Source organism: Micromonospora mirobrigensis (assembly GCF_900091555.1).
GTDB classification, from domain to species: domain Bacteria; phylum Actinomycetota; class Actinomycetes; order Mycobacteriales; family Micromonosporaceae; genus Micromonospora; species Micromonospora mirobrigensis.
In genome coordinates this window covers 565,997-1,022,406 of the sequence record NZ_FMCX01000001.1, presented here as the reverse complement: position 1 = coordinate 1,022,406, position 456,410 = coordinate 565,997, and the positions used below count along the sequence as shown (strand labels likewise).

Annotated in this window: 415 protein-coding genes, 4 tRNA genes, 5 pseudogenes and 1 riboswitch (2 of these 425 running past the window's edge); of the genes and pseudogenes, 252 read left to right on the top strand and 172 right to left on the bottom strand. The window is 73.4% G+C overall.

The features are described 5' to 3' along the window. From eccCa to GA0070564_RS30155, 6 genes are all read left to right on the top strand, one after another. Positions 1-83, top strand: the end of a protein-coding gene (eccCa, locus tag GA0070564_RS04800) for a type VII secretion protein EccCa (RefSeq protein ID WP_091602990.1). Its footprint begins 3,880 nt before the window's first position; 83 of the gene's 3,963 nt are visible here — the last part of the coding sequence; its start codon lies off the left edge, out of view; its stop codon occupies positions 81-83. A gap of 257 nt (positions 84-340) precedes the next feature. Then, positions 341-649 (top strand): WXG100 family type VII secretion target, encoded by a 309-nt coding sequence (locus tag GA0070564_RS04795; protein ID WP_088969525.1) that lies wholly within the window; start codon positions 341-343, stop codon positions 647-649. Positions 650-680: 31 nt separating this feature from the next. Then, on the top strand, positions 681-959 hold the full coding sequence (locus GA0070564_RS04790; RefSeq protein ID WP_091602987.1) for a WXG100 family type VII secretion target: 279 nt from the start codon (positions 681-683) through the stop codon (positions 957-959). Between the two features lie 107 nt (positions 960-1,066). Continuing rightward, complete coding sequence (locus GA0070564_RS04785) at positions 1,067-2,455, top strand: S8 family serine peptidase (RefSeq protein ID WP_176730543.1); 1,389 nt, start codon at positions 1,067-1,069, stop codon at positions 2,453-2,455. Positions 2,456-2,492: 37 nt separating this feature from the next. Continuing rightward, positions 2,493-3,029: a hypothetical protein gene (locus tag GA0070564_RS04780; RefSeq protein ID WP_091602980.1), complete on the top strand. Its 537-nt coding sequence runs from the start codon at positions 2,493-2,495 to the stop codon at positions 3,027-3,029. After that, complete coding sequence (locus tag GA0070564_RS30155) at positions 3,026-4,612, top strand: WXG100 family type VII secretion target (protein WP_091602977.1); 1,587 nt, start codon at positions 3,026-3,028, stop codon at positions 4,610-4,612. The genes GA0070564_RS04780 and GA0070564_RS30155 overlap by 4 nt, the downstream gene beginning before the upstream one ends. Before the next feature lie 75 nt (positions 4,613-4,687). Here the strand turns inward: GA0070564_RS30155 and mycP are convergent, their stop codons facing one another. Both mycP and GA0070564_RS04765 read right to left on the bottom strand, forming a co-directional pair. Next, positions 4,688-5,971 (bottom strand): type VII secretion-associated serine protease mycosin, encoded by a 1,284-nt coding sequence (mycP, locus tag GA0070564_RS04770; protein WP_091602974.1) that lies wholly within the window; start codon positions 5,969-5,971, stop codon positions 4,688-4,690. A gap of 76 nt (positions 5,972-6,047) precedes the next feature. Further along, the gene (locus tag GA0070564_RS04765; protein WP_091602970.1) at positions 6,048-6,380 is read right to left on the bottom strand and encodes a helix-turn-helix transcriptional regulator; all 333 of its coding nucleotides are present in this window, start codon (positions 6,378-6,380) and stop codon (positions 6,048-6,050) included. Positions 6,381-6,563: 183 nt separating this feature from the next. Here GA0070564_RS04765 and GA0070564_RS04760 point away from each other — a divergent pair, with 183 nt between their 5' ends. Next, the gene (locus GA0070564_RS04760; RefSeq protein WP_091602967.1) at positions 6,564-7,226 is read left to right on the top strand and encodes a carbonic anhydrase; all 663 of its coding nucleotides are present in this window, start codon (positions 6,564-6,566) and stop codon (positions 7,224-7,226) included. A 71-nt stretch (positions 7,227-7,297) separates the two neighbouring features. Here GA0070564_RS04760 and GA0070564_RS04755 read toward each other — a convergent pair whose 3' ends face one another. The 4 genes from GA0070564_RS04755 to GA0070564_RS04740 form a co-directional block, all read right to left on the bottom strand. Then, positions 7,298-8,317 carry a coiled-coil domain-containing protein gene (locus GA0070564_RS04755; protein ID WP_091602964.1) on the bottom strand — a complete coding sequence of 340 codons (1,020 nt, stop codon included), beginning with the start codon at positions 8,315-8,317 and terminating at the stop codon, positions 7,298-7,300. A gap of 4 nt (positions 8,318-8,321) precedes the next feature. Next, positions 8,322-8,452, bottom strand: a riboswitch (cyclic di-AMP (ydaO/yuaA leader). A 166-nt stretch (positions 8,453-8,618) separates the two neighbouring features. Next, a complete protein-coding gene (locus tag GA0070564_RS04750) occupies positions 8,619-9,953 on the bottom strand; it encodes a YibE/F family protein (RefSeq protein ID WP_091602961.1) in 1,335 nt (444 codons plus the stop codon). A gap of 188 nt (positions 9,954-10,141) precedes the next feature. After that, complete coding sequence (locus GA0070564_RS04745) at positions 10,142-10,327, bottom strand: SHOCT domain-containing protein (RefSeq protein ID WP_245669806.1); 186 nt, start codon at positions 10,325-10,327, stop codon at positions 10,142-10,144. A gap of 172 nt (positions 10,328-10,499) precedes the next feature. Further along, entirely contained in the window at positions 10,500-10,799 is a 300-nt protein-coding gene (locus GA0070564_RS04740; RefSeq protein ID WP_046568942.1) for a metal-sensitive transcriptional regulator, read from the bottom strand. 153 nt (positions 10,800-10,952) lie between these two features. Here GA0070564_RS04740 and GA0070564_RS04735 point away from each other — a divergent pair, with 153 nt between their 5' ends. The 5 genes from GA0070564_RS04735 (at position 10,953) to GA0070564_RS04715 (ending at position 15,500) form a co-directional block, all read left to right on the top strand. Further along, positions 10,953-11,162, top strand: coding sequence for a heavy-metal-associated domain-containing protein (locus tag GA0070564_RS04735; protein WP_091602955.1), 210 nt, complete (start codon positions 10,953-10,955; stop codon positions 11,160-11,162). Between the two features lie 14 nt (positions 11,163-11,176). Further along, entirely contained in the window at positions 11,177-12,145 is a 969-nt protein-coding gene (locus GA0070564_RS04730) for a hypothetical protein (RefSeq protein ID WP_091602952.1), read from the top strand. Positions 12,146-12,163: 18 nt separating this feature from the next. After that, positions 12,164-14,431: a heavy metal translocating P-type ATPase gene (locus GA0070564_RS04725; RefSeq protein WP_091602949.1), complete on the top strand. Its 2,268-nt coding sequence runs from the start codon at positions 12,164-12,166 to the stop codon at positions 14,429-14,431. 84 nt (positions 14,432-14,515) lie between these two features. Continuing rightward, complete coding sequence (locus GA0070564_RS04720; RefSeq protein ID WP_091602947.1) at positions 14,516-14,689, top strand: CsbD family protein; 174 nt, start codon at positions 14,516-14,518, stop codon at positions 14,687-14,689. 298 nt (positions 14,690-14,987) lie between these two features. Beyond that, positions 14,988-15,500, top strand: a complete 513-nt coding sequence (locus GA0070564_RS04715) for a hypothetical protein (RefSeq protein ID WP_091602944.1) — start codon at positions 14,988-14,990, stop codon at positions 15,498-15,500. 2 nt (positions 15,501-15,502) lie between these two features. Here GA0070564_RS04715 and GA0070564_RS04710 read toward each other — a convergent pair whose 3' ends face one another. From GA0070564_RS04710 to GA0070564_RS04695, 4 genes are all read right to left on the bottom strand, one after another. Continuing rightward, positions 15,503-16,120 carry a dihydrofolate reductase family protein gene (locus GA0070564_RS04710; protein WP_091602941.1) on the bottom strand — a complete coding sequence of 206 codons (618 nt, stop codon included), beginning with the start codon at positions 16,118-16,120 and terminating at the stop codon, positions 15,503-15,505. A gap of 29 nt (positions 16,121-16,149) precedes the next feature. Then, complete coding sequence (locus GA0070564_RS04705; RefSeq protein ID WP_091602938.1) at positions 16,150-17,397, bottom strand: RNA polymerase sigma factor; 1,248 nt, start codon at positions 17,395-17,397, stop codon at positions 16,150-16,152. After that, a complete protein-coding gene (locus tag GA0070564_RS04700) occupies positions 17,394-17,753 on the bottom strand; it encodes a YciI family protein (protein WP_245669845.1) in 360 nt (119 codons plus the stop codon). The genes GA0070564_RS04705 and GA0070564_RS04700 overlap by 4 nt, the downstream gene beginning before the upstream one ends. A 143-nt stretch (positions 17,754-17,896) precedes the next feature. Next, positions 17,897-19,102, bottom strand: a complete 1,206-nt coding sequence (locus GA0070564_RS04695) for a DUF2786 domain-containing protein (RefSeq protein ID WP_091602932.1) — start codon at positions 19,100-19,102, stop codon at positions 17,897-17,899. Between the two features lie 174 nt (positions 19,103-19,276). On the opposite strand from GA0070564_RS04695, the gene GA0070564_RS04690 reads away from it, so the two are divergent. The 3 genes from GA0070564_RS04690 to GA0070564_RS04680 all read left to right on the top strand — a co-directional run bounded on the left by GA0070564_RS04690 (position 19,277) and on the right by GA0070564_RS04680 (position 21,751). After that, positions 19,277-19,942, top strand: a complete 666-nt coding sequence (locus GA0070564_RS04690; RefSeq protein WP_091602929.1) for a response regulator transcription factor — start codon at positions 19,277-19,279, stop codon at positions 19,940-19,942. Positions 19,943-19,955: 13 nt separating this feature from the next. After that, the gene (locus GA0070564_RS04685; RefSeq protein WP_091602926.1) at positions 19,956-21,149 is read left to right on the top strand and encodes a sensor histidine kinase; all 1,194 of its coding nucleotides are present in this window, start codon (positions 19,956-19,958) and stop codon (positions 21,147-21,149) included. Positions 21,150-21,256: 107 nt separating this feature from the next. Further along, the gene (locus tag GA0070564_RS04680) at positions 21,257-21,751 is read left to right on the top strand and encodes a DUF2231 domain-containing protein (protein WP_141714699.1); all 495 of its coding nucleotides are present in this window, start codon (positions 21,257-21,259) and stop codon (positions 21,749-21,751) included. A 91-nt stretch (positions 21,752-21,842) separates the two neighbouring features. On the opposite strand, the gene GA0070564_RS04675 is transcribed toward GA0070564_RS04680, so the two are convergent. The 5 genes from GA0070564_RS04675 to GA0070564_RS04655 form a co-directional block, all read right to left on the bottom strand. Continuing rightward, on the bottom strand, positions 21,843-22,274 hold the full coding sequence (locus GA0070564_RS04675; RefSeq protein WP_091602920.1) for an ATP-binding protein: 432 nt from the start codon (positions 22,272-22,274) through the stop codon (positions 21,843-21,845). A gap of 58 nt (positions 22,275-22,332) precedes the next feature. Next, positions 22,333-23,400 carry an ABC transporter ATP-binding protein gene (locus tag GA0070564_RS04670; protein ID WP_091604563.1) on the bottom strand — a complete coding sequence of 356 codons (1,068 nt, stop codon included), beginning with the start codon at positions 23,398-23,400 and terminating at the stop codon, positions 22,333-22,335. A gap of 116 nt (positions 23,401-23,516) precedes the next feature. Then, a complete protein-coding gene (locus GA0070564_RS04665; protein ID WP_091604560.1) occupies positions 23,517-24,287 on the bottom strand; it encodes an ABC transporter permease in 771 nt (256 codons plus the stop codon). 89 nt (positions 24,288-24,376) lie between these two features. Next, complete coding sequence (gene modA, locus GA0070564_RS04660; RefSeq protein WP_091602917.1) at positions 24,377-25,153, bottom strand: molybdate ABC transporter substrate-binding protein; 777 nt, start codon at positions 25,151-25,153, stop codon at positions 24,377-24,379. Continuing rightward, positions 25,153-25,563 carry a TOBE domain-containing protein gene (locus GA0070564_RS04655; RefSeq protein WP_091602914.1) on the bottom strand — a complete coding sequence of 137 codons (411 nt, stop codon included), beginning with the start codon at positions 25,561-25,563 and terminating at the stop codon, positions 25,153-25,155. The genes modA and GA0070564_RS04655 overlap by 1 nt, the downstream gene beginning before the upstream one ends. A gap of 179 nt (positions 25,564-25,742) precedes the next feature. On the opposite strand from GA0070564_RS04655, the gene GA0070564_RS29180 reads away from it, so the two are divergent. The 4 genes from GA0070564_RS29180 to GA0070564_RS04640 all read left to right on the top strand — a co-directional run bounded on the left by GA0070564_RS29180 (position 25,743) and on the right by GA0070564_RS04640 (position 28,896). After that, the gene (locus GA0070564_RS29180; RefSeq protein WP_176730542.1) at positions 25,743-25,883 is read left to right on the top strand and encodes a hypothetical protein; all 141 of its coding nucleotides are present in this window, start codon (positions 25,743-25,745) and stop codon (positions 25,881-25,883) included. A gap of 110 nt (positions 25,884-25,993) precedes the next feature. Next, entirely contained in the window at positions 25,994-27,388 is a 1,395-nt protein-coding gene (gene leuC / locus GA0070564_RS04650; RefSeq protein WP_091602911.1) for a 3-isopropylmalate dehydratase large subunit, read from the top strand. A 13-nt stretch (positions 27,389-27,401) separates the two neighbouring features. Further along, on the top strand, positions 27,402-28,040 hold the full coding sequence (gene leuD / locus GA0070564_RS04645) for a 3-isopropylmalate dehydratase small subunit (protein ID WP_091602908.1): 639 nt from the start codon (positions 27,402-27,404) through the stop codon (positions 28,038-28,040). Positions 28,041-28,113: 73 nt separating this feature from the next. Continuing rightward, positions 28,114-28,896 carry an L-threonylcarbamoyladenylate synthase gene (locus tag GA0070564_RS04640; RefSeq protein ID WP_091602905.1) on the top strand — a complete coding sequence of 261 codons (783 nt, stop codon included), beginning with the start codon at positions 28,114-28,116 and terminating at the stop codon, positions 28,894-28,896. A gap of 75 nt (positions 28,897-28,971) precedes the next feature. Here GA0070564_RS04640 and GA0070564_RS04635 read toward each other — a convergent pair whose 3' ends face one another. Next, entirely contained in the window at positions 28,972-29,715 is a 744-nt protein-coding gene (locus GA0070564_RS04635; protein ID WP_091602902.1) for an SAM-dependent methyltransferase, read from the bottom strand. 286 nt (positions 29,716-30,001) lie between these two features. Here GA0070564_RS04635 and GA0070564_RS04630 point away from each other — a divergent pair, with 286 nt between their 5' ends. Continuing rightward, the gene (locus GA0070564_RS04630) at positions 30,002-31,039 is read left to right on the top strand and encodes an extracellular catalytic domain type 2 short-chain-length polyhydroxyalkanoate depolymerase (RefSeq protein WP_091602899.1); all 1,038 of its coding nucleotides are present in this window, start codon (positions 30,002-30,004) and stop codon (positions 31,037-31,039) included. A gap of 64 nt (positions 31,040-31,103) precedes the next feature. Further along, positions 31,104-31,373 (top strand): metal-sensitive transcriptional regulator, encoded by a 270-nt coding sequence (locus GA0070564_RS04625; RefSeq protein ID WP_091604558.1) that lies wholly within the window; start codon positions 31,104-31,106, stop codon positions 31,371-31,373. A 111-nt stretch (positions 31,374-31,484) separates the two neighbouring features. Here the strand turns inward: GA0070564_RS04625 and GA0070564_RS04620 are convergent, their stop codons facing one another. Continuing rightward, on the bottom strand, positions 31,485-32,087 hold the full coding sequence (locus GA0070564_RS04620) for a TetR/AcrR family transcriptional regulator (RefSeq protein WP_091602896.1): 603 nt from the start codon (positions 32,085-32,087) through the stop codon (positions 31,485-31,487). A gap of 70 nt (positions 32,088-32,157) precedes the next feature. Here GA0070564_RS04620 and GA0070564_RS04615 point away from each other — a divergent pair, with 70 nt between their 5' ends. The 9 genes from GA0070564_RS04615 to GA0070564_RS04575 all read left to right on the top strand — a co-directional run bounded on the left by GA0070564_RS04615 (position 32,158) and on the right by GA0070564_RS04575 (position 44,123). Continuing rightward, a complete protein-coding gene (locus GA0070564_RS04615) occupies positions 32,158-32,712 on the top strand; it encodes a hypothetical protein (protein ID WP_091602893.1) in 555 nt (184 codons plus the stop codon). Between the two features lie 289 nt (positions 32,713-33,001). Continuing rightward, positions 33,002-33,091: a K(+)-transporting ATPase subunit F gene (kdpF, locus tag GA0070564_RS04610; protein ID WP_018785775.1), complete on the top strand. Its 90-nt coding sequence runs from the start codon at positions 33,002-33,004 to the stop codon at positions 33,089-33,091. After that, a complete protein-coding gene (kdpA, locus tag GA0070564_RS04605) occupies positions 33,091-34,746 on the top strand; it encodes a potassium-transporting ATPase subunit KdpA (RefSeq protein WP_091602890.1) in 1,656 nt (551 codons plus the stop codon). The genes kdpF and kdpA overlap by 1 nt, the downstream gene beginning before the upstream one ends. Positions 34,747-34,766: 20 nt before the next feature. Continuing rightward, a complete protein-coding gene (gene kdpB, locus GA0070564_RS04600; RefSeq protein ID WP_091602887.1) occupies positions 34,767-36,959 on the top strand; it encodes a potassium-transporting ATPase subunit KdpB in 2,193 nt (730 codons plus the stop codon). Beyond that, entirely contained in the window at positions 36,959-37,834 is an 876-nt protein-coding gene (locus tag GA0070564_RS04595; protein ID WP_091602884.1) for a potassium-transporting ATPase subunit C, read from the top strand. Before kdpB ends, GA0070564_RS04595 begins: the two co-directional genes overlap by 1 nt. 74 nt (positions 37,835-37,908) lie before the next feature. Beyond that, positions 37,909-40,449, top strand: coding sequence for a DUF4118 domain-containing protein (locus GA0070564_RS04590; RefSeq protein ID WP_091602881.1), 2,541 nt, complete (start codon positions 37,909-37,911; stop codon positions 40,447-40,449). Next, positions 40,446-41,123 (top strand): response regulator, encoded by a 678-nt coding sequence (locus tag GA0070564_RS04585; RefSeq protein ID WP_091602878.1) that lies wholly within the window; start codon positions 40,446-40,448, stop codon positions 41,121-41,123. Before GA0070564_RS04590 ends, GA0070564_RS04585 begins: the two co-directional genes overlap by 4 nt. A 198-nt stretch (positions 41,124-41,321) precedes the next feature. Next, entirely contained in the window at positions 41,322-42,035 is a 714-nt protein-coding gene (locus GA0070564_RS04580) for a GAF and ANTAR domain-containing protein (protein ID WP_091602875.1), read from the top strand. A gap of 102 nt (positions 42,036-42,137) precedes the next feature. Beyond that, a complete protein-coding gene (locus GA0070564_RS04575) occupies positions 42,138-44,123 on the top strand; it encodes a SpoIIE family protein phosphatase (protein WP_141714698.1) in 1,986 nt (661 codons plus the stop codon). Here GA0070564_RS04575 and GA0070564_RS04570 read toward each other — a convergent pair. Then, positions 44,120-44,860 (bottom strand): GAF and ANTAR domain-containing protein, encoded by a 741-nt coding sequence (locus tag GA0070564_RS04570; RefSeq protein WP_091602869.1) that lies wholly within the window; start codon positions 44,858-44,860, stop codon positions 44,120-44,122. The genes GA0070564_RS04575 and GA0070564_RS04570 overlap by 4 nt on opposite strands. Before the next feature lie 222 nt (positions 44,861-45,082). Further along, positions 45,083-45,583 carry an STAS domain-containing protein gene (locus tag GA0070564_RS04565; RefSeq protein ID WP_091602865.1) on the bottom strand — a complete coding sequence of 167 codons (501 nt, stop codon included), beginning with the start codon at positions 45,581-45,583 and terminating at the stop codon, positions 45,083-45,085. A 574-nt stretch (positions 45,584-46,157) separates the two neighbouring features. Between GA0070564_RS04565 and GA0070564_RS04555 the strand changes: the two genes are divergently transcribed. The 15 genes and pseudogenes from GA0070564_RS04555 to GA0070564_RS04500 all read left to right on the top strand — a co-directional run bounded on the left by GA0070564_RS04555 (position 46,158) and on the right by GA0070564_RS04500 (position 78,191). After that, positions 46,158-46,871, top strand: a complete 714-nt coding sequence (locus GA0070564_RS04555) for a GAF and ANTAR domain-containing protein (RefSeq protein ID WP_091602858.1) — start codon at positions 46,158-46,160, stop codon at positions 46,869-46,871. Between the two features lie 160 nt (positions 46,872-47,031). Further along, positions 47,032-47,157, top strand: a complete 126-nt coding sequence (locus tag GA0070564_RS30150; RefSeq protein ID WP_281182049.1) for a hypothetical protein — start codon at positions 47,032-47,034, stop codon at positions 47,155-47,157. A gap of 190 nt (positions 47,158-47,347) precedes the next feature. Next, on the top strand, positions 47,348-58,012 hold the full coding sequence (locus tag GA0070564_RS04550; RefSeq protein ID WP_091602855.1) for a non-ribosomal peptide synthetase: 10,665 nt from the start codon (positions 47,348-47,350) through the stop codon (positions 58,010-58,012). Further along, positions 58,005-62,630, top strand: a pseudogene (locus GA0070564_RS30440) (amino acid adenylation domain-containing protein); the annotation flags it as partial. The gene GA0070564_RS04550 and the pseudogene GA0070564_RS30440, both read left to right, overlap by 8 nt. A gap of 105 nt (positions 62,631-62,735) precedes the next feature. Continuing rightward, positions 62,736-64,145 (top strand): annotated as a pseudogene (locus GA0070564_RS30435) (non-ribosomal peptide synthetase); the annotation flags it as partial. Next, a complete protein-coding gene (locus GA0070564_RS30430; protein ID WP_425412424.1) occupies positions 64,125-67,703 on the top strand; it encodes an amino acid adenylation domain-containing protein in 3,579 nt (1,192 codons plus the stop codon). The pseudogene GA0070564_RS30435 and the gene GA0070564_RS30430, both read left to right, overlap by 21 nt. Positions 67,704-67,763: 60 nt before the next feature. Then, complete coding sequence (gene fes, locus GA0070564_RS04540; protein ID WP_091602849.1) at positions 67,764-69,011, top strand: enterochelin esterase; 1,248 nt, start codon at positions 67,764-67,766, stop codon at positions 69,009-69,011. Between the two features lie 6 nt (positions 69,012-69,017). Further along, a complete protein-coding gene (leuB, locus tag GA0070564_RS04535; protein ID WP_091602846.1) occupies positions 69,018-70,142 on the top strand; it encodes a 3-isopropylmalate dehydrogenase in 1,125 nt (374 codons plus the stop codon). Between the two features lie 53 nt (positions 70,143-70,195). Continuing rightward, a complete protein-coding gene (locus GA0070564_RS04530) occupies positions 70,196-71,638 on the top strand; it encodes a pyridoxal phosphate-dependent aminotransferase (RefSeq protein WP_091602843.1) in 1,443 nt (480 codons plus the stop codon). 52 nt (positions 71,639-71,690) lie between these two features. Further along, positions 71,691-73,058: a hypothetical protein gene (locus GA0070564_RS04525; protein ID WP_091602841.1), complete on the top strand. Its 1,368-nt coding sequence runs from the start codon at positions 71,691-71,693 to the stop codon at positions 73,056-73,058. 52 nt (positions 73,059-73,110) lie between these two features. Further along, entirely contained in the window at positions 73,111-74,517 is a 1,407-nt protein-coding gene (gene leuC / locus GA0070564_RS04520) for a 3-isopropylmalate dehydratase large subunit (RefSeq protein WP_091602838.1), read from the top strand. Positions 74,518-74,535: 18 nt separating this feature from the next. Next, positions 74,536-75,192, top strand: a complete 657-nt coding sequence (gene leuD / locus GA0070564_RS04515) for a 3-isopropylmalate dehydratase small subunit (RefSeq protein ID WP_091602835.1) — start codon at positions 74,536-74,538, stop codon at positions 75,190-75,192. A 51-nt stretch (positions 75,193-75,243) separates the two neighbouring features. After that, positions 75,244-75,453 carry an MbtH family protein gene (locus GA0070564_RS04510; RefSeq protein WP_091602833.1) on the top strand — a complete coding sequence of 70 codons (210 nt, stop codon included), beginning with the start codon at positions 75,244-75,246 and terminating at the stop codon, positions 75,451-75,453. 81 nt (positions 75,454-75,534) lie between these two features. Further along, entirely contained in the window at positions 75,535-77,832 is a 2,298-nt protein-coding gene (locus tag GA0070564_RS04505) for an MMPL family transporter (RefSeq protein WP_091602831.1), read from the top strand. A gap of 20 nt (positions 77,833-77,852) precedes the next feature. Continuing rightward, on the top strand, positions 77,853-78,191 hold the full coding sequence (locus GA0070564_RS04500; RefSeq protein WP_091602827.1) for a hypothetical protein: 339 nt from the start codon (positions 77,853-77,855) through the stop codon (positions 78,189-78,191). A 68-nt stretch (positions 78,192-78,259) separates the two neighbouring features. On the opposite strand, the gene GA0070564_RS04495 is transcribed toward GA0070564_RS04500, so the two are convergent. After that, the gene (locus GA0070564_RS04495) at positions 78,260-78,988 is read right to left on the bottom strand and encodes a M23 family metallopeptidase (RefSeq protein ID WP_091602824.1); all 729 of its coding nucleotides are present in this window, start codon (positions 78,986-78,988) and stop codon (positions 78,260-78,262) included. A 429-nt stretch (positions 78,989-79,417) separates the two neighbouring features. Here GA0070564_RS04495 and GA0070564_RS04490 point away from each other — a divergent pair, with 429 nt between their 5' ends. After that, positions 79,418-80,095, top strand: coding sequence for a response regulator transcription factor (locus tag GA0070564_RS04490; protein WP_176730540.1), 678 nt, complete (start codon positions 79,418-79,420; stop codon positions 80,093-80,095). A gap of 408 nt (positions 80,096-80,503) precedes the next feature. On the opposite strand, the gene GA0070564_RS04485 is transcribed toward GA0070564_RS04490, so the two are convergent. Both GA0070564_RS04485 and GA0070564_RS04480 read right to left on the bottom strand, forming a co-directional pair. Beyond that, a complete protein-coding gene (locus tag GA0070564_RS04485; protein ID WP_091604555.1) occupies positions 80,504-81,307 on the bottom strand; it encodes a SigB/SigF/SigG family RNA polymerase sigma factor in 804 nt (267 codons plus the stop codon). A 259-nt stretch (positions 81,308-81,566) separates the two neighbouring features. Next, positions 81,567-81,764, bottom strand: a complete 198-nt coding sequence (locus tag GA0070564_RS04480; protein WP_091602818.1) for a hypothetical protein — start codon at positions 81,762-81,764, stop codon at positions 81,567-81,569. Positions 81,765-81,990: 226 nt separating this feature from the next. Between GA0070564_RS04480 and GA0070564_RS04475 the strand changes: the two genes are divergently transcribed. After that, positions 81,991-82,836 carry a DUF6671 family protein gene (locus GA0070564_RS04475; protein ID WP_091602815.1) on the top strand — a complete coding sequence of 282 codons (846 nt, stop codon included), beginning with the start codon at positions 81,991-81,993 and terminating at the stop codon, positions 82,834-82,836. Positions 82,837-82,848: 12 nt separating this feature from the next. Here GA0070564_RS04475 and GA0070564_RS04470 read toward each other — a convergent pair whose 3' ends face one another. Next, positions 82,849-83,382 carry a carbonic anhydrase gene (locus GA0070564_RS04470; RefSeq protein ID WP_091602812.1) on the bottom strand — a complete coding sequence of 178 codons (534 nt, stop codon included), beginning with the start codon at positions 83,380-83,382 and terminating at the stop codon, positions 82,849-82,851. A gap of 95 nt (positions 83,383-83,477) precedes the next feature. On the opposite strand from GA0070564_RS04470, the gene GA0070564_RS04465 reads away from it, so the two are divergent. Beyond that, on the top strand, positions 83,478-87,692 hold the full coding sequence (locus tag GA0070564_RS04465) for a putative inorganic carbon transporter subunit DabA (protein WP_091602809.1): 4,215 nt from the start codon (positions 83,478-83,480) through the stop codon (positions 87,690-87,692). Next, on the top strand, positions 87,689-88,027 hold the full coding sequence (locus tag GA0070564_RS04460; RefSeq protein WP_091602806.1) for a DUF190 domain-containing protein: 339 nt from the start codon (positions 87,689-87,691) through the stop codon (positions 88,025-88,027). The genes GA0070564_RS04465 and GA0070564_RS04460 overlap by 4 nt, the downstream gene beginning before the upstream one ends. Before the next feature lie 45 nt (positions 88,028-88,072). Here the strand turns inward: GA0070564_RS04460 and GA0070564_RS04455 are convergent, their stop codons facing one another. Then, a complete protein-coding gene (locus GA0070564_RS04455) occupies positions 88,073-88,624 on the bottom strand; it encodes a hypothetical protein (RefSeq protein ID WP_091602803.1) in 552 nt (183 codons plus the stop codon). 156 nt (positions 88,625-88,780) lie between these two features. Here GA0070564_RS04455 and GA0070564_RS04450 point away from each other — a divergent pair, with 156 nt between their 5' ends. Continuing rightward, positions 88,781-89,335, top strand: coding sequence for a hypothetical protein (locus GA0070564_RS04450; protein ID WP_091602800.1), 555 nt, complete (start codon positions 88,781-88,783; stop codon positions 89,333-89,335). A gap of 51 nt (positions 89,336-89,386) precedes the next feature. On the opposite strand, the gene GA0070564_RS04445 is transcribed toward GA0070564_RS04450, so the two are convergent. Continuing rightward, entirely contained in the window at positions 89,387-90,526 is a 1,140-nt protein-coding gene (locus GA0070564_RS04445; protein WP_091602797.1) for a PucR family transcriptional regulator, read from the bottom strand. Between the two features lie 213 nt (positions 90,527-90,739). On the opposite strand from GA0070564_RS04445, the gene GA0070564_RS04440 reads away from it, so the two are divergent. Beyond that, the gene (locus GA0070564_RS04440) at positions 90,740-92,821 is read left to right on the top strand and encodes an AfsR/SARP family transcriptional regulator (RefSeq protein WP_176730539.1); all 2,082 of its coding nucleotides are present in this window, start codon (positions 90,740-90,742) and stop codon (positions 92,819-92,821) included. A gap of 46 nt (positions 92,822-92,867) precedes the next feature. Here GA0070564_RS04440 and GA0070564_RS04435 read toward each other — a convergent pair whose 3' ends face one another. Next, positions 92,868-94,160, bottom strand: a complete 1,293-nt coding sequence (locus GA0070564_RS04435) for a GAF domain-containing protein (protein ID WP_091602791.1) — start codon at positions 94,158-94,160, stop codon at positions 92,868-92,870. Positions 94,161-94,311: 151 nt separating this feature from the next. On the opposite strand from GA0070564_RS04435, the gene GA0070564_RS04430 reads away from it, so the two are divergent. From GA0070564_RS04430 to GA0070564_RS04415, 4 genes are all read left to right on the top strand, one after another. After that, positions 94,312-94,713, top strand: a complete 402-nt coding sequence (locus GA0070564_RS04430) for a hypothetical protein (RefSeq protein WP_091602788.1) — start codon at positions 94,312-94,314, stop codon at positions 94,711-94,713. A 578-nt stretch (positions 94,714-95,291) separates the two neighbouring features. Continuing rightward, a complete protein-coding gene (locus GA0070564_RS04425; RefSeq protein WP_091602784.1) occupies positions 95,292-95,618 on the top strand; it encodes a helix-turn-helix domain-containing protein in 327 nt (108 codons plus the stop codon). 268 nt (positions 95,619-95,886) lie between these two features. Further along, a complete protein-coding gene (locus tag GA0070564_RS04420) occupies positions 95,887-96,090 on the top strand; it encodes a cold-shock protein (protein ID WP_091602780.1) in 204 nt (67 codons plus the stop codon). Positions 96,091-96,387: 297 nt separating this feature from the next. After that, positions 96,388-96,669, top strand: a complete 282-nt coding sequence (locus GA0070564_RS04415; protein WP_091602777.1) for a hypothetical protein — start codon at positions 96,388-96,390, stop codon at positions 96,667-96,669. 193 nt (positions 96,670-96,862) lie between these two features. Here GA0070564_RS04415 and GA0070564_RS04410 read toward each other — a convergent pair whose 3' ends face one another. Continuing rightward, a complete protein-coding gene (locus tag GA0070564_RS04410; protein WP_091602774.1) occupies positions 96,863-98,125 on the bottom strand; it encodes an ATP-binding protein in 1,263 nt (420 codons plus the stop codon). A 351-nt stretch (positions 98,126-98,476) separates the two neighbouring features. Then, complete coding sequence (locus tag GA0070564_RS04405; protein WP_091602771.1) at positions 98,477-99,088, bottom strand: TetR/AcrR family transcriptional regulator; 612 nt, start codon at positions 99,086-99,088, stop codon at positions 98,477-98,479. Between the two features lie 163 nt (positions 99,089-99,251). Here GA0070564_RS04405 and GA0070564_RS04400 point away from each other — a divergent pair, with 163 nt between their 5' ends. From GA0070564_RS04400 to GA0070564_RS04390, 3 genes are all read left to right on the top strand, one after another. Further along, the gene (locus GA0070564_RS04400; protein WP_091602768.1) at positions 99,252-99,713 is read left to right on the top strand and encodes a nuclear transport factor 2 family protein; all 462 of its coding nucleotides are present in this window, start codon (positions 99,252-99,254) and stop codon (positions 99,711-99,713) included. Positions 99,714-99,765: 52 nt separating this feature from the next. Beyond that, positions 99,766-100,974, top strand: coding sequence for an epoxide hydrolase family protein (locus tag GA0070564_RS04395; protein ID WP_091602764.1), 1,209 nt, complete (start codon positions 99,766-99,768; stop codon positions 100,972-100,974). Positions 100,975-101,057: 83 nt separating this feature from the next. After that, positions 101,058-101,435, top strand: a complete 378-nt coding sequence (locus GA0070564_RS04390) for a nuclear transport factor 2 family protein (protein ID WP_218104872.1) — start codon at positions 101,058-101,060, stop codon at positions 101,433-101,435. Between the two features lie 566 nt (positions 101,436-102,001). On the opposite strand, the gene GA0070564_RS04385 is transcribed toward GA0070564_RS04390, so the two are convergent. From GA0070564_RS04385 to GA0070564_RS30555, 4 genes are all read right to left on the bottom strand, one after another. Continuing rightward, on the bottom strand, positions 102,002-102,649 hold the full coding sequence (locus GA0070564_RS04385; protein ID WP_091602758.1) for a nucleotidyl transferase AbiEii/AbiGii toxin family protein: 648 nt from the start codon (positions 102,647-102,649) through the stop codon (positions 102,002-102,004). 2 nt (positions 102,650-102,651) lie between these two features. After that, positions 102,652-103,218 carry a hypothetical protein gene (locus GA0070564_RS04380; protein WP_091602756.1) on the bottom strand — a complete coding sequence of 189 codons (567 nt, stop codon included), beginning with the start codon at positions 103,216-103,218 and terminating at the stop codon, positions 102,652-102,654. 96 nt (positions 103,219-103,314) lie between these two features. Then, complete coding sequence (locus GA0070564_RS29750; protein ID WP_245669844.1) at positions 103,315-103,713, bottom strand: DEAD/DEAH box helicase; 399 nt, start codon at positions 103,711-103,713, stop codon at positions 103,315-103,317. A gap of 29 nt (positions 103,714-103,742) precedes the next feature. Further along, positions 103,743-104,096, bottom strand: coding sequence for a DEAD/DEAH box helicase family protein (locus tag GA0070564_RS30555; RefSeq protein ID WP_245669843.1), 354 nt, complete (start codon positions 104,094-104,096; stop codon positions 103,743-103,745). A 42-nt stretch (positions 104,097-104,138) separates the two neighbouring features. Between GA0070564_RS30555 and GA0070564_RS29740 the strand changes: the two genes are divergently transcribed. The 5 genes from GA0070564_RS29740 (at position 104,139) to GA0070564_RS04345 (ending at position 111,634) form a co-directional block, all read left to right on the top strand. Beyond that, positions 104,139-108,110 carry an RHS repeat-associated core domain-containing protein gene (locus tag GA0070564_RS29740; RefSeq protein WP_281182066.1) on the top strand — a complete coding sequence of 1,324 codons (3,972 nt, stop codon included), beginning with the start codon at positions 104,139-104,141 and terminating at the stop codon, positions 108,108-108,110. Continuing rightward, positions 108,107-108,364 (top strand): hypothetical protein, encoded by a 258-nt coding sequence (locus GA0070564_RS04365; RefSeq protein WP_141714696.1) that lies wholly within the window; start codon positions 108,107-108,109, stop codon positions 108,362-108,364. The genes GA0070564_RS29740 and GA0070564_RS04365 overlap by 4 nt, the downstream gene beginning before the upstream one ends. A gap of 627 nt (positions 108,365-108,991) precedes the next feature. Next, positions 108,992-110,182 (top strand): IS110 family RNA-guided transposase, encoded by a 1,191-nt coding sequence (locus GA0070564_RS04360; protein WP_091602747.1) that lies wholly within the window; start codon positions 108,992-108,994, stop codon positions 110,180-110,182. A gap of 194 nt (positions 110,183-110,376) precedes the next feature. Further along, a tRNA-Arg gene (locus tag GA0070564_RS04355) sits at positions 110,377-110,452 on the top strand. Between the two features lie 450 nt (positions 110,453-110,902). Continuing rightward, complete coding sequence (locus GA0070564_RS04345) at positions 110,903-111,634, top strand: phosphotransferase enzyme family protein (protein WP_091604552.1); 732 nt, start codon at positions 110,903-110,905, stop codon at positions 111,632-111,634. Positions 111,635-111,677: 43 nt separating this feature from the next. On the opposite strand, the gene GA0070564_RS04340 is transcribed toward GA0070564_RS04345, so the two are convergent. From GA0070564_RS04340 to GA0070564_RS04300, 9 genes are all read right to left on the bottom strand, one after another. Beyond that, on the bottom strand, positions 111,678-112,760 hold the full coding sequence (locus GA0070564_RS04340; protein ID WP_091602744.1) for a GNAT family N-acetyltransferase: 1,083 nt from the start codon (positions 112,758-112,760) through the stop codon (positions 111,678-111,680). Beyond that, positions 112,757-113,989 carry an MFS transporter gene (locus GA0070564_RS04335; RefSeq protein WP_091602740.1) on the bottom strand — a complete coding sequence of 411 codons (1,233 nt, stop codon included), beginning with the start codon at positions 113,987-113,989 and terminating at the stop codon, positions 112,757-112,759. Before GA0070564_RS04335 ends, GA0070564_RS04340 begins: the two co-directional genes overlap by 4 nt. Next, positions 113,986-114,393: a thioesterase family protein gene (locus GA0070564_RS04330; protein ID WP_091602737.1), complete on the bottom strand. Its 408-nt coding sequence runs from the start codon at positions 114,391-114,393 to the stop codon at positions 113,986-113,988. The genes GA0070564_RS04335 and GA0070564_RS04330 overlap by 4 nt, the downstream gene beginning before the upstream one ends. Before the next feature lie 3 nt (positions 114,394-114,396). Continuing rightward, positions 114,397-115,575 (bottom strand): acyl-CoA dehydrogenase family protein, encoded by a 1,179-nt coding sequence (locus GA0070564_RS04325; RefSeq protein ID WP_091602734.1) that lies wholly within the window; start codon positions 115,573-115,575, stop codon positions 114,397-114,399. 26 nt (positions 115,576-115,601) lie between these two features. Next, positions 115,602-116,585 (bottom strand): 3-oxoacyl-ACP synthase III family protein, encoded by a 984-nt coding sequence (locus GA0070564_RS04320; protein WP_091602732.1) that lies wholly within the window; start codon positions 116,583-116,585, stop codon positions 115,602-115,604. 10 nt (positions 116,586-116,595) lie between these two features. Beyond that, positions 116,596-117,936: an aminotransferase gene (locus tag GA0070564_RS04315; protein WP_218104871.1), complete on the bottom strand. Its 1,341-nt coding sequence runs from the start codon at positions 117,934-117,936 to the stop codon at positions 116,596-116,598. 38 nt (positions 117,937-117,974) lie between these two features. Beyond that, entirely contained in the window at positions 117,975-118,712 is a 738-nt protein-coding gene (locus GA0070564_RS04310; protein ID WP_091604545.1) for an SDR family NAD(P)-dependent oxidoreductase, read from the bottom strand. 12 nt (positions 118,713-118,724) lie between these two features. Continuing rightward, the gene (locus GA0070564_RS04305; RefSeq protein ID WP_091602729.1) at positions 118,725-119,729 is read right to left on the bottom strand and encodes a Fe(II)-2OG oxygenase family protein; all 1,005 of its coding nucleotides are present in this window, start codon (positions 119,727-119,729) and stop codon (positions 118,725-118,727) included. 62 nt (positions 119,730-119,791) lie between these two features. Further along, positions 119,792-121,039, bottom strand: a complete 1,248-nt coding sequence (locus GA0070564_RS04300) for an ATP-grasp domain-containing protein (RefSeq protein WP_091602726.1) — start codon at positions 121,037-121,039, stop codon at positions 119,792-119,794. A 268-nt stretch (positions 121,040-121,307) separates the two neighbouring features. Between GA0070564_RS04300 and GA0070564_RS29150 the strand changes: the two genes are divergently transcribed. From GA0070564_RS29150 to GA0070564_RS04285, 4 genes are all read left to right on the top strand, one after another. Further along, a complete protein-coding gene (locus GA0070564_RS29150; protein ID WP_176730538.1) occupies positions 121,308-121,475 on the top strand; it encodes a hypothetical protein in 168 nt (55 codons plus the stop codon). A gap of 160 nt (positions 121,476-121,635) precedes the next feature. Then, positions 121,636-122,841, top strand: a complete 1,206-nt coding sequence (locus GA0070564_RS04295; protein ID WP_176730537.1) for a helix-turn-helix domain-containing protein — start codon at positions 121,636-121,638, stop codon at positions 122,839-122,841. A 125-nt stretch (positions 122,842-122,966) separates the two neighbouring features. Then, positions 122,967-123,833, top strand: a complete 867-nt coding sequence (locus GA0070564_RS04290) for an AraC family transcriptional regulator (RefSeq protein ID WP_091602720.1) — start codon at positions 122,967-122,969, stop codon at positions 123,831-123,833. A gap of 250 nt (positions 123,834-124,083) precedes the next feature. Further along, entirely contained in the window at positions 124,084-125,862 is a 1,779-nt protein-coding gene (locus GA0070564_RS04285; RefSeq protein WP_091602718.1) for an adenylyl cyclase, read from the top strand. A 69-nt stretch (positions 125,863-125,931) separates the two neighbouring features. Here GA0070564_RS04285 and GA0070564_RS04280 read toward each other — a convergent pair whose 3' ends face one another. Continuing rightward, the gene (locus tag GA0070564_RS04280) at positions 125,932-126,528 is read right to left on the bottom strand and encodes a ClpP family protease (protein ID WP_091604542.1); all 597 of its coding nucleotides are present in this window, start codon (positions 126,526-126,528) and stop codon (positions 125,932-125,934) included. A gap of 132 nt (positions 126,529-126,660) precedes the next feature. Further along, positions 126,661-127,266 (bottom strand): helix-turn-helix domain-containing protein, encoded by a 606-nt coding sequence (locus tag GA0070564_RS30145; protein ID WP_091602715.1) that lies wholly within the window; start codon positions 127,264-127,266, stop codon positions 126,661-126,663. A gap of 166 nt (positions 127,267-127,432) precedes the next feature. Between GA0070564_RS30145 and GA0070564_RS04270 the strand changes: the two genes are divergently transcribed. Beyond that, positions 127,433-128,449, top strand: a complete 1,017-nt coding sequence (locus GA0070564_RS04270) for a potassium channel family protein (RefSeq protein WP_091602712.1) — start codon at positions 127,433-127,435, stop codon at positions 128,447-128,449. Positions 128,450-128,477: 28 nt separating this feature from the next. On the opposite strand, the gene GA0070564_RS04265 is transcribed toward GA0070564_RS04270, so the two are convergent. Beyond that, positions 128,478-128,999, bottom strand: a complete 522-nt coding sequence (locus tag GA0070564_RS04265; protein ID WP_091602709.1) for a MarR family winged helix-turn-helix transcriptional regulator — start codon at positions 128,997-128,999, stop codon at positions 128,478-128,480. Positions 129,000-129,083: 84 nt separating this feature from the next. On the opposite strand from GA0070564_RS04265, the gene GA0070564_RS04260 reads away from it, so the two are divergent. Then, entirely contained in the window at positions 129,084-129,731 is a 648-nt protein-coding gene (locus GA0070564_RS04260; RefSeq protein ID WP_091602706.1) for an FMN-dependent NADH-azoreductase, read from the top strand. Positions 129,732-129,803: 72 nt separating this feature from the next. Here GA0070564_RS04260 and GA0070564_RS04255 read toward each other — a convergent pair whose 3' ends face one another. The 3 genes from GA0070564_RS04255 to GA0070564_RS28750 all read right to left on the bottom strand — a co-directional run bounded on the left by GA0070564_RS04255 (position 129,804) and on the right by GA0070564_RS28750 (position 134,473). Further along, complete coding sequence (locus tag GA0070564_RS04255; RefSeq protein WP_091602703.1) at positions 129,804-130,838, bottom strand: 2-oxoacid:ferredoxin oxidoreductase subunit beta; 1,035 nt, start codon at positions 130,836-130,838, stop codon at positions 129,804-129,806. Next, positions 130,831-132,678 (bottom strand): 2-oxoacid:acceptor oxidoreductase subunit alpha, encoded by a 1,848-nt coding sequence (locus GA0070564_RS04250; RefSeq protein ID WP_091602700.1) that lies wholly within the window; start codon positions 132,676-132,678, stop codon positions 130,831-130,833. Before GA0070564_RS04250 ends, GA0070564_RS04255 begins: the two co-directional genes overlap by 8 nt. 247 nt (positions 132,679-132,925) lie before the next feature. Beyond that, on the bottom strand, positions 132,926-134,473 hold the full coding sequence (locus tag GA0070564_RS28750; protein ID WP_141714695.1) for a hypothetical protein: 1,548 nt from the start codon (positions 134,471-134,473) through the stop codon (positions 132,926-132,928). 131 nt (positions 134,474-134,604) lie between these two features. Between GA0070564_RS28750 and GA0070564_RS04235 the strand changes: the two genes are divergently transcribed. Then, on the top strand, positions 134,605-134,982 hold the full coding sequence (locus GA0070564_RS04235; protein ID WP_088969640.1) for an NADH-quinone oxidoreductase subunit A: 378 nt from the start codon (positions 134,605-134,607) through the stop codon (positions 134,980-134,982). Positions 134,983-135,003: 21 nt separating this feature from the next. Here the strand turns inward: GA0070564_RS04235 and folP are convergent, their stop codons facing one another. Continuing rightward, positions 135,004-135,873, bottom strand: coding sequence for a dihydropteroate synthase (folP, locus tag GA0070564_RS04230; protein ID WP_091602694.1), 870 nt, complete (start codon positions 135,871-135,873; stop codon positions 135,004-135,006). Between the two features lie 164 nt (positions 135,874-136,037). Here folP and GA0070564_RS04225 point away from each other — a divergent pair, with 164 nt between their 5' ends. The 5 genes from GA0070564_RS04225 (at position 136,038) to GA0070564_RS04205 (ending at position 139,462) form a co-directional block, all read left to right on the top strand. Further along, positions 136,038-136,793 (top strand): DivIVA domain-containing protein, encoded by a 756-nt coding sequence (locus tag GA0070564_RS04225; protein WP_091602691.1) that lies wholly within the window; start codon positions 136,038-136,040, stop codon positions 136,791-136,793. After that, on the top strand, positions 136,790-137,287 hold the full coding sequence (locus GA0070564_RS04220) for an SRPBCC family protein (protein WP_091602688.1): 498 nt from the start codon (positions 136,790-136,792) through the stop codon (positions 137,285-137,287). The genes GA0070564_RS04225 and GA0070564_RS04220 overlap by 4 nt, the downstream gene beginning before the upstream one ends. 67 nt (positions 137,288-137,354) lie before the next feature. After that, positions 137,355-137,939, top strand: coding sequence for a DNA-3-methyladenine glycosylase I (locus GA0070564_RS04215; protein WP_091604539.1), 585 nt, complete (start codon positions 137,355-137,357; stop codon positions 137,937-137,939). A 64-nt stretch (positions 137,940-138,003) separates the two neighbouring features. After that, complete coding sequence (locus GA0070564_RS04210; RefSeq protein ID WP_091602686.1) at positions 138,004-138,639, top strand: hypothetical protein; 636 nt, start codon at positions 138,004-138,006, stop codon at positions 138,637-138,639. 70 nt (positions 138,640-138,709) lie between these two features. Further along, complete coding sequence (locus tag GA0070564_RS04205) at positions 138,710-139,462, top strand: SDR family NAD(P)-dependent oxidoreductase (protein WP_091602683.1); 753 nt, start codon at positions 138,710-138,712, stop codon at positions 139,460-139,462. Positions 139,463-139,557: 95 nt separating this feature from the next. Here GA0070564_RS04205 and GA0070564_RS04200 read toward each other — a convergent pair whose 3' ends face one another. Continuing rightward, on the bottom strand, positions 139,558-140,349 hold the full coding sequence (locus tag GA0070564_RS04200) for an enoyl-CoA hydratase/isomerase family protein (protein WP_091602680.1): 792 nt from the start codon (positions 140,347-140,349) through the stop codon (positions 139,558-139,560). Beyond that, positions 140,346-141,170, bottom strand: coding sequence for a PaaX family transcriptional regulator (locus GA0070564_RS04195; RefSeq protein WP_091602677.1), 825 nt, complete (start codon positions 141,168-141,170; stop codon positions 140,346-140,348). The genes GA0070564_RS04200 and GA0070564_RS04195 overlap by 4 nt, the downstream gene beginning before the upstream one ends. 189 nt (positions 141,171-141,359) lie before the next feature. On the opposite strand from GA0070564_RS04195, the gene GA0070564_RS04190 reads away from it, so the two are divergent. Further along, positions 141,360-141,527, top strand: coding sequence for a DUF3117 domain-containing protein (locus GA0070564_RS04190; protein ID WP_007455245.1), 168 nt, complete (start codon positions 141,360-141,362; stop codon positions 141,525-141,527). A gap of 148 nt (positions 141,528-141,675) precedes the next feature. After that, a complete protein-coding gene (locus GA0070564_RS04185; RefSeq protein WP_091602674.1) occupies positions 141,676-143,145 on the top strand; it encodes a leucyl aminopeptidase family protein in 1,470 nt (489 codons plus the stop codon). Between the two features lie 31 nt (positions 143,146-143,176). Here the strand turns inward: GA0070564_RS04185 and GA0070564_RS04180 are convergent, their stop codons facing one another. Continuing rightward, entirely contained in the window at positions 143,177-143,797 is a 621-nt protein-coding gene (locus GA0070564_RS04180; RefSeq protein WP_091602671.1) for an O-methyltransferase, read from the bottom strand. 326 nt (positions 143,798-144,123) lie between these two features. Here GA0070564_RS04180 and GA0070564_RS04175 point away from each other — a divergent pair, with 326 nt between their 5' ends. Continuing rightward, positions 144,124-145,383, top strand: coding sequence for a S1C family serine protease (locus GA0070564_RS04175; protein ID WP_425412403.1), 1,260 nt, complete (start codon positions 144,124-144,126; stop codon positions 145,381-145,383). Positions 145,384-145,455: 72 nt separating this feature from the next. Beyond that, positions 145,456-145,899 (top strand): twin-arginine translocase TatA/TatE family subunit, encoded by a 444-nt coding sequence (locus GA0070564_RS04170; RefSeq protein ID WP_091602665.1) that lies wholly within the window; start codon positions 145,456-145,458, stop codon positions 145,897-145,899. A gap of 184 nt (positions 145,900-146,083) precedes the next feature. Here the strand turns inward: GA0070564_RS04170 and GA0070564_RS04165 are convergent, their stop codons facing one another. The 3 genes from GA0070564_RS04165 to GA0070564_RS04155 form a co-directional block, all read right to left on the bottom strand. Next, on the bottom strand, positions 146,084-147,235 hold the full coding sequence (locus GA0070564_RS04165; protein WP_091602662.1) for an Mrp/NBP35 family ATP-binding protein: 1,152 nt from the start codon (positions 147,233-147,235) through the stop codon (positions 146,084-146,086). A gap of 102 nt (positions 147,236-147,337) precedes the next feature. Beyond that, on the bottom strand, positions 147,338-147,937 hold the full coding sequence (locus tag GA0070564_RS04160; protein ID WP_091602659.1) for a DUF1003 domain-containing protein: 600 nt from the start codon (positions 147,935-147,937) through the stop codon (positions 147,338-147,340). Next, positions 147,930-149,216, bottom strand: coding sequence for a magnesium transporter MgtE N-terminal domain-containing protein (locus tag GA0070564_RS04155; RefSeq protein ID WP_091604536.1), 1,287 nt, complete (start codon positions 149,214-149,216; stop codon positions 147,930-147,932). Before GA0070564_RS04155 ends, GA0070564_RS04160 begins: the two co-directional genes overlap by 8 nt. Positions 149,217-149,249: 33 nt before the next feature. Here GA0070564_RS04155 and GA0070564_RS04150 point away from each other — a divergent pair, with 33 nt between their 5' ends. Continuing rightward, a complete protein-coding gene (locus GA0070564_RS04150) occupies positions 149,250-150,119 on the top strand; it encodes a PhzF family phenazine biosynthesis protein (RefSeq protein ID WP_091602656.1) in 870 nt (289 codons plus the stop codon). A 272-nt stretch (positions 150,120-150,391) separates the two neighbouring features. Then, entirely contained in the window at positions 150,392-150,856 is a 465-nt protein-coding gene (locus tag GA0070564_RS04145) for a hypothetical protein (RefSeq protein WP_176730582.1), read from the top strand. Between the two features lie 2 nt (positions 150,857-150,858). Here GA0070564_RS04145 and GA0070564_RS04140 read toward each other — a convergent pair whose 3' ends face one another. Next, positions 150,859-151,572, bottom strand: coding sequence for an HAD family hydrolase (locus GA0070564_RS04140; protein WP_091602653.1), 714 nt, complete (start codon positions 151,570-151,572; stop codon positions 150,859-150,861). Positions 151,573-151,672: 100 nt separating this feature from the next. Here GA0070564_RS04140 and GA0070564_RS04135 point away from each other — a divergent pair, with 100 nt between their 5' ends. Beyond that, positions 151,673-152,638: a DMT family transporter gene (locus GA0070564_RS04135; protein WP_425412402.1), complete on the top strand. Its 966-nt coding sequence runs from the start codon at positions 151,673-151,675 to the stop codon at positions 152,636-152,638. A gap of 51 nt (positions 152,639-152,689) precedes the next feature. Continuing rightward, a complete protein-coding gene (locus GA0070564_RS04130; protein ID WP_091602647.1) occupies positions 152,690-154,855 on the top strand; it encodes an APC family permease in 2,166 nt (721 codons plus the stop codon). On the opposite strand, the gene GA0070564_RS29730 is transcribed toward GA0070564_RS04130, so the two are convergent. The 3 genes from GA0070564_RS29730 to GA0070564_RS04115 form a co-directional block, all read right to left on the bottom strand. Beyond that, entirely contained in the window at positions 154,845-155,495 is a 651-nt protein-coding gene (locus GA0070564_RS29730) for a hypothetical protein (RefSeq protein WP_091602644.1), read from the bottom strand. The genes GA0070564_RS04130 and GA0070564_RS29730 overlap by 11 nt on opposite strands. Before the next feature lie 80 nt (positions 155,496-155,575). Continuing rightward, entirely contained in the window at positions 155,576-155,881 is a 306-nt protein-coding gene (locus tag GA0070564_RS04120) for a hypothetical protein (RefSeq protein WP_091602641.1), read from the bottom strand. A 48-nt stretch (positions 155,882-155,929) separates the two neighbouring features. Further along, on the bottom strand, positions 155,930-156,754 hold the full coding sequence (locus tag GA0070564_RS04115) for an SDR family NAD(P)-dependent oxidoreductase (protein WP_091602638.1): 825 nt from the start codon (positions 156,752-156,754) through the stop codon (positions 155,930-155,932). A 126-nt stretch (positions 156,755-156,880) separates the two neighbouring features. Here GA0070564_RS04115 and GA0070564_RS04110 point away from each other — a divergent pair, with 126 nt between their 5' ends. Continuing rightward, on the top strand, positions 156,881-157,837 hold the full coding sequence (locus tag GA0070564_RS04110) for an HpcH/HpaI aldolase/citrate lyase family protein (RefSeq protein WP_091602636.1): 957 nt from the start codon (positions 156,881-156,883) through the stop codon (positions 157,835-157,837). A 52-nt stretch (positions 157,838-157,889) separates the two neighbouring features. Here the strand turns inward: GA0070564_RS04110 and GA0070564_RS04105 are convergent, their stop codons facing one another. After that, positions 157,890-158,384: a DUF4190 domain-containing protein gene (locus GA0070564_RS04105; RefSeq protein ID WP_091602633.1), complete on the bottom strand. Its 495-nt coding sequence runs from the start codon at positions 158,382-158,384 to the stop codon at positions 157,890-157,892. Between the two features lie 191 nt (positions 158,385-158,575). On the opposite strand from GA0070564_RS04105, the gene GA0070564_RS04100 reads away from it, so the two are divergent. Continuing rightward, positions 158,576-159,403 carry an SDR family NAD(P)-dependent oxidoreductase gene (locus tag GA0070564_RS04100; RefSeq protein ID WP_245669841.1) on the top strand — a complete coding sequence of 276 codons (828 nt, stop codon included), beginning with the start codon at positions 158,576-158,578 and terminating at the stop codon, positions 159,401-159,403. Positions 159,404-159,432: 29 nt separating this feature from the next. Here GA0070564_RS04100 and GA0070564_RS04095 read toward each other — a convergent pair whose 3' ends face one another. Further along, positions 159,433-159,936 carry a DUF4190 domain-containing protein gene (locus GA0070564_RS04095; protein ID WP_091602628.1) on the bottom strand — a complete coding sequence of 168 codons (504 nt, stop codon included), beginning with the start codon at positions 159,934-159,936 and terminating at the stop codon, positions 159,433-159,435. Between the two features lie 204 nt (positions 159,937-160,140). Between GA0070564_RS04095 and GA0070564_RS04090 the strand changes: the two genes are divergently transcribed. Beyond that, positions 160,141-161,337: an acyl-CoA dehydrogenase family protein gene (locus tag GA0070564_RS04090; protein ID WP_091602625.1), complete on the top strand. Its 1,197-nt coding sequence runs from the start codon at positions 160,141-160,143 to the stop codon at positions 161,335-161,337. Between the two features lie 73 nt (positions 161,338-161,410). On the opposite strand, the gene GA0070564_RS04085 is transcribed toward GA0070564_RS04090, so the two are convergent. Then, positions 161,411-162,190: a hypothetical protein gene (locus GA0070564_RS04085; protein WP_091602622.1), complete on the bottom strand. Its 780-nt coding sequence runs from the start codon at positions 162,188-162,190 to the stop codon at positions 161,411-161,413. A gap of 81 nt (positions 162,191-162,271) precedes the next feature. Continuing rightward, the gene (locus GA0070564_RS04080; RefSeq protein WP_091602619.1) at positions 162,272-162,886 is read right to left on the bottom strand and encodes a hypothetical protein; all 615 of its coding nucleotides are present in this window, start codon (positions 162,884-162,886) and stop codon (positions 162,272-162,274) included. Positions 162,887-163,030: 144 nt separating this feature from the next. Between GA0070564_RS04080 and GA0070564_RS04075 the strand changes: the two genes are divergently transcribed. Beyond that, positions 163,031-163,636, top strand: coding sequence for a TetR/AcrR family transcriptional regulator (locus tag GA0070564_RS04075; protein ID WP_091602616.1), 606 nt, complete (start codon positions 163,031-163,033; stop codon positions 163,634-163,636). 16 nt (positions 163,637-163,652) lie between these two features. Here the strand turns inward: GA0070564_RS04075 and GA0070564_RS04070 are convergent, their stop codons facing one another. Genes GA0070564_RS04070 through GA0070564_RS04060 form a run of 3 tightly spaced genes read right to left on the bottom strand, consistent with a single transcriptional unit; the run spans position 163,653 to position 165,915 of the window. Then, positions 163,653-164,060 (bottom strand): CoA-binding protein, encoded by a 408-nt coding sequence (locus tag GA0070564_RS04070; RefSeq protein WP_091602613.1) that lies wholly within the window; start codon positions 164,058-164,060, stop codon positions 163,653-163,655. Positions 164,061-164,100: 40 nt separating this feature from the next. Next, positions 164,101-164,838 carry a hypothetical protein gene (locus GA0070564_RS04065; protein WP_091602611.1) on the bottom strand — a complete coding sequence of 246 codons (738 nt, stop codon included), beginning with the start codon at positions 164,836-164,838 and terminating at the stop codon, positions 164,101-164,103. Between the two features lie 27 nt (positions 164,839-164,865). Beyond that, positions 164,866-165,915 (bottom strand): Rv2578c family radical SAM protein, encoded by a 1,050-nt coding sequence (locus GA0070564_RS04060; RefSeq protein WP_091602608.1) that lies wholly within the window; start codon positions 165,913-165,915, stop codon positions 164,866-164,868. Positions 165,916-166,007: 92 nt separating this feature from the next. On the opposite strand from GA0070564_RS04060, the gene GA0070564_RS04055 reads away from it, so the two are divergent. Continuing rightward, entirely contained in the window at positions 166,008-166,424 is a 417-nt protein-coding gene (locus tag GA0070564_RS04055; RefSeq protein ID WP_091602605.1) for a thiol-disulfide oxidoreductase DCC family protein, read from the top strand. Positions 166,425-166,428: 4 nt separating this feature from the next. Here the strand turns inward: GA0070564_RS04055 and GA0070564_RS04050 are convergent, their stop codons facing one another. The 3 genes from GA0070564_RS04050 to trxA form a co-directional block, all read right to left on the bottom strand. Then, positions 166,429-167,343: an HTTM domain-containing protein gene (locus GA0070564_RS04050; protein WP_141714714.1), complete on the bottom strand. Its 915-nt coding sequence runs from the start codon at positions 167,341-167,343 to the stop codon at positions 166,429-166,431. Positions 167,344-167,348: 5 nt separating this feature from the next. Then, a complete protein-coding gene (locus tag GA0070564_RS04045; RefSeq protein ID WP_091602602.1) occupies positions 167,349-167,786 on the bottom strand; it encodes a hypothetical protein in 438 nt (145 codons plus the stop codon). 158 nt (positions 167,787-167,944) lie between these two features. Beyond that, positions 167,945-168,307, bottom strand: coding sequence for a thioredoxin (trxA, locus tag GA0070564_RS04040; RefSeq protein WP_091602599.1), 363 nt, complete (start codon positions 168,305-168,307; stop codon positions 167,945-167,947). 548 nt (positions 168,308-168,855) lie between these two features. Between trxA and GA0070564_RS04035 the strand changes: the two genes are divergently transcribed. From GA0070564_RS04035 to GA0070564_RS03990, 11 genes are all read left to right on the top strand, one after another. Then, complete coding sequence (locus tag GA0070564_RS04035; protein ID WP_088969668.1) at positions 168,856-169,371, top strand: MaoC family dehydratase; 516 nt, start codon at positions 168,856-168,858, stop codon at positions 169,369-169,371. A 79-nt stretch (positions 169,372-169,450) separates the two neighbouring features. Beyond that, on the top strand, positions 169,451-169,963 hold the full coding sequence (locus GA0070564_RS04030) for a hypothetical protein (RefSeq protein ID WP_176730536.1): 513 nt from the start codon (positions 169,451-169,453) through the stop codon (positions 169,961-169,963). A gap of 46 nt (positions 169,964-170,009) precedes the next feature. Beyond that, the gene (locus tag GA0070564_RS04025) at positions 170,010-170,633 is read left to right on the top strand and encodes a TrmH family RNA methyltransferase (RefSeq protein ID WP_091602594.1); all 624 of its coding nucleotides are present in this window, start codon (positions 170,010-170,012) and stop codon (positions 170,631-170,633) included. A 39-nt stretch (positions 170,634-170,672) separates the two neighbouring features. Next, on the top strand, positions 170,673-171,395 hold the full coding sequence (locus GA0070564_RS04020) for a DUF6758 family protein (RefSeq protein WP_342672528.1): 723 nt from the start codon (positions 170,673-170,675) through the stop codon (positions 171,393-171,395). Between the two features lie 118 nt (positions 171,396-171,513). Beyond that, entirely contained in the window at positions 171,514-171,672 is a 159-nt protein-coding gene (locus GA0070564_RS29145; protein ID WP_007455302.1) for a hypothetical protein, read from the top strand. Between the two features lie 6 nt (positions 171,673-171,678). After that, positions 171,679-172,536, top strand: a complete 858-nt coding sequence (locus GA0070564_RS04015; protein ID WP_091602588.1) for a PH domain-containing protein — start codon at positions 171,679-171,681, stop codon at positions 172,534-172,536. Between the two features lie 102 nt (positions 172,537-172,638). Further along, positions 172,639-173,352, top strand: coding sequence for a SigE family RNA polymerase sigma factor (locus tag GA0070564_RS04010; RefSeq protein WP_245669805.1), 714 nt, complete (start codon positions 172,639-172,641; stop codon positions 173,350-173,352). Further along, positions 173,349-174,620, top strand: coding sequence for a hypothetical protein (locus tag GA0070564_RS04005; RefSeq protein WP_091602585.1), 1,272 nt, complete (start codon positions 173,349-173,351; stop codon positions 174,618-174,620). The genes GA0070564_RS04010 and GA0070564_RS04005 overlap by 4 nt, the downstream gene beginning before the upstream one ends. 43 nt (positions 174,621-174,663) lie before the next feature. Beyond that, the gene (locus GA0070564_RS04000) at positions 174,664-175,545 is read left to right on the top strand and encodes a PHP domain-containing protein (protein WP_091602582.1); all 882 of its coding nucleotides are present in this window, start codon (positions 174,664-174,666) and stop codon (positions 175,543-175,545) included. Between the two features lie 32 nt (positions 175,546-175,577). After that, positions 175,578-176,192: a MarC family protein gene (locus GA0070564_RS03995; RefSeq protein WP_091602579.1), complete on the top strand. Its 615-nt coding sequence runs from the start codon at positions 175,578-175,580 to the stop codon at positions 176,190-176,192. 148 nt (positions 176,193-176,340) lie between these two features. Continuing rightward, on the top strand, positions 176,341-177,165 hold the full coding sequence (locus GA0070564_RS03990) for a RecB family exonuclease (RefSeq protein WP_425412421.1): 825 nt from the start codon (positions 176,341-176,343) through the stop codon (positions 177,163-177,165). 19 nt (positions 177,166-177,184) lie between these two features. On the opposite strand, the gene GA0070564_RS03985 is transcribed toward GA0070564_RS03990, so the two are convergent. After that, positions 177,185-178,036, bottom strand: a complete 852-nt coding sequence (locus tag GA0070564_RS03985; RefSeq protein ID WP_091602573.1) for an oxygenase MpaB family protein — start codon at positions 178,034-178,036, stop codon at positions 177,185-177,187. 39 nt (positions 178,037-178,075) lie between these two features. Next, positions 178,076-178,504 (bottom strand): Fur family transcriptional regulator, encoded by a 429-nt coding sequence (locus tag GA0070564_RS03980; RefSeq protein ID WP_091602570.1) that lies wholly within the window; start codon positions 178,502-178,504, stop codon positions 178,076-178,078. Between the two features lie 190 nt (positions 178,505-178,694). On the opposite strand from GA0070564_RS03980, the gene GA0070564_RS03975 reads away from it, so the two are divergent. After that, positions 178,695-179,177 (top strand): DUF2231 domain-containing protein, encoded by a 483-nt coding sequence (locus tag GA0070564_RS03975; RefSeq protein WP_091604530.1) that lies wholly within the window; start codon positions 178,695-178,697, stop codon positions 179,175-179,177. A gap of 52 nt (positions 179,178-179,229) precedes the next feature. Here the strand turns inward: GA0070564_RS03975 and GA0070564_RS03970 are convergent, their stop codons facing one another. Further along, positions 179,230-179,613 (bottom strand): hypothetical protein, encoded by a 384-nt coding sequence (locus tag GA0070564_RS03970; protein WP_091602567.1) that lies wholly within the window; start codon positions 179,611-179,613, stop codon positions 179,230-179,232. An 83-nt stretch (positions 179,614-179,696) separates the two neighbouring features. Here GA0070564_RS03970 and GA0070564_RS03965 point away from each other — a divergent pair, with 83 nt between their 5' ends. Continuing rightward, positions 179,697-179,876: a hypothetical protein gene (locus GA0070564_RS03965; RefSeq protein ID WP_091602564.1), complete on the top strand. Its 180-nt coding sequence runs from the start codon at positions 179,697-179,699 to the stop codon at positions 179,874-179,876. 16 nt (positions 179,877-179,892) lie between these two features. Here the strand turns inward: GA0070564_RS03965 and GA0070564_RS29725 are convergent, their stop codons facing one another. The 3 genes from GA0070564_RS29725 to GA0070564_RS03950 form a co-directional block, all read right to left on the bottom strand. After that, positions 179,893-180,507, bottom strand: coding sequence for a flagellar biosynthesis protein FlgA (locus GA0070564_RS29725; protein WP_245669804.1), 615 nt, complete (start codon positions 180,505-180,507; stop codon positions 179,893-179,895). Between the two features lie 302 nt (positions 180,508-180,809). After that, complete coding sequence (locus GA0070564_RS03955; RefSeq protein WP_091602561.1) at positions 180,810-181,190, bottom strand: FmdB family zinc ribbon protein; 381 nt, start codon at positions 181,188-181,190, stop codon at positions 180,810-180,812. A 61-nt stretch (positions 181,191-181,251) separates the two neighbouring features. Further along, on the bottom strand, positions 181,252-181,917 hold the full coding sequence (locus GA0070564_RS03950; protein WP_091602558.1) for a 5-formyltetrahydrofolate cyclo-ligase: 666 nt from the start codon (positions 181,915-181,917) through the stop codon (positions 181,252-181,254). A gap of 82 nt (positions 181,918-181,999) precedes the next feature. Between GA0070564_RS03950 and GA0070564_RS03945 the strand changes: the two genes are divergently transcribed. The 6 genes from GA0070564_RS03945 (at position 182,000) to GA0070564_RS03920 (ending at position 188,336) form a co-directional block, all read left to right on the top strand. After that, the gene (locus tag GA0070564_RS03945; protein ID WP_176730535.1) at positions 182,000-184,231 is read left to right on the top strand and encodes a GGDEF domain-containing protein; all 2,232 of its coding nucleotides are present in this window, start codon (positions 182,000-182,002) and stop codon (positions 184,229-184,231) included. A gap of 9 nt (positions 184,232-184,240) precedes the next feature. Further along, the gene (locus GA0070564_RS03940) at positions 184,241-185,194 is read left to right on the top strand and encodes a UTP--glucose-1-phosphate uridylyltransferase (protein ID WP_091602555.1); all 954 of its coding nucleotides are present in this window, start codon (positions 184,241-184,243) and stop codon (positions 185,192-185,194) included. Next, positions 185,191-186,504: a molybdopterin molybdotransferase MoeA gene (locus GA0070564_RS03935; protein ID WP_091602552.1), complete on the top strand. Its 1,314-nt coding sequence runs from the start codon at positions 185,191-185,193 to the stop codon at positions 186,502-186,504. The genes GA0070564_RS03940 and GA0070564_RS03935 overlap by 4 nt, the downstream gene beginning before the upstream one ends. Next, positions 186,501-187,145, top strand: coding sequence for a GNAT family N-acetyltransferase (locus GA0070564_RS03930; protein ID WP_091602549.1), 645 nt, complete (start codon positions 186,501-186,503; stop codon positions 187,143-187,145). Before GA0070564_RS03935 ends, GA0070564_RS03930 begins: the two co-directional genes overlap by 4 nt. Positions 187,146-187,324: 179 nt before the next feature. Then, positions 187,325-188,119, top strand: coding sequence for a divisome protein SepX/GlpR (sepX, locus tag GA0070564_RS03925; RefSeq protein ID WP_176730534.1), 795 nt, complete (start codon positions 187,325-187,327; stop codon positions 188,117-188,119). Positions 188,120-188,262: 143 nt separating this feature from the next. Then, positions 188,263-188,336, top strand: a tRNA-Ala gene (locus GA0070564_RS03920). Between the two features lie 119 nt (positions 188,337-188,455). Here GA0070564_RS03920 and GA0070564_RS03915 read toward each other — a convergent pair. Next, entirely contained in the window at positions 188,456-188,650 is a 195-nt protein-coding gene (locus tag GA0070564_RS03915) for a general stress protein CsbD (protein WP_091602543.1), read from the bottom strand. A gap of 278 nt (positions 188,651-188,928) precedes the next feature. Here GA0070564_RS03915 and GA0070564_RS03910 point away from each other — a divergent pair, with 278 nt between their 5' ends. The 5 genes from GA0070564_RS03910 (at position 188,929) to GA0070564_RS03890 (ending at position 192,817) form a co-directional block, all read left to right on the top strand. Next, positions 188,929-189,498, top strand: coding sequence for a hypothetical protein (locus tag GA0070564_RS03910; protein ID WP_141714694.1), 570 nt, complete (start codon positions 188,929-188,931; stop codon positions 189,496-189,498). Positions 189,499-189,554: 56 nt separating this feature from the next. Then, positions 189,555-190,448, top strand: coding sequence for an aminoglycoside phosphotransferase family protein (locus tag GA0070564_RS03905; protein WP_091604525.1), 894 nt, complete (start codon positions 189,555-189,557; stop codon positions 190,446-190,448). Positions 190,449-190,519: 71 nt separating this feature from the next. Beyond that, positions 190,520-191,620, top strand: coding sequence for a sensor histidine kinase (locus GA0070564_RS03900; RefSeq protein WP_091602537.1), 1,101 nt, complete (start codon positions 190,520-190,522; stop codon positions 191,618-191,620). Next, a complete protein-coding gene (locus GA0070564_RS03895) occupies positions 191,617-192,279 on the top strand; it encodes a response regulator (protein WP_091602534.1) in 663 nt (220 codons plus the stop codon). Before GA0070564_RS03900 ends, GA0070564_RS03895 begins: the two co-directional genes overlap by 4 nt. A 115-nt stretch (positions 192,280-192,394) precedes the next feature. Continuing rightward, positions 192,395-192,817 carry a hypothetical protein gene (locus tag GA0070564_RS03890; protein ID WP_091602531.1) on the top strand — a complete coding sequence of 141 codons (423 nt, stop codon included), beginning with the start codon at positions 192,395-192,397 and terminating at the stop codon, positions 192,815-192,817. Between the two features lie 37 nt (positions 192,818-192,854). Here GA0070564_RS03890 and GA0070564_RS03885 read toward each other — a convergent pair whose 3' ends face one another. Continuing rightward, complete coding sequence (locus GA0070564_RS03885) at positions 192,855-193,319, bottom strand: hypothetical protein (RefSeq protein ID WP_141714693.1); 465 nt, start codon at positions 193,317-193,319, stop codon at positions 192,855-192,857. Between the two features lie 121 nt (positions 193,320-193,440). Here GA0070564_RS03885 and GA0070564_RS03880 point away from each other — a divergent pair, with 121 nt between their 5' ends. After that, positions 193,441-194,025, top strand: coding sequence for a hypothetical protein (locus GA0070564_RS03880; protein ID WP_091602524.1), 585 nt, complete (start codon positions 193,441-193,443; stop codon positions 194,023-194,025). A 7-nt stretch (positions 194,026-194,032) separates the two neighbouring features. Here the strand turns inward: GA0070564_RS03880 and GA0070564_RS03875 are convergent, their stop codons facing one another. The 4 genes from GA0070564_RS03875 to GA0070564_RS03860 form a co-directional block, all read right to left on the bottom strand. Further along, positions 194,033-194,689 (bottom strand): 4'-phosphopantetheinyl transferase family protein, encoded by a 657-nt coding sequence (locus GA0070564_RS03875; RefSeq protein WP_091602521.1) that lies wholly within the window; start codon positions 194,687-194,689, stop codon positions 194,033-194,035. Between the two features lie 144 nt (positions 194,690-194,833). Then, positions 194,834-195,601, bottom strand: coding sequence for a peptidase (locus GA0070564_RS03870; protein ID WP_091602518.1), 768 nt, complete (start codon positions 195,599-195,601; stop codon positions 194,834-194,836). A 1-nt stretch (position 195,602) separates the two neighbouring features. Then, a complete protein-coding gene (locus GA0070564_RS03865) occupies positions 195,603-196,883 on the bottom strand; it encodes a VWA domain-containing protein (RefSeq protein WP_091602515.1) in 1,281 nt (426 codons plus the stop codon). 223 nt (positions 196,884-197,106) lie between these two features. Further along, a complete protein-coding gene (locus GA0070564_RS03860; RefSeq protein ID WP_245669840.1) occupies positions 197,107-198,717 on the bottom strand; it encodes a dolichyl-phosphate-mannose--protein mannosyltransferase in 1,611 nt (536 codons plus the stop codon). Between the two features lie 149 nt (positions 198,718-198,866). Here GA0070564_RS03860 and rsmI point away from each other — a divergent pair, with 149 nt between their 5' ends. Beyond that, positions 198,867-199,706, top strand: a complete 840-nt coding sequence (rsmI, locus tag GA0070564_RS03855; protein ID WP_425412420.1) for a 16S rRNA (cytidine(1402)-2'-O)-methyltransferase — start codon at positions 198,867-198,869, stop codon at positions 199,704-199,706. Positions 199,707-199,765: 59 nt separating this feature from the next. Here rsmI and GA0070564_RS03850 read toward each other — a convergent pair whose 3' ends face one another. After that, positions 199,766-200,677 carry a hypothetical protein gene (locus tag GA0070564_RS03850; RefSeq protein ID WP_245669803.1) on the bottom strand — a complete coding sequence of 304 codons (912 nt, stop codon included), beginning with the start codon at positions 200,675-200,677 and terminating at the stop codon, positions 199,766-199,768. Between the two features lie 148 nt (positions 200,678-200,825). Between GA0070564_RS03850 and metG the strand changes: the two genes are divergently transcribed. Then, on the top strand, positions 200,826-202,628 hold the full coding sequence (gene metG / locus GA0070564_RS03845; RefSeq protein WP_091602506.1) for a methionine--tRNA ligase: 1,803 nt from the start codon (positions 200,826-200,828) through the stop codon (positions 202,626-202,628). Between the two features lie 61 nt (positions 202,629-202,689). On the opposite strand, the gene GA0070564_RS03840 is transcribed toward metG, so the two are convergent. Both GA0070564_RS03840 and GA0070564_RS03835 read right to left on the bottom strand, forming a co-directional pair. Then, positions 202,690-203,541, bottom strand: coding sequence for an alpha/beta fold hydrolase (locus tag GA0070564_RS03840; protein ID WP_091602503.1), 852 nt, complete (start codon positions 203,539-203,541; stop codon positions 202,690-202,692). A 58-nt stretch (positions 203,542-203,599) separates the two neighbouring features. Further along, positions 203,600-204,850, bottom strand: a complete 1,251-nt coding sequence (locus GA0070564_RS03835) for a hypothetical protein (protein WP_091602500.1) — start codon at positions 204,848-204,850, stop codon at positions 203,600-203,602. An 83-nt stretch (positions 204,851-204,933) separates the two neighbouring features. On the opposite strand from GA0070564_RS03835, the gene GA0070564_RS03830 reads away from it, so the two are divergent. From GA0070564_RS03830 to GA0070564_RS03820, 3 genes are all read left to right on the top strand, one after another. Beyond that, complete coding sequence (locus GA0070564_RS03830) at positions 204,934-205,839, top strand: TatD family hydrolase (RefSeq protein WP_091604519.1); 906 nt, start codon at positions 204,934-204,936, stop codon at positions 205,837-205,839. Positions 205,840-205,871: 32 nt separating this feature from the next. Next, positions 205,872-206,741 carry a 16S rRNA (adenine(1518)-N(6)/adenine(1519)-N(6))-dimethyltransferase RsmA gene (gene rsmA, locus GA0070564_RS03825; protein ID WP_091602497.1) on the top strand — a complete coding sequence of 290 codons (870 nt, stop codon included), beginning with the start codon at positions 205,872-205,874 and terminating at the stop codon, positions 206,739-206,741. A 77-nt stretch (positions 206,742-206,818) separates the two neighbouring features. Beyond that, entirely contained in the window at positions 206,819-207,775 is a 957-nt protein-coding gene (locus GA0070564_RS03820; protein ID WP_091602491.1) for a 4-(cytidine 5'-diphospho)-2-C-methyl-D-erythritol kinase, read from the top strand. Positions 207,776-207,862: 87 nt separating this feature from the next. Here the strand turns inward: GA0070564_RS03820 and GA0070564_RS03815 are convergent, their stop codons facing one another. After that, complete coding sequence (locus GA0070564_RS03815) at positions 207,863-208,534, bottom strand: DUF6518 family protein (RefSeq protein WP_091602488.1); 672 nt, start codon at positions 208,532-208,534, stop codon at positions 207,863-207,865. Between the two features lie 171 nt (positions 208,535-208,705). On the opposite strand from GA0070564_RS03815, the gene GA0070564_RS03810 reads away from it, so the two are divergent. The 3 genes from GA0070564_RS03810 to GA0070564_RS03800 all read left to right on the top strand — a co-directional run bounded on the left by GA0070564_RS03810 (position 208,706) and on the right by GA0070564_RS03800 (position 211,675). Further along, complete coding sequence (locus GA0070564_RS03810) at positions 208,706-210,505, top strand: ABC-F family ATP-binding cassette domain-containing protein (protein ID WP_091604516.1); 1,800 nt, start codon at positions 208,706-208,708, stop codon at positions 210,503-210,505. A gap of 93 nt (positions 210,506-210,598) precedes the next feature. Then, positions 210,599-211,054 carry a DUF4383 domain-containing protein gene (locus GA0070564_RS03805; RefSeq protein WP_091602485.1) on the top strand — a complete coding sequence of 152 codons (456 nt, stop codon included), beginning with the start codon at positions 210,599-210,601 and terminating at the stop codon, positions 211,052-211,054. 150 nt (positions 211,055-211,204) lie between these two features. Continuing rightward, positions 211,205-211,675 carry a DUF4383 domain-containing protein gene (locus GA0070564_RS03800; RefSeq protein WP_091602482.1) on the top strand — a complete coding sequence of 157 codons (471 nt, stop codon included), beginning with the start codon at positions 211,205-211,207 and terminating at the stop codon, positions 211,673-211,675. A gap of 7 nt (positions 211,676-211,682) precedes the next feature. Here GA0070564_RS03800 and GA0070564_RS03795 read toward each other — a convergent pair whose 3' ends face one another. Further along, complete coding sequence (locus GA0070564_RS03795; RefSeq protein ID WP_091602479.1) at positions 211,683-212,381, bottom strand: TetR/AcrR family transcriptional regulator; 699 nt, start codon at positions 212,379-212,381, stop codon at positions 211,683-211,685. A 72-nt stretch (positions 212,382-212,453) separates the two neighbouring features. On the opposite strand from GA0070564_RS03795, the gene GA0070564_RS03790 reads away from it, so the two are divergent. The 9 genes and pseudogenes from GA0070564_RS03790 to cysN all read left to right on the top strand — a co-directional run bounded on the left by GA0070564_RS03790 (position 212,454) and on the right by cysN (position 220,569). Next, complete coding sequence (locus GA0070564_RS03790) at positions 212,454-212,870, top strand: helix-turn-helix domain-containing protein (RefSeq protein ID WP_091602476.1); 417 nt, start codon at positions 212,454-212,456, stop codon at positions 212,868-212,870. A gap of 38 nt (positions 212,871-212,908) precedes the next feature. Continuing rightward, positions 212,909-212,979: transfer RNA gene (locus GA0070564_RS03785), tRNA-Gln, on the top strand. 33 nt (positions 212,980-213,012) lie between these two features. After that, positions 213,013-214,581: pseudogene (glmU, locus tag GA0070564_RS03780) on the top strand (bifunctional UDP-N-acetylglucosamine diphosphorylase/glucosamine-1-phosphate N-acetyltransferase GlmU). Positions 214,582-214,634: 53 nt separating this feature from the next. Next, a complete protein-coding gene (locus GA0070564_RS03775) occupies positions 214,635-215,615 on the top strand; it encodes a ribose-phosphate diphosphokinase (protein WP_091602470.1) in 981 nt (326 codons plus the stop codon). 319 nt (positions 215,616-215,934) lie between these two features. Next, positions 215,935-216,642, top strand: coding sequence for a 50S ribosomal protein L25/general stress protein Ctc (locus GA0070564_RS03770; RefSeq protein WP_091602467.1), 708 nt, complete (start codon positions 215,935-215,937; stop codon positions 216,640-216,642). Between the two features lie 113 nt (positions 216,643-216,755). Beyond that, positions 216,756-217,346 (top strand): aminoacyl-tRNA hydrolase, encoded by a 591-nt coding sequence (gene pth / locus GA0070564_RS03765; RefSeq protein WP_091602464.1) that lies wholly within the window; start codon positions 216,756-216,758, stop codon positions 217,344-217,346. Between the two features lie 90 nt (positions 217,347-217,436). Next, on the top strand, positions 217,437-218,270 hold the full coding sequence (locus GA0070564_RS03760; protein WP_091602461.1) for an inositol monophosphatase family protein: 834 nt from the start codon (positions 217,437-217,439) through the stop codon (positions 218,268-218,270). A gap of 80 nt (positions 218,271-218,350) precedes the next feature. Continuing rightward, entirely contained in the window at positions 218,351-219,262 is a 912-nt protein-coding gene (gene cysD / locus GA0070564_RS03755) for a sulfate adenylyltransferase subunit CysD (RefSeq protein ID WP_091602458.1), read from the top strand. After that, a complete protein-coding gene (cysN, locus tag GA0070564_RS03750; protein ID WP_091602455.1) occupies positions 219,262-220,569 on the top strand; it encodes a sulfate adenylyltransferase subunit CysN in 1,308 nt (435 codons plus the stop codon). Before cysD ends, cysN begins: the two co-directional genes overlap by 1 nt. A 64-nt stretch (positions 220,570-220,633) precedes the next feature. Here cysN and galK read toward each other — a convergent pair whose 3' ends face one another. Beyond that, positions 220,634-221,809, bottom strand: coding sequence for a galactokinase (gene galK, locus GA0070564_RS03745; RefSeq protein ID WP_091602452.1), 1,176 nt, complete (start codon positions 221,807-221,809; stop codon positions 220,634-220,636). After that, complete coding sequence (galE, locus tag GA0070564_RS03740) at positions 221,806-222,789, bottom strand: UDP-glucose 4-epimerase GalE (RefSeq protein ID WP_091602449.1); 984 nt, start codon at positions 222,787-222,789, stop codon at positions 221,806-221,808. Before galE ends, galK begins: the two co-directional genes overlap by 4 nt. Positions 222,790-222,974: 185 nt before the next feature. Here galE and GA0070564_RS03735 point away from each other — a divergent pair, with 185 nt between their 5' ends. The 6 genes from GA0070564_RS03735 (at position 222,975) to GA0070564_RS03710 (ending at position 227,584) form a co-directional block, all read left to right on the top strand. Next, positions 222,975-224,015 carry a hemolysin family protein gene (locus tag GA0070564_RS03735; RefSeq protein ID WP_091602446.1) on the top strand — a complete coding sequence of 347 codons (1,041 nt, stop codon included), beginning with the start codon at positions 222,975-222,977 and terminating at the stop codon, positions 224,013-224,015. A gap of 33 nt (positions 224,016-224,048) precedes the next feature. Beyond that, on the top strand, positions 224,049-225,074 hold the full coding sequence (gene trpS, locus GA0070564_RS03730) for a tryptophan--tRNA ligase (RefSeq protein ID WP_091602443.1): 1,026 nt from the start codon (positions 224,049-224,051) through the stop codon (positions 225,072-225,074). Positions 225,075-225,095: 21 nt separating this feature from the next. Then, a complete protein-coding gene (locus GA0070564_RS03725; protein WP_091602440.1) occupies positions 225,096-225,677 on the top strand; it encodes a 2'-5' RNA ligase family protein in 582 nt (193 codons plus the stop codon). 51 nt (positions 225,678-225,728) lie between these two features. Then, positions 225,729-226,664, top strand: a complete 936-nt coding sequence (locus GA0070564_RS03720; protein ID WP_091602437.1) for a YhjD/YihY/BrkB family envelope integrity protein — start codon at positions 225,729-225,731, stop codon at positions 226,662-226,664. Between the two features lies 1 nt (position 226,665). Then, positions 226,666-227,034: a GntR family transcriptional regulator gene (locus GA0070564_RS03715; RefSeq protein WP_091602434.1), complete on the top strand. Its 369-nt coding sequence runs from the start codon at positions 226,666-226,668 to the stop codon at positions 227,032-227,034. A 106-nt stretch (positions 227,035-227,140) separates the two neighbouring features. Continuing rightward, complete coding sequence (locus tag GA0070564_RS03710; RefSeq protein ID WP_091602432.1) at positions 227,141-227,584, top strand: hypothetical protein; 444 nt, start codon at positions 227,141-227,143, stop codon at positions 227,582-227,584. A gap of 563 nt (positions 227,585-228,147) precedes the next feature. Here GA0070564_RS03710 and GA0070564_RS03705 read toward each other — a convergent pair. Together GA0070564_RS03705 and GA0070564_RS03700 are read right to left on the bottom strand one after the other, a co-directional pair. Continuing rightward, positions 228,148-229,782 (bottom strand): glycoside hydrolase family 13 protein, encoded by a 1,635-nt coding sequence (locus GA0070564_RS03705; protein WP_091602429.1) that lies wholly within the window; start codon positions 229,780-229,782, stop codon positions 228,148-228,150. 142 nt (positions 229,783-229,924) lie between these two features. Next, positions 229,925-231,010: a LacI family DNA-binding transcriptional regulator gene (locus GA0070564_RS03700; RefSeq protein ID WP_091602426.1), complete on the bottom strand. Its 1,086-nt coding sequence runs from the start codon at positions 231,008-231,010 to the stop codon at positions 229,925-229,927. Between the two features lie 199 nt (positions 231,011-231,209). On the opposite strand from GA0070564_RS03700, the gene GA0070564_RS03695 reads away from it, so the two are divergent. The 12 genes from GA0070564_RS03695 (at position 231,210) to GA0070564_RS03640 (ending at position 246,361) form a co-directional block, all read left to right on the top strand. Then, the gene (locus tag GA0070564_RS03695) at positions 231,210-232,472 is read left to right on the top strand and encodes a sugar ABC transporter substrate-binding protein (protein ID WP_091602423.1); all 1,263 of its coding nucleotides are present in this window, start codon (positions 231,210-231,212) and stop codon (positions 232,470-232,472) included. After that, positions 232,472-234,115, top strand: a complete 1,644-nt coding sequence (locus tag GA0070564_RS03690) for an ABC transporter permease subunit (protein ID WP_091602419.1) — start codon at positions 232,472-232,474, stop codon at positions 234,113-234,115. The genes GA0070564_RS03695 and GA0070564_RS03690 overlap by 1 nt, the downstream gene beginning before the upstream one ends. Positions 234,116-234,120: 5 nt before the next feature. Further along, the gene (locus GA0070564_RS03685) at positions 234,121-235,020 is read left to right on the top strand and encodes a sugar ABC transporter permease (protein WP_091604513.1); all 900 of its coding nucleotides are present in this window, start codon (positions 234,121-234,123) and stop codon (positions 235,018-235,020) included. Between the two features lie 179 nt (positions 235,021-235,199). After that, a complete protein-coding gene (locus tag GA0070564_RS03680) occupies positions 235,200-237,005 on the top strand; it encodes an alpha-amylase family glycosyl hydrolase (protein WP_091602416.1) in 1,806 nt (601 codons plus the stop codon). 154 nt (positions 237,006-237,159) lie between these two features. Next, entirely contained in the window at positions 237,160-237,501 is a 342-nt protein-coding gene (locus GA0070564_RS03675) for a hypothetical protein (protein ID WP_091602413.1), read from the top strand. Positions 237,502-237,777: 276 nt separating this feature from the next. Then, on the top strand, positions 237,778-238,848 hold the full coding sequence (locus GA0070564_RS03670; RefSeq protein ID WP_091602410.1) for a BMP family lipoprotein: 1,071 nt from the start codon (positions 237,778-237,780) through the stop codon (positions 238,846-238,848). A 155-nt stretch (positions 238,849-239,003) separates the two neighbouring features. Then, positions 239,004-240,641 (top strand): ABC transporter ATP-binding protein, encoded by a 1,638-nt coding sequence (locus tag GA0070564_RS03665; protein ID WP_342672525.1) that lies wholly within the window; start codon positions 239,004-239,006, stop codon positions 240,639-240,641. After that, positions 240,638-241,996, top strand: a complete 1,359-nt coding sequence (locus GA0070564_RS03660; RefSeq protein WP_091602403.1) for an ABC transporter permease — start codon at positions 240,638-240,640, stop codon at positions 241,994-241,996. The genes GA0070564_RS03665 and GA0070564_RS03660 overlap by 4 nt, the downstream gene beginning before the upstream one ends. A gap of 2 nt (positions 241,997-241,998) precedes the next feature. After that, a complete protein-coding gene (locus tag GA0070564_RS03655; RefSeq protein ID WP_091602400.1) occupies positions 241,999-243,279 on the top strand; it encodes an ABC transporter permease in 1,281 nt (426 codons plus the stop codon). Between the two features lie 148 nt (positions 243,280-243,427). Next, positions 243,428-244,132, top strand: coding sequence for a cytidine deaminase (locus GA0070564_RS03650; protein ID WP_091602397.1), 705 nt, complete (start codon positions 243,428-243,430; stop codon positions 244,130-244,132). Between the two features lie 156 nt (positions 244,133-244,288). Continuing rightward, positions 244,289-245,569 carry a thymidine phosphorylase gene (locus GA0070564_RS03645; protein WP_091602394.1) on the top strand — a complete coding sequence of 427 codons (1,281 nt, stop codon included), beginning with the start codon at positions 244,289-244,291 and terminating at the stop codon, positions 245,567-245,569. A 111-nt stretch (positions 245,570-245,680) separates the two neighbouring features. Beyond that, complete coding sequence (locus GA0070564_RS03640) at positions 245,681-246,361, top strand: DUF4272 domain-containing protein (protein WP_091602391.1); 681 nt, start codon at positions 245,681-245,683, stop codon at positions 246,359-246,361. Between the two features lie 7 nt (positions 246,362-246,368). Here the strand turns inward: GA0070564_RS03640 and GA0070564_RS03635 are convergent, their stop codons facing one another. Further along, on the bottom strand, positions 246,369-247,241 hold the full coding sequence (locus GA0070564_RS03635; RefSeq protein ID WP_091602388.1) for a putative RNA methyltransferase: 873 nt from the start codon (positions 247,239-247,241) through the stop codon (positions 246,369-246,371). Positions 247,242-247,244: 3 nt separating this feature from the next. After that, positions 247,245-247,748, bottom strand: a complete 504-nt coding sequence (locus tag GA0070564_RS03630; protein WP_091602385.1) for a MarR family winged helix-turn-helix transcriptional regulator — start codon at positions 247,746-247,748, stop codon at positions 247,245-247,247. A gap of 58 nt (positions 247,749-247,806) precedes the next feature. Here GA0070564_RS03630 and GA0070564_RS03625 point away from each other — a divergent pair, with 58 nt between their 5' ends. Both GA0070564_RS03625 and GA0070564_RS03620 read left to right on the top strand, forming a co-directional pair. Further along, positions 247,807-248,220: a PPOX class F420-dependent oxidoreductase gene (locus GA0070564_RS03625; protein ID WP_091602380.1), complete on the top strand. Its 414-nt coding sequence runs from the start codon at positions 247,807-247,809 to the stop codon at positions 248,218-248,220. 58 nt (positions 248,221-248,278) lie between these two features. After that, the gene (locus GA0070564_RS03620; protein WP_091602377.1) at positions 248,279-249,355 is read left to right on the top strand and encodes an adenosine deaminase; all 1,077 of its coding nucleotides are present in this window, start codon (positions 248,279-248,281) and stop codon (positions 249,353-249,355) included. Here GA0070564_RS03620 and GA0070564_RS03615 read toward each other — a convergent pair whose 3' ends face one another. Beyond that, complete coding sequence (locus GA0070564_RS03615) at positions 249,356-249,811, bottom strand: ATP-binding protein (protein WP_245669801.1); 456 nt, start codon at positions 249,809-249,811, stop codon at positions 249,356-249,358. Positions 249,812-250,154: 343 nt separating this feature from the next. On the opposite strand from GA0070564_RS03615, the gene GA0070564_RS03610 reads away from it, so the two are divergent. The 4 genes from GA0070564_RS03610 (at position 250,155) to GA0070564_RS03595 (ending at position 255,220) form a co-directional block, all read left to right on the top strand. Further along, complete coding sequence (locus GA0070564_RS03610; RefSeq protein WP_091602371.1) at positions 250,155-253,745, top strand: sensor histidine kinase; 3,591 nt, start codon at positions 250,155-250,157, stop codon at positions 253,743-253,745. Beyond that, entirely contained in the window at positions 253,742-254,146 is a 405-nt protein-coding gene (locus GA0070564_RS03605; protein ID WP_091338268.1) for a roadblock/LC7 domain-containing protein, read from the top strand. Before GA0070564_RS03610 ends, GA0070564_RS03605 begins: the two co-directional genes overlap by 4 nt. A gap of 98 nt (positions 254,147-254,244) precedes the next feature. Then, positions 254,245-254,625: a DUF742 domain-containing protein gene (locus tag GA0070564_RS03600; protein WP_091604510.1), complete on the top strand. Its 381-nt coding sequence runs from the start codon at positions 254,245-254,247 to the stop codon at positions 254,623-254,625. 1 nt (position 254,626) lies between these two features. Continuing rightward, entirely contained in the window at positions 254,627-255,220 is a 594-nt protein-coding gene (locus tag GA0070564_RS03595; RefSeq protein ID WP_088969745.1) for a GTP-binding protein, read from the top strand. A 100-nt stretch (positions 255,221-255,320) separates the two neighbouring features. Here the strand turns inward: GA0070564_RS03595 and GA0070564_RS03590 are convergent, their stop codons facing one another. The 3 genes from GA0070564_RS03590 to GA0070564_RS03580 form a co-directional block, all read right to left on the bottom strand. Then, positions 255,321-256,544 carry an ABC transporter substrate-binding protein gene (locus GA0070564_RS03590; protein ID WP_091602368.1) on the bottom strand — a complete coding sequence of 408 codons (1,224 nt, stop codon included), beginning with the start codon at positions 256,542-256,544 and terminating at the stop codon, positions 255,321-255,323. Between the two features lie 131 nt (positions 256,545-256,675). After that, positions 256,676-259,252, bottom strand: coding sequence for a transposase (locus tag GA0070564_RS03585; RefSeq protein ID WP_091602365.1), 2,577 nt, complete (start codon positions 259,250-259,252; stop codon positions 256,676-256,678). 40 nt (positions 259,253-259,292) lie between these two features. Next, entirely contained in the window at positions 259,293-260,234 is a 942-nt protein-coding gene (locus GA0070564_RS03580; RefSeq protein ID WP_091602362.1) for a DNA primase, read from the bottom strand. A 118-nt stretch (positions 260,235-260,352) separates the two neighbouring features. On the opposite strand from GA0070564_RS03580, the gene GA0070564_RS03575 reads away from it, so the two are divergent. After that, positions 260,353-260,694, top strand: a complete 342-nt coding sequence (locus tag GA0070564_RS03575; protein ID WP_091602359.1) for a PadR family transcriptional regulator — start codon at positions 260,353-260,355, stop codon at positions 260,692-260,694. A gap of 32 nt (positions 260,695-260,726) precedes the next feature. On the opposite strand, the gene GA0070564_RS03570 is transcribed toward GA0070564_RS03575, so the two are convergent. The 10 genes from GA0070564_RS03570 to deoC form a co-directional block, all read right to left on the bottom strand. Then, the gene (locus GA0070564_RS03570) at positions 260,727-261,398 is read right to left on the bottom strand and encodes a permease prefix domain 1-containing protein (RefSeq protein WP_091602356.1); all 672 of its coding nucleotides are present in this window, start codon (positions 261,396-261,398) and stop codon (positions 260,727-260,729) included. 70 nt (positions 261,399-261,468) lie between these two features. Then, entirely contained in the window at positions 261,469-263,247 is a 1,779-nt protein-coding gene (gene cydC, locus GA0070564_RS03565) for a thiol reductant ABC exporter subunit CydC (RefSeq protein ID WP_091602354.1), read from the bottom strand. Further along, entirely contained in the window at positions 263,244-264,917 is a 1,674-nt protein-coding gene (gene cydD / locus GA0070564_RS03560) for a thiol reductant ABC exporter subunit CydD (RefSeq protein ID WP_091602351.1), read from the bottom strand. The genes cydC and cydD overlap by 4 nt, the downstream gene beginning before the upstream one ends. After that, positions 264,914-265,921 (bottom strand): cytochrome d ubiquinol oxidase subunit II, encoded by a 1,008-nt coding sequence (locus GA0070564_RS03555; RefSeq protein WP_091602348.1) that lies wholly within the window; start codon positions 265,919-265,921, stop codon positions 264,914-264,916. The genes cydD and GA0070564_RS03555 overlap by 4 nt, the downstream gene beginning before the upstream one ends. Positions 265,922-265,932: 11 nt before the next feature. Beyond that, positions 265,933-267,183, bottom strand: coding sequence for a cytochrome ubiquinol oxidase subunit I (locus tag GA0070564_RS03550; protein WP_091602345.1), 1,251 nt, complete (start codon positions 267,181-267,183; stop codon positions 265,933-265,935). A 100-nt stretch (positions 267,184-267,283) separates the two neighbouring features. After that, entirely contained in the window at positions 267,284-268,189 is a 906-nt protein-coding gene (locus GA0070564_RS03545; RefSeq protein WP_091602342.1) for a M56 family metallopeptidase, read from the bottom strand. A gap of 10 nt (positions 268,190-268,199) precedes the next feature. Continuing rightward, positions 268,200-268,646: a BlaI/MecI/CopY family transcriptional regulator gene (locus tag GA0070564_RS03540; RefSeq protein WP_091602338.1), complete on the bottom strand. Its 447-nt coding sequence runs from the start codon at positions 268,644-268,646 to the stop codon at positions 268,200-268,202. Between the two features lie 174 nt (positions 268,647-268,820). After that, a complete protein-coding gene (locus tag GA0070564_RS03535) occupies positions 268,821-269,645 on the bottom strand; it encodes an aldehyde dehydrogenase family protein (RefSeq protein ID WP_091602335.1) in 825 nt (274 codons plus the stop codon). Beyond that, entirely contained in the window at positions 269,638-271,068 is a 1,431-nt protein-coding gene (locus GA0070564_RS03530; RefSeq protein ID WP_091604507.1) for an aldehyde dehydrogenase family protein, read from the bottom strand. Before GA0070564_RS03530 ends, GA0070564_RS03535 begins: the two co-directional genes overlap by 8 nt. A 5-nt stretch (positions 271,069-271,073) precedes the next feature. After that, a complete protein-coding gene (gene deoC / locus GA0070564_RS03525; protein ID WP_091602333.1) occupies positions 271,074-272,033 on the bottom strand; it encodes a deoxyribose-phosphate aldolase in 960 nt (319 codons plus the stop codon). 136 nt (positions 272,034-272,169) lie between these two features. On the opposite strand from deoC, the gene upp reads away from it, so the two are divergent. Together upp and GA0070564_RS03515 are read left to right on the top strand one after the other, a co-directional pair. Further along, positions 272,170-272,802 (top strand): uracil phosphoribosyltransferase, encoded by a 633-nt coding sequence (gene upp / locus GA0070564_RS03520; RefSeq protein WP_091602330.1) that lies wholly within the window; start codon positions 272,170-272,172, stop codon positions 272,800-272,802. 63 nt (positions 272,803-272,865) lie between these two features. Continuing rightward, on the top strand, positions 272,866-273,543 hold the full coding sequence (locus GA0070564_RS03515; protein ID WP_091602327.1) for a GOLPH3/VPS74 family protein: 678 nt from the start codon (positions 272,866-272,868) through the stop codon (positions 273,541-273,543). Between the two features lie 328 nt (positions 273,544-273,871). Here the strand turns inward: GA0070564_RS03515 and GA0070564_RS03510 are convergent, their stop codons facing one another. Both GA0070564_RS03510 and GA0070564_RS03505 read right to left on the bottom strand, forming a co-directional pair. Continuing rightward, positions 273,872-275,536 carry a phospho-sugar mutase gene (locus tag GA0070564_RS03510; RefSeq protein ID WP_091602325.1) on the bottom strand — a complete coding sequence of 555 codons (1,665 nt, stop codon included), beginning with the start codon at positions 275,534-275,536 and terminating at the stop codon, positions 273,872-273,874. Positions 275,537-275,583: 47 nt separating this feature from the next. Then, complete coding sequence (locus tag GA0070564_RS03505; RefSeq protein WP_091602323.1) at positions 275,584-277,713, bottom strand: serine/threonine-protein kinase; 2,130 nt, start codon at positions 277,711-277,713, stop codon at positions 275,584-275,586. Between the two features lie 201 nt (positions 277,714-277,914). On the opposite strand from GA0070564_RS03505, the gene GA0070564_RS03500 reads away from it, so the two are divergent. The 6 genes from GA0070564_RS03500 (at position 277,915) to GA0070564_RS03475 (ending at position 284,848) form a co-directional block, all read left to right on the top strand. After that, positions 277,915-279,495, top strand: a complete 1,581-nt coding sequence (locus tag GA0070564_RS03500) for an acyl-CoA mutase large subunit family protein (protein WP_091602321.1) — start codon at positions 277,915-277,917, stop codon at positions 279,493-279,495. 510 nt (positions 279,496-280,005) lie between these two features. Then, positions 280,006-281,265: an amidohydrolase gene (locus tag GA0070564_RS03495; RefSeq protein ID WP_091602318.1), complete on the top strand. Its 1,260-nt coding sequence runs from the start codon at positions 280,006-280,008 to the stop codon at positions 281,263-281,265. Positions 281,266-281,343: 78 nt separating this feature from the next. Continuing rightward, positions 281,344-281,973, top strand: a complete 630-nt coding sequence (locus tag GA0070564_RS03490; RefSeq protein WP_091602315.1) for an MBL fold metallo-hydrolase — start codon at positions 281,344-281,346, stop codon at positions 281,971-281,973. A 4-nt stretch (positions 281,974-281,977) separates the two neighbouring features. Continuing rightward, entirely contained in the window at positions 281,978-283,051 is a 1,074-nt protein-coding gene (locus GA0070564_RS03485) for a hypothetical protein (protein WP_091602311.1), read from the top strand. A 34-nt stretch (positions 283,052-283,085) separates the two neighbouring features. After that, positions 283,086-283,838 (top strand): SCO6745 family protein, encoded by a 753-nt coding sequence (locus GA0070564_RS03480; RefSeq protein WP_091604505.1) that lies wholly within the window; start codon positions 283,086-283,088, stop codon positions 283,836-283,838. Positions 283,839-283,897: 59 nt separating this feature from the next. Further along, a complete protein-coding gene (locus GA0070564_RS03475) occupies positions 283,898-284,848 on the top strand; it encodes a GNAT family N-acetyltransferase (RefSeq protein WP_091602309.1) in 951 nt (316 codons plus the stop codon). Between the two features lie 72 nt (positions 284,849-284,920). Here GA0070564_RS03475 and GA0070564_RS03470 read toward each other — a convergent pair whose 3' ends face one another. Next, positions 284,921-285,376, bottom strand: coding sequence for a gamma-glutamylcyclotransferase (locus GA0070564_RS03470; RefSeq protein WP_091602307.1), 456 nt, complete (start codon positions 285,374-285,376; stop codon positions 284,921-284,923). A gap of 106 nt (positions 285,377-285,482) precedes the next feature. Here GA0070564_RS03470 and GA0070564_RS03465 point away from each other — a divergent pair, with 106 nt between their 5' ends. Beyond that, the gene (locus tag GA0070564_RS03465) at positions 285,483-286,886 is read left to right on the top strand and encodes an NAD(P)H-quinone dehydrogenase (protein WP_091602304.1); all 1,404 of its coding nucleotides are present in this window, start codon (positions 285,483-285,485) and stop codon (positions 286,884-286,886) included. 21 nt (positions 286,887-286,907) lie between these two features. On the opposite strand, the gene GA0070564_RS03460 is transcribed toward GA0070564_RS03465, so the two are convergent. Together GA0070564_RS03460 and GA0070564_RS03455 are read right to left on the bottom strand one after the other, a co-directional pair. Continuing rightward, positions 286,908-287,741, bottom strand: a complete 834-nt coding sequence (locus GA0070564_RS03460) for an SDR family oxidoreductase (protein ID WP_091604502.1) — start codon at positions 287,739-287,741, stop codon at positions 286,908-286,910. 265 nt (positions 287,742-288,006) lie between these two features. After that, positions 288,007-288,615 (bottom strand): DedA family protein, encoded by a 609-nt coding sequence (locus tag GA0070564_RS03455; protein ID WP_091602301.1) that lies wholly within the window; start codon positions 288,613-288,615, stop codon positions 288,007-288,009. Positions 288,616-289,105: 490 nt separating this feature from the next. Between GA0070564_RS03455 and thrS the strand changes: the two genes are divergently transcribed. Continuing rightward, the gene (thrS, locus tag GA0070564_RS03450) at positions 289,106-290,332 is read left to right on the top strand and encodes a threonine--tRNA ligase (protein WP_281182065.1); all 1,227 of its coding nucleotides are present in this window, start codon (positions 289,106-289,108) and stop codon (positions 290,330-290,332) included. Here the strand turns inward: thrS and GA0070564_RS03445 are convergent. From GA0070564_RS03445 to GA0070564_RS03430, 4 genes are all read right to left on the bottom strand, one after another. Beyond that, positions 290,329-292,242, bottom strand: a complete 1,914-nt coding sequence (locus GA0070564_RS03445) for an ABC transporter ATP-binding protein (RefSeq protein ID WP_091604480.1) — start codon at positions 292,240-292,242, stop codon at positions 290,329-290,331. The genes thrS and GA0070564_RS03445 overlap by 4 nt on opposite strands. A gap of 339 nt (positions 292,243-292,581) precedes the next feature. Continuing rightward, a complete protein-coding gene (locus GA0070564_RS03440) occupies positions 292,582-294,315 on the bottom strand; it encodes an ABC transporter ATP-binding protein (protein WP_091602294.1) in 1,734 nt (577 codons plus the stop codon). Further along, positions 294,309-294,830 carry a MarR family winged helix-turn-helix transcriptional regulator gene (locus GA0070564_RS03435; RefSeq protein ID WP_091604478.1) on the bottom strand — a complete coding sequence of 174 codons (522 nt, stop codon included), beginning with the start codon at positions 294,828-294,830 and terminating at the stop codon, positions 294,309-294,311. The genes GA0070564_RS03440 and GA0070564_RS03435 overlap by 7 nt, the downstream gene beginning before the upstream one ends. Before the next feature lie 62 nt (positions 294,831-294,892). Continuing rightward, a complete protein-coding gene (locus tag GA0070564_RS03430; protein ID WP_091602291.1) occupies positions 294,893-295,441 on the bottom strand; it encodes a MarR family winged helix-turn-helix transcriptional regulator in 549 nt (182 codons plus the stop codon). Between the two features lie 57 nt (positions 295,442-295,498). Between GA0070564_RS03430 and GA0070564_RS03425 the strand changes: the two genes are divergently transcribed. Further along, the gene (locus GA0070564_RS03425) at positions 295,499-297,109 is read left to right on the top strand and encodes a DHA2 family efflux MFS transporter permease subunit (protein ID WP_091602288.1); all 1,611 of its coding nucleotides are present in this window, start codon (positions 295,499-295,501) and stop codon (positions 297,107-297,109) included. Between the two features lie 132 nt (positions 297,110-297,241). On the opposite strand, the gene GA0070564_RS03420 is transcribed toward GA0070564_RS03425, so the two are convergent. Continuing rightward, complete coding sequence (locus GA0070564_RS03420) at positions 297,242-298,681, bottom strand: GuaB1 family IMP dehydrogenase-related protein (RefSeq protein ID WP_091602285.1); 1,440 nt, start codon at positions 298,679-298,681, stop codon at positions 297,242-297,244. 138 nt (positions 298,682-298,819) lie between these two features. Continuing rightward, positions 298,820-300,571 (bottom strand): acetyl/propionyl/methylcrotonyl-CoA carboxylase subunit alpha, encoded by a 1,752-nt coding sequence (locus GA0070564_RS03415; RefSeq protein WP_091602282.1) that lies wholly within the window; start codon positions 300,569-300,571, stop codon positions 298,820-298,822. 131 nt (positions 300,572-300,702) lie between these two features. Between GA0070564_RS03415 and GA0070564_RS03410 the strand changes: the two genes are divergently transcribed. From GA0070564_RS03410 to GA0070564_RS03390, 5 genes are all read left to right on the top strand, one after another. Next, a complete protein-coding gene (locus GA0070564_RS03410; protein WP_425412400.1) occupies positions 300,703-301,308 on the top strand; it encodes a PadR family transcriptional regulator in 606 nt (201 codons plus the stop codon). Between the two features lie 131 nt (positions 301,309-301,439). Then, positions 301,440-302,399 carry an ATP-binding cassette domain-containing protein gene (locus GA0070564_RS03405; RefSeq protein WP_091602277.1) on the top strand — a complete coding sequence of 320 codons (960 nt, stop codon included), beginning with the start codon at positions 301,440-301,442 and terminating at the stop codon, positions 302,397-302,399. A 17-nt stretch (positions 302,400-302,416) separates the two neighbouring features. Next, on the top strand, positions 302,417-303,172 hold the full coding sequence (locus GA0070564_RS03400; RefSeq protein ID WP_091602275.1) for an ABC transporter permease: 756 nt from the start codon (positions 302,417-302,419) through the stop codon (positions 303,170-303,172). 64 nt (positions 303,173-303,236) lie between these two features. Continuing rightward, positions 303,237-304,463: an MFS transporter gene (locus tag GA0070564_RS03395; protein ID WP_091602272.1), complete on the top strand. Its 1,227-nt coding sequence runs from the start codon at positions 303,237-303,239 to the stop codon at positions 304,461-304,463. An 89-nt stretch (positions 304,464-304,552) separates the two neighbouring features. After that, on the top strand, positions 304,553-304,930 hold the full coding sequence (locus GA0070564_RS03390) for a hypothetical protein (protein WP_141714692.1): 378 nt from the start codon (positions 304,553-304,555) through the stop codon (positions 304,928-304,930). On the opposite strand, the gene GA0070564_RS03385 is transcribed toward GA0070564_RS03390, so the two are convergent. From GA0070564_RS03385 to GA0070564_RS03360, 6 genes are all read right to left on the bottom strand, one after another. Further along, positions 304,908-305,561: an O-methyltransferase gene (locus GA0070564_RS03385; RefSeq protein WP_091602266.1), complete on the bottom strand. Its 654-nt coding sequence runs from the start codon at positions 305,559-305,561 to the stop codon at positions 304,908-304,910. The genes GA0070564_RS03390 and GA0070564_RS03385 overlap by 23 nt on opposite strands. Positions 305,562-305,570: 9 nt before the next feature. Next, entirely contained in the window at positions 305,571-306,224 is a 654-nt protein-coding gene (locus tag GA0070564_RS03380; protein ID WP_091602263.1) for a Maf family protein, read from the bottom strand. A gap of 10 nt (positions 306,225-306,234) precedes the next feature. Then, complete coding sequence (locus tag GA0070564_RS03375; RefSeq protein ID WP_091604475.1) at positions 306,235-307,383, bottom strand: S8 family serine peptidase; 1,149 nt, start codon at positions 307,381-307,383, stop codon at positions 306,235-306,237. Positions 307,384-307,415: 32 nt separating this feature from the next. After that, the gene (locus tag GA0070564_RS03370; RefSeq protein WP_342672524.1) at positions 307,416-308,939 is read right to left on the bottom strand and encodes a hypothetical protein; all 1,524 of its coding nucleotides are present in this window, start codon (positions 308,937-308,939) and stop codon (positions 307,416-307,418) included. After that, positions 308,939-309,388 (bottom strand): hypothetical protein, encoded by a 450-nt coding sequence (locus tag GA0070564_RS03365; protein ID WP_091604469.1) that lies wholly within the window; start codon positions 309,386-309,388, stop codon positions 308,939-308,941. The genes GA0070564_RS03370 and GA0070564_RS03365 overlap by 1 nt, the downstream gene beginning before the upstream one ends. Positions 309,389-309,494: 106 nt before the next feature. Continuing rightward, a complete protein-coding gene (locus tag GA0070564_RS03360) occupies positions 309,495-309,707 on the bottom strand; it encodes an acyl-CoA carboxylase subunit epsilon (RefSeq protein ID WP_091602260.1) in 213 nt (70 codons plus the stop codon). A gap of 91 nt (positions 309,708-309,798) precedes the next feature. On the opposite strand from GA0070564_RS03360, the gene GA0070564_RS03355 reads away from it, so the two are divergent. Together GA0070564_RS03355 and GA0070564_RS03350 are read left to right on the top strand one after the other, a co-directional pair. Then, positions 309,799-311,778 carry a serine/threonine-protein kinase gene (locus GA0070564_RS03355; protein WP_091604465.1) on the top strand — a complete coding sequence of 660 codons (1,980 nt, stop codon included), beginning with the start codon at positions 309,799-309,801 and terminating at the stop codon, positions 311,776-311,778. Between the two features lie 77 nt (positions 311,779-311,855). After that, entirely contained in the window at positions 311,856-312,083 is a 228-nt protein-coding gene (locus GA0070564_RS03350) for a hypothetical protein (protein ID WP_091602257.1), read from the top strand. 89 nt (positions 312,084-312,172) lie between these two features. On the opposite strand, the gene GA0070564_RS03345 is transcribed toward GA0070564_RS03350, so the two are convergent. Then, a complete protein-coding gene (locus GA0070564_RS03345) occupies positions 312,173-312,925 on the bottom strand; it encodes a GH25 family lysozyme (protein WP_091602254.1) in 753 nt (250 codons plus the stop codon). Between the two features lie 350 nt (positions 312,926-313,275). Between GA0070564_RS03345 and GA0070564_RS03340 the strand changes: the two genes are divergently transcribed. From GA0070564_RS03340 to GA0070564_RS03325, 4 genes are all read left to right on the top strand, one after another. Then, complete coding sequence (locus GA0070564_RS03340; protein ID WP_091602251.1) at positions 313,276-314,019, top strand: M50 family metallopeptidase; 744 nt, start codon at positions 313,276-313,278, stop codon at positions 314,017-314,019. An 87-nt stretch (positions 314,020-314,106) separates the two neighbouring features. Continuing rightward, positions 314,107-315,102, top strand: a complete 996-nt coding sequence (locus tag GA0070564_RS03335; protein ID WP_091602249.1) for a ketopantoate reductase family protein — start codon at positions 314,107-314,109, stop codon at positions 315,100-315,102. Positions 315,103-315,149: 47 nt separating this feature from the next. Then, a complete protein-coding gene (locus GA0070564_RS03330; RefSeq protein ID WP_091602246.1) occupies positions 315,150-315,650 on the top strand; it encodes a SigE family RNA polymerase sigma factor in 501 nt (166 codons plus the stop codon). Then, on the top strand, positions 315,643-316,539 hold the full coding sequence (locus tag GA0070564_RS03325) for a hypothetical protein (protein WP_091602243.1): 897 nt from the start codon (positions 315,643-315,645) through the stop codon (positions 316,537-316,539). Before GA0070564_RS03330 ends, GA0070564_RS03325 begins: the two co-directional genes overlap by 8 nt. Before the next feature lie 64 nt (positions 316,540-316,603). On the opposite strand, the gene GA0070564_RS03320 is transcribed toward GA0070564_RS03325, so the two are convergent. Beyond that, positions 316,604-318,187, bottom strand: coding sequence for an acyl-CoA carboxylase subunit beta (locus GA0070564_RS03320; protein ID WP_091602240.1), 1,584 nt, complete (start codon positions 318,185-318,187; stop codon positions 316,604-316,606). 85 nt (positions 318,188-318,272) lie between these two features. On the opposite strand from GA0070564_RS03320, the gene GA0070564_RS03315 reads away from it, so the two are divergent. Together GA0070564_RS03315 and GA0070564_RS03310 are read left to right on the top strand one after the other, a co-directional pair. Beyond that, entirely contained in the window at positions 318,273-319,148 is an 876-nt protein-coding gene (locus GA0070564_RS03315) for a biotin--[acetyl-CoA-carboxylase] ligase (RefSeq protein WP_091602237.1), read from the top strand. A gap of 142 nt (positions 319,149-319,290) precedes the next feature. Then, positions 319,291-319,863, top strand: a complete 573-nt coding sequence (locus GA0070564_RS03310; protein ID WP_091604463.1) for a PH domain-containing protein — start codon at positions 319,291-319,293, stop codon at positions 319,861-319,863. A gap of 42 nt (positions 319,864-319,905) precedes the next feature. Here GA0070564_RS03310 and GA0070564_RS03305 read toward each other — a convergent pair whose 3' ends face one another. Continuing rightward, positions 319,906-320,604, bottom strand: coding sequence for a GtrA family protein (locus GA0070564_RS03305; RefSeq protein WP_091602234.1), 699 nt, complete (start codon positions 320,602-320,604; stop codon positions 319,906-319,908). A 63-nt stretch (positions 320,605-320,667) separates the two neighbouring features. After that, positions 320,668-321,216, bottom strand: coding sequence for a GtrA family protein (locus GA0070564_RS03300; protein WP_091602232.1), 549 nt, complete (start codon positions 321,214-321,216; stop codon positions 320,668-320,670). Between the two features lie 446 nt (positions 321,217-321,662). Here GA0070564_RS03300 and GA0070564_RS03295 point away from each other — a divergent pair, with 446 nt between their 5' ends. The 4 genes from GA0070564_RS03295 to GA0070564_RS03280 all read left to right on the top strand — a co-directional run bounded on the left by GA0070564_RS03295 (position 321,663) and on the right by GA0070564_RS03280 (position 326,535). Then, positions 321,663-323,507 carry a phosphoenolpyruvate carboxykinase (GTP) gene (locus GA0070564_RS03295; protein WP_091602229.1) on the top strand — a complete coding sequence of 615 codons (1,845 nt, stop codon included), beginning with the start codon at positions 321,663-321,665 and terminating at the stop codon, positions 323,505-323,507. A 37-nt stretch (positions 323,508-323,544) separates the two neighbouring features. Further along, positions 323,545-324,402, top strand: coding sequence for a hypothetical protein (locus GA0070564_RS03290; protein ID WP_091602226.1), 858 nt, complete (start codon positions 323,545-323,547; stop codon positions 324,400-324,402). A 120-nt stretch (positions 324,403-324,522) separates the two neighbouring features. After that, positions 324,523-325,683, top strand: a complete 1,161-nt coding sequence (locus GA0070564_RS03285) for a geranylgeranyl reductase family protein (protein ID WP_245669799.1) — start codon at positions 324,523-324,525, stop codon at positions 325,681-325,683. An 81-nt stretch (positions 325,684-325,764) separates the two neighbouring features. Continuing rightward, on the top strand, positions 325,765-326,535 hold the full coding sequence (locus tag GA0070564_RS03280) for an isoprenyl transferase (protein ID WP_091602223.1): 771 nt from the start codon (positions 325,765-325,767) through the stop codon (positions 326,533-326,535). A 16-nt stretch (positions 326,536-326,551) separates the two neighbouring features. Here the strand turns inward: GA0070564_RS03280 and otsB are convergent, their stop codons facing one another. The 3 genes from otsB to GA0070564_RS03265 all read right to left on the bottom strand — a co-directional run bounded on the left by otsB (position 326,552) and on the right by GA0070564_RS03265 (position 328,400). Next, positions 326,552-327,373, bottom strand: a complete 822-nt coding sequence (otsB, locus tag GA0070564_RS03275) for a trehalose-phosphatase (protein ID WP_091602220.1) — start codon at positions 327,371-327,373, stop codon at positions 326,552-326,554. A gap of 70 nt (positions 327,374-327,443) precedes the next feature. Next, complete coding sequence (locus GA0070564_RS03270; protein WP_091602216.1) at positions 327,444-327,797, bottom strand: hypothetical protein; 354 nt, start codon at positions 327,795-327,797, stop codon at positions 327,444-327,446. A 162-nt stretch (positions 327,798-327,959) separates the two neighbouring features. After that, on the bottom strand, positions 327,960-328,400 hold the full coding sequence (locus GA0070564_RS03265; protein WP_091602213.1) for a helix-turn-helix domain-containing protein: 441 nt from the start codon (positions 328,398-328,400) through the stop codon (positions 327,960-327,962). Between the two features lie 264 nt (positions 328,401-328,664). Here GA0070564_RS03265 and GA0070564_RS03260 point away from each other — a divergent pair, with 264 nt between their 5' ends. The 7 genes from GA0070564_RS03260 to GA0070564_RS30140 all read left to right on the top strand — a co-directional run bounded on the left by GA0070564_RS03260 (position 328,665) and on the right by GA0070564_RS30140 (position 335,871). Then, positions 328,665-329,009, top strand: a complete 345-nt coding sequence (locus tag GA0070564_RS03260) for a hypothetical protein (RefSeq protein WP_091602210.1) — start codon at positions 328,665-328,667, stop codon at positions 329,007-329,009. Between the two features lie 58 nt (positions 329,010-329,067). Next, positions 329,068-329,406, top strand: a complete 339-nt coding sequence (locus GA0070564_RS03255; RefSeq protein WP_091602207.1) for a hypothetical protein — start codon at positions 329,068-329,070, stop codon at positions 329,404-329,406. Positions 329,407-329,751: 345 nt separating this feature from the next. Then, on the top strand, positions 329,752-331,164 hold the full coding sequence (gene phoH2, locus GA0070564_RS03250) for an RNA 5'-3' helicase PhoH2 (protein ID WP_091602204.1): 1,413 nt from the start codon (positions 329,752-329,754) through the stop codon (positions 331,162-331,164). 287 nt (positions 331,165-331,451) lie between these two features. Further along, entirely contained in the window at positions 331,452-332,174 is a 723-nt protein-coding gene (locus GA0070564_RS03245; RefSeq protein ID WP_091602201.1) for an aggregation-promoting factor C-terminal-like domain-containing protein, read from the top strand. A 112-nt stretch (positions 332,175-332,286) separates the two neighbouring features. After that, positions 332,287-332,943 carry a rhomboid family intramembrane serine protease gene (locus tag GA0070564_RS03240; RefSeq protein ID WP_245669798.1) on the top strand — a complete coding sequence of 219 codons (657 nt, stop codon included), beginning with the start codon at positions 332,287-332,289 and terminating at the stop codon, positions 332,941-332,943. Positions 332,944-333,053: 110 nt separating this feature from the next. After that, a complete protein-coding gene (locus GA0070564_RS03235; RefSeq protein WP_091602198.1) occupies positions 333,054-334,022 on the top strand; it encodes an NAD(P)/FAD-dependent oxidoreductase in 969 nt (322 codons plus the stop codon). 58 nt (positions 334,023-334,080) lie between these two features. Then, entirely contained in the window at positions 334,081-335,871 is a 1,791-nt protein-coding gene (locus tag GA0070564_RS30140) for a hypothetical protein (RefSeq protein ID WP_091602195.1), read from the top strand. Positions 335,872-335,884: 13 nt separating this feature from the next. Here GA0070564_RS30140 and GA0070564_RS03225 read toward each other — a convergent pair whose 3' ends face one another. Further along, entirely contained in the window at positions 335,885-336,571 is a 687-nt protein-coding gene (locus GA0070564_RS03225) for a TetR/AcrR family transcriptional regulator (RefSeq protein WP_091602192.1), read from the bottom strand. A gap of 141 nt (positions 336,572-336,712) precedes the next feature. On the opposite strand from GA0070564_RS03225, the gene GA0070564_RS03220 reads away from it, so the two are divergent. Continuing rightward, complete coding sequence (locus GA0070564_RS03220) at positions 336,713-337,663, top strand: NAD-dependent epimerase/dehydratase family protein (RefSeq protein WP_091602188.1); 951 nt, start codon at positions 336,713-336,715, stop codon at positions 337,661-337,663. A gap of 84 nt (positions 337,664-337,747) precedes the next feature. Here GA0070564_RS03220 and GA0070564_RS03215 read toward each other — a convergent pair whose 3' ends face one another. Then, positions 337,748-338,701 (bottom strand): DMT family transporter, encoded by a 954-nt coding sequence (locus tag GA0070564_RS03215; protein WP_091604454.1) that lies wholly within the window; start codon positions 338,699-338,701, stop codon positions 337,748-337,750. A 14-nt stretch (positions 338,702-338,715) separates the two neighbouring features. After that, a complete protein-coding gene (glpX, locus tag GA0070564_RS03210; protein WP_091602185.1) occupies positions 338,716-339,747 on the bottom strand; it encodes a class II fructose-bisphosphatase in 1,032 nt (343 codons plus the stop codon). Between the two features lie 157 nt (positions 339,748-339,904). Between glpX and GA0070564_RS03205 the strand changes: the two genes are divergently transcribed. The 3 genes from GA0070564_RS03205 to GA0070564_RS03195 all read left to right on the top strand — a co-directional run bounded on the left by GA0070564_RS03205 (position 339,905) and on the right by GA0070564_RS03195 (position 342,683). Then, on the top strand, positions 339,905-340,663 hold the full coding sequence (locus GA0070564_RS03205; RefSeq protein ID WP_091602182.1) for a DUF4245 domain-containing protein: 759 nt from the start codon (positions 339,905-339,907) through the stop codon (positions 340,661-340,663). Between the two features lie 106 nt (positions 340,664-340,769). After that, on the top strand, positions 340,770-341,585 hold the full coding sequence (locus tag GA0070564_RS03200; RefSeq protein WP_091602179.1) for a hypothetical protein: 816 nt from the start codon (positions 340,770-340,772) through the stop codon (positions 341,583-341,585). A 222-nt stretch (positions 341,586-341,807) separates the two neighbouring features. After that, complete coding sequence (locus tag GA0070564_RS03195; RefSeq protein WP_091602176.1) at positions 341,808-342,683, top strand: hypothetical protein; 876 nt, start codon at positions 341,808-341,810, stop codon at positions 342,681-342,683. Positions 342,684-342,737: 54 nt separating this feature from the next. Here GA0070564_RS03195 and GA0070564_RS03190 read toward each other — a convergent pair whose 3' ends face one another. The 3 genes from GA0070564_RS03190 to xseA are packed head-to-tail and all read right to left on the bottom strand — an operon-like array spanning position 342,738 to position 344,752. Continuing rightward, a complete protein-coding gene (locus tag GA0070564_RS03190; RefSeq protein WP_091604451.1) occupies positions 342,738-342,962 on the bottom strand; it encodes an exodeoxyribonuclease VII small subunit in 225 nt (74 codons plus the stop codon). Positions 342,963-342,996: 34 nt separating this feature from the next. Beyond that, on the bottom strand, positions 342,997-343,485 hold the full coding sequence (locus GA0070564_RS03185; protein ID WP_091602173.1) for a GNAT family N-acetyltransferase: 489 nt from the start codon (positions 343,483-343,485) through the stop codon (positions 342,997-342,999). 40 nt (positions 343,486-343,525) lie between these two features. Then, positions 343,526-344,752, bottom strand: a complete 1,227-nt coding sequence (xseA, locus tag GA0070564_RS03180; RefSeq protein WP_091602170.1) for an exodeoxyribonuclease VII large subunit — start codon at positions 344,750-344,752, stop codon at positions 343,526-343,528. A 130-nt stretch (positions 344,753-344,882) separates the two neighbouring features. Between xseA and GA0070564_RS03175 the strand changes: the two genes are divergently transcribed. Together GA0070564_RS03175 and GA0070564_RS03170 are read left to right on the top strand one after the other, a co-directional pair. Then, entirely contained in the window at positions 344,883-345,869 is a 987-nt protein-coding gene (locus GA0070564_RS03175) for a 4-hydroxy-3-methylbut-2-enyl diphosphate reductase (RefSeq protein ID WP_091602167.1), read from the top strand. 45 nt (positions 345,870-345,914) lie between these two features. Further along, positions 345,915-346,331 carry a hypothetical protein gene (locus GA0070564_RS03170; protein ID WP_091602164.1) on the top strand — a complete coding sequence of 139 codons (417 nt, stop codon included), beginning with the start codon at positions 345,915-345,917 and terminating at the stop codon, positions 346,329-346,331. 99 nt (positions 346,332-346,430) lie between these two features. Here GA0070564_RS03170 and GA0070564_RS03165 read toward each other — a convergent pair whose 3' ends face one another. Continuing rightward, positions 346,431-349,727, bottom strand: a complete 3,297-nt coding sequence (locus GA0070564_RS03165) for a S8 family serine peptidase (RefSeq protein WP_091602161.1) — start codon at positions 349,725-349,727, stop codon at positions 346,431-346,433. Between the two features lie 151 nt (positions 349,728-349,878). Continuing rightward, complete coding sequence (locus tag GA0070564_RS03160; protein ID WP_091602158.1) at positions 349,879-351,057, bottom strand: DNA recombination protein RmuC; 1,179 nt, start codon at positions 351,055-351,057, stop codon at positions 349,879-349,881. Positions 351,058-351,111: 54 nt separating this feature from the next. Between GA0070564_RS03160 and GA0070564_RS03155 the strand changes: the two genes are divergently transcribed. Further along, positions 351,112-351,966 (top strand): hypothetical protein, encoded by an 855-nt coding sequence (locus GA0070564_RS03155; protein WP_091604448.1) that lies wholly within the window; start codon positions 351,112-351,114, stop codon positions 351,964-351,966. 13 nt (positions 351,967-351,979) lie between these two features. Here the strand turns inward: GA0070564_RS03155 and GA0070564_RS03150 are convergent, their stop codons facing one another. Together GA0070564_RS03150 and GA0070564_RS03145 are read right to left on the bottom strand one after the other, a co-directional pair. Further along, positions 351,980-352,906, bottom strand: coding sequence for an alpha/beta hydrolase (locus tag GA0070564_RS03150; protein WP_091602155.1), 927 nt, complete (start codon positions 352,904-352,906; stop codon positions 351,980-351,982). After that, on the bottom strand, positions 352,903-353,241 hold the full coding sequence (locus GA0070564_RS03145) for a hypothetical protein (protein WP_091602152.1): 339 nt from the start codon (positions 353,239-353,241) through the stop codon (positions 352,903-352,905). Before GA0070564_RS03145 ends, GA0070564_RS03150 begins: the two co-directional genes overlap by 4 nt. A 66-nt stretch (positions 353,242-353,307) precedes the next feature. Between GA0070564_RS03145 and GA0070564_RS03140 the strand changes: the two genes are divergently transcribed. Beyond that, positions 353,308-353,853 carry a helix-turn-helix domain-containing protein gene (locus GA0070564_RS03140; RefSeq protein ID WP_245669795.1) on the top strand — a complete coding sequence of 182 codons (546 nt, stop codon included), beginning with the start codon at positions 353,308-353,310 and terminating at the stop codon, positions 353,851-353,853. 76 nt (positions 353,854-353,929) lie between these two features. Here the strand turns inward: GA0070564_RS03140 and ppc are convergent, their stop codons facing one another. Next, positions 353,930-356,716, bottom strand: a complete 2,787-nt coding sequence (gene ppc / locus GA0070564_RS03135) for a phosphoenolpyruvate carboxylase (RefSeq protein ID WP_091602148.1) — start codon at positions 356,714-356,716, stop codon at positions 353,930-353,932. A 128-nt stretch (positions 356,717-356,844) separates the two neighbouring features. Continuing rightward, positions 356,845-357,876 (bottom strand): ABC-2 transporter permease, encoded by a 1,032-nt coding sequence (locus tag GA0070564_RS03130; RefSeq protein ID WP_091602145.1) that lies wholly within the window; start codon positions 357,874-357,876, stop codon positions 356,845-356,847. 98 nt (positions 357,877-357,974) lie between these two features. On the opposite strand from GA0070564_RS03130, the gene GA0070564_RS03125 reads away from it, so the two are divergent. Then, positions 357,975-359,015, top strand: coding sequence for a S66 family peptidase (locus GA0070564_RS03125; RefSeq protein ID WP_091602142.1), 1,041 nt, complete (start codon positions 357,975-357,977; stop codon positions 359,013-359,015). A gap of 239 nt (positions 359,016-359,254) precedes the next feature. Here the strand turns inward: GA0070564_RS03125 and GA0070564_RS03120 are convergent, their stop codons facing one another. Together GA0070564_RS03120 and GA0070564_RS03115 are read right to left on the bottom strand one after the other, a co-directional pair. Further along, on the bottom strand, positions 359,255-360,166 hold the full coding sequence (locus GA0070564_RS03120) for a helix-turn-helix domain-containing protein (RefSeq protein ID WP_091602139.1): 912 nt from the start codon (positions 360,164-360,166) through the stop codon (positions 359,255-359,257). Between the two features lie 145 nt (positions 360,167-360,311). After that, positions 360,312-361,223 carry a cyclase family protein gene (locus GA0070564_RS03115; RefSeq protein WP_091602136.1) on the bottom strand — a complete coding sequence of 304 codons (912 nt, stop codon included), beginning with the start codon at positions 361,221-361,223 and terminating at the stop codon, positions 360,312-360,314. A gap of 361 nt (positions 361,224-361,584) precedes the next feature. On the opposite strand from GA0070564_RS03115, the gene mfd reads away from it, so the two are divergent. The 4 genes from mfd to GA0070564_RS03095 are packed head-to-tail and all read left to right on the top strand — an operon-like array spanning position 361,585 to position 368,628. Further along, positions 361,585-365,232 carry a transcription-repair coupling factor gene (mfd, locus tag GA0070564_RS03110; protein WP_091602133.1) on the top strand — a complete coding sequence of 1,216 codons (3,648 nt, stop codon included), beginning with the start codon at positions 361,585-361,587 and terminating at the stop codon, positions 365,230-365,232. A gap of 55 nt (positions 365,233-365,287) precedes the next feature. Continuing rightward, positions 365,288-366,007 (top strand): hypothetical protein, encoded by a 720-nt coding sequence (locus GA0070564_RS03105; RefSeq protein WP_091602130.1) that lies wholly within the window; start codon positions 365,288-365,290, stop codon positions 366,005-366,007. Next, a complete protein-coding gene (locus GA0070564_RS03100; protein ID WP_091602127.1) occupies positions 366,004-366,999 on the top strand; it encodes a nucleoside triphosphate pyrophosphohydrolase in 996 nt (331 codons plus the stop codon). Before GA0070564_RS03105 ends, GA0070564_RS03100 begins: the two co-directional genes overlap by 4 nt. A gap of 9 nt (positions 367,000-367,008) precedes the next feature. Next, on the top strand, positions 367,009-368,628 hold the full coding sequence (locus GA0070564_RS03095; protein ID WP_091602123.1) for a DUF885 domain-containing protein: 1,620 nt from the start codon (positions 367,009-367,011) through the stop codon (positions 368,626-368,628). Between the two features lie 84 nt (positions 368,629-368,712). Here the strand turns inward: GA0070564_RS03095 and GA0070564_RS03090 are convergent, their stop codons facing one another. After that, on the bottom strand, positions 368,713-369,612 hold the full coding sequence (locus GA0070564_RS03090) for an NAD(+) diphosphatase (RefSeq protein ID WP_091602120.1): 900 nt from the start codon (positions 369,610-369,612) through the stop codon (positions 368,713-368,715). Next, positions 369,609-370,301 carry a hypothetical protein gene (locus tag GA0070564_RS03085; RefSeq protein ID WP_091602117.1) on the bottom strand — a complete coding sequence of 231 codons (693 nt, stop codon included), beginning with the start codon at positions 370,299-370,301 and terminating at the stop codon, positions 369,609-369,611. The genes GA0070564_RS03090 and GA0070564_RS03085 overlap by 4 nt, the downstream gene beginning before the upstream one ends. Positions 370,302-370,517: 216 nt before the next feature. On the opposite strand from GA0070564_RS03085, the gene eno reads away from it, so the two are divergent. The 4 genes from eno to GA0070564_RS03065 are packed head-to-tail and all read left to right on the top strand — an operon-like array spanning position 370,518 to position 373,564. Beyond that, the gene (eno, locus tag GA0070564_RS03080; protein ID WP_091602114.1) at positions 370,518-371,801 is read left to right on the top strand and encodes a phosphopyruvate hydratase; all 1,284 of its coding nucleotides are present in this window, start codon (positions 370,518-370,520) and stop codon (positions 371,799-371,801) included. A 32-nt stretch (positions 371,802-371,833) separates the two neighbouring features. After that, positions 371,834-372,463: an FtsB family cell division protein gene (locus GA0070564_RS03075; protein WP_091602111.1), complete on the top strand. Its 630-nt coding sequence runs from the start codon at positions 371,834-371,836 to the stop codon at positions 372,461-372,463. A 37-nt stretch (positions 372,464-372,500) separates the two neighbouring features. Continuing rightward, positions 372,501-373,058: a DUF501 domain-containing protein gene (locus GA0070564_RS03070; protein ID WP_091604442.1), complete on the top strand. Its 558-nt coding sequence runs from the start codon at positions 372,501-372,503 to the stop codon at positions 373,056-373,058. After that, positions 373,055-373,564, top strand: a complete 510-nt coding sequence (locus tag GA0070564_RS03065) for an amino-acid N-acetyltransferase (RefSeq protein ID WP_091602108.1) — start codon at positions 373,055-373,057, stop codon at positions 373,562-373,564. Before GA0070564_RS03070 ends, GA0070564_RS03065 begins: the two co-directional genes overlap by 4 nt. 4 nt (positions 373,565-373,568) lie before the next feature. Here the strand turns inward: GA0070564_RS03065 and GA0070564_RS03060 are convergent, their stop codons facing one another. Further along, positions 373,569-374,981, bottom strand: coding sequence for a DUF6297 family protein (locus GA0070564_RS03060; protein WP_091602105.1), 1,413 nt, complete (start codon positions 374,979-374,981; stop codon positions 373,569-373,571). Between the two features lies 1 nt (position 374,982). Next, complete coding sequence (locus GA0070564_RS03055) at positions 374,983-375,600, bottom strand: ABC transporter ATP-binding protein (protein WP_245669794.1); 618 nt, start codon at positions 375,598-375,600, stop codon at positions 374,983-374,985. Positions 375,601-376,099: 499 nt separating this feature from the next. On the opposite strand from GA0070564_RS03055, the gene GA0070564_RS03050 reads away from it, so the two are divergent. Next, a complete protein-coding gene (locus GA0070564_RS03050) occupies positions 376,100-377,032 on the top strand; it encodes a Ppx/GppA phosphatase family protein (protein WP_091602099.1) in 933 nt (310 codons plus the stop codon). A 9-nt stretch (positions 377,033-377,041) separates the two neighbouring features. Here the strand turns inward: GA0070564_RS03050 and GA0070564_RS29140 are convergent, their stop codons facing one another. Next, positions 377,042-377,185, bottom strand: coding sequence for a hypothetical protein (locus GA0070564_RS29140; protein WP_342672532.1), 144 nt, complete (start codon positions 377,183-377,185; stop codon positions 377,042-377,044). Between the two features lie 133 nt (positions 377,186-377,318). Here GA0070564_RS29140 and GA0070564_RS03045 point away from each other — a divergent pair, with 133 nt between their 5' ends. The 5 genes and pseudogenes from GA0070564_RS03045 to GA0070564_RS03025 all read left to right on the top strand — a co-directional run bounded on the left by GA0070564_RS03045 (position 377,319) and on the right by GA0070564_RS03025 (position 379,846). Then, positions 377,319-377,606, top strand: a complete 288-nt coding sequence (locus GA0070564_RS03045; protein ID WP_091602096.1) for a hypothetical protein — start codon at positions 377,319-377,321, stop codon at positions 377,604-377,606. A gap of 33 nt (positions 377,607-377,639) precedes the next feature. Beyond that, complete coding sequence (locus tag GA0070564_RS03040) at positions 377,640-378,350, top strand: MerR family transcriptional regulator (protein ID WP_091602093.1); 711 nt, start codon at positions 377,640-377,642, stop codon at positions 378,348-378,350. An 89-nt stretch (positions 378,351-378,439) separates the two neighbouring features. Further along, positions 378,440-378,835 (top strand): annotated as a pseudogene (locus GA0070564_RS03035) (hypothetical protein); the annotation flags it as partial. A gap of 71 nt (positions 378,836-378,906) precedes the next feature. Continuing rightward, positions 378,907-379,257, top strand: coding sequence for a VOC family protein (locus GA0070564_RS03030; RefSeq protein ID WP_091602090.1), 351 nt, complete (start codon positions 378,907-378,909; stop codon positions 379,255-379,257). 124 nt (positions 379,258-379,381) lie between these two features. Further along, positions 379,382-379,846, top strand: a complete 465-nt coding sequence (locus tag GA0070564_RS03025) for an LppU/SCO3897 family protein (RefSeq protein ID WP_091602087.1) — start codon at positions 379,382-379,384, stop codon at positions 379,844-379,846. A 55-nt stretch (positions 379,847-379,901) separates the two neighbouring features. On the opposite strand, the gene GA0070564_RS03020 is transcribed toward GA0070564_RS03025, so the two are convergent. Then, a complete protein-coding gene (locus tag GA0070564_RS03020; protein WP_091602084.1) occupies positions 379,902-380,531 on the bottom strand; it encodes a LysE family translocator in 630 nt (209 codons plus the stop codon). A gap of 78 nt (positions 380,532-380,609) precedes the next feature. Here GA0070564_RS03020 and GA0070564_RS03015 point away from each other — a divergent pair, with 78 nt between their 5' ends. The 10 genes from GA0070564_RS03015 (at position 380,610) to GA0070564_RS02970 (ending at position 389,313) form a co-directional block, all read left to right on the top strand. Further along, positions 380,610-380,942 carry a PadR family transcriptional regulator gene (locus tag GA0070564_RS03015; RefSeq protein WP_091602081.1) on the top strand — a complete coding sequence of 111 codons (333 nt, stop codon included), beginning with the start codon at positions 380,610-380,612 and terminating at the stop codon, positions 380,940-380,942. Beyond that, positions 380,939-381,895 (top strand): HAAS signaling domain-containing protein, encoded by a 957-nt coding sequence (locus tag GA0070564_RS03010; RefSeq protein WP_091602078.1) that lies wholly within the window; start codon positions 380,939-380,941, stop codon positions 381,893-381,895. Before GA0070564_RS03015 ends, GA0070564_RS03010 begins: the two co-directional genes overlap by 4 nt. Before the next feature lie 183 nt (positions 381,896-382,078). Continuing rightward, entirely contained in the window at positions 382,079-382,765 is a 687-nt protein-coding gene (locus GA0070564_RS03005) for a dienelactone hydrolase family protein (RefSeq protein ID WP_091602075.1), read from the top strand. A gap of 19 nt (positions 382,766-382,784) precedes the next feature. Further along, positions 382,785-383,498, top strand: coding sequence for a uracil-DNA glycosylase (locus GA0070564_RS03000; protein WP_091602072.1), 714 nt, complete (start codon positions 382,785-382,787; stop codon positions 383,496-383,498). An 18-nt stretch (positions 383,499-383,516) separates the two neighbouring features. Then, on the top strand, positions 383,517-384,293 hold the full coding sequence (locus tag GA0070564_RS02995) for a DUF4129 domain-containing protein (RefSeq protein WP_091604440.1): 777 nt from the start codon (positions 383,517-383,519) through the stop codon (positions 384,291-384,293). 34 nt (positions 384,294-384,327) lie between these two features. Then, complete coding sequence (locus tag GA0070564_RS02990) at positions 384,328-384,909, top strand: hypothetical protein (protein WP_091602069.1); 582 nt, start codon at positions 384,328-384,330, stop codon at positions 384,907-384,909. Continuing rightward, positions 384,909-385,916 (top strand): AAA family ATPase, encoded by a 1,008-nt coding sequence (locus tag GA0070564_RS02985; protein WP_091602066.1) that lies wholly within the window; start codon positions 384,909-384,911, stop codon positions 385,914-385,916. Before GA0070564_RS02990 ends, GA0070564_RS02985 begins: the two co-directional genes overlap by 1 nt. Next, positions 385,916-387,298 carry a DUF58 domain-containing protein gene (locus GA0070564_RS02980; protein WP_091602063.1) on the top strand — a complete coding sequence of 461 codons (1,383 nt, stop codon included), beginning with the start codon at positions 385,916-385,918 and terminating at the stop codon, positions 387,296-387,298. Before GA0070564_RS02985 ends, GA0070564_RS02980 begins: the two co-directional genes overlap by 1 nt. Continuing rightward, positions 387,295-387,879, top strand: coding sequence for a hypothetical protein (locus GA0070564_RS02975; protein WP_425412399.1), 585 nt, complete (start codon positions 387,295-387,297; stop codon positions 387,877-387,879). Before GA0070564_RS02980 ends, GA0070564_RS02975 begins: the two co-directional genes overlap by 4 nt. Before the next feature lie 102 nt (positions 387,880-387,981). Next, positions 387,982-389,313, top strand: a complete 1,332-nt coding sequence (locus GA0070564_RS02970) for an NAD(P)/FAD-dependent oxidoreductase (protein WP_091602060.1) — start codon at positions 387,982-387,984, stop codon at positions 389,311-389,313. A gap of 56 nt (positions 389,314-389,369) precedes the next feature. Here GA0070564_RS02970 and GA0070564_RS02965 read toward each other — a convergent pair whose 3' ends face one another. After that, complete coding sequence (locus GA0070564_RS02965) at positions 389,370-391,241, bottom strand: DUF6311 domain-containing protein (protein WP_245669793.1); 1,872 nt, start codon at positions 391,239-391,241, stop codon at positions 389,370-389,372. Positions 391,242-391,343: 102 nt separating this feature from the next. Between GA0070564_RS02965 and GA0070564_RS02960 the strand changes: the two genes are divergently transcribed. The 3 genes from GA0070564_RS02960 (at position 391,344) to GA0070564_RS02950 (ending at position 392,879) form a co-directional block, all read left to right on the top strand. Next, positions 391,344-391,424: transfer RNA gene (locus tag GA0070564_RS02960), tRNA-Leu, on the top strand. Positions 391,425-391,535: 111 nt separating this feature from the next. After that, positions 391,536-392,369, top strand: coding sequence for a Bax inhibitor-1/YccA family protein (locus tag GA0070564_RS02955; RefSeq protein WP_091602057.1), 834 nt, complete (start codon positions 391,536-391,538; stop codon positions 392,367-392,369). Between the two features lie 189 nt (positions 392,370-392,558). Then, a complete protein-coding gene (locus tag GA0070564_RS02950; RefSeq protein ID WP_091602054.1) occupies positions 392,559-392,879 on the top strand; it encodes a hypothetical protein in 321 nt (106 codons plus the stop codon). Between the two features lie 51 nt (positions 392,880-392,930). Here GA0070564_RS02950 and GA0070564_RS02945 read toward each other — a convergent pair whose 3' ends face one another. The 3 genes and pseudogenes from GA0070564_RS02945 to GA0070564_RS02935 form a co-directional block, all read right to left on the bottom strand. Then, positions 392,931-394,193 (bottom strand): acetyl-CoA C-acetyltransferase, encoded by a 1,263-nt coding sequence (locus GA0070564_RS02945; protein WP_091602051.1) that lies wholly within the window; start codon positions 394,191-394,193, stop codon positions 392,931-392,933. Positions 394,194-394,277: 84 nt separating this feature from the next. Beyond that, positions 394,278-395,081, bottom strand: a complete 804-nt coding sequence (locus GA0070564_RS02940) for an SGNH/GDSL hydrolase family protein (protein ID WP_091602048.1) — start codon at positions 395,079-395,081, stop codon at positions 394,278-394,280. Then, positions 395,078-396,201, bottom strand: a pseudogene (locus GA0070564_RS02935) (SGNH/GDSL hydrolase family protein). Before GA0070564_RS02935 ends, GA0070564_RS02940 begins: the two are co-directional and overlap by 4 nt. A gap of 184 nt (positions 396,202-396,385) precedes the next feature. Between GA0070564_RS02935 and GA0070564_RS02930 the strand changes: the two are divergent. Then, on the top strand, positions 396,386-396,742 hold the full coding sequence (locus tag GA0070564_RS02930; RefSeq protein WP_091602042.1) for a YkvA family protein: 357 nt from the start codon (positions 396,386-396,388) through the stop codon (positions 396,740-396,742). Between the two features lie 79 nt (positions 396,743-396,821). Further along, complete coding sequence (locus GA0070564_RS02925) at positions 396,822-398,192, top strand: cystathionine beta-synthase (protein ID WP_091602039.1); 1,371 nt, start codon at positions 396,822-396,824, stop codon at positions 398,190-398,192. A 53-nt stretch (positions 398,193-398,245) separates the two neighbouring features. Here the strand turns inward: GA0070564_RS02925 and GA0070564_RS02920 are convergent, their stop codons facing one another. The 5 genes from GA0070564_RS02920 to GA0070564_RS02900 all read right to left on the bottom strand — a co-directional run bounded on the left by GA0070564_RS02920 (position 398,246) and on the right by GA0070564_RS02900 (position 404,862). Further along, entirely contained in the window at positions 398,246-398,755 is a 510-nt protein-coding gene (locus GA0070564_RS02920) for a GNAT family N-acetyltransferase (RefSeq protein WP_091602036.1), read from the bottom strand. Next, on the bottom strand, positions 398,752-399,681 hold the full coding sequence (locus GA0070564_RS02915) for a ribonuclease Z (RefSeq protein ID WP_091602033.1): 930 nt from the start codon (positions 399,679-399,681) through the stop codon (positions 398,752-398,754). The genes GA0070564_RS02920 and GA0070564_RS02915 overlap by 4 nt, the downstream gene beginning before the upstream one ends. 323 nt (positions 399,682-400,004) lie before the next feature. Then, complete coding sequence (locus tag GA0070564_RS02910) at positions 400,005-401,189, bottom strand: osmoprotectant NAGGN system M42 family peptidase (protein WP_091602030.1); 1,185 nt, start codon at positions 401,187-401,189, stop codon at positions 400,005-400,007. Continuing rightward, entirely contained in the window at positions 401,186-403,069 is a 1,884-nt protein-coding gene (ngg, locus tag GA0070564_RS02905; protein WP_091602027.1) for an N-acetylglutaminylglutamine synthetase, read from the bottom strand. The genes GA0070564_RS02910 and ngg overlap by 4 nt, the downstream gene beginning before the upstream one ends. Before the next feature lie 2 nt (positions 403,070-403,071). Beyond that, on the bottom strand, positions 403,072-404,862 hold the full coding sequence (locus tag GA0070564_RS02900) for an N-acetylglutaminylglutamine amidotransferase (protein WP_091602024.1): 1,791 nt from the start codon (positions 404,860-404,862) through the stop codon (positions 403,072-403,074). A gap of 477 nt (positions 404,863-405,339) precedes the next feature. Between GA0070564_RS02900 and GA0070564_RS02895 the strand changes: the two genes are divergently transcribed. Further along, positions 405,340-411,453, top strand: coding sequence for a DNRLRE domain-containing protein (locus GA0070564_RS02895; RefSeq protein WP_141714691.1), 6,114 nt, complete (start codon positions 405,340-405,342; stop codon positions 411,451-411,453). 38 nt (positions 411,454-411,491) lie between these two features. Then, on the top strand, positions 411,492-412,373 hold the full coding sequence (locus tag GA0070564_RS02890; protein ID WP_141714690.1) for a hypothetical protein: 882 nt from the start codon (positions 411,492-411,494) through the stop codon (positions 412,371-412,373). Between the two features lie 75 nt (positions 412,374-412,448). Here GA0070564_RS02890 and msrA read toward each other — a convergent pair whose 3' ends face one another. After that, on the bottom strand, positions 412,449-413,108 hold the full coding sequence (gene msrA, locus GA0070564_RS02885) for a peptide-methionine (S)-S-oxide reductase MsrA (protein WP_091602015.1): 660 nt from the start codon (positions 413,106-413,108) through the stop codon (positions 412,449-412,451). A gap of 134 nt (positions 413,109-413,242) precedes the next feature. After that, positions 413,243-413,653 (bottom strand): HIT family protein, encoded by a 411-nt coding sequence (locus tag GA0070564_RS02880; RefSeq protein ID WP_091602011.1) that lies wholly within the window; start codon positions 413,651-413,653, stop codon positions 413,243-413,245. 179 nt (positions 413,654-413,832) lie between these two features. On the opposite strand from GA0070564_RS02880, the gene GA0070564_RS02875 reads away from it, so the two are divergent. The 3 genes from GA0070564_RS02875 (at position 413,833) to ilvA (ending at position 417,723) form a co-directional block, all read left to right on the top strand. Beyond that, positions 413,833-414,972: a cystathionine gamma-synthase gene (locus tag GA0070564_RS02875; protein WP_091602008.1), complete on the top strand. Its 1,140-nt coding sequence runs from the start codon at positions 413,833-413,835 to the stop codon at positions 414,970-414,972. Between the two features lie 18 nt (positions 414,973-414,990). Further along, positions 414,991-416,400: an amidase gene (locus GA0070564_RS02870; protein WP_091602005.1), complete on the top strand. Its 1,410-nt coding sequence runs from the start codon at positions 414,991-414,993 to the stop codon at positions 416,398-416,400. 105 nt (positions 416,401-416,505) lie between these two features. After that, the gene (gene ilvA, locus GA0070564_RS02865) at positions 416,506-417,723 is read left to right on the top strand and encodes a threonine ammonia-lyase (protein WP_091602002.1); all 1,218 of its coding nucleotides are present in this window, start codon (positions 416,506-416,508) and stop codon (positions 417,721-417,723) included. Between the two features lie 226 nt (positions 417,724-417,949). Here ilvA and greA read toward each other — a convergent pair whose 3' ends face one another. Next, positions 417,950-418,450 (bottom strand): transcription elongation factor GreA, encoded by a 501-nt coding sequence (gene greA, locus GA0070564_RS02860; RefSeq protein WP_091601999.1) that lies wholly within the window; start codon positions 418,448-418,450, stop codon positions 417,950-417,952. A 116-nt stretch (positions 418,451-418,566) separates the two neighbouring features. Further along, positions 418,567-419,001, bottom strand: a complete 435-nt coding sequence (locus GA0070564_RS02855) for a DUF4307 domain-containing protein (protein ID WP_091601996.1) — start codon at positions 418,999-419,001, stop codon at positions 418,567-418,569. 209 nt (positions 419,002-419,210) lie between these two features. Here GA0070564_RS02855 and mca point away from each other — a divergent pair, with 209 nt between their 5' ends. The 6 genes from mca (at position 419,211) to purE (ending at position 426,996) form a co-directional block, all read left to right on the top strand. Next, on the top strand, positions 419,211-420,092 hold the full coding sequence (gene mca / locus GA0070564_RS02850; protein ID WP_088969878.1) for a mycothiol conjugate amidase Mca: 882 nt from the start codon (positions 419,211-419,213) through the stop codon (positions 420,090-420,092). A gap of 48 nt (positions 420,093-420,140) precedes the next feature. After that, positions 420,141-420,434, top strand: coding sequence for a hypothetical protein (locus GA0070564_RS02845; RefSeq protein WP_091601993.1), 294 nt, complete (start codon positions 420,141-420,143; stop codon positions 420,432-420,434). A gap of 242 nt (positions 420,435-420,676) precedes the next feature. Further along, positions 420,677-423,145, top strand: coding sequence for a putative bifunctional diguanylate cyclase/phosphodiesterase (locus GA0070564_RS02840; protein WP_425412419.1), 2,469 nt, complete (start codon positions 420,677-420,679; stop codon positions 423,143-423,145). 52 nt (positions 423,146-423,197) lie between these two features. Beyond that, entirely contained in the window at positions 423,198-425,234 is a 2,037-nt protein-coding gene (locus GA0070564_RS02835) for a thioredoxin domain-containing protein (protein WP_091601987.1), read from the top strand. A 74-nt stretch (positions 425,235-425,308) separates the two neighbouring features. After that, positions 425,309-426,469, top strand: coding sequence for a 5-(carboxyamino)imidazole ribonucleotide synthase (locus GA0070564_RS02830; protein WP_091601984.1), 1,161 nt, complete (start codon positions 425,309-425,311; stop codon positions 426,467-426,469). A 56-nt stretch (positions 426,470-426,525) separates the two neighbouring features. Beyond that, positions 426,526-426,996: a 5-(carboxyamino)imidazole ribonucleotide mutase gene (gene purE / locus GA0070564_RS02825; RefSeq protein WP_088973530.1), complete on the top strand. Its 471-nt coding sequence runs from the start codon at positions 426,526-426,528 to the stop codon at positions 426,994-426,996. Between the two features lie 433 nt (positions 426,997-427,429). On the opposite strand, the gene GA0070564_RS02820 is transcribed toward purE, so the two are convergent. Beyond that, positions 427,430-432,349: an SCO7613 C-terminal domain-containing membrane protein gene (locus GA0070564_RS02820; protein ID WP_091601981.1), complete on the bottom strand. Its 4,920-nt coding sequence runs from the start codon at positions 432,347-432,349 to the stop codon at positions 427,430-427,432. A 166-nt stretch (positions 432,350-432,515) separates the two neighbouring features. Continuing rightward, positions 432,516-433,943, bottom strand: coding sequence for a UDP-glucose dehydrogenase family protein (locus GA0070564_RS02815; RefSeq protein WP_091601978.1), 1,428 nt, complete (start codon positions 433,941-433,943; stop codon positions 432,516-432,518). A gap of 244 nt (positions 433,944-434,187) precedes the next feature. On the opposite strand from GA0070564_RS02815, the gene GA0070564_RS02810 reads away from it, so the two are divergent. After that, positions 434,188-435,351 (top strand): acyl-CoA dehydrogenase family protein, encoded by a 1,164-nt coding sequence (locus GA0070564_RS02810; protein ID WP_091601975.1) that lies wholly within the window; start codon positions 434,188-434,190, stop codon positions 435,349-435,351. A gap of 54 nt (positions 435,352-435,405) precedes the next feature. Here GA0070564_RS02810 and GA0070564_RS02805 read toward each other — a convergent pair whose 3' ends face one another. After that, the gene (locus GA0070564_RS02805) at positions 435,406-436,461 is read right to left on the bottom strand and encodes a chitinase (protein WP_245669792.1); all 1,056 of its coding nucleotides are present in this window, start codon (positions 436,459-436,461) and stop codon (positions 435,406-435,408) included. Positions 436,462-436,702: 241 nt separating this feature from the next. Continuing rightward, positions 436,703-437,377 carry a hypothetical protein gene (locus GA0070564_RS02800; RefSeq protein WP_091601969.1) on the bottom strand — a complete coding sequence of 225 codons (675 nt, stop codon included), beginning with the start codon at positions 437,375-437,377 and terminating at the stop codon, positions 436,703-436,705. A 23-nt stretch (positions 437,378-437,400) separates the two neighbouring features. Here GA0070564_RS02800 and GA0070564_RS02795 point away from each other — a divergent pair, with 23 nt between their 5' ends. Beyond that, positions 437,401-437,919: an acyl-CoA thioesterase gene (locus GA0070564_RS02795; protein WP_091601966.1), complete on the top strand. Its 519-nt coding sequence runs from the start codon at positions 437,401-437,403 to the stop codon at positions 437,917-437,919. A 150-nt stretch (positions 437,920-438,069) separates the two neighbouring features. Beyond that, a complete protein-coding gene (locus tag GA0070564_RS02790) occupies positions 438,070-440,058 on the top strand; it encodes an acetoacetate--CoA ligase (protein ID WP_091601964.1) in 1,989 nt (662 codons plus the stop codon). Positions 440,059-440,105: 47 nt separating this feature from the next. Here the strand turns inward: GA0070564_RS02790 and GA0070564_RS02785 are convergent, their stop codons facing one another. Beyond that, positions 440,106-440,795: a TIGR03089 family protein gene (locus GA0070564_RS02785; protein WP_091601961.1), complete on the bottom strand. Its 690-nt coding sequence runs from the start codon at positions 440,793-440,795 to the stop codon at positions 440,106-440,108. A 156-nt stretch (positions 440,796-440,951) separates the two neighbouring features. On the opposite strand from GA0070564_RS02785, the gene GA0070564_RS02780 reads away from it, so the two are divergent. Together GA0070564_RS02780 and GA0070564_RS02775 are read left to right on the top strand one after the other, a co-directional pair. Next, entirely contained in the window at positions 440,952-442,097 is a 1,146-nt protein-coding gene (locus tag GA0070564_RS02780) for a glycosyltransferase family 4 protein (RefSeq protein WP_091601959.1), read from the top strand. Positions 442,098-442,150: 53 nt separating this feature from the next. Continuing rightward, positions 442,151-443,239, top strand: coding sequence for a mannose-1-phosphate guanylyltransferase (locus tag GA0070564_RS02775; protein WP_091604429.1), 1,089 nt, complete (start codon positions 442,151-442,153; stop codon positions 443,237-443,239). Here GA0070564_RS02775 and GA0070564_RS02770 read toward each other — a convergent pair. Then, complete coding sequence (locus tag GA0070564_RS02770; RefSeq protein ID WP_245669838.1) at positions 443,208-443,762, bottom strand: NUDIX hydrolase; 555 nt, start codon at positions 443,760-443,762, stop codon at positions 443,208-443,210. The two genes, GA0070564_RS02775 and GA0070564_RS02770, sit on opposite strands and share 32 nt — an antisense overlap. 385 nt (positions 443,763-444,147) lie before the next feature. Between GA0070564_RS02770 and GA0070564_RS02765 the strand changes: the two genes are divergently transcribed. Then, on the top strand, positions 444,148-445,146 hold the full coding sequence (locus GA0070564_RS02765; RefSeq protein WP_091601956.1) for an ArsR/SmtB family transcription factor: 999 nt from the start codon (positions 444,148-444,150) through the stop codon (positions 445,144-445,146). Between the two features lie 85 nt (positions 445,147-445,231). On the opposite strand, the gene GA0070564_RS02760 is transcribed toward GA0070564_RS02765, so the two are convergent. Then, complete coding sequence (locus tag GA0070564_RS02760) at positions 445,232-446,320, bottom strand: coenzyme F420-0:L-glutamate ligase (protein WP_091601953.1); 1,089 nt, start codon at positions 446,318-446,320, stop codon at positions 445,232-445,234. Beyond that, positions 446,317-447,264 carry a 2-phospho-L-lactate transferase gene (gene cofD / locus GA0070564_RS02755; RefSeq protein WP_091601950.1) on the bottom strand — a complete coding sequence of 316 codons (948 nt, stop codon included), beginning with the start codon at positions 447,262-447,264 and terminating at the stop codon, positions 446,317-446,319. The genes GA0070564_RS02760 and cofD overlap by 4 nt, the downstream gene beginning before the upstream one ends. Before the next feature lie 96 nt (positions 447,265-447,360). Here cofD and GA0070564_RS02750 point away from each other — a divergent pair, with 96 nt between their 5' ends. From GA0070564_RS02750 to GA0070564_RS02725, 6 genes are all read left to right on the top strand, one after another. After that, positions 447,361-448,179 carry a hypothetical protein gene (locus tag GA0070564_RS02750; protein WP_091601949.1) on the top strand — a complete coding sequence of 273 codons (819 nt, stop codon included), beginning with the start codon at positions 447,361-447,363 and terminating at the stop codon, positions 448,177-448,179. Positions 448,180-448,305: 126 nt separating this feature from the next. Further along, the gene (locus GA0070564_RS02745) at positions 448,306-450,849 is read left to right on the top strand and encodes a bifunctional FO biosynthesis protein CofGH (protein WP_091601946.1); all 2,544 of its coding nucleotides are present in this window, start codon (positions 448,306-448,308) and stop codon (positions 450,847-450,849) included. A 154-nt stretch (positions 450,850-451,003) separates the two neighbouring features. Next, positions 451,004-451,282, top strand: coding sequence for a hypothetical protein (locus tag GA0070564_RS02740; protein ID WP_091601943.1), 279 nt, complete (start codon positions 451,004-451,006; stop codon positions 451,280-451,282). A gap of 9 nt (positions 451,283-451,291) precedes the next feature. Beyond that, on the top strand, positions 451,292-452,689 hold the full coding sequence (locus GA0070564_RS02735; protein WP_091601941.1) for a DUF4331 domain-containing protein: 1,398 nt from the start codon (positions 451,292-451,294) through the stop codon (positions 452,687-452,689). 11 nt (positions 452,690-452,700) lie between these two features. Further along, positions 452,701-453,045, top strand: a complete 345-nt coding sequence (locus GA0070564_RS02730; protein WP_091604426.1) for a phospholipase — start codon at positions 452,701-452,703, stop codon at positions 453,043-453,045. Between the two features lie 494 nt (positions 453,046-453,539). Next, complete coding sequence (locus tag GA0070564_RS02725; RefSeq protein WP_007074725.1) at positions 453,540-453,797, top strand: WhiB family transcriptional regulator; 258 nt, start codon at positions 453,540-453,542, stop codon at positions 453,795-453,797. A gap of 137 nt (positions 453,798-453,934) precedes the next feature. Here GA0070564_RS02725 and GA0070564_RS02720 read toward each other — a convergent pair whose 3' ends face one another. Then, positions 453,935-454,384, bottom strand: a complete 450-nt coding sequence (locus GA0070564_RS02720) for a metallopeptidase family protein (RefSeq protein ID WP_091601939.1) — start codon at positions 454,382-454,384, stop codon at positions 453,935-453,937. 153 nt (positions 454,385-454,537) lie between these two features. Between GA0070564_RS02720 and GA0070564_RS02715 the strand changes: the two genes are divergently transcribed. After that, the gene (locus GA0070564_RS02715; protein WP_091601936.1) at positions 454,538-454,912 is read left to right on the top strand and encodes a DUF3499 domain-containing protein; all 375 of its coding nucleotides are present in this window, start codon (positions 454,538-454,540) and stop codon (positions 454,910-454,912) included. A 146-nt stretch (positions 454,913-455,058) separates the two neighbouring features. Here GA0070564_RS02715 and GA0070564_RS02710 read toward each other — a convergent pair whose 3' ends face one another. Then, positions 455,059-456,410: the 3' portion of an NAD(P)/FAD-dependent oxidoreductase gene (locus tag GA0070564_RS02710; protein WP_176730531.1), read on the bottom strand. The gene runs 25 nt beyond the window's last position; 1,352 of the gene's 1,377 nt are visible here — the last part of the coding sequence; its start codon lies off the right edge, out of view — the gene reads right to left on this strand; the stop codon is at positions 455,059-455,061.

The window sequence follows — 456,410 nt, the reverse complement described above, 5'->3', positions numbered from 1 at the left end:
CGCAGCCGCCGGGGCGCGGGGTGCTGGTCCGCCGTCGGGACGGTCAGCAGCTGATCCAGACCGCCTGGGTGGACCCGGGCTGAGGCGGTCCCGCCGGTCGCCGGGAGTGGTCCCGGCGACCGGCGTACGCCTTGCCGCACAAAGGTTCCGGTCGCGTCCTATGTGCCCGGTTAGAGCCGGCTGGTCAACCGTCCGGACGGGACCGGACAGGGCTGCGCGGCGTGGACACGGTGGGCTACCGTCTGCATGAGAATTGTCCGTCGGTGGGGTGGCTTGCCTTGCCGCGGGGGAGGGCGCGGCAGTTTTCCGCCGCCACAACGATGACGGAAGGGTGTGAAGCATGGCGTTCGAGGTCGAAGCATCGACTCTGCATCAAGCCGCGAGTGACGTGCGCTCCACGCGCAGCGAGGTCGACGGCGAGCTGAAGAAGCTGTGGAACGTGGTCGACGACCTGGCCATCGCCTGGAAGGGCCAGGCGTCCACTGGCTTCCAGTCGCTGATGACGCGCTGGAGCGAGGACACGACCAAGCTGCTGACGGCGATGGACAGCATCGCCGACCTGCTCGACAAGTCGGGTACGACGCACCAGGTCAACGACGAGGAGCAGCAGCAGATGCTGGACAAGTTCCACTCTGCTCTCAACCCGTGATCCGCAGCCAGGAGCAGAGGGAGGTAAAGCCATGATCAAGGTTGACTACGCGGTCCTCGAGAGCAGCAACCAGCAGATGCTGGCCATCTCGCGGACCATCGACGAGAAGCTGGACACGCTCCGGTCGATGCTCAGCAAGCTTCAGTGGGACGGCCAGGACCGGGCCGCCTACGAGCAGCACCAGGCGCAGTGGGACGCCGCCGTCCGGGACATCAACAAGATCCTGAACGAGATCGGTGGCGCTGTCGGTGTGGCGCGCGAGAACTACGTCAGCACCGAGATGAGCAACGCCAAGGTCTGGGGCAACTGAGATAATCGCCCGCGCGGCTCCGGTCCGGTCTGACCGGGCCGGAGCCGCGGTGCGTTGTCGGCCAGCCAGGTGGGAGAGCCATGGTCACGGGGAAGCGTCCACGAGGGGTGTCGCGGTCGGTCGCGGCCCTGGTCGCGGCGGTGCTGGCCGGGGCGTCCGCGCTGCTGGTGGCCCCCGCCCCCGCCCAGGCCTATCCGGTCCGCGACCAGCAGTGGTATCTGGACGCCCTGCGGGTGCCCGCCGCCCACGAGCTGACCCGCGGCCAGGGGGTCGTCGTGGCCGTGGTGGACAGCGGCGTGTACGCCGGCCACCCCGACCTGAAGGGCCAGCTGCTGCCGGGGCGCAGCTTCTATCCCGGTGGCCCGGCGAACGGCTGGTCCGACCCGGACAGGGAGAAGGGGCACGGCACCGCCGTCGCCGGGATCATCGCCGGCCGGGGCGGCGGTGACGGGACCCGGGAGCTGGGCATCGCCCCGCAGGCGCGGATCCTGCCGGTGGCGCTCGGCCCGAAGACCAGCCAGTGGGACGTGCTGGCCGGCGTCCGCTGGGCGGTGGACCAGGGCGCCGACGTGGTCAACCTCTCGCTCGGCGGTTTCGGCTCGAACGTCGACTCCACCCGCGCGGTGGAGTACGCGCAGAGCAGGAACGTGGTCGTGGTGGCCGGGACCGGCAACCGCAGCCAGGGCTTCGACGAGGTGGCGACCCCGGCGAACGTGCCGGGCGTGATCGCGGTGAGCGGCACGGACCGCTCGGGGAAGGTCTGGTCCGGTTCGGCGACCGGTCCGGAGACCGTCCTGGCGGCTCCCGCGGTGAGCATCATGGCCCCGCTCCCGCCGGGCGTGAACGGCAGCGCCTACGGCCTGAGCCAGGGCACCAGCTTCGCCACCGCGATCGTCTCCGGCGCCGCCGCGCTGGTGCGGGCCCGCTATCCGAAGCTGGACGCGGCCAACGTGGTGAACCGGCTGGTCGGCACCGCCCGGGACCAGGGCGCTGCGGGCCGCGACCCGGAGTACGGCTTCGGCTCCCTCGACCTGGTGCGCGCGTTGACCGCGACGGTGCCCACCGTCGAGGGCAACCCGCTGCTCGGCGCGTCGAAGAGCGGCACACAACCGTCGGCCGGCTCCCCGAGCCGCGCCGCGGACCGGCGGGACGACGGGCCGGCCCTGTCGTTCGGGGTGGCCGACGGCTGGGGGGCCGCCGTGCAGGTGGGGCTCTGCCTGCTCGGCGTGCTGGTGGCGGTCGCCGTGGTGGTGGCCCTGGTCGTGGCCAACCGCCGGGCGAGGCGACGGAAGGCGGCCGGTGCCGCGCCGGGCCACCATCCGCCGGCCGGGGTGCCGCCGGGCGTCGGCGGGGCACCCGGCCCCGGCCGGCCCACCGGCCCACCGGGTGGCTGGCATCCGTACCAGCACCGGCCGGTCGGTCAGCCGGCGCCACCGCGGCCGTACCCGCCGGGTGGGCCGGTGCCGCCCGCGCCACCGGCGGACCAGCAGCGTTGACAGGCACGTCGAGCACCGGGTTCGGGGGAGGAATCGGATGAGCGATCAGAACAACGGCGGTCCGGATCGGGTGGACGTGGAGCTGCCCGTCCCGCTGCCGGTCAGCCCGGTGCTGCCCGGGGCGCAGATCCGCGGGATCAGCTTCGACCGGATCACCGCCGACCAGGCGCAGGTCTCGGGCGAGCTGTCCGGTGGTCCGGGTGTCCGGACGGAGTGGGACGCGGCCAGCTTCGACTCGGCGGCCACCTGGCTGGAGTCGCACGGCGAGTACGTGCGGGGCCTCTCCACCAAGATGCACGTGATCGCCGAGCGGTTGGGCGGCGACGGCAAGGGCGGCGGACCGCTCGGCGGCTATCCGGCGGCGACCGAACTCCTCGGGCAGCACCGGGCCGTCCACGAGGGCACCAGGCGGAGCCTGGGCAAACTGGCCGACGACCTCTACGCGGCCGCGGAGGCGCTGCGCGCGGTCAAGCGCAACTACGAGACCGCGGAGGAGGCCAACGCCATGTCGGCCCAGCGGATGAACGAGCTCCTGCGCGGCACCGGGGGCCAGGGCGGGGGAGTCGACCGATGAGCGGTAAGAGCTGGGAGGAGATGGCCCGGGAGGTCCTCGTCGAGGGCAACCCGGCCGAGGTGCGCGGCGCCGCACTGGACTGGGAGGAGATCCTCCGTAACGTCGGGCAGGTGCGGGCCAGCCTGACGCAGAACGTCGGCGATCTGGGGCGGACGTGGAAGGGCCCGGCGTACGACGCGTTCAAGGGCCACGTCGACGGCCTGGTCAAGCAGATCGACGGCATGGTCGAGGCGGTGAGCGACCCGGGCGCCGGTCGGGTCGGGATCGTGCCCACGCTGGAGACGGCCGCCGCGCAGATCGAGAAGGCGCAGGCGGACATGCCGATCCCGGCGGCCTGCGTGGGTGACGTGCTGGCCGCCCGCAACGGCGAACTCACCCTGGGGGTGGGGTTCTTCGAGACGAAGGTTCGGGCCGACGTGCTGGGCAGTGCGCCGGTGGAGATGCTCGGCCAGCTGGGCGACTGGGTGACCGGCTGGTTCTCCGACCAGGAGGCCGACGCGCGCCGGGTCTACCAGGCGCTGGACGGTGGAGTCCGGGAGACGGCGGGCAGCGCCCCCCGGGGCGGGATCGACAGCATCGGCGACACGCCGCCGGCCCTGCCGCCGCCGCCGAGCCTGGGCGGTGGCGGCGGCGGTTCCGGGGTCGGTCCGATGCCGTCGGGCGGTCTCGGTTCGCCGGGCACCGGAGGCATCTCCGGCGGCGGCGTGCCGGGCGGGGTGGGTTCGGTGCCGGGCCTCGGCTCGGCCGACGGCTACGGCGGCGGGTCCGGGCTCACCGGGGTCGGCTCGGGTACCCACCCCGACCTCGGCGTCGGCGGTGGCGGGTACCCGTCGGGCGACCTCGGCGGGTTCGACCCGGGCACGGTCGGCGGCCACGTCCCGGCGGCCGGTGGCGGCGTCGGCACGGGTGGCGGCTACAGCACCGGGCTGGCCGGGGCCGCTCCGCTGCCCACCGGCTCGGCCGGTGGATTGGGCGGCGGCCTCGGTGGCGGTGTCGGCCTGGGCGGCGGCGCCGGTGCCGGCGCGGGCCTGAGCGGCGGGGGCGGCCTGGGCGGTGGCGCCGGCGCGGGCCTGCTGGCCGGGGGGATCGGTAGGCCGGTGAATCCGGGCCTGCCGCCGATGATGGGCGGTGGCGCGGCCGGCGCCGGTCGTGGCGGCGGTGGCCGGGGCGCGGGCGGACGGTTGGGCGCCGGCCGGGTCGGTGCGGGTGGCATGGGCGGCGGGATGGCGCCGGGCATGGGTGGCGCGGCCGGCGCCGGTGGCCGGGGCGCGGGGCGTGGCGCCGGTGCCGGGCGGGGCGTGATCGGCGGCGCCGGCGCGGGTACCGGCCGCGGTGGCACCGGCGCGGCCGGTGTCGGACCGGGCGCGGCCGGAGCGGGCGCCGGGCGTGGTGGCGGCGCGGCGGGACGCGGTGCCGGCGGAACGGGTGCCCGGGGTGCCGGCGGCCGGGGCGGCATGGCCGGCATGGGTGCCGGCGGTGGCGCCGGCTACGGCGAGGAGGAGCTGCCGCGCAACTCCTGGCTGGAGGAGGACGAGGACGTGTGGGGCGCGGACGGTGGCGGGGCACCCGGGGTGCTGCGCTGAGCCCTGTCCGGGCTCCGCTGCGGGCCACCGGTCACGCCGACCGGTGGCCCGTCGCCGTTCGCGGTTCCGGCGGGGTCAGCCGGTCGGGGCGGTGGGCCGGCGTCCGGGCCGCCAGCCGCGCCGCCGGCCGTGCGCCAGGACCGGACGGGAGACCAGCAGGAGCGCGGCGAGGAGCAGCCCGGCCAGGGCCACCCACAGGGCGACCGTGCGCTGCCAGGCCGTCGGGTCCTCCCGGGCGGCCGGCGCCGGCATCGCCCCGGGCGGCGGGTCGGCGCGTACGCCGAGCAGGCTGGTGACGGCCCGGTACGGGTCGACCACGCCGTACCCGATCTCGGTGTTCCTCCCCTCGGGCGGGCTGTCGGCGGTGCCGGTCAGCCGGGCGGTGACCTGGTCGGGGGTGAGGTCGGGCTGGGCGGCGCGGAGCAGCGCGACGACGCCCGAGACGTACGCGGCGGCGAAGCTGGTGCCGCCGTCGGGCTCGGGGAGGTAGCCGGCGCCCCGGGGGGCGGGGCCGATCAGGTTCAGCCCGGGCGCGGCGACGTCGACGTACTCGCCGCTGATCGAGGAGCCGACGTGTGCGCCCTCTTCGTCGACCCCGGCCACCGCGATCACCCCGGGATAGCTCGCCGGGTACGCCGGCAGGTCCCGCCGCTGCTGTTCGTTCGTGTTGCCGGCGGCGGCCACCACGACGACCTTCCGGCTCAGCGCGTAGCCGATGGCCTGCTCCAGCTCGGGCGTCGGCTCGGTCATCAGGGACAGGTTGATCACGTCGGCGTCGTGGTCGGCGGCCCAGCGGATCGCCTGCGCGATCTGACCGGGCAGCCCGGGGTCGCGGGTCTCGCCGGTGTCGGGGAGCACCCGCAGCGGCAGGATCGCGGCGTCCGGCGCGACGCCGGTGAACGGCGAGTCGGTGTCGTCCCGACCGGCGATGATCCCGGCCACGACGGTGCCGTGGCCGGCCTGGTCGCAGCGGCCCTGCCGTTGCGGGAGACCGCTGAAGTCGCGTCCCTCGCGGACCCGGCCCTGCAACGTGGGGTGGCTCGCCGACACCCCGGAGTCGATCACCGCGACGGTGACACCGGCGCCGCGGGTGATCGGCCAGACCGCCTCCGGCTTCAGTCGGCCCAGCGCCCACGGCCGTTCGGTGGGGGCGGGACCACCGGTGGGCCCGCAGGTGGGCGCCGGGGCGGCGAGGACCGGCGCGGCGAGGGCCGGGGTGGCGAGAGCGGGCGCGGCGAGGGCCGGGGTCGGGGTGGCGCAGAGCGCGCCGAGCAGGACCGCGGCGGCTCCACACAGGACGGACCAGGGGCGGACGTCCCGGTTCGACGGAAGCCGGGCCGGTGGGGAGCTCTCGCGCACGAGGTGAGGTTACCGCCGACGGGCCGGCGCCGGGGTCACGGGCGGGGTGTGCCGGCCATCGTGGAGGGTGGGCAGGTCAGCCGGCGTCGGGCCGCTCGACGGCCGGCACCGGGGTGAAGAGGGCGAGCAGGTCACCCACCTGGCGGTCGTTCTCGGCGGGGTGGCGGAAGTGGCCGCTCGGGTTGACGGTGTACTCGTTGCGCCGGCCCACCCGGGTGCGCTGGAGGTAGCCCTCGGCCTCCAGGTCGGCGACGATCGCCTGGGCGGCCCGCTCGGTGACCCCGACCTCGTCGGCCACGTCGCGCAGCCGGGCGGTGGGGTTGCGGGCGATGGCCAGCAGCACGTGCCCGTGGTTGGTGAGGAACGTCCAGTTCCGGGCGCTTCCGTTCTCGCCAGCTGTCGTCGCCATCCCGCCATGGTAGGGCCTACCGACGGAAGAGGTCGGGGTGCCGCCGCCGGGGCCGGGCGACGGCGACACCTGAAATCCGTATCACGAAATCTTGACGGGCTTTGCGCTGCGTGTGACGGTGGATGCTGGCCGCCTCCGTCGCCGGCCGAGTGACCCGCGTACGTGAGGGACGAGGTGAGGCGAATGCCGTGGAGCAGCCCGGAGCGCGCGCTCGACGAACTGCGGGCCGGTAACCGCCGGTTCGTCGCCGGTGCGCCGTACCACCCGAATCAGGACGCCGACCGGCGGGCCGCCGTGGCGGGGGGCCAGGACCCGTTCGCGGTGATCCTCGGCTGCTCCGACTCCCGGCTGGCCGCCGAGATCATCTTCGACCGCGGCCTGGGTGATCTCTTCGTGGTCCGCACCGCCGGGCACACCGCCGGTCCCGAGGTGCTGGGCAGCGTCGAGTACGCGGTCTCGGTCCTGCACACGCCGCTGGTCGTGGTCCTCGGTCACGACTCCTGCGGGGCGGTGCAGGCCGCCCGGCAGGCCGTCGCCACCGGCACCCAGCCGCCCGGGCACCTGGGCGCCGTGGTGGACGCCGTGCTGCCCAGCCTGCGCCGGGCCGCGGAGGCGGGCGTCGAGGAGATCGACGAGATCGTCGACATCCACATCGCGCAGACCGTGCAGGCCCTGCTCACGAACTCCGCCACCCTGGCCGAGGCGGTGGCCGCCGGCCGGTGCGCGGTGGTCGGCATGTCGTACCGGCTGAGCGCCGGCGAGGCGCGCACGGTGGCCGAGGTGGGGACCGGCGGGACGGCCGCGGTGCCCGCCCAGGCCGGCCCGGTCGGCCAGCCGACGGCCTGAGGCCGACCCGCCGACGACGCGGGCCGCCCCGCCGGACGGCGGGACGGCCCGGTGGTACGCGGGCACACGCGCTACAGCAGCGACACGTGCACGTGGTCGGTGTGGTTGGACGGGCCGCTGTACGACTTCCAACCGGTCGCCGGGAACCAGATCTGCCGGTTCCAGATCACGTAGTAGATGCCGAGCCGGTCCGCGTTGCGTAGCAGGAACGCGGCGAGGTTGTTGCCGTACGTGCGGGTGTCGTCGTTGTGCCACGGGCTGAACCCGCTGTCCTGCAACGACCAGTCGCAGGCCCGGCCCTTCGGGTGCTCCCACGGCCCGCCGGGGCGGTAGCAGCCGACGAAGCGGTCGAAGCCGGCCCGCTTGACCTCCTTGTACATGTGCAGCGTCCGGGGCGTGATGCAGCCGGAGGTGGTGGGGTCGTCCTCGCTGCACGACTCGCGCCGCCACTCCCCGTCGGAGCTGCGGCCGGGCGCGACCCGGGCGACCGGTGAGGTCTCGGCGACCAGGCCGCCGGTGAAGCCCTCGCCGCCGACCAGCTCCAGCGACTTCTCCGCCTCGCTGCGGCGCTTGGCGATGATGTTCGTCTGCCGCTGCTGCTCGCGTACCTCGGCGTCGAGGCGCAGCTTGGCCTCCTCGGCCTTGCGCTTGGCCTCGGTCACCTCGGCGAGCTTCTGCTCGTTGACCATGTTGATCTCGTCGAGCACGGCGGCCCGCTTGACGAACGAGTCGGGGGTGTTGCTCTCCAGCAGCACGGCCACCGCGCCGATCCGGCCGGTCTTGTACGACGCGGCGGCGATCTGACCCACCTGCGGGGTGAGCCGGTCCAGCTCGTTCTGCGCCCGGCGTACCTCCAGGGAGAGCGCGAGCTGCTTCTTCTTGGACTTCGCCAGCTGGGCCTTGGCCTTGAAGTAGCCCCGGTTGGTCTGCTCCAGCACGTCGTTGAGCAGCGGCGGGTCGTCGTCCTCCTCGTGCCCCGATGGCTTGGGGGTGGACGGTGCGGCCGTAGCCGGCAGCGGGCCGGTGACGATGCTGAGCGCGGTGAGCACGGCCACCACCGGTGTCAGCCAGCGGCGCAGGGGTGCCGTCACAGTGTTCCCTTCCCTCGACCGCCGACCGGGTTAGCTGACGGATTCGGGACGGAAGTTGCCCCGGCCGCTCGCGCGGCTTCACCCCAGATACCTGGTTCCCCGGTTCGCCGTACGGCGATTTGGCGGTGGCACCGCAGGCGCCGCAGCGCGCCTTCGTCGGTGACCGGCAGCGAGGTTACCCGAGAGCCGGGCATGCGAGCTACGTCCGGAACCCGACCAAAACCGTTATTTCGCAGTAGCGATCGGTAACCAGTGACACGTTTATCAACGGTGGTGGCGTAATCGGTCACGCTGCGCAGTGTCACCATGTGTCGTCCGTACTCCTCTCCGGATCGTGCCACCGGGCGGGGGCCGGGGCGGTGGGGGTGCGCGGCGCGCTCAGCGCCTCCAGCGCGACCGCGCGGTCGGCGGCCGGCCGGCGGGCCTCGGATGTGGTGTCGGCGGGGTCGCCGGCGCCCCGGCCGGCGGTGGTCACCAGGGCGGCCAGGCCGGTGGTGAGCGGGACCGCCGCGATCAGGCCCAGCGTCGCCACCGCGCTGCGGACGATCTCCTGGGCCATGAACTCGCTGGTGAGGATCTGGCCGACCGGGCGGGAGTCGGCGACCAGCAGGAGCAGCAGCGGCAGCGAGGCGCCCGCGTACGCCAGCACGATCGTGTTGACCGTGGAGGCGATGTGCGCCCGACCGACCCGGGTGGCCGCCCGGTAGAGCTGCCGGCGGGACAGGCCAGGGTTGGCCTTCGCCAGCTCGGTGACGGTCGCCGCCTGGGTGACCGTCACGTCGTCGAGCACACCGAGCGAGCCGATCACGATGCCGGCCAGCAGCAGGCCGTGCAGGTCGACGTCCTGCTGGAACATCGACAGCGTGGTGGCGTCCTCGCTGCCGTACCCGGTGAGGTGGGTGGCGGCGGTGGCCAGCGTGCCGAGCACGCCGGTGAGCACCAGGCTGCCCAGGGTGCCCAGGACGGCCACCGAGGTCTGCGCGGTGATCCCGTGGGTGAGGTACAGCACCACGAACATGATCAGGGCGGAGCCGGTGACGGCGATCAGCAGCGGCGACCCACCGGCGGCGATCCCGGGGAGCACGAAGCCGAGCAGGACGGCGAAGCTCGCGGCCAGGCCACCGAGCGCCGCCAGCCCGCGCCACCGGCCGAACGCGACGATGGCGGCGGCGAAGACCACCACCAGCCAGACCAGCGGCGCCCCACGCTGGTGCTCGGCGATCTGGTAGCTGCTCGCCGTCGGGTCGGCCGGGTCGGCGAGCTTCACCAGGACGATCTCGTCGCCCGCGGTCACCCGCGGGGCGCCCGGCCCGGCCGGCAGCGGGGCCTCGACCTCGCGTCCGGCGTCCGGGCCCTGCTCCACGCGTACGGTGACCGTGCCGCACGGTCCGTCCCGCCCGGTCGGACCGCCCGCCGGGGTCTCCGGGCCCGGCGGGCACTCCTGGGAGACCACCCGGGACACCGTGCCGTGGTGGCGGGGCACGTCGGAGCCGGGGTCGCGGTCCGGGGTGGCCCGGGGCCAGAGCGCCACCGCGGCGACCACGGTGAGCACGAGGAGCGGCACCACGGTCGCGACGAGGATCCGCCGCACCCGGGGTGGGGCGGGCGGCGCGGGATGACCGTGGTCGGCGCCCATGGCGAAGTCTCCTGACGTTCTCCAGCGGGGTACGGCTCAGCGGCCGGGTCGGTTCACCGCGGACCGCGGAGCATCGCTGGGAATGGTAGCCAGGCCCCCTCCGGTCGCAGGTCACTCAGCCGTCCGGCGGCACGTCGGGGTGACGCGCCGCCGGTTGTCGGGCCGACGCCGCCCGGCGGGGTCGACGCTCAGGCGAGGCTGCCGCGCCGCCGGCGGTACTCCTCGTCGTCGATCTCACCCCGGGCGTACCGCTCGTCGAGGATCCGTCGGGCCGAGGCGGAAGCGGCCGGACCGCGCTCGCGGTCGGTTAGCCGGAACATCGCCCAGATCAGCCCGACCAGCACCACCAGCCCCAGCAGGGACCAGATCCACATCCAGCCCATCATCGGGCCGTTCCACATCATGTGGCCGCCCTCCCGTCCGTGCCCTGGGATCGGTCGGTCCGGCGCCGGGTGGCGCGGGACCCCGTCGCCACCTCGACCGTACGACGAGCCGGCCCGTCCGGGCCGGGTCGGGCGACCCGGTCGACGGGGTCGGAGGTCCCGGTCAGCCGCGCTTCATCAGCCGGCCGACGGCGGCCATCATCTCGGTGGCCATCTCGTCGGCGCGCCCCTCGGCGGCGCCCTCGTGCATGCAGTGCCGCGCGTGCCCGTCGAGCAGGCCCAGGCCGACCTTGTCCAGGGCGGCCTGGATGGCGGAGATCTGGGTGAGCACGTCGATGCAGTAGCGGTCGTCCTCGACCATCTTCTCGATGCCGCGGACCTGGCCCTCGATGCGGCGCAGCCGCGCGAGCAGTTGGTCCTTGCTGGCGGTGTAGCCCCGGGTCGGGGTGGTCGGTGCGGTCATGACGACGAGGATAGCGTACCCCTGAGGGGTATGTTACGGTCCTTCTCGCCGGCTGATACCCCCACCGGGTAACGGTACGGAACACGTGACGGCGATCTCCCGTCCGGCTACCCCTGGGGGGTATAGGATGGGAGCGACGGAAGGGGAGCGACCATGGTCACCACCACGTACCAGGTGCAGGGCATGACCTGCGGGCACTGCGTCAACTCGGTCAGCACGGAGGTCCGCGCGATTCCGGGCGTCGACGACGTCCAGGTCGACCTGGCCTCCGGCCGGGTCACCGTCACCAGCGATCAGCCGGTGGACCCGGAGGCCGTCCGCGCCGCCGTCGACGAGGCCGGGTACGACCTCGTCGGGGCGTGACGGGAGACGCCACGATGAACACGGCGACGAAGCTGAGCGGCTTCGCCCTCGGCCTCGCGGCGATGTTCGGCGCGGCGTACGGGGTCGGTCACCTGACCGGCCCCGTCACCACCGCCGCCGAGACCCGCCAGGATCCCGCCACCGGCCACGACGCCGGCGGCCACGACACCGGTGCCGGCCCGGAGTCGACCGACGACGAGCGGTTCCCCGGCGGGCTGCTCGTCTCCGAGCGGGGCTACACCCTGCAACCGGTCACCGCGCCGGCCGGCGACTTCGCCTTCCGGATCACCGGCCCCGACGGCCGCCCGGTCACCCGCTACGACGTGGCCCACGACAGGCGCATGCACCTGATCGTCGCCCGGCGCGACCTCTCCGGCTTCCGGCACGTCCACCCCGAGATGTCGACCGACGGCACCTGGCGGGTCGCCTCGCCGCTGGCCGGACCCGGCGCCTGGCGGGCCTTCGCTGACTTCACCCCGATCGGGGCGCGGCCGCTGACCCTCGGCGTCGACGTGACCGTCCCCGGCGCGGTCGAGGCGCGGCCGCTGCCCGCCCCGGCCACCAGCACCACCGTCGACGGCTACACCGTCACGCTGGCCGGCACGCCGGAGCCCGGGCGCACCGGAAAGCTGACGTTCACCGTGCGGCGCGACGGCCGGCCGGTCACCGACCTCCAGCCCCACCTCGGCGCGTACGGCCACCTGGTCGCGCTGCGCCAGGGCGACCTGGCGTACCTGCACGTGCACCCGGAGGGCACGCCCGACGACGGGCGGACCCCCGCCGGACCCGCGGTGACCTTCTCCGCCGAGGTGCCCTCGGCCGGCAGCTACCGCCTCTACCTGGACTTCCGGCACGGCGACGCCGTACACACGGCGGAGTTCACCGTGCTGGCCGGCACCCCGGCCAGCGGTGCGCCGGCCGCCCCCACCACCACACCCACCCCGGAGGCCGGACACGGCGAACCGGGGCACGGGCACAGCTGACACCGAGGAGGTGCCGCGATGGACACCACGGCGAAGTCCCTGCCGGTCGCCGCGAACCGGATCGAGCTGGCCATCGGCGGGATGACCTGCGCCTCCTGCGCCGCCCGGATCGAGAAGAAGCTCAACCGGATGGAAGGCGTGCAGGCCACCGTCAACTACGCCACCGAGAAGGCCACCGTCTCGTACGCCGACCAGGTCACCCCGGACGACCTGATCGCCACGGTGGAGAAGACCGGCTACACGGCCGTGCTGCCGCCCCCGCCCACCCCGGCCGGGACCGAACCGGCCGGCGAGCCGGTGGACGAGCTGCGCGGCCTGCGTAACCGGCTCTGGACGTCGGTGGCGCTGAGCGTGCCGGTGGTCCTGCTGGCCATGGTGCCGGCCTGGCAGTTCACCTACTGGCAGTGGCTGTCGCTGACGCTGGCCGCCCCGGTGGTGGTCTACGGCGGGTTGCCGTTCCACCGGGCCGCCTGGATCAACCTGCGGCACGGCGCGGCCACCATGGACACCCTGGTCTCACTCGGCACCCTCGCCGCCTTCGGCTGGTCGCTCTGGGCGCTCTTCCTCGGCGACGCCGGGATGCCCGGGATGACCCACCCGTTCAGCCTCGACATCGTCCGGGGCGGCGGCGCCGGCAACATCTACCTGGAGGCCGCCGCCGGGGTGACCACGTTCATCCTGGCCGGACGCTACTTCGAGGCGCGCTCCAAGCGCACCGCCGGCGCGGCCCTGCGGGCCCTGCTGGAGCTCGGCGCCAAGGACGTCGCGGTGCTGCGCGGCGGCGTGGAGACCCGGATCCCGGTCGACCGGTTGGCCGTCGGCGACCGGTTCGTGGTCCGGCCCGGCGAGAAGATCGCCACCGACGGCACGGTCGACGAGGGCACCTCCGCCGTCGACGCCAGCATGCTCACCGGCGAGTCGGTGCCGGTCGAGGTCGGCCCGGGCGACCCGGTGGTCGGCGCCACCGTCAACGCGGGCGGCCGGCTGGTGGTCACCGCCACCCGGGTCGGCGCGGACACCCAGCTCGCCCAGATGGCGAAGCTGGTGGAGGAGGCGCAGACCGGCAAGGCCGCCGTGCAGCGGCTGGCCGACCGGATCTCCGGCGTCTTCGTGCCGATCGTCATCGCGCTGGCCGTCGGCACCCTCGGCTGGTGGCTCGGCGCCGACGCCGGACCGACCGCCGCCTTCACCGCCGCGGTCGCCGTGCTGATCATCGCCTGCCCGTGCGCGCTGGGCCTGGCCACGCCGACCGCGCTGCTGGTCGGCACCGGCCGGGGCGCCCAGCTCGGCATCCTGATCAAGGGACCGGAGGTGCTGGAGTCGACCCGCCAGGTCGACACCGTCGTGCTGGACAAGACCGGCACGGTCACCACCGGCCGGATGACCCTGGTCGACGTGCTCCCCGCGCCCGGCGAGGAGCGGGCCGACCTGCTCCGGCTGGCCGGGGCGCTGGAGGCCGGCTCCGAGCACCCGATCGCCCGGGCGATCGCCGTGGCCGCCGCCGAGGCGGGCGCGCTGCCGCCGGTCACCGGCTTCGCCAACGTCGAGGGGCTCGGCGTCACCGGCACGGTCGACGGGCACGAGGTGGTCGTCGGCCGGCTCCGGCTGCTGCGGGAGCGGGGACTCGACGTACCCGAGGCGGCCGAGCGGGCGGTGACCGACGCGGAGGCCGCCGGCCGGACGGCCGTGCTGGCCGGATGGGACGGTCGGGCCCGCGGCGCCCTCGCGGTCGCCGACGTGGTGAAGCCGACCAGTCGGGCCGCCGTCGCCGGGCTGCGTGCCCTCGGCCTCACCCCGGTGCTGCTCACCGGGGACAACGCCACCGTCGCCCACGCGGTCGCCGCCCAGGTGGGCATCGACCGGGTGATCGCCGGGGTGCTGCCCGCCGACAAGGTGGCCGAGGTCGAACGGCTCCAAGCCGAGGGGCGGACGGTCGCCATGGTCGGCGACGGGATCAACGACGCCGCCGCGCTGGCCCGGGCCGACCTCGGGCTGGCCATGGGCACCGGCACCGACGTGGCGATCGAGGCGTCCGACCTGACCCTGGTCCGGGGCGACCTCACCGCGGCGGTCGACGCCATCCGGCTCTCCCGCCGCACCCTCGCCGTCATCAAGGGCAACCTGTTCTGGGCGTTCGCCTACAACGTGGCCGCCCTGCCGCTGGCCGCCGCCGGGCTGCTCAACCCGATGGTCGCCGGCGCGGCGATGGCCTTCTCGTCGGTCTTCGTGGTGGCCAACAGCCTCCGGCTGCGCCGCTTCCGGAGCGCTGTCGATCACGCTGGGTGATTCGGTAAGACCCGGCTGGTTTCCCGAATCGGACGTCGGGGTACCTCAGGTGCGTTGGACGAATTGCTGACGAGGAGGCTCGACATGGGTTACGACGAGAAGATCGGCAACGCCACCGAGAACACCGCCGGCAAGGTCAAGGAGGGCGTGGGGCGCGCCACCGACAACGAGAGCCTCGAGGCCGAGGGCCGCAACGACCAGGCCAGCGCCAACCTCAAGCAGGCCGGCGAGAAGATCAAGGACGCCTTCAAGAGCTGACCGTACGACCGCAGGACGCCGGACCGACCACTGGTCGGTCCGGCGTCGTGTGCGCGGCCCGACGGCCCCGCCCGACGTCCCGCTCCCGCCCGACGGGCACCCGGCCCACCCGGCTGCGGAGCGTGACCGGGTTACCGTCGTCCGGGCGGCGTTTCCCGCCCGGCGGCCGGCTCGTTGCCTCCGACGACGCCCCGCCGAGACCCTGCGCCAGCGCGGCGGCGGGTGGGGTGAGCGGACCCCGACCCGCGCCGACCCGCGCCGCCCGACCGGGGTGGCCGACGACCGAACGGGGAAGCCGATGACCCGCACCACCGCCACCACCGCCGCCCTCGCCCTGGCGGCGGTCGCCGCCCTCACCGCCGGCTGCCAGGGCGACGACGACCCGGCCGGTACGCCGCAGGCCGCCCCGACCAGCCCCGCCGCCACCGCCACCACGCCCGCCGCGACCACCGAGCCGACCCCCAGCGCCTCCCCGTCCCCGCTGACCGCGGCCAACACCGCCTCGGTCTGCCGGGCCGTCGACGAGCTGATCCTCAAGGGCAGCCGGGAGATCGCCGCCGACTCGGCCGCCGCCACCCGGCAGGAACTCACCCCCGAACAGGTCGAGGCGCAGCTGCGGGAGAACCTCGCCGACCTGGCCGACGACGTACGGCGGCAGGCCGCCCGGGCCGATGATCCGCAGATCCGGGCGCTGGTCGCCGACGCGGCGAAGAAGATCGACGCCGGGGCCGGGTCGAGCGCCCCGGTGAAGTGGCTCAACTCCACCTTCGTGGCCATCCCGCCGCGGCTCGCCCGGGACTGCCGGGCCTGATCTCAGCGCCGGACCCGGTAGGTGACGTGGGTGACCGTCGGCCCGGCCACCACCGACTCCTGCACCAGCCGCACGTCGCCGAGCCCGGCGAAGAGCGGCTCACCGGCGCCCAGCACGATCGGCACCACGTGCAGCTGGAGCGTGTCCAGCAGCCCGGCCGCCAGGAACTGGCGTACCGTCTCCGCCCCGCCGGCCACCGAGACGTTCCGCTCCCCGGCCGCCTCCCGGGCCCGGGCCAGCGCCGCCCGCGGCCCCTCGGTGACGAAGTGGAACTCGGTGCCGCCCTTCATCGGCAACGGCTCGCGCACCTGGTGGGTCAGCACGAAGACCGGCACCCCCCAGGGCGGCTCGTCGCCCCACCAGCCCTGCCACTGCGGGTCCCACCGCCCGCCGTCGCCGAACATCCGGCGGCCCATCACGTACGCCCCGACGTCCCGGGTCATCTCCTCGACCACCGCGACGTCGACCGCCCGGGGGTCCCCCTCCGGCAGCTCGGAGAGGCCGAAGAACCACTCGTGCAGGCGCAGCCCGCCCCGGCCCAGCGGGTCCCGCCGGCTCTGCTCCGGCCCGGCCACGTACCCGTCCAGCGACACGGAGATCTGACAGCTCAGGTTTCCCATCCCGGGTGGACTCCCGTCGGCCGGCGAACTCATCGGTCCCCGCCCGCCCGGGCCGCCCGCAACTCCAGATAGCGCCGCTCCGCGACGCTGGTGGTGCCCCGCGCCGCCGCCAGGTACGCCGCCCGCGCCGCCGGCCGGTCCCCGGCCAGCTCCAGCAGGTGCCCCCGGACGGCGGCCAGCCGGTGGTGCCCGGCGGTCCGCTCGTCACCGGCCAGCGGCGCCAGCAGGGCCAGTCCGGCCTCCGGTCCGTCCACCATGGCCACCGCCACCGCCCGGTTCAGGTCGACGATCGGGCTCGGTGCCACGGCGGCGAGCACCCCGTACAGCGCCACGACCTGCGGCCAGTCGGTCTCCGCCGCCGACGGCGCCTCCGCGTGCACCGCCGCGATCGCCGCCTGCACCTGGTACGGCCCGGGCGCCGACCAGGTCAGCGCCTCGGTCACCAGCGCCACCCCCTCGGCGATCGCCGCCCGGTCCCAGCGGCCGCGGTCCTGCTCGGCCAGCGGCACCAGCTCACCGGCCGGCCCGGTCCGGGCCGGCCGGTGCGCGTCGGTGAGCAGCATCAGCGCCAGCAGCCCGGTCACCTCGCCGTCGTCGGGCAGCAGCCGGTGCAGCTCCCGGGTCAGCCGGATCGCCTCCGCGGTCAGCTCGGTCCGGTGCAGGTCCGGGCCGCTGGAGGCGGTGTACCCCTCGTTGAAGATCAGATAGAGCACCTGGCGGACCGCCCGCAGCCGCTCGTCCCGCTCGGCCGGCGCGGGCAGCGTGAACCGGGCCCCGGCCGCCTCGATCCGCTGCTTGGCCCGGCGGATCCGCTGGCTCATCGTCGGCTCCGGCAGCAGGTGGGCGCGGGCGATCTCGGCGGTGCTCAGCCCGCCCACCGCGCGCAGCGTCAACGCCACCTGCGCGGGCCGGTTCAGGGCCGGATGACAGCAGAGGAAGAGCAGCCGCAGGGTGTCGTCGTCGGCAGGCGCCACCTCGTCCGGCGGCGGGGCGAGCGCCGCGTACGCCGGCTCCCGGACCGCCACCGCGACCTCCCGCTCCCGGCGGGCCCGCTCGCTGCGCCACTCGTCGGTCAGCCGCCGCCCCGCCACCGTCAACAGCCAGCCGCGGGGATGCTCCGGCACCCCCTCGGCCGGCCACCGGGTGGCGGCGGCCAGCAGCGCCTCCTGCACCGCGTCCTCGCAGGCGTGGAACTGGCCGTGCCGGCGGACGAGGATGCCGAGGACCTGCGGCGCGAGACCGCGCAGCAGCTCCTCGACCGCCCCGGGTCCGCTCACATCTCCGTCCCGCCGTCACCCATCACCGGCCGCACCTCCAGCACGCCCAGGCCGCGTCGCACGTCCGGCCAGCCGGCCGCGATCTCGGCGGCCCGCTCCGGGCTGTCGCAGTCGACCGTCAGGTAGCCGGCGAACTGCTCCTTGCTCTCCAGGAACGGTCCGTCGGTGATCTCCGCCCGGTCACCGGCGAGCCGGACCGTCCGGGTCTGCGACGGGTCGGCCAGCGCCTGGCCACCGACCAGCTCACCGGAGGCGGTCAGCTCCTTCATGATCTCGTCGACCGCACCGAAGATCTCGTTGCGTTCCTGCTCGGTGAGCGCCTCGACGAAGCCGGGACGGTTCCAGATCAGCAGCATGTACTTCACGGCGGGACTCCTCGACTGACCGGGCCACGTGGTCGTGGCGCCTCTCGGTACGGGGTCGGAGCCGACCCGACGGATCCGACAACCCGAGGCGGAGGAAATCACGATCCGGCCGTCGAGCGGGCGCGCCGGGCCGGTCAGCGGCCGCGTACCTGCCGGGCGGGCGGGCCGGGACGCAGCGAGGCGCGGTCGGCGGCGGAGGTGCCCGAGGACCAGCCGTCGGCGTCCCGGACGGTCAACCGGGCCCGGGTCACCCCCGGGAAGAGGGTGTCCAGCCGCTCCTTCACCGCGCCCGTACGGGCGGCCAGCACCGGCAGCAGCCGGTCGTCGCCGTCGGCGGCCGCCGCCCGGTCGACCGCCTCGGCGGACTCCCGCAGCCGCTCGCCGATCCGCAGGGCGAAGGCGTTCAGGAAGCTCTCGTCGTACGCCTTGGTGCGGCGGCTGCCCGACGGCCGCCGTTCGGCCCGGCCGCGCAGCATCGCCGCGGTGGCCTGCACCAGCAGCGAGGTGTAGAGCAGCTCCACCGCGGCCAGGTCGGTGGGGAACCCGAGCACGGTGGCGAAGCCCAGGTCGTCGGACCAGACCGACTCGCACCGGTTCGCCGCCGCCACCTCCTGCACCAGCAGGGCCTTCGCCCCCGGGTACGGCGCCTCGGTGCCGAGCCGGACCCCGCCCGGCCGGTCGGGGCGTTCGGCGGTGGCGTCCAGCAGCGCCACGTCGATGCTGTGCCGGGCCATCAGCTCCTGCGCCTTGCCGGTCAGCGCCTCCGCCTCGGCCGGGAACGTCGTCGACTCGGCCTTGGCCAGCAGCGCGCGTACCCGGTCCAGCATGGGCGACCCGGAGGAGCGGGCGGTGTCCCGGGTGGCGGTGGCCGGGCCGCCGGGCGGCGGGCGCAGCACCGCGATCGGCGGCAACGACTCCACCAGCACCAGGACGTCGACGGCGTCGCGCAGGGCGCTGATCCGGTCGACGCCCTGCCGGCCGGCCCACCGCTCCAGCCAGCCGCCGTCGCCGTCCCACCGGCCGTCGAGGGCGGCCAGCTGCTCGTCGAACCAGGCCGGCACCGCCCCGGTCAGCTCGGCCCGCTGGGCGACGGCCAGGTCGGCGACCAGCCGGGCCGCGCGCGGGTCCAGCCGCCGGCCGGTGATCCGGGCCAGGTCCACCGGCTGCCAGCCCCGCGACCAGAGCCCGCCGACCCGGCGGGCCAGCCGGGCGCGCAGCGCCGCCGCCACCGCGTCGGGCGCGCCGACCACCAGCCGGTCCAGGGCCCGCTCCGCCCGGCGTACGTCGGTGCCGCGGGCAGCCGCGACGGCCTCGCTGATCAGGTCGTCGGCGTCGGTCACGGACTGCTCCCCGGTGCTCCTCGGCCGGCCCGGCGGCCGGTCGTCCGGGCGGAACGGTACCGCCGCCGGCCCCCGGCGCAGCGGCGTCCGGGGCGCGTACCGCCCGGGAGGTGGCGCAACTCTCCCCGCGGTCGGTGGCCCGGGGCCGGTCGGGGCGGGGTGAATACTGGGCCGATGGAGAGCACCCGGCCCCGCCTGCTGCTGGTCGAGGACGACCGCGAGCTGACCGGGCTGCTCGCCGACCTGCTCACCGAGGAGGGGTACGACGTCGACGTCGCCCCCGACGGGCACCGCGGCCTGCACCACGCGCTGACCCGCGACTACCAGGTGATGGTGGTGGACCGGGGGCTGCCCGCCCTGGACGGGCTGGAGCTGGTGGCCCGGCTGCGCGGGCGCGGGGTGGCCTGCCCGGTGCTGCTGCTCACCGCCCGCGGCTCGGTCGCCGACCGGGTCGACGGGCTGGACGCCGGCGCGGAGGACTACCTGGTCAAGCCCTTCGAGGTGGCCGAGCTGCTGGCCCGGCTGCGGGCGCTGCTCCGCCGGCACCCGGAGGCCGCCGGCTGGCTGCCGGTCGGGCGGCGCCGGCTGGACGTGGCGAACCGGCGGGTGGTCGAAGGGACGGCCGAGTTCCCGCTCTCGGCCCGCGAGTTCGCCGTGCTGCACGCCCTGGCCGGCCGCCCCAGCAAGGTCTTCACCCGGGCCGAGCTGCTCAGCGCCGCCTTCGGCCGGGCCGACGCACCGGGCACCGTCGACGCCTGCGTCCACCACCTGCGCCGCAAGCTCGGCCGGGACGTGGTGCGTACGGTGCACGGGCTCGGCTACCGGCTCGGCGGGCAGTGAGGACGGGCGGGACGTGGACGAGGGCCGGCTGACCCGCGCCCGCCGGCGCAGCGTCTGGCAGACGGCCGCCGCTATCGGGGCGGTGCTGCTGCTGGCCGGTGGGCTGATGTTCGCCCTCACCGTGCGGGAGCAGTCCCGGACGCTCGACGCGCAGCTGCGGCAGGTCCTGGTGCAGGCCGAGGACGTGGACGACCCGCCGCCCGGGCAGTACCTCGCCCGCTGGCCGGCCGGTGGGTCCGGCCCGGCCGAGGTCACCCCGGCTGCCTCGCCGGAGCTGGTCCGGGTGCTCGGCGACGCGGCCGGGCGGCGGGACGGCCGGTTCGAGGCCGACGCGGGCGACGACCACCCGGTCCGGGTGCTGGTCGACCGGCGGGGCGACGGCAGCCGCTGGGCCGTGGCGGCCGACCTGCGTCCGCTGGGCGACGAGCGCCGGCGGCTGGCCGGTGCGCTGCTGCTGGCGGAGCTGGCCGGACTGGCCGGCGCGCTGGTGGCGGCCACCCTGCTGGCCCGGCGCGCGGTGGCGCCCCTGGCCACCGCGCTGACCCTGCAACGCCGGTTCGTCGCGGACGCCTCGCACGAGCTGCGCACCCCGCTGACCGTCCTGCACACCCGGGCCCAGCTGCTCGCCCGGCGGGCCCGCCGGCGGCCGGCGGCCGAACTCGCCGACGACCTGGACCGGCTGGTCGCGGACACCCGGGTGCTCGGCGAGGTGGTGGAGGACCTGCTGGTCTCGGCCGCCGCCGAGCAGCAGCCGCTGCCGGAGACGGTGGTGGACCTGGCCGAGCTGGCCCGCGCGGTGGTGGCCAGCATGGCGCCGTACGCCGCGCAGCGGCAGGTCGAGCTGAGCGTCGGGGCCGACCCCACGGCCCCGGTACGCGGGGCGGCCACCGCGCTGCGGCGGGCGCTGACCGCGCTGGTCGACAACGCCGTCGGTCACGTGCCACCCGGCGGCTCGGTACGGGTGTCGGTGACCCGGGACGACGGCCGGGTGCTCGCCCGGGTGGCCGACGACGGGGTGGGCCTCGATCCGGCCGACGCGGACCGGCTCTTCGCCCGGTTCGCCCATGGCGAGGGTGGCGCGGGGCGACGGTTCGGGCTCGGCCTGGCGCTGGTGCAGCACGTGGCGAGCGCGCACCGGGGCACGGTGGAGGTGGCCGGGGCGCCCGGCGATGGGGCCACCTTCACCCTGGTGCTGCCGGCCGCCTGAGCAGGTCGGCCGGGGGCGGGCGGGAACTGCCCGGGCCGGGCGGGCAAGGAATTCGCAAGAAACGGCGGCCAGGGTGGGACCGACAACCACCCGACCGAGGAGTGACCGTGCCCGACACCGTCAACGGACTGCCCGTGCACCCGCTCGTGGTGCACGCCGTCGTCGTCCTGCTGCCGCTCGCCGCGTTGGGCGTACTGGCCCTCGGCCTTCGGCCGGCCTGGCGGGGCCGCTTCGGCGTGCTGGTGGTGGTGATCGCCGCGCTGGCCACGGCCGCGATCCCGGTGGCCACGCAGAGCGGGGAGAGCCTGGAGCACCGGGTCGGCGACCCGGGCCGGCACGCCGAACTCGGCGACACCCTGCTCTGGTTCGCCCTGCCGCTGCTGGTCGTCGCGGTGGGCCTGGTGCTGCTGCACCGGCGGGCCACCCGCACCGGCACCGACCGGCCGGCGTCCGGCTCGACCGCGCTGAACGTGGTGGCCGCCGTGCTGGCCGTGGTGGTCGCGGCGGCGAACCTGGTGCAGGTCTACCGGGTGGGCGAGTCGGGCGCCAAGGCGGTGTGGGGAGACACCCCGGCGGCCCAGCAGGCCGGCGGCGACGACTGACCGTCGCTCAGCCCGGTTCCAGGTCCTCCTCGACGCAGCCGCCCCGGCGGGCTGGTCCAGCTCGGCCAGCACCCCGGTGATCCCTCTCGATTCAGGCCCCGAGCGGGAACGACGCCCAGATGTGCTTGGTGTCCTCGGTGGCGTACCAGCCCACGTCGAGGGAGAAGGCCCGGGCGAGTTGCAGGCCGCGCCCGCCGGCACCCAGCGGGCGGGTGTCGGCGAGTTCGGGGACCGTGGTCAGGTCGCGGTCGGCCACGTCCAGGATGAAGCACCTGTCGGTGCGCAGCAGCCGGACGGTGGTCGGCGGCAGGCCGTGCACCAGGGCGTTGGTGGCCAGTTCGGTGGCGACCAGGACGACCGATTCCGGGATGTCGTCCAGCTTCGCACCCTCGGCGAGCACCTCTCCGGTCAGCGCCCGGTGCAGGGAGGCGCGCAACGTGCGGAGCTCCGCGGCACTCGTCAGCTCCCAGCGTTGGATCTCGGTGGCCTGCGGCGTCGGCGGCGAGGTGCGGAGCTGTCCCATGATCTCTCTTTTACCCTCGGTAGTCGCCGGCCACACTGACCTGAGGGTGTCCGGGTGGTCACTCTGGGCGCGCCGGTCCCGCCGGGTATGCCCGGGTCTCCGCCGCCTTGACCGCCGCCCAGACCAGCTGGCCGGGGACCAGCCGTAGCTGGGCGGCGGCGGCCGGGGTGACGTCGGCGGCCACCCCGACCGGGCCGTCGAGCTGGATCCGCAGGTTGTCGCCGTGCCGCTGGACGCCCACGATGGTGGCCGGCCAGGTGTTGCGAGGGCTGCCGTCGGGCCGCTGCCGGTGCAGGGCGACCGCCGACGGCGGGAAGGCGACGAAGGCGTCCCCGTCGACCCGGTCGGCGGCGGTCAGGGTCAGCTCCGGGGCGACCCGGACGGTGTGCCCGTCGCCCCGCCCGCGGTGCAGGTTCAGGCCGACCAGATGGGCGACGTAGTCGGTGCGCGGCCGGGCGGTGACGGTGGCGGCGTCGCCCTCCTGCACCACCCGCCCGTCCTCGACGATCACCAGCCGGTCGGCGAGCACCAGCGCGTCGAGCGGGTCGTGGGTGACCAGCAGCGCGGCGTGCCGGTGGGCGGTGAGGTGCCGGTGCAGCTCGGTACGGGTCGCCAGCCGGGTCCGGGCGTCCAGCGCGGCCAGCGGCTCGTCGAGCAGCAGCAGGGTCGGGTCGACGGCGAGCGCCCGGGCCAGCGCCACCCGCTGCGCCTGCCCGCCGGAGAGCTGCCGGGGGCGCTGTCGGGCGTACCCGGCGAGCCCCACCCGGTCGAGCCACTCCTCGGCGCGGGCCCGGGCGGCCCGCCGGTCCAGCCCGTGCCGGCGCGGCCCGAACGCCACGTTGTCCCGGGCGGTGAGGTGCGGGAAGAGCAGGTGGTCCTGGAAGACCACGCCGATCCGGCGCCGCTCCGCCGGGGTGAAGACGCGCCGGTCGGGTCGGTCCAGGTCGACGCCGTCGAGGGTGACGTGGCCGGCGGTGAGCGGGTGCAGCCCGGCGAGCGCCCGCAGCGCGGTGCTCTTGCCGGCGCCGTTCGGCCCGAGCAGCGCGACCACCTCACCGGCGGCGATCCGCAGCCGGACGTCCAGCCGGAAGCCGCGGTGGTCGGCGACCAGGTGGGCGTCGAGCAGCGGCCGGCGAGCGGCGGAGTCCGGCGCCGGTCCGGCCCGCCGGCCGGTCGCGCCTTCGGGCTGGTCGGTGGCGCTCACCGGTTGGCCGGTGGCGCTCACGGGCCGGCCGGTGGCGCTCACGGGCCGGTCACCCAGCGGTCGCGGAGCGCGGCCAGGATGCCGACGGAGACGGTGAGCAGGATCAGGCTCAGCACCACGGCGGACTCCAGGTCGGTCTCCAGGGCCAGGTAGACGGCGAGCGGCATGGTCTGGGTCCGGCCCGGATAGTTGCCGGCGAAGGTGATGGTCGCGCCGAACTCGCCGAGCGCCCGGGCCCAGCAGAGCACCGCGCCGGCGGTCACCCCGGGGGCGACCAGGGGGAGCGTGACGTGGGTGAAGGTGGTCCAGCGGCCGGCGCCCAGGGTGGCGGCGGCCTCCTCGTACCGTCGGTCGGCGCCGCGCAGCGCCCCCTCCACCGCGATGATCAGGAACGGCATCGCCACGAACGCCTCGGCCAGCACCACCCCGGCGGTGCTGAACGGCAGGGTGACGCCGAAGGTGTCGTCCAGCCAGCCGCCGAGCAGCCCCCGGCGGCCGAAGACCAGCAGCAGCGCCACCCCGCCCACCACCGGTGGCAGCACCAGCGGGACGGTGACCAGCGCGCGGACCAGCCGGCGGCCCGGGAACTCGACCCGGGCCAGCAGCCAGGCGAGCGGCACGCCGAGCAGCAGGCAGAGCAGGGTGGCCAGGGTGGCGGTCTGCACCGACAGTCGCAGCGCGGTGAGCACCCCGGGTGCGGTCAGCCGCTGCGGCAGCGTCGTCCAGGGCGCCCGGGCCAGCAGCCCGACCAGCGGCAGGACCAGGAAGAGCAGGCCCAGGCCGGCCGGCACCAACAGGGCCGCCGGCACCCGGCCGGCCGCCGCCCGCCGCCGGGCCGCCCCGCCCCGCTGCGGCCCGGCCGTCGCGGACCCGGTCGGTGCGGCGTCGTGGGTGGCGGTCACGCCGGTGGCGGCTGGAAGCCGGCCTCGGTGAGGACGGCCCGGCCGGCCGGCGACCGGACGTACGCGACGAAGGCCGCCGCCCCGGTCGGGTGGCCGGCGCTCTTCAGCGCGACGATCGGGTAGTCGTTGACCGCCCGCGCGGACTCGGGGAACTCCACCCCGGTCAGCTCCGGGGCGGTCCGGACGTCGGTGCGGTAGACCAGGGCGGCGTCCACCTCGCCCAGCTTCACCTTGGCCAGCGCGCCCTTGACGTCCTGCTCCAGGGTGACCGGTGTGAGGCGTACGCCGGCGGCGTCGAGGGCCTTGCGGGCCGCCTCGCCGCAGGGAACCTGCGGGGCGCAGAGGGCGACCTTGGTGCCCGGCCGGGCCAGGTCCGCCAGGCCGCGTACGCCCTTCGGGTCGCCGGTCGGCACGGCGATCACCAGCTGGTTGCGGGCGAAGACCGCCGGCTCGCCGACGGCGTCCCCGGCGTCGGTGACCGTACGCATCGGGCCGGGCGCGGCGGAGGCGAACACGTCGGCGGGCGCACCCTGGGTGATCTGGGTGGCCAGCGCCGAGCTGCCGGCGAAGTTGAAGGTGACCCGGGTGCCCGGGTGGTCGGCCTCGAAGCGCCGGCCGAGCGCGGTGAACGGCTCGGTGAGCGAGGCGGCGGCGAAGACGGTGACCGGCCCGGTGGTGCCGTCGCCGGGCGGGTCGTCGGCGCTGCCGCAGCCGGTCAGGGTGAGCGCGGCCAGGGCGACCGCCCCGGCCAGCAGCGTGCGTGGGCGCCTCATCAGCCGCTCCTCTGCTGTCCGCCGGCCGCCCGCTCCACCACCACGGTCGTCGACTTGATCACCGCGACGGCCACCGAGCCGACCCGTAGGTCCAGCTCGTCGACCGCCTCCCGGCTCATCAGCGACACCAGCCGGAACGGCCCGGCCTGGATGTCGACCTGCGCCATCACGGTGTCCTTGACGACGGCGGTGACGATGCCGCGCAGCCGGTTGCGGGCCGAGGAGCGTTCGCCGCCCTCCTGGTCGGCCGCGCCGGCCCGGACGAACGCGGCCAGGTCGGCGCCGTCGATCGCCCGGTGTCCGTGGTCGTCGCGGCCGGCGGGGAGGCGCCCGGCGTCGACCCAGCGCCGCACCGTGTCGGCGCTGACGCCGAGGAGTTCGGCGGCCTCGCCGATCCGGAACCCGGGCACCCGCCCACCTTAGCCCTGGTGGCTGCGGCGTGAAAGCACGTACAACCATCGCATCAGCGGCCGCATCTGATGAGGAACCCTGGCAGATGCGGTCACGTCGACTCCGGTGGGCGGGTGTTAACAGGGGGCCCCTGCTATACCGGAGGCGTTAACAGGGGGCCCGTGCTTACCTGCTGGCGGTGCGGGTGCCGGCACCCTCGATGGAGCTGCTGGGCCGGCTCAACTGGTGGCTGCCCGGCTGGCTGGCCCGGGTGCTGCCGGAGGTTCGGCTGGAGGGCGCGGCGGCGCCCCGTCCGGCGGCGGCGGAGCGGGTGGGTTGAGTGGGGCCGGGCCCCATCTCACCTGGTGGTCGGCTTTTGACCCCGGCCTGGGCCTGGGCCAATATTGGTCCAGAATATAGACACCTACTCCACATTGTGAGACGAGGACCGTGGCCGAGAGAACGCTTGTCGAACGCATCTGGGCGGAACACGTCATCGAGGGCACCGGTGAGGAGCTCATCTTCATCGACATGCACCTCGTGCACGAGATCACCTCTCCCCAGGCGTTCGAGGGGCTTCGGGACACTGGCCGGCGGGTCCGCCGGCCGGACCTGACGATCGCCACCGCGGACCACGACGTGCCGACCAGCAGCCGGCAGGTCCCGCTGGCCGACGAGATCGGCCGGCGGCAGCTGATGCTCCAGATCCGCAACTGTCGCGAGTTCGGCGTCGAGCTGCACCCGATGAACAGCCTCGGCCAGGGCATCGTGCACGTCATCGGCCCGCAGATGGGGCTCACCCTGCCGGGCATGACGATCGTCTGCGGCGACAGCCACACCGCCACCCACGGTGCCTTCGGCGCGGTGGCCTTCGGCATCGGCACCAGCCAGGTCGAGCACGTGCTCGCCACCCAGACCCTGCGGATGGCCAAGCCGAAGAGCATGCTGGTCCGGCTGGACGGCACGATCTCCCCGCAGGCCACCGCCAAGGACGTCGCGCTGGCGGTGATCCGGGCGATCGGCACCGACGGCGGCACCGGCCACCTGATCGAGTTCCAGGGGCCGGTCATCGACCGGATGAGCATGGAGGGCCGGATGACCCTCTGCAACATGGCCATCGAGGCCGGCGCCCGCAGCGGCCTGATCGCCCCGGACGAGACCACCTTCGCCTACCTTGAGGGGCGCGAGCGGGCGCCGCAGGGCGCCGACTGGGAGCGGGCCAGGGCGGAGTGGTCGACGTACCGCAGCGCCCCCGACGCGGTCTTCGACACCGTGGTGGAGCTGGACCTGGACGGGTTGGGGCCGCAGGTCACCTGGGGCACCAACCCCGGCCAGACCACCGACATCGACGGTGCGGTGCCCGACCCGGCCGCGCTGGCCGACCCGGTGGCCCGGGAGGCCGCCGTCCGGGCGCTGGACTACATGGGCCTGCGTCCCGGCCAGCGGATCGCCGAGATCCCGATCCGGACGGTCTTCATCGGCTCCTGCACCAACGGCCGGCTGGAGGACCTCCGGGCCGCCGCCGAGGTGGTCAAGGGGCACACGGTGGCCGACGGGATCACCGCCCTGGTGGTGCCCGGCTCGGAGAAGATCAAGCGCCAGGCCGAGGCCGAGGGGCTGCACGAGGTGTTCACCGCCGCCGGCTTCCAGTGGCGCAACCCGGGCTGCTCGATGTGCATCGCGATGAACGGCGACGTGGTCGAGCCCGGCACCCACGCCGCCTCCACCTCCAACCGCAACTTCGAGGGGCGGCAGGGCCCCGGCGCCCGTACCCACCTCGTCTCGCCGCGCAGCGCCGCCGCGACCGCCATCTCCGGCCGCCTCGCCGCCAGCCTGGCCGACTGACAAGGACGTCACCATGGACAAGATCGACAGCATCACCGGCACCGCCGTGCCGATCGACGCCTCCGACGTGGACACCGACCAGATCATCCCCGCGGTGTGGATGAAGCGGGTCGAGCGCACCGGTTTCCAGGACGGCCTCTTCGCCAAGTGGCGCCGCGACCCGGGTTTCGTGCTCAACCAGCCGGAACGCCGGGGCGCGACGATCCTGGTGGCCGGCCCGAACTTCGGCTGCGGCTCGTCCCGCGAGCACGCCCCGTGGGCGCTGCGCGACTACGGCTTCAAGGCGATCATCGCGCCCAGCTTCGCCGACATCTTCCGCAACAACCTGCCGAACATCGGCCTGGTCCCGGTCACCCTGGACGAGGCGTCCTGCCGGAAGGTGATGGCCGCGGTGACGGCGGACGCCGCCACGCCGGTCACGGTCGACCTGGTCGCCCGTACCGTCACCTGTACGGCCGCCGGGGTGGTCGACGTCCCGTTCGTGATCGAGGAGAACGCGCGCTACCGGTTGATCAACGGCAAGGACCTGATCGACCTGGCGCTCGACTTCGACGAGCAGATCCGCCGGCACGAGGAGCGTCGCCCGTTCTGGATGCCCCGCACCAACGGGCAGGTCGAGCCGGCGTTCGAGCTCTCCGGCGTCGAGCAGTAGGCATCCGGTCCCCGGCCTCGACCGCCCCGGCGGGCGGCCGGACGAGCAGAACCAGAAGCGAGGTTGATCCTTCATGACCACCACCGTGACGCGCGTGCAGTGGCCGGGCTCCGCCCCGGACGAGGCCGTGCACGCGCTGGCCGCCGAGGGCGGGCTGGTCGTGGCCGCCACCAAGGTCGGCTACATCCTGATGACCACCGACGGCGCGGGTCTGGAGCGCAAGTTCGACGCCAAGCGGCGGCGGCGCGACAAGCCCGGCGTGGTGCTCTGCGCCGACCTGGCGCAGCTTCAGGAGCTGGCCGTGCTCAACGACGAGATCCTCCGCTTCTACCAGGCCCACTGGGAGCAGGACGTCCTGCTCGGCTGCATCCTGCCCTGGCGGGAGGAGGCCAAGGCGCTGATCCCCGACCCGACCGCCCACGAGCTGGCGATGGACTCCCGGGGCACCAGCTGCTTCGTGATCCGGTTCGGGCGGCCGGCGGAGCAGCTGGTGGAGAAGATGTGGCAGTCGCGGACGCTGACCTTCGCCAGCTCCGCCAACCCGTCCGGGGTGGGCAACAAGGGCCGGGTCGACGGGATCGGCGAGCGGATCGAGCGGGAGGCCGACTTCATCCTCGCCGCCGACGACTACGTCGCCTCGATCCAGCCGGGCAAGGACGAGGGCAGCCGCCACGAGCAGGGCGTGATGGTGTCCATGGTGGACGAGGCCGGTCGGCTCGTACCGGAGCAGCACGGTCAGCGGTCGGTCACCCCGTGTCCCACCCTGATCCGCCGTGGCCTCGACTGCGACCGGATCATGGAGAACCTGGCGGTGGCGTTCCCGTCCTGGGACTACCGGCACGGCCAGTACTACTGATCCCGGACCGACGGCCGGGGCCCCGGGACGCCGCATGTCGCGGCCGCCCGGCCGCCCCGGCCGCGACCGGCCCGGTCAGCGGGGGATCAGGGCGAAGACTCCCCAGCCCAGGTACTCCCGCCGCCGGACGTGACGCAGTGGCTCCCCGGTCAGCTCCCGGCGCAGCTCCCCGGCGAGTTCGTCGCCCGGGTTGGCGTCCAGCCAGCGGCGCAGGTTCAGCCAGTGCGCGGCGGCGTACCGGTCCCAGCTGTCCTGGTCGGCGAGGACCATCTCGACCAGGTCCCAGCCGAGGTCGCCGAAGAGCGTGACCAGGCCGGCCAGGTCGTGGAAGTCCTCCCTGGCGCTCGCGTGGCAGGCGCGGACCGTCTCCTCGTCGGGCGGGTCCAGCCGCCAGTAGGGCTCGCCGACCAGCACCATGCCGCCGGGGCGCAGGGCGCGGGCCAGGATCCCCAGCGTGCCGGGGACACCCCCGCCGATCCAGGTGGCGCCGAGGCAGGCGGCCACGTCGACCGGCCCCTCGGGTACGAAGGCGGCGGCGTCGCCGTGCACGAACCGGACCCGGTCGGCGACCCCGAGTTCGGCGGCCCGGTCCCGGGCGGCGGCGGTGAAGGCGGTGCTGACGTCGACTCCGGTGCCGGCGATCCCGTGGTCGCGGGCCCAGGTGCAGAGCAGTTCGCCCTTGCCACTGCCCAGGTCGAGCAGCGTGTCACCCGGCCGGAGTCTGATCGCCTGGCCGAGGGTGGCCAGCTTGCCGGGGTCGTACGGGTTGAGGATGCGCAGGTCACCCTCGCGGATGACGTGGTGGCGGGGCAGATCCATGGCGGTGTCTCCTGACGGTGGCGCTCGAGCGGGTCGACGGCGGACGCCGGTCGGTACGGACCGGCACGCTCGGCAGCGGCACCAGAACACCCTCTTCGATCTTCGTCGGAGTGACGGCCGTCAGGCTAGGCGAGGGCGTCCGGGGCGGGCAACGGATTTGCGGGGGTGCCCGGGCCACATGACCGCCCTTCCGGGGGTGTCGGTCGGACGGATATCCGCTGTGGTCTATGTCACGTTACCGTCGGCGCACGCCGGTCCCGTCCCGGCCGGCGCGACGGAGGACGCCATGACCACCACGCCGAGAAGGGTCGCCGCCGCCCTGGTCGCGGCCCTGCTCCTGCTCCTGTCGACGGGCGTGCCCGCCAGGGCCGCCACCACCCCGTACACGAAGGCGCCGGTCGCCGGCGCGCTCGGCACCTACCGGATCTCCGGTGTCTACGTCGCCGGGGTCTCCTCCGGCGGCTACCTGGCCACCCAGCTCCAGGTCGCGTACTCGGCGCGGGTCCGGGGCGCGGCGATCTTCGCGGCCGGGCCGTACTACTGCGCCCGGAACACCGTCGCCCAGGCGCTCTACGGCTGTGGCGACAACGTCCATCCGACCTACCTGTCCACCCTGGAGGGCTACACCCGCAGCTGGGCGTCGTACGGCTGGATCGACAGCGCGAGCAACCTCGCCGGCCAGCCGGTCTTCGTCTACCACGGCGGCAGCGACGGCACGGTGAAGAAGTCGGTCACCGACGACCTGGTCCGGTACTACCAGGACTTCGGGGCCAACGTCCGGTACGACAGCGGCAGCGCCGCCGGGCACGCCTGGGTCACCCCGTACGGCACGGTCGGCTGCACCTCGACCGCCTCGCCGTACCTGAACGACTGCGGGACCGACCCGCAGGGCGCCTTCCTCGGCAAGCTGTTCGGTTCGGTCGCGTCGTCGAACACCGGCCCGCTGGGCGGCACGCTCGTCCGGTTCGGTCAGGACGCGTTCGCGGTCAACGGTTGGGCCAACGGCCTGAGCATGGACTCGAGCGGTTTCGCGTACGTGCCGGCGGCCTGCGCCGCGGGGGAGAGCTGCCGGCTGCTGGTGGCCCTGCACGGCTGCGCCCAGGGGTACGCCCGGGTCGGCACCGCCTTCGTCGACCGGGCGAACCTCAACCAGTACGCGGACACCAACCGGATGGTCGTCCTCTATCCGCAGGCGATCTCGACCGGGGTGAACCCGAACGGCTGCTGGGACTGGTGGGGATACCTGGGCGCGACCAACTACCCGATCAAGGGTGGGGCGCAGGTGGAGACCGTGATGAACATGGTGCGGCGGCTGGGCGGCTGAGCGGGTCGCCGCAGGCTGGGTTGCGGCGTACCCCCGTGGGTACGCTGGCCCCAGGAGGTGCGTGGTGAAGCTTCGACCCGAGATGACCGGCGAGGCGCTGACCCGGCTCAAGCGGGCTCGGGGTCAGCTCAACGCGGTGATCGAGATGATGGAGAGCGGTGAGGACTGCCGGGCGACGCTGACCCAGCTGGCCGCGGTCTCCAAGGCCATCGACCGCGCCGGCTTCAAGATCATCGCCTCCGGGATGCGGCACTGCGGCGCCGCGCGGGAGGCCGGTGAGGAGCCGGAGATGACCGAGGCGGAGCTGGAGAAACTCTTCCTCGCCCTCGCCTGACGTGCAAGGAGAGGCCCGTTCCTGACGCCTGCGGCATGGGAAGGGCCCCCTTTCGACACCTCGCGCCCCCGCGCGCCTCGCGCGGCGTGAGGCGGGGCCGCCATGGCCGGTTCAGTCCGGCCGCTCGTGCCGCAGGCCGTCGAGGTGGTCGGCCAGCACCGCGCGGGCCCGCTCCGGCGGCATCAGGTCGGGGTGCAGCAGGGCGTGCAGGGTGAGGCCGTCGAGCAGGGCGTGCAGCCGCGCGGTCTCCAGCGCGGGATCCCGCCCGGGGGCGACCGACCCGTGGGCGGCCAGCGCCCGGACGGCCAGGTCGCTGGCCCGACGGACCCCGTCGTCGGCGCGGCGCATCAGCGTCCCGGCCGCCGGGTCGGTCCGGGTACGCGCGGCCAGCAGCAGCCACACCTCGGCCTCCCGGGCCCGCTGCCGGTCCAGCGGGAGCACCTCCTCCAGCATCTGCCGCACCACCTCGGGGACGGGGCCGGTCCAGGTGCGGGCCTCGAACCGGGCGGTGGCCTGGTCGATGACGTGCTCCATGGCGAAGGCGAGCAGTTCGGTCTGGGTGGTGAAGTAGTGCCGCAGCGCGCCGGGTGACCAGCCCGCCTCGGCGGCGACGCTGCGCACGGTGGCCGCCGCGGCGCCGTCCCGGTAGACGACCCGCCACAGCGCCCCGGCCAGTTCGGCGCGGCGGGCGTCCCGGTCGACGATCTTGGGCACGGGGTTCTCCGTTCGGTGACGGGACGACGGCTGCTACGGTTATCGCACAGCGTACTAAAAAGGGGGACGCATGCTGGTGGGACTGATCGTGGCCTGTGAGGCGGCCTTCTGGGTGCTGCTCCTGGCCGGCCTGGTGGTCCGCTACCCGCTGCGCCGGCCCCGGCTCGGCGGCGCGCTGCTGCTCGCCGTACCCCTGGTCGACCTGGTGCTGCTCGCCGCCACGGTCGCCGACCTGCGCGGCGGCGCCACCGCCACCTTCGCGCACGGCCTGGCCGCCGCGTACCTCGGCTTCTCGGTGGCCTTCGGGCACTCGATGGTGCGCTGGGCCGACGAACGGTTCGCCCACCGGTTCGCCGGCGGCCCACCGCCCCGCCGGGCCCCGCGCTACGGGATGGCCCGCGCCCGGCACGAGTGGCGGGAGTGGGGCAGGGGGATGGCCGGCGCGGCCGTCGCCTGCGCGCTGCTGCTCGCCGCCGTCGTGCTGGTCGGCGACCCGGAGCGGACCCGGGAGCTTGAGGCCTGGATCGGTCGGCTCGGCGTGGTGATGGCCGGGTGGCTGATCTTCTGGCCGGTCGCCTACACCGTCTTCCCGAAGCGGGCGCCGCGCGACACGATCATCGGCTGACCCCGCCCGGCCCACGACCGGGAACGGTGCCCCGGTGCGTGACCGCCCTCACCCGCACGGCCGGCCGGCGTGAAAGGCGCGTCAAGAAACCGCCGACCGGCGTGATGGCCGCGTTATGGCCCCTGTCGGCCCTCACCACCTGGCGATTTGATTGGCCCGCGCGACCGGGAGGCGGTCGCGAGGACATCTTCCGCTAGGAGAGGTCAGCCGTGTCTGACGTGCTGTTCGTGTTGCTGACCGTGGGGCTGTTCGCGGCTCTCACCCTGCTGGTGAGGGGTGTGGAGAAGCTGTGAGCGCCGTCAACGCCGTCGGCCTGGTGCTGGCGATCGGCCTGGGCGTGTTCCTGGTCGCCGCGCTGCTGTTCCCGGAGCGCTTCTGATGAGCACGACAACAGCCGGGGTGCTCTTCGTGCTGTCGCTGGTGGTGGCGCTGGTCGGCGTCCACCGGCCGTTCGGCGACCACATGTTCCGCGCGGTGTCGGGCGCCAGGCAGTCCCGCGTCGAGCGGGGCGTGTACCGCCTGGTCGGGGTGAACCCGGCCGCCGAGCAGTCCTGGGGCGTGTACACCCGCAGTGTGCTGGCCTTCTCGGCCGTCTCGATCCTGTTCCTCTACGCGTTCCAGCGCCTCCAGAACCACCTCTGGCTCTCACTGGGCCTCGACCCGGTGGTGCCGCACGGCGCGTGGAACACAGCGGTGTCGTTCGTGACCAACACGAACTGGCAGTGGTACTCGGGTGAGTCGACCATGGGTCACCTGGTGCAGATGGCCGGCCTGGCGGTGCAGAACTTCGTCTCCGCCGCCGTGGGCATCGCCGTCGCGGTGGCGCTGGTCCGGGGCTTCGCCCGCAGTCGCACCGGCGAGCTGGGCAACTTCTGGGTCGACCTGACCCGGATCACGTTGCGGATCCTGCTGCCGATCGCCGTGCTCGGCGCGATCGCGCTGATGATCGGCGGGGCGGTGCAGAACCTCTCCGGCGGCGCCGACGTGACCACGCTGACCGGCGGCAGCCAGACGATCACCGGCGGGCCGGTCGCCAGCCAGGAGGCCATCAAGGAGCTGGGCACCAACGGCGGCGGCTTCTACAACGTCAACAGTGCCCACCCGTTCGAGAACCCGACCACCTGGACGAACTGGATCGAGATCTTCCTGATCCTGCTGATCCCGTTCAGCCTGCCCCGGGTCTTCGGCCGAATGGTCGGGCAGAACCGGCAGGGCTACGCGATCGCCGCGGTGATGGCGATCCTCGCCCTGGCCAGCATCACCCTGACCAACGTGTTCGAGCTGACCGGGCACGGCACGGTGCCGCAGGCGGTCGGTGCGGCGCTGGAGGGCAAGGAGGTGCGGTTCGACGTGTCGAACTCGGCCACCTTCGCCGCCGCCACCACGCTCACCTCGACCGGCGCGGTCAACTCGTTCCACGACTCGTACACCGCGCTGGGCGGGATGATGACGCTGGGCAACATGATGCTCGGCGAGGTCGCCCCCGGCGGGGTCGGCTCCGGCCTGTACGGACTGCTGATCCTCGCGGTGATCACGGTCTTCGTCGCCGGGCTGATGGTCGGCCGCACGCCGGAGTACCTGGGCAAGAAGATCGGCTCGCGCGAGATCAAGTTCGCCTCGATGTACTTCCTGATCACTCCGGCCCTGGTGCTCACCGGCACGGCCGCCGCCTTCGCCACCGGCAACAACTCGACCGCCCTCAACGTCGGCCCGCACGGGCTCTCCGAGGTGCTCTACGCCTTCACCTCGGCGAGCAACAACAACGGCTCGGCCTTCGCGGGCATCACGGTGAACACGCCGTGGTGGAACACCGCGCTGGGGCTCTGCATGCTGCTCGGCCGGTTCCTGCCGATCATCTTCGCGCTGGCGCTGGCCGGCTCGCTGGCCCGCCAGCAGCCCACGCCCGCGTCCGAGGGCACCCTGCCCACCCACCGGCCGCTCTTCGTCGGCATGGTGGTCGGCGTCACGGTGATTCTCGTCGCGCTCACGTTCCTGCCCGCGCTCGCGCTCGGCCCGCTGGCCGAAGGGCTGTGACCCCCATGAGAGAGAAGGACATGACCACGTCTACGCCGGCGCCGCACGGCGCGGCGGACGCCGCCACCCCCGGCACACCGGCCACCCAGGGCAGCCGGGTCGGCGGTGGCCTGCTCGACCCCGAGCAGCTGTTCCGGTCGCTGCCGGACGCGCTGCGCAAGCTCGACCCGCGCACCCTGTGGCACAACCCGGTGATGCTGATCGTCGAGATCGGCGCGCTCTTCACCACCGTGCTCGCGGTCGCCGACCCGTCGATGTTCGCCTGGGCCATCACCGTCTGGCTCTGGCTGACCGTGGTCTTCGCCAACCTGGCCGAGGCGGTCGCCGAGGGGCGGGGCAAGGCACAGGCCGACACGCTGCGCCGGGCCAAGCAGGATCTCATCGCCACCCGTCTGCTCGGCTGGACTCCGGGCGCGGCGGCCAACGGCTACCGGGACGAGGCGGTGCCCGCACCGCAGCTGCGACAGGGCGACATCGTCCTGGTCGAGGCCGGCCAGATCATCCCGGGCGACGGCGACGTCGTCGAGGGCATCGCGAGCGTCGACGAGTCGGCCATCACCGGCGAGTCCGCCCCGGTGATCCGGGAGTCCGGCGGCGACCGCAGCGCGGTCACCGGCGGCACCCGGGTGCTGTCCGACCGGATCGTCGTGCGGATCACGCAGAAGCCCGGGGAGAGCTTCATCGACCGGATGATCGCGCTGGTCGAGGGGGCCAACCGGCAGAAGACGCCGAACGAGATCGCGCTGAACATCCTGCTGGCCGCACTGACGATCATCTTCCTGCTCGCGGTGGTGACGCTCCAGCCGCTGGCGATCTTCTCGAAGGGTTACCAGGCGGCCGCACCGGACTCCGGCGCCGTCACCGACGGCGGGGTCACCGGCATCGTGCTGGTCTCGCTGCTGGTCTGCCTCATCCCGACCACCATCGGCGCGCTGCTGTCCGCCATCGGCATCGCCGGCATGGACCGCCTCGTCCAGCGCAACGTGCTCGCCATGAGCGGGCGGGCGGTCGAGGCGGCCGGCGACGTCAACACACTGCTGCTGGACAAGACCGGAACCATCACCCTGGGCAACCGGCAGGCCGCCGAGTTCCTGCCGGTGGCCGGCGTGGACGTGGCCACCGTCGCCGACGCGGCGCAGCTGTCCAGCCTGGCCGACGAGACGCCCGAGGGACGCTCGGTGGTGGTGCTCGCAAAGAACGAGTTCGGACTGCGCGAGCGCCATCCCGGCCTCATCCCGCACGCCACCTTCGTGCCGTTCACCGCGCAGACCCGGATGAGCGGCGTCGACCTGGCCGGCGAAGGCGCCGCCGGCGACCGGCAGATCCGCAAGGGCGCCGCCGCCGCGGTGATGAAGTGGGTACGCGAGAACGGCGGTCACCCGACCGAGCAGGTCGGTGAGCTGGTCGACGCGATCAGCGGCACCGGTGGCACCCCGCTGGTGGTCGCCGAGCACGTGGCCGGGGAACCGGCCCGGGCGCTCGGGGTCATCCACCTCAAGGACGTCGTGAAGGCCGGCATGCGGGAGCGCTTCGACGAGATGCGCCGGATGGGCATCCGGACCGTGATGATCACCGGCGACAACCCGCGTACCGCGAAGGCCATCGCCGACGAGGCCGGCGTGGACGACTTCCTCGCCGAGGCCACGCCGGAGGACAAGCTCGCCCTGATCAGGAAGGAGCAGGAGGGCGGTCGGCTGGTGGCGATGACCGGTGACGGCACGAACGACGCGCCGGCGCTGGCCCAGGCGGACGTCGGCGTGGCCATGAACACCGGCACGTCGGCCGCGAAGGAGGCCGGCAATATGGTCGACCTCGACTCCGACCCGACCAAGCTGATCGAGATCGTGGAGATCGGCAAGCAGCTGCTGATCACCCGGGGCGCGTTGACGACGTTCAGCATCGCCAACGACATCGCGAAGTACTTCGCGATCATCCCGGCCATGTTCGCCGGCATCTACCCCTCGCTGGACCGGCTGAACGTCATGCGGCTGGCCAGCCCCGAGTCGGCGATCCTCGCCGCCATCGTCTTCAACGCCATCGTCATCGTCGCGCTGATCCCGCTGGCCCTGCGCGGCGTCCGCTACCGACCGGCCAGCGCCTCGAAGCTGCTCGGTCGCAACCTGCTCGTGTACGGCCTCGGCGGCATCGTGGTGCCGTTCGTCGGCATCAAGCTCATCGACCTGCTCGTCCAGTTCATCCCGGGGATCTCGTGATGCGCCTTCCAAGTTGGCTCTCCCAGCACCTGGCCGCCCTGCGTGCGGTGCTCGTCCTCACCGTGCTGCTCGGCCTGGCCTACCCGCTCGCCCTGGTCGCCGTCGGCCGGCTCCCCGGCCTCGACGGCCGGGCCGACGGCTCGCTCGTGACCGTCGGCGGGAGGACCGTCGGCAGCTCCCTGATCGGGCAGTCCTTCACCGACGCGGCCGGCGACCCCGTCCCGCGCTACTTCCAGTCCCGCCCGTCCGCCGCCGGCTATGACCCGACCGCCACCGCCGCCAGCAACCTCGGCCCGGAGAGCGTGGTGGACACCATCACCAGCGACGAGGAGACCTCCACGCAGAGCCTGCTCACCCAGGTCTGCGCGCGCAGCAGGGCGGTCGGTGAACTCGACGGGGTGGACGGCCGGCGGCCGTACTGCACGCCGGACGGGGTCGGTGCCGTGCTGGCCGTGTTCCGCGCCGACGGCCTGACCGGCAGGATCACCCGTGTGGTCAGCGTCAACCAGGTCGCGCCGGCGACGCCGTTCGTGTCGACGTGGCAGGGTGTCCCGGTCGAGCTGGCCCGACCCAACCAGGACTACGTCGCCGAGGGCGGGGTGATCACCCCGGTCCGGGGCGACGCCCCGCAACGACCCGCGGTTCCGGCCGACGCGGTCACCGCCAGCGGCAGCGGCCTCGACCCGCACATCTCCCCGGCGTACGCGGAGATCCAGGTGGCCCGGGTGGCGCGGGAGCGCGGCGCGGAACCGGCGGCGATCCGCCGGCTGGTCGCGGAGCACACCACCGGCCGGGCGCTCGGCTTCCTGGGCGCGCCCGGGGTGAACGTCCTGGACCTCAACCTCGCCCTCGACGAGCGGTTCCCGGTTCGCTGACCTGTTAACAGGGGCCCCCTGCTATACAAAAAGCGTTAAGAGGGGGCCCTTCCTTGCCCCGAAGGGAGGGGTTGATGGGGCGCGGTGAGCTGCGCATCTATCTCGGAGCCGCCCCGGGGGTCGGCAAGACCTACGCGATGCTCGAGGAGGCCCAGCGGCGGGCCGAGCGCGGCACCGACGTGGTGGTCGGGCTGGTCGAGACGCACGGCCGGCCGCACACCGCGGGAATGATCGGCGACCTCGAGGTGCTGCCGCGCCGGACGATGACCTACCGCGGTGCCGAGTTCACCGAGATGGACCTCGACGCGGTGCTGGCCCGCCGGCCGGAGGTGGTCGTGGTCGACGAACTGGCGCACACCAACGTGCCCGGTTCGCGGCACGAGAAGCGCTGGCAGGACGTCCAGGAGCTGCTCGACTCCGGGATCAGCGTGCTGTCGACGGTCAACGTGCAGCACCTGGAGTCACTCAACGACGTCGTCGCGCAGATCACCGGCACCACCCAGCGGGAGACCGTGCCGGACCAGGTCGTCAGGGCCGCCGAGCAGGTCGAGCTGGTCGACATGACACCGGAGGCGCTGCGCCGCCGGATGGCACACGGCAACATCTACCGGCCCGACAAGATCGACGCGGCGCTCGGCAACTACTTCCGGGTCGGCAACCTGACCGCGCTGCGGGAGCTGGCGCTGCTCTGGCTGGCCGACAAGGTCGACGAACAGCTCGACGCGTACCGTGCGCAGCAGGGGATCTCCGCCACCTGGGAGGCGCGGGAACGGGTGGTCGTGGCGCTCACCGGCGGCCCCGAGGGGGAGACGCTGATCCGGCGGGCGGCCCGGATCGCCGCCCGCAGCAAGGGCGCCGACCTGCTCGCCCTGCACGTGGCCCGCAGCGACGGGCTCGCCGACGCGGATCCGGCTCAGCTGGCCCGGCAGCGGGTCCTGGTGGAGAGCCTCGGCGGCACGTACCACCAGGTGCTCGGCACCGACATCCCGGCGGCGCTGCTGGACTTCGCACGTGGCGTCAACGCCACCCAACTGGTGCTCGGGGCGAGCCGGCGGGGGCGGTTCGCACAGCTGCTCTCGCGCGGGGTCGGCGTCACCACCACCGCGCTGTCCGGCGCCATCGACGTGCACCTCGTGACCCACGCCCAGGCAGGACGGGGTCGCCGAGGCGCGACGGTGCCCGCAGCCCTGTCCCGCCGTCGCCGGCTGCTCGGCTTCGCGCTCGCCGGGCTGGGGATGCCGCTGCTCACCGTGGCGCTGCGGACGCTGCCCGACCTCACCCTGACCAACGACATCCTGCTCTTCCTCGCCGGGGTGGTCGGGGTGGCCCTGGTCGGCGGGCTCTGGCCGGCGCTGGTCGCCGCGCTCGGCGGCTCGCTCCTGCTGAACTGGTTCTTCACCCCGCCGTTCCACACCCTGACCATCGCCGAGGCGGACAACCTGCTCGCCCTCGGCGTCTTCGTCGGGGTGGCGGTGGCGGTCAGCTGGGTGGTGGACGTCGCCGCCCGGCGTACCCGGGAGGCCGCCCGGGCCTCCGCCGACGCGCAGACCCTGGCCACCGTCGCCGGTGGGGTGCTGCGCGGCGAACGACCGCTGTCCGCCCTGCTGGACCGGCTCCGGGAAACGTTCGGGGTACGGGCGGTCAGCGTCCTGGAGTTGGCGGCCGAGGGGGAGGGACGGCCGGCCCGGGCCCGGGAGGCGACGGCCTGGCGGGTCGTGGCCAGCGTCGGCGACGCCCCACCGGTCAGCCCGAGCGCCGGGGAGACCGTGGTTCCGGTGGACGACCGGCTCACCGTCGTGCTCGCCGGTCGCCGGCTGGAGGCCGCCGACCGGCGTGTCGTCGAGGCGTTCGCCGCCCAGGCCGCCGTCGCGCTGCGCCAGGAGCGGCTCGCCGAGGAGGCGGCCACCGCCCGGCCGCTGGCCGAGGCCGACCGGATGCGGACCGCGCTGCTCGCCGCGGTCAGCCACGACCTGCGTACGCCGCTTGCGTCGGCGAAGGCGGCGGTGAGCAGCCTGCGCAGCCCGGACGTCGAGTTCGACGCCGAGGACCGGGCGGAACTGCTCGCCACCGCCGACGAGTCGCTGGACCGGCTGGGCCGGCTGGTCGCCAACCTGCTCGACATGAGCCGGTTGCAGGCCGGCGCACTGGGCCTGACCGCCACCGCGATCGGCCTGGAGGACGTCGTACCCCGGGCCCTGGACGAGCTGGGACCCGACGCGGCGAACGTGACCACCGACATCCCCGCCGACCTGCCGGCGGCCACCGCCGACCCGGGCCTGCTGGAGCGGGTGCTGGTCAACGTCGTGGCGAACGCGCTGCGGCACAGCCCACCCGGCCGGCCGCCCACCATCACCGCCAGCGCCCACGCCGGGCGGGTCGAGCTGCGGGTCATCGACACCGGCCCGGGCATCCCCGAGGACCAGTGGGAGCACGTCTTCCTGCCGTTCCAGCGCCTCGGCGACCGGGACAACCAGACCGGGGTGGGCCTCGGCCTGGCCCTGTCCCGCGGACTCGTCGAGGCGATGGGTGGCAGCATCACCCCGGAGACCACGCCGGGCGGTGGCCTGACCATGGTGGTACGGCTGCCGGCCGCGGCCGACGGAGGTGCCCGGTGACCCGGATCCTGGTCGTCGACGACGAGCCGCAGATCCTGCGGGCCCTCCGGATCAACCTGCGCGCCCGCGGCTACGACGTGGAGGTCGCCGCCACCGGCGCCGCCGCGCTGAAGGCCGCCGCCGGTCACCCGCCGGACCTGGTGGTGCTCGACCTCGGCCTGCCGGACCTGGACGGCGGCGAGGTGATCCGGGGGCTGCGCGGCTGGAGCAGTGTGCCGATCATCGTGCTCTCCGGCCGGGCCGGCAGCGAGGACAAGGTCGCCGCGCTGGACGCCGGGGCGGACGACTACGTCACCAAGCCGTTCGGCGTCGACGAGCTGCTGGCCCGGATCCGGGCGGTGACCCGTCGCCTCGCCCCGACCGCCACCGGGCCCGTCCTGCGGGTGGGCCGGCACAGCGTCGACCTCGCCGACCGGACGGTGACCCGGGACGACGGCGTCGAGGTGCGGCTCACCCCGACCCAGTGGGCGATGCTGGAGAAGCTGCTGCGCAACCCGGGCAAGCTGGTCAGCCAGCGGCAGCTGTTGCAGGACGTGTGGGGGCCGGAGTACCGCGACGAGACCAACTACCTGCGGCAGTACATGGCCCAGCTGCGGCGCAAGCTGGAGGACGACCCGGCCCGGCCCCGGCATCTGATCACCGAACCGGGCATGGGCTACCGCTACCGCCCCTGACCGGCCCGACGTCCGGTTGTCGGCCCGGATCGGGCCGGTGCCGCCGGGCCGGATTCGACGCCGCCGTCGGTGGGTACCGTCCGGGTGCGTCCATCCGGCGCCGCCCCGCCAGGGCGGCCCACCCGATCGACCGGAGGGGTCACCGACGCACCCTCCCCGAGGGCCGTGCCACCCGAACCGAACCGGCGAGGAGCGACCGTGAGCCGATCACCGAGCGCCGCCGACCTGGCCCTGGCCGAGCTCGGTCGGATCAGGCTCGACGAGGTCACCCTGCCCGACGTGCTGGGCCGGGTCGCCGAGCTGGCGCGGAACACCGTCAACGGCGCCTGCGAGGTCTCCGTCACCCTGATCCAGGGCGAGTCGAAGCGGACGATGGCGCACACCGGCGAGCCGGCCCTCGCCCTCGACCTGGTCCAGTACGAGGACGGCAGCGGGCCGTGCCTCGCCGCCTCGGCCAGCGGCTCCTCCGTCTCGGTGCCCGACACCGCGGCCGACGAGCGGTGGCCCGACTGGAGTCGCCGGGCCCGGGAGCACGGGGTGGGCAGTTCGCTGTCGATCGGGCTGCCGATCCAGGAGGCGGTGGTGGGCGCGCTGAACGTCTACGGCGGGCCCCCGCACTCCTTCGACGCCGAGGCGGTCACCGTGGCGGAGAGCTTCGCCGCGTACGCCGCCGTGGCGCTGGCCAACGCCCACCTGTACGACAGCACCAGCACGCTCGCCGAGCAGATGCGCGAGGCGATGCGGAGCCGGGCGGTGATCGAGCAGGCCAAGGGCATCATCATGGGCTCGCGGCGCTGCTCGCCGGACGAGGCCTTCGCCGTGCTGGCCCGGATCTCCCAGGACAGCAACCGGAAGGTCCGCGAGGTCGCCGAGGCGCTGGTCGCCGGCGCGGTCAGGCAGACCTCCTCCTGACCCGGCCGGCCGACACCGGGCGGAGCCGTCCCGGTAACGTCCGGCACGACGGGCGCCGGTCTGGCCGGCGCCGTGGAGAGCCCGGCGAGGGGTGACGATCTGGTGGAGCCGCACGAGCAGTGGTCCTCCGGCGACGCGCAGGCGGTGCTCGACGCCTTCGAGCAGCTGCCCGGATTCGTGTGGGTCTTCGATGGCCCCGAGCTGCGGGTGGTGGCCGCGAACCCGGCGGTCCGGGCCGCGGTCGGCGACCGCAGCCACCTGCTCGGCGAACCGTTCCGGCGGGCGGTGCCGGAACTGGCCGGCCAGCACATCTTCGAACTCCTCGACCAGGCGCTCGCCGGGATCCGGTCGTACGGCTACGAGCAGCGCGTCCTGACCGACCGGTACGGCGACGGACGGTTGACCGAGGCGTTCTACACCTTCGACATGGCGCCCTGGCGCAACCCGGACGGCTCGGTCCGCGGGGTGATCGTGCAGGCCGTCGACGCCACCGGCGTGGTGGCCGCCCGCCGGGCGGCCGAGGCGGCCGCCGCGCACGCCGAGAGCCGCTACCAGCAGGCCGCCGGCCTGATCCTGGAGCTGCAACGCAGCCTCCTGCCGGATGCGTTGCCGGTCCTGCCCCGGGTCCAGGTCGCCGCCCGCTACCTCGTCGCCGGCAGTGAACTCGTCGCCGGCGGGGACTGGTTCGACGCTGTTCCGCTGCCCGACGGGCGGCTGGCGCTGACCGTCGGCGACGTCGTGGGGCACGGCGCCGCCGCGGCGGCGGCGATGGGCCAGCTGCGGACCGTCGTCCGGCAGGCGCTCCAGTCCGGTGGCGACCTGTCGCAGACGCTCGACGCGTTGAACCGGTTCGCGGCGTACTCGGCCGCGACCCGGGCGGCGACCAGCTGCCTCGCCGTCCTCGACGCGCGCACCGGAGTGCTCGAGGTGGCCAGTCACGGGCACCCGGCGCCGCTGGTGCTGGGCCCGGACGGCGACTCCCGCTTCCTGCCCCTGGTGCCGGCCCGGCCGCTGGGCACCGGCCCGGACCCCGCTCCGGTGCACACCTGCCGCCTGACCGGTGGTGACGTCCTGCTGATGTTCACCGACGGCCTGATCGAGCGGCCACGGCAGAGCCTGGACGAGAGCACCGGGGCGCTGGCGAGCGCCGCCGGGGCGGCCCGGCGCGGTCTGCTGGCCGAGGGCAGCACACTGCCCGACCGGCTGCCCGATCTGCTCTGCACCCTGGTCACCGAGCGGCTCGCCATGGCCGAGGGCGGCTTCAACGACGACTGCACGCTGCTCGCCGCCCATCTGCTGCCCGAGCCGGTCGCGCCGCTGCGGCTCACCCTGCCCGCCGACCCGGCCGCGTTGCGCCCGATGCGTCGGCAGGTCACCGGCTGGCTGGAGCACGCCGGCGTCGACCCGGAGGACACGGTGGACCTGGTGCACGCGGTGGGCGAGGCGGCCACCAACGCGATCGACCACGCCTATCCGGAGGGCGGGCCGGCGGACTTCACGGTGGAGGCCGACCTGGACGACCAGGGCGTCGTCCGGCTCGCCTGCGCCGACCGGGGCCGGTGGCGGCCCCCGGTGCACGACCCGGGTGGCCGCGGCCGGGGTCTGACGATGATCCGCGGGCTGGTCGACCGGGCCGAGGTGCGCCACACCGACGCCGGTACGACCGTCCGGATGTGGCATCGGATCGAGCGGGCCACCAGCGTCACCGCCGCCGCCGCCGGCCAGCTCTCCGGCCCGCACAAGCGGGACGTCGGGGCGGACGAGTTCGGCCTGACCTTCGTGCACGCCCCGGCGGGCCGGACCCTGTACGTGCAGGGGCCGGTGGATCTGGCCACCGGCGGGCAGATGCGGGCCGCCATCCTCCAGGGTGGCCGGGGCGGCACCCTGCCGTTGACCGTCGACCTGACCGCCGTCACCCACCTGACCAGCACCGGGGTGCAGATCCTGCACGAGCTCTCCGGTGTGGTCACCGGCCTGCGCGTCGCCGCCGCCCCGGGTGCCCCGGCCCGGGCGGTCCTGCGCCTGACGGCGTTGGACCACCTGCTGTCCGACACCGACGACCCGGCGGCCGGAGCGGACGTGAACTAGCCGCGCTGCTCGTGGTCGCCGGCGCGCTGCGCCGGCGTACCGCTGGTGGCCCGGTCGACCAGGGCCTCGGCGACCTCGCGCAGCTTGCGGTTGGAGTCCTGGGAGACCTTGGCCAGGATGGCGAACGCCTCCTCGGCGGTGCACCGTCGCTGGCCCATGATGATGCCCTTGGCCTGCTCGATCACCGCCCGGCTCTGCATCGCCACCTGCATCTGCTGGGCGAGGGTCGCGGTGCTCTCGTAGAGGTGGGCGTTGGCCAGCGCGATCGCGGCGTAACCGGCGAGCTTCTGGGCCAGCGAGGTGACCTCGTCGAAGGCGTGCGGGGTGGCGCCGTAGATGTTGAGCGCGCCGACGAACGCCTCCTGGATCGGCAGGCCGATCGAGAGCGAGCTGGCCGCGCCGGCCCGGTGCGCCCGGGTCGCCCACTCCGGCCAGCGACTCTCCGTGGCCATGTCGGCCACGATCATCGCCGTGCCGGTGGTCGCGGCGTCCAGGCACGGGCCGCGCCCGTGCTCGTACTGCCACAGGTCCAGCATCAGGGCCAGCTCGCCGGTGAAGGCGGCGGTGTGTGCCTCGGCGCCCTGGATCAGGGTGACCGACACCTCGTGGGTGCCGGGGATCGCCTGCTTGGCCACGTCGGCGATCCTGGTCAGGACGTCGTTCAGGTCGGCCTCGCCGTGCCTGATCGTCCCCAACTGGATGAATGCCTCGGTGAGGTCGAGAGGTGCCTGCGACATGGGCGTCTGACGTCCTTGTGCGAACCGGCGCGGTCGGTGTCGGCTGAGCCGGACAGCGCGTACGGGCGATCCGCGGGTCACGGACCGCTGGGCCGGCCCTCAGGTACGGGCCAGTGGCCGGCGCCGCTGCTTGACGCTGATTGCCGACACCCCGGTGGGATGTCGGCTACCGGGTCAGTTTACGGTGCTGCCCCGGGCACTGCTGAGTGGGCTTGCCGCCGGTCAGCGGCCTCCGCGTGACCGCCGGTGCCCGCCGTTGCTGCCGGCGAGCCAGGTGTGGCGGCTGCGTGGCCCGGCGGCCCGGTCGCTTCCGGCCTCGACGGTGGGCGGGGTGGGCTCCCGGATGGTCTGCCGGATGAACTGGTCGTGGGTGCCGGTCACCGACAGGACGAACCGGACGACCGTCGACATGGCCCGGACGGAGAGGCTCCCGCCCGCCCCGCTCACCAGCCGGTCCGCCTCCTCCAACGCCCGGACGCCGTCGGCGCCGAAGAAGCTGACGCTGGAGAGGTCCAGCAGCACCTCCGTGGGCCGCTCGCGGGCGTGGCGGGCGATGAACTCGACGAGGACCGCGGCGGTGCTCATGTCGATCTCACCGCTGATCGTGATCAGGATCGCCGGCCCGTCGCCCGTGAGCAGGGCGTCCCGGGCCAGCGAGAGGGGCGCCGGGGCGTCCGGTGCGGGCCGGGTCGATCGCCGGTGGCGCAGGCGCGTGAGCCGCATCAGCGCTGCTCCCGCCGGCGGTGCGGGTCGGTGGCCTCGGGTGACGGGGGTCGCCGTCGGGTCGGTGGCCGGGCGGGGCGTCGGTCGGAGTCGGGCGACCGGTCGCGATCCGGGTCGGGCCGACCGGAGGCGGACGGACCGGAGGCGGACGGACCGGCGGCGGTGCCGGCGTCCGGCCCGGTCGGCGGGGCGGCCGTCGTGGTGGAAGCGCCGCAGGACGACGCCGGGGACAGCACGTGTCCTCCGGACGTCGGACGACGTCGGGCGTGGGTGATCAGGGCGGGTGACAAGGCACCTCCGACGGGGATCGGCTGTCGGGGCTCGGCGTCGATCGGTGATCGACGCGGCAGGCGCATGTCTTGACCCGTGGCAGATACTACCGCCGGATCCGGTGCAACGCATCTGGATCTTGGCAGCCGGCGGTGCACCGGGCGGGTCCTCCCGTACGCGGTTCGTACCCCGTACGGGGTCAACAGGCCGTTGTACCTCGAAATCGTGGCGGACCCGGTGTCATCATCCGGGAGCAGGGTAGGGCCCATGGTGGGACCAGTGGCCGGATGACAGGGAGACCGTGATGTCGCAGCCGTCGACGAGCGCGGAGAGCGCCTTCGCCGAGCTGGGCCGGATCCGGCTGGACGAGGTCACCCTCGAGGAGATGCTGGGCAAGGTGGCGGAGCTGGCGAGCCGCGCGGTTCCCGGCGCCCGGGAGGTGTCGGTGACCCTGGTCCGCGACGTGACGGCCCGCACCGTCGTGGCCACCGGCGAGATCGCCCGGGACCTGGACGAGTGGCAGTACCGCAAGGGCTTCGGACCGTGCCTGGACGCCTCGCCGAGCGGGGACTCGGTCAGCGTGCCGGACATGGCGGCCGAGTCGCGCTGGCCGGGCTGGGCCGAGCACGCCCGCGGCTCGGGCGTCGGCAGCTCGCTCTCGATCGGCCTGCCGATCCAGGAGTCCGTCACGGGCGCGCTCAACATCTACGGCGGGGCCCCGAACAGCTTCGACCCCGGGGCGATCGCGACGGCCGAGACCTTCGCCGCCTTCGCGGCGGTCGCCCTGGCCAACGCCAACCTGTACGGCGCCACCGCCACCCTGGCAGAGCAGATGCAGGAGGCGATGCGGGGTCGGGCGGTGATCGAGCAGGCCAAGGGCATCATCATGGGGGAGCGGCACTGCTCGCCGCAGGAGGCGTTCGCCCTGCTGTCCAGGATCTCCCAGGACACCAACCGCAAGGTCCGCGACGTCGCCGCGGCGCTGGTCGACCGGGCCGCCGGCCCCGGTCGCCGCTGACCCGCCGACAGCCCCCGGCCGGCCATTACGCATCGAGGACGGCCAACGGGTGTAGCCATGTGGATACCCCCGCGCCGACCACCTGGGCACCCGCGCGCCGATCGGGTATGGCCACAGGAGCCGTGCCGCTTCTCCCAGGTAGCGCCATAGAGTTGCCGTCATGGCGCAGGACGTGACTCATCTCGCAGGACGACCGGCTGTCGCCACCGCCGGTCGACGCGGTATGGGCGTCAATGCGAAAACGTCGGACTGCGGCGCGGGTGAACTGCCGGTGGCGCCGACGTGAACCTGATTCCGTGATGTAGCACCAGCTGCGTCCTGGGGAGAAGGCTGCGGAATTCAATACGGAAGAAGTCTGTGCACCGCCCGGAATGCGTTCGGGGCGGCGGCACTCCTGCGGCTCGAGCGTGATGACTCACTGGTCTGTACCTGTGATTCCAGGTAGAAACTCGGCAGCAAAGGGCATCTGATTCGCAATGGGTGAGGAAATCGTCGAAGCGTGTTACCCGATGACCCCCACGCAACAGGGCGTCATGTTCGGAAGCGATTTCGGGGGGAAGCCCGGGCTGTTCCACGTGCAGGTGGAACTGCGCATCGAGCACGAGCTGCGGGTCGATGCCTTCCGCGAGAGCTGGCGGCTCGTCGCCGACCGGCACAGCGCGCTCCGGACCGGCTTCCGCGACCTGCGCGGCCGGCGCCCGTCGCAGGTCGTCCGACCGGGCGTCGACGTCCCCCTCGTCCTCGCCGACTGGCGCGGGCTGACCGCCGAGGAACAGCGGGACCGGCTGGCGGCGCACCGCCGGCAGGACCTCGCCGACGGCTTCGACCTCACCGACGCCCCACTGTGGCGGCTGCACGTCGCCCGGCTGGACGAGAACCTCTACCAGGTCCTCTGGAGCCTGCACTACATCGTCCTGGACGAGCCGAGCCAGGCGATCGTGCTGCGCGAGGTCGAGGCGTACTACGCGCAGCTGACCGGCGGCGACCCGGCCCGGCTGCCCGAGCCGACGCCCTTCGAGGAACACGTACGCCGGCTGGACGGCCTCGACCTGGCCGAGGCCGAGCGGTTCTGGTCCGCCGAGCTGGCGGAGGTCGCCGCGGCCGTGCCGCTGCCGGTGGAGCGAAAGGCCGGCGCCCCCGCCGACCAGGCCGCGGACAGTGGTTACGACCAGCGCGTCCTGCTCCTCGACGAGGAGCGGACCGACCGGCTGCGGCAGGTCGCCGAGCGGTACGGCCTGTCGCTCGCCACGGTGGCCCGCGGCTGCTGGGCCCTGCTGCTGAGCCGGTACGCCGGCACCGACGACGTGGTCGTCGGCGTCACCGTGCCGGGGCGCTCCGGGGACCTGCCCGGGGTCGAGCGGATGGTGGGCCTGCTCATCAACACGCTGCCGCTGCGGGTACGGGTGCCCGGCGCGTCGCCGTGGGCGGAGTGGATGCGCGGGCTCCAGGACCGGTACGCCGAGTTGCACCGCCACGAGCACACCCCGCTGCTGTCGATCCAGCAGTGGAGCCGGGTCGGCTCGGGCAACCCGCTGTTCGAGACGGTCCTCTCCGTCGACGAGGCCGAGCCGGCTCCGGGCGGCGCGCTGACCATGACCCGGGTGCGCGAGGAGACCCGGGCGCCCTATCCGTTGCGGGTGGTGGTCGCCCCGGGCAACCAGGTGACGATCACCGTCCACTTCGACACCGCGCGGTTCGGCGGCGCGACGGTCGAGGCGATGCTGGCGCACCTGGACCGGCTCCACGCCGACCTGGTACGCCTGCCCGACGCCCGGCTGGGGCAGCTGTCGATGCTCACCGACGTCGAGCACACCCGCCTCGTCCGCGAGTGGAACGACACCGACCGGCCGTACTCCCGGGAAACCCTCATCCACCAGCTCTTCGAGCAGCAGGTACGGCGTACCCCGGACGCGACGGCGCTGCTCTTCGGCGACCGGAGCTGGACCTACGCGGAGCTGAACCGGCAGGCCAACCGGATCGCCCACCACCTCGTCGAGCTGGGCGTCGGGCCGGGCAGCCACGTGGCGATCCTGATGGAACGCGCCGCCGAGATGGTGCCCGCCCTGCTGGGCATCCTCAAGGCCGGCGGGATCTACGTCCCGCTCCAGGCCAGCGCCCCGGTGAAGCGCTGGCACTGGATCCTGGACTCGCTGGACATCGGTTGTGTGCTCACCCAGCGGGAGCTGGTGCCGGCGCTGCTGCGGGCCGACCCGCTGCCCCGGCTCGCCCACCTGGTCTGCCTGGACGACGCCGGCGCGGACGACGAGCCGCTGCCCGCGCACCCGTACCGGCTGCACGGGCCGGCCGACCTGGCCGAGCGGTCGCCGGCCGACCTGCCGCCGCGGGGGACGTCGCAGGACCTGGCGTACATCATCTTCACCTCGGGGTCGACCGGCACCCCGAAGGGCGTGATGGTCGCCCACCACGCGGCGGTCAACCTGATCGAGTGGGTCAACCAGACCTTCGCGGTCGGCCCCGACGACCGGATGCTCTTCATCACCTCGCTCAGCTTCGACCTCTCGGTCTACGACGTGTTCGGCATCCTCGCCGCCGGTGGTTCGATCCGGCTGGCGTCCGGGCCGGACATCCAGGAGCCGACCCGGCTGTTGACGATGATGGCGACCGAGCCGATCACCTTCTGGGACTCGGCGCCGGCCGCGCTGATGCAGCTCGTGCCGTTCCTGCCCCCGAGCGGCGCCGGGGCGGACGCCGTCGTCTCCACCTCGCTGCGGCTGATCTTCATGAGCGGGGACTGGATCCCGGTGAACTCGCCGGAGATCATGAAGGCGGCGTTCCCGAACGTCCAGGTCGTGGGCCTGGGCGGCGCGACCGAGGCGACCGTCTGGTCGAACTTCTTCCCGATCCACCAGGTCGATCCCGGCTGGACCAGCATCCCGTACGGCAGGCCGATCCAGAACGCCCGCTACTACATCCTGGACCGCAACCTCCAGCCCTGCCCGGTCGACGTGCCCGGCGACCTCTACATCGCCGGCGACTGCCTGAGCCTCGGCTACGCCGGCGATCCCGGGCTCACCGCCGGCAAGTACCTCGCCTCGCCCTTCGACCACGAACCCGGCCTGCGGATCTACCGCACCGGTGACATGGCCCGGTGGCGGGCCGACGGGAACATGGAGTTCCTCGGCCGCACCGACTCGCAGGTCAAGATCCGGGGCTACCGGATCGAGCTCGGCGAGATCGACACCGTGCTGAGCCGGCACCCGGTGGTGCAGACCGCGGCCACCCTGGTCCGCCAGGACCAGCCCGGCGGCGCCTCGCTCATCTCCTACCTGGTCCTTGACCCGCTGAACGCGCAGGCCGCCGTGCGGGGCGAGGAGACCGCCCTGCTCGACGACCGGCTGAGCCACTGGCAGCAGGTCTACGACAGCTTCGACCAGCTGGAGGTGGCGCCCACCGAGGACGGCGCCGACTACTCCGGCTGGACCAGCAGCTACACCGGCCAGGCCATCCCGCTGGACGAGATGGAGGCCTGGCGGCAGGACACCCTGGCCCTGGTCCGGTCGTACCGGCCGCAGGAGCTGCTGGAGATCGGCTGCGGCACCGGCCTGCTGCTCTTCCCGCTCGCCGAGGGCTGCCGCCGCTACCACGGCACCGACTTCTCCGGCGCGGTGCTGGACTCCGTACGCCGGCGGCTGGACACCATGCCGCAGCTGCGTGACTCGGTCACCCTGTCGCAGCGCACCGCCGACGAGCTCGCCGACCTGCCCGCCGCGGCGGTCGACACGGTGCTGGTCAACTCGGTCGTCCAGTACTTCCCCGACGTCAACTACCTGCTGCGGGTGCTGGACGGCGCGCTGGACCGGGTCGCCCCCGGCGGCCGGATCATCGTCGGTGACGTCCGCAGCCTGCCGCTGCTGGAGGCGTTCCACGCCGACATCGAGCTGAGCCGGGCGGTGGACGGGACCACCCGCCAGCAGATCTGGCAGCGGGTGCGGCAGCGGGTGCAGCAGGAGAAGGAGCTGACCCTCGACCCGGACCTGTTCCGCCGCTGGGCGGCGCGGACCGGCCGGATCAGCCGGGTGGAGATCCGGCCCAAGCGGGGCCACCACCGCAACGAGCTGACCCTGTTCCGCTACCAGGTGGTGCTGCACGTCGGCGAGCCGCTCCCCACCGACGACCCACCGGTCACCCGCACCGAGGACTGGACGGCCGCCGGCCTGACCCTGCCCGCCCTGCGGGAAACCCTGGAGCGGGAGCGGCCCGACCGGCTGCGGCTGCGCGAGGTGCCGAACGCCCGGGTCGCCGGCGCCGTTCACGGGCTGCGCTGGCTCAAGGGCGAGTCCAGCGTGGACACCGTCGACGAGTGGCGGGCGCAGGACCCGGCCGGCGCCGGGGTGGACCCGGAGGACGTCCGGGAGCTGGCCGAGCAGGCCGGCTACACCGCGACCGTCAGCTGGGCCGGCCACGGCCCCGACGGCGGCTACACCGTCCTGCTGGAGCGGGCGGGCGTCGAGCCGGTCGGCTTCGACCCCGAGGAGCGCGTCGAGCCCCGGGCCGTCGACGACGGCGACTGGCAGCGCTGGGCCAACCACCCGCTCCGGGCCGAGATCGAGGAGCTGCTCGTCCCGCAGGTCAAGGCGTACCTGCGGGAACGGCTGCCGGACTACATGGTGCCGGCCGACTTCGTGGTGCTGGACGCGCTGCCGGTCACCTCCAGCGGCAAGCTCGACCGGCGGGCCCTGCCGCTGCCCGGCGCCGCCCCGGCCACCGGTTCCGCCGGCTACCTGCCGACCCGCAGCACCACCGAGGCGCTGCTGGTCTCCATCTACGAGCAGGTGCTCTCGCGCAGCCCGATCGGGATCCGGGACGACTTCTTCAGCCTCGGCGGGCACTCCCTGCTGGCGGTCCAGCTCTCCGCGCGGATCCGCCAGGTCTTCTCGGTCGACCTGCCGGTGCACAGCTTCTTCGACCTGCCGACCATCGCCCGGCTCGCCCCCGAGCTCCAGCGGCTCCAGGACGAGCAACAGCCACTGCGGCTGCCGGCGCTGGTGCCGGTGCCCCGGGACGCCCCGCTGCCGGCGAGCTTCGACCAGCAGCGGCTCTGGTTCCTCGACCGGCTCAACCCGGGCAGCAACTTCTACACCGTCAACTGGCTCATCCCCTGGTCGGCGGCGATCCCGCGCAGCGTCCTCGAGGCGGGGCTGGACGAGATGCTCCGCCGCCACGAGACCCTGCGGACCACCTTCCGGGAGGAGGACGGCCAGGTCTGGCAGGTCGTACCGGACCGGTGGCGGGTCGAGGTGCCGGTGGTCGACCTCACCACGGTCCCCGCCGAGGAGCGCGAGGCGCGGGCGCAGGAGGAGATCCGGCGCCGGTGGGCCGAGCCGTTCGACCTGGTCACCGGCCCGCTGCTGCGGACCGTGCTGATCAGCCTCTCCGACACCGAGCAGGTGCTGGTGCTCAGCGCCCACCACACGGTCTTCGACGGCTACTCCATCGGCCTGTTCGGCCAGGAGTTCCTCCGGATCTGCCAGGCGCTGACCGAGGACGCCCCCGGGCCGCTGCCGGAGCTGGCCGTCCAGTACGCCGACTACGCCGTCTGGCAGCAGAACTGGCTGCGCGAGGAGTGGTTGGAGTTCCACCTGGCCTACTGGAAGGAGCAGCTGGCCGAGGCCCCCGAGCTGCTCGCCCTGCCGACCGACTTCCCCCGCCCCGAGGTGCAGCGCTACCGGGGTTCCTTCCTGCGCCGGCAGTTGCCCGCCGAGCTGACCGACGGGATCAAGCGGCTCAGCGGCGAGTCCCAGGTGACCAACTACATCACCATGCTCGCCGGGGCGGCCGTGCTGCTCTCCCGCTACAGCGGGCAGGACGTGGTGGTGATCGGCGTGCCGATCGCCAACCGGCACCGGGCCGAGTTGGAGCCGATCATCGGTTTCCTGGTCAACACGGTGGCCCTGCGGGTGGACCTGCGCGGCAACCCGCGCTTCTCCGACGTGCTGCTCCAGGTCCGCCGGCAGCTCTTCGACGCCCAGGCCCATCAGGAGATTCCCTTCGACCGGGTGGTCGAGGCGCTCTGCCCGGAACGGAACCTCGGCTACAACCCGATCTTCCAGGTGATGGTCGCCGACGAGAGCCTGCCCCTGCTGGAGCACGTGTCGGACCAGGTGCGCGCCGAGCCGTGGATGCACCGGCTGGTCGAGGAGGGGATGAGCCTGCGGGTCTCCCGCTTCGACCTCGTCCTCATGGTCCAGGAGGACCCCGAGGGGCTCCGGCTGGGCTTCGAGTACAGCACCGACCTGTTCCGGGACCGCACCATCGCCCGGATGGCCGACCAGTTCGAGGTGCTGCTGGAGTCGGCGCTGGCCCGGCCGGACGAACGGGTCCAGGACCTGGTGATGCTCCCGGAGGCGGAGCGTACGCGGATCCTGGGCGACTGGAACGTCGCCTCCCGCTCCGGCGGCGAGCCGGCGTACCTGCACGAGCTGTTCGCCGCGCAGGCCGCCCGTACGCCGGACGCGGTGGCGCTGGTCCACTCCGACGAGCAGGTCAGCTACCGCGAGCTGGACGCCCGGGCGAACCAGTTGGCGCACGCGCTGCGGGCCCGGGGCGTCGGGCCGGACGTGCTGGTCGGGCTCTGCCTGGACCGGTCGGTGGAGGTGCTGGTCGGCCTGCTGGGCATCCTGAAGGCCGGCGGCGGCTACGTGCCGATGGACCCGCGCAACCCCCGGGACCGGCTGGCCTTCCTGGTCGAGGACGCCGGCCTGCGGCTGGTGCTGACCCGGTCGCACCTGAACGACAGGGCGGCCGCGGCGGGCGCGCCGACGATCTGCCTGGACACCGGGTGGTCGGCCATCGCCGCCGAACCGACCGAGGCGCCCGCGACGCCCGGCCTCACCCTGGACAACCTGGCCTACATCATCTACACCTCCGGCTCGACGGGGCGCCCGAAGGGCGTGATGGTGGCGCACCGCTGCCTGAACCACGTGGTGCCCTGGGTGCGGGAGCACGAGTGCCTGAGCCGGCCGCAGCGGGTGCTCCAGGTGGCGTCGTACAGCTTCGACTTCTCGGTGTGGGAGATCCAGCTCCCGCTGCTCACCGGCGGCACGCTGGTCGTACCGAAGCCGGGCGTGCACATGATCGGCCAGGACCTGCACGACACGCTGGTCGAGCAGGCCATCGAGAGCCTCAACTTCACCCCGGGCGCGCTGGCCACCCTGCCGCCCGGCGGAGTGCCGCACCTGCGCACGCTGATGGTCGGTGGCGAGGCGTACCCGGCGGACCTGATCCGCACCTGGGCGCCGGGCCGGACCTTCTTCAACGTGTACGGCCCGACCGAGACCACGATCTACACCACCGGCACCCTGATCGACGAGCACCTCGACGTGCTGCACATGGGCCGGCCGATCACCAACGTCGAGACGTACGTCCTCGACCGGCACCTCCAGCCGGTCCCGGTCGGTGTGCCCGGGGAGCTGTACATCGGCGGCGCCGGCGTCACCCGGGGCTACCTCAACCGGCCGGAGCTGACCGCCGAGTACTTCGTGGCGAACCCGTACGGCGAGCCGGGCAGTCGGCTCTACCGCAGCGGTGACCTGGTGCGCTGGCTGCCGGACGGGAACATCGAGTTCGTCGGCCGGGTCGACCAGCAGGTCAAGATCCGGGGTTTCCGGATCGAGCTGGGCGAGATCGAGGCCGCCCTGATCCAGCACCCCGGGGTGCAGGGCGCCGCCGTGCTGGTGAGGTCGGAGGGGAACGTCAAGCGGCTGGTCGCCTACGTCGGGTCGGCCGACGGCGTCTGCGTGGACGCGCTCCAGGCGTTCCTGGGCGAGCGGCTGCCCGGCTACATGGTGCCGAGCATCTTCGTGCCGCTGGACGCCGTGCCGCTGAACTCCAACGGCAAGGTGGACCGGCGGGCCCTGGCCGCGCTGCCCTGGCAGGAGCACGCCACCACCGTCAAGGGCGAGTACGCGGCCCCGCGCAACCCGGTCGAGGAGCAGCTGGCCGAGGTGTGGCGGTCGGTGCTGGGCACGCCCGACCCGGTGAGCGTGCACGACAACTTCTTCGCCCTCGGCGGCGACTCGATCCTCAGCCTCCAGGTGATCTTCCGGGCCAAGCAGCTCGGCCTGCACCTCACCGTCCGGCAGCTCTTCCAGCACCAGACCATCGCCGAGCTGGGCCCGGTGGTCACCCGGCAGGACGCGACGGTCGTGCACGCCGAACAGGGCGTGGTGACCGGCCCGGTGGAGCTGACCCCGATCCAGCGCTGGTTCTTCGACCAGCGGTTCGCCCAGGCGCACTGGTTCAACCAGAGCCTGCTGCTGGCGGTGCCGGTGGAGCTGTCGCCGGACCGGTGGCGGCGGGTCCTGTCCCGCCTCCTGGAGCACCACGACGGGCTCCGGGCGCGGTACGCCCCCGACGACGCCGGCTGGCACGCCGAGCTGGCCGACCCACCGCGCACCCTGCCGTGGCAGGTGCACGACCTGTCGTCGGTGCCCGCCGGGCAGCGGGCGGACCGGCTCGCCGAGCTGGCGGAGCGGGCCCAGTCCGAGTTGGACCTCGCCGAGGCGCCGCTGTTGCGGGCGGTGCTCTTCACCGGCCTGGGCGACGGCCCGGACCGGCTGCTGCTCGCCGTGCACCACCTGGTGGTGGACGTGGTCTCCTGGCGGATCCTGCTGGAGGACGTCACCACGCTGGCCGAGCAGGCCCGGCAGGGAGCGGAGCTGAACCTCCCGGCCAAGTCCAGCTCGTGGCGGCAGTGGGCGCAGCGGCTGGAGCAGGAGGCGCGCAGCGACACCACCGTGGCCGAGCTGCCGTACTGGCGGGAGCAGGTGGCGGCCGTCCGGCCGCTGCCGTCGGACGGGCCGGCCGGCGACGACACCACCGGCCGGGCCCGGACGCACGAGGCGGTGCTGGGCCGGGAGCGGACCCGGGCGCTGCTGCGGGACGTGCCCGCGGCCTTCGACACCCGGGTCAACGACGTGCTGCTCACCGCGGTGGCCGCCGCGGTCGGCGGCTGGACCGGCGACGGTCACGTCCGGGTCGACCTGGAGGGGCACGGCCGGGAGGACCTCTTCGACGACGTGGACCTGTCCCGCACGGTCGGCTGGTTCACCACCATCTCCCCGGTGCGGCTGCCGGTGCCCGCCGGCGACGACCTGGCCGCCGGGCTCAAGGAGACCAAGGAGCTGCTGCGCCGCCGACCCCGGCACGGCATCGGGTACGGGCTGCTGCTCGGCACCGAGGCCGGCGCCGAGCTGCGCGCCGCCCCCGCCGCCCAGCTCAGCTTCAACCACCTGGGCGCCTTCGACGGGGCCGGCAGCTTCGCCGCCGCGTACGAGGCGGTCGGCTCGGACATCGGGCCGGAGAACCACCGCCCGTACCCGGTCGAGGTGGTCAGCCGGGTGCAGGACGGCGAGCTGCGGATGCGGTGGACGTACAGCCCGACGGCCCACCGGCCGGAGACCGTCGAGCGGGTCGCCGGGGAGGTGCTGGCCGCCCTGGACCGGCTCGCCGACGAGGCCCGCCGGCCCGACGTCAGCGGCTACAGCCCGTCCGACCTGCCGGCCGCCGGCCTGGACCAGGCCGCGATCGACGCCCTGGTGGGCCAGCTCCGGGAGCTGCCGCAGTGGCGGGACAGCGACCGGCCCCGCCCGCTGGAGGACGTCTACCCGCAGACGCCGTTGCAGCAGGGCCTGTGGTTCCAGAGCCAGTACGCCCAGGGTCAGGGCCTCTACCACGTCCAGCTGATCCACGACATCGAGCAGGACCTCGACGTGGAGCTGTTCCGGCGGGCCTGGGCGGAGGTGATGCGCCGGCACCCGATCCTGCGGACCAGCTTCTGGGCGATCGAGGACCACGAGCCGTCGCAGCTGGTCTGGCGGCAGCTCCCGGTGCCGCTGGAGGTGCGGGACTGGCGTACCGAGCCGGCCGACGCGTCGCTCGCGGCGTACCTGGCGCACGACCGGGTCCGCGGCTTCGAGCCGCAGGAGGTGCCGCAGTGGCGGATGCTGCTCGCCCGGACCGGCGAGCAGAGCCACCAGTTCGTGCTGAGCATGCACCACGCCATCCTCGACGGCTGGAGCTACGCGCTGCTCCTGGCCGAGCTGGTACGCAGCTACGAGGCGCTGCGGGACGGCCGCTCGGAGGCGTCGGCCCCGGCCCGCCCCTACCGCGACTACGTGGCCTGGTTCCGCGAGCAGGACATGGCGCAGGCCGAGCGGTACTGGCGGGAGACGCTGCGCGGGATCGAGGCGGCCACCCCGTCGAGCATCGAACGCCACGACCCGGCCGGCGCGACGGTGACCGGCACGGTCAGCCACGCCGAGGCGGAGCTGCTCTTCGACGTCGAGGAGAGCGCCCGGCTCCAGGAGCTCGCCCAGCGGTACCGGCTCACCCTGAACACCGTCCTGCAGGGCTGCTGGGCCCTGCTGCTCGGCCGGTACGAGGACACCGACGACGTGGTCTTCGGGGTGGTGGTCTCCGGCCGGCCCGCCGAGATCCCGGACGTCGAGCGGATGACCGGCCTGTTCATCAACACGCTGCCGCTGCGGATCCGGATGCCCGCCGGCACGTCGTGGGTGGACTGGATGCGCGGCCTCCAGGAGCAGAACCTCCAGATGCGGCAGTACGAGTACAGCCCATTGGACCGGGTGCGGCGCTGGAGCGGGCTGCCGTCCGGGGCCGAGCTGTTCAACAGCCTCTTCGTCTTCGAGAACTATCCGGTGGAGGAGGCGTCCGAGACCGCGCTGCGGCTGACGAAGCCGCGGTCCGAGGAGCGGATCCACTATCCGCTGGGTGTGGTGGCGACGCTGCGCGACGGGCGACTGCACGTCACCGTCCAGTACGACCCGAGGCGCTTCGAGCGGGACACCGTGCGGCGGCTGCTGGCGCACCTGCGGCACCTCTGCGCGCAGGCCGTCGAGTCGCCCGACGCCCCGCTGGCCCGGTTCTCCATCCTCAGCCGGTCGGAGCACCAGCAGGTGCTCCAGCAGTGGAGCGGCGCACCGGACGACCCGCCCGGCGCCGACCCGGACCTGGCCGACCTCGACCTCGCCGACCTGGACGTGGCCGACCTGGACCTGGCCGACCTGGTCGCCGAGATCCAGCAGCTCTCGTCGGCCGACCTCCTTGCAGAGATCAACAATTCTTCGCCTGCTGCAGAGAAGAGTGAAGTAAATGAATGAGCGTCTCCCTCAGCACCTCGCAGAGCTCTCCGCCGAGCAGCAGAAGCTGCTGCGCCTGCGGCTGGCGCAGCGGAAGCAGCAGACGGAGCGCCCGGCATGTTTCCACGAGCTGTTCGAGGCGCAGGCCCGCCGGTTCCCGGACCGGGTGGCGCTGGTCGCGGGTCAGGTCCAGCTCAGCTACGCCGCCCTGGACGAGCAGGCGAACCGGCTGGCCCACCTGCTGCGGGCCCACGGCGTGGGCCCGGAGACCCTGGTCGGGCTCTGCCTGCCCCGGTCGCCGGAGATGGTGGTCGGTCTGCTGGCGGTGATGAAGGCCGGCGGCGCGTACGTCCCGCTGGACGCCGGTTACCCGCGGGAGCGGCTGGCGTACATGGCCGCCGACGCCGGGCTGGCCGTCCTGCTGACCCGGCGGTCCCTGGTCGACCTGCTGCCCGGTGGCGCCGCCACCGTGCTGGACGTCGAGACGGTCTGGCCGCGGCTGGCCGAGCAGCCGGCCACCGCCCCGGCGAGCGGGGTCACCGCGGAGAACCTGGCCTACGTGATCTACACGTCCGGCTCCACCGGGCGGCCCAAGGGGGTCCAGGTCCCGCACCGGGGGATCCGCTCCCTGGTGGCGTGGCAGCGCGAGAACTACGGCCTGGACACCCCGCAGCGGGTCCTCCAGAGCACCTCGCTCAGCTTCGACATCTCGGTCTGGGAGCTGTCCACCGCCCTGCTTTCCGGCAGCACCCTGGTGCTCGCGCCGCCGGAGCTGAAGATGATCGGCACCGACCTCGCCGACTTCCTCACCGAGCAGGCGATCGAGAACATCGGCCTCACCCCGTCCGCGCTGGCCACCCTGCCGGCGGCCGAGCTGCCCGCGCTGCGCTGGATCGGCGTCGGCGGCGAGGCCTGCCCGCTGGACCTGGTCCAGCTCTGGGCCGCCGACCGGGGCTTCTTCAACGGGTACGGCCCGACCGAGACCACGGTCGCGGTCAGCCTCGCCCGGTTCGGCCCCGACCTGGAGCGGGTCCACATCGGACGTCCGGTCCCCGGGGCGCAGCTCTACATCCTCGACTCGCGCCTGCAACCGGTCCCGGTGGGCGTCGCCGGTGAGCTGTACGTCGGCGGCAACGGGGTGGCCCGCGGCTACCTGGGCCGGCCGGAGCTGACCGCCGAGGTCTTCGTCGCCGACCCGTTCGGCCGGCAGCCCGGTGGCCGCCTCTACCGCACCGGTGACCGGGTCCGCCACCTCGCCGACGGCACGATCGAGTTCCTGGGCCGGATCGACGCCCAGGTGAAGATCCGTGGTCACCGGGTCGAGCTGGGCGAGATCGAGAGCGCGCTCACCGGCCATCCCCGGGTACGCGCCGCCGCCGTGCTGGTGCACGGCGAGGCCGACGGCAAGCGGCTGGTCGCGTACGTCGTCTCCGACGACCCGCTGCCCGTCGAGGACCTCCAGGCCCACCTGGCCGACCGGCTCCCCGGCCACATGGTGCCGAGCATCTTCGTCGCGCTGGACGGCCTGCCCCTGGACCCGAACGGCAAGCTGGACCGGCGGGCCCTGGCCGCCGTCGACTGGCAGGCGCACGCCGACACCGCCAAGGGCGAGTACGTCGCCCCGCGTACCCGGGTCGAGGAGCAGCTGGCCGAGATCTGGCGGGCGGTGCTGGGCGTGGCCCACCCGGTCGGCGTGCACGACAACTTCTTCGCCCTCGGCGGCGACTCGATCCTCAGCCTCCAGGTCATCTTCCGGGCCAAGCAGCTCGGCCTCCAGCTGACCGTCAAGCAGCTCTTCGAGCACCAGACCGTCGCCGAGCTGGGCGCGGTGGTGGTGCAGCAGGACGCGGCGGTCGTGCACGCCGAGCAGGGCCCGGTGACCGGGCCGGTGGAGCTGACCCCGGTGCAGCGCTGGTTCTTCACCCAGCGGTTCGCCCAGCCGCACTGGTTCAACCAGGCGCTCCTGCTGACCGTGCCGACCGACCTGACCCCGGCGCGGTGGTCGGAGATCCTGCGGCGCCTGGTGGAGCACCACGACGGGCTGCGGGCGCGATACCTGCCGGCCGGCGACGACCGGCGGGCGGAGCTGGTGGCACCCGGCGTCGAGCTGCCCTGGGCGGTGCACGACCTGTCGTCGGTGCCCGCCGGGCAGCGGGCCGACCGGCTCGCCGAGCTGGCGGAGCAGGCGCAGCGCGGCTTCGACCTCGCCGAGGCGCCGCTGTTGCGGGCGGCGCTCTTCACCGGCCTGGACGACGGGAAGCACCGGCTCCTGCTGGTGGCGCACCACCTGGTGGTGGACGTGGTCTCCTGGCGGATCCTGCTGGACGACCTGGCCACGCTGGCGGCCCAGCTCCGCGACGGCCGGGATCTCGCCCTGCCGCCGAAGTCCAGCTCCTGGCAGCAGTGGGCGCAGCGGCTCCGGCAGGAGGCGGCCGGCCCGGCCACCGCCGGGGAGCTGTCGTACTGGCTGGAGCAGACCGGGGCGACCCGGCCGCTGCCGCTGGACGGGCCGGCCGACGACAACACCGCGGCCCGCGCCCGGGTGCACGAGGTGAGCCTGAGCCGGGAGGAGACGCAGGCCCTCCTCCAGGAGGTGCCGGCGGCGTTCAACACCCGCGCCAACGACGTCCTGCTCACGGCGGTGGCCGCCGCGCTGGGCGCCTGGACCGGGGACGGTCACGTCCGGGTCGACCTGGAGGGGCACGGTCGGGAGGACCTCTTCGACGACGTGGACCTGTCCCGCACGGTCGGCTGGTTCACCTCCATCTCCCCGGTGCGGCTGCCGGTCCCGGCGCCGGACGCGCTCGCCGCCGGGCTCAAGGAGATCAAGGAGCTGCTGCGCCGCCGGCCCCGGCACGGGATCGGCTACGGCCTGCTGCGCGACGCTGGCACCGAGGCCGGCGCCCGGCTCCGGGCGGCTCCGGCCGCGCAGGTCAGCTTCAACCACCTGGGCGAGTTCGACGGAACCTTCGCCGGTGACCTCGCCGCCGCGCCGGAGTCGGCGGGCGCCGACGTCGGGCCGGAGAACCAGCGGCTCTACCTGATCGACGTGGTGAGCCGGATCCAGGACGGCCGGCTGCGGATGCAGTGGTCGCACCACGAGACGGCCCACCGGCCGGAGACCGTCGACCGGGTCGCCCGGCACACCCTGGACGTCCTGCGGCAGCTCACCGCCGAGGCCCGCAACGCCGAGCTGAGCAGCTACAGCCCGTCCGACCTGCCGACCAGCGGCCTGGACCAGGCCGAGATCGACGGCCTGGTCGGCCAGCTCCGGGAGCTGCCGGTCTGGCGGGACAGCGGGCGGCCCCGGCCGCTGGAGGACGTCTACCCGCAGACGCCGTTGCAGCAGGGCCTGTGGTTCCAGAGCCAGTACGCCCAGGGCCAGGGCCTCTACCACGTGCAGGTGGTGCTCCGCATCGAGCGGGAGCTCCAGGTCGACCTCTTCCGGCAGGCCTGGGCGGAGGTGATGCGCCGGCACCCGATCCTGCGGACCAGCTTCTGGGCGGTGCCCGACCACGAGCCGCTGCAACTGGTCTGGCGGCACATCCCGGTGCCGTTGGAGGAGCGGGACTGGCGCGCCGAGCCGGCCGACCGGCAGCAGGAGCACCTGGACGCCTACCTGCGCCGGGAGCGGGTGCAGGGCTTCGAGCCGCACGAGATCCCGCAGTGGCGGATGCTGCTGGCCCGGACCGGCGACGACGACTACCGCTTCGTGCTGAGCGCGCACCACACCATCCTGGACGGCTGGAGCAACAGCCTGCTCCTGGCCGAGGTGGTGCAGAGCTACGAGGCGCTGGTCCACGGGCGGGCCAACGCCCCGGCGCCGACCCGCCCCTACCGGGACTACGTCGCCTGGCTGGGTGAGCAGGACATGCGGCAGGCGGAGGCGTACTGGCGGGAGACGCTGCACGGGATCGACCAGGCCGCCCCGCTGAGCGTGGAGCGCAGGCGGGAGGAGCCGGCGGAGGGCGCGCCCGAGCCGGACCGGTCCGCGGCGGTCGGGGTCTTCCTCGACGAGGACGAGACCGTGGAGCTCCAGGAGCTGGCGCAGCGCCACCACCTGACCCTCAACACGGTGTTGCAGGGCTGCTGGGCGCTGCTGATGAGCCGCTACAGCCGCAGCGACGACGTGATCTTCGGTTCGGTGGTCTCCGGGCGTCCGCCGGAGTTCGAGGGCGCCGAGCGGATGATCGGCCTGTTCATCAACACCCTGCCGATCCGGGTCCGGGTCGCCGGCGACAAGCGCTGGCTGGACTGGCTCAAGGAGATCCAGGAGCAGAACACCCGGCTGCGGCAGTACGAGTACAGCCCGCTGATCCAGGTGCAGCAGTGGAGCGGGATCCCGGCCGACGGGCAGCTCTTCGAGAGCCTCTTCGTCTTCGAGAACTACCCGCTGGAGTCGGACGACGAGAGCGCGCTGCGGTTCACCGTCCTCGACGCGGAGGAGCGGACCAACTTCCCGCTCAACGTCGTGGTCAACCCCGGTGAACGGCTCGGCATCAGCATCCTCTACGACACCCGGCGCTTCGACCGCCGGACCGTCGACGGGATGCTCGCCCACCTGCTCCAGGCGTGCCGGTCGCTGATCAGCTCGCCGCAGGCCCGGGTCGCCGAGCTCAGCCTCCTCGACGAGGTCGAGCGGGGGCGGATCCTGCACCGCTGGAACGTCGCCTCGCTCAGCCACGACGCGCCCGGCTACCTGCACGAGCTCTTCGCCGCGCAGGCGGCGCGGACGCCGGACGCGGTGGCGCTGGTGCACGCCGAGGAGCAGCTCAGCTACCGCGAGCTGGACGCCCGGGCCAACCAGGTGGCACAGCACCTGCGCTCGCACGGGGTGGGGCCGGACGTGCTGGTCGGGCTCTGCCTGGAACGGTCGGTGGAGGTGCTGGTCGGCCTGCTCGGCATCCTCAAGGCCGGTGGCGCGTACGTGCCGCTGGACCCGGGCTATCCGGCGGACCGGCTGGCGTTCCTGGTGGAGGACGCCGGGCTGCGGCTGGTGCTGACCCAGTCGCACCTGGCCGGGAAGTTCGCCGACATCTCACCGACGCTGCGGCTGGACGCCGACTGGTCGTCGGTGTTCGCCGGCGAGCCGACGCGGGCGCCGGCGACGCCCGACCTGACCCCGGAGAACCTGGCCTACATCATCTACACCTCCGGCTCGACCGGCCGCCCGAAGGGCGTGATGGTGGCGCACCGCTGCGTCAACCACGTGGTGCCGTGGCAGCAGGAGCACGACTGTCTGGCCCGGCCGCAGCGGGTGTTGCAGGTGGCGTCGTACTCCTTCGACTTCTCGGTCTGGGAGATCCTGATGCCGCTGCTCGTCGGTGGCACCCTGCACATCCCTCGGCCGGGGGTGCACATGATCGGCCAGGACCTGCACGACGTGCTGGTCGAGCGGGCGATCGAGAACCTGAGCTTCACCCCGGGCGCGCTGGCCACCCTGCCGCCGCAGGGGGTGCCGCACCTGCGGACCCTGGTGGTCGGTGGCGAGGCGTACCCGGCGGACCTGATCCGCACGTGGGCGCCGGGCCGCACGTTCTTCAACGTGTACGGCCCGACGGAGACCACCATCTTCGCCACCGGCACGCCGGTCGACGAGCACCTCGACGTGCTGCACATGGGCCGGCCGATCACCAACGTCGAGACGTACGTGCTGGACGAGCACCTCCAGCCGGTGCCGGTGGGGGTGCCGGGGGAGCTGTACATCGGCGGGGTCGGGGTGACCCGGGGTTACCTCAACCGGCCGGAGCTGACCGCCGAGTACTTCGTGGCGAACCCGTACGGCGAGCCGGGCAGTCGGCTCTACCGCAGCGGTGACCTGGTGCGCTGGCTGCCGGACGGGAACATCGAGTTCGTCGGCCGGGTCGACCACCAGGTGAAGATCCGGGGTTTCCGGATCGAGCTGGGCGAGATCGAGGCGGCCCTGGTCCGGCACCCGCGGGTGCACACCTGCGCCGTGCTGGTCCTGCCGGACGGCTCCGGCCAGCGACTGGTCGCGTACGTCGAGCCGGAGCCGGAGTCCCGGCCGGAGGCGGAGCAGTCGGAGGGGGAGGCCGCCGACCTGGCCGACGAGCTGCGCGGCTACCTGGGCGAGACGCTGCCCCGGCACATGGTGCCGTCCGCCTTCGTCTGCCTGGACCAGCTGCCGCTCAACCGCAACGGCAAGCTGAACCGGCGGGCCCTGCCGCTGCCCGAGGAGGCGGCGGCCGCGCCGCTGGCCGAGGGCGCCCTGCCGCGTACCCGGACCGAGGCCCTGCTGGCCACGATCTTCGAGCAGGTGCTGGGCCGCGCGCCGATCGGCATCTTCGACGACTTCTTCACCCTCGGCGGTCACTCGCTGCTCGCCGTCCAGGTGGTCGCCCGCATCCGGCACACCTTCGGCGTCGAGGTGCCGGTCCGGGTGATCTTCGAGAAGCCGACCATCGCCCAGGTGGCGGTGGAGCTGGAGGGCGTCCAGCAGGGCCAGCAGGCCCACCCGGTGGCGCCGCTGGTGCCGGTGCCCCGGGACGGGGCGCTGCCGGCCACCTTCGACCAGCAGCGGCTCTGGTTCATGGACCGGCTCAACCCGAACAGCGCCTTCTACACCGTCGGCTGGCTGCTGCACTGGCCGGCGGAGCTGGACCGGTCGGCCCTGGAGCGGGCCCTGCACGCTCTGATCGTCCGGCACGAGACCCTGCGCACCACGTTCCACCACCGGGACAACCGGGTCTGGCAGGTCGTCGCCGACGAGCCGGAGGTGGCGCTGACCGAGACCGACCTCTCGGCCACCCCGCCGGAGCAGCGGCAGGAGGCGGCGAAGCGGCTGGTTTTCGACTGGTGGGGCCAGCCGCTGGACCTTGGCGCCGGCCCGCTGCTGCGTACGCTGCTGATCCGCTTCTCCGACACCGAGGCGGTGCTGGCGTTCGGCGCCCACCACACCGTGGTCGACGGGTACTCGATCCGGCTGTTCAACCGGGAGCTGCGCCAGCTCTACCGGGCCACCGTGGCTGGCGAGCCGTCGCCGCTGCCCGAGCTGGCCGTGCAGTACGCCGACTACGCCGTCTGGCAGCAGCAGTGGCTGGAGGAGGAGCGGCTGCGCCCGCACCTCGACTACTGGAAGGAGCAGCTGGCCGACGCGCCGGGGCTGATCACGCTGCCGCTGGACAAGCCACGGCCGGCGGTGCAGACGTTCCGGGGCAGCACCCACACCGGCACGCTCTCGCCCGAGGTGACCCACCAGGTACGCCAGGTCAGCGTGGACAACCGGACCACCCAGTTCATCACCGTGCTGAGCGCCTTCGCCGCGCTGCTGGCGCACTACAGCGGGCAGCAGCAGGTGGTCATCGGCGTGCCGATCGCCAACCGGAACCGGATCGAGACCGAACCGCTGATCGGCTTCCTGGTCAACACGGTGGCGCTCTGCGTCGACTTCACCGGCAACCCGGAGTTCGGCGAGGTGCTGCGGCAGGTCCGCTGGAAGCTGCTGGAGGCCCAGAGCCACCAGGAGATCCCCTTCGAGCGGATCGTCGAGGAGCTGAAGCCGGAGCGCAGCTCCAGCCACAGCCCGATCTTCCAGGTGATGTTCACCGGCCTGGACAAGATCTTCGAGAAGCTCCCCGAGGAGCAGGAGCCGGGCTGGATCCAGGACGTCACCAACGACGGCATGGGGGTCGCCAAGTTCGACGTGGGGCTCAGCCTCCAGGAGAAGGACGGCGCGCTCCAGTACACCTTCGAGTACAGCACCGACCTGTTCGAGGCGCCGACGATCGCCCGGATGGCCGGGCACTTCGAGACCCTGATCGCCGGGGCGCTCACCGCCCCCGCCACCCCGGTCGCCGAACTGCCGCTGCTCGGCGCGGCGGAGCGCGGCCGGCGGATCGAGGAGTGGAACGCCACCCGCGACGAGCGGCTGCTGGAGCCGGGCACCCTGCACGAGCTCTTCGAGGAGCAGGCCCGGCAGCACCCCGACCGGATCGTGCTGTCCTACGAAGACCAGCAGGTCAGCTACGCGGAGCTGGACCGGCGGACGAACCAGCTCGCCCGGGCCCTGCGCGCGGCCGGGGTGGGGCCGGAGTCCCGGGTCGGCATCTGCGCCGAGCGGTCCCTGGAACTGGTCGTCGGTCTGGTCGCCATCCTCAAGGCCGGCGGCGCGTACGTGCCGCTGGACCCGGAGCACCCGGCCGACCGGATGGGCTTCATGGTCGCCGACGCGCGGATCCAGGCGATTCTGGTGCAGCCGACGACCCGGGACCGGGTCGAGGCCACCGACAGCGGCGTGCCGCTGCTCGACCTGGCCGGCCCGGGCGTCACCTGGCTCGGTGAGAGCACCGAGCCGGTGACCGGCGGGGTACGCGCGGACAACCTGGCGTACGTCATCTACACCTCCGGCTCGACCGGCAAGCCCAAGGGCGCGATGCTGTCGCACCGGGGCATCCGCAACCGGCTGCTCTGGATGCAGGACCAATACGACCTGCGCGACGGCGACCGGGTGCTCCAGAAGACGCCGTTCAGCTTCGACGTCTCGGTGTGGGAGTTCTTCTGGCCGCTGATCGTCGGCGCCCAGCTGCACGTGGCCCGCCCCGAGGGGCACCGCGACCCCGGCTACCTGGCCGAGACGATCGACCGGCAGGGGATCGGCGTCCTGCACTTCGTGCCGTCGATGCTCCAGGCGTTCCTGGAGCAGCCGGGGGTCGCCGAGCACTGCCACGGGGTCCGGCACGTGGTGTGCAGCGGCGAGGCGCTGCCGCTGGACCTCCAGGACCGGTTCCTGCGCCAGCTGCCCGGCGTACGCCTGCACAACCTGTACGGGCCGACGGAGGCCTCGGTGGACGTCAGCTTCTGGGAGTGCCGGACTGTCGAGGGCGCGACCACCGTGCCGATCGGCCGGCCGGTCGCCAACACCCAGCTCTACGTCCTCAACCCGGCGATGGCGCCGGTGCCCGACGGGGTGGTCGGTGAGCTGTTCATCGGCGGCGTCCAGCTGGCCCGCGGCTACCTGGGCCGGCCGGAGCTGACCGCGGAGCACTTCGTGGCGAACCCGTTCGGCCCCGGCCGGCTCTACGCCACCGGCGACCTGGCCCGGCAGCGGCCGGACGGGGTGATCGAGTACGCCGGCCGCAAGGACCACCAGATCAAGATCCGTGGTCACCGGATCGAGGTCGGCGAGATCGAGGCGGTGCTCGCCCAGCACCCGGCGGTCCAGTCCTGCCTGCTGACCGTGCACGAGGTCGCCGCCGCCGACAAGCGGCTGGCCGCCTTCTACACCCTCGACGAGGGCGGCTCGGCCACCGTCGACGAGCTGCGGGACCACCTCGGGCAGCAGCTTCCCGAGTACATGATCCCGACGTACTTCGTGCCGCTGGCGGAGTTCCCGCTCAGCCCCAACGGCAAGGTGGACCGCAAGGCGCTGCCGTCGCTGGACTCGATCGTGCGTCAGGCGCAGGAACGGTTCGTCGCCCCGCGCACCGAGACCGAGCGGCAGCTCGCCGAGATCTGGATGCGGCTGCTGAACGTCGAGCGGATCGGCGTCCACGACGACTTCTTCGCCCTCGGCGGCCACTCGCTGCTGGTGGCGTCGCTGGCCACCGAGGTGCAGAACACCTGGGACGTCTCGCTGATGCTCCCGATGGTCTTCCAGAACCGGACGCTGGCCGCCCTCGCGCAGGTCATCGACGACACCCTGGCCGACGAGGAGGGGGAGGAGCTGGATGCCGACGAACTGTTCCTGCTCTGACCGGGTCCCGGCCCACCGTCCGACCCCGACCACCCGCCCGACCGGCGTGAGGAGAACCCGATGATCGTTCCCACCAGGTCCCACACCGACCAGCGGATCGTGCAGCTCGCCGCGGCGGTCGAGGCGGGCGACGACACCGCGTTGGAGACCTTCTGGAAGACCGTCGCCGCCGACGGCGCCCCGCTGATGGAGCCGATGCCGGACGACGAGTCGAAGACGCTGGTCACCTTCCTGTGGCGCGATCCCGGCGACACCCGCAACGTCCTGGTGCTCTTCTACAGCGCGCCGACGCAGAACGGGTTCGACGAGATCCTGATGGAGCGGCTGCCGGGGACGGACCTCTGGTTCAAGACCTACGTCCTCCCGTCCGACCTGCGGACCACCTACCTGCTCTCGGTCAACGACTCGCTGGAGCCGTACGGGACGTACGCCGAGGTGCTGGCCCGGATCCCCGGCTACCGGCCGGACCCGCTCAACCCGCGCGAGGTCACCATCCTGGACGACCTGGTGGTGTCGGTGCTGGAACTGCCGCAGGCGCCGAAGCAGCCGTGGAACATCGCCCGGCGCGGGGTGCCCAAGGGCAGGAACCACATGCACCTGCTGGACAGCGAGATCCTCGGCACCCAGCACCACCTCACCGTGCACACGCCGCCCGGCTACGACCCGGAGAGCGCCGAGGAGTACCCGCTCTTCGTCCTCTTCGACGGGTGGGCGTACTTCAACTTCGCGGCCACCCCGACGGTGTTGGACAACCTCCTCTACGCCAAGCGGATCCCGCCGTTCGTGCTGGTCATGCACAGCAACACCGACCAGGCGGTACGCGCCCGGGAGCTGACCTGCCACGAGCCGTTCGCGGACTTCCTGGCCCGGGAGCTGATCCCGTTCCTGCGGGAGAACTACCGGGTCACCGACGACCCGGCGCAGACGTACGTGGGCGGCTCCTGCTTCGGCGGGCTGGCGGCGGCGTACGTGGCCTACAAGCTGCCGGGGATCTTCGGCAACGTGATCTCGCAGTCCGGCTCGTTCTGGTGGCCGGAGCGGGAGACGCCGGAGACCGAGATGGAGTGGCTGACCCGGCAGTTCGCGCAGAGCCCGAAGCTGCCCATCCGGTTCTCGATGGAGGTCGGCTCGCTGGAGGCCGCGATCGTCGAGTTCGACCAGCTCGCCACCAACCGGAAGCTGCGCGACGTGCTGCTGGAGAAGGGCTACGAGGTCGACTACTCGGAGTACTCCGGCGGTCACGACATGATCACCTGGCGCGGAACCCTGGTCAACCGCCTGCTCGCCCTCGCCGCCCGGAAAGGCTGACATCACATGGCACACCGCACGATCACCGTACTGCCCGGCGACGGCGTCGGCCCCGAGGTCACCGAGCAGGCCCTCGAGGTGCTGCTCACGGTCGCGGACCTGTACCGGCACGACTTCACCGTGCACCGCCGGCTGGCCGGGCTCGCCGCCATCGCCGAGGAGGGGGTGGCCATCTCCGACGAGACCTTCGACCTCTGCGCCGGCAGCGACGCCATCCTCTTCGGCGCCATCGGCAGCCTCCCGGCCGAGCAGCGGAAGAACGCCACGGTACGCCCCGAGCAGGCGCTGTTCCGGCTGCGCAAGGACTTCCAGTTCTTCGCCAACCTGCGCCCGATCCGGCCGTCGCGCAGCCTCTACCACGCCTCGCCGCTGAAGCCGGAGTACCTGGACGGCACCGACCTGATCTTCGTCCGGGAGCTGTCGGCCGGCCTCTACTACGGGCACCTGGACGCGGCGATCCCCGGCAAGCCCAGCGAGATCCGCCGCACCGAACGCGGCGAGGAGGCGGTCGACACCCTGCTCTACACCGAGCAGGAGATCGAGCGGGTGGTCCGGGCCGCCTTCGACATCGCCGCCGCCCGCCGCGGAAAGATCACCTCGGTCGACAAGGCGAACGTGCTCAGCTCCTCGATCCTCTGGCGGCGGATCGTCGACCGGATCGCCCCCGACTACCCGGGCGTCGAGTACGAGCACATCCTGGTCGACGCCGCCGCCATGTTCCTGCTGCGCGACCCGGCCCGGTTCGACGTCGTGGTGACCGAGAACCTGTTCGGCGACATCCTCACCGACGAGGCGGCGATGCTGACCGGCTCGATCGGCATGATCCCCTCGGCCAGCCTCGGCGTACGCCGGACCGAGGCCGGGGTCTTCGGCCTCTACGAGCCGATCCACGGCTCCGCGCCGGACATCGAGGGGCAGGACCGGGCCAACCCGATCGGGGCCGTCCTCTCCGCCGCCATGCTGCTGCGCCACTCGCTGGGCCTGCCCGAGGAGGCCGCCGCGGTGGAGGCCGCGGTCGAGGAGGTGCTCGCCGACGGCTTCCGCACGGTCGACATCTCCGAGGACGGGGCGAAGCTCGTCGGCACCCGCGAGCTGGGCAAGCGGATCGCCACCGCCGTACGCCGGCCATGAGGTCGGCCGGTCCCGGTCGTGCGCTCCCGATCCGCGATGGAGGTTCCTTCCCGATGGTGCTGCAGAGAGAGATGACGGGTTCGACCCGGCTGGCCGACCAGCGGCGGCTCGTCCGCGAGGTCCGCCAAGAGCTGGTGGCCCGGTACCGGGCCCGGTTGCAGACCACCAACGAGCCGCCGATCCGGCTGATGGCCTCCATCGTGCAGGCGCTGGAGCACGAGTGCGCCGACCGTCGGCTGGACCCGGCCGCCGTCCGGCTGGAGATCGTCAACCGGACCATCGGCGACGTCAACGTCCGGCTGGTCACCGAGTGCGAGGGCGAGCCGGGCGGCCCCGGCGACTACCGCCGGCTCGCCGACGAGCTGGGGGTGGCGCTGCCGGGCGAGGAGCTGTCGGGGCACGTGGCGACCGGAGCGGTGTACCGCTGGCTGCGCGAGGAGATGCTGACGGCCGAGCGGGAGGTGATGCGGGCCGGGTTCGACGCCCGCAGCTACGACCTGGCCAGCATCGGCAACCCGGTGCTGCGCGGCTGGCTCGCCGAGGACATGCGGCAGTGGGGCCTGCCGGTCACCGCCGACAACGTCGCGCTCGGGCTGGGCGCCACCGACTGCATGGACAAGGTCCTGCGCGGCCTGGGCGCGCTCGCCCGGCTGGACGGCCGGCCGGTCGGGGCGGTGCTGATGTCGACGCCCGGCTTCAACGTGCTGGAGGGGCAGGCCGTGGCCAACGGGTACCGGGTGCACCGGGTGCCCACCGGCCCCGAGGACCGGTTCAACCTGACCGCGGCGCAGCTGGCCGAGGCGCTCGACGCCGACCCGGGGATCGGCGTGGTCTACCTGATGGTCACCAACAACCCGGCGACCTTCGCCTACCGGCCGGACGAGCTGCTCGACCTGCTGGAGGTGCTGCGCCGGCACCGGCGGCAGGGCCGGGTGGTGCGCCTGATGGCCGACCTGGCGTACGTCGGCACCGGCGACCCGGCCGCCGACGACGCCCGGATGCGGGCGCTGGCCTCCGCCACCGACCTGAGTGACCAGCTCATCCTGATCAGCAGCCTGTCCAAGACGCACACCCTCACCGGTGAGCGCTTCGGCTGGGTCACCTTCGGCAGCGCCGCGTTCGCCGCCGGCATGGTCGGCAGCTGGATCAACAGCATCGCGTCGATGCCCGGCGAGTGGCAGCTGCGCTTCATGGCGTACCACCGGCTCTTCCGGGACAACCCGCACCTGGTCGACAAGATCCGCCGGCTGTACGCGCTGCGCCGCACGCAACTGCGGGCCCAGCTGCACCGGCTGGACGACGAGTTCCACCTCTTCGAGCACATCTATCTCGACGACGACGCCACGATCTACACCTGGTGCCGGCTGCGGGCGGGGGAGGACTGCTTCTCCGTACTCGAGAAGACCGGCATCGCGGGGATCCCCGGGTCGACGTTCGGCTACTCCGACGACTACGTCCGCTTCTCCGTCGGCATCCTGCCGGTCGCCTCCGACTGATCCCGCCCTTCCTCGAAAAGCCAAGCGAATCGCTTCACTACAGGAGGTTCCAATGACAACTGGAACGACGTCCAACGGTGCCGCGGCGACGCGGACGGGCGACACCGACGTCCCGGTCGACTTCAACTGGAACAGCGAGCCGGACCCGCTCTCCCCGCTGCCGCGTACCCTGCCCGCCGAGCCGACCCCGGAGCAGGCCGCGAACGCGGAGGTGCTCTCCGAGTGCCTGCGCGACGGCCTCCAGGGCGTCAGCCGGTACCCGGACATCGACGCCATGCTGAAGTACGTCGAGCTGCTGGACGCCTTCGGCGTCCGGTCCGCCACGGTCGGCATCCACACCGGCGCCGGCACCCTCGACGCGACGATGAAGGAGCTGCTCGCCGGCATGGCCGAGCACTTCCCGAACATCGTCCCCTCGGTGCTCTCGGTCTGCACGCCCGCGTCGCTGAAGTGGACCGCCGAGTGCCGGGAGATCCACCCGGCGCTGGAGTCGGTGGTCTTCATGGGCAGCTCCCCGGTCCGCCGGATGGTGCAGGGCTGGGACATGGACTTCATCCTGCGCCGGATGGAGGCCACCATCTCCGAGACCGTCGCCCTGGGCATCCCGGTCATCGGCGGCACCGAGCACACCACCCAGACCGCCCCGGCGGACGTCCGCGCCATCACCCGGGTCCAGGTGGAGAACGGCGCCTACCGGGTGGCGGTCGCCGACACCATCGGCATCGCCCGGCCGGTCGGCGCGTACCGGCTGTGCAGCTTCATCCGGCAGCTCCTCGACGAGCTCGGCACCCCGGACATGAAGCTGGACTGGCACGGGCACCGCGACACCGGCAACGCCCTGGGCAACGCGATGATGGCGATCGCCGCCGGCGCCAACCGGATCCACGTGGTGTCCCGCGGGGTCGGTGAGCGGTCGGGCAACGCCTCGCTGGAGGAGGTGGTGCTCAACCTGGCCGCCATCCAGGCCGAGGGCGGCCACCCGGTCTCCTGGAACATGACCGAGCTGCTCGGCCTGATCTCGTTCTACCAGGAGATGGTCGACGTCCCGACCGCCGACCACGGCGTGCTCGGCAAGCGGTACAGCTACACCAGCTCCGGCATCCACACCGACGCCATCCTCAAGGCCAACGCCCTGGCCGACAACGCGCGCAAGGCCGGGGACTTCCCGCTGGAGCAGAAGCTGCGCGAGATGGCCCGGGTCGTCTACTCGGCCGTCGACCCGGCCGCCGTCGGCGGCACCTACTCGGTCGGGGTCAGCCAGTGGAGCGGCACCAGCTCGGTGAAGCTCGCCTGCCTGCAGAGCGGCCGGGACCCGGAGAAGCTCACCGCCGAGCGGGTCGAGCAGATCCTCGCGTACGCCAAGAGCGAGGGCCGCGAGCTCGAGGGCGAGGAGCTGGAGGCCTGGTTTGCCCAGTCCTGAGTCGTACCCCGCGCAGGAATGCCCCTGCCGTCCCCCCGATTGGAGAGGCGCCATGAGTCCACGCACCATGTTCGACAAGATCTGGGACGCGCACGTGGTCCGCGACGAGCCGGGCGAGGTTCCGGTGATCTACATCGACCGGCATCTCACCCACGAGGCGACGTCACCGCAGGCCTTCGCCGGTCTGCGGGCCCGGGAGCTGCCGGTGCACCGCACCGACGCCACGATCGCCGTGCTCGACCACAACGTGCCCACCACGCCCGGCCGGCGGATGCTCGACGTGGTCGACGCCGCCAGCGTGACCTGCATCGAGACGATGGAGGACAACGCCCGCGACTTCGGCGTGACGCTGTTCGACATGACCGACCAGTTCCAGGGCATCGTCCACGTCATCGGCCCGGAGCTGGGTCTCTCGCTGCCCGGCATGACGGTGGTCTGCGGTGACTCGCACACCTCCACGCACGGCGCGCTGGGCATCTTCGCCATCGGCATCGGCACCAGCGAGGTGGAGCACGTGCTGGCCACCCAGTGCCTGCTCCAGCAGAAGCCGAAGACGATGAACGTCCGGATCGAGGGGACCCTGGCGCCGGGCGTCACCGCCAAGGACGTCGCGCTGGCGGTGATCCGAAAGTTCGGCACCAACGTCGGCTCGCACCACGTCATCGAGTTCAGCGGCTCCGCCGTCCGGTCCCTGACGGTCGAGGGTCGGATGACGCTGTGCAACATGGCCATCGAGGCCGGGGCCCGCGCCGGCATGGTCGCCCCCGACGAGGTGACCATCGAGTACGTCAGGGGCCGCAGGTACGCCCCGCAGGGCGAGCTGTTCGAGCTGGCCGCGGCGCAGTGGCGGGAACTGGCCAGCGACCCGGGCGCGCACTTCGACGCGGTCCTGGACATCACCGTCGACGACCTCGTCCCGCAGATCACCTGGGGCACCGACCCGGGCATGGTGGCCGACATCAACGGGGTGGTGCCCGACCCGGCCGCGCAGAGCGACGACGTCACCCGGGACGCCTACCAGCGGGCGCTGGACTACATGGGTCTCACCCCCGGTCAGAAGATCGAGGACATCGAGGTGCAGACCGTCTTCATCGGCTCCTGCACCAACTCCCGGGTGGAGGACCTGCGGGAGGCCGCCGCGGTCGCCTCCGGCCGACAGGTCGCGCCGAACGTGCGGGCCATCGTCGTACCGGGCTCGATGTCGGTGAGCCGGCAGGCCGAGGCGGAGGGACTGGCCGAGGTGTTCCGGACGGCCGGCTTCGAGTGGCGCGAGGCGGGTTGCAGCATGTGCATCGCCATGAACGGCGACCGGCTCGCCCCGGGGGAGCGGTGCGCCTCGACGAGCAACCGCAACTTCGAGGGCCGGCAGGGGCGCGGTGGGCGTACCCACCTGGTCAGCCCGGCCATGGCCGCCGGCGCCGCGATCGCGGGCCACTTCGTCGACGTCCGCAACCTCTGAGGAAGGTGACCGCTCCCCATGGAGAAGTTCGTAACGCACACCGGCGTCGCCGCACCGCTGCCCCGCTCCAACGTCAACACCGATGACATCGTCCCGGCGCGGTTCCTGAAGACCATCCGGCGGACCGGCTTCGCCGACGCCCTCTTCGCCAACTGGCGCTACCTGGGCGACGGCCAGGGTCCGAACCCGGAGTTCGAGCTGAACCAGCCGGCATACGCCGGTGCGACGATCCTGGTCGCCGGCCCGAACTTCGGCTGCGGCTCCTCCCGGGAGCACGCGCCCTGGTCGCTGCGCGAGTTCGGCTTCCGCTGCATCATCGCGCCCAGCTTCGCCGACATCTTCTACAACAACTGCTTCAACAGCAGCATCCTGCCGGTCGTGCTGGAGCCGTCCATCGTGGACGACATCCTGGCCACCGTCAGCGCCCAGGAGCAGTGCCGGCTGCACGTCGACCTGCCGGCCCAGACGATCACCCTGCCGGACGGTCGGGCGTTCCGCTTCGAGGTGGACGCCTTCAAGAAGGAGGCCCTGCTCCAGGGCCTGGACAGCATCGACTGGACGCTGTCGCACCGCGCCGAGATCCAGGCGTACGAGCAGCGGCGCCGCCAGGAGGCGCCCTGGCTCTTCGCCGACGAGGGCGCGGACCGCCGCGGCGCCGCCGTACCCACCGCCTGACGCCGTACCGGCGGCCGACAACCCGAGACGCACGAGACAGGAGCGATTCCGATGGACGACGCGAGCGTGAAGGTCCTCGTCAACCACGAGGAGCAGTACTCCCTGTGGCCGGACTTCCTGGCCGTACCGGCCGGATGGAAGGAGACCGGGGTGTCCGGCAGCAAGGAGGAGTGCCTCTCCTACGTCAGGGAGGTCTGGACCGACATGCGCCCGTTGAGCCTGCGCCGGCAGATGGAGGAGTCCGCCGCTGCGGGGGCGTAGGGCCGCCGAAGTGGAGGGGAAACCCTGAGGCGCCCGGCGGACGAAGGCCCGCCGGGCGCACGAGACAGGAGAGAGAAGACGTTGTTCCTGAAGGCTAGCCGCGCCATCATCGCCGGCCGCTGGCTGTCGGTCGTGTTCTGGATCATCCTTGCCGCGGTCCTCGTGCAGGTCGCTCCCAACCTCCAGGAGGAAGCGAACACCAGCCAGCAGGAATCCCGGTCCCGGTCGAGCCTGGAGGCGTTCAAGGCCAGCGAGCTGATCGCCGAGAAGTTCCCGGACGTGCAGGAGGTGATGAACAACCAGGTCACCGTGACGCTGTTCCGGGACAGCGGCCTGACCACCGCGGACCAGGAGTACGGAAAGGCGCTGGAGCAGTTCCTCAGCACCCGGCGGGACGACATCCGGCTGGAGTCGACGGTCTCCCCGTTCTCGGATCCGCAGAACGGTCGGGCGCTGCTCAGCACGGACGGGAAGGCGGCGCTGGTCGAGTTGAACCTCGACATGACGTACGCCACCGACGACAACAACGAGTGGCTGAACCAGACCAAGGAGGTCATCCCGCGGATCCGGAACCACCTCTCCGCGGACACGGCCGAGCGGGACGGCGCCCCGGCCGCCCCGGCGGGACTCGACGTGCACCTCACCGGCGGCAACGCCATCTGGGGTGACGTGATCACCCTCCAGGAGGAGAGCCTCAACCGGACGCTGGTGATGACCCTGGTCTTCATCCTGGTGGTCCTGCTGGTCATCTACCGGTCACCGGTCGCCGCGATCTTCCCGCTGATCTCCGTGGTGCTCGCCCTGACCATCTCGCAGGGGGTGCTCGGCATCGCCGCGGACGCGGGGCTGCCGGTCTCACCCAACGCGCTGGTCTTCCTGATCATCGTGCTCTTCGGGCTCGGCACCGACCACTCGCTGCTGATGTTCTCCCGCTTCCGGGACAACCTGCTCGACGGCCGGGACAAGCTGGACGCGCTGCGCAGCGCCGTCACCAACGGCGGTGAGGCGATCTTCTCCAGCGCCTGCGCGGTGATCGTGGCCTTCGGGGCGATGTTCTTCGCGACCGACGCCAACTTCAAGGGCATCGGCCCGCCGCTGGCCATCGCGGTGGCCATCGAGTTCCTGGTGATCATGACGCTGATCCCGGCCGCGATGGCGATCCTCGGGGAGAAGGTGTTCTGGCCGTTCCAGCCGGCGAAGGTGCGCGCGAAGCGGCTGCGGCAGGGCGCCGACGGCCGGGCCGCGAGGGTGGGGATCTGGGAGCGGATCGCCGGCGCGGTCACCAGCCGACCCAACCGGTTCATCGCGATCACCCTGATCGCGCTGATCCCGTTCATCGGCCTGCTGGCGGGCTTCCGGTTCGACAACAACGAGCTGCGGGCGCTGCTGCCCACCTCGACCGACTCGTACCAGGGCCTCACCGTGCAGCGGGAGCACTACGGCGAGGCGGCCGGCGCGGAGAACGCGGTGTCGATCATCATCGAGTCCGAGCGGCCCGGCTGGGACGACGCCAGGCTCGCCACCCTGCGGAAGGTGGGCGGCGACCTCGACGCGCTGCCCGGGGTGAGCTCGGTGACCACGCCCGACCGGTCGACCGGCCCCGGCTTCTCCGCCGACGGGACCAGCGTCAGCCTCAGCGCCATGCTGGCCGACGACCCGTACTCGCAGCGGGCGATGGACACGGTGACCGAGATGCGGGAGACCCTGCGGCAGTCGCTGCGCGGCACGGACCTGGCGGGCTCGACGGCGTACGTCGGCGGCGTCACCGCGGAGGTGCGGGACAACCTGGCGACCCAGAAGCGTGACTTCCTGCTCATCGCCACCGTCGTGCTGATCGGCATCCTGCTCATCCTGGCGCTGCTGCTGCGCAGCCTGGTGGCGCCGCTCTACATGGCGGCGACGATCGTGGTGGCGTACGCGGCGACGATGGGCCTGACCGTGGCGACCTTCCAGTACGGCTTCGGCTACTCGGGGCTCTGGATCGACGCCCCGGTGGCAGCGTTCGTCATCCTGGTTGCGCTCGGCATCGACTACAGCATCTTCCTGATGACCCGGGTCAAGGAGGAGTACCGCAACGGCCGGCAGCCGACCCGGGAGGCGGTCCGCAAGGCCCTCGCCAGCACCGGCTCGGTGATCACGTCGTGCGGCATCATCCTGGCCGGCACGTTCACGCCGCTGCTCTTCTCCGGCATCAAGTCGTACGTCGAGATGGGCTTCGCCATCGTCGTCGGCCTGCTGCTGGACACCTTCGTGATCCGGACCCTGCTGGTGCCGGCCATCGCGGTGAAGGTCGGCGAGCGCAACTGGTGGCCGCGCAGGCCGCAGCCGGTCGCCGACGAGGTGACCACCGCGTCCGACGAAGTCGTCCCCGTCCCGTAGCTGATCTGGAGGAACATCCCATGAACGATCTCGTGCAGCGGCTCTCCGCCGAGGACCGGCCCGTCGTCGTCGGCGGCCCCGACCCGTCCCTGTCCGAGCTGCACCGACGGCTCACCGACATCGGGTACGTCTTCGTCAGGTTCCCGGACACCCGGGGCGGCACCGACCTGGGCGTCCGGGTGGACGAGGCGGCCACCGACCTCGGCCGGGCCGACTTCGCCGCCGGCACCGGCACCGTGCACGTCGAGGGGACGCTCACCCTGGACTTCGTGCCGGTCCGCTGTGTCGCCGACATCGACCTGGCCTCGCTGAGCGGGACCGGCCGACTGGTCGCCCGCGAGGAGGTGTCGGCCGGCTAGTGCCCCACCGGTCCCGCCCCGGTGCCGCCCGTCGATTCGGGTGGCGCCGGGGCGGCTCCGCGTCCGGGTCAGGGGGCGGCGTCGCCGGCGCCGACCGGCAGCGGCTCGACGACGGCCTCCTCGGCCGGGATGCCGGCCTGCCTGACCTGCGGCTCGCGGGCGCCCCGTGGCCATTCCCGGTAGCTGCGGAACGCCATCGGCAGGCCCTGCGCCACGGAGAGGTCGCGGCTGTCCATCACCTGGATGTGCACGTGCGGCTGGGTGGAGTTGCCGGAGTTGCCGCACTCCGCGATCGGCTGGCCGGTGGTGACCCGGTCGCCGACCGCCACCCGCATCGAGCCGGCCCGCAGGTGGGCGAGGGCGACGAACGTGGCGCCGCCGGGCAGCTCGATGACGATGTGGTTGCCGGCGACGGCGCCGACCCCCTGCCGGAGCCGCCCGGCCTGGCCGAGCACGTACGGCACCAGGGCGAGCTGCGACCGTCGTCCCTCGTGGTCGACCTCGCCGTCGTGCACGTCCACCACGACCCCGTCGGCCGGCGCCAGCAGGGACCGGCCGAAGGCGATGAAGCGCTCGGGGGGCTCGGTGGCCAGGAAGGTCCGCCAGTCCCGGCGGTCGGCGGTCCGCCGCCGGTCGTCCACGCCGATGAAGTCGATGGCGTAGCGCTCGCCCAGCAGGTCGACACCGTGGCTGGGAACCCGCCGGGCCGGACTGTTCCGGGCCAGCCACCGGCCGGTGAAGGGCAGTGCGAGGAGGGTTTCCGGGGCGGTCGAACTCCGCAACGGTTTCTCGGCCATCGATGCAGTATAGGTGGGAACGAGGGGCCGGCCCGCTTCGTGCGGGGCCTGCGGGCCTGCCCGGGTGCCCTGGTCCACCCGTGGGGAGGCGGCCGAGGAACGGATCATGAATACTTTTCCTGAACCTCTCCGGCGGTAGTACGCGGACCTCGGTATGCGATTCCCGTCAACACCGGCATGAGGCTTCGAAACGGACGCAATTCGCGAGTCGCGAGATGTGCTGCCATGTACTGACGTCGCTGGCTGACCGCTCGGGATCGGCCGAGCGCGAACGCAGCGAGGCTGTGCTGGACCTTTCCTGCACGGGAGCGATGCAGGACGAATTTTTTTTGCATGGGATTTGGTCCCATGTGGATTCCTGTCGTACTCTGTCACGGGCAAGACACACTTCGTACTTCACGTGGCTGCGACTGGGGAGAGCTGATCGACGTGGAGCGATACGACAACCCCTTCGACCAGCATCGACCCGGCTATGACGTGCTCGTGTTCGCTGATAACGAGTTGGCGCGGCGTGGCCTCAGCGACATGTTAACTTCACTTGCAACAGTGAAGGAAGTAAATAGTTTCGAGATTCCGCACTCCGCAAGTGTCTACTGCGGACGGTCTTTCGACCTGTTGGTCATCGCCTCCGACGACCTCGCCTCCAAGGGGCTGAACCAGCTCGCCCAGGCGGCGCTCAGCGAGGACACCAAGGTCCTGCTCCTGATGGGGCGCAGCTCGGAGAACCTCGACGCCGTGACCCGGTTCCCGTGTAACGGCTACCTGATCCAGGACGACGTCACCGAGGAAACGCTGGCGCAGGCGATCAACCGGATCGTCCTCGGCGAGGTGCCGATGCCCGCCGTGCTGGCCAACCGGTTGCTGGAGCGGGCCCGGGGGGTCACCACGCAGGAGCGTCCACACTGCCCGAAGCTGACCCCGCGGGAGCGCGAGACGCTGGTCCTGCTCGCCGAAGGGCTCAGCAACAAGCAGATCGCCCGCCGGATGCTGATCAGCCAGCACGGGGTCAAGCGCCTGGTGGCCAACGTGCTGTCCAAGCTGAACTGCTCGAACCGTACGCTCGCCGCGGCGGTGGCCATCAAGCACGGCCTGCTCGAGGAGATCTGACCCCTCGCCCACCCGGGCGCCGTACGCCGAGGTGGCCGGCGTTGCCGAGCGCCGCCGACCAGGGCGATCGTGTCACCCCGACCGACGGCGCGCCCGGACCGGTTCGGCCGGATCGCCCGGGCCGGCGAGCCGGTGGGCCGCCCTGCCCGGGCGGCGTCGCGCGGTTCCATCCGGTGCGGGGATCGCCGCCGTCCCCGCTCCGAGGCATCGATCGTCGCGCGGTCGACCGGCCGGATCAACCGGACCAATCGGGGCGCTCCGATCGGGTCGCCCCATTCGGGTACGGGTCACCGCACGCCACCGCCCGGTCGCGAAGGCGACCGGGCGGCGGGACGGTACGGGGATGTCCTGGCTGCTGCGCTCTGCGGGCCCGGCCACGGCGAACCCGTGGCCGGCCGGCGGCCGGGCTCAGGCGTAGTCGTCGGCGAGGTGGCCGCGCAGGGTGGCCAGCGCCCGGGTGATCAGCCGGGAGACGTGCATCTGGGAGACGCCGATCCGCTCGGCGATCTGGGCCTGGGTGAGGTTGCCGTGGAACCGCAGGCTGAGGATCTTCCGTTCGCGCTCCGGCAGGGCGGCGAGCGCCGGGCCGAGGGCGATCCGCGTCTCGGCGAGGGCCAGCTCGTGGTCCTCGGCGCCGAGGGTGTCGCCGAGCTCCATGCTGCCGTCGGCGCCGGTCGGGGTGGAGAGCGAGGTCGCCCGGTACGCGCGGGCCCCCTCCAGTCCCTCCAGGACGGTCTCCTCGGTCAGGTCGAGGTGGGCCGCGATGTCGGCCACCGTGGGCGCACGGCCCAGGCTGTGGGTCAGGGTGCCGTTCGCCTCGGTGATGGTCAGGCGCAGCTCCTGCAACCGGCGCGGCACCCGCACCGCCCAGGTGCGGTCGCGGAAGTACCGCTTGATCTCACCGATCACGGTCGGGATGGCGTACCCGGTGAAGTCGATGCCCCGGTCGGGGTCGAAGTGGTCGACGGCCTTGATCAGCCCGACCGCCGCGGTCTGGACCAGGTCGTCGTCGGCCGCGCCGCGCCCGGAGTAGCGGCGGGCCAGGTGCCGGGCGAGCGGCAGCCAGGCCTCGATGGTGCGGTCCCGCAGGGCGGCGCGGTGCGGGGCGTCGGCCGGGGTGGCGGCCAGTTCGGCCAGCAGGTCGTCGGCGGCGGTCGGGGCGGTACGTCGTGCCGGGCGGGCGTCGGTCGTGGGTGCATGGGTGGTGACCATGGGATGGTCCTTCCCGATGGGCCCGTCGAGCAGTTCGACCGGAAGGATCTCCGAATCCGGCTCACCACCGGAGCGCACGTGCGGGCGGGCGCGCTGTCGCAGGTCCACGGCCCGGGCTTGGTCACCGGGCCATGTCGTTGTTCTGACCCCACGAACGCTACGCCGAAGGTCCACCGAAAGCCAACCGAAAGTATGAACCGATGCAGCCGGGGTGGGCTGATGGGTGATGGGTCACGCTCCGCGCGGCGGCGGATCCTCCTCACCGACGGGGGCTGCCACCGAGGGTCGTGGGGCTGTTGCCCGTCGCGGTCGGGCCGGCCGGGTGCACGGCGAACGGGTCGCGGAGTCGCCGCATCCCCTCCGCGCTGCGGTCGAAGGCGATCTCGGGGCCGTCGGGCCCGTCGACGGTCGGCGTCGCGAGGAACAGTGCCGGTCGGACGATGCCGGGTGCGGTCATGCGGAATCCTGTCTCTGGTTCTGGCGTACGCGGGACCGCGGGGCGGTCCCTGCCGTGCCGGGAGGTCGCCGCTCCGATGTCGGCGACCGAGTGCGGCGCCGACGGCGGGCGAACGGCCCGGCGGCACCTATGACCGAACCATACCCGCCATCGCGTCCCGTCATGCGTCCGCGCGACAGCCGATGGTGTTCCCGCGCCCGGATCGCCGCCGGCCTACGCTTCGAGCGTGTACCGGGGTGTGGTCGGCAGCCTCGCCACCAGGCACGGCAAGCGGGTGGCGATCGGGCCTCCGCTGCGCCGCCGGCTGGGGCTGCGGCTGCGCGTCGCGGACGTGGACACCGACGTCCTGGGCACCTTCACCGGGGAGGTTCCCCGCCCGGGACCGGCCGACGAGGTGGTGGTGACCAAGGCGCGGCTCGGGATGGCGGAGACCGGCTGCCCGGTCGGCGTGGCCAGCGAGGGCAGTTTCGGCCCGCACCCCGCCCTGCCCTGGTGCACCCTCCAGGTCGAGCACGTCGTCCTGGTCGACGACCGGATCGGTCTGGTGCTGGTCGAGCGGGCCACCAGCACCGCCAGCAACCACGGCGAGCTGGTCACCGACGGCGTCGACCGGGACGCGCTGCTCCGCTTCGCCCGCGAGGTCGGGCTGCCCGGGCACGCGGTGACGGTCCGCCCGGCGGTCCCGCCCGCCGGTGCCGCGTACCCGGTGGTGAAGGGCATCGTCCGGGTGCCGGCGCTGCTGGCGGCGGTGGCCGGGGCGGTCGGGGCCAGCGCGGACGGGCGGGCCCGGGTGGCGGCCGACCTGCGGGCCCACCACAACCCGCGCCGGATGGCGGTGATCGCGCAGGCCGCCGCCCGGCTGGCCGGCCGGCTGGCCACCCCGTGCCCGGCCTGCGGCACCCCCGGGTTCGGGGTGGTCGGGACCGAGCCGGGGTTGCCGTGCGCCGACTGCCGCACCCCGACCGAGCTCCCCGCCGGTCGGATCCTCGGCTGCGCGCGCTGCCCCCACCGGTCGACCCGGTCGGCGGAGGCGCCGGCGGACCCCCGGTGGTGTCCGCGCTGCAACCCCTGACCCGACCGCCGGTCAGCTGATCCCCGCGACCCGCCGGCCCGGCGGGCGGGACCGGGCCGGCCGGCGTACGGGCGGCGGCTCGACCCGCCGGACCGACCTGACCAGCTGACGGGTGTCGTCCCAGGTCATGCCGTGGATCGCGGACCGGCCGGAGCGGACGGCCTCGTCGAGCAGCGGGGAGCGGTGGCGCAGGGCGGCGACCACCGTGCGGATCCGGCCGTCGCCGCTGCCGGGGGTCAGTCGGCAGCACCGGTGACCGAGGACCACCACCAGCGGCAGGCGCAGCTGCGCGACCGCGTACTCCAGGCTGCCGAGCACGGCCGGGCCGATGCTCAGGCCGGCCGTCCGCACGGTGAACAGCTCGCTGCCGCCGAAGAGGACCCCGGGCTCGGGCTGCGGTTCGGCGCAGCCGAGGACCGCCGCGAGCGGTCCCGCCCCGGCTGCCGGCGCCGGGGGCTCACCGGAACGGAAGCGGGCGTGGCCCGCGCGCAGGGCGGCGAGGGCGGCGCCGGGATCGGGACGGTGCGCGTGGTCGGGGACGTTCATCGCCGCTCCTGGGTCTTCGTCCGATCTGTTGTGCGCCTCACGATACAGGAATTATAAATCGTGTTCTACAGTGCGTGTATCAGAGGGAGGTGGCGATGTCCGTCGCACTGGCCACAGGAGTTCTTCTCGCGACCGCGTCCGCAGCGGTCTGCGCACTTGTCGCACCGGATCCGCGGCGGGCCGCCCGCGCGACCGGGCTGCTGCTCGCCCTGGCCGCGGTCGGGGCCGCCGGACTGCTGGCCGGCGTCGCCGCCGGCGGCGACGTGGCCGGGGTGGCGGCCCGCCCGGAGGTCGCCGGGGTGCCGTTCGGCATCGGGGTACGGGTCGACCGCTTCGACGCGCTCTTCATGCTGCTGGTCAGCGGGATCGCCGCCGTGGTCGCCGGTTACGCCCGGCGCTACCTCGACGGCGAGCCGGGGATGGCCGGCTTCCAGGCCCGGGTCGCCGGCGCCGCGGCGGCCACCCTGGTGATGGCCACCGCGCCCAGCCTGGTGCAGTTCGCCGTCGGCTGGATCGTCGCCGGCCGGCTGCTGGTCGGGCTGATCGGCTACCACCGCGACCAGCAGCGCGTCCGGGCCGCCGTCCGCCGGATCGGGCGCCTGTTCCTCCTCGGCGACCTGGCCCTGCTGGCCGGCTTCGCCCTGCTGGCCACCGCCGCCGGCAGCGCCGACCTGGCCGACGTGCGCGCCGCCGCCGGCGACGCCCCGGGCTGGCTGCTCGCCACCGCCGGCGGGTCGCTGCTGGTGGCCGGCATGGTGCGTTCCGCCCAGGTGCCGGTGCACGGCTGGCTGCCGAGCACCCTGGACGCGCCCACCCCGGTCTCGGCCTTCCTGCACGCCGGGATGGTCAACGTGGCCGGCTTCCTGATGATCACGTTCGCCCCGGTCGTCGTGGCCGCGCCGGGGGTGCTCACCGCGACCCTCCTGGTGGGGCTGGTCACCGCCGCCGCCGGCACCCTGTTCGCCGCCGTACGCACCGACGTCAAGGGCGCCCTGGCCCGCTCCACCGTGGCGCAGATGGGCTTCATGCTCGCCCAGTGCGGGCTGGGCGCCTTCGGGCTGGCCGCGGTGCACCTGGTCGGGCACGGCGTCTACAAGGCGTACGCGTTCCTCTCCGCCGGTGGCACCGTGCAGACCCGGTCGCAGGCGGCCGAGGCGCCCCAGCCGGTGGGGCCCGCCCCGCGCCGCCGGCTCGTCGTGGCGACCGCCGTCCTGCTCGGTGTCCTCGGGCTCGCCGAGGCGCTGCTCGGCGCCACCGCCACCGGGCTGCTCACCGCGGCCCTGGCGGGGGCCGCCGGGTTCGCCGCCCTGCGGGCCGCCCTCGCCGACCGCCGGCTGCCGGCCGGGGCGGCGGCGGCCGTCACCGGGGCGGTGGCCGCCCTCGCCGGTGGCTACCTGGTCGCCGGTCACCTCGCCACCGACTGGCTGGCCCTGCCCTCGTCCGGGACGCCGCTCGCGGTGGCCGGTGCGGCGGCGGTGCTGGCCGCCCTCACCGTGCTCCGCCTGGTCGTGACCCGCCGCCGCGCGGCCGGCCTGTGGTGGTGGGCGTGGCGCGACGGCCGGCTGCCGGCCCGTCGTACGGCGGCGCCGACCCGGGCGCCCGACGCGCCGGGCGGACCGGGGCTGACCGAGGCCGGCCCGGCCGACGCCGCCCGCGCCGCCGCCGCGGTGACCGCCGCCGCCGACCACGTCGCGGCGACCTGGCCGCTGGACAGCTTCGTGGCGGTCAACCCGCTGGCCGGCCTGGAGCGCACGCCGTTCCGGCAGGCCACCACCCGGCTGCGCGAGCTGGGCGGGGTACGCACCCACCTGCCCGCCGCGCGGTGGCGGCAGCGGCTGCGCGACGGTGAGATCGACGAGGCGGACCTGACGGCGGCCCTGGCCGGCCTGCCGGCGGCGACCGGCCCGGTCCCGCTCGGCGGCCGGCTGCTCGACGGCACCCAGCTGCGGATGCTGGTGCTGCGCCACCCGGTGCCGGACGGGCCGCCGCCGGCGTCCGACCTGCTCGACGCGGTACGCCGCCGCCTCGCCGCCCGACCCGCCGGCACTCCCGCCACCCCCGACCTGGTGGGCGAGCGCACCCTCGCCGAGCTGCTCGACGACGCCCTGGGCACCCGGATCGGCGCCCGCGTCGACGACCTGCTGGCCGGCTGGTGCGCCGCGCACTGCGGTCGCCCGGCCGCGTCCTGGCCGGTGCCCGGCGACGGGACGCAGGGTTGCTGGTCGCGGTGGCGGGAGGTCGCCGCCGCCGACCCGGCCGGCGGCACCGGCCTGGCCGAGCTCGTCGACGCCCTCCCCGCCGCACCGGAGCGGGCCCTGGCCGTTCTGCTGCGCACCCTCGGCGTGCCGCGGGACCGGTGGGCGGCATACCTGTCCCGCTCGCTGCTGCGGCTGCCCGGCTGGGCCGGCTACGCCCGCTGGTCCCAGGGGCACCCGGGGCAGCGGCCGGCGCTGACCGTCACCGACCTGCTCGCCGTGCGCCTCGCCTACGAGCTGGCGCTGGGCGCCGACCTCGCCCGCCGGCGCCTCGGGATCGGCCCCGCCGTCGACCTGGTCGCCGCGGCGACGCGTACCCCGGTGGCGGTGGCGCCGGCCGGTCCGGACGCCGCCGCGCTGGCCCGGCTGGCGGCGCTGCTCGACCTGGACGCCGCCGCCGTGGCCGCCCTCCCCGAGGAGGCCCTGTCGGCGCTGTACGACACGGTGGCCGAGCTGTCGCCGCAGCGGCAGGCGGAGGTGTGGCTGGCCGCCGCCGAACACGCCTACCGGCGGCGGCTGCGGCACCGCCTCGACCAGGCCCCGCCCGCCCGACGCTCGCCGGGCGCGCCGCTGGCCCAGGCGGTGTTCTGCATCGACGTGCGCAGCGAGGGGCTGCGCCGGCACCTGGAGGCGGCCGGGCCGGTACGAACCTTCGGCTTCGCCGGCTTCTTCGGCCTGCCGGTCCGCACCCAGGCCGACGGCGCCCGCCGCGGCCGGGACCGCTGCCCGGTGCTGATGGCGCCGGTCGCCACGGTCGGCGAACCGCCGGCCGCCACCGAACCCCGCCGGGCACGGCAGGCCTGGCGGCGGGCGTTCGCCGGAGCCAAGGCCAGCCCGGCCGGCGCGTTCGCCTTCGTCGAGGTGGCCGGGGTGCTCGCCACGGCCACCCTGCTGCTGCGGCTGGCGGCGCCCCGCCGGCTCACCCCGACCGTCGACGGCACGGCGGCCACGACCGTCGAGCTGGACGCCGCGCTGACCCTCGACGAGCAGGTCTACTACGCCGAGGCGACGCTGCGCACGATCGGGCTCACCACCGACTTCGCCCCGCTGGTGCTGCTCTGCGGCCACGGCGCGACCAGCAGCAACAACCCGTACGCCGCCGCCCTCGACTGCGGGGCCTGCGGCGGCAACCGGGGCGGGGTCAGCGCCCACCTGGCCGCCGCGATGCTCAACAACCCGCGGGTACGCCAGGCGCTCGCCGCCCGGGGCATCGAGATCCCGGACCACACGCTGGTCCTGGCCGGCGAGCACGACACGGTCACCGACCGGGTACGCCTGCTCGACGTGGCCGCCACCCCGGCCACCCACCGGCCGGTCGTCGAGGCGCTGTCGGCGTACCTCGACGGCGCGAGCGCCGGGCTGCGGGCCGAACGGGCCACCCGGCTGCCGGACCGGCCCACCCCGGGCCGGCTGCCCGCCCGGGCGGCGGACTGGGCCCAGGTGCGGCCGGAGTGGGCGCTCGCCGGCAACGCCGCCTTCGTCGCCGGGCCGCGGGACCGGACCACCGGACTCGACCTCGGCTGCCGCACCTTCCTGCACTCGTACGACTGGTCCACCGACCCGGAGGCCGCCGCGCTGGAGGCGATCATGACCGGGCCGCTGGTGGTGGCCGCCTGGATCAACCTCCAGTACTACTTCTCCAGCGTGGACCCGCACCGGCTCGGTGCCGGCACCAAGACCGTGCACACCGTGCTCGGCGACGGGCTGGGCGTCCTGGCCGGCACCGGCGGGGACCTGCGTACCGGCCTGCCCTGGCAGTCCGTCGGTGTGGGCGGGGACCTGGTCCACGAGCCGCTGCGCCTGCTCGGCGTGCTGCACGCGCCGACCGCCCTGGTCGACGCGGTGCTGCACCGCAACCCCGCCCTGCGCCAGCTGGTCGACGGCGGCTGGATGGCGCTGACCGTCCGCGACCCGCACGGCGACCGCTGGTGGGAACCCGCCCCGGCGGGGGGCTGGCAGGTCGTACCCGCACCCGCTGCGAGCCGTCCCCGGACCGTCGAGTCGGTCCAGGTCCGATCCACGTCCCCCGTCGCAGAGAAGGAGCCGACCGCATGAACGAGCTGGGACTGACCCGCATGGTCAAGGTCGAGGTGGTGACCCGCGCCGACGACGTCGACGCCGTCCGGACGTTGCTGCACGCCTCCGGCGTCAGCGGCTGGACCAGCCTCAGCGGTGTCTCCGGCTTCGGCCACCACGGCACCCACGAGGGCCGGTTGCTCTTCAACGACCGCGCCGGCCTGGTGATGCTCATCGTCGTGCTGCCGTACGACCGGACCGAGGCCGTGGTCACCGGCCTGCGGGACATCCTCGCGCACCGGCCGGGCGTCATGTTCGTCAGCGAGGCGTGGGTCAGCCGGCCCGACTACTTCGGCGCCGGCTCGGCGGACTGAACCCGGTCGCCCGGCCCGGTGGCGGTGGTCCCGCCGCCGGGCCGGTCAGCGCCGGTCGAGTTCGGACTGGAGCCGCTGGATCAGCGTCTTGCGCCCCTTGCCGGCGCGCTCGGCGCGCAGGGCCACCTTCAGCTGGGCGGTGTCCAGGTCGCGGACGTGCCGGGTGGCCTCGGCGACGGGCAGGTCGGTGAGCGACACGGCCGCGGCGGCGTCCCGGCGGGCCCGGCTGGCCGGCCCGGTGTTGGGGACGTACTGCTTGCCGGATTTCGACTCCCGGCGCTTGCGGGCGTCGGTGGCGCGCCGCTGCTCCGGGGTGAGCTCCTGCCACGCCTGCTCGGGGAGGTAACGGTCGGTCTCGCCACCGTGCCGGGCCCGGGTGGTGCCCTTGCGGGTCTGCCACTTCTGCTCGCCCCACTGCCGCAGGGACTGCTGGCGCTCGTCCCGCGGCCCCTGGTAACCGCCACCGCGCTTCTGGTACTCGTTGGTGAGCAGCTGGGACTTGCGGGCCGACCACTGGCCGGGCCGGCCGCCCCGGTCGGACGCCTTGATCTCTTCCTTGAGCTCTTCCCTCAGCTCGGGCTTCGTGTAGCGCGCCATGTCCGGTGGGATACCCGCCGCCGCCGCGCGTACGCACCGGGCGTGCTGTCCGGGTGGGCAGTGGCCCCGGTCCAGCTGTGCCCATCTGCGCACTGCGGTCCGGCGCCGGCGGGGCAGAGACTCGGGGCGTCCCGTTCCCGTCCCGAAAGGGGTGCCATGTCCGTCTCACTCCGTGCCCGCCGGACGATCACCGGCCTCCTGGCCGCCCTGCTCGCCGCGCTGACCATCGCCACCACGGCGTCTCCCGCCGCCGCGGCCGTCACCATCCAGGGCGACCGGATGATCATGAACTACACGGACTTCTGGGGGACCCACGAGGTCGGCTGGTACGACTACAAGCTGAACCTGGACTTCGTCAACAACCGGCCCAGCGTCTACGGCGCGATCCTGGCGATCCAGCCGTACAACGGGTGGAACGCGGTCGGCTACGGCAGCCAGACCCTGGTCCAGTGCACCAACGGCCTGTGGAGCGGCTCGTACTACTTCTCCCGCTGCTACGTGAAGGCCAAGATGGAGAAGCCGGGCAACGTGGTCGGCAGCATCAGCGGCAGCTACAAGGGCGTCACCTTCAGCGGCGGGTACGACTCGGGCAGCGGCCGGTCGTACATGTTCTTCACCGGTGAGGTCACCGTCCGCCGGGACGGCTGGGGTTCCCCGTACACGGTCTGCTACGTGTACGGCAACGCCAGGTGCGTGAACTACCTCGGCTGAGCGTGCCCGGATGCCGGGTCGGACCGTGGGGTCCGGCCCGGCGCCGGTGTGTCAGCCGATGCCCCGGCGCAGCCGTCGGGCGCAGAGCGCGGCGTTGAGGACCAGGGAACCCCGGGCGGTGGTGGGCGAGTGGCCGGTCAGCTCGGAGATCCGGTGCAGGCGCAGTTGCAGGGTCCGCCGGTGCAGGAAGAGCGCCTGCGCCGACCGGGTCCGGTCGAAGTCGTTGGCGAAGAAGGTCTCCAGCGTCTCGATCAGGTCCGGGCGGCCGTCGAGTCCGTCGAGCACGCCGGCCAGCCGTTCGGCGGCGGCGCCGGCACCCACCACGGTGGACTCCAGCAGCACGTCGGTCGACGCGTGCACCCGGGCGTAGGCGCCGGTGGCCACCGCCAGCCGGGCCACCCGACCGGCCTCGGCGCGGGCCCGCGGCACCTCCGCCCGGGTCGCGGCGAAGGCCCGCCCGGCGGTCACCTCGGCGGCGTCGCGGGCCAACGCCGCCACCAGTTCCTGCGCGGCGGCCTCCACGGTCCGCCGTCGTGCCCCGGGGTTCCCGGTGGCCGGGACACCGAACAGGAACACCTGCTCGTCCGCCGTGCCGACGTGCAGCACCCCGTCGGGCAGCGGGCCGTCGGCCGGCCCGCCCCGCACGGCCAGCACCAGGAAGGCGGCGGGCAGCGCGAAGCCGGCGGTGGCGGCGAGCGTGCCGACGTCGGCGCCGGTGAGCAGCCCCTCGGCCACCAGGCGTCGGATCCGTACGGAGCCGAACTGCTGGCGCAGCTCGGCGCAGTAGCCCCGGCTCACCGCCGCCAGGGTGGCGGGCAGGTGCTGGTGCAGCCAGCTGCTGAGACGGAGCAGTTCCTCGGTGCCGTTCTCGTCGATCACCGACCAGAGGGTCTGGAGGCCGACGTTGACGCAGACGCGTACCCCGAGTTCCAGCGCGCCGGCTCCGGCGCCGTACGTCGCCGCCCGGGCGCCCTGCCGGGCGATCAGGTCGAGGTCGGCCGCTGTCCACGGGGCGCCGGCCGCGGCCCGGCGCAGTGCCCGGCGCAGCAGCGCCCGCAGCAGCCGGCGGGAGGCGTCGCGGGACGGCTGCGGTGGGCCGAGGAGTGCCGGGAGGTCACGGGCCAGGACGCGGTCCACCGCGGACGCGACCGGCCCGACGTGTCGGAGCAGGGACGAGTGGGAGCGGCGCATGTCCGACGGGACCCCCTTCTTCGCCCAGGTTCGTCACCGCTGGTGACTTGGAGCGTTCAAATCCGCACCGTGCGTGTCGCCTTGCAGTTTCCGAACGACGAACGCCGGGGGCAACGTTTAGCGTCCCGACGTAAGCGCGGTGAAAGCCGCCGGTTGCGGGTGCCCCACCGAGCGGTCAGCATGATTCACATGCATCGATCCGGGTGCCCGCCCGTGGAGGGTCGCCGTGAACGTGGCCACCTCCTCGGTGACCTCGGTTGGGAGGTGGACGGCTCCGCTGCGGTGATCACCGGGCGGCAGCGCCGGCTGCTGCTCGGCCTGCTCATGCTGCACGCCCCCGGGATCGTGCCGGTGGCCCGGATCACCACCGCGCTCTGGCCGGGCCGCGACCCCGAACAGGCCCGACCGGCGGTCCAGGTGCAGATCCACCGACTCCGCCGGGCGCTGCCGGCCCTGGACCTCCCCGGCGGCCGGATCCACGCGGAGCCGACCGGGTACGCGCTGCGCCTGCTCGCGCTCGACCTCGACGTGCTGGTCTTCCGCCACCGCCACCACGACGCCCTCCGGGCGGCGGCCGAGGGCCGGGTCGACCGGGCGGCGCGGCTGCTCCACCGGGCCCTCGACCTGTGGCACGGCCCCCCGTTCGGCGGCCTCCACCCGTGGGTCCGCGACTGGCCCGAGGTCACGGCGCTCGGCGAGCTCCGCGAGCACGCCGTGGCGACCCTGGTCGACCTGGAACTCGGCCTCGACCGGCCGGCCGCGGCGCTGCCGGCGCTGCGCCGGGTGCTCGCCGACCAGCCGGACCACGACGGGCTCCGGGAGCGGCTGGCGATCGTCATCGACAGGTGTGACCGCTCCGCCGCGGTGGTCGCGCACCGGCCGTACCCGGCCCGGCCGCTCGGGACGGCCGCCGCGCCACCCGGAGCGGCGCCCCGCGACCCGCACCGGACGCCGCGGTACCGGGGTGCGGACCCTCGCCTGGCCGGACGGCCGCAGCCACCGGCGCACGCCGACGGGGACCTGTCGGCCCGGCGGGCGCTGCTGCGCGCCGCCGACTTCGCCGAGCGGATGGGTGGGCACGGACAGGCGCGAGACTGCCTGGCCGCCGTCCTCGCGGCGACCGCGCCCGACCACCCCGACCGTGCCCGGCTCCTGGTACGGCTGGCCGACCAGCGCGCCCGGGACAGCGGCGCCGGAGCGGCCGAGGCCCGGGAGGCGGCCCGGCTCTTCACCCAGCGGGGCGACCTGCTCGGCACGGTCGAGGCCGAGCTGACCGTCGCCCGGATCGCCTGGTGCCGCAGCGACCGGGCGACGACGCTCGGCGCCCTCACGGCCGCCCGACGGCTGTTGGCGTCCCGCCCCCGGGCCGGCTGGCCGGTGCCGCTGGTCGCCTCGCTGGCCGGCCTGCTCGCGGTGACCCGGCAGCCGGAGGCGGCCGTCGACCAGGCCGACGCGGTGCTGCGGCACGGGGAGCGGACGCCCGACGACGCGGACCGCAACCGCCTGCTCAGCAACCGGGGCATCGCCCGGCTGGACCTCGGCGACCCCGGCGGGCTGGACGACTGCCTCGTCGCCACGGCCGAGCACGAACGTCTCGCCGGTTGGGTGCCCGTCGTCTTCGCAGTGAACGCCATGGACGCCGCAGCCTGCCTCGGTGACCTCCCCCGGTACGGCCGGCTGCTCGACCGCGCCCACGCCACCGCCGGCACCCGCGGCTGCCCGCAGGACCTGCGGTACCTGGCCGCCGCCGGCGCGTGGTGGGCGTTCTGGTCCGGTGACCGGGCCGACGCGCAGCGCCGGGTACGCCGCTGGCTGGCCCACGACGACGGGCACTTCCTGACCGACCAGTGCCTCCATCTCGAGGGGCGGCTGCAACTGTGGCGGGGCGACCGGGGTGGGGCGGCGCAGACCCTGGAACGGTTGACCGAGCAGAGCCGCCGGGGGAGCCGCTGGCACGGCCGGGCGTACGCCCCGATGCTCGCCGCGGCGCTGGCCGCCGGCCGGAGCGGGACCACCCGACGGGTGCCGGCACTGGTCGAGGAGGCGATCGACGTCATCGGCGCCAGCTTCCTACCGCCCGAGATCGGCGTGGAGCTGCCGATCCTGATGCGGGCCGCCGGCGTACCCGCGACCGCCCTGTCCCGGATCGCGTCGAGCCCCTGGCGGGAGGGCGCCGAGGCGTACCTGCGCGGCTACCACCACCAGGCGACGAAGCTCTACCGGACGATCGGCTCCCGCGCCGACGTGGCGCTCTGCCGGCGGCGGATGCCGGCCGGCTCGTCCCGGGGCGGCTGAACCGCGTCGCCGCACCCCGGTTCCCGCCCACCGCCGGCGAACGGGGTCACCGGTCGAGGTAGGCGGCCAGGCCGCCGAGCTCCTCGCTGGCGATGAAGACCGACCGCACGTTGAGGATGGCCTCCTCGACGTGGTCGTCGCAGCCCCACGCCGAGTCGCCCCAGGAGTCGGCCACCTTGATCCGGGCCGGCGCCGGGCACCCCTGGGCGCCACCGAGCTGGCAGTGCTCGGGGTGCGGTCGGGCGGCCTGGTTGGCCGCCGCGGCGCGCATCCGGTCGGCGAGTTCCGCCGCGGCGGCGGCGCGCCGCTCGGCCTCGGCACGGAGCTGCCGCTCCGCGCGTACCGCCCTGGCCAGCTCGTCGTGCGCCGCCGCCGCGCGCGCCTCGGCGGCGGTCTTCGCCTCCTCGACGTGGTGGCGTTCGATGGCCAGGGCCGCGGTGCCGGCGAAGACCCGGGAGAGGGCGAGGTCGCTGTCCTGCGGGACGCGCGGGGTGCGGTGGTACATGGCGAAGGTGCCGAGCAGGCTGCCGTCCCGGGCCAGGATCGGGGTCGACCAGCAGGCGGCCAGCCCCGCCCGGCCGGCGAGCTCCCGGAAGTCGGCCCAGAACGGGTCGGTGACGATGTCGATGACGACGACCGGTTCCCGCCGGTGGGCGGCGGTACCGCAGGAACCGACGCCCTCACCGGTGGCGATCCCGTCGATGGCCTCGTTGTAGAACCCGGGCAGGCTCGGCGCCGCGCCGTGGCGCAGGTGCCGGCCGTCCGGGTCGGCGAGCAGTACCGAAACCAGCACCTCCTGCGGCGCCAGGTTCTCGATGCAGCGCGCCATCCCGTCGAGCACCTCGGTCAGCGGCGCCTGCCGGGCGATCTGCTCCAGCATGGCCCGGTGCTCGGCCATCAGCCGTTGGGCGTGCTTGACCTGGGTGGTCTCCACCCCGATCACCCGGATCCCGGTCACGGCGCCGGTGGCGTCGCGGCGGGGCTCGTAGGTGAAGTCGAAGAACGCCTCCCGCGCGTGCGGGCCGCTGCCCAGCACCACCCGGGCGTCCCGGCCGGTGTACGGCTCACCCGTGCGGTAGACCTCGTCCAGCAGCGCGATGAAGCCCTGACCGGTCAGCTCGGGCAGCAGCTCGGCGACGGGGACCCCGACCCGCGCCCGGTCCTCCCCGACAGTGGCGAGGAACGCCGGGTTCGCCGCCTCCACCACGTGGGTCGGCCCCGCGAGCGCGGCGAACACGGCGATCGACTGCCCGAACAGCGCCCGCAGGTCCTCCGCCGCCGCCTGCTCGGCAGCCGACGACTCCGCGGCATCCGTCCGCTGGTCCGGTACCGCCGTCATGTTGTGGTCCCCCTCGGGTAGGGCATCGTCGACGGGTCGCTGGGTCGCCCGCCGGACCGTCGCCAGCGTACGGGGAAGGCCGTGCGACCGCTGTGCGGGTCAGTGCTGGGCGCGGAACAACAGTGCTGCTTCTCGACGGCTCTACGCCGACATGGGGCTGCGGCAGGAGCAGTCCACCGAGGACCGGCGTGCCGCCCGACGTCGGGCCGTCGACTGGCTGCTCGACACCACCGTCGTGGCGCTCTCCGCCGTCGCCGCCGACCGGCTCGGCGGCGACGACCAGCTTTGCGCGGTGGGCGGCGCTGAAGTACCTCCTGGACGATGCCCTGGAGCTGATCGAGAGACCCGGGCCCGAGCGGATGACGGCCCGGGCGCGCCGGCCGACCGCGCCGCTGCGTTCCTCGGCCTGGGTGACCCGACCGCCGCCGTAACCGGCCTGCGTCGCGCGATGGTCACCTACGAGGAGATCGACGACGAGGAGCCGGCCCGGCAGGTGCGGGAACGGCTCAACCGGCTCGGCGCGGGACCGGCCCCGGGCCGCCAGCCATCCTGATGGACGGCGCCCAGAAAATCTAGGCTGGAACGACTAGACATCTTCTTCAGGCTGGCATACTCTTCTTCAAGTCGAGAGGAAAGATCCGTCAGAACGCAGACGGGCCGGCCGGCCGTGAGGTCACGACGGGCGGCGACGGGAGGAACAGGCTTCAGCGCCTCCTCCCGAGAAGCATGAGGAGCACGTCACCCGGCGTCATGCGAGCCGGGGTGCAGGTGGGGCCAAGGCTCTTTCAGGGCTCCAGCTGATGTTCGCCGTACGTGTGGGGGCCGTGAAGTCGCGTGGGCTCCCGCGCCGGCGGACCGTACGTCAGCCAGGGAAGAAGTAGCAGAGGAAAGGGAGGGCCGTACACCGTTGGATCGCCCGCCGTCGGCCGTCATTTCAGGCCGGGCGGACACCGCAGTTCCCATCGAACGAGAGGTGGTCTCCGGTCACGCATATGCGATCCCCGCACCCGAAGCCGTCAGTTGTGGCCGGTGCGGATCTGACAAGCCGACGTTCCCGTCGGCAGATGGTGTTCTGACCCGTAACCCTGGGCCCCGGCGCTTACGCGCCGGGGCCCTCGACGTGGAGGTGACATGGGGCAGAACCCCGATGACATGTTCGGCGATGAGAACTACCCGGCCTACACGATCGGCCAGGCTGCGGAGATGCTCGGCACCACGCAGGACTTCCTGCGCCGCCTGGACGAGGCGAAATTGATCAACCCGCACCGCTCCACCGGTGGGCACCGCCGCTACTCCCGCTACCAGCTGCGCCTGGCGGCCCGGGCCCGGGAGATGGTCGATCAGGGCACCGCCCTGGAGGCCGCCTGCCGGATCATCATCCTCGAAGACCAGCTCGAGGAAGCTCTGCGGCAGAACCAGGACCAGAACCAGCAGCACGGGACAGGACACCGCGGCTGACCGGACCACTGACCGTTAGGTCGCCGGCCGGCCCACCGGTGCGAACCACCTCGGGGCAGCCCCTGCGCCGATGGGGTCGGCGGCCGATCACGTGCTACGGTAGCCGTGTTGCAGTTTTGATTTCCTTAGACGTTTTCCGGCGCCTGATGGGGCATCTGAGACCCATCCAGGCGCCTTTCGTTTTTCGTGTCGTTTCGACGCGGGTGATCAACGCGGCGGCGTAGGGGTCCGCACAGTGCGGTCTCTGACAGCCTGCGAAGGAGCAGACATGACTACAGGCACCGTGAAGTGGTTCAATGCCGACAAGGGCTTCGGCTTCATCAGCCCGGACGGCGGCGGCGCTGACGTCTTCGCCCACTTCTCCGCGATCTCGGCGAGCGGCTTCCGCAGCCTCGACGAGAACCAGAAGGTGGAGTTCGACATCACCCAGGGCCAGAAGGGTCCGCAGGCGGAGAACATCCGCCCGATCTGATCCACACACTGCCAACGGCGGCCCGACTGGTTCAGCGGGCCGCCGTTCGGCGTTTCATGCACTCACCAGGGCAGCGCGAAACTCGTCTGAGCGGCAGAAGGTCGGTCATCTCGGTGTGAAGCCGGCTCCGTATTGTCCCGTGTCTCCTCCTGGATAGACCCGGACCTCGGGCGCTAATCTTGAGCATCGACTTTTACCCCTGACGGCGGAATGCCGCCTCGCGGCCGCCCTGACGGTAGAGGCACGTACGGTCGCGACCCGGGGTGTACCACGTTGCATCGTGAAAGGTTGGTGACAATGACGACGACCTACTCGGGTCCAGCCAAGCTGATCCTGGTCGACGGCGCCTGCATCTCCGGCATGGCTTCCCTCAGTACCAACCAGCGCGGAGGGCTCAACGGCTGGGGCGGTTCGTTCCGGCCGGACGAGATCACGACAGACCTTCGCAACGCAGTCGAAGGGCTGCAACTGGAGCTGCCCTACGATCGGGTGGGGACAGTCGCCGTCACCGGCATTCGCAAGCTACTCGCCACGCAGGTGTTGATGTCGTTGGCAGGGCGCGGACCCGCACCATTCTGATCGTGCGCCGTACCGCCGCCAGGAAGTGCCCGCCGACGAGACCTCGGTTCCGCCGGCCACTCCACCCCGTTCACCAAGATCACCCGGAGTCACATCGAGACCCCGGGTGTGGTCCTGGGCTGGCTGCTGAAGATCAGCAGACCACGCCCTTCGGTCCTCGGCGGCCCGGCTGAGGAGCGACCTGCGGGCGAGGTCAGTCTGCTGTCGGGGCGGGAGCCTGCCACAGGGTGCTCACCGGCATGGCGCGGAGTCTGTCGCCGAACGGCAGTGTGGAGGTTCCGGTATAGAGGACGATGCCGGCGACGAAGTCATTGCCGAGGCGCTCGGCGAGCCGGCGTAGCCCGCGGAAGTCGTCGGGTCCGACGGTGGTGGCTGCTTTGACTTCGATCCCGACCACCTGACCGGCTCGGTTCTCGAGCACCGCGTCGACTTCGTACCTGCTCTGGTCGCGGTAGTGGGACAGGTCGACGAACTGCTCGGACCAGGTGAGCTGCCGGGAAAGCTCGGACAGGACGAATGATTCGAGTAGTGGCCCGAACGGTGCGCCGGGCCGGAGTAGTGCCCGGGCGTCGGTCGCGATCTCGTTGGCGGCGATGCCGGAGTCGACGAAGATCAGTTTCGGCGCTGCGGTGGCGCGGGTGCCCAGGTTGCGGGACCAGCCAGGGATCCGTTTGATCAGGAAGATCTCTTCCAGGGCCTGGAGGTAGCGGGCGATCGTCGGTCGACTGAGCCCGAGTGCAGACTCGAGGGAGTTGGCGGCGATGATGGTCGCGGATCTGGCCGCGAGCAGGCGTACCAGCTTGCGTAGTTCGCCCTTGTGCTGGATGTTGGACAGCTGCCGGACATCACGGTCGATGAGCGCCTGGACGTAGGCGTCGAGGAAACGTTGGCGGCGGCGTGGGTCGGTGCGGGTGGTCGCCTCGGGTAGGCCGCCGCGCACGATTCGGGCCGCGTAGTCAGCGCGGGTCACGTCCGACTCGTGTCGCAGGTCCGGGCCGAGCGCGAAGACGGCGTCGATGAATCCGTCCGGCGCCGCGTCGAGTTCGCCCTGGGAGAACGGCCAGAGTTCGACGGTTTCCATCCTGCCGGGCAGCGCGTCCGGGGCAGCCACCATGCCGAAGAGGCGAGACGAGCCGGTGAGCAGGTACCGGCCAGGACGGGGATCCTCGTCGACGGCGGCCTTGATGGCCAACAGGAGTTCCGGAGCGCGCTGGATCTCGTCGATGACCAGGAGTTCGGAGGAGTCCACGAACCCGGCCGGGTCGGCGATCGCCGCCGCCCGGTCCTGAGCCCGATCAAGATCGCGGCGCTCGGCCAGGCGATCGCCGGCAACGAGGCGGACCAGGGTGCTCTTGCCTGCTTGGCGTGCTCCGCTGATCAAGACGACGCGGGTGTCCGCCAGGGCAGCGTTGACCTGCGCGGCGGCGCGGCGGGGGATCAGGTGCGAGGTGGGCACGGCGTCATCATAGCGGGCACATTTTCGATCTGCGGGGACCTTGGCTTTCGATTTGCGGCACCAGGTGCGTTCAGTGCGCGGTCATTTGGTGTTCGATCTGCGGGCCATGTGGGCGAGGCGGTTCGCGGAAGGGGTCCACCGCTACGCCGTGTTGTGGCGAGTTCGGGGAAGGCTTCTTCCGCGTGCCCGGACCAGTCGAGGTGACGCGGAAGCGTCACCGTGCCTTCGGTCGGGCCGTGCAGTGCGGCGAGGGTTTCGGCTACCACGTAGGGCTTCCGGTCGCCGTAGGTCCGGTAGTCCGCCGGCGGCTGGGGTGAGGTCCTGCGCCGGCTGATGTTGGTCGCCCGGCGCCTACGCCGCGCTGGTCTCGGGGACGGATCGGCGCAGTCCGGCGATGGCCTCGTCCAGGCTGATCTCGAGGTAGCTGATGCGGTCGGTGGCCTGGAGCATCGCGGCGCCGCCCGAGATCGCGGTGAGGATGCCGGTGGCTGCGGCATCGACGTCGATGCCGGCGTCGACCGCTCCGCTGTCCCGCAGCGCCCGGACGCCGGCGGCGATGTGTGCGTGCCACCGGTCGTAGAGGTCGGCGATGATCTCGCGGGTGGCCGGATTGGCCAGGCTGAGCTGGGCGGTGAGCGCGGTCAGTGGGCACTTCTCGCGCTGCGCGTCGTACCGCTCGATCACGCGCTGTCGCCAGGCTTCCCAATTGGGCCAGGTCGTCAGGTCGCCGAGCATCGGTTGCTGCTCGGCGAGCACCTGCTCGGCCTCGTACCTCGCAACCGCCAGCAGCAGGTCGGTCTTGCCGTCGGGAAAGTAGTGGAACAGCTGGCTCTTGCTGGTCGACGTGGCCGCCCTGATGTCGTCCAGCCCCACGCTGGCCGGTCCGTGTTCGCGGATCAGATGCGCCGCGCCGGTGACGATCCGGTCGCGGGTGGCGGCTCCTCTCGCTGTCAACGCGGGCATGCCGGGACCCCTTCCTGGACGCCCGCCGTGCGGCGCATTCCACAGCATCCGTCGCTGAGACTAGCACCACTGGACTTGACGGTCCAGTTCCTGGCGTGGACAGTTGGACCCGTTGGTCCAGTCGAGCGGTGACTGGAGCGTAAGCGAATGGGGAGGATGCAGCGTGAAAGACATCGAGACGCTCACGGCTCTCGAGGAGATCCGTCTCCTGGAGGCCCGGTATGCGAGGTACGCGGACGAGAAGCGGTGGATGGACCTGGCCGGACTCTTCACGGTCGACGGCACGTTCACACCTCAGGACGCCGAGGGTAGGCCGTTGCTGGTCATGTCCGGCCGGCAGGAGATCGCGGAGACCCTGACCAGTGTGAACGGCGGCGACGTCACCGCGATCCACATGCTCTTCACGCCGGAGATCGAGATCCTCTCCCCGACCACGGCGCGCGGCATCTGGGCCATGGCCGACCTGCTCTTCCGCGGCGCGGACGCCCCGCCCGCGGCCGAGGGCCTGCCCCCGTTCCGGACGATGCGCGGCTGGGGGCACTACCACGTCAGCTACGAGAAGGTCGACGGCCGGTGGCTCATCGCCGAGCGGGTGCAGACCCGGACTCGGCTGGAATTCGAGTGAACCCGGGCATCCCGCCCGTTCCGTCTGTCAACCTCAATTTGAATGGAAGATCATGACCAACAAGCAGTTGGAGCCGTTCGTCGTCAACGTCAGCGAGGCCGACCTCACCGACCTGCGCCGTCGGCTGAAGGACACCCGCTGGGCCAGTGACCCCGGCAACGAGAACCAGTACTACGGCATCAGCACCAGCTACCTGCGCGACCTGGTCGACTACTGGATCGACGGATTCGACTGGCGGGCCGCCGAACGCCGGATCAACGAGTTCACCCAGTACCGGGTGGAGGTCGACGGGGTTCCCGTGCATTTCATCCGGGAGCCGGGCAAGGGACCGGCCCCGATCCCGCTGATCCTGTCGCACGGCTGGCCGTGGACGTTCTGGGACTACAGCAAGGTCATCCGGCCGCTGGCCGACCCGGCGTCGTACGGGGGCGACCCCGCCGACGCGTTCGACGTCATCGTCCCGTCCCTGGCCGGCTTCGGGTTCTCGACGCCGACCGCCGGTGACATGAACTTCTGGAAGATCGCCGACCGGTGGAACACCCTGATGACAGACATCCTCGGCTACCGGAAATACGCCGCCGGCGGATCGGACTACGGCGCCCTCGTGACCAGCACGCTCGGCCACAAGTACGCCCAGAACCTGTACGGCATCCACCTCGGCCACGACCTGCCGCTGAACATGTTCAACGGCGACGCCTACTGGAGCCTCGGCGCGATGCCGGAGGGCGTTTCGGGCGAGCTGAAAGACGAGCTGGTCACCTTCTACGAGACCTACGCCTCCCATGTCGCGGTGCACATGCTCGATGCACAGACGCTGACCCACGGGCTCAACGACTCGCCCGCCGGGATGCTCGCCTGGCTGCTGCAGCGCTGGCGTAAGTGGAGCGACAAGAACGGCGTGTTCGAGGAGGCGTACCCGCGTGACCACATCCTGACCAACGCCACCATCTACTGGGTGACCCGGTCGATCGGGTCCTCCATCCGGTCGTACCGCAACGCGGTGCGCTACCCGTGGCAGCCGTCGCACGACCGCACCCCGGCCATCGAGGCGCCGGCCGGGTTCACGTTCCTCAGCGGCGACGTCTACCCGCCGGGCACGACCGTGGACACCCGGGTCACCGCCTTCGAGAACGGCCCCACCCGGCAGTGGTTCAACCCGGTGTACGCCAAGGCCCACCCTCGCGGCGGCCACTTCGTCCCGTGGGAGAACCCCGAAGCCGTCATCGAGGACGTCCGCGCGACCTTCCGCGGCCTGCGCTGACGACCACCGTCGTGGTCGCCGGGGACACCGCTCCCGGCGACCACGACCAGCTGATCCCAACCCGAGAACCGAGGAGTGCCATGATGTCCGACAACGACGCGCTGGTCCGCGGCTTCGTCGACGCGTTCGAGCGCAAGGACGCGAGCCTGCTCGTCCCGTTCCTCCACCCTGACGTGGTGTTCCGCAACTACGGCGACGACGAGATCCGCGGCCGCGAGGCGCTGACGCGGATGTGGGACGGGGTGTTCCAGCAGTTTGAGGTCGTCCGGTTCGAGACCCTGCACCAGGCGGTCGACGGCGACGTCGTGCTCGCCGAGCAGATCCACCACCTCGGCCTTCCTGGCGGACCGGTGGCGCCCGTGATGAACCTCGCCGTGTACGAGATCACGGACGGGCGGATCGCGGCCTGGCGCGACTACACCAATCCCATCGTCGCCCGCGACCTGCTCACCGGCAGGTGACACCAGGGGACCCGGCGTCACGCCGGGTCCCCACCACCGCCGTACACCACTGGCGAGTTCCGTGCCCTCCCGCCCGGTGCGTGGTCAGCGGGCTGCGGCGCGCTGATCGCGGTACGCGCGTGGGCGAGTGGCCGGTGGTCCGCTTGAACACGACGCTCAGGGCGCTCTCGGAGCTGTAGCCGACGACGCGGGCGACGGCGGCGACGGTGTCGCCCTGCGCCGAGGACGTAGATCCCCCGGAGGTTTTCCTCATGCGTGTGTGGTCCTGGGCTGGGCGAACAGGGGTCCGGGTGACGTGGGTGAACGTGGGCCACTCCCTGCCACCCCAGGTGAACCCCCAGGTCGCGAGACTGTGCCCTCGCGCCCCCGTAGCTCAGGGGATAGAGCATCGGTTTCCTAACCCGACGGTCTGCCGGTTTCCACGAGCCGATGACCTGCCGCTTTCTATCCTCTGCCGTTGCGTGCCGGTCGCTTCGCGGGCTCGCTGCGATCGCTTGCCGAAGATCAGCTGGACCGTTGTGGGTCCTGCGGGTGCGGGCTTGACGTTGCCGCGAGTCGGGATCGAGTCACCCTTCCTCGTCGTCGAGCAGTTCGCGGCGCCACTGGGCGAATCGGCTTCGGAGATCGTCCAGCGCTGGGCCGGTGACGCCGTACTGGGCGAAGTCGTCGGGATCGAGCTGGGTGGCTTGTCCGAGGGCGTCGGCGAAGATGCGCGGGTCGAAGCCACGGTCGGCGCGCTGCGCGAGGGCGAGGAGGTTTTCGCGGGTGTAGCGGCCGGATCGGAGTGTGGCGTCGATGTCGATGAAGTCCCGGGCGAACGCTCGTCCGTAGAGGGCGCTCATCTTGTTCGCTACCGCGTCGTCGGGGTGTAGTACCGGTCCGATCGCCATGAGGATCGGTTCGTTGGCACGCCAGTCCACGCCGAGTTCGACCTTGGAGACCCGCACGCCGTCGGTGACCGCCAGCCGGGCGAAGGTGTCGTACTGGCGCTCGGTCTCGACGGTCAGGCCGTCGTCTCGGTAGGCGTGCACGACGGCGGTGACCGCGGCGGTGAACTCGTTGCGGCGGTCCCAGGCGGTGAACAGGTCGACGTCCTCGCTGGGCCGCTCGACAAGCCCGGCGGCCTGCACCGCGTAACCGCCGGCCAGAGCGAAGCCGTATCGATCGGCCGCGCCGAGCCCGGTACGGGCGAGGCGTTCGTGGAAGGGGTCCATCGCTATGCCGCGTTGCTGCGGGTCGCGGCGAGTTCGGGGAAGGCTTCCTCCCAGCGCTGGCGGAGTTGAGGTGGCAGCCAGAGGGTGGGCCACAGCCGCCGGAGGAGGTCGGCATCGAGCCAGGTGTGCAGATCCTCGGCCGTGCTGGCTTCGGTGAGCACCACCTTGTACATGCTGGCCAGGCGTGCGGGCCGGTCAAGGTCGTACTCGGCCTGCCCGGACCAGTCGAGATGACGCGGAAGCGTCACCGTGCCCTCGGTCGGGCCGTGCAGCGCGGTAAGGGTTTCGGCCACTACGTAGGGCCTCCGGTCACCGTAGGGTCGGTAGTCCGCCGGTGGCTGGGGTGATGTCCTGCGTCGGCTGATGTTGGTCGCCCGTCGGACTTCCGGTCGTAGCGCCTGACGGATCGTCTCCCGGCTGTACCCGGTGACCCGCTGCAGATCCACCGGTCGCCAGCCGGCCGCGTGAAACGCCCGCAGCTGCTCATCTCGTTCGATCAACGCGGCCGCGCGCGTCGCCTCGTACCGGGAGACAACCGCGCGTAGCTCATCCTCGGAGAACCGACCCATGCAGTCAGCCTACTACGCTAGGCCCAGCACGCTTGGCTCCTTGTCATACCCGGGCAACTGGGCGGGACCAGGCATGGTGATCGCGTTGGGATTTACTCATGTTCGGGTGAAGCCGAGTGCTCGGTATCCGGGCATGCGGCGGGGGAGTGAGGCGGCGAGGATGGGGGTGGCCGGGTCGTGGTAGTCGTGGACCTCGGCGAGGTCCTTGCCGGGTGCGGCGCGGATGACGCGGCCGGCGCATTGGACGAGTAGGCCGTCGTAGGAGATCGGGCCGGCGAGGAAGAGTGTGTCGAGGGCTGGGGCGTCGAAGCCTTCACCGATGAACGGTGTGGTGCCGATGACGAGCAAACCCTCACCGGCTTTGGCGCCGTCGAGCCGGTCAACGATGGTCCGCCGTTCGCTGGTGCTCATCGCGCCTTGAAGCACGAGCGCCTGGTGTCCGCGTGCGGCGAGCAGAGCGGTGAGAGCTTCGACCTGGGCGACCCGTCGGGTCAGGACGAGACAGTTGCGACCGCGGGTTAGGGCTACGGCGACATCGTCGGCGATCTGGGTGTTGCGTGACTCGTCGACGGCGAGTCTTCGGTGGACCTCGGCGAGCGCGCCGGGGCGTCGAGGTCGATGTTGCCGGGCTGGAAGGTGGTCTCGTGGATGAACAGCGCTCGTCGGGGGCCGGCGTCGGTGTGCATCGCGGCTGCGAGGGTGCCTTGTTCTTCGTCGGTGAGGGTGTGGCGGACGGGTCCGAGTTGCCAGGTGACGAGTTGGCCGAGGCCGTCGCGTCGGGTGGGGGTGGCGGTGAGGCCGAGCCAGAACTGTGCGGCGATCCGTTTGACCGAGTGCTCGTAGGCTGCGGCGCCGAGGTGGTGGCATTCGTCGACGATGACGTGGCCGTACCCCAGGGTCAGGGTGGCGACGTCGTCGTGATGCAGGCCACCTACGACTCGTCCGGCAAGGTGATAGAGCAGACCGACGCGACGGGCTCCACCGTTCGGCCCACCTGGGGCAGTTCGGTCGCCAACTTCCCCGACAACAACGGTGGGATCTGGACTGACGTCTACACCGGCAGCGTGTTGACGAAGCAGATCGACCCGTACGGCAAGGTCACCAGCTATAAATACGACTACAACAAAGCATTCGTAACCCTGCGGCCGGTTGAAATCGCCGATCCGAACGGCAACGTCACCACGATGACGTATGACGACCGGGGCAACATGCTCACCCGCACCGGGCCAGCGACTGTCGGCATCGTCGAGACGTGGACCTACGACGGCGCGAACAACGTCACGTCCTACACGGATGGCCGGGGTAAGAAGACCACCTACACGTACGACGAGCAGAAACGGCTCGCCACCGAGACCGATCCCGCTGGCGGCAAGACCAGCTACACCTACACGACGACGGGTGAAGTGGCCACGGTGACCAGCCCGGCAGGGCGGATCACCAGCTACGGGTACGACGCCGCGGGCAACCGCACCTCGATGACCACCCCGGGCGGCCGCAGAAGCACCTACACCTACGACGCGGCCGGTCGGATGCTCACCAGCACCGATCCGCGCGGCAACCGCACCGGTGCCGACCCCGCGAAGTACACGACCCGGTACACCTATGACGCGGCGGGCAGAGTGCTGACCGTCACCGACCCCGCCGGCAAGGTGGTCACGTACGGGTACGACGCCAACGGCAACCGGACCAGCGTGACGGACCCGGCCAACGGCGTCACCCGCTACACCTACGACGCCGCCAACCGGCTCACCGGGCGGACCGACCCCGCCGGGCACACCACGACCACCGGCTACGACCGGGCGGGAAACGTCACCTCCGTCACCGACGCCATGGGTGACAAGACGACCTACGTCTACGACGCCGCTGGGCGGCTGACCTCCAGCGTCGGTCCCCGTGGCAACGCGGCGGGCGGCAACCCGGCGAGCGATACCGTCAGCTACGGCTATGACGCGGTCGGCAACCAGACAACGGTGACCGACCAGGCCGGCGCTCTGACGAGCACCGCCTTCGACGCGACCAGTCGGCCCACCGCGGTCACCGATCCGCTGGGCCGCGTCACCCGCTACGGCTACGACAAGTCCGGTAACCAGACCTCGGTCACCGACCCCACCGGTGCGGTCACGACCCGGACGTTCGATGCCCGCGGCTGGTTGACCGGCGTCACCGATCCATTGACCCACACCACCGTCTACGGGTACGACGCTGACGGTTTGCTCACCGAGCAGATCAGTCCGCTCGGCAACAAGACAGTCCGGGGCTACGACGCCGACGGCCGACTCACCTCGACCATCGAACCGCGAGGCAACGCCACGGGGGTCGCACCGGCGGACTTCACCACACGCATCGAGTACGACGCCGCGGGCAACCGCACCAAGCTGACCGACCCGCTGGGCCGCTCGGTGACCTCCGAGTACGACGCCACCAACCGGCTCAGTAGGAGCGTCGACCCGAACGGTCGAGCGACCAGCTACGGCTACGACGCGACCGGCCGGATCACCTCGGTAGCCACGCCCAACGGCGCCACCACCGGCTTCGCCTATGACGCGGCCGGCAACCTGAAAACGGTCACCACGCCGCTCGGCAGGAACTACGGCTACAGCTACGACGCCGCCAACCGCACCACCGCCGCCACCACCCCGACCGGCCGCATCACCAGCTACACCTACAGCCCGGACAGCCGCGTCGCGGCCGTCACGCTGCCCAGCGGTTCGATGACCTACTCGTACGACGCGGCCGGTCGTACCACCGGCGTGAACTATAGCGACAGCACCCCCGACCTCACCTATGCCTATGACGGGGCTGGCCAGACCACCGCGGCGAGTAGGGGCACCAGCACGGCCACCTACGGCTACGACACCGCCGGTCGGGTCACCAGCGTCAAGCGCGGCGCTCAGACCTTCGGCTACGCCTGGAACAAGGCGGGCCAGCTCACCGGGCGCACCCTGCCGGACGGACGGGTTCAGGCGTACACCTGGCAGGACGACTCCCGGCTGGCCGGTACCACCCTCACCCGCGGATCCACGAGTTGGCAGGTCAGTTACGGCTACGACGCGGCAGGCAACCGCACCAGCGTTACCCGGCAGGGTGGACCCAGCAGCAGCTACACCTACGACCGGGCCGGGTCACTGACTCGGGTGGCACACGCGATCGACGCCACCACCCTGGTCGCCCAGGACATCACCCGCACCGCGACCGGCAGCCCGTCCTCGGTCATCACCACGCAGGGCGCCACCACGACCCGGGCCGTCTACTCCTACGACGCGGCCGACCAGTTGACCCAGGTGTGCCGCCCTGCCGCTGGAACGACCTGCTCAGCAGCCGATCCGCGAACCACCTACGCGTATGACCCGAACGGCAACCGGACCGGCAAGGTCACCGCCAACACCAGCGGCGCCGGCACCACCACGTACGCCTACGACGCCGATGACCGCCCGACCGCCCGCACCACCAACGGCGCCACCACCACCCTGGCCTACACCGCCAACGGAACCCTGGGCAGCGAGACCGGATCGGGCGGCACCACCACCTACGACTACGGCCTCGACGCCAACCTCCGGCGAGTGCAACGCCCGGGCGGTACCGCCGTCGGTTACGAGTACGACGAGGACGGGAACCGCACCCGTCGTACGGTCAATGCCGCCACCGACGCCACCTGGACCTGGGACACCCTCGGAATGCCGACCCGGGTTGAGGAGAAGGACGGCGCCGGCGCGGTGACCCACCGGTGGTGGGGCGAACCGCAGGGTCAGCTCGGCTCCGCCCTGGTAGACACCGTGGCAGCCACTCCGGCCTGGCTGCTGGACGACTACCAGGGCTCGATAGTGGACGTCGCCACGGCGACGGCGTTGACCGGCAGCGCCACCCTCGACCCCTTCGGGGAACAGGTGACCAGCAGCGGCACGTACGCGAACAACCCGCTGCGGTTCCACGGTCAGTACCTGGACGCGAAGATCGGCCTGTACGACATCCGTACCCGGGACTACGACGCGGGAAGCGGCCGGTTCACTTCTCCCGACCCCGCCCCAGCGGCGGACGGGTCACCGTTCGTTCAGACCTACCACTACGGCAACAACCGTCCCACCGTGTTGACCGACCCGACCGGCCAGTGCGCCATCGTCTGCACCGCCATCATCGGCGGAATCGTCGGCGCCGCCGCAGGCGGCGTGGATTGCTGGCTCAGCGGCGACGATCGCAACACCTGCATCAAGAAGGTCGTCGTTGGTGCTGCCGCCGGTGCCCTGACCGGCGCCACCATGGGCATGGCCGGCCCTGCCGGCGCCAGCCTCTACGGCGGGGTGACAGCCGGCCAGGTGGGCACCACAGCCCTTATCGGTGGGGGCGGCAGTGCCCTCTACGGCTCCGGCGTCGCCGCCTGGACCGGCCGACCGTACGGATCCAGCGACGCCGCCCAGGACTTCGCATGGGGAGCAGCTTTCGCCGGAGCGGGCGGCACCGCTAGTGCGCTTGCCGGACGATCGAGCTCCCGGGCCTTGCCCTGTCCCTTCGCTGGCGGGGCAAGCGGATCCTCGAACCCGATCTGGACAAGTTGGAACAATTATCCCAAGATGGTCGGTCCGAACGGCCAGGAGTACGCCTTGATTGGTGGCCGTCTGTACAGCCGGCATGCGGTAGACCGTATGCAGCCGAGCTGGCTTCGGTTCTCCGGTAAGCCTGGCCCGGACGAAGGTGGGTTGACCGGCGGCATGCCGCAGCTGAGACAGACGGGTGGCAGCTATGACTACGGCCGCGGCGTATCGCCAACGTGGGTGGAGTACGTTATCCGCAATTCCCCTGGGACACCTCAAGGAAATGGGAACCTTTCCCATGTCCTCGGCACGCTCCAGGTCATCGTCACCCCGGAGGGACGGGTGGTTACCGTGATTACGCATTGAGTGCTGAGCAGACGGTGCACCAGCTGATGGAACTGCGAGACGCGCTGCAGCGCGGTGAGCTGAACATCGATGATTACTACCTCTCCTTTGAAGTGCTCATTAACGGAGCTCCATACGAGGGGCGACAGTTGCCCCCCGAACTAAGCGCTTTAATTAACCGGATGGAGTTTGTTCGATTCACCCAGCGGCCGGAGGATCAGATCAAGGCGGCTACCCAGGTAGCTAACGATGCGATTCGCCTGCTCGCAAGTTAATCTGCGAATCCTCCCAGTCGTCGAACATGCCCCGGTGCCTCGATAATGCCGGTCGTACAACACTGGAAGTCCATGCCGCTTCAGTTCGCGGTGCCGCGAAGGCCCGGGCGAGCAACGTGGCGAGTTCGGCTGCGCGGGCTGGGTGGCGATGGCCAATCCAGGGGAGAGTCTTTCGCGTCGAGGTTGGCAACACCGTCCGCCCTCCAAGATCGATGCTCCAGGTTCTCGCACATCGTGTCCGAGACGCAGGCCGGCGACGGCGGGAGCCTGGGGTTGCCGTGCCCGTGGGGCCGGGAATCGGGGATGGCTGTGTGTGTTCCGCCGTGATCTTGGCTGAGCGTCGAGGTGCCGCCCGCTCCCGCCTCGTGGGTGCGTTGGTTGAACGGGCGCGGCCCTGGTGGCCGTAGAACCTGATGCCGGGGAGCGGTGGGTATGGCTGCGTGTGTTTCGTCGAGATCGCTTGGCTCACGGTAGGAGATGCCACCCGCCGCTTCGTCGTCTGCGAGATTCGGTAGACCGCTGATGGAGACCCGCGACTCGCGTTCGCATCCGTAGAAGGTGCCGGCAAACCCGAACCCACAGACGCGGCACGTGCGAGCAAACCGACCGACGAAGGAGAGTACGACGGTGGCGAAGCTGTGGATTGGCGTGGACATCGGCAAGACCCACCACCACGTGGCCGCCGTCGCCAGCGACGGCCGGCTGGTCTACTCCCGCCGGGTCGCCAACGACGAGACCGCGCTCCTGACAGTGATGGCCGAGGTGTCAACGCACGGCCGGCCGGCCTGCTGGGCGGTCGACGTCACCAACGGGCTGTCGGCGTTACTGCTGACCCTGCTGTGGCGGCGGCAGGTGCAGGTCCGCTACGTCTCGGGCACGGTCGCGTTCCACATGGCCGCGGCGTTCGCCGGGGGGAACAAGACCGACGCCCGCGACGCGGTCGTCATCGCCCAGACCATCCGTATGCGCCCCGACATTCCGATCCTGGAACCCTCCGACCGGCTCCTCGCCGAACTCACCGTCCTGACCAGCTACCGTGCCGACCTTGTCGGGCAGCGCGTCGCCACCCTGTTCCGGTTGCAGGAGCTGCTCACCGGGATCAGCCCTGTCCTGGAGCGGGCTGTGGACCTGAACCGGAAGGCCCCGATGATGGTCCTCGCGTGCTGGCAGACGCCGGCGGCGATCCGGCACGCCGGCGTTGACCGGATCACCGCCCTGCTCCGCCGCGGCCACGTGAAGAACGCCTTGCAGGTCGCCGAGGCGATGGTCGCCGCCGCCCGGCAGCAGACCGTCACCCTGCCCGGCCAACGGGCCGCCGCGGTGGTCGTCGGGCAGATGGCCACCGAGATCCTCGCCCTGGAGCAGCGCATCGCCGCCGTCGACGACCTCATCGCCGAGCAGCTCGACCAGCACCCACTGGCGCCGATCATCGAGAGCCTGCCCGGCATGGGACCCCTACTCACCGCCGAACTACTCGTCCACACCGCCGGCATGACCGAGCACGACAGCCCCACCAAACTCGCGGCACATGCCGGCCTGGCACCTGTTTCCCGCGACTCCGGCACGGCTTCCGGGAACCATCGGCAGCCCCGCCGCTACCACCGGAGACTGCGCCACATTCTGTGGATGGCCGCCTTCACCGCTGCCAGAGAATGCCCCACCTCCCGCGCCTACTACGAGAAGAAACGCGCCGAAGGAAAGAACCACCGGCAAGCCATACTCGCCCTCGCCCGGCGGCGCGTCGACGTCCTCTGGGCACTCATCCGCGACCGTAAGACCTTCAGTCGACCGGCAGTAACCGTCCGCACCGCAGCCTGAAACGGCCCGCTTTCCGCCGGCTCGAGCCTCTCGCGTCGGCCGATCCAGCCTGCCTATCAAGATCAACCGGAGTCACATGGAGACTCCAGGTGTGGTCCTGGGCTGGGCGAACGGGGGTACGGGGAACGCAGGTGAACGTGGGCCACTCCCTGCCACCCCAGGTGAACCCCCCGGTCGCTAGACTAGGCCCTCGCGCCCTCGTAGCTCAGGGGATAGAGCATCGGTTTCCTAAACCGTGTGTCGCAGGTTCGAATCCTGCCGGGGGCACCAGGTCAGACCAGTGTTCAGCCGACGCGAGGCGGTTGGCGCCCCCAGCGCTCGATGTGTTGCCTGAACCAGTGCGCCCCCGCGACTGCTGCGGCAATCGGATCTGCCTCGTCCAGTCGGTGGCCATCCGGGGAGCCGTGTCGATCAGCGCATCATCGGCGCGTACTCCGTCGTCCCAGTTGAGGCAGGCCGGGCTCCAGCCTCTCCGAAGGCTCCTGCCGTCATCATCGAAAATCGTAGGACGCCACCAGCCATGGACTGCCGTCCGGATCCTCGTGGTGCCAGTCGAGTAATCCCGGCACGTGCCGGACCAGTTCGGGGAAGAAGGCCGTGTCGCCTCCCTGTCGCGCCCGCACGGACAAAGGGTCCCATGGGAGCGGCTGGCCCGCCGGGGATATCACGGTTGTTGGCGACGTCGGCGAACCAGCTGCGGAACCCAGTAACGTGTGGCCGGTGGGGTGGGAGGCGCTGCGGCACTGGGGTGACGACGTCACCCGCGTCGAACCGCTCACCGGCGGAGTGGCCAACGACGTGTGGAGCGTACGCGTCGACGGGCGCCTCGCGGTCGCTCGTCTCGGCCGCCGGAGCGACGCCGACCTGGCCTGGGAGACCGCCCTCCTGCGTCACCTGGACCAGGCGGGTCTGACCGTGCCGGCGCCGATCCCGGCAGTGGACGGCCGCCTCTTCGCCGACGGTCTGGTGGTGATGACCTATCTGGAGGGTGGGCCGCCCGGGACGCCGGCCGACTGGCGTCGGGTGGCCGGCACGCTGCGCGAGCTGCACCGCCTGACGCGGGGCTGGCCGCAGCGCCCGGGCTGGCGGTCGTCGACCGACCTGCTGCACGCCGAGACCGGGACGAAGGTCGACCTCGGCGCGATGCCCCCGGAGGGGGTGGCCCGGTGCCGGGCGGCGTGGGCGCGGCTGGCCGGCCGCCCGACCTGCGTCGTCCACGGCGACCCCAACCCCGGCAACGTCCGGATGACCGCCGATCGGGTGGCGCTGATCGACTGGGACGAGGCGCACGTCGACGTCCCCGACCTCGACCTCGCGCTGCCCGACAACGCCGCCGGCCTCGACGACCGCGCGTACGACGTCGCCGCGCAGGCGTCGGCCGCCTGGGAGGCCGCGGTCTGTTGGGACGACGACTACTCGGTGCGGCGGCTCGCCGAGGTCCGGGCGGTCTGAGCCCGGGCCCGGGACGTGGAGCTCCCGGGCCACGGCGGCCCGGTCAATGGCGCAGCGCCCGGGCGGCCGCGTCGGTCAGCGGGACGACCCAGGCGTCCCGTGGCCTGGTGACCGCCCGCCGGTGCTGCTTGGTGTCGTCGGCGGAGATGGACAGGTCGATGGTGTCCACCCCCACCTGGTACGCCCAGGCGATCGGCTGGTGGAAGACGGTCCCGAAGTACACCGGCGCGCCGTCGGCGGCCGCCGCGTCGAAGCCGCCCTGCCGGATGTACGCCGACCGGCCGTGCCGGACGATCGAGGCGAAGCCGATCAGCCGGCCGTCGCGGTGTGCCCGGACCAGCAGGGCGTCCTCGCCCAGGTGGCGGAGGTACGCCTCGTGCAGGGCCCGCGCCTCGGTCCGGTGGTAGTGGTGCCCGTACTTCTCGTACTGGTCGAGTTCCAGCGGCAGGATCTCGTCGAGGTCGTCCGGGACGAGCGGGCGCAGCTCGAAGGTGACGCCCGCGTCGGCGAGCTTGCGCCGCTCGGCGGTGACGTTGGTCCGCCGACGGTTCGGCATCGACGCCAGCCAGTCGTCGAAGCCGGTGCCGGGCAGGTGCAGCACGTTGAGGCCGGGCGACGGGAGGCGTACGCCGTCGTGCGCCCGGAACGCTGCGGCCAGGTCCTCGTCGTCGCTGTCGCAGTAGAGGGCGGCGAGGGTGGCCGCGCCGGCCGCTGCGGCGGCCTCGACGGCGGCGCCCACCACCCGGGTGAGCAGCGGCCGGCGGCGCGGCCCGGGGGCGTCGCAGAGGATCTCGCTGTGCCCCGGCCGCCGGCCGCCGAGCAGGTAGGCGGGGAGCACGGCGGGGCCGGTCTCCAGGCCGGCGTGGGCGGCGAGGAAGAGGTCGAGCCGGCTGGCGGCCCACGGGTTGTCGTCGGCGTCGAACCGGTAGGCCGGGGCGTACGCGGTGCCGTCGTCGTCCGCCGCCCAGGCGTGGAAGGCGGCGTTGGGGTGGGCGTCCTGCTCCACCCGCAGCCACCGTTCGTGCAGGTAGAGGTCGGGGCTGGTGCGGGTCAGGGCGTGGGCGGCGGGCGGCACGTCGGCGAGGGAGGCCGTGGTGCCGGTCGGGGCCAGCTGGTCGGTGGTCATCGCGTGGGCACCTTCTCTCGGGGGGTGGCCAGGGACATGGCGGCGCCGGCGACCAGGACGAGGGCGCCGGCGATCGGGAAGACGAGGCGGGACGAGGCGAACCCGGCGACCAGGCCGGCCAGCCCCGACCCCAGCGGCAGGCCACCGAAGGCGAACATCCGGTACGCGGCGGTCACCCGGCCGAGCATCTCGTCCGGCACCGCCCGCTGCCGGTACGACACGGTGACCACGCTGATCAGCACCACCGCGCCGGTGGCGACGACGCCGAGGGCGACCAGCGGGACCCGGTTCGTCACGGCGGGCACGGCGAACCCGGCGGCGAGCAGCACGGCCGCGGCGGTGATGCAGTGGCGTACGGAGAACCGGCGGGCCAGCGTGGGCGACGCCATGCTGGTCAGCAGGCCACCGATGCCGCCCACGGCCAGCAGCAGGCCGTAGCCCCCGGCGGTGAGGCCCAGCCCGCCCGGCTCCAGGGCCAGGATCGGCAGCGCCACGTAGTAGGCGGCGAAGCCGCAGTTCACGGCGCAGCCGCCGAGGGCGTACGACAGCAGCGGCCGGTCCCGCCACAGCGCCGACAGTCCGGTGCGCAGCGCCCGGCCGACGCTCTCCCGGGCCGCGGGTGGTGGCACGTGCGGAATCCGGAGGCCGAGCAGGGCGGCGAAGGCGGCGAGGTAGAGCGCCCCGACCGCGCCGAAGGCGGCCGCCGTGGCCGCGCCCACCAGCACACCGCCCAGCGCCGGGCCGAGGAACCGGTTGGCGACGGTCTCGGTCGCCTGCAACCGGCTGTTGGCCGCCTCCAGCCGCTCGCCGGGCACCACCCGGGGGGTGCTGCTGTGCAGGGCGGTGTCGAAGACGGTCTCGCAGACCCCCAGGGTGAGCGCCACCGCGGCGAGCGCCGCGATGCTGCCCCAGCCGGCGGTGAGCAGCCCGGCCAGGACGGCCAGCACGGCGAAGCGTACGCCGCTGACCAGCAGCAGCAGTCGACGCCGGTCGACCCGGTCGACGAGCACCCCGACGTGCAGGGAGGCGACCAGCCACGGCGCCCGGGCGGCCATCAGAACCAGGGCGACGCTGCCCGCGCCGCCGCCCAGGTGGAGGGCGGCGACGGGCAGCGCGACCTGGTAGACGCCGTCGGCGAGGGTGCCCGCGCCGAAGGCCCCCCACAGCCGGGTGAACGCGCCGTGGGTCGGCGTCGTGGGGCGGGGCAGCGCCAGGGTGGTGCTGCTCATCGCGGCACCGGCCCGGCGAGCGCCTTGCTGTCCAGCCGCTCGACGAAGCGGTCGCGGTCCACCACCGCGCGTACGTGCTCGCCCTTGAAGACCACGTCGCGGTCGTCCTCGGCGGTCACCTCGAAGTGCAGCAGCTTCTTGTCGACCCGGGTGAGCCGGGCGTGCAGGCGTACCGTCCAGCCCTGCGGGGTGGCGGCCAGGTGGGTGGCGGTGTGGCCGTAGCCGACGGTCATCTCCCCGTCGTCCAGGTGGTCCTCGATCACTCGCATGGCGGTGATCTCGGCCAGCCAGAGCAGCACCGGCGTGGCCAGGACGGGCAGGTCGTTACCCCAGTTCGTCGCGCAGTCTGCGGCCTCCACCTGGTGGGTGTGGGTGGCGCTCGCCCCGACGTCGATCGGTCGCATCTTTCATCGCTCCCGGTTGCTCAGCATCTGGTTCAGGATGTTCTTGCGCTGCATCTCGGACGTCCCGCCCGCGATCAGGGTGCCCAGGGCGTCCTGGAGGTCGCGGGTGGTGTCGCCCCGCATGTAGCCGAGGTGCCCGCGCAGCCGCATCAGGTTCTGCGCGGACTCGACGAGCCCCTCCGAGCCGAGCAGTTTCGCCACCGAGCAGCGCAGCGAGGCCTGCGGGTCGCGGCGGACCAGCGCGTCGATGCCGGCGAGCGCCAGGGCCCGGGACACCTCGATCGCGATGCGGATGTCGGTGAGCCGGCCCTGCACGTACTGGTGGTCGATGATCGGGCTGCCGAACGCGTGCCGCTCCTGGGTGTAGCGCACCACCTCGTCGAGGCGGGGCTCCAGGTACGCGGCCGCCACCAGGCCGTACAGGGCGCGGTCGAAGCTGATGATGTCGTACAGGGTGGACAGTCCGTCGCCGGGCCGGCCGAGCACCGCCTCGGCCGGCAGGCGTACGTCGTCGAGGTACAGCGGACCGGTGGGGCTGGTCCGCAGCCCCAGCAGCTGCTCCGGGTCGCCCCGGCGCACGCCCGGACTGTGCAGGTTCACCACGAACAGGGTGATGTCCCGGCGGCCGAGCTCCGGCACCCGGGCCAGGATGAGGGCCCGGTCGGCGACGGGGGCGTTGGTGATGTGGTCCTTCGCCCCGGAGAGCACCCAGCCGTCGTCGTCGGCCCGGGCCCGGGTCTGGATCCGGGCCACGTCCGAGCCGCCCTGGGTCTCGGTGAGCGCCGTCGCGCCGACGGCGCCCTTGAGCAGCGACGGCAGCACGGTGCGGTGGTGCCAGGCGGTGCCGTGCTCGACCAGCGCCCGGACGAAGCCGGCGTGCGCGATCAGCGACAGGGTGAAGCCCAGGTCACCGCCGCCCCGCGCCACGTCGGCCAGCGCCTCGGCCAGGTCGAGCCAGGTGCCGCCGTCGCCGCCGAGCGCGGTCGGCACGCCCAGCCGCCACAGGCCGTGGTCGGCCATGTCACGCCAGGAGACACGGTCGAGGATCTCGGCGTCGTACGCCAGCGCGGCGCGGGGCGACACGCAGCGGGCGGCGAGCCGGTCGAAGTCGGCGGGCGGTCGGCGGTCGGGCGGCTCCGGGCGTACGTCCGAAGTGGTCGGGGGCATCAGGGTGAGGGTCATCGGGGCTCCGCTCGGTCGTGGAGGGGTCAGTACCAGCGCAGGACGACGGTTCCTGCGGTCATGCCGCCGCCGACGGCGGCGAGGACGACGATGTCGCCGCGGCGCAGCCGGCCGGCCGCCACCGCCTCGTCGAGGGTGATCGGCACCGAGGCGGCCGCGGTGTTGCCGTACCGTTCGACGGTCGTCGGCACCTTCTCCCGCGGCATGCCGAGGCCGTGGGCGACCGCGTCGATCAGCCGCAGGTTCGCCTGGTGGGTGATGAGCAGGTCGACGTCGGCCACGCCGAGCCCGGTCGCCGCCAGCGCCTGCTTGATGGAGACCGGCAGCGCGGTGGTGGCGAAGTCCCAGACCCGGGGCCCGTCCATCCGGAAGTGGTGCCGGCGGGCGGCGAGGGTGTCGGCGCTGGTCGGTTCGGCGGTGCCGCCGGCGGGGATGCCCACCACGTCGCGCTGGGTGCCGTCGGTGGTCAGGTGCGAGCCGAGGATGCCGTACCCGTCGGGCACGTGGCCGAGGACCACGGCGCCGGCGCCGTCGCCGAAGAAGACGCAGGAGGTACGGTCCTGGTAGTCGAGGATCTTGCTGTATACCTCGCACCCGGTGACGAGCATCCGCCGGTACTGCCCGGAGGCGCACATCAGGCCCTGGGCGACCGCCACCCCGTAGACGAACCCGGCGCAGACCGCCGAGACGTCGAACGCCGGCCCGGTCATCAGCCCGAGTTCGGCCTGCACCCGGCAGGCGGTGGCCGGTTGCACCTGGTCGGGGGAGGAGCTGGCGACCACCAGGCCGTCGATCTGTTCGGTGCTCAGGCCGGCCGCCGAGACGGCGCGCCGGGAGGCCAGGATGCCGAGGTCGGAACTGCGGGTGTCCGCACCGGCCCGGCGGCGCTGCCGGATGCCGGTGTGCGAGACGATCCACTCGTCGCTGGTGTCGACGACGCGCGCCAGGTCGTCGTTGGTGACGACCTGCTCCGGCAGGTACGAGCCGGTGCCGAGGATGCCGATGGCCATCGTCCGCCCCCTACTCCGCCGCACCGGGCCGGCCGCGGCGGAACCGGTCGTACGCGGTGGCGAGCCGGTCGACCATGCGTTCCAGCTCGTCGTCGGAGCTGACCAGCGGCGGGGCGAGGACCAGCGTGTCGCCCATGGCCCGCAGCAGCAGCCCCTCGGCGGCGGCCGCCTCCAGCACCGCCGGCCCGACCTGTCCGGTGCCGACGCCGAACCGGGCCGGATCGACCTCGACGGCGCCGAGCAGCCCGTACGAGCGGACGTCGCGGATGCCGTCGGCGCCCCGGAACTTGTCCAGCGCGTTGGCCAGCACCGTGCCGGCGGCGCGTACCCGGCCGGGGATGTCGCGTTCGCGCAGGATGGCGATGGTCTCCCTGGCGACGGCCGCGGCGACCGGGTGGCCCGAGTAGGTGAAGCCGTGCCCGAAGGTGCGGAACTCCCGCGACCCCTCGGCGAGCGCGGCGCAGACCCGCTCGCCGACCAGCACCGCCGAGATCGGCAGGTACGCCGAGGAGAGCCCCTTGGCCACGGTGACCAGGTCCGGCCGGAGGCCGAACTCGGTGGTGCCGAACATCGAGCCGGTACGGCCGAAGCCGGTGATCACCTCGTCGGCGATGAAGAGGATGTCGTGCCGGGCCAGGACCTCCTGGACCCGCTGGTAGTAGCCCTCCGGCGGGATGATCAGGCCGCCCGCGCCGAGGATCGGCTCGCCGATGAACGCGGCGATGGTCTCCGGGCCCTCCTCGGCGATCAGCTCCTCCAACTCCTGGACCAGCCAGTCGACGAAGCGTTCCGGCCCGAGGTCCCGGGCGACCGGCGAGAGCGGGTCGGGGCAGTGCACCCGGACGAAGCCGGGCAGCGGGGCGCCGAAGCCGGCGTGGATGTGGCTGAGCCCGGTGGCGGAGGCGGCGGCCGTGGTGGTGCCGTGGTAGCCGCACCGGTGGGACAGGATCTTGCGGCGCTGCCGCCGGCCCAGCGCCTGGTGGTAGTACCAGGCGAACTTCATGGCGCTGTCGTTGGCCTCGGACCCGGAGTTGGCGAAGAAGGTGCGCCCCATCGGGATCGGGGCGATCTCGGCGATGTCCTCGGCGAGGGCGAGCGCGACGTCGTTGGTGCGGTGGTTGAACGAGCCGTAGAACGGCAGCCGTTCCAGCTGCCGGGTGGCGGCCTCGACGAGCCGGGGTTCGCTGTAGCCCAGCGTCACGCACCACAGGCCGGCGACGCCGTCGAGGTATTCCCGCCCGTCGGCGTCCCAGACGGTGACGCCCTGGCCGCGGGTGATGACGTGGGGGGTGGAGGACAGGTGTACGGGGGTGTGCGGTTCCAGCATGGTGGCACCGGAGGATTCGCTCATGACACTCCTGTCGGGGAGGGGGGAGTCGGCGGGCGCGCTCAGCGCCCTCCGCCGACTTCCAGCACGGAGCCGGTGACGTACGAAGAGGCGTCGGAGAGGAGGAACCAGACCGCCTCGGCCACCTCGTCGGGTGTGCCGATCCGGCCCAGCGGGACGGTGGGGCGCAGCAGGTCCGGCCGCTGCGGGACGCCGTTGTCCCGGTGCAGGTCGGTGTCGATCAGGCCGGGGGCGACCGCGTTGATCCGGATGCCCTCGTCGGCGAGTTCGCGGGCCGCGCCCCAGGTGTGCGTGTTGACGGCCGCCTTGAGGGCGGCGTAGTGCACCCATTCCCCGGTCCCGCCGGTGCGGGCGCCGGTGGAGGAGATGTTGACGATGCGGCCGCCGACGCCGCCGCGGCTGACCGCCATCCGGCGGGCCGCCTCCCGGGTGCAGAGCAGCACGCTGCGCAGCACGGTGCGGTACGCCAGGTCGGCCTGGTCCATCGTCAGGTCCATCACGGAGGCCAGGCCACCGGTGCTGGAGGCGTTGTTGACGAGCGCCGTCAGTGGCCCGAGCCGGTCGACGGCCGTGTCGAAGAGCCGGCGTACGTCCTCCTCGACGGAGACGTCGCCGCGGACCGCGACGGCGTCGCCCCCCTTGTCGCGGATCTCGGCCACCAGCGCCTCGGCGGCGCTGCGGCTACGGAGATAGTTGACGCAGACGGGCGTTCCCTCGCTCGCGGCCCGTCGGGCCACGGCGGCGCCGATCCCACGTCCAGCACCGGTGACGATGAGCATGACCGGCCCCACTCACCCGTTCACGACGCCGTACCGGTCCTCCAGGAAGAACTCCTCGAAGGCCTGCAGGCTGTAGACGTTGTGGGTCTTGAGCAGCCACCGGTGCCGCAGCGAGTCGACGTCGCGGATCTCGCGTACCTCGCGGCCGTGGATGACGTGGTGGTTGGAGAAGGTGACCGAGTCGCCCGGGCGGGACACCCGCAGCTTCTTGCGCCGGTGCAGCGCGGCGATGAACGCGTCCAGCGCCGCCTGGGCCTCCTCGTCCAGCCCCTCGGTACGACCCTCGAAGACCTTGGCGCCCTGTCCCTCGATCAGCACCGCGTGGTCCTTGGCCCGGCCCAGCCGGACGTTGGCGCTGTGCCGGGTGACGTCGTCGAAGGGGGTGTAGAAGCGCGGCGAGGAGAGGATCTCGACCTGCCGGTCGGTCAGCTCCTCCACGGCGTGCTTGGTGACGGTGAAGGTGGAGTAGACCTCGTTCTCCGGGGTGTCCCGCAGGGTCAGCGTGTTGACGAAGTCGGGGCAGACGAAGTGGTTGGTGAAGTCGCGGTGGAACCGCAGCGTGCCGAGCGTCTTCTGCGACTGGGTGTCGTACATGGACTGCTTGGGGTAGATGTCGTGGAACAGGTCGCCGTCGTTGACGCTGAGGTGCCCGATGATCTCGGTTCGGGTGAGCACGGCGTACAGGCCCAGGAAGCCCTCCGCCACGAAGGTCTTCTTCCGGCTGCGCTTCTCGGCGACCGGGTCGTCGGAGGTGAAGACCGGCAGGTCCCGGTCGATCGGCGCGTTGCCGATCACCACGAACGGCTCGGTGGAGAAGTCGCGCAGCATGGACAGCTCGCAGAAGTCGACGAACCGGGCGGGCAGCCGGGTGTCGTCCTTGAGGCGGGCCAGCTCGTCGAGGTAGTTGGTGATGTCGCCGTACGGGCTGGCGGTGACGTCGCGCAGGGCGTCGTGCAGGCCGGCCGACTCGGCCGGGGTGAAGACGAAGTCGTAGTCGATGAACTCGGGCTCGGGCATGGTGGTCTCCCAGGGTGGCGCCGGCCTCTGGCGGCCGGACTCGGGTGGAGGGGTCGGGGCGGTCACGCCGCCGTGGTGCGCAGGGGCTGGTGCTTGTCCAGGCGATACAGGTCCTTTCGCAGTTCCTCGATGTCGTCGTTCCAGAGCAGGACGGAGGCGGCGAAGTCGCGGATGTCGGTGGCGGCGGCGGTGACCTCGCCGACCTCGGCGTTCCACGTCCAGCGGTGGTCTGAGCTCAGGTCGAGGGCGGTCCGGTCGACCACCCGTCCACCGGGCTTGGGGAAGTACACGTAGGCGGCGTAGGGGCCGCGCCGGGTCGGCACGGCGACCTGCTCGCCGCGTTGCAGGCGGAACAGCGCCTCCTCGACGTTGACGCCGTAGCGGATCTGGCTGGTGAAGGGGATGAGGGCCGCGGGGGCCCGGGCGGCGATCTCCAGGAAGACCAGCTCGCCGTCGGGGAGCCGGAACACCTCGTGGTGGAACACGCCCCGGGCGGGCTTGTCGGGCAGCGCGTCGAGGACCCGACGGTTGAACGCGAGCAGCGGCTCGTACGCCGGGTCTTCCTCGGGGAGGGTGAAGCTGCAGCTCAGCTTCCCGGCGATGTAGTCGTAGCAGGGGTAGAGGTTCTCGTTGACGCCGACGTGCAGGATGCGTCCGTCCTCGACCAGGGTGTCGAGGTGGTAGAGGGTGCCGGTGACGAACTCGTCGATCTCCCAGCCGCCGGGCGTGTCGTCCCCGAGTCGTTGCGCGGCCCATTCGGCGAGGTCGGCCCGGGTGTCGATGCGGCGGGTGCCGACGCTGCCGGACTCGTTGGTGGGCTTGACGAAGGCGGGCAGTCCCACCCGGTCGACGATCCCGTCGAGGTACGCCTCGGGGTCGGTCCGGCAGGCCTCGGCGTCCCACGCCACGTGCCGGGGCAGGCGTACGCCGGCGTCGCGGAGCGCCGCCTTCATGGCGAGCTTGTCGACGAAGGGGCGGACGTTGTGCGGCAGGTCGCCGGGGATGCCGAGGTCGGCCCGGACCTGCGCGACGGTGCCGAGCGAGTACTCGTCGTGGCAGAGCAGGCGGATGTCGTCCCGCTCGGCGGGGTCCAGTCCGGCGCGGATGGTGGTGACCGCCTCGGTCAGGCCGGCGGTGTCGAAGCGCTCCGGCACGACGATGTGGGCGAAGACGTCCTGCCGGTTGCGGCGGCGCAGCCGGTCGAGGTTGGCCGGGCTGGTGATCAGCGCGAGGCGGCGGTCCGGGCGGGCCAGCAGCGCCGGATCGATGCGGAAGGACGCCACGTCCTGGACGACGATGTCTGTTCGCACGGGAACCCCTCATCCGTGACGATCGCGTGCCGGAACACGCGAGTGCCGGTGACCGCATCGATCGGCGGTCGTCTCTTCGGCTAGGACGCTAGGCCCGCTCCCCGCTCTTGTCAACGTTTGGCAAATCGATCGGCAACGCGAGTCAAGATTTATTCCGTTCCGGCTTGCCGACCACGGAGGGCGGCCTTACGGTGGCGCTTGGCAACCCCGGTCAGGTCGGCATCCCGCGCCGGCCTGGTGTCCCGCCGACCCACATTGCGAGGAACCCATGGCACCGAAGCTGTCGATCGCCCTCCTGGTCAGCCTCCTTCTGCTGCTGGGAGTCGCGGGCCACGCCGCCGCTCCCACGACGCGGCCGCCGGCCGCCTCGTCCGTCGGCCCGCTGGAGCCCGAGTCGGGCGGCGACGTGGTCGACAACGACATCGACTGGCCTTGATCGACTCCGGGGCCGGCCGCGCCCACCCGGTGCGGTATGGTGCGGCCGGCCCCGCGTTCGAGCCGTCCTGACTGGCGACCTTTGACAAGGTCTTACCAAGTCGGCAACACTTCTTGCGAGAAGCGGCGGGGGGAGACGCCGGGCAGAAGCGGGTGACATGGTGAGCGAGCCACTAGAGCAACCGGAGTTCGGTCAGCGGCTGCGGGCGTTGCGCCGGGAACGCGGCATGTCCCAGGCCGACGTGGTCGGTCCGGGGATGTCTGCGGCCTACCTCTCCCGCCTGGAGTCCGGCGCCCGGCCACCGACCGCCCGGGCCGTGCAGTACCTCGCCGAGAAGCTGGAGCTCCCGCCGTCGGCGTTCAGCGCCGAGCAGCCCGAGGACCTGAGCACGGTGCTGGCGACCATCACCTCCAGCGAGGACGGTGACACCGTCGAGCCGATCATGTCGGCGGTACGCACCGACGGCCAGGCCGGCGCCGCCACCCGCTGGCAGGCCCTGTGGATCCTGGCCCGCCTCCAGATCAAGCAGGGACGGCACGGCGAGGCCCTGAAGACCCTGGACGCCCTGGCCGAACTGAGCACCGAGGTGGCCTCACCCGAGCTGGAGATCCGGGCGCGCAACCAGCTGGCCCGCTGCCAACGCTCCCTCGGCGACGTCACCGCCGCCCGGGCCAGCGCACTCCTGGCGCACGCCCTGGTCACCGCGCACGAGGTCCCCGCCTCCGACGTGGCCCGTACGCTGATGACGTTGGTGTCGATCGAGGCCGAGGCCGGCCACTCGGCCGAGGCGCACGTGCACATCACCATGCTGGACGCGATCATCCCGGACCTCCCCGTCGTGCTGCGGGTGGAGGCGTTGTGGACCACCGCCACGGTGCTCACCCGGGAGGGCGACCACAAGGGCTCGGCGGAGCTGCTGGAGCGGGCCCTGGACGAGCTCGACAGCCGCGACGACCTCACCCTGTGGCTGCGGTTGCGCCTGGCGGCGGCCTCTCTCTACCTCCAGATGCGCCAGCCCGCCACCGAGGAGGCGCAGCGTCGGCTGACCCAGGCGGAGAGCGCGCTCGACCTCGTCGGCACCCCCCGCCTCGCCGAGGAGTTCGCCTTCCTGCACGCCCTGCTCGCCTTCCACCAGGGCGACCTGGACCTGGCCGGGGAGCGCAGCGACGAGCTGGCCGGTCGGACCCGCTACCTGTCCTTCCGGGACCGGATCCGACTCGACCTGCTGCGCAACCAGGTGCGGCTGATCCGGGACGACCGGGTGGCGGCGATCGCCGAACTGCGCGGTCTGGCCCTCCAGGCCCAGGACGCCGGCTACAGCGACCTGGCCGCCGACATCTGGCGTACGCTCGCCGACCTGCTCTGATCTCCCACCCGGCGGCCCGCGGCGGCCCGGCCCGGGCCGGCACCCGACCGGACCGGGCACCGGATGTCGGGTGCCGCCGGGGGCCGCAACCTAGCGTCGACGGCGAGGAAGGAAAGGGGGAGCGAATGCTGGAGCGGCTCAACGAGGCGATGGACCACCTCGAACGCCACCTCGACCAGCGGGTCGAGGTGGCCGACCTGGCCCGGATCGCCACGACGTCGGAGTACCACTTCCGGCGGATGTTCTCGGCGCTGGCCGGCATCCCGCTGTCGGAGTACGTCCGGCGTCGCCGGCTCACCGTCGCCGCCGCCGAGGTGCTCGCCGGGGAGGCCACCCTGCTCGACATCGCGGTGCGCCATGGGTACGGCTCGGCGGAGGCGTTCGGCCGGGCGTTCCGGTCCGTGCACGGCGTCGGACCCGGCGAGGCCCGGCGCACCGGCGCCGCCCTGCGCTCGCAACCCCGGATGTCCTTCCGACTCGTCGTCGAAGGGAGCACCACCATGCGGTACCGCGTCACCGACAAGCCCGACTTCCACCTGGTCGGCCGCAAGGCCCGGGTGCCGCTCGTGCACGAGGGGATGAACCCCGCAATCGTGGCGTTCGTCCGGAGCATCGACCCGGAGACGGTACGCCGGATCGAGGCGCTCTCCGACCAGGAGCCGGCCGGGATCGTCAACGTCAGCGACCGGCTCGACGAGTCCCGGGCGGAGGGCACCGAGCTGGACTACTGGCACGGCGTGGTCACCTCGGCCGAGCCGCCGGCCGACCTGGACGCGATGCCGGTGGCGGCCGGCAGCTGGGCGGTCTTCGAGAGCTCGGGGGAGTTCCCGCAGGCCCTCCAGTACCTGTGGCGGGACGTCTTCACCGAGTGGTTCCCGGCGAACCCGTACCGCAGCCGGCCGGGGCCGGAGCTGCTGCGGGCCCGGGTGTCGCCGGACGGCGCCCGGGCCGACGCCGAGCTGTGGATCCCGGTGGAACGGATCCCCGCCTGATCCCGGCACCGAGGCGTCAAGAAGGGGCCCCTGCTGTACCGGAATGCGTCAGCAAGGGGCCCCTCCTTGCGCCACAGGGGGCGGCGCGGATCGCTGCGGCCGGCGCGGTGGGCGCCCCGCTGAGGCGAAGTTCCGGAACCGGGGGAGTCTGGCGCGGCCCGCCGAGATGGGGTAGGAACAGGGACGACCCGCCATGAGAGCGCTCTCTCACTCTCCCGGCGACCCGCACCCCCACCGAACAGGCAGGCCGATGAGACCACTCGACCCCTCCCGTCGCCGCTTCCTCGCCCTCACCGCCTCCGCCGCGTCGTTGACCGCCCTCGGGCTGCCCACCACCTCGGCCGCCGCGGCCCCGGCCACCGCCGCCACCGAGGGCGACCCGGACCTCGGCCCGAACGTCTTCGTGTACGACCCGACCACCCCGACCGTCGAGATCCAGGCCACCCTGGACCGGCTCTTCACCGCCCAGTACCGCAACGAGATGGGCAGCGAGCGGTACGCCGTGCTGTTCAAGCCCGGCCGGTACGAGGTGGACGCCAACCTCGGCTACTACACCACCGTCGCCGGCCTGGGCCGCCACCCCGACGACGTCGACATCCACGGCGCGGTACGCGTCATCGGCCAGCCCGACCCGAACGGGCCGAGCGGCATCTCCGCGCTGACCAACTTCTGGCGCTCCGCGGAGAACCTCGCCGTCACCCCCACCGACTGGTCGAACCAGTGGGCCGTCTCCCAGGCGTCGCCGATGCGCCGCGTGCACATCAAGGGCATCCTCTGGCTGGAGCCGGGTGGCGGCGCCTACTCCAGCGGCGGCTTCCTGGCCGACTCCAAGGTGGACGGCATCACCATCAACGGCTCGCAGCAGCAGTGGCTGACCCGGGACAGCGAGCTCGGCGGCGAGTGGACCAACGGGGTGTGGAACCAGGTCTTCTCCGGTGTGCTCGGCGCCCCGGCGCAGGCCTACCCGACCCCGCCGTACACCACCCTGCCGACCAGCCCGGTCACCCGGGAGAAGCCGTACCTCTTCGTCGACGAGTCCGGTCGCTGGCGGGTGGCCGTGCCCGGCCTGCGGCAGGACACCGCCGGCACCAGCTGGCACCTGAGCACCCCGTCGCTGCCGCTGAGCGACTTCTACATCGCCCGGCCCACCGACAGCGCCAAGCGGATCAACCAGGAGCTCTCCCGGCCCGGCCGGCACCTGCTGCTCACCCCCGGCGTCTACCGCCTGGACCGGGCGCTGCGGGTCAAGCACCCGGACACGATCGTGCTCGGCTTGGGCATGCCCAGCCTCGCCCCCACCACCGGCGACGCCGCGCTGCGGATCGCCGGCGTTCCCGGCGTCCGGATCGCCGGGGTGCTGGTCGACGCCGGGCCGGTCGAGTCCGAGGTGCTGGTCGAGGTCGGCGCGGCGCACGGCCGCCCGGCGGACCCCGCCAACCCCACCTCGCTGCACGACGTCTTCTTCCGGATCGGCGGCCCGGGGGTCGGCCGGGCCCGGACCAGCCTGGTGATCAACGCCGACCACACGATCGTCGACAACATCTGGGCCTGGCGCGGCGACCACGGCAACGGCATCGGCTGGAACAGCAACACCGCCGACACCGGCGTGGTCGTCAACGGCGACGACGTGACCGCGTACGGGCTCTTCGTCGAGCACTACCAGCGGTACCAGACGGTCTGGAACGGCGAGCGCGGCCGGACGATCTTCTACCAGAGCGAGCTGCCCTACGACCCGCCGAGCCAGGCGGCCTGGTCCAGCCCGACCGGGCGGGGCTGGGCGTCGTACAAGGTGGCTGACGGTGTCCGCGAGCACGAGGCGTGGGGGCTGGGCGTCTACTCGTACTTCAACCAGGGCGTCGACATCCGCTGCGAGCGGGGGATCGAGGTGCCCCGCCGGTCCGGGGTGCGGCTGCACGACATGGTGACCGTCTTCCTCGACGGCAGCGGCGGCATCGAGCACACCGTCAACGAGGCCGGCACCCCGGTCGTCGGCTCGTACGGCACCAGCCCGGTGGTCAGCTACCTCTGACGGGGGTGCGGTGTTAAGAAGGGGCCCCTGCTCTACCGAATGCGTTAAGAAGGGGCCCCTCCTTGCGCCTCAGCCGGCGAGCTGGTCGACGCGGCTGACCACCTGGTCGATCAGGCCGTACTCGCGGGCCTGCTCGGCGGTGAACCAGCGGTCCCGGTCCCAGTCACGCTTGATCTCCTCGACCGTGCGGCCGCTGTGCCGGGCGATCAGCTCCTGCATGGTCCGCTTGACGTGGAGCATGTTCTCGGCCTGGATGTTGATGTCGGCGACCGTGCCGCCGAAGCCGCCGGACGGCTGGTGCATCAGGATCCGCGAGTGCGGGAGGGCGTAGCGCTTGCCCGCCGTGCCGGCGCAGAGCAGGAACTGCCCCATCGAGCCGGCGAGCCCGAGGGCCAGGGTGGCCACGTCGTTCTTCACGTACCGCATGGTGTCGTAGACGGCCATCCCCGCCGTGACCGAGCCGCCCGGCGAGTTGATGTAGAGGGTGATGTCCCGGTCGCTGTCCTCCGCCGCCAGCAGCAGGATCTGGGCGCAGATCTGGTTCGCCGAGTCGTCGGTGACCTCGGTGCCGAGGAAGACGATCCGCTCCCGCAGCAGGCGCTGGAAGACCTGGTCACCGAAGGTCGGCTGGTTGTCGTCCAACATCCGTACCCCGTCGAAGATCATCGCGACCACCTCCCGCGCCGGCGGGCGATCGACTACGCCCGGGGACCGGCGCCTCCAGCCTGCGTCCGCCGGTGGCCGCGGGACCAGGATTTCTGCCCCCGGCAGATCCGCCGTGGGCAGAACCGCGCCGGCCTAGGCGGCGGTCAGCCGCCGCCGGCGGGCCCGGGCCCGCCGCCGCGCCAGCATCGCCGAGGTACGCGGACCGGTGCCCCCGCCCGGGGCGGAGGCGGTCAGCCAGACCCGCAGGGCGGCCCCGCCCACCGGCGAGCCGAGCCGCACGGCCGACCCGTGGTCGAGCGCCCCGAGCCGGACCGGCGAACCCGTGCCGAGCGGCGCCCCGAGCGGGGCCGGCGGGGGCGCGACGAGGTGCCCGGCGGGGTGGAAGCCGATCCGCACCGGTTGCCCGGCGGCATCCTGGCCGGCGACGGGTAGCCGCCCGGCGGGCACCGCCCGCGACCCGACCGGCACGGCCAGCCCGGCCCGGGGCGCGGCCGGGATCCGCGGCTCGACCCGCCGCAGGTCGTTGCGGGCCTCCTCGAGCAGGTCGGAGAGGCTGATCCCGAGCGCCCGGCAGATCGCCGCGAGCACCTCGGAGGAGGCCTCCTTGCGCCCGCGCTCGACCTCGGAGAGGTAGGGCAGGGACACCCCGGCGACCTCGGCCACCTCGCGCAGCGTGCGGTGCTGGCGCAGTCGGATCCGACGCAGCACCCCGCCGATCACCCGTCGCAGCAACGACATGGCCGCCCTCACCTCCGCGCCTCGGCGTACCGGACCACCCCATCATGCCCGGACCGGACGTGCCCTGTCGGCCCTGCGGATGCCGCCGGGCCACCCCGACGTGCGAAGTCGGGCGTACCCGCTATGTTGTGGTCGTGCAGGCGACGGCGGGGGAGAAGGTTCGACGGTGATCCATTTTCCCGCGCAGCGGCGAGGGCCGTTGAGCGCGCTCAGCCTGCGGCTGGCCGCCGCCCTCGGGCTGGTGCTGCTCACCGTGGCGGTGGTCTACCTCGACCGGGACGGCTACCGCGACGTCGACGAGAACGGCCTCACCCTGCTCGACTGCGCCTACTACGCCGTGGTCACCCTCTCCACCACCGGGTACGGCGACATCACCCCGTTCGCCCAGTCGGCCCGGCTGGTGAACGTCCTGTTCATCACCCCCGCCCGGGTGCTCTTCCTGATCATCCTGGTCGGCACCACCCTGGAAGTCCTGACCGAGCAGTACCGGACCGGCCGTCGCCTGTCGCGGTGGAGGAGAACCGTGAAGGACCACGTCATCATCTGCGGCTACGGCACCAAGGGCCGCAGCGCGGTCTCCGCCCTGCTGGAGAACGGCCTGGACAAGGCCCGGATCGTGGTGGTGGAGCGCAGCGGCGCGGCCCTGCGCCAGGCCACCTCGGCCGGGTTGGTGGCGATCGAGGGCTCGGCGACCCGGTCCGCGGTGTTGGAGCAGGCGCACGTCCGGACGGCCAAGTCGGTGATCATCGCGACCGACAGCGACGACGCCTCGGTGCTGGTGGCGCTGACCGTCCGGCAGCTCACCGCCGGCCAGGTACGCATCATCGCGGCCGTCCGCGAGGCGGAGAACGCCCCGCTGCTGCGGCAGAGCGGCGCCCACCACGTGATCGTCTCCTCGGCCACCGCCGGGCGGCTGCTCGGCCTCTCCACCTCGGCGCCGCCCCTGATCGACGTGGTGGAGGACCTGCTCACCCCGGGCCAGGGCATGGCGCTGGCCATGCGCTCCGCCGAGCGGCACGAGGTGGGCAAGTCCCCCCGGGAGCTGGAGTCCCTGGTCATCGCCCTGGTCCGGCGCGGCAAGGTGGTCACCCTGTCGGACCGGGCCGGTGCGACGGTGGAGACCGGCGACATGCTGGTGCACGTCCGCGACGACCGCCCCAGCACGCCCGCTCCGACCCCCTAGACCGACCCGCGCCGACGGCGTCCCGGGATCAGCAGTTGCCGGCGGAGTCCACCTCGTCGGTCGCCGCCTCCCCGCAGGCGTCGGCCCCGTCGGCCACCGCCTGCGCGCAGCTGCCGGCCGCGCCGGCCGAGGCCCGCCGCAGCAGCGTGTAGAGGGTCTCCCGTTCCCCGGCTTCCAGCGCGCCGAGCACGTCGTCCTCCGCGACGGCCAGGGCGCACTCGGCCTCGTTGAGCCGGGTCGCGCCGTGCTCGGTCAGCTCGACGACGTGCCGGCGACGGTCCTCGGCGGAGCGCCGCCGCTCGACCAGACCAGCCGCCTCCAGGTCGTTGAGCAGCCCGACGACGTTCGTCCCGTCCAGTTGCAGAGTGCCGGCCAGGTCCCGCTGGCTGATACCGCCCGCGTCCCGCAGCACGGTGAGCGCCACCAGGTGCCGGGGGCGTAGGCCGAGCGGCGTGAGCACCGATTCCGACCGGATCCGCATCCGGCGGGCCAGGTGGTCCAGCAGCGGCCCGGAGCGGTGTTCCGGCTGGTCGACCGGCGCGGCAGGCATGTGACCCAGTTTACCCGCCGTAGGGACTATTGCCCTGCTATAAATGGTTGGTGCTTCACAAACCATCTACGGAGGGCTAGGTAAATGGCACACCTGTTGCACATCGACTCCAGCATCCAGGGCGACCGGTCGCTCAGCCGGCGACTCACCGCCCGCACCGCGGCCGCGTGGCGTGCGGCCCACCCCGACGGATCGGTGACCTACCGCGACCTGGGCTCCGAGCCGGTGCCGCACCTGGACGCCGCCGCCGGCCTGGCCCGGATGGTGCCCGTCGAGCAGCACACCCCCGCGCAACGGGAGTCCTGGGCGCTGAGCGAGCGGCTGGTGAACGAGATCAAGCAGGCCGATGTGGTGCTGCTCGGGCTGCCGCTGTACAACTACGGCGCGCCCAGCTCGGTAAAGGCGTGGGTCGACCACCTGATCCTGCCCGGGCAGGCCTACCACCCGGAGACCATGGCCGGGTTGCTCGGCGACCGCGAGTTCATCGTGCTGGCCACCCGGGGCGGCGGCTACGGCGCGGGAACGCCGCGCGACGGGTGGGACCACGCCGAACTCTGGCTCCCCCACGGCCTGTCGATGACCGGCCTGCGGCCCCGCTTCATCACCGCCGAGCTGACCCTGGCTCCGGTGAACCCGGCGATGGCCGAGCTGGTGCCGCTGCACGAGCAGAGCCTCGCGGCGGCCGAGAAGGAGATCGACAACCTCTGGACCCCGGTCGACGCCCGGCGCTGACAGTCGGACGAACGAAGGCGGCCGTCCCCGGTTCTCCGGTGGACGGCCGCCTTCGTCGTGTCGCGGTGGGCCCTAGAGGATCGTCCAGGTGTCGCCGCTGCCGAGCAGGGCGGCGAGCTGCCGCTCCGGGGTCTCGGTGACGGTCGCCCGGGCCGTGGCGACCTGCTCCTGCACCACCCGGTCGTAGGACGGGCGGCCCACCGACCGGAACACGCCGATCGGGGTGTTGCGCAGGTCCAGCCCGGGCAGCCGGGACAGCGCGAAGGCGTACGCCGGGTCGGTGACCGTCGCGTCGTGCACGACGATCTCCTCCGCCGGGGTGGCCGCCGTCTCGCGGACCTCCAGGCCGAAGCCGCCCGGCGGGTGGACGACGCAGAACTGCCCGTCCTTGCCGAAGGTGATCGGCTGCCCGTGCTCCAGCCGGATCAGGAAGTCGTCCCGGGTCGCCGGCTCCTTGAGCTGGTCGAAGGCGCCGTCGTTGAAGATGTTGCAGTTCTGGTAGATCTCCACGAACGCCGAGCCCTCGTGCTGGGCGGCGGCCCGCAGCACCGACTGGAGGTGCTTGCGGTCGCTGTCGATGGTGCGGGCGACGAAGGTGGCCTCCGCGCCCAGCGCCAGCGAGAGCGGGTTGAAGGGTGCGTCCGCCGAGCCGACCGGTGTCGACTTGGTGATCTTGCCGACCTCGGAGGTCGGGGAATACTGCCCCTTGGTCAGACCGTAGATCCGGTTGTTGAACAGCAGGATCTTCAGGTTGACGTTGCGGCGCAGCGCGTGGATCAGGTGGTTGCCGCCGATGGAGAGGGCGTCACCGTCGCCGGTCACCACCCAGACCGACAGGTCCGGCCGGGACACCGACAGGCCGGTGGCGATCGCCGGGGCGCGGCCGTGGATCGAGTGCATCCCGTACGTGTTCATGTAGTACGGGAAGCGCGACGAGCAGCCGATCCCGGAGATGAAGACCGTGTTCTCCCGGGGGATGTTCAGCTCCGGCATGAACTGCTGGACGGCGGCCAGGATCGCGTAGTCGCCGCAGCCGGGGCACCAGCGCACCTCCTGGTCGGACTTGAAGTCCTTGGCGGTGAGCTTGAGGGCGATGGGCTCAGACATTCTTCAGGACCTCTTCCAGCATCGTCTCCAGCTCGGCGGCCGTGAACGGCAGACCGCGGACCTGGTTGTAGCCGATCGCGTCGACCAGGTACTTCGCCCGGATCACGTGGGCGAGCTGGCCGAGGTTCATCTCGGGGATGACGACCCGGTCGTAGGAGCGCAGCACCTCGCCGAGGTTGGCCGGCATCGGCGCCAGGTGCCGCAGGTGCGCCTGGGCGACCGAGAGCCCGCGCTGGCGCAGCCCACGGCAGGCCGCCCCGATCGGGCCGTACGTGGAGCCCCAACCGAGCACCAGCACCCGGGCGTCGCCGTCCGGGTCCTCCACCTCGACGTCCGGCACCGGGATCGTCTCGATCCGGGCCGCCCGGGTGCGGACCATGAAGTCGTGGTTCGCCGGGTCGTACGAGATGTCGCCGGTCTTGTCGGCCTTCTCCAGGCCGCCGATCCGGTGCTCCAGCCCCGGGGTGCCCGGGACGGCCCACGGCCGGGCCAGCGTCTCCGGGTCGCGCAGGTAGGGCAGGAAGGTGGTGCCGTCCTCGCCGTTGGGCGCGGTCGCGAACTCGACCCGCAGGTCGGGCAGGCTCTCCACGTCGGGCAGCAGCCACGGCTCGGAGCCGTTGGCGACGTAGTTGTCCGACAGCAGGATCACCGGGGTGCGGTAGGTCAGCGCGATCCGGGCCGCCTCCAGGGCCGCGTGGAAGCAGTCCGACGGCGACTTCGGGGCGATCACCGCGACCGGAGCCTCACCGTGCCGGCCGTGCAGCGCCATGTTCAGGTCGGCCTGCTCGGTCTTGGTCGGCATGCCGGTGGACGGCCCGGCCCGCTGCACGTCGACGATGACCAGCGGCAACTCCAGCGCCACCGCGAGGGAGATCGTCTCGCTCTTGAGCGCCACGCCGGGGCCGCTGGTGGTGGTCACGCCGAGCGAGCCGCCGTACGAGGCGCCCAGGGCGGCGCCGACCGCGGCGATCTCGTCCTCGGCCTGCATGGTGACCACGCCGAACCTCTTGTGCTTGCTCAGCTCGTGCAGGATGTCCGACGCCGGGGTGATCGGGTAGGCGCCCAGGAAGACCGGCAGGCCGGAGCGCACCCCGGCGGCCACCAGGCCGAGCGAGAGCGCCTGGTTGCCGGTGATGTTCCGGTAGGTGCCCGGGTGCATCTTGGCCGGCTTGACCTCGTACCGGACGGCGAAGTCCTCGGTGGTCTCGCCGAAGTTCCAGCCGGCCTTGAAGGCGGCGATGTTCGCGGCGACCAGCTCCGGCCGGGCGGCGAACTTGCGCTCCAGGAAGCGCAGGGTCGAGGCGTACGGCCGGGAGTACATCCAGGAGAGCAGGCCGAGGGCGAACATGTTCTTGGCCCGCTCGGCGTCCTTCTTGGACACGTCCTGGTCGGCGAGGGCGCCGATGGTCATCGAGGTCAGCGCCACCGGGTGGACCACGTAGCCGGCGAGCGAGTCGTCGTCCAGCGGGCTGGTCTGGTAGCCGACCTTGGCCAGGTTGCGGCGGGTGAACTCGTCGGTGTTGACGATGATGTCGGCCCCGCGCGGCAGGTCGGCCAGGTTGGCCTTGAGCGCGGCCGGGTTCATCGCCACCAGCACGTTCGGCGCGTCGCCGGGGGTGAGGATGTCGTAGTCGGCGAAGTGCACCTGGAAGCTCGACACGCCCGGCAGGGTGCCGGCGGGGGCGCGGATCTCGGCCGGGAAGTTCGGCAACGTGGAGATGTCGTTGCCGAGCTGCGCGGTCTCCGAGGTGAACCGGTCGCCGGTCAACTGCATGCCGTCGCCGGAGTCACCGGCGAACCGGATGACCACCCGGTCCAGTTGACGGATCTGCTTGGTCACTGTGCCACCTTCGCGTGCCCGGTCACGAGCCCTCCCTGACGCGCCGCTGCGCCCGGTTCACCAGAATGACTGGGCCGGCTCGCTTCGATTCTGCTTCAGAGCCTACGTCGAACGGTCTGGGCGACTCCCCAGGAGGCCCGAGGACCGAGACATGATTGCGCGGGTATTTGTCGGATTATGTGTGGATTGGAACCGGCCGCCGTAATTCAGATCACCGGGGCTCCGTCGGCGGCCGGTCAGCGCGGTGTCAGTCGGTGGCCGCCGAGGCGGTCTCGGCCGGCGGGTCGGTGAACCGCCGACGCAGCGAGGTGGTGGCCAACCCGAGGGCCAGCGCCACCAGCAGCGCGGAGACCGCGATCAGCGCCAGCGCGGTCTGCTGGCCGGAGAGCCCCTCGTCGCCGCCGCCCCGCTGGCCCGCCGCGGCGAGCACGCCCTGCGACCCGGTCGGAGTCGGGGTCGCCACCGGCGGGGTGGCCAGGGCCGCCGCCGCGGTGATCCGGAAGCTCATCTGCATCTGCCGGCTCCGCCCGTTGCGCGGGTCCAGCTGGCCGGCGACCGCGCCGGCCAGCGGGCTGAGCCGCTGCGCCTGCGGCGTCGCGGCCACGGTGAGCCGCAACTCGGTCCCGCTGCCGGCGGCCACCGTCCCGGTGTCGCACCGGGTACGCCCCGACCCCGCGTCCACGCAGCCCGTCGGCAGCGTCGGCACGGTCACCCCGGCCGGCAGGGTGACCTCGATCCGGCCCCGGGCGTCGGCCTTGCCGGTGTTGCCCAGTCGCACCGTCAGGACGGTCGGTTCGCCGCTGATGTCGAAGACCGGCGGGTCGGCGTGCAGCGAGATGCCGGGCACCGGCGGGCCGGGCGGAAAGAGCACCGCGAAGCCCTCGTCGTCGACGGACGTGCCGTTGACCGAGGGCGCCCGCGCGACGACCCGTACGGCGCCGCTGAGCGGCATCGAACGCCAGGCGTCGCCGCGGACCCGGACCCGGATCAGGGCGCTGAACCGGGCGCCGGGGGCGGTCGTCCACTCGCCGCAGCGGTAGCCGCCGTCGGCCGGGGCGCAACCCGGCGTACCGGCGTCGGTCAGGCCGGCCGGCAGCTTGTAGCCCAGGCGGATCTGCTCGGTCACGGTGCCGGTGTTGGCCACCGTGACCCGCAGGCTGGTCACCGTCCGGTCGGCGTTCCAGTAGGCCGGGGTGAGCACCACGTCGCCGGTGGTCACCGCGACGCCGACCTGCCCCTGCGGCTGCTGGCCCGGGGCGGCCGGCGGGGCGGCCGGCGCCGCCGGGGGCACGCCGGGAGCCGCGGGCGGCGCACCGGGGACCGCGGGCGGCAGGGCCGGGACCGCGGGCGGGACGGCCGGCGGCGGGGCCGGGGCCTTGACGGTGGGGGAGGTGGTGGCCGGCGCGGGGACGCCCGGGGCCGGAGCGGTCGTGGTGCTGGCCGGCGCCGGGGCGGTGGTCGTCGTGGTGGGCGCCGGGGCCGGCGCGGTGGTCTCCGGGGGCGCGCTCACCGTGGGCGGGGCCGTGGTCGGGTCCGGCGCGCTCGTGGTGGTGGTCGGCTCGGGATCGCTCGTGGTGGTGGTCGGCTCGGGCACCGGGTCCGTGGCGGGGTCGGTGGCCACCTCAGCCGGGTCGGTGGCGGCGGTCACGACGCCGGTCACGGTCGGCGCGGCCGTCGCCCAGCCGGGCGCCGCCGCGGCTGCGGCCAGCACACCGGCGGCGAGGGCCGCCGCCAGCAGCGGCGCGGTGCGCCGACCACCGGCCCGGGCGACCGGGCGTACGTCCACGCGGGCCATCTGTCCTCCGTGACTCTGGGTGAGCTTTCTATGTTCGTCAAAGCTTGCCCTGCGGCACTAGTCCCTATCGGGAAACAAATCCGTAACGTGTCCGGATCGGTGTGCGGTCCGGCACGGTAGGCTGACCGATCGTGACCGGTTACCTGGGCTCTTACGCGACGCTCGGGCTGCTGTTGCTCGCCAGCGTCCTCTTCTTCGTTACGGCGTTCTCAGCCAACCGGTTGTTACGTCCTGCCCGTCCGGCTGACCCCGCCGGCAAGCGGGCGACGTACGAATGCGGCCTCGATCCGGTCGGCGGCGACTGGGCGCAGGTCCAGATCCGTTACTACGTGTATGCGTTCTTCTACGTCTTGTTCGCGGTGGAGGCGGTCTTCCTCTTCCCCTGGGCGGTGGTCTTCGACCGGCCCGGGTTCGGGCTGGTGACCGTCGTCGAGATGGGGATCTTCGTCGGCGTGCTCGCGCTCGGCATCCTCTACGCCTGGCGCCGCAACGTCCTGCGCTGGACCTGACCGGGCTTCCCGGCCGGCCGCTCAGGCCAGGCCGCGGCGGGTCACCGCCGGCGGCCGGTCGCCCCGGATCGAGGCCACCATGTCGAGCACCCGTCGGGTCGGCGCGACCTGGTGGGCGCGGAACACCTGGGCGCCCAGCCAGGCCGAGATCGCGGTCGCGGCGAGGGTGCCCTCCAACCGCTCGGCCACCGGCAGGTCCAGCGTCTCGCCGACGAAGTCCTTGTTGGAGAGCGCGACCAGCAGCGGCCACCCGGTTCCGGCGAGCTCGTCGAGCCGGTGGGTGATCTCCAACGAGTGCCGGGTGTTCTTGCCGAAGTCGTGCGCCGGGTCGATCAGGATCCCGTCCGGGCGTACGCCGAGGGAGACCGCGCGCTCGGCGAGCCCGGTCACCGTCGTGACCACGTCGGCCACCACGTCGTCGAAGGCGGCCCGGTGCGGCCGGGTCCTCGGCGGCAGCCCGCCCGCGTGCGAACAGACCAGCCCGGCACCGGTCTCGGCCGCCACCCGGGCGAGCGCCGGGTCGGCCCCGGACCAGGTGTCGTTGAGCAGGTCCGCGCCGGCCGCGACGGCCTCCACCGCGACCTCGGCCCGCCAGGTGTCGATCGAGATCACCACGTCGGGGAAGGCGGCCCGGACGGCGGCGATGGTGTCCACCGTCCGCCGGATCTCCTCGGCCGCGTCGACCTCGTCGCCCGGCCCGGCCTTGACCCCGCCGATGTCGATGATCGCCGCGCCCTCGGTGACCGCCCGGTCTACCGCGCGCAGGGCGCTGTCCGCGGCGAAGGTCGCCCCCCGGTCGAAGAACGAGTCCGGGGTGCGGTTGACGATCGCCATCACCACCAGCTCGCCCGGTGGGAACGTCCGCCCACCGAGCCGAAGCGCGCCGGCCATCCCGCCTCCTGCCGTCCCGTCCGTCGTCGACCGGGTCGCCGGCCGCCCCCGACGCTAACCGGTCGGTCGTCGGCCGGCAGCGCCGGAGCGCCCGTCGCCACGGCGCGCCGATCGGTACGGGTGGTGGGGTCGCTCCGGGCCGGTCCGCATGCCACGATCTCTGCATGGGTCACGTTCTGCTCCTCCTGGTCGTCGCGCTGACCGTCGCGGCGGTGGTGTTCGGGGTGACCGTGCTGGTCTCCGGCCGCGATCCCGGCCTGGCGCCGGCCGAGCCGGACGGGCGCGCGGTCCCGCTGCCGGCCGCCCGGCCGCTGCGCGAGTCGGACGTCGGTGCGGTCCGGTTCGACACCGCCGCCCGTGGCTACCGGATGGCGCAGGTCGACCAGGCGCTGCGCCGGGTGGCGTACGACATCGGCTACAAGTCCGAGCTGATCGATGTGCTGGAGGCCGAGGTCAAGGCCCTGCGCGAGGGGCGGACCGCCGAGGCCGACGCGCTGCGCCGGGCCCGCGAGCAGGCCGCCGCCGTGGCCCCGACCGCGCCGTCGAGCCCGGACCCGGACGGACCGGTCGCCGGGGAGCCCGTGTTCACGGCGGGCGGGGACCGCTCGGTGACGGTCGCCGCCGCCGACCCGGTCACGGTCCCGCCACCCACCGCGCCCTCCGTCGACCGTTCCGACGCGGATCCGGCCCGGGACGCCGAGCCGCCCGTGCTGAGGGACGCCGAGCCGCCCGTGCTGCGGGACGCGGCAGCGCCGGTGGAGGCCGCCGGGGAGTCGACCGGGGAGTCGGAGACGGCGGCTCCCGGGCACCGGGAGACCGGGTCGGCCGCAACTCTGGACGGGCCGGCGACCGGAGCTCCGGAGGTCGACCTCGACGGCACCGCGCGGTCCGGCGCGGCGGTCCGGTCGGAGTCCCGATGACCGGGCCCCAGGACGCGGACGACCTGCGCGAGGCCGCCCAGCCCGGCGCCGGCGAGGTGACCGCCACCGTGATCGTGAACGCTCCCGCCGAGCGGGTCTTCGCCGCGCTCACCGCCTGGGAGCGACAGTCGGACTGGATCCCGTTCACCACCGTCCGGGTGGTCGAGGGCGACGGTGGCGAGGGCAGCCTGGTCGAGGCGGTCACCGCGCTCGGCCCGGCGGCGCTGCGCGACGAGATGCGGGTGGTCCGGGTGGACGCCCCGTACGAGGTGGGTGTGGTGCACTGCGGCAGGCTGCTGCGCGGCCCCGGCGTGCTGCGCTGCACCCCGATGGACCGGGACCGCACCCAGGTGGTCTGGCACGAGTGGTTCCACCTGCCGGGCGGGTCGGCCGGCCGGGTCGCCTGGCCGCTGCTCTGGCCCGGTTCCAAGTTCAGCCTCACCCAGGCGCTGAAGAAGTTCGGCCGGCTGGTGGAGCAGGGCCGGCTGCCCTGACCGCACCGGCGGGCCGGGTTCCGCAGCACCCGTCCGGCTGTCGGTGGGCCCGCCTACCGTGGACGACGTGACTGACCTGGTGACCGGCGCGGACGGGCTGCCCCGCTGCGCCTGGGGGGCGAGCACCCCCGACTACGCCGCCTACCACGACGACGAGTGGGGCCGGCCGCTGCACGGCGACGACGCCCTCTACGAGCGGCTGACCCTGGAGGCGTTCCAGTCCGGGCTGTCCTGGCTGACCATCCTGCGCAAGCGGCCGGCGTTCCGGCTGGCGTTCGACGAGTTCCGGATCGAGACGGTCGCCGGCTACGGGGAGGCGGACGTGGCCCGGCTGCTCGCCGACGCCGGCATCGTCCGCAACCGGGCCAAGATCGAGGCGGCGCTGGCGAACGCCCGGGCCGCGCTGGAGCTGCCCGACGGGCTCTCCGCGCTGCTCTGGTCGTACGCGTCACCGGCCCGGGGCGCCCGGCCGGGGTCGTTCGCCTCAGTGCCGGCGCTGACCCCGGAGTCCACCGCGATGGCCAAGGCGCTCAAGAAGCGCGGCTTCCGCTTCGTCGGCCCGACCACCGCGTACGCGCTGATGCAGGCGACCGGGATGGTCGACGACCACCTCGCCGGCTGCCACGTGCCGCCGACCTCGGCACGGACGTGACGCGGGTGGCCCCCGCGGTGGCGTGCCGGGTCGGTGGGCGGCCCGACGTGATGGGATGGCAGGCATGACCGACACCGACCAGCGGGTCACCACCACGACCGACACCGACGGCAGCCCCGCGCCCGGCCCGGGTGCCTGGGCCGTGCTGCTGCCCCCGGGCCGGTACGACGCGGAGCGGCTCGTCCACCACGACGCGCTGGAGCTGACCGGCCTGGGTCAGGCGGTCCTGCCGCGCCCCGGTGACCGGGTCGCGGTGCTCGCCGACGCGCCACCCCGGCTGGTGGCGCTGGGCCGGGTCTCCCCGGCGACCGGTGACCGGCAGGACGCCCCGGAGGACCCGGAGTCCGAGCCGGGGCCGGTCGAGCTGGTGGTGACGTACACCCGGCGGTCCTTCGACGCGCCCGTGCCGGTCGACGGGCTGGCCCTGGCCGGGCCGGTCACCGCGCTGGAGGACGCCGCCTGGCGGGAGCTGGCCGACCGGCTGGGTCCGCCGCCGCGGCGCCGGTCCTGGCTGGTCAGCCTGGATCTGCCGATCGAGGCGGCCTCCCCGGCCGAGGCGGTCGGCCTGTTCTGGTCGTACGTGCAGGAGCTGGGCCCCCGCGAGCTGCCCGCCTTCGTCTCCCCGTCCGGTGACGAGCTGGCCATGCAGGCGTTCGTGCTGGGCGAGGCGGCCAACCAGGATCCCGAAGAGGACGACTGAGCCCCGGTTCCCCGGGTTACGGTGCGGATGACGGCCGGCACCGGTCGCCGGCCGCGCACGAGGGGGATCCATGCGGTTCCAGGACAAGGTCGCGTTCGTCACCGGTGGCGCCTCCGGGCTCGGCGCCGCCGCCGCCCGGCGCTTCGCCGCCGAGGGCGCCAAGGTGGTGATCGCCGACATCAACCGCGACGGTGCGGCGCAGGTCGCGGCGGAGCTGCCGGACGCCCTGGCGGTCACCATGGACACCGGTGAGGCCGTCTCGGTGGAGCAGGGCATCGCCGACGCGATGCAGCGCTACGGCCGGCTGGACGTGATCTTCAACAACGCCGGCATCGACGGGCAGCAGCAGCCGCTGCACGAGATGGACGTCGAGAACTGGGAACGGGTCCGCCGGATCAACGGCGACGGCGTCTTCTTCGTCCTGAGGTACGGCATCGAGGCGATGCTGCGCCATGGCGGGGGCGCGATCGTGAACACCTCGTCGACGACCGCGCTGGCCGCCCAGGAGAACATCTCCCCGTACACCTTCACCAAGGCCGGGATCGTCGGCCTGACCCGTTCGGCGGCGATCGAGTACGCGGCCCGCGGCATCCGGGTCAACGCGGTCGCCCCCACGGTGGTGATGACCCCGCTGGTGGAGCACTTCATCGACACCGCGCCCGACCCGGGTCAGATGCGCCGCCAGATGGAGTCGTTCAATCCGAAGCCCGGGATTCCCACCCCCGACGACGTGGCCGGTGTGGTCCTCTTCCTCGCCTCCGACGACGCCGCCTGGATCACCGGCCACACCATCCCGGTCGACGGCGGCTACGTCGCCCGCTGACCCGTCGAGACCCGCTCGACCACGCGGAAGATGCTGCCTCACCCGCTCGGGAGGCAGCATCTTCCGTGCGGTTGTCGGGCCGGTCCCGACGGGCGTCAGCGGCCCTCGAAGGTGGGCTTCTGCTTGTTGACGAAGGACATCGTGGCGGCCCTGTGGTCGGCGGTGCCGCCGCAGATCGCCTGGGCCTGGGCCTCGGCGGCCAGGGCGTCGGCGAGGGTGCCGGCGTCGGCGATGGAGAGCTGCCGCTTGATCGCCCCGTACGCGACGGTCGGGCCGGCGGCGAGCCGGGCGGCCAGCTCCTGCGCGGTGGGCAGCACCTGCTCGTCGTCGTCGACCAGCGTGTTGAGCAGGCCCAGCCGGCAGGCCTCCTCGGCCGGCACCGGCTCGGCGAGCATCAGCAGCTCGACGGCCTTGGCGTGGCCGACCAGCCTGGGCAGCGTCCACGAGGCGCCGGTGTCGGCGGCCAGGCCCACCCCGGCGAACGCCATCAGGAAGCGGGTCTTCGGCCCGCCGATCCGGAAGTCGGCGAGGAAGGCCAGCGAGGCGCCCGCGCCGGCGGCCATGCCCCGGACGGCGGCGACGACCGGCTTCGGCAGGCTCGCCAGCCGGGCCGCGATCGGGTTGTAGTGCGCGGAGACGGTGTCCAGCGGGTTGGCCGTGGCCGACTGGAGGGTCTGCACGTGCTCACGCAGGTCCTGTCCCGCGCTGAACGAGCCGCCGGCGCCGGTCAGCACCACCGCCCGGCAGGAGCGGTCGGTCTCCAGCTCGGCCAGGACGTCCCGCAGAGCCTCCTTGAGCGCCACGTCGAGGGAGTTCATCGCCGTGGGGCGGTTGAGGGTCAGGGTCACCACGGCGTCGGTGCGGTCGACGAGCAGCGGCTCGGTCACGGTCTGGCAACTTTCTGTCGGGCGGTGCGGTTGGCGGCGTCGAGGCACTGCTCGACGTACCGGTCGGCGGCCGGCCGGAGCCGGGCCGCGTGCCGGTCGAAGAAACTGGCCGCGGCGGTGCCGGGCCAGCGCTCCGGGAGCAGCGCCGGGGGCAGCTGCGGGTCCCGGAAGAGGAAGGTACGCCACGCGTGCACCAGCCGGAACCGGGCCGCGTACGCCTCCTCGTCGCTGCTGCGCACGGTCACCGCGGAGAGCAGCGGGCGCTGCTCGGCGACGAAGCGTTCGTACGCCTGGCCGATCTCGGTGAGGTCCCAGGCCCGCCGGACGACGCCCATCGCCCCCGCCGTGCCGGCGTGGTGGGCGGCGGTGAACCGTTCGTACGGCACGCCGGCCTCGGAGAGGAGCAGGTCGACGTCCTCGGCCGGACGGGTGGCCACCCAGGTCTGCTCGTCGAGGGTGCCGTAGCCGAGGAAGCTCAGGTTGGCGGCGAGCCGCTGCCGCTCCCGGCGGGTGGTCGGGGCCTGGAGGACCAGGAGGTCGAACCGGCCGTCCCAGCTGACCCGGCCGGTGCGGTAGATCCGGGCGGCCGCCTCGTCGAGTCGCCGGGCGGCTTTCGGTGTGATCGAATATCCCGGTCCGGAGGCCAACCGGAGGGGATCGAGCCAACCCTGGCGGACCATCCGGGAAACGGCTGTGCGTACCGCCGGAGGGGCGATCCCGAGCGGCGACAGCAGCTTGACCAGGGCGGCGACCGGTGCCCGGCCACCCCTCGGCCGGAGGTGGTCGCCGTACAGGTCGAAGAGTGCCGACCGTGCCTGCATGACCGCACATTGTGACAGGCCTTCTCAAGATAAGCTAGATGCTGTTACATCAATGCTGCTTCGGTTTGGGTCCGGCGGTGTTCATCAGGGAAAATCGTTGGTCGACACCCCCGCGAAGGCTGCGGCGGTTATGGCGAAGAGGCTGTGGGGCAACCCACCGACCCTGGTGTAGGTCTGAGGGGAGACAACATGGCGGCGATGAAGCCGCGGACGGGCGACGGTCCGCTGGAAGTCACCAAGGAGGGCCGCGGCATCGTCATGCGGGTCCCGCTGGAGGGTGGTGGCCGGCTCGTCGTCGAGATGACTCCCGACGAGGCCAACGCACTCGGTGACGCACTGAAGGCAGCTGCCGGCTGATCGACGGCCGGCCCGGGCGGCAGCGTCGCCCGGAACCGTTCCGTCAATCCCTGAGCCACCGGCGACGCCGGTGGCTCAGGGCCTTCGCACATCCGTTGCGGGGCCGTCCGGCGCCCGCTCCACGATCTTTTCGGAGGTACGGTCCAGCGTGCTGGCGATCCGTCTGGTAACCGGGCCCGACCGGCTCGACACCCTCGTCCTGCCCGTCCGACCGGGCGGGCCGGCCGACGGCGACGCTCCGGCCGTGCTGGTGCCGACCCCGTCGGCGCTCCCCGACGACGTGCTGGCCGAGGCCGCCACGCTGATCCCCGCCGCCCGGCTGACCGGGCGACCCGGCGAGACCCGGGAGCACCTGCGTCCCACCTCCACCCCGCAGCGGCTGCTGCTGCTCGGCGTCGGCGACGGCGACGAGGCCGGCTGGCGGACCGCCGGCGCGGCGCTGGCTCGCGCCGCCCGGGCCGAGAACCGGCTCGTCGTGGCGCTGCCCGCGGGTGACCCGGCCGCGGTCCGCGGGCTGGTCGAGGGGTTGCTGCTCGGGTCGTACCGGTTCCGGCTGACCGAGGCCGGCGAGGCGCCCGCGCTGCGCGACGTGGACCTGCTGGTGGCCGACGTCGAGGCGTACCGGCCGGTGCTCGAGGTGGCCCGGACGACGGCCGAGATGACCCGGCTGGCCCGGGACCTGACCAACATGCCCTCCTCGACCAAGGACCCGGAGTGGTTCGCCGCCCAGGTCGAGTCCGCCTCGGCCGGCACGCCCGACCTGCACCTGCGGGTGCGGGAACCGGACGAGCTGGCGGCCGAGGGCTTCGGCGGGATCCTGGCGGTCGGCAACGGCTCGGCCAGCGGCCCCCGCCTGGTCGAGCTGGACTGGCGACCGGCCGACGCGCGTACCCATGTGGTCCTGGTCGGCAAGGGCATCACCTTCGACACCGGCGGCATCTCGATCAAGCCGCGGGACGCCATGAAGCTGATGCGCAAGGACATGGCCGGCGCCGCCGCCGTGCTGGCCGCCACCCTCGGCGCGGCCGTCCTGAAGCTGCCGGTACGCGTCACCACGCTCACCCCGCTGGCCGAGAACATGGTCAGCGGCTCCGCCTTCCGTCCCGGCGACGTGATCCGGCACTACGGCGGGCTGACCAGCGAGAGCACCAACTCCGACGCCGAGGGCCGGCTGGTCCTCGCCGACGCCCTCGCGTACGCCGTCGCCGAGCTGCGCCCGGACCTGCTGGTGGACCTGGCCACCCTGACCGGGGCGAACGCGGTGGCGCTCGGCAAGCGCACCGGCGCGCTCTACAGCGACAACGACGAGCTGGCCGACCAGCTGCTGACCGCGATCGCCGCGGCGGGCGAGTCGGCCTGGCGGATGCCGCTGCCGGCGGACTACGTCGAGCACCTCGGCAGCGACCTGGCCGACCTGCACAGCTCCCCGGCCGCCGGGGCCGGTTCGGTGACCGCCGCGCTCTTCCTCCGCGAGTTCACCGGCGACCTGCGGGACCGTTGGGTGCACGTGGACATGTCCGCCCCGTCCTGGGCCGAGGGCGACGCCGCCGAGCTGACCAAGGGCGCCACCGGGTGGGGCGTGCGCGGCCTGCTCCGCTGGCTCGCCACCCTCAGCTGACCCACCCGGCCCGCGGCGGGCCAGCGGTGGGTCAGCACCTCACGGCGGCGAGCAGGCCGTGGCCCACCGGGAGCAGGGCCGGCACCCAGTGCTCGGACTCCCGGATCGCCTTGATCGTCTCGCGCAGGGTCACCGTCTCGACGTCCCGGGCGGCCGGGTCACCGATCCGGCCGCCGGCCAGCGCGCCGTTGAGGGCGAGCACGCCCCCGGGCCGCAGCAGGCGCAACGCGGCGTCGACGCAGGCGGTGAAGCCGGTCACCTCCGCGTCCACGAAGACCAGGTCGTACGCGCCGTCGGCGAGCCGGGGCAGGACGTCCAGCGCCCGCCCGGTGATGATCCGGGTACGGCCGGACGGGAAACCGGCCTCCACGAGGATCCGGCGGGCGATCCGTTGGTGCTCCACCTCGACGTCGATGGTGGTGAGCACCCCGTCGGCGCGCATGCCGCGCAGCAGCCAGACGCCGCTGACGCCGGTGCCGGTGCCGATCTCCACCACCGCCCGGGCGTTGCCGGCGGCGGCGAGCAGCCGCAGCGCGGCCCCGGCGCCCGGGGTGACCGCGTCGACGCCGACCTCCCGGGCCAGGCTGCGGGCGGTGCGCAGCACCAGGTCCTCGGTGACGTACGACTCGGCGAACTGCAGCGCCTGGGCCATCGAGCTGCCGGAATTGGCGACCGTGGCGATGGGACACCTCCGGACGGCGGGAGAGTGGTGCGAGGGGCGGGTTGGCGGTATGAGCGTAGAGCGGGCGTCGCGGGCGTGCAGCCGCGCGTCCGCCGTCGACGATCACGGCGGGCAACCGGTGACTCCACTCGGGGCATTCGTGCAATCCTGGATGCGGTATCCCGCGGTCGCGGCCGGGCCGGCTCCGTCCGGCGCCGTGACGTACGGGATCCGGGACGGACTGGGAGGGCACCGACGTGACCGACGGCTGGGACTGGCGCCGGCCCGGGGGAGATCCGGCATCGGCGGGACAGCCGGTGCCCGGGGGGCCGCCGGCCGGTGCGCCGACGGCGCTGGGCGCCGGGGGCGACGCGACTTCACCGTGGTGGTCCGACGCGCTGGCCGACCCGTGGCGGGACCCGTACGCCCCGACCGCGGTGCTGCTGCCGGCGCCGCCCCCGAGCGGTTCGGCGGAGCCGGAGCCGGTGACCGACCCCGACGCCCCGCGTCCGTCGCACCTGCGGCAGGCGCTGGTCATCCCGTTGGTCGCCGCGCTGCTGGCCGGCGCCCTCGGCGGGGCGCTGGGCTACGCCTTCGCGGTCCGGGCCGGTGCCGGCGCGGCGGTGACCCTGGGCGCCCCGGCCCCGGCGCCCGCCCTGGCCCAGCGCAAGCCGGAGTCGCTGGCCGGAGTCGCCGAACGGGTGCTGCCCAGCGTGGTGACCGTCCGGGTGACCAGCCTCGGCGGCACCAGTGAGGGTTCCGGCTTCATCGCCAGCGCCGACGGTCACGTCATCACGAACGACCACGTGGTCTCCGGTGGTGTCGGCAAGGCGTCGGTGATCTTCAACGACGGCAGCTCGGCGCCGGCCACCGTGGTGGGGCAGGACCCGGAGTCGGACATCGCTGTGATCAAGGTCTCCCGCCGCGGTCTCAAGCCGGTCGAGTTCGGCGACTCCGACGCGCTGGCCGTCGGCGACCCGGTGCTCGCCATCGGCTCGCCGCTCTCCCTGGCCAACACGGTCACCGCCGGCATCGTCAGCGCCCTCGACCGCACCATGCAGGCCGGTGAGCCGGGCGGGCCGACCCGCTACTACGCGGCGATCCAGACCGACGCGGCGGTCAACCACGGCAACTCGGGCGGGCCGCTGGTCGACGGGGCCGGACGGGTGGTCGGCGTGAACTCGACGATCAAGTCGCTGGTCGCCGACGGGCAGGAGGCCGGCAACATCGGCCTCGCCTTCGCCATCCCGATCAACCAGGCCAAGCGGATCACCCAGGACATCATCGGCACCGGCAGGGCCCGCCGTACGGTGATCGGCGCCCAGGTCGGCGGACCCGGCGTCGGCAGCGGCGACGGCGTACGCCTGGCGGCGGTCGAGCCGTCCGGGCCGGCGGCCGGGGCGGGCCTGCGGGCCGGCGACGTGATCCTGCGGCTCAACGGCCGCCCGATGAGCGAGCCGACCGACCTGATCGCCCTGGTCCGCAAGTTCGCGCCGGGCTCCGTGGTGACCGTCGAGTACCGGCGCGGTTCGTCGAAGCAGAACGCCTCGGTGACGCTCGCCGCAGATGCCAAGTGAGCACCCCTCACCCCTTGCCCTGGAGCCGTCTCACGTGCGTAGTCTTTCCCTGACGCGGACGAGGAGGCCCAGGTGCTCGACAACCTGAACTGGTGGGAGATCGGTGCGCTGCTGCTCCTGGCGCTGCTGATCTTCGGTGACCGGCTGCCCCAGGTGATCAGCGACGGGCTGCGGATGGTGCGCAACCTGCGCAACATGGCCCAGAACGCCACCGGTGACCTGAGCCGCGAGCTGGGCACCGACATCCAGTTGCAGGACCTGCACCCGAAGGCGTTCATCCGCAAGCACCTCCTCAGCGAAGAGGACGAGCAGGCGCTCCGCAAGCCGTTGCAGGGGGTCTACGACAACCTCCGCGCCGACGTGACCGGCGTGCACAACGACCTCAAGGACGTGGCCGCCGCCGCCGACATCCGGTCCCCCAACGGTCGCGGCCCGGCCACCCCGGCCGCCGGCGGCGTCCCGGCCGCCCCGGCGCCTGCCCCCCGCTCGCACGCGTACGACGACGACGCCACCTGAGCCCCGCGCGGATCTCGTCGCAGCGGAATGATGCCGCTGAGGTATCACGCTCGCAGAGCTTTCCTCGGCCAGCGTCGCGCCGATCGGTCGTCACCCCCGCCGAACCAGCTGGCGAGTCCGTGAGCCGAAGGAACCTGCCACGACGAAGGGCACCCGCGATGCGGGTGCCCTTCGGGGCCGTTCGTCAGCGACCGGCGGGCTTCAGACCCAGCGGCTTGCCCAGCAGTGACTCCCGGCGCACGGCGAGCCGGTCGGCGACCGCGCCAAGCGCCTTCGACGCCGGGGCGTCCGGCTGGGCCAGCACGATCGGGATGCCGGCGTCGCCACCCTCGCGGACCCGGGTGTCCATCGGGATCTGGCCGAGCAGCGGCACCTGCGCGCCGATGGTCCGGGTCAGCGACTCGGCGACGGCCTCGCCGCCACCGGCGCCGAAGACCTCCATCCGGGAACCGTCCGGCAGCTCCAGCCAGGACATGTTCTCGATGACGCCGACCACCCGCTGGTGGGTCTGGAGGGCGATCGCGCCGGCCCGCTCGGCCACCTCGGCGGCGGCGGTCTGCGGGGTGGTGACCACCAGGATCTCGGCGTTGGGCAGCAGCTGGGCGACCGAGATGGCGATGTCGCCGGTGCCCGGCGGCAGGTCGAGCAGGAGGACGTCCAGGTCACCCCAGTAGACGTCGGCGAGGAACTGCTGCAACGCGCGGTGCAGCATCGGGCCGCGCCACACCACGGCCGCGTTGCCCGGGGTGAACATGCCGATCGAGATGACCTTCACGCCGTGCGCCTGCGGCGGCATGATCATGTCCTCGACCCGGGTGGGTGCGCCGTCGGCGCCGAGCATCCGGGGCACCGAGTGGCCGTAGATGTCCGCGTCGACCACGCCGACGGAGAGGCCACGGGCGGCCAGCGCGGCGGCCAGGTTGACCGTGACGCTGGACTTGCCGACGCCGCCCTTGCCGGAGGCGACCGCGTACACCCGGGTCCGGGAGCCGGGCTGGGCGAACGGGATGACCGGCTCGGCGGCGGCGCCGGCGCCACCGCGCAGCTTCGCCTGGAGCTCCTGGCGCTGCTCGGGGCTCATCACCCCGAAGTCGATCTGGACACCCGTCACGCCGGGGACGGCGGCCACCGCGGCGGTGATGTCGGTGTGCAGCTTGTCCTTCAGCGGGCAGCCGGCCACGGTGAGCAGCAGCTCGACGCGGACCACGCCGTCGTCGTCGATCGCGGCGGAGCGGACCATGCCCAGCTCGGTGATCGGCCGGCGGATCTCCGGGTCGTTGACGGTGGCCAGCGCGGCCTGGATCGCGTCGGAGACGGTGCTGACGGGTGCTGACATGACGGCAATGCTACGTCGGTGGTGATCCGGCGCCGCCGCTGGCGGGGCCGGGTGTGAGGGAATCGATGAACCGATCTGAACCGGACGCGGGGGACGATCCGCTCAGTGCTCGGGCCGGCCGTCCCGGGCGAAGTCGGTGTCCAGCTCGTCGCGGGGCTCGTCGAGCGGGTCGGCGCCCCGCTGTGCCCGCTCCTGCTGACGGCGTTCCAGCTTCTGCCGGCGCTGGCTCGCCTCGTCCAGCTCCTCGGCCAGCCGGGCCAGCTCCGAGCGGAGGAAGTCCCGGGTGGCGACCTCACCCATCGCGATCCGCAGCGCGGCGATCTCCCGGGCCAGGTACTCGGTGTCCGCCTTCTGCATGGTCGCCCGCCGCCGGTCCTCCTCCAGCGCCACCCGGTCCCGGTCCGCCTGCCGGTTCTGCGCGAGCAGGATCAGCGGCGCCGCGTACGACGCCTGGAGGGAGAGGATCAGGGTCAGGAACGTGAAGGTGTACGGGTCGAACTGGAGGTTCGCCGGGGCGAGGGTGTTCCACAGGAACCAGGCGGCGATCACCAGGGTCATGTAGACGATGAAGTTCGCCGTACCCATGCCCCGGGCGATCCCCTCGGACCAGCGGCCGAACGCCTCCGGGTCGAATTTGGGCAGCTTGACGCCCCGGGGCTCGCGCGGCTGGTCCAGCCGCTCGGCCCGCCGCTGGTCAGCCATGGGCGTCGTCCGTCGACTCGCCGGCGGAGCCCGGGGTCGACACGGCGTCCCGGTCCCGCCAGTCGCGGGGCAGCGAGTGGTCCAGCACGTCGTCGACCGTGACCGCCCCGACCAGCCGGTTGTTCCGGTCGATCACCGGCATGGCGACCAGGTCGTAGGTGGCCATCCGGCGGGTGATCTCGGGCAGCGGGGTGCCCGGGCGTAGCGGGTCGATGTCGTTGACCACGATGCCGCCCAGCATGTCGGCCGGCGGCTCGCGGAGCAACCGCTGGAAGTGGACCATGCCGAGGTAGCGGCCGGTGGGGGTGGTCATCGGGGCGCGGGCCACGAAGACCTGGGCCGCCACGGCCGGGGAGAGCGCGGGTTCCCGGATCCGGGCCAGCGCCTCGGCGACGGTGGCGTCCGGCGGCAGGATCACCGGCTCGGAGGTCATCACGCTGCCGGCCGTGCCGGAGCTGTACTTCAGCAGCTGGCGTACCGGGTCGGCCTCGTTCGGCTCCATCAGGTCCAGCAGCACGTCCTGCTCGGGCGGGGGCAGCTCGTTGAGCAGGTCGGCGGCGTCGTCCGGGTCCATCTCCTCGAGGATGTCGGCGGCCCGCTCCCGGTCCAGCGCGGCCAGGATCTCCACCTGGTCGCGCTCGGGCAGCTCGCTCAGCACGTCGGCCAGGCGCTCGTCGTCCAGGGCGGCGGCGACCTCGTTGCGCCGGGCGTCGGGCAGGTCCTGGAGGGCGTTGGCCAGGTCGGCCGGGCGCATGTCCTCCAGCACGGCGAGCAGGTTGGCGGTGCCCCGGTTCTCGCCGATGCCGCTGAGCCCGCGTACCCGGTCCCACTCGACCTGGTGCAGGTGCCCGCGCCGGCCGAGCCGGCCGGTCTGCTCGCGGACCGCCACCCGGGTCAGCGACCACTCGCCGCCGCGGCTGGCCTCCATCGCCACGTCGACCACCGCACCGGACTGGCCGCCGGGGTCGAGCTGCACCCGCCGGTCCAGCAACTCCTGGAGTACGAGCAGCTCGTTCGGCCGCTTCTCGAAGCGGCGCAGGTTGAGGGTGCCGCTGCCGAGCACCACGGCGTCGGGGTCGATGGAGGTGATCCGGTTGAGGGAGAGGAAGATCCGCCGGCGCATCGGCATCTCGGCGACCAGGCCGACGACCTCCGGCGGCCGCTGGGTCGGCCGGATACGTGCCACCGCGTCACGGACCCGACCCACCTGGTCACCGTTCGGATCGAAGACGGCGACTCCGGCGAGTCGGGCGATGTAGACCCGGGTCGGCGTGCTCACGGGCACCAGCCTAAGCGCCTACTGTTTATCAACATGTCGACCTTGGCCTACGAGATCGTGGACGTCTTCACCGACCGCCCGTACGCGGGGAACCCGCTGGCCGTGGTGTTCGGTGCCGAAGCGCTCGCCACCGAGCAGATGCAGGCGCTCGCGGTGGAGTTCAACCTCTCCGAGACGGTGTTCGTGCTGCGACCCACCCAGGTCGGCGCCACCTACCGGGCGCGGATCTTCACTCCGGCCGCGGAGCTGCCCTTCGCCGGGCACCCGAGTGTGGGCGCGGCGGTGACGGCCAGCCGGCGGGGAATGTTCGGTGTGGGCAAGGTCACCCAGGAGTGCGGCGCGGGGGTGCTGCCGATCGAGGTCACCGCGACCGGGGCGACCCTCACCGGGGGCACGCCCACCCTCGGCCCGGAGCTGGACCCGGAGCCGCTGCTGGAGATGGTCGGCCTGGCCGCCACCGACCACGCCGGCCCGCCGCCCCGGGTGGCCGGCTGCGGGCTGGAGTTCCCGTACCTGCCGGTGCGGCCGGACGCGGTGGCCCGCGCCCGGATGAACGCGGCGGCTGCGGAGCGGTACGGCGTGGAGCACGTCAGCGTCTTCTCCTGGGACGCCGACGCGCAAACCGCACACGCCCGGGTCTTCGTGCCGGGGCTCGGTGTCCCGGAGGATCCGGCCACCGGTTCGGCCGCCCTCGGACTCGGCGTCTGGCTGGTGGCCAGCGGACTGCTGCCCGGCGACGGCCGGTCGGCGTACACCGTCCACCAGGGCATCGAGATCCACCGGCCGTCGGTGCTGGCCTGCACGGTGTCGGCGATGGGCGGCGCGGCGGCCGGCGCGACGGTTTCCGGCCAGGTGGTGCCGGTGGCCCGCGGCGAGATCATGGTCCCGCCCTTCGTCGGCTGACCCGGACGTCCGGCGACGACCGCGGGCCGGGTGTCGTCGACGCCCTTTCGAGCTGATGTGGTGAACGACTCACCGGTCTTCGCGCAGCTGACCGTGCTGCCGGGACCGGCCCTGATCCGTCCATGACGTCAGCTCGAAAGGAACCGAGCGTCAACCCCACCCACCTGGTCGACGACCGGGTGTGGGTGTCCGGACCGGTCGCCGTGCGGGAGGATGCGGGGGTGACCGACGAGGTGGAGACCCGCGAGAGCACGCCGCTGGTGGACGAGGCGATGAAGAAGGCGGCCGTCGCCTGGGTGAGCGTCGCCGACGGGCCGGCGCTGGCGCTCTGGTGCATGCCGCTGGAGAACGCGCTCTTCGTGGTCAGCGGCCCGGGCGAGCAGTCCGCCCCGGGGCTGGCCGACGCCACCGAGGCCCGGGTGATCCTGCGCGGCGACCACGGCGGTCGGATCGTGGCCTGGCCGGCCCGGGTGACCCGGCTGGCCCCCGGCACGCAGGCGTGGGAGACCGCGGCGCCGCTGGTGGCCACCAAGCGGCTGAACGCCCCGGGCCCCGCCGCCGACCTGGTGGCCCGATGGGCCGCCGACGGCTGCGCGTTGACCCGGCTCGACCCGGCCGGCACCCCGGACGCCGGCACCGGCCTGCCGGACGCGTCGCTGGCCGAGGCGCCGCGCGGCGCCCCGGTGGTCCGGGTGACCCGCAAGCCGTTCCGGCTGCACCGGGTCCGCCGCCGCTGAAGTCAGCTCGTCGCGCAGGCGACGGGTGTCGCGGCCCGGTCGACCAGGTCCAGCACCTCGGTGAGCGAGTGCAGCACCGGGCCGGTCCAGTCCGGCTCGGCATCGAAGACCAGGTGCCCGGCCAGGTCCGGGGTGATCAGCCGGACGGCCGTCAGTCCGGCCCCCTGCGCACCGGTCAGCTCCCGGCTGCCCCCGTCGCCGACGTACAGGCACTGGCCGGGGTCCAGCTCCAGCCGCCGGCACGCCGCCAGATAGAGCGCCGGGTCCGGCTTGCAGCGGCCCACCTGCACCGAGAAGACCCGCACGTCGAGCAGGGGCGCGACGGCCAGCTGCGGCAGGAACGCCGGCAGCTCGTGGGTGCAGTCGCTGACCAGCCCGGTGCGTACGCCCCGGCGGCGCAGCGCCGCGAGCACTGGCACGGCGTCGGCGCGCAGCCGGGTGTCGGCGCGTACCGCCAGGTGCCGGGAGGCCACCGCCGCGCGGACCGTGCTCGCCGACGGGCGTACGCCGACCTGCGCGCACACCCAGCGCAGGCACGCCTCGGCGTCGCCCAGCGAACCGCTGGCCCGGCGGTAGTAGGTGCGGTCGAGCACCTCCGCCAGCCGCTCCGGGGAGCAGCCCAACAGCTCGGCGGTGGCCCGGTGCGCCCCACCCCGCCGCACGGCACTGGTCAACGTGCCGAAGAAGTCGAAGAGCACCGCCTGGTAGCTGGGCATGGGGGAGCGCCTCCGGGCGGTTGAGGGATGTCGTCGGCGCGGACGCGCATGATCGTAACGGAGTGCTGACGATCCGTGCCGTCCCCTGGTCGTGTGAGGATTGCTCCCCGTGCAGCCAACCCAGTCCCGCCCGCCGGTCGACCCGCTGACCGGCGCCGCCCTCCTGCTCGCCGTGGTCGCCGTCTCGTCCTCGGGACCGCTGATCGCGTTCGCCGCCGCGCCCGCGCTGGCGATCGCCTTCTGGCGCAACACCCTCGCCGTCGGGGTGCTCGGCCCCTTCTCGCTGGTCCGGCGGCGCGCCGAGTTCCGCTCGCTGACCGTGGGCGACGGCCGGCGGGAGGGCTGGTACTGCGTACTCTCCGGGGTGGCGCTGGCCGCGCACTTCGCCACCTGGATGTCCGCGGTGCAGCTGACCTCGGTCGCCGCGGCGACCGCGCTGGGCGCCACCCAGCCGGTCTGGCAGGGGCTGATCGCCCGCTGGCAGGGGCGACGGCTGCCGGGCGTGGTCTGGGTCGGCATCGGGGTGGCGGTGCTCGGCGCGGCGCTGGCCACCGGCGCGGACCTCGCCGTGTCGGGCCGCGCGGTCGCCGGTGACCTGCTCGCGGTGGCCGGTGGGATGTTCGCCGCGGTCTACACCGCGTTCGGCGAACGGGCCCGGGTGGCGATCAGCACCACCACGTACACCACCATCTGCTACGGGGTGTGCGGGCTGATCCTGCTGGTCGGGTGCCTGGCCACCGGGGTGCCGCTGGTCGGCTTCGACACCGGCACCTGGCTGGCGATCCTCGGCCTGGTGGCCGGCGCCCAGCTGCTCGGGCACTCGATGTTCAACTACGCGCTGCGCCGGATCTCCGCCACCACGGTCAGCGTGCTGATCCTGCTGGAGGTGCCGGGCGCGGCCCTGCTGGCCTGGCTCTGGCTGGGGCAGGCGCCCCGACCGCTGGCCCTGCCCGGCCTGGGGATGCTGGTGGTCGGGGTGGTCGTGGTGGTGCTCGGCGGCGCCCGCGCGGTCCGCCGCGGCGCACCGGTGCCGCTGCCCGCTGACCCCGCCCCCCTGGCCGACTGAGCTTGCCGAAACGGCCGCCGGGCGGGCGTGGGGTCCGCGACAGTAGCGGTCATGGGACGCGACGCCGACGACGACGGCACGGTCGTCACGCCGTCGGCCGAGTTCCCGCCGCTGCGGCCCGACGAGGTCGACACGCTGGGCCGGATCGGGGAACGCTGGCGCGCTCCCCGGCCGCCGGACGGGCTGCCGGTCGACCCGACCCTGGACCGGTACCGGGAACGGCCCACGGCGGGCCGGTTCGGCCGGCTGGCGCCGATCGAGCTGTTCGCCGTGCCGCCCCCGCAACCCGCCGGGCTCGCCCGGGCGGCCGGGGAACTGGTCGCCACCGAACCGGCCAACCTGCCGCGTTCCCGACCGGCCCGGGCGTTGAGCCGGCTGCGCCGGGTGGTCCTCGGCCCGCCGCTGCGCAGCTCGGCGGTGCTCTACGAGCGGATGCGCAAGCTGATCGCCCTGCCGATCCTCTCCTCCGACCTGCTCAGCTCCGTGGCGTACGGGCCGGAGGCGATGCTGACGGTGCTGGTGCTGGCCGGTGGGGGAGCGCTGGGCCTGTCGCTGCCACTGGCCGGTGTGCTGGTGGTGCTGATGGTCGCGGTCGGACTGTCGTACCGGCAGACCATCCCGGCATACCCGCACGGCGCCGGGTCGTACATCGTCGCGTCGGACAACCTGGGGGCGATGGCGGGGCTGACCGCCGCCGCCGGGCTGATGCTGGACTACGTGCTGACCGTGGCGGTGTCGGTGGCGGCCGGGGTGCACGCGGTCACCTCGGCCCTGCCGGGGCTGACGCCGTTCACCGTGCCGCTCGGGGTGCTGGTGATCGCCGTCCTGCTCGCCGGCAACCTGCGCGGCGTGCGGACCGCCGGCAACATCTTCGTGCTGCCCACGTACGCCTTCGTGGTCGCGGTCCTGGCGCTGCTCGTGGTCGGCTGGGGGCGGGCGGCCGGGCGGGGGTTCGCGCCGGTGCCGCCGCCCGCGGTGCCGGCTGCCGAGGGACTGGGTCTGCTGCTGGTGCTGCGGGCCTTCGCCTCCGGCGCGGTCTCGATGACCGGCATCGAGGCGGTCTCCAACGCGGTCCCGGCGTTCAAGCCGACCGAGTGGCGCAACGCGCGGACCACGCTGGGCTGGATGGTGGCCATGCTGGTGGTCCTCTTCGCCGGGCTGACCGTGCTGATCCACCTGGACGGGCTGGTGCCCCGACCGGAGGAGACCCTGCTGTCCCAACTGGGTCGGCTCACCTTCCCCACCGGCCCCTGGTACGCCCTGCTCCAGGCGGCGACCGCGCTGATCCTGCTGCTGGCCGCGAACACCGCCTTCAACGACTTTCCCCGGCTGCTGTTCTTCATGGCCCGTGACGGCCACGCGCCCCGCCGCTTCCTGCACATGGGGGACCGGCTGGCGTTCAGCAACGGGCTGCTCGCCCTCTCGGTCGCCGCGGCGCTCGTGTTCGTGGTGTTCGGTGGGCACACCGAGTCGTTGATCCCGCTCTACGCCGTCGGGGTGTTCCTGGCGTTCACCCTCTCCCAGGCCGGCATGGTGGTGCACTGGCGCCGCCGGCCAGGGCGGGGGTCGCGGCGCCGGTTGGCGCTCAACGCGCTCGGCGCGACCATGTCCGGGCTGGTTCTGCTGACCGCGGCGGCGGCGAAGTTCGCCCAGGGGGCCTGGCTGGTGGTGGTCGCGGTGCCGCTGCTGGTGCTGCTGTTCCACCGGATCCACCGGCACTACGCCACGCTGCACCGGGCGCTGGCGCTGCGTCCGCCACCGGTCGGGCCGGCGCCCGCCGAGGCCGCCGAGGGCGAGGAACTGCCCCAGCAGGTACGCCACCTGGTGGTGGTGCCCGTGGCCCGGCTGAACCGGGCGTCGCTGCGCGCCCTGGCGTACGCGGCGTCGCTCGGGCAGCCGACGCTGGCCGTGCACATCGCCCCGGAGGACGTCGAGGCGGACCGGTTCCGGGAACAGTGGCGGGCCTGGGGTTCGCACGTGCGGCTGGAGACGATCGTGTCGCCGTACCGGGCGGTGATCGGCCCGCTTGCGCACTACCTGGAGGCGTTGCACGCGGCCGGTCCGGAGCTGACGCTGACCGTGATCGTGCCAGAGGTGGTGCAGCGCCGGCGCTGGCACCGGCCGCTGCACAGCCGCGCCGAGCAGCGGCTGCGGGCCGCCCTGCGCCCGTTGCCGCAGGTGGTGGTGACCAGCGTCCCGGTGCACCTCACCGGTTGAGGAACTCGGCGAACTGCTCCTCGACCAGGTCGGCGACGGCCGCCGCGTCCCGGTCACCGTCCACCTCGATCACCCGTACGCCGAGCCCCCGGGCCCGGGCGGCGGCGTCCGCGGCGACCAGCTCGTCGCGGGCCAGGCGGTTGCGCAGCGCGCGGGCCGGGTCGCCGACCCCCGGCTGCGGGGCGGTCGCGCGGGCCAGCCGGTCCCGCTGGTACGCCCGGAACGCGGGCGTCGGCACCAGCACCACCATCTGTCGGGTCGACTCGACCAGCGGGGCGACCAGTTCGGGGCGCAGCCCCCACCCCTCGGCGATCACCCGGCGGCCGGTGACCAGCGCGCTGAGGTCGTCGAGCACCCACTCGAAGCGGCGGGGGAAGCCGGCCAGCGTCTCGGCGGCCATCCGGGCCGGGTCGGTGTGCACCCAGGTGTCGTCCGGGTGGGCTCCGGCGGCCGGCTCGCCCCGCCGGACCCGGTCGGCGGTACGCCGGTCGTCGTGCCCCCGGGCGTCGTGCCGGTCGTAGAGGTAGGCGGTCAGCCCGTGCCGCAGCGCCAGGGTGACCGCGAGGGTGGTCTTGCCGGCCCACTGCCCGCCGCCGATCCAGAGGGCGCGGCGGGCGGTGGCCAGGGGATCGAAGTCCATGCGTCGACCCTGGACCGGTCGACCGGCAAGATCAAGTCTTGTTCTCACCTGTCGGTCGTGATGAAGTGAGGGAGGAGGGGTCAGACGTCGTGGACCTCGAGGACCCGGGTGGTGGGCGCGTCGTCGCCGAGCGCGGCGCGCAGCGCGACCCGTTCCGGGTCCACCAGGAACGCCTCGTAGCCGGCCCGGTCGGCGAACCGGATCAGGTGCACCTCACTGCGCCCGTCCGCGGTCCGCAGCCGGCGCTCCAGCCGCCCCCGGTGCCGCCCGAGCAGGGTCAGCACCGCGTCCTCGTACCGCCGGCCGGCCTGCACCCCGGCCATCTCCACCAGCGCGACCAGCAGCAGCTCCGCGCGGTCTTCGCCCGTTTCGTTCCCCGTCGTCATGCCGCGAAGTATGGCAAGCGCCGGCCCGCCCCGGTGCCCCGGAAATGGTCAGCCGTCGATGCCGACGGCCTTGGCGCTGGCCGTCCAGAGCCGCGCCGCCAGCGCCGGGTCGGCCGCCTTGCGCAGTGGCCGGCGCGGCCGCCGGTCGGCGTAGTAGCCGCCGTCGACCAGCCGGGACGGGTCCTGCCCGGCGAGCCAGACCAGCGTCTCGGCGCCCTTCTCCGGGCTGCGGAACGGCAGCAGCCGCATGCCGAGGGCGACCAGTCGGCTGTCGGCGCCGAACCGGGTCCGCACCACCCCCGGGTGGAAGCAGTACGCGGGGATCTGCGGCCAGCGGCGGGCCGCCTCGGCGGTGAACAGGATGTTCGCCTGCTTGCTGGTGCCGTACGCGCGCATCGGCCGGTAGCCGCGCAGCTGGCCGTTGAGGTCGTCCGGGTCGAGCCGACCGCTGCGGTGCGCGCCGGAGGCGGTGACCACGATCCGGCCCACCCGGTCGGCGAGCAGGTTGCTCAGCAGGAACGGGGCCAGATGGTTGGCCTGGATGGAGAGCTCGAAGCCGTCGACGGTGGTGATCGGCTCCAGCACGATCGCGCCGGCGTTGTTGGCGAGCACGTCGATCCGGTCGTACGCGGCCCGCAGGTTCTCCGCCAGCCGGCGTACGTCGTCGAGCACCGCGAAGTCCGACCGGAACAGCTCGGGGCGCTCGCCGGAGGCCTCGCGTACCCGGTCGCCGGCGGCCTGGAGTCGGGCCGGGTCCCGGCCGACCAGCACCACCCGGTCGCCACGGCGCGCCAGCGCCTCCGCGGCGGCCAGGCCGATGCCGGAGCTGGCCCCGGTCACCACCACGGTCCGCCGCCCAGTGAGATCTTCCACAGGTCCATTCACCCCGGTCACGGCACGAGGTTACCGTGGCGTCACAACGCCCTTTGGGATCGTTAAGTTCTCACATTCCGCCAGGTGGCGTCGGCGTGCCCGCCGGACGCTGGAAGGAGCGCATCCATGGCCGCTGTCGGTCGCCCCCGCCGGTCCTGCCTCGCCGTACCGGGTTCCAGCGTGAAGATGCTCGGCAAGGCCCAGGGCCTCCCGGCCGACCAGGTCTTCCTCGACCTGGAGGACGCGGTCGCCCCGCTGGCCAAGCCGGACGCCCGCAAGAACATCGTCGCCGCGCTCAACGAGGGCGACTGGGCCGGCAAGACCCGGGTGGTCCGGGTCAACGACCTGACCACCGCCTGGACCTACCGGGACGTCATCGAGGTGGTCGAGGGGGCGGGCGCCAACCTGGACTGCATCATGCTGCCCAAGGTGCAGAACGCCGGCCAGGTGCAGTGGCTGGACCTCACCCTTACCCAGATCGAGAAGACCCTGGGCCTGGAGGTCGGCCGGATCGGCATCGAGGCGCAGATCGAGAACGCGGCCGGCCTGGTGAACGTGGACGCGATCGCCGCCGCCTCGCCCCGGGTGGAGACCATCATCTTCGGCCCGGCCGACTTCATGGCCTCGATCAACATGAAGTCGCTGGTGGTCGGCGCGCTGATCCCGGACTACCCGGGCGACCCCTACCACTACATCCTGATGCGGATCCTGATGGCCGCCCGGATGCACGACAAGCAGGCCATCGACGGCCCGTTCCTCCAGATCCGCGACGTCGACGCGTTCCGCGAGGTGGCGAAGCGTTCGGCGGCGCTCGGCTTCGACGGCAAGTGGGTGCTGCACCCGGGCCAGATCGACGCGGCGAACGAGGTGTACGCGCCGGACCAGGCCGACTACGACCACGCCGAGCTGATCCTCGACGCGTACGAGCACTACACCTCGGAGGCGGGCGGCCGGCTCGGCGCGGTGATGCTCGGCGACGAGATGATCGACGAGGCGTCCCGGAAGATGGCCCTGGTGATCTCCGCGAAGGGGCGGGCGGCCGGGATGACCCGTACCTCCACCTTCACCCCACCGCAGGGGTGACCCGGAACGCGTGACGTGGGCCGTCCCGGGCGACCGGGACGGCCCGTTCGCGTCAGGAGCCGGACGTGACCGGCGACTGGCCGGAGGCCCACACGAAGAGCACCACCAGCGCGATGGTGGCCAGCACGGCGATCGCGGTGGTGATCCAGCCGATGATGATGCCGGCCGTCGCGAAGCCCTCGCCGCCCTCGCCCCGCTCCCGGAGCTGCCGGCGCGACGAGTAGCCGAGGGCCAGGCCGACGATGCCGAGGTAGCCGCCGAGGCCGTAGCCGCAGAGCCCGAGCGCGGCGACGATCGAGACCACCATCGAGGCGATGGCCAGCCCGTTCTGCGGCGGGCTCGGTCGGTAGCCAACCGGCGGATATCCCGGCGGCGGCTGGCCGTACGGGTCGTAGGTGGACTTCGCCCCCGCGTACGGGTCGCCGGGCGCGGGCGGCAGCGGAACGGCGCCGCCACCCATGGGCAGGGTCGGGTCGGCGGGCGGGGTGGAGTGCGGGCCGGGTGCGGCCGGCTCCGGCCAACCGGCGTTGGGCGGGGGATAGCTCATCTGTTGTTCGTCCGTTTCGGGTAGGGGTGCGCGCGGTCAGGGTAGCCATCGCCGGCACACCCGGGGCGTCCCCTTCCGAGTGCCGCGTTGCCCGGGGCACTTCCAACGGGCAGGATCTCGGCATGGCACATGACGCGCGCGGCGCGGACCGGTCCGGTGGCCGCCCCAGGCGGGACGTCAGCCGCCCGGGCCTGGCCCGGCGCAGCCGTACGCCGGCCGGGGCGGGACGCGACGAGCCCGCGCCGATGTCCGACCTGGTGACGATGCGGCTCGACGGGCGGGTGGCCCTGGTCACCGGCGCCGGCAGTCCCGACGGCATCGGGTACGCGACCGCCCGGCGGCTGGCCGACCTGGGCGCCCGGGTGGCGGTCGTCTCCACCACCCGGCGCATCCACGATCGCGCTGAGGAGCTGGGGGTGACCGGCTTCGTCGCCGACCTGACCGACGAGTCGGAGGTGGGCGCGCTCGCCGACGCGGTGGCCGACCAGCTCGGCGACGTCGAGGTGCTGGTCAACAACGCCGGGCTGGCCAGCCGGGCCAGTCCCGAGGTGCTCCGCCCGGTGACGCAGCTCAGCTACGAGGAGTGGCGGGGTGAGATCGACCGGAACCTGACCACCGCCTTCCTGTGCAGCCGCGCCTTCACCGGCGGGATGGCCGAGCGGGGCTGGGGGCGGATCGTCAACCTGGCCGCCACGGCCGGCGCGGTGAACGCCCTGCCCACCGAGGCCGCGTACGCGGCGGCGAAGGCGGGCGTGGTGGGGTTGACCCGGGCGCTGGCGATGGAGACGGTCGCCGACGGGGTGACCGTGAACGCGGTCGCACCGGGCACCATCCACACGGCGTCCTCGACGCTGGTCGAGTTGAAGCAGGGCCACGGCACCCCGGTCGGCCGGCCGGGTACGCCGGACGAGGTGGCCGCCGCCGTCGCCTTCCTCTGCTCGCCGGCCGCGTCCTACATCACCGGGCAGATGCTGGTGGTCGACGGCGGGAAGAGCGTCGGCGAGTCACAGTTCCGCTGACCGCCCGGCGTCCCCGGCCGGCGCCGGGGTCAGCGGTACGTGCCGTGGTCGCCGGAGCCGGCCCAGAAGGCGAAGGCGATCCAGCCGCAGCAGGCGAGCAGCCCGAGCGCGGTGAAGACGTAGCTGAGGATCAGGCCCCAGAAGGCGAGCTGTTCGCCCTCCTCCCCGGTCTGCCGGATCTGCCGCCGGGCCAGGTGGCCGAGGACGATCCCGGCGGGGGAGAAGACGAAGGCGAAGACCAGGGACAGGACGGCCAGCACGTTCATGCCGGGCCTCGGCCCCCACTGCCCGGGGTGCTGCCCGTAGGACGGGTGCGACCCGGGCGGGCCGTACGGCGACGGCGGCGCCTCGCCGGTCGGCGGACCCCAGACCGGTGGCTGGTCGTACCGGCCGGGCTCGCCCTGCTGCCAGCCCGACGGGGGCTCGGACGCCGGCCAGCCCGCCGGCGGCTCGTACGGTGACGGCGGCTCGTCGCCGGACCGCCCGGAGGAGGGTGGCTGGTCCGGTCCGCCCGGTGCCGGTGGCTGACCCATGCTGCGTCCACCCCTTCAGCCGCGCCGCCGCCCACGGCGACGCCGCAGGTCAGGACCCCTTTCTCTTCCGGACGCTACCCGCAGCGGTGAACCTTTTCACAGCGGTTGTGTGTACCGGTCACCTTGGCCTCGCCGGGCGCGGGACCGATACTGACCGAGCGTTCAGTTACCCATGAGTAATGCGCCGATCCCCCGGAGGCTGAGATGGCCCGACTCGCCCAGACGCCCGGCCTGACCGATGTGCAGCGGTCGATCCTGGAAACCGTCCGGGAGTTCGCCGACAAGGAGATCATTCCGCACGCCCAGCGGCTGGAGCACGCCGACGAGTACCCCACCGACATCCTCGACGGGATGCGCGAGATGGGGCTGTTCGGCCTCACCATCGACGAGGAGTACGGCGGCCTGGGCGAGTCCCTGCTGACCTACGCCCTGGTGGTCGAGGAGCTCTCCCGCGGCTGGATGTCGATCTCCGGCATCGTCAACACCCACTTCATCGTGGCGTACCTGATCTCCCAGCACGGCTCGGCCGAGCAGAAGGCCCGGCTGCTGCCGAAGATGGCCACCGGCGAGGTACGCGGCGCCTTCTCGATGTCCGAGCCGGAGTGCGGCTCCGACGTCTCGGCGATCAAGTCGAAGGCCGTCCGGCAGGGCGACGACTACGTGCTCAACGGCCAGAAGATGTGGCTGACCAACGGCGCGTACTCCTCGGTGGTGGCGACCCTGGTCAAGACCGACACCGGCGCCGACTCGGTCTACGGCAACATGAGCACCTTCCTGCTGGAGAAGGAGCCCGGCTTCGGCGAGACCGCCCCCGGCCTGACCATCCCCGGCAAGATCGACAAGATGGGCTACAAGGGCGTCGAGACCACCGAGATGGTCCTCGACGGCGTCACCGTCCCCGCCTCCGCCGTGCTCGGCGGTGAGGAGAAGGTGGGCCGCGGCTTCTACCAGATGATGGACGGCATCGAGGTCGGCCGGGTCAACGTGGCCGCCCGCGCCTGCGGCATCTCCATCCGGGCCTTCGAGCTGGCCGTCGCGTACGCCCAGCAGCGGAAGACCTTCGGCCAGCCGCTCGCCCGGCACCAGGCCATCGCCTTCAAGCTCGCCGAGATGGGCACCAAGATCGAGGCGGCGCACTCGCTCATGGTCAACGCCGCCCGGCTCAAGGACGCCGGCCAGCGCAACGACGTCGAGGCCGGGATGGCCAAGCTGCTCGCCTCCGAGTACTGCGCCGAGGTCGTCCAGGAGGCGTTCCGCATCCACGGCGGCTACGGCTACTCCAAGGAGTACGAGATCGAGCGGCTGATGCGCGAGGCCCCGTTCCTGCTGATCGGCGAGGGCACCTCGGAGATCCAGAAGACCATCATCTCCCGCGGCCTGCTCAAGGAGTACAAGCTCTGAGCTTGCAAGGAGGGGCCCCCTGTTAACGTATTTCGTATAGCAGGGGCCCCTTCTTAACAGCCGGGCGCGCGGCTCACCCGCCCGTCGGCCGCTCGCCCGTCAGCCGCTCGGCCGTCGGTACGGCCGGTTCCGGTGGGGTGACCGGCAGGCCGGTCGCCAGCGCCTGCGGGCGGTGCCGGAGGTACTCGATCGCCGCGGCCAGCCGGTCCTCGGGCACCGCCGTGTCCCGGCCCCCCACCACCGGTGCCTGCTGCAACGAGGTCCACCGCACCGGCCGCAGCCGTACGCCGTCCACCCGGCCGTCGCTCCGGTGCGGGCTGACCCGGTCGATGTTCGTCCAGTCGTACACCCGGCGGCCGTGCCGGACGCCGCCGGCGGTGAGCGCGAGCCGGCCGGTGAACCGTGCCTCCTCGTAGCCGATCCGGCCCACCGCCACCGCGATGCCGGCCCACCCGACGGTCCAGGTGATCCGGCCCCACGGCCGCTCCTCGGGCAGCAGGGCGGCCACGGCCAGCGTCGCCGTCACGCCGAACAGTGCGTCCACGACGAGGTCGACCCAGCCGGCGATCGACCGGCGCGCCACCAGTCCCGGCTCGACCGCGTCCCGCCCGACCACACGCGCTGTCCAGGCCAGCCCTCCGCGCGCCGCCGGCCGCCACCGCCCCACCAGCCACTGCACCCCGGTCAGTGCCCAGGCCACCCCGGCAAGATTTCCGGCGTCCCACCGCTGCGTCCGCCACAGCCCGCCGCCGACCAACCCGGCCACCACCACGGCGACCGCGAGGGAGAGCAGCCGGCGCGGCCAGAGCCCGTCGCCGAGCGGGGGTACGCGCACCGCGCGCGGGAGTGGCATGCGCGCAGGGTGCGACGGGACGGCCAGCCATTCGTTCCGGTGCCGCAGCGCCGCGTCTCCGGCCTGAGCGTCGGCCGTCGCCTAGCCTTCCGCCCCGGGCGAGCGGACTGCCAGCTGCCCGCAGGCCCGGGCCACCAGTGCGTCCGGGTCGTCGGCGTAGAGGCGGACCTCGTGCACCGGTCCGCTGGGGCCCTTCGGCAACGGCAGGGAGAGCGGCTCGCGCAGCACCACGTCGACGCTGGTCTGGCTGGCGGCGCCGAGGTTCAGGACGACCACCTGGCCGTTCTCCTCGATCTGGACGGCTCGACTGGAGGGCAGCGACCGGTAGCGGGCGCTGACCGTGGCGACGGCCGACCAGGGCACCGTGACGTCGATCGAGGTGCCGTTGCGGATCCGCAGACCGGCATCCCCGATGACGTGCGGGTGCAACCGCAGGCTGGCGAGCAGGCCGAGCATCCAGAGCACCCCCCAGACGCCGAGCGCCACCGCGGCCCGCCGGACCCAGTCCCACGGCACGGTGTGCCGGAGGATCAGGTCCAGGACGGGGATCTCGACGATGGAGAGGGCGAGGAAGACGCCGAGGATCGGGGTCACCACGCCCGTGTAGCCGAATGCCTCCGCCCCGGTGGGCAGGGCGACGGGCCGGCGGAGCAGCCAGCGGCCGAGGCTGCGCCACATGCCGAGTTCGTACGCCATGGCCCGGCGCCACAGGCCGGCCGGCCTGGATCGGTCCTGTCCCCGCACTGCTCACCCCGCCCGGATCGCCGTTGCATTGCAGTCGTAATGTAAAACGTCGGAGGTTGCGTGTCAATACAGTTGCAATGTGACAACATCGAGGGCATGCCGAAGCGGGTGGACCACCGGGAGCGACGCGATCTGATCGCCGGCGCCCTGATGCGGGTGGCGGCGGAGCACGGGTTGGAAGCGGTCAGCCTGCGACACGTGGCCGCCGAGGCGGGCGTCACCTCAGGCATGGTGCAGCACTACTTCCGCTCCAAGGACGAGATGATGGTCTTCGCCCTCTCGGTGGTCCGCGAGCACGGCGCGGCCCGGGTGGCAGCGGCCGTCGCGGCACTCGGCGACGACCCGTCCCCGCGTACGCTGCTGCGCACCATGCTGGCCGAGCTGCTACCCCTCGACCCCGCCCGCAGTGCCGACGGCCGGGTCGCCCTGGCGTTCCTCGCCTACACCGCCGTCCGCCCGACGGTCGCCGCCGCCCTCCACCAGGACACCGCGGCGATGCTGGCGTTCGTCGCCGACCAGATCCGGTCCGCCCAGGTGACCGGCGCGGCGGACCGGCGGGTGGAGCCGGAGCCTGCTGCGGCGGGGCTGCTGGCGGCGATGGAGGGGCTCGGCGTCTACGTCCTCGGTGGGCACTACTCGGCGCAGACCGCGCTCACCGCGCTCGACGCCCAGCTCGACCTGATCTTCGGCCCGGCCGGCTGACCGCCCGATCGCCGGCTCAGCCGAGCCGGGTCAGCCCGCCAGCGGCGCGCTCGACGATCAGGCAGCGGTCCTCCACGTAGTCGATGCCGGCCTCCTCCGCGATCCGCCGCGCCTCGGCCGAGACGATGCCCAGTTGCAGCCAGACCGCGGGCGCGCCGATCGCCACCGCCTGCCGGACCACGTCGACGGCGTCCGCTGCAGGCCGGAACACGTCCACCAGGTCCACCGGGTGCGGGATGTCCGCCAACGTCGGGTACGCCCGCTCGCCGAAGAGTGCGTCGACCGTCGGGTTGACCGGGATGATCCGCCAGCCGTGGCGCTGCATCTCCAGCGGCACCCGGTGCGCGGCCTTGCCCGGGTCGCGGGACGCGCCCACGACGGCGATCACGGCGGACTCGGTGAGGATCTGACGAGCGGTACGCATCGGCCGAGCGTAACCCCGCCGTCCGGGCCCCGCCCGTGCGTCAGGCCGGGTCGCCGAGGAGCTGCCGCAGCCGGGCCAGCTCCTCCCGCGTGCCGATGGCCGCCCGATCCTCGGGATGCGTCACGTAGTGGCGCAGCACCGCCGCCAGCCGCGTCGGCGCCAGGTCCAGCTCGGTGGTGGCGACCTGCTCCCGGTTCCGCCCCCAGCCGCTGCCCCGGAGCAGTTCCGGCCGCTGGACCGGCAGCGAGATCGCACCGAACCCGCGACCCGACCCGACCCGCCCGACCGGGTCCAGCGCCGCCCACGGCACGAAGACCTCCCGTTCCAGGTGCCGGTGGGTGACGCCGTCCGGGGTCAGTTCCACGCCGGGTGCCCGGCGCCAACCGAGCAGCACCGTCCCCACGGCGACGAGCCCGGAGAAGGCCGCCAGTCCCAACCTCCACCGTTCGTGCCCGGTGTCGAGCGCGATGTCGACGGCCGCGTACGCCGAGAATCCCGTCCACAGCGGCACGGAGCTGACGCCGGCGCGCGGCGGCACGTAGTAGGTCCGCGCCGGCTCGTCGAGCCGCAGTTCGCCGTGCGCGGGCCGGCGCTGGATCCAGAACAGCAGGCCGGCCAGCACCAGCGTGCAGCTCGCACGCAGCAGATCGGCCAGGCCGCTCAGGCCAGCCCGGCCGTCCGCCCAGCGGGCCAGCAGGGCGGCGGCCACGCCGAGCAGGAGGGCGACCACCATCCGGACCCGCTGCCGCCACCGCGCCGCGACCATGCTCTCCGCCATGGCGGCCACAGTAGACGGATCACCCCGTCACAGCAGGGTGAGCTGCTCCGCCGGTGCGGGCGTGGGCGCCGGCTCGGGGAGGCGGCGGTTGTCGCCGACCTCGCCCCGGTGCAGGCCGTGCCGGCGGGCCGCGATCCGCACCCGCGCGGTCAGCTCCCGCTGGTACGCCTGCGGCGCGTACGCCCCGGCGCGGTAGAGCTCGCGGTAGCGGGGGACCAGGTGGGGAAACTCCCGGGCCAGCCACTGCGCGTACCACTCGCGGGCGCCGGGGCGCAGGTGCAACGCCAGGGGCGTCACGCTGGCCGCGCCGGCCGCCGCGACCGCCGAGACGGTTGCATCGATCGACTCGTCGTGGTCGCTGAGCCCGGGCAGGATCGGGGCCATCAGCACCCCCACCTCGAAGCCCGCGTCGACCAGGGTGCGGACGGCGTCGAGCCGGCGTCGAGGGCTGGGGGTGCCCGGCTCGACGGACCGCCAGAGCGCCTCGTCGACGAAGCCCACCGAGAAGGAGAGCCCGACCCGGGTCACCTCGGCGGCGTGGCGCAGCAACGGCAGGTCCCGCAGGATCAGGGTGCCCTTGGTGAGGATCGAGAACGGGTTGGCGAAGTCGCGCAGCGCCTCGATGATCGGCGGCATGAGCCGGTAGCGCCCCTCGGCGCGCTGGTAGCAGTCCACGTTGGTGCCCATCGCGACGTGCGCGCCCCGCCAGCGCGGAGCGGCCAGCTCGCGGCGGACCAGCTCACCGGCGTTGACCTTGACGATCACCTTCCGGTCGAAGTCGTCCCCGGCATCCAGGTCGAGATAGGTGTGAGTATTTCTCGCGTAGCAGTAGGAGCAGGCATGACTGCATCCACGGTACGGGTTGATCGTCCACTGGAACGGGACGTGCGACTCGCCCGGCACCCGGTTGATGATCGACTTGGCGCGTACCTCGTAGAAGGTCATCCCGGCGAAGCCGGGGGTGTCGAAGGTGCGCGCGACGGCGCCGGGCAGCGCCAGCGGCAGGGGTGGCGTCGCTGGCGCTGACCCGTCGGGATGCCCCTCGTCCGGGGGAGCGGAGAGGTTCTCCCAGCGCATGGCCACTATTCGAACACGTGTACGAGCGCCGCGCAAGTGACGCGCCGGACACCTGCCCCCGCGGCGCGGGCGGTGGGTGGAGGATTGGGGGCATGGAGACGTCGACCTTCGTCTACGACGGCGACTGCGCCTTCTGCAGCCGCTGCGCCGAGTTCATCGAGCGCCGCATCCCCACCGGTGCCCGGGTGCTGCCCTGGCAGTTCGCCGACCTCGACGCGCTCGGCCTGACCGAGGCGGAGTGCGAGGAGGCGGTGCAGTGGGTCGGCGCGGACGGCTCCCGCGCCGCCGGTCCGGACGCCATCGCCCGGCTGCTCGACGACAGCGCCCCGGTGTGGCGGGCCGCCGGCCTGGGGCTGCGGTTCCCGCCGGTCCGGGCGGCGGCCTGGCCCGCGTACCGCTGGGTGGCCCGCAACCGGCACCGCCTGCCCGGCGGGACCGCGGCCTGCTCGCTGCCGCAGGAGGCCAGGGAGCGGTTGTACGGCCCGACCGGCCGGCCCGCCGACTCCTGAGCCGTCAGCCGGCCGGGTCGGCGGCGGGCACCGGCCCGACGAGCCGCCCCGGGTCGTCGCCGACGGGAGGCTCGGGCTCACGCCCGTCGGGAGGCTCGGCGCCGGCCGGTCGCCGCAGCCAGGTCAGCGGGCGGACCCGCTCCAGCGGCAGGAAGCTGGTCATCGCCGCCAGGTGCGGGGCGAACGAGATGGTGATGGTCGCCATGGTGACGGCGTGGAACGAGTAGAAGAAGCCGACCATGGCCAGCCGCCAGCGTTCGGGCAGCAGGAAGACCACCGGGCTGAGCAGCTCGAACGCCACGATCCCGAACTGGGCGACGATCAGCAGGTAGGGCACCTGGGCGATCAGGTCGGCGAGGTCGGTGCCGCGCCGGATGATCGCCCGGGCGAGCACCGAGCCGGTGACCCAGTCGATCCCGCCGAAGCGCAGCTTCGCCCAGGCCGCGAGGAAGTACGTGCAGATGACGGCGATCTGGGTGACCCGCAGGGCCCAGCCGCCGGCCTCGCTGCGGGTCGGGTCGCCGTGCCGGGCCCGGCCGACGGTCGCCAGCGCGGCCAGCGCCACCAGCAGGCCGACCCGGTCGTGGTCGACCTTGCCGTAGCTCATCGCGATGAGCATCCACTCGAAGTAGAGCGCGAAGACCGTCCAGCCGAGCAGTCGGGGGGCGCGGCCGGTGGCGGCGAGCAGGCTGAGCGTCAGCAGCGCCCAGAAGACGGCGGTGACCCCGGCGGTGGTCGGGGTGGGCAGGTGCAGCAGGCGGCCGACGAGCAGCGGCCGGTAGAGGTCGCCGGGCACGTCGGCGCGGCTGCGTACCCAGGGGGTGAAGACCAGCAGGTCGGCGACGACGAAGAGGTGGATCAGGGTACGGAAGGCGGCGACCCGGCCGAGTGGGACCGGCTCGGTCAGCCAGCGGCCGATGCGGCTCACCGGACCTCCCAGCTGGCCACCGTCTGGTCGGTGTGCCGACCGGTCGGGCGGCCGTCGTGGATCCCGTGCCAGCGGATCACGATGCGTACCTCGGCCAGCGGCGGGGCGTCCGGGTGCCGCTCGGCGTACGCGTCGGCGACCTGGCGCAGCAGCGTCGGGTCGGCCGTGTAGCGGTTCTGCTGCCCCTCGATCTCGGCCCGCCGGATGCCGGTGGCGGCCTGGTCCAGCTCGATCACCCGCCCGGTCCGGTCGACGCCCTCCACCCGGGTGTCGGGGGCGGGCTCGTTCGGTGGGTTGCTGGTCGCGTACATCCGGAACGGGCCTAACGGGAAGTCGTCGTCGGACCCCCACAGGGTGCCGGCCAGCAGCAGGGCCAGGCAGAGCGTGGTGGCGCCCAGCCGCACCCGGCGACCGCCGCTGGTCAAGGTCTCCATCGGCTCGTGACGATACGGGAAGAACGGCCGGAAAGGGTCCTGCCCTCGTCCATTCGTCGCTGCCCGTGTCGGCAGACGCCGAGGTGGTCGGCCGCGCGGAAACGGCGCCGGCCGGACCCCTGCCAGGGGTCCGGCCGGCGCCGGGTGTTGCGGGTCGATCAGTGGCTGTGGTCGGCCAGCTTCTTGCGTACGTCGTCCATGTCGAGCGCTTCGACCTGCTCGATCAGGTTCTCCAGGGCCGACTCGGGCAGGGCGCCCGGCTGCGCGAAGACGATCACGCCGTCCCGGATCGCCATGATCGTGGGGATCGAGCGGATGTCGAACTTCGCGCCGAGCGCCTGCTGGGCCTCGGTGTCGACCTTGCCGAAGACGATCTCCGGGTGCTTCTCCGAGGAACGCTCGTAGACCGGGGCGAACCGCTTGCACGGGCCGCACCAGTCGGCCCAGAAGTCGACCAGGACGATGCCCCCGCCCTCGGTCACCTCGTCGAAGTTGGCCGTGGTCAGCTCAACGGTAGCCATTGCAATCTCCGATCACCGCGTATCACCTACGTCCCGTGGAACCAGGTCCGGTCTCTGGGAATTCCCGGTGCGGGAGTGGCGAAACGCCGGCCCGGCGGGTGCGGCCCGGACCGTCGGACATTCAGGATCTTCGGTGCCTTGGCTCCCTGCCGTCCGCAAGTGCATGACGCACTTGCGTGACCAGATGTGATGGGAGCGTTTCCAAGGAGATCTGCCGGGGATCCGGCTACGAATCGGTAACTTCGGGCTTGACAAGGGCTGATCCGACCTGCAGAGATCGCTCAGCCGACAAGATCAAGCAACGGAGGGTAGTGTTACAAAAAGATAAATGTGATGTCGGTCTCTGTCGGTGCCGTCCGCCCGTACGGCAGAATCTTCGACATCAGAGCGTGGGCGGCGGGTGCCGGGGAGGGCCCCGCCGCTCATTGCGTCTCCCCCGGTTTTCCCCGGTGTGACTTTTCCGCACGGCCCCCGACCCCGGCGTCGACCCGCCGACCGGTAGTGCATGCTGTGCCGAACTCCATCGCCGCCCGTCGAAGGGGACAAGGATGCAGTTCGGCCGCTACTACGAGGAGTTCGAGGTCGGCGCGGTCTACCGGCACTGGCCCGGCAAGACGGTCACCGAGTACGACGACCACCTCTTCTGCCTGCTCACCATGAACCACCACCCGCTGCACATGGACGCGCACTACGCCGAGTCGGCGAGCCAGTTCAAGCGCAACGTCGTGGTGGGCAACTACATCTACTCCCTGCTCCTGGGCATGTCCGTACCGGACGTGAGCGGCAAGGCGATCGCGAACCTGGAGATCGAGTCCCTGCGGCACGTCGCGCCGACCTTCCACGGCGACACGATCTACGGCGAGACCACCGTGCTGGACAAGCGCGAGTCGGCCTCCAAGCCCGACCGCGGCGTGGTGGCCGTCGAGACCCGCGGCTACAACCAGGACGGCACGCTGGTCTGCGTCTTCCGCCGCAAGGTGATGGTCCCCAAGCGGGAGTACGCCGCCGCGGCCGTCGCCGAGGGCGTCGACCCCGAGCGGCCCAGCTTCCCCGAGCCGCGCTGACGCCGTACCCCACGTCGGGAGGGCCCCGGTTCCGCCACGTTCCGGCGGGGACGGGGCCCTTTTCGCGATCTGCGGGCATATGCTGACGCCGGAGGTTGCCATGAGCCACTCCCTCGCCGGAGAGCCGCCCTCTGCCGGTCGCCGTGCCGCACCGCTGACCACCGCCGTCTACTCCGCCGCCGAGTGGGAGTTGCTGACCAGCCTGCCCGGACGGGTGCTGGTGGCCGCCGCCGCGCCCGGCCCCGGCCGCCCCCACCGGGGAGTCACCGCCGGCCTCGCCGGCCTGGACGCCGTCGCCGCCGGCCGGGCCTTCGACAGCGACCTGGTCCGGGCCGTGGTCGCCGCCATCTACGCCCGCCACGACGGGGCCCAGCCGCCGACCGCCCGGCTCACCGACGTGGTGGACCTGCTCGCCGCCTGCCGGGCGACCGTACGCGTGCTCACCCGCCGGGCCGACCCGGCCGACTCGGCGGCCTACCGGCAGTGGGTGGAGTCCGTGGCCGCCCGGGTCTGCCGGGCCGCAGGCGCGGTGCCCAGCCCCGCCGACCGGCGCTTCCTCGACCGGCTCGGCGTGGCGCTGGGCCTGCGCTGAGCCCCCGCGCCGGCACCGGCCGTCCGGGCCGTACGCTCTGGAAACCGTGACCGACGACCAGCTCGACGTGGGTGTGGGGCCGTGGCCCGGCGACCCGCCGGACGACCCGCGGTACGACCCGGAGCTGCTCGCCGACGGCGACCGGCGCAACGTCGTCGACCGGTACCGCTACTGGCGGCGCGAGGCCGTGGTGGCCGACCTGGACCTGCGCCGGCACGACTTCCACGTGGCGATCGAGAACTGGCAGCACGACTTCAACATCGGCACGGTGGTGCGCAACGCGAACGCCTTCCTCGCCGCCGAGGTGCACGTCGTCGGCCGGCGGCGGTGGAACCGGCGCGGGGCGATGGTGACCGACCGCTACCAGCACGTGCGGCACCACCCGACGATCGAGGAGTTCGTCGACTGGGCGGCCGGGGAGCGGCTGCCGGTGGTCGGCATCGACAACCTCCCGGGCTCGAAGCCGCTGGAGAGCGGCACCCTGCCCCGGCGGTGCGTGCTGCTCTTCGGCCAGGAGGGACCGGGACTGTCCGAACCGGCCCGGGCAGCCTGCGCCGAGCTCTTCTCGATCGCCCAGTACGGCTCCACCCGGTCGATCAACGCCGGAGTGGCCAGCGGCATCGCCATGCACGCCTGGATCCGCGCGTACGCCGGCCCACCGCCCGCCTGACCCGGCCCGACCGGGTGTCCCGGGCGCGCCCGGCTTGACGTGCCGGCGGCCCGGGGTGACGGTGGAGTGGTGAGTGTCACGACGAGTTGTCCCCGGTGCGGTGGGACGGTCCGGCCGCCCGACCTGATGAACAGCGGCTCGCGCTGCCCGCGGTGCGGACCGGTGGCCCCGCTGCACGTCCCCGAGCACATCAACGCGGAGATCGTGACCAGCGTGGTGGAGCGGCTCGCCGGCGGGTCGGACGGCGGTCCCCGGCCACCGCTGTGGTGTCCCTGGCCGCTGCCGCCGGGCTGGACCATGACCGGGGTGGCCTGGGCCGGCGACGAGAACGCGGAGGTGCGGGCCACGGCCGTGGCCCTCGCCGGCCCGGCCCCGCTCGGCGGCGGTCCGGCCGATCTGGTCCTCGTCGCCGAGGAGCCGGGCGTCGGTCTGGGCAACCGCTTCGCCGGGGTGCCCGGTCCGGATCCCGGACCGGAGTTGGCCGAGGCGTTGGCCGAGCCCGGCCGGGGTCATCCGGAGCGGGTGGCACACGCCAAGATCCGGGTCGCCGGCCATCCGACTCCACTGTGGTTGGTCAATTCTTCGACAGATCGAAGTGCGTACGCCGGCGAGGCTCGGGGAATGTGGCTCCATGCGATAGCCTGGCCGGCGAGTGCGGGTCACCTCCTCGCGGAAGAAGTCGTGCTGCACGACCTCGCCGAGTGGACTCCGCCCGAACTCGTGTACGGCGCACCATCTCCGTACCTGCACGGTCAGGCCTGACGGCCAGGCCGGGCGAGTTGGGGACCGGTGCGCAGATATTCACTCTACGACACGATCCTGATACTCTGGGTGCCGCTGCGGTAAACGGACCCGGCGCCGCGCGAGAGGATGGCCCGCCATGGTCAAGAAGGTCCTCACCTGGGCCGGAATCGCTTTCTTGATCTTCTTCGTCGCCTATCGGCCCAACTCGGCGGCGGATGTGTTCAAGTCCCTCGGGGGCGGCATCATGGACATCGCTCAGGGCTTCGGCGACTTCTTCACCAGTCTCGTCGCCTAGCCGCCGATGGGAAGCCCCTCCGGTCCGCCCTTCGATCCCGACGACCCCGACTGGGCCCGCCGGGACACCGAACCGATCCCGCGGCACCGGCCCGACGACGGGCCGGGCTACGGGTCCGGTGCGGGGTTGTCCGACGGTCCCTCCCTTTCGGACGACATCGGCTTCGGTCCCGGTCCGGGCTACGCCGGCGAGGGACGGTCCTGGGCGCGTGATCCGGACGAGCCGCCGGTCATCTCCGAGGAGGAGCTTTCCGGCCTGCGGGTGGACGCCTCCGGCATGCCGCTCGGTCCCCGCCGGGTGCTGCCCCTCGAGGACGAGCCCAGCTCGCTGGTGGCCCGCTACCTCTTCCCCACCGAGCGCTACCGGGGCGAGTGGAAGCGGCACTGGATCCACCTCTCCACCCCGCTGCTGATCGGCATCGCCGCGACCTTCGTCCTCGGCTACCTCTCCGGCTTCCTCGCCGGCCGGGACGTCGGGGCGCTCACCACCATCGCGGTGCTGCTCTGGTTCGCGGTGATGGGCTGGGTCGCCTGGCGCGTCGCCGACTGGTGGTACGACCGGTTCATCCTGACCAACAAGCGGGTGATGGTCGTCAACGGCATCGTGACCCGCCGGGTCGCGATGATGCCGCTGGTCCGGGTCACCGACATGAAGTACGAGCAGACCCCGACCGGTCGCGCGCTCAACTACGGCACGTTCGTGCTGGAGTCCGCCGGCCAGGAACAGGCACTGCGCGAGATCAAGAATCTGCCCAACCCCAACGAGCTCTACCTGCGCGTCGTCGAGGAGATGTACGAGCCGCAGGCGGTCGAGGCGCGGTTGGGCAAGGAGGCGGACGAGGCGAAGGCCGACGACGGGGCGTGAAACTTTCCGACCGAACATCGGCGGAAGCTCGCACCTTTTGCCCTCGACCCGACCCGCCCGGCCATGGCAGCCTGCCAGGCAGGACGGGGCGAGGAGGTACCGGTGGCTGCCAGGGATCCCCTGGAGGAGGAGTTCCGCGAGTTCGTCGCGGCGCGCTCCGCCGCCCTGCTGCGCACGGCGTACCTGCTCGCCGGGGACTGGGCCACCGCCGAGGACCTGCTCCAGACCGCGCTCACCAAGACCTACCTGGCATGGAAGCGGCTCGGCGGGATCGAGGCGATCGAGCCGTACGCCCGCCGGGTCATGGTCAACACGTCGACCAGCTGGTGGCGGCGGCGCTGGCACGGTGAACGTCCGACCGAGGTGCTGCCCGAGCTGGCCGGGACCGACGAGATCGAGCAGCAGCTCGACCGGGACGTCCTCTGGCGGCACCTGAGCGCCCTGCCGGCCCGCCAACGGGCGGTGCTGGTGCTGCGCTTCTACGAGGACCTCTCCGAGGCGCAGACCGCCGCCCTGCTGGAGATCTCCCCGGGCACCGTCAAGAGCCAGACCTCCCGGGCCCTGGGCACGCTGCGCCGCCGCCTCGGCGAGGCCGCCGCCGCCGAGCTGGCCGAGCGGGAGCCGGCCGCCGGGACGCGGCCGACCCCGCGTACCCCCGAGCGGCCCACGCCCCGACCCGCCCGGCCGGCCGCCGCCCCGCCCACCGCGCCGGTCCCGCCGCCGGCCACCCGGTCGGCCGCGCCGGGCGGGCCGGCCCGGGCCGCGGCGCTGGCCGGTGGCACGTCGACCGCCGCCTCCGGCCGGGAGACCCGGTGAGCGCCGTCCGTCCGCCGGCCGACAACCGGACGGGCCGGCCGGAGCGTTCTAACGCCGTGGGGCAGGACGAGCTGGAGCGGGCGCTGCGGGAGATGCTCTCCCGGCAGGTGGACATGCGGCCGGCCCCGGTGCTCGCCGACCCCGCCGACCGGATCGTCCGCCGGGCCGGCCGGGCCCGTCGCCGGCGGGTGGCCGCCGGCACCGCGGCGGCCGCCGTGGCCACCGCGCTCGCCACCGCCGCCCTCGGCCAGTTCGGCGGCCCGACCGGCGGGACGGCCGGGCCGGTCGTGGTGGTGGTCGACCCGGACGCCACCGGAGCACCCCCCGGTCCCGTCGACCCGCCCACCGGCGGACCGGTCCGCGCCGAGGTCGACCTGGTCGTCGGCACCACGCTGACCTCCACCAACGGCCAGCGGGTCGACCTCACCGGCGTCGGGCCGGTGGAGCGGGCCCAGCGGGTGGCGGGCGCCGACGGCTGGCTGCTGGTCGGCCCTGAGACGCTGGCCGGCCGCACGCTCTGGTCGGTGCGGCCCGGGACGGCGCCCCGGGTGCTGCTGGCCGGCGCGCGGGCGATCGCCCTCTCGCCCGACGGGCGGCAGGTCGCCTGGCGCGACGGCCGGGAACTGGTGGCCGCCGGGGTCGTCGGCGGTCAACTGGTGGCGACGGTCCGCGTTCCGGCGCCCGCCCGCGCGGTCCCCACCGGTTTCCTGGGGGCGACGGTGGTGGTCCGCCCCGACGCGCTCCGACCCGGGTACGCGCTCTGGCGGCCCGGCGCCGGCCCGGTGCCGCCCGGCACCAACCACGCCACCACCGCCGTCTACGGGGCCCGGCCCGGCGGGCAACTGGTCGCCCAGGTCCGCTCCGGCCAGACCCGACGGGCCTGCCTGGCGCTGCTGGACGCGGCCCGCGCCCTCGCCCCGATCCACACCGACTGCGCCGTCGAGATCAGCGACGACGGCCGGGGCGTGGTCTCCCCCGACGGTCGCTGGCTGCTGCTCAACGGCCGGGCGGCGGGTGACGGCGACGACCGGGCGCTCCTGGTCGACCTGACCGGCCTGGGCGCGGCGGCCGTCCGCCCCGCCGGCCCGCCGCTGACCGCCGAGGCGTCCTGGGTGTCGCCCACCGCCGCCGTCTACGTCGACGGAGCGGGTGAGCTGGTCCGGGTCCGGGTCGACCGGGTGCTCGCCGGTGAGGTGGCCACCGGCGACCCGGTCACCGGGGTGGCCCCCGGTGACCGACCGGTGGTGGTGACCGGATCCGCCCGCTGAGCCTGACCCCGCGGGCCGCCGGTGGTCCCGGTAGCGTCGGGCGATGACCCCGCCCACCGTGCCGGCCGGCGCCCGGATCGACCTGCACGCGCACTCGACCGCCAGCGACGGCACCCTCACCCCCGCCGAGCTGGTACGCGCCGCCGCCGACGCGGGACTGGACGTCGTCGCGCTCACCGACCACGACACCACGGCCGGTTGGGACGCGGCGGTCCGGGCGTTGCCACCCGGCCTGTCCCTGGTCCGCGGCGCGGAACTCTCCTGCCGGTGGCACGGTGCGGAGCCGGCCCTGCCGCTGCACCTGCTGGCGTACCTGTTCGACCCGGCGGAACCGGAACTGGTCGCCGAGCTGGCCCGGGTGCGGCAGGCCCGACGGGAGCGGGGCGAGCGGATCGTCCGGCTGCTCCAGGCCGACGGGATCGACGTGAGCTGGTCGGAGATCCTCGCCGGCGCGGCCGGCGGGACGGTGGGTCGCCCGCACATCGCCGCGGCGCTGATCCGCGCCGGCCTGGTCGCCACCACCACCGAGGCGTTCGGCCCGGACTGGCTGGGGGAGCGGTACCGGCTGCCCAAGGAGGACATCGACGTGTTCCGGGCGGTGGCCCTGGTCCGGGCGGCCGGCGGGGTGCCGGTCTTCGCCCACCCGCGGGCCTCCCGACGCGGCCGGATCGTCCCCGACGAGTTGATCGCCGACCTGGCGGCCGTCGGCCTCGCCGGACTGGAGGCCGACCACGAGGACCACACGCCGGCCGAGCGGGCGCACGTCCGCGGGCTCGCCGCCGAGTTGGGCCTGCTGGTCACCGGCTCGTCGGACTTCCACGGCAGTCACAAGACCGTCCGGTTGGGCGCGCACACCACCACGCCGTGGGCGTACGAGCGGATCGTCGCGGAGGCCGCCGGGGTGACCCCGGTCATTTCGACCTGATCCCGCCGCGCCCGCGCGGCTACCGTGTCCGGGTGGATCTCAAGCTCTTCGGCGAGGTCTTCGTGACCCTGCTGGTCATCACCGACCCGCCGGGCATGATGCCCATCTTCCTCGCGCTCACCGGGCCGCTGCCCGCGCGCGACCGGAACCGGGCCGCCTGGCAGGCGGTGGCGCTGGCGCTCGGCGTGATCGTGATCTTCGCGGTCGCCGGGCAGACGCTCCTGGCGTACCTGCACGTGGACCTGCCCGCGTTGCAGGCCGCCGGTGGTCTGCTGCTGGTGCTGGTCGCCCTGGAGCTGCTCACCGGCAAGGCGGACGACCCCAGTCAGCAGGTCACCTCGAACATCGCGCTGGTGCCGCTCGGCACCCCGCTGCTGGCCGGCCCCGGCGCGATCGTCGCCACGATGCTCTTCGTCCAGCAGGCCCAGGGGTTCGGCGACTTCTCGGCCATCGCCGCCGCCATCGTGGCCGTGATGGTGGCGGTCTGGATCGTGCTGCGCTTCTCCGGCGGCATCGTCAAGATCCTCCGGCCCGGCGGCATCGAGGTGCTCACCCGGATCGCCGGCCTGCTGCTCGCCGCGATCGCGGTCCAGCTCATCGCGGACGCCGTCGCCGCCTTCGTCACCCAGTACATCCGGATGGCCTGACCGCGGCGGGCCCCGCCGGCGGCTGTCGTACCGGGGTGGCAGGATCGCTGGCGTGCGACGATCCTCCCCAGCCGGTCGCCCCGGCACCGGTGGCCGGGCTCCCCGTCCCCGCGCGGCCGACCAGCCCGAGCAGCTCGGCTTCGCGGGCATGCCCGAGCGGCTCTTCGTCTGCACCCCGAGCAAGCTCGGCGCGTACGAGGACTGCCCGCGCCGCTACCGCTACTCCTACGTCGACCGGCCGGCCCCGCCCAAGGGGCCGCCGTGGGCGCACAACTCCCTCGGCGCCAGCGTGCACACCGCCCTGAAGAACTGGTACGCGCTGCCCGCCGAGCGGCGCCGGCCGGAGGCGCTGCCCGCCCTGCTGCGCGGCACCTGGGTACGCGAGGGCTACCGCGACGACGAGCAGGAGCGCTCCGCGTACCAACGCGCCCTGGCCTGGCTCGAGTCGTACGTGGCCGCCCTCGACCCGACGGACGAACCGCTCGGCGTCGAACGGGTGGTGGCGGTCCGCACCTCGGTGCTCGCCTTCAACGGCCGGACCGACCGGATCGACTCCCGCCCCGGGCCGGACGGGCCCGAGCTGGTGATCGTCGACTACAAGACCGGCCGGACCGGGCTGGACGCCGACGACGCCCGGGGCTCCCAGGCGCTGGCGCTCTACGCGTACGCGGCCGAGCGGACGTTCCGCCGGCCCTGCCGCCGGGTCGAGCTGCACCACCTGCCCACCGGCACCGTCGCCGCCCACGAGCACACGGTCGACTCGCTGGCCCGGCAACTCGACCGGGCCGAGGCGACCGCCCGGGACATCATCGCCGCCGAACGCTCGGTCACCGACGACGCCGACCCCGACGACGCCTTCCCCACCAACCCGGGCCCCCGCTGCGGCTGGTGCGACTACCGCCGTACCTGCCCCACCGGCGCCCAGACCCCCGCCAAGGAGCCCTGGGCCGCCGTCGACCGCCCCACCCCCTGACCCGCCCGGAACCGGGGGATCAGGCGGCGGTGGCGTGGGCGGCGCGGGCCTTGGCGGCCTGTTGCAGGGGACCCTCGCGGTAGCGGCGAGGGACCGCCGCCAGGGCCAGCCGGAGGGCGCGGACGCTCAGGTCGGCCGAGAGCGCGGTGGTGGGCAGGCCCAGGCCGCCGTACATCCGGCGGGCCCAGGCCGGCAGCAGGCCCAGCGCGGTGCCGGCGATCCCGAGGTACGCCCACCGGGGCGGCCCCAGGTGCAGGCCGAGCCGGACCGGCCGGCTCAGCTTCCACGGGATCGGCGGGGCGGTGAGGAAGAGCGCCGTCTCCGCCGCCTCCTTCGTCATCCGCAGCTCCGGCCGGACCCGGCGGTAGTAGTCGTCCACCTCGGCGGCGGTGCCCGGCACGTCCTGCGGGTCCAGCCCGACCAGGGCGGCGGAGCGGCGCTGCTCGGTGTAGTAGCGGTCCACCTCGGCGTCGGTGAGGGCCAGCCCGGCCCGCCGGGCGGTGCTCAGGAACGACTCGACCTCGGTGACGTGCACCCAGCGCAGCAGGTCGGGTTGGTCGATCCGGAACTCCTCACCGGTGAACGGGTCGGTGGCGCGCAACCGCGAGTGCAGCGTACGCAGCCGGCGGCCGGCCTCCTCCGCCTCGGCGGTGGTGCCGTAGACGGTGGTTCCCACGTAGGTGGCGGTGCGGACCAGTCGTCCCCAGGCGTCCCGGCGGTAGTTGCTGTTCTGCGCCACCCCGGCCATCGCCCGCGGGTGCAACGCCTGGAGATAGAGCGAGCGGAGGCCGGCGACGATCAGGATCGGTTCCTCGTGCAGCTTCCACGTGACCGAACCGGGACCGAACAGGCCGAGGTCATCGGAGTCCACCGACCAAGAGTGCCACGCCGACGGCCGGTCCGCCCCGCGTCACTCGTCGGCCGAGCGCCGGGCCTGGCAGCCGGGGCAGAGCCCCCAGAAGGTCACTTCCGCCTCGTCGACCTCGAAGCCGTCCGCGCTGGACGGGTCGAGACAGGGCGCGGCGCCGACGGCGCAGTCCACGTCGGCGATCTCGCCGCAACCCCGGCAGACCACGTGGTGGTGGTTGTCGCCGGCCCGCGCCTCGTAGCGGGCGGGGCTGCCGGCCGGCTCGATGCGCCGGGACAGGCCGGCCCGGGAGAGGGCGCCGAGCACGTCGTAGACCGCCTGGGTGGAGACCGAGTCGAGGCGCTCCCGGACCTGCCGGGTGATCTCCTCGACCTCCAGGTGGCCCCCGCCGGACAGCACGTCGAGGACGGCGAGGCGCGGCCGGGTGACCCGTAGGCCCCTCGACCGGAGCAGTTCCTCACCACCTGACATGGGTCAATGACAGCACGCGCCCGCCGGGGTGACAACCGAGCCGACCGGCGCGTGGTCCCCACCACACGGCCGCGTCGCGGCGTGAACCGGTCGAGCCGTTCCGGCGTGTAACGGATCGACGGAGAGCGACAGGGCTTCCCCCGTCGTACGCTGATCTTCGCGCGAGGCGCGACGACTGCCGGAGGTGTCGGTGTTCAGGGAGATCAACGGGTTGCCAGGTCACATCCTGGTCGTCCATGCCGTTGTCGTGCTGGTCCCGCTGCTGGCGGTGCTCGCCGTCGCCTACGGGGTGCTGCCCCGCTGGCGGTCCCGCCTCGGCTGGGCGGTCGCCGCCCTGGCCGTCCTCGCCCCGATCTTCGCCTTCGTGGCCACCGAGTCCGGCGAGGCCTTCCAGGAGGTGCTCGAGAAGCGGGGCTACCCGGCCCAGGCGCTGGAGAAGATCCACGAGCACTCCGAGTACGGCGAGAACCTGCTCTGGTTCACCGTCGGGCTGGCCGTCGCCGCGCTGGCGCTGCTGGTGCTGACCAGCAACCACCCCCGGGTGCCGCGGCTGCCCCGCTGGGCGGTGCCGGCGCTGATCGTGGTGGTGGCCGTGCTGGCCGTCCTCGCGCTGGTCTACGCGTACCTGACCGGTGACTCCGGCGCCCAGGCGGTCTGGGGCACCACGCTCTGAGCCCCGGCGGTCGGGCGCTGGGGCTCCGGCGGTCGGGCCAGTCGCTCGGCGGTCAGCCGCGCAGGAACGCCCGGGAGCAGAGCAGGCAGAGCAGCACCAGCAGCACCACCCCGGTCACCGCGCCCATCCCCCAGGTGACCCGCTGGGCCCGCTGTTCGTCGGCGTCGAGCGCGGCCATGTCCTGGGGCGGCAGCCGGCGTGGCGGCGTCCCCTGGATGTGCACCGGCGGGCGCCAGCCGGGCGGCGGCGGGCTGGTCGGCGGCGGGCCGGTGTACCCGGCCGCGGCCGGTCCGCCCGGCACGCCTCCGGCGTCCTCCCCCGAGGTGCCGTCACCCGGGGACCGCTGCCGGCCCGACGCCGGGGAGTCGGGCGGGCCGGCCGGATCCGGCCGCCGCCAGTAGTCGTCGTCGGGGCTGGCGCCGCTGGGGGTCGTCACGCCGTCCGACGCTACCAACGCCGTCGTGACACCGCCCGGATCCACCTGTCGTGGCGGCCCCTGCTGGACTAGTCTTGCCGCTCGTGAGCAGCGAGGACCCCGGCATGCAGGCGCGCGGCGACGACGACCGCGCCGTCGACCTCAGCGACGACTTCGTGGTGCTGCCCGAGCAGACGGCCGACGACACCGACCGGGGCTGGGGCGAACGCGGCGGAGGCAACGACGACTGGTTGCTGGCCGAGCGACCGCCGCACTGGGACTGACGGCCCTGCCCCTCCCTCATCCGCGCACCACCACGGCGAAGCGACTGCCCTCCGGCTGGCCGACCGCACGCCGTGCCTGACCCGGGGTGAGGGCCAGGTAGAGCGCCGAGGAGCCGTCCAGCGCCGCCGCGCCCACCACGTCGAGGACCTGGGCTTCCGAGGCGAGCAGCACGGCCTCGCCGGGCCGGCCACCGGCCGGCGCGACCAGCAGGTCGACCCGGGCGCCCGGCCTGAGCACGGCGAGGGCGGCCGGCTCGGCCAGCCGGACGGGTACGCCGACCGCGCCGGGCGGCAGCGGCAGCGCGCCACCACCTGCGCCCGGCCGGTCCGCTCCGCCCTCCGCGCCCGGTCGGCTCGCTCCACCCTGCGTGCCGCTCTCACCGGGCGGTCCGGCCGGTGCGCTCGCGGAGCCGGCGGGTCGATCCGGTGCGGCGCCCCGGGAAGGTTGGCCCGCCGCGCCGGGAGCGGAGGATGTCGCCCCCGAGGAGCCCGGCGGGCAGCCGGCCGGGGTCTGGAGGACCGCCGCGGCGAGGCCGAGCAGTGCCGCCACCAGCCCGGCACGCAGCAGGGTGCTGCCCCGCGGCAGCCGGGGCCGGCGTACCGGCCGCAGTGAACCCGCGTCGTCCGCCATGCCACCCTCCCGCCCGTCGATGCCCTGCCGGAGAGGCTAGGCGCGGGCGGACCCTCGGCGGCCGGGTCGACGGGCGGCCTGTGGACAACGGGGGTGCCTGTGGACAACCCCCGCGGCGGCTCTCGACCTGCTATGCGGGTTTCACCGCGGGAGCGGTCCGCCCGCTGTTGGTGCCGCCCGGGGGAGAGGCCCGGGTGCGGGATGTCGCGGAGTCCGGAGGGGTCGGTATGCCGCAGCCGGCGCGGAGCCCGGCCGGGGCCGGGCTCGGCGCCAACCGACCGGGGCTCAGCCCGGTGGGAGTGTCAGGAGGTGGCGCTGGCGGCCGGCGCCTTGCTCGCCGAACCGCCGGCCGACGAGCCGGAGCCGCCGGACGCGGAGCCCGAACCGCCGGAGGAGCCGGAGCCGCCGGCCCCGGTGCTCGACGACGAACCGGACGACGAGGACGACGAGGACGAGTCGGACTTGGTGCTGCCGCCCGGGCCGCTGCTCTTGCTCTCCGAGCCCGAGGAGCGGGAGTCGGTCCGGTAGAAGCCGGAGCCCTTGAAGACGACGCCGACGGAGTTGAAGACCTTGCGCAGCCGCCCCTCGCACGCGGGGCACTCGGTCAGCGGCTCGTCGGAGAAGGACTGCACCGCCTCGAGCTGGTGGCCGCACGCGGTGCAGGCGTACTGGTACGTGGGCACGTCTTCCTCCGGATCTGGATCGGCCGGTTGGCACTCGCAGTATTCGAGTGCCAATGGTGCGTCATGGGACCCGGGTTCGTCCAGCGGAAGTGCCGGGATCGACACCGGGAGCCGCGCCAAGGGTACGGAGCCCGCCCGACGGCGTGACCACCGCGCGGACCGGACGGTCGTGCGGCTCGCCGGGCACCCCGTCGAGCAGCTCGCCGTCGTGCAGCAGGGCCACGGTCAGCGTGGCCGCCGGCACCCGGGCCAGCGCCCGGTCGTACGAGCCGCCGCCGCGGCCCAGCCGGACGCCGCGCCCGTCCACGGCCAGCGCCGGCACCACCACCAGCGCGGCGGTGGCGACCGCCCCGGTGCCGAGCCGCGGTCCGGCCGGCTCCCGCAGCCCGCGTCCCGCCGCCACCAGCGAGCCCGGGTCGGTGCACCGCGCCCAGTCCAGGTCGAGGTCGTCGCGGAGCACCGGCAGCAGCAGCTCGCCCCCGGGCGGTAGGGCCGCCAGCAGGGCCGCCGGCAGGTCCGGGCCGCCCGGCTCGGCGCCCACCGGCACGTACGCCGCGATCCGGGCCGGGCGCAGTCGGCGTACCAGGTCGGCGAGCTCGGCCTGGACGCGCCCGGCGGCGACGCTCCGGTCGGCCGGCGTCAGGTGCCGGCGGCGGGCGAGCAGCTCCACCCGGGCCCGGCGCTTCGCCTCGTGGGTCGGTTCCGCTCCATCAGAAAATTCCGGCACGCAACACTCCTGACGCAACGCTCGCCCGGCGGTCGCTCTGTGTCAGCATCGCAGGGTCGGGCGGAACTTCCGGGGGGGAAGCGTGACGCTACGCGGGCGACTGACCGCCGCCTTCCTCGTGGTGGTGCTCGGCCCGGTGCTGCTCGGCGCCTTCTTCGCCGGCTCGACGGTCACCGCCCTGGACCGCAGCCGCGCCACCGAACGGCTCGGCCTGGCCGCCGCGGCCGCCCGGACCTCCGTCGACGCCCTCTGCCAGCAGCTGCGCGCCGCCGCCGACGCGGTCGCCCTGCACGCCGACGCGGCGGCCCGGGCCACCGCCGCCGGGCAGGTGGTCGGCCGGGGTCTCGCCGCCGCGGTGGTGATCGCCGACGTGACCGGCGCGACGACGTACGCCACCCCGGCGGCACCGCCCACCCCCTGGCGGGACTGCGCGGCCGGCCGGTCGGCGGTCGGGCCGGTCCGGGCGCTCACCGCCCGGGTCGACCTGCGCGACCCCGCCGGTACGGCGCTGGGCACGGTCGCCGCCGCCCAGGCGGTCGACCCGGCGTTCGTGGCCCGGCTCGCCGGCGTCACGGGCGCCGCGGTCACCCTGCTCGACGGCGCGCCCGCCCGGTTGGCGCAGACCACCGAGGCGGCCGGGGTACGCGAGGCGGTGCTCGCCGCCGCCAGCCAGGCGCACGGGGAGACGGTGACGCAGACCGCGGACGGCCGGTACGTCCGGCGGACCGGCCCCGCCGACGGCCAGCCGCTGCCGCTGGTGCTCTCCGTCCCCGGCGAGCGGCCCTCCGGCCTGTACGCCGCGCTCGCCGGCGCGGTGCTGGTCGCCGCGCTGCTGGCGGTGCTCGCGGCCGGCCGGCTGGCCCGGGTGACCACCCGGCCACTGATGGAGCTGGCCGGGGCGGTGGACCGGGTGGCCCGCGGCGACCTGACCGCCCGGGTGCCCGTGCGCAGCCGGGACGAGATCGGCCGGTTGGCCGGGGCGTTCAACCGGATGGCCCGGGAGACCGGCACCTACGTGGCGGCGCTGACCAGCAGCCGGGACCAGCTGCGTGGTCACCTGGCGGTGCTCGGGGACACCCTGGCCAGCACGCACGACCTCGAGCGGATCCTGCGGGTGATCCTGCACAGCGCCATCGCCGCCACCGGGGCCCGGGCCGGGGCGGTGTTGCTGCTCGACGGTGAGGGGGTGCTGGTCGGGCAGTGCGCCGAGGGGCTGGTCGGGCGGTGCCGTGACGTCGAGCCGGCCGCGTTGCGGGTGCCGGTGGGCGTCGGGGTGGTGGGTGCGGTCGCCGCGACCGGGGTGCCGCAGCGGGGTCGGGTGGATCCGTCGGGGGCGCCGACCGGGGAGCCGCGGTGCGAGACGTACATCGCGGTGCCGTTCGCCGCTCCCGGCGTGGGGGACCCGACCGGCCGCGGTGGGGCGGACCCGGTGGGCCGGCCCGGCGCGGAGGCCGCGGCGGCCGGCGCCGCCCTCGGGGTGCTCGCCCTCTACGACCGGGTCGGCGCGGACGAGTTCGACGACGACGACCTGGTCACCCTGCGGACCTTCGCCGGGCACGCGGCGGTGGCGGTGGAGAACGTCCGGGTGCACGAGGAGGCGCAGCGGTTGTCGCTGACCGACCCGCTGACCGGGCTGTGGAACTACCGCTACCTGCGGGAGTCGATCCGGCGGGAGGTGGAGCGGGCCAGCCGGTTCGGCCGGATGCTCAGCGTCCTGGCGCTGGACCTGGACCGGTTCAAGGACGTCAACGACACCTGGGGGCACACCGCCGGGGACACCGTGCTGGCCGAGTTCGCCCGCCGGGTCCGCGGCGAGATCCGCGAGGTGGACCTGGCCTTCCGGCAGGGCGGCGAGGAGTTCGTGCTGCTGCTGCCGGAGACCGACGCGCGCGGCGCCTCGATCGTCGCGGAGCGGCTGGGCGCGGTGGTCCGGGACAGCTCGATCCCGGTCGACGGGCACGGCGGCACGCCCGTCCCGGTGGGGGTCACCGTCTCCATCGGGATCGCCGTCTACCCCGACCACGCCACCACCGGACAGCGGGTCCTCGACGCCGCCGACGACGCGCTCTACGCGGCGAAGGCGGCCGGCCGGGACACCTGGCGGCTGGCCGAGCCCCGGCCCCGGCCGGCCAACGACGAGATCACCGTGCCGGCGGCGGCGACCAGCCCGACCGACGGCCTGCCCCGCGCCGGTACGCCCGACCCGGAGGCGGCCCGCCCCGACGCCGCGCGGGCCGGTCCGGGCGGCGCCGCCCCGGCGCCGGGCGGCGCGTCTTCCGGTCCTCACCCGCCGCGGCAGAGCCGTGGCCGATAGTCTCGCGACATGTCGGAGCACTCAGCGAACCCCTCAGCGACCGCCGCAGCCGGTCGTCCACGCGCGGTCAAGGCCGTGATCCCGGCCGCCGGCCTGGCCACCCGCTTCCTGCCGGCCACCAAGGCGGTGCCCAAGGAGCTGCTCCCGGTGGTCGACCGGCCGGTGCTCCAGTACATCGTCGAGGAGGCCACCCAGGCCGGGATCAGCGACGTGCTGCTGATCACCGGGCGGGGCAAGACGTCGATGGTGGACCACTTCGACCGCCGCCCGGACCTGGAGGAGCGGCTGGCGAAGAAGCCCGAGTTGCTGGCCGCGGTGAAGCGGACCGAGGAGCTGGCCGCGATCTACACCTGCCGGCAGCCCGAGCAGCTGGGTCTTGGCCACGCCGTCGGCTTCGCCGAGTCGCACGTCGGCGACGCGCCCTTCGCGGTGCTGCTCGGCGACGAGTTCGTCAAGCCCTCCGAGCCGCTGCTGCCGGCCATGCTGGAGCTCCAGGCCCGCACCGGCGGCGTCGTGCTGGCCTTCTTCGAGGTCGACCCGGCCGAGACGTCCCGCTACGGCATCGCCTCGGTCGAGTCGACCGGCGACGAGTTCGCGGGCCTGGCCGAGGTGGTCAAGGTGACCGGCCTGGTGGAGAAGCCGTCCGCCGAGGAGGCGCCCAGCAACCTGGCCGTCCTCGGCCGGTACGTCCTCCCGGGCCGGGTCTTCGACGCGATCCGGCGCACCGAGCCGGGCAGCGGCGGGGAGATCCAGCTGACCGACGCGATGGAGATCCTGCGCAACGAGGGCGTGCCGGTGCACGCGATCGTCTACCGGGGCACCCGCTACGACACCGGCATGCCGCTGGGTTACCTCCAGACGGTGGTGCAGATCGCCGCCGAGCGGGACGACCTGGGCGCCGAGTTCCGCAAGTGGCTGGCCGACTTCGTCAACTCCGACGCGTCGGGCGGGCCTAGTACATGACCGCGACGGCCGACGCCGAGGCGGCCGCGAACGAGTTGACGCCGCTCGCCGACTACCTGGGCAGCGTGCTGCGCAGGTTACGCGCGCTGCCTCCGCTCGACCTCGACCTCACCCAGGCGTACGGCAACGTCCTCGCCGAGGACGTCGTCGCGCCGCACCCGTTCCCCGCGTTCGACCAGGCGGCGGTGGACGGGTACGCGGCCCGCTGGGAGGACATCTCCGGGGGGAGCCGGGGTTCGGGTTACGTCCCGGCCCCTTCCGGCGGGCCCGGTGGGCGCAGCATCCGGCTGAACGTGGTCGGCGACCTGGGCGCGGCGAGCTGGCGGCCGGTCCGGCTCACCCCGGGTTCGTGCTTCTCGGTGGCTGCCGGGGCGCCGTTGCCGATCGCCGCGGACGTGGTGGTCCCGGTGGAGTGGACCGACCAGGGCATGGCCGCGGTGGAGATCTTCCGCGCCCCCAAACGGGGGTACGGCGTGCGCCGGGCCGGTGAGGAGCTGCCCGCCGGCACCCTGCTCGCCCGGGCCGGCACGTACGTGTCGCCGGCGCTGGTCGCCGTGCTGGCCGCCACCGGCATCGGGCACGTGGTGGTCCGGCCGAGCCCCCGGGTGGTGATCGTGGCCACCGGCGACGAACTGGTCGAGGTGGGCCGGGGCAGCCAGCCGGGTCAGGTGGTGGACGCCAACTCGCACGCGCTGACCGCCGCCGCCGTCGAGGTCGGCGCGCTGGCGTACCGGGTGGGGATCTGCGACGACGACCCGGAGGGGCTGCGCGGCCTACTGGAGGACCAGACGCTGCGGGCCGACCTGATCATCACCACCGGCGGCACCGGCACCGGGCCGGGCGACATGGTCCGCCGGATCCTGTCCCGGCGGGAGGGCACCCGGGCCGGGCCGGTGACCTTCACCGAGGTCGCCCTCTATCCCGGCACCGCCCTGGGCTTCGGCACGGTCGGCGCCGAGGAGGTGCCGGTGGTCTGCCTGCCCGGTGAGCCGGGCGCCGCGCTGATCGGCTTCGAGGTGCTGGCCCGGCCGGCGATCAACCTGCTGGCCGGCGCGGAGCCGGTGTTCCGCCCGAGCGTGCGGGCGCACCTGCTGGAGACGATCACCTCGCCGGTGGGGCTGCGCGAGTTCCGGCCCGCGCACGTGGCGGAGCGGCGCGGCGGCGGCTACACCGTGCAGCCGCTGTCCGGCGGGCCGTTCACCCTCTCCGGGCTGGCCGAGGCGAACGGTCTGATGGTGCTCGGCGAGCGGGTCACCACGGCGGCGGCGGGCTCCACGGTGGACGTCCTCCTGCTGGACCGGCGCCGGTGAGCTGGTTGCGGCGGCCGGCGGGGTGGCCGGTGGAGCTGGCCGACGGGCCGGTGCTGCTGCGGCCGTACCGGCGGTCGGACGCGGCGGCCTGGTCGGAGGTACGCCGGGCGAACCAGGCCTGGCTGTCTCCCTGGGAGTCGCACCTGCCGGGCGGTTGGGACGAGATGAACTCCCCGGCCGCGTTCCGCTGGGTCCACAAGGACCAGCGGCGGTCGGGGCGTACCGGTGAGGGGATGCCGTTCGCGGTCTGCCTGCGTGAGGGCGGGCGGGAGCGGCTGGTCGGACACCTGAACGTGGGCAGCATCGTGCGCCGCGCGTTCTGCTCCGGCTACGTGGGCTACTGGGTGGACTTCCGGGTGGCCGGGCGGGGTGTGATCCCCACCGCGATGGCGCTCGCCGTCGACCACGCCTTCGGCCCGGGCGGGCTGCACCGGATCGAGGTGAACATCCGGCCGGAGAACCGACCGTCCCGGCGGGTGGTGGAGAAGTTGGGCTTCCGCGAGGAGTCGTACCACGTGCGGTACATGCACATCGACGGCGCCTGGCGTGACCACATCGGATACGCGATGACCAGCGAAGAGGTCGCCGCGGAGGGTGGCCTGCTGGCCCGTTGGCACCGGGTGCGCAATCTCGCGGGGTGAACCGGCCCACCATGGCGTTCCCGGCGCGGCGTGCGGTCATCCGCGTCCACGGCCCGTAACCTCAAGTAACTGCAAGCTGTGGCAAGCGCTGCCGCGCCGCACGATCTGCGCCGTAAACGACGGTCAGCGGAAGAAGTTGCGGCCGAGTGGCGCTCGCCCCGAATTCGGTGACGGGAGGGGTGAGGGTGCCGACCTCGGTGCTCCTCGCCGTCCTCGCCGCCGCCGGTCTGCTCGCCCTCGCCCCGGCGCTGGTCCGCCGGTACGACGCCACCGAGCGGCTGGTGGCGGAGCGGGCGCAGTCGACGGCGCGGGTGCTCCAGCGCCGCCGACGGCGTCGTACTGTCCCCGGCCGGCGACCCGTCAACGCCTCGCGCGCCCTCGTCGTGACGCTCAGTGAAGATGTCGCTACGGGCGGTCTCTCCGCTCCGGTCTCCGCGCCTCCCGCGCCCCGCCGGCCCAGCCGACTGCGTGCCGTCCCGCCGGGCGACCGGCGGTCCCGTCGACGGAACCAGCCGCCGCGCCGGCCGCACACCCCCGCCGTCTACCGCCGGCGCCGGGTGCTGGCCGCCCTGCTGCTGCTCAACTTCGTCGAGCTGATCGGCGTGGTCGCGGTCAGCCCCGGATTCTGGATCGGCTTCTCGGTCACCGTCGCCCTGCTCGGCGTGTACGTCGTCCACCTGCGCGGCCGGGCCCTCGCCGAACGCCGCCGCCGCCGGGCCCAGGCCCGGGAGGCCGCCTGGTTGGCCGCCCGGCAGGCCGAGGTGCGCCGCGAGCAGGCCCGCCGCGCCGCCGCCCGCCGGGAGGCGCAGCGCCGGTTGGCCGCCCAGCGCGAGGCGGTCCGGCGTACGGCGATGGGGCTGGACCGGCCCACGGACCTGCCGGCGGCGGCGAACGGTGGCTCGGTGTCCTACCGACGGGCCGGCGGGCTGCGCGGGCGGCCCTACTCGTCCGGCCGCGGCACCCACTCCGCCTGACCCCCCGAACGCGCCCGCCGCGATCGTGGCGGGCCGTTTGCCGCCAGGATCGCGGCGGGTGGCGGGGTGATTCGCACCGGGGGTGGACGGTCTGTTAGCCTTGTCGCCGGCCCGCCTGGTGCAGCCAGGTGGGACCAGAACCGGGGGTTGTGGCGCAGTCCGGTAGCGCACCTCGTTCGCATCGAGGGGGTCAGGGGTTCGAATCCCCTCAACTCCACCCAGGGTCAAAGGCCGTCTCCGCTCAGCGGAGGCGGCCTTTTCCCATCGCGACGAACCCCCGCACAGTCGCCGCGAGGCCGCCCCCGGGTGCTGGGGACGGCCTCGGTCGGTCGTGGGTCAGCTGGTGAAGGTGTCCGGTACGTCCCGGCTGTCCTCCTGGACGTGCTCACCGCCCGGTTTGCCGCGCGCCTCGTCGGCGTGGATCGCCCGGTCGGTCTCGGACCGTTCGGCGCGGGTCATGTCACCCATCCGCGCCCTGGCCGGGCCGGCCACCTGCTCGAGCCGGTCGTCTGCCCTCTCGGTGGAGGTCATGTCGCCCTCCCTGTCCGGTCCACGGATCCGGGGCGTCGCCGCCCCGCGCCACCCGCGTCCCCGCGTACCCGGGGCGGAAAACCCGGGCCGGCGGCGATCGTCGGGGCCGCGTAATCCGACAGGCCGGCGGAGGGAGGCCGTGGCGGCGCACCCGTTCCGATCAAGGCGAAACTGGACCACACTGGTGCTGAAACCGTCCTGACCAGCACCTACGTCTGTCGGTTGCTCGCGCAGCGCCGCGCCACCCACGCACTCGCCCAGGATCCAGGTGGTGGCAGATGCGAACTCTCCGCGCGGCCCTGCGCACACCGGGCCGGCACGACCTCAACCGGAAACTGATGCTGCTGGTCGCCGGGATCTTCGCCGGCGGCGTCCTGCTGCTCGCCGGGTACGCCTGGCAGCAGCGCTCCGCCACGGTCTTCGCGGTCGGCACGCTGGTGGCGCTCGCGGCCAGCGCGGTGGGCGTACTGGCGGGGTTCCTGTTCGGGCTGCCCCGCTACGTCCCGGCCGCCGGGGCGGCCACGGTCGCCGAGCTGCGCGCCGGGACGTACACCCCGGGCAACAACCTGGAGCAGGTGGCCGACTGGCTCACCAAGCTGCTGCTCGGCGCCGGGCTGACCCAGCTCGGCCGGTTCGGCGGCTGGTTCGGCGCGTTCACCGCGGCGCTGGGTGGCGCGCTGGTCGGGCCCGGCGGGTCCGACCCGTCCGGAGCGCGGGTGCTCGCCGGCAGCGTGATCGTGCTCTACCCGGCGCTCGGCTTCCTCTTCGGCTACGTGCTGACCACCCTGTGGTACCTGCGAAACCTGAGCGAGGGCGAGGAGGAGACCCCGGAACAGGCCGTCCGGTAGGGCCCGGCGGACGAAACCGTTTGCGGGAGGCGGGCCCGCCCCCGCAGGGTGGCCGGATGGTGATGCACACCGACCAGCTCGACCTGACCGCCGAGACGGCCCGGCGGCTCGTCGACGACCAGTTCCCGCAGTGGCGGCACCTGCCGCTGCACCAGGTCGACTCCGACGGAACGGTGAACGCGATCTTCCGGATCGGCGACGAGTTCGCCGCGCGCTTCCCGCTGCGGGCCGAGGAGCCGACCGAGGTACGCGCCTGGCTGGTCGCGGAGGCCGAGGCCGCCGCCGAACTTGCCGCGTGCAGCCCGGTGCCCGCCCCGCTGCCGGTCGCGCTCGGCGAACCGGGGTACGGCTATCCGCTGTCGTGGGCCGTGCAGACCTGGCTGCCCGGGCGGGTGGCCAGCGTCGAGGATCCGGGTGGGTCGCTCGCCTTCGCCCGCGACCTCGCCACCTTCGTCCGTACGCTGCGGGCGGTGGACACCCGCGGACGCCGGTTCTCCGGCGGCGGCCGGGGCGGCGAGCTGCCGGACCACGACGACTGGGTGGCGCTCTGCTTCGACCGCAGCGCCGGGATGGTCGACGTGCCCCGGCTGCGCCGGCTCTGGGCGCAGCTGCGGACACTGCCGCCGGCCGGCCCGGACGTGATGTCGCACAAGGACCTCATCCCCGGCAACGTGCTGGTCGGCGACGGTCGGCTGACCGGCGTACTGGACGGCGGCGGGTTCGGCCCGGCGGACCCCGGCCTGGACCTCGTCGGCGCCTGGCACCTGCTCGACCGGCCCGCCCGAGACGAGTTCGCCCGGGCCCTCGGCTGCGGTGACGTCGAGTGGGGTCGGGGGATGGCCTGGGCGTTGCAGCAGGCGATCGGGCTGGTCTGGTACTACGCCGAGACCAACGTGCCGATGAGCCGGCTCGGCCGGCGTACCGTCGCCCGGCTGCTGGCCGCCACCTGACCGGCGGCCTCGGGCCCGGTCGTCGGCGGGCGAGGTCGACCGGCGGGCTGCGGCGGTGAGACAGTGGTGCCGTGAAGCGGGCGTTGAACGCACTGGCCGTCGGGGCGTTCCTGACCCTGGCCGTCGACGTTCTGGCCGCCGGTCGCCCCGCCGCCTCCCTGCTGGTCGCGCTGGCCTTCCTGGCGCTGGCCACGTTCGGTTTCGAACCGGTGTCGCGCCGCCCGCGCACCCGCTGGGCGTACGGCTACACGCTGGTGCTGCTGCTGCTCGGCTACGCGGTCTTCGGCACCGCCGGGGCCTCCGTCGGCGCGACGCTGTTCTTCGCCGTGCTGGTCGCCCAGAGCGTGCTGGTGCTACCGGTGCCGGCCGTCGCGGTGCTGGTGGCGGTCGTCCCGCTGGCGCACACCGGGATGTCGGTGCCGACCGGGTTGCGGGAGGGCTTCGGCCTGCTGGTGGCCGTGCTCTTCACGGCGGTCCTGACCAAGCTGCTCGTCCGCGAGCAGGAGGCACGCCGCGAGCTGGCCGCGGCACACCGGCGGCTGCGGGAGTACGCGGTGCAGGTGGAGCGGCTGGCCACGGTCGAGGAACGCAACCGGGTGGCACGGGACATCCACGACGGTCTCGGGCACGCCCTGACCGTCGTGCAGATGCAGATCAAGGCCGCCCGCGCGGTGCTGGCCGCCGACCCGGGCCGCGTCGACGCGGTGCTGACCAAGGCGCAGGACCAGGCCGAGGAGGCCCTGCGCGAGGTACGCCGTTCGGTCGGCGCGCTGCGGGAACCGGCCACCCCGGTGCCGCTGCCCGAGGCGTTGCGCGCTCTCGCCGACGAGACCTCGGCCGCCGGCGTACCCACCGCGCTGGAGGTGGTCGGTGCGGTGCGTCCGCTGTCCGAGCGGACGCGGGAGTCGCTCTTCCGCGCCGCTCAGGAAGGGCTGACCAACGTACGCCGGCACGCCCGTGCGACGCGGGTCGACCTCACGATGGACTACTCGCAGCCCGCCGACGTCCGGCTGGAGGTGCGCGACGACGGGGTCGGTGTCGGCCCCGGGCCGAGCCCCGCCGGCTTCGGGCTGCTCGGCATCGAGGAACGGGCCGCGCACCTGGGCGGTCGGATGGCGTTCGGCTCGGTGCCCGGTCAGGGATCGACGTTGCGGGTGGAGGTCCCCGGATGAGTCGCCGGCCGGTGCGGGTGCTCCTGGTCGACGATCAGGCGCTCTTCCGCGAGGCGCTGGCCACGCTGCTCGGCGTGCGCGACGACGTCGAGGTGGTGGGGGAGGCGGCGAACGGCGCCGAGGCGCTGGACCGGGCCGCCGACCGCAGGCCCGACGTGGTGTTGATGGACCTGCGGATGCCGGTGCTGGACGGTGTCGCGGCCACCCGCCGGCTCCGCGTCGAGCAGCCCGACGTGCGGGTGATCGCGCTCACCACGTTCGACGACGACGAGGACGTCTTCGCGGCGCTGCGGGCCGGCGCGCTCGGCTACCTGCTCAAGGACGTCTCGTCGGCGCGGCTGGTGGAGGCGATCCTCGCGGCGGCCCGGGACGAGTCGGTCCTGCAACCGTCGGTGGCCGCCAAGGTGGTGGCGCGGTTCGCCCGGCTTCCGTCGGACGATCCGGGCCGGCGCCCCCAGCCGCTGGTGACGCCGCTCTCCGATCGGGAGCTGGACGTGGTGCGCCTGCTCGCCCAAGGGCGCAGCAACCGGGAGATCGCGGATGTGTTGTTCCTCGCCGAGGGCACCGTCAAGAACCACGTCACCAACGTTCTGGGCAAGCTGGGCGCCCGCGACCGCACCCAGGCGGCGCTGCGGGCCCGCTCACTCGGCCTGGTCTGAGCGCCGGGTCATGCCCGGTCGTGACCGGTGACCGTGACCTCCGGCACCTGGCCCGGACGGCGATCGGCGCGACGATCGGACACACAGCCGCCGACGTCCCCTCCGGGAGCCAGCCATGACGACCACCCTCCACGACGCCCCGACCGACCGGCCCCGCACCTCCCGCCGCCGCGGGTATCTCCGCTTCGCCGGCCACTACCTCGAGATGCTGGTCGCCATGCTGGTCGGCATGGTCGCCCTGGGCCCGCTCTGGTCCTGGGCGACGCCCGGCCTGACCGACCGGGCCGACGCCCAGGCAATGATCATGGCCGCCGACATGACGATCGGGATGGGCCTCTGGATGAAGATCCGGCGGCACTCGTGGCGACACATCGTGGAGATGTCGGCCGCGATGATCCTGCCGTTCGTGGCGCTGCTCCTGCCGTACCGGCTCGGCGTCATCTCCGGCGGGACGCTGATGACCGGGGGTCATCTGCTGATGCTGCCGGCCATGCTCGTCGCGATGCTGCTCCGTCGGGCCGACCACCGCCACCACTGAGGCCCGGACCGCTCCCGACGGGGTGGTGGAGTCCGGGTCAGGACACGGTCCTGGCGGCCGAGAGCCACCAGGAGCCGTCGATGACGATCCGTCCGGTGTCGAAGAGGTCGCGCTCGAAGGCGACCGGATCGACGGGGGCGGGCGGGTCGGCCATCGTCGCCACCACCTCGTCGGGCAGCCGCACGTCGTGCTCCTCGACGTAGTGCGGCAGCCCTTCCGGCCAGACGAAGTGCCGGCCGTCGGTCAGCTCACCGGAGCCGTTCGGCTCACCGCAGATCCGGCACCGGGCGACCCCGGCGGTGGCCAGGCAGGTCGTCCCCGCCCGCAGGTACGCCACCACCCGCCGCCGGGTCTCCGGGTCGCCGGCCGGCTCCACGAACGCCGTCGGGTGCGGCCACTCCTCCTGCCCGGCGGCGGCCCAGTAGCCGATCAGCCGCAGTACCGTCCTGCCCGCGTCGTCGTGCCTGCCCGCATCGTCGTGCCTGTCCGCGTCGTCGTGCACGCCGGCCATCGTCGCAGGAATCTCACCTTCGGTGACAGAGGCCGCCCGGCGCGTTGCGGGTCAGCCGTACGGGCTCCGGTGGCGGCACACTGGACTCCGAACCCACGCAGGGAGGTCGCCGATGGCCGGGTCGCAGGTGTTCTGGCTGGACGACGAGTACGACCGCGAGCACGCCCCGGACGGGCACAGCCGGTACGCCGCCGAGGTGCGCCGCCGGTCCGCCGAGTTCGCCGACTCGTGGGGCGACTTCTCCCCGGTCGGCTTCGCGGTGACCGCCTGGCGGCTGGCCGCCGGGCTCGCCCCGCCGTACCTGCGCTGGCACCGCCGGATCACCTCCGCCGACCTGCTGCGCAGCCCGTGGGACGGCACGCTGACCTGCCGGGTGTCGGTGGCGTCGCCCCGACCGGCGGAGCTGACCCACAGCCGGCAGTGGTACCGCGACCGGGGCTGGCGGGACTGGCCCCGCCTGCTCGGCCAGTACGCTCACCCGTCCGCGCAGGACCTGGCCCGGGTGCCGCACCTGCGGGCGTCGCTGCTGGTGGAGGGGCCGGTGCCGTTCGCCGGGCTGCCACCGGCGCCGCGCGGGCCCGACGACGCGCCGGAGGTCGCCGCGCGCGGTGCGCTGGCCGTGCTGGTCCGCGAGCTGAACGACCTGCTCGGCCCGGTGATCGGGCAGTTGGACGCCGGGGTGCCGGCCGGTTCCTGAGCCGGCCTCAGTCGTCGAGCAGAACGGCGGCGGTGCGGACCAGGTCCCCCTCGACCACGAAGCGCCCGGTGACCACCGAGGGCGCGCGTACGGCCGCGGCGGCGGCCACCCGGGCCGGGGCGATCCGGGCGGTGAAGGTGCCCGCCGCCGGGTCCAGCTCCACCGTGGCGTCGAGGAAGTCCAGCCAGCCGCGCACGATCGGGTGCCAGACCTTGTAGACGGTCTCCTTGGCGCTGAACACCACCACCGGCCAGGAGAGGCCGGCGGGGAGCCGGGCGAGGTGTTCCTCCTCCTCGGGCCGGCAGATCACCCGGCGTACCTCCGGGGTGAGCTCCTTGTGCCGCTCGGCGTCCATGCCGACCGAGCGCACCTCGGCCGAGCGGGCGGCCGCCGCGGCGCAGTAGCCGCGGGTGTGGGTGATCGTGCCGACCACCCCCGGCGGCCAGACCGGGGACCGGTCGGCCGCCGACGGCACCGCGGCCGCGGGCACGCCGAGGGCCGCCATCGCCCGCCGGGCGCAGACCCGGCCGGCGGTGAAGTCCCGCCGCCGGCTCTGCACCGCCCGCTCGCCGAGGCAGGCCCGCTCGGCGGGCAGCAGCTCGCCGGCCCAGTCGGTCGGCCCGGCCACGGCCACCGCGACCGACGCCGGCAGCAGATCACGCATCGCGCTCTCCCTCAGCTGAGGCCGCCGCCCGGCACGGGCAGCGAGGCGTGGTGAACGTACCGCAACGGGGTGACGCCGGCGCGGCGGCTGAGCGGCGGCCCGCCCGCCCCGGCGTCGAGGTCGACCACCGGGGCGGGCCGGCGGTCAGGGCCGGCGGGGGCGGCGGGTCAGCCCGAAGCCGACCACCCCGGCCACGGCGGCGAGGATCCCGCCGGCGGTGGTCCAGGCCCAGCGCGAGCCCAGGCCGGGCAGCCAGCCGGCGCCGTCACTCTCCGGCACCGGGGCCGGCGTCGGCTCGCCGGTCAGCACCGCGCCGGCCCGGTTGTCGGCGGTCAGCGGCGCCTGCAGCTCGCCGTCGTCGGCCGCGGACCCGGCGTCGGAGGCGGTGGAGACCAGCAGGTCCACGTCGACCGGCAGGCCGAGATCCGCCTCGGGCAGTTCCGCCACCGCCAGCCGGACGTAGTAGGTGCCGGGCAGCGGGTCGGCCGACCAGGGATCGGCCCAGGAGCGCACCTCGCGCAGCGTGCAGCCCAGTTCCACGCTGGTCGCCGTGGCGTCCACCAGCGGGGTCTGCGCGCCGGTCGTGCACGCCTGCCGGCGGCGGAGGCCGTCGAAGACGTCCACCGACCAGACCGAGGGCCCGCCGCGCGCCTTCGGGAACGACACGGTCGCGGAGACCCGGTGCACCTGCCCCGCCGAGGCGGTGAACGACCAGTACAGGTAGTCACCGGTCGAGGCGCCGACCCGGACCGGCTGGCCGGCGGTGATCGCGGTGGCGGTCAGGAACGACGTGCCGGCCTTGGTGACGGTGGCGGCGCCGGGTGAGGGGGTGGGCGCGGCGGCGGCCGCCGGCAGCGCCGGTCCGACGACGGCGACCAGCGCCGCCGCCGACACGATCAGGGGTGTACGCATGTCAGTTCTCCCTCCAGGTGGCGACCCACCAGCGGGTGAGCAGGCCGGCGACCAGCCCGGTGAGCAGTCCGGCCACGGTCAGCACGGCCAGCAGCAGCCAGCCCCGGCCGAGGCCCGGGCCGGCCGGGGCGGGGGAGGCGTCGACCACGCCGACGGTCAGCTCGACCGGCATGCCCGGCCTGGCCTCGGTGCCGGCCCGGGGTGCGAAGGAGTTGCTGACCACCAGGCAGACGATGTCCGGCTCGACCAGGGTGCCCTCGCTGGGCTTCGGCGCCGGTGAGCCCTCCGCGTCCGACCAGCGCAGCCCGGCGGAGATCACGTCGGTCCGCCCGCTGCCGGCGTCCACGCCGCGGACCAGCTCCCGTCCGTCACCGGTGGTGGCCCGGAGCAGGACGCCGTGGTCGGGGCGGACCGGGCGGTCCAGGGCGATGCTGACCGAGGCGCGCAGCTCCTGCCCGGGCCGGACCGGCACCCGGTACCAGCGGTGCGTGGAGAACTCCTCGCGGTCGGTGTAGACGCCGGGGGAGAGCAGCGGCGCGTCGACGCAGCCGGCCGTGCCGTCGACCACGGTCGGGGTCGCCGTGTACGTGTCCTTGGCCCGGTCGACGAGCTGCTTGATCCGGCCGGTGAGCTCCTCCGCGCTCTCCGCCGCGGTGTAGGTGCCGCCGGTCGCGCCGGCGATGCAGAGCAGCTGGCGGCGTACCTTCGCGTCGGGTGCCAGGCCGAGCGTGTCCACCACCAGCCGGGTGCCCCGGGCGGCGAGTTCCCGGGCCACGTCGCAGGGGTCGGGCGGGGCGCAGGTGTCCTCGCCGTCGGTGATCAGCACGATCCGGCGGGCGGTGGTGCCGGTGCCGAGGTCCTGCGCCGCGGAGCGCAGCGCCAGCCCGACCGGGGTGAAGCCGGTCGGCCGCAGGGTCGCCACGGCGGCCTTGGCCTGCGTCCGGTCCACCGGGCCGACCGGCACGATCTGCTGGGTGTCCAGGCAGCCCTGCTTCTTGTCCTTGCCCCGGTAGGTGGCGCCGAGCACCCGGATGCCCAGCTCGGTCTCCTCGGGCAGCGCGTCGACGACCTCGTTGAAGGCCTGCTGCGCCACCGAGATCCGGCTCCGGCCGTCGATGTCCCGGGCGCGCATCGAGCCGCTGACGTCGAGGACCAGTTCGACCTTCGGCGGCTCGGCGGCCGGCTCGGTGGTCTCGTCGGCCGACGCGGGCGGCGGACCGGCCAGCGCGGTCGCCGCCAGCAGCCCCAGCAGGACGGCTGTCGATCTTCTCTTGTTGATCACCGGGCGAGTGTAGTGAGATCCACTTCGGACGATCACCGGGGTCGCGGGGTGCCCGATTCCGCCATCCGAAATTTGACCCGAGCGCACCCGTTGTGCCAAGGGTTCGCGGTGGTTAAGCTTTCCTCGCGCGCCCCAATCGCCCGCTTCCCCCGTGGCAGGCGATCGGGGCGCGCTTCTCTGTCTGCGGCCCCAGCGTCCCGGAGGCCCGGCCGCCCGGCGGGGCTCAGATCCAGCGCCCGTCCAGCCACATCCGCGCCGACCACCCGTCGTACGGCAGCAGCTGCCCCACGAAGATCGGGTAGAAGTAGGCGAAGCAGAGCGCCACCAGCAGCACGTACGCCCCGGCGATCACCCCACCGACCAGCCGGCGGTCGTACCCCTGCTCGGCGGAGCCCGCGGACTCCCCGGCCGGCGAGATGACGGCGCCCAGCACGTAGACCACGGCCAGCACCATGAACGGCAGGGCCGGCGCGGCGTAGAACGAGAACATCGTCCGTCCGTCCAGGGCGAACCAGAACCAGGGCAGCAGCCCGGCGGCCACGGTCAACAGGATCGCCCCGGCCCGCCAGTCCCGCCGGGCCGCGCCCAGCCAGGCCAGCCCGGCCAGGGCCGGCAGGAACGACCACCACAGCAGCGGCGTGCCGAGCAGCAGGATCTCCGAGGCGCAGGTCGGCGCCCCGCACGCCCCCGCCCCCGACCAGTAGAACGCCACCGGCCGGCCCAGCAGCAGCCACTGCCACGGCCAGGACTGGTACTTGTGCGGGTCGTCGAGCTGCTTGTGGAAGCCGTACGCGGCCTCGTGGTACTTCCACAGGTTCCACAGGGGGTTGTCGCTCAGCCCGCTGTTCGGGTAGCGCGCCGCGTCCCGGTAGTAGCCGACGTCGGTGAGCAGCCACCCGGACCAGGTCGCCACGTAGGTGACCACCATCAGCACCCCGGCCAGCAGCAGCCAGGGCAGCTCGTCGAGGAGGGCGTCCCGCCACGGCCGGCGTACGCCCGCGGACCGGCGGACGCCGACCTCCCAGAAGATCACCAGCAGGGCGAAAGCCGGCACGAAGTAGAGCGCGCTCCACTTCACCGCGCACGCGCAGCCCAGCAGCACCCCGGCGGCCAGCCGCCACCACGGCCAGTTCCGCCAGCCACCGGCCGGTCGGCCCGCCGCGCCGGGCGCATCCGGATCCAGCCCGGCCTCCAGCGCGGCGGCCCAGCGGCGTCGGCGGGCGTCCCGGTCGAGCACCAGGGCGCCGAACGCGGCCAGCACGAACAGCAGCAGGAAGATGTCGAGCAGCGCGGTGCGGGAGAGCACCAGGTGGAAGCCGTCGAGGGCGAGCAGCAGGCCGGCGGCGCAGCCCAGCGCGGTGGAGCGGAACATCCGCCGGCCGATCCGGACCAGCAGCAGCACCGAGAGCGTGCCCGCCACCGCGGCGGCGAACCGCCAGCCGAACTCCGGCGCGGTGGTCATCAGGTGCCCCGGCACGGAGATCTTCGTCTCCGCGTCCTGGTAGCCGAAGGCCCACTCGCCGAGCCCGATCAGCCACTTGCCCAGCGGCGGGTGGACCACGTACGACGGGCCGTTGTCCTTGTAGTTCCACTCGACGCCCTTGTCGATCAGGCCGTAGGCGTCCTTGGCGTAGTACGTCTCGTCGAAGATCTTGCCCTTGGGGCCGCTGAGCCCGAGCAGGCGCAGGATCGCCGCGATCGCGACGACCACCCCGGTGGCCAGCCACGAGTGCAGGTTCAGACCCGCCTCGACGGTGGCCAGCCGGCGGCGTACCACCGTGGGGATCCCGCCGCCGGCCGCCGGCGGGCGTGTCGTCCCGGCCTCTGCCGTCACCCGCTGCGGACCGCTCGGCTCCGCGCTCGCGCTCTGCGCTGTCGACGCACTCGTCACCCGGCGATCGTAGGCTGCGGAGGTGCCCGGTGGCGTCCGTCGTCCCCGAACCTGGCACCGATATCGATGAAGGAGTGCCGCCAGTGGGTGCAATGTCCGAAACCGGCCGCCTGATCCTGCTCGGCGCGCCGCTCGGCAACCCCGCCGACGCCTCCGCCCGGTTCCGCGAGGTGCTCGCCACCGCCGACGTGGTGGCCGCCGAGGACACCCGCCGGCTCACCCGGCTGGCGCGCGACCTCGACGTCCAGATCCCGGGCCGGATCGTCTCCTACTTCGAGGGCAACGAGGAGCGGCGTACCCCGGAGCTGGTCGACGTGCTGACCGCCGGCTACGTCGTCGCGGTGGTCACCGACGGCGGCATGCCGAGCGTCTCCGACCCGGGCTACCGGCTGGTCCGGGCCGCGCTGGACGCCGGGCTGCCCGTCACGGCGGCCCCCGGGCCGAGCGCGGTGACCACCGCCCTGGCCCTGTCCGGCCTGCCCTGCGACCGGTTCTGCTTCGAGGGCTTCCTGCCCCGCACCCCCGCCGGACGGCGGTCCCGGCTGCGCTCGCTGGCCGCCGAGGAACGCACCCTGGTCTTCTTCGAGGCCCCGCACCGGATCACCGCCTCGCTGGCCGACCTGGCCGCCGTCTTCGGCGCCGACCGGCCCGCCGCGCTCTGCCGGGAGCTGACCAAGACCTACGAGGAGATCGTCCGCCGGCCGCTGGGCGAGCTGGCCGAGTGGGCCGCGCAGGGCGAGCCGCGCGGCGAGATCACCCTGGTCGTCGCCGGGGCGCCGGCCACGCCGGCCGAGCGGCCGGACGACGACACGCTGCGCGCCGCCGTCGCCGAGCGGGAGGCCGCCGGGCTGTCCCGCCGGGACGCGATCACCGAGGTCGCCACCGGGTACGGCCTGCGCCGCCGGGACGTCTACACCGTCGTGCACAGCTGAGGTGCAAGGAAGGGCCCCCTGTTAACGCCTCCGGTATAGGAAGGGCCCCCTCTTAACACTCACCAGGCCGCGACCAGGAAGCCGACGGTGATCAGCAGCGGCCCGCCGAACGCTCCGACCACCGCCCAGCGCCGGGTACGCGGGTCGGGCAGCCGGGTGGCCCCGCTCCACCGGGCGATCCCCGCGCCGCAGGCCACCACCAGCAGCAGCCCGAGCAGCCAGCGCAGGTGCCGCCCGATGCCGGTGTCGGCGTACGCGGTGCCGCCGCCCGCCCCGGTCATCCGGGCCGGCAGCGTGGCGCCGGCGGTGGCGCGCTCCCGTGGCACGCCGCTGACCCGCACCCCGTACGCCCGGAACCGCTCGCCCTCGGCGGTGAAGATCCCCCGGCAGCGCTGACCCAACCCGTCGCCCGTGCAGTCGCCGATCACCACCGCGCCCCGGGTGGCGTGCCCGACCGCCAGCCAGAACGGGCCGGCGCTGACCCAGCCGAAGAACGCCGCCACCAGGCTCAACGTGACGACCACGGCCAGCCCGCGGTGCGGCTCCGGTGGCCGGGGCGGACGCGCCGCCACCCGCCGGGAGCGGCCCTCGCGCGGGGTCCGGTCCCGGCGGCCGGCCGGCTCCTCCCGCAGCGGTGTGCCGTCCCAGTGCACCTCCTCGATCGGCGCCCAGAAGACCGGGCCGGCGTCGGGGTCGGCGTCGGGTCCGCGCCGGTGCCAGCGGTGGGGTTGCCGGACCGGGACCCGGCGCGGCACGGCGTCCACCGGCGCGCCGGTGGTCGGCTCGACCTCCGCCTCGGCGCGGTCGTCCGGGCCCCCCGCCCCGGGCCGGGGGTGCGGGGCGACCGCGCCCCCGCGCGGGCCCACCGCACCACCGAGCGGGGGCCGGGCCCGGGTACGCCGGTGCTCGCCCCCGTCCACCGCCCCGGTGGGTGGGTCGTCGCGGCCAGGTACGGCTGGTCTGCCCGTCACGGCGTTCATTGGACACCGCCCGGGCGGGGTGGGCAGGCAGCTCAGCCCGCGTGTCGGCGACAAATCGGGCAGGTTCGGGGAGCGTCTCGCCACCACACACCCCTATTGGTTGGTCGGTCCCGGCGCACGGTCACTAGGCTTGCTGGTCATGAGTCACGTTCTCGCCGCGGTCGCCTGGCCCTACGCCAACGGTCCGCGCCACATCGGCCACGTATCCGGATTCGGCGTTCCCTCCGACGTCTTCGCCCGGTACATGCGGATGGCCGGCCACGACGTGCTCATGGTCTCCGGCACCGACGAGCACGGCACCCCGATCCAGGTGCAGGCCGACGCCGAGGGGGTCACCCCGCGGGAGCTGGCCGACCGGTACAACCGGGTGATCGCCGAGGACCTGCGGGCGCTGGGCCTGTCGTACGACCTGTTCACCCGGACCACCACCCGCAACCACTACGCGGTGGTGCAGGAGCTCTTCACCGGGCTGCACCGCAACGGCTACATCGTCCCCAAGGTCACCACCGGGGCGATCTCCCCGTCCACCGGCCGGACGCTGCCCGACCGCTACATCGAGGGCACCTGCCCGATCTGCGGCTACGACAGCGCCCGCGGCGACCAGTGCGACAACTGCGGCAACCAGCTCGACCCGATCGACCTGATCAACCCCAGGTCGAAGATCAACGGGGAGACGCCGGAGTTCGTCGAGACCGAGCACTTCTTCCTGGACCTGCCCGCCCTGGCCGAGGCGCTGCGCGGCTGGCTGGACAGCCGGGAGGGCTGGCGTCCCAACGTGCTGCGGTTCTCCCGCAACCTCCTCGACGACCTCCAGCCCCGGGCCATCACCCGGGACCTGGAGTGGGGGGTGCCGATCCCGCTCGACGGCTGGCGGGACCGGGGCGACAAGCGGATCTACGTCTGGTTCGACGCGGTGATCGGCTACCTGTCGGCCTCCATCGAGTGGGCCCGCCGCACCGGCGACCCCGAGGCCTGGCGCAGGTGGTGGTCCGCCGACGGGGAGGGCAAGGACTCGCCCGGCTACTACTTCATGGGCAAGGACAACATCGTCTTCCACTCGGTGATCTGGCCGGCGCTGCTCGGCGGCTACTCCGGCGCGGGGTCGCGGGACGGCGAGCCGGGCGAGCTGGGTCGGCTGAACCTGCCCACCGAGGTGGTCTCCAGCGAATACCTGACCATGGAGGGGCGCAAGTTCTCCTCCTCCCGCAAGGTCGTCATCTACGTCCGGGACTTCCTCGAGCGGTACGACGCCGACGCGCTGCGCTACTTCATCGCCGTCGCCGGGCCGGAGAGCAACGACACCGACTTCACCTGGGCGGAGTTCCTCCGCCGCAACAACGACGAGCTGGTCGCCGGCTGGGGCAACCTGGTCAACCGCTCCGTCTCGATGGCGGCGAAGAACTTCGGGGCGATCCCGCCGGTCGACCCGGCCGGGCTCACCGACGCCGACGAGGCGCTGCTCGCCACCGCGCGGGCCGGCTTCGCAGGAGTCGGCGACCTGATCGCCCGGCACCGGCAGAAGCAGGCCATCGGCGAGGCGATGCGGGTGGTCGCCGAGGCCAACAGGTACCTCTCCGACCAGGCGCCCTGGAAGCTCAAGGGCGAGGACGACAAGCCGCGGATGGGCACCATCCTGCACGTCGCCCTCCAGGTGGTCAGCGACGCCAACACGCTGCTCACCCCGTTCCTGCCGCACTCCGCGCAGCAGATCCACGAGCTGCTCGGCGGCACCGGCGTGCACGCGCCGATGCCGCGCATCGAGGAGGTCGAGGACCTCGACGGCGGGCCGGCGTACCCCGTGCTGACCGGTGACTACACCGTCGGGGCGCGCTGGGAGTCCGTGCCGCTGGAGGTGGGCCGGCCGCTCGCGGCGCCGAAGCCGGTGTTCCGCAAGCTCGACCCGTCCATCGTCGACGAGGAGCTGGCCCGGCTGGCCGGCTGAGCCGTACCTGCGACGACGCGGCCCCGGGGTGCTTCCCCCGGGGCCGCGGTCGTCGGTGGGGTCAGGCGCGGGCCATCTTCGGCGCGCCGATGAACTCCATGATCGCCTGGTTCACCTCGGTCGGGTGGGTCCACGGCGTGCCGTGCGGCGCCCCCTTCAGGGTGACCAGCCGGACGTCGGAGAGCATGTGCTGCAACCGCGCGCCGGTCTTCTCGTACGGCAGCACGTTGTCCTTGTCGCCCTGGATGATCAGCACCGGTACGTTGATGTTCGGCAGGTCCGGCCGGAAGTCCTCCTGCCAGGCGTCCACCGAGTCGTGGGTGCCCTTGGCCGACGCCATCGCGCCGATCTGCCAGTGCGCCCGGTACGCCTCCTCGCTGACCCACCTGCCCTTGTTCTCGCTGTAGTTGAAGAAGGCGTCACAGAACTGGGTGAGGTACGCGAACCGGTCGGCGACGATCGCCTGCTGGAAGCCGTCGAAGAGGCTCTTCGGGACGCCCTCCGGGTTGTCGGCGGACTGCACCAGCATCGGCGCCAGCGGGGCCATCAGCACCGCCCGGTCCACCCGGTCCGAGCCGTACCGGCCCAGGTAGCGGGTCACCTCGCCGGTGCCCATCGAGTGCCCGACCAGGATCGCGTTACGCAGGTCCAGCTCGGTCATCAGCACGTCGAGGTCGGCGGCGAAGGTGTCGTAGTTGTAGCCCATCGCGGGCTGCGCCGAGGCGCCGTACCCGCGCCGGTCGTAGGTGATCACCCGGTAGCCGGCCGCCATCAGCGGCTGGGACACCTTCTCCCAGGTGGCCCCGTTGAACGGGAAGCCGTGGATCAGCACGACCGGTTGGCCGGAGCCGTGGTCCTCGTAGTACAGGTCGATGGGCGCGGAGTTCTCCGTGCCGACGGTGACGAAGGGCATGTCGGTTCTCCAGTCGCTCGGCGGTCTGACGTCGCGCGCTTTCCCGACCCGGCCCCCGTTATGCCAGCGGATACGGCAGGTCCACCACCCGGTCCTCGGCCAGCTCCGCCGCCGGGGCCCACGCCTCGTACACGCCCCGTTCGTGGCACTGCGCCCCGGTCACGGCCACCGCGTCCGGATCCGGGCGGCGCAGCCGCAGCCGCAGCCAGTCCGCCTCCTCCCGCAGCACCAGGCACGGCACGCCCCGCCAGGTCGCATACCGCAGCCGGCGGGCCGCCGAGTCCACCGGGTAGCGGGCCGCCCGGGTCATCGCCAGCACCCGGAACCCGCCCGGCTGGTCGGCGACCGCCTCGTACTCGCTGCCGGCGTAGCCGCCGACGAGCTGCGTGGCGCGGGGCACGTCGCCGGTCGGCACGTACTCCTGGTCGGGGTGCAGGCCCGGCGCGGCGGCCAGCAGGTGCCGCCACTGCGGCCCGGCCATCCGCAGCCACCCCCGCTGCTCGGCCTGGTAGCTGTAGAGCACCACCTCCGTCCCGTCGGCCGGGTAGGCCAGCAGGGTGGCGTTCGCCGGCATCGGCAGGTCGGCGAAGTCCCGGGTGACGAACTCGGGGATCAGCTGCCCGTTGCTGGGGACGAAGCCGGTGCCGAGCACCGCCGGGCCCAGCCGGTCCCGGGCCGGCAGCGCGGTCAGGCCTCGGTGCTCGGGGCCCGCCGGCACGTCGTAGTCGGCCGGGTCCGCGGCCCGCCAGCGCAGCGCGTACGCCACGTCCAGGCCGTCCCGCCCGACCGGTCCGTCGCCGCGCAGCACCGCCAGGGCGGCGGGGGTACGCAGGTGCGCCACGTCGTGCTCGCGGTAGCAGAAGCCGTGCGGCAGCCAGCCGCGTACGTGGCCGGCGAGCTGCCGGGCGGAGAGCACCTTCACCATCCGGGTGCCGGGCCGGACCGTCGCCGAGGCGCGGACCGCCGTGAGCATCGGGTCGCCGGCCGCGTCCGGTTGCTGGCTGAGCTGGTGCACCCGGGCCCAGCCGTGCTCCCGGTGCAGCGGCAGCAGCAGCGGCGCCTCGGGCTCCTCGCCCAGGGGCGGCCCCCCGTGCACCGCGCTCACCTCGGTCGCGTGCACGAACCGGTGCCAGGGCAGCGGCCCACCCGGCCGGGGCGCCCACTCGAAGCCGGCCGCCTCGTCGGCGCTGAACAGCTCGTACGCCGCACCCCGGGCGATCTCCTCCGCCGGGTACACCGCACCGTCGTACGTCACGTGCAGCCCGGCCCGCCCGGTGGCGGCGCCGCTGGCCTGTGGGGTGACCGTCACAGCGCGGACGCTAGGCGCGGCAGGTTCCGGGCAGGTGAACGGCCGGTCACGGGTGGGAGACCCCGGGCGTACGCGGGTGTGTGATGCTGGCGACGATGAGCGAGCAGACCGAGACCCGCAAGCAGCGTGCCGCCCGCCGGGCCGGCGAGTTCCCGCCCGCGCCGGAGGCGTTGCCCCGCCCGGTGCCGGACAGCCACACCCACCTGGACATCACCGTCGGCGAGTACGGCGGACCCGTCCCGGGTGGTGGGGACGCCGGGGATCCGGTGGCGGCGGCGATCGAGGTGGCCGCCGCCGTCGGCGTCGACCGGCTGGTGCAGGTCGGCGTGGACGTGCCCTCCTCCCGCTGGGGGGTCGAGGTGGCCCGGCGGTACCCGGCGGTGCTGGCCACCGTCGCGCTGCACCCGAACGAGGCGCCCCGGCTGGCCGACCTGGACGAGGCGTTGCGCGAGATCGAGGCCCTGGCCGCCGACGACCGGGTCCGGGGCGTCGGCGAGACCGGGATGGACTTCTTCCGCACCGGCGACGAGGGGCGGGCCGCGCAGGAGGAGAGCTTCCGGGCGCACATCGCCATCGCCAGGCGGCACGGTCGGGCGCTGGTCATCCACGACCGGGACGCGCACGCCGACGTGCTGCGGATCGTCGACGACGAGGGCGCCCCGGACACGGTGGTGATGCACTGCTTCTCCGGGGACGCGGACTTCGCCCGGGAGTGCGTCCGCCGGGGCTTCCTGCTCAGCTTCGCCGGCACGGTCACCTTCGGCAGCGCCGGTGCGCTGCGCGAGGCGGCGGCGGTCACCCCGATCGACCAGCTCCTGGTGGAGACCGACGCGCCGTACCTCACCCCGATGCCGTACCGGGGGCGGCCGAACGCGTCGTACCTGATCCCGCTGACGGTCCGGTCGCTCGCCGCGACCACCGGCGCCGACCTGGACGAGCTCTGCGCGGCCATCTCGGCCAACGGCGAGCGCGCCTTCGGCCCGTGGTGAGCGGCTCCGATCCCGCCGCTACGCTACGGGGCGTGACCGGTCTCCTCGGCCCGGCGGAGATCCGGGAACTCGCCGCGCGCCTCGGCGTCGCGCCGACCAAGAAGCTCGGCCAGAACTTCGTGCACGACCCGAACACGGTGCGCCGGATCGTCGCCGCCGCCGGGCTGGCCGCGGAGGACGTGGCGCTGGAGGTCGGCCCCGGGCTCGGCTCGCTTACCCTGGCCCTGCTGCCGGCCGCCGCCCACGTGCACGCGGTGGAGATCGACCCGACGCTGGCCGGCGCGCTGCCGGAGACCGCCGCCCGGTTCGCCGGGCCGGCCGCCGACCGGCTCACCGTCCACCGGGCCGACGCGCTGCGGGTCACCGCCGCCGAGCTGGCCGATCCGCCGCCGACCGCGCTGGTGGCGAACCTGCCCTACAACGTCGCGGTGCCGGTGGTGCTGCACCTGCTGGCCGAGCTGCCCAGCCTGCGCCAGGGCCTGGTGATGGTGCAGAAGGAGGTCGCCGACCGGCTGGTCGCCGGTCCCGGCTCCAAGGTGTACGGCATCCCGTCGGTGAAGCTCGCCTGGTACGCCCACGCCCGGGCCGCCGGCAAGGTGCCGCCGAACGTCTTCTGGCCGGTGCCGAACGTCGACTCCGGGCTGGTCGCCTTCACCCGCCGCGAACCGCCCCGCGCCGACGTGGCCCGGAAGGCCGTCTTCGCGGTGGTCGACGCGGCGTTCGCCCAGCGTCGCAAGACGTTGCGGGCGGCCTTGGCCGGCTGGGCCGGTGGACCGGACCGGGCCGCCGCCGCGCTCACCGCCGCCGGGGTGGACCCGGGGGCCCGGGGCGAGTCGCTGACCGTCGAGCAGTTCGCCGCGATCGCCGCGTCGGCCCCGGTCGGTACGCCGCCCGCGAAGTAGGCTGACGCCGTGCCCGCCGAGGAGTTGATCGTGGAGAAGCCGTGCGAGGTCCGGTCGCGGATTCGGGACGTCGCCCCGTGACCGAGGCCTGGGGACCGGACGACGAGGACGAGCCGCGGCTGCGCGGAGCCAGTGGCCCGGTGCGGGTCCGGGTCCCGGCGAAGATCAACCTGCATCTCGGGGTGGGTCCGCTGCGCCCCGACGGCTACCACGAGCTGAACACCGTCTACCACGCGATCTCGCTGCACGACGAGCTGACCGCCCGCCGGGGCGACACCCTCACCCTCACCATGGAGGGGGAGGGCACCGGCGAGCTGGCCCTGGACGACTCCAACCTGGTGATCCGGGCGGCCCACGCCCTCGCCGCGTACGCCGGGGTGCCGCCGTACGCCCGGCTGCACCTGCGCAAGCAGATCCCGCTGGCGGGCGGGCTGGCCGGCGGCAGCGCCGACGCCGCGGCGGCCCTGGTCGCCTGCGACGCGCTGTGGGGGACCGGCCTGTCCCGGGACGAGCTGGCGGCCATCGCCGCCGGCCTCGGCTCCGACGTGCCCTTCCTGATCCACGGCGGCACCGCGCTCGGCACCGGGCGGGGCGAGGCGGTCAGCCCGGTGCTGGCCCGGCCGACCAGCTGGCACTGGGTGGTGGCGGTCGCCGACGGTGGCCTGTCCACCCCGGAGGTCTACCGCGAGCTGGACCGGCTGCGCGCCGCCGGCGCCGCGGCAGCGCCGCTGGGCAGCGCCGACGCTCTGCTCGCCGCCCTGCGGCAGCGGGACCCGGCGGTGCTGGCTGCCGCCCTGGGCAACGACATGCAGGCCGCCGCGCTCTCCCTGCGCCCGGCCCTCGCGGCGACGCTGAAGGCCGGCGAGGCCGCCGGCGCGCTCGCCGGCCTCGTCTCCGGCTCCGGCCCGACCTGCGTCTTCCTCGCCGCCGACGGGTCGGACGCGGAGCGGATCGCCGCCGAGATCGAGGCCGCCGGGGTGTGCCGGGCCGCCCGGGCCGCCCACGGCCCGATGCCGGGGGCCCGCGTCGTCTGACCGGCGAGCGGGAGCCACCGCACCCGGCTCGCCGTCCCGACCGGCACGTCCGGGAGGTGGCGGCGGCGCGTCGGGGAAGCGGACAGCTCAGTCGCCGAAGCCGGCGACGGTGAACCCGGCGAAGCCGATCGCGGCGAGCACGATCGCCGCGGTGAGCGCCAGCAGACGTACCCGGTTCGTCCGCGCGACGAGCAGGATCAGGGCGACACCGAGGATCGCTTCGATCGCCGCGGTCTGCAGGCTGTCGGTCCGGTAGTTCGGTCCGCGGCCGGGGTTGTCGCTGCGATCGACGAGCATCGCCGCCTCGGCGAGCAGGACCGCGCCGGGCATGGCCACGGCGATCGGCCGCAGCCATGGTCGGCGGTCGTGGGTCAGCCCGCCCGCCGCTCCGAAGAGCGCGCCGGCGAGGACTCCGAAGGCCGACCACATGATCCCCGTCGGGGACCACAGCATCTGCACGTCGTCGTCCATCACGACCGCCGCCGTGAGGTGGTAGACCTGAACGGCGACGACCAGCAGCACGATCCCGGCAAGGGCTGACCGCCACCAGCCGGCGCGGAGCCACCAGCCGATGCCGAACGCGCCCAGCGCCCAGACGGCGCTGGAGTTGGCGAGGTTCGCCCAGGGGTACGGCAGGGTGCGCTGCAGCAGCAGGTCGACCGCGCCCAGGAGAACTCCGCAGGCCGCCACGGTCAGTACCTGGTGCCGACGCCGGACCTCACGGTTGGTTGTCGTCATGCTGATCTTGGGGTCCGTCACGGCGTGACTGTAGTTTCGACCGCTCGCCGGGCACCATCGGGGAGATCCCCGGAACCACCCCGAGAAGCGCCGGCTGTCCTTCGTCGCGGCGGGACCGCGTACCCTGGAAGACCTCAGGCGTCCCGTGCCCGCCGGCACCGGGACGCCTTGATCATGGAGGTGGGTGGGGTCGTGGCCAACATCGTCAACCTGGACCGGGTGTCCAAGGGCTACGGCGCGGCCGGTCAGCTGCTCACCGACGTCTCGCTCGGCCTGGACGACGCCGACCGGATCGGCGTGGTCGGCCTCAACGGGGCCGGCAAGTCGACCCTGCTGCGGATGCTCACCAAGCAGGAGGAGCCGGACGACGGCCGGGTCACCCACCGGCGTGACCTGCGGGTGCTCTGGCTGCCGCAGAGCCTCACCCTGGACGCCGAGGCGACCGTCCGGGACGTCGTCCTGGGCACTGCCTGGCTGGCGCAGAGCATGGGCGCCGAGCACGAGTGGGCCGGTGACGCCGGGGTCCGGGCCATCCTCGACGGCCTCGGCATGCCCCACCTCGGCCTGGACCAGCCGGTCGGCCCGATGTCCGGTGGTGAGCGCCGCCGGGTGGCGCTGGCCGCGCTGCTGGTCCGCGAGGCCGACCTGCTGATCCTCGACGAGCCCACCAACCACCTGGACGTGGGCGGCGTCGACTGGCTGGCCCGGCACCTGGTCACCCGCAAGGGCGCGCTCGCCGTGGTCACCCACGACCGCTGGTTCCTGGACGCGGTCTGCACCACCACCTGGGAGGTCGCCGACCAGACCGTCCGGGCGTACGAGGGCGGCTTCGCCGCCTGGATCCTGGCCCGCGCCGAGCGGCAGCGGGTCGCCGCCGCCACCGAGGCCCGCCGGCAGAACCTGCTCCGCAAGGAGATCGCCTGGCTGCGCCGCGGCCCGCCCGCGCGTACCTCCAAGCCGAAGTTCCGGATCGACGCCGCCAACGCGCTCATCGACGACGTGCCGCCGCCGCGCGACACCATGTCGTTGCAGCGGATGGCCACCGCTCGGCTCGGCAAGCAGGTGTACGACCTGGCGGACGTGCGGCTGCACGCCGGGCCCAAGGAGATCCTGCACGGCACCACCTGGCAGGTCGGCCCCGGCGACCGGATCGCGATCCTGGGCCGCAACGGCGCCGGCAAGACCACCCTGCTGCGGATGCTGGCCGGGATCACCCGCCCCGACGGCGGCCGGTTCCACACCGGTTCCACGGTCAAGCCGGCGTTCCTCTCCCAGGAGCTGGCCGAGCTGCCCGGGCACCTGCGCGTCCTGGAGGCCGTCGAGGAGGTCGCCCGCCGGGTGCAGCTCGGCGACCGGGAGATCTCCGCCGCCCAGCTCGCCGAGGTCTTCGGCTTCGACGACCGGCGGCTCTGGACCCCGGTCAGCGACCTCTCCGGCGGGGAGCGCCGACGACTCCAGATGCTCCGGCTGCTGGCCGGTGAGCCGAACGTGCTCCTCTTCGACGAGCCCACCAACGACCTGGATACCGACACCCTGGCCGCGCTGGAGGACCTGCTCGACTCGTGGCCGGGCACGATCATCGTGGCCAGCCACGACCGGTACCTCATCGAGCGGGTCACCGAGTCCGCGTACGGGATGTTCGGCGACGGCCGGCTGGTGCACCTGCCCGGCGGTGTCGACGAATACCTGGCCCGCGCCGCCGCGGCCGGTGGCCCGGCGCCCGCCGACCTCACCCCCGCCACGGCCGGCGCGGACCGGTCCGGCATGTCGGCCGCCGAGGTACGCACCGCGCGCAAGGAGCTCGGCAAGCTGGAGCGGCAGGTCGCCAGGCTGGAGCAGAAGGAGGCGGCCCTGCTCGAACAACTCGCCACGCACGCCACCGACTACGCCCGGGTGGCCGAGCTGGACGCCCAGCTGAAGGAGTTGCGGGCCGAGCGGGAGCGGACCGAGGAGGCGTGGCTCGGCCTGGCCGAGCAGCTGCCGGAGGGCTGACCGACCCCCGGGTGGGGGGTGTGCGGCGTCACAGGCCGGCATGCGGGAGAATTGTTCGCGACCCCTCACCCGAACGGTCTTGGAGACACAGACATGGCCCACACCCCCGTCAACCACCCCGCGCGGCCGATCTACCGGGCGATCGGCGGGCTCGTTGGTCTGTACTACGTGGTCTTCGGAGTGCTCGGCGTCATCGCCAGCCTCGGCGACGACTTCTTCGCCCAGAATGACACCCGGTCCCTCGGCCAGGGCACGAATCTGGCATTCTCGCTGCTCGCCATCGGAATCGGGGCGGCCGTGCTGGCCGGCACCGTGCTCGGCCGCAACCGCGACGTCGTGATCAACGGCTACCTGGCGTACGCCCTGATGGCGATCGGCCTGGCCGCGCTCGCCTTCATCCAGACCGACGCCAACATCCTCAACTTCAGCATCGCCACCGTGGTGGTCACCCTGACCCTGGCCCTGGTGCTGCTGATGGTCAGCATGTACGGCAAGGTCGGCACCGAGGAGGAGAAGGAGGCCTGGGAGAAGGCCCGCCTGGTGCTCTGAGCCGCGTTCTCCGGTCCCGGTCCCGCCGTCGCGGGGCCGGGACTTGTCGTTCTCCGGCCTTTCCGCTCGTGCCCCCGGTGTTTCGGCGGACAGTTCCGCCGACGTACGCGACAATTCCGAGGAATCGGTCATCGCTGGACGGAGGCGGTCATGGCGCATTTCCCGGTGAACCACCCGGCGCGCCCGCTATACCGGGTCTTCGCCGGTCTGGTCGGGCTCTACATCCTGGTCTTCGGGGTCTACGGCGTCGTCGAGACCTGGGGTGAGTCGCTCTTCGACCGGGGCAGCCACTGGGCCCTCGGGCTCCGCACCAACCTGGCGTTCTCGCTGGTGTCGGTGATCTTCGGGATCATCCTGATGATCGGGGCGTCCCGGCGCAGCAACCTCGGCCACTACATGAACCTGACCGCCGGGGTGGTCTTCATGGTCACCGGGGTGCTGATGATGAGCGTGCTCCAGACCAGCGCGAACTTCCTCAACTTCTCGATGTCCACGGTGATCGTGTCGCTGCTGTTCGGGCTGCTGCTGCTCGCCACCGGCCTCTACGACAAGGTCGGCCCGGACGAGCACGCCGCCGTGGAGGCCCGGCACCGCCGGCCCACCGTCTCCGGCAACCACTGACCGGGCCTCACTCGCCCCGGACGGCGATCAGGCCGGGCGTCGCCTCCAGGTGCGACAGCCCGTTCCAGGCCAGGTTGACCAGGTGCGCGGCGACCGTCTCCTTGCCCGGCTCGCGCACCTCCAGCCACCACCGGCCAGCCAACGCCACCATCCCCACCAGTGCCTGCGAATAGAGCTCGGCCAGCTTCGGGTCGTAACCCCGGGCCGAGAACTCGGCGCCCAGGATGTGCTCGACCCGGTGCGCCACGTCGTTCATCACGCTGCTGAAGCTGCCCGCCGCCGACATCACCGGCGACTCCCGGACCAGCACCCGGAAGCCGCTGGTCTCCTCCTCGATGTAGCCGAGCAGGGCCGTTGCCGCCTGCTCCAGCAGCTCGCGCGGATGCCCGGCGGTCAGCGCGGTGGCGATCCGGTCCAGCAGGGCGCGCACCTCCCGGTCCACCACCACGGCGTACAGGCCCTCCTTGCCGCCGAAGTGCTCGTAGACCACCGGCTTGGAGACCCGGGCCCGGGCGGCGACCTCCTCGATGGAGGTGGCGTCGAAACCGCGCTCGGCGAAGAGCTGACGGGCGATCGCGATGAGCTGCTCGCGGCGTTGGCCGGCGGACATGCGTACCCGGGGGGTGGGTTTGCCGGCCGGGGTGCGCCGACGGGCACCCTCCGTCTCGCCGTGCCGCCCGGCGTTCGCCCCGCTGCGCTCCGTCACCCGACCATCCTGCCAGGTTCCCCGGGCCGCGGAACGCCCATCGGCGTCGTACGCCTGTCCTAATCTGCGGTCATGGCCGAGGTGGACGGGGACGAGGTGCGGCGACTTCGCGCGGAGGGAGGGCTCTCGGTGGCGCAGATTCGGGAACGGACCGGCCTTGGACGCAACCGCGTACAGGAGTTGCTGCGGGGTGTCCCGCCGCCGGAGTTGACCCGCCGGCCGACGGCCAAGGATGAGCTGCGGGCCGAGGCGCTGAAGCTGCGCGCGCAGGGTGGCACCGTGCCCGACATCGCGGACCGTCTCGGGGTGGCGCGGTCCACGGCCTATCTGTGGGTGCGGCACGTGCCGCTGGAGGCCGACCCGGCGGTCGTCCGGGCGCCGGGTGCCTCGTGGTGGAGGTGCCGAGATCGAGGCCGCTGTATTGGCGGATGGAGGGGACGGTGCGGGGAATGGCCGGTGGAGATCCCGACCGGGAACGGTAAGGTGTAGTCAGCCACCAGCGGGTGCTTTTTGCCCGTTTTCGACCTTCCCGGGTCGTCTAATGGCAGGACGTCAGGTTTTGGTCCTGATTATAGGGGTTCGAATCCTCTCCCGGGAGCTTCTGCGATCTGTCCCTCGTCGCCTGGTTAGCATGGCCGCGAGACTGTCCGCCTTCCCGACGGGAGCATGCGTCGTGTCCCAGCCCCACCTCCGCACCGTCGTCGTGCTCGCCGCCGGTGAGGGCAAGCGGATGAAGTCCGACCTGCCCAAGGTGCTGCACCCGATGCTCGGCCGGACCCTGATCGGCCACGTGCTGACCGCCGCCGCCCCGGTGGGCGCCGAGCGCACCGTCGTGGTGGTGGGCCACCGCGCCGAGCAGGTCCGTGAGCACCTGTCCGAGGTCGCCCCGCAGGCCACCCCGGTGCTCCAGGAGCGGCAGCTCGGCACCGGCCACGCGGTCCGGATCGCGCTGGAAGCCGTACCGGACGCGACCGGCACGGTGGTGGTGCTCAACGGCGACGTGCCGCTGCTGCGCGCCGAGACGGTCGCCGCGCTGGTCGAGGCGCACGAGGGGGCCGGCGCGGCGGCGACCGTGCTGGCCGCCGCGGTGCCGGACCCGACCGGCCTGGGGCGGATCGTCCGGGACGGCGCCGGCCGGCTGGAGCGGATCGTCGAGGAGCGGGACGCCACCCCCGCGCAGCGCGAGCTGCGCGAGATCAACGCCGGCATCTACGCCTTCGACCTGGTCCGGCTGCGCGAGGCGCTGGGCAAGCTCTCCACCGACAACGACCAGGGCGAGGAATACCTCACCGACGTCTTCGAGCTGTTCGCCTCGGCGGGCGAGCCGGTTGCGGTGCACGTCGCGGCCGACCACACCGAGACGCTGGGCTGCAACGACCGGGTGGAGCTGGCCGGCCTGCGCCGGCTGCTGCGCGACCGGGTCAACGAGGCGTGGATGCGGACCGGGGTGACCGTGCTGGACCCGGCGACCACCTGGATCGACGTGACCGCCACCGTCGAGCGGGACGCGGTGATCGACCAGAACACCCAGCTCCAGGGCGCCACCGTGGTCGGCGCCGGCGCGCTCGTCGGCCCGGACACCACGCTGATCGACACCACGGTCGGCGAGGGCGCCAGCGTGGTCCGCAGCCACGCGGTGGGCGCCGAGGTCGGCCCGCAGGCCACCGTCGGCCCGTACGCGTACCTGCGGCCGGAGTCGCGGCTGGGGCGCAAGGCCAAGGTCGGCACGTTCGTGGAGACCAAGAAGGCCACCATCGGCGAGGGTTCCAAGGTGCCGCACCTGTCGTACGTGGGGGACGCCACGATCGGCGAGCACAGCAACATCGGCGCCGCCACGGTCTTCGTCAACTACGACGGGGTGTCCAAGCACCACACCACCATCGGCAGTCACGCCCGTACCGGCGCCGACAACATGTTCGTGGCGCCGGTGGAGGTGGGCGACGGGGCGTACACCGCGGCCGGCTCGGTGATCATCGCGGACGTGCCGCCGGGCGCGATGGCGGTGGCCCGGGGTCAGCAGCGCAACGTCGACGGTTGGGTGCTGCGCAAGCGGGCCGGAACGGCGGCGGCCGAGGCGGCCCGGCGGGCCCGCGAGGGTGCGTCGGATTCCGGTGCCACCGCAAGCGAAGGTGACTGAATCCACGGGGGTGCGGAGGCGCTGGGTGGACCGGTGAACCCGGGGCATACTGCAACCGAATAGTCCCCGGCTCCACCGCCGCCGGGAACCACCGACACACGGGAGCAGACGGGCCCATGGGCAGCATCGTCGCCGAAAACCGCAAGAGCCTGATGCTCTTCTCCGGACGAGGGTTTCCGGAGCTGGCGAAGGAGATCGGTGAGGTGCTCGGCGTCGCGCCGACGCCGGCCGACGCCTACGAGTTCGCCAACGGTGAGATCTTCGTGCGGTTCAAGGACTCGGTACGCGGTTCCGACGCGTTCGTGGTCCAGTCGGTCACGCACGGCGTCAACACCTGGGTCATGGAGACCCTGATCATGATCGACGCGCTGAAGCGGGGCTCCGCCAAGCGGATCACCGTGGTCCTGCCGTTCTACCCGTACGCCCGGCAGGACAAGAAGCACCGCGGCCGGGAGCCGATCTCGGCCCGCCTAGTGGCCGACCTGCTGAAGACGGCCGGGGCGAACCGGATCCTCACGGTCGACCTGCACACCGCGCAGATCCAGGGCTTCTTCGACGGCCCGGTGGACCACCTCTTCGCGATGGACATCCTCGCCGAGTACGTCGAGCGCAAGTACGCGGGCCGGCCGATGACGGTGGTGGCGCCGGACTCGGGTCGGGTGCGGGTGGCCGAGCGCTGGACCGACCGGCTGGGCGGCTGCCCGCTGGCGTTCATCCACAAGACCCGGGACCCGCTGAAGCCGAACCAGGTGGTGGCGAACCGGGTGGTCGGTGACGTCGAGGGCCGGGTCTGCCTGATCGTCGACGACATGATCGACACCGGTGGCACGATCACCAAGGCCGCGGACATCCTCAAGGAGCAGGGCGCGGCGGAGATCGTGGTGGCCTCCACCCACGCGCTGCTGTCGGACCCGGCGACCGAGCGGCTGAAGAACAGCCCGATCAGCGAGGTGGTGGTGACCAACACGCTGCCGCTGCCGCCGGAGAAGCAGCTCGACAAGCTCACCGTGCTGTCGATCGCCCCGCTGCTGGCCCGGGCCATCCGGGAGGTCTTCGACGACGGTTCGGTGACCACCCTGTTCGGCGGTCTGAGCTGAGCCTTCCCACCCCCGGTCCGGTCTGCCCGGCCGGGGGTGGACCCTTTTCCGGCGGGGAGGTTTGGCCGCCGGTCGGCAGGGGTAATGGGCCGGCCAATCGGGGATACGGGTACTGCTGCGAGGGGTCGATTCGGCTCGGGTAGACTGGTGCGGTTGCCACGGCGAGGGTGCCCGGCGGGCCGCTGAAAAGCGCCGCACGGAGGCGCCGTCATCGACGCGGTGCTCCGGGCAGTCGTTGAGACGTAGAGCCCCTGCGAGCCCCTCGCCCAGCACCGCCAGACGACAAAGCCGCCGCAGCGAAAGTATCAGGAGTTTCCCCGTGTCCGAGGTAAAGATCAGCGCCGAGCCCCGTACCGAGTTCGGCAAGGGTGGTGCCCGTCGTACCCGCCGGGCCGGCAAGGTGCCCGCCGTGCTTTACGGTCACGGCGAGAAGCCCAAGCACATCGCCCTCCCGGCCCGCGAGTTCGCCGCCGCCATCCGTAACGGTGGCGCCAACCAGCTCCTCGCCATCGAGGTCAGCGACGGCACCCAGGTGCTGGCGCTGCCGAAGGCGATCCAGCGCGACCCGATCAAGGACACCTTCGAGCACGTCGACCTGATCCTGGTCCGCCGGGGCGAGAAGGTCACCGTCGAGGTCCCGGTCCAGCTGACCGGCGAGGCTGCCCGCGACACCCTGATCGTGCACGACCACGACACCCTGTCGGTGGTCGCCGACGCCACCAAGGTGCCGGACCACCTGGAGGCCTCGATCGAGGGCCTGGAGGCCGGCAACCAGGTCACCGCCGCCGACGTGGAGCTGCCGGCCGGCGTCGAGCTGGCCACCGACCCGGAGACCCCGGTCGCCGCGGTGACCGCCGCCCCGACCGCCGAGCAGCTCGAGGCGACGCTGCCCGAGGTCGAGACCGCCGACGAGGAGGCCGAGGCCGGCGTCGGCGAGGAGACCGCCGAGTCGTCCGAGGGCGCCGAGGCCGGCGAGCCGGCCGCCGCCGGTGGCGAGGAGAGCGCCGAGGCCAAGACCGAGGCCTGATCGGTTCGAGATCGTGTGACAGGCGTCCCCGTACCCCGGGGGCGCCTGTCGTCGTATCGGCGTCGCCCGCCGAAGGCGGGACGGGCGCCGGGCTGACGCGGGAGGGAACGGGCGTGACGGACGAGTCGGGGCCGTGGCTGGTGGTCGGTCTGGGCAACCCGGGCCGGGAGTACGCCGGCAACCGGCACAACGTCGGCTTCATGGTGGCCGACCTGCTGGCCGGTCGGGTGGGCGCCAGGTTCGGGCGGCACAAGCGGGCGGTCGCCGAGGTCGCCGAGGGGCGGCTCGGCTTCGGTGGGCCGCGGCTGGTGCTGGTCAAGCCGTTGACGTACATGAACCTCTCCGGCGGGCCGGTGGCCGCGCTGGCGCAGTTCTACAAGGTGCCGCTCGGCCAGGTGGTCGCGGTCCACGACGAGCTGGACATCCCGTACGGGCAGCTGCGGGTCAAGTGCGGTGGCGGCGAGGGCGGGCACAACGGCCTGCGGTCGATGTCCCGCTCGCTGGCGGGCAAGGACTACGTCCGGGTGCGGTTCGGTGTCGGCCGGCCGCCGGGCCGGCAGGACCCGGCGGACTTCGTGCTGTCGGACTTCGCCGCGGTCGAGCGCAAGGAGTTGGAGTTCCTGGTCGACCGGGCTGCGGACGTGGTGGAGTCGGTGATCACCCGAGGGGTGGAGCCGACCCAGAACGCGTACCACGGGGTGTGAGCCGGGTGGGCCGGCGCGCACGGCGTAGATTGGCCTCTTCTGGCCTGGCGTGGGCGGTGCCGCCCGTGGCTACGTGACGGGAGCAGACTGATGGGCAGTCCACCGATGATCGACGGTGCGTTCGCGCGGTGGCTCGCCGCCCGGGCCGGGCAGGCGCTGCTGGCCCTCCGGGAGGAGCTGGGCTTCGCCGACGGCGGCGCGCTCAAGGCCGCGGGCGACAAGATCTCCCACGACCTGATCCGTACGGAGCTGGCCCGGTGGCGGCCGGGGGACGCGGTGCTCTCCGAGGAGGACGAGGGTTCCCGGCTGGCCTGGGCGGCGGAGGTGAACCCGGACGCGGTGTCCCGGATGACCGCCGACCGGGTCTGGATCATCGACCCGTTGGACGGGACCCGGGAGTTCTCCGAGGAGGGCCGCTCGGACTGGGCGGTGCACGTGGCGCTCTGGGCGCGCAACGCGCCGACCCCGCACGGCCTGGTGGCCGGCGCGGTGGGATTGCCGGCGCAGCACCGGGTGCTGGGCACCGACTACCCGCCCGCGTACCCGCCGATGACGTTGGAGGCGGCGACCTCCGGGGGTGGCCGGGTGATCCGGCTGGCGGCGAGCCGGTCCCGGCCGCCGGTGTTCCTGACGGACCTGGCCGAGGAGGTCGGCGCCCATCTGGTGCCGATGGGTTCGGCGGGCGCGAAGATCGCCGCGGTGATCACCGGCGAGGTCGACGGGTACATCCACGCGGGCGGGCAGTACGAGTGGGACTCGGCCGCCCCGGTCGCTGTGGCGACGGCCACCGGACTGCACGCTTCCCGGATCGACGGTTCTGCGCTGAAATACAACGAGGCCGACCCGCGCCTGCCCGACCTGCTGGTCTGCCGCAAGGATCTCGCCAGTCGGTTGCTTGCAGCGTTGCAGCGGCACGCCGGGTAGCCTGAGTCGCACTTCTTGACGAGTCCGACCGGAAAGGTCTGGAATCCCATGGGTGGTTCCTTGCGAATCGAGCTCCTGTCATGACGGCCCCCGCCGCGTACCGGGTCTCGCACCTCGACGCGCTCGAGGCGGAGAGCATCTTCGTGATGCGTGAGGTGGTCGCCGAGATGGAGCGGCCGGTGCTGCTCTTCTCCGGCGGCAAGGACTCGATCGTGATGCTCCGGCTGGCGCAGAAGGCGTTCGCCCCGGCGAGCATCCCCTTCCCGGTGATGCACGTCGACACCGGGCACAACTTCCCCGAGGTGCTGGAATACCGCGACCAGCGGGTCACCGAGCTGGGCCTCCAGCTGATCGTCGCGAGTGTGCCCGAGGCGCTGTCGAACGGCCTGGTACGCGAGTCCGCCGACGGGATGCGCAACCGGATCCAGACGCCGGTGCTGCTGGACGCGGTGGAGAAGCACCGCTTCGACGCGCTCTTCGGCGGCGCCCGCCGCGACGAGGAGAAGGCCCGGGCCAAGGAGCGGGTGTTCAGCTTCCGCGACGAGTTCGGCCAGTGGGACCCGAAGAACCAGCGGCCGGAGCTCTGGTCGCTCTACAACGGCCGGCACCACCCGGGCGAGTCGATCCGGGTCTTCCCGCTCTCCAACTGGACCGAGCTGGACGTCTGGCACTACATCGCCCGGGAGCGGATCCCGCTGCCGTCGATCTACTACGCGCACGAGCGTGAGGTGATCGAGCGCGAGGGCATGCTCTACGCGGTCAACGAGTTCATCCGCCCCCGGGCGGGCGAGGAGCGGTTCAAGGCCCAGGTGCGGTACCGCACGGTGGGCGACGCCTCCTGCACCGCGGCCGTCCGCTCCGACGCGGACACGGTCGAGAAGGTGATCGAGGAGGTCGCGGCGACCCGGATCACCGAGCGGGGCGCGACCCGCGGCGACGACCGGGTCAGCGAGGCCGCCATGGAGGACCGCAAGCGGGAGGGCTACTTCTGATGAGCGTCGACACCGCGGCTCCGGCCGACTCCGTGCTCCCCGAGGGGCGCCCGATGGACCTGCTCCGGTTCGCCACGGCGGGCAGCGTCGACGACGGCAAGTCGACCCTGATCGGCCGGCTGCTCTACGACACCAAGTCGCTCTTCACCGACCAGCTCGCCGCGGTCGAGGCGGTCAGCGCGGCCCGGGGCGACGAGTACACCAACCTGGCGCTGCTCACCGACGGCCTGCGCGCCGAGCGGGAGCAGGGCATCACCATCGACGTGGCGTACCGCTACTTCGCCACCCCGCGGCGGAAGTTCATCATCGCCGACACCCCCGGGCACATCCAGTACACCCGGAACATGGTCACCGGCGCCTCCACGGCCGACCTGGCGCTGATCCTGGTGGACGCCCGCAAGGGCCTGGTGGAGCAGTCCCGCCGGCACGCCTTCCTCTGCTCGCTGCTGCGGGTGCCGCACCTGGTCCTCTGCGTCAACAAGATGGACCTGGTGGACTGGTCGCAGGAGGTCTTCGAGCGGATCGCCGACGAGTTCACCGCCTTCGCCACGAAGCTGGACGCGCCGGACCTGAGCGTGGTGCCGATCTCGGCGCTGCGCGGCGACAACATCGTCTCCCGGTCGGAGAACATGCCCTGGTACGAGGGGCCGTCGCTGCTGCACCACCTGGAGCGGGTGCACATCGCCTCCGACCGCAACCTGGTCGACGTCCGGTTCCCGGTGCAGTACGTCATCCGCCCGCAGTCCACCACCGTCACCGACTACCGGGGCTACGCCGGTCAGGTGGCCTCGGGCGTGCTGAAGCCCGGCGACGAGGTGATGGCGTTGCCGTCCGGCTTCACCAGCCGGATCGCCGCGGTGGAAACCGCCGACGGGCCGGTGGACGAGGCGTTCCCGCCGATGTCGGTCACCGTACGGCTCGCCGACGAGATCGACATCTCCCGGGGCGACATGATCTGCCGGCCGAACAACGCCCCGGCGGTGACGCAGGACGTCGAGGCGATGGTCTGCTGGATGGACGAGAGCCGGCCGCTGCAGGTGGGCGGGAAGTACGCGATCAAGCACACCACCCGGTCGGCGCGGGCGATCGTGCGTGGCCTGCACTACCGGCTGGACATCAACACCCTGCACCGGGACGAGTCGGCCACCGAGTTGAAGCTCAACGAGATCGGCCGGGTGCGGCTGCGGACCACCGTGCCGCTGCTCGCCGACGAGTACCGCCGCAACCGGACGACCGGTGGGTTCGTGATCATCGACGAGACCACCAACCGGACGGTCGCCGCCGGCATGATCGTCGACACCGCCTGACCGGCTCCAGGTGTCAGGAAGGGCCCCCTGCCATACGCGAAGCGTTGACAGGGGGCCCTTCCTTTCACCCCAGGCGGGTGACGCCGCCGACGGGCAGGACGGTGAAGTGGCCGGGGGCGGCGAAGCCACGCTCGGCGTACGCGCTGGTCACGGCGGCGCCGACCGCGTCGGCGGCGGCCGCCTCGACCAGGGCGAGGACGCAGCCGCCGAAGCCGCCGCCGGTCATCCGCGCACCCAGGGCGCCCGCGGCCAGCGCCGCCTCGACGGCGGTGTCGATCTCCGGGACGGTGATCTCGAAGTCGTCCCGCATCGAGGCGTGCGAGGCGGTCAGCAGCGGGCCGATCTCGCGTACCCGGCCGGCGCGGAGCAGTTCGACGGTGTCCAGGACCCGCTGGTCCTCGGTGACCACGTGCCGCACCCGGCGTCGGGTCTCCGGGTCGTCGAGGCGGTCCAGTCTCGCGTCGAGCCCGGCCGCGTCGACGTCGCGCAGCGCGGGCACCCCGAGCAGTTCGGCGGCCCGCTCGCAGGACTTCCGGCGGGCCGCGTACTCGCCGTCGACGTGCCGGTGCGGGGCCCGGCTGTCCACCACCAGCACGGCCAGCCCGGCCGCGTCCAGGTCGAACGGGATCTGCTCGACGGCCTCGGAGCGGCAGTCCAGGAAGAGGGCGTGCCCCTCCCGGCACCGGATGACGGCGGACTGGTCCATGATCCCGGTCGGGGCGCCGACGTAGGCGTTCTCGGCCCGCTGCGCCAGCCGGGGCTGCCGGTCGGCGGGCAGGTCCAGCCCGCCCAGGTCGACCAGGGCGGCGAGCACCGCCGCCTCCAGCGCCGCCGAGGAGGACAGCCCGGAGCCGAGCGGCACGTCCGAGGCGAGCGCGATCCGGGCGCCCGGCACCGCGTACCCGGCCTCGCGCAGCGCCCAGACCACCCCGGCCACGTACCCGCCCCAGCCGGTGACCCGGCCGGGCTCGTCGACGTCGGCGCCGCCGAAGGAGATCCGCTCGCCGGAGAGCTCCGACCAGACCTCCCACCGCTCGGCGTCGAGGCGGTCGGCGGCGGCGACCGTACGCCGCGGCAGGGCGAAGGGCAGCACGAAGCCGTCGTTGTAGTCGGTGTGCTCGCCGATCAGGTTCGCCCGGCCGGGAGCCGCCCAGCGGCCGGCGGGCTCGTCGGCGTACTCCTGCCGGAAGCCGGCGGCGGCGCGGGCCGCGACGTCCCCGGCCGGCTGGCCCGCGCTCACCGCTGCTCCAGGATGTGGGTGCGGTAGAAGGCCCAGGCGTCGCCGACCATGTCGTGCAGGGTCGGCTTCTCCGGCACCCAGCCCAGCTCCTCGCGGGCCAGCGCCGAGGAGGCGACCAGCTCGGCGGGGTCGCCCTCGCGGCGCGGCGCCGTCTCGACCGGCACCGGCTCCCCGGTGACCTCGCGGACCACCTCGACCACCTGCCGGTTGGTGAAGCCGTTGCCGTTGCCGAGGTTGTAGATGCGGTGCCGGCCGGGCACGGCGGCGGTGAGCGCGAGCAGGTGCGCCCGGGCCAGGTCCACCACGTGGATGTAGTCGCGGACGCAGGTGCCGTCGACGGTGGGGTAGTCGTCGCCGAAGATCTGGAGCTTGTCCCGCCGGCCGGCGGCGACCTCCAGGGCGATCGGGATCAGGTGCGTCTCCGGGTCGTGCCGCTCGCCGATGGCCAGGTCACCGCGGAGGTACGCGCCGGCCACGTTGAAGTAGCGCAGCGACACGGCGGCCAGGTCGTGCCCGATCGCCTCGGAGGTCAGCGCCATGTCGACGGCGAGCTTGGTGGCCCCGTACGTGTTGGTGGGGGCCTTGACGGCGGTCTCCGGGATGGGCAGCTCCAGCGGGTTGCCGTAGACGGCGGCGGTGGAGGAGAAGACCAGCCGGGGCACCCCGGCGGCCCGTACGGCGTCGATCAGCGCGAGCGAGCCGACGGTGTTGTTCCGCCAGTACAGCTCGGGCCTGACCATCGACTCGCCGGCGGCGATGAGGGCGGCGAAGTGCAGCACGCCGTCGAAGCCGGCGTCCGGGGTGAGGACCTGGGCCGCCTCGTGGATCGGCAGGTCGACGTGGGTCGCCTCCGGGGCGAGGGCCGCCCGGTGCCCGGTCCGCAGGTCGTCGAGGACGGTCACGTCGTGGCCGTTGTCGAGCAGCATCCGGGCCACCACGCTGCCGATGTACCCGGCGCCACCGGTGACGAGCAGTTTCACGTCGGGTTCCTCCAGCCTGGGGGGTCACTTCCGGTGATCATCGTACGGCCGGGCGGGGTTGTCGGCCCGTCGTCGGCGCCTCCCCATTCCATCATGAAACAACGCGATCAAACAGACCCGAACATGGTGGCCCTGATCCCCGTGTCCGCCGGTGCGGCGGGCCCCCGGTGTCTACCATCGCTGTCATGCGGGAAGCGGGTCATCCCGGCCCCCGGCGGCGACCACCGGGGCGGCCGCGCCGCGAGCCGGGCCGGGTCGCCCGGACCATCGCCCGGATCGTCGTACGCGCCGCCGACGGCGCCACCCGACTGGTCACAGACCTGCTCGGCGCCAGCCCGGCCGCCGGCCGGGAACGGATCAGCGAGGCGGAGCTGCGCGACCTGGTCGCCGCGAACACCCTGCTCGACCCGGTCGAACGGCGGATCATCGACGAGGTGCTGGAGGCCGGCGCCAGCCTGGTCCGCGAGGTGATGATGCCCCGCACCGAGGTGGTCTTCCTGGCCGCCGACCTCACCGTCGCCGAGGCGGCCCGGCTGGTCCGCGCCGAGACCCACACCCGCTACCCGGTGGTGGACGGCACCCACGACGACGTGCTGGGCTTCGTCCACCTGCGCGACGTGCTGCTGCGCCCCGACGGCGATCCGCGGGCGACCGTGCGGGAGCTGACTCGGGAGGTCAAGCGGCTGCCCGGCAGCAAGCGGGTGCTCGCCGCGCTGCACGAGATGCGCCGCGAGGGCCACCACCTCGCCGTGGTGGTCGACGAGTACGGCGGCACGGCGGGCATCGTCACCTGCGAGGACCTGGTCGAGGAGCTGGTCGGCGAGATCCGCGACGAGTACGACAGCCCGTCCGAACCGGTGCTCGCCGGGCTGCCCGCAGTGGTGGACGGCCGGCTCAACCTCGCCGACTTCGCCGAGCGCACCGGCGTCCCGCTCCCCGCCGGCCCGTACGAGACGGTCGGCGGCTACGTGATGGCGGCGCTCGGCCGGCTGCCGGTCGCCGGCGACGAGGTGCCGGTGCCCGGTCACCCCACCGCCCCCGGGCCCGGTGACGAGGACGGCTGGCTGCTGCGGGTGCTCGCCCTGGACGGGCGCCGGGTGTCCCGGCTCGCGGTCTCCGTCGCGCGCCTACCCGGGCAGCGGCGGGAGGCGACCGGACCGCCCGGGATCCGCGAGGCCGCCGGCCCGACGCGGCCGGTCGGGAGCCGACCCGCCGGCCCGTCATGACGTACGCCCGGTCCTCCTGACAGAATTGCCGCCATGTCCGACGTACCCGCCCGCCCCCGCGTCTTCTCCGGCATCCAGCCGACGGCCGATTCGTTCCACCTCGGCAACTACCTGGGCGCGGTGCGGCACTGGGTGGCCCTTCAGGACAGCCACGACGCGTTCTACTGCGTGGTCGACCTGCACGCGATCACCGCCGGACACGACCCCAAGGTGCTCCGGCAGCGGTCCCGGGTGGCCGCCGCCCAGCTCTTCGCGGTCGGCCTCGACCCCGAGCGCAGCACCCTCTTCGTCCAGTCCCAGGTGCCCGAGCACCCGCAGCTGGCCTGGGTGCTCGGCTGCATCACCGGCTTCGGCGAGGCCAGCCGGATGACCCAGTTCAAGGACAAGTCGCAGAAGCAGGGCAGCGAGCGGGCCAGCGTCGGCCTGTTCACGTACCCGGTCCTCCAGGCCGCCGACATTCTGCTCTACCAGGCCAACGCGGTTCCGGTCGGCGAGGACCAGCGCCAGCACCTGGAGCTCTCCCGCGACCTGGCGCAGCGGTTCAACTCGCTGTTCGGCGCCACCTTCACGGTGCCGGCGCCGCACATCGTCAAGGACACCGCGAAGATCACCGACCTCCAGGACCCGACGGCGAAGATGTCGAAGTCGTCCTCCTCGCCGGCCGGCATCATCGACCTGCTGGAGGATCCGGCCCGCTCGGCCAGGAAGATCCGTTCCGCGGTCACCGACACCGGCCGGGAGATCGTCTTCGACGCCGAGACCAAGCCGGGTGTCTCCAACCTGCTGACCATCTACTCGGCGCTCTCCGGCCGGAGCATCGACGACCTGGTCGCCGCGTACGACGGCAAGGGCTACGGCGACCTCAAGAAGGACCTCGGCGAGGTGGTCCGGGAGTTCGTCACCCCGATCCAGGAGCGCACCCGCGCCTACCTTGACGACCCCGCCCAGTTGGACAAGCTGCTCGCCGCCGGCGCGGAGAAGGCCCGGGCGGTCGCCGCGCCCACCCTGCACCAGGTCTACGAGCGGGTGGGTTTCCTCCCGCCGGTGCGCTTCGAGTAGCGGCCCGGGCGACGGAGACGGGTGGAGCAGTCGGTGGCCGGAGGGGTGGCGCGGAGCGTGGATCGCAGGGACGGGGAGCCGTCGCACGGCGACACCATCCAGATCGGGATCGCGGTGGACATCCCCGAGCCGTGGGGCGCGCTGCTCACCCAGCGGCGGATCGAGGCCGGTGACCCGCAGGCCGTACCGGCGCACGTGACGCTGCTCGGGCCGACCGAGATCCCGGTCGCCGCGCTGCCGGCCGTCGAGGCGCACCTGGACCGGGTGGCGACCGCGCACCTGCCGTTCGCGCTGCACCTGCGCGGGACGGGCACCTTCCGGCCGGTGACCCAGGTGGTCTTCGTGACGGTCGCGGCGGGGATCAGCGAGTGCGAGCTGCTGGCCGCGGCGATCAACGCGGCCCCCGAGCTGCACCGCGAGGCCCGCTTCCCGTACCACCCGCACGTCACCGTCGCGCAGGACGTCGCGCCGGAGGCGCTGGACAGGGTGTACGAGGACCTGGCCGACTTCTCCGCCATCTTCGAGGTGGAGGCGTTCACCCTCTTCTCGCACAGTGGGCAGGCCCGGTGGCAGCCCCGCCGGGACTTCCGGCTCGGCGGCTGAGCTGAGCGCGCCCGGCCACCGTCGAGTCGAGAGATCGGCGAGGATGACGTCGTGAACGTGATCGGCCGCATCGAGGCGGGCCTGGGCCGCCAGATCGACGTGGCCCGCGGCCGGTTGCCCGCGTTCGACCACCTGTGGCGGGCCGGCACCCTCTACGGGGACGTGCTCGGCGGGCGGCTCGCGGCGGCGATCGCGTACTACGGCTTCTTCGCGGTGTTCGCGCTGGCGTTGGTCGCGTACTGGGTCTTCGGGGCGATCCTCCAGGACAACGACGACGTCAGCGCGGCGGCGGCCGACTTCCTGAAGGCGAACCTGCCGTTCCTCGACCCGCAGCAGATCGCCCAGAGCAGCAGCACCGTCGGGGTGGTCGGTCTGGTCATCCTGGTCTTCACCGGCGTCGGCTGGGTGGAGGCGATCCGCTCCTCCCAGCGGCTGATGTACGGCTTCAACCAGCAGCCCGGCAACCTGGTGATCCGCCGGCTGGTGGATCTTGGGGTGCTGCTGCTGGTCTTCGTGATGCTCGGCGTCTCGGTGGCCGCCGTCGACGCGCTGGAGTCGCTGCTGCGGTTCCTGCTGCGCAGCACCGGCTCGGTGGGGCTGACCACGATCAGCGCGGTGCTCAGCGTGCTGGTCAACGCGGTGCTCGCCACGGCGTTGCTGGTGGCGGTGCCGCGGCTGCGGATGAGCCGGCGCCGGCTGCGGCCGGTGGTCCTGGTGGTGGCCGTCGGGATCACCCTGCTGAACACGGTGGGGCGCTACTACGTGGTGCGGACCGAGCGGAACCCGGCGTACACCGTGGTGGCGACCGCGGTCGGTCTGCTGCTCTACCTGTACCTGCTCAACCAGTTGGTGCTCTTCGGCGCCGCGCTCGCCGCCACCAGCCCGTACGGCCGGGTGGTGGACCTGGCGGAGGGCGGCGCCGCGCGGGAGGTGGACGTGGAGGTCGACGACGAGAGCGACCCCGGTACGCCGGGCGGGGCGGGCTGACGTGCGGATCGTGATCGAGGCCGACTCGGTGCTGCCCCCGTACGAGCAGGTGCGCTCGCAGCTCGCCGAGCAGGTGGGCGACGGCCGGTTGCCGGTCGGTACCCGGCTGCCCCCGGTCCGGCAGCTCGCCGCCGAGCTGGGGCTGGCGGTGAACACGGTGGCGCGGGCCTACCGGGAACTGGAGGCGGCCGGGCTGGTCGAGACCAGGGGCCGGCACGGGACGGTGGTGGCCCCGGGCCGGGACGACGCCACCGACCGGCTGCACGCCGCCGCCACCGCGTACGCGGCCGAGGCGCTCCGGTTGGGCGTGCCGGCGGATCGGGCGCTGGCGTTGGTCCGGGCCGCGCTGGCCGCCGCCCGACCGGGGTGACCCGGCGGGCCGTACGGCCGGAGTGACCCGATCCCGACAGCCGAAGGAAAAGATGAATAGGGCAAATGCCACCCGGTGCGCTGGACCGACCGACCATGATGATCCCGTGGGCGCTCTCGTGACGTTGGACCTGCCGGACGACTCCCCGATGCTCGGCCTGCCGTGGATCATCACCTTCGGGCCGCTGGGCGACGCCGACGAGTGGGAGCCGGTCGTCTGCGGGCCGTACGAGCGGCCGCACGCGCTGGCCCTGGCCGAGGCGGTGGTGGCCGAGGAGCAGTTGATGGCGGTGGTCGAGCCGCTGCTGCCGGCGCTGTCGGCGGAGGAGATCCGGGGCGAGATCGCGGCGGCGCAGATCGCCGCCGAGGACGAGGCCGCCCGGGTCGACGAGTCCGACCTCTACGGCGACTTCGAGGACGTCATCGACGAGGAGTTGGAGCGGGCCGCCGAGCAGGAGCCGGTGCCGCAGCCACTGCCCGCGCCGAGCCGGGACGAGCTGCGGGCCGGCTTCGCCCGGATCGCCAAGCTGCTCACCACCCGCGAGGGCTGAGGTCGGTCGCCCCTGCGGCCCGCCGCTCGTGTGGCTGGTCGCCCGCTCGTGTCGGCGGTTTCGCTGCGTCGCCGATCTCCGTCACCGATGGTCACACGTGACTTTGCCTACCCAGCGTGGCCACGCAGGCCGGGACGACGTCGGTCCTCCCCAGCCTTTGCTCTGCTGCCGCATACGCACCACGTCCCTGACCAGCAGCTCTGCTGCGACTCGCGATGAACCGGCGCCTACTGCGGGTTACTGATGCGTGGGGGCGAGCAGAGCAAAGGGAGCGCGGGGTGGGAGAGGAAGGGCCGCGTCGAACACGAAGAGTGGTGGCGGCGCGCGAGGGGCACGTCAGGGCCGCCGGGGCGGCCCCAGCCGAGCCGCCGGTTCGGCACACCCGGCCCGTGACCCACACATGCGGCGGGCGGGCGGCGGAGAGTCCGGGATGGACGCCGGCGCCCCGGGACGGATCCCGAGGCGCCGGCGCCACCTCACCCCCCACCACAAGGGGTCGGTTGCCCAGCCGCCCGTCGGCGCGGAGCACAACGGACGACCAGGTCGTCAGCGGGTTACCCGGCTCAGCGCCGTTCGAACCACGCAGCTGCGTCCACCGGCAGGACGTGACCCTCGCCCCGCTCGGTGAGATCGGCGCTGGCCACGACCGGCTGGCCGTAGCCGTCGATCGTCACCTCCGCGCCGCTGAGGTTGACCACGCAGGTCAGCACGGCCGGGCCGGCCGCACGGCTGAAGGCCAGCACGCCGGGCTCGGTCTCCAGCCAGACCACGCCACCGGCGGTGCCGGCCAGCGCCGGGTGTTCGTGTCGGGCCCGCAGCGCGGCGCGGTAGAGCTCCAGCGTGGAGCCGGGCACGCCGGTCTGGGCGGCGACCGAGAGGCCACGCCAGGTCGCCGGGGCCGGCAGCCAGCTCAGCTCGCTGCCCTCCGGGCCGAAGCCGTACGGGGCCAGCTCGCCGCTCCACGGGATCGGCACCCGGCAGCCGTCGCGGCTCTCCCCGGTACGCAGGAACGACGGGTCCTGGCGCAGCTCGTCGGGGAGGTCCAGCACCTCCGGCAGGCCCAGCTCCTCGCCCTGGTAGACGTACGCGGCACCGGGCAGGGCCAGCATGAGCAGGGCGGCGGCCCGGGCGCGGCGCAGGCCGACCTCGCCGTCGCCGTACCGGGTGACGTGCCGCTGCCGGTCGTGGTTGGAGAGCACCCAGGTGGTGGGCGCGCCGACGATGGTCGACTCGGCGAGCGCGGTGTCGATCACCTTGCGGAACGAGTCGGCCGACCAGGTGGCGTCGAGGAAGTCGAAGCTGAACGCCTGGTGCAGCTCGTCCGCGCCGATGTAGCGGGCCAGCCGCTGCGGGGTCTCCGCCCACGCCTCGGCCACGGCCATCCGGCCGCCGGGGTAGCTGTCCAGGATCGGCCGCCAGGCGCGGTAGATCTCGTGCACCTCGTCCTGGTCGAAGTACGGCAGCCGGCCCTTGCCGAGCAGCTCCGACTGGCGCTGCCCGGTGGTCATCGAGTTGAAGCCGACGTCCGGCAGCCCCTCGGCCTTGATCATGCCGTGCGCCACGTCGATCCGGAATCCGTCCACGCCCCGGTCGAGCCAGAAGCGCAGGACGTCCTCGAACTCGGCGCGTACCTCGGGGTGGCGCCAGTTCAGGTCCGGCTGAGCCGGGTCGAACAGGTGCATGTACCACTGGCCGTCGGGGAGCCGGGTCCAGGCGGGGCCGCCGAAGATGCTCTCCCAGTCGTTCGGCGGCAGCTCACCGGTCTCGCCCCTGCCGTCGGCGAAGAGGTACCGCGCCCGCTCCGGCGAGCCGGGGGCGGCGGCCAGCGCGGCGGTGAACCACGGGTGGGCGCTGGAGGTGTGGTTCGGCACCAGGTCGACGATGATCCGCAGGCCGAGCGCGTGCGCGTCGGTGATCATGGCGTCGAAGTCGGTGAGCGAGCCGAAGAGCGGGTCCACGTCGCGGTAGTCGGCGACGTCGTAGCCGGCGTCGATCTGCGGCGAGGTGTAGAACGGGGTCAGCCAGAGCGCGTCCACCCCGAGGTCACGCAGGTAGGGCAGGCGCTCCCGGATGCCGGGGATGTCGCCCACGCCGTCGCCGTTGGCGTCGGCGAAGCTGCGGACGTAGACCTGGTAGACGACCGCGGAACGCCACCAGTCGTCGTCGGAGGTCAGCGGCTCAGGGGTGGTGGCGGTCATCGGTGACGATCCCCGTTCTGTGGCGCGGGACGGCGGCGCCCCGGCGGGCGCTGATGTGAAAGCAGAATGCCGCCCCAGCGCTGCAAGAGTCAAGCAGCTCTTGCGCAAGAAATGACGTCGGTTGCCCGCGGCGAGGGCAAACTCACGCCGGTACGGCGACCGCGGGTAGGGCCGGACGCTGCCGGCCGGACGCCTTGCCGGCCACCGGCGACGCCGGGCGGACCACCGCCGTCGAGCCGCGGACCACCAGCTCCGGACGGAACAGGTACTCCGAGTGCGGCGCCGGGTGCCCGTTGATCTCGTCGACCAGGGCGCGTACCGCCGCCACCGCCATCGCCGCCACCGGCTGGCGAACAGTCGTCAACGGCGGGTCGGTGAAGGCCATCAGCGGGGAGTCGTCGTACCCGACCACGGAGAGCTCGCCGGGGACCGAGAGGCCGCGCTGCCGGGCCGCCCGGATCGCGCCGAGGGCCATCAGGTCCGACCCGCAGACGATGCCGGTGACCCCGCGGTCCAGCAGGCGCCCGGCGGCGGCCTCGCCGCCCTCCACGCCGAAGAGCGAGAGCTCGGCCAGCGGGTCGAGGTCGGCCTCGGCGACCCCGGCCAGCCGGGTCATCGCCGAACGCCAGCCGGCGACCTTGCGCTGCACCGGGACGAACCGGTCCGGGCCGGTGATCAGGCCGATCCGCCGGTGCCCGAGCGCCACCAGGTGGGCGACGGCGAGCTCCGCGGACTCCCGGTCGTCGCAGGAGACGAAGGGGGCGGCGATGCCGGGGACGTACCCGTTGATCATGACGACCGGCAGCGGCCGGCCGATCAGCGCCCGGTAGCGGTCGTGGCTGGCCGCGGTGTCGGCGTGCAGGCCGGAGACGAAGACGATCCCGGAGACCTGCCGGTCCAGCAGCATCTCGACGTACTCGTCCTCGGTGACCCCGCCGGGGGTCTGGGTGCACAGCACCGGGGTGAAGCCGCTCTGGGCCAGGGTCGACTCGATCACCTGGGCGAACGCCGGGAAGATCGGGTTCTCCAGCTCCGGGACGACCAGCCCGACCAGCCCGGCGCTGCGCTTGCGCAGCCGGGCGGGGCGTTCGTAGCCGAGAACGTCGAGGGCGGTCAGTACGGCCTGCCGGGTCTCCGGGGCCACTCCGGGGCGGTCGTTGAGCACCCGCGACACCGTGGCCTCGCTGACTTCGGCCTGTTGGGCGATGTCGGATAGTCGAGCGCGCATGGCCGCACTTTAGCCCACCGTCAAGTTCTTGCGTACACTCCTGCAAGCCCTTCCATTCCCTGCAACCTCTTGCTAACGTCCCCGCAACACGCGAGAGCAGCGGCGCGGCACTCTAGCGCCGGTTGGCAAGAACTTACAGAGGTTTTCCACTGGCGGTCCGTCCTTCCCCCGGCGGGTCGCCATGACGACAGGAGTACCGATGCGCATCCGTACCACGGGTGTGGTCGCCGTCCTCGGCCTGGCGCTCGCCGCCTCCGGCTGCGGCAACGGCAGCAGCAGCAGCGACAAGCCGGCCGCCCAGAACTCCGCCACGCCCGCCGCCGCCGGCGGCAAGCTGGTCATCTGGGCCGACGACAAGCGCACGGCCGCCCTCAAGCCGTTCGCCGAGGAGTTCGGCAAGGAGAACGGCGTCAAGGTCGAGGTCCAGGCCGTCTCCAAGGACCTGCAGACCAACTTCGTGACCGCCTCCCAGCAGGGCAGCGGCCCGGACGTCGTGGTCGGCGCGCACGACTGGATCGGCAACCTGGTGCAGAACGGCGCCATCGACCCGGTGCAGCTCGCCGCGGAGCAGAAGAGCGGCTTCAACGAGACCGCCATCAAGGCCGTGACCTTCAACGGCCAGCTCTACGGCGTCCCCTACGCCACCGAGAACGTCGCGCTCATCCGCAACACCGAGCTGGCCCCGCAGGCGCCGAAGACGATCGAGGAGCTGGTCGCCACCGGCAAGCAGCTCAAGGCCCAGAAGAAGGCCAGCGAGATCCTCTGCCTCCAGTCCGGCCAGAACGGCGACGCGTACCACATCTACCCGCTGTACACCTCGGGTGGTGGCTACCTGTTCGGCACCTCGGCCAACGGCGACTACGACCCCAAGGACCTGGGCGTGGGCAAGCCGGAGTCGATCGCGGCCTTCCAGAAGATCGCGAAGCTGGGTGAGAAGGGCGAGGGTGCGCTGAAGCGCTCCATCACCCCGGAGAACTCCATCTCCACCTTCACCAGCAAGAAGTGCGCCTTCCTGGTCTCCGGCCCGTGGGCCATCGCCGACGCCAAGAAGGCCAACATCTCCTACGACATCTCCCCGGTCCCCGGCTTCGCCGGTGGCAAGGAGGCCCAGCCGTTCGTGGGCGTCCAGGCGTTCTACGTCGCCGCCAAGGGCAAGAACAAGGCCCTGGCCCAGGAGTTCGTCTCCAACTACGTGACCAAGCCCGAGCTGGCCGTCGCGCTCTACAAGGCCGAGCCGCGCCCGCCGGCGCTGACCGCCGCCTTCGACCAGGTCAAGGGCGAGGACGCCGACCTGGCCAAGTTCGCCGAGGCCGGCAAGAACGGCCAGGTGCTCCCGGCGATCCCGGCCATGGCCGCGATCTGGGACCCGTTCGGCAAGGCCGAGGCCGCCGTCATCGGTGGCGCCGACCCGGCCAAGACGGTCACCTCGGCCGGCAAGGCCATCCAGGGTCAGATCAAGTAATGAGCACGTCGCTGTCCGGCCCGGGGTCTGCCCAGCAGACCCCGGGCCGGGAGCCCGTTCGCAGCGGGCTCCCGCGCAAGTCCCGTACCGCGCGGAACCACGCGCCGATCACCGCGACCGGCCTCATCGTCAAGGTGATCCTGCTCGGCCTGGTGGCCGGCATCGCGACCTGGGCGGCCTTCCCGCTCATCGAGGCCAAGGAGTGGCTGGGGCTCGGCGTCCTGGCGGTCACCACCGCCGCCCTGCTCTACCTCTACCTCACCCGCCGGCACATCCCGGCCAAGTACCTGGTCCCCGGGACGCTGTTCCTGGTCGCGTTCCAGGTCATCCCGGTGCTCTACACGGCGAGCACCGCCTTCACGAACTTCGGCGACGGCCACCGCGGCACCAAGGACGACGCGATCGTCGCCATCCAGACCTCCTCGGTGAAGCAGGTCCCCGGCTCCACCGAGTACGCCCTGTCGGTCGCCACCAAGGGTGACCCGGCGACCGGCCCGCTGGTCTTCCTGCTCTCCGACCCGAAGACCAAGCAGGTCTACGCGGGCGACGCGGACGGGCTGCGCCAGCTCGACGCCGGCCAGGTCACCGCCAGCAGCCTCACCGGCAGGATCACCGCCGCCGAGGGCTACACGGTGCTGAACATCGGCCAGGCCAGCGTCCGGAGCAAGGACGTCACCTCGCTGATCGTCCCCACCGAGGGCGGGGCCATCCGGTCCACCGGCCTCAGCCGCGCCTACGAGGGCAAGGCGGCCCGGGCGTACGAGGCGGGCTGCGACTGCATCCGGGACGGCGAGAGCGGCAGGACGTGGGCCGCCGACGAGAAGACCGGCTCCTTCGTCGCCGCCGACGGTGAGCGGCTGACCCAGGGCTGGAAGGTCAACGTCGGGCTGAAGAACTTCACCCGGGTGCTGACCGACCCGAACATCTCCGGCCCGTTCTTCGGCACGCTGGCCTGGAACTTCGCCTTCGCGATCGGCTCCACCGGGCTGACCTTCCTGCTCGGCATGGCGATCGCACTGGCCCTGCACTCGCCCCGGATGCGGGGGACCAACCTCTACCGGGTGCTGCTGATCCTGCCGTACGCCATGCCGTCGTTCGCGATGCTGCTGGTCTGGCGGGACATGTTCAACACCGACTTCGGCCTGATCAACAACCTGTTCGGGTTGAACGTCGACTGGTTCGGTGAGGCCTGGTCGGCCCGGATCGCGGTGCTGCTGGTGCAGCTCTGGCTCGGCTACCCGTACATGTTCCTGGTGGCCACCGGCGCGCTCCAGGCCATCCCCCGGGAGCTGACCGAGGCGACCTCGGTCGACGGCGCCACCCCGTGGCAGTCGTTCAAGGCGGTCACCCTGCCGCTGCTGCTGGTGGCGATCTCGCCGCTGCTGATCGCGTCGTTCGCGTACAACTTCAACAACGTCAACGCGATCCTGTTCACCACCGACGGTGGGCCGTTCCCGGCGGACAACCCGCGCAACGGCGCCACCGACCTGCTGATCACGTACACCTACCGGTTGGCCTTCGGCGCCCAGGGCGCCGAGTTCGGCCTGGCGGCGACCGTCTCGATCTTCATCTTCGCGATCGTGGCCATCGTCTCCGCGATCAGCTTCTCCCGGACCCGCAAGCAGGAGGAGGTGTACGCGTGAGCGCGATGAGCACCTACGCCGAGGCGCCCGTGGCCAACCGCAACGCGACGCCGAAGACCAAGAACCGCTGGTTCGCCCAGGTGGGCTGGCGGCACGTGGTCGGGGTGGTGGCCGTGCTGTTCAGCCTCTTCCCGATCGTGTTCGTGATCTCCGCGGCGTTCAACCCGCTGGGCACGCTCTCCTCCACCCAGCTGCTGCCCACCGGGGCGTCGGTCGAGAACTTCCGCAACCTGTTCGACAACACGGCGTTCGGTCACTGGTTCCTCAACTCGCTGCTGCTGGCGGGGGTGGCCTCCTTCGCGTCGATCTTCCTGTCCTCGCTGGCCGCGTACGCGTTCTCCCGGATGCGGTTCGCCGGGCGGCGGGTCGGCCTGCTCGCGCTGCTGCTGATCCAGATGTTCCCGCAGTTCCTGGCCATCGTGGCGATCTTCCTGATCTTCACGACGGTGACCGACCTGTGGCCGAGCATCGGCTTCAACACCCCGTGGGGCCTGTTCCTGCTCTACATGGGTGGCGCGCTGGGGGCGAACACCTGGCTGATGAAGGGCTTCTTCGACACCCTGCCGAAGGAGCTGGACGAGTCGGCCACCATGGACGGCGCCTCGCACGTCCAGGTCTTCTTCCGGATCATGCTGCCGCTGGTGGCGCCGATCCTCGCGGTGACCGGGCTGCTCGCCTTCATCGGCTCGATCAACGAGTTCATCCTCGCCAACGTGTTCCTCACCGAGCCGAACACCAAGACCCTCGCGGTCGGCATGTACGGCCTGGTGGCCGGCGAGCGGAACAACAACTTCGGGATGTTCGCGGCGGGCACCCTGCTCACCGCCATCCCGACGGTGCTGGTGTTCCAGCTCCTCCAGCGCTACATCGTCTCCGGTCTCACCGCCGGAGCGGTCAAAGGATAAACCGGATAGGTGGCCGCTCGCCGTCGAGGGCGAGGCGAGTGGTGCCGCTCCGCGCTGCGGCAAGGGCGTCGGGATGACGTACACCGGAGCAGTTTCGGGTCGTGCCACCGCGGTCGGGAGACCGGCCGCGGTGGGCGACCCCTTTCCACTCCCGTCCGACCGACGCGAAAGGCGCCACCATGGCTCTCCAGCCGCACCACGACGGCTCCGCCACCTACGTCCCCGAGCAGGAACCGGCGCTCGGCCAGCGCGTCCCGGTCTTCGTCCGGGTGCCCGAGGGCGCCGACGTCACCCAGGTCCACGTGCGCACCACCGGGGACGGTGAACCGCACTTCGCCGAGGCCACCGTCGACCACACCAAGGACGGCGACGTCTGGTGGCGGGCCGACGTGCAGGTCCGCAACCCGGTCAGCAACTACCGGTTCATGCTGACCGGGACCACGGGTTACCGCTGGCTCAACGCGGCCGGCCTGGCCGGCCACGACGTGCCGGACAACGGCGACTTCAAGCTGGTCAGCCACGCCCCGCCGCCGGCCTGGACCCGGGACGCGGTGATCTACCAGATCTTCCCCGACCGGTTCGCCCGGTCGGCCGCCGCCGACAACCGCACGCCGCCGGACTGGGCCATCGGATGCGACTGGGACACCCCGGTGATCGGCCGTGGCCCGGAGACGCCGCACCAGTTCTACGGCGGCGACCTGGACGGCATCGCCGAACGGCTGGACCACCTGGACCGGCTCGGGGTGAACACCGTCTACCTCACCCCGATCTTCCCGGCCCGCTCCAACCACCGCTACGACGCGGCCAGCTTCGACACGGTCGACCCGCTGCTCGGCGGGGACGCCGCCCTGGCCCGGCTGGCCGACGCGGTGCACGCCCGGGGTTGGCGGCTGCTCGGCGACATCACCAGCAACCACACCGGCGACGCCCACGAGTGGTTCACCCGGGCGCTGGCCGACCCGCACGCCCCCGAACGGGAGCTGTACTACTTCGACGAGACCGGTGACTACGAGTCCTGGAACGGGGTCCGGTCGCTGCCGAAGCTGAACTGGGGCAGCGCGGAGCTGCGCCGGCGCTTCGCCACCGCCGAGGACTCGCTGCTGCGCCGCTGGCTGCGCCCGCCGTACGGGCTGGACGGCTGGCGGGTCGACGTGGCCAACATGACCGGCCGGCGCGGCGCGGACGCGTACACCCACGAGGTGGCGCGGCTGCTGCGCGAGGTGGTCGCCGGCACCCGCCCGGACGGGCTGCTGCTCGCCGAGCACGGTCACGACCACACCGGTGACCTGGACCGGGACGGCTGGCACGGCACGATGAACTACGTCGGCTTCACCGACCCGATCTGGTCCTGGCTGCGCCACGGCGACCAGCCGGTGCCGAACTTCCTCGGCACCCCGGGCGGGGTACGCCGGCGGGACGCCGAGGCGATCCTGACCACCATGGACACCTACCGGTCGCTGATCTCCTGGCGGTCGTACACCCAGTCGTGGCAGCTGCTCGGCTCGCACGACTCGGCCCGGATCCGGACGGTCGTCGGCGACGCCGCCCGGCAGGAGGTGGCGGCCGGGCTGCTGGCCACCATGCCGGGCACCCCGGTGGTCTTCGCCGGGGACGAGCTGGGGCTCACCGGGGAGAACGGGGAGGGCTCGCGTACCCCGATGCCGTGGCACCGGCCGGAGAGCTGGGACCAGGGCACGTTCGCCGCGTACCGGTCGCTGCTGGCCCTGCGGCGCGCCGAGCCGGCGCTGCGTCACGGCGGCCTGCGCTGGGCGCACGTCGACGCCGACACCCTGGTCTTCCTGCGCGAGGCCCCGACCGGCTCGGTGCTGGTGCTGGCCCGCCGCGCGGCCGGCACCCCGGTCCGCCTGGCCGGCCTGCCGGCCGGGGAGAACGTGTACGGCGGGGCGCCGGCGCTGCGGCCAGACGCCGACGGCGCGGTGACCCTGCCCGGCGACGGTCCCACGTTCCAGATCTGGCGGATGTAAGCAGGGGCCCCCTGTTAACGGATTCCGTTGTACAGGGGCCCCCTCTTAACGCTCCACCTGCCGACGCCGGGGCCGGCAGGTGGAGGTCACGGTCTGAGATCAGCTGGGCGGGGCGGCTACTACAAGTTGTCGTTGATGGGGCAGGATGGCTCCCGTGGAAGCTCTTCGTCTGGTACTCCTCTACGTCCATCTGATCGGGTTCGCGCTGCTGCTCGGCGGCTCGATCGCCCAGTACGTCATCGGCCGGCTGCGGATCAACGCGGCCATGCTCTGGGGCTCGGTGATCGGCCTGCTGACCGGCCTCGGCCTCGCCGCCCCGCTGCGGGACGGCGACGAGCCGGCGCCCGCAAAACTTGTTACCAAGTTGGTGTTCGCGCTGCTGATCTTCGTCATGGTCTTCTTCTCCCGGAAGCGGGAGTCGGTGGCCCGTGGCCACTTCCTCGCGATCATCGGGTTGACGCTGGTCAACGCCGCGGTGGCGGTGTTCTGGCGGTGACCCGCCGAGCTGCGGAAACGGCCCGGTGAACCGGACGTTCGCGACACTCCGCCTACCGTCCTGCACGCCGAAAAGTGATCTGCCCCACGTGAGGGTTACGTAGGGGTAACAGCCATCCAACAGTCGTGCACGATTGGCGGCCGGTGGGTGGGCGCGGGCGTACGCTCCCGTCCGTAACGTGGGAAGCCGGCGGCGCAGCGCAGGCCGGCTCAAGGGCTGCCACCGCAACAGCGCGGTGTGCAATGGGAAGGAGACGTCTTGCGCACTGTGCGTGGGATGCGGATCGCCTCCGCCTTCGTGGCGGGTGGGCTCGTGCTGGGTGCCGCCGCCTGTGGTGAGGCACCCAAGGACGACAACAACGCCGGTGGCAACGGCGGCAAGAAGTTCAGCGCCTGCATGGTGACCGACGTCGGTGGCATCGACGACAAGTCCTTCAACACCTCCGCCTGGGCGGGCCTCAAGGCGGCGAAGGAGGCCAACGACAAGATCGACATCAAGAACGTGCAGTCGAAGGCCGAGGCTGACTACGAGGTCAACCTGAAGGGCTTCGTGGACCAGAAGTGCGACTTCATCCTGGCCGTCGGTGGCCTGATGCAGGACGCCACCAAGAAGGCCGCCGAGGCGAACAAGAACCAGCAGTTCGCCATCGTCGACGCGAACCCGGGTATCGACAACGTCTACCCGATGCAGTTCGACACCGCGCAGGCCGCCTTCCAGGCCGGCTACCTCGCCGCCGGGATGAGCAAGACCGGCAAGGTCGGCACCTACGGCGGCCTGCCGATCCCGCCGGTGACCATCTTCATGGACGGTTTCGCCGACGGCGTGGCGTACTACAACAAGGCCAAGAGCAAGAACGTCCAGGTGCTCGGCTGGAACAAGGACACCCAGAAGGGTTCCTTCACCAACGACTTCGTCAAGCAGGACGAGGGCAAGAAGGTCTCCGACACCCTGGTCGCCCAGGGCGCGGACATCATCATGCCGGTCGCCGGCGGCGCCGGCCTCGGCACCACCTCCGCGGCGAAGGCCTCGGGCGGCAAGTACTCGGTCGTCTGGGTGGACGTCGACGGCTGCGAGAGCACCCCGGACTGCGCCGCCATCGTCACCACCGTGGTGAAGAACATCCCGGACGCCGTCAAGGAGGCCGTGCTGAAGGCCGCCAACGGCGAGAAGCTCCAGGCCAAGCCCGGCTTCGTCGGCGACCTGGCCAACAACGGCGTCTCCATCGCGCCGTACCACGACTTCGACAGCAAGGTCCCGGCGGACCTGAAGGCCGAGGTCGACAAGATCAAGGCGGACATCGCCGCCGGCACCATCACGGTCACCTCGAAGGCCCAGCCGACCAAGTGACCATCCCGCCCCCCTCCGGCAATGGGATCATCTCCGGAGGGCGGCGGAACCAGGTGTGACGATCCGGCCGCCTCGGCCGTCGCGGGGAAGATCCCGCGACGCCGGGGCGGCCGGTCCACCTTCATCCCCCGACCCCACCCGGCGCGGTGGCCGGCGTGGCAGCCGCTACGCTGCACCATCCGCTCGCACTCCAGGAGGTTGCGCTGAGACTCGAACTGCGCGGCATCACCAAGCGGTTCGGTGATCTGGTCGCCAACGACCACATCGACCTGACGGTGGAGCCTGGAGAGATCCACGCCCTGCTCGGCGAGAACGGCGCCGGCAAGTCGACCCTGATGAACGTGCTCTACGGGCTCTACCAGCCCGACGAGGGCGAGATCCTGGTCGACGGCAAGCCGCTGAAGCTGAAGGGCCCGTCGGACGCGATCGCCGCCGGGATCGGCATGGTGCACCAGCACTTCATGCTGGTGCCGGTCTTCACGGTGGCCGAGAACGTGATGCTCGGCGCGGAACAGGTCAAGGGCGGCATCGCCGGCTTCCTCGACCGCCGCCGCGCCCGCCGCGAGGTCGCCGAGGTCTCCGAGCGGTACAACCTCCGGGTCGACCCGGACGCGGTGGTCGAGGACCTGCCGGTCGGCATCCAGCAACGGGTGGAGATCGTCAAGGCCCTGACCCGCGACGTCGACCTGCTGATCCTCGACGAGCCGACGGCCGTGCTGACGCCGCAGGAGACCGAGGAGCTGCTCACGGTCATGCGGTCGCTCAAGGCGGCCGGCAAGTCGATCGTCTTCATCACCCACAAGCTGGGCGAGGTCAAGGCGATCGCCGACCGGATCACGGTGATCCGGCGCGGGAAGACGGTCGGCACCGCCGAGCCGAGCGCCAGCCGCGACGAGCTGGCCGCGCTGATGGTCGGTCGCAGCGTCCGGCTGACCGTGGACAAGCAGGTCGCCCAGCCCGGCAAGCCGGTCCTGGAGGTCGCCGGCCTGGTCGTCGACGACGACCGGCAGGTACGCGCGGTCGACGGCGTGGACCTGACCGTGCACGCCGGGGAGGTGCTCGGCGTCGCCGGTGTCCAGGGCAACGGGCAGACCGAACTGATCGAGGCGATCATGGGGCTGCGCCCGGTGCTCGCCGGCACCGTCAGCCTCGACGGCGAGACCGTGAACGGCTGGTCGACCAAGAAGGTGCTCCGGGCCGGCGTCGGCTACGTGCCGGAGGACCGCAGCGTCGACGGCGTGGTCAAGGAGTTCTCCGTCGCGGAGAACCTGGTGCTCGACATCTACGACCGGCCGCCCTTCGGCAAGGGCCTGTCGCTCAAGCCGGACGCCATCGCCAGGTCGGCGAGGGAACGGGTCGAGCAGTTCGACATCCGTACCTCCTCGCCCGACGCCGCGGTCGGCACCCTCTCCGGCGGCAACCAGCAGAAGGTAATCGTGGCCCGGGAGCTGTCCCGCCCGCTGAAGCTGCTGATCGCCGCCCAGCCCACCCGCGGTGTCGACGTGGGCTCGATCGAGTTCATCCACAGCCGGGTCATCCGCGAGCGGGACATCGGCACCGCCGTCATGGTGGTCTCCAGCGAGCTGGACGAGGTCATCGGCCTGGCCGACCGGATCGCGGTGATGTACCGCGGCCGGGTGATCGGCGTGGTCGGCCCGGACACCCCTCGCGAGGAGATCGGCCTGCTGATGGCCGGCATCACCCCGGACACCGCGACCACGACCGACGCCCCCGCCGGTACGGCCGGCGCCGCGCCGGTCACCCAGGCCCCTGTCGAAGAGGACGAGGCATGAGCAAGCCGAACCCGGTGTCGGGCTCCCCGGACAAGGAGCCGGCGACCGAGGCGCAGGAGGCGCGCAGCGAGGCCCGGGCGACGCCGTCCGCGCCCGCCGCCGACACCGAGCGCGCGGTGCCCGCCACCGCCACGAAGCAGCCCGCCGCCGAGGGGCCCCGCCCCACCCTGGGCCGGCTCTTCCTGGACAACCTCTGGGCGGCGAACACGGTCACCGTGACCGTGCTCGCCGTGCTGCTGGCGATGCTGGTCGGCGCGGTGCTGATCATCGTCTCCGACCCGGAGGTGCTGGCCACCTACAGCTACATCACCGCCCGCCCGGCGGACGCGCTCAACGCGAGCTGGACCGTGGTCAGCGAGGCGTACGCCAACCTGTTCAAGGGCGCGATCTTCGACCCGGACGCGGTCGGCTTCACCGCCGCGATGGGTCCGATCTCGGAGACCCTCACCTACACCGCGCCGCTGGTCTTCACCGGTCTGGCGGTCGCGCTCGCCTTCCGCGGCGGCCTGTTCAACATCGGCGCGCAGGGCCAGGCCACCATCGGCGTCATCCTCTCCGCCGTGGCCGGTTTCGCGCTGCCGCTGCCGCCCGGGGTGCACCTGCTCGTCGCGCTGATCGCCGGCGCGCTCGGCGGCGCGCTCTGGGGCTTCGTGCCGGGCATCCTCAAGGCGCGCACCGGCGCCCACGAGGTGATCAACACGATCATGCTCAACTACGTCGCGGTCTACTTCCTGTCCTGGATCATCATCCAGGCCGGGGTGCAGAACCCGAACCGGTCGGACGCGATCAGCAAGCCGGTCGACTCCTCCGCCCAGCTGCCCCGGCTGCTCGGCGACAACCTGCGGGTGCACGCCGGCATCCTGGTCGCGGTGCTGGCCACCTGGTTCATCGCCTGGCTGCTGAACCGCTCGACGCTCGGCTTCGAGCTGCGCGCGGTCGGCGAGAACCCGGACGCCGCGCGGACCGCCGGGATCAGCGTCACCAAGACGTACGTGCTGGTCATGGTGATCTCGGGCCTGCTGGCCGGACTGGGCGGCTCGAACATGGTGCTCGGCTCGACCGCGAACGCGCTGACCCCGCTGGTGATCGCGCAGATCGGCTTCGACGGCATCCTGGTCGCCCTGCTCGGCCGGGTGAAGCCGTGGGGCGTGCTGCTGGCGGCGCTGCTCTTCGGTGCGCTCCAGGCCGGCGGCAACCGGATGCAGTCGTACTCCGGGATCTCGCTGGAGCTGGTGACCGTGCTCCAGGCGCTCATCGTCATCTTCATCGCCGCGCCCGCTCTGGTGAAGGCGATCTTCCAGCTCCGGGCCGCCCGCGCGGCCCGGCTGCAGACGAGCCTCGCGAAGGGCTGGTGAGCATGTCCACCACCGCTGTCCCCGAGGTCGCCGTGACCACGGTCGACGAGGGTTTCTGGACGCGGGCCCGCAAGACCGGCGCCGTGCTGCTGGCGCTGGGCCTGCTCGCGACCGGGTTGTTCGGTGCGCTCGCCACCGGTGAGCAGGCCCGGTTCACGCTCAGCGAGACCGAGGGCGGGGCCGCCCTGGAGATCAACGGCACGGTCGGCGCCATCCTGTTCGGGATCATCGCCGCCGCGGCCGGCGCCGCCCTCCTGGCCGGGCTGCCGAAACGCTGGTTCACGCTGGTGCTCGGCGTCGGGCTGGTCGCCTTCGTGCTGAGCTTCCTGTGCTGGCAGGTCTCCGCCGCCCCCGAGGGCCGCAACTTCATGCCGCTGGTCAACATCGTCCGGGGCACGTTCATCCTGGCCCTGCCGCTGATCTTCGGCTCGCTGGCCGGGGTGCTCTGCGAGCGGTCCGGCGTGGTCAACGTCGCGATCGAGGGCCAGTTGCTGATGGGCGCCTTCTCCGGCGCGCTCTTCGGCAGCATCACCGGCAGCGTCTGGGTCGGCCTGGTGGCGGCCGCGATCGGCGGCGCGTTCATCTCCCTGCTGCTCGCCGTCTTCGCCATCCGGTACCTGGTCGACCAGGTGGTCATGGGCATCGTGCTCAACCTGCTGGCGGTCGGCGTCACCGGCTTCCTCTACGAGCGGCTGATGCAGACCGACGCGCAGAAGTACAACAGCGCGCCGCGCTTCTCCAACTGGGAGATCCCGCTGCTCAAGGACATCCCGCTGATCGGTCCGGCGCTGTTCCGGGGCAACATCTTCCTCTACCTGGGGCTGCTGCTGGTGCTGGTCATCCACATCGCGCTGTTCCGTACCCGGTGGGGCCTGCGGACCCGGTCGGTCGGTGAGCACCCCACCGCCGCCGACACGCTCGGCGTGAAGGTGCTCCGGCTGCGCTACCGCAATGTGCTGATGGCCGGGCTGGTCGCCGGCGTCGGCGGCGCCTCCTACACGCTGGCGCTCTACTCGTTCACCAAGAACATGATCGGCGGCAAGGGCTTCATCGCCCTGGCCGCGCTGATCTTCGGCCGGTGGAGCCCCACCGGGGCGCTGCTCGCGGCGCTCTTCTTCGGCTTCGCCGACCAGCTCGCCACCTACCTCGGCGCGATCGGCAGCAGCATCCCGAGCCAGTTCCTGGCCATGCTGCCGTACCTCGCCACGATCCTCGCGGTGGCCGGCCTGGTCGGCCGGGTCCGGGCGCCCGCTGCGGACGGCAAGCCGTACATCAAGGGCTGAGCCCGGTAGCACGCACCGTGCCCGGCGGGAACCTTCCCGCCGGGCATCGTGTTTCCTGCCGACGTCGGCCCAGGTGACAGGCCTGAGCCGGGGACACCGGCCGGGACCCGGCCGAGGTCGACCGGGGTGAGTTGAGGAGAATGACGGGATGACCGAGATCGACTGGGAGCGCCTGCGCACCGCCGCCGTCGAGGCGATGCGGCACGCGTACGCGCCCTACTCCAAGTTCCCGGTCGGGGCGGCCGCCCTGGTCGACGACGGCCGGGTGGTGGTCGGCTGCAACGTGGAGAACGCCGGCTACGGGGTGACCCTCTGCGCCGAGTGCGGGGTGGTCTCCTCGCTGCACGCCACCGGCGGTGGCCGGCTCGTCGCGCTCTCCTGCGTCGACGCGACCGGCGAGCCGCTGATGCCGTGCGGCCGGTGCCGGCAGCTGCTCTGGGAGAACGGCGGCCCGGAGTGCCTGGTCGAGGCCAAGGGCGGCCCGCTGCGGATGGCGGAGCTGCTGCCGCACGCCTTCGGGGTGGAGGACCTCGACGCCGTCGTCGGCGAGCACCCGGTGCCGGTGGTGCCCGACCGGCTGGCCGCCTGGCGGGGGCGCGGCACGGTCTTCGTGCACCCGGACCTCTCCGCCGGCCAGCAGGTCTGGACGGCGTACTGGGAGCGGTCCGCGGGCGACGACGCCGAGGCCGAGACCGGGGTGCTGGAGGAGGGGCCGAGCTGGGGTGACCCGGCGGAGGCGATCACCTGGGGGTTGGCGCGTACGCCCCGGGTCGTGGTGGTGGACGCGTCGGGGACGATCTTCTGGGCCGGGGAGGGGGAGCCGCCGATGGAGGTTCCGGTTCGGTGGTCCTGAGGTTGGGGGCTCGGGCCGACCGTCCCCGGCTCCGGGCGGTCAGGCTTGATCCCTGCGCCGGGGACGGTCGGCCCGAGCCCGTCGTGGTTCCGGCGGTCGGTTCGTGCGGCGTTCGTGCCCGATCTTGTTAACAGCTAGGGATGAGGAAGCTCAGCGGTGAGTGCTTTTGCGGCGGTTGATGTCATTCGGGTGAAGCGGGACGGGGGGGTGCTGAGCGACGCGCAGATCGACTGGGTGGTCGACGCGTACACCCGGGGGCTGGTGGCCGACGAGCAGATGTCGGCGCTGGCCATGGCGATCCTGCTGCGCGGGATGACGGCGCCGGAGATCGCCCGGTGGACCGCGGCGATGATCGCCAGTGGGGAGCGGCTCGACCTCTCCCCGGTGTCCCGGCCGACCGTCGACAAGCACTCCACCGGCGGCGTCGGTGACAAGATCACCCTGCCGTTGACCCCGCTGGTCGCGGCCTGCGGCGGCGCGGTGCCGCAGCTGTCCGGCCGGGGCCTCGGGCACACCGGCGGCACGCTGGACAAGCTGGAGTCGATCCCTGGCTGGCGGGCCGCGCTGAGCAACGACGAGTTCATCACCCAGCTGCGCGACGTGGGCGCGGTGATCTGCGCGGCCGGCGAGGGGCTCGCCCCCGCCGACCGCAAGCTGTACGCGCTGCGCGACGTCACCGGCACCGTGGAGGCGATCCCGCTGATCGCCAGCTCGATCATGAGCAAGAAGATCGCCGAGGGCACCGGCGCGCTGGTGCTGGACGTGAAGGTCGGCTCCGGCGCCTTCATGAAGAACGTCGACGACGCTCGCGAGCTGGCCCGCACCATGGTCGAGCTGGGCGGCGCGCACGGCGTGAAGACGGTCGCCCTGCTCACCGACATGTCCACCCCGCTCGGCCTGACCATCGGCAACGCCGTCGAGGTGACCGAGTCGGTCGAGGTGCTGGCCGGCGGCGGTCCCGCCGACGTGGTGGAGCTGACCCTCGCCCTGGCCCGGGAGATGCTCGACGCGGCCGGCCTGCCCGACGCCGACCCGGAGGCGGCGCTGCGCGACGGGCGGGCGATGGACGCCTGGCGGCGGATGATCCGCGCCCAGGGCGGTGACCCGGACGCGCCGATGCCCACCGCGCCCGAGGTCGAGGTGGTCCGCGCCGAGACCGACGGCTTCGTCGACTCGATCGACGCGTACGCGATGGGGGTGGCCGCGTGGCGGCTCGGCGCCGGCCGGGCCCGCAAGGAGGACCCGGTGAGCATCCCCGCCGGTGTGGTGCTGCACAAGCGTCCCGGCGACCCGGTACGCGCCGGCGACCCGCTGTACGAGCTGCGCGCCGAGCACGCCGGCCGGCTGCCGGCCGCGCTCGCCGAGGCGGCCCGGGCGGTCACCGTCGCGCCCGCGGCGGGGGAGCGGGCGCCCCTGGTCATCGAGCGGATCGGCTGAGCCACGCCGACGGCGGGGTGGCTGCCCACCGGAGCCCGGTGGGCGCTATCCTCCCTGGCCAGGGGGGATCGACCGGCGATGAGCCACGTGAGCAGACAGGGACCTTCAGCCGTGCTTGTACCCGCCCCCGACCCCCGGGCCGTCCGTGAGGCGAGCCTGGAGGAGCTGACCCAACTGGGGTTGCCACTGCCGCCCAGCCAGTTCCCGCTGGTCTGGGAGCCCGGCGACGAGATCGAGTTGCGCCCGCTCCGGGAGATCGAGGCCCGGATCGCGGTGCTGCACCTGATCCTGGCCCGCTGCTTCGGGATGCCGCCGCAGGCGGCGATGAGCTGGTTGCTCAACTCGCACCTGGTGGAGATGGTCACCCCGCCGGAGTGGGAGTTCGTGATGGGCGGCAAGGGCGACCACCGGTCGTTCGTGCTGCACCACGACGCGCTCTTCTCGCTCTGCTGGGTGCTCGGGCTGACCAAGCAGCTCGACCCGACGGTGCCGGTGGACGAGCACCTGGTGGAGCTGATGCCGAACATCGCGGCGGGGGAGTCCTTCGCGCACTGGCGGTCCCGGATCCTGGCCGTGCCGCAGCACCCCGCCGACGCGGCGGCCCTGCTCGACCTGCACTACTGCCTGGACTGGGCCTACCTCGAACTGGAGGAGGCGGGTCGGCCGGTGCCGGGGCTGGTCGACGCGAACGCCATCGGGCAGCGCCGCTGGGCCCTGGAGTGGGCGGTGATGCTGCGCGGGCCGTACCACGAAGAGCCGCCGGGCTGGGAAGAGGTCGACCTCTCCACCTGATCCGGCTTCAGCGGGGCCGGTGCACGCCGAGGCGGACCGCGAGGGTGACGGTGACCGGCTCGGGGAGCGCCGCGATCCGCCCGGCGAGCCGGTCCGGGTCGGTGTGCCACGCGCTCGGGCCCATCCCGACCAGGGTCGCCACCTCGGTGCGGGTCAGTGCCAGCCGGGTCCGGTGCGGCACCGACGACTCCTCGGTGAAGTGCGCGCCGAGGCTCTCCGCCACCCGGTCCGCCTTGGCCGGGTCGACCCGCAGCAGGTCCAGCGCGTCGACCAGTTCGGTGAGGTGCTCGGCGTCCGGGGTGACCACCAGCAGGGCGCCGGCCGGGTCGAGCACCCGGTGGAACTCGGCGCCGTTGCGGGGGGCGAAGACGTTGAGCAGCACCGCGGCCGAGGCGTCGGCCAGCGGCAGGCGTTGCCAGGTGTCGGCGAGGGCCGCCGCGGCGCGCGGGTGGGCCCGCGCCGCCCGGCGCAGCGCGGGCTTGGAGACGTCCAGCGCCAGACCCACGGCGTCGGGCAGCGCCGCCAGCACCGCCGAGAGGTACCAGCCGGTACCGGCGCCGGCATCCACCACCAGGGGGTACGCCGTGGGCTCGACCGCCCCTTCGTCGTCCGTCAGGAGCTCCCGGGCGGTGGCGGCCAGGGCGGCGGCCACCGGCCGGTAGTGCCCGGCGGCGAGGAAGTCGGCCCGGGCGGCCACCATCTCGGCGCTGTCCCCGGCGTGCGGGGCCCGCCCGGCGAGCAGGTTGACGTACCCCTGGCGGGCGAGGTCGAAGCTGTGCCGGCGCGGACAGCGCAGGGCCTGGGCGGAGCCGGCGGTCGCCTCGGCCAGCGGTTCGCCGCAGACCGGGCAGCGCAGCCGGTCCAGGATGCGCGGGTCCACGGGTCAGCCCTCCGGGGTGGGATCGGTCGCCGCGGCGTTCGGCGGTCGACGGGAGCCGGCCAGCTGGTCGACGACCCGGTGGGTGAGCGTGCCGAGCGCCGTCACCTCCTCGGGGCTGAGCAGGTCGATCAGGTGCCGGCGGACGGCGGCGACGTGTCCGGGCGCGGCCGCCTCGATGGCCTGCCGGCCGGCCGGGGTGAGCGCGACCACCGATCCCCGGCCGTCGTCGGTGCACTCCTCGCGGGTGACCAGGCCGCGCTGCTGCATCCGGCCGAGGTGGTGGGAGAGCCGGCTGCGGGACCAGAGCATCCGGTCGGCGAGCTCGCTCAGCCGCAGCCGCTGGCCGGGGGTCTCGGAGAGGTCGGAGAGGACGTCGTAGTCGGGCTCGGAGAGCCCGGCGTCCTGCGCCAGCTCGCGCGCCAGTTCCAGGTCGAGCAGGCGGCGCATCCGGCGGTAGCCGCGCCAGGCCCGCTCCTCCCGCTCGTCCAGCCAGCGCGGTTCGGTCATGTCGCCGATGCTAGCCGATTGTTGACATGTCACTCAGGCGCGCCCTACGGTAGGTGACATGTCAACCAGCCTGTGGGAGCTGTTCGGGGAACGCGGGCGCGGGGTGCTGGTCACCCTGCGCCGGGACGGCCGGCCGCAGCTGTCCAACCTCGACTACCTGGCCGAGCCCGGCCTGATCCGCTGCTCCACCACCGGCGACCGGGCCAAGGTGCGCAACCTGCGCCGCGACCCCCGCGCCAGCTTCCACGTGACCACCCCCGACGGCGGGGCGTACGCGGTGGCGGAGGGGACCGTGACCGTCGGCCCGGCCGCGACGTCCCCGGACGCCCGGGCCGTCGAGGAACTGGTCGAGGTCTACCGCCGGATCCGCGGCGAGCACCCCGACTGGGCCGACTACCGGGCGGCCATGGTCGCCGACGGGCGGCTGGTCCTCCGGCTCACCGTCGACCGGGTGTACGGCTGGCGCCCCTGACCACGTCACCCCGGCGGGCCCGTCACCGGGCGACCGACCGGCTGACTAGTGTCTGAGCATGGTCGCTATCCGATACGAGGACATCGTCAAGGTCCCGAAGGCGCTGCTGCACGATCACCTCGACGGCGGACTGCGCCCGGCGACGATCGTCGAGCTGGCCGCGGAGGTCGGCCACGAACTGCCCACCACCGACCCGGAGGCGCTCGGCCGCTGGTTCGTCGAGGCGGCCGACTCCGGTTCGCTGGAGCGCTACCTGGAGACCTTCGCCCACACCGTCGCGGTGATGCAGACCGCCGACTCGCTGCGCCGGGTCGCCCGGGAGTGCGCGCTGGACCTGGCCGCCGACGGGGTGGTCTACGCCGAGGTGCGGTTCGCCCCCGAGCAGCACCTCGAGCGGGACCTCACCCTCGACCAGGTGGTCGAGGCGGTGCTGGCCGGCTTCGCCGAGGGCACCGAGCAGGCCGCGGCGCAGGGGCAGCGGATCCGGGTCGGCACCCTGCTCACCGCGATGCGGCACGCCGCCCGGTCGCAGGAGATCGCCGAGCTGGCCGTGCGGCACCGGGACTCCGGCGTGGTGGGCTTCGACATCGCCGGCGCCGAGGCCGGTTTCCCGCCCACCCGGCACCTGGACGCCTTCGAATACCTCCAGCGGGAGAACTTCCACTTCACCATCCACGCCGGCGAGGCGTTCGGGCTGCCGTCGATCTGGCAGGCCATCCAGTGGTGCGGCGCCGACCGGCTCGGCCACGGCGTACGCATCGTCGACGACATCACCCCCGGCGACCCGCCGGTGCTCGGCCGGCTGGCCGCGTACGTGCGGGACAAGCGGATCCCGCTGGAGCTCTGCCCGTCGTCGAACGTGCAGACCGGGGCCGCCGCCTCGATCGCCGAGCACCCGATCGGGCTGCTGCGTGACCTTCGTTTCAGGGTGACGGTGAACACCGACAACCGGCTGATGAGCGGCACCTCGATGTCGCGGGAGATGGCGCTGCTGGTGGAGGCCTTCGGCTACGGCTGGAAGGAGCTCCAGTGGTTCACCATCAACGCCATGAAGAGCGCCTTCATCCCGTTCGACGAGCGGCTTCGGATCATCGACGAGGTGATCAAGCCGGCGTACGCGAAGCTGCTGGACTGATCAGTGCTGGTGCGGGTGGCCGGGCAGCAGGTCGGCCACCCGCCGGAGCACCTCCCGGGCCCGGGCCGCCTCGGCGCCCAGCCCGGTCTGCCGGCGCAGCACCGCCGGCTCCTCCCGCAGCAGCGCCACGCCGCGCCGCAGCAGCACCCGGGGCGCCTTGCGCTGCTCGGCCAGGTCCCGGGCGAGCCGCCGTAGGAAGGTCGCCCCGCGCGGGCGGCGCAGCGCGTACGCCCCGGCGAGCAGGCCCCGGCGGCGGCACTCCTCGACGATCTCCGCGGCGAAAATCCCTTCGGCCACGAAAATCGGCGATCCGGCCACGTCGAATGGCCGACTGGCCACCCGGCGGTCCGCGCCGATCGCATAGACCGGCACGTCGGCCGTGCCGTGCCGGGCCAGCCGGGCGATCGTCTCCACCGCCGAGTCGGCGTCCCAGGACAGCGGCGATTCCCAGTCCACGAGGCCATCGCGGCGCGGCAACGTAGGGTCATCGCCATTTTTGTAGAAGTCGTCCAGGCAGAGCACCGGAAGTCCGGTTCGCTGCGCGATGTACGACTTTCCGGAGCCGGAGGGGCCGGCCAGGAGGACAACGCGGTGCGGGTGTTCCATGACGTTCGGTGACTCCGGCCAGACGGATTGCGAGCAAATTGCAGCAACATCTCATCACACCCGGAGCGAGGGCCAACCTGGGCTTTCTCTTTACGGGGCGGCGTGATGGAATGCCGGGGGTCCGACCCGCCGGGTCGGTCGCTGGGCGTTGCCCGAGGCAACGCACGGAAGCTGTGATCGCGAGGGCGGTGACGTGAGCAAACGGCCGAAGACGGCGGGCTCCTTCCTGTCGCGTCTGCGCCGGCCGGCCGGTCGGCTTCGCGACATGCCGATCTGGTCCAAGCTCGGTCTCATCATGATCGTGCCGACCATCGCCACGGTCGTCGTGGGCACCAGTGGTCTGGTCGACCACCTGGACACCCTCAACAACGCCAACCGTGCCGGTGACCTGGCCAACCTCGTCGGTTACTCCGGCGACCTGGTCAACAGCCTCCAGGACGAGCGCACCGCCGCCGTCCTGCTGCTCGGCGCCGACAAGGGCCAGGCCCAGGAGCAGTACCGCGGGGCGTACAACCGGGTGAACCAGCGGGTCGACCAGGCGAGGACCCCGTACCTCCAGCAGCGCCTCGAGATCGAGGACCTGCCGGCGAGCTTCGAGGCGCTCCTCGACCGGATCGACGAGAACCTCAAGGACCTGCCCGGCACCCGCAGCCAGGTCTACAACGGCCGGTTCAAGTCGACCGAGACGGTCCAGGCGTACGAGGGCCTGATCAACGACCTGCTCGACATCCGCGACTCGGCCACCCAGCTCGCCGGTGACAACGACCTGAGCGAGCGGATGCGGGCCGCCGCGGCGACCGCCCGGGCCAAGGAATACCTCTCCCTGCGTCGGGTCGTGGTGCACCGGGCGCTGAACCAGAAGGCGTTCACCGACACCCTGCGCAAGGACTTCATCGCCACCGACACCGGTCAGCAGCAGGCCCTGCAGAGCTTCCGCGCGGTCGCCAACGACTCCGAGAAGGAGTTCTTCCAGCAGACCGTCGCCGGCTCCGACCAGCGCGAGGCCGACAACTACAGCGGCTGGGTCAGCGCCAACACCACCGACAGCATGGCCGGGGCCCCCTTCGGGCCGGACCAGTGGGACGCCGCCATGGTGGCCAACGCCCGGCTGTTCCGGTCCGTCGAGGCGAAGCTCGACGGCGACGTGGTCCGGAACGCCGACGCCCTCCGCTCGGACGTGCAGCGCCAGGTCTTCCTGGAGACCGGCCTGCTGCTCAGCATGCTGCTGCTGGCCATCCTCTTCGCCTACCTGGTCGCCCGCTCGATGGCCCGGTCGCTGCGCGACCTGCGCCAGGGTGCGCTCTCCATCGCCCAGTTCGGCCTGCCGCAGGCGGTGGCCCGGCTGCGCGACCCGCAGCTGGCCAGCCAGCACTCGCCGGCCCAGCTGGCGAACCAGATCGCCGAGCCGCTCCCGGTCCGCAGCAAGGACGAGTTCGGCCAGGTGACCGAGGCGTTCAACGCGGTCCACCTGGAGGCCGTCCGGACCGCGGCCGAGCAGGCCGCCCTGCGGGCGTCGGTCGCGACGATGTTCGTCAACCTGGCCCGCCGGTCGCAGATCCTGGTCGACCGGCTGATCGGCCACCTCGACCGGCTGGAGCGCGGTGAGGAGGACCCGGACCGGCTGGCCGAACTCTTCCAGCTCGACCACCTGGCCACCCGGATGCGCCGCAACGACGAGAACCTGCTCGTGCTCGCCGGCGCCGACTCCACCCGCGTGCAGCGCGAGCCGGCCGCCCTGATCGACGTGCTCCGCGCGGCGCAGTCCGAGGTCGAGCACTACACCCGGATCGAGTTCGGCTCGATCGACCGGGACATCGAGGTGGCCGCCCACGCGGTCAACGATCTGGTGCACCTGGTCGCCGAGCTCTTCGACAACGCCACCGCCTTCTCCCCGCCGGACTCCCAGGTCATGGTGGAGGCCCGGCGGATGGGCGACCGAGCCACCCTCTACGTCGAGGACCGGGGCATCGGCATCAGCGCCGAGCAGCTCCACGACCTCAACGAGCGGCTGGCCACGCCGCCGCAGGTCGACGTGGCGGTCTCCCGGATGATGGGCCTGGTCGTGGTCGCCCGGCTGGCCTCCCGGCACGGCGTCAAGGTCGAGCTGCGGCCGGGCGTCGACCGGGGCACGGTGGCCGAGGTGGGCCTGCCCACCTCCGTGCTGGTGCCCCGGGCCCTGGCCGGTCGCGGTCAGCCCGGTGCGCTCCCGCCGGGTGGCCCCGCCCCGCAGCAGTCGGGTCCCACCCCGACCTTCGGCGCCCTGCCGGCCCTGGGCAACCTGCCGGCGCACCCCGGCACCTCGCCGTCGGGCAACCAGCTCACCCTCGGCGGCCGGCCGTTCGAGCCCGCCCCGCGCAACGGCACGCCGGCCGCGGCCGGGTCGCTGCCCGCCTGGTCCGACCTGACCGGCGCCAGCGGCACCAACGGCAGCGACGCGTTCCGTCCGCGTTCGACCAACGGTCAGCCGATCGACCCGCTGCCGCAGCGCCGCTCCGACGACCCGGCCGTGACCGGACAGCAGCCGACCATCCCGCGGCAGCTGCCGAGCAGCCCGGAGGCGCGCCCGTACACTCCGCCGCCGGTCTCCGCGCCGCCGCTGCCCCCGGTGTCGTCCCCGCCCGTCTCGGGCGTGCCGACCTCCGGTCAGCCGCTGCCGAGCCGTCCGGTCTCCGGCGTACCGACCTCGGGCCTGCCGCTGCCGAGCCGTCCCGTCTCGGGCCTGCCGACCTCGGGCCTGCCGCTGCCGAGCCGCCCGGTCTCCGCCGCGCCGGAGCAGAGCCAGCCACTGCCCACCCGGCCGGTGTCGGCGGCCCCGGCCGCCGGCGCGCCGCCGGTCTCCGGGCCGCCGGTCGGTGCCGCGCCGTCCCGGCCGCTCACCGGCACCCCGGCCACACCCGCCCCGCCGGTCTGGCCGCCGGTCGCCGCGCCGGAGCGCGAGACCGCCGCTCCGCCGGTGCCGGAGCGGCTCGCCGCGTCGCTCGACATGACCTCGGAGCTGCCCCGGGTCTCCCGCCCGGAGACCCCGGCTCCGCCGGCCACCGGCCGTCCGCCGGTGACCGCGTCCCCTGCCCCGGCCGCCGCCCGGCCGGCCCCGCCGCAGCAGGGCCCGAACCGCCAGCGGTACGCGGACGAGACCATGGAGCTGCCGATCTTCCGGGAGCTCGAGTCGGCCTGGTTCCGGACCCGTCGGCCGGGTCCGGAGGAGGCGGCTCAGGCCGCACCGGCCGCCGGTGGCAACGGCGCCCCGACCCAGCAGTTCGCCGCGGTCGACGCCAACGGCCGCGCCGCCCAGAACGCCGCCCCCGGCACGACGACAGGTAACCCACCGATGGCAAACACGCCGACCGCCGGCGGACCCCCGCGGGCGAGCGGCCCGGTCAACGGTGGCGCCCGACCCGGCTTCGCCGAGAGCCTGCCGAACCGCCGTACGGCGTCGCCGCCGCCCGGTGGCTGGCAGACCTCCGCCGACGACGGGTGGCGGGCGGCCTCGGCGGCCAGCGAGGTCCCGGTCGCCGAGACCACCCAGAAGGGCCTGCCGAAGCGGAAGCCGATGGCGCAGCTGGTGCCCGGTGCCGTGGAGAAGCCGACCGCCCCGGTGCAGCGGCGGACGCCGGAGGCCGTACGCGGCCTGCTGTCGGCCTACCATCGAGGCGTGCAGCGCGGCCGTAGCCACCCGTCGGACGGCAATTCGACCACCCCGGAGGGGACTCCGGGTGGGCAGCAGTCCTCGCAGTCTGGCTCAGGCCCGGTGGCCGGGAGCGGGCAGAAGGAGCAACAACGATGACAACCACTCAGGATCTCGGTTGGCTGCTCGCCAACTTCGCCGACCGGGTACCCGGTGTCGCGCACGCGGTGGCCGTCTCCGCGGACGGTCTGCTCCTGGCGTCGTCGCGGGACCTGCCGCGGGACCGGGCCGACCAGCTGGCGGCCATCTCGTCCGGCCTGGTCAGCCTGACCCAGGGCGCCGCCCGTTGCTTCGAGGGTGGCGCCGTCCTGCAGACCGTGGTCGAGATGGACAACGGCTTCCTGTTCCTGATGTCCATCTCGGACGGCTCCTCGTTCGCCGTGCTGGCCGCCCGCAGCTGCGACGTCGGCCAGGTCGGCTACGAGATGGCGCTGCTGGTCGACCGGGTGGGTGAGGCCCTCACCCCGCAGCCCCGCACGGCCGTCGGGATGATGGGCTGAACGTCGCGCTGACCGGCCGGTCAGGCGGAGCAACAACGACACAACGACGGGTTTCACCGGTGCGAGCCGGCACGGGTACGAAGGAGGTGAGCGGCGACATGGCCGATCGTGACGAACCGACCGGAGCGTTGGTCCGTCCATACGCCGTGACCCGCGGTCGTACCCGTCCCCGGCTCGACATCGCGCTGGAGGCGCTCGTCGAGACGACGGTGCGCGGCCGCGCCACTGCCAGTGGATCTGGCGGGGGCGGCGGCCGTGAGCACCAGTACATCGCCGCGCTGTGTGACGGACGTGTGCAGTCGCTCGCCGAGATCGCGGCGCGGATGCAGCTTCCGCTCGGCGTGGCCCGGGTGCTCATCGCCGACATGGCGACGGATGGCCTGGTCGCGGTCCACGAGCCGACCATTCTGGACGACTCGGACGACGCGATGGGCACTGAACTGCTGGAGAGGGTGCTGAGTGGACTTCGCAGGCTCTGACATGTCGCACCGCCCGCCGACCCCGAGCGGGCGAGTGACGTCGGCGAAGATCGTTATCGCCGGTGGTTTCGGCGTCGGTAAGACGACGCTGGTCGGCTCGGTCTCGGAGATCACACCGCTGACCACCGAGGCCATCATGACCTCCGCCGGCGTGGGCGTCGACGACACCCGGCAGGTGCCGGGCAAGACGACGACCACGGTGGCGATGGACTTCGGCCGGATCTCGATCGACCGGGACCTGATCCTGTACCTGTTCGGTACCCCCGGCCAGACGCGGTTCTGGTTCATGTGGGACGAGCTGGTCCGGGGTGCCATCGGCGCCGTGGTGCTGGTCGACACCCGCCGGTTGGCCGACTGCTTCGCCGCGATCGACTTCTTCGAGCACCGGCGGCTGCCGTACCTGGTGGCCATCAACTGCTTCGACGGGATGCAGTACCACGACCCGCAGGACGTCCGGGAGGCGCTCGCCATCTCCAGTGACGTCCCGGTGGTGGCCTGCGACGCGCGTAACCGGGAGTCCACCAAGCACGTGCTGATCTCGCTGGTCGAGTACGTGCTGACCATGCGGCGCTCCCGCGCCGTCGCGCCCGCCTGAGCTGAAACGTAGGCGCCCGGCACCGGTTCCCACCGGCGCCGGGCGCTTCGTGTTTCCGCCGTCCGCCGTGGCGGAACCGGCCGTCCACGGTGGAGGCGGGTCAGGAGACCCGGGTCCACGCCCCCCGGCTGACCTGATAGACGCCCAGCGAGTCCCGCTCCAGGCCACTGTGGCGGCTCGGGGAGAAGGCGTACGCCCCGGCCATGCCCTCGGACACCTGGGTACGCAGGAACGCCCGGATCCGGCCGCGGTCGACCGTGCCCGAGGCCCGGGCCGCGTCGGTGACCAGGGTGAGCGCGTCGGAGGCGTACGGGGCGAAGCCGCTGAACCCCCCGTACAGCTGGATGTAGCGGAACGCGAAGTCCCGCCGGGCCAGCGCGGCGTTGGTGGTGTTCATGAGGGTGGACCCGCCGAGCGAGATCGGGTGGATGGCGTAGGCGCCCTCCACCGAGCTGAGGTTCCGCTCCTGCATGGTCTCCTCGGCGACCGCCGCCGGGTCGAAGTAGAGCGGTCCCCGGTAGCCCACGATCCGCAGCGTCCGGGCCGCCTCGCCGGTGTCCGGCGCGTGCGACCAGACCACGATCGCCTTCGGCCCCCGGTCGGCGACCTCGCGCAGCGTGGGCCGGAAGTTCTGCCCGGTACGCGGCAGCCGGACGACCCGGGCCAGGTCCACGCCCGCCGCCGCCGTCGCCCGGGTCATCGCCGCCACACCTGCGTCACCGTGCAGCCCGTGCCCGGCGACCAGCACCACCCGGCGGTGCTTCTTGGCCACGAGCAGTCGGACCAGCCGTGCGGCGACGTCCTGGGAGTCCGGGGTGACCTTGTAGACGTACGTCCGGTCGGCCAACGGCAGCACGATCCCGTCGCCGTACGCGAGGGAGATGAACGGGATCCGGATCTCCTGCGCCTGGGCGATGATGCCCATCGACGTCTCGGCGAGGGTGCCGCCGATCAGGGCGTGCACGTTGTCCGACAGCGCCAGCTCGCGCGCCTGCCGGGCGGCCGTACGCGGATCGCTGGCGTTGTCGCGCAGCACCACCCGGACCTTGCGGCGCAGGTTGCCGACCTGCACGCCGTCGATGTTGAGCTCGTCCGCGGTGATCCGCAGGGCCCGTTCCTGAAGCACGCCGAGCGCCGCACCCGGGCCGCTCAGCTCCAGGCTGGCGCCGACCACGATCTCCCGGTTGTCCGGGGCGCGGCTGCCGCCGGTACGCGGCTCGCCCTGGTCGTCCCGCCCGCAGCCGCTCAGCAGCAGGCTGCCGGCCGTGGCGGCGAGCAGCCCCCGGCGGGTCAGCGTGGACGGGTGAATTGCCGGTGTCGCCATCGCAGTCGCCTTCCCACCCCGGCGTCCTGCCGCCGGCTGTTCCGCCGGGTATGCTCCCGGCCGTCCTCACCCGGCGTCAACTTCTCCGGGTGTGGGCAGGAACACGCAGGTGGGAGGCGGTTACTCGGCGGTCAGGAGCGGTAACCGGCGGAGCGGTACTCGTACTCACGATCGTCGTCGCGGTCGCCGGTGTCGCGGCTGAAGTCCCACCCGCCGGCGGCCTCGCGGCCCGGGCGGCCACCGACGGCGAACCCGCCGATCTCCTGTCCCCGGCGCCAGCCGCGGAAGTAGCCGGTGGTGTTCTCGGCGAGGCTCGCCGCGTCCCGGACGATCCGCAGCGGACGTTCGTCGCGCAGCGGGGAGCCCGGCACCAGGTTGGCCTGCGGCACCCGCTTGGGGAGCCCGGCTTCGGTGGCCGCGCTGACCGCCGGCTGGGCGGCCTTCTCGGCGGCCTGCCATCCGGTGTCGGCGGTGCTCGACCAGTCCAGGTCGGTCTCGTCGGAGTGCCCGACGAACCAGGCGGACTTGGCGGCGGCGAAGATCAGCAGGTCGCCGTCGCCGTCGTCGGCGACCGGCGGGGGCCGGAACTCGGTCGGCGCCGGCCGGTGCTCCAGCGGCCCGCGGGCGGTGAGCGGCGGTGCCCCGCGTCCGGCGTCCCCGCGGCCGAGGTCGCCACGGCCGTTGTCGCCACGGCCCAGCTCACCACGACCGAGGTCGCCGCGGCCCAGCTCACCGCGACCGGTGTCAGCTCGGCCCAGGTCGGCACGGCCGAGGTCGCTGCGGGCGGTGTCGCCACGGCTCAGGTCGGCCCGGCCCAGGTCACCACGGCCGCTGTCGCCGTGGGCGGTGTAACCACGACCGAGGTCCTCCCGGCCGGGCTGCGCACGGTCCACCAGGCGCAGCGGCGGGGTCTCCAGGCGCGGGTCGGTGGCGGGGCCCGAGCCCTCGCGCAGCGCCCGGTCGGCCAGCGGCGGTGGCTCCACCAGCCGCAGCATCGGCGGCTCCTGCGGCAGGTCGTCGGCGAGCCACGGTGGGGTCACCCGGTTACGGCCGGTGCCCGGGTCGGTGGGCGCGTCGACCTTGCGCTCGGCACGGTCCCGGTAGGGGTGTCCGGCCGGGGCGTCGGCAGCCTTGTCGGCCAGCTCGTCGCCGGTGTTGACCAGCGGCCAGTTGGCCCGCGAGCCCGGCGCGGCCGTCGGCTCCTGGCCGGGCCGGGGGGTGGGCACCGGCACGCTCAGGTCGGTGGCGCTGAACCCGCCGGTCGGCGGCTCGTCCGGAGTGGTCTTCGGCCGCGGCGGGATGACCGTCCGCTGCCGTTCGGCGCGCGCACTGTTGATCGCGGCCGTGGTCAGCGTCGGGCGGAACGGCTCACCGGCCTCGGCCGGCGGCACCTTGCCCCGCTGGGCGGGCGCGATCGGGGTCATGCCCGGCGGCGGGGGCGGCGGCGCGGAGACCGGCCGGTTGGCCGGAGCCTCCAGCCGGCGCGCGGCCGGGGCGGCGGGCTCGCCGCGGGACGGCGGGGCGGAGATCGGGGCGCCCGGACCGGCGGCCGGCGCGACCGGGGTGACCGGCGCGGGGGCCACCGGAGGCGGCGTGACCGGCACCGGCGCCACCGGGGGCGGGCCGAGCGGACGGGGAGCGGTCGGCATGCCGGTGCCGGAGACCGGCTCCGGGCGGCTGCGCCGACCACCCGACGGCGCCGGCTGGGGGTCACCACCGCCGCGCAGGGCGCGCAGCCCTCCGCCGGCGGGAGCCAGCGCGGGCAGGTCGCCGACCGGGTCGCCGCGCCGGGCGGCGGCCCGCCGGCCCGGGGCCGGGGCGACCCGCTCGTCGAGCGCGCCGACCAGGGCCTCGCAGCCCGCGTCGCAGGCCCGGACGGAGGCGACCGCCTGCCGGACGGTCTCGGCGACGGCGGAGGTGAGGGAACGGTTCACGGTGGCCCGGCGAGGGGTCTCGGAGACGGCCACCCGCAGGGCGGTCACCGCGTCGCCGATCTCGGCGACGTCGGCGACGCCGTCGGCGGCCAGGTGGGCCACCACGGCGTCGGCGGCGGACTCCCGGCCGGGGCCGAGCATGCCGGGCTCGGGCAGCGCGTCGAGCACGGCCAGCGTCACCGGGTCGGCCGGGTCCGGGTAGGCCCGCAGCGCGGCCGGGTAGAGCTCGCGGAGCACCTCACGCAGGGCGACGGCGGCGGAGTGCCGGCCGCTGGAGAGCGCGGCGTGCGCCGAGAGCACCTGCTTGTAGCCGGCCAGGTCGCGCGGCGCCGGGAGGGTCACCGCGGAGAGGGCGCCGGCCTGGAGGGCGCGCGCGAGGCCCACGGCCCGGCGCTCGGCCGGCGGGGACTGCATCTCCTCAAGGGAGTCGTCGTCGGCGAAGCGCTCGGCGAAGTCGTCCACCAGGTCGTCGTCGGCGATGGCCAGCGGCCGACCGGCGGCGCTGAGCAGCGCGGTGACCGTGTGGTCGTCGCTGTCCGCGGCGATCGCCGCACCGCTCGGCCCGCCCGACCGTTCCACGAGCAGGGTGACCAGCCGGGCGTAACCCGCCGCGTCGTCGCCGATCTCACAGACATGAAGCAGACGGCCTGCGTCGTCGACCACAGCTGACGTCAGCGCCGATCCGGCCGAGGCCGGCCGGTCGGCCGGATCCGCCGAGGCCAGACCGCAGTACACGCGCACGAGCGCCACGGCGTCGTCCTCCTCCCGGGACACAAGGCTTTCTCTGCCAGCAACTGATGCTCCCCGGTACGGGTCAGTCGCGCCAGTCCACAACGGCAGAGATCTTGCCGACAATGGTGCGCCAACCCAGACTCGCGGTTTGTGCCCCGATTTTCTTCAACCGTCGACGGCCCATGAAACCACCGACTCCGCCGTTGACAGAGGCCCGCAGCGCCTCGTCCAGGTCGTCCAGGCTGGAGCCGGCCGAGAGCATGTCGAGCACGGCCGGTAGCCGCATCGCGTACGCCAGGTCACGGGCGACCTCGCCGGCCTCGATCAGGAGCGTGGGATCCCACGTGTCGTGGCCACCACGGAGGTTCTCCACCACCAGGTCCAGCTCGTAGGTGTCCTCGTCGAGCGGGGCGATGTCGGCCGGTTCCACCCGTTCGGACAATTCATTCCAGCTGTCCAGCTGGGACAGGTCGTTGGGGGCACCGGAACGGATGAAACTGACCAGCGACTCGGGGGACTTGAACAGCAGCAGGCGGCCCCGGTGGCTCAGGAAGGCCGGAACCTCCTCGTCGCCCGCCTCGTCCTCGTCGGACTCGTCGTCCTCGTCCTCGTCCTCGTCGTCGGTCCGGCCGGACTCGCGCTTCTCGTCCTCGACCTCCGCGAACTCGGCGGCGAACTCCTCGTCGAGGACCACCACCTCGTCCTCGTCCTCGGCCTCCACCGCCTGGCGGCGGGCGAGGAAGGGGTCGTCCTCGTCGCGCTCGGCCACGTCCGTCGGGGTCAGCTCCCGCGCCGGCCGGTACGCCCGCAGGGTGAAGCCGGTGCCGGCGGGCAGGGCGATCTCGACCGGGTCGATCCGCAGCTCGTCCCAGAGCGAGCGGTCCCGGTGCGCGGCCTCGGACGTCGCGTCGGCGACGTCGGGCTCGACCGTCCCCTCGGTCTCGTCGAGCTCGGGCTCGTCGGCGTCGGGCCGTTGGGGCGACTGGCGGGCCACGCGGACCTCCGTGTGCGTCGGGTTGCCCACTCGCCGACACCTCCGGCCGCCGAGTGACTCTGCGCACATACCCTAGTGGGCGGCTCCGGATGGGCCGGACCCGCACCCCGGTGGCGCTCCCATCGACCGACAAGTAGCGTGTCTACCTATGAAGGCCCAGGCGCTGCACGGACACCTCGACGCGCTGCTGCTCGCGGTGCTCGAGCAGGGCGCGCTGCACGGCTACGCCATCATCGAGGCGCTGCGGGCGCGCAGCGCCGGCGCCCTGGACCTGCCCACCGGCACCATCTATCCGGCGCTGCGCCGGCTGGAGCGCGCCGGTTACGTGGCGAGCTCGTGGAGCACCGTGAACGGCCGGGAACGCCGCACCTACCGGCTCACCGACGCGGGCTGCCGGGCCCTGGCCGGCGAGCGGGCCGGCTGGCAGGAGTTCAGCGCGACCGTCGGCCGGTTCCTGGGCGCGGACGAGCCGCCCACCGCCCCGGCCTGAGGCAAACCGCGCCGCCCCGCCGACCCGCGGGCTCAGCGGGCGGTACGCAACCAGCCGTGCGCGGCCCGGCCCAGATTGGTCAGGGCCGCCCCGACGACCAGCGGCCCGATGATCATCGGCGGCCAGGTCAACGCGGCGTCCCAGAGACCGACCGACCAGAGATAGAGCGCGCTGCCGGCCACCGCGCCCACCACGAGCGCGCCGGTCAGGCCCAGTCCGATCAGGCGGGCTGCCGGCGGCAGGCCCGGCTCGCCCCGGCGGGCCGCCCGGGTGAGCACCAGCAGCCCCGCGGCGGCCAGCACCGCGGCCACCACCCAGGCGTGGTTCAGCGTGCTGGAGAGCAGCAGGAAACCGGCCGGCGGGTGCGAGCCGTCCCGGTCCCAGCTCGAACCCTGCCAGGTCAGGTCGCCACCGACGATCAGCACCGAGGCGACCGCCAGCCCGCGTACCGCGAAGCGCCGCAGCGCCCCGGCGGCCAGCTCCGCCTGGTACGCCGGCACCAGCCGGTCCGCGCTGCCGAACTCGGCGACCGCCCGGCGCTCGGCGTCCTGACCGGACAACCCTTCGGCCCGGTACGCCTCGGCGGCGTCGTGCAGCGCGTCCCGTGCCTCGGTGAGCAGTTCGGTCCGCAACCGGGCCGGCCCGTGCAGCCGTACGGCCAGTTCCCGCAGGTGGGCCTCGACCGGTGTCCCGTCCCCGTGCATGCGCCCACCCTGCCACGGCGGCGCCCCCGGAGGGGTCCGGGAGATCCCCGGTCCCGTCCCCGAGTCGCCCTCAGGGGGCGAGCGCCAGGTAGCCGCGTTCGGCCGCCTCCTGGCGCAACCACTGCTCGCGGTACCAGCCCGGGGCGGCGGCCAGGTCGGCGTGCCGGCCCCGCTGCACCACCCGCCCGGCGTCCAGCACCACGATCTCGTCGAAGTCGGCCAGGCCGCTGAGCCGGTGGCTGATCAGCAGCACCGAGTGCCCGGCCGGGGTGGCGGCGAGCACCGAGGCGAGCACCGCGTCGGCCGCCGCCGGGTCGAGCCCCTCGGTCGGCTCGTCCAGCACCAGCACCCCGGGGGCGGCCAGCACCGCCCGGGCCAGGGCGAGTCGCTGTCGCTGCCCGCCGGAGAGCTGCCCGCCCTCCTCGCCGACCACGGTGTCCCAGCCGTGCGGCTGGTCGCGTACCCAGTCCAGCAGGCCGGCGGCCCGGGTGGCGGCGGTCAGCTCGTCGTCGGTCGCGCCGGGCCGTCCGAGCAGCAGGTTCTCCCGGACGGTGGCGTGGAAGACGTACGCCTCGGCGAGCAGGCCGCCGACCGCCCGGGGCAGCTGTTCCGCCGGCCGGTCGGCCAGGTCGACGCCGTCCAGGGTGATCCGTCCCCGCTCCGGGACGACCGTGCCGGTGACCACGGCGGTCAGGGTGCTCTTGCCGGCGCCGCTCGGCCCCACCACGGCCACCCGTCGGCCGGCCGGCAGGTCCAGGTCGAGCCGGTCCAGCGCCGGTGCCGCGTCGGCCCGGTACCGGACGGTCACCCCGGCCAGCCGGACCTGGTGCGACCCCTCGGCCAGGGCCGGAGCCGCATCGCCCGGGCCCGGTCCGGTGGCCGCCGGAGGGACGCCGGTGGCCTCGGGGGCGGTGAGCAGGGCGGCGACCCGGGTCAGGCCGGCGCCGAGCAGGGTGCGCTGCCGCGCGGCGGCGACCAGCGCCAGGGCGATCTCCACGGCGGCCAGCGTCCCCACGGCGAGCACGCCGACCAGCACCCCGCCCACGCCCGCGCGGAGCGCCACCAGCACCACCGCGCCGGCGGTGAGACCGGCCAGCAGCACCCCGACGGCGTCGACCGCGAAGCCGGCGGCGGCCAGCCGTCGTTCCAGCCGGGCCAGCTGCTCGGCCCGTCCCCGGGCGGCGGCCAGCGCCGTCCCGGTGGCCCCGAAGGCGGCCAGGTCGGCGGCGCCGTGGGTGAGGTCGATCGCGTCCACGGCGAGCGCCCCGCGCAGCGGCGCCACCTGGTCGGCGCTGCGCCGGGTCAGCCGGGTGGCGAGCAGCGGCAGGGCCACCCCGGCCGTCAGCAGCCCCACCGTCAGCACCCCCGCCGCCGGTACGGAGATCAGCGCCGCCCCACCGACGGCGAGCACCCCGACCAGCGCGGCGGCGGCGCCCGGCACGAGCACCCGCAGCAGCAGGTCCTGGACGGCCTCCACGTCGGAGACCAGCCGGCTCAGCGCGTCCCCGGAGCGTTGGGTGGCCGCGCCCCGGCCGGCGGCCAGGGTGGCGAAGACCCGGGCCCGGACGTCGGTGATCATGCGCAGGACCGCGTCGTGACCGGCCAGCCGTTCGGAGTAGCGGAACACGCCTCGGCTGATCGCCAGCGCCCGGACCGCGACGATGGCGACGGTCAGCCGGTCCAGCGGGGGTTGTCCGGCGGCGCTCATCAGCAGCCAGGTGGCGGTGGCCATCAGGGCCAGCCCGGCGAACTCGGTGGCGGCGGCGAGCAGCCCCGCGCCGACCAGCCGGCCCAGGTAGGGCCGGGCCAGCCGGAGCACCGCCCGCTCGGCGGAGGCCCGCCCGTTCACGCCTGCACCCCCGACGAGGAGGGGGTCAGCTCGGTGACCCGGCCGTCGGAGATCCGGATGATCCGGTCGGCGTCGGCGAGCAGCGCCGGCCGGTGCGCCACCAGCAGCGCCGTACGCCCGGCGACCAGCCGCCGGGTGGCGTCCAGCACGACCGCCTCGCTGGCGGTGTCCAGCCGCGCGGTGGGCTCGTCGAGCAGCACCAGCGGGGCGTCGCGCAGGAAGGCCCGGGCCAGCGCGACCCGCTGCCGCTGGCCGCTGGAGAGGCCGTGCCCCCGCTCGCCCAGCACCGTGCCCAGCCCGTCGGGCAGGGCGGCGACCACCTCGTCCAGCGCCGCGTCGCGGACCGCGCCGGCCAGCGCCGGCGCCGGGGTGTCCGGCGCGCCGAGGGTGATGTTGTCGGCCAGCGGGGCGGCGAAGAGGTGCGCCCGCTGCGGCACCCAGGCGACCTGCCGGCGCCAGTCGTCCGGGTCGACCGTCGCCAGGTCCACCCCGTCGACGGTGACCCGGCCGCTGGTCGGGGTGACGAAACCGAGGAGGAGGTTGAGCAGGGTGCTCTTGCCGGCGCCGCTGGGACCGATGACGGCGATCCGCTCGCCGGGGCGGATGGTCAGCGTGACGTCCCGCAGCGCGGTGGTCCGGTCGTACTCGACGGTCACCGCCTCGAAGCGGATCTCGCCGCGCCCGCCCGGGGCCGGGACCGGCCGACCGGCCGGGGCGGCCACCGGGCCGGCGGTGACGGTGAACGCCTCGTCCAGCGCGGCCAGCCCCTCCATGCTGGCGTGGAACCGGCTGCCGGCGGCCCGCAGCGGCAGATACGCCTCGGGGGTGAGCAGCAGCACCAGCAGCGCGGTGGAGAGGGTGATGCCGCCGCCGAGCAGGCGGATGCCGACCGGCACCGCGACCAGCGCCACCGAGAGGGTGGCGATCAGCTCCAGCACCAGTGCGGAGAGGAAGGCGATCCGCAGCGTCTTCATGGTGGCCTGCCGGTGCCCGTCGGCCATCCGGCGGACCACCTCCACCTGGCCGCGGGCCCGGCCGAAGGCGCGCAGGGTGGGCAGCCCGGCCACCATGTCGAGGAAGTGCCCGCCGAGCAGCGAGAGCCGGCGCCACTGCCGTTCGGTGGCGGCCTGGGCCTGCCAGCCGAGCAGGGCGCCGAAGACCGGGATCAGCGGAATGGTCAGCGCGATGATCAGCGCCGAGCTCCAGTCGGCGAACGCGATCCGGGCGAGCACCGCCAGCGGCACGGTGACGCTCAGCACGAGCTGCGGCAGGTAGCCGGTGAAGTAGGCGTCCAGCGCGTCCAGCCCGCGCCCGGTCAGCGTGGCGAGCTGCCCGGCGCGCTGCCCGGCCACCCAGGTCGGGCCGTGCGCGCCGACCGCGCCGAGCAGCTCGACCCGCAGCGCCGCCTTCACGGTCGCCGCGACCCGGGCGGCGACCGTGCCCTGCGCCCAGGTGACGGCCGACCGGGCGGCCACCGCGGCGAGGAAACCGGCCAGCGCCGGCCGGTCCAGCCGGCCGTCGACCGCCGTGGCCAGCAGCGCCGCCAGCGCGGTCGCCTGCGCCACGACCAGCAGCGCCGTCACCCCGCCCAGCAGGGCGAGCACGGCGAGGTCGCGCCGGGCCGCGGGGACCCGGCGCAGCAGACGCGGGTCGAACGGGCGGCGGTTCACCAGTACACCGGTGCCCTACCGTCGATCCGTCCCCGGAAAATCCACCAGCACATCGCCTGAAAGCCTAGTAGGGCCGGGACGAGGGGCAGCGTCAGCCAGCCCAGCAGGGACAGGGTGGGCGCGCTGGCCGCCGCGTCGGCCACGGCCAGCCCGGTGACCGGGTCGGTCCCGGAGACCAGCGCCCAGGGCCACCGGGCCGCTCCGACCAGCGCCACCGGCAGCGCCAGCGCCGCCGAGGTGGCCGCGAAGGCCAGGCCGGGCCGCCGCCGGGCGAGCGCCACCCGCGCCCCCAGCAGCGCCGTGACCAGCAACGACATCAGGAGTACGGCCACCAGTGGCTGCTGCGCGCCGACGCGTACCCGGTCGGAGAGCAGGCCCACGACGGTGGCCGCGCCGACCGCGGCGAGCGCCACCGGGATCAGCCGGCGGGCCAGCCGGGCGGCGGTGGCGCCGTCCGGCTCGGGCAGCCGCAGCGTGAGGAAGGTCGCACCGTGCGCCGCCACCAGCGCCACCATGGCCAGCCCGGCGGCGGCGACGAACGGGGTGAACAGGTGGGTCACCCCGGCGGCGTGCCCGGCCGCCGACATCGGCAGCCCCTGGAGCAGCCCGGCAAGCAGCGAGCCCCAGCCGAGCGCGGCGAGCGCGCTGCCGGCGACCACCACCCGGTCCCACCGGCTCCGGGCGCGGTCCCCGTCGGGGCGGCTGCGCAGCTGCACCCCGGCGGTCACCAGGACCACCCCGGCCAGGGCGCCCAGCACGGCCGGGTAGTACCCGGAGAGCAGTTCGCCCTCCAGCACCGGGAACGCCCCGAACAGGATCCCGACGGCGGCCACCAGCCAGACCTCGTTGCCGAGGAAGAACGGGCCGAGCGCGGTCAGGGCGGCGCGGCGGGCGGCGGGGGAGCCACCCCGGGCGAGCAGCAGGCCGACGCCGTAGTCGTAGCCGCCGAGCACCAGGTAGGTGGCGAAGAAGAGGCCGAGCAGGGCGTACCAGGCGAGCTCCACGGGGATCTCCCTCAGGCGAGAACGGGTTGGCGGGGGAAGTCGTCGCTCTCCGGCGCGGGCGGGCGGCCCAGCGCCGGGTCGTGCGCGCCGCGGGCGGCGTGCCGGGCGAGCAGCACCCAGTTGGTGACGGCGAGCGCGCCGAGCAGCAGGCCGAATCCGACCAGCGAGGTGAGCATCAGGCCGGCGTCGACGTCGGAGACGGCCCGCGAGTTGGGCAGCAGCCCGTACGCCGCCCAGGGCTGGCGGCCCACCTCCCGGGCGATCCAGCCGAGGAGCACCGCGACGAACGGCAACGGCAGGGCGAACAGGATCAGCCAGAGCGGGAAGCGCAGCCGGATCACCGCGTCCCGCCAGAGCAGCGGGAGCAGCAGCCAGACGCAGCCCAGGGTGAGGCCGATCAGGATCATGAAGCCCAGCCCGACGCTGGAGAGCACCGGCGGGGTCCAGTCGCCGGGCCCGAACCGGGCGGTCCACTCGGCGACCAGCGCGTCCCGCCCGGGGCCGCCGCCGAACTTGGTGGGCTGCACCTGCCCCACCGGCCCGAACTGGGCGAAGCCGAACCCCTGGACGGCGGCGATCGCCAGCGCCGCGACGACCAGGCCGATCCGCAGCGAGGTGCGGAACAGCGCGAAGTCGGGGGTACGCCGGATCAGGTGCCGGGCGCTCACCGCGGCCATCAGCATCCCGCCGGTGAGCAGCGACGCGGCGAGCACGTGCCCGAATGCCATGCCGAGGGTGGGGTTGGTGAGCAGGGCGCCGAAGTCGGTGAGGTGGGCGACCCCGTCGCGCAGCTCGTAGCCGACCGGGTTCTGGAGCCAGGAGTTCGCCACCATGATCCAGAACGCCGAGGCGTACGCGGTGATCGCCACGCCCCAGAGCAGCGCGAGGTGCAGCCCGCGGCGCAGCCGGTGCCAGCCGAAGATCCACATGCCGAGGAACGTGGACTCCAGGAAGAACGCCAGCAGGGTCTCGATGGCGAGCGGGGCGCCGAAGACGTTGCCCACGTAGCGCGACAGCCCGCTCCAGTTCAGGCCGAACTGGAACTCCATGACGATGCCGGTGGCGATGCCGAGCACGTAGTTGATCACGTAGAGCTGGCCCCAGAACCGGGTGAGCCGCTCCCACTTCGGGTCGCCGGTCAGGAACCCGGCCGTCTGCATCCCGACCAGCAGGGTGACCAGGCCGAGGGTGACCACCACGAACAGGAAGTGGATCGAGGTGGTGGTGGCGAACTGAAGGCGCGCGAGGAGCAGGGTGTCCATGACCGCTCTCCAAGGGTTGGCTCGCTTGTCGTAGCGAGCCTACACGTAGATTGCCTACCTATCCGGACCGGTTTCGTCGCGGTCCCGCGTGACGGCGGAATCAGTTCAGGAAGAGCGAGATCGGCAGGGCGACCAGGGTGGTCGCCACGGCCAGCGCGGCCGCGCCGATCAGCCGCGGCGGCCGGTCGGCGACCAGCAGCCGCTGCACCCGTACGTCCAGGTCGCGGTCGCCGACCCCGAGCGCGCCCGCCGGGGTGATCCGGTCCCCGCAGGCCGCGAAGCGGCGCAGCGCACCGGCCAGCGACGCCTCGGCGTGCAGCTCCCGGGCCTTGTCGTCGGCCCGCATCTCGACCAGCAGGGCGACCCGCTCGTACGCCTCGGCGACCCAGCGGAACCAGGGCAGCGCCCGGCGCAGCGCGGTGAACGGCAGCAGCACCAGGTCGTGCCGCTCCTGCGCGTGCGCCCGCTCGTGGGTGAGCACCGCCGCCAGCTCGGCCGGGTCCAGCAGGCTCAACGTGCCGGCGCTGACCACGACCCGGGGGCGCACCCCCGGCAGGCAGTACGCCGCCGCGCTGGGGTGGTCGAGCACCAGCGCCCCGGGTGCCGTCGGGTCCCGCCGGGCGACCAGGGTCAACAGATCCCGGTGCCGCCGCTGGGCCCGGACGCTCGCGTGGATGCTGCGCACGGTCGTGGTGACCAGCACCGCCCCGATGCCGAAGCCGACCCCCACGCCGGCCAGGTGCGCCGCGCCCAGCCCCGCCGGCAGGGTGCCGTGGGCCAGGTCGTTGACCAGGGCCAGCAGGGCACCGCCGGTCGGTCGGTCGTACGCGGCCAGCCCGAGCGCCATCGGCAGCCCCATCGCGGAGAGGCCGAGCGCCAGCCCGACCGCCTGCCAGCAGACGATCGCGACGCGTGGGGCACGCCAGGTCCAGGTGGACCGGGCCAGGACCTGCGCGGTGAGATAGCAGGCCAGCATCGACACGGCGAAGTGCACGGCGTAGGCCATGGCTGCCGCCCTACCGGCCCGTCGCCTCGTCGGTGCGGCGCGGCCGGCCGGCCCGCGGGTCCTCCACCCGGTCGGTCAGCGGCTGGCCGGTCAACCCGGCCTCCGCGCCGAGCGCCGTCCGCAGCACCTCCGCCTCGGTGCCGGTCACCGACCGGGCGAAGCGGACCAGCGCCGCGTCCCGGCTGCCGCCCAGGTCGAGGGCGTCGAGCATGAGCTGGGCGATGTGCGCCTCCCGGCTGGCGGCGGCCCGGTAACGCCAGGCCCGCCCCTCCCGCTGGCGCTGCACCATGCCCTTGCCGGCGAGCCGGTCCAGCACGGTCATCACCGTGGTGTACGCCAGCTCGCGCCCGTCCAGGGCGTCGGCGACCTCCCGCACGGTCACCCCGTCCGACGTGGCGGGGACCGAGTCCCACAACACGTCCATCACCGCACGCTCAAGATCGCCCAACCGAGTCACGCCCCCAATCCTACCCCCCGTAGTAGAACTCTTCTCAGAGCAGGACCACTGAGCTGACCCCCCCCACGCGGACCGTGACCGGAACGGGTTTCCGGGGGAGCCCGCCCACGCAGGGATCAAGCCTGACCGCCCGGAGGGGGCGGGCTCCCCCGGAACCTCGACAGTGAGCCGCGATCACACCCCCTTGGGGTGCCAGACCGTCTTCGTCTCCAGCAGGGTGGTCATCCGGGTGATGCCCGGATCCGTGGTCCAGTCGTGGTCGGCCGGCGCCGGCCGGAGCACCCGCTTGAGGTTCTCGGCCGCCTTGATCTCCAGGTCGGCGGCCAGCTCGGCGTCGGTCACCCCGGTCAGGTCGATCGCGTTGACGTCCATGTGGCTCGCCAACGTCGGCGCCGTCTCGGTCAGCCTGCCGGTGAGGATGTTGACCACCCCGCCGGGCAGGTCCGAGGTGGCCAGCACCTCGGCCAGGGTCACCGCCGCCAGCGGGGCCGCCGGGGAGGCGGCGACCACCACGGTGTTGCCGGTGACGATCGCCGGGGCGATCACGCTGACCAGGCCGAGCAGCGCGGGCTGCTCCGGGGCCACCACGCCCACCACGCCGGTCGGCTCGGGCGAAGAGAGGTTGAAGTACGGGCCGGCGACCGGGTTCGCGCCGCCGTACACCTGGGTGAGCTTGTCGGCCCAGCCGGCGTACCAGACCCAGCGGTCGATCGCCGCGTCCACCTCGTCGGCGGGCACGCCCAGCGCGACGAACTGCTCGCGCCGGCCCTCCAGTATCTCGGCGACCCGGTAGAGGATCTGACCCCGGTTGTACGCGGTCGCCCCGGCCCAGCCCTTGACGGCGGCCCGGGCGGCGACGACGGCGTCCCGCGCGTCCTTACGGGAGGCCAGGGAGACATTCGCGTCCTGCACGAGATACGACCGTCCCGACTCGCTGCGCGGGAACTTCCCGCCGATGAAGAGCTTGTACGTCTTGCGTACCGCGACCCGCTCAGACATTGAGGTAGCCCTCCAGCCCGTGCCGGCCGCCCTCGCGACCGTAGCCCGACTCCTTGTAGCCGCCGAACGGCGAGGTGGGGTCGAACTTGTTGAACGTGTTGGCCCAGACCACGCCGGCGCGGAGCCGGTCGGCCATCCAGAGGATCCGGGAACCCTTGTCGGTCCAGATTCCCGCAGACAGCCCGTACGGCGTGTTGTTGGCCTTCTCGACGGCCTCGGCGGGCGTGCGGAAGGTGAGCACCGACAGCACCGGCCCGAAGATCTCCTCGCGGGCGATCCGGTGCGCCTGGGTGACCCCGGTGAAGATGGTCGGCGCGAACCAGAAGCCCCGCTCGGGCAGCTCGCAGGCGGGCGACCAGCGCTCGGCGCCCTCGGCGGAGCCGGCGTCGGAGAGCTCCCTGATCCGGGCCAGCTGGGCGGCCGAGTTGATCGCGCCGATGTCGGTGTTCTTGTCCAGCGGGTCGCCGACCCGCAGCTGCGCCATCCGGCGCTTGAGTGACTCGAGCACCTGCTCGGCGACGTTCTCCTGGATCAGCAGCCGGGAGCCGGCGCAGCAGACGTGGCCCTGGTTGAAGAAGATGCCGTTGACGATGCCCTCGACGGCCTGGTCGACCGGGGCGTCGTCGAAGACGATGTTGGCGGCCTTGCCGCCCAGCTCCAGGGTGAGCTTCTTGCGGGTGCCGGCGATCGAGCGGGCGATGGCCCGGCCGACCTCGGTGGAGCCGGTGAAGGCGACCTTGTCGACGTCCGCGTGCTCGACCAGGGCGCGGCCGGTGTCGCCGGCGCCGGTGACGATGTTGACCACACCGGCCGGCAGGTCGGCCTGCTGGCAGATCTCGGCGAAGAGCAGCGCGGTCAGCGGGGTGGTCTCGGCGGGCTTGAGCACCACCGTGTTGCCTGCCGCGAGGGCCGGGGCGATCTTCCAGGCCAGCATGAGCAGCGGGAAGTTCCACGGGATGACCTGCGCGGCCACGCCGATCGGCTGCGGGTCGGGGCCGAACCCGGCGTGCGGAAGCTTGTCGGCCCAGCCGGCGTAGTAGAAGAAGTGCGCGGCGACCAGCGGCAGGTCGACGTCCCGGGACTCCCGGATCGGCTTGCCGTTGTCCAGCGACTCCAGCACGGCCAGCTCGCGGGAGCGCTCCTGGATGATCCGGGCGATCCGGAACAGGTACTTCGCCCGGTCCCGGCCCGGCATCGGACCCCAGACCTGCTCGTACGCCCGGCGGGCGGCGCGCACCGCACGGTCGACGTCCCCGGCGCCGGCCTCGGCGACCTCGGCGAGCACCTCCTCGGAGGCCGGGTTGATCGACTTGAAGCTGCCGCCGTCGGTCGGGTCGACGAACTCGCCGTCGACGAAGAGCCCGTACGAGGGCTTGAGGTCCACCACCGAGCGGGACTCGGGGGCGGGGGCGTATTCGAAGATCACGCTCAGTCCAGGGTGAAGTAGTCGGGACCGGCGTAGACGCCGGTCGTCAGCTTGGTGCGCTGCATGAGCAGGTCGTTGAGCAGGCTGGACGCGCCGAACCGGAACCAGTCCGGGTCCAGCCAGTCCGCACCGGCGGTCTCGTTGACCATGACCAGGTACTTGATGGCGTCCTTGGTGGTCTTGATCCCGCCGGCCGGCTTCACGCCGACCTGCCGCCCGGTGGCGGCGCGGAAGTCGCGGACCGCCTCCAGCATCACCAGGGTCACCGGCAGGGTCGCCGCGACCGGCACCTTGCCGGTGGAGGTCTTGATGAAGTCGCCGCCGGCCAGCATGGCCAGCCAGGAGGCCCGGCGCACGTTGTCGTAGGTGGCCAGCTCGCCGGTCTCCAGGATCACCTTGAGGTGGGCGTCCCCACACGCGGACCTGGTGGCCACGATCTCGTCGTAGACCTCCTGGTAGCGACCGGCCAGGAACGCGCCCCGGTTGATCACCATGTCGATCTCGTCGGCGCCGGCCTCGACGGCCGCCCGGACGTCCGCCAGCTTGATCTCCAGCGGGGCCTGGCCGGAGGGGAACGAGGTCGCCACGCTGGCCAGGTGCACGGCGCTGCCCCGCAGCACCTCGGCCACGTACGGGACCATCGCCGGGTAGACGCAGACCGCGCCGACGTGTGGGCAGGACGGGTCGGCCGGGTCGGGGCGCAGCGCCTTGGCGGCCAGCGCCCGCACCTTGCCGGGCGTGTCCGCCCCCTCCAGGGTGGTCAGGTCGACCATCCGGATGGCCAGGTCGATCGCCTGCGCCTTGGCCGTGGTCTTGATGGAGCGGGTGCCGAGCTGTGCCGCCCGCTGCTCCGCGCCGACCTGGTCCACGCCCGGCAGGCCGTGCAGGAAGGTCCGCAGAGCGGTCTCGGATCGTCCCAGCTCGGAGAGGTCCGACCGGGCCGACGTCGCTGTCGCCGTCATGCCCCGAATACTACGCACCCGCGAGTCGAGTGATCTTGGTCACGACGAGCCGGTCGTGAGCGCCACACGTGAGCGGCGTCGCTGGTCGGCCAGCACCCGCCGTGCGACGCGGCCGGGACCGGTAGGTTGAGCGATCGTGGACGTACACGTCATTGACCACCCGCTCGCCCAGGCGCGGCTGACCGCCATGCGGGACGCCCGGACCGACTCGCCGTCGTTCCGGGCGGCGCTGCGCGAACTCACCACCATGCTGGTGTACGAGGCCGCGCGCTCCTTCCCCATCGAGAAGTACTCGATCCAGACCCCGGTCACCGCCACCGAGGGCACCCGACTGGCGAACCCGCCGCTGCTGGTCCCGGTGCTCCGGGCCGGGCTCGGCATGGCCGACGCCGCGCTCGGGCTGCTGCCCGAGTCGTCGATGGGCTTCGTGGGCCTGGCCCGCGACGAGGAGACGTACGAGCCGCGCGCGTACATGGAGTCGCTGCCCCGCGACCTGGCTGGCCTGCCGGTGCTGGTGCTCGACCCGATGCTGGCCACCGGCGGCTCGCTGGAGCACTGCTGCCGGCTGCTGGCCGACCGCGGTTGCACCGACATCACCGTGCTCTGCGTGCTGGCCGCCCCGGTCGGCATCGAGCGGCTGGAGCGCTCCGGCCTGCCGTTGCGCCTGGTCACCGCGTCGATCGACGAGGGCCTGAACGACAAGATGTTCATCGTTCCCGGCCTGGGTGACGCCGGGGACCGACAGTTCGGCGGCATGCCCCGCTTCTGACCCCACCCCGAGGGCGGCGCGTTGTGGCCCGGGGCGTGCGCGCAGGCGCTACCGTCTCGGGCCATGACTGGTGTCGCGCTCGCCGAAGAGCTGCTCCTCCTCGCCTACGACGACGAATCCGGCAAGGCGACCATGCCCCGGATCAGCCTCGACCTGGGCATGGCCGCGGCCGTGCTGGTCGAGCTGGCCCTGGCCAACCGGATCGCCTACGCCGCCGGCAACCTGGCGGTGACCGACCCGACACCGACGGGTGAGCCGGTCACCGACGAGGTGCTCGCCAAGATCGCCGCGGACACCCCGCACACCCCCTCCTCCTGGGTGCAGCGGCTCCGGCACGGCCTGCGCGACCGGATCCTCGGCGACCTGGTCGACCGGGGCGTGGTCCGGGACGTCGACGAGACCGAGCTGGGCTTCATCCACGTGCACCGCTACCCGTCGACCGACCCGTCGGTCGAGGCCGACATTCGGCACCGGCTGGCCGCCGCGCTGACCAGCGGGCAGCTCCCCGACGAGCGGACCGCCGCGCTGGCCACCCTGGTCGCCGTGCTGCGGATGGAGCCGACGCTGCACCTGGCCGGCGCGGAGGCCGCCGGCGTGCACCGCCGCCTGGAGGAGATCGCCGGCGGCGCCGGCTTCTCCGGCAACGTCAGCCTGGACGACAGCGTCGTGCGCCCCTCGGTCGGCCTCGTCGTGGCCGCCCTCGCCCACGCCATCGACCAGGCCCTCGGCAAGCGCGCCTGATCCGTTCCCGCCGGCCGCCGGTGCCCGGCCGGCCGATGGATGCGCTACGCACCGTATCGCCGGCACCCTGCTCACCGAGCGTGCTGGCTGACCGGCCCTCGGAGACATCCCGGCCCGCCTTTGCTCTGCTGCCCCATTCGCAACACCGGGACTGAACTGGGCAGACGCACCGCCCTATCTCGTTTCTCCCGGTCACTTTCCGTGGCTGTTGCGTGGGGTGCAGCAGAGCAAAGGGGCCGGGCAGGCCTGTTGGGATCGAGGGGCCCGCGACGCTGCGTGGTCGCTTGTTGCGCGTCGCGGGCCGGGGCGGCGGTGGCGCGGGCGTGGGTCAGAGGCCGAGCAGGGCGGCGATCTCGGCGCGGAGGGCGGCGACCGCGGCCTGGGCGCGGGTGCGGGCCGCCGGGACGTCGCCGTCCGCGACCGGCTCCACCACCTCCAGGTACGCCTTGAGCTTCGGCTCGGTGCCGGAGGGGCGGATCACCGCCCGGGCCCCCGCCGTCCGCAGGATCACCACGTCGGAGTCCGGCAGCAGGTCCCGAGCCTCGGCGAGCGGCTGCCCCAGCAGGACGGCCGGGGTGGCCGCCCGGACCCGGCTCATCATCTCGCCGATCAGCCGCAGGTCGTCGACCCGGACCGAGAGCTGGTCGGTGTGGTGCACGCCGAACTCGGCGGCCAACTCGTCCAGCCGGTCGGTCAGGGTGCGCCCCTGCGCCTTCAGCCCGGCGGCCAGCTCGGCGACGGTCAGCGCGGCGGTGATGCCGTCCTTGTCGCGTACGTGCTCCGGGGCGACGCAGTAGCCCAGCGCCTCCTCGTAGCCGAAGACCAGCGGCTGCGCCCCGCCACCGGCCCGGACGATCCACTTGAACCCGGTCAGCGTCTCGTCGTACGGCAGGTCGCGGGCGGCGCACATGGCGCGCAGCAGGGACGACGACACGATGGTGGTGGCGTACAGGCCGCCGACCCCGCGCCGCATCAGGTGGTCGGCGAGCAGCGCGCCCACCTCGTCACCGCGCAGCATCCGCCACGAGTCGCCCTCCCGGACGGCCACCGCGCAGCGGTCCGCGTCGGGGTCGTTGGCGATGGCGAGGTCCGCGCCGATCCGGTCGGCGAGCGCGACCAGCCGGTCCACCGCACCCGGCTCCTCCGGGTTGGGGAAGGAGACCGTCGGGAACTCCGGATCCGGCTCGGCCTGGTCGGGCACCACGCCGGGGACCGGGAAGCCGGCCCGGGCGAAGGCGGCGGTCAGCACGGCCGCACCCACCCCGTGCAGCGGGGTGTACGCCACGGCGAGGTCCCGGGGCCCGTCCGGCGCGACCACCGCCGCGGCCCGGTCGACGTACGAGACGACCAGGTCGTCGCCGAGCACCTGACCGGGCGGGCCGAGCGGCACCTCGGCCAGCGGGCCGACCGCGCGGATGGCGGACTCGATCCCGGCGTCGGCCGGCGGCACGATCTGAGCCCCCGCGCCCAGCTCGCCGCCGAGCCGGGCGCCCAGGTAGACCTTGTAGCCGTTGTCCTGCGGCGGGTTGTGGCTGGCCGTGACCATCACGCCGGCCGCCGCGTCGAGGTGCCGCACCGCGTACGCCAGGACCGGGGTGGGCAGCGGGCGGGGCAGCAGCAGCGCGGGCCGCCCGGCGCCGGTGGCGACCTGGGCGGTGCGCTCGGCGAACTCCCGGGAACCGTGCCGGGCGTCGTACCCGATCACCAGCGGTCCGGTGGCGCCCTGGGCCGCGAGCCAGCCGACCAGCCCGGCCGCGGCCTGGGTGACCACGGCGAGGTTCATGCCGTTCGGTCCGGCGCGCAGCGGGCCGCGCAACCCGGCGGTGCCGAAGGTCAGCGGGCCGGCGAACCGGTCGGCCAGCTCCGGGCCGCTGTCCGGCAGTCGGCCGAGCACCGCCCGCAGCTCGTCCCGGCTGGCCGGGTCGGGGTCGTCGTCGAGCCAACGCCGGGCCTGCTCGCGAAGGTCGTCGATGTCAGTGGTGTCCGCCGTCATGCCTCTTGATAGCACGACGGCGGATCACCACCGGTCGTCACCCCGGGTCAGTTCGCCCCGGTGAGCTGGAAGGACTTCGCCATCGAGTCGAAGATCGGCTTGCTCTGGGCGAACTTCGGGTCGTTGGTGGAGAGGTAGAACGAGTACGCCTTGCCGTCGCGCACCAGCCCGCGCCAGATGCCGTGCCGCATGGTCGGGCCGGTGCCGCAGGTGTACTCCAGCTGGGCGGCCGGCTGGCCGGCGAGCTGCTGGTCGGTGATCGACACCTCGTTGTACGGCTTCACGCAGGACTTGTTCTTGGTCCGCAGGTTGCGGGAGGCGCTCTCCGCCCAGGCGGTCGGGTTGCCGCCGCCCCAGTCCTCGGCGATGATCCGGACCTTCCGCTTGCTGTCGGCCGGGTCGATGAAGTCGACGTAGAGACCGCCGGTGTGCCGCTCCCAGCCCTTGGGGACCTTCACCGTCACACCCTTGACCGTCTGCTCCTGCATCTCGATCCCCGGGTCGACCGGGTCCTGCTCGATCGGGATCGCCGCCGGCGGGGTGGCCGGCTTGTCGTCACCGCCGCCGAGCAGCGCGATCGCCCCGATCAGCAGCAGCACTAGGCCGGCGGCCGCGCCGAGCTGGACCTTGCGCGGCCAGCCCCTGACCGTGGTGACCAGCCGCCCGCCGGTGGCCTTCAGCCGGTCGGCGGTGCCGCCGCCACCGGCCGCCGGCGCGGTCGCCGGTGAGGTCCACGGCTGGCCGGTGCCCGGCACCGACCACTGGTTGCCGGCGTACCCGCCGGGCACCCGCTGGGTGGCGTCGGCCTGGCCGGCGGCGAAGTGCGGGGCGCCGCCCGGCTGGCGGGTGGCCATCGCCTGGGTGGCGTCGGCGCGTCCGGCGCCGAAGCGCTGGGTCGGGTCGGCCTGGCCCGCCCCGAAGCGCTGGGTGGCCTCCGCCGCCCCCGCCCCGAAGCGCTGGGTCGCCTCGGCCTGCCCGGCGCCGAAGCGCTGGGTGGCCTCGGCCTGGTCGCTCGGCGGCGGCATCGCGCCGGTCGGCGTGTGCAGCGGGCCGGCGAGCGCGTCGGCGCTGGTGTCGTCCAGGGCGGCGCCGCCGGTCGGCGCAGGGGTGGGCCGCTCACCGCGGCGCAGCGACGCCAACCGGTCGGTCAGCGACTCGCCGGGGCCGATCATCGCCCGGCCACCGATCTGGCCGGTGGGCTTCGGCTCCGGGGCGGCGGGCGCGGGCGGCGGCGTGGTGGGCCGCTGTACCGGCACCACCGAGTACGGGTCGGTGACCGAGTTGACCGCGGTCGCGTTGCTGGTCAGCGGGCCGGCCAGCAGCTCGCGGAGCATCGCCCGGGCGGTGTGCACGTCGAGCCGGCGGGCCGGGTCCTTCTCCAGCAGTCCCATCAGGACCGGGGTGAGCGGACCGCTGCGCTGCGGGGTGGCCGGCGGGTCCTCGACCACCGCGTGCATGGTCTCGATCGGGTCGCCCTTGTCGAACGGGGGACGACCCTCGACTGCGGTGAAAAGCGTCACACCGAGCGAGAAGAGGTCGCTCGGCGGCCCGAACTCGTGACCCATCGCCCGTTCCGGGGAGATGAAGTGCGGCGAGCCGAGCACCATGCCCGGGGTGGTCAGCTGCACGTCGGTGGGCATCCGGGCCACGCCGAAGTCGGTCAGCACGCAGCGGCCGTCGGAGCAGATCAGCACGTTGGCCGGCTTGACGTCGCGGTGCAGCACGCCGATCGCGTGCGCCACCTCCAGCGCGCCGAGCAGGGCGATGCCGATCTTGGCCACCGGCCGGGGCGCCACCGGACCGTCCTCGATCACCATGTCGGCGAGGCTGCGCGCGTCCAGCAGCTCCATCACGATCCACGGCCGGCCGCCCTCGGTGACCACGTCGTACACCTGGACCACGGCCGGGTGCTGGATCGCGGCGGCGGCGCGCGCCTCGCGCAGGGTGCGTTCGTACATCGCGTCGCGGTCGCTCGGGGCCAGCCCGGGGGGAAGGACGACCTCCTTGACCGCCACGTCCCGGCGGAGCAGGGTGTCTGTCGCACGCCAGACCGTGCCCATGCCGCCGTTGCCCACCGCGGACCGCAGCGCGTAGCGCCCACCGATGGTGGTGCCGGGTGCCGCACGTCCGTTGGGAGGACTGACCTGTCCGCCGCTCCACGTCGGGATCTGAGTCACTGAAAAGCCACCGGGGGATATCGAGGGGGCTGGGACACAACCCCCCTATCTTGCTGGTTCCGACGCCCGATGCGAAACCCGACGCGGCGTGCCGTTGTCGACGGCGACCATCCGTGCCCGGGGGTTCACCTGGCGTCGAGGTCGATGTGGTGTGCGGTATCCCTCACCCGTCGATGCCCCGCGGCGTCCTACCATCCGGGGATGAGCGAACGGTCGAGCGAGTCCGGTTTCCCGATCAAGGGCGTCTACACGGCGGCCGACCTGCCCGAGGAGCTGGATTCCCGGCTGGGCGCGCCGGGCGAGTTCCCGTACACCCGGGGCGTCTACCCCACCATGTACACCTCCCGGCCGTGGACCATGCGGCAGTACGCGGGCTTCGGCACCGCCACCGAGTCCAACGCGCGCTACCACCAGTTGTTGCGGGCCGGGACCATGGGCCTGTCGGTCGCCTTCGACCTGCCCACCCAGATGGGGTACGACTCCGACGACCCGATCGCGCACGGCGAGGTGGGCAAGGTGGGCGTCGCCATCGACTCCATCGAGGACATGCGGCTGCTCTTCGCCGGCATCCCGCTGGACAAGGTCTCCACCTCGATGACGATCAACGCCCCCGGCTCGGTGCTGCTCCTGCTCTACCAACTGGTGGCCGAGGAGAACGGCGTGCCGGGCGCGGCGCTCAACGGCACCATCCAGAACGACATCCTCAAGGAGTACATCGCCCGGGGGACGTACATCTTCCCGCCGAAGCCGTCGCTGCGGTTGGTGGCCGACACCTTCGCGTACTGCCGCAAGGAGGTGCCGAAGTGGAACACCATCTCCATCTCCGGCTACCACATGGCGGAGGCCGGCGCGACGCCCGCGCAGGAGATCGCGTTCACCCTGGCCAACGGCGTGGAGTACGTCCGGGCGGCGCTGGAGGCCGGGCTCGCGGTGGACGACTTCGCGCCCCGGCTGTCGTTCTTCTTCGTCGCCCGCACCACCCTGCTGGAGGAGGTCGCGAAGTTCCGCGCCGCCCGGCGGATCTGGGCCCGGGTGATGCGCGACGACTTCGGCGCCAAGGATCCGAAGTCGATGATGCTGCGGTTCCACACCCAGACCGCCGGCGTGCAGCTCACCGCCCAGCAGCCCGAGGTGAACCTGGTCCGGGTGGCGATCCAGGGGCTCGGCGCGGTGCTCGGCGGCACCCAGTCGCTGCACACCAACAGCTTCGACGAGGCGATCGCGCTGCCCACCGAGAAGGCGGCCCGGCTGGCGCTGCGTACCCAGCAGGTGCTGGCGTACGAGACGGACCTGACCGCCACGGTGGACCCGTTCGCCGGGTCGTACGTGGTGGAGGCGATGACCGCCGAGCTGGAGTCGGCGGCGGTGGAGCTGATGGACCGGGTCGGTGACCACGGTTCGGCGGTGGACGCCATCGAGGCCGGTTTCCAGAAGCGGGAGATCGAGCAGTCGGCGTACCGGATCGCCCAGGAGATCGACTCGGGCGAGCGGGTGGTGGTCGGGTTGAACCGGTTCGCCGTCGACGAGGAGGAGCCCTACGAGCCGCTGCGGGTGGACCCCTCGATCGAGGCGGCGCAGGGGCAGCGGTTGGCGAAGCTGCGCGCCGAGCGGGACGACGCCGCGGTGCGGCACGCCCTGGCCGAGCTGCGGGCCGCCGCCGAGGGCGACGCCAACCTGCTCTATCCGATGAAGGAGGCGCTGCGGGCCCGGGCCACCGTCGGCGAGGTCTGCGGCACCCTGCGCGACACCTGGGGCGTCTACCGCCCCTCCGACCGTTTCTGACCGGTCCCGCCACGCCCCGTTCCCGGTTCCCGACCAGGGGCGGGGCGTACGCGTGGGAAAGCCGGGTACCGGTTTCCCGGGTACCGCGACGGGTTTCCGGGTACCCCGATCGGGTGAACGGGGGACGGACAGCGTGTCCGGTCGAGCGCTGCGCGCCCATGTCACCGTCGGGAGTCGCGCGACAGCTCGGTGTGTTGTCGGTGAATTGTCCGAGTGGCAGTTAATTGATGCGACCAATGCGACAATTCGCCTCAGCGGCGCTGTCGCCGTCGGGGAATTCGTGACCGGCCCGCCCGGTCACCCGCTGTAGGAGGTGTGGGGCAGATGACGGCGTTCGACCGCGATCCACCTGCTGTCCCGCAGATTTTTGAGCGCTCCGAGCAGGTGCCGGGTGACGCTTCGCGCTCCGACCGCTACCGAAGTGATGTTGCGCAGCGTCACCGTCGGAGGTCTAGGCTGTCTGCTGTCCTGCCGGAAGATCCATCCACCACTAGTGATCGAGAATTCGACGTGACGAGTGCGTTGACGCTGCCCACGGGTGGCCAGCTGGTGTCGTCCCGGCCGGAGGCGCCGGCCGGTTCCCAGCCCCTGCCCTTCGAGCTCGACCACCTGCTCGCCCTCCGGGTGCCGGGCCTGATCGCCACCCGGCGTCACATCCACTCGCATCCCGAACTCTCCGGCGAGGAGTACGAGACCGCCGCCCTGATCGCCCGGGAGCTCTCCCTGGCCGGGCTCACCCCCCGGATGCTGCCCAAGGGCAACGGGGTCATCTGCGACATCGACGGCCGCCCGGACGGGCCGGTGATCGCGCTCCGCGCCGACATCGACGCGCTGCCGCTGACCGATTCCAAGGACGTGCCGTACCGGTCCACGGTGGAGGGCGTCTGCCACGCCTGCGGTCACGACGTGCACACCGCGGTGATGCTCGGCGTCGGCATGCTGCTGGCCCAGCTCGCCGACGCCGGTCAGCTCGACGGCCGGGTCCGGCTGATCTTCCAGCCCGCCGAGGAGATCCTGCCCTGCGGCTCGCTGGAGGTGATCGAGGCCGGCGGCCTCGACGACGTGTTGCAGATCTTCGCCCTGCACTGCGACCCCAACCAGCCGGTCGGCAAGGTCGGCCTGCGGGTCGGGCCGATCACCGCCGCCGCCGACAACGTGACCGTACGACTCACCGGCCCGGGTGGGCACACCGCCCGTCCACACCTGACCGTCGACCTGGTCGACGCGCTCGGCCGGCTGATCACCGAGGTGCCGGCGCTGGTGAGCCGCCGGGTGCCGGCCAACAGCGGCCTGCTGCTGGTCTTCGGCCACGCCTCGGCCGGCACCCGCTACAACGTCATCCCCTCCGAGGCGTGCGCCTCCGGCACCCTGCGGGTGATGGACCGGGACACCTGGGAGCAGGCGCCGAAGATCGTCGCGCAGGTGGTCCGGGACGTGATCGCCCCGACCGGCGCGACCGTCGACCTGGAATACCTGCGCGGCCGGCCACCGGTCTGCAACGACGCCCGGGCCATCCAGGTGCTCACCGCGGCGACCGCCGCCGCGCTCGGCCCGGAGGGCATCGCCGAGACCCCGCAGAGCATGGGCGGCGAGGACTTCTCCTGGTATCTCGAGCACGTCCCGGGCGCCCTGGCGCGGCTCGGCGTCGGCCGCTCCGGCCCCAACGTCGACCTGCACCGGGCCTCGTTCGACGTGGACGAGCGGGCGATCCCGGCCGGCGTACGCGTCATGGTGCAGACCGCGTTGCGGGCGCTGGCCGCGGCACGCTAGCCGGACGCGGCGCGGCGGCGGGCCGATTGGGGCAGACTGCGTCGAGGACGACAGGATTCTCCTGATCGAGGAGTCATCATGCAGCTGACCAAGTACGCCCACTCCTGCCTGCGGATCGAGCACGACGGGGGAGTGCTGGTCATCGACCCCGGCACGTTCAGCGACCCGGTGTCGCTCGACGGGGCCGACGCCGTGCTGATCACCCACGAACACCCCGACCACGTCGACGTCGAGGCGGTACGCCGACAGCTGGACCGCCGGCCGTTCGTCATCCACGGCCCCGCCTCGCTGGCCGGCGTGCTGGGCGACGCGGCGTCCGCGCTCAGCCCGGTGGAGCCGGGCGCGTCGTTCACCGCGGCGGGCGTGCCGATCCGGGCGTACGGCGGCCGGCACGCGGTCATCCACCCGGACATCCCGGTGATCGACAACCTGGGCTACCTCGTCGACGACGTGGTCTACCACCCGGGCGACTCCCTGGTGGTCCCCGAGGACGTCCAGATCGACACGCTCTTCGCGCCGATCCACGCGCCCTGGTCGAAGTTCTCCGAGGTGGTCGACTTCATCCGGGCGGTCGCCCCCCGCCGGGTCTACGCCCTGCACGACGGGCTGCTCAACGACCGTGGCTACGCCGTGCTGGACCGGCAGTACGCGGCGCTGTCCCGCAGCGACTACCAGCGGCTCGCCCCGGGCACCACGCTGGACGTCTGAGGCGATGCCCGGCCCGCCCCGCGAGCTGGTCGAACGCCTCTACGGCCTGCCGCCCGACCGGTTCGTCGCCGCCCGGGACGAGGCCGTCGCCGAGGCCCGCCGGGCCGGTGACCGGGCGGCCGCCCGGCAGATCGCCGGGCTGCGCCGCCCCACCGTGGCGGCCTGGCTGGTCAACCTGCTGGCGCTGCGCCGGCCGGAGCTGGTGGCCGACCTGGTGGAACTCTCCGGCGCGCTGCGCTCGGCGCAACGGGAGCTGCGCGGCCCACGGCTGCGGGAGCTCTCCGGCCAGCGCCGGGCGGTGGTCGCCGCCCTCGTCGCCGAGGTGCGCAAACTGGCCGCCGCCGAGGGCGCCCCGGCCGGGAAGCTGCCGCTGGCGGAGGTGGAGGCGACGTTGAACGCGGCGCTCTCCGACGCCGACGTCGCCGAGCAGGTCCGCTCCGGGCGGCTGCTCCGGGCGGCCAGCTACGCCGGCTTCGGCGAGGTGCCCCGCCCCCAGCTGCGGCTGGTCACCGGCGGCGAGGAGGAGGAGCCGGCCGTCGACGGAGGCACCCGGGCCGGGCAGGCCGTCCCGGAACGCGGCACCGGTGCCGGCGCGGGCGGCGGCACCCGGGCGGATCGGGAGGCGGTGGGCGGCAGCACCCGGGCCGATCGGGAGGCGGCTGGTCGCGGCACCCGGGCCGAGCGGGAGGCGGCGGCGCGGGCCGAGCGGGAGGCGGCGCGGGCCGAACGCGCCGCTGCGGCGGAACGCGCCGAACGGGCCCGGCAGCGCCGGGCGCTGGAGCGCGAGCTGGCGAAGGCGCGTACCGCCCTCGACCGGGCGGGCGACGAGCTGACCGACGCGACCACCACCGAACGGGAGAGCGCCGAGGCGCTTGCCGACATCGAGGCGGAGCTGGCCGAGCTGGAACGCCGGCGGGCCGCCGCCGAGCAGGAGCTGAGCCGGGCGAAGCTGGCCCGCCGGGGCGCCGAACGCGGCGTCGCGGCGGCCCGCCGGCGCGCCGGTGAGGTGGAGGGCGCCCTGGAGGAGCTGGCGGCCGAAGAGGGGACTGACGGCGACCGCGCCGACCGGGCAGACTGATCACGATGAATGCATTCCGTGGGTGGGCGGCCGGGTGACGCCGGAGCAGGTCGCCGCCGCCAGCAAGCCGACCGTGCTGGAGCTCGGTGACGTGTTCAGCCGCTGCCCGGGCACGCTGCGCCGGGCCCGGCTGCTCGGCATCTCCGGGTGGGCCTTCTACGTCACCGGCCGGGCGGGGGCGCTCGGCGACGTGCGGGCCGAGACGGTGGCCGCCGCGCTCGGCTTCATCGCCCCCGACGCGGTGGCCGACGGCTGGGACGCGGCGGCGCGTACGGTGCGGCCGATCGAGGTGGCGGCGGCGAACCTGGCGGAGTGCTGCCGCTGGGGTGGGCAGCAGCTCGGTCCGCTGCCGGGGGTGGCCCGGCTGGCCGAGCTGCTGCACCGGGTCGTCGGGGCCGCCGACGCGACCGGGATGCCGCTGTTCGCCGCGTGGCGGGCCATGCCGGTGCCCGAGGACGGGCCGGGGGCCCGGGCGGCCGTGGGTCTGCTGCTGCTGCGCGAGCACTTCGCCGGGGCGTACCTGCTGGCGGTGCGGGCCGGGGGGATGAGCCCGGTGGAGGCGGTACTGGCCGGTCCGGAGGGGGCGGCCGGGGCCGCGGCCTGCGGCTGGCCGCCGCCGTACCCGCCGGTGGGGCCGCTGGTCCGGCGCCGGCTCTGGGCGGAGGCGGTGACCGACCGGCTGACCTCGGCCGCGTTCCGGTCGCTGGGCCCGGGCGAGCGGGTCGAGCTGCTGGAACTGCTGACCACCATCCGGGGACAGCTGCGTCGCCCCGGCCCGGCCGGTTGACCGGGCCGGGGGCGGAAAATCGGCGGCGCGAGACGCGTGCGGCTGTCAGGATCACGGCCGTGACGCTCCCCGCCGGCTGGACCGCCCGCCGCCCCACCCTGGACGACGTGCCGGCGATCCTGGCGGTGGTGCACGCCGCCGACACGTACGCGATCGGGTTCCCGGACTTCTCCGCCGAGGACGTGGTGGGCTCCCTGACCGCGCCGCACACCGACCCGGCGGCGGACTGCTGGCTCGGCCTGGACCCCGACGGCACCGTGGTGGCCTGGGCGACCATGGACAACCCGACCGGCGTGGGGCGGGAGTTCGTCGAGGTGTACGTGGACCCGGAGCGCGGCCAGCAGCTGCGCGGGCCGCTGCTGCACCGGCAGCTGGCCCGGGTCGCCGAGCGGGCCGCCGAGCGCGGGCTGCCGTCGCTCACCGTCCGCTGCGCCGCCTACCCGCCGGAGCAGCGGTGGCGGGAGGTCCTGCGCGACGCCGGCTTCGGCTTCGCCAAGCGGTACGTGCGGATGAGCCGACCGCTGCCCGCCGACCCGCCCGCCACCCCGCCCGGCGTGCGGGTCCGGCCGGTCCGCCCGGCCGACGAGGCCGAGCTGCGCACCTTCCACCGGATCTACCAGACCGCCTTCGCCGACACGCTCGACCACGACCCCCGCGACTTCACCACCTGGCGGGACCGGATCGAGCCGGCCCCGGCCTGGGAGGAGTGGTTCGTCGCCGAGGTGGACGGCGAGCCGGCTGGCGTCCTGCGCTCCTCCGACCAGGGCGCCGACCGCAACGAGGGCTGGGTCAAGAACCTGGCCGTGCTGCCCGGGCAGCGGCGTCGCGGAGTGGGCGCCGCGCTGCTCGGGCACGCCTTCGCCGCGTACGCGGCCAAGGGGCGGGCCACCGCCGGCCTCGGCGTGGACCTGGCCAACCCGACCGCCGCGCTGTCGCTCTACCGCTCGGTGGGGCTGCGGGAGACCCTGGCGGTCGACATGTACGAGCTGGTCGTGCCGGCCGGTGTGTGATGCGCGACGCCACCGGGGGTCGGCGGCCGGCCGGCCGGGGCGGCGGAGCAGACTGGTCGGGTGGGATACGCGCTACGTCGTCGCGGTGCCGGTGGGGCGGGACCGCAGCTCGGTGACGTAGTCGTCCGGCGCGCCCGCCTTCTGCGCGGCGTTCGCGATCTCCGACAGATACCACGCGGTGGGCAGCCCGCCCTCGTACCCGTCGAAGACGTACACCCAGGCCGTCACGTCCCCGTCGAGCGTCGAGACGCGGACGGTGATCTTGCGGTACGTCCCGGCGGTCACGCCCTCGATCTCGTCGAGCTGGGCGGCGTCGTACGGGTGGATGTCGTAGAGCGCCACGAAGACCCGGTCGCCCGGGGACTCGACGACGGTGCTGACCGAGCCCTCCCAGCCGATGACGTCCTCGCCCGCGAAGGTGAGCCGCCAGCCCTCCAGCCAGCCGGTGCCCACCATCGGCGAGTGCGGGCAGTAGGCGCGCATCCGGGCGGGATCGAGGTTTGAGCCGTAGGCGGCGTAATGACGCACGGCGATGACGATAGCCCGGCGGACGGGTGGGGGAGAATACGACGGTGCGTGTCGGACACGTTCGGGAGAAGAAAGTCACTGTGAGCGCGGACGAAAGGATGGCCCTGTGAGCCAGATCGTGATCATCGGCGGGGGGCCGGCCGGGTACGAGGCGGCCCTGGTCGCCGCCCAGCTGGACGCTGATGTCACCGTCGTGGAGGCCGAAGGGGCCGGTGGGGCCTGCGTGCTCTCCGACTGTGTGCCGTCCAAGACCTTCATCGCCAGCTCGCAGGTGGTCACCGGCTACCGGGACACCGAGGAGTTCGGCGTGCACTCCGACGGGCTGGAGGCGGTCACCGTCGACGCCCGGGCCGTGCACGGGCGGGTCAAGCGGTTGGCGCTGGCCCAGTCCGCCGACATCCACGACAAGCTGGTCAAGGCCGGGGTCAGCTTCGTGGCCGGCAGCGCCCGGCTCGGCGAGGACACCCTCGGTCACACCCACCGGGTGCTGGTCACCCCGACCGGTGGTGGCGAGGAATACTCCATCGCCGCCTCGACCGTGCTGATCGCCACCGGCGCGACCCCGCGCCAGCTTCCCACCGCCGTGCCCGACGGCGAGCGCATCCTCACCTGGCGCCAGGTGTACGACCTGCCCGAGCTCCCCGAGCACCTGATCGTGGTCGGCTCCGGCGTGACCGGCGCCGAGTTCGCCAGCGCCTACCTGGCGATGGGGGTCCAGGTCACCCTGGTCTCCAGCCGGGACCGGGTGATGCCGCACGAGGACGCCGACGCCGCGATGGCGATCGAGCGGGTCTTCCGCAACCGGGGCATGAGCATCCTCAACAACTCGCGCGCCGACGCGGTCCGCCGCACCGACGACGGCGTCGAGGTCGAGCTCTCCGACGGCCGGGTGGTCGCCGGCTCGCACGCGCTGATCGCGGTCGGCTCCATCCCGAACACCGCCGGCCTGGGGCTCTCCGAGTACGGCGTCGAGCTGGCCCGGGGCGGCTACGTCCAGGTCGACCGGGTGTCACGGACCAACGTGCCGGGCGTCTACGCCGCCGGCGACTGCACCGGCGTGCTGCCGCTGGCCAGCGTCGCCGCCATGCAGGGCCGGATCGCCATGTGGCACGCGCTGGGCGAGGCGGTCCGGCCGTTGCGGCTGCGTACCGTCGCGGCGAACGTCTTCACCGACCCGGAGCTGGCCACGGTGGGCGTCTCGCACGACGAGGTGGCCGCCGGCAAGGTGCCCGCCCGGCAGGTGATGCTGCCGCTGTCCGGCAACGCCCGGGCGAAGATGGACGACCTGGCCGACGGCTTCGTCAAGCTCTTCTGCCGGCCCGCCAGCGGCCAGGTCATCGGTGGCGTGGTGGTGGCCCCCAAGGCCAGCGAGCTGATCCTGCCGATCACCATGGCGGTGGAGAACAACCTCACCGTCAACGAGCTGGCCCAGACGATCACCATCTACCCGTCGCTGTCCGGGTCGATCACCGAGGCCGCCCGCCAGCTGATGCTGCACGAGCTGGAGTAGGCGGGCCGGCCCCGGCGGCGGTCAGCGGAAGTCGTCGGCGTGGTCGGCGACCCAATCGGCGTACGGGCGGGCGGGGTGGCCGGTGACCCGCTCGACGGTGTCGGTGACCGCCTCCGGTCGGTCGACGAAGGCGGCCCACCCGGCCAGCGCGGCGTCGGCGAAGGCGGGATCGCCGAACGCCGCCGTCAACATCCGTCGAGCCTCGTCGAGCGGCTGCTCCGCCCACCGCAGCTCCCGGCCGATCACCCGGCCGATGGTGTGCACCTGTTCCTCCTGGGTGAGGGTCTCCGGCCCGCTGATCAGCAGCCGGTCGCCGAGGTGGCGGTCCGTGGTCAACGCCGCGACGGCCACCTCGGCGAGATCCCGCTCGTGCACCAGCGACCGGGCCGCGGCGGCGTACGGCCAGCGCACCACGTCGCCGGCCCGGATCTGCTCGGCCCACATCAGGGTGTTCGCGGCGAAGCCCACCGGCCGCAGGAACGTCCACGACGCCCCGGACGCCTCGACGGCCCGTTCCACGATCCCCCAGAAGGTGTCCGGCTGGTCGGCCCCCGGTGCCGAGAGGTAGACCACCCGGGCGCCCCGCTCGGCGGCCAGCCGGGCGACCTCCGGCGCGTGCGTGCGGGCCACGGCCGGGTCGGTGAACGGCCAGATCAGGAAGACCGCCGCCACCCCGGCCAGGTGTGGCGCCAGCGAGGCCGGGTCGGCCAGGTCGGTGGCGACCACCTCCACCCCGGCCGGCAGCTCGGCGGCCTCCGGCTTGCGGGTCACCGCGCGTACCCGCTCGCCCCGTGCCGCCAGCAGCGACACCACCTCGCGGCCCACCGTGCCGGTCGCCCCCGTCACCAGGATCATCTGCGCCTCCATCACGTCGGAGCGCCGGCCGCCCCGTCCGACACCGACGCTAGGAGCTGAAGCGCGGTTGAGGTCAACAGCCCGGCCGCGCGACCGGGCAGGTCGTGCCGCTGGCGTTCGGTGCGTGCCACAGGACGCTGTCGACCTGATGGCGCGGATGACTCAGCCCGCGCCGCGAGTCGTTTGCGCCATCAGGTCGAAAGGACGCCCGCACGACGCCCACCGGTTCCCTGGGTTTGCGAAGCGCAGGAAGCCCGCCCGAGGCTCAGTCGGCGGTGACCTCGGTGGGGGCGTTGCGGGCGGCGATCACCGTCATCGCCCAGCCGGCCGCCGCGAACCCGGCCGCCGCGGCCGTCGCGATCAGCGCCAGCCGCCACGCCGACTCGGTCAGCGCGGTGCCGCCCAGGTGCCCGACCAGCGCGCCGTAGGTCGCCCAGCCGACGGCCGCGGTCAGCTCGTAGAGCACGAACAGCCGGTACGGGTAGCGGCTGCGGCCGGCTGAGAAGCAGGCCGCCATCCGGCCGCCCGGCACGAAGCGGCAGAGCAGGATCACCAGCGGCCCGGGTCGGCGCAGGCCTCGGGTGACCCGCTTGGCGACCCGGCGGGCCCGGTTCGGCTCGGCGTGCCGGGGCGGCCGGCGGTCCGGCGCCACCCGGCCGAGCTGGTAGCAGGCCAGGTCGCCGACGAAGACGCCGAGCGTGCCGACCGCGATGGTGGTGGGGAGGCTCAGCCCGCCGTAGACGGTGAGCGCGCCGCCGGTGATCATCACGACCTGGGTGGGCACGATCGGCACGAAGGCGTCCACCACGAGCAGGCCCATGAGCAGCAGGTAGGCCCACGCCGGTGACGCGACGTCAGTGAGTAGTTCGGGCACGACTGCCACCTCGCCGGATCCGGCCAATCGAACGTGCCGAGCCTGCTCCCGTGTCCGCCGTCACGCTCGACGGGCCCGGCCGGCGGTGACCACGGACACGACCCCGGGCCCAGATGACAACGACGCCGGTCGGTGCGGGGTGACGGGTGGTGACATGCCGACGCGTGCCGGGAGCGGGCGGCGGATCGGCGTCCGTGCGCGTACCGTGGTGAATCGCGCGGCCCACGCACGTCGGGTCCCCCGTTCCTGACGACGTGGCCGCCGCGGGTCGCCGGCAGGTCCCGTGCCGGCGACCCGCACCCAGCTCTCCGAAATCCGTCGCACGGCCGGCGCCGCCGCGCCTACGGTGGCGGCATGTGCAGCGCGATGGTGACCACGACGCCGGGAATCCCCGGCGCGCCGCACTGACGTAACCGTCGACGAGGCCCCGGGGCGAACCGCCCCGGGGCCTCGTCGCGTTCCGGGCCAGCTCGCCTCCGGGTCGTACCCGATCAAGGAGAGCGACATGATCGACCACCGCAGGCTCGGCCGGGAGCTGGAGCTGTTCGTCTCCGACCCCCTCGCCGGTGCCGGACTGCCGATCTGGCTGCCGGCCGGCGCCGCCGCCCGGCACGCCGTCGAGGAGTACGTCCGCGACCTGGAGCGGCGCAGCGGCTACCGGCACGTGTACTCGCCGCCGCTGGGCAAACGGGAGCTGTTCGAGCTCTCCGGTCACCTCGGCTACTTCGAAGCGGACATGTTCCCGCCGATGCGGCTGAGCGCCGACGACGAGTTCGTGCTCCGGCCGGCGCTCTGCCCGCACCACGCGCTGGTCTTCCGGGCCCGGGGCCGTTCCTACCGCGAACTGCCGCTGCGGATCGCCGAGCTGGGCGGGATGTACCGGGCGGAGCGCTCCGGCGTGCTGGGCGGGTTGTCCCGGGTACGGGCCATCTCGCTCAACGACGCGCACAACTTCTGCGCCCTGGACCAGGTGGGCGACGAGGTCCGCGAGATCCTCCGGCTGATCGGCGAGGCGCACGCGGCGCTCGGCGTACGACCGGCCGGGTTCCGGCTGTCGCTGCGCGGGCCGGGGGAGAAGTACGTCGGCGACGACGCCCAGTGGGCGCGGGCCGAGGAGCTGCTCCGCGCCGCGCTCGACGGGGTCGACTTCGTGGCGGCGCCCGGCGAGGCGGCGTTCTACGGCCCGAAGATCGACATCCAGGTGGTCGACGCGGCCGGCCGGGAGTCGACCATCTCCACCGTCCAGCTCGACTTCGACAAGCCGGAGCGGTTCGACCTGTCGTACACCGCGGCCGACGGGAGCCGGCAACGGCCGGTGATGGTGCACCGGAGCCTGGTCGGCAGCATGGAACGGCTCTTCGCGTACCTGATCGAGGTGCACGAGGGCGCCTTCCCGGTCTGGTACGCCCCGGTGCAGCTGGTGCTCCTCCCGGTCGACGACGGCCAGGCGGAGGCGGCGCAGGCGCTGGCCCGCCGGGCCTTGGACGCCGGCCTGCGGGTCGAGGTCGACCACGCCGGTTCGTTGGGCGCCCGGGTGCGGGACGCGTCCCGCCGCCGGGTCCCGTACGCCGGGGTGATCGGCGCCCGGGAGGCCGCCGCCGGCGCGGTCGCCCTGCGCCTGCGCGACGGCCGGTCCCTGCCCCCGATGCCGGCCTCCGAGGTCCTGGCCCTGTTCGACCGGCTGGTCGCCACTCATTCCGCCGCCCTCCTGCCCTAGCGCGCCGCCGGTTCCGGCTCCGCGTCGACGGAGGCGGCGGCGGTGAACTGGGAGTGGTAGAGGTCGTGGTAGGCGCCGCCTGCGGCCAGCAACTCCTCGTGGGTGCCCTGCTCGACGATCCGGCCGTGCTCCATCATCAGGATCAGGTCGGCGTCGCGGATGGTGGAGAGCCGGTGGGCGATGACGAAGCTGGTCCGGTCCGAGCGCAGCGCCGCCATCGCCCGCTGGAGCAGCACCTCGGTCCGGGTGTCCACCGAGCTGGTCGCCTCGTCCAGGATCAGCAGCGACGGCTCGGCCAGGAACGCCCGGGCGATGGTGATCAGCTGCTTCTCGCCGGCGCTGACGTTGCTGCCCTCCTCGTTGATCACGGTGTCGTACCCGTCGGGCAGGCTGCGGACGAAGCGGTCCACGAAGGTCGCCCGGGCGGCGGCGAGGATCTCCTCCTCGCCGGCGCCCGGTCGGCCGTAGGCGATGTTGTCCCGGATGGTGCCGCCGAAGAGCCAGGTGTCCTGGAGGACCATGCCGATCCGCCCGCGCAGCTCGGTGCGGGTCATCGTGCTGATGTCCTGCCGGTCCAGGGTGATCCGGCCGGCGTCCAGCTCGTAGAAGCGCATGATCAGGTTGACCAGGGTGGTCTTGCCGGCGCCGGTCGGGCCGACGATCGCCACCGTGTGCCCCGGCTCGGCGACCAGCGACAGGTCGTCGATCAGCGGCTTGTCCGGCTTGTACCGGAAGGAGACGTGTTCGAACTCGACCCGCCCGTCGACCCGGGCGGAGGCCACCCGGTCCGGGGTCTGCTCCTCGGCGTCGAGCACCGCGAAGACCCGTTCGGCGGAGGCCACCCCGGACTGGAGCAGGTTCGCCATCGAGGCGACCTGGGTGAGCGGCTGGGTGAACTGCCGCGAGTACTGGATGAACGCCTGCACGTCGCCGAGGCTCATCGTCCCGGAGGCCACCCGCAGCCCACCGACCACGGCGATCGCCACGTAGCTGAGGTTCCCGACGAACATCATCGCCGGCATGATGATCCCGGAGATGAACTGGGCGCCGAAGCTGGCCTGGAACAACTCCTCGTTCTTGGCGGCGAACGCCGCCTCGACCTCCCGCTGCCGGCCGAAGACCTTGACCAGCTCGTGCCCGGTGTACGCCTCCTCGATCTGCCCGTTCAACTCGCCGGTGTGCCGCCACTGGGCGATGAACCGGCGCTGCGACCGCTTGGCGATCAGCCGGGTGACGATCACCGACAGCGGCACCGCGACCAGCGCGACCAGGGCGAGCACCGGCGAGATCCAGAACATCATCGCCAGCACACCGACCACGGTCAGCACCGAGGTGAGCAGCTGGCTGAGCGTCTGCGACAGGGTCTGCGAGATGTTGTCGATGTCGTTGGTGACCCGGCTGAGCAGCTCACCGCGGGGCTGCCGGTCGAAGTACGGCAGTGGCAGCCGGTTGAGCTTGTCCTCCACGTCGGCGCGCAGCCGCAGCACGGTCCGCTGCACCACCCCGTTGAGCAGCCAGCCCTGCCACCAGGAGAGCAGGCTGGCCGCCAGGTAGAGGCCGAGCGCCAGCAGCAGCACCCGGCCCAGCGCGTCGAAGTCGATGCCGACGCCGGGGACCACGTCCATTCGGGCCAGCATGTCGGCGAGGTTGTCGTTGCCGGCTGCCCGGGCACCGGCGACGGCCTGGTCGAGGGTGCTGCCGGCGGGCAGTTGGTGCCCGATCACGCCGGTGAAGATGATGTCGGTGGCGCGGCCGAGGATCTTCGGTCCGACCACGGCGGCCGCGACGCTGGACACCCCGAGCGTGATGATCGTGACCAGCTGCAACCGGTGCGGTCGCAGCCGGCCCAGCAGCCGCCGGGCGGACGGCCCGAAGTTCATCGACTTCTCCGCCGGCATGGCGGCGCCCATCCACGGCGGGCCGCCGCGCTGCCCGCCCGGGGGCAGCCGCTTCGGCGTCCGCGGGTCGCCGGCCGCCTTCTGCTCGGGTACGCCGGCTCCGCCGCCGCCCTTTCCCGCCGGCGGGGCACCCCACCAACCGGGGTCCTTCCTCGCGCCGGCGCCGCCCCCGCCGGTCCGCGACTGCGGGGCCCGCGCCCCCGGCTCGTTCGGCTCACTCCTCGCGCTCACGCGGTGCCTCCCTTCGTTCGCGACTGCGGGGCTCGCAGGACCGGCTCACTCCTCGCGCTCACGCGGTGCCTCCCTTCGTTCGCGACTGCGGGGCTCGCAGGACCGGCTCACTCCTCGCGCTCACGCGGCAACCTCCGCCGTCTGCTGGGACGCCACGATCTCGGCGTACGTCGGGCAGGTCTCCAGCAGCTGGCCGTGTCGGCCGACGCCGACCACGCCGCCGTCCTCCAGCACGATGATCTGGTCGGCGTCGACGATCGTGGAGACCCGCTGGGCCACGATCACCACCGTCGCGTCGGCGGTGACCGGTCGCAGCGCCGCCCGCAGCCGGGCGTCGGTGGCGAGGTCCAGCGCCGAGAACGAGTCGTCGAAGAGGTAGATCTCCGGCTTGCGGACCAGCGCCCGGGCGATGGCGAGCCGCTGCCGCTGGCCGCCGGAGACGTTCGTGCCGCCCTGCGCGATCGGGGCGTCCAGCCCGCCGGGCATCTCGGCCACGAACTCCCGGGCCTGGGCGATCTCCAGCGCCGCCCAGAGCTCCTCGTCGGTGGCGTCCGGGTTGCCGTACCGCAGGTTGCTGGCGACCGTGCCGGTGAACAGGTACGGCCGCTGCGGCACCAGCCCGATCCGGCGCCACACCTCGTCCGGTTCCAGCAGCCGGACGTCTACCCCGTCGACCAGGACCGCGCCGGCGGTCGGGTCGACCAGGCGGGGGATCAGGGTGAGCAGGGTGGTCTTGCCGGCGCCGGTGGAGCCGATGACGGCGGTGGTCCGGCCGGGGCCGGCCCGGAAGGAGATGTCGTGCAGCACCGGCGCGCTGGCCCCGGGGTACTGGAAGGCGACCCGGCGCAGCTCCAGCTCGGCGCGGCCGGTCACCGAGATGACCGGGTCGGCGGCGGGGACCACCGAGGACTCGGTCTCCAGCACCTCGACGATCCGCTCCGAGCAGACCGCCGCCCGGGGCACCATCATCAGCATGAAGGTGGCCATCATGACGGCCATCAGGATCTGGATCAGGTACTGCACGAAGGCGGTGAGCGCGCCGATCTGGATCTGGCCGGCGTCGACCCGCTGGGCGCCGAACCAGAGCACCGCGACGCTGGTGACGTTGAGGACCAGCATGATGATCGGGAAGATCAGCGCCTGGAGCCGGCCGACCCGCAGCGCGGTCGCGGTCAGGTCGGCGTTCGCCCGGCCGAAGCGTTCCGTCTCGTACGGCTCGCGGACGAACGCGCGGATCACCCGGATGCCGCTGATCTGCTCGCGCAGCACCCGGTTGACGGTGTCGATGCGGGTCTGCATGAGCCGGAAGCCCGGCACCATCCGCCGGGTGACCAGGCCCAGCGCGATCGCCAGCACCGGCACGCTGACCAGCATCAGCCAGGACAGGCCGATGTCCTCGCGCAGCGCCATCACCACCCCGCCGACGCTCATGATCGGCGCGGCGACCAGCATGGTGCAGCTCATCAGCACCAGCATCTGGACCTGCTGCACGTCGTTGGTGTTGCGGGTGATCAGCGAGGGCGCGCCGAACCGGTTGACCTCGCGCGCCGAGAAGCTGTTGACCCGGGTGAAGATCGCGGCCCGGGTGTCCCGGCCGAAGGCCATCGCGGTCCGCGCCCCGAGATAGACCGCCACCACCGAGCAGGCGATCTGCACCAGGCTGACCAGCAGCATCCACCCGCCGGTACGCATGATGTAGTCGGTGTCGCCGCGGGCCACGCCCTTGTCGATGATGTCGGCGTTCAGGCTCGGCAGGTAGAGCGAGGCCATGGTGCCGACGAACTGGAACAGCACCACCGCGGCCAGCGGCCCCCGGTACGGCCGCAGGCCACTGCGGAGCAGACGGATCAGCACGGCCGGCCTCCGGGTGTCGGCTCGTCGGATTCCTCGATCGGTGGGTTCAACCGGTTGCCCTCCCCGTCGGACATGGTCACGATCAATTCGGTCAGGAACTCCCGGATCACCGCCTTCTTCGCCGGGTCGGCGTCGACGGAGGTGAGCGGCGGGTCCCGGTGGATCAGGTCGAGCAGGGCGTCGGCCTGTTCCTGGCCCTTCGCGGTCAGGGTGAGCAGCACGCTGCGCCGGTCGGCGGCGTCCCGGCGGCGCTCGACGAACCCGTCCCGCTCCAGGGTGTCGACGATCCCGGTGAGGGTCGCGGGCCGGACGAAGCAGTGCTCGGCGACGTCGCGGTGGGTGCTGTCGCCGGCCCGGGCCAGGATCAGCAGCACCCGCATCCCGGCGGAGGTCAGCCCGTGGTGCTCGGCCAGGTAGCGGCCCCAGTGTTGGTCGACCAGATGGCTGGCGACGGCGAGCAGCCGGCCCAGGGGCGCGTGGCGGAGCACGTCGGGGAAGCGGACCAGGGGTTCCATCTGCACGCCATCACGTTAGCCCCCGAACCATGAGGGCCCAAACTAATTTCGACGCGGCACCCTCAGGGGATCGGGCGGCCGCCGGTGCGGGGCTCGTCCGGCGCGGTGGCGACGTACTCGCGCATCACCTCGGCGACCTCCAGGAGGAACCGGGTGGTCGCCGCCGCCTGCTCCGGGGTGAGTCGGGCGACCGCCGCCTCCACCCCGGTCAGCATCGGCCGCAGCGCGGCCAGCACCTCGTCGTAGGCGTGCCCGGTGGCCTGGAGGGAGAGCCGCCGCCGGTCGCTGGGGTGCGGCCGGCGTTCCACGTGCCCGGCCTGGACCAGCCGGTCGACCAGGGTGGTCGCCGAGGCCGAGCGGATGCCGAGCCGGTTGCCCAGTTCGACCGGGCCAAGCGGCACCGGCGAGGAGATCAGGTGGTCGATGGCCGCCGCGTCGGTGGCGCCGATGCCCAGCCGGCGGGCCAGCGCCCCCCGGGTGTCGCCGGCCGCCCGCAGCACCTCGCGCAGCGCCCGGGCCGCCTCGCTGCTGGTGTGCCCGGTGCTCGCCGCCGCTCCGGCGGGCGCGGGCGCGACGTCGTCCGGCCCTCCGGTTGACGAGACCCCGTCCATGGGTAAAAGCTAGCATCCCAGGTAGCTAGAAAATCTAGCTAAAATGAGGAGGCAGTGATGCGCAGCGACGGGCGCGGACGCTGGTGGGGGCTGTTCGCCATCAGCCTCGGCGTGGCGATGATCATCGTGGATGCCACGATCGTCAACGTCGCCGTACCGCAGATCATCCGCGACCTGGACATCACGTCCACCGACGCGCAGTGGGTGCAGGAGGCGTACACCCTGGTCTTCGCGGCGCTGCTGCTGGTGGCCGGCCGGCTGGCCGACCGGTCCGGGCGGCGGCGGATGTTCGTCACCGGCGTCGCCGTCTTCGTCGCGGCCAGCGTGCTCGCCGCGGTCGCCGGTTCCGGCGAGGCGCTGATCGCCGCCCGGGTGGTGCAGGGCATCGGCGGGGCGATGATGCTGCCCACCTCGCTCTCCCTGCTCAACGCCAACTTCACCGGCCGGGAGAAGGGCATCGCCTTCGCCGTCTGGGGCTCCACCATCGGCGGCGCCGCCGCCCTCGGCCCGCTGCTCGGCGGCTGGCTCACCACCACGTACTCGTGGCGCTGGGCCTTCGGCATCAACATCCCGGTCGGCCTCGCCGTCGTGGTCACCACCCTGGCCCTGGTCGCCGAGTCCCGCGACGACCGGGCCGAACGCCGGGTCGACCTGCTCGGCGCGCTGCTCTCGGTGATCGGCATGACCGGGGTGGTCTTCGCGCTGATCGAGGGCCGCACCTACGGCTGGTGGCAGCGGGAACGCCCGTTCAACCTCTTCGGGTGGGACTGGACCGCCGCCCTCTCGCCGGTCCCGGTCGCCGGCATCGTCGGTCTGGCGGTGCTCGGCCTCTTCCTCGCCCAGCAGCTGCGGCGCAACCGCTCCGGCCGGCCCGCCCTGCTCGACCTGTCGCTGTTCGGCATCGCCTCGTTCCGCAACGGCATCCTGGCCGCCGCCATCGTCAGCCTCGGCGAGTTCGGCCTGCTCTTCGCGCTGCCGCTGTGGTACCAGAACGTCCTCGGCTACAGCGCCTTCGACACCGGCCTGGCCCTGCTGCCGCTGGCCGTCGGGAGCTTCGTGGCCAGCGGGCTCGGCGCCGCGCTCACCCGCAGGCGCGGCGCCGCCCGGGCCGTGCAGCTCGGCGTCGCCGCCGAACTGGTCGGCGTCGCCGGCCTCGGCCTGGTCGTCTCGCCGGACACCAGCTGGTGGGCGCCGCTGGGCTTCCTCTTCGTGTACGGCATGGGCGTCGGCCTGGCCACCGCGCAGCTCACCGGCGTCTCCCTCGCCGAGGTGCCGGTCCGGCAGAGCGGCCAGGGCTCCGGCCTCCAGAGCACCGCCCGGCAGGTCGGCTCCGCCCTCGGCATCGCGGTGCTCGGTACCGTCCTCTTCGCCGGCCTCGGCGGCATCCTCACCGACCGCCTCGCCGACCAGCCCGGCCTCGCGCCCGCCCAGCGGGAGCAGGTGGTGGCCGCGGTCAAGGAGAGTGCCGGGGCGGCGATCGGCGGGCTGGCCGCCGATCCGCGTACCGCCCCGATCGCCGAGGAGGCGAAGGTCGCCTTCTCCGACGCCACCCGGTACGCCGCCTTCGCCGCGGCCGGCTTCCTCCTGGTCGGCCTGCTCGCCTGCCTGCGCCTGCCCGCGACCACCCCCGACCCGACCGACGCCCCCGCCGAACCCGCCCAGGTGTAAGGAAGGGCCCCCTGTTAACGCCTGCGGTATGGCAGGGGGCCCCTCTTAACAATCCAGCGGCGAGCGGTCAGTCGCCGAAGGCGACGGCCGAGGCGGCCGCCTGGCCGACGGGGACGAGGCGCGACCGGCGGCTCACCAACTGGTCGGGATCGGCATGCCCTCGGTGTAACCGGTGGTGGACTGCACGCCGACCAGGGCACGCTCGTGGAACTCGTCCAGGTTGCGGGCGCCGGCGTAGGTGAAGGCGCTGCGCACCCCGGAGATGATCTCGTCGATCAGGTCCTCCACACCGGGACGGCTCGGGTCCAGGTACATCCGCGCCGAGGAGATGCCCTCCTCGAACATCGCCTTGCGGGCCCGCTCGAAGGCGCTGTCCTCGGCCGTACGCGCGCTGACCGCCCGGGACGACGCCATGCCGAAGCTCTCCTTGTACCGCCGGCCGTCCGCGTCGGTGAAGAGGTCACCGGGGGACTCGTAGGTGCCGGCGAACCACGAACCGATCATCACGTTCGACGCGCCGGCGGCCAGCGCCAGCGCCACGTCCCGCGGGTGCCGGACGCCACCGTCGGCCCAGACGTGCCGGCCCAGCGCGCGCGCCGCCGCCGAGCAGTCGAGCACCGCGGAGAACTGCGGCCGGCCCACGCCGGTCATCATCCGGGTGGTGCACATGGCGCCCGGCCCGACGCCGACCTTGACGATGTCGGCGCCCGCCTCCACCAGGTCGCGTACGCCGTCGGCGGTCACCACGTTGCCGGCCGCCACCGGCACGCCCGGGTCGAGCTTGCGGACCGCCCGCAACGCCGCGATCATCCGCTCCTGGTGACCGTGCGCGGTGTCCACGACCAGCGTGTCCACCCCCGCCTCGAGCAGGGCGGCGGCCTTGCCGGTCACGTCGCCGTTGATGCCCACCGCGGCGGCGATCCGCAGCCGGCCCCGGTCGTCGACCGCCGGCTTGTAGAGGGTGGCCCGCAGCGCGCCCTGCCGGGTCAGCACCCCGACCAGCCGCCCGTCGGCGTCGACCACCGGGGCGAGCCGGCGCCGGCCCGCGGAGAGCCGGTCGAAGCCGGTACGCGGGTCGGCGTCCGCCGGCACGGTGTGCAGCTCGGTCGACATCACGTGCCGCAGCTGGGCGAAGCGGTCCACCCCCACGGTGTCCGCCTCGGTGACCACGCCCATCGGCCGGCCGTCGGCGTCGACCACGATGACCGCGCCGTGCGAGCGCTTCGGCAGCAGGTGGATGGCGTCGCCGACGGTGTCGGTGGGGCCGAGGGTGATCGCCGTGTCGTGCACCAGGTGCCGCTGCTTGACCCAGGCGACGACGTTCGCCACCACCTCGATCGGGATGTCCTGGGGGATGACCGCGACGGCGCCCCGCCGGGCGACCGTCTCCGCCATCCGCCGGCCGGCGACCGCCGTCATGTTCGACACCACCAGCGGGATGGTGGTGCCGGTGCCGTCGCCGGTGGAGAGGTCGACGTCCAGCCGCGAGCCCACCTCGGAGCGGGCCGGCGCCATGAAGACGTCGTTGTAGGTCAGGTCGTGCGCGGGAACCGCGCCATGAAGGAACCGCACGGGCCCCATCATCCCTGCTCGCCGGTCGCCCCGCCGCCGCTGGTGGCCCAAACCACCCCGACGCCGGGCTCGACGGCCGGTGTTAAGAGGGGGCCCCTGCTCTACCGGAAGCGTTAAGAAGGGGCCCCTGCTTGCACCTCAGGCGATGGTGCAGATGGCGGCGCCGGCGCCGATGGTGGCGCCGACCTCGGCGGAGAGGCTGCTCACCGTGCCGGCCTTGTGGGCGTGCAGCGGCTGCTCCATCTTCATCGCCTCCAGGACCACCACCAGGTCACCCTCGGCGACGGTGTCCCCGTCCGCCACGGCGATCTTGACGATCGTGCCCTGCATGGGCGAGGCGAGCGCGTCCCCGCTGACGGCGGCGCCGGCCTTGGCGCCGCCACCCCGACGGGCCGGCTTCTTCGCGGCGGGCGCGGCGGTGGTCGTACCCGCGGCGAGGCCGGCGGGAAGGGTGACCTCGAGGCGCTTGCCGCCGACCTCGACCACGACGGTCTCGCGCTCGGCCGGGCCCTCGGCGGCGCCGGGGGTGGCGGTGAAGGCCGGGACGGTGTTGTCGAACTCGGTCTCGATCCACCGGGTGTGCACGGTGAACGGCTCGGCGGTGAACGCCTCGTCCCGGACCACCAGGCGGTGGAAGGGCAGCGCGGTGGCCATCCCGTCGACGACCATCTCGTCCAGGGCGCGGCGGGCCCGCTCCAGGGCCTCGGTACGCGTCTCGCCGACGATGATCACCTTGGCCAGCAGCGAGTCGAAGTTGCCGCCGATCACGTCGCCGGCCGAGATGCCGGTGTCCACCCGGACGCCGGGGCCGCTGGGCAGCCGCAGCGCGGTGACCGTGCCCGGGGCGGGCAGGAAGTTGCGGCCCGGGTCCTCGCCGTTGATCCGGAACTCGATGGCGTGCCCGCGTGGCGTCGGGTCCTCGGTGATCCGCAGCTTGTCGCCGTCGGCGATCCGGAACTGCTCGCGGACCAGGTCGATGCCGGCGGTCTCCTCGGTGACCGGGTGCTCGACCTGGAGCCGGGTGTTGACCTCCAGGAAGGAGATGGTGCCGTCCGCGCCGACCAGGTATTCGACGGTGCCGGCGCCGTGGTAGCCGGCCTCCCGGCAGATCGCCTTGGCGCTGTCGTGGATCTGGGCGCGCTGGGCGTCGGTGAGGAACGGTGCGGGGGCCTCCTCGACCAGCTTCTGGTGGCGGCGCTGCAAGGAGCAGTCCCGGGTGCCGACCACGATCACGTTGCCGTGCTGGTCGGCGAGGACCTGCGCCTCGACGTGGCGGGGCTTGTCCAGGTAGCGCTCGACGAAGCACTCGCCCCGGCCGAACGCGGCGACCGCCTCGCGGGTGGCCGACTCGAACAGGTGCGGGATCTCCTCCATGGTGCGGGCCACCTTGAGGCCGCGTCCGCCGCCGCCGAAGGCCGCCTTGATCGCGACCGGCAGGCCGTGGTCCACGGCGAAGGCGATCACCTCGTCGGCGCCGCCGACCGGGTCCGGGGTGCCGGGGACCAGGGGGGCGCCGGCGCGCTGGGCGATGTGCCGGGCGGTCACCTTGTCGCCCAGGTCGCGGATCGCCTGCGGGGTGGGGCCGATCCAGGTCAGCCCGGCGTCGATGACGGCCTGGGCGAAGTCGGCGTTCTCGGAGAGGAAGCCGTAGCCGGGGTGGACCGCGTCGGCGCCCGCCTTCGCGGCGACGTCGATCAGCTTGTCGATCCGCAGGTAGCTGTCCGCCGCGGTGTCGCCGCCGAGGGCGTACGCCTCGTCGGCGAGGGTGGCGTGCAGGGCGTCCCGGTCGGAGTCCGCGTACACGGCGACGCTGGCCAGGCCGGCGTCGCGACAGGCACGGATGACGCGGACGGCGATCTCGCCGCGGTTGGCGATGAGTACCTTGCGCACCTTGGTGCTCCTCCCCGGGGGTCGATGACCGGGAGTGTATCGGCCGGCCCGCCGACCCTAACGATCGCTCAGTGTGGGATGCCGCACTGTCGTGACGACGGCTAGTCAAACTTGTTTATTACGCTTGCCCGGTGTCGGCAACGCGGATGATGATTCTGGGCCTGGTCAGGTGGATGCAGCCGGTGCACGGCTACGACGTGCGACGTGAGCTGCTGAGCTGGAGCGCGGACAAGTGGGCCAACGTGCAGCCCGGCTCGATCTACCACGCGCTGCGCAAGCTCGCCGACGAGGGCCTGCTGCGCGCGGTCTCCACCGAACAGGTCGGCGCCCGCCCCGCCCGCACCTCGTACGAGGTGACGCCGAAGGGGGAGGAGGAGTTCGAGACGCTGCTGCGGGCCCAGTGGTGGCAGGTCCACGACCGGCCGGACCCGTTCACGGCCGCCTTCTCGTTCCTGCCCGCGCTGCCCCGCGGCGAGGCGGCGGCGGCGCTGCGCAACCGGGCGAACCTCATCCGGGCCGGGCTCGGCGCGGCCCGCGCCTCGATGGAGTCGGACTGGGCGCGCAACAACAAGCCCGTGCACGTGAACTGGATGTTGGAACTCTGGCTCGCCCGGGCGGAGGTGGAGATCTCCTGGTGCGAGCGGATCGCGGAGCGGATCGAGTCGGGAGTGTCGTACCTGCCCGCTGGGATGGGGGAGCGGCCGGAGCGGCGGGACGGCGCGCCGTCCGGCAACTGAACGCGGATTAATCAACGTTGACCATAAGAGTTATATCGCGATAGCCTCACGGCCTGCCGCGCGGGACAGGTGCGTTCCGGCGCGGGCGATCGGCGGCCGGTCACCTCCGGCCCGGACGACCAGGAGCAGAAATGATCGAGACCAGGGGGTTGCGGAAGTCGTTCCGCTCCCGCGCGGGCAAGGAGACGAAGACCGTCGACGCCGTCCGCGGGGTGAACCTGGAGGTCGCCGAGGGCGAGATCTTCGGCTTCCTCGGCCCCAACGGCGCCGGCAAGACCACCACGCTGCGGATGCTCGCCACCCTGATCGAGCCGGACGGCGGAGAGGCCACCATCGCCGGCGCCGACCTGCGCAAGGACCCCGCCGGGGTACGCCGCCGGATCGGCTACGTGCCGCAGGGCGGCAGCACCTGGGACGACTCCACCGCCCGCGAGGAGTTGGTGCTCCAGGCCCGGCTCTACGGCATCGGCAAGGCCGACGCCGAACGGCGGGCCACCCGCGCCCTGGACGCCTTCCAGCTCACCGAGTACGCCGACCGCAAGTGCAAGACGTACTCCGGTGGCCAGCGCCGGCGGGTCGAGATCGCGCTCGGCATCATCCACGAGCCGAAGATCGTTTTCCTGGACGAGCCGACCACCGGCCTCGACCCGCAGAGCCGCGCCCACATGTGGGACGAGATCCGCCGGCTGCGCGCCGAGGGGATGACCGTCTTCATCACCACCCACTACCTCGACGAGGCCGACGCGCTCTGCGACCGGATCGCGATCATGGACAACGGCGAGGTGGTCGCCGAGGGCACCCCGGCCGACCTCAAGCGGGAGATCTCCGGCGACGTCGTCCTGGTCGGGCTCGACCTGTCCGCCACCCCGCAGGCCGCCGAACTGCTCGACACCGAGGAGTACGTCAACAAGCTGGAGACCGCCGACGGCGGCGGCCTGCGGCTCTTCGTCGACGACGGCGCCACCGCCATCCCGCAGATCCTGCGCCGGCTCGACCACGCCGGGCTCGACCTGCGCTCCATCGAGCTGCACCGCCCCAGCCTGGACGACGTCTTCCTCACCAAGACCGGCCGCTCGCTGCGCGAGTCCTGACCCCCGGAGAAGCTGCCATGAAATTCGCCCACGACACCTGGCTCATCTTCCGGCGCCAGACCCAGCTGCTCCTGCGCAACCCGGTCTGGATCTTCGTCGGCGTCTTCCAGCCGGTGATGTACCTGCTGCTCTTCGCCCCGCTGCTCAAGCCCGCGCTGAACGCACCCACCCAGGCCGCCGCGTACAAGATCTTCGTGCCCGGCCTGCTGGTGCTGCTGGCCATCTTCGGCGGCCTGTTCCAGGGCTTCGGCCTGATCGCCGAGCTGCGCGCCGGCATCATCGAACGGTCCCGGGTCACCCCGGTCAGCCGGCTCGCCCTGCTGCTCGGCCGCTCCCTGCGCGACGTCGTATCGCTGCTCGTCCAGGCCGTCATCATCACCCTGCTGGCGCTCCTGTTCGACCTGCGCATCTTCATCGGATACCTGCTCCTGGCGTACCTGATGCTGGCCCTGATCGCGCTGATGACCTCCGCCGTCTCCTACGGCGTGGCGCTCAAGGTCAAGAGCGAGGACGCGCTCGCGCCGCTGATGAACACCGTGGCCCAGCCGGTCCTGCTGCTCTCCGGCATCCTGCTGCCGCTCACCTTCGCCCCCGGCTGGTTGCAGGGCGTCGCCAAGTGGAACCCGTTCTCCTGGGCGGTCGACGGGGTGCGGGCCCTGTTCGCCGGAGACCTGAGCAACGCCAAGGTGTGGCAGGGGCTGGGCATCATCGCGGTGCTCGCCGTCGCCGGCGTGGTCTGGGCCGCCCGCCAGTTCGCCCGCAGCGTCCGCTGAGCGGGAAGAGACCTCCCTCTCACCAGGGGCGGGGCGGCGACCGAGCGCTTGTAGCGTAAGGCCGGTGCCCCGCCTCACCCATGACAAGACCACCTGGCTGACCTACGCCCAGATGGGCCTGTGGGGCTTCTTCCTCTACGGCTTCGGCCCGGTCGTGCCGCTGCTCCGCGACGAGCAGGGCACCAGCGCCGCCGTCGCCGGCCTGCACAGCACCGCCGTGGCGGTCGGCGCGCTGCTCGGCGGCGCGCTCTTCGCCCCGCTCGCCCGCCGGGTCGGCCGCGGCGGCGCCATCTGGACCGGGCTGGCCGGCGTCGCCCTCGGCGTCACCGCGTTCGGGCTGCTCCGCCCGCTGCCGGCCACCCTCGCCGCGGTCGCCGTCATCGCCACCGCCGGCATGATGGTGATCAGCGGCGTCGCCGTCGTGCTCACCGCCCGGCACGGCGAGGCCGCCCCGGCCGCCCTCACCGAGGCCAACGCCGCCTGCGCCGGCATGGGCATCCTCGCCCCGCTGGTCATCGGCGCCAGCGTCGACGCCGGCTGGGGCTGGCGACCGGTGATGGCCGTCGAGGTCGGGCTGATCGCGCTGGTCGCCCTCGCCGCGACCGCCTTCCGGGTACGCCTGCCGCACGGCGCCCCGCCGGCTGCCGCCGCCCCGGTGGTCGCCGCACCCGCCTCCGCCGCCCCGGTGTCGGGGCGGCTGCCGCGGGCGTACTGGATCGCCTGGGTGCTGATGGCGGTCACCGGCTCGATCGAGGTCTGCCTGTCCCTCTGGACGGCGGACGTGCTCCGCTCCCACGCCGGGATGTCCGCCGGCGCCGCCTCCGCCGCCGTCGCCGCCATCGTCTGCGGCATGTTCCTCGGCCGCCTCGCCGGTGGCCGGATCGCCCTGCGCTGGCCGCCGGCGTCGCTGCTGCTCGCCGCGCTCACCGTCTCGCTGCTCGGCTTCGCGCTGTTCTGGGTCGCGCCGGTCGGCTGGCTCGCCGTAGCCGGGCTGGTCGTGCTGGGCCTCGGCAATGCGCTGCACTATCCGCTGGCCATCTCCATCGCGCTCGCCGTCGCCGGTCCCGCCGCGGACAAGGCGGCGGGCTGGTCGTCGTACTCGATGGGGGTGGGCTTCGGGATCGCGCCGGTGGCACTGGGTTGGGTGGCCGACGGGGTCGGCCCGCACCTGGCGTTCCTGCTGCTGCCCGGCTTCATCGCCGCGGCGGTCCTGCTCACCGTGCGGCTCGGGCGGGCGTTGCGGACAGCGCCCGGGACGACCGGAGCCCACCGGGTCGCCGCCGGCGTCTGACCGCGCCGCGGTCGTCGTCCGGTGCCGTGACGTGGCGACCGGCAGTCGCGGAGCTCACCGGGTGGACGCCCGGTTGCTAGCCTCGGCGGATGGGTGACCTTGTGCAGCGGGTGATCACCGACCTCCGCGAGATCGGCTACCCCCTGCACGAGGCCGGTACGGGGTGGTTCGCCGTTTCCCCCACCGGCCCCGGCGAGCCCGAGGTGTTCCTCCACCTGGTGGACGACGAGGTCGAGCGATACCTGGCGGCGATGAGCGCCGAGGACGTCGACGGGGCGTTCGGGCCGGAGGTGACCCTGGCCGACGCCCGCTACCGCCTGACCCTGCTCCACCTCGAAGAACAGCTGGACGGCCGGAACGCCGGCACCCGGTACGTGGTGCTCGACGGCGGCGAGATCCGCGCCTTCGAGTCGGTCTCCCACGAGTGGTGGGACCGTCCCGTGGTCAGCGGACCCGGGCCAGGGTGAGGCCGTCGGCGATCGGCAGCATCACCGGCTCCACCCGGACGTCGGCCAGCACGGCGTCGTTGAAGGCGGCGATCGCCCGGTCGTCGGCGTTCTCCGGGGCGATCACCCGTCCGCCGCGCAACGTGTTGTCCACCGCGATGACCCCGCCGGGGCGCATCCGGGGCACCAGCTCGTCCCAGTAGACGGGGTAGCCCGTCTTGTCGGCGTCGATGAACGCCAGGTCGAGGTGGCGTTCCCGGGGCAGCCCGCGCAGCGTGTCGCCGGCCGGCCCGATGCGCAGCTCGATCCGGTCGGCCACCCCGGCCCGGTCCCAGTACCGCCGGGCGATGCCGGTGTACTCCTCGGAGACGTCGAAGCAGGTCAGCCGGCCGTCGGCGGGCATGCCACGGGCGATGGCGAGCGCGGAGAGGCCGGTGAACGTGCCCACCTCGACCGCCCGACGCACTCCGAGCAGCCGGGTCAGGAAGGTCAGGAAACCGGCCTGCTCGGGCGCGACCTGCATCCCGGCCTGGGCGGGCAGCGCGGCCACCGTCTCGGCCATCAGGTCACGGACGACCTCGTCCGGTGCGGAGCCGTGGGCGACGAGGTACGCGTGCAGCTCGTCGGTCAGCGGAAGCGACTTGCGGGTCATGACTGGACGCTAGCCCAGCGGCTCGACCGACTGGCCCCCCGGCGCGACCTTCGTCCACAGGTCGGTGATCCGCAGGCCCAGTTCGCCGAGGAGATCGCGCAGCAGCGGCAGGCTGAGCCCGACCACGGTGCCCGGGTCACCCTCGATCCCGGTGAGGAAGGCCCCGCCCAGCCCGTCGATGGTGAACGCCCCCGCCACGGCCAGCGGCTCACCCGTGGCCACGTACGCGGCGATCTCCTCGTCGCTGATGTCGGCGAAGTGCACCGTGGTGGAGGCGACCCGCTCCGCCCGCGACCCGTCCGCGACGTCGATCAGGCAGTGCCCGGTGTGCAGCACCCCGCTGCGTCCACGCATCCGCTCCCACCGCCGCGTCGCGTCCGCCGGGTCGTCCGGCTTGCCGAAGATCTCGCCGTCGAAGCCGAGCACCGAGTCGCAGCCCAGCACCAGCGTCCGCTCGTCCGGGCTCCGCCGCAGCCGACCGAGCACCGCCTGCGCCTTCAGCCGGGCCAGCTCCAGGCAGAGATCCTCGGCCCGGTCGCTGACCACCTGCGACTCGTCCACCCCGCTGACCAGCACGTCGGGTTCGATCCCGGCCGCCTGGAGAAGCTTGCGGCGGGCGGGACTCTGCGAGGCGAGGACGAGGCGCAGCGGCGTGGAGTTCACCCCGCCGACGCTACCGGCTGATCCGCGGCGGCGGGTCGTCGGCACGTCGACGCCGCCGGACCAGGAACCATCCGCCACCGGCCGCCACCAGCACCCCGAGGGTGGCCAGCCCGCGTACCGTCGCCCCGCCGTCATCGCCCGTCCCGCCCGACGGGTCGGCCATCGCGGTGGAGGCCGGGCCGCCGGCCGGCGTGGTGGTCGGGGCCGCCGGCCGGTCCGACGCCTTGCCGGCACCCCACGGGGGTACGTCTGCCGTCAGCGCCGCCACCAGGTCGATCACGCCGTAGCCGTACTGGTCGTCCCGGCCCGGCGGTCCCTTGTCGACGGCGGTGGCGGTGAGCCGGTGGGCGACCTCCTCGGCGGAGAGCTTGGGGTAGCGGGACCGGATCAGGGCTGCAGCACCGGCCACGATCGCAGTGGCGCTCGACGTGCCGGTCCCCTTTGAGTACTTGCCGTCGATGCTGGTACTGACGATGTCGACGGCCGGAGCCGCGATGTCGATCTCAGAGCCAGTGACCGATACGGCGGCATGATTCCCGTAACGGTCTACGCCACCGACGGCGATAACTCCGTTATATGCAGCCGGATAACCGATCCGAGTACTGTCTGGGTGGTTGCCGACTCCCGCCACTACTACGATGTCAGCCGCGAGTGCTGCCGACACCGCTTTCTGGAGCTCCGCAGTTGGGCCCGTGACCCCCGAAACGCTGATCACGTCGGCCTTGTGGGAGACCGCCCACTCGATTGCAGATGCAAGCGTACCGCTGTCGCCTTTCGTTTCCGCTGGCAAACCGTATATCGGGAGGATTTTGGCGGCGGGTGCGATGCCCAAAGCTCCCCGTGTGCCCGGCCCCCCATGTGCGGCAATAAGACCGGCCATAGCCGTTCCATGGCTATCCCGATCGTCACGGCCATCTCCGCTCCCACCCCCGATTAGATCCACCCCGGGAAGCAGGTTGCGAACGAGGTCGGGGTGAGGATCAACGCCAGTGTCCGGTACCGCCACTGTGACGCCGAGCCCGCGGCTTATCCGGTTCGCCTCGGGCACGTGCAGGTAACGGAGGTGCCACTGGTCGCCCCGGACCCGCGCCGCGCCGTCGTCACCGGGTGCGGCGGCGGCGGGAAGCACCGGCAATGTGCTCGTCGCGGCGAGGAGCAGTAAGGCTAGGCCCGTGCGGAAGGCGCGACCTGTCACCGGCCGAAACCGATTGCAGGGCCCGGGTCGATCGGTCCCTCGTCCTCCGGTGGCCGCACGACGGGTGCGACGCCCTCGTAAGTCTCCCAGGGGTGGTCGGGGTCCCAGCGACGCTCTTCTTCGGTCTCGCCGTCTCGCCGACCGGGCCGACCGGTACTCCCATGGGGCACCTGATTCCCGCCGGGTCCGAAGGGGCCGCCACTGATGTGTGGTCCCGTGCCACTCGTTCCGCGCCCACCGATCGGGGCACCACCAAGCGGAGACATCCCGTGGGCCGCACCGTACTGGCCGCCTCGTCCAGCGCCGGGCCGGGAGCCGGCGGAGCCGGAGGGGCCGGTTCCAGCACCGCCACCACCGATTACGCCGCCCACCGGGTTCACCCGACGCGGCGGGTTGCTGGCCCCCGGTTGCCCCAGCCCGATGCCCGGTGTGCCGCCGATCAGGCCGCCGGGTGGCATCGCGCGGGGCGGTGTGGCAGGCGGCACGTGTGGAGTGCCGTTTCCACCGCCGACGATGCGGCCCACCGGACCGGGCTGGCCACGCAGTGGTCCTGGGTTGCCGGTGCGCCCAGCCGAGCCCGCAATCGGCGGCAGCGGGGGCGGTAATCCGGGACCCGGGGTGACGGTGGGTGGTACTGGCGGTGTCACGGTCGGCGTGGTTGGGGTGACTGGCGAGGCCAGCGGTGGACCGGCGCCTCCGAGCACCGGACCCGGGCCAGCTAGGGGTCCCGGCCCAAGAGGGGACGCACTATGAACCGGCCCGCCACCGCCTAGTACCGGCCCAACATTTGGTGCCTTAGGTGCCGTTATCGGGCGAGAGACGGTTGTAATGCGGGTGCTTGAACGGCTCGAACCAGTTGCCGACATAGGTACCGGCACGATGGGCGGAATAACAGGTGCAGAAGCCTCATAGAGATCGGGGGTGTCGTGCTGAACAGAGGCCCATGACTTCGGGGGTGGTTGGCGGAGGGTTACCTGGGCCTGCTGGAGTTCGCCGCTGAGCGAATACATCACGCTGCGCGCCTGCACGTCCAACCGCTGAAGATCCGCCTCGGTCACCGGTGGCGTGGCCGGCAGCCGCGACCCCAGCACCGCCTTCGGGTCGTTGACCGTCTCCTCGTACGCCTGCTTCTGGCCGAGCTTGGCCACGTACTCGTCGAAGAGCGGGCGGAGCCGCGACCGCGCGTCGTCGATGGCGCGGGTGGCGCCGGAGAGGGCCTTGAGGTTGGCCGACGCGGCGTCGTGCGTACGCCGGACCCGGTCGATCAGGCCGTCGAGTTCGGTGAGGTACGACCGGGAGGCGGCGCTGGTCTCCGGGGGCCACGCCTGGGCCAGCCCGTCGCGGTAGGTCTGCAACCGGCTCAGGTGCAGTTGCGCGAGGTCGCAGACCTTGACCCAGCCGGACACCTGCCGCCAGTGGTTGGCGGTGTCGTGGTCCTGGATGCAGGCCCACATGCTGAGCACGTCCATCGACTGCCAGTCGGTGAGACCGGCGCGCCCGCTGCCGCCGCGCTCGATCACTAGTGAACCTCCCCGCGGTTGTCCATCCTGTCCGGATCGGTGAGCATGAGCGCCGGGCCGGGCCGGCTGGTGGACGGGTCGGCGAGCGCGCGTTCGACGTCGGTGACCCGGGCGGCGGAGAAGGCGTCGGAGCCGGCGTACCGGGCGGCGACCTCGCCGGCCGCGGCGGCCAGGTGACCGGTGGTGTCCCGGACGTCGAAGATGGTGTCGGCGGTGGCCTGCTGCGTCTCGTGGTGGGCGTGCAGGAACTGCACCAGCTCCTGGAACGAGTCGCAGGGGTTGGGGATCGCCGCGGTCATGTCGTCCGCGATGTACGACAGGTGTGGGGCGTAGTTCTGTCGCACCTCCGCCTCGAGTCGTTCGGCGAACTCGCGGAGCTGGCGGATGTCGGCCTCGATGCCGCCGTAGTCGCTCAACCAGGACGTCGGGCGGTCCTCCTGGGGGATCATCGACACTCCCTAACCGTCACGGCACCGTTTCCCAGAGTGAGGTTAATGGGTCCGGGCCACCGACGGGAGCCCCGCCCACCGGAGTCGGGGCGTACCAGGGGGAAGGTCAGCGGGGAAGGCCGGAGGCGCGCCACGCGCCCCGGCCGGCGGTGGGCGCCGCGGCGGTGGGGCGGGCGCTGCGGCTCCACAGCGACGTCGGGGCCGGCGCGGGGGCCGCCACCGGGCGGGACCGGGTCGCGATCACACCCACCAGCGCGGCCAGTTCCTCGGCGGTGGGCACGCCACGGACGATCCGGAACAGCGGCTCTTCGGCAGACATGGGGTCAGGGTACGCGTCGAGAACTTGACCTTCGCCGCATAGTGGCGTGCCGGCGGTGTACGGGACGTCGCGGCCGGGTACCGTCTCCCCGATGTCGAACGCGCTTCCCCAACTCGTCGCCGACCGGTACAGGCTTCTCTCGCCGCTCGGCCAGGGCGGCATGGGCAGGGTGTGGAAGGCGCGCGACGAGGTACTGCACCGCGACGTGGCGATCAAGGAACTCGTCCCGCCGCCCAGCCTCACCGACGACGAGCGGCGCGAGATGCGCGAGCGGTCGCTGCGGGAGGCCCGGGCCATCGCCCGGCTCAACCACGTCAACGTGGTCCGCATCTTCGACGTGCTGCGCACCGACGGCGACCCGTGGATCGTCATGGAGTACGTCGCGTCCAAATCGTTGCAGGACACCCTCGCCGAGGACGGACCCGTCTCGCCGGCCCGCGCGGTCGAGATCGGCCTCGGCGTGCTGGGCGCGTTGAAGGCGGCGCACAAGGCCGGCGTGATGCACCGCGACATCAAGCCGGGCAACGTGCTGCTCGGCAACGACGGGCGGGTGGTGCTGACCGACTTCGGCCTGGCCACCATCCCCGGCGACCCGAACGTGACCCGCACCGGCATGGTCCTCGGCTCGCCCGCGTACATCGCGCCGGAGCGGGCCAAGGACGGCACCGCCGGGCCGGAGGCCGACCTGTGGTCGCTGGGCGCGACCCTCTACGCGGCGGTGGAGGGCAAGTCGCCGTACGCCCGGCCGTCGGCGATCGCCACGCTGGCGGCGCTGGCCACCGAGCCGATGCCGCCGCCGAAGAACGCCGGCCCGCTCAAGCCGGTGCTGAACGGCCTGCTGCGCAAGGACCCGGCCGAGCGGATCACCGCCGAGGTGGCCGAGCGGCTGCTGCGCCGGGCCGGCGGCAAGCGGGCCAAGAGCATCGCCATCCTGGACGGCGTACGCCGGCCGGGGCCGAACGGTCCGCGCGAGCCGCACCCGCCGGTGGTGCCGGCGCCGCGGCCCGCCGAGACCTCGTCCGCGGCCGTGCCGAGGCCGCCGTCCTCGGCGACGGTCGAGCCGACCGACGCCGTGGCGGGCGCCGCCGCGGCCGGCGTGGTGGCCGAGGACGCGACGGCGAAGGTGTCGGCGTCGGTCGACGCGGGCCCGACGGCGAAGGTCGAGGCCCCGCCGTCCACCTCGGACGCCGAGCCGACCGCCAGGGTCGAGCCCACGCCGGCGCCGGCGGCCCGCAAGCCGGTGAACCCCACGTCGGTGATGCCGGCGCAGGCCGACCCCGTGGAGGGCCGGGCGACCGTGGTGCCCGGCGTCAAGCCGGACCACAAGCGGCGCAACCTGCTGATCGGCGCCCTGGTGGCGGCGCTGCTGCTGGGCCTCGTGGTGCTGGTGCCGCTGCTCAACAGCGGCTCCGGGGACAAGGGCTCGACGCCGCCGCAGGCCGGCCCGTCCACGGGTGCGTCCGGCGGTCCGGGTGGTGGGCAGGCCGGTCCGGCGGGTTCCCCGGCCGCGCCGTCCACGCAGGCGTCGACCTCGGCCGCCGCGCCGCCGCCCGCGCCGTCCACGGCGGCGTCCAGCGCCGCGCCGAGCGCGACCGCTTCCCCGGCCCAACCCTCCTCGGGTACGCCGGGCCTGCCGGCCGGCTGGACGCTGCGGAAGGGTGGCCCGGGCTTCAGCGTGCCGCTCCCGCCGGGCTGGCGGGGTGGGCAGACCAGCGGTGACACGGCCATCTACAACGGGCCGGACGGTGGTCGGCTGCTGGTGCAGTGGACGCCCGACCCGAAGGACGACGCGTACGCCGACTGGAAGAGCATCGAGCGGTATCGCAAGGGCGAGGTCGACGAGTACGAGTACCTCGACATCGAGCATTGCACCTACTACCGCACCTGCGCCGACTGGGACTGGTTGGAGACCCAGCGGGGCGTCCGGTACCACGTGCGCAACCGGGGCTTCGCCACGGCGGACGACCGTGGCTACGCGCTGCGTTGGGAGATCCCGACGTCGCAGTGGGACGCGAAGCTGGCCGACTGGGCGACGATCATCCGCGGTTTCCGGCCCGACCGGAAGAACTGACGCCGGCTGCGAATTCCATTCGCATGACTTCCCACCCTGTGGGGTACTTCCTCCGTCACGACGGAAGGAGGTACGACATGGGTTACCGACGCAAGGACGCCCGGCCCCGGCTGGCGCTCTGGATGCTCGTCGCGCTCGGCGACGCGGTCCTGCTGCTGGCCATGATGGGCCTGTCCGCCCTGGTCGCGCTGCTCACGGTCGTTGCCCTGGTCGGTGCGGGGGTGGTCGTGCGGCGGATGACGCGCCGTGGCGCCCTGGTCGACGAGGAGCCGATTCCCACGGTGGTCGCCCGACGCCGGGCCTGAGGCCGCGGCACGACGGTGGCGGCAGCCGGACCAGTTGCCCACCCGCAGGGGTGGTAACCGATCCCGCTGCCGCCGACCTGTTTCGCGGATCAGGTGTTGTTCGCCAGGGCGATCAGCCGGGTCCGGTCGCCGTTCCAGTAGTTGCGGTCGACGTTGCCGCTGATCCCGGAGACGCTGCCGCTGCTGGTGTACTGCCAGAAGCTCCACACCGGGGCGCCGGCGGGCAGGGTGCCGGGGGTGCTCGACCAGCGGGCGAGCCAGAGCGGGTGGTTGGCCCACGGCGCGGTCCAGCTGCCGGTGCACTGGTTCCACCAGCTGGTGGTGGTGTAGATGACCGCGTACCGGCCGGTGCGGGACCGGTAGGTGTTCAGGAAGTCCTGGATCCAGTTGCGCATGCCGGTGGTGCTCAGGCCGTAGCAGTATCCCCCGCTGTACGGGTTGGCCTCGATGTCGAGCGCGGCGGGCAGGGTGCGGCTGTCCGCCGACCAGGCGCCGCCGCTGCTGGCCAGGAAGTTCGCCTGGGTCGAGCCGGCGGAGATGTTCGGCCGGGCGAAGTGGTACGCCCCGCGGATCACCCCGGCGTTGTAGGCGCCCACGTAGTTGGCGCCGAAGTTGGCGTCCTTGAAGGTCGTACCCTCGGTGGCCTTGATGAAGGCGAACTGAATCCCGGCGTTGCGGACGCTGGTCCAGTTGATCGTGCCCTGGTAGCGGGAGACGTCGATGCCGGGGGTGGTGGCGGCCGCGGCCGGACCGGTGGTGGCGACGAGGGTCGCGGCGGCGGTGGCCAGGACGGTGAGGCCGGTGGCGAGCAGCCGGCGCAGGGAGAGTCTGGTGCGGGTCACGGGGCCTCCAGAGTCGTCATTCAATTGACAGACATCTTTGAAGGTTAATGCCCTAGATCACAAGAGGTGCTGAACAAATTTTCAGCCAACCCGCCGGGAATCCCAGGTATCGGTGGTTGACGATCAGCGTAGCGAGGCGGGGTCGAGCTGCCCCGGAACAGCTCGGTCAGGCACAGCGTCTCGCCGGCCTTGGCCACCCGGTCCAGAGGCCGACGTGCTTTCCGAAGGGCTCCAGCGGAGCGGCACTCACCGGCGTTCACCTCCCGATCCGATCGCCACCCGATCAGTCTCACACCCTACGAGGCCACGCCCCGCGAACAACACGGTTCACCCCGGTAGGCTCCCGGCCCATGTTCTCGTTCGACGGACTCGGCACCCTGTGGGACAAGCTGTTCAGCGCCCAGCCCGACCCGCCCGCCCTGCTGGTCCTGCTCACCGCCGTCGTCGCCCTGGCGGTGGTCGCCGCCCGGGGACCGTGGCGGATCGCCCGCAACGCCGTCACCATCGCCCACGAGGGCGGGCACGCCCTGGCGGCGGTGCTGACCGGCCGTCGGCTGCACGGCGTCCGGCTGCACTCGGACACCTCCGGCCTGACGCTGTCCGCCGGCCGGCCCAGCGGGCCCGGGATGATCCTCACCCTGCTCGCCGGCTACGTCGCGCCGTCGCTGGTCGGCCTGGCGGGCGCCTGGCTGCTCGGCGGCAACCGGATCACCCTGCTGCTCTGGGTGGCCGTCGTGCTGCTCCTGGCCATGCTCGTGATGATCCGCAACGTCTACGGGGTGCTCTCCCTGCTGGTCACCGGCGGTGTCGTGCTCGCCGTCTCCTGGTACGCCACCCCGCAGGTGCAGGCCGCCTTCGCCTGGACCGGCGTGTGGTTCCTGCTCCTCGGCGGGATCCGGCCCGTGTTCGAGCTGCGACGCCAGCGCAACCGCGGCCGGATGCCCGCCTCCGACGCCGACCAGCTCGCCGGGCTCACCCCGTTCCCGGCCCTGTTCTGGGTGGGCGTGTTCCTGGTGGTCAACCTGGCCGCCCTGGTGGTCGGTGCGCTGCTGCTCGCCGGTGACCTGCTCACCGAGGCCGGCCTGCGGTTCTGACCACGCCCGAAGCCGCCCGCCGATCGCGACCCGCCCGGCGGGTGCGCCGGGTCGGCACGGCGGCCACGGCGGAGGCAGAATCGGGCGATGCGGTACGTGGTCATCGGAGCGGGTGCGGTCGGCGGCACCATCGGCGTACGGCTGGGGGAGGCCGGCCGGGACGTCACCCTGGTCGCCCGCGGCGCCCACCTGGCCGCGATCCGCGAGCGGGGTCTGACCCTGCGTCGGCCCGAGGCCACGGTGACCTGGCGTGGTCCCGCCGCCGACGGCCCCGGCGACACCCCGCTGCCCGCCGACACCGTGCTGGTGCTGACCGTCAAGTCGCAGCACACCGCGGCCGCGCTGGCCGCCTGGGTGGACGCCCCGGTCGCGGGCGGCGGCCCGGCCGGCGAGCGGCTGCCGCTGCTCACCGCCCAGAACGGGGTGGCCAACGAGCGGACCGCGCTGCGGCTCTTCGCCCGGGTCCACCCGGTCTGCGTCTGGCTGCCCGCCACCCACCTGGAGCCCGGCGTGGTGGTCGCCAACGGTCACCCGCACCCCGGCATGCTCCACATCGGGCGCTACCCGGTCGGTGCGGACGACACCAGCCGGGCGGTCGCCGCCGACCTCACCGCCGCCGGCTTCGTCGCTCCGGTTCGCGACGACGTGCTGCGCTGGAAGTACGGCAAGCTGCTGAACAACCTCGGCAACGGCCTGCAGGCCCTGCTCGGCCCGGACGTACCCGAATGGCTCGCGGAGCGGGTCCGCGCCGAGGGGGAAGCCGCCTTGGCCGCCGCCGGGATCGCGCACACCACCGTCGAGGAGGAGGCCGCCGAGCGGGGCGACCTGGTCCGGCACCGGCCGGTCGACGGCGCGCAGCGGGCCGGCGGCTCCACCTGGCAGAGCCTCGCCCGAGGCGCCGGCTCCGCCGAGACGGACCATCTCAACGGGGAGATCGTGCTGCTCGGCCGGCTGCACGGCGTACCGACGCCGGTGAACGCGGCCGTCCAGGCCGCCGTCCGCCGCGCGGTCCGTGAGCGCGTCCCGGCCGGCGGCTTCCCCCTCACCGAACTGCGAGAAATGCTGGGTCGACCGGCAACCTGAGCCACCACGGCAGGCGTGTCCCCTGCGACAAACGGGGAGGTGCCAGGATGCCGGACGTCGACGGGTTCGACGAGTTCTACCGGGGCAGCCGGCAACGCCTGCTCGGGTTCGTCTACGTCCTCACCGGCAACCTGGCCGAGGCCCAGGACGCCGTGCAGGAGGCGTACATCCGGGCCTGGCAGCGCTGGTCGACAGTGCGGGAGTACGACGACCCGGAGGCATGGCTACGGGTGGTGGCCAGCCGGATCGCGGTGAGCCGGTGGCGCAGCATGCGCAGCCGGGCGCGGGCGTACCTGCGGCACGGTGTGCCGGGGGACATTCCCGAGCCCAGCACCGAGACGCTGGAGGTGGTGGCGGCGCTGCGCCGGCTGCCCGAGGCGCAGCGCACCGCCATCGCCCTGCACTACCTGCTCGGCATGCCGGTCGCCGAGGTGGCCCGGGAGACCGAGGCCCCGGTGGGCACCGTCAAGGCGCGGCTCTCCCGGGGGCGGACGGCGCTCGCCGGGCTGCTCACGGTCGTGGATCTGGAGGAGGCGGCAGATGCGTGACGACGTGACGTTCGTCGAACGGCTGCACCGGGACCTGCGTGACGTGCCCTGGCCCGAGGCGGCCGAGCTGCGCGCCACCGCGCGACGGCGCACCCGGCGTACCGCGGTGACGGCCGCCGCCGCGGTCCTGGTGGTCGTCGCGGGCGTCGCCGTCGCGGCACGCGGACCGGCCGGGCCGCCGCCCGGGTCCACGGTCGCCGCCCCACCCGGCGGACGGGCGGAGATCCCGGTGGAGGCGCTGCTCGACCCCCGTGACCTGCCGGACCGGAGCGACGAGCGGCTCGGTGACGCCGGTCTCGGCGAGCCGGTGACCGTCGACCCCGTGCTGCGGTCCTGCGCCCTCGACCGGGGCCTGCCGGCCGACCCGGTGCTGTCCCGCTACTCCCGCTCGCAGACCCTGATCACCAACATCTCGCCGGGGGGCCTCGCGCCCGAGCGCAGCCCGTTGGTCAGCCAGGACGTCTACCGCCTCGACCGTGCCACGGCGGAACGGTTCATGGTCGACCTCGACCGCCTGGTGATCGGATGTACCGGCTGGCAGGAGACGAAGTCCAGGAACGTGACCGCCGGCGGGTCGCCGCGGCCCGTCACGCTGGTGCACCGGTGGACGGTCGTCGACCGCGACTTCGCCGGCGACGCCGCGATCGTGCTGCGGCACACCACCGACCGGTCCTGGGACGCGACGACCGGGGCGGACCTCGACGTGACCACCACCCCGGAGGTCACGGTGATCGTCCGGGTCGGTGACCTGGTCACCGTGCTGGTGCCGGCGGGGCCGATGATGGCCTACTTCGAGGGCGCCCAGATCCGCCCGACCGGCGCCGAGCTGCGTGACCTGGGTCGGGCGGCGGCCCGTCGGATGTGCGCCGCCGCGAACCCGGGCTGCTGAGTGAGTGTTAAGAAGGGGCCCCTGCTATACCGAATGCGTTAACAGGGGGCCCCTCCTTGCACTGCTACAGCGGGATGTTGCCGTGCTTCTTCGGCGGGAGCGTCTCCCGCTTGGTGCGCAGCACCCGCAGCGCCCGGACGATCTGGGTACGCGTCTCGTGCGGCGGGATCACCGAGTCGACGTACCCGCGCTCGGCGGCGATGTACGGGTTGGCCAGCGTGTCCTCGTACTCGGCGATCTTCTCGGCGCGGACGGCGGCCGGATCCTCGGCCTTCGCCAGCTCCTGCCGGTAGAGGATGTTCACCGCGCCCTGGGCGCCCATCACCGCGATCTGCGCGGTCGGCCAGGCGAAGTTCAGGTCCGCGCCCAGGTGCTTCGAGCCCATCACGTCGTACGCGCCGCCGTACGCCTTGCGGGTGATCACGGTGACCTTGGGGACGGTCGCCTCGGCGTACGCGTAGATCAGCTTGGCGCCCCGGCGGATGATGCCGTCCCACTCCTGCCCGGTGCCGGGGAGGAAGCCGGGGACGTCGACGAAGGTCAGCACCGGGATGTTGAAGGCGTCGCAGGTCCGCACGAATCGGGCGGCCTTCTCCGAGGCGGCGATGTCCAGGGTGCCGGCGAAGTGCATCGGCTGGTTGGCCACCACGCCCACCGGCCGCCCCTCGACCCGGCCGTAGCCGATCACGAGGTTCTGCGCGTAGAGCGGCTGGACCTCCAGGAACTCGCCGTCGTCGAGGACGTGCTCGATCACCCGGTGCATGTCGTACGGCTGGTTGGCCGAGTCGGGGATCAGGGTGTCCAGCTCCCGATCCTCGTCGGTCACGTCGAGGTCGGCCGGGGCCTCGTGGACGACCGGCTCGTCCAGGTTGTTCGACGGCAGGTACGACAGCAGCGCCTTGACGTACTCGATCGCGTCTTCCTCGTCCGAGGCGAGGTAGTGCGCGTTGCCGCTGCGCGAGTTGTGGGTGCGAGCCCCGCCCAGCTCCTCCATCGCCACGTCCTCGCCGGTGACCGTCTTGATCACGTCGGGCCCGGTGATGAACATGTGCGAGGTCTGGTCGACCATCACGGTGAAGTCGGTGACCGCCGGGGAGTAGACCGCGCCACCCGCGCACGGCCCCATGATCAGCGAGATCTGCGGGATGACGCCGCTGGCCCGCACGTTGCGGAAGAAGATCTCGCCGTAGAGGCCGAGGGAGGCGACGCCCTCCTGGATCCGGGCCCCACCGGAGTCGTTGATGCCGACCACCGGGCAGCCGATCTTCATGGCCAGGTCCATCACCTTGACGATCTTCTCGCCGAAGACCTCGCCCAGCGAGCCGCCGAAGACCGTGAAGTCCTGGGCGAAGACGCAGACCTGCCGGCCGTCGACGGTGCCGTAGCCGGTCACCACGCCGTCGCCGTACGGGCGGGTCCGCTCCAGCCCGAAGTTGATGGACCGGTGTCGGGCCAGTTCGTCCAGCTCGACGAAGGAGCCCTCGTCGAGCAGCAGCTCGATCCGCTCCCGTGCGGTCTTCTTGCCCCGCGCGTGCTGCTTCTCGACCGCGCGCGCCGACCCGGCGTGCACCGCCTCGTCGACCCGTCGCTCCAGGTCCGCCAGCTTGCCCGCGGTGCTGTGGATGTTGATCCCGGTCTCGGTAGTCACCCAGGGAATATAACGATGGTTCAGGAAGGTGCCGCTGTGCACTTCGCCTCACCGCCCCGGCACGCCCCCGGTCTAGGGTGAGGGGATGCCCGGCTCGCCGTACACCGACCTGGACCGCCCGCCGCTGTCGGCGGCCCGGCTGGCCCGCGCGCTGACCGGCCCGCACGGCCCCTGGCGCCGGCTGGAGCTGCGCGCCGAGACCGGCTCCACCAACGCCGACGTGGTCGACGCGGCCCGGGCGGGCGAGCCGGAGGGCCTGGTGCTGGTCGCCGAACGGCAGACCGCCGGCCGCGGCCGGCGCGGCCGGGTCTGGCAGTCGCCGCCGCGGGCCGGCATCGCGACCAGCGTCCTGCTCCGGCCGGGCGAGGCCGACCCGGAGCGCGGCTGGTCACCCATCGCACCCGCCGCGTACGGCTGGCTGCCGCTGCTGGCCGGGGTGGCCGTGGCGGAGGCGGTGGCCCTGCTGGCCGAGCTGGACGCCGGCCTGAAGTGGCCCAACGACCTGCTGATCGACGGGGCGAAGTGCGCCGGTGTGCTGGCCGAGGCGGTCCCCGGCAACGGGCCCACCCAGCCGCCGGCGATCGTGGTCGGGATCGGCCTGAACGTGACGCTGCGCGCCGACGAGCTGCCGGAGAACCCGACCGGTCTGCCGGCCACCTCGCTGCTGCTGGCCGGGGCGACCGCCACCGACCGGGATCCGCTGCTGCGGGCCCTGCTGCGGGCGCTGGCCGACTGGTACGCCCGCTGGCGCTCGGCCGGCGGCGACGCGGTGGCCTGCGGGCTGCGCGACGCCTACCTGGCGGCCTGCGCCACGGTCGGCCGGGAGGTACGCGTGCTGCTGCCCGACGGCGCCGAGTTCCGGGGCACGGCCACCGGCGTGGACGCCGACGGCCAGCTGATCGTCCGGGGCCCGGACGGCGAACGCCGGCTGGCCGCCGGCGACGTCCTGCACCTGCGGTGAAAGCCCGGGCCCCTTGTTAACGCCTGCGGTATAGCAGGGGCCCCTTCTTAACACCCGACAGACCGGCCCGGCCGCGCGGCGGATGCCCCCGCGTGCGGTGACCCGTTACGGTCAGCGCGTCCTGTTCTGCGAGGAGGTTGCCGTGGCGTTTCCCGAAGACGTGCTCACCGAGGACGAGCACGTCGTGCTGCACCTGCACCCGCACTGGAAGGCGCTGGTGGGCCCGGTGCTGGTGCTGGTGCTCGCCGTCGCCGCCGTGGTGGCGGGCTGGGTGTTGCTGCCCGACGGCGACGGCGGCACCATCGCGCTCTACGCCGTGGCGGCGGTCGCCCTGGTGCTGGTGTTCTGGCTGGGGCTGTGGCCGTTCCTGGTCTGGCGTTCGACCCACTACCTCTTCACGAACGAGCGGGTGCTGCTCCAGCAGGGCGTGCTCTCCCGGGACCGGCGGGACCTGCCGCTGACCCGGATCAACGACCACTCGATGAACCAGCGTTTCGTGGAGCGGCTGCTCGGCTGCGGCACGCTCACCATCGAGTCCGCCGGTGAGCGGGGGCAGTCGGTGCTGCGGGACGTGCCCCGGGTGGACCGGGTGCAGACCAGGCTCTACGAGCTGGTCGAGGCCCACCACGACAAGCACTCGCTCGGCGACGGCGAGATGCGGGACATCCTGGCCGACATGCGCGAGGGACGGCCGCTGCGCGACCCCAGCGCCTGACCGGGGTGCGGTGCCGGCTGCCGCCTGCGGCAGCCGGCAGGGTCAGCGGCGGGGCGAGTGGCGGGTGCCGGCGTGCAGCTCGGCGGCGAGATCCGCGTCCAGACCGGAGGCGCGGCCGAGGCCGCCGTCGAGCGCCGCCGTCCGGCCCTGCGGCTGCTTGAACACACCCTCGGTGGAGTGGTCCGGCTGCTGCTGGGCCTCCTCCAGCTCGCTGACCGACTCGGCCAGCTCCGCCACCGGGTCCATCTCCGCCATGGTGTCCCACTCGTCCCGGGGGACGTCGTGCCAGGTCTCGACGGCGTGCGCCGGGACCGGCTGGAAGACGAACGTCCGGTAGGACCAGAACCGGAACATCGTGGCCAGCAGTACGCCGGCCGTCTTGGCGACGTTCAGCGCGATCAGGCTGTTGATGCCGAGGCCGTACTTCGCCGCGGCCAGCACGCCGAGTTCGATCACCAGGCCGGTCGCATTGAAGAGGAAGAAAAGGGCGTATTCCCGCTTCAGCGCCGATTTCGGGCGATCCCGGTACGTCCAGTGCCGATTCATCAGGTACGACGTGATCGTCGCCACGATGGTGGCGATGACCGTCGCCTTCAGTTGGCCGTCACGGAAAACGGTCAGTGCCAGCGCATTGAACACCGCGTAATTGATGACGGTGTTGATGCCGCCGACGATGCCGAATTTCAGCGCCTCGTGGATGAACTTCTGCCATCGTTCGGGCAGCAGACGGACCAGACGCATGCGGAACACCTTAGGGCAGTGGGCGGGGCCGCAACGGCCCAGCGGGACGAGATGGGCGGCAGGTCACGCGCCCGGGTCACGGTCGTGGCTGGGTGCCGGAACGGGGGGAGTTCCCGCTTCCACGAAGACGAACCGTCGGTACGACCAGAATCGGAACAGCGTCGCGACCCCGGTGCCGACGATGTAGCTGGCGATGTTGTCGGCCAGGGCGGTGCGGAAGACCTCCGGCCAGACGGCGCCCAGGCCGTAGCGGCTGATCGCCAGGCAGCCCACCGTGATGCCGAGGCCGACGCCGTTGAAGAAGAAGAACAGCGCGTACTCGCGGGCGGGGTGGGAGCGCTGCCGGTGCCGCCAGGTCCAGAACCGGTTGCCGAGGAAGGCGACGGTGGCCGCGATGACCGTCGAGACGGTCTTGGCCGTCACCTGCTCCATGCCGCGCGCCGCGGTCAGGTAGTTGAAGAGCGCGAAGTCGATGAGGAAGGCGATCCCACCCACGGTGGCGAACCTGCTCAGCTCGCGGAGCAGGTGCCCGAACCGGTCGATGAGCCTGCCGAGCGGACCCGGGCGGGTCTCCGGGGTGGCTGGCTGGTCCCCGGTCGTCGTGGCGGCCACGCGCAGAGCCTACCGGTAACCCGCTCGCCCGGCGGGTAGCAACGGCCGGTGGGCCGCCCCGGATCGCGCCGCCCGTCTCGGCGGTGATCGGAGCGTAACCCTTTGTCGAGCATCCGCGGATCCGTTCGGCGAATCGTCGTCCGCCGTCCCGTCGCGCGGTTGCCCGCGTACCCCGTCCCGTTCCCCGCATCGCGTACACCGACGGGGGCGGCGGCGCGAAGCTTCCCGGGAAGATTTGCGTGAAACTGCGCGCGAAAGCGGGTATCAGATCGTGATGCCGCAGCGTGGCCGTACCTTGTGCAGTTCTTCACAACCAGTCCCACTGACTGGCGAGGCAGCCCGGTTTACGCTGAGCCCAATCCCAGGTTTCCACGAAGGCGACGCCTCGCTCGCCAGAACTCGTGCATCCCATAGATCGGTCAGCGTCGACCACAAGGAGATGTGACATGGTTGCTCCGGCTACTGTTCGGGGTATCGATCAGGCCCCGACGTCCCACCCCAAACTGCTCGCCTGGGTCCGTGAGGTCGCGGAACTGACCACCCCCGACCGGGTGGTCTGGGTGGACGGGTCCGATGAGGAGTGGCGCCGGCTCACCGACGAACTGGTCGAGAGCGGCACCCTGATCCGCCTCAATCCGGAGAAGAAGCCCAACTCGTTCTACGCGCGGACGGACCCGACGGACGTCGCCCGGGTGGAGGAGCGCACCTTCATCTGCTCCGTCGACGAGGCGGACGCCGGCCCCACCAACAACTGGATGGCGCCGGCCGAGATGAAGCGGACGATGACGGAGCTGTACCGCGGCAGCATGCGCGGGCGCACCATGTACGTCATCCCGTTCTGCATGGGTCCGGTCGAGGCCGAGAGGCCCATGTTCGGCGTCGAGATCACCGACAGCCCGTACGTGGTGGCCTCCATGCGCATCATGACCCGGATGGGCGCGACGGTCCTCGAGGCGATGGGCGACGACGCCGACTTCGTGCACGCCCTGCACTCCATCGGCGCCCCGCTCGCCCCCGGCCAGCAGGACGTGGCGTGGCCGTGCAACGAGACCAAGTACATCTCGCACTTCCCGGAGAGCCGGGAGATCTGGTCCTTCGGCTCCGGCTACGGCGGCAACTCGCTGCTGGGCAAGAAGTGCTACTCGCTGCGGATCGCCAGCGTGATGGGGCGCGACGAGGGCTGGCTCGCCGAGCACATGCTGATCCTGAAGATCACCTCGCCGGAGGGGAAGGTCTACCACGTCGCCGGCGCGTTCCCGTCCGCCTGCGGCAAGACCAACCTGGCCATGCTGGAGCCGACCATCCCGGGCTGGAAGGTCGAGACCATCGGCGACGACATCGCCTGGATGCGGTTCGGCGCCGACGGCCGCCTCTACGCGGTCAACCCGGAGTACGGCCTCTTCGGCGTCGCGCCGGGCACCGACTGGAAGACCAACGCCAACGCCATGCGGACGCTGGACCGCGGCAACTCCATCTTCACCAACGTGGCCCTCACCGACGACGGCGACATCTGGTGGGAGGGCATGGGTGAGCCCCCGGCGCACCTGATCGACTGGAAGGGCAACGACTGGACGCCGCAGAGCGAGAACCTCTCCTCCCACGCGAACAGCCGGTTCTGCACCCCGATCACCCAGTGCCCGATCCTGGCCGAGGACTACTACGACCCGAACGGCGTACCGATCGACGCCATCCTCTTCGGCGGCCGGCGCCGGGACACCATCCCGCTGGTCACCGAGGCCCGCGACTGGGTGCACGGCGTCTACATGGGCGCGACCCTCTCCTCGGAGACCACCGCCGCCGCCTCCGGCGCGGTCGGCGTCGTCCGCCGCGACCCGATGGCGATGCTGCCGTTCATCGGCTACAACGCCGGTGACTACTTCCGGCACTGGATCGAGATGGGCAAGGGCACCGACGGCGACGAGGCGAAGCTGCCCAAGGTCTACTACGTGAACTGGTTCCGCAAGGACGCCGAGGGCAACTTCCTCTGGCCGGGCTTCGGCGAGAACTCCCGCGTGCTCAAGTGGGTCATCGAGCGGCTCGAGGGGCGGGCCGACGCGGTCGAGACCCCGATCGGCATGGTGCCGGCCCAGGACGCGCTGGACGTCGAGGGCCTGGACATGACCCCGGAGGACGTCCGGATCGCGCTCAAGGTCGACCCGGAGGAGTGGCGCAACGAGCTCCCGCTGGTCACCGAGTGGTTCGAGAAGTTCGGGGACAAGCTCCCCGGCGTCCTCTGGGCCGAGCTGGACGCCCTGCGCGCCCGGCTCGACGCGGAGCAGCCGCAGCGGTAGGTGTGAGCCGCGCCCGCACTGGGCACCATCGCATCCCATGAGGACGGCCGCCGAACCTGTCGAGGTCCGGCGGCCGTCCGCCGTCCGGGCGCTGACCTTCCTGCTGGCCACCACGGCGGCGGCCACCGTCGTGGTCGAGCTGCTCAACTGGTGGTACGCACCGGAGCAGGAGTTCGGCCTGGCCGTACGCACCGGCTGGGCGATGCTCCGCTCGCTGGCCTTCCTGGTGCTGATCGGGCACGTCAACTCCGGGCGGGTGGCGGCGAAGCCGTTCGGGCTGATCCTGGCGGTGACCACGGTCTTCGCGGTCGGTCGGCTGGTCGTATCCCGGCAGGGGGTGCCGCCGGCGCCCGGGTTGCTCGGGTTCGCGCTGCTCACCGGGCTCTGTGTCGCCGTGGTGGTACTGCTCTACCGCAGCCCGGCGGTCGACCGGCACCTGGTCCGGCACCGCAGGGGCCTGGTCGTCGAGGGCGGGACCATCTCCTGGCGTGAGGTGACGCCGAGACGGGCTCCGGTGGCGGGCTGGCTGCTCACCGCGCGGGTCGCGGCGTTCACCTACAGCCCGCTGATGCTGGTCCCCGCGCTGGTGGCCGGGAGCTCCATCCTGGACGGACGGCTCGGCGCGGTGCCGGCCGTGCTGTTCTGGTTCGCCGCCGGCATCGCGGTCAGCTACGCGGTGCTGTTCTGCACCGCCTTCCTGCTGCGCGGCCGGGGCTGGGCGAGACGCGGCCTGGTCTGGATCACCCTCGCCGTGCTGGTGATCGACCTCCCCCTCTGCTGGTGGCTCCTCGGCGTGGACGGCCTGATCCGCGACGGCGCCCCCCTGATCTCCGCCGCTGTCCTCACCCTCTACTCCCTCCACCGCGCCCCCACCCCCACCCCCACCCCCACCTGAGCGCGTTGATCATGAAGTTGGCGGCACTGGAAGAGATCGACATCGCCGCTAACTTCATGATCAACGCGATGGCACGGGGTGTGGCGGGGTGAGGGGGCGGGGTCGGGCGGGGAGGATGGGGTGGTGGGTGCCGTGGGCGGGGATCTGTGGGATCTGGTGGTGGTCGGGGCGGGGCCGGCGGGGTCGGCCGCCGCGTTGGCGGCGCGGCGGGGTGGGGCGCGGGTGCTGCTGCTGGACCGGTACGACTTCCCCCGGGACAAGGCGTGCGGGGACGGGATCGCGGCGCACGCGCTGGACGTCCTCGGTGAGCTCGGGGTGACCGGGGCGGTCGACGGCTATCCGCCGCTGCCGGCGTTGCGGCTGGTGAGCCCCGGGGGCGGGACGGTGGCCCGGGCGCTGCCGCGGCCGGCGTACACGGTGCCCCGGAAGGTCTTCGACGCCCGGCTGGTCGCCGCGGCGGTGGCGGCCGGGGCGGAACTGCGCCGGCACACGGTGCGCAGCATCGACGTACGCCCCGACCGGGTGGTGCTCGACGGCGAGCTGGCCGGCCGGGCGGTGGTCGGCGCGGACGGCGCCGGCTCGGTGGTCCGGCGCGCGCTCGGCCACCCGGTGAACCCGGACCGGCACCTGGCCCTGGCCATCCGCGGCTATGCTCCCGCCCTGCCCGGCCCACCGGAGCAGCTCATCGTCACCTCGGGCGCGCGCTGGCCGGCGTACGCCTGGTCCTTCCCGATCGGTGACGGCCGGGCGAACGTCGGGTACGGCGAGGTGCTGCGCGGCGAGCCGCTGAGCCGGGCGCACCTGCTGGACCGGCTGGCGGCGCTGCTGCCCTCGACGGACCCGGCGGCGGTGACCGGGCTGCGCGCCCACCACCTGCCCCTCTCCACCCATCGGCCGGCCCCGGGCCGGGGGCGGCTGCTGCTCGCCGGTGACGCGTTGTCGCTGATCAACCCGTTCACCGGGGAGGGGATCTTCTACGCCCTGCTCTCCGGCGCCCTGGCCGGCGCGGCCGCGGCCGGCTCCCCGGACCGGGCCGCCGAGCGGTACGCCGCCACGCTGAGCCGGCGGCTCGGCCGGCACCTGCGGCACAGCTCGACGGCCGCCTGGCTGGCCCGGCACCGGGCCGTGGTCGACGCCGCGGTCCACGCCGCCAGCCGCGACCCACGGGTGTACACGACGGTGGTGGAGCTGGGACTGGGCGATGGCCGGCTGGACGCCCGCACCCTCGCCAGGATCGGTGTGGGGCTCGCCCGTGCGACAACTTCAGCTCGGCGCGTCTGACGCCGCGCCGCGACCTGAAGCCGTCGCGGGATCGGCCACCGCGGCGCTGACCCGCCCCGGGGGTCGCTACCCTGCAAGGTGATGACTCTGCGGAATCTCCTCTATTCGGTGTACGAGCGGCGCCTGACGGCGAAGCTCGCGGGCAGGCCGGTGCCCCGGCACGTCGGCGTGATGTGCGACGGCAACCGCCGGTGGGCGCGGGAGATGGGCTTCGTCGACCCCAACGACGGGCACCGGATGGGCGCCGAGCGGATCAAGGAACTGCTGCGCTGGTGCGACACCGCCGGGGTCGGGCACGTCACCCTCTGGCTGCTCTCCACCGACAACCTCTCCCGGCCGGCAGAGGAGCTGGACCCGCTGCTCCAGATCATCGAGGACCTGACCACCGAGCTGGCCGAGGAGGGCAACCCCTGGCGGCTGCGGATGGTCGGCGCGCTGGACGTGCTGCCGGCGCAGCTCGCCCAGGCCCTCAAGGCGGCCGAGGACCGCACCCGGGACCGCGCCGGGGGCGCCCAGGTCAACATCGCCGTCGGGTACGGCGGCCGGCGCGAGATCGCCGACGCGGTCCGCTCGCTGTTGCTGGAGCACGCGGCCGGCGGCGGCACCATCGAGGAGCTGGCCAACTCGATCGACGTCGACCACATCTCCGAGCACCTCTACACCCGGGGGCTGCCGGACCCGGATCTGATCATCCGGACCAGTGGTGAGCAGCGGCTCTCCGGCTTCATGCTGTGGCAGTCGGCGCACTCGGAGTTCTACTTCTGCGAGCTGAACTGGCCGGACTTCCGGCGCGTGGACTTCCTCCGGGCGTTGCGCTCGTACGCCACCCGCCAGCGCCGCTACGGCGCCTGAGCCGGGGCGGCCCGGCTCACCGCAGGTGCGGGAGGGCCTCGGTGAGGAAGTCGCCGAGCGCGGCGGGGGAGTCGATGGTGAGGTCGGCGGCCTCGGCGACCTCGTGACCGGTCTCCGGGTTGGCCACCGCGACGCAGACGCCGACGAAGCGGGGGTCGCCCGCGGCCCGGGCGCGCAGCGCGGCGAACGCCTTGATGTCGGAGACGTCGTCGCCGAAGTACCAGGCGCCACCGGCGTCCCGGACCACCTCGTCGATGACCATGCCCTTGTCCCGGTCGACCGGGGGCTTGATCTCCAGCACCATCCGGCCGGCCTGGCACTTGAGGCCCAACCGCTCGGCCTGCTCCCGTCCCCACCGCTCGACCTGCGCCCCGAGCCGCGGCGCGGTACGCCAGTGCAGGGCGACGGAGAGCCGCTTGAACTCCACAAGCGTGCCGGCGGGCAGCTCGGCGCGGGCCTGCTCGGCCAGCTCGGACATGGTCGGCACCCAGGGCAGCGCGGCCGGCTCGGTGACCGTCTCGCCGCCGGAGTGGCTGTGCTCCAGCCCGTAGAGGCCGTAGAGGTCGATCCCGGCGAGCCCGCCGAGGTGCTCGCGGAGGAACTCCACCGGTCGCGCCGAGACGATCGCCACCCGGCGGACGACCGGGGCGAGCGCCTCGAGCGCGGCGAGCACCTTGGGCGCGGGACTGACCGCGGTGGGATCGTCGTCGACCGGCGCCAGGGTGCCGTCGAAGTCGAAGAAGAGCACGGTCTCGCGGGCTCTGGCTGCGGTGGCCCGCCAGGCCTGCTCGGCGTCCAACGGGGTCTTCGGCTGGTTGCCCAGATTCAACGGCGGCACGCGCGACAGCGTACCCCGGCGGCGGCCGGGCATTCGTGGCCGAGACGTGACGGTCAGCCGTCGGGGATGCTCAGCGTTCGGCGGCCCCCCGTCCGCGTCGTTCGAACGGCACGACGGCGGCCTCCTGGCCGTGGCTGAGCAGGTAGCCCTCCACGAAGCCGGTGTTGCGGTCGCCGGTGCGCGCCTCTATCTCGTTGAGCCGCGCCACCAGGAACTCGGTCAGCGCGCTGACCCGGTCGTTGAGCCGGTCGTTCAGCTCTGCCAGGACGGCCAGGACGACCGCCGTGCCGGCCGTGGTGAGCGCGAAGAGGTTGGCGAGCAGGGGAAGCTGCTCACCGTTGACCACGCCGATCACCACGTTGGCGGTCACGCCGGATGTCAGGGACACCACCGCGACCCCCACTGCCCACCACTTCAGGGTCATGGACAGACCCCTCCTTCTGTCCCGCAGGGCTGGGTTCGGCCTTGTCCCGTCCCCCCGTCGATGACGAGCCCCAGCAGTACAGCTACGGACGCTAGCGTGCCGGGTCCGTCCCGGAAGCGAAACGATCGGGTCTGACCTGGCGTTCTTTCGCCATCTGAGGAACTAGCCGGCCCTTTTACCTCGGTCTCGGTCACCGACCGGCAGAGTCGGGCGGTATGCGAGGTAACGAATGGTTTCCCGGATGTGGAACTTCTCCGCGTCCGAGACCGCCGGGTCGACCAGCCGGCGCAGCAGCGCGGCCACGTCGGGATCCATCTCCGCGCTGGTCGCGACGGTCGGGGCGGGGGTGGTGCGGTCCCACCCGAGCGCGCCGAAGGCGGTCGCCGGGTTGAGCCCGAGGCCCTCGCAGAAGGCGACCACCCGCTCGGCCTCGGGATCGCTGGCCCAGTCGCCGCGTACCCAGCGGTTGATGGTCTGCCGGGAGACGCCGGTGCGTCGGGAGACCTCGCTGCCGCTCCAGGCCCGGGTCGCGCGGGCGTCGTCGAGCGCCCGGCGGACGAAGGTGGCGAAGGCGATCTTCCGCGCGTTGTTCGTCTCGGTCACGTCGTGACGGTACGACCAACCGCTGACAGTCGGCCGCCCCGGCACGCTGTTGTCACGCCTGCGGGACGGATCTCCCGATGGTCCGGTAAACGATTCAGTGCTGCTCCTGAGGGGTGTCACCCGGCCAGACTAGGTGCCCGCACGGATCGGAGTAACCGGACGAAAAGCTGATACTGTCACGTTCATGGGACAATCTACGGTGTGTCACGTGCTTGAGACGATCAGTGCTCACATGCGTCACGCCTCCGGCGCGAGGGGGGAGCGGTGACCGAACTCGCCACCCGTGCCCAGGCCTTCGGGCTGATTGCCGAGGGAGTGGCCGCGGGACTCAGCGCGCCGTGGCGCCTCTACCTGGCCCGCGGCTGCCGCTACCTGTCGCTGAGCGTCGGCGACCGGCCCGAGTGGGACGCCTGGCGTACCCACCTCGGCTGCCCGGAACTCAACGTCCGGGTGTACGACGCCGGCGGCGAGATCCGGCGCTCCTCCACGGCCGAGGTGGTCCTGGACGGCTGCCGGATCACCGTCGAGCTGGTCGAGGAGGTCACCACCGACGACCTCGAACGGCTGCTGGTGGTCGGCCCCACCGGCGCCGATCCGGAGGACCGGTGAGTCGCCGCCCCGGGCCGCCGGCCCGTCGCGTCGCGCCGTGCCGACCGGGAGCCGCCGGATGAGCCCGTTCCTCGCCGTCGTCCTGGTGCTGGTGCTCGGGGCGACCAGCTACGCCGCCGGCCGGCTGCACGGCCAGCTCAGCTACCGGATCGGCTACCGGTTCGGCTACCGGCAGGGCTACTTCGACGGGGACCGCGGGGCGTGGAACCGGCGCCGCCGCGACGCCCAGGCCGCCATCGCCTCGGCGCTGTCCACCTCGGCCGCGTCCGCCGCCTCCCGGTCGGCGGGCACCACGAGCCGGCCGGGCACCACGTACACCGGCTCCTCGTTCAGCGCGCCCGCCGCCGCGGTGACCGGCCGGCACCCGACCGGGACGCTGGTCCGGCGACAGGGCTGAGCCGGACCCTCGACACGGTGCGCCGTCCGCGGCGGACGCGCACCGTCGGGACACCGTCTCCACCGGTGACGGTGTCCCCGCCGGCCGGGGTGCGCGCAGGGGGCATGCATCCCGGCCGGTTCCGCCGCGCGCCGTTCACCTCCCGGTCGGATGAGATCCACGTGCACCACTAGCCGACGCGCCCTCGCGCGGCTAGCGTCTAGACATGGCGCGGGGTTCTCCCGGGCCAGCCGGTCAGCCCGGACCTGCGACCTCGCGCACGGGGCCCGCATCCGACCCCGTGTCCCACCGGGCACCGGAAGAGGCGGACTCGGGTGGCCGGGTGCCCATCCGCGGAGCAGGCCTGTGACCACTCGCCGTACCACCTCCGATGCCGACCAGACCCCGGCCGCGACGGGCGCGACCCGCCGCACCACCCGCGCCCGCCGAGCCGCGACCGCGCCGGCCGATCCCAAGGAGCCCCGACCATCCGGCCAGGCCTTCGTCCTGGACACCTCGGTCCTGCTCTCCGACCCCGCCGCGTTCCACCGCTTCGCCGAGCACGAGGTGGTGCTGCCGCTGGTGGTGATCTCCGAGCTGGAGGGCAAGCGCCAGCACCCGGAACTCGGCTGGTTCGCCCGGCAGTCCCTGCGCATGCTCGACGAGCTGCGGGTGCGCCACGGCCGGCTGGACCGCCCGGTGCCCGCCAACGACCAGGGCGGGACGCTGCGGGTCGAGCTCAACCACACCGACGACGGGGTGCTGCCACCCGGCTTCCGCAACGAGTCCAACGACGCGCGGATCCTGTCGGTGGCGCTCAACCTCGCCGCCGAGGGCCGGCAGGTGACCCTGGTCAGCAAGGACATGCCGCTGCGGGTCAAGGCCGCCTCGGTCGGCCTGCCCGCCGACGAGTACCGGCACGGTCAGGCCAGCGACCCGACCTGGACCGGGATGGCGGAGCTGGAGCTGGCCGAGGAGCAGATCGGCCGGCTGTACGCGGGCGAGACGCTCGACCTGGACGCCGCCGCCGGCCTGCCCTGCCACACCGGGCTGGTGCTGCACTCGACGCGCGGCTCGGCGCTGGGCCGGGTGCTGGCCGACAAGACCGTCCGGCTGGTCCGCGGCGACCGGGAGGCGTTCGGGGTGCACGGCCGCTCGGCCGAGCAGCGGGTCGCGTTGGACCTGCTCCTCGACGAGTCGATCGGGATCGTGTCGCTGGGCGGCCGGGCCGGCACCGGCAAGTCCGCCCTGGCGCTCTGCGCCGGCCTGGAGGCGGTGATGGAGCGCCGCCGGCACAAGAAGGTGGTGGTCTTCCGCCCGCTGTACGCCGTCGGGGGCCAGGAGCTGGGCTACCTGCCCGGTTCGGAGTCGGAGAAGATGTCGCCCTGGGCGCAGGCGGTCTTCGACACCCTCGGCGCGTTGGTGCACGAGAACGTGCTGGAGGAGGTCACCTCCCGGGGCCTGCTGGAGGTCCTGCCGCTGACCCACATCCGGGGGCGCAGCCTGCACGACGCCTTCGTCATCGTCGACGAGGCCCAGTCGCTGGAGCGCGGCGTGCTGCTCACCGTCCTGTCCCGGATCGGCCAGGGCTCCCGGGTGGTGCTCACCCACGACGTGGCGCAGCGGGACAACCTGCGGGTCGGCCGGCACGACGGCGTCACCGCGGTGATCGAGGCGTTGAAGGGGCATCCGCTGTTCGCGCACGTCACGCTCACCCGTTCGGAGCGTTCTCCGATCGCCGCCATGGTCACGGATCTGTTGGAGGACATTCCGCAGTGAGGTCGCCGACGGGCCGGTTCTGAGGGACTCCGTCCGCATTCACCTTGTGGCGCAAGTCACAAATTGGCCCGTCGGTTTCCCATCGGCCTCACTGTGCGCAATGGTGTCCTGCGGGCGCCCATGCACCACGGAGATCGTCGATGATCGTTTCGCCAGCCGGCGGCGGGCATCGGTGAACGCCAGTGCATCGGCTGCGACCGGCTTGAGGTCGGGGCGCTCGCGGCGTGGACGGGCCCGGAGACGGCCGGTTCCCGCCGCGTCCTTGCCCCCGACGAAGGGACCACTTCGTGAGTCGGCTGTGGAGCCGGTTCGGCGCCCGTACGGCCGCTGTCGCGCTGCTCTCCGTGGGCGTTGCCGGCGGTTTCTACCTGGGCGAAGACCGGGAAGTCCAGCAGCAGGGCCTGACCGAGCAGGTCGGGTTCCAGGTCGACCGGACCGAGTACGCGTACCAGCACGGCCGGCAGGCCGAGCACCGGGTCGACCTCGCCAAGCAGCGGGCCGCCGAGTACCAGGCCCGGCTGCGGGCCACCGCCGCGGCCAAGGAGGCCGCCGAGCGGGCCCGCGAGGCCGAGGTCGCCGCGGCGTCCCGGAAGAAGGACCGCGAGGAGGCCGCGGCCGCCGAGGCCAAGAAGAAGGCCGAGGAGGCCGCCGCGAAGGCGGCGGAGACCAAGCCGTACGACGGCCCGATCCCCGCCTCCTGCAACGAGTACAGCGGCAACCGGGCGGTCGGCTGCGCGCTGATGCTCTCCGACGGCTTCGGCATCGACCAGTTCCCCTGCCTGGACAAGCTCTGGACCAAGGAGAGCGGCTGGAACCACAAGGCCTACAACTCCTCGTCCGGCGCGTACGGCATCCCGCAGGCGCTCCCCGGCAGCAAGATGGGCTCGGTGGCCGACGACTGGAAGACCAACCCGGCCACCCAGATCAAGTGGGGCCTCGGCTACATCGAGGGCCGGTACGACAACCCGTGCGGCGCGTGGAGCCACTCGCAGAACAACGGCTGGTACTGATCCGGACCGGACGCGACGACGGCGGGGGGTGTGGGTCTCCACACCCCCCGCCGTCGTCCTGCCCGGGGCGCTCCGGTGGCGGGCGCCCCCGATTGCTGATACCAGTTGGTGCGTGACCCTTCACGGCCCGGCGGGCGACCCGCACCGGTTCGGCACCGAGGCGTTCTACGCATCCCTCGGCCGGGCCTTCGTCGCCATGTGTGCCGTGGTGCCGTTCCTCTTCCTGATCGAGGTGCTGGACGAGGGGTTGCAGGCCGGCTTCGACACCGCCGCCGGGATCATCCCCCGCCGCATCCAGGGGCTGGACGGCGTCTTCTTCTCGCCGTTCCTGCACCACGGCTTCGCCCACCTCTACAGCAACAGCGTCCCGCTGATCCTGCTCGGCACCTTCGTGCTCGCCGCGGGTGCCCGCCGGTTCCTCTGGTCCACCCTGGTCATCGTCCTGGTCAGCGGGCTCGGCGTGTGGTTCACCGGGTCACCGAACTCGGTGGTGGTGGGCGCCAGCGGGGTCATCTTCGGCTACCTCGGCATCCTGCTCACCCGCGGCATCGTCGAGCGGAGCTGGTGGAACTTCGCGGTCGCCCTGCTGGTCGGCCTCCTCTACGGCTGGCAGGTGCTCGGCGGCATCCTCCCCACCGACGAGCGGATCTCCTGGCAGGGGCACCTGTTCGGGCTGCTCGGTGGGGTGGTGGCGGCGGTCCTGTTCCGCCGCCGGCGCACCGACCTGACCGGGCCGTACCATCCGGAGTCCACGGTCCCGCTGCCCTGACCGGGGTGCCGACCCGCCGCCGACCGGCGGGCTGGGATGTCCTTGCCCCATTGGTCCGGCGGCCCTACCGTCGTCGTCAGCACCCCTGACCGGGAAGCGACGGTACGCACATGCGCCAGGTCGACGTTGCCGTGATCGGGGCCGGGCCGACCGGTCTCTTCGCCGCCTACTACGCCGGGTTCCGAGGGCTGTCCGTCGCGGTCGTCGACGCCCTGCCCGAGCCGGGTGGGCAGATCACCGCGATGTACCCGGAGAAGCTGATCCTCGACGTGGCCGGCTTCCCGGAGATCAAGGGGCGGGACCTGGTGGCCAACCTGGTCGCCCAGGCCGCCCCCTACTCCCCGACGTACCTGCTCGGCACCCGGGCGGAGAAGCTCGCCCACGTCGACGGGCGGCCCGTGCTCGGCCTGGCCGGCGGCGAACAACTCGACTGCGGTGCGGTCGTCGTCACCGGCGGGCTGGGCAGCTTCGTCCCGCGCCCGCTGCCGGTGGGGGAGAGCTTCGTCGGTGCGGGCATCGTCCACTTCGTACCCCGGCCCGCCGACCTGGCCGGCCGGGACGTGCTGATCGTCGGGGGCGGCGACTCCGCCTTCGACTGGGCGCTGACGTTGCAGCCGCTGGCCCGCTCGGTGACCCTGGTGCACCGCCGCGACCGGTTCCGGGCGCACGCCGCCACGGTCGCCCGGGTGCTCGCCCTGCCGGTGCGGGTCCTGGTCAACGCCGAGGTGGCCCGGCTGCACGGGGACGGCGCGGTGACCGCCGCCGACATCACCGTCCGCGGCGCGCCGGTGGAGACGCTGCCGGTGGACACGGTGGTCGCCGCGCTGGGCTTCACCGCGGACCTCGGCCCGCTGGCCGAGTGGGGGCTCGAGCTGGACCGCCGGCACATCCGGGTGGACAGCACGATGGCCACCAACCTGCCCCGGGTCTTCGCCGCCGGCGACATCACCGAATATCCGGGCAAGGTGCGCCTGATCGCCACCGGCTTCGGCGAGGCCGCCACCGCGGTCAACAACGCCGCCGTGGCCATCGACCCGGCCGCCCACCTCTTCCCCGGGCACTCCTCCGACGCCGTTTGAGCCCGGATCCTGGCCGAGTCGTGGCCGGATCTACATCCCTGCCCGTCAGGGTGAGGAGATGGATCGCGCCGACCGCGCCACCCTCGCCTGGCTGGGGCATCCGCTGACGGTGCTCGCGCTGATCGTGCTGGTGGTCAACGACCACCTGCTCAAGGCGGCCCAGCCGAGCTGGCTCACCGGCAAGCTCAGCGACGTCGCCGGGCTGGTGGTCGGCCCGCCGCTGCTCGCCGTGCTGGCCGCGCTCACCGTGCCACGGCTGCCGCCTCGGGCCGCCGCCGGGCTCGGCCTCGGCCTGGTCGGTGCCGGCTTCACCGTCGTCAAGAGCAGCGGGTACGCCGCAACGCTCGCCTCCTCGGCATGGAGCCTGGTCAGCGGTCCGTCGCTGGTCCGCGCCGACCGGACGGACCTGCTCGCCCTTCCGGCGCTGGTGATCGCGGCCTGGACCTGGCGACAGGCCCGCCGGGACCCGGTGACCGGCCGGTCGGCCCGACTGGTGCGGCTGCTGGTGCTGCTGCCGGCGGCGACCCTCGCGGTGGCCGCCACCAGTGCGTACTGGTACCCGGACGCGCAGCGGGCGATCGTCCTCGACGGCAACCTGGCCGCCGGCGTCGGGGGCAGCATCGGCGCGCGGACCGCCTCCCCGGTGGAGACCTGGCGGGTGAGTGAGGACGCGGGGTCGAACTGGCGGGAGCCCCTCACCACGGAGCAACGGCCGCTCGGGGTGGACGAGGGCCAGCTGCCCCCCGCGACCCCACCGCCGGTCCGGCAGGCCTGTGTGCCGGCCGAGCCGCGACACTGCTACCGCTTGGTCGACGGCAGGCTCCGGGTGCTGGAGAGCGCCGACGCGGGCCGGACCTGGCGGACCGCCTGGGAGGTCACCGAGGCGCAGCGGGCGATCCTGATCCGCAGGTACGCCGAGGCCGGGTGGTCCGGGGAGCGGGTCACCGGTCAGGAGTTGGCGATCCTCGACGTGGCCGGCGGCCGGCACGTGGTGCTGGTCGCCAACGGCCGGGACGGCTTCGTGCTGCGGGACGCCGAGGGGGCGTGGCGGCGGATCGGGTTCGCCGGGGCCAGGCCCGACAGCTCCGGGAGAACGGTCGACCTGCCCGCGCTCGGGGTCAGCACCCCCGCGCAGCGGCACGCCGATCCCGTCCGGGTCGGGCTGGTCGCGTTCCTGCTGAGCGTGCTGGTGCTGGTGGTGGCCGGCGCCCGGGCCGGTTGGCGACGGAGGACCGGGCCGGACGGCTGGCAGCTGGCGGCCGTCGCGCTGTTCCTGGCCGGTGGCGCGCCGCTGTCGCTGTTCGGTGTGGCGGGCGACGACCTGACCATCCTCTTCGGCTGTGCCGTCGGGGTGCCGCTGGTGCTGGCCGCCGGGCTGACCTCCCTGCTGGCGGCCCGGGCGGCGGCACCCACCCGGTGGACGGCGGAGGTGCTGCTGGCCGCCGCGCTCACCCTGGTGCTCGCCGCGTTGCCGCTGATCGGCTGGCTCTACGGCCGGCCGGCGTTCGCCTCGGCGGCCGTCGCGCTGGCGGTTCTGGCCGCCCTGCCGGGGCTGGGGCTGGCTTGGCGCGCGGGCCGGCTGGTGACCGTGCGGACCGCGGAGCGTCCGCCGCCGTACCCGGTGCCGGGAGCTCGGGCGGGCGGGCCGGGGTTCCCGTCGCCGGCTCCTCTCCCGCCGGGGCAGGGTGTCGCCGCGCCGGCTCCGCCCGGTAGCCCGGCCTCGGTGCAGATCGTCCGGCCGAACGTTCCCTTCGCCGCAGGGGCCCCTCCCGGCCCCGATGGCGATCCGGACCGCGCGGCCCGTCGGCCTGACCCGCCGGCGCCGCGACCGGGTGGACCGGAGCGCTGACCCCGGGCGACAGTCAGGGCAGGCCGATCAGGTCGGCCATCAGCCCGGTCTGGTGGTCGAAGTACGCCTCCCGGTGCGGCATGGTCCGGTTCAGCCGGCCGAAGAGCTCGAAGCTGATCAGCCCGAAGAGCTGCGTCCAGCCGGCCATGCCCCGGGCCAGCAGCGCCTCGGGCAGCCCGGGGAAGAGCCCGGCGGCCAGCTCGGCCAGGTCGGCGTGGACCTCGTCGGGCAGCTGCTCGGCGGGCCGGACGAGCCGCCCGTCGACGAAGCCGTCGCGGAGGATGCCGACCAGGGTGAGCGGGGGGCGGGACGCCGGCGCGACCGTGTCGTCGGGGGCGGCGTAGCCGGGGACCGGGCTGCCGTAGAGCAGCGCGTACTCGGCGGGGTTGGCCAGGGCCCAGTCCCGGGCGGCCCGGCAGGCGGCATGCCAACGTCCGCGCAGGTCGGGCCGGTCGCAGGCGGTGTCGGCCGCCTCCACGGCGTCGCCCAGGGCGTCGTACGCCTCGATGATCAGCGCGGTGAGCAGCTCGTCCCGGCTGGGGAAGTAGCGGTAGATCGCCGAGGAGACCATGCCCATGTCCCGGGCGACGGCCCGCAGCGACAGGTTGGCGCCATCGCCGGCCAGGTGGCGGCGGGCCACCGCCTTGATCTCGTCGATCATCTCGGCGCGTACCCGGGCGCGGATCGAGGGAGCGGGCATGCCGCCACTCTGCCACGGTCGGGAGCGGCAATCAAAACAGAGAGCACCGCTCTTGACGGGGCGGTGCCGGAGGTTCATGCTGGTGTCGTCGAGAGAGAGCACCGCTCTCGCTTCGGATCTGCGCTCAGGAAGGCGTACCCCATGTCGCTGCACGTGATCGTCGGCGCCGGCCCCGTCGGCACCGCCACCGCCCGGCTCCTCGCCGAGCGCGGGGAGCGGGTCCGGGTCGTCACCCGGCGCGGCACCGGCCCCGAGCACCCGGCCGTGGAACGGGTCGCCGCCGACGCCGGCGACGCCGACCGGCTCACCGCCCTCACCGAGGGCGCCACCGCGCTCCACAACTGCGCCAACCCGGCGTACCACCGGTGGCCCACCGACTGGCCGCCGCTGGCCGCCGCGCTGCTCACCACCGCCGAGCGCACCGGCGCGGTGCTCGCCACCGTCGGCAACCTCTACGGGTACGGGCCGGTCGACGGCCCGATGACCGAGCGGACCCCGCCCGCCTCCACCGGCGCCAAGGGGCAGGTCCGCAACCGGATGTGGGCGGACGCGCTCGCCGCCCACCGGGCCGGTCGGGCCCGGGTGACCGAGGTCCGCGGGTCCGACTATCTGGGCGTCGGCGGGCAGTCCCTGCCCATGCTGACCCTCCCGAAGGTCCTCGCCGGAAAGCGGGTGGTGCTACCGGTGGACTTCGACGCCCCGCACACCTGGACGTACGTCCCGGACGTCGCCCGTACCCTGGTCGCCGCCGCGACCGACGAGCGGGCGTGGGGCCGGGCCTGGCACGTGCCCAGCGCGGACGCCGTGCCGCTGCGGGAACTCGCCGTGCGGGCCGCGGCCCTGGCCGGCGCCCCGGCACCGAAGCTGACCCGGCTGCCCAGGCCGGCGCTCTGGCTCGCCGGCCTGGCCAACCCGTTCGCCCGGGAGCTGCGGGAGACCGCCTACCAGTTCGACCGCCCGTTCGTGATGGACTCGACCGCCGCCCGGGACACGCTCGGCGTCGCCCCGACCCCGCTGGACGAGGCGCTGGCCGTCATCGTCGCCGGACTGCGCGACGGCGCCGATCGGCCCATGCCGAGCGCTGCGCGCTGAGCCCACGCCCCGCGGCACGTGGCGCGGGGCGGGTGTTAAGAGGGGGCCCTTCCTATACCGGAAGCGTTAAGAAGGGGCCCCTCCTTACCGCCGGGGCGGGGGGCCGAGGGCGGCGATCAGCACCGCGACCATGGTGAGGGCCGCGCCGGCCAGCGTCGCCGGGCCCGGGTGCGAGGCGGCGGTGGGCAGCACCAGGTCCAGCAGGACCGCGCCGACGATCTGACCGGCGATGGTGGCCAGACCGAGCAGCAGGACGCCGGTGAAGCGGACGATCGCCGCGGCCAGCGCGATGAAGACGATCCCGATCGGGCCACCCAGGTAGAGCCACGGCTCGCTCGGGAGGGCCCCGGTCGGCAGACCCCGGACGGCCACGTCCACCGCGAACGTGACGAGCAGCGCCACCGTGCCGACGACGAAGTTGACCAGGGTGGCGGTCAGCGCGCTGCCGGCGGCCGCCCGGACCCGGCCGTTGACCGCCTGCTGCCAGGCGATGCCCACCCCGGCCAGCAGCGGCAACGCGGCCAGCGCCAGGGTGCCCGGGTCGCCCAGCCGGTTCCCCACCGCCAGCAGCACGGCCAGCACGGTCAGCACCGCGCCGGCCAGCCGGCTGGCGGTGACCGGCTGAGGCCCGGACGGGCCGATGCCCGCCCGGTCCACCGCCAGGCTGCTGCCGGACTGCCCGGCCACCACCGCCACCGTGAACACGGCGACGCCCAGGGTGCCGATGGTCAGGCCCTGGGTGGCCACCAGGAAGGCGCCGCACACGCCGCCGAGGCACTGCCACGGCCGCAGCGACCGGTCGGCCAGTGCCGCGCGCAGCGCGGCCAGCCCCCGCCGCCCACCGGGGGTGGCGGGGACCAGCACCAGCAGCACCAGCAGGCCCAGCCCGAACGAGACCACCGCGGCGGCGAAGCCGTCGGCCAGGCGTACGCCGAGTTCGCCGTTGATCCGGGACTGCACGGCCACCGCGACCCCGGAGACGCTCGCCAGCGTGACCCCGGCGATCCGGCGCGAGGTCGACGGGGTGGCCTCGGCCACCGTCCCGGCGGCGGTCACTCCTGCTCAGCCAGCGGTCGTCCGTCGAAGTCGACGGCCGAGTAGAGGGCGAGCTTCTCCAGCCGGTGGTACGAGTCGATCACCCGGATGGTGCCGCTCTTGGAGCGCATCACGATCGACTGGGTGTACGCCCCGCCGGCCCGGTAGCGGACGCCGCGCAGCAGGTCGCCGGAGGTGACGCCGGTGGCCACGAAGAAGCAGTTGTCCCCGGTCACCAGGTCGTCGGTGCCGAGCACCCGGTCCAGGTCGTGCCCGGCGTCCAGCGCCTTGCGACGCTCCTGCTCGTCCTGCGGCCAGAGCTTGGCCTGCATCGCGCCACCCATGCACTTCAGCGCGCAGGCGGAGATGATCCCCTCCGGCGTGCCGCCGATGCCCATCAGCACGTCGACGTCCGACTCACCGCGGGCGGCGGCGATCGAGCCGGCGATGTCGCCGTCGGAGATGAACCGGATGCCGGCCCCGGTCCGCCGGATCTGCTTGACCAGGTCGTCGTGGCGGGAGCGGTCCAGTACGCAGACCGTCACCTCGGAGACGTCGCTGCCCTTGACCCTGGCGATCCGGCGGATGTTCTCCGCCGGGCCGGCGTTGATGTCGATCACGTCCGCGTACGCCGGGCCGACCGCGAGCTTCTCCATGTAGAAGACCGCGCTCGGGTCGAACATCGCGCCCCGCTCGGAGACCGCCAGCACCGCCAGGGCGTTCGGCATGCCCTTGCTCATCAGCGTGGTGCCGTCCACCGGGTCGACGGCCACGTCGACCTCCGGTCCGGTGCCGTCGCCGACGACCTCGCCGTTGTAGAGCATCGGGGCGTTGTCCTTCTCGCCCTCGCCGATCACCACGACACCGCGCATCTGGATCGAGTTGATCAGCTTGCGCATGGCGTCGACGGCGGCTCCGTCACCGCCCTCCTTGTCGCCCCGGCCCACCCACCGGCCGGCGGCCATCGCCGCGGCTTCGGTGACCCGGACCAGGTCGAGGGCGAGGTTACGGTCGAGATCCTGCGGGATCCGCGTGCTGGTGGTTGTCATGGCGGCTCCTCCTCGCGACGTTGCGGGGTGGACCGGCAGGGGTGCGCGTCCCCACTGCCGGCTTTGTCGCTGATCCTCACACGTGGCCCAACGTAACGCCGGGGCGGGTCGCCGGTGGGCCGGATGCGGGCAACCGGGAGGCTGCGAAGATGGTGGGGTGGAACCCGCACAGCCAGCCGACCGCGTACCCGCCGACTCGACGCCGCCGGACGGCCAGCCCCCGGTGAGCCCGACCACGCCGACCACCGCCGCCGAGCCGGCCCGCGCCGAGCCGGCCCTCGTCGAACCGGCCGGGGAGCCGGCGCCGGCGCCCGACGACCCGGAGGCCACCGCCGCCCGGACGGTCGAGCACGACGTGCCCCCGGCCCGCCCCGCCGCGGCCCCGCCGACGGCGAAGGGCGGAAAGGCCCGCGCGGAGCGGTCACCGAAGGACATGGCGCTGTCGCTGCTGGTGCTGCTCGTCCCGATCGCGCTGCTGCTCGCCTTCTACCGCGGCTTCCTCGGCGGCGACCAGCCCACCGTGGTCGACGCCGCGCCGGCGTACGAGCAGGCCCGCGCGGCGAACGCCTTCCCGGTCAGCGAGCCGGCCGGGCTGGGCAAGGGCTGGCGGACCGTCAGTGCCGGATATCGGACGGTCGACGGCGGGTCGAGCCTGCGGATCGGTTACCTGACGCCGGAGGGGCAGGCCGCCCAGCTCGTGCAGAGCGACGTGCCGCCGGAGCGGCTGATCCCCGCCGAGCTGACCCGGGAGGGGCAGCCGCAGGGCCCCGTCGACCTGGGCGGACGCAGCTGGCAGCGGTACACGGCCCGGGGCAACGAGCAGGCGCTGGTGCTGCTGGAACCGGACCGGACGGTGATCGTGGTCGGGGACGCCCGGGAGAACGAGCTGCGCCAGCTCGCCGCCGCCCTGCGCTGAACCGGGCGATCGTCGGGGCCCCGGGATCGGCGCGGGTCGTCTAGGCTGCCCGGATCCGAGAGCCGGTACGCGTGACGCACCGGCCGGAACGCCGAAAGAGAACGACGTGAACCTTCGCAGTTGGACCGCCGGCCTGCTCGCCGCCGCCCTGTTCGTGCCGACCCTGACCGCCTGCAAGACCGACACCGACTCGTCGGCCGACGGTGGCTCCGCCGCCCCGGCCGTGCCCGCGGACCCGAAGCAGGCGCTGCTCGCCTCCACCAAGGAGCTCCAGAAGGGCAACTTCACCTTCACCATGGCCGGCGCGGACTTCACCGGTGACGGCAAGATGCACCTGCCCACGAAGAGCGCCGAGATCAAGATGGCCAGCCCGGAGGCCGCCGCCGACGACATGTCGATGAACCTGCACATGGTTGTCAAGGACACCGACAAGTGGGTCAAGCTGGAGTTCAGCGGAGCGATGGCCGACAGCGTCCCGGCCTTCAAGGAGATGAAGGGCAAGTACCAGCACCTGGACCGGAACCGGATCAAGGGCGGCGGCGAGCTGGGCTTCGACCTGTCGGACGTCGACCCGGGCGACAGCGATGCGATGATCAAGACGATCAGCGAGATCCGGAAGACCGGTGAGGGCAGCTACGAGGGCACCCTGGACGTCAGCAAGGCGACCGGCCTGGACGCGATCGACGCACCCACGGTGAAGGCGCTCGGCGCCAAGGCCGCCGCCGTGCCGTTCACCGCCAAGCTCGACCCGCAGGGCCGGCTGACCGAGTTCGCCGTGCAGGTGCCGGCCGCGGGGGACCAGCCGGCGCAGACCGTGAAGGTCACGTACGCCGACTACGGCACCGCGACCGAGGTGCAGGCCCCGCCGGCCGCCCAGGTCGTCGAGGCGTCCGAGCAGACGTACCGGATGTTCAACAACTGATCGCGGACCCGCCGGGGCGGCGGTGCGCCGCCCCGGCGGGTGTCCGGCCGGGCCGGATGGACCGGACAGGGATTGCCGAAGCGCACTCCAGGGAACAGAGGGTGTACGAGCACGCCACGCGGTGACGCGGCGGACCGGGCTCGTGCGCCGGGGCCGGTGGCAGGGCAACGGCGGCAGCCTCCGGCACCCTCCGTGGGCCGGACGACCCACCTGGAGAGTTACGTGAACGTTCGACGCTTCAGCGCGACGGCCTTCGCCGCGGCGCTGCTCATCCCTGGCCTGGCCGCCTGCAACAGCGGCACCGGCACCGGTGCGGCGGGGACCTCGGCCTCCCCGACGGTCTCCGGCAGCGCCGACACCGCCAGTGCCTCCCCGGGCGCGACCGGCGCGTCCCCCGGGGCGGTCGACGGCGACGCCAGGCAGGCCCTGCTGGACTCGACAAAGGAGATCAGCAACGGCAACTTCCGGTTCACCCTGTCCGGCGTCGGCTCCAGCGCGGAGGGGCAGGTGCACGAGCCGAGCCAGAGCGCCCAGATGAAGATCACCATCGGGCAGGCCTCGTCCGACCTGATGATGACCCTCGACGTCATCCACGCCAAGCCGGACAGCTGGGTGAAGCTGGATCTCGGCGGCACGTCGGCGAGCAGCATCCCCGGGGTGCAGAAGCTGAACCTCGGCAAGTACCAGCACCTCGACCAGACCCGGATCCAGGGCAACCGGAACCTGGGCTTCGACTTCGACAAGGTCGACCCGGCCGGCAGCGAGGCGCTGACCCAGGCCATCACCGAGGTACGCGAGACCGGCGACCGCGCGTACGCCGGAACCCTCGACCTGTCCAAGGCGGCCGAGGCCAGCTCCGTCGACCCGTCCGTCGTGACCGCGCTCGGTCAGCAGGCGCAGTCCGTGCCGTTCACCGCGAAGCTGGACGAGCAGGGCCGGCTCAGCGAGCTGGTGGTGCAGGTGCCGGCGGCCGGCAAGAGCACCGCGCAGGACATCAAGGTCACCTACTCGGACTACGGCAACGCCGCCGCCGCGCAGAAGCCGCCGGCGGACCAGGTGGTCGAGGCTCCCGTGGAGTTCTACAACCTGTTCAAGTGACGTCGTCCGGGGGCGGGGTGGCCGCGGCCGTCCCGCCCCCGCGGCACTCCGACCTCAGGCGTCGGCGTCGGCCTGGCGGGCGGCGGCGATCCGGGCCCGGGCGCCGTCCAGCCGGCGCTGGCAGATCTCGGCCAGCTTCTCGCCGCGCTCCCAGAGGGCCAGCGACTCCTCCAGCGACGTGCCGCCGGCCTCCAGCCTCTCGACCACCGTCGCCAGCTCGGCGCGGGCCTGCTCGTAGCTGAGCCGCTCGTCCGGCCCGGTCTGCGTGTCGTCGCTCATCCGCACCATCCCATCACATCGGCCGGTGGCGGCGTCACAGGCGCTGGTACATCACGTGCAGCCCGACCAGCCCCTCCTCGGGGTGGTCGAACGCCTCCGGGACGGTGCCGATCACCTCGAAGCCCAGCGACCGCCACAGGTGCACGGCCGGCCGGTTCACCTCGACCACGGCGTTGAACTGGATGCCGTGGTAGCCCTCCGCGCGGGCCCGGTCCAGCACGTACGCGCCCAGCGCCCGGCCCACGCCCCGGCCGTGGTGCGCCGGGTCGACCAGGAACGACGCGGTGGCGACGTGCGAGCCGCGGCCAGGTCGGTTGGGGCCCATCTTGGCCGAGCCGACGACCACGCCGGCGTCGTCGACCGCCACGACCGTGCGGCCCGGGGGCTGCTCCATCCACCACGGCCGGGCCTCGTCCAGGGTCTGACCCTCGGGGAAGGCGTACGTCCGGCCCTCGGCCATGATCGCGGCGTAGAAGGGGTAGATCTGCGGCCAGTCGTGCTCCCCGGCATCCCTGATGATCACGCTGGAAAGGCTACCGCTCGACAGTGGCTCCCGGCGGTCCTCAACCGTCCACCGTGGCGGCCAGCTCGCCCTCGGCGAGGCGTACCCGCAGCGGATCGCCCCTGCCCACCTCGCCCGCCGCCCGCACCACGTGCCCGTCCGCCCGCTGCACGATCGCGTACCCCCGGTCGAGGGTGGCGGCGGGGGAGAGGGCGCGCAGCCGGGCCAGGGTGTGCCGCAGGTCCTCGCCGGCCGCGCCGAGGCGGTGGTCGAGGCAGCGGTCGGTCCGGTCCCGCAGCGCGCTCACCTCGGCGGCCCGCTGGTCGACCATCACCTGCGGGCGGGCCAGCACCGGCCGGGAGCGGAGCAGGTCGAGGCGGTGGGTCTCCCGGTCGACCAGGTTGCGGACGGCCCGTTCCAGCCGGGAGCGGGCCTGGCCGATGAGGCGTACCTCCTCGGTGAGGTCGGGGACGATCCGCTTGGCCGCGTCGGTGGGGGTGGAGGCACGGACGTCGGCGACGTAGTCGACCAGCGGCGCGTCGGTCTCGTGGCCGATGGCGCTGACCACCGGCGTACGACAGGCGAAGACGGCCCGGCAGAGCGCCTCGTCGGAGAAGGGGAGCAGGTCCTCGATGCCGCCGCCGCCACGGGCGATGACGATCACGTCGATGCTCTCGTCGGCGTCGAGCACCTTGAGCGCGTCGACGATCTGCGGGACGGCGCTCGGCCCCTGCACCGCCACGTTGACGGTGCGGAACTCGACGGCGGGCCAGCGGCGCCGCGCGTTGGTGAGCACGTCCCGTTCGGCGGCGGAGGCGCGGCCGGTGATCAGACCGACCCGGTGCGGCAGGAACGGCAGCCGCCGCTTGCGGGCCCGGTCGAAGAGCCCCTCGGCGGCGAGCAGCTTCTTGAGCTTCTCCAGCCGGGCCAGCAGCTCACCGAGCCCGACCTGGCGGATCTCGTCGGCGCGCAGGCTGAGGGTGCCCCGGGCGGCGTAGAACTCCGGCTTGGCGTGCAGCACCACCCGGGCGCCCTCGCGCAGCTCCGGCGCCCCCGAGTCGAGCACGTCCCGGTTGGTGGTGACGGTCAGGCTCAGGTCGGCCGAGGGATCACGCAGGGTGAGGAAGACCGTGCTGGCCCCGGGCCGTCGGCTGATCTGCGCCACCTGCCCGTCCACCCAGACCCACCCCAGCCGCGCGATCCAGGCGTTGATCTTCTGACTGACCACCCGGACCGGCCACGGCTCCTCCGCCGAACTCCGCCCGGCCCCGCTCCCACCCTCACTCACCCGCCCACCCTACGGCCCACCCACCTACACCCTCCGTTGATCATGAAGTTGGCGGCGATGTCGATCTCCAGAACTGCCGCCAACTTCATGATCAACGAGGCCTTGGTGGGGTGGCACGTAGGATGGGGGCGTGACTGAGGTGGAGACTTCCGGGACCGGTAAGCGTGTGCTCCTGGCCAAGCCGCGGGGTTACTGCGCGGGGGTGGACCGGGCGGTGCAGACCGTCGAGGAGGCGCTGAAGCTCTACGGCGCCCCGATCTACGTCCGCAAGCAGATCGTGCACAACAAGCACGTGGTGCGGACCCTGGAGGCGCAGGGCGCGATCTTCGTGGAGGAGAACGAGGAGGTGCCCGAGGGCGCCACCGTGATCTTCTCCGCGCACGGCGTCGCCCCCGAGGTGTACGAGCAGGCCAAGGCCCGGTCGCTGAAGGCCATCGACGCCACCTGCCCGCTGGTGACCAAGGTCCACCAGGAGGCCAAGCGGTTCGCCGCCGAGGACTACGACATCCTGCTGATCGGTCACGAGGGGCACGAGGAGGTCATCGGCACCGCCGGTGAGGCTCCCGCGCACATCCAGCTGGTCGACGGCCCGGACGACGCTGACAAGATCACCGTTCGGGACCCGAACAAGGTCGTCTGGCTCTCCCAGACCACCCTGTCGGTGGACGAGACGTTGGAGACCGTGGCCCGCCTGAAGCAGCGGCTGCCCCTGCTCCAGTCGCCGCCCAGCGACGACATCTGCTACGCCACCTCCAACCGGCAGCACGTGGTCAAGGAGATCGCGCCCGACTGCGACGTGGTGATCGTCGTCGGCTCGCGGAACTCCTCCAACTCGGTACGCCTGGTCGAGGTGGCCCTGGACGCCGGCGCCCGCGCCGGGCACCTGGTCGACTTCGCCCACGAGATCGACGACGCCTGGCTGGCCGGCGCCGGCACGGTCGGCGTCACCTCCGGCGCCAGCGTGCCCGACGAGCTGGTGCAGCAGGTGCTGGTGCACCTGGCCGAGCGGGGCTTCACCGACGTCGAGGAGATCACCACCGCAAACGAGCGGCTGACCTTCTCGCTGCCGCAGGAGCTCAAGCGGGACATGAAGGCCGCCGCGGCGGCCCGCCGCTGACCCGCCCCGGCGGAACGGATCGCCCTCGCCGGCCGTCCAACCATCATGAGAACTGCTCGGACGGCCTTCACCGCCCTGATCGTGTCGGTGGCGCTCGCCGCCTGCGCGGGACCCGGCGAGGAAACCGCCGGCCCCGGCCCGACGGGAGCCACCCCGGTGACCAGTGAACCCAGCCCCAGCCCCACGCCGAGCGATCCGCAGATGCCCGTCGACCCGCTGCCGACCCGCAAGGGCGGTCCCTCGAAGCCCCCCGGCCCGGGTGCGACCACCCTCACCGGCACCATCCAGGCCGGCGTGGAACCGAACTGCCTGCTGCTCGACGGCAACCTGCTGATCGGCGGCCCGCGGGACGTGCTGAAGCCGGGCACCCGGGTGGTGGTGACCGGCAAGTCCCAGCCGGACATGATGACGACCTGCCAGCAGGGCACGCCCTTCGTGGTGGAGTCGGCCCGCCCGGCCTGACCCCGCCGGCCCTCGGTGGACCGCCCGGTCCGACCGGTTCGTGACGAGCAGGAGCCCCGCCCCACGGTGAGTGGGACGGGGCTCCGGTGTCTCAGCGGATCAGTTGACCGCGTGGACGGCCACCGAGCCGCGGCCGACGACCGCGCCCTCGATGGTGGTGACGGCCATGTCGCCGAAGAGCTCACGACCGGCCGGCGGGGTGGCCAGGGCGGTCACCGCACCGGTGAGGGTGGCGGTGGCGCCGTTGGCCAGCGCCAGCGGGGTGGGCTGAGCGGTCAGCGAACCCAGCGCCGGGGACGCGAACGAGTCCCGGTAGTCGTACTCGGTGCCGCCGGGGGCGACGGCGTAACCCTCGACGACCACCCGGTACGTGCCGGCGGCCGGCTTGGTCAGGGTGACCGCCTCCTCCGAGTCGCCGTCCGCCGAGCGGCCGACCTCGGTGGCGCCGAGGTAGACGTACAGGTCCAGGTCGGCGCCGAGGTCGGAGGTGTTGCCGATCCGGGCGCTGAAGGACGTGGTGCCCGCCGGGACGTCCACCGTGTACTCCTGGCTGGCGCCCTCGCTGATGCTCGGCCGCTGGGAGCGGACGCTGGCGAGCGGACCACCGACGCCGGTGACCTGGACCGGACCGAAGGTGTTCGTCAGGTTCCAGCTGACCGGGGCCGGAGTGCCGGCGGTGACCGACGGCAGCTCGACCACAGCCGGCTCGACCGCCACCCCCTGCACCCGCGCCTGGATCTGGAACGGGTTGTCCATGCTGGGGGACGTGCGCCGCGCCTCGACCTCGATCTCCCAGACGCCCGGCAGCGGGTTCTGGTAGTCGCGCTCCTGCGGCTTGCAGGCGGCGGCGTCGGAGAAGTTGGTGTAGCAGGCGGTGCTGGCGGTGCTCTCGACCGGCACGCCGTACGGGTTGATGGCGATGAACCGGGTCTGCGAGCCGGTCGCGATGCCGGAGAGGTTGACCTGGAGCGCGCCCGCGCCCTCCGGGACCGTCACGAAGTACGAGGCGGAGCCGTTGCGCTCGACCGAGCCCTCGACGGAGTACGAGTACGCCGGCGCGGGTGCCTCGTTGGAGACCACCACCACGGTGGAGACCTCGAAGTCGACCACCGAGGTGGCCGGGTCGTCGACGGTCATGATGGCGCTGTGCACGCCGACGGTCATCGGCTTGGCCTTGACCTGGATGCTGACGGTCTGGTTGAGCGGCAGCCGCACGGTCCGCGGCGCCGAGAAGGTGCCGTCGTTGCCCCGGAAGGCCACCGTGTGGGTGATGGTCTTGGCCGGCCCACTGGTGCGGGTCAGCTTGACCTCGTAGGAGCGGGCCTCCTTGAGCTTCTGCCCGCCCTTGCCGACCGCGCAGCGGTTGTAGACGCCGGTGCCCACGTTCGGGCTGGGCTCGAAGGTGCCCAGGGCCTTGTTGTACCTGGTCAGCTTGTCCGACAGCGGGGTGCAGACCGGCGCCTCGGAGGTGTACGTGCGGGTCTGCACGCCGGCGGCGAGCAGGTCCCACGCACCCGGGGTGTTCACCAGGCCGTAGCCCTGCGCGTACGTCGGGACGCCGGCGATCGGCTGCGCGGAGCTGTAGAGGGCGCGGCGCAGCGCGGCCGGGGTCACGCCGTTGTCGGTCGCCTTGGCCGCGGAGAGCAGCAGGGCGGCGACACCGGTGGTCTGCGGAGCGGCCATCGAGGTGCCGTTGAGCATCTGGTAGCCCGGCGGCAGCGGGTAGCCCGCCTCGCCGACCGCGACACCCGGCTGCCAGGTCGGCGCGGTGGAGATCGCCGAGCCGGGGGCGGCGATGTTCGGCTTGAAGCCGCCGTCCTCACGCGGGCCCCGCGAGGAGAAGTTGAACAGCGCGTTCTGCTTGCGGACGACCGAGCCGTAGTTGGCCAGCCAGGTGTCCTTGCTGATGCTCGCGGCGACGCTGATCACGTCGCTGGCGACCGACGGGTCGCCGACGGTGTTCAGACCCGGCCCGGAGTTGCCGGCCGAGATGATGAGCTGCACACCGTAGGTGTTGATCAGCGAGTTGTAGAGCTCGGCGCGGGCGTTGGCGCCGTCGTTCAGGGCGGGGAGGCCACCGATCGACATGTTGACCACGTCGACCTTGCGGTTGACGACGAGGTCGACCATGCCGGTGGTCAGCGCGGCCGCGGTGCAGCCGCCACCCCACGAGCAGGCGCGGGCGGAGACCAGCTTGGCGCCCGGGGCGGCGCCGTCGAAGGCGCTGTTGCCCAGCATGTCGTTGGCGGCGGTGATTCCGGCGACGTGCGTGCCGTGGGTGGCCTCGATGATGCCGATGTTGACGTAGTCCCAGGTTCCCGGAACGCCGATCGGCGAGGTGTCCACGTTGCGGCGGTACTCGACCACGAAGGGCATCTGCTCGCGTACGGCGGTGGCCGGGTTGTCGGTGCCGAAGTGGCCGACCTGGTACTTCTCCTTGTACGGCCGCATCACCTCGTCGTCGGTGAAGTCCTTGTTCTGGTTGACGTCGACTCGGATGTCACCGTTGACCGGGTTGTAGAGGATGCCCCAGGTGTCGGTGGTGTCGCCGTCCCGGTTGACGTCACCGGCCGGGTCGCTGGCCCGGGTGATCGACTCGCTGAACAGGTTGAACCGCCAGGTGCCGGCGGGCGAGGCCCAGGTGGCGCCCGCGATGGTGAAGCTGGGGCCGGTCACCTCGTTGTTCATCCGCCGCCAGGTGGCGTCCTCGAGCGGGTCGGTGGCGGTGACCCAGTCGACGATCTTGCGCTCACCGGTGGTGGTCCGCTGCAGCGCCGGCTGGTCCAGGTCGATGCCCGAGTCCATGATGCCGATGGTCACGCCGCGACCGTCCCACGTGGGGTGTGCGGCCTTGAAGGCCTCCGCACCGGTCTCGTTGGTCGGCATGTAGGGGTTGACCGCGCCCGTGTCGGTGCCCGGGCCGGCCAGCGTCTCGCCCTGCTCGGCGGTCGTGGCGCCGGCCGGCGGCGCCTCCGGCGCCGGGTCGGGGAGCTGGATGGTCTCGTCGAGGTCCACGGCGGACACACCGGGCAGCGTGGCCGCCTTGAGCGCCTTGCCGGTGGGAACCTTCGCCAGCAGGTAACCGACCTGGTCGTACCGCTGGCTGACCGTGGCGCCCAGACTCTTGAGTCCGTCGGCGACCTTCTTGGCCGAGCCCTTCTTGGCGGCGATGATCAGGGTGACGGTCGGGGCGTGCTTCGCCTCCGCCGCGTCCAGGAGCTTGGCGTCGTGCGCTCCCAGAGCCTTCTCGGCGGTCGGCTGCGAGGGGGTGGGGGAGTTTGCGGGGGCTGCGCTCGCGGTGGCGGCGCCACCCCCGACGGTCATCGCACCGGCGGCAAGTACCGAGGCGAAGAGCGCGGCGGAGGTACGCCGGCTCGGTTTGCGGGGCTGACTCACGTTCTCTTCCTCCAGAGAACAGGGCCCTGTCCAACAAACAGGGCGCGTGTGACAGTGATCCTTCGCAACGGCCCCGGTCAGTGTCACTACCCCCCGGTAGGTTGTGACCGGTCCGTGACACAGATCGGCCGTCATCGTCACATGCAATGTGTTAAACGTCGATGTTCGTCGACCGTTCGGTCGATGTGGAGGGTCCGTCGACCAGCTCGGGGGCCTGCGGCTGACGCGGCGCCAACTCCACCTGGGCCGGGGTGGCCAGCTCCTGGTCGGAGACGCCCAACTCGGCGAGCTTGCGCGCGCTGACCAGCACCCGCGCCTCCAGCGAGCCGACGGCCTTGTTGTACGCCGTGACCGCCCCGCCGAGCGACGAGCCGAGCTTGCCGACGTGCTCGCCGAGGGTGGCCAGTCGGCCGTACAGCTCGCGGGCCAGCGAGTGCACCGCCACCGCGTTGCGGGCCAGCACCTCCTGCCGCCACGAGTAGGCGACCGTGCGCAGCAACGCGACCAGGGTCGCCGGGGTGGCCAGCACCACGTCGCGGGCGAACGCGTGCTCCAGCAGCGTCGGGTCGCGCTGCAACGCCACGTCGAGGAACGGGTCGGCGGGCACGAAGAGCACCACGAACTCGGGGGTGCTGTCGAACGCCGCCCAGTAGGTCTTCGCGGCCAGCGCGTCCACGTGCGCCCGCAGGTGCCGCGCGTGCGCGTCGAGGTTGCTGTCGCGCCCCCGCTCGTCGCGCGCCTCCATCGCCGTCAGGTAGGCGTCGAAGGGCGCCTTGGCGTCCACCACCACCGTCCGACCACCGTGCAGCCGGACCACCAGGTCGGGGCGTACCCCCTGGTGGTCGGTGGCGGCGGTGACCTGCTCGTTGAAGTCGCAGTGCTCCAGCATGCCGGCGGCCTCGACGATCCGGCGCAGCTGGTGCTCACCCCACCGGCCGCGCACCTGCGGGGCGCGCAGCGCGGCCACCAGCTGCTTGGTCTCGGTGCGCAGCTCGCCGGAGACGGCGCCCATCGAGCGGACCTGCTCGCGCAGCTCGGCGTAGGCGTCGACCCGGTCGCGCTCCAGCTCGCCCACTCGTTGCTCGTAGCGGCGCAGGGTGTCGTGCAGCGGGGCCACCGCGCGGGCCACCGCCTCCTGCGACTGGGCGGTCGCCTCGTAGCTCAACGCCCGCATCGACTGCTCCAGCCGCCCCTCGCCCTCCCGGGTGGCGGCCAGCGTGGCCTCCAGTCGGGCGATGTCGGCGGCCGACCGCGACCGGGCCGCCAGCCACCCCAGCCCGCCACCGGCGGCGAGACAGAGCAACACCACGGCCACCGTCGAGAAGCTCATGGCGAAAGCTTGCCAAACGGGTACGACGTGCGCCCGCTGGGTACGGTCGAGGTCATGGAAGGTGCGCTGTGGCTGGTCCTGGTGCTGATGCTCGGAGGTGCGCTGGTGTTCTGGCGGTGGGGGAGCAGGTCGCGCAGGGCCACCGAGCTGGCCGACGCCCGGGCGGAGGCCCAGCGCTGGTACGAGCGGCTCGGCGGCCAGCTGATGAACCTGCACGGCGAGGAGCCGGCGGTGCGCCAGGCCCTGGCCGACGCCGGTGAGCGGTACAACGCGGCCGGCTCGCAGCTGGAGCAGGCGCGCACCCCGCACCAGTTCGCGCTGGCCCGGGAGACCGCGCTGGAGGGGCTGGCCTACATCCGGGCGGCCCGCACGGCGATGGGCATCGACCCGGGTCCCGAGCTGCCCCCGCTCGCCGCTGCCCGGGGCTCCGGCATGCTCACCCGCGAGCGCGAGGTCAACGTGCAGGGGCAGACCTTCCGGGCCGGACCGCAGCCGGGCCGGCAGACGCCCTACTACTACCCGGGCGGCCGGTACCAGGGCCGGTCGGTGCCGGCCGGCTGGTACTCCACCCCGTGGTGGAAGACGGCGTTGGGCGCCGGCGCCGGTGTGCTCGGCGGCATGCTGATCGCCGACGCGCTCTTCTCGCCCGCCTTCGCCGACCCGGGCTACGGCTACGACGAGGGCTACCAGGAGGGCTTCAACGACGGCTTCGACGACGGCCAGGACCAGGGCGACTTCGGCGACCAGGGCGGCGACTTCGGCGACCAGGGCGGTGACCAGTTCGCCGGCAACGACTTCGGCGGCGGCAACGACTTCTCCGGCGGCGGCAACGACTTCGGCGGCTGGGGTGGCGGGGACTTCGGTGGGGGTGACTTCGGGGGCGGGGACTTCGGCGGCGGCGACTGGTGACCCGCCGGACGGGTCACCCGGTGGCGCCGACCCGCCGAGCCATCCAGTCGCGGACCAGGGCGGTCACCGCCGGGTCGACCGGCTCGCGGACCTCCCTGCGGTACGCCGACAGTGCGGGGCGCCCCGGCTGACGACGCAGCACGTGGGTCACGTCCGGCAGTCGGTGCGTCTCCACCGGCCCGCCGGCTGCGTTGGCGATCAGGTCGAGGTCGTCCGGGTCCGCCTGGAGGTCCTTGGCGCCGGTGACGGCGAGGATCGGCGCGTCGACGCGAGCCAGGTCGGGCCGGGGGTCGTAGTCGAGGAACTCCCGGAACCAGCGGGCGTTGTACCGCCGGCCGCCGATCCGGGTGACGTCCCCACCGCTGGCCCGGAGCCGGTCGTGACTGCGGGCCACCTTCGCCACCAGGTCGGTGCGGGTCAGCCGGAGCAGGGCGCGGACCGGGGCGGGCAGGGTGGGCAGCAGCCGGCGGGCCTGCCAGCGCAGGGCGGCGTCACCGCGCCTGCCGGTGGCGGCGAGCAGCACCAGCCCGGCCGTGGGCGTGCCCCGCGCGGCGAGCGCCACCGCGGTCAGCGCTCCCTCGCTGTGCCCGACGAGGAAGACCGGGCGGCCGGCCAGCTCCGGCACTTCGGCCAGCGCCCGTACCGCCGCCGCCGCGTCGTCGACGTTGTCGTGGAAGCCGGTCCGCAGGAACTCGCCGGTGCTGGCGCCGGCGCCTCGCCGGTCGTACCGGAAGGAGGCCGTGCCGGCCTCGGCGAGGGCGACCGCCAGGTCCCGCGACACCGCCAGGGGCAGGCGCCGCACGTTGCCGTCCCGGTCCAGCGGTCCGGAGCCGGGCAGCAGCAGGGCGACCGCCGCCAGCGGGGCGTCGTCGGGCAGCAGCAGGGTGCCGGCCAGGCGGAATCCGGCCGACGTGAAGGTGAGCTCCCGTTCCCGGCTCACCGCAGTCGCCCGGCGAGGGTCGTCGCGTCGTCCGAGCCGATCAGCAGGCTGTCGTACGGCTGCCCGGAGAGGGTGATCCGCACGGCCGGCTGGCCGGCGCGGACGGTGACGAACTCGGTGCCGGCGCGGCCCCGCCAGGTGCCCACGTTGCGCAGGCCGGGCAGGCCCAGGCCGGGTGCGCGCAGGCCGCGGATCATGGTCACCGCGTTCGGAACCACCTCGACCCCGCGAACGGCGGTGCGCGGGAAGCTCAGATCCCCCCGGAGCGCGAAGATCTTCTCCGCGGTGCTGAGGCGGACCCGGATCCGGTCCGCGGTGATCTCGACGCTGGCCATCGTGATGCTCCCTTCATCGGCTATTCTTGCTGGCGATAACGTTATCACGGATGAGAACGATCGGAGATGGTCATGCCGCCGGAGGGCACCGCGGATCTGCTGCTCCATCCGGTGCGGCTGCGCATCGTGCAGGCGTTCCTCGGGGGCCGGAGCCTCACCACCGGGGAACTGCGCCTGGCGCTGCCGGACATCCCGGCCGCCACCCTCTACCGGCAGGTCGCCGTGCTCGCCGCGCACGACGTGCTGAGCACTGTCGACGAGCGCCGGGTCCGGGGCGCGGTGGAGCGGACCTACCGGCTGAACGAGGCGGCGGCCACGGTGGACGCCGACGCCGCGGCCGCGATGTCCCCCGAGGAGCACCGGAGGGCCTTCCTCACCTTCGTCGCACAGCTGCTCGCCGACTTCGACCGCTACCTCGACGCCGGCGGCGGCGACCTCGGGCGGGACCTCGGCGGCTACCGGCAGAACGCGTTCCACGCCACCGACGACGAGCTGACCGAGTTCCTCACCCGGTTCCGCGCGCTCTTCGCCGAGTACGCCGCCCAGGAGCCCGGTCCCGGTCGGGTGCGCCGGCTGTTGACCACGGTCCTGCTGCCGTCCCCCGACCGCTGACCGGTGCCGGCCCGGCGGTGTTAAAAAGGGCCCCCTGCCATGCAGAATGCGTTAACAGGGGGCCCCTCCTTACACCTCAGCCGGTGTTGCGCATGCCGGCGGCGATGCCGTTGACCGTGGTGAGCAGCGCCCGCTCCAGCGCCGTGCCGTCGCTCGGGGCACGCCGGCCGCCCGGCGCGGTCGCCACCGCCCGGGTGGCCGCACCGGAGTCGCGGTACTGGCGCAGCAGCGCCACCTGGAGGTGGTGCAGCGGCTCCAGGTAGGTGTCCCGCACGGCCAGGGTGCGCTGGAGCACCGGGGAGTTCTCCAGCAGCGCCGGGGAGGCGGTGACCGCGAGCACCTCCCGCTTGGTCAGCTCGTACTCCTCCTCGATCTTGTGGAAGATCGGGTGCAGCTTCTTCGGGACCAGGGTCTCGACGTACCGGCGGGCGATGCTCAGGTCGGTCTTGGTCAGCATCATCTCCACGTTGGACAGGAATGTCCGGAAGAAGTGCCAGTTGCGGTTCATCTCGGCCAGCACGTCCTCCAGGCCGGCCTCCCGCGCGGCGGCCAGGCCGGAGCCGACCCCGAACCAGCCCGGCACGATCTGCCGGGTCTGCGTCCAGCCGAACACCCACGGGATGGCCCGCAGCCCGGACAGACCGGCGCCGGTGTTCGGGCGCTTGGCCGGCCGGGAGCCGATGTTCAGCGCGCCGAGCAGCTCGGTCGGGGTGGACGCCCAGAAGTACGCCGGCAGGTCCGGGTCCTCCACCAGCGAGCGGTAGCGCCCGAACGCCGCGTCGGAGATCACGTCCATCGCCGCGTCCCAGCGTTCCAGCTGCTCGGCGGGCTGCCGGGGCGCGGTGTGCAGCAGCGTCGCCTGGAGCACCGCGGCCACGGTCAGCTCCAGGTTCTCCCGGGCCAGCGCGGGCAGCGTGTACTTGTCGGAGATGACCTCGCCCTGCTCGGTCACCTTGATCGCGCCGTCGAGGGTGCCGTACGGCTGGGCCAGGATCGCGTCGTGGGTGGGCCCGCCGCCCCGGCCGACGGTGCCTCCGCGGCCGTGGAAGAGCCGCAGGTGCACCCCGTGCCGGGCGGCCACGTCCCGCAGCGCCCGCTGGGCCCGGTGGATGGACCACTGGCTGGTGGTGATGCCGGCCTCCTTGTTGGAGTCGGAGTAGCCCAGCATCACCTCCTGTACGTCGCCCCGGGCCGCGACCAGCGCCCGGTAGGCCGGCAGCGACAGCAGCTCGTCGAGGAGCTCACCGCCGGCGTTCAGCTCGGCCGGGGTCTCCAGCAGCGGCACGATGCCGATCCGGGCCCGGCCGCTGTGCACGTCGACCAGGCCGGCCTCGCGGGCCAGTACCACCGCGGCGAGGACGTCGTCCACGCCGAGGGTCATCGAGATGATGTACGACTCGATCACCTCGGCGCCGAACCGGTCCTGCGCCTCGCGGATCGTGCCGAACACGTCGAAGGTCTTGCGGGCGCTCTCGGTCAACGGGGTGTCGACGCTGGACAGCGGCCGGCGGCCGGTCAGCTCGTCGGCGAGGAGCTTGGTGCGCTCCAGCCGGGTCAGCGACGGGTAGTCGGGGACCTCCCCGACCGCCGCGTAGAGCTGGGTGAGCACCTCGTGGTGCTTCTCGGCGTGCTCCCGGACGTCCATGGTCGCCAGGTGCAGGCCGAACGCGGAGACCGTACGGATGGTGGAGGCGAGCCGGCCCACGGCGGTGAGCTGCCCGGAGTTGCGGGCCAGCGAGGCGCGCAGCAGTTCCAGGTCGGCGATCAGCTCGGCCGAGCCGCGGTAGTCCCGCCCCGGCACGTGCGCGGTGCCGGCGCGCAGCCGCGCCCGGGTGTTGGCCAGCTTGGCCCGTACGCAGCGCGCCTTGAGCCGGTACGGCTCCTCGGCGTTGACCCGCCGGAACCGGGCCGCCACCTCGGGCAGTGCGTCCAGGTCGGCGGCGAGGCTGGCGGAGAGGTCCAGCGACACCGCGCGCAGCCGGCGGGAGACGGAGACCTCGTTGATCAGCTCGTCCATCGCCTTCTCGGTGGCGGCGATGCCGTGCTCGTGCTGGATCGCCAGCACGTCGCGGGTGACCAGCGGGGTGACGAACGGGTTGCCGTCGCGGTCGCCACCGATCCAGGTGCCGAAGGTCAGCGGGCGGGCCGTCGGGGAGGTCTCCACGCCCAGGGTGCGCAGCGTGTCGGCGAGGTCGTCGAGGACCTGCGGGGCGGCCTCGGCGTAGAGGTCGCGCAGGTAGTAGATGGCGTTGCGGGCCTCGTCGGTCGGGTCCGGCCGGTCCAGCCGCAGCTCGTCGGTCTGCCACATCAGGTCCAGCAGCTCGGCCAGGCGCCGGTTGGCCGGCCCCTCGTCGCTGGCGCCGTAGAGGATCGCGTTGGCCGTCTCGGCGTCCAGCTCGTCGGCGATCGCCCGCAGCTTGGACAGGATCGAGCGGCGGGCCGCCTCGGTGGGGTGGGCGGTGAAGACCGGGCGTACCGCCAGCCGGCGGGCGGCGGCGGCGATCTCCTCGGCCGGCACCCCGCGCTCGGCGATCATTTTGGCGGCCTGGTCCAGCCAGCCGCCGTGGGTGGCCCGGCGGCGGCGCAGGTCCCGGGCCCGGTGCACCTGCTCGGTGATGTTGGCCAGGTGGAAGTAGGTGGAGAAGGCCCGGGCCAGCTTGGTGCCGGTGGTGACGTCGAGCCCGCCGAGCCGTTGGGCGGCGGCCGGGGCGTCGGAACGGACCTGGGCCCGGATCTCCTCGACGAGGTCGAGCAGCGGGCGCCCCTCCTGGCGGGCCAGGGTCTGGCCGAGCAGGGTGCCGAGGCGGCGGATGTCGGCCCGCAGGGCGGCGTCGGGGCCGTCGTGGTCGTACTGGTCGGTCACGTCGCGCTCCTCACGTGGGTACGAAGGACAGCGCTGTCCGACTCAGCCGATCGTATCCAGGTCGCCCCCGATGAACGGAAGGGCCCCGCGATGTCGCGCTGCGCACAACACGCGAAGCGGCGTTCCGGTCAGTCATCCGGGTGCCGCTCGGCGCGGGCGTCGGCGCGGCGGGCCCGGCCGCCCCAGAAGAGCGTGGCGCCGAGCAGCGCGAGCACCCCCGCCGCGGTCCAGACCAGCAGCCCGGTCAGCGACCAGCCGGCCGACCGGCGGTCGAAGTAGACCGCCGACTTGATCAGGTCGGTGGCCAGCCCGGGCACGTTCCACCGGTGCATCCCGCGCAGCGCGGCGGGCAGGAACTCGGGGGCGTAGATGCCGCCGGAGCCGGGGTTGCCGAGGATCACCAGCAGCAGGATGACGATGCCGGTGCCGAGCAGGCCGAGCCAGGCCTGCACGGCGGAGGCGATCATCGCGGCGGCGAAGACGGCCAGCGCGCCGACCGCGGCGACCGCCGGGATGTCGTGGTGCCACACGTCGAGGATCGGCCCGACCAGCGCCGCGCCGACGATGCCCAGGACGATCGAGTACGCCGCCAGCGCGGCCACCCGCAGCCCGGCCCGGCGCAGGCTCCGGGGCGAGGTGCCGGTCTTCAGGCCCAGCGCGGTGGAGGCGAGGTAGCCGCCGAGGACGTACCCCACGGCCAGGTAGAACGGCACCAGCCCGCGCGGGTCGGTGCTCTCCACCGGCACCTCGTCGGTCACCCGCAGCGACAGCTGGGCCTGCTGGGCGGCCTGCCCGAGGACCTGGGTGACCACCTCGGTGGCGGCCGGCGCCGAGGCGCTGGCGATGGCCAGCCGCAGCCCGCCGCCGGGGGCGGAGGTGAGCACGCCGTACACCTCGCGGGCGGTCAGCCCTTCGTCGGCGGCGCCCGGGTCGTCGTACTCGACCGGTTTGATCTTGTTGGTCTTCCCGCGGACCGCGGCCATGACGGCCTGGGCCTGCTGGTCGCCGAGGACCACCCCGACCGGCACGTCGCGCGGGTTGGGCTGGTGCAGCGCCCCGACGTACGCGGCGATGAACGCGGTGGCCAGCGCCAGCGTGCCGAGCAGCAGCGCCGCCGTGCGGGGCAGCCAGTCGCGCAACCGTTCCGACTCCTCGTCCACGCCGCCAGCCTATGGCCGGCTTCACCCGGCTTGTGGGGTTTCGCCGGGCTGGTACGTCGGGGCGGAAATCCGCTGGCGGGGCGGGATAGCGTCCGGACATGGGACTGCCGAACTACCCCCCGAAGCCCCGCCCCGGCGACCGCGTCGCCGTCGTCTCCCCCTCCGCCGGCCTGAGCGGGCTCTTCCCGCACGTGCACGAGCTGGGCCTGCGCCGGCTGCGCGAGGAGTTCGGCCTGGAACCGGTCGAGTACCCGACCACCCGGGTGATGGGCGCCGACCCGCGCGACCGGGCCCGCGACCTCACCGCCGCCTTCGCCGACCCGACGATCACCGCCGTGCTCGCCACCGTCGGCGGCGACGACCTGATCACCGTCACCCCGCACCTGGACGACGCGGTGCTGCGGGCCAACCCGAAGCCGTACTTCGGCTACTCCGACAACACCAACGTGCTCAACCATCTGTATCGGCTGGGGATCGTGGCCTACCACGGCGGGTCGGTGCTGGTGCACCTCGGCCGGCCCGGCAAGCCGCACCCGCTGACCTTCGACTCGCTGCGCGCCGCCCTGTTCACCACCGACTGGTACGACCTGACCCCCGCGCCCGAGTGGGGCGACGAGCCGAACCCGTGGGAGCGGCCGGAGACCCTGGCCGACGAGCCGGAGATGCTCCCCGGCGAGGGCTGGCGCTGGCAGGGCCCGTCGACCGTCGTGCAGGGCCGCAGCTGGGGCGGCTGCCTGGAGGTGCTGCACTTCCTGATGGCCACCGACCGGGTGCCGTCGAACGCGGAGCTGGCCGGTTCGGTGCTGTTCTTCGAGACCTCCAACGAGCTGCCCCCGGCCAAGCAGGTCTACCGGATCCTGCGCGACATGGGGGAGCGCGGGATGCTCGCCGGCTTCCCGGCGGTGCTGGTCGGCCGGGCCAAGGCGTGGGACTTCGACCGGCCGCACACTGTGCCGGAGCGGCGGGCCTGGACCGACGAGCAGCGGGCCGCGGTCACCCGGGCGCTGGCCGAGTACGCCGACGACCCGGTGGTGGTCTTCGACGTCGACCTCGGGCACACCGACCCGCAGCTGATCGTCCCGAACGGCGGCGAGGTCCGGGTGGACGCGGCCGAGCGGCGGATCTCGGTGCGCTACTGACCGGGCGGTGACCCGGAAACGGCGCCGTACGCGGGGCAGGGGGTTGCTGGGGCGTACGGCGCCGTTCGGGGTTCCCGACGACCGGCTGGGCCGGACGTCGGGAACCGGGTCGGGGCCCGCGGGCCCCCCCGAACAGGCCCGCAACCCCCGCGCCGGCGGTGCCGGCGTCACCGGGGTGACGGGTTCCATCGTCGCCCTCGGCCCGGCCACCGTTCTTGAACTTTCTTGCTCGGTTGCCGTCAGGGCTGGCGCGACTCGGACGCGGCCAGCAGCCGACGCAGCCGGGCCGGCGGATGACCCACCTGCGCCCGGACCACCCGGGTCAGGTGCGCCTGGTCGGCGAAGCCGTACTCGGTGGCCAGGCTCCCCAGCGGCCGGTCCTCCGGCTCGGCCAGGGTGTCGAGCACCGCGCGGACCCGCAACCGGTTCCGGTACGCGGTCAGGCTGCTGCCGGTCATCCGCTGGAAGACCCGGCTCAGGTGGTGCGGTGAGGCGCCCACCTCGCGGGCCACCTCGGCCAGGCCGAGGGTGAAGTCGGAGTTGGCCAGCACCTCGCGTGCCCGGTCGGCGAGCCGGCGGTGGGCCGCCAGGGTGGCCGGACGCCGCGAGACCACCCGCTCGACGTCGGCTTCCGCCCCGCCCGTCGCCAGACCGCTGTGCTGGAAGAGCCGGGCCAGGAAGCGGTGCGTCCGCTCGGCCGCCTCGAACCCGTCCAGGCCGCGCCGGAACTCCGCCACCAGCATCCGGTGCGCCAGGTCCAGCGCGGCGTCGGAGGAGCCGTCCCAACCGTCGCGGTCCAGCCAGCGCGCCGCGTCCGGCCGGTCGGCCAGCACCGCCGGGTCGACCTCCAGGCAGGTGTACGTGTCACCGCAGCCGTACGGGTGCGCCACGGCCATCTCGTCGCCCGGGCGGGTGAACGTGACCGAGGTGGCGTCGGCCAGCCCGGTGCGGCCGTTGAGCCACCTGCGGTACACCCCGGACCGGCCGAGCACGACCCGGTGGCGGTCCTCGGCGACCGTCGCCGTCCAACCGTGGTTCTCCACGATGCACTGGACCTGGTAGATCAGCATGCCGTCCGGGTGCCCCAGCACCCGCCAGCGGGCCGGGGTGGTCTTGCGGCGCGGGTCGCTGCCGGTTCCCTCAGCGGGCATGGTCCCCCCCAGGGTGCTCGTCGCCGTGGCGACTGATCGTTCCCAGAAGGGAATAGTGTCGGCCCGGGGCGCCCCGCGTCCAGCCCCGGTCCGGAAGCCCTGGTGGACGCCGAGGTGGGCGTCGAGGTGACCCGCCCGGGTCGGCTCAGCCGTCGACGACGGCGAAGGCGCGTACCGGGAAGGTGCCCATGCCGGACACCCGGGGCGGCGCGGCGGTGAACCGGAAGCCCTCCGGTGGCAGGGCGGCCAGCCCGGTGAGGTGCTCCACGATCGGGATCCCGGCAGCGAGCAGGGCGCTGTGCGCCGGGCGTTCGCCCGCCGCGGCCGGGCTCATGTCGTCGATGTTGACCGAGTCGATGCCGACCAGGGTCGCCCCCGCCTCCACCAGCCAGTCCGCGCCGTCCCCGGTCAGGTGGGGCGCGTCGGGGGCGGCGTACCGGTCGGTGCCGAAGTGGGCGTCCCAGCCGGTCTGCACCAGCACCGCCCGCCCCGCCACGTCGTACGGCGCCAGCATCAGCCGGTCCACCGCCGAGGTGCCGGCGGGCACCCGGACCACGACTCCGGGCAGGTCGACGAGCCGGTCCAGCGGGAGACCGGTGAGGTCCACCCCGTCCGCCCAGCGGTGCGACGGGGCGTCGACGTACGTGCCGGTGTTGGCGATCATGTCGATCCGGGCGACGTGGAACTCGGTGCCCGGTGCGTACCTGGCCCGGGACTCCTCCCGGGTCAGCCAGTCGGTGATCCGGGGCGGCTGCCAGCCGGGCAGGGTCACCATCCCGTCGGTGATCACGTGGCTCAGCTCGACCAGCCGCCGGCGGGACCCGCTGCCGAGCCCGGACACGCCCCGACCGCCCTCGTGCGGCTCCTCGACGATCGACCGGTCGCTGATCCGGACCTCGGCCACCATCAGCAGACCGAGATGCCGGACCAGCAGCGCGGCCAACTCCTCGTCGGTGATCTCCGGCCCCGGCACGTCCAGCCGGAACCCGTCGGTCCGCAGCCCGCCACCGTTCGCGAAGACGACCTCCGCGTCGAACACCGCCCGGTACTCCGTCATCCCCCCACCGCACCACGCCCCCGTCGACCGGTCAAGATCCTTTCCGCGGAGCCCGTGCCTGCCACGCTCCGAGCCCACCCGGTCCCGGTCCCACTACTTCATGGAAGGTGTCGTCATCCCGGCGATGGAGGCCACTCTTTCCAAGAAGTTGCGCGGATCTTGGGCGAGGGTGAGGGTGAGGGTGAGGGGCGGCGCGGCGCGGGCACGGTGGGCGCGTTGCGTTGCGTTGCGGGCGTGGGTGGGGTGCGGGGCGGGTGGGCCCGGATTGTCCGGGGAGGGGGATAGGCTCGACGAGGCAACCCCCCGTTCTGCTGGACGCGGGGTAGTCGCCGTGCGTCGATCCTCTGGAAGTGATGATCACATGCTCACCGGCCTCTTCTCCGCCGCCCTGGCCGACTCCGCCCTGAGCCGGGCGCGCGACCTCGCCCGCTCCGGCGCGGCGCAGGTCGACGGGCTCGACCTGACCGCGCCCGCCGCGCTGCGGCCGTTCGCCGTCGCGGCGGTCGCGGCCGACGAGCCGGCCGGTGGGGCCGGCCGACCGGTGCTGGCGGTCACCGCCACCACCCGCGAGGCCGACGACCTGGCCGCCGCGCTGGGCAGCCTGCTCCCGCCGGAGCAGGTGGCGGTCTTCCCGTCCTGGGAGACGCTGCCGCACGAGCGCCTCTCGCCGCGCTCGGACACCGTCGGCCGGCGGCTGGCCGTGCTGCGCCGGCTCGCCCACCCGGACGCCGCCGACGCGCACGGCGGCACCGGGCCGCTGCGGGTGGTGGTGGCGCCGATCCGGTCGCTGCTCCAGCCGCAGCTCAAGGGCCTCGGCGACCTGGAGCCGGTGCAGCTCGCCGCCGGCGAGGAGGCCGACCTGGAGGAGGTCGCCCGCCGGCTCACCGACATGGCGTACGCGCGGGTCGACCTGGTCACCAAGCGCGGCGAGTACGCGGTGCGCGGCGGCATCCTGGACGTCTTCCCGCCCACCGACGAGCACCCCTCCCGGGTGGAGTTCTGGGGCGACGAGGTGGAGGAGATCCGCACCTTCGCCGTCGCCGACCAGCGGACCATCGAGGGCGTGCCGCAGCTCTGGGCGCCGCCCTGCCGGGAGCTGCTGCTCACCCCGTCGGTCCGCAAGCGGGCCGCCGCGCTGGCGCAGGAGCACCCCGAGCTGGCCGAGATCCTGGACAAACTGGCCGAGGGGATCCCGGTCGAGGGGATGGAGTCGTTGGTCCCGGCGCTGCTCGGCGACGAGAGCCTGGAACTGCTCGTCGACACCATGCCGGGCGGCACCCACGTGCTGCTCTGCGACCCGGAGCGGATCCGCACCCGGGCGCACGACCTGGTGCGTACCTCGGAGGAGTTCCTCCAGGCCAGCTGGGCCGCCGCCGCGACCGGCGGGCAGGCCCCGGTGGACCTGGGCGCCGCCGCCTTCCGGACCCTCGGCGACGTCCGGGCCCGGGCCCGGACGCTGCGCCAGCCCTGGTGGACGCTGTCGCCGTTCGGCCTGGTCGCGGCGGACGGCGACGGTGCCGCGCGGCAGCCCTGGGAGGACGAGCCGACCGAGGTCGACGTCACCCCCGACGACGCGATCGCGGTGACCCTGGCCGCCCAGCCGGCCCCGCTCTATCACGGCGAGACCGCCCGGGTGGTCGAGGACCTGAAGCGCTGGGCCGGCGAGGGCTGGTCGATCGCGCTGGTCTTCGAGGGGCACGGTCCCGCCCAGCGGGCCGTCGAGGTGCTCCGCGACGCCGGCCTGGGCGCCCGGCTCACCGAGGAGGTGCCGGCCGCGCCCGCCCCCGGCGAGGTGCTGGTCTCCTGCGGCTGCCTGACCGCCGGCTTCGTCGACGAGGCGTCGCGGTTCGTGCTGCTCACCGGCAACGACGTCAGCGGCGGCCGGGGCACCTCCATGCGGGACGTGCGCAAGATGCCCAGCCGGCGGCGCAACACCATCGACCCGCTGGAGCTGAAGGCCGGCGACTTCGTCGTGCACGAGCAGCACGGCATCGGCCGGTACGTCGAGCTGGTGCAGCGCACCGTCAACGGCGCGAGCCGCGAATACCTGGTCATCGAGTACGCCGCCAGCAAGCGTGGCCAGCCCGGCGACCGGCTCTTCGTCCCCACCGACCAGCTCGACCAGCTCTCCCGCTACGTCGGTGGCGAGCAGCCCACCCTGCACAAGATGGGCGGCTCGGACTGGCAGAAGTCCAAGGCCCGGGCCCGCAAGGCGGTCAAGGAGATCGCCGCCCAGCTGATCCAGCTCTACGCCGCCCGCAAGGCGTCCAAGGGGCACAGTTTCGGCCCGGACACCCCGTGGCAGCGGGAGCTGGAGGACGCCTTCCCCTGGCAGGAGACCCCCGACCAGCTGGCCGCCATCGAGGAGGTCAAGCGGGACATGGAACAGACCGTCCCGATGGACCGGCTGATCTGCGGCGACGTCGGCTACGGCAAGACCGAGATCGCCGTCCGGGCCGCGTTCAAGGCGGTGCAGGACGGCAAGCAGGTGGCGGTGCTGGTCCCCACCACCCTGCTGGTGCAGCAGCACTACAACACCTTCGCCGAGCGGATGAGCCAGTTCCCGGTGGCCATCCGGCAGCTGTCCCGGTTCCAGACGCCGAAGGAGGCCGAGCAGACGCTGGAGATGGCCGCCCAGGGCACCGCCGACATCGTCATCGGCACCCACCGGCTGCTCCAGGCGGCCACCCGGTTCAAGTCGCTGGGCATGGTCATCGTCGACGAGGAGCAGCGCTTCGGCGTCGAGCACAAGGAGCACCTGAAGACCATGCGCGCCTCGGTCGACGTGCTGAGCATGTCGGCCACCCCGATCCCGCGGACCCTGGAGATGGCGATCACCGGCATCCGGGAGATGTCCACCATCGCCACCCCGCCCGAGGAGCGGCACCCGGTGCTCACCTTCGTCGGGGCGTACGACGACCGGCAGGTGGCCGCCTCCATCCACCGGGAGCTGCTCCGCGACGGGCAGGTCTTCTACCTGCACAACCGGGTCGAGTCGATCGACAAGGCGGCCCGCCGGATCCGCGAGCTGGTGCCCGAGGCCCGGGTCGCCGTGGCGCACGGGCAGATGGGCGAGGACGCCCTGGAGAAGGTCATGGTCGGCTTCTGGGAGAAGGAGTTCGACGTCCTGGTCTGCACCACGATCGTGGAGTCCGGCATCGACATCCCGAACGCCAACACGCTGATCGTGGAGCGGGCCGACCTGCTCGGCCTGGCCCAGCTGCACCAGATCCGCGGCCGGGTCGGCCGGGGCCGGGAGCGGGCGTACGCGTACTTCCTCTACCCGCCGGAGAAGCCGCTCACCGAGCACGCCCACGAGCGGCTGGCCACCATCGCCCAGCACACCGAGCTGGGCGCCGGCATGTACGTCGCGATGAAGGACCTGGAGATCCGGGGCGCCGGCAACCTGCTCGGCGGCGAGCAGTCCGGGCACATCGAGGGCGTCGGCTTCGACCTGTACGTCCGGATGGTCGGCGAGGCGGTCTCGGCGTTCAAGGGCGAGCGCCAGGAGGAGGAGGTCGACGTCAAGATCGACCTGCCGATCGACGCGCACCTGCCGCACGACTACGTGGGCGTGGAGCGGCTGCGGCTGGAGATGTACCGCAAGCTCGCCGAGGCGCGCGACGAGGACAGGCTGCGCGAGGTCGTCGCCGAGATGACGGATCGCTACGGCGAGCCGCCGGCCCCGGTGCAGAACCTGGTCGCGGTGGCCCGGTTCCGGCTGCTGGCCCGCCGGTACGGCCTGACCGACGTGTCCATGCAGGGCAAGCACTTCCGGTTCGGTCCGCTGCCGCTGCCCGACTCGAAGCAGATGCGGCTCAAGCGCTACCACCCGGACTCGGTCTACAAGTCGGCCACCGACCAGGTCAGCGTGCCGCGGCCGAGCACCCGACGGGTCGGCGGCGAGCCGCTGCGCGACCAGGCCCTGCTGGAGTGGTGCGCCCAGCTCCTCAAGGACGTGTTGGGCGAGCCCGCGGTCGCCCAACCGGCCGGGGCCGGGGCCCGGTGACCGGTCGGGGTGGGCGGCGTCACAGCGGGGTGGCGGGCGTGAGAGAGTGACCGTCATGCGTGCTCGCCGTCTTGTCGCCGTCGCCAGCGTGGCGGTCGGTCTCGTCGCCCTCTCCGGTTGCCGTACCGAGCCCGGTGTCGCCGCGTACGTCGGCGACCACCGGATCACCGAGGATGCGGTCACCACCATCCTCGACGAGCTGAAGGGGAAGCTCCCGACGCAGGAGCCCACCCAGGCCCCCGCCGGTCAGGAGTCCGCCGCACCGGCCGCCTCGCGGCTGCCGGCCCGCTCCCAGGTGGTCAGCACCCTGGTGCTGCTGGACGTCTGCAAGAAGGCCAGCGAGGAGAAGGGCTACCGCGCGCAGGGGCAGGTGCAGCCGCAGCAGGTCGCCCAGCAGTTCGGCCTGCCGGCCGACGCGGCGTACCCGCAGCGGGTCGCCGAGCTCTACACCTGCCTCTCCGGCGTGCCGGCCGGCGAGCCGGTGGCGCCCACCCAGGAGGAGCTGACCGCCCTGGTGACGGCCGGCAAGAAGGCCGGCGCGATCCCGCCGGAGGTGACCGTGGAGCAGGCCGCCGGCCAGCTCGACGGCGACCAGCTGCGCAGCGCGCTGGCCACCCGCAAGACGCTGGCCGAGGCGGTCACCGGGTACGACGTCACGGTCAACCCCCGCTACCGTCCGCTGGCGTTCCCGGTGCTCAGCTTCTCCGGTGACACCCCCGCGATCAGCGTGCCGCTGGGCGAGGCCGGCAACGACGCGGTGGTCGACGCGGGTTGAGCGGCGCCGCCCGGATCGTCCTGCTGGTCACCTCGCCCCGGCTCCCCGCCGGGCTGCTCACGGCCGCCGCCTGGGACGTCGTACGCTCCGCGCCGGTCCTCGCCGGGGCGGAGAGCGAGCAGGTCGCGGCCGTGCGCGCGGCGGGCGTCGAGGTCGTCGTGGTGGACGCCGGCGCGACGCAGGCCCTGCTGGACGCGGTGGCCGGGCACGGCACGGCGGTCTGGCTGGCCGGCCCGGGCGGCGACGAGTCGCTCGCCCGGGAGCTGGGACTGCGGCTGGCCCGCCAGCCGGGCCTGGCCGAGCTGGAGCTGATGTACGGGTCGTGGGACCCGCCGGGGGCCCGGCTGCTCGACGCCGTCGAGGTGATGGACCGGCTGGCCTCCCCGGGTGGCGACCCGTGGAAGCTCGCCCAGACCCACCGCAGCCTGGCCGGTTTCCTGATCGAGGAGTGCTACGAGGCGTACGACGCGATCAGCGCCGACGACACCGACGCCCTCCGCGAGGAGCTCGGTGACGTGCTGCTCCAGGTGCTGCTGCACGCCCGGCTGGCGGAGAACCTGCCCGAGGGCGAGCGCTGGACCGTGGACGACGTGGCGGGCGCCCTGGTGGACAAGATGGTCCGCCGCAACCCGCACGTCTTCTCCGGCGCCGAGACCGGCACGCTGGAGGAGATCGAGGCGAACTGGGAGCGGATCAAGCAGGCCGAGAAGACCCGCACGTCGGTGCTGGACGGCATCGCGCTGAGCCAGCCGGCGCTGGCCCTGGCGGCGAAGGTGCTGGACCGCGCCGGCCGGGTCGGCCTCGCCGTCCCGCCGCCGCTGGCCGAGTCCCAGGTGGACCCGGAGGCGAGACTCGGCGCCGGCCTGCTGGCCACCGTGGCCGCCGCCCGACAGGCCGGGATCGACCCCGAGGCGGCCCTGCGCCGAGCCACCCTCGCCTACGCCGAAGCCGTCCGCGCCGCCGAGCAGGAGCGGCCGGAAGAAGATCGGTAGGGTCGGGGGATGGAGTCCTTCGTGCCGCTCGCGGAGCGGATCGTCGAGGCCGTGCTGGAGAGCCGGCCGGGGTTGGCCACCTCCGTCGGCGACCACCGCTACGACGACCGGCTGCCGGACCTCTCCCCGGACGGCCTGGTCGCCGAGCGGGCCATGCTCCGCGACGCCGCCGACGCCCTCGCCGAGCTCGACCCCGACTCCCTCGACGTCGACCAGCAGGTGGACCACGCCCTGCTCAGCAGCCTGGTCGACCGGGGGCTGTTCGAGTCGACCGAGGTCCGCGCGCACGAGTGGGACCCGCTGCGGCACAACCCCGGCCCGCTGCTGCACGCCCTGCTGGCTCGCCCGTTCGCCCCGGCCGAGGTCCGGCTGGAGAGCCTCGCCGGCCGGCTGCGGGCCATTCCGGACGCGCTGGCGATCGCCCGGTCGACGCTGCGCGACATGCCCCGGGTGCATGTCGAGACGGCGGTCGGGCAGTTCACCGGGACCGCCGCGCTGATCCGCGACGAGGTGCCCGGGCTGCTGGCCGAGGCGCCGGCGCTGCACGGCACCGTCGAACCGGCCGCCACCGCCGCGATCGCCGCCCTGGAGGATTTCGTGGCCTGGCTGCGCGGCGGCCTGGCCGCCGACGCCGGGCCCGGGCGGGACCCGCGGCTGGGTCGCCGGCTCTGGGAGGCGCGGCTCTGGCACACCCTGGACACCGAGCTGGGCGCCGCCGAGGTGCAGCGCCGCGCGTGGGCGAACCTGGAGCGGGTCACCGAGGAGATCCGCGCCGCCGCCGTCGAGCTGGTCGGTGGGTCGGCCGACGACGGGACGGTCCGCCGGGCGCTGGACCTGCTCGCCGCCGAGCACCCCGACGACCACACCATCGTGGGTCTGGCGTCGGTGACGTTGGACGAGGCGAGCGACTTCGTCCGGGCGCACGACCTGGTCAGCCTGGTCGACGACCCCTGCGTCATCCAGGAGATGCCGGAGTTCGCGCGGGGGGTCGCGGTGGCGTACTGCGACTCGCCGGGGCCGCTGGAGTCGGCGCCGCTGCCGACCTTCTACTGCATCGCGCCGACCCCGGCGGACTGGCCGGCGCAGCGGGTCGAGTCGTTCTACCGGGAATACAACGACCACATGATCCGCAACCTGACCGTGCACGAGGCGATGCCCGGCCACTTCCTCCAGCTCGCCCACGCCCGCCGCTACGCCGGCGACACCCGGGTCCGGGCGCTGACCGAGTCCGGCGTCTTCATCGAGGGCTGGGCGGTCTACGCCGAGGAGCTGATGGTCGGTCGCGGCTTCGGCGGGCTGCCGGTGCGGTTGCAGCAGCTCAAGATGCAGCTGCGGATGACCATCAACGCGCTGCTCGACCAGCTCGTGCACTGCGAGGACATGACCGAGGCCGACGCCATGGCGCTGATGACCGAGCGGGGCTTCCAGGAGGAGGGCGAGGCGGCCGGCAAGTGGCGGCGGTCCCTGCTCACCTCGACGCAGCTCTCCACGTACTTCGTCGGCTACAGCGAGATGGCCGAGATCGGCGCGGCCCGCCCGGACGGCGTGTCGGTGCGCGAGTGGCACGACGACATGCTGGCGCACGACTGCCCGCCGCCGCGCCACCTCCGCACCCTGCTCGGGGTGTAAGGAAGGGCCCCCTCTTAACGCTTTCGGTAGAGCAGGGGCCCCTTCTTAACACTCCGGGCGGCCGCGCTGGCAGCGCCCGAGCGGTCACGGCCGCGCGGCGACCGCGTCGATCAGCCAGCGGGAGATCGAGTACGCGGGCGGCAGCTCCGCCGGCAGCGCGTCCAGCGGGAACCAGCGCGCCTCGGTCAGCTCCCGCCGGTCGACCTGCGGCTCGATGGTGGGGTCGGCCACGGTGGCGGTGAACCCGGCGAGCAGGGTGCCCGGGCCGGACATCGCCCACGGCTGGCTGCCGAAGTAGGCCACCCGGTCCAGGGTGAGCCCGACCTCCTCGCCGACCTCCCGGTGGGCGGCGCCCTCCAGCGTCTCGCCGGCCTCCACGAACCCGGCGACCAGCGCCCAGAGCTCCGTCGGCCCGTACGCGTGCCGGACCAGCAGCAGCTGGTCGGGGCGGCCGGCCGGTCCGGGGCGGGTGATCGCCACCAGCACCGCGACCGACAGCGGCAGGAACGCGGTCAGGCCGCAGTCGGGGCACCGGCGGGCGGACTCACCGGGGACGTCGGCCAGCTCCGCCCGGCAGGCCCCGCACCACCGGTGCGTACGCCGGAAGCCGACCACGGCCAGCGCCCGGCCGGCGAGGGTGGCCGACGGTTCGGCAACGGTCGCGGCGAGCCGGCGCCAGCTGTGCCAGCTCCCGGGCAGCGCCTCGGGGTCGGTGACCGCGGCGGTCCACACCGGAACCCCGTCCAGGGTGCCGACCGGCAGCCAGTCGGAGCGGTCCGGCAGCTCCCCGATCCGGGGGAAGGAGCCATCCGGGCCGGTGAGCACCCTGTGCCCGGCGACGGGCACCGCCAGGTCGGCCGGGGCCGGCGGGGTGCCGGTTCGCGCCCCGGGCAGGAATCCCGCCCCGGCCCGGCTGGCGGCCGGCCCTGCACCGGAGGCCGGGCCCGCGCCGGAGCCCGGCGTGGTTCCGGCCGGGTCGGTCACGGCGTGGTGGTCCGCTGGTCCACCACGCCGGCGCCGGCGGGCGGCGCGAAGGCGGCGGGGTCGACGGTGTCGGTGTACCGGCTCAGGGTCAACTCGGTCGCCCGGCCGGCGATGCTGCCGGTGAAGCTGCCGAGCACGCCGTCACCGGTGACGCAGGTGGTGAAGTCGCCGGTCGAACGCTTCACGTCGACGCAGGTGGCGTGGTGACCGGCGACGGTGGTGTCGGTGGCGCTGACCGTCGCGGCCGGGTCGAGGGCGGCGTCGGTGAGCAGCCGGATCACGCCCGGCGGGGTGACCAGCCCGCGCTTGGCGGCCTCGTCGTAGACCGGCACCGAGGGCTTCCCGGCGGTGGCCACCGGCGGCAGCACGGTGCAGGCGGTCCGGCCGGCGCTGTTGTCGCAGCGGGTGAGCGCGTCCTGGGTGACCGTGATCTTGCCGTCCGGCCAGGTGTACGCGGACGCGAGCGGCTTCTGGGTCTGCGCGATGGAGGCGGTGCCGCCGTCGGGGAGCCGGTACTCCGCGGCCCAGGTGCCGGCGAGCGCCTCGTCCATTCGGGACGCGAGGTCGTTGACGAGGTCCGCCCGGTCCAGCCCGGTGCCGGCCTCGTCGAGCGCCTGGCAGCCGGTGACCGAGAGCGACGCGATGACCGACACGGCGAGCAGACGGAAGGGTCTCAACACGGCGGGCATGCCGACCAGCGTGGTCGATCGGGTCCGCCGGATGCAAACCGGTTGCCGGTTGAGGCCCGAGAATACGGGAATGTCCGTGTCACCCGTCGTCGTGGACGGCTCCGGCCCCGAAGGCCATGCGGGAGGGCGGGGACCGATACGCTGCGTTCAACACCTGCCTCAGCCGCACCGTCGCGGCCCATACCGGACCGGAACACACAAACGAGGAGCGACTCAGTGGCAACCATCGAGGGAATCGTCGCCCGGGAGATCCTTGACTCGCGGGGCAACCCGACGGTCGAGGTCGAGGTCGGGCTCGACGACGGCACGATCGCCCGCGCCGCGGTGCCGTCCGGCGCCTCCACCGGCGCCTTCGAGGCGGTCGAGCTGCGCGACGGTGACAAGGACCGCTACCTGGGCAAGGGTGTCGAGAAGGCCGTCTCGAACATCGAGGACAAGATCGTCGACGAGCTGATCGGCTACGAGGCCAGCGAGCAGCGGCTGATCGACCAGAAGATGCTCGACATCGACGGCTCGGACAACAAGGGCGCGCTGGGCGCGAACGCCATCCTGGGCGTCTCGCTGGCCGTGGCGAAGGCCGCCGCCGGCAGCGCCGAGCTGAGCCTCTTCCGCTACCTGGGCGGCCCGAACGCGCACCTGCTGCCGGTGCCGATGATGAACATCCTCAATGGTGGCGCGCACGCCGACTCGAACGTCGACATCCAGGAGTTCATGATCGCGCCGATCGGCGCGCCCACCTTCCGGGACGCGCTGCGCTCCGGCGCGGAGGTCTACCACGCGCTGAAGTCGGTGCTGAAGAAGAAGGACCTGTCGACCGGCCTGGGCGACGAGGGCGGCTTCGCGCCGAACCTGCCGACCAACGCCGCCGCCCTGGACCTGATCTCCGAGGCGGTGGAGAAGGCCGGCTACCGGCTCGGCACCGACATCGTCTTCGCGCTCGACGTGGCCGCCACCGAGTTCTTCGACAACGGCAGCTACACCTTCGAGGGCAGCGCGAAGAGCGCCGAGGAGATGAGCAACTACTACACCAAGCTGGCCGGCGACTACCCGATCGTCTCGATCGAGGACCCGCTGGCCGAGGACGACTGGAGCGGCTGGGCCACCCTGACCGCCGCGCTCGGCGACCGGATCCAGATCGTCGGCGACGACCTGTTCGTCACCAACCCGCAGCGCATCGCCCGGGGCATCACCGAGAAGGCCGCCAACGCGGTGCTGGTGAAGGTCAACCAGATCGGTTCGCTGACCGAGACCCTGGACGCGGTGGACCTGGCCCACCGGGCCGGTTTCAAGTGCATGATGAGCCACCGGTCCGGCGAGACCGAGGACACCACCATCGCCGACCTGGCCGTCGCCACCGGCTGTGGCCAGATCAAGACCGGCGCCCCGGCCCGCTCGGACCGGGTGGCGAAGTACAACCAGCTCCTGCGCATCGAGGAGGAGTTGGCCGACGCGGCGCGGTACGCCGGTGCCGGCGCGTTCCCGCGCTACCGTTCGGCCTGAGGCCGGGCACGCTTCGGGGGAGGGGTGTGAGGATGCCGCAGCGTCGCACACCGGGGGGCCAGCGTCCCGCCCGCCGGCCGGGTCAGCCCGGTCGGCCGGGCGCGGCCCGGATCCGGGTGCCGGCCCGCGAGGGCGGGGTCCGCGCCGAGCCGCGCGCCGCCGCCGGCCGCGCGCCCGGCGCCGCCCGGGGCACCGACGGCGTACGCCGTCCGGGCGCTGCCCGCCGTACCGCCGCGGGCGGCACGGTCCGGCGGCTCGCCGCACCCCACCCCCGACGCTTCACCGGGCGCGCCACCGTGCTCTTCGCGGTGCTGATCGCGCTCGCCCTGGCGTACACCTATCCGGTTCGCGTCTATCTCGACCAGCAGACCGACATCGAGCGGATGGAGGCGGCGCAGGCCGCCCAGCGCGAGGAGATCGCCGAGCTGTCCGAGCGGGCCGCCAAGTGGCGGGACGACGAGTACATCAAGATCCAGGCCCGGGAGCGGTTCTTCATGGGCAAGCCCGGCGAGAAGATCGTGATCGTCCTGGACGACCCGGCCGGCGCCGCCCGGGACGCGGGCGCGGGCAAACCGGCGGCCCGGCCCGCCGCCCCGGACACCTGGTACGACACCCTGTGGTCCAGCATCCGGGCGGCGAACGACGACCGCGCCGGCAAGTGACCGCGCACCACCCGCGCATTGACGAAAGATGGACACCGTGACTGTCGTACCCCCGCCGGATCCCGCCGCGGACTCGGTCACCCCGCCGCACCGGGAGCCGGCGACCGAGGCCGACCTGGCCGCGGTGGCCGCGCAGTTGGGGCGTACGCCCCGGGGCACCCGGGCGGTCGCCCACCGCTGCCCGTGCGGCCTGCCGGACGTGGTGGAGACGACGCCCCGGCTGGCCGACGGCACGCCGTTCCCGACGCTGTTCTACCTGACCTGCCCCCGGGCCACCGCGGCGTGCAGCCGGCTGGAGTCGGCGGGGCTGATGAAGGAGATGGCGGAGCGGCTGGCCGAGGACCCGGAGCTGGCCGAGCGCTACCGGGCCGCGCACGAGGACTACCTGGCCCGGCGGGACGCGATCGGCGAGGTGCCGGAGATCGCCGGGATCTCCGCCGGTGGGATGCCTGGCCGGGTGAAGTGTCTGCACGTGCACCTGGGGCACGCGCTGGGCGCCGGGCCGGGGGTCAACCCGTTCGGCGACGAGACGCTGGCGCTGGTGGAGAAGTGGTGGGCCGCGGGCCCGTGCGTGGACGTGCCGGCGGCGCAGTGAGCGTGGACCCGGTGCTGGTCCGCCGGGCCCGCACCGGCGACGTGCGGGGCATCCGGCGGCTGGTCGACACGTACACCGACGACCGGCGGCTGCTCAGCAAGGCCACCGTCACCCTCTACGAGGACGTGCAGGAGTTCCGGGTGGCGGTGGACGCCGACGGGACGGTGGTCGGCTGCGGCGCGCTGCACGTGATGTGGGAGGACCTGGCCGAGATCCGCACGGTGGCGGTGGACCCGGCGTGCCGGGGTCGCCGGATCGGGCACCGGATCGTCGCCGAGCTGATCGACGCGGCCCGTGAGCTGGGTGTGGCCCGGATCTTCGTGCTCACCTTCGAGACCGAGTTCTTCGGGTCGTTCGGCTTCCGGGCGATCGACGGGGCGCCGGTGCCGCAACCGGTCTACGAGCAGCTGCTGCGCTCGTACGACGAGGGTGTGGCCGAGTTCCTGGACCTGGAACGGGTCAAGCCGAACACGCTGGGCAACACCCGGATGCTGCTGCGCCTGTGACCCGTCAGGTCAGCAGGAGTTGGACCAGGACCAGCACGGCCACCAGGTCGGGGCCGCGGACGACCCGGCGGACCAGGTCGACCGGGATCATCGCGACCGGGGTGTCCACGATCGGGCCGTCGTAGCGCATCGGCGGCCGGGTCGCGGTGCGGTACGCGGCCGCCACGATCCCGGCCAGCAGCAGTCCGTCGACCGGACCCACCGTCGGCCGGACGACCGGGAGGGTCGCCGCGTACCAGACCAGCGCGCCGACGGCCGGCACGACGACGTGCGCCAGCCGCAGCAGGGTGTCGCTGCCACCGAGGGTGCGGCGCAGCCCGGCGGACCGGCTGACGGTGCGCAGGCCGCCGGTCAACCGGTCGGCGGCGAGGTAACCGAGCACCACCTGCCAGGAGCCGGCCGAGGCCGGTAGCGCCACCGCCACGGCGTACATGGTCAGCAGCAGCGCCGCCCAGACCGGCAGCGCGCCGGGGTGTCGGCGCAGCCGGCGGAGCTCGGCCCCGACCAGCACGGCGAACCGCCCGCCTCGGCGCAGCGGCCGGCGGCGCACCCGGCCGATGGACCGCCACCGCCGGCGCTGCACCAGGTTCTCGATCATCGTCGGGTCGAGCAGGACGGCCGCGCTGGTGGCGGCCCCGGCGAACTGCCCGCCGCTGATCAGGGACGCCCGGTCGACGCGGCCGAGCGCCCGGTACGCCCGCCGGACCGCCCACCCGGCGACCGGTACGCCGAGCACGGCGACGGCGGCGGTGAGCGGCAGCGACAGCTCCGGGACCGGCCGGTCGAGGAGGTGGCCGGTGACTACGAGCAGCGCGACCGCGCCGGCCGAGCCGAGCAGCACCCGGTCGACGAGCCGGGCCCAGCGTGGGTCCCGGGGCGCGGCCTGGGCGACCACCGCCCCGGCGACGGCGACGGTTCCGCTGGCCGCCCCGGCCAGCGCCGACCAGAGCAGGTCGACCGGCCGGTCCGGGCCCGCGACGACGGCGGCGCCGAGCCCGAGCAGTCCCGCCCCGAGGGCCGTCGCGCCGACCAGCGCGGCGGCCCGGGGCAGCAGCAGGGCCGCCCGGTTCACCGGCGCGCTGAACAGCCAGGACTGGGCGGCCGGCGACACCAGCAGGGGGCCGGCCTCCCGGAGGATCCGCCAGGCCAGCCCGGTGGCGGCGAGCGCCGCGGCGACGGCGATCCAGTACCGCTCGCCCGGGTCGCCGGGTACGCCGGCCGGCGAGTCGAGGTAGCGGCGGACCGCGGTCAGCCCGAACCACCCGTACATCGCCACGAAGAGGACGACGACATAGACGTCGGTGAGCACGTCGCCGAGGGACGTCTCGTGGTGCCGGCGGCGGGCGCGGCGCAGCCGGGCCCGGACCTGCCCGGCGCGGGGGGCGGGACTCGGGGGAGCGCTGGTGGTCGCGGCCATCTCAGCCGCCGACCTCGATCCGGTCGTCGGCGACCTCGGCGATCAGGTCAGCGTCGTGCGAGGCCATCAGCACGGCCGTGCCGGCGGCCTTCTCCCGCAGCAGCCGGTCGGCCAGCCACGCCCGGCCCCGGCCGTCGAGCCGCTGCTCGGGTTCGTCGAGCACCAGCAGGCGACGGGGGCGCACGAAGCACGACGCCAGGGTGAGCCGCTGGCGTTGCCCGCTGGAGAGGGTCACCGGGAGCTGGTCGGCGACCCGGTCCAGGTCCAGTTCGGCCAGGATCTCGGCGACCGGTTGCGCGGCGCCGCCGTGGGCGTACGCGACGAGCTCCAGGTGCTCGGCGACCGACAGGTCCGGGAAGAAGTCGATGTCGTCGAGGGCGGCAGCCAGCACGGCGCGTACCTCGGGGTCGGTCTCGTGGCACGGTTTTCCGTCGATCAGCACCTCGCCCTCGTCGGGCCGGTCGGACCCGACGACGCAGCGCAGGAGGGTCGTCTTCCCGGAGCCGTTGGGTCCGGCCACCACGGCGAGCCGCCCGGCGGTCAGGCCGAAGTGCACGTCGTCCAGGACGACCAGCTCGCCGAAGCGGCGGGTGAGACCTCGTACGGTGAGGATGTCCACGGCGCCCACTCTCGCACGACGTCGCCAGCGGGCCCGGGCCTGGCGCGGCGCCGCCCCCGGGTCCGACTGCCGGTCGGCGGGTTTCCGGACCTGGCACGGGCCGAGCCGACACGTGCCGGTGAACGCCCGCTGATCACGCTGCGCACACATCTCACCGACCCCGACCCGTCTCCCACGCCCCTTTGCTCTGCTGCCATCCACGCAACAGTCACCGAAGGTGAGTGGGACCCGTGTCAGGCGGACAGGTGAATGGCCAGCTCACCGCCGGTGTTGCATCCGCAGCAGCAGAGCAAAGGCGGGCGATGAACGTCTGGCCACCCAGCCGATCGTCACGTTGGGCGATATTCGCTGCGGTTGCGGTGGGTGATCGGCGGCGGGTCGAGGGTCGGCCGGGTGGACGGCCGGGGTACGCCGCCGGGAGGGGCGTCGACGGCCCGCCAGGTCGTTCGGGAAGGCGTCGACGGCCTCCTGTCGTAGGGTTGCTGCCGTGACGACGCGCGTGGCCGCCATCGACTGCGGAACCAACTCGATCCGACTGCTGGTCGCCGACCTGCCCGACCCGACCGCCGGGCCGGAGGCGCCGCTGCGCGACCTGAGCCGCCGGATGGAGATCGTCCGGCTCGGCCAGGGCGTCGACCGGACCGGCCGGCTGGCCCCGGAGGCGATCGAGCGGACCCGGGTGGCGCTGGCCGACTACGCGGCCGAGATCGAGAAGCTCGGCGCGGAGCGGGTGCGGATGTGCGCCACCTCGGCGTCGCGGGACGCCTCCAACGCGGCGGACTTCCGGGCCATGGTGGAGCAGACGCTCGGGGTGCCGCCCGAGGTGGTCACCGGCGACGAGGAGGCCCGGCTCTCCTTCACCGGGGCGGTGCGCGGCCTGCCCGCCGACGCCCGGCCGCCGTACCTGGTGGTGGACATCGGGGGCGGCTCCACCGAGTTCGTGGTGGGCACCCGCGAGTCGGGGGTGGACGCGGCGATCTCGATGGACATCGGCTGCGTCCGGATGACCGAACGGCACCTGCACGGCGACCCACCGGCCGTGGACGAGGTCGCCGCGGCGCAGGCCGACATCACGGTCGCGGTGGACCGCGCGCTGGCGACCGTGCCGGGCCGGGAGGCCGCCACGCTGGTCGGGCTCGCCGGTTCGGTCACCACCGTCGTCGCGATCGCCCAAGGCCTCACCGGGTACGACCCGGGGCGCATCCACCACGCCCGGGTCTCCTACGACCAGGTGGCCGAGGTGACCGCCGATCTGCTCGGGAAGACCCGCGAGCAGCGGCTGGCCATCCCGGTGATGCACCCGGGGCGGGCGGACGTGATCGGCGCGGGCGCGCTGGTACTGCGGGTGATCATGGAGCGGGCCGGGATGCCGTCGGTGGTCGCCTCCGAGCACGACATCCTCGACGGCATCGCCTGGAGCCTCCAGGGCTGACCGGGGCGGTCAGTCCGCGGCCAGCTCGGGCCGATGCTCCTTGATCCACTTCTCGACGTCCGACTTCCGCCAGACCTTGCCCATCGCGAGGACGGCGATCGGCTCCGGAAAGTTGCGCTGGTTGGCGATGACGGACGCCCGCTGGCGTGACACGTGACCGAGCATGGCCCGGATCTCAGATACGCCGACAAGCTCCACATGTTGACGATGGCAGCGCGAGCGTCCGTGCACTCCGCCAACTACGGCGTCTATTGACACAAGCAATAGCGTTCGACACCATTGGGTGATGGCCACGCCTTACGTCTCGCCCGCTCAGGACCGTCAACGCCGGGCCGTGCGACCGCATCTGCCGATGCGGCCCCGCTGGCTGTGCCGGGTGTGCGCCGCGCCCTGGCCGTGCCAACCCGCCCGGCTGCTGTTGCTGATGGAATACCGGCGCGACCGGGTGGCGCTCAGCGTCTACCTGGCCGGCTGCCTCTTCGACGCCACCGCCGACCTGCTCACCCTCAATCCCCGGCCCGAGCCGTCGCCCGGTGAACTCTTCGACAGGTTCCTGGCGTGGGCGGCCGCTTGACTCTCGGGTAGCCCGAGACCCGATGCTGGCGTCATGAACACGGAGCACCTGTTGAGCATCGGTGGATTCGCGATGCTCTCCGGCTTGTCCGTCACGGCGCTGCGGCACTACGACGAGGTCGGCGTGCTGTTGCCGACCTGGGTCGACCCGGCCACCGGCTACCGCCGCTACCGACCGGAGCAGGTCCGGGAAGCGCGACTGATCCGCGTCCTGCGCCGGCTGGAGATGCCCGTCGAGTCGATCCGGCAGGTGGTTCAGGACCCGAGCGGACCGCCGGCTGTGGCTCTCCTCGGTGAGCACCGCAGCTACCTGGCACGGCGAGCGGAGGCATTGGCCGAGTTGGCCCGTGAGGCGGAGCGATACGTCAAGGAGGGAGTCGGCATGCCGGCACTGAAGGGTTCGCGCATCGTGCAGGTGACGGTCAACGCCACCGATCGGGACGCGCTGGTCGCGTTCTACCGGTCGGCCTTCGCGGCGACGTTCAACGAGGAGATCGGATCGTTCGAGTTCGGCACCTGGCCCAGCCAGGAGTTCTTCCTCCTGACCATCGCCGACGACCGTCACCCCGGCCCGACCGGGCCGGCCCGGTTCGGCCTGCTCGTCGAGGACGTCGATTCGGCCCATCAGCTGGCGCTCGATGCCGGCGCTGCGGAGATCTACCCACCTGTCGAGCGGCCGTGGAAACCTCGGTCGTCCTGCGTGGCGGACCCGAGTGGCAATCACATCGACCTCTACCAGGGCTGAGCCGGGTGGGCTCGGCGGCGATGATGGGCCCTGGTGCGGCGGTCGGGGGAGGAGCAGTCGTGGCGAAGCAGGACAAGCCGCCGTTCAGGATGCAGTTGATGCTCAGGCTGGATCGCGGCTCCGCGACCGCCGCCGACACGCTCCGCCGGTACGCCCCGCTCGCCGACGAGATCGGCGCGGACGGGATGGACGTGGACGTCCAACGCGCCGACCTGCTGCTGTCGGGCTACCGCGTCGCGGTGAACGAGGAGCGGGCCATGCACGACATGGCGCACGGGCTGCTCCGGCGCTTCGGCTGGACCGAACAGGATCTCGCCTACCGTCGGTACCACCGCTGGGCGGAGACCGGTGGACCTCCGCCCGGGCCGCCGGCCAACCACCTGATGATCGTGGCGGCCGACCAGGAGATGGGCTGGGAGGGTGCCACCCATGGCGTCGGCCTCACCCCCGACCGCACCCTGGACGTCGATCCGGCCGATTCCGACTGTCGCCAGAGCAGCTGGAGGACCTGTTCAGGGTGATGGACCCGGAACGCGGCCGTTCTTAGCCTCGACGGATGGCGGTCAGGCGGATCAAGCCGAACATCCTCGCCGACGACCTCGCGGTCAGCCGGCGCTTCTACACCGACCTCATCGGCCTGGACGACCTGGGCGGGATGGACTGGATCCGGTTCCTCGGCGGGTCGACCCGCGAGGTCCAGCTCTCGGTGATGGCGCTCGACATCCACGCCGGTGTGCACGCCGACGTCTCGATCGAGGTGGACGACGTCGACGAGGTGCACGCCCGGTGCGTGGCGGCCGGCGCCGAGGTCGTCTACCCGCTGACCGACGAGCCGTGGGGGCTGCGCCGGTTCTTCGTCCGCGACCCGGACGGCACGGTCGTGAACGTCACCCAGCACGACGAATAGCGGCCTTGCTGGGAGAAAGCTGAAGAAGCTGAGAAATGGCTGAACGGATGAGCCCGACGGGGCAGTGCCGGCGACAGTGATCACCTACGGTGTCGTCTGCTCGTCCCCTTCGGAAGGAAATTCTGTGTCAGAGCAGGTCGCACCGCCCTCCGCGCCGTCCCCCGGCCAGCCCGACCCGGCCGTGCCGGCGCCGCCGGCCGAGCCGGCGAAGAAGTCCGGCGGGCGCAAGGTGCTCAGCATCCTCGGCGTCATCCTCGCCGTGCTCGCCTTCGGCGCCTTCAAGTTCGGCGTGAAGTCCTACCTGAACCGCGACGAGACCGCGGACGCCAAGGTCGGTGACTGCCTCGCCGAGCTGCCGGCGACGGTCGGCGACAAGCAGGAGTCCGCCGACGACGCCAAGGTCGTCGAGTGCACCTCCACGGACGCCGCGTACGACGTGGTCGGCCGGGTCGAGAACCAGACCGAGGCGCAGGCCGCGTCCGGAGAGGGCTGCGACACGTACATCAAGGAGGGGCAGGACGGTTACGTCTTCTCCAACATCGAGCGGGGCGGCAAGGGCTACGTGCTCTGCCTGACCAAGCACGCCTGATCCAGGCTCGATCCGTCGACGGCGGCACGGTGCGACCGTGCCGCCGTCGGCGTGCCTAGAGCCGTTCGGTGGCCAGCCGGGCGCTGAAGCCGAGCAGCGCCGTCCCGGTGAATGCGTCCATCCCGCGCCGCACCCGGCGGCGGGACAGCACGGCGCGTACCCGGTCCAGGGCCCCGACCAGCACCGTGAGATAGGTCAGCGAGAGCACGGCGTGGCTGAGCGCGAAGGCCAGCAGCACGCCCAGCGGAGCCGCGCCGCCGACGAACTGCGGCAGCACGGCCAGATAGAACGCCAGCACCTTGGGGTTGGTGATGTTGGACAGGAAGCCCTGCCGGAAGCCGGTCACCGCCTCCCCGGGCGGCACCGCCCCGCCGGCGTCCGGCAGCGGGTACCGGCCGCGCCAGGCCGACCGCCAGGCCTGCACCCCGAGGTACGCCAGGTAAACCACGCCCGCCCAGCGGATGGTCTCGAACAACGGCTGGGATCCGGCGATCAGCGCGCCCAGTCCGGCCGCCGCCGCGGTGCCCTGCAACGCGTTGGAGCTGGCCACCCCGGCGGCGCTCCACCGGCCCCGGCGCCGTCCGGCGGCCAGCGTGTTCCGGGTGACCACCGCGAAGTCCGGTCCCGGGATCAGCACCAGTACGGCGGCGAAGACCAGGAACGTCCCGTAGCTGCTCCACGACATGCCGCGACCCTATGCCCGGGCCACCGACCGGTAGTACGCTCTTGACGGTACTACGCAATGCACACTACTGTCGGAAGCGTGGACACCACACAGCTGCTCAAGGGCGTGCTCGACCTGGCGGTTCTCGCCGTGCTCCGCGACTCCGACGGCTACGGTTACGACATCCTGCGCCGGCTGCGCGAGGCCGGCCTGGAAGAGGTCGGCGACGCCTCGGTCTACGGCACGCTGCGCCGCCTCTTCGCCGCCGGCCTGCTGACCACCTACGTCGTGCCCAGCGAGTCCGGCCCGCACCGCAAGTACTACGCGCTCAACGCCGCCGGTCGCGACCAGCTCACCCGCTCCGGCAAGACCTGGCGCTCCTTCGCCACCACCATGGACGCACTGCTCGAGGATCGGGGGATGGCGGCATGACCGTCACTGAGCAGGACATCACGGACTACGTCGACCGGGTCCGGGCCGCGCTGGCCGACCTGCCGCCCGCCGTCCGCGACGAGTTGACCGAGGACCTGCCGGAGCACCTCACCGAGGTCGCCGCCGAGGCGGATGGTTCGCTGGTCGACCGGCTGGGCGAGCCCGAGGCGTACGCGGCGGAGCTGCGGGTCGCGGCCGGCGCGGCCGGGCCGGCCACCGGCGGTCGGCGCGACGAGCGGATCGCCGCCGTCGTGCGCCGGCTGCGCGACCGGCGCGACCGGCTCGACGTCCGGCTCGGTCCGCTCCTCGGGTACGCCACGGCGGGCGAGTTCCTCCGACTGCTCCGGCCGGCCTGGTGGGTGCTCCGCGGCTACCTGGCGGCGGCGCTGATCGGCACACTCGGCGGCGGCCTCACCCTGTTCCCCCGCCCGTTCCAGAGCGTCCTCGCAGGCTTCCTGCTGCTCGTGGTCGCCATCCCGCTGTCGGTCTCGTTCGGACGCCGATCCGGCGAGCTGCGGCGCTGGCCCCGCGTGCTGAACCAGGTCACCGCCGTGGTGCTGGTCTGCTTCGGCCTGGTGCTGTTCCAGAGCCTGGACCAGCGGAGGAACGACCCGATCGGCTACTACCCGGTGGAGAACCAGTACGACCAGGTGCGGGACGTCTTCGTCTACGACGGCGAGGGGCGGCTGGTCCGCAACGCGCGGCTGTTCGACCAGAACGGTGCGCCGATCCGGCTCGGCTACCCCGACTGCGCCGAGCCGGGCCGGCAGGACGAGGCGTTTCGCGCCGGCTACCCGTACTGCCCGGAGCAGGCCCCGTTCGGCCCACGCTCGGTCCCGACGCCGCCCGGCACGCCGCCGACGGCGAGCCCCGAACCCACCGCGACGCCGACGGCTCAGCCCACCGCGACACCGACCGCGACGACCGAGCCGACACCACAACCGACCCGCTGAGTCCCATCCGAGGGCGCCCGCCGACCGGCGGGCGCCCTCGCCGCATCCGTCCACCGCGCGAACGGGAGGTGAATGCCACTCTTCGTGTGTCTTCCGTGGCGTGCCGGCGGCGTGGCAGGCTACCGGCACGTAGCACCACTGGGCGACCAGCCAACGATGACTGACCGCTAGGAGGACGGGCTCATGGGCGAGATGGTGAGCTTCACCAGCAACGGAGGGACGAGCGAGGGGTATCTCGCGATACCCTCCGCCGGTGGGGCCAGCCCGGCGGTCATCGTCATCCAGGACTGGTGGGGCCTGGTGCCCCACATCCGGGCGGTTGTGGACCGCTTCGCGGACGCCGGCTTCGTCGCCCTCGCGCCCGACTTCCGGCACGGGCAGCCGGCCGCCAAGCCGGACGAGCCGCACCGGATGCTGAACGCCACCCAGATGGACGAGGCGGGCCGGGACATCGCGGCCGCGGCCGAATACCTCGCCGGCCGCCCCGAGGTCACCGGCAAGGTCGGCTGTGCCGGCTTCTGCGCGGGCGCGAGCCTGGCCCTCTGGTCGGGGGCGCTGTCGGAGCGGATCGTGGCCACCGCCGGCTTCTATCCCCGGCTGCCCTGGGAGGGCATGCGCGCCGACTGGCCGGACTACGCCGGCAAGGCGGCCCTCATCCACTGTGCCGAGGCCGACGGCACCTCCGCCGACCCGGGCGTACAGACCGCCCGGTCGGCGATCGAGGCGGCCGGCGGCACCTGCGCCCTGCACGACTACCCGGGCACCGCGCACGCGTTCTTCAACGAGGACCGGCCGGAGAAGTTCGACCAGCGGGCCGCCGCCACCGCCTGGGCCCGCACCCTGGAACACTTCCGGGCCAAGCTTGGCTGAGTCGCGTACCCCGGGAGAGGTGGTCGCCCGCGCCGCGCGGGCGACCGACCTGGCCGACCTCGACGGCGCGGTCAGCGACTGTTTCGCCTGCCCGCGGCTGGTCTCCTGGCGGGAGGAGGTGGCCCGCACCAGGCGGGCCGCCTTCCGCGACCAGCACTACTGGGGTCGTCCGGTGCCCGGCCTCGGCCCCGCCGACGCCCGGATCGCCATCCTCGGCCTGGCCCCGGCCGCGCACGGCGGCAACCGGACTGGGCGGATCTTCACCGGGGACCGCTCGGGGGACGTGCTCTTCGCGGCGCTGCACCGCGCCGGCCTGGCCAACCAGCCGACCAGCGTCGCCGCCGACGACGGGCTCACCCTGCGGGACACCCGGATCTTCGCGGCGGTGCGCTGCGCCCCGCCGGACAACAAGCCCACCCCCGCGGAGCGGGACACCTGCGCTCCCTGGCTGCACCGCGAGCTGACGCTGATCCGGCCCACCCTGCGCGTCGTGGTCGCGCTCGGCGCGTTCGCCTGGGCCGCGTGGTGGCCGGCCCTGCGAGCGGTGTACGGGGTGCGCCCGACCAGCCCGCGACCGGCATTCGGTCATGGGGCACACTGGTCCGGCACGGCCGCGCCCGATCTGCTCGGTTGCTACCACGTCAGCCAGCAGAACACCTTCACCGGGCGGCTGACGCCAGAGATGCTGGACGATGTGTTCACCCGGGCGAAACTGTTGGCCGGGGTGGACTGAGTTACGGGGGCGGTGGCGATGACCGACGGCACGCGTGCGCCCGACGTCGCCCCGTCCCGGCGGCGTCCGTCGGCCCGCGCCCTGATCGGTCGCTGGTGGCCGGTCGCGGTGGTCGCGGCGCTGCTGGTGCTGGCCGCCGCGGCGGCCGGGCACTCCTCGCTGGGCGCGACCCGGGTGCCGCCGGCGTCCGACACCATCCCGTACGTGCCGGAGTACCCGAGCACCGAGCCGAGCCCGATCGAGCCGCGCGAGGCCGGCGAGGCGACCCAGGTGCACATTCCCCAGTGGATCGCCACCGTCGCCATCGCGCTGTTCGCGCTGGGCATCCTGCTGGCGGTCGGCTACGTCGGCTGGCTGCTGGCGCGTGGGGCGATCAACCGGACCACCCGGGCCGTCCCGGTGCAGCGGGCCCGGCGTACCGCCCGGGGCACCGCCGCGGAGGTGGTCGCCGCGCTGGACGCCGGCCTGGTCGAGCTGGACGACCGGGACACCGACCCGCGTACGGCGGTGATCGCCTGCTGGGTACGCCTGGAGGAGGCGGCCACCGAGGCGGGCGTGCCGAAGCTGGCCGGGGACACCCCGACCGACCTGGTGACCCGGCTGTTGCGCGGTGACCCGGCCGCCGGCGTACCGGCGATCGCCAGCGCCGACGTGCTGGCCGAGTTCGCCCACGTCTACCGGGAGGCCCGGTACGCCACCCACCCGGTCGACGGACGTACCCGGGACCAGGCCCGCGCGGCGCTGCGCCGGCTGCGTGGCGAGCTGACCGCCGTGGCCGAGGAGCCCGCGCCGTGACCCGGCGACCGGCCGGACGGCCCGGGAGGCGCGGGTGAGCACCAGCATCGAGGAGCTGCTCCGGTTCGAGGAGGAGCGGCCACCGGACGGGGCGCCGGAGCGGCAGGGCTGGCTGCGGCCGGTGCTGCGGATGCTCGTCGGCGCCGTGGCGATCGTCGCGGTGGCGCTGGTCGCGTTGCGTACGGTCGGCCTCCAGGTGTCGATCCCGGTGCTGGCGGCCGGCGCGCTCGCCGTGCTCGCCGTGCGCCGGGTGACCGCCGCCCTGTCGCCGCCCCCGCCGTCCACCGGTGGCGGCCGGATCGGCGGCGGCGAGGAGGACGGCCTCTACAACTTCGGCGCCCGGGACGCGCTGAACGCCGCCGTCAAGCGGTGGGAGGTGCCGCTGGACTGGTCGACCACCCGCCCGGAGCGGTTCGCCTCCACCGTCTGGCCCCGGTTGGCCGAGCTGGCCGACGAACGGCTGCGCCAGCGCCACGGCATCACCCGCGAGTCGGACGCGGCGCGCGCCCGTGAGCTGCTGGGCGACCGACTGACCGCCTTCCTGGACAACCCTCCCCGCCGCCCCCCGTCGCCGCGCGACCTCGCGGCGATCGTCGCCGAACTGGAGAAGATCTGATGAACGACGCGCAGCGCACGTTCTCCGCCGCGGAGGTGGGTCACCTGGCCCGGGCGGTGCTCGACGCGGTCGGCTCGGTCGTGGTCGGCAAGCGGGAGACCCTGGAGCTGGTCCTCGCCGGCATCCTGGCCGGTGGCCACGTGCTGCTGGAGGACCTGCCCGGCCTGGGCAAGACGCTCACCGCCCGCTCGTTCGCCCAGGCGCTCGGGCTGGACTTCCGCCGCCTCCAGTTCACCCCCGACCTGCTCCCCGCCGACGTCACCGGCTCCTTCCTGTACGACCAGAGCAGCGGCGACTTCGCCTTCCGCGCCGGCCCGATCTTCACCAACCTGCTGCTGGCCGACGAGATCAACCGCACCCCGCCGAAGACCCAGTCGGCGCTGCTGGAGGCGATGCAGGAGAAGCAGGTCTCGGTGGAGGGGGTCACCTACCGGCTGGACGAGCCGTTCCACGTGCTGGCCACCGCCAACCCGATCGAGTACGAGGGCACCTATCCGCTGCCCGAGGCGCAGCTGGACCGGTTCCTGCTCCGGGTCTCCTTCGGCTATCCGGAGCGCGACGACGAGTACGACGTGCTCCGCCGCCGGATGTCGCGCCGCCGCGAGGAGGCCGAGATCAAGCCGGTGGTGGACGCGGCCACCCTGCGGGCCATGCAGGCCGCCCTGGAGGACGTGGTGGTGGAGGACTCCGTCGGCCGGTACATCGTCGAGCTGACCGCCGCCACCCGGGAGCACCCGTCGGTGCTGGTCGGGGCATCGCCGCGCGGCTCGCTGGCGCTGCTGCTGCTGGCCCGAGCCCGGGCGGTGCTGGCCAACCGCGACTTCGTCGTGCCGGAGGACGTCAAGGAGGTGGCGGTGCCGGCGCTGGCGCACCGGATCACCCTGCGTCCGGAGATGTGGCTGCGCCGGGTCGACCCGTCCTTCGTGGTCGGTGAGGTGCTGGAGCAGACCCCCGCCCCGGCCAGCGGCGCGCTGCCCAGCTACGCGGCCGGCCGGCCCGGGCACTGATGACCGAGCCGACCGTGTCGGAGGAGGAGCCGGAGCCCGCCGCCGGTTGGGCGCCCACCCGGGCGCTGGGCCGGGCCGTGCTCGTCACCGGCCTGCTGCTGATCGCCGGGGTGCTGCTCGGCCGGGTGGACCTGGTGGTGCTGGCCGCGCCGTTCGCGCTGGGCACCGCGTACGCGCTGCGCCGCCGGCCGACCGCGGCGCCGCAGCTCTGGCTCACCGGGGACGAGGCGCAGCTGGTCGAGGGGGGCGAGCTGGCCGGCGCGGTGACGGTGGGCAACCCGGACACCATCGGGTACGACGTGGCCGTGGTGCGGGCCCGGGTCTCGCCCTGGCTGCACGTCACCCGGGCCAGTTTCGCCGGCGCGGTGACGGACCTGTCCCGGGCGGGCGGCGCGGACCGTCCCTTCGTGACGACGGTGCCCACCGGCGCGGCGGTCGACCTGGAGCTGGGCGGGGTGGCCCGGCGCTGGGGCCGGCACCCGGTCGGTCCGGCCGGCACCCGGGTGGCCGCCGCGGACGGCCTGCTGCTCTCCCCGGTGGTGGTCACCGAGCCGGTGCGGGTGCGGGTGTACCCGAGGACCGAGCCGTTCGACGCGGTGGAGGCGATGCCCCGGGCCGCCGGCCTGGTCGGCGCGCACCACTCGCGGCGGCCGGGGGAGGGCGGCGAGCTGGCCGGGGTACGGGTCTTCGGCCCGGGCGACCGGCTGCGCCGGATCGACTGGCGGGTCTCGTTGCGGGCCCGGCAGCTGCACGTGGCATCCACCCTCTCCGACCGGGACGCCGAGGTGGTGGTCCTGCTGGACGTGCTGGCCGAGACGGGTCGCTCCGGTGGGGTCGGTGGTGCCGCGTCGGTGCTGGACACCACGGTTCGGGCGGCCGCCGCGATCGCCGAGCACTACCTGCACCGGGGGGACCGGGTGGCGATGCTGGAGTACGGTCCGGCGGCCCGCCGGCTGCGCCCGGCGACCGGCCGCCGGCAGTACCTCACCGTGCTGGAATGGCTGCTCGACGTGCGCGCCGAGTCCTCCCCGCACGAGCCGTACGACCAGGTCTTCGGCCCGCAGCTGCTCTCGGCGGACGCCCTGGTGGTGGTGCTCACCCCGCTGCTGGACGAGCGGTCGGCGCAGATGCTGGCCCGGCTGGCCCGCGGCGGCCGGTTCGTGGTGGCGGTGGACACCCTCCCGGCCGACCTGCCGCCGCCCGGCCGGCAGGGCTGGGCCGAGGTGGCGTTCCGGCTGTGGCGGCTGGACCGGGACACGATGATCGGCCAGCTGCGCGAGCACGGCGTGCCGGTGGTGCGTTGGGCGGGCGCGGGCAGCCTGGACCAGGTGCTGCGGGACGTGGCCCGGCTGGCCACCGCACCGAGGATCGGTGGCCGATGAGCGCGGACGATCCCGGCGTCGTCGACGCGGTGACGCAGCGCGTCCGGGCGGTACGCTCCGGAGTCAACCGGATCAGCATGTTGCCGCTGCTCGTCCGGTTCCTGGTGTTCCTCGCCGCGTTCGCCTCCTTCCTGCTGGCCTTCCCCGGTGAGCTGCTGGTGGGGCGCGGGTTGCTGGCGTTGCTGGTGGCCGCGGTCCTGCCGGCGCTCGGCCCGCGCCGGGTGTGGCCCACCTTCGCCGTGCTGGTCGCGGTGGGCGGCTGGCTGCTCGCCACCGCCGGCTACGGCCAGCGGCCCGAGCTGTGGCGGCTGCTCGGCCTGGCGACCACGCTCTACCTGACGCACAGCCTCTGCGCGTTGGCCGCGCTGCTGCCCTACGACGGGGTGGTCGACCCGACGGTGCTGGTGCGCTGGGTCACCCGCGCCGGCGCCGTGGTGCTGGCGGGCGCGGTGCTCGGGGTGTTGCTGATGGAGGCGGGCGGTCTCGGCCCGGGTGGGGGTTTCCGGACCGCCACGGTCGCGGGGCTGCTGGTCGCGGTGGGTCTGGCGGCGCTGCTGGGCTGGTTGTTGCGTCGCAGATAGCGGGACGGCTCCGGGCGTTGCGCAGGTCACAGGGGTTGTGCTCCGTCACAGATGGGGGTCCGGAGCGGGATTAGCGGAGCCCCCCGGGGAAAGATAGATGACGTGAACCCGAAGCGGATCCTTGTCGTTGGTGCCGGGCACGTTGGCCTGTACGCCGCTCTGCGCCTGTCCAAGAAGCTGAGCTCTCGTGAGGCCGAGGTCATCGTCGTCGACCCGCAGCCGCACATGACCTACCAGCCGTTCCTCCCCGAGGCGGCGGCGGGCAACATCTCGCCCCGGCACTCCGTGGTGCCGCTGCGGCGGGAGTTGCGCAGGTGTCGGGTCGTGGCGGGTGCGGTGACCCGGATCGACCACGACCGGAAGGTCGCGGTGGTCCAGCCGATCGTCGGCCCGACCCGGGAGATCGCGTACGACCACGTGGTGGTGGCGCCGGGTTCGGTCTCCCGCACCCTGCCGATCCCGGGCCTGCACGAGCAGGGCATCGGGTTCAAGACCATCGGTGAGGCGATCTTCCTCCGCAACCACGTGCTGGACCGGCTCGACGTGGCGGCCGCCACGACCGACCCGGAGGTCCGGCGCCGGGCGCTGACGTTCACCTTCGTCGGCGGCGGCTACGCCGGCATCGAGGCGCTGGCCGAGATGGAGGACATGGCGCGGGACGCCCTGCGCTACTACCCCGAGCTCGAGCCGGAGGACATGCGCTGGGTGCTGGTCGAGGCGACCAACCGGGTGCTGCCCGAGGTCGACCGGGACATGGGCGCCTACACCGTGCAGCAGCTGCTCAAGCGGAACATGGACATCCGGCTGGACACCCGCCTGGAGTCCTGCGTCGACGGGGTGGTCAAGCTCTCCGACGGTGACAGCTTCCGCTCGGACACCATCGTCTGGACGGCGGGCGTGAAGCCGTCGCCGATGCTGGACGCCACCGACTTCCCGCGCGACGAGCGCCGCCGGGTCACCTGCCTGCCCACGCTCCAGATCGTGGACGGCGACAGGGTGATCGAGGGCGCCTGGAGCGCCGGCGACTGTGCCGCCGTGCCGGACCTGACCAAGGAGCCGGGCAACTTCTGCTCGCCCAGCGCGCAGCACGCGGTCCGGCAGGCCGCCCGGATGGCCGACAACATCGCCCTGGTGATCCGCGGGCGGGAGCCGGTCGACTACAAGCACAAGCACGCGGGCAGCGTCGCCAGCCTCGGCCTGCACAAGGGCGTCGCCCAGGTGTACGGCGTGAAGATGACCGGCTGGCCGGCGTGGTTCATGCACCGGACGTACCACATGAGCCGGATCCCGTCGTTCAACCGCAAGGTGCGCGTGGTGGTCGACTGGTCGCTGGCGTTCTTCCTCAAGCGTGAGGTGGTCGCGCTCGGCCAGCTGCACGACCCGCGTGAGGAGTTCGTCGAGGCGTCGCAGCCGGTCGGCGCCCCGCGGGTCTGACCGACCTTCGCACGAAGGGCCTTCCCCCTCGGGGAGGGCCCTTCGTCGTGTCCGGGTCAGAGCCGCCAGGTCCAGGCGTCGGCGATCCGGGTGGCCGGGCCGTAGAGCTGCTCCAGGGTGGCGAGCAGGCGCGGTGCGTTCGGGGTGCCGTCGACGAGCGCGATGCAGGACGCCTGCCAGTAGTCCGCGTCCGCCGCGGCCTGCCGGCGCTGCTGCTCGCCGATGACCGGCTGCCCTCCGCGCTGGGCGACGTCGGCCAGCAGCGCGGAGGTGGGGCGCTTGTAGATGCCCATCGCCGCGGTGCCGTCCCGTCCGTACGGGCCGATGAAGAAGCCCTCGGGCAGCGCGAAACCGGCGTCGGCGGCGGCCGCCCAGCGCATCGGCCAGGGGTCCTTCGGGGTGGGCGGCGGCACCGGCACCAGCACCCCGCCGGGGCGTACGCACTGGCGCCAGTGCCCGGCGGTGACGAACTCGGGCAGCGGCGGCCGGTCGGCGGTGGGCAGCGGCATCGGCGCCACCGGCAGCAGCGCCACGGCGACCACCGCCGGGACCACCCAGCGGGCCGGTCCGGTCTCGCCGAGCGCCCGGTGCACGGCCAGCGCCAGCAGGGTGCCGAGCAGCGGCAGCACCGCCAGCGCGAAGCGCATCGGCAGCGCGCCGTCGACCACCGGCAGGCCGAGCAGCAGGGTGTACGGGCCGGGCAGGCGGCTGCGCTCGCCGGCCAGGACCAGCTCCGGGCCGAGCGAGAAGGCGGCCATCACCACCGCGGCCAGAAAGCACGCCACGACCAGCGGTCGACGGCCCAGCCACAGCGCGCAGCCGGCGGCCACCAGCAGCAGCGCCGGGCCGAGGAAGGCGTTGTACTCGGCCGGCCCGCTGGTCAGCCCCGCGGAGGAGTCGCTGCCGCCGACCGAGAGCGGGGAGAGCGTCCACCAGCTGGTCAGGTCCGCCGAGAAGTAGTGCGGGCTGAACATCCCGTCGGCGACCCCCTGCGGGCCGGCGAACTGGAACCACAGCGGGTACGCCAGCACCAGCCCGGACAGGCCGGCGGCGAGCAGCAGGCCACCGGCGAGGCCGGGCAGCACCCGGCGGGCAAGGTGGCGGTCGGCCACGGCGTACCCGATGGTCATGATCAGCAGGGTGAGCGCGGCGAGGAAGAGGACCTCCTCGCCGATGAAGACCTGGACGGTGACCACGACGGCCAGGCCGAGCGCTGAGGTGACCACCCGGCGGCGGTCCGGCCCGGCACCGTCCGGGCGGCCCAGCGGGTCGGCGGCCCGGACCAGGCGGACCACCAGCCAGACGATCACCGGGACCAGCCACTGCGCGGTCATGTGCAGGTGGCTGTTGGTCTGCGAGACCATGCCGGGGCCGAAGCCGCAGAGGGCGGCGCCGACCACGGCGGCGGCCCGGCGCACCCGGACGGTGCGGTGCAGGAGGAGATACCAGGCCAGCGCGGTGCCGGCGAGGTTCAGGCCGGCCAGCAGGGCGAAGCTGACCGGTGCGCCGAGCAGCAGGGTGACCGGGGCGAACAGCACCCCGAGCACGATGACCGACGTGTTGGCCATCATGTTCACCCCGTCGGGGGCGTTGAGCAGCTCGGTGAGCAGGTGCAGGTCGCCGCGCAGCGCCCGGGCGTCGACGGCCAGGAACCACTCGTAGAGGGTCTGGTCGGCGGGGTTGAGGGCCAGCATCCGGCCGTTGGGGTTCGGCCACAGGCCGTGGGTGAGCCAGCCCGCGGCGAGCAGGAAGGCCAGCGCCACCAGCAGGTCGCGCCGGTGCCGGCGGGCCGCCGCGGCCACCTGTCCGGCCCGCCGCCGGACGGCGGCGACCGGGCGCACGGGCCGGGCCGGGCCGGTCGGCGGGTCGGCGGGGCGGGGTTCCGTGGCCGGGGTGGCGTCGGGAGCCGGCGGGGCTGTGCTGGTCACGGCCTCGACCCTAACGGGGGGACCGTCGGGGTACGCCGGGTGGCGGGGCAACGGCTACCGTGTGATTGCACCGGCGCACCTCGGACGTGTCCGGTGTCGCCCGCCCGGGTGGTGGAACGGCAGACACGGCCGCCTTAAAAGCGGCTGCCGAAAGGCGTGCGGGTTCGACCCCCGCCCCGGGCACCGAGACTCTCAGCTTTCCCACAGCTTCGCGTTCGGCGCGCGTCATGTGCTGCCTCTACGCTAGAGAGTGCACGTTCCACGTGCGACGACCCCCTGAGGGAGGCCAGAGAAGTGAAGACCACGAACCCGGTGCTCGCCCGGCTCGGCCAGGCGGCCGAGCGGGAGCGGGCGGCCGGGTACGCCCAGCCCGGGCCGTACGGACAGCCCGGTTACCCCCAGCAGTCTGCGCCGTACCAGCAGTACCCGACCGGGGCCGGTTACCCGGCGGCCCCGCCCACCGTGACCCCGATGACCCTGGACGACGTGGTCGTCAAGACGGTCACGTTGCTCGCCATCCTCGGCGCCTCCGCGGCCGCCGCCTGGATCCTCGTGCCGGACGCCCTGGTCGGCGTCGCCTGGATCGGCGCGGCCGTCGTCGGCCTGGCGCTGGGCCTGATCATCTCGTTCTCGCGGATGGCGAACCCCGCCCTGGTGGTGGCGTACTCGGTCGTCGAGGGCGTCTTCGTCGGCATGGTGAGCAAGGCGTTCAACTCGCTCTACGACGGCATCGTGCTCCAGGCCGTGGTGGCGAGCTTCGGCGTCTTCTTCCTGATGGCGATGATCTACAAGGCGCGGATCATCCGGGCCACCCCGAAGTTCGCCCGGATCATGGTCTCGATCATGGTGGGCCTCTTCGCGGTCATGCTGATCAACCTCGTGTTCGCGCTCTTCGGCGTCAACACCGGCCTGCGCGACGGCAGCCCGCTGGCCATCGGCTTCAGCCTGGTCTGCATCGTGGTGGCGTCGCTGAGCTTCGTGCTCAACTTCGCCGACATCGAGAACGGCGTCCGGATGGGGCTTCCGCAGCGCTACTCGTGGACCGCCGCCTTCGGCATCGTCGTCGGCCTGGTCTGGCTCTACATCGAGATCCTGCGCCTGCTCAGCTACTTCCAGGGCGACGACTGACCCGCGCCGCTCCCGGACAACCGGCGCCCGTTCCCGCACACCGCGGGGGCGGGCGCCGTCCTCGTTGCGGCGGAACACCCGCGCCGTGGAGGTAAGGAGGGGCCCCTTCTTAACGCTTTTCGTATAGCAGGGGCCCCCTCTTAACACCTCGGCGGGCGCGGGCGGGCCGGGTCCGTAGACTCGACGGCGATGAGCGCAGCGGAACTGGACCGGGCGGTGGAGCTGCTGGTCCGTCAGGTCGGGCACTGGCAGCAGCCCCGGTGGGCGGCGATCGCCACCGGTGGGAACGCCTCCCGGGCGGACCTGGTGCACAAGCTGGTGCAGGAGATCGCCAACCTGGCCGCCGACGCCGAGGGGGAGCCCCGGCGAACGGTGCCCCGGCTCGACAACGACCTCGCCCTGCCCGACCAGCTCCGGGTGGTCGCCGCCGACCTGGTCGCGGCGACCCCGGCCGACGACGTCCTGGCCGCGGCCACGGCGGCGGTGACCGCCACCCGCTCGACCCTGTGACAGCGCTGCACCCCCGCCCGGTTCCCCGGCGAGGGTGCAGCGTCGGGTGGATCAGCTGAGGCGTTCGAGGACCATGGCCATGCCCTGGCCGCCGCCGACGCACATCGTCTCCAGACCGATGGTCTTGTCGTGCCAGCTCAGGGCGTTGAGCAGGGTGCCGGTGATCCGGGCGCCGGTCATGCCGAACGGGTGGCCGACGGCGATCGCCCCGCCCATCACGTTCAGCTTCTCCTCCGCGATGCCCAGCTGGCGGTAGGAGGGGATGACCTGGGCGGCGAACGCCTCGTTGATCTCCACGAGGTCGACGTCGTCGATGGTCATGCCGGCCCGCCTCAACGCCTGCTTCGACGCCTCCACCGGACCGAGGCCCATGATCTCCGGAGACAGCGCGGTGACGCCGGTGGAGACGATCCGGGCCAGCGGCGTGAGCCCCAGATCCTTCGCCCGCTGGGCGCTCATGATCACCACGGCGGCGGCGCCGTCGTTGAGCGGGCAGCAGTTGCCGGCGGTGATCCGCCCGTCGGGACGGAACACCGGCTTCAGCTCCGACACCGCCTCCAGGGTCACTCCGGCACGCGGGCCGTCGTCGGTGCTCACCACCGTGCCGTCCGGCGTGGTGACCGGGGTGATCTCCCGGGCCCAGAAGCCGTCCGCGATGGCCTTCTCGGCGAGGTTCTGGCTGCGTACGCCGAACTCGTCCATGTCCGCGCGGGTCACGTCGTACGCCTGGGCGAGGTTCTCGGCGGTCTGCCCCATGGTCAGGTAGATGTCCGGGAGCCGGCCGTCCTCGCGCGGGTCGGTCCACACCTCGGCGCCGCCCTGTGCGCGCCGCTCGGAGCGCTGCCGGGCCTCGGCGAAGCGCGGGTTCTCCCAGCCGCCGCCGACCAGCGCCTGCGCCTCGGGGGGCAGGGCGTCGGAGTTGCCCCGGGCGTAGCGGGAGACCATCTCCACTCCGGCGGAGACGAACACGTCGCCCTCGCCGGCCCGGATCGCGTGCATCGCCATCCGGGTGGTCTGGAGGGACGAGGCGCAGTAGCGGGTGAGCGTCGCGCCGGGCAGCCCGTCCAGGCCCATCAGGGTGGCCACCACCCGGGCCATGTTGAAGCCCTGCTCGCCGCCGGGCAGGCCGCAGCCCAGGTAGAGATCCTCGATCTCGGTCGGGTCGAGCTGGGGGATCTTGTCCAGGGCGGCCTGGACGATGGTGGCGGCGAGGTCGTCCGGACGGACCTCGCGCAGGGAACCCTTGAACGCCCGGCCGATGGGGGACCGGGCGGTGGCGACGATGACGGCGTCGCGGGACGACTCGATCGGCATGAACCAACGTTAACCCGCCGGTAACTTGGCGCGGAAGCAGACCGCCCGGCGGGAAATGTCACCCGCGGCGGCCCGCAGCCGCGTTCACTGCCGGGAGGAGACGTTCGCGGCGGCGGCCACCGCCGGGAGCAGGGCGTGCGCCCATACCCGGTACCCGTCCGCGGACGGGTGGTAGCCGTCGTGGCAGAGGGTGCCGGCGTCGGCGCGGAACACCGGCCCGGTCTCGGTGCCCAGGTCGACGACCGTCCCACCGGCCTCCAACACGGCGGCGGTCTGCGCCCGGGCGATCCGCCGACCGGACCAGCCCACCACCTGCCGCAGCGGCGCGGCGATCGCGCGTACCGCGCCCAGGTCGGGGCAGGTGCCCACGACCACCTGCACCCGCACCTCGCGCAGCCGGCGGACCGCCGCCGCGAGATAGGCGGCCGACTCGGTGGGACGGCCCAGGGCGGTGGCGTCGTTCGCGCCGACCAGGATCACCGCCACGTCGGGTCGTTCGCCGAGCAGCGCCCGGGCCACCTGGGTGGCGAGGTCGGTGGAGCGGGAGCCGGAGACGCCGACGCTGGACAGGTGGACCCGGCGACCGGCCGGTCCCTCGGCCAGCAGGTGCGCCAGCTGGCCGCCGAGCGTGTCCTCGAAGCGGTCCACGCCGACGCCGAGCGCCGAGGCGTCACCGAGCAGCACCAGGCGCAGCGGAACGGCGGCGGCCCGACCCACGGTGGCCCGCAGCGCCAGGCCCAGCTCCGGCTCGGCGTACCGGCGGGTGCGGGCGGCGATGGCCTCGCCGGCGAGCACCGCCGCACCGCCGATCGTCCCCGCCGCCAGGGACAGCGCGGCCGCCCGGCCCAGCCGGACGGCGATCTCGCCACCGATGCCGCGTCCCGTCATGACGCCACCTCCCCTCGATCCCGATCGACCCGTGCCGGCTGCGCGCCCGATCCGACGATCCGCCGGCTCATGCCGTTCCCTCCAGTGTGGGGGAGTCGGTGGCCGGGCCGGACTGCGGCTGCTCGCCGACGCCGAAGAAGGCCCGCCGGCGCAGCTGCGCCCACCGGCCGGCCGGGCCCCGGTCACGACCGCGGACCTGGGTGCCGCTGACCTCCGTACCCGCGTGCCGGGCCGCCTCCTGCGCGGCTTCCGGCAGCGACCGTACGCCACCCACGGCGGCCGGCACGGGTCGGCGCTCGGGGCCGGCGCCGAGCGCGGAGATCACCGTCGGCAGCAGCGCGGCCACGGCCATCGCATAGCCCTCGGCCGACGGGTGGAACCGGTCCCAGGCGAACATCCGGGTCGGCTCGGCGGCGAACCGGGGGCCGAGCAGGTCGCCCAGGGAGACCGTCCAGCCGCCCGCCTCGACCACGGCCACCGTCTGCGCGGCGGCCAGCTGCCGGCTCCACCGCCGGGCCAGCCAGCGCAGCGGCGGCTGGATCGGCTGGATGGCGCCGAGGTCGGGGCAGGTGCCCACCACCACCTCGCAGCCGGCGGCGCGCAGCGCCCGGACCGCCTCCACCAGATAGCGCACGGCCAGCCCGGGCGGGGTGCGGTTGGTGACGTCGTTGCCGCCGATCAGGATCACCGCGACGTCCGGCTCGCACTCCAGGGCGGACTCGACCTGCGGTTTCAGCCCGGCGGAGAGGCTGCCGACGACGGCGAACCGGTGCACCCGGACCGGGCGGTGCAGCCGGCGGGTCAGGCCGGTGGCGAGTAGCGCGCCCGGCGTCTCCCGGCGGCGGTGCACGCCGTACCCGGCGGCGGAGGAGTCGCCGAGGACGACCATGGTGATCGGCCGGCCGGGGAACTTCGCGCCGTACACCCCGTCGCAGCGGGGCGGGGGCGCCTCGGCCATCGGGATGGTGCGTCGCGCCTGCCGGGCCTGGCCGAGCAGCACCCCGCCGGTCGCGGCGGCGGCCGCGGCCGTGGCGCCCGTGCCGATCGCCGCCAGGCGGGCGATCCGCCTCGCGCGCTGCCAACCCGCTACGGGCGGTACGACGGAACCAACGTCCCCCATACCGCGACATTATCGCGCCCCGACGACAACGCCCGCTGTCGTCATGACGGCCGATACGTGCCTGGGAAGCGACGGAACTGGGTACCTGTTCCGACAGTGCCGGCAGCGGCGCGGACGGTGATCGGCCCGCCGGCCGGACTTGCGCGCGGGCGGCATCCTGACGGCGTGGAGAGGGGCGGGAACGATGGGTAGGACCCTGCAACGACGAGCGGCCTTCACGGCACTGGCGAGGGCGGTGGCCGCCGGTGCCCGGGGCGGGCCCTCGCTCGGCACCCGACTGGCGGCGTTGCCCCGGATGATCCGGGCCACCGCCAGCGGCGAGTACGACGGCGGCCTGCGGCTGGCCCTGATGGCGGCGGCCACCGCGTACGTCGTCTCGCCGCTGGACGTGGTCCCCGAGCTGTTCCTGACCGTGCTCGGCCTGGTGGACGACGCGGTCATGGTCACCTGGCTGGCCGGCAGCGTGCTGTCGGAGACCGAGCGCTTCCTGGAGTGGGAGGCACGTCGCAGCTCCGTCATCCCAGGGCATGTGACGCCCTGACGGGACGTACCCTGGGCGCGGACACGCGAGTCATCTGCCCGGCGCCGCAGCCGGTGCCGGAGGAGAAGGACACAACGAGGTGCAGTACTACGACAACGTCGTCGAGCTGATCGGGAACACCCCGCTGGTGCGACTGCGCAACGTCACCGAGGGCATCCAGGCCACGGTGCTGGCGAAGGTGGAGTACGTCAACCCGGGCGGTTCGGTCAAGGACCGGATCGCGCTGCGCATGGTCGAGGACGCCGAGGCGGCCGGCCTGCTCAAGCCGGGTGGCACCATCGTCGAGCCGACCAGCGGCAACACCGGCGTCGGGCTGGCCCTGGTGGCCCAGCTCAAGGGCTACAAGTGCGTCTTCGTCTGCCCCGACAAGGTCAGCGAGGACAAGCGCAACGTGCTCAAGGCGTACGGCGCGGAGGTGGTGGTCTGCCCGACGGCGGTGGCCCCGGAGGACCCCCGGTCCTACTACAACGTCTCCGACCGGCTGACCCGGGAGATCCCGGGCGCGTGGAAGCCCGACCAGTACAGCAACCCGGCCAACCCGCGCTCGCACTACGAGACGACCGGCCCGGAGCTGTGGAAGCAGACCGAGGGGCGGATCACCCACTTCGTGACCGGCGTGGGCACCGGCGGCACCATCTCGGGCATCGGCCGCTACCTCAAGGAGGCCTCCGAGGGGCGGGTGAAGGTGATCGGCGCGGACCCGGAGGGCTCGGTCTACTCCGGCGGCACCGGCCGGCCGTACCTGGTCGAGGGGGTCGGTGAGGACTTCTGGCCGACCACGTACGACCGCGGGGTGGCCGACGAGATCATCGAGGTCTCCGACAAGGACTCGTTCGAGATGACCCGGCGGCTGGCCCGCGAGGAGGGGCTGCTGGTCGGCGGCTCCTGCGGGATGGCCGTGGTGGGCGCCCTGGAGGTGGCCCGCAAGGCCGGCCCGGACGACGTGATCGTGGTGCTGCTGCCCGACGGCGGCCGGGGCTACCTGTCCAAGATCTTCAACGACAGGTGGATGGCCCGGTACGGCTTCCTCGACGACTCGGGCAGCGAGGCGACCGTCGCCGACGCCCTCGCCGGCAAGCCGGGTGGGATCCCCGAGCTGGTGCACGTGCACCCGACCGAGACGGTCCGCGACGCGATCGACTACATGCGCGAGTACGGCGTCTCCCAGCTGCCGGTGCTGAAGGCGGAGCCGCCGGTGGTGACCGGTGAGGTGGCCGGCTCGATCGCCGAGCGGGACCTGCTCGACGCCCTCTTCACCGGGCAGGCGCACCTGCACGACACCATCGAGCGGCACATGGCCGAGCCGCTGCCGATGATCGGCGGCGGTCAGCCGGTGAGCGAGGCGGTCGGCCTGCTGGAGAAGTCCGACGCGGCGCTGGTGCTGGTCGACGGCAAGCCGAAGGGCGTGCTGACCCGGCAGGACCTGCTGGCCCACCTCGGCGCCCGCTGACGCGCAACGAAGGGCCCCCTGGCAACGCTTCTCGTATGGCAGGGGGCCCCTCCTCACACCGCACGCTCGTAGCGGAGCTGGGGAACCTCGACCGGACCGATCCGGTCCCGGCGCTCCGCGCCGGTGGGCCGCCAGCCGCCCCGTTCGTAGAAGGCCCGGGCGTGCGTGTTCTGCCGGAGCACCCAGAGCACCGCCCGGCTGAAGCCCCGGTCCCGCATGGCGGCCAGCGCGTCGACCATCAGCGCCCGGCCGGTGCCCCGACCGCGCTCGTCCGGCTCCAGGTGGATGGCGTTGAGCAGCCCGGTCGCCGGGTCGCCTTCGTCGTCCGGGCCGAGATAGCTGAAGCCGACCAGCCGCCCGTCGCGCTCGGCGACGGTCATCCGGTGGTCGGCGCCCTCCCAGACCAGCCGCTCGACCCAGTAGCGGCCCATCTCCTCCGGGGTGGGCGAGGCCAGCGCCTCGGCCGACAGGAACCCGGAGTAGGCCGAGGTCCGGGAGCGCTGGTGCATCGCCCCCACCGCCATCAGGTCGTCGCCGGTGGCGGGACGCAGCGTGATCGTCACCCGGCCGAGGCTACCTGCCGGGGCGGCACCGGCACGGTGGTCAGGTCCTCGGCGATCACCAGGTCGCCGGCGAAGTGCTCGCGGGCCTCGTCGTGGAAGCGCCGCGGGTCGGCGTACCGCTGGGAGAAGTGGGTGAGCACGAGCCTGCGTACCCCCGACTCGGTGGCCACCCGCGCGGCCTGGCCGGCGGTCAGGTGGCCGACCTCGGCGGCCAGCGCGGCCTCCGAGTCGAGGAAGGTCGACTCGATGACCAGCAGGTCGGCCCGTTCGGCGAGGGCGTACACGCCGTCGCAGAGGCCGGTGTCCATGACGAAGGCGAACCGCTGCCCGGGGCGGGGCTCGCTCACCTCGTCGCGGGTGACGCGACGCCCGCCGACGTCCAGGTGGCCGACGCGTTGCAGCTCGCCGACGGCCGGCCCGCCGATCCCGTACGCGGACAGCCGCTCCGGCAGCATCCGGCAGCCGTCCGGCTCGACCAGCCGGTAGCCGTACGTCTCGATGGGGTGGCGCAGCCGGCGGGCCTCCAGGGTGCCGGCGCGCAGGGCGATCCGCTGCCCGTCCGTGGTGATCGGCTCGACGGCCAGCTCGGCGGTCTCGTGGAAGGAGCTGGCGTGCCGGAGCCGGGCGAAGTATTCCGCCCCGCCGGCCGGGAAGTGCACCGCCACCGGGTGCGGGACCCGGTCCAGGGAGAGCCGCTGGATGGTGCCGGGCAGGCCGAGGCAGTGGTCGCCGTGGAAGTGGGTGACGCAGATCCGGGTCAGGTCGGTGGCGGTGACGCCGGTGTGCAGGAGTTGACGCTGGCTGCCCTCGCCCGGGTCGAAGAGGATCACCTCGTCGTCCCAGCGCAGGACGTAGCCGTTGTGGTTGCGTCTCCGGGTGGGGGCCTGACTGGCGGTGCCCAGCACCACCAGCTCGCGCATCGACACCGGGATCTCCTGGGTATGAAGCGACCCCCGGGGCGCTCCGCGCTCGCGCACGGGCCGACTGGACTGGGTCGGCACCCCGGGGGTCGGGTGGCTGTCGTGGATTCGCCGCACCGCTGCCACACGGTCTCGACGATGGTGCTGTGCCCGCCTCGCGGCGGACGAGTTCACTGTCGAGGACAGCGGCTAGCGGACAGCCACCTCACGAGTCCGATTGCTATACAAGTCTGGACCACCTCCCTTCGCGTGTACCGCCACGCTATCCACTTCTCCGGGGCAACGACAACGGTTTTCTGATCACAGGCCGGCGGGGAATACCGGCGGGATCAGTCGATGCCGATCGGGCCCTCGCGCGGCCCCTCCTCGTTCGCCGGCTGCACCGCCAGCGACGGGAAGTCCGCCAGGTCGCCCTCCGGCTCGGCGTCCCACTCCGGGAAGACCAGGTCACTCTGGAGGTAGAGGCAGAGCAGCTGGGTGAGCTGCGCGAGCCCGTCCAGGTGGGTGCGCTCGTGCCCGTGGGTGGCGTCGACGCCGAAGCCGAGCAGCGCCACCCGGGCGTGCGCGCCCGCCTCGACCGCCGCGGCCACGTCCGAGCGGTAGTAGTCGAAGACGTCGCGGACCAGGTCCACGCCGTGCTCGCCGGCGATCCGGGCCAGGTTGCGGGTGAGGTGGTAGTCGAACGGGCCGACCCCGTCGCCCATCGCCAGGGTCGCCGCGTCCTCCCGGGACTGCTGGCCGGGCGCCACCACCGCCGCGTCCACCGAGACGATCTCGGCGACGTCCGGGTCGAGCCCGTGGCTGGCCCCGTGGCCGATCTCCTCGGTGACGGTGACCAGCAGGTGGGCGGTGACCGCCGGGGTGACGCCCGCGTCGACCATCGCCTTGAACGCGGTCAGCACGGCCGCCACCCCGGCCTTGTCGTCGAGGTGCCGGGACTTGACGTACCCGCTCGTGGTGATCATCGGGTTGGGCAGGAAGGCCACGAAGTCCCCGGCGTCGATGCCCAGGGCGCGCAGCCCGGCGATGTCCTGCACCGGCTCGTCGACCCGCAGCTCCACCAGCTCCCAGCCGACGCCCTGGAGGTCGACGCCCTCGTTGTAACGGTGCCCGCTGGCCTTGAGCGGGAGGATCTGGCCGGTGACCACCCGGTCCAGGTCGTCGGTGAAGATCCGCACGTGCGCGCCCTCGGCGAACCGGGCGCTGTGCGTACCGACCGGCGTCACCTCCAGCCGGCCGTTCTCCTTCAACCGCTTGACCATGCCGCCGATCGTGTCGGTGTGCACCACGATCGCCCGGTCGGCGCCGGTGGACCGGGGACCGGGCAGGCAGGCGCTCAGCGCGCCCCGCCGGGTCAGCGTCGAGGAGACGCCGAGGGCGGAGAGCCGCTCGCCGACGTACTGCTGGATGTGGTCGGTACGCCCCGAGGGGCTGGGGATCTCCAGCAGCTCCAGCAGCACCTGCCGGAGGTAGTCGAGGTCGAGCTTCAGCGGGGTGGGGGCACGTCCGGTCATGCCGGAGAGCTTGCCGCACCCGCCGGGGACCAGAGCCGTTGCGGTGCCCGGGTCCCGGGGAAGAGCAGGTCGACGAAGCGTTCGGCGGTCGGCTGCGGCTCGTGGTTGGCCAGGCCGGGCCGCTCGTTCGCCTCGATGAAGACGTGCTCGGGCCGGTCGGGAGAGGGAACCAGCAGGTCCAGCCCGGTGACCGGGATGTCCAGCGCCCGGCTGGCCGCGACGCACGCCTCGGCGATCTCCGGGTGCAGCTCCCCGGTCACGTCGTGGATGGTGCCTCCGGTGTGCAGGTTGGCGGTCCGCCGGACGGCCAGGACCGTGCCCTCGGGCAGCACGTCGTGCAGCTCGTACCCGGCCTCGGCGATCACCTCGCGGGTCATGTCGTCCAGCGGGATCCGGGACTCGCCCCCGGTGGCGGCGGCCCGGCGGCGGCTCTGCCGCTCGATCAGCTCGGCGATGTCGTGCACCCCGTCGCCGGTCACCTGGGCGGGGCGGCGCACGGCCGCGGCGACCACCTCGTGGTCGATGACGATCACCCGCAGGTCCTCGCCCTCGCGCAGCTCCTCGATCAGCACCTCGGGGCAGAACCGGCGGGCCAGCTCGACGGCGGCGGCCAGCGCCTCGGGGGTGCGCACCCCGACGGTGATGCCGTTGCCCTGCTCGCCGCGGGCCGGCTTGACCACGACCCGGCCGGCCTCGGCCAGGAAGGCGGCGTCGTCGGCGTCGCCGGTGGCGGTCCGGCCGCGCGGCACCGACAGGCCCGCCTCGGTGAGGATCCGCCGGGTGACCCGCTTGTCGTCGCAGCGGCTCATCGCCACCGCCGAGGTCAGCTCGGAGAGCGACTCGCGGGTGTGGACGGTCCGGCCGCCGCTGGTCAGCCGCAGCTCACCCCAGGTCGGGTCGGTCACCTCGACCCGGATGCCGCGCCGCATCGCCTCGTCGGCGACGATCTTCGCGTACGGGTTGAGCTCGTCGTACCCCGCGGGCATGGCGGGCAGGAAGAGCCGCTCGTTGATCGGGTTCTTCCGCTTCACGCAGAGCGTCGCCGTGCGGTAGAAGCCGAGCCGCTCGTAGAGCCGGATGGCGCCGGTGTTCTCGGCCAGCACCGACAGGTCGACGAAGGCCCGCCCGCGGGCGGTGAGCCGGGCCGCCAGGTCGGTCAGCAGCGCCTGCCCGGTGCCGGGCGGCGCGGTGTTGAAGTCCACGGTGAGGCACCAGAGGCTGGCGCCGTTCTCCGGGTCGGCGAAGACCGCCACGTGGTCGACGCCGGTGATGGTGCCGACGACCTCGCCGGTGGCGTCCTCGGCGACCAGGTGCAGGAAGCGGTCGGTGCGGGCGTTGTCGACCAGCACCTCCACCGGCGCGGTCACCATGCCGTTGCGGGCGTAGATCCGGTTCACCGCGTCCGCGTCGGCGGCGTCGCGCAGCGGCCGGATCCGCAGCCCGGGGAGCTCCGAGCCGTCCCGGCCGGAGGTGCCCTCGGTCGTCTCCCGGGTCGCCGCGGTGACCACGTCGTCCGTGCGGGCCGGCCGGTCGCCGCCCAGCGGCAGCCGGTAGGTCAGCGACGGGTCGATGAAGAGCTCGTCGGGGAGGCGGGACACCAGCACGTGCGGGTCGCGCAGGTAGATGCAGATGTCCCGGGCGCCGGCCGCCTCGGAGCGCAGCACCCGCGCCACCGCGGCCTGGTCGCCGCCGAAGGTCTGGCCGAAGACCAGCCGGCCCCAGCCGCAGTCCAGCACCACGCCGTCGCGGTCGGCGGTCGACTCGGGCTCGTGCGTGCCCGGCGCCACCGGGTCGCCGCCCGGGCCGACCCGCTCCCGCCGCCGGCCCAGCACCCGTTCCCGGTCGGTACGCGCCCCGCCGGTCGCCATCGTGTCGGTCACGGTCAGTCGATTCCGTGGCTCTGGAGCCACATTTCCAGGAGTCCCAGTTGCCACAGCTTGTTTCCGTTCAACGGGGTGAGTTCGGCGTTCGGGTCGGCGAGCAGCGCGTCGACGTAGTCGGCGCGGTACAGGTCGCGGCGGCGGGCCTCGGGGGCGTGCAGCGCGTCGCGTACCCGGTCGAGGAGCTTGCCCTCGAGGTGGGTGAGGCCCGGCACCGGGAAGTAGCCCTTCGGCCGGTCGATGACCTCGTGCGGGAGGACCCGCCGACCGATCTCCTTGAGCACGCCCTTGCCGCCCTGGGCCAGCTTCAGCTCCGGCGGGCAGCTCGCGGCCAGCTCCACGAACTCGTGGTCGAGGAAGGGCACCCGGGCCTCCAGCCCGTGCGCCATGGTCATGTTGTCGACCCGCTTCACCGGGTCGTCGGTCAGCATGACCTGGGTGTCGATCCGCAGGCCGGCGTCGACGGCGGTCTGCGCGCCGGGCCGGTTCAGGTGGGCGGCGACGAACTCGCGCGCCGGGTCGCCCTCGGCCAGCCAGGCCGGGTTGAGCACCCGGGCCAGGCCGGCCGCGTCGCGGTCGAAGAACGCCTTCGCGTACGTCTCGAGCGCCTGCTCCCGGTCCACGCCGGCCAGCGGCGGGTACCAGTGGTAGCCGCCGAGGATCTCGTCCGCGCCCTGCCCGGACTGGACGACCTTGACGTGCCGGGCGACCTCCTGACTGAGCAGGTAGAACGCCACGCAGTCGTGGCTGACCATCGGCTCGCTCATCGCGGCGACGGCCGCCTCCAGCGGCGGGACCAGGTCACCGGTGGGCACCTTGATCTGGTGGTGGTCGGTGCCGAAGGTCTTGGCGACCAGGTCGGAGTAGACGAACTCGTCGCCCTCCCGGCCGCCGACCGCGTCGAAGCCGATGGAGAAGGTGGAGAGCCCGGAGCGGGTCTGCCCCTCGCCGGCCAGCAGGGCGACCACCAGGCTGGAGTCGAGGCCGCCGGAGAGGAGCACGCCCACCGGGACGTCGGCGACCATCCGGCGGCGTACGGCGGTGGTCAGCGACTCCAGCAGCGCGTCCTGCCAGTCCCGCTCGGACCAGCCGGCCCGCTCGGCGGAGCGGGTGAACGACGGGTCCCAGTAGACCCGCTCGGAGGTCCGGCCGTCCGGCTCGTAGACCCGGACGGTGGCCGGGGGCAGCTTGGCCACGCCGCGCAGGATGGTCCGCGGCGGGGGCACGATGCTGTGGAAGCTCAGGTAGTGGGCCAGCGCCACCGGGTCGATGCCGGTGTCGATGCCGCCACCGGCGAGCAGCGCCGGCAGGGTGCTCGCGAAGCGGACCACGCCGGGGGTCTCGGCGACGTAGAGCGGCTTGATGCCGAGCCGGTCCCGGACCAGCACCAGCCGGCCGGTGTCCCGCTCGGTGATCGCCACGGCGAACATGCCGATCAGGTGGTCGACGAAGTCGGTCCCCCACTCGGCGTACGCCTTGAGCACCACCTCGCTGTCGCCGGAGGAGAAGAAGGTGTGGCCCTTGGCCTGGAGCTCCTGGCGCAGCTCACGGTAGTTGTAGATGCAGCCGTTGAAGACCCCGGTCAGGCCGGCCCCGGCGTCGACCAGGGGCTGGCCGCTCGCGGCGGAGAGGTCGATGATCTTCAGACGTCGGTGACCGAGGGCCACCGGCCCCTGCGACCAGGTGCCGCCGTCGTCGGGCCCCCGGTCGTTCATGGTGGCCGCCATCCGCTCCACCGCCGCCACGTCGGCCCGTGAGCCGTCCCGCCGGAACTCGCCTGCCAGTCCGCACATGGCACGCAATGCTGCCAGAGGTTGTTGCAGTTCGCCTGTTGAGCTGATGACGATTGTGTGACGGCGTTGCTATGATGCGCGACCCCACTGGGCTTGCGGTTGGCCGCTGACCCGTCGTTCCGGACATCCACCCCCCGGAGGCCCCCGTCGTCCGGTTGGGGGCGCCACGGGTGCTGTGACCAATCCCGCAATCGCCGAACGGGCTCGGCGGGGGTCGTCGCGCGACCTCGGATCGATGAGATCGGCCAGGGTGGACGGCAAACCTGGCCAGGCAGTGAATTGCGTCACTCGGCTTCCTGACCCTGTGTTACGTCGCGGGTCGTCCGCCGGCCTCGAACTGCGGCGATGGGCGAGCCGGTCGTCACCGTGGAACCTCGGACACCTCGCGGCCAGCTGCCCTCCACCGTGCAGGGTTAGTGGATCAAGCTTGCCCGCCGTACCTTCCTGACAGTTTCCGAAGAAAATTCAGGAGGTTCAGTGAGTCCAGGAAGATCGGTGTGGGGTTCGCCGTCGAGGGTTCCCCACCTGCCGACCAGCCGGGGAGGTCGGGCGCTGGCCGTCGGTCTGTCCGTGGTCCTGGCGGCGACGATGGCCGACCAGGTCGTCGCACCGCTGGCGGTCGCGGCGCCACCGGCGAAGCCGGCCCCCGCCGGGCCGCAGGCGCTCGAGCGGCCGGACGAGGCGGCGGCGCTGGCCACCGCGCGGTTGACGAAGAAGAAGGTCCGCATCACCGGGATGACGTCGGAGACGTCGGAGTTCTGGGCGTTGCCGGACGGTCGGGTGGAGGCGGAGGTTCACCTGGGTCCGGTCCGCCTGCGGGACGGGAAGTCGGGCGGCTGGAAGCCCGTCGACTTCACCCTCGTGCCGCAGGCCGACGGGTCGGTGGCCGGCCGGGCGCATCCGGCCGGGCTGCGGCTCTCCGGTGCCGCGGGCGCGGGTGAGCACGACCTGGCGACGGTTCAGGCCGACGGCGGCACGGTGTCGCTGGGCTGGTCCGGGCCGCTGCCGGCACCGGTGGTCGAGGGGACGAAGGCCACGTACGCCGAGGTCCGTCCCGGAGTGGACCTGGTGGTCGAGTCGACCCGGACCGGGTTCGAGCAGTTCCTGGTGGTGAAGAACCGGGCGGCCGTGGCGCAGGTGCGTGACCTGTCGCTGCCGCTGCGCGGCAGGGGCCTCACCGTCACCGACGACAGGCGTGGCGGTTTCGAGATCCGGAACAAGGCCGGCGCGGCGATCGGCGTCTCCCCGGAACCGGTCATGTGGGACGCCCGGGTCGACCCGCAGTCGGGTGAGCACGTCCGCAGGGCCCACGTGGGCAAGAAGGTGGCGGCGGCGAAGGCCGGCCGGGTGGCGATGACGCTGACCCCGGACCAGGCGTGGCTCACCGACCCGAAGACGGTCTTCCCGGTCACCATCGACCCCGCGGTCACCCTCAAGCCGAACTACGACGCGTTCGTCCAGTCGGACTACACCTCCGACCAGTCGACGGCCACCGAGCTGAAGCTCGGCACCTACGACGGAGGCACCACCAGGGCGAGGTCGTTCCTGAGCTTCCGCAGCCTGGGTTGGCTGACCGGCAAGCAGGTACAGGCGGCGACGCTCTACCTGTGGAACAACCACTCGTGGTCGTGCACCCCGAGGCAGTGGGAGGCGTACCGGGTCGACTACGTCGACACCACCGCCCGGTGGACCGCGCAGCCGACCTGGCGGGAACTCAGCGGCTACACCTCCACCACCAAGGGTTACAACACCAGCTGCAACGACGGCTGGGGCAACGTCTCGGTGACCAGCGTGTTCGCCATGACCGCGAACAGCGGATGGACCACCGCCAACGTCGGCCTGCGCGCCGCCTCCGAGACCGACAGCGTCGGCTGGAAGAAGTTCAGCTCGATGGAGGGCAGCTACGACCCGTACGTCAACCTGACGTACCAGACGCCGCCGACCGTCGGCTCCCGGGCCACCATCCCGTCGACCGCGTGTGTGACGGGGTCGAACCTGCCGTACGTCAACACGAAGACTCCGCAGTTGCGGGCGCAGCTCAACGACGCCGAGGGCTCGCAGGTCAAGGCCGAGTTCGAGTGGCTCACGGGCGGTGGCACCCGGATCGGCGGCGGAATCGTCGGCCCGGCGGCCTCCGGCGCCTGGCAGGCCACCACCGTGCCGGCGGGCGCCTTCGCCGAGGGCGGCACCTACTCCTGGCGGGTCCGAGGCAACGACGGCATCGTCAACGGCGCCTGGACCGGATACTGCGCCGTCGTCGTCGACACCACCGCGCCGGCGGCCACGCCGACCGTCTCGTCGACCGGCTACCCGGAGAACCAGTGGGCCGGCGCGGCGAACACCGCCGGCAGCTTCACCTTCGGCGCGTCCGGGGTCACCGACGTCGCCTCCTACGAGTACGGCCTCAACACCAACCCGCCGAACCAGACGGTCAACGCGGCCACCCTGGGTGGCGCGGCCACCGTCTCGATCACCCCGACCGCCGACGGACCGCAGACCCTCTACGTCCGGTCCAAGGACCGGGCCGGTAACACCTCGGCCGTCCGCAGCTACACCTTCAACGTCGGTTCCGGCGCGGTGACCGCACCCCGGGAGGGCGACATCACCGCGGCCAAGACCGCGATCACCGGCATCGGCCAAGCGGCGGCGACCGGGGTCACCTACCAGTGGCGGCGTGGCGACGCCGACGCGTGGGTGAACATCCCGGCCGGGCACGTCACCCTGGCCGTCGGCGGCGGGGCGGTGACCTGGCCGGTGGCCACCAGCGGCGGGGGCACCTTCCCGAAGCTGAACTGGGACGTCGAGGCCACCCTCGCGGCGGTCGACGCGCAGTCGATCCCCCGGGACGGGCCGCTGCAGCTGCGGGGCACCTTCACCGGCGGCACCGGCGGCACCTCCAGCACGGTGAAGATGAGGTTCGACCGTACTCAGGCATCCGCCGCCTCCACGGACGTCGGGCCCGGCTCGGTCAACCTCATCACCGGCAACTACACCCTGACCGACACGGACGTCTCGGTGAAGTCGTACGGCAGCGACCTGACCCTGAGCCGCTCCTACAACACCCGCCGGTCCACCGAGACGGACCCGAGCGGCATGTTCGGTCCGGGCTGGGTCTCCGGAGTCGTCGTCGAGGAGGCCGAGACCCCGTACAACTCGCTGACCGTGTACGGCTCGCTCGTGCAGGTCGGTCTGGTCGAGGGTGACACCATCGGCTTCGCCAAGCGGACCGCATCCGTGTTCGACCCGCAGATCGGGCTGGAGGACCTTCAGCTGACGTACGACGCCACGGCGGACGCGTACCGGCTGCAGGACGACAAGGGGCGGACGGTCCTGTTCAGCCGGATCGCCTCGACGGCGGCCGGCCGGTACTTCCCCACCTCGGTGACCGTGCCGGGCAGCAACCAGACCACCACCGTGAGTTGGGAGAAAGCCACGGTCGGGGGAACCGAGGTGGTACGCCCGACCCGGATCCTGGCACCGGTCTCCGGTGTCGACTGCACCACCCTCGTCCGTGGCTGCCGGGCCCTGACCCTCACCTACGCGGGAGCCACGACCGCCACCGGCTCCACCGAGGCCGCCTGGGGTGATTCCCTCGGCCGGCTCAAGGAGGTCACCTTCACCGCCTGGGACCCGGACCTGCCCACCCCGGCGATGCGTACGGTGCCGGTGGCCCGGTACGCCTACGACGGCTCCGGCCGGCTCCGAGGCAGCTGGGACCCCCGACTGGACTGGACCGACGCCGGCACCAACCGGCACCTCTGGGTGACCTACGACTACGACGCGAACGGCATCCTGACGGCGGTGAAGCCGAAGGGCCAGGAACCCTGGCAGCTCAGCTACACCACGCTTCCCGGTGACCCGGGTACCGGCCGGCTGTCCAAGGTGAGCCGATCGGCGCTCGCCGCCGGCACGGCCACCACGACCGTGGTCTACAAGGTGCCGATCTCCGGCGCCGGGGCTCCTTACGACCTGTCGGCCGGGCAGACCACCCGCTGGTACCAGACGGAGGGGCCGACGGACGCCACCGCGGTCTACCCCGCGGACCAGGTGCCCGACGGCAACCCGGCCACTGGCACCCTGCCGTCGTCGTACGAGCGGGCCACGGTGACCTACCTGGACGCCAACGCCCGACAGGTGAACACCGCCCAGCCGGGCGGCCACGTCGACGCCACCTGGTACGACAAGTGGGGCAACGTCCTTCGTACGCTGACCGCCGCGAACCGGGCCCGGGCGCTGGACGCCAGCGGCACGGACAACGCCGCGGCGGAGACCGCACTCGCCCGGGCGCTGTCGACGCTGAACAGCTACTCCTCCGACGGGCAGCGGCTCTTCCTGATTGAGGAGCCGGAGCACGACGTCCTGCTCTCCACCGGCAGCACGGTCCGGGGCCGCAGGTACACCAGCCGCACCTTCGACCAGGGCGCACCGACCACGGGTGGTCCGTACAACCTGGTCACCAAGGAGGAAGTCGGCGTCAAGTGGTATCCCAACGGCGTCGAGACCAGCTCCGACATCCGGACCACCAGCACCACCTACGACTGGACGCTGCGCCAGCCGACCGTGGTGACGGTGGACCCGTCGGGGCTCGCCCTGACCACCCGCACCAGCTACGACGCGGCCACCGGCCTGGTCACGGCCAACACCACGCCGGCGGGCGGCACGAGCACCACCACCCCGTCCACCCGTAGGACGATCTACTACCGGTCCGGGACCGGTTCCGGCTACGCCGAGTGCGACTCGCGCCCGGAGTGGGCGAACCTGCCGTGCCGGGTCCAGCCCGGAGGCCAGGCGGCCAACGGTCCGGAACTCCCGGCGACCGTGACCACCTACGACATGTTCAACCAGCCGCGGACCGCCACGGAGCGGACCAGCGTCGGCGTGCTCCGGACCACCACCGTCAGCTACGACGGCGCGGGCCGGCCGCTCGACACAGCCGTCACCGTGGCCTCGGGGCTCGGCACGGCCACTCCGATCCGGCGGGTCGTCTACGACCCGGCCACCGGCCTGGAGGCGCGGATCCAGTCCGTGGTCGGCGCCACGGTCACCGCCGAGGTGGTGAAGGGGTACGACACCCTTGGCCGTCTCGTCTCCTACACCGACGCCGACGGTTCGGCCTCGACCCGGACGTACGACCTGGTCGGCCGGCTGGCGACCACGAACGACGGTAAGGGGCAGCGCAGCTACGGCTACGACGAGGGGAGTGAGCGGCGTGGGCTGCTGACGTCGATCGACGACTCCCAGGCCGGCCGGTTCACCGGCAGTTACGACGGCGCCGGTGACCTCACCGAGACGTGGCCCAACGGCATCGTGGTGACGGTGTCGACGGACGAGACCGGGGCCCGTACGGAGGTCACCTACGTCAAGCCCGGTTGCGGCAGCGCCGACTGCACCCTCTACCAGGAGTCGGTCGTCGCGTCCGCGCACAACCAGTGGCGGGAGCGGACCTCGTCGCTGTCCGAGCAGAGCTACGGCTACGACCAGGCCGGCCGGCTGACCTCGGTCGGGGACGTCGTGGGTGGCCAGTGCACCACCCGGGCGTACGCCTTCGGCGCCTCGTCGAACCGCAACACCGTGACCGAGTACGCCTCGGCGTCCGACGGCACCTGCCAGACCGCCACGGCGGCGGGCAGCCGCAGCTGGACGTACGACGGCGCCGACCGGGTGAACAGCGCCGGGTACGGCTACGACCCGCTGGGTCGGACCACCACCGTCCCCGCCGTCGACACGGAGAACCCGGCGGCGGGCGACGTGACCGTGACCTACCACGGCACGGATCTGGTGGACACGATCCGGCAGAACGGCCGGACCACGGACTACGCGCTGGACGTCACCGGTGAGCGGATCCGTTCGTGGACCGACAGCGGCACCGGGGGGACCGTCTCGGCGGTCAACCACTACGACGCCGACGGCGACACCCCGGCCTGGACGCAGGAGGCGGACGGCAGCTACACCCGGGTCGTCGGCGGCATCGCCGGGCTGGCGGGCGTCTTCGACAGCTCGAGCGGGGCTCTCGACTGGCAGGTGGCCAACCTGCACAGCGACCTGGTCGCCACCGTGCACGACACCGACCCGGGCTTGTCCAGCACCAACGATCTGCAGGAGTGGGGCACCCCCCGCACCGAGGCCGGGGCGGACGAGCCACGCTACGGCTGGCTCGGCGTCCACCAGCGGGCCACCGACGCCGGCTCGGGCGTGTTGCTGATGGGCGTACGCCTCTACAACACCCGTACGGGTCGGTTCCTGTCCGTGGACGCGCTCTACGGCGGCAGCGACAATCCCTACGAGTACTGCAAGGGCGACCCCGTCAACTGCAGTGACGTGTCCGGGTACGGGGTGGACGACTGCACCCGCAAGTGGTGGAAGCCGTGCGGTGTGGTGCACAACCGGAGCCGCTACTGGCTCCAGGTCGCGGACCACCCGGACGGTGGAGGTCGACGCGACTGGCTGCCGCCGGGTCGTGACTCGAACACCTGGAACTGCATGCCGGATGTCGACTCGTTCCGGTCGACGGATCACTCGATCTACTACCTCTGGCGGCGCAAGGCCGGCAGTTGGATCCGTATCCGTAATTCGGTCTGGGTATATTCCTGACCTTCATCGACAGGAGTGACGGGATGGGTGCGCGGCACATGGTTGGTCGACTCGGTCTGCCCGAGCCGCGCGCCCTCCCGGGCGCGCTGGCGTTGACTCTGGTGCTCGCCGCCCTGGTCGGGTCGCTCGCGGCCTGGGCCGGGTGGCAGACGGCGGAACCGCTTCCGAGCGACGAGCAGGCTGTGGCGGCCGCCGCCCGGGCCGTACCGGATCAGGCCGGCTACGAACTGCGACGTCGCGACGCGCTGTTCGTCTACGACTACGCCGGTGATGGCGGTGTGGAGCGGGCGGTCCGGGCGGTCGTCGGTGACGACGACTACGTGCCGGGCTACGTCGAGGTGACCCTGCCGGACCGGGGCAACGGGCCGGCGGGGGGTTGGGGCCGGTTGGCCGCGAATTTCCGCGCCGACGGGTGGACCGTCGACCGGTTGCCGTACAGCGACGATCTGGTCGCCACCCGGGACGATCAGGTGGCGACGGTCACCAGCGAGGTCCGCTACGACGATGCGGGCGAGGCGCAGGGCCGCTCACACGACGACCTGGTGATCCGGGTGCACCGCACCGAACCGGCGTCGGTGCCCTGGCTCACCGCGGCAGGTGCTCTGCTTGGTGCCGTGGTCGGTTGGCTGCTGGCCGGCTGGGGATATCGGCGGATGCGGAGCCGGGGCCCGGCAGCACGCAAGGCCGCGCTGCTCAGCAGGGCGGGACTGCTCCTGCTGCTGCCGGTCACGCTGGTGGTGCTGATCGAGATGGTCCGGGTGCCGCTGCTGTCGGGGGTGCAGCTTCCGCAACCGGCGTGGGACCCGTACATGCTGGTGTTCCTGCGGGTGCCGGCGCTGCTCGGGGCGGTGGCGCTGCTCGCGGCGGCGGCCCTGCTGGCCGGTCCGGACCGGGCGGCGGCGCGGGTTTCCGTTCGCTGACGGCAGCAGCACGACAGCCGCCCGGTGGCCGGAGTTCCGGCCACCGGGCGGCCCGGTCGAGTCGGGGTGCCGACGTCAGGCGGTGCGGGCCACCCCGACCGGGCAGCTCAGCCCGTTCGGCCCGTGGTTGCAGTAGCCGTTCGGGTTCTTCGTCGGCGCCAGGTACTGCTGGTGGTAGTCCTCGGCGAAGTAGTAGTCACCGAGCGGGGCGATCTCCGTGGTGATCTCGCCCTTGCCGGCCCGCGCCACGATCGGCGCGAACGCGTCCCGGGACGCCTCGGCGGTCTTCCGCTGCTCGTCGCTGGTCGTGTAGATAGCCGACCGGTACTGGGTGCCCACGTCGTTGCCCTGGCGCATGCCCTGGGTCGGGTCGTGGTTCTCCCAGAAGACCTTGAGCAGGTCCTCGTAGCTGATCGTCGACGGGTCGTAGACCACCTGGACGACCTCGGCGTGCCCGGTCATCCCGGAGCAGACCTCCTCGTAGGTCGGGTTCGTGGTGTAGCCACCGGCGTAACCGGCCGACGTGGTGATCACCCCCGGCAGGGTCCAGAACAGTCGCTCGGCGCCCCAGAAACATCCCATCCCGAAGACGGCGACCTGCGAGCCCTCGGGGAACGGGCCCTTGAGCGAGGACGGCAGCACCTCGTGCCGGTCGCCGATCGGCATGGCGATCGGGCGTCCGGGCAGCGCCTTGTCGGGGGTGGGCAGTTCGGCCTTCATGCGGCGAAGGAACACGGTGGGACTCCTCTCGTACCTCTCCCCGCGTGCAACACCACGGCGCCCCGCTTCCTTACCCGACCGGGTCCGGCTCAGGCGCGCCGTGTCGTCGGCCCGGCCCTCGCGCCCGGTTTCGTCCCCTGTCGAGGCATTCAGAGCGCGGCGCGGATCCGCTCGGCGTACGACGTGGCCTCGGCGTCGTCGGCGTAGCGGGTACGCGGCCAGAAGAAGCCGCGCAGGCCGTCGCCCTTCGTCCGGGGCACCACGTGGGTGTGCAGGTGCGGCACGGACTGCGACACCTTGTTGTTCATCGCCACGAAGGTGCCACCCGCCCCGAGCCCGGCCTCGACGGCCCGGGCCAGTCGCTGCACCAGCCCGAAGTAGTCGGCCAGTTCGTCGACGGGCAGGTCGGTGAGGGTGATCAGGTGCGTCCGGGGGACCACCAGGACGTGCCCCTTGAACACGGGCCGGGTGTCCAGGAACGCCACCCCGGCCGGCTCGTCGGCGACCCGGAACGCCGGCACGTCGCCGGCCACGATCCCGCAGAACACACAGTCGCTCATCCGGCCCAGGTTAGGCGCTCGACCGTCACGCCGCCCGGTGGCGGGCGCCGCTCGGGCGATCATGCCTGAACGGAGCGGGGTGTTAAGCGGGGGCCCCTGCTCTACCGAATGCGTTAACAGGGGGCCCCTCCTTGCACCTTGCCGGCGGTGGGTGCGGAGGGCGGACTAACGTCTGCGGAATGAGTCACGGCTTCGAGACGCTCGCGATCCACGCCGGCCAGGACCCGGAGGCCCGCACCGGCGCGGTGATCCCACCGATCTACCAGACCAGCACCTACGCCCAGGACGCCGTCGGCGCGCCCCGGCAGGGCTACGAGTACAGCCGTTCCGGCAACCCCACCCGGGACGCGCTCCAGGAGTGCCTCGCCGCGCTGGAGGGCGGGCCGGTGGGCCTCACCTTCGCCAGCGGCCTGGCCGCCGAGGACACCCTGCTGCGTACCGTGTGCAAGCCGGGTGACCACGTGGTGATCCCGGACGACGCGTACGGCGGCACCTACCGGCTCTTCGCCAGGGTGGCCGAGCGCTGGGGGCTGGAGTACACCCCGGCCAAGGTCTCCGACGTCGACGCGGTCCGGGCCGCCATCCGCCCGAACACGAAGATCGTCTGGATCGAGACGCCCACCAACCCGCTGCTCGGTATCGCCGACATCGCCGCGCTGGCCGCCGTCGCCCACGAGGCCGGCGCGCTGCTGGCGGTGGACAACACCTTCGCCTCGCCGTACCTCCAGCAGCCGATCGCGCACGGCGCCGACGTGGTGGTCCACTCCACCACCAAGTACGTGGGCGGTCACTCCGACGTGGTCGGTGGCGCCCTGATCGCCGCCGACAAGGGCCTCGGCGAGGAGCTGCGCTACCACCAGAACGCGATGGGCGCCGTGAACGGGCCCTTCGACGCCTGGCTCACCCTGCGCGGGATCAAGACCCTCGGCGTACGGATGGACCGGCACTGCGACAACGCCGAGCGGATCGCCGCGTACCTGGAGGGGCACGCCAAGGTGGCCCAGGTGATCTACCCGGGCCTGCCGTCGCACCCGGGTCACGAGGTGGCCGCCAAGCAGATGCGCCGCTTCGGCGGCATGATCTCCTTCCGTGCGGCCGGCGGCGAGGACCAGGCCGTCGAGGTCTGCAACCGGACCAAGCTGTTCGTGCTCGCCGAGTCCCTGGGCGGCGTGGAGTCCCTGATCGAGCACCCGGGCCGGATGACACACGCAAGTGCTGCCGGCTCGCCGCTTGAAGTTCCCGCCGATCTCGTGCGACTGTCTGTCGGCATCGAGACGGTCGACGACCTGCTCGCCGATCTGGAGCAGGCGCTGGGCTGACCGCGGGGGAGGGGAAGGGTGGCCGTGCGGGACATCATGCCGACCTGGGTGGGCGCTACCGCCAAGCAGATCGCCCGGGGCGTACGGCGGGGTGACGTCTCGGCCACCCAGGTCGTGGCCGACCACCTGGAACACATCTCCCGGGCCGACGTCGACCTCGCCGCGTTCCGTACGGTCCGCGGCGGGGAGGCGATCACCGAGGCGGAGAAGGTCGACGAGCAGGAGGACCTGGCGAACCTGCCGCTGGCCGGGGTTCCGGTCGCGGTCAAGGAGAACACCGCCGTCGCCGGGCTGCCCACCTGGAACGGGTCGGCGGCCTGCCGTACCCCGGTCGCGGAGGCCGACCACGAGGTGGTCCGGCGGCTGCGCGGCGCCGGCGCGGTGATCCTCGGCTCCACCCGGATGCCGGAGCTCGGCCTCTGGGCGGCCACCGACGACTCGTCGGCGGTCACCCGCAACCCGTGGGACCTCACCCGTACCCCCGGCGGCTCCTCCGGCGGTGCCGCCGCCGCGGTGGCCGCCGGCCTGGTGCCGATGGCGCACGGCAACGACGGCCTCGGCTCGATCCGCATCCCGGCCGCCTGCTGCGGCCTGGTCGGCCTGAAGCCAGGCCGGGGCGTCATCCCCTGCCAGTTGGGCGCGGAGGACTGGTTCGGCCTCACCGAGCACGGCGTGCTGACCGGCACGGTCGCCGACGCCGCGGTCGGCTTCCAGGTGCTGGCCGGCCGGCGGGTCGAGAAGCTGGTCCCGCCGCCGCGGCTGCGGGTCGGGGTGTCGCTCCGCTCGCCGGTCCGCGGGGTGCACCCGGACCAGCCCAACCGGGACGCGGTCACCGCCGCCGGCCGCCTGCTCGCCGCCGCCGGCCACGACACCGTGCCCGCCGACCCGGTCTACTCCACCTCGCTCGGCCTCCAGGGCATGGCGACCTGGTTCGCCGCGGCCGCCGCCGACGTCCGGGCCGCCGGCCTGGACCCGCGTACCCTCCAGCGGCGCAGCCGCCGGCACGTCGCGCTGGGGGAGTGGGCGCAGCGGCGCGGGTACGTCAGGCAGGCCGACCGGGACGCCTGGCGGGAACGCGCCATCGGCTTCTTCGCCGACCACTCGGTGGACCTGCTGCTCACCCCGGCGCTGGCCACCGCCCCGCCCGAGGCGGTCGCCTGGTCCGACCGCCCGTGGCGGGCCAACATGACGGTCAACGTCCGGTACGCCCCGTACGCGGCGCCGTGGAACGTGGCCGGTCTGCCGGCGATCGTGGTGCCGGTCGGCCGCCGTCCCGACGGTCTGCCGGTGGCCGCCCAGCTGATCGGGCCGCCCGGCTCGGAACTGCTGCTGCTCGGCGTCGCCGGGGAGTTCGAGATGCAGGCGCCCTGGCAGCGGCACGCCCCCGGCTACCCCCGGGCCGCCACCGGCTCGACCGCCACCGCCTGACCCCGCGTCCGGGCTGTCCGTGATCGCCGCGTCGCGGCAGGTGACGGCCGGCCCGACGGTGGCGTCGCCGCCGGACCGGCCGGTCCCGGATGGCACGATCGGGGCATGACGGAACTGGTCGGTCTCGCCGACGTACGGGCCGCGCGGGAACTGCTCGCCGGCGTCACCCGGACCACCCCGCTGGAGCCCTCGCGCCCGTTGAGCGCCGCGCTCGGCGGGCCGGTCTGGCTCAAGTGCGAGAACGTGCAGCGCGCCGGGTCGTACAAGGTGCGCGGCGCGTACGTCCGGATCTCCCGGCTCTCCGCCGACGAGCGGGCCCGCGGCGTGGTCGCGGCGAGCGCCGGCAACCACGCCCAGGGGGTCGCCCTGGCCGCCGGGCTGGTCGGCACCCACGCCACGGTCTTCATGCCGGTCAACGCGCCGCTGCCGAAGGTCGCCGCCACCAAGGGGTACGGCGCGCAGGTGGAGCTGGTCGGCGCGAACGTGGACGAGGCGCTGGTCGCCGCGCACACCTTCGCCGAGCGGACCGGGGCGGTGCTGATCCACCCGTTCGACCACCCCGACGTGATCGCCGGGCAGGGCACCGTGGCGCTGGAGATCCTGGAGCAGTGCCCGGAGGTGAAGACCATCGTCACCGGGGTCGGCGGCGGTGGCCTGATCTCCGGGATGGCGGTGGCGGCGAAGGCGCTGCGCCCCGACGTACGCGTGGTCGGGGTGCAGGCGGCCAGCGCCGCGGCCTTCCCGCCCTCGCTGGTCGCCGGCGAGCCGGTACGACTGCCGGCGTTCTCGACGATCGCCGACGGCATCGCGGTCGGCCGCCCGGGCGACATCACCTTCACCCACGTCCGCAAGCTGGTCGACGAGATCGTCACCGTCTCCGAGGAGGACATCTCCCGGGCGCTGCTGATGCTGCTGGAGCGGGGCAAGCAGGTGGTGGAGCCGGCCGGCGCGGTCGGGGTGGCCGCCCTGCTGGCCGGCATCGTGGCGGTGGAGACGCCGGTGGTGGCGGTGCTCTCCGGCGGCAACATCGACCCGCTGCTCATGCTCCGGGTGATCGAACACGGTCTCGCCGCTGCCGGCCGCTACCTGCGGGTCACCGTGCGCTGCACGGACCGCCCGGGGCAGCTCGCCTCCCTGCTCACCGAGATCGCCGAGCACCGGGCCAACGTGGTCGACGTCGAGCACCAGCGCGCCAACCCGCACCTGCGGCTGGGCGAGGTGGAGGTGGCGCTGTCGGTGGAGACCCGGGGCGTCGAGCACTCCGACACGCTGATCAGCGCGCTGCGGGCCAGCGGCTACCAGGTCTTCGCCGCCGAGGCCTGACCCGGCCCGCTGCCGGCCTCGGGGTGCGGCAGGCGGCCGGGTCCGGGGCGCGGGCCGGCCCGACCTGCCGCATCCCGGTCCGTTGAGATCCTCGGGGGCGGCGCCGGAAACGGCGTCCGCCCCGGCCGGGAACGGCCGGGGCGGACGGAGATCGCTCGGGTCCGACCGGCCTGTCAGCCCGGTCGGGGTCGAACCCGGCCGATCGGCGCGGGTCCGTGGTGGGTCGTCAGCCGGCGAAGGGCTCGAACTCGACCACGGTCACCTTGATGTCGGCGCCGCTGGGCGCCGTGTAGGTGCAGGTCTGGCCCGGCCGGCCACCGAGGATCGCCTTGCCCAGCGCGGACTCGGGGCTGTAGACGGTCAGCTCGGTGGTGGACGAGATCTCCCGGGAGCCGAGCAGGAACGTCTCGGTGTCCTCGGTGTCGTCGTCGAAGTAGATGGTGACCACCATGCCCGGTGCGACCGCGTCGGCGGTCGGGGCCTCGCCCACCTGCGCGGTGCGCAGCAGCTCCTTGAGGTAGAGGATCCGGCCCTCGGCCTTGCCCTGCTCCTCGCGCGCGGCGTGGTAGCCGCCGTTCTCGCGCAGGTCGCCCTCCTCGCGCCGGGCGTTGATCTCGGCGGCGATGGCCGGCCGGTTGGCGATCAGCTCGTCGAGCTCGGCCTGGAGGCGGTCGTACGCGTCCTGGGACAGCCAGGTGGCGGGCGCTCCGTTGTCTTTGGTGGACACCGGCGATCTCCTCGGTAGTGCGGACTGGCTGACAGGTGAATCTCCAACCCTACCAGTGCGAAACACCCCGGCGTGTCGTCGATCACCCGGCCCGGCCACCCCGGCGTACCTGCCGCTCAGGCCGCCGGTCGGCAGCGCAGCACCTCACCGATGAAGGGCCGGGCGGTGGTGGTCAGCCGGTGCCGCGTGGTCACCTGGGTGTCGCCCCCGGGCGCGGTCACCGTGACCTCCTCCTGGCCCACCTCGGCACCGTCGTGGTCCCGGGCCCGCAGCAGGCAGGTCGCCGTCCCGCCGGGCGGGAGGGTCACCCGGAACACCACCTGCACCCCGGTGTCCGTGATGTCGTCGTACGTGATCACCTGGGCGTCGTACGCCGGGTCGCCGTAGCGGCTGTAGAGCTGCGTGGCGGCCAGCACCAGCACGCCCAGCAGCGCCGCGGCCAGCAGGACGACGGTCAGCGGACGGCGGCGGCCCGACTCCCGGCGGCGGCCGTACCGCCCGGGCGGGAAAACCGGCGCCCCCGGGGGAACTGTGGCGTGCGTCTCGGTCACCGGCGGGTATCTCCTGGCGTTGTTGTCGGCGGCATCGGCAAGAATGGCTAGAGTCCATCTTCCCAGCCCGGTTCCGAGTCAAGGATGGCAGGTCAGCGGCAACGCCGGCCCGTCACATCGGCCGTCCAGGCGTCACGGGGGAAGAATCCGGCAGGTCAGCCGGCCGACCCGGACGGGCCGCCGGCAGGTAGGCACGAGGAGCGCCGAAGGTGGCAGAGCAACTGCGTCTCATGGCCGTGCACGCCCATCCCGACGACGAGTCGAGCAAGGGGGCGGCGACGATGGCGAAATACGTCGCCGAGGGCGTGGACGTCCTGGTCGTGACATGCACCGGCGGTGAGCGGGGCAGCGTCCTCAACCCCAAGATGGACCGGCCGGACGTCTGGGCCAACATCGCCGAGATCCGCCGGGCCGAGATGGACGCCGCCCGGGCGATCCTCGGTGTCGAGCAGGCCTGGCTGGGCTTCGTGGACTCCGGCCTCCCCGAGGGCGACCCGCTGCCGCCGCTGCCCGAGGGCTGCTTCGCCCTCCAGGACGTCGAGACGGCGGCCGGTCCGCTGGTTCGGCTGATGCGCCAGTTCCGGCCGCACGTGGTCACCACGTACGACGAGGAGGGTGGCTACCCGCACCCGGACCACATCATGACCCACAAGATCAGCGTGGCGGCCTTCGAGGCGGCCGGTGACCCGGAGCGCTTCCCGGAGCTCGGCGAGCCGTGGCAGCCGCTGAAGCTCTACTACGACATCGGCTTCTCCAAGGGCAAGATCATGGCCCTGCACGAGGGGATGCTCGCCGCCGGCCTCGAGTCGCCGTACGACGACTGGATCAAGCGCTGGGAGGACCGCCCCGACAAGGGACCGCGGATCACCACCCGGGTCGAGTGCGCGGACTACTTCCCCGTCCGCGACGACGCGCTGCGCGCCCACGCCACCCAGATCGACCCGGACGGCTTCTGGTTCCACGTGCCGATGGAGATGCAGCGCCGGGCCTGGCCCACCGAGGACTTCCAGCTCGCCCGTTCGGTGGTGGACAGCCCGCTGCCCGAGTCGGACCTCTTCGCCGGCGTGCGGGAGACGGCCCACGCCGGCTGACCGGGGCGGGAGCTACGCTGAAACCCCACCGCACATCGGAGAACCGCCATGCTGACCGCCGCCCAGGTGCTCGCGGAGAACAACTTCGGGGACACCCGCACGGGTGGTCTGGCCGGGCCGATGGGGCTGTTCCTCATCCTGCTCCTGGCCACCGCCACCGTCCTGCTGATCCGCAACATGAACTCGCGGCTGCGCCGGCTGCCCGACCGGTTCCCGGTCCAGGGCCGGCCGACCGGGCCGGACCGAGCCGACCTGGCGGCCACCGATCCGACGGACGGGACCACCGCGCAGGAATCCCCGACGAACGCCCCCAACGGCCACCAGCAGGGTCGGAACGGCTAGTCGGGGCGTGATTCACGTCGAACCCGGTCGTTGCCCCCTGTTGCGGCCACCGGGTTTGGCTTAGCCTTCCGCCGGGGGGACCGAAAGTTCCCGAGCCGTGCGCGGAAGGGGGCGCCGATGACCGGCACAGCTGCGGCCGCCCGGCGTGTCCTCCGGCGGCCGACGGTCGGAGGGGCTCGGTGACCTCCGACAGTGCCGGAGATCCGCCCGATCGGCTCCATCCGGGCGGCTCCCCGGCGCGCGTGCACCTGCTCACCGCCGCCGTCGCGCTGACCGCCCTGGCCGCCACGGCGGTCGGCTGGACCGTCCCGGTCACCCTGCCCCCGGGCGATCCGCTGCCCGCGTACGCCCGCTTCGGGATCGCGGTCGCGGCCTTCGCCCTCGCCCAGCTGGCCCGGCTGCGGTTCCGCACCGCGGCGGGGATGGTCAGCATCACCTGGGGCGAGGCGGCGCTGATCGTCTGTCTCTACCTCGTCCCCGCCGGCTGGCTGCCGACGGCGGCGCTGCTCGGCGCGGGCGCGGCCTGGACGGCGATGTCGCTGCTCGCCGACCGGCGACCGGCGGCGGAGATCGTGCGGATCACCGCCTCCCTGACCGCCGCCACCGCGCTCGCCGTGGCCGTCGCCACCGCGCTGGGCCGACCGCTGCTCGCCGCGCCCACCCCCGAGCTGGCCCTCGCCCTGACCGCCGGGTCGGTCACCTACCTGCTGGTCACCGCCTGGCTGGGCGGCGCCCAGATCGCGCTGCGGCACGGTACGCCGATCGTCCCGCCGCTGCTCGCGGCGGTCCGCGGCAAGCTGCTGATGTTCGTCGGCAACGTGGCGGTGGGGCTCGTCGTGGTGGCCCTGCTGGAGCTCGACCCCCGCTGGCTGCTGCTGCTCCCACCGCCGTTGTGGCTGCTCCAGCAGACCTACCGGCACCGGCTGCGGGCCGAGGAGGAACGCCGCACCTGGCGGACGTTCGCCGAGGCCACCGCCGCCCTCAACCAGCTCGACGAGCGGGGGGTCGCCGGCGCGGCGGCCACCGGCGCGCTGGGCCTGTTCGGCGCCGAGACGGTCGACGTGGACGTGGCCCGCCCGGACGGCAGCTGGTGGCGCTACCGGATGGACGCCGGCGGACGGCTGCGGGAACGGGAGATCGGCCCTCCGCCCGGCGGCGAGCCGGGGCCGCACGAGCTGGCCCGGTCGCTGACCGTCGGTGACACCACCGTCGGCCGGCTGCGGGTGCGCTTCCCCCGCTCGGCGCCACCCTGCGACCGGGAGCGGGACGCGTTGGCCGCCTTCGGTGACGCCCTCGCCGCCGCCCTGCACGACGCCGCCACCCACGCCGAGCTGCGGCTGGTCACCGCGCAGTCGTCGTACGACGCGGTGCACGATCCGCTGACCGGGCTGGTCAACCGGGCCGCCATGCTCGGCCGGGGCGTCCAGGCGCTGCGGCAGCTCGCCCACGACCAGCCCGTCGCCCTGCTGCTGCTGGACATCAACCAGTTCAAGGAGGTCAACGACACGCTGGGGCACTCGGCCGGCGACCAGCTGCTCCGGCTGACCGCCAACCGGCTGGGCGCCCTCGCCCACCCCTCGGACCTGCTCGGCCGGCTCGGCGGGGACGAGTTCGCCCTGCTCATGACCTCGGTCCCGGTGATCGGCGACCGGGCCGCCCCGATGGCGTACGCGCTGCGCACCGCCCGGGAGATCGCCGAGCGGCTGGCCGCCCCGACCGAGGTGGCCGGGGTGCGGATGTCCGTCGAGGTCTCCGTCGGGGTGGTGGTCGCCGACGCGGGCACCGCCGACCTGACCGAGCTGCTGCGCCGGGCCGACATCGCGATGTACCAGGCCAAGGAGGGCGGCGGCAGCGTAGCCGTGTACGACAGCGCCCGGGACGACGCGAGCACCGACCAGCTCGCCCTGCTGGCCGAGCTGCGCGAGGCGCTGGCCGCCGACGACCAGCTGGTGCTGGCCCTGCAACCCGCCGTCGACCTGGCCACCGGCGCGCCGACCGGCGTGGAGGCGCTGATCCGGTGGCGGCACCCGCGGCGCGGCTGGCTCGGCCCGTCCGAGTTCATCCGCCCGGTGGAGAACAGCGAACAGCTCGGCACCTTCACCCGGTACGTGCTGGACAAGGCGCTCGCCGTCGCCGCGGACTGGGCCCGGCAGGGGCTGGACGTGCCGATCTCGGTGAACCTGTCGGCGCGCAGCCTGCTCGACCCGGCGCTGCCCGACGAGATCGGTGACGCGCTGCGCCGGCACAAGGTCCCGCCGCGCCGGCTGGTCCTGGAGATCACCGAGACCGTGGTGATGAGTGAGCTGGAGGTGATCGACGAGGTGCTCGCCACGCTCCGGTCGATGGGCGTGCAACTGGCCGTGGACGACTTCGGCACCGGCTTCTCCTCGCTGACCTTCCTGACCCGGATCGCCGTCGACGAGCTGAAGGTGGACCGGTCCTTCGTGATCCGGATGGCGGAGTCGCCGGAGGCGGCGGCGATCGTGCGTACCACCGTGGGGCTCGCCCACGAACTGGGGTTGCGGGTGGTGGCCGAGGGCGTGGAGACTGCCGAGCAGCGGCTCACCCTGGCCGAGCTGGGCTGCACCGCCGCCCAGGGCTACCACTTCTTCAAGCCGATGCCGGCGGACAAGATCGGCGCGGTGCTCGGCACGCTGCGCGACTCGGCCGAGTCGAACGTCTTCCCGCTGCGCGCCGACGGCGCCTCCTGACCACCCCGGCGTCCGACCGGCGGCGTCCGGAGCCGCTGGATATGGTCGTCGGGTGAACCGACTCACCGACGCCACCTCGCCGTACCTCCTCCAGCACGCGGACAACCCGGTCGACTGGTGGCCGTGGTGCGCGGAGGCCTTCGCCGAGGCGAAGCGCCGGGACGTGCCGGTGCTCATCTCGGTCGGCTACGCGGCCTGCCACTGGTGCCACGTGATGGCCCACGAGTCGTTCGAGAACGAGCAGGTCGGCGCCCTGATGAACGACGACTTCGTCTCGATCAAGGTGGACCGGGAGGAACGCCCGGACGTCGACGCGGTCTACATGACGGCGACGCAGGCGATGACCGGGCAGGGCGGCTGGCCGATGACCGTCTTCGCCACCCCGGACGGCACGCCGTTCTTCTGCGGGACGTACTTCCCCCGGGCGAACTTCGTCCGGCTGCTGGAGTCGGTCGCCGCCGCCTGGCGCGACCAGCGGGAGGCGGTGCTGAAGCAGGGCGCCGCGGTGGTCGAGGCGATCGGCGGCGCCCAGGCCGTCGGCGGCCCCACCGCCCCGCTCACCGTCGAGCTGCTCGACGCCGCCGCCGACCAGCTCGCCGAGGAGTACGACGAGCGCAACGGCGGCTTCGGTGGCGCGCCGAAGTTCCCGCCGCACATGAACCTGCTCTTCCTGCTCCGCCACCACCAGCGCACCGGCTCGGCGCGCAGCCTGGAGATCGTCCGGCACACCTGCGAGGCGATGGCCCGCGGCGGCATCTACGACCAGCTGGCCGCCGGCTTCGCCCGGTACTCGGTGGACGGGCACTGGACGGTGCCGCACTTCGAGAAGATGCTCTACGACAACGCCCTGCTGCTGCGGGTCTACACCCAGCTGTGGCGGCTCACCGGCGACCGGCTGGCCCGGCGGGTGGCCCGGGACGTCGCCCGGTTCCTCGCCGACGAGCTGCACCGGCCGCAGGACGGCTTCGCCTCGGCGCTGGACGCCGACACCGAGGGCGTCGAGGGGCTCACCTACTCGTGGACCCCGGCCCAGCTGGTCGAGGCGCTGGGCGAGGAGGACGGCCGCTGGGCCGCCGACCTGTTCGAGGTCACCGAGTCCGGCACCTTTGAGCACGGCACCAGCGTGCTCAGGTTGGCCCGGGACGTCGACGACGCCCACGCCGCGGTGCGGGCCCGCTGGCAGGAGATCGTCGGACGGCTGCTGGTGGCCCGGGACACCCGCCCCCAGCCGGCCCGCGACGACAAGGTGGTGGCCGCCTGGAACGGCCTGGCGATCACCGCCCTCGCCGAGTTCCTCCAGGTCGCCGCGCTCTACGAGGACCCGGAGGCGGAGGACGCCAACCTGATGGACGGCGTGACCATCGTCGCCGACGGGGCGATGCGGGACACCGCCGAGCACCTGGCCCGGGTGCACCTGGTCGACGGGCGGTTGCGCCGGGCCTCCCGGCACGGGCAGGTCGGCGAGCCGGCCGGTGTGCTGGAGGACTACGGCTGCGTGGCCGAGGCGTTCTGCGCCCTGCACCAGCTCACCGGCGAGGGCCGCTGGTTGGAGCTGGCCGGGCAGCTGCTGGAGACGGCGCTGGCCCGGTTCGCCGCCCCGGACGGCGGCTTCTACGACACCGCCGACGACGCCGAGCGGCTGGTGGCCCGCCCCGCCGACCCGACCGACAACGCCACCCCGTCCGGTCGCTCGGCGATCGTGGCGGCGCTGGTGGCGTACGCGGCGCTGACCGGGGAGACCCGCTACCGGGAGGCGGCCGAGCGGGCGCTGTCCACCGTCGCTCCGCTGGTCGGGCGGCACGCCCGGTTCACCGGGTACGCGGCGACCGTCGGCGAGGCGCTGCTCTCCGGCCCGTACGAGATCGCGGTGGTCACCGACGCCCCGGCCGACGACCCGCTGGTCGCCGCGGCCCGCCGGTACGCCCCGCCCGGCGCGGTCGTGGTGGCGGGCGCCCCGGACCAGCCCGGCGTGCCGCTGCTGGCCGACCGGCCGCTGGTCGACGGGCGACCCACCGCGTACGTCTGCCGGGGGTTCGTCTGCCAGCGGCCGGTGACCTCGGTCGAGGACCTGGTCGCCCAGCTCTCCTGACCCGCGACGCGGCCGTCCCGACCCGCGGACCTCGCGGCCGGGGCGGCAGGCGGCCCGGATAGGCTGACGGCGCTATGGACTCCCGTACCGGTCTACCCGTCGTCGGCATGGTGGGCGGCGGCCAGTTGGCCCGGATGACCCACCAGGCCGCCATCGCCCTCGGCCAGTCACTGCACGTGCTGGCGGTCGCCCCCGACGACGGCGCGGCGCTGGTCGCCGCGGACGTCCAGTACGGCGACCACACCGACCTCACCGCCCTGCGCACCTTCGCCAAGGGCTGCGACGTGGTCACCTTCGACCACGAGCACGTTCCCACCGGGCACATCCGCGCCCTGGAGGCGGAGGGCGTGAAGCTCTTCCCACCGGCTGACGCGCTGCTGCACGCCCAGGACAAGCGGGTCATGCGCGAACGCCTCGGCGAGCTGGGCGCCCCGAACCCGGCCTGGCGGCCGGTGGCCGAGCCGGCCGACCTGGTCGCCTTCGGCGACGAGCGGGGCTGGCCGGTGGTGCTCAAGGCGGCCCGGGGCGGCTATGACGGCCGGGGCGTCTGGATGGTGGACGACGCGACGCAGGCCGCCGAGCTGGCCGCGACGCTGATCGCCGGGGGCACCCCGCTGATCGTCGAGGAGCGGGTGGCGCTGCGCCGCGAGCTGGCCGTGCAGGTCGCCCGTTCGCCGTTCGGCCAGGTCGCCGCGTACCCGGTGGTGGAGACGGTGCAGCGCGACGGCATCTGCGTGGAGGTCCTGGCGCCCGCGCCCGGCCTGCCCGAGGAGCTGGCCGTGGCCGCGCAGCAGCTCGCCATCGACCTGGCCACCGCGCTCGGCGTGGTCGGCCTGCTCGCCGTCGAGCTCTTCGAGACGCCGGCCGGGCTGGTCGTCAACGAGCTGGCCATGCGCCCGCACAACTCCGGGCACTGGACCATCGAGGGGGCGCGTACCTCCCAGTTCGAGCAGCACCTGCGGGCGGTGCTCGACTACCCGATGGGGGACACCTCGCTCACCGCCCCGGTGGTGGTGATGGCGAACGTCCTCGGCGGCGAGCCGGGCGGGATCTCCATCGACGAGCGGCTGCACCACCTGTTCGCCGCCGAGCCGGGCGCCAAGGTCCACCTGTACGGCAAGCAGGTCCGCCCCGGGCGGAAGATCGGGCACGTCACGGTGCTCGGCGACGACCTGGACGACGTACGCGCCCGGGCGGCCCGCGCCGCCCGCTGGCTTCAGGAGGGGCACGAGTGAACGACCTCGCTGGCACGGACGAGGGACGGTCCGGTGCGCCCGCCGTCGGCCTGATCATGGGCAGCGACTCGGACTGGCCGACCATGCGCGCCGCGGCCGCCGCGCTGGACGAGTTCGGCGTCTCCTACGAGGTCCAGGTGATCTCCGCGCACCGGACTCCGGTCAAGATGATCGAATACGGTCGCGCCGCCGCCGGTCGTGGCCTGAAGGTGATCATCGCGGGGGCCGGCGGGGCCGCCGCGCTCCCCGGCATGGTCGCCTCGGTGACCCCGCTGCCGGTGATCGGCGTTCCGGTGCCGCTGAAGCACCTGGACGGCATGGACTCCCTGCTCTCCATCGTGCAGATGCCGGCCGGCGTGCCGGTCGCCACGGTCTCCATCGGCAACGCCCGCAACGCCGGCCTGCTCGCGGTCCGCATGCTCGGTGTGGCCGACCCGGAGCTGCTGGACCGGATGGCGGCGTACCAGGCGGACCTGGAGGAACTGGTCGCCGAGAAGGACGCCGCGCTGCGCGCCTCGCTGACCTGACCGGCTGGCCGCCCGCCGCCCGCCGCCTGCCGCGGCGATGGCATCCCCGCCTGCGGCTGTGACGGATGATCCCGCCCGGCGAGTACACCAGCACTCAGCGTGAGGAGCTTTGGCCGGCGGGTTCTGATCACGGAGCGTTGTCGGCCGCTCTCGTGCTGCGCATGTCCGGCCCTCCCTTTGCTCTGCTGCCACCCGCGCAACACCGCGCTGAGCTGCCGCTTCTGCCGTCGGCGGGGATGCCGTCGGGCCCACCCGTCGCAGCTGTCGGTGATCGTTGCGTGGGCGGCAGCAGAGCAAAGGCGCGGAGAAGTTGGGGCAGACTCCTCCACTGAGACACTCAGAGTGACCAGAGTGGTCGTGCGGGTGGGCGGCGACGGCCACCCAGTGCGGACAAGCCAGGGCGGCGGTGGGTGGGTCAGCGGACGGGGATGGGTCAGCGCATGCCGCGCAGTGCGGTCTGGAGTCGTTCCTGGGCCCGGCGGCGCCGTTCGTTGCTCGCCCCGAGCACCAGCAGCAGCAACCCGACGGGGATCATCACCAGCCACGGGCCGAGGCTGAACAAGGCGTGCACCGCGGCGATCGCGGTGACCGTGGCGCCGACGATCACCGGGGCCTGCTGCCGGCTGGTGGAGCCGAAGATCAGCACGGCCACCGCGCCGAGCAGCAGCAGCACCTGCCGCAGCATGCTCGAGTCGGTGGCCAGCACGATGGCCAGGGTCGGCACGAACGCGGTGACCAGCGCCGGCCCGTACGCCACCCAGCTGCTCAGGTCGGGGCGGTGCCGCAGTTCCAGGATCCCGACCAGCAGGGCGAGCGCCGCGAACGGCAGCGTGTACGCCTCGGGCAGCGCCACGTCGGCGACCCGCATGAGGATCCACCAGGCGCCGATCTCGCAGGCCACCACCGACCAGAACAGGATCCGCCGTTCCGCCGGCCGCCGGTCGGGCCGGGTGGCCGCCACGCCGAGCACCGCGCCCCAGGCGGCCAGCAGTGCGGCGACGTGCCGGGGCGAGTCGAAGGCGAGCGCCAGGGCGATGAGCGCCGCGGCGTAGCCGCTCCACTCGACGGTGGCCGCCTCCCGCTGCGCCTCGGGGCGGCGCAACCGGGGCAGGGTCGCCGCGAACACCTGGAGGGCGGCGCCCACCGCCAGCACCCCGAACGCCGACCAGACCGCCGCCAGGCCGGCCACCAGGCCGAGGGTGAGCACGAAGAGCTGGGCCATCAGCGAGGCGAAGAGCCAGCCCAGGATCCGGGCCCGCTGGGTGGTGCCGAAGAGCGCGGCGACCGTGCCCACTCCCACCGCGCCGCCGAGGGTGAACAGGGTCAGCTCCCGGGTGGCGAGGCTGCCGGCCAGCCCGGCGCCACCGGCGGCCAGCCCGATCACGAAGACCAGCACCCGGGCCAGTCGCAGCGAGCGGGCCGGCTCGACCAGCGGGGGCGGCAGGGTCAGCGCCAGCCCCAGCATGGCGAGGGTGAACACGGCCAGCCCGGCCAGGGCGCTCTCCGGCCAGCCGTGGCCCAGCGCGATCGGGGTGATCAGCATGGTCACCGCCGCGCCGGGCAGCACCACGGGGACCGCCCGGGACCGCCGGCCCCCGCTGAACCCGGTGGCCGCCAGCGCGGCGGTGATCGTCAGCAGCAGCGCGGTCAGCACGTGCACGGCACCGACCGCCCCGGCCGGCGGGGTGAGCAGCTCCGGCGGTGGCCCCTGCCAGACCCGGGTGAGGCAGCGATAGGGCTCGACCAGCGCGACCACCAGGGCCGGGGCGATCGAGGCCAACGCCAGCAGGGTCGGCGCCACTGCCGCGGCGAGCGCACCGGCGGCCGGGCTGACCCGCCATCGCCGGGCGCTGCCGTCGTCGGGCAGCCGGCGCAGGGCGCCGTCCCAGAGCACCGACCAGCGGCGCACCGGGTGGGCCGAGCCCGCGGGCGGTTCGGTGGCACCTCGGATCAGCTCGGCGAGCACCCCGAGCAGGGCCGCGGCCGCGGCGTACACGCCGGCGGGCAGGCCGGTGAAGATGGCGGCGACCGCGCTGATCGTGGTGCCGCCGACCACCCCGACGCTGGCGTACGGCAGGTACTGCGGGACCCGGCGGCGGGCCGCCGCCACGGCGGCCAGGGCGAGGCTGGACGCGGCGAGGGCCGCGGTCAGCACCACCTCGGCCGGCCGGCCGAACTCGGCCGCCAGGGCCGAAACGGCGCCCGGGAAGGCGAGGACCGCGGCAGTGGTGGCCGCCCCGCCGACCTGCACCAGGTGCGGGGGCATCCCCTCGGACTCGACGTCCTCGACCAGCGGGACGGCCGAGGAGCGGGCCAGCGCCGCCACCACCGCGCCGATCAGCGCGATGCTGCCCAGGGCCAGGGCGGTGGTCCACGGCCGGACCAGGCCGGTGCCCGCCGCGTGCAGGGCGACCGCGCCGGCCACCACGGCCCGGGACAGCCCGGCTCGGGGGTCGCCCGAGGCGGCCGCGGCGACGCCGAACGCGGTGGCCACCGCGGCGCCGACCAGCACCGGCGACCACCAGGGCAGGTCGAACGCGGCCGGCGCGCCGATGGTGGCGAGCACGGCGGCCACCCCGGCGACGTCGTACCGCCACGGGGACGGCAGCAGGATGCCGGCGGTGACGGCCAGCAGCGCCAACGCCACCGGGGCCTGCCAGGTGGCGCCCCCGGTCGGCGCGGCCGGCCAGCCGGACAGGTCGCCGGCCCAGATCGGCCCGGGAGTGGCCAGCACGCCGAGGCCACCGCGCAGCGCGGACCAGCCTGCGATCAGGCCGATCAGCACGCCGCCGACCACGATGCCGACGACCGGACCGCGCCGCCACTCCTCCGGCAGCGCCCGGGCGGCGACGCCCACCAGCAGGACCAGCGCGGCGGCGACCGCCAACTGCCCGCCGGGGGTGAGCACGGCCGCGACCCGGACCAGGGTGGCGATCAGGGCGGTGGTGGCCGCGGCGGCCGCCAGGTCGGCGCCGTCCAGCACCAGGTCGGAGCGGCGGCCGGCGTCGATCGACGGGGCGAAGACGAGCAGCACCGCCGCGATCAGCACCAGGACGCCCACCCAGGCGTCGGCGACCGTGGCCCCCGGGGCGCCGAACGCCGCCGCGGTGACGGCGAGCGCGCCCAGCGCGGTGCCCACCGTCAACGGGGGACTGACGTGCCGCTGGGACACCTGGACCAGCGCGGCGTACCCGAGGGTGGCGCAGGCGGCGAGGAAGCCGGCCGCGAGGATCGGGACGGTCACCTCCCGCAGGCTGGCCGGGGTTGGCGTCGGGTCGACCGGCGCGGTGGCGGCCACGAACGCGGCCACGGCGCCCGGCAGGGCGAACGCCGCCCCGCCGGCCGCCCAGCCGGACAGGGTGTCCGCCCCGACCGGGGCGATCCGGACTCGGGGGGCGAGCGCCACCAGGATCCCGGCGACGAAGAGGACCAGCAGCACGGCGCAGGTCAGCGCCGGCCGGGCCAGGCCGGCCCCGGCGCCGATCAGCCCCACCCCGGCGGCGGCCAGGGCGTGCGCCCGCGCGGACCGGGTGGTCGGGGCGGAGAGGCCGGCCAGGCCGATGCCGACCGCGGCCAGCACCATCGGCCACGGGGCGGCCGCCCAGCCGAGGCCGAACGACGCCGGCACGGCGAGCGCGGTCAGCGCGGCGCCGACCACCGCGAACTCGCGCCGGACCTCCGGTGGCAGGGCGAGCACCGCGGCGACGGTGAGCAGGAAGGCGCTGGCGGCGAGCTGCCAGGCGGCCGGCCCGACCGCCGAGGCCAGCTCCGCCGGGTAGCGGTCCAGGTCCGCCGCCCAGGGAGGCAGCGCGGCGCGTACCGGGGCGAGGCCGGCGCGCAGCGCGCCGCCGGCGACCACCAGACCGGCGACCGTCAACGCGGCGGCCGAGGCCAGCTGGGGACCCCGCCGGGCCGCCGCGGGCAGCGCCCGCACGGCCAGGCCGACCAGGGTGATGACGGCGGCGATCAGGACCAGGGCGCGCCCGGGCAGGGCCACCGAGGCGACCCGGCCCAGGGCGCCGATCACGGCGAGCGTGACGATGCCGGCCCCGACGTCGGGCAGCGGCGGCCGGCCGACGGTGACCGTCCCGGCCAGCGCCACCGCCGCGGCCAGCAGCAGGACCACGGCGGCGCCGACGGCGACCGGCACGGTGGTCGCCCGCAGCAGCGCGGTGACCGCGTACGCCAACGCCACCGCCACCGCGGCGCCGTGCAGCAGCAGGGTCAGCTCGCGCAGCCAGGGCACCGGTCGGGCCGGCTGCGCCGACGAGGGTGTGGCCGACTGCGGGGAGAGGACCTCGCCGGCCTCCTCCGGGGCGCCCTCCGGGCGGCCGGCGCCGTCGCGCTGCCGGGGGGTGGTCGGGGGGTCGGCGGTCGGGGCGGGCTCGGTGGGCAGGTCCCGCCGGACCGGCCGCTCCGTCATCAGCCCGCTGCGCGCCAGCGCCAGGTCCAGCACCGCCACCACGGTCAGCACCAGCGCCCAGCCGGCCGGCCCGGTGATCCGCTCGTACGCGAGCAGTGGCAGCACCGGCTGGGCGGCGAGCACGGCGGCGAACCGGGGTGCCCGCAGGCCGGTGGAGAGGGCGTACCCGGTGCCCACCACGGCGGTGACCGCGAAGATCGACCCGGCGAAGACGGCGCCCGAGGCGCCCCCGCCGCCGATCCGGTCGACGGCCCAGAGCGCGTACCCGGCCAGCGGCACCAGCAGCAGGCCGACCGCGGAGATGGTCTCGGCGGTGGAGGTCAGTCCCCGACGGGCCAGCGCCGGTGGGGCGAGCAGGAGCAGCACCGTGGCGACGAGCAGCACCCCGAGCCGGGCCAGCGCGTCCATCGAGCTGGTGGCGACGGCGGCGAAGACCACGGCGGCCACGCCGAGCAGCAGCGCGCCCAGACCGAGGGGGATGTTCTGCACCTCGCGGGAGGAGGCCTCCGGCGGGTGCTCGGGGTTGTCGGCGTCGAGCCAGCGCGCCGCGCCGGGCGGCGGCGGGGGTGGCGGCTCCGGCGGCCCGGGCGGGGTGCCCTGTCGGGGCACCCGGGGTGGCGCCCCGGTGGCGGCGGTCGGCGGTCGCCGGCCGGGCCGGCGGCGCAGCACCCGGCGTGGCCGGGTGGCCTGCTTGAGCCGTTCCTCACCGGCGTGCGCGAGGATGTCCCGCTGGAAGAGGGCGGCCTGCATCTTGGCGGCGATCTGCCGCTGCTCCTTGGCGATCTCGGCGTCGCGCGCCTTCATCTCCGCGATCGAGCGCTCGATCTCCGCCAGGTGCTCGCCCCACTGTGGCTGGTGGGCGCCGCAGTGCGGGCAGGTGGCGGCAGGTTTGATCTGCCGGCCGCACGAGGAGCACTGAAAGGTCTGCACGACACCCCTCCACCCGGCTGGACCGCACTGTGGACTTCCACTGTCGCAGCATGCCCAAAGCCGGCGCGGATTTCGACCGTTGGCACCGCCTCGGTGGCAACAAAAACATCGACGGCCGGCCGCGGGGAGTTCCGCGGCCGGCCGTCACGCCGGTGGAGGGCCTTCGTCAGGGGCGGCCCATGCCCCGGTAGTCCCAGCCGGCCTGGGTCCAGAGGGTGGCGTCGAGGCAGTTGCGACCGTCGACGACCCGGCGGCCGGCGGCCAGCTCGCCGAGGGCGACCGGGTCGGCGTTGCGGAAGTCGGCCCACTCGGTGAGCACGCAGACCAGGTCGGCGCCGGTCACCGCGTCGGCCATGCTGGTCTCGTAGTTCAGCTCCGGCATCGCCCGGCGGGCGTTCTCGGCGCCCTGCGGGTCGTAGACGTGCACGTCGGCGCCGGCCTTGTGCAGCAGCCCGGCCACGGCGAGCGCCGGGGCGTCGCGTACGTCGTCGGTGTTGGGCTTGAAGGTCGCGCCGAGCACGGCGATCCGGGTGCCGGAGAAGTCCGGCCCGGCCGGGCCGGAGCGGCGGCCGAGCAGGTCGGCGGAGAGCTGGAGCACCCGGGTACGCCGGCGCAGGTTGATCAGGTCGACCTCGTGCAGGAAGCGCAGCGCCTCGCCGGCGCCCAGCTCCTGCGCCCGGGCCTGGAAGGCGCGGATGTCCTTGGGCAGGCAGGCGCCGCCGAAGCCGAGGCCGGCCTGGAGGAACCGGTTGCCGATCCGCGGGTCGTACCCGATGGCCCGGGCCAGCTGGGTGACGTCGCCGCCGGCGGCCTCGCAGACCTCGGCCATCGCGTTGATGAAGGAGATCTTGGTGGCGAGGAAGGCGTTCGCGGCGACCTTGACCAGCTCGGCGGTGGCGAAGTCGGTGACCACCAGCGGGACCTCGCGGTCCTCGGTGGCGGCCAGGTCGAAGACGCCCTTGTGGGCGGCGTAGAGCATGCCGTTGGCCCACTCGCTCTTGACGCCGACCACGATCCGGTTGGGCCGCAGCACGTCGTCGACGGCGAAGCCCTCCTGGAGGAACTCGGGGCTCCATGCCACCTCGACGCCCAGGTCGGAGGGGGTGTGCTTGCCGACCAGCTGCTCCACCCACTCGGCGGTGCCGACCGGGACGGTGGACTTGCCGACGATGAGCGACTTGCGGGTCAGGTGCTGGGCCAGGCCGGTCACCGACGCCTCGACGTACGACAGGTCGGCGCCCATGCCGTCGGCCCGCTGCGGGGTGCCGACGCAGATGAAGTGGACGTCGCCGAAGTCGGCGGTCTCGGCGATGTCGGTGCTGAACCGCAGCCGCCCGGCGGCGAGGTTACGCCGCAGCAGCTCGTCCAGGCCCGGCTCGTGGATCGGCACCTCGCCGGAGTTGAGCTTGGCGATCTTGTCGGCGTCGACGTCGAAGCCGAGCACCTCGTAGCCGAGCTCGGCATAGCAGATGGCGTACGTCGCGCCGAGGTAACCGGTGCCGAGGAAGGTCACCCGGGGCCGCGCCGCGCCGGACGGCGGGCTCACTGCGGCGATGGGCGGCACCGGCTGGCTGTTCGGGTACGGGATCGTCACGCCTGTCTTCTCCGCTCGCGCTGGCGGCGCCTCGTCGCGTCGCAATCGGCCCCGGTGTCTGGCTGGACACCGAGGGGGATTCCTGTCCTTTTGAAGATCGCCGCTCGACTTCGACGCCTATCATGCACGAGCCTACGCGGCGGTAAGGGTCACCTGAACGGTGGTCGCTATCCTTCACTCTGCGCGGTCAGCGGTCAGGCGACGCTTCAGACTGCGCATGATAGCGGTGAAGGGGAGGGGCCACATGGCCGCAGAGGAGTCGTTCGACGTCTACCGGTTGCCCGAGGAGCACGATGCGATCCGGGAGGCGGTCCGTGAGGTCTGCGAGGCGAAGGTGGCCCCGAACGCCGCCGAGGCCGACGAGACCGGCGAGTTCCCCAAGGCGTCCTACGACGCCCTGCGGGCCGCGGACTTCCACGCGCCGCACATCCCGGTCGAGTACGGCGGTGCCGGGGCGGATGCCCTGGCCACGGCCATCGTGATCGAGGAGGTGGCGCGGGCCTGCGCCTCCTCCTCGCTGATCCCGGCGGTGAACAAGCTGGGCACCATGCCGCTGATCCTGGCCGGGTCGGAGGAGCTGAAGCGGAAGTACCTGACCCCGGTGGCCTCCGGTGACGCGATGTTCTCGTACTGCCTCTCCGAGCCGGAGGCGGGCAGCGACGCCGTCTCGATGACCACCAGGGCGGTCCGCGACGGCGACCACTGGGTGCTCAACGGCGTGAAGCGGTGGATCACCAACGCCGGCGTGTCGGAGTACTACACCGTCTTCGCTGTGACCGATCCCACAGCCCGGTCGAAGGGCATCTCGGCCTTCGTGGTCGAGAAGTCCGACCCGGGGGTCAGCTTCGGCGCCCCGGAGAAGAAGCTCGGCATCAAGGGCTCGCCGACCCGCGAGGTCTACTTCGACAACGTGCGGATCCCGGCCGACCGGATGATCGGCGCCGAGGGGACCGGCTTCGCCACCGCGATGAAGACCCTGGACCACACCCGGGTCACCATCGCCGCGCAGGCGCTCGGCATCGCCCAGGGCGCGCTGGACTACGCCAAGGGGTACGTCAAGGAGCGCAAGCAGTTCGGCAAGGCGGTCGCCGACTTCCAGGGCATCCAGTTCATGCTCGCCGACATGGGCATGAAGCTGGAGGCGGCGCGGCAGCTGACGTACGCGGCGGCCGGCAAGTCGGAGCGCGGCGACGCCGACCTGACGTACTTCGGCGCGGCGGCGAAGTGCTTCGCCTCGGACGCCGCCATGGAGATCACCACCGACGCGGTGCAGCTGCTCGGCGGCTACGGCTACACCCGTGACTACCCGGTCGAGCGGATGATGCGGGACGCCAAGATCACTCAGATCTACGAGGGCACCAACCAGGTGCAGCGCATCGTCATGGCGCGTCAGCTGCTGAAGGGCTGATCGGGACCTGGCGTGGATCACCCCGGGCCAGGGTGATCCACGCCAGGTGCGGCGTCAGCAGTACAGGTTGCCGCCGGCGGGGACCCCGAGGATCTGGGTGAACCGCTGGTAGGCGTCGACCCGGCTCTGGACCTGGCCCGGGTTGGCGCCGTTGCACTCGAGGCTGCCGTTGATGGTGCGGATGGTCTCGCCGAACCCGGCGCTGTTGACCATCGCGTCGTGGCCGGTCATCCGACCCGCGCCGGTCGAGGTCATCCAGAACCACAGGCCGGTCTTCCACGCCACGGCGCTGTCGTTCTGCACCAGCCAGGGGTTGCCCAGCAGGTTGAGGCCCAGGGCGTCGCCGGCGGCCTTGTAGTTGAAGTTCCACGACAGCTGGAGCGGACCACGCCCGTAGTAGGCGGCCTGTCCGGCCGGGCACCCGTACGGCTGGCCCCAGTCGCAGTAGTTCGGGTAGTTGGCGGTGTTCAGCTCGACGACGTACATCAGGCCGCCGGTCTCGTGGTTGACGTTGGCCAGGAACGCGGCCGCCTCCTGCCGGCGTACGGTGTCGCTGCCGCTCGTGGTGAACTGCGGGTACGCGCTCATCGCCGCCACCAGCCCGCTGTAGCTGTAGAACCCGTTGCGGTTGGGGAACATCTGGTTGAACTGCGTCTCGCTCACCACGAAGCCCCCGGGCGCGGGCGGGGTGCTGCCGCCGGGGACGTTCCACTTCTGGTTGGCGCCGCCGGTGCAGGTCCAGATCTGGGTCACGGTGAGGTCCGCCGACGACGCCCCGGTGAGGTCGAGGCACTTGTTGGCGTGCGGATTCACCAGGTCCCGGCTGCCGGTGTGGACCCACTGCTGCGCGGACGTGCCGTTGCAGTCCCACAACTGGACCTTCGTCCCGTCCGTGGTCCCGGCGCCCGCCACGTCCATGCACTTCCCGGCGGTGCGGATGGTGCCGTCGCCCGGGAGCGTCCACTGCTGGGTGGGGTCGCCGACGCACGAGTACAGGTCGATCGCCGTGCCGTTGGCGGTCCTGCCGCCCGCGGCGCCGATGCACTTGCCGGCCAGCCCGGTGATCGGACCGGTGGCGGCGGCCGAGGCCGGCTGCCCCGTCGCGGTCACCACACCGCACGTCGTGGCCAGGACGGCCAGTGCGGCCCAGGTCCGGAGTCGTGGGCGGCCGTTGGTCGGAGATGTCATGGCGGTTTCCCATCGGTGCGGCCAGCTCAGACCAACACCGTACCGGCATTCATCAATATTTATAAGGTTTGTTTCAAGAAGTAGACGAAGGTCGGGAGGACATCCCGGGTGGTGGTCAGCTCCGCCCCACCCGGGACGTCCCCGGTCGTCTCCGGTCGGGAACTCAGCGGTACTCGGTGCCACCCTCCGCGCGCTGCTGGCCGCGCGGGGGCGCGCTCCACGGCGACTCGCCGCCGGTGCGGCGGGGCAGCGGTTCCAGCGGTTCGGTGGGTGTCGGATCGGGATAGCCGAGGGTCAGCGGGGCCGTGTCCCGCTCGCTCCGTTCGCCGGCCGGCGGCCAGTCGCTCAGCGTGAAGGTGTTCTCGATCGGCTCGTCCACGGGGGCCGAGGTCAGCTCCGCCTCGGCCGCCGGACGCGGCCACTGCCGCCACCGCTGGCCACTGAACGCCGCCAGCAGCAGCAGGACCCCGATCAGGAACAGGGTGCCGTTCTCCACCGGCAGCCGCAGCGGCAGTGGATCGCCGAGGACCTTCCAGCCCTCGGGGATGCGGTCACGCACGGTGAAGGGCGCGACGAACATCCCGACGTACGGGGTGACCAGCAGCAGTCCGGCGACGATCGGCCCGAGCGGGGAGATCCGCAGGCTGCCGACCAGCCCGAGCAGGATGCCGGCGACGCCGAGGTACACGGCGGGCTCGATGAGATTGGCGGTGTTGAACGTGCCGATCTCCGCCCAACGGGTGATGGTGTGACTCGACCCGTCCTGTCCGAGGGTGATCAGCACCCACGTGAGCGGCGCCACCACCAGCCCGGCGAGGAAGCTCCAGAGATGTCGCATCCGCGCACCGTACCGTTTTCCCCATGACCGAGCACCCCTCCGCCGCTCCGCCCGGCAAGCCGACGTCGTACTCCCGCGTCACGCTCAGCCGGATCATGACCGCTGTTGACGTCAACCTGTACGGAACCGTGCACGGTGGGGTGTTGATGAAGTTCGTCGACGACGTGGCCGGAGCCGCGGCGGCCCGGCACAGCGGCGGTACGGCGGTCACCGCGTCGATCGACGAGATCGTCTTCTCGGAGCCGGTCCGGGTCGGTGACCTGGTGCACGCGCACGCCCAGGTGAACTGGACCGGCACCACCTCGATGGAGGTGGGCGTCCGGGTGGTCGCCGAGCGCTGGGACTCGGCCGAGGACGAGCCGGTCCGGGTGGCCACCGCGTACCTGGTCTTCGTGGGTGTGGACGTGGGCGGGGCGCCGCGCGCGGTCCGGCCGGTGCTGCCGGAGACCCCGGAGGACGAGCGCCGCTGCCGGGAGGCGGAGATCCGCCGCGCCCACCGGCTGGCCAGGCGCCGCGCGATCCAGGCCCACCGCGCCGGCTGAGGCGTTCCCACACGTGGTGGGGCCGCGGGGTGTGGGGCGGCCACGCCCCGCCACCCACCCCGGCTGCGGAGAATGACGCTTCGAGGTAGGGCAAGATGGCGCCACGGCCCATTTCACAGTGTCGTGCGCGGGCCAGGGGAGGGTGGATCAGTGGGTGACGTGCTGTGGACGCCGCCGGCGGACGTACGCCAGCGGTCCCGGATCGGCGACTACCTGCGCTGGCTGGCCGAGCACCGCGGGCTGGAGTTCGCCGACTACGACGCGCTGTGGCAGTGGTCGGTGACCGATCTGGACGGCTTCTGGCGGTCGATCTGGGACTACTTCGGGGTGGTCGCGCACACCCCGCCCACGGCGACCCTCGCCGGCCGGGAGATGCCGGGCACCCGCTGGTTCCCCGGCGCCACGCTCAACTACGCGGAGAACGTGCTGCGGATGCCGGGCCGGGGCGACGACGACCCGGTGGTGGTCGCGTACGGGCAGACCCGCGCGCCGCAGACGCTGACCGCCGGCGAGCTGCGCGACCGGGTCCGTCGGGTGGCGGCCGGGCTGCGCCGGCTCGGTGTCGGCGCGGGCGACCGGGTGGCGGCGTACGCGCCGAACATCCCGGAGACCTACGTCCTGCTCCTCGCCACGGCGAGCCTGGGCGCGGTCTTCTCCTCCTGCGCGCCGGAGTTCGGCACCCGCAGCGTCACCGACCGCTGGCAGCAGATCGAGCCGAAGGTGCTGGTGGCCGTGGACGGCTACCGGTACGGCGACAAGCCGGTGGACCGCCGGGGTGAGGTCGAGGCGATCCGGGGGGCGCTGCCGTCGCTGGCGCACACGGTCTCCGTCGGCTACCTCGACCCGGCCGCCGCGGCCCCCGAGGGCGCGATCTCCTGGGACGAACTGGCCGCCGCGACCGACGAGCCGCTGACCTTCACGCCGGTGCCGTTCGACCACCCGCTCTACGTGCTCTACTCCTCCGGCACCACCGGGCTGCCGAAGCCGATCGTGCACGGCCACGGCGGCATCCTGCTGGAGCACCTGAAGATGCTGGCCCTGCACCACGACCTGGGCCCGGCGGACCGGTTCTTCTGGTTCACCACCACCGGCTGGATGATGTGGAACTTCCTGGTCTCCGGGCCGGCGGTGGGTGCGGCGATCGTGCTCTTCGACGGCAACCCGGGCCACCCGGACCTGGGCGCGCTGTGGCGGTTGGCGGCCGAGACCGGCACCACGTACTTCGGCACCTCGGCGCCGTTCCTGCTGGCCTGCCGCAAGGCCGGCCTGGTCCCCGCGGAGATCGCCGACCTGTCCGCGCTGCGCGGGGTGGGCTCGACCGGCGCGCCGCTGCCCGCCGAGGGCTTCACCTGGGTGTACGAGAACGTCGGCGCCGACCTCCAGCTCCAGTCCCTCTCCGGCGGCACGGACGTCTGCACCGGCTTCGTCGGTGGGGTGCCGCTGCTGCCGGTGCACGCCGGGGAGATCACCTGCCGGGCGCTCGGGGCGAAGGTGGAGGCCCGCTCGGCCGACGGCACGCCGGTCATCGGTGAGCTCGGCGAGCTGGTGATCACCGAGCCGATGCCGAGCATGCCGGTCGGGTTCTGGAACGACCCGGACGGCCGGCGCTACCGGGAGGCCTACTTCGAGGTCTATCCGGGGGTGTGGCGGCACGGCGACTGGATCACCATCAACTCCCGGGGCGGCTGCGTGATCACCGGCCGCTCCGACGCCACCCTGAACCGGGGCGGCGTCCGGCTGGGCACCGCCGAGTTCTACTCGGTGGTGGAGGGGCTGGACGAGGTCGTCGACTCGGTGGTGGTGCACCTGGAGGACGACGAGGGCGGCGCCGGTGAGCTGCTGCTCTTCGTGGTCCTCGCCGACGGGCTGGAGCTGGACGACGCGCTGCGGCGCAAGATCTGCCGGGAGCTGCGGACCGCCCTGTCGCCGCGGCACATCCCGGACGAGATCCACCAGGTGCGGGCGGTGCCGCGCACGCTGAGCGCGAAGAAGCTGGAGGTGCCGGTCAAGAAGATCCTCACCGGCACCCCGGTGGAGAGCGCCGCAGCCAAGGGCGCGCTGGTCAACCCCGAGTCGCTCACGGCGTTCGCCACCTTCGCCCAGCGTCGCGCCGAGTCGGACTCCCCGGCGTCGGCCTGACGCCCGACGGTCGCGGGGGCTCCTCGTCGAGGGGGCCCCTGCCGCGCTCACACCAGCTGGTGGGTGGCCTTCTCGGTCGCCGCGCGGGAGCCGACCCGGGCGGGGTCGAGGTTGCCGCAGAGCACCGCGCTGGCGCGGGCGATCAGCGGGGCCAGCAGCCAGTCGACCGGGTCGGGGTGAGCGCGGGTGTCGACCAGGACCCGGTCGCCCGGGGCCAGGCCCAGCTCCGCGGCGCGGGCCTGCGCGCGGGCCAGCAGCGCCGCGTCCCCCGCACCACCTCCCGGGTACGGCGTGAAGTGGTCGCCGTGCCCGCGGACGGTGGAGACGAAGTCGGCGAAGCCGGGCGGCACCTGCCGCATCGGCAACGCGAACGGGTCCAGGGCGAGGGCGTACCGCTCGCCGGCCGACCATGCCGCCGCCTCGTCGACCCGGCCCACCGCGGCGAAGAGCACCTCCACGTCGCCCGGCGTGTCGAGCACGGTCAGCTTCGCCGACCAGCAGCCCAGCAGCACCGCGGCGGTCTGCCAGTGCGGCGGCAGCAGCACCGCGGCCGGGTCGCCGGGGGCGACGGCGTGCTCGTCGACGAGCAGGTTGGCCGTCTTGGCCACCCAGTTGCCCAACGTCGCGCCGGAGAGTTCGGTGCGTTCGCCGGTGGCGTCGTCGTACCAGGTCAGCAGCGGTCGGGTCGGGTCTGTCGCGAGGGCGTCGGCGAAGACCCGGGCAATGTTGTCGGCCATCGGCGCGAACGATACGCCCCCGGCGGCCGTACTCGATGGCGACGACAAGTCGGCGTACCGTCGGGTCGCAGTCAGCGTCCGGACCGGGCTCCGGCGTAGGCTTGCCCCGGAGTGTTCTTTCCCACAGACCCGCCGTTTCCCCCAAGGAGTCGCCCCGTGACCGCCGGTCGCCCGCCCCGCGTTCTCATCGACGCCACGAGTGTCCCCGCCGACCGTGGCGGCGTCGGTAGGTACGTCGACGGCCTGCTCGGCGCCCTCGGCAAGGTGTGCGGCGAGGGGCTCGACCTCGCCGTGGTCAGTCTCCGCACCGACCTGGAGCGCTACACCCGGATGCTGCCGGGCGCCGAGGTCATCCCGGCGCCGGCGGCGGTCGCCCACCGCCCGGCCCGGCTGGCGTGGGAGCAGACCGGCCTGCCGCTGCTGGCCCAGCAGGTCGGCGCCGAGGTGCTGCACTCGCCCTTCTACACCTGCCCGCTGCGGGCCGGCTGCCCGGTCACGGTGACCGTGCACGATGCGACCTTCTTCACCGAGCCGGAGCACTACGACAAGTCCCGCCGGACGTTCTTCCGCAGCGCGATCAAGACCTCGCTGCGCCGGGCCGACCGGGTGATCGTGCCGAGCAAGGCCACCCGGGACGAGCTGATCCGGCTGCTGGACGCCGACCCCACCAAGATCGACGTGGCGTACCACGGCGTCGACCACGCCGCCTTCCACGCCCCCGGCGAGGAGGAGAAGGCGCGGGTACGCGCCCGGCTGGGCCTCGGTTCGGGCAGCTACATCGCCTTCCTCGGGGCCAAGGAGCCGCGCAAGAACGTGCCCAACCTGATCCGCGGCTGGGTCCGCGCGGTGGCCGACCGGGAGGACCCGCCGGCCCTGGTGATCGCGGGCGGTCAGGGGCACGACGACGACATCGACCGCGCGGTCGCCGAGGTCCCGTCGCACCTGCGGCTGCTGCGCCCCGGCTACCTGCGTTACGCCGACCTGCCGGGCTTCCTCGGCGGGGCGCTGGTCGCCGCCTACCCGTCGTACGGCGAGGGCTTCGGCCTGCCGATCCTGGAGGCGATGGCCTGCGCCGCGCCGGTGCTCACCACCCCCCGGCTCTCCCTGCCCGAGGTGGGCGGCGACGCCGTCGCGTACACCAGCGAGGACCCGGACCAGATCGCGACCGACCTGGCCGCGCTGCTCGACGACGAGGCCCGCCGGCTGACCCTGGCCGAGGCCGGTTTCGCCCGGGCCAAGGAGTTCACCTGGGAGTCGAGCGCGGAGGTGCACATCGCGGCCTGGAGCCGGGCCCGTTCCTGACCGCCTCGGGTGAGCCCCCGTCCGCGCTGGTACGGGTCGGGCATGATGTGCTGATGCTCTACGCCGTCATTCCGGCGGGTGGCAGTGGCACGAGGTTGTGGCCGCTGTCCCGTGCCGGCCACCCCAAGTTCCTCCACCCGCTCACCGGCACCAGCGCGTCCCTGCTGCAGGCCACGGTCGAGCGGTTGGCGCCGCTGACCGGCCCGGATCGCACGCTGGTGGTCACCGGTGCCGCGCACGTCGCGGCGGTGGCCCGCCAGTTGACCGGCCTGCCCGAGGAGAACATCCTCGTCGAGCCCTCGCCGCGGGACTCCTGCGCCGCGATCGCGTTGGCCGCGGCGGTGATCGCGCTGCGTGAGCCGGACGCGGTGATGGGCTCGTTCGCCGCCGACCACCTGATCGGCGACCCGCAACGCTGGGTGGCGACCGTGCGGGAGGCGGTGCGCGGCGCCGAGCAGGGGCTGCTGATGACGGTGGGCATCACGCCGACCCGACCCGAGACCGGCTACGGCTACCTGGAGACCGGCGAGCCGACCGGCGACGGTCCACTGCGGTCGGTGACCGAGTTCAAGGAGAAGCCGGCGGCCGAGGTCGCCGAGGCGTACGTCCGGTCCGGCCGGCACCTCTGGAACGCCAGCATGTTCGTCTGGCGGGTCGACGTCTTCCTCGCCGAGCTGGCCCGGCAGCAGCCGGCCCTGCACGCCGGGATCACCGCTATCGCGGCGGCCTGGGGCACCGACGACCAGGACGACGTGCTGGGCACGGTGTGGCCGACCCTGCCGAAGATCTCGGTGGACTACGCGGTGATGGAGGGCGCGGCGCAGGCCGGCCGGGTGGCCACCGTGCCGGGCGACTTCGGCTGGAACGACGTGGGTGACTTCCACACCCTGGGCGACGTCCTCCCGGCCGACCCGGCGGGGAACGTGGTGCTCGGCGGGGCGAAGCCCGACGTGCTGCTGCGGGACACCTCCGGGCTGGTGGTGGTGCCGCAGTCGGGTCGGCTGGTGGCCGTCCTCGGGGTGCACGACCTGATCGTGGTCGACACCCCGGACGCCGTGCTGGTCTGCCCCCGGGACCGGGCGCAGGACGTCAAGCAGCTGGTCGACGAGCTCAAGGAGCGGGGCGAAGAGGGCTACGTCTGAGCGCCGCCAGCCCGGGCGCGACGAGGCGGGCGGTCCCGCCGGCCAGCGGTTCGGGCAGGGCGTCCGGCGGGAACCAGCCCAGCGCCTCGGACTCGTCGCTGACCTGCTCCACCGCGCCGGCCGGGGCCAGGACGGCGAAGCGTACGTCGTGGTGCAGGGACTCTCCGCCGCAGGCGACCGGGTGGACGTCCACGTCGATCGGGACGGGGTCGATGCGCAGGCCGGCGATGCCGGACTCCTCGCTCGCCTCGCGCAGCGCCGCGCCCGCCAGCGTACGGTCGCCGGGCTCGCAGTGGCCGCCGAGCTGCACCCAGCGGCGGAGCTTGCCGTGCAGGCAGAGCAGCACCCGGGAGCCGGTGGCGTCGAGGACGAGGGCGCTGGCGGTGAGGTGGCCGGCCCGGTGGGCGCGACTCGTCGCGGCCGGGCCGGCCTCGAGCAGACGCAGGGTGCGGTCCCGGGCCTGTGCGGCGCTCGGGCTGGTCGGTGTCCAGCCCGTGAGCAGCGCGGTGGCGTCGGCGTGCAGCGCGTCGACGGCGGTGCGGTGCGACGCGGCGCCGGGCTGCGGCGCGGCCGGGAAGGGCTGGGGGACCGTGGCTGGGTGGGTCTCGGGCACCCCGACACTCTACGAGCGTGGCGGTGGGCTCCGGACTCTCGACGCCGGTGGGCGCCGGGTGACACCTTCTGCGGACTGACGGCCGCAGACCCTCGTGGTGCCACCCGGTCGTCCCGCCCCCCCGGGCGCCCGACCCCGTACGCGACGGTGCCGATGTCGGGCAAGGAGAAGCATGCCGGGGTGGGAACGGCACCGTCGAGGACTTTCAGCTGACGCTTAAAGACGGTGAGAAGTGCCGTTCCGGGTAGAGTCGGCACGTGGCGGGCACCCCCTCGGCCCGCCCGGGAGCGCTCCGATGCTGAAGATCTACTTCACCGCTGAGGACATTCTCCGGACCCGGGTGGCCCCGGCCGCGGACGCGGTCTGGGAGACCGTCCTCAGCCTGCACGTGCTGTCCGGCGACGCCCGCGACCCGCTGTTGTCGGCGTGGCGGGGCGGTGTGGCGCGCACGTTGCGCCGGGAGGTCACCCACCGGCCGCGCCTGCTGCTGGCGTTGAACCCGCCTCGCGGCTACTTCCCGGACTTCCTCACCCCGTACGAGAGCCGCGGCGGCTTCGAAGCGGGGCTGGAGGCGCTGCGGTCGACCCCCGTGCCCCGGTTGCGCCGGGAGTTGACCCTGGTCGCCGCCGGTGCAGCCCTGCCCTCGTCGGCCACCGCGCTCGCCGACGGGGAGCCCGACGTGCTGCGCCACCTCACCGACTCGATGACCCACTACCGGGCCCGGGCACTGGCGCCCTACTGGGCCCGGATCGAGGCCGCGGTCGAGGCCGACCGGAAACGTCGGGCCCGGGCCCTGCTGGACGGCGGCGTCGAGGGACTGCTGGAGAGCCTCCGGCCGGCGGTGCGCTGGGAGGACGGCGTGCTCTCCGTGCCCGGCTACCCGAGCGACCGCGAGTTGCACCTCGACGGGCGGGGCCTGCTGCTGGTGCCGGCCTTCTTCTGCGCGCCGACCCCGGTCGCCCTGCTCGACCCGACGCTGCCCCCGGTGCTGGTCTACCCGGTGGACCGGCTGGGCGGCCTGCCCCGTACCGACGGTCGGCCCGACCCGGTGGTCTCCGGCGCGGAGCGGACCGCGCTGGCCGCGCTGCTCGGGCGGACCCGGGCCGAGGTGCTGGCGGCCAGCGCGGACGGCTGCACCACCGGGGAGGTCGCCCGCCGGCTGCGGATCTCCCCGGCCGCGGCGAGCCAGCACACCGCCGTGCTGCGCAACGCGGGACTGCTGGTCAGCAGCCGGGACCGCAACACGGTCCTGCACACGCTGACCCCGCTGGGGCGCGCCATGCTGCACTCCTGAGGAGGGTGCACCCCAGGATCCCGCCATCTGCCGGGCGACCCGGTGGCGCGCGGCGACCGGGCGCGGCCGGTGGTGCCGGCCGCGCTCAGAGGGCCAGCGAGGCCACTGCGGTGGTGCCGGCGGGCGGGGGCAGCAGGGTGGAGGACACGCCCTCGGCGGCCAGGGCGGTGCGCAGCCGTTGCAGGTCGGCGCCGAAGCGGACCAGGTCGGGGCGGTCGACCGGGGTGGGCGCCGCGCCGAGGATCAGCCCGGTCGCCGAGGCCGGCCAGTCCGGCACGGTGGCGGTCATGCCGGCGCGTACCTCGGCGTCGGTGACGTGGGTGAAGGCGGTGCCCGGCGCGACGACCCCGGCCACCGCGTCGATCGCCCGCCGGACCGCGGCCGGGTCCGCCTCGACGGCGCCGAGCCGGTCGGGCAGGGTGGCGGCGGCCCGCAGCCCGGCCGCCCGGGCCTCGGCCGTGCCCAGCGAGAAGAGGTCCAGCGCGCTCTCCCGGATCAGCGCGGCCGCCCCGGCGCCGTCGTCCGGCGGGGCCACCCCGAGATAGCCGCGCACCACGGCGACGGGGACCTGGTCCCGCTTGCCCTTGATCAGCTCGCCGGCGCCGGCCAGTTCGTCCACCACCGCCATCTGGGTCAGCTGGAGCTCGTTGCCGTACGGGTCGACCTCGCCCCGATGGTCGCGCACGGCGGCCATCCCGGCGACGCCGAGCGCGACGTCGGTGAGGCCGTTGCGCCACGGCCGGCCCATCGTGTCGCTGATGATGACGGCCATGTCCACGCCGTGGCGCTCGTGCAGGGCCGCGCGCAGCGCGCGGGCCGAGGCGTCCGGGTCCTTGGGGAGCAGCACCAGGCGGGTCGGGTCGACGTTGGAGGCGTCGATGCCGGCCGAGGCCATCACGAAACCGTGGTGGGTCTGCACGATCCGGGTCGCCCCACGGGTGGCCACCACCCGGGCCGTCTCGGCGGCCAGCACCTCGTCCCGGGCGGCGAGCCGCTCCGGACCGTCGGCCGGCACGTCCACCAGGCGACCCTCCGCCTTCGAGACGATCTTGCTGGTGACCACCAGCACGTCGCCGTCGCGCAGCCACGGCGCGGCGGCGGCGATCAGGGCTGCCAGGTCGTCGCCCTCGGTCACGTCGCCGATGCCCAGCACCGGCAGGATCTCCAGCCTCACACCAGCTCCAACGCGGACCGGACCATCGCCGCGGTCGCCGTCTCGTCGGTCATCCGCAGCGGCGCCGCACCGACCGTCACCCCGGGCACCTCGGCGCCCGCGTCCTCCGGCGCGACCAGCCAGCCGTCCAGCAGGCCACCGTCGCGCCGCCCGCCGTAGAGCCGGCCCACCCCGGCCGCGCTGCACTCCACGCCGAGCACGGCGAGGCAGCGGTCGGCCATCCCGCGCACGGGGGCGCCGCCGATGATCGGCGAGACCCCCACCACCGGGGCCGGCCCGCCCGCCACGGCGTCGCGCAGCCCGGGTACGGCGAGCACCGGCGCGACGCTCACCACCGGGTTGCTCGGCGCGATCAGGACCAGGTCGGCCGCCCCGATCGCGTCCAGCACACCGGGCGCCGGCTTCGCGGCGTCCGCGCCGACGAAGACGAACCGGTGGGTCGGGATGTCGGCGCGGTAGCGCACCCACCACTCCTGGAAGTGGATGGCCCGCTGCCCCTGCTCGCCGTCGACCACCGCGTGGGTCTCCAGCCGGTCGTCGGTGGCCGGGAGGATCTTCACGCCGGGCTGCCAGCGGGTGGCCAACGCCTCGGTCACCTGGGACAGCGGGTAGCCGGCGTTGAGCATGGTGGTGCGGACCAGGTGGGTGGCGATGTCCTTGTCGCCGAGGCCGAACCAGGTCGGCTCGGCGCCGTACGCGGCCAGTTCCGCCTTCACCGTCCAGCTCTCGCCGACCCGGCCCCAGCCCCGCTCGGGGTCGGCCCCGCCGCCGAGGGTGTACATGACGCTGTCCAGGTCGGGGCAGACCCGCAGGCCGTGCAGCAGCAGGTCGTCGCCGACGTTCACCACGGCGGTCACCTCGGCGCCCACCTCACGGGCGTACGCCCGGACGCCGAGCAGGAACCGGGCGCCCCCGATACCGCCGGCCAGAACCACGATGCGCATGCCTCCATCCTTCCGCACGGAACGTCGGCGGTCCGCCGTCGGCCCGGGAGACTAGGCTCACGTCGCATCCGACCGCCCACGCGAGGGGGAGAGTTCGTGACCAGCCCCGACGAGTCCGCGTCCACCGACCCGACCCCGGCCCGCCGGCTCACCGAGCCGCTGCGCGAACCGGCCGCCCTGGCGCTGCTCGGCGCGAACGCCGTGTTCCTCTTCGTCGGCCTGCTCCGGCTGCTGGTGCCGAACCAGTACGGCGACGTCACCGTCCGGGCCGACTTCGCGTACTCGCTCCTCGTCGGGCTGAACGCCGCGCTGCTGCCGCTGCTCGCGGTGCTGCTGGCCACGCACGTCCGGCCGGTGCTGCCGCACGCGGCGCTGATCACGAAGGTGGCGCTCGGCGAGTACGCGGTCAGCGGCGTGCTCGGCGCGCTGACCTTCCTGATCTGGCTGGTGGGCCGGCTGGCCGAGGGCGAGGTGTTCGACGCGTTGCTCGGCATGCTCACCCGGGCCGGTTGGCTGATCCTGGTCGCCGTGGGCGCGCTCGTGGTGTGGAAGGTGTGGAGCACCCTCTACCGGGTGCCCCGCGCGAAGCCGCAGCCCGGCATGTACGGGCAGCCGCAGCCGGGCTGGCCGCAGCAGCCCACCGGCTGGCCCGCCCCCGGCCAGCCCGCCGGCCCGTACGCCCCCGGCCAGTACGGCCAGCCCGCTCCGGCCCAGCCCGGCCCGCAGTACGGTCAGCCGTACCCGGGTCAGCCCGGCGGCGGCCCGCAGCCGGCCCACCCCGCCCCGCCGTTCGGGCAGCCGCCGTCGGCGGACCCGACCCAGACCATCCCCCGCCAGCCGGGCGATCCGGGCACCCCGCCGGCCGGCCAGGAGGGCGACCGGACCCAGCCCTTCCGGCGGGACGACCCGCGCTGATCCCCGACGGCGACCCGGACCGCGCGCTGACGCCGCCCTGACCCGACGCTGACCGCTGGACGGGTCGGATCTCACACCCGGTCCCGGGCCCCTCCCCGCGGCCGGGTCAGCGCCTAGGCTGAACGGATGTCTGACCGCATCGATCCCGGGCCGACCGAGGCGAGCGTGCGCCGGGCCCTGCGCCGGGCCGCCTCGGGGCTGGCGCTCGACGTCGACGAGGCCGCCGCGTTGCTGGCCGCCCGGGGGCCGGAGCTGGACGACCTGCTCCGGCTCGCCGGGGAGGTCCGCGACGCCGGCCTGCGCGACGCCGGCCGGCCGGGTGTGGTGACGTACTCGAAGAAGGTCTTCGTCCCGCTGACCCGGCTCTGCCGGGACCGCTGCCACTACTGCACCTTCGCCACCGTGCCGCATCGGCTGCCGGCGGCCTACCTGGAGCAGGACGAGGTCCTGGCCATCGCCCGGGAGGGCGCGGCGCAGGGCTGCAAGGAGGCCCTGTTCACCCTGGGTGACCGGCCGGAGGAGCGTTGGCCGGCGGCCCGGCGGTGGCTGGACGAGCGGGGCTACGACTCCACCCTGGACTACCTGCGCGCCTGCGCGGTGGCGGTGCTGGAGGAGACCGGCCTGCTGCCGCACCTCAACCCGGGGGTGCTCTCCTGGTCGGAGCTGCACCGGCTCAAGCCGGTCGCGCCGAGCATGGGGATGATGCTGGAGACCACCGCCACCCGGCTCTGGTCCGAGCCGGGCGGCCCGCACTTCGGCTCGCCCGACAAGGAGCCCGCGGTGCGGCTGCGGGTCCTCGACGACGCCGGCCGGGTCGGCGTGCCGTTCACCACCGGCATCCTGATCGGCATCGGGGAGACCCCGGCCGAGCGGGTCGACGCGCTCTTCGCGATCCGCCGGGCCATGCGGGAGTACGGCCACCTCCAGGAGGTGATCGTGCAGAACTTCCGCGCCAAGCCGGACACGGCGATGCGCGGCATGCCCGACGCCGAGCTGCACGACCTGGCCGCCACGGTGGCGGTGGCCCGGCTGCTGCTCGGCCCGAAGGCCCGGATCCAGGCCCCGCCGAACCTGATCGCCGGGGAATACTCGCTGCTGCTGCGGGCCGGCATCGACGACTGGGGCGGGGTGTCGCCGCTGACCCCGGACCACGTCAACCCCGAGCGCCCCTGGCCGCAGCTGGACGAGCTGGCCCGGCACACCGCGGCGGCCGGTTTCACCCTGCGCGAGCGGCTCACCATCTACCCGGAGTACGTCCGGGCCGGGGATCCCTGGCTCGATCCGCGCCTGCTGCCGCACGTGGGCGCGCTGGCCGACCCGGTGACCGGGCTGGCGGTCGAGGAGGCCCGTCCGCAGGGCCGGCCCTGGCAGGAGCCGGAGGAGGTCTTCGGCGGTGGCCGGGTCGACCTGCACGCCACCATCGACACCACGGGCCGCACCGACGACCGGCGCGGTGACTTCGACAGCGTCTACGGTGACTGGTCGGAGGTGGCCGGCAAGGTCACCCCCGAGGCGGCGGCCCGCAAGGCGGCCGGCCGGGGCGCCGGGGTGGCGGTGGCCGGTGGTGACCTGGCGGCGGGGCTGCGGCTGGCCGCCGACGACCCGGCCGCGCTGCTGGGGCCCCGACACGCCGACGCGGCGCTGGCGCTGTTCGGCGCGGACGGGCCGGCCCTGGACGAGCTGTGCCGGCTCGCCGACGACGTCCGCCGGGAGACCGTGGGCGACGACGTCACCTACGTGGTCAACCGGAACATCAACTTCAGCAACGTCTGCTACGTGGGCTGCCGGTTCTGTGCCTTCGCCCAGCGGGAGCGGGACGCCGACGCGTACCGGCTCTCGGTGGACCAGGTGGCGGACCGGGCGGCGGAGGCGTGGGCGGCCGGGGCGGGCGAGGTCTGCCTCCAGGGCGGGATCGACCCCAAGATGCCGGTCACCGGTTACGCCGACATCGTCCGGGCGATCAAGGCCCGGGTGCCCGGCATGCACGTGCACGCCTTCTCCCCGATGGAGATCGTCACCGCCGCGGCCCGGGCCGGGGTGCCGGTGAAGGAGTGGCTGCTCCAGCTCCGCGAGGCCGGACTGGACACCATCCCGGGCACCGCCGCCGAGATCCTCGACGACGACGTGCGCTGGGTGCTCACCAAGGGCAAGCTGCCCGCCGCAGCCTGGGTCGAGGTGGTGAGCACGGCCCACGAGCTGGGCATCCGGTCCAGCTCCACGATGATGTACGGCCACGTCGACCACCCGGGCCAGTGGCTGGCGCACTTCCGGGTGCTGGCCGGGGTGCAGGACCGTACCGGCGGGTTCACCGAGTTCGTGGCGCTGCCGTTCGTGCACACCAACGCGCCGATCTACCTGGCCGGCATCGCCCGGCCCGGCCCGACCTGGCGGGAGAACCGGGTGGTGCACGCGATGGCGCGGCTGCTGCTGCACGGGCGGATCGACAACATCCAGTGCTCGTGGGTGAAGCTCGGCGACGCCGGCACGGTGGCGATGCTCAACGGCGGCTGCAACGACCTGGGCGGCACGCTGATGGAGGAGACGATCTCCCGGATGGCCGGGTCGGGCAACGGGTCGGCGCGTACGGAGGAGCAGCTGCGGGCGATCGCGGCGGCGGCCGGACGACCGGCCCGCAAGCGGACGACCGCGTACGGTCACGTCCGCACCTGACGTCGAACCTTTTCCCACCGCCGGCCGTACCCGTTGTCGCCGGTGGCGGTCGCGGCGAGGACCGCTGCCGGTAGCCCTCATCCTGGGCCCGGCGGCATCGTCCGGGCCCCGGTCGTCCCGCGGGCGCCGCGGCGCCACGGTGGAAAGGTTGCCCATGACCAGTGCAGAGCGGAAGCGGCCCTGGCCGCGGCTGACCCGCCGGCAGACGTTGACCGCCGCGGCGAGCGCCACCCTCGGCGCCGCCGCGCTCACCGTGCCGGGCCTGTCGGCCGCGCAGAACTCCCCGGCGTCGGCGGCGCAGGAGGGTCCGATCGTCGTCCACCTGAGGGACGCGGCCTCCGGCACCATGGACGTCTTCGTCGGCACGTCCCGGATCCAGGTCCGCGACCGGAACCTGGCCGAGCGGCTGCGACGCGCCGCCGGCCGGCGTTGAGGGGGCGGCATGTCTTCGCACCGTGAGGCCCCGGAGATCGCCAAGGACCCGGTCGCCGACAGCTCCGACCTGTACGCCTTCGTCACGCCCGGCCACCCGGACTCGGTCACGTTGATCGCCAACTACGTGCCGTTGCAGCTGCCGTCGGGCGGGCCGAACTTCTTCGAGTTCGGCGACGACGTCCGATACGAAATCCACGTCGACAACGACGGAGACGGGCACCCGGATGTCACCTATCGTTTCGAATTCACCACCGAGATCACCAATCCGAATAGTTTTCTCTATAACACCGGCCCGATCGAGTCGCTGGACAGCAGGAACTGGAACCGCCGCCAGTTCTACCGGCTGACCCGGATCGCCGAGGGCCGGGAGCACGTGCTGGCGCACAAACTGCCCTGCCCGCCGTGCAATGTCGGGCCGTTGTCCACGCCGAAATACCACGAGCTGGTCCGGCAGGCGACGTACCGGCTCTCCACCGGGGAGAAGGTCTTCGCCGGGCAGCGCGCGGACGGCTTCTTCGTCGACCTGGGCGCGGTCTTCGAGCTGGGGACGCTGCGCCCGTTCCAGCAGCTGCACGTGGCCGGGAAGAAGCTGTTCAGGGCCGAGGGGGAGCCGGTCAACTCGCTGGACCGGATGAACGTGCACAGCATCGCGGTGCAGGTGCCGCTGAGCCGGGTGCGCCGTCGGGCCAGCCGGTACGCCGCCGCCGACCGGGCCTCGGTGATCGGGGTCTGGACGTCCGCCTCCCGACAGCAGGTGCGGGTGCTGGGCGACCGGGTGGCGGCGGACACCGCCGCGGGTCCGTTCACCCAGGTCTCCCGGCTGGGGAATCCGCTGTTCAACGAGGTCGTCGTCCCGATGTCCAAGAAGGACCTGTGGAACACCCTGCCGCCGTCGGAGGACAAGCGGTTCGCGCACTTCGTGGAGCATCCGGAGCTGGCCGCCCTGCTGCCGGCGCTCTATCCCGGGGTGTTCCCCCGGCTGGAGGCGTTGAACAGGTCGAAGAAGCCGCGGGCGGACCTGGCGGCGATCCTGCTCACCGGCATCCCGGCCGGGCTGATCGACGGCTTCACCAACAGCACCGGCGACCTCCAGGCCGACATGCTGCGGCTGAACACCGCCATCCCGCCGACCCGCAAACCGGACCGGTTCGGGGTGCTCGGCGGCGACCTGGCCGGCTTCCCGAACGGCCGCCGGGTCGGTGACGACGTGGTGAGCATCGCACTGCGGGCCATCGCCGGGGTGACCGTGCCGCTGGTCGACAAGACGTTCACCCCGGACGCGGCGGCCGCCGCGGTGACCCCCGGGTTGAGCGCCGCCGACGTGACCGCACCGTTCCTCGGGGACTTCCCCTTCCTCGGTACGCCGTACGACGGGTTCGGCAACCCACCGGCAACAAAGTCCTGATCGGGGTGACCATGCACACGCACCACCACGAGTACGGCCCCACCGGGAGTGGGACGGTCCTGCTCGACATCGGGGCCGACACCGGCGCCCTGATCATCTACACCGGACCGGAGCTGCGGGGTCGGGAGATCGAGATCAGTCGGGCCGACCGGGCGCGCGGCGTGCGTACCCATGCCGCCGTCCGCGAGCGGATCGTCCGCGAGGGGTCCTTCCACAGTGCGGTCCACCCGGACCTGGCGGCCGGCGTCTATACCATCTGGTGGGACGCCGAGCGGCCGGCCGGAACGGCCACCGTGGTCGGTGGCGGTATTGCCGAGTTCGTCTGGCCGACCAGCGCTCCGGCCGACTTCGGCTGAGTCTCCGCAGCCGCGCCGGCCCGCCGCGCCCTGTCCACGATGTGGACAGGGCGCCGTCGGCGTTCTCCGCCTCGGCAGGCGGCCGGCGGCGCGGCGGGTTAACCTGTGCCCCACCAAGATCAGCGATCTTGGTGGGGCAGTCCTCCGCATGCGGCCGGACGGCCCGTCCACTGCCTCCGCCCCGGCGACGCCGGCGCGGACGGCGGCGGCGCCACGGCAGAAAATTCGGCAACTCGCCGAAGAGGGCGTTACTCGTCCGGGGTCTGAATCGATAGGGCAGGTTGCGAGGCCGGGCGGCTCAGGCGGCCACCCGGGGCGTGTCGGGAGGGCGACTCCATTATCAAGTTTGGCTTGACGGCGCACGCATTACACGCGTGTAATTTGATTGGGGTTGTCCACACGGAACGCATCAAATTGGGACCGGACGGACACGCACGCCTTTCGCGTGGGGGGTTGCAGCGGCGTTGAGCCGGTGCGCGACAAGGAGGCAATTGATGGACGGCCAGCTCGAGGTGGCCGACCTGCTCGGAAACGCGCCGGAGTGGCAGGAGCAGGCGCTCTGCTCCCAGACCGACCCGGAGGCGTTCTTTCCCGAGAAGGGCGGCTCGACCCGCGAGGCGAAGCGGATCTGCTCGCGGTGCGAAGTGAAGACGGAGTGCCTCGAATACGCGCTGGGACACGACGAGCGATTCGGGATCTGGGGCGGGCTCTCCGAGCGGGAACGGCGCAAGCTCAAGCGGCGGGCTGCCTGACCCAGGGGTTCGGGCCGGGGCGGTGGGGGCCGCCCGGCTCACGCCTTCACCGGGCGGCCGGGCCGGACGGGGGCGGGCTTGGTCGGTGGTGGCTCGCCTCGGCGGTCGGGGGCCGGGCGCGCGGGGGTGTGCGCCGGTCAGGCCAGCTCGTCGGGGTCGACCCCGAGCAGGTTCGCCACCTGCTCGATGATCACATCGTGCACCAGGTCCGCGAGGTCCTCGCGGTCCATCGCCCGGAACTCCAGCGGACGCCGGTAGAGCACGATCCGCGGTGGGACATCCTGGCGACCGGGCCGGCCGGGCAGCAGCCGTGCGAGCGGCACCTCGCCGTCCTCCAGCACGTCGGAGTCGTAGACGTTCAAGTCCGGCGGCACGTCCTCGACCGCGAACTCGACCCCGGCCAGCTCCTTGGCGAAGCGCCGTTCCAGCGTCTCCACCGTGTCCAGCACCAGGTCGTCGAAGACCTCGGCCTTCGTCCGCGCCAGCGGGACGGTCGCCGGCACCAGCCGCCCGCGCAGGCCCCGCCCGTGCCGGTCACGGTGGGTGCGCCGGCCGGAGCCGGGGCGGCGGTGTTCCGGACTGGTCATGAGGCACAGGGTAGCCCCCGGGCCCGTCCGGACGGCGTCGGCGGCGCCGGTACGCCGCGAGCCGGACGCCTGGTGCCAATTGTGATCACCGTGACGGGCGTGTCGTAACGCGAACCGGTGCGCCGGACCCGGTATTGGGGATACCCTGCCGCCGTGAGGTCACCACGGCGCTGCTCCCGTAACGGCTGCCCCCGGCAAGCGGTCGCCACATTGACCTATGTCTACAACGAGTCGACAGCGGTCGTGGGGCCGCTGGCGGCGTTCGCCGAACCGCACACGTACGACCTGTGTGAGCCGCACGCGCGCACCCTGACCGCGCCGCGCGGTTGGGACGTCGTGCGGCACGAGGGCGAGTTCGAGCCGCCGCCGCCCACCACCGACGACCTGGTGGCGCTCGCCGAGGCCGTCCGCGAGGCCGCCCGCCCCGCGCCCCCCAGGCCCCCCGCGGACGACCAGGACCCGCCCGGCCACCCCCACTCCCACACCGGCCGCCGCGGCCACCTCCGCGTAATCCCCCCCAACCACTAACCCTGCCCCAGCGCTCCCACCCCGCCCCGGCCACGGGTCGGCTGCGTTGATCATGAAGTTGGCGGCGATGTGGATCTCCAAAACTGCCGCTAACTTCATGATCAACGCAGCGGCCGAGGGGTAAGCCCGCGCGGGGGTGGGTGGGGTCAGTGGCCCAGGAGGCGGGAGAAGGCCTGGGCGCGGCGGGACGGGCGGTTGGTGCGCAGTTCGGCCTCGTCGGCGGAGAACATCAGCCGCAGGCCGGCGTTGACGGCCAGCCAGCGCAGCGGTTCCGGCTCCCACCTCGGGGAGCGGTGGTCGACCCAGGGAAGGTCGGTCAGGTCACTCCGCTCGCCCCGGATCAGGTCGGCGAGCGTACGCCCGGCGAGGTTGCTGGTGCCGACGCCGTCGCCGACGTAGCCGCCGGCCCAGCCCAGGCCGGTGGAGCGGTCCAGCCCCACCGAGGCGGCCCAGTCGCGAGCCACGCCGAGCGGGCCGCCCCAGGTGTGGCTGACCGGCACCTCCGGCCCGAGCACCGGGAAGAGCTCGCCGAGCACCCGGCGCAGCGCGGCGAAGACCCGGGGTTCCCGGTCGAAGCCGGGGGAGACCCGGGAACCGAAGTGGTAGGGGGCGCCCCGCCCGCCGAAGGCGAGCCGGCCGTCGGCGGTGCGCTGGCCGTAGATGATGACGTGCCGGTGGTCGGAGAAGGTCTCCCGCTCGGCCAGCCCGATCCGCGCCCACGTCTCCTCGGACAGCGGCTCGGTGGCGACCATCAGCGAGTAGACCGGGGCGAGCGCGCGGCGCTGGCCGGGCAGCGCCGGGGTGTAGCCCTCGGTGGCCCGGACCACGATCGGGGCCCGGACGGTGCCGTGCCGGGTCACCGCCGCACCGGGGCGCAGCGCGGTGACCGGGGTGCGCTCGACGATGGTCACCCCGCGACGTTCCACCGCCCGGGCCAGCCCGCGGACCAGTCGGGCCGGGTGCACCGCGGCGCAGTGCGGGGTGTACGTCCCACCGCGTACCCCGTCGGCGGCGCAGCGGGCGGTGGCCTCGGCGGGGTCGAGCAGCACCAGGTCGGCGTCGGTCAGCCCGTGCGCGTGGGCGGTGGCCACCTCGGCCCGGGCCCGCTCCACCTGCACCTCGCTGCGGGCCAGCACCACGGTCCCGCCCTGGCGCCAGTCGCAGTCGATTCCCTCGGCGGTGACCACCCGGCCCACCTCGCGGACGGTCTCCTGCATGGCCCGTTGCATGGCCAGCGCCCGGTCCCGGCCGTGCCGGCGGGCCAGCGCGGGCAGTGAGGTGGGGAAGAGCGCCGAGCACCAGCCGCCGTTGCGCCCGGAGGCGCCGTACCCGGCGATCTCGGCCTCCAGCACGGTGATCCGCAGCGTCGGGTCCGCCCCGGCGAGGTAGTACGCCGTCCAGAGCCCGGTGTAGCCGGCCCCGACGATCACCACGTCGGCGTCGGTGTCGCCGGGCAGCTGCGGGCGGGGCGTCAGCGGCCCGTCCAGGCTGGACAGCC

What these genes read in the sequence shown, in the direction of transcription:
- GA0070564_RS04795 (WP_088969525.1), top strand. Translation starts at nt 341, where the DNA reads ATGGCGTTCGAGGTCGAAGCATCGACTCTGCATCAAGCCGCGAGTGAC.
- GA0070564_RS04790 (WP_091602987.1), top strand. Translation starts at nt 681, where the DNA reads ATGATCAAGGTTGACTACGCGGTCCTCGAGAGCAGCAACCAGCAGATG.
- GA0070564_RS04780 (WP_091602980.1), top strand. Translation starts at nt 2,493, where the DNA reads ATGAGCGATCAGAACAACGGCGGTCCGGATCGGGTGGACGTGGAGCTG.
- GA0070564_RS30155 (WP_091602977.1), top strand. Translation starts at nt 3,026, where the DNA reads ATGAGCGGTAAGAGCTGGGAGGAGATGGCCCGGGAGGTCCTCGTCGAG.
- GA0070564_RS04765 (WP_091602970.1), bottom strand. Translation starts at nt 6,380, where the DNA reads ATGGCGACGACAGCTGGCGAGAACGGAAGCGCCCGGAACTGGACGTTC.
- GA0070564_RS04760 (WP_091602967.1), top strand. Translation starts at nt 6,564, where the DNA reads ATGCCGTGGAGCAGCCCGGAGCGCGCGCTCGACGAACTGCGGGCCGGT.
- GA0070564_RS04750 (WP_091602961.1), bottom strand. Translation starts at nt 9,953, where the DNA reads ATGGGCGCCGACCACGGTCATCCCGCGCCGCCCGCCCCACCCCGGGTG.
- GA0070564_RS04745 (WP_245669806.1), bottom strand. Translation starts at nt 10,327, where the DNA reads ATGTGGATCTGGTCCCTGCTGGGGCTGGTGGTGCTGGTCGGGCTGATC.
- GA0070564_RS04740 (WP_046568942.1), bottom strand. Translation starts at nt 10,799, where the DNA reads ATGACCGCACCGACCACCCCGACCCGGGGCTACACCGCCAGCAAGGAC.
- GA0070564_RS04735 (WP_091602955.1), top strand. Translation starts at nt 10,953, where the DNA reads ATGGTCACCACCACGTACCAGGTGCAGGGCATGACCTGCGGGCACTGC.
- GA0070564_RS04730 (WP_091602952.1), top strand. Translation starts at nt 11,177, where the DNA reads ATGAACACGGCGACGAAGCTGAGCGGCTTCGCCCTCGGCCTCGCGGCG.
- GA0070564_RS04725 (WP_091602949.1), top strand. Translation starts at nt 12,164, where the DNA reads ATGGACACCACGGCGAAGTCCCTGCCGGTCGCCGCGAACCGGATCGAG.
- GA0070564_RS04720 (WP_091602947.1), top strand. Translation starts at nt 14,516, where the DNA reads ATGGGTTACGACGAGAAGATCGGCAACGCCACCGAGAACACCGCCGGC.
- GA0070564_RS04715 (WP_091602944.1), top strand. Translation starts at nt 14,988, where the DNA reads ATGACCCGCACCACCGCCACCACCGCCGCCCTCGCCCTGGCGGCGGTC.
- GA0070564_RS04710 (WP_091602941.1), bottom strand. Translation starts at nt 16,120, where the DNA reads ATGGGAAACCTGAGCTGTCAGATCTCCGTGTCGCTGGACGGGTACGTG.
- GA0070564_RS04700 (WP_245669845.1), bottom strand. Translation starts at nt 17,753, where the DNA reads ATGCTGCTGATCTGGAACCGTCCCGGCTTCGTCGAGGCGCTCACCGAG.
- GA0070564_RS04690 (WP_091602929.1), top strand. Translation starts at nt 19,277, where the DNA reads ATGGAGAGCACCCGGCCCCGCCTGCTGCTGGTCGAGGACGACCGCGAG.
- GA0070564_RS04675 (WP_091602920.1), bottom strand. Translation starts at nt 22,274, where the DNA reads ATGGGACAGCTCCGCACCTCGCCGCCGACGCCGCAGGCCACCGAGATC.
- modA (WP_091602917.1), bottom strand. Translation starts at nt 25,153, where the DNA reads ATGAGGCGCCCACGCACGCTGCTGGCCGGGGCGGTCGCCCTGGCCGCG.
- leuD (WP_091602908.1), top strand. Translation starts at nt 27,402, where the DNA reads ATGGACAAGATCGACAGCATCACCGGCACCGCCGTGCCGATCGACGCC.
- GA0070564_RS04640 (WP_091602905.1), top strand. Translation starts at nt 28,114, where the DNA reads ATGACCACCACCGTGACGCGCGTGCAGTGGCCGGGCTCCGCCCCGGAC.
- GA0070564_RS04635 (WP_091602902.1), bottom strand. Translation starts at nt 29,715, where the DNA reads ATGGATCTGCCCCGCCACCACGTCATCCGCGAGGGTGACCTGCGCATC.
- GA0070564_RS04630 (WP_091602899.1), top strand. Translation starts at nt 30,002, where the DNA reads ATGACCACCACGCCGAGAAGGGTCGCCGCCGCCCTGGTCGCGGCCCTG.
- GA0070564_RS04615 (WP_091602893.1), top strand. Translation starts at nt 32,158, where the DNA reads ATGCTGGTGGGACTGATCGTGGCCTGTGAGGCGGCCTTCTGGGTGCTG.
- kdpA (WP_091602890.1), top strand. Translation starts at nt 33,091, where the DNA reads ATGAGCACGACAACAGCCGGGGTGCTCTTCGTGCTGTCGCTGGTGGTG.
- kdpB (WP_091602887.1), top strand. Translation starts at nt 34,767, where the DNA reads ATGACCACGTCTACGCCGGCGCCGCACGGCGCGGCGGACGCCGCCACC.
- GA0070564_RS04595 (WP_091602884.1), top strand. Translation starts at nt 36,959, where the DNA reads ATGCGCCTTCCAAGTTGGCTCTCCCAGCACCTGGCCGCCCTGCGTGCG.
- GA0070564_RS04590 (WP_091602881.1), top strand. Translation starts at nt 37,909, where the DNA reads ATGGGGCGCGGTGAGCTGCGCATCTATCTCGGAGCCGCCCCGGGGGTC.
- GA0070564_RS04570 (WP_091602869.1), bottom strand. Translation starts at nt 44,860, where the DNA reads ATGTCGCAGGCACCTCTCGACCTCACCGAGGCATTCATCCAGTTGGGG.
- GA0070564_RS04565 (WP_091602865.1), bottom strand. Translation starts at nt 45,583, where the DNA reads ATGCGGCTCACGCGCCTGCGCCACCGGCGATCGACCCGGCCCGCACCG.
- GA0070564_RS04555 (WP_091602858.1), top strand. Translation starts at nt 46,158, where the DNA reads ATGTCGCAGCCGTCGACGAGCGCGGAGAGCGCCTTCGCCGAGCTGGGC.
- GA0070564_RS30150 (WP_281182049.1), top strand. Translation starts at nt 47,032, where the DNA reads ATGGCGCAGGACGTGACTCATCTCGCAGGACGACCGGCTGTCGCCACC.
- GA0070564_RS04550 (WP_091602855.1), top strand. Translation starts at nt 47,348, where the DNA reads ATGGGTGAGGAAATCGTCGAAGCGTGTTACCCGATGACCCCCACGCAA.
- fes (WP_091602849.1), top strand. Translation starts at nt 67,764, where the DNA reads ATGATCGTTCCCACCAGGTCCCACACCGACCAGCGGATCGTGCAGCTC.
- leuB (WP_091602846.1), top strand. Translation starts at nt 69,018, where the DNA reads ATGGCACACCGCACGATCACCGTACTGCCCGGCGACGGCGTCGGCCCC.
- GA0070564_RS04530 (WP_091602843.1), top strand. Translation starts at nt 70,196, where the DNA reads ATGGTGCTGCAGAGAGAGATGACGGGTTCGACCCGGCTGGCCGACCAG.
- GA0070564_RS04525 (WP_091602841.1), top strand. Translation starts at nt 71,691, where the DNA reads ATGACAACTGGAACGACGTCCAACGGTGCCGCGGCGACGCGGACGGGC.
- leuC (WP_091602838.1), top strand. Translation starts at nt 73,111, where the DNA reads ATGAGTCCACGCACCATGTTCGACAAGATCTGGGACGCGCACGTGGTC.
- leuD (WP_091602835.1), top strand. Translation starts at nt 74,536, where the DNA reads ATGGAGAAGTTCGTAACGCACACCGGCGTCGCCGCACCGCTGCCCCGC.
- GA0070564_RS04510 (WP_091602833.1), top strand. Translation starts at nt 75,244, where the DNA reads ATGGACGACGCGAGCGTGAAGGTCCTCGTCAACCACGAGGAGCAGTAC.
- GA0070564_RS04500 (WP_091602827.1), top strand. Translation starts at nt 77,853, where the DNA reads ATGAACGATCTCGTGCAGCGGCTCTCCGCCGAGGACCGGCCCGTCGTC.
- GA0070564_RS04495 (WP_091602824.1), bottom strand. Translation starts at nt 78,988, where the DNA reads ATGGCCGAGAAACCGTTGCGGAGTTCGACCGCCCCGGAAACCCTCCTC.
- GA0070564_RS04485 (WP_091604555.1), bottom strand. Translation starts at nt 81,307, where the DNA reads ATGGTCACCACCCATGCACCCACGACCGACGCCCGCCCGGCACGACGT.
- GA0070564_RS04480 (WP_091602818.1), bottom strand. Translation starts at nt 81,764, where the DNA reads ATGACCGCACCCGGCATCGTCCGACCGGCACTGTTCCTCGCGACGCCG.
- GA0070564_RS04470 (WP_091602812.1), bottom strand. Translation starts at nt 83,382, where the DNA reads ATGAACGTCCCCGACCACGCGCACCGTCCCGATCCCGGCGCCGCCCTC.
- GA0070564_RS04465 (WP_091602809.1), top strand. Translation starts at nt 83,478, where the DNA reads ATGTCCGTCGCACTGGCCACAGGAGTTCTTCTCGCGACCGCGTCCGCA.
- GA0070564_RS04460 (WP_091602806.1), top strand. Translation starts at nt 87,689, where the DNA reads ATGAACGAGCTGGGACTGACCCGCATGGTCAAGGTCGAGGTGGTGACC.
- GA0070564_RS04455 (WP_091602803.1), bottom strand. Translation starts at nt 88,624, where the DNA reads ATGGCGCGCTACACGAAGCCCGAGCTGAGGGAAGAGCTCAAGGAAGAG.
- GA0070564_RS04450 (WP_091602800.1), top strand. Translation starts at nt 88,781, where the DNA reads ATGTCCGTCTCACTCCGTGCCCGCCGGACGATCACCGGCCTCCTGGCC.
- GA0070564_RS04445 (WP_091602797.1), bottom strand. Translation starts at nt 90,526, where the DNA reads ATGCGCCGCTCCCACTCGTCCCTGCTCCGACACGTCGGGCCGGTCGCG.
- GA0070564_RS04435 (WP_091602791.1), bottom strand. Translation starts at nt 94,160, where the DNA reads ATGACGGCGGTACCGGACCAGCGGACGGATGCCGCGGAGTCGTCGGCT.
- GA0070564_RS04430 (WP_091602788.1), top strand. Translation starts at nt 94,312, where the DNA reads ATGGGGCTGCGGCAGGAGCAGTCCACCGAGGACCGGCGTGCCGCCCGA.
- GA0070564_RS04425 (WP_091602784.1), top strand. Translation starts at nt 95,292, where the DNA reads ATGGGGCAGAACCCCGATGACATGTTCGGCGATGAGAACTACCCGGCC.
- GA0070564_RS04420 (WP_091602780.1), top strand. Translation starts at nt 95,887, where the DNA reads ATGACTACAGGCACCGTGAAGTGGTTCAATGCCGACAAGGGCTTCGGC.
- GA0070564_RS04415 (WP_091602777.1), top strand. Translation starts at nt 96,388, where the DNA reads ATGACGACGACCTACTCGGGTCCAGCCAAGCTGATCCTGGTCGACGGC.
- GA0070564_RS04405 (WP_091602771.1), bottom strand. Translation starts at nt 99,088, where the DNA reads ATGCCCGCGTTGACAGCGAGAGGAGCCGCCACCCGCGACCGGATCGTC.
- GA0070564_RS04395 (WP_091602764.1), top strand. Translation starts at nt 99,766, where the DNA reads ATGACCAACAAGCAGTTGGAGCCGTTCGTCGTCAACGTCAGCGAGGCC.
- GA0070564_RS04390 (WP_218104872.1), top strand. Translation starts at nt 101,058, where the DNA reads ATGTCCGACAACGACGCGCTGGTCCGCGGCTTCGTCGACGCGTTCGAG.
- GA0070564_RS04385 (WP_091602758.1), bottom strand. Translation starts at nt 102,649, where the DNA reads ATGGACCCCTTCCACGAACGCCTCGCCCGTACCGGGCTCGGCGCGGCC.
- GA0070564_RS04380 (WP_091602756.1), bottom strand. Translation starts at nt 103,218, where the DNA reads ATGGGTCGGTTCTCCGAGGATGAGCTACGCGCGGTTGTCTCCCGGTAC.
- GA0070564_RS29740 (WP_281182066.1), top strand. Translation starts at nt 104,139, where the DNA reads ATGCAGGCCACCTACGACTCGTCCGGCAAGGTGATAGAGCAGACCGAC.
- GA0070564_RS04340 (WP_091602744.1), bottom strand. Translation starts at nt 112,760, where the DNA reads ATGACCACCGACCAGCTGGCCCCGACCGGCACCACGGCCTCCCTCGCC.
- GA0070564_RS04335 (WP_091602740.1), bottom strand. Translation starts at nt 113,989, where the DNA reads ATGAGCAGCACCACCCTGGCGCTGCCCCGCCCCACGACGCCGACCCAC.
- GA0070564_RS04330 (WP_091602737.1), bottom strand. Translation starts at nt 114,393, where the DNA reads ATGCGACCGATCGACGTCGGGGCGAGCGCCACCCACACCCACCAGGTG.
- GA0070564_RS04325 (WP_091602734.1), bottom strand. Translation starts at nt 115,575, where the DNA reads ATGACCCTCACCCTGATGCCCCCGACCACTTCGGACGTACGCCCGGAG.
- GA0070564_RS04320 (WP_091602732.1), bottom strand. Translation starts at nt 116,585, where the DNA reads ATGGCCATCGGCATCCTCGGCACCGGCTCGTACCTGCCGGAGCAGGTC.
- GA0070564_RS04315 (WP_218104871.1), bottom strand. Translation starts at nt 117,936, where the DNA reads ATGAGCGAATCCTCCGGTGCCACCATGCTGGAACCGCACACCCCCGTA.
- GA0070564_RS04310 (WP_091604545.1), bottom strand. Translation starts at nt 118,712, where the DNA reads ATGCTCATCGTCACCGGTGCTGGACGTGGGATCGGCGCCGCCGTGGCC.
- GA0070564_RS04305 (WP_091602729.1), bottom strand. Translation starts at nt 119,729, where the DNA reads ATGCCCGAGCCCGAGTTCATCGACTACGACTTCGTCTTCACCCCGGCC.
- GA0070564_RS29150 (WP_176730538.1), top strand. Translation starts at nt 121,308, where the DNA reads ATGGCACCGAAGCTGTCGATCGCCCTCCTGGTCAGCCTCCTTCTGCTG.
- GA0070564_RS04290 (WP_091602720.1), top strand. Translation starts at nt 122,967, where the DNA reads ATGCTGGAGCGGCTCAACGAGGCGATGGACCACCTCGAACGCCACCTC.
- GA0070564_RS04285 (WP_091602718.1), top strand. Translation starts at nt 124,084, where the DNA reads ATGAGACCACTCGACCCCTCCCGTCGCCGCTTCCTCGCCCTCACCGCC.
- GA0070564_RS04280 (WP_091604542.1), bottom strand. Translation starts at nt 126,528, where the DNA reads ATGATCTTCGACGGGGTACGGATGTTGGACGACAACCAGCCGACCTTC.
- GA0070564_RS30145 (WP_091602715.1), bottom strand. Translation starts at nt 127,266, where the DNA reads ATGTCGTTGCTGCGACGGGTGATCGGCGGGGTGCTGCGTCGGATCCGA.
- GA0070564_RS04265 (WP_091602709.1), bottom strand. Translation starts at nt 128,999, where the DNA reads ATGCCTGCCGCGCCGGTCGACCAGCCGGAACACCGCTCCGGGCCGCTG.
- GA0070564_RS04260 (WP_091602706.1), top strand. Translation starts at nt 129,084, where the DNA reads ATGGCACACCTGTTGCACATCGACTCCAGCATCCAGGGCGACCGGTCG.
- GA0070564_RS04255 (WP_091602703.1), bottom strand. Translation starts at nt 130,838, where the DNA reads ATGTCTGAGCCCATCGCCCTCAAGCTCACCGCCAAGGACTTCAAGTCC.
- GA0070564_RS28750 (WP_141714695.1), bottom strand. Translation starts at nt 134,473, where the DNA reads ATGGCCCGCGTGGACGTACGCCCGGTCGCCCGGGCCGGTGGTCGGCGC.
- folP (WP_091602694.1), bottom strand. Translation starts at nt 135,873, where the DNA reads ATGGCCGGCGCGCTTCGGCTCGGTGGGCGGACGTTCCCACCGGGCGAG.
- GA0070564_RS04225 (WP_091602691.1), top strand. Translation starts at nt 136,038, where the DNA reads ATGGGTCACGTTCTGCTCCTCCTGGTCGTCGCGCTGACCGTCGCGGCG.
- GA0070564_RS04220 (WP_091602688.1), top strand. Translation starts at nt 136,790, where the DNA reads ATGACCGGGCCCCAGGACGCGGACGACCTGCGCGAGGCCGCCCAGCCC.
- GA0070564_RS04210 (WP_091602686.1), top strand. Translation starts at nt 138,004, where the DNA reads ATGACCGACACCGACCAGCGGGTCACCACCACGACCGACACCGACGGC.
- GA0070564_RS04205 (WP_091602683.1), top strand. Translation starts at nt 138,710, where the DNA reads ATGCGGTTCCAGGACAAGGTCGCGTTCGTCACCGGTGGCGCCTCCGGG.
- GA0070564_RS04195 (WP_091602677.1), bottom strand. Translation starts at nt 141,170, where the DNA reads ATGCAGGCACGGTCGGCACTCTTCGACCTGTACGGCGACCACCTCCGG.
- GA0070564_RS04190 (WP_007455245.1), top strand. Translation starts at nt 141,360, where the DNA reads ATGGCGGCGATGAAGCCGCGGACGGGCGACGGTCCGCTGGAAGTCACC.
- GA0070564_RS04180 (WP_091602671.1), bottom strand. Translation starts at nt 143,797, where the DNA reads ATGGCCCAGGCGCTGCAGTTCGCCGAGTCGTACGTCACCGAGGACCTG.
- GA0070564_RS04165 (WP_091602662.1), bottom strand. Translation starts at nt 147,235, where the DNA reads ATGTCAGCACCCGTCAGCACCGTCTCCGACGCGATCCAGGCCGCGCTG.
- GA0070564_RS04160 (WP_091602659.1), bottom strand. Translation starts at nt 147,937, where the DNA reads ATGGCTGACCAGCGGCGGGCCGAGCGGCTGGACCAGCCGCGCGAGCCC.
- GA0070564_RS04150 (WP_091602656.1), top strand. Translation starts at nt 149,250, where the DNA reads ATGTCGACCTTGGCCTACGAGATCGTGGACGTCTTCACCGACCGCCCG.
- GA0070564_RS04145 (WP_176730582.1), top strand. Translation starts at nt 150,392, where the DNA reads ATGAAGAAGGCGGCCGTCGCCTGGGTGAGCGTCGCCGACGGGCCGGCG.
- GA0070564_RS04140 (WP_091602653.1), bottom strand. Translation starts at nt 151,572, where the DNA reads ATGCCCAGCTACCAGGCGGTGCTCTTCGACTTCTTCGGCACGTTGACC.
- GA0070564_RS04130 (WP_091602647.1), top strand. Translation starts at nt 152,690, where the DNA reads ATGGGACGCGACGCCGACGACGACGGCACGGTCGTCACGCCGTCGGCC.
- GA0070564_RS29730 (WP_091602644.1), bottom strand. Translation starts at nt 155,495, where the DNA reads ATGGACTTCGATCCCCTGGCCACCGCCCGCCGCGCCCTCTGGATCGGC.
- GA0070564_RS04120 (WP_091602641.1), bottom strand. Translation starts at nt 155,881, where the DNA reads ATGACGACGGGGAACGAAACGGGCGAAGACCGCGCGGAGCTGCTGCTG.
- GA0070564_RS04110 (WP_091602636.1), top strand. Translation starts at nt 156,881, where the DNA reads ATGGCCGCTGTCGGTCGCCCCCGCCGGTCCTGCCTCGCCGTACCGGGT.
- GA0070564_RS04105 (WP_091602633.1), bottom strand. Translation starts at nt 158,384, where the DNA reads ATGAGCTATCCCCCGCCCAACGCCGGTTGGCCGGAGCCGGCCGCACCC.
- GA0070564_RS04095 (WP_091602628.1), bottom strand. Translation starts at nt 159,936, where the DNA reads ATGGGTCAGCCACCGGCACCGGGCGGACCGGACCAGCCACCCTCCTCC.
- GA0070564_RS04090 (WP_091602625.1), top strand. Translation starts at nt 160,141, where the DNA reads ATGGCCCGACTCGCCCAGACGCCCGGCCTGACCGATGTGCAGCGGTCG.
- GA0070564_RS04085 (WP_091602622.1), bottom strand. Translation starts at nt 162,190, where the DNA reads ATGCCACTCCCGCGCGCGGTGCGCGTACCCCCGCTCGGCGACGGGCTC.
- GA0070564_RS04080 (WP_091602619.1), bottom strand. Translation starts at nt 162,886, where the DNA reads ATGGCGTACGAACTCGGCATGTGGCGCAGCCTCGGCCGCTGGCTGCTC.
- GA0070564_RS04075 (WP_091602616.1), top strand. Translation starts at nt 163,031, where the DNA reads ATGCCGAAGCGGGTGGACCACCGGGAGCGACGCGATCTGATCGCCGGC.
- GA0070564_RS04070 (WP_091602613.1), bottom strand. Translation starts at nt 164,060, where the DNA reads ATGCGTACCGCTCGTCAGATCCTCACCGAGTCCGCCGTGATCGCCGTC.
- GA0070564_RS04065 (WP_091602611.1), bottom strand. Translation starts at nt 164,838, where the DNA reads ATGGCGGAGAGCATGGTCGCGGCGCGGTGGCGGCAGCGGGTCCGGATG.
- GA0070564_RS04060 (WP_091602608.1), bottom strand. Translation starts at nt 165,915, where the DNA reads ATGCGCTGGGAGAACCTCTCCGCTCCCCCGGACGAGGGGCATCCCGAC.
- GA0070564_RS04055 (WP_091602605.1), top strand. Translation starts at nt 166,008, where the DNA reads ATGGAGACGTCGACCTTCGTCTACGACGGCGACTGCGCCTTCTGCAGC.
- GA0070564_RS04045 (WP_091602602.1), bottom strand. Translation starts at nt 167,786, where the DNA reads ATGGAGACCTTGACCAGCGGCGGTCGCCGGGTGCGGCTGGGCGCCACC.
- trxA (WP_091602599.1), bottom strand. Translation starts at nt 168,307, where the DNA reads ATGGCTACCGTTGAGCTGACCACGGCCAACTTCGACGAGGTGACCGAG.
- GA0070564_RS04035 (WP_088969668.1), top strand. Translation starts at nt 168,856, where the DNA reads ATGCAGTTCGGCCGCTACTACGAGGAGTTCGAGGTCGGCGCGGTCTAC.
- GA0070564_RS04030 (WP_176730536.1), top strand. Translation starts at nt 169,451, where the DNA reads ATGCTGACGCCGGAGGTTGCCATGAGCCACTCCCTCGCCGGAGAGCCG.
- GA0070564_RS29145 (WP_007455302.1), top strand. Translation starts at nt 171,514, where the DNA reads ATGGTCAAGAAGGTCCTCACCTGGGCCGGAATCGCTTTCTTGATCTTC.
- GA0070564_RS04015 (WP_091602588.1), top strand. Translation starts at nt 171,679, where the DNA reads ATGGGAAGCCCCTCCGGTCCGCCCTTCGATCCCGACGACCCCGACTGG.
- GA0070564_RS04000 (WP_091602582.1), top strand. Translation starts at nt 174,664, where the DNA reads ATGACCCCGCCCACCGTGCCGGCCGGCGCCCGGATCGACCTGCACGCG.
- GA0070564_RS03990 (WP_425412421.1), top strand. Translation starts at nt 176,341, where the DNA reads ATGCCCGAGCGGCTCTTCGTCTGCACCCCGAGCAAGCTCGGCGCGTAC.
- GA0070564_RS03980 (WP_091602570.1), bottom strand. Translation starts at nt 178,504, where the DNA reads ATGTCAGGTGGTGAGGAACTGCTCCGGTCGAGGGGCCTACGGGTCACC.
- GA0070564_RS29725 (WP_245669804.1), bottom strand. Translation starts at nt 180,507, where the DNA reads ATGGCGGACGACGCGGGTTCACTGCGGCCGGTACGCCGGCCCCGGCTG.
- GA0070564_RS03940 (WP_091602555.1), top strand. Translation starts at nt 184,241, where the DNA reads ATGTCGGAGCACTCAGCGAACCCCTCAGCGACCGCCGCAGCCGGTCGT.
- GA0070564_RS03935 (WP_091602552.1), top strand. Translation starts at nt 185,191, where the DNA reads ATGACCGCGACGGCCGACGCCGAGGCGGCCGCGAACGAGTTGACGCCG.
- GA0070564_RS03915 (WP_091602543.1), bottom strand. Translation starts at nt 188,650, where the DNA reads ATGACCTCCACCGAGAGGGCAGACGACCGGCTCGAGCAGGTGGCCGGC.
- GA0070564_RS03910 (WP_141714694.1), top strand. Translation starts at nt 188,929, where the DNA reads ATGCGAACTCTCCGCGCGGCCCTGCGCACACCGGGCCGGCACGACCTC.
- GA0070564_RS03905 (WP_091604525.1), top strand. Translation starts at nt 189,555, where the DNA reads ATGGTGATGCACACCGACCAGCTCGACCTGACCGCCGAGACGGCCCGG.
- GA0070564_RS03895 (WP_091602534.1), top strand. Translation starts at nt 191,617, where the DNA reads ATGAGTCGCCGGCCGGTGCGGGTGCTCCTGGTCGACGATCAGGCGCTC.
- GA0070564_RS03890 (WP_091602531.1), top strand. Translation starts at nt 192,395, where the DNA reads ATGACGACCACCCTCCACGACGCCCCGACCGACCGGCCCCGCACCTCC.
- GA0070564_RS03880 (WP_091602524.1), top strand. Translation starts at nt 193,441, where the DNA reads ATGGCCGGGTCGCAGGTGTTCTGGCTGGACGACGAGTACGACCGCGAG.
- GA0070564_RS03875 (WP_091602521.1), bottom strand. Translation starts at nt 194,689, where the DNA reads ATGCGTGATCTGCTGCCGGCGTCGGTCGCGGTGGCCGTGGCCGGGCCG.
- GA0070564_RS03870 (WP_091602518.1), bottom strand. Translation starts at nt 195,601, where the DNA reads ATGCGTACACCCCTGATCGTGTCGGCGGCGGCGCTGGTCGCCGTCGTC.
- rsmI (WP_425412420.1), top strand. Translation starts at nt 198,867, where the DNA reads ATGTCCGAAACCGGCCGCCTGATCCTGCTCGGCGCGCCGCTCGGCAAC.
- metG (WP_091602506.1), top strand. Translation starts at nt 200,826, where the DNA reads ATGAGTCACGTTCTCGCCGCGGTCGCCTGGCCCTACGCCAACGGTCCG.
- GA0070564_RS03840 (WP_091602503.1), bottom strand. Translation starts at nt 203,541, where the DNA reads ATGCCCTTCGTCACCGTCGGCACGGAGAACTCCGCGCCCATCGACCTG.
- GA0070564_RS03830 (WP_091604519.1), top strand. Translation starts at nt 204,934, where the DNA reads ATGCTGGCGACGATGAGCGAGCAGACCGAGACCCGCAAGCAGCGTGCC.
- GA0070564_RS03805 (WP_091602485.1), top strand. Translation starts at nt 210,599, where the DNA reads ATGGCCCACACCCCCGTCAACCACCCCGCGCGGCCGATCTACCGGGCG.
- GA0070564_RS03800 (WP_091602482.1), top strand. Translation starts at nt 211,205, where the DNA reads ATGGCGCATTTCCCGGTGAACCACCCGGCGCGCCCGCTATACCGGGTC.
- GA0070564_RS03790 (WP_091602476.1), top strand. Translation starts at nt 212,454, where the DNA reads ATGGCCGAGGTGGACGGGGACGAGGTGCGGCGACTTCGCGCGGAGGGA.
- GA0070564_RS03775 (WP_091602470.1), top strand. Translation starts at nt 214,635, where the DNA reads ATGGGCAGCATCGTCGCCGAAAACCGCAAGAGCCTGATGCTCTTCTCC.
- GA0070564_RS03760 (WP_091602461.1), top strand. Translation starts at nt 217,437, where the DNA reads ATGGGCAGTCCACCGATGATCGACGGTGCGTTCGCGCGGTGGCTCGCC.
- cysD (WP_091602458.1), top strand. Translation starts at nt 218,351, where the DNA reads ATGACGGCCCCCGCCGCGTACCGGGTCTCGCACCTCGACGCGCTCGAG.
- cysN (WP_091602455.1), top strand. Translation starts at nt 219,262, where the DNA reads ATGAGCGTCGACACCGCGGCTCCGGCCGACTCCGTGCTCCCCGAGGGG.
- GA0070564_RS03735 (WP_091602446.1), top strand. Translation starts at nt 222,975, where the DNA reads ATGCGGGAAGCGGGTCATCCCGGCCCCCGGCGGCGACCACCGGGGCGG.
- trpS (WP_091602443.1), top strand. Translation starts at nt 224,049, where the DNA reads ATGTCCGACGTACCCGCCCGCCCCCGCGTCTTCTCCGGCATCCAGCCG.
- GA0070564_RS03705 (WP_091602429.1), bottom strand. Translation starts at nt 229,782, where the DNA reads ATGACCGCCACCACCCCTGAGCCGCTGACCTCCGACGACGACTGGTGG.
- GA0070564_RS03700 (WP_091602426.1), bottom strand. Translation starts at nt 231,010, where the DNA reads ATGCGCGCTCGACTATCCGACATCGCCCAACAGGCCGAAGTCAGCGAG.
- GA0070564_RS03695 (WP_091602423.1), top strand. Translation starts at nt 231,210, where the DNA reads ATGCGCATCCGTACCACGGGTGTGGTCGCCGTCCTCGGCCTGGCGCTC.
- GA0070564_RS03690 (WP_091602419.1), top strand. Translation starts at nt 232,472, where the DNA reads ATGAGCACGTCGCTGTCCGGCCCGGGGTCTGCCCAGCAGACCCCGGGC.
- GA0070564_RS03685 (WP_091604513.1), top strand. Translation starts at nt 234,121, where the DNA reads ATGAGCACCTACGCCGAGGCGCCCGTGGCCAACCGCAACGCGACGCCG.
- GA0070564_RS03680 (WP_091602416.1), top strand. Translation starts at nt 235,200, where the DNA reads ATGGCTCTCCAGCCGCACCACGACGGCTCCGCCACCTACGTCCCCGAG.
- GA0070564_RS03670 (WP_091602410.1), top strand. Translation starts at nt 237,778, where the DNA reads ATGCGGATCGCCTCCGCCTTCGTGGCGGGTGGGCTCGTGCTGGGTGCC.
- GA0070564_RS03660 (WP_091602403.1), top strand. Translation starts at nt 240,638, where the DNA reads ATGAGCAAGCCGAACCCGGTGTCGGGCTCCCCGGACAAGGAGCCGGCG.
- GA0070564_RS03655 (WP_091602400.1), top strand. Translation starts at nt 241,999, where the DNA reads ATGTCCACCACCGCTGTCCCCGAGGTCGCCGTGACCACGGTCGACGAG.
- GA0070564_RS03650 (WP_091602397.1), top strand. Translation starts at nt 243,428, where the DNA reads ATGACCGAGATCGACTGGGAGCGCCTGCGCACCGCCGCCGTCGAGGCG.
- GA0070564_RS03630 (WP_091602385.1), bottom strand. Translation starts at nt 247,748, where the DNA reads ATGACCGAACCGCGCTGGCTGGACGAGCGGGAGGAGCGGGCCTGGCGC.
- GA0070564_RS03625 (WP_091602380.1), top strand. Translation starts at nt 247,807, where the DNA reads ATGTCAACCAGCCTGTGGGAGCTGTTCGGGGAACGCGGGCGCGGGGTG.
- GA0070564_RS03620 (WP_091602377.1), top strand. Translation starts at nt 248,279, where the DNA reads ATGGTCGCTATCCGATACGAGGACATCGTCAAGGTCCCGAAGGCGCTG.
- GA0070564_RS03605 (WP_091338268.1), top strand. Translation starts at nt 253,742, where the DNA reads ATGACAACCACTCAGGATCTCGGTTGGCTGCTCGCCAACTTCGCCGAC.
- GA0070564_RS03600 (WP_091604510.1), top strand. Translation starts at nt 254,245, where the DNA reads ATGGCCGATCGTGACGAACCGACCGGAGCGTTGGTCCGTCCATACGCC.
- GA0070564_RS03595 (WP_088969745.1), top strand. Translation starts at nt 254,627, where the DNA reads ATGTCGCACCGCCCGCCGACCCCGAGCGGGCGAGTGACGTCGGCGAAG.
- GA0070564_RS03590 (WP_091602368.1), bottom strand. Translation starts at nt 256,544, where the DNA reads ATGGCGACACCGGCAATTCACCCGTCCACGCTGACCCGCCGGGGGCTG.
- GA0070564_RS03575 (WP_091602359.1), top strand. Translation starts at nt 260,353, where the DNA reads ATGAAGGCCCAGGCGCTGCACGGACACCTCGACGCGCTGCTGCTCGCG.
- GA0070564_RS03570 (WP_091602356.1), bottom strand. Translation starts at nt 261,398, where the DNA reads ATGCACGGGGACGGGACACCGGTCGAGGCCCACCTGCGGGAACTGGCC.
- GA0070564_RS03550 (WP_091602345.1), bottom strand. Translation starts at nt 267,183, where the DNA reads ATGGACACCCTGCTCCTCGCGCGCCTTCAGTTCGCCACCACCACCTCG.
- GA0070564_RS03545 (WP_091602342.1), bottom strand. Translation starts at nt 268,189, where the DNA reads ATGGCCTACGCCGTGCACTTCGCCGTGTCGATGCTGGCCTGCTATCTC.
- GA0070564_RS03535 (WP_091602335.1), bottom strand. Translation starts at nt 269,645, where the DNA reads ATGTCTGAGCGGGTCGCGGTACGCAAGACGTACAAGCTCTTCATCGGC.
- deoC (WP_091602333.1), bottom strand. Translation starts at nt 272,033, where the DNA reads ATGACGGCGACAGCGACGTCGGCCCGGTCGGACCTCTCCGAGCTGGGA.
- GA0070564_RS03515 (WP_091602327.1), top strand. Translation starts at nt 272,866, where the DNA reads ATGACTGGTGTCGCGCTCGCCGAAGAGCTGCTCCTCCTCGCCTACGAC.
- GA0070564_RS03510 (WP_091602325.1), bottom strand. Translation starts at nt 275,536, where the DNA reads ATGACGGCGGACACCACTGACATCGACGACCTTCGCGAGCAGGCCCGG.
- GA0070564_RS03500 (WP_091602321.1), top strand. Translation starts at nt 277,915, where the DNA reads ATGAGCGAACGGTCGAGCGAGTCCGGTTTCCCGATCAAGGGCGTCTAC.
- GA0070564_RS03490 (WP_091602315.1), top strand. Translation starts at nt 281,344, where the DNA reads ATGCAGCTGACCAAGTACGCCCACTCCTGCCTGCGGATCGAGCACGAC.
- GA0070564_RS03485 (WP_091602311.1), top strand. Translation starts at nt 281,978, where the DNA reads ATGCCCGGCCCGCCCCGCGAGCTGGTCGAACGCCTCTACGGCCTGCCG.
- GA0070564_RS03460 (WP_091604502.1), bottom strand. Translation starts at nt 287,741, where the DNA reads ATGATCCTGGTGACGGGGGCGACCGGCACGGTGGGCCGCGAGGTGGTG.
- GA0070564_RS03445 (WP_091604480.1), bottom strand. Translation starts at nt 292,242, where the DNA reads ATGGGCGCCGCCATGCCGGCGGAGAAGTCGATGAACTTCGGGCCGTCC.
- GA0070564_RS03435 (WP_091604478.1), bottom strand. Translation starts at nt 294,830, where the DNA reads ATGGAACCCCTGGTCCGCTTCCCCGACGTGCTCCGCCACGCGCCCCTG.
- GA0070564_RS03430 (WP_091602291.1), bottom strand. Translation starts at nt 295,441, where the DNA reads ATGGACGGGGTCTCGTCAACCGGAGGGCCGGACGACGTCGCGCCCGCG.
- GA0070564_RS03425 (WP_091602288.1), top strand. Translation starts at nt 295,499, where the DNA reads ATGCGCAGCGACGGGCGCGGACGCTGGTGGGGGCTGTTCGCCATCAGC.
- GA0070564_RS03405 (WP_091602277.1), top strand. Translation starts at nt 301,440, where the DNA reads ATGATCGAGACCAGGGGGTTGCGGAAGTCGTTCCGCTCCCGCGCGGGC.
- GA0070564_RS03400 (WP_091602275.1), top strand. Translation starts at nt 302,417, where the DNA reads ATGAAATTCGCCCACGACACCTGGCTCATCTTCCGGCGCCAGACCCAG.
- GA0070564_RS03390 (WP_141714692.1), top strand. Translation starts at nt 304,553, where the DNA reads ATGGGTGACCTTGTGCAGCGGGTGATCACCGACCTCCGCGAGATCGGC.
- GA0070564_RS03385 (WP_091602266.1), bottom strand. Translation starts at nt 305,561, where the DNA reads ATGACCCGCAAGTCGCTTCCGCTGACCGACGAGCTGCACGCGTACCTC.
- GA0070564_RS03365 (WP_091604469.1), bottom strand. Translation starts at nt 309,388, where the DNA reads ATGATCCCCCAGGAGGACCGCCCGACGTCCTGGTTGAGCGACTACGGC.
- GA0070564_RS03360 (WP_091602260.1), bottom strand. Translation starts at nt 309,707, where the DNA reads ATGTCTGCCGAAGAGCCGCTGTTCCGGATCGTCCGTGGCGTGCCCACC.
- GA0070564_RS03355 (WP_091604465.1), top strand. Translation starts at nt 309,799, where the DNA reads ATGTCGAACGCGCTTCCCCAACTCGTCGCCGACCGGTACAGGCTTCTC.
- GA0070564_RS03350 (WP_091602257.1), top strand. Translation starts at nt 311,856, where the DNA reads ATGGGTTACCGACGCAAGGACGCCCGGCCCCGGCTGGCGCTCTGGATG.
- GA0070564_RS03340 (WP_091602251.1), top strand. Translation starts at nt 313,276, where the DNA reads ATGTTCTCGTTCGACGGACTCGGCACCCTGTGGGACAAGCTGTTCAGC.
- GA0070564_RS03335 (WP_091602249.1), top strand. Translation starts at nt 314,107, where the DNA reads ATGCGGTACGTGGTCATCGGAGCGGGTGCGGTCGGCGGCACCATCGGC.
- GA0070564_RS03330 (WP_091602246.1), top strand. Translation starts at nt 315,150, where the DNA reads ATGCCGGACGTCGACGGGTTCGACGAGTTCTACCGGGGCAGCCGGCAA.
- GA0070564_RS03325 (WP_091602243.1), top strand. Translation starts at nt 315,643, where the DNA reads ATGCGTGACGACGTGACGTTCGTCGAACGGCTGCACCGGGACCTGCGT.
- GA0070564_RS03315 (WP_091602237.1), top strand. Translation starts at nt 318,273, where the DNA reads ATGCCCGGCTCGCCGTACACCGACCTGGACCGCCCGCCGCTGTCGGCG.
- GA0070564_RS03305 (WP_091602234.1), bottom strand. Translation starts at nt 320,604, where the DNA reads ATGCGTCTGGTCCGTCTGCTGCCCGAACGATGGCAGAAGTTCATCCAC.
- GA0070564_RS03295 (WP_091602229.1), top strand. Translation starts at nt 321,663, where the DNA reads ATGGTTGCTCCGGCTACTGTTCGGGGTATCGATCAGGCCCCGACGTCC.
- GA0070564_RS03290 (WP_091602226.1), top strand. Translation starts at nt 323,545, where the DNA reads ATGAGGACGGCCGCCGAACCTGTCGAGGTCCGGCGGCCGTCCGCCGTC.
- GA0070564_RS03280 (WP_091602223.1), top strand. Translation starts at nt 325,765, where the DNA reads ATGACTCTGCGGAATCTCCTCTATTCGGTGTACGAGCGGCGCCTGACG.
- GA0070564_RS03270 (WP_091602216.1), bottom strand. Translation starts at nt 327,797, where the DNA reads ATGACCCTGAAGTGGTGGGCAGTGGGGGTCGCGGTGGTGTCCCTGACA.
- GA0070564_RS03255 (WP_091602207.1), top strand. Translation starts at nt 329,068, where the DNA reads ATGAGCCCGTTCCTCGCCGTCGTCCTGGTGCTGGTGCTCGGGGCGACC.
- GA0070564_RS03235 (WP_091602198.1), top strand. Translation starts at nt 333,054, where the DNA reads ATGCGCCAGGTCGACGTTGCCGTGATCGGGGCCGGGCCGACCGGTCTC.
- GA0070564_RS30140 (WP_091602195.1), top strand. Translation starts at nt 334,081, where the DNA reads ATGGATCGCGCCGACCGCGCCACCCTCGCCTGGCTGGGGCATCCGCTG.
- GA0070564_RS03225 (WP_091602192.1), bottom strand. Translation starts at nt 336,571, where the DNA reads ATGCCCGCTCCCTCGATCCGCGCCCGGGTACGCGCCGAGATGATCGAC.
- GA0070564_RS03220 (WP_091602188.1), top strand. Translation starts at nt 336,713, where the DNA reads ATGTCGCTGCACGTGATCGTCGGCGCCGGCCCCGTCGGCACCGCCACC.
- glpX (WP_091602185.1), bottom strand. Translation starts at nt 339,747, where the DNA reads ATGACAACCACCAGCACGCGGATCCCGCAGGATCTCGACCGTAACCTC.
- GA0070564_RS03190 (WP_091604451.1), bottom strand. Translation starts at nt 342,962, where the DNA reads ATGAGCGACGACACGCAGACCGGGCCGGACGAGCGGCTCAGCTACGAG.
- GA0070564_RS03170 (WP_091602164.1), top strand. Translation starts at nt 345,915, where the DNA reads ATGAGAACTGCTCGGACGGCCTTCACCGCCCTGATCGTGTCGGTGGCG.
- GA0070564_RS03160 (WP_091602158.1), bottom strand. Translation starts at nt 351,057, where the DNA reads ATGAGCTTCTCGACGGTGGCCGTGGTGTTGCTCTGTCTCGCCGCCGGT.
- GA0070564_RS03155 (WP_091604448.1), top strand. Translation starts at nt 351,112, where the DNA reads ATGGAAGGTGCGCTGTGGCTGGTCCTGGTGCTGATGCTCGGAGGTGCG.
- GA0070564_RS03145 (WP_091602152.1), bottom strand. Translation starts at nt 353,241, where the DNA reads ATGGCCAGCGTCGAGATCACCGCGGACCGGATCCGGGTCCGCCTCAGC.
- GA0070564_RS03140 (WP_245669795.1), top strand. Translation starts at nt 353,308, where the DNA reads ATGGTCATGCCGCCGGAGGGCACCGCGGATCTGCTGCTCCATCCGGTG.
- GA0070564_RS03125 (WP_091602142.1), top strand. Translation starts at nt 357,975, where the DNA reads ATGGGACTGCCGAACTACCCCCCGAAGCCCCGCCCCGGCGACCGCGTC.
- GA0070564_RS03120 (WP_091602139.1), bottom strand. Translation starts at nt 360,166, where the DNA reads ATGCCCGCTGAGGGAACCGGCAGCGACCCGCGCCGCAAGACCACCCCG.
- GA0070564_RS03115 (WP_091602136.1), bottom strand. Translation starts at nt 361,223, where the DNA reads ATGACGGAGTACCGGGCGGTGTTCGACGCGGAGGTCGTCTTCGCGAAC.
- mfd (WP_091602133.1), top strand. Translation starts at nt 361,585, where the DNA reads ATGCTCACCGGCCTCTTCTCCGCCGCCCTGGCCGACTCCGCCCTGAGC.
- GA0070564_RS03105 (WP_091602130.1), top strand. Translation starts at nt 365,288, where the DNA reads ATGCGTGCTCGCCGTCTTGTCGCCGTCGCCAGCGTGGCGGTCGGTCTC.
- GA0070564_RS03095 (WP_091602123.1), top strand. Translation starts at nt 367,009, where the DNA reads ATGGAGTCCTTCGTGCCGCTCGCGGAGCGGATCGTCGAGGCCGTGCTG.
- GA0070564_RS03085 (WP_091602117.1), bottom strand. Translation starts at nt 370,301, where the DNA reads ATGCCCGCCGTGTTGAGACCCTTCCGTCTGCTCGCCGTGTCGGTCATC.
- GA0070564_RS03075 (WP_091602111.1), top strand. Translation starts at nt 371,834, where the DNA reads ATGCCGCAGCGTCGCACACCGGGGGGCCAGCGTCCCGCCCGCCGGCCG.
- GA0070564_RS03060 (WP_091602105.1), bottom strand. Translation starts at nt 374,981, where the DNA reads ATGGCCGCGACCACCAGCGCTCCCCCGAGTCCCGCCCCCCGCGCCGGG.
- GA0070564_RS03045 (WP_091602096.1), top strand. Translation starts at nt 377,319, where the DNA reads ATGGCCACGCCTTACGTCTCGCCCGCTCAGGACCGTCAACGCCGGGCC.
- GA0070564_RS03040 (WP_091602093.1), top strand. Translation starts at nt 377,640, where the DNA reads ATGAACACGGAGCACCTGTTGAGCATCGGTGGATTCGCGATGCTCTCC.
- GA0070564_RS03030 (WP_091602090.1), top strand. Translation starts at nt 378,907, where the DNA reads ATGGCGGTCAGGCGGATCAAGCCGAACATCCTCGCCGACGACCTCGCG.
- GA0070564_RS03020 (WP_091602084.1), bottom strand. Translation starts at nt 380,531, where the DNA reads ATGTCGTGGAGCAGCTACGGGACGTTCCTGGTCTTCGCCGCCGTACTG.
- GA0070564_RS03010 (WP_091602078.1), top strand. Translation starts at nt 380,939, where the DNA reads ATGACCGTCACTGAGCAGGACATCACGGACTACGTCGACCGGGTCCGG.
- GA0070564_RS03005 (WP_091602075.1), top strand. Translation starts at nt 382,079, where the DNA reads ATGGGCGAGATGGTGAGCTTCACCAGCAACGGAGGGACGAGCGAGGGG.
- GA0070564_RS02995 (WP_091604440.1), top strand. Translation starts at nt 383,517, where the DNA reads ATGACCGACGGCACGCGTGCGCCCGACGTCGCCCCGTCCCGGCGGCGT.
- GA0070564_RS02985 (WP_091602066.1), top strand. Translation starts at nt 384,909, where the DNA reads ATGAACGACGCGCAGCGCACGTTCTCCGCCGCGGAGGTGGGTCACCTG.
- GA0070564_RS02980 (WP_091602063.1), top strand. Translation starts at nt 385,916, where the DNA reads ATGACCGAGCCGACCGTGTCGGAGGAGGAGCCGGAGCCCGCCGCCGGT.
- GA0070564_RS02975 (WP_425412399.1), top strand. Translation starts at nt 387,295, where the DNA reads ATGAGCGCGGACGATCCCGGCGTCGTCGACGCGGTGACGCAGCGCGTC.
- GA0070564_RS02950 (WP_091602054.1), top strand. Translation starts at nt 392,559, where the DNA reads ATGAGCGCAGCGGAACTGGACCGGGCGGTGGAGCTGCTGGTCCGTCAG.
- GA0070564_RS02945 (WP_091602051.1), bottom strand. Translation starts at nt 394,193, where the DNA reads ATGCCGATCGAGTCGTCCCGCGACGCCGTCATCGTCGCCACCGCCCGG.
- GA0070564_RS02940 (WP_091602048.1), bottom strand. Translation starts at nt 395,081, where the DNA reads ATGACGGGACGCGGCATCGGTGGCGAGATCGCCGTCCGGCTGGGCCGG.
- GA0070564_RS02930 (WP_091602042.1), top strand. Translation starts at nt 396,386, where the DNA reads ATGGGTAGGACCCTGCAACGACGAGCGGCCTTCACGGCACTGGCGAGG.
- GA0070564_RS02910 (WP_091602030.1), bottom strand. Translation starts at nt 401,189, where the DNA reads ATGACCGGACGTGCCCCCACCCCGCTGAAGCTCGACCTCGACTACCTC.
- GA0070564_RS02900 (WP_091602024.1), bottom strand. Translation starts at nt 404,862, where the DNA reads ATGTGCGGACTGGCAGGCGAGTTCCGGCGGGACGGCTCACGGGCCGAC.
- GA0070564_RS02890 (WP_141714690.1), top strand. Translation starts at nt 411,492, where the DNA reads ATGGTTGGTCGACTCGGTCTGCCCGAGCCGCGCGCCCTCCCGGGCGCG.
- GA0070564_RS02880 (WP_091602011.1), bottom strand. Translation starts at nt 413,653, where the DNA reads ATGAGCGACTGTGTGTTCTGCGGGATCGTGGCCGGCGACGTGCCGGCG.
- GA0070564_RS02875 (WP_091602008.1), top strand. Translation starts at nt 413,833, where the DNA reads ATGAGTCACGGCTTCGAGACGCTCGCGATCCACGCCGGCCAGGACCCG.
- ilvA (WP_091602002.1), top strand. Translation starts at nt 416,506, where the DNA reads ATGACGGAACTGGTCGGTCTCGCCGACGTACGGGCCGCGCGGGAACTG.
- GA0070564_RS02845 (WP_091601993.1), top strand. Translation starts at nt 420,141, where the DNA reads ATGCTGACCGCCGCCCAGGTGCTCGCGGAGAACAACTTCGGGGACACC.
- GA0070564_RS02830 (WP_091601984.1), top strand. Translation starts at nt 425,309, where the DNA reads ATGGACTCCCGTACCGGTCTACCCGTCGTCGGCATGGTGGGCGGCGGC.
- purE (WP_088973530.1), top strand. Translation starts at nt 426,526, where the DNA reads ATGGGCAGCGACTCGGACTGGCCGACCATGCGCGCCGCGGCCGCCGCG.
- GA0070564_RS02810 (WP_091601975.1), top strand. Translation starts at nt 434,188, where the DNA reads ATGGCCGCAGAGGAGTCGTTCGACGTCTACCGGTTGCCCGAGGAGCAC.
- GA0070564_RS02800 (WP_091601969.1), bottom strand. Translation starts at nt 437,377, where the DNA reads ATGCGACATCTCTGGAGCTTCCTCGCCGGGCTGGTGGTGGCGCCGCTC.
- GA0070564_RS02795 (WP_091601966.1), top strand. Translation starts at nt 437,401, where the DNA reads ATGACCGAGCACCCCTCCGCCGCTCCGCCCGGCAAGCCGACGTCGTAC.
- GA0070564_RS02785 (WP_091601961.1), bottom strand. Translation starts at nt 440,795, where the DNA reads ATGGCCGACAACATTGCCCGGGTCTTCGCCGACGCCCTCGCGACAGAC.
- GA0070564_RS02775 (WP_091604429.1), top strand. Translation starts at nt 442,151, where the DNA reads ATGCTCTACGCCGTCATTCCGGCGGGTGGCAGTGGCACGAGGTTGTGG.
- GA0070564_RS02765 (WP_091601956.1), top strand. Translation starts at nt 444,148, where the DNA reads ATGCTGAAGATCTACTTCACCGCTGAGGACATTCTCCGGACCCGGGTG.
- cofD (WP_091601950.1), bottom strand. Translation starts at nt 447,264, where the DNA reads ATGCGCATCGTGGTTCTGGCCGGCGGTATCGGGGGCGCCCGGTTCCTG.
- GA0070564_RS02745 (WP_091601946.1), top strand. Translation starts at nt 448,306, where the DNA reads ATGTCTGACCGCATCGATCCCGGGCCGACCGAGGCGAGCGTGCGCCGG.
- GA0070564_RS02740 (WP_091601943.1), top strand. Translation starts at nt 451,004, where the DNA reads ATGACCAGTGCAGAGCGGAAGCGGCCCTGGCCGCGGCTGACCCGCCGG.
- GA0070564_RS02735 (WP_091601941.1), top strand. Translation starts at nt 451,292, where the DNA reads ATGTCTTCGCACCGTGAGGCCCCGGAGATCGCCAAGGACCCGGTCGCC.
- GA0070564_RS02730 (WP_091604426.1), top strand. Translation starts at nt 452,701, where the DNA reads ATGCACACGCACCACCACGAGTACGGCCCCACCGGGAGTGGGACGGTC.
- GA0070564_RS02725 (WP_007074725.1), top strand. Translation starts at nt 453,540, where the DNA reads ATGGACGGCCAGCTCGAGGTGGCCGACCTGCTCGGAAACGCGCCGGAG.
- GA0070564_RS02720 (WP_091601939.1), bottom strand. Translation starts at nt 454,384, where the DNA reads ATGACCAGTCCGGAACACCGCCGCCCCGGCTCCGGCCGGCGCACCCAC.